At 59.8% G+C, this 452,493-nt stretch carries 437 protein-coding genes and 4 tRNA genes (2 of these 441 cut by a window edge); 248 read left to right on the top strand and 193 right to left on the bottom strand.

The window, feature by feature from the left end; translation table 11 throughout:
• The 6 genes from leuS to clpA all read left to right on the top strand — a co-directional run.
• Positions 1-273, top strand: partial view of a leucine--tRNA ligase gene (gene leuS, locus CR254_RS03940; protein WP_097928891.1) — the end only. The gene continues 2,304 nt to the left of window position 1, outside the view; only the last 273 of its 2,577 coding nucleotides appear in the window; its start codon lies beyond the left edge, outside the window; the stop codon is at positions 271-273.
• The gene (gene lptE, locus CR254_RS03935; RefSeq protein WP_097928485.1) at positions 260-778 is read left to right on the top strand and encodes an LPS assembly lipoprotein LptE; all 519 of its coding nucleotides are present in this window, start codon (positions 260-262) and stop codon (positions 776-778) included. The genes leuS and lptE overlap by 14 nt, the downstream gene beginning before the upstream one ends.
• Complete coding sequence (gene holA / locus CR254_RS03930; RefSeq protein ID WP_097928484.1) at positions 775-1,797, top strand: DNA polymerase III subunit delta; 1,023 nt, start codon at positions 775-777, stop codon at positions 1,795-1,797. Before lptE ends, holA begins: the two co-directional genes overlap by 4 nt.
• Positions 1,798-1,812: 15 nt before the next feature.
• Entirely contained in the window at positions 1,813-2,418 is a 606-nt protein-coding gene (locus CR254_RS03925) for a glutathione S-transferase family protein (protein WP_097928483.1), read from the top strand.
• A 404-nt stretch (positions 2,419-2,822) separates the two neighbouring features.
• A complete protein-coding gene (locus CR254_RS03920; RefSeq protein WP_097928482.1) occupies positions 2,823-6,266 on the top strand; it encodes a pyruvate carboxylase in 3,444 nt (1,147 codons plus the stop codon).
• 239 nt (positions 6,267-6,505) lie between these two features.
• Positions 6,506-8,833 carry an ATP-dependent Clp protease ATP-binding subunit ClpA gene (gene clpA, locus CR254_RS03915; protein WP_097928481.1) on the top strand — a complete coding sequence of 776 codons (2,328 nt, stop codon included), beginning with the start codon at positions 6,506-6,508 and terminating at the stop codon, positions 8,831-8,833.
• A gap of 40 nt (positions 8,834-8,873) precedes the next feature.
• On the opposite strand, the gene CR254_RS03910 is transcribed toward clpA, so the two are convergent.
• Both CR254_RS03910 and CR254_RS03905 read right to left on the bottom strand, forming a co-directional pair.
• The gene (locus tag CR254_RS03910) at positions 8,874-10,853 is read right to left on the bottom strand and encodes a peptidoglycan -binding protein (RefSeq protein WP_097928480.1); all 1,980 of its coding nucleotides are present in this window, start codon (positions 10,851-10,853) and stop codon (positions 8,874-8,876) included.
• On the bottom strand, positions 10,853-11,986 hold the full coding sequence (locus CR254_RS03905) for a biopolymer transporter ExbB (protein ID WP_097928479.1): 1,134 nt from the start codon (positions 11,984-11,986) through the stop codon (positions 10,853-10,855). The genes CR254_RS03910 and CR254_RS03905 overlap by 1 nt, the downstream gene beginning before the upstream one ends.
• 176 nt (positions 11,987-12,162) lie before the next feature.
• Here CR254_RS03905 and CR254_RS03900 point away from each other — a divergent pair, with 176 nt between their 5' ends.
• Positions 12,163-13,281: a transporter substrate-binding domain-containing protein gene (locus tag CR254_RS03900; protein ID WP_097928478.1), complete on the top strand. Its 1,119-nt coding sequence runs from the start codon at positions 12,163-12,165 to the stop codon at positions 13,279-13,281.
• Here the strand turns inward: CR254_RS03900 and CR254_RS03895 are convergent.
• The gene (locus CR254_RS03895) at positions 13,268-13,810 is read right to left on the bottom strand and encodes a gamma-glutamylcyclotransferase (RefSeq protein WP_097928477.1); all 543 of its coding nucleotides are present in this window, start codon (positions 13,808-13,810) and stop codon (positions 13,268-13,270) included. The two genes, CR254_RS03900 and CR254_RS03895, sit on opposite strands and share 14 nt — an antisense overlap.
• Positions 13,811-13,874: 64 nt before the next feature.
• On the opposite strand from CR254_RS03895, the gene CR254_RS03890 reads away from it, so the two are divergent.
• Positions 13,875-14,882 carry a DUF2125 domain-containing protein gene (locus tag CR254_RS03890; protein WP_097928476.1) on the top strand — a complete coding sequence of 336 codons (1,008 nt, stop codon included), beginning with the start codon at positions 13,875-13,877 and terminating at the stop codon, positions 14,880-14,882.
• On the opposite strand, the gene CR254_RS03885 is transcribed toward CR254_RS03890, so the two are convergent.
• From CR254_RS03885 to rsmI, 7 genes are read right to left on the bottom strand one after another with little or no spacing between them, the layout of a single operon-like run.
• Positions 14,879-15,790 carry a prephenate/arogenate dehydrogenase family protein gene (locus CR254_RS03885; protein WP_097928475.1) on the bottom strand — a complete coding sequence of 304 codons (912 nt, stop codon included), beginning with the start codon at positions 15,788-15,790 and terminating at the stop codon, positions 14,879-14,881. The two genes, CR254_RS03890 and CR254_RS03885, sit on opposite strands and share 4 nt — an antisense overlap.
• Positions 15,787-16,878: a histidinol-phosphate transaminase gene (gene hisC, locus CR254_RS03880; protein ID WP_097928474.1), complete on the bottom strand. Its 1,092-nt coding sequence runs from the start codon at positions 16,876-16,878 to the stop codon at positions 15,787-15,789. Before hisC ends, CR254_RS03885 begins: the two co-directional genes overlap by 4 nt.
• A 48-nt stretch (positions 16,879-16,926) precedes the next feature.
• On the bottom strand, positions 16,927-17,856 hold the full coding sequence (locus CR254_RS03875; protein WP_097928473.1) for an alpha/beta hydrolase: 930 nt from the start codon (positions 17,854-17,856) through the stop codon (positions 16,927-16,929).
• A complete protein-coding gene (gshB, locus tag CR254_RS03870; protein ID WP_097928472.1) occupies positions 17,856-18,800 on the bottom strand; it encodes a glutathione synthase in 945 nt (314 codons plus the stop codon). The genes CR254_RS03875 and gshB overlap by 1 nt, the downstream gene beginning before the upstream one ends.
• A gap of 36 nt (positions 18,801-18,836) precedes the next feature.
• On the bottom strand, positions 18,837-19,439 hold the full coding sequence (locus CR254_RS03865; RefSeq protein ID WP_097928471.1) for a BON domain-containing protein: 603 nt from the start codon (positions 19,437-19,439) through the stop codon (positions 18,837-18,839).
• Positions 19,440-19,467: 28 nt separating this feature from the next.
• Positions 19,468-19,935 (bottom strand): YraN family protein, encoded by a 468-nt coding sequence (locus CR254_RS03860; RefSeq protein WP_097928470.1) that lies wholly within the window; start codon positions 19,933-19,935, stop codon positions 19,468-19,470.
• Positions 19,936-19,969: 34 nt separating this feature from the next.
• Positions 19,970-20,821 carry a 16S rRNA (cytidine(1402)-2'-O)-methyltransferase gene (gene rsmI / locus CR254_RS03855; protein WP_097928469.1) on the bottom strand — a complete coding sequence of 284 codons (852 nt, stop codon included), beginning with the start codon at positions 20,819-20,821 and terminating at the stop codon, positions 19,970-19,972.
• A gap of 116 nt (positions 20,822-20,937) precedes the next feature.
• Between rsmI and CR254_RS03850 the strand changes: the two genes are divergently transcribed.
• A complete protein-coding gene (locus CR254_RS03850) occupies positions 20,938-22,161 on the top strand; it encodes a penicillin-binding protein activator (RefSeq protein ID WP_097928468.1) in 1,224 nt (407 codons plus the stop codon).
• A gap of 7 nt (positions 22,162-22,168) precedes the next feature.
• On the top strand, positions 22,169-24,922 hold the full coding sequence (locus CR254_RS03845) for a [protein-PII] uridylyltransferase (protein ID WP_097928467.1): 2,754 nt from the start codon (positions 22,169-22,171) through the stop codon (positions 24,920-24,922).
• Between the two features lie 59 nt (positions 24,923-24,981).
• Here CR254_RS03845 and CR254_RS03840 read toward each other — a convergent pair whose 3' ends face one another.
• Positions 24,982-25,398, bottom strand: coding sequence for a MerR family transcriptional regulator (locus CR254_RS03840; RefSeq protein ID WP_097928466.1), 417 nt, complete (start codon positions 25,396-25,398; stop codon positions 24,982-24,984).
• Positions 25,399-25,470: 72 nt separating this feature from the next.
• On the opposite strand from CR254_RS03840, the gene CR254_RS03835 reads away from it, so the two are divergent.
• Genes CR254_RS03835 through CR254_RS03825 form a run of 3 tightly spaced genes read left to right on the top strand, consistent with a single transcriptional unit; the run spans position 25,471 to position 28,664 of the window.
• Entirely contained in the window at positions 25,471-26,088 is a 618-nt protein-coding gene (locus tag CR254_RS03835) for a cation efflux transmembrane domain-containing protein (RefSeq protein ID WP_097928465.1), read from the top strand.
• 60 nt (positions 26,089-26,148) lie between these two features.
• Positions 26,149-27,687, top strand: coding sequence for a murein biosynthesis integral membrane protein MurJ (murJ, locus tag CR254_RS03830; RefSeq protein ID WP_097928464.1), 1,539 nt, complete (start codon positions 26,149-26,151; stop codon positions 27,685-27,687).
• On the top strand, positions 27,684-28,664 hold the full coding sequence (locus CR254_RS03825) for a glycosyltransferase family 2 protein (RefSeq protein ID WP_097928463.1): 981 nt from the start codon (positions 27,684-27,686) through the stop codon (positions 28,662-28,664). Before murJ ends, CR254_RS03825 begins: the two co-directional genes overlap by 4 nt.
• Here CR254_RS03825 and CR254_RS03820 read toward each other — a convergent pair.
• Complete coding sequence (locus CR254_RS03820; protein WP_097928462.1) at positions 28,661-29,518, bottom strand: DMT family transporter; 858 nt, start codon at positions 29,516-29,518, stop codon at positions 28,661-28,663. The genes CR254_RS03825 and CR254_RS03820 overlap by 4 nt on opposite strands.
• 230 nt (positions 29,519-29,748) lie before the next feature.
• On the opposite strand from CR254_RS03820, the gene CR254_RS03815 reads away from it, so the two are divergent.
• The 13 genes from CR254_RS03815 to CR254_RS03755 all read left to right on the top strand — a co-directional run bounded on the left by CR254_RS03815 (position 29,749) and on the right by CR254_RS03755 (position 45,209).
• Positions 29,749-31,104 (top strand): ABC transporter substrate-binding protein, encoded by a 1,356-nt coding sequence (locus CR254_RS03815; protein ID WP_097928461.1) that lies wholly within the window; start codon positions 29,749-29,751, stop codon positions 31,102-31,104.
• Entirely contained in the window at positions 31,088-32,485 is a 1,398-nt protein-coding gene (locus CR254_RS03810; protein ID WP_097928460.1) for a carbohydrate ABC transporter permease, read from the top strand. Before CR254_RS03815 ends, CR254_RS03810 begins: the two co-directional genes overlap by 17 nt.
• 10 nt (positions 32,486-32,495) lie before the next feature.
• Positions 32,496-33,320 carry a carbohydrate ABC transporter permease gene (locus CR254_RS03805; RefSeq protein WP_097928890.1) on the top strand — a complete coding sequence of 275 codons (825 nt, stop codon included), beginning with the start codon at positions 32,496-32,498 and terminating at the stop codon, positions 33,318-33,320.
• Positions 33,320-34,384, top strand: coding sequence for an ABC transporter ATP-binding protein (locus CR254_RS03800; protein ID WP_097928459.1), 1,065 nt, complete (start codon positions 33,320-33,322; stop codon positions 34,382-34,384). Before CR254_RS03805 ends, CR254_RS03800 begins: the two co-directional genes overlap by 1 nt.
• The gene (locus CR254_RS03795) at positions 34,381-35,829 is read left to right on the top strand and encodes a glycerophosphodiester phosphodiesterase (RefSeq protein WP_097928458.1); all 1,449 of its coding nucleotides are present in this window, start codon (positions 34,381-34,383) and stop codon (positions 35,827-35,829) included. The genes CR254_RS03800 and CR254_RS03795 overlap by 4 nt, the downstream gene beginning before the upstream one ends.
• A gap of 2 nt (positions 35,830-35,831) precedes the next feature.
• Entirely contained in the window at positions 35,832-36,848 is a 1,017-nt protein-coding gene (locus CR254_RS03790; protein ID WP_097928457.1) for a LacI family DNA-binding transcriptional regulator, read from the top strand.
• A 207-nt stretch (positions 36,849-37,055) separates the two neighbouring features.
• Positions 37,056-38,234: an aspartate aminotransferase family protein gene (locus CR254_RS03785; RefSeq protein ID WP_097928456.1), complete on the top strand. Its 1,179-nt coding sequence runs from the start codon at positions 37,056-37,058 to the stop codon at positions 38,232-38,234.
• Entirely contained in the window at positions 38,224-38,742 is a 519-nt protein-coding gene (locus CR254_RS03780; protein WP_180955872.1) for a GNAT family N-acetyltransferase, read from the top strand. Before CR254_RS03785 ends, CR254_RS03780 begins: the two co-directional genes overlap by 11 nt.
• Positions 38,739-39,662 carry an ornithine carbamoyltransferase gene (argF, locus tag CR254_RS03775; protein ID WP_097928454.1) on the top strand — a complete coding sequence of 308 codons (924 nt, stop codon included), beginning with the start codon at positions 38,739-38,741 and terminating at the stop codon, positions 39,660-39,662. The genes CR254_RS03780 and argF overlap by 4 nt, the downstream gene beginning before the upstream one ends.
• Positions 39,663-39,911: 249 nt before the next feature.
• Positions 39,912-41,501 carry a peptide ABC transporter substrate-binding protein gene (locus tag CR254_RS03770; protein WP_097928453.1) on the top strand — a complete coding sequence of 530 codons (1,590 nt, stop codon included), beginning with the start codon at positions 39,912-39,914 and terminating at the stop codon, positions 41,499-41,501.
• Positions 41,502-41,559: 58 nt separating this feature from the next.
• Complete coding sequence (locus CR254_RS03765) at positions 41,560-42,477, top strand: ABC transporter permease subunit (protein ID WP_097928889.1); 918 nt, start codon at positions 41,560-41,562, stop codon at positions 42,475-42,477.
• Positions 42,470-43,591, top strand: coding sequence for an ABC transporter permease (locus CR254_RS03760; protein WP_097928452.1), 1,122 nt, complete (start codon positions 42,470-42,472; stop codon positions 43,589-43,591). Before CR254_RS03765 ends, CR254_RS03760 begins: the two co-directional genes overlap by 8 nt.
• Before the next feature lies 1 nt (position 43,592).
• Complete coding sequence (locus CR254_RS03755) at positions 43,593-45,209, top strand: ABC transporter ATP-binding protein (RefSeq protein WP_097928451.1); 1,617 nt, start codon at positions 43,593-43,595, stop codon at positions 45,207-45,209.
• 54 nt (positions 45,210-45,263) lie between these two features.
• On the opposite strand, the gene trpS is transcribed toward CR254_RS03755, so the two are convergent.
• Positions 45,264-46,277 (bottom strand): tryptophan--tRNA ligase, encoded by a 1,014-nt coding sequence (gene trpS, locus CR254_RS03750; protein ID WP_097928888.1) that lies wholly within the window; start codon positions 46,275-46,277, stop codon positions 45,264-45,266.
• A 66-nt stretch (positions 46,278-46,343) separates the two neighbouring features.
• Between trpS and CR254_RS03745 the strand changes: the two genes are divergently transcribed.
• Positions 46,344-46,790 (top strand): YaiI/YqxD family protein, encoded by a 447-nt coding sequence (locus tag CR254_RS03745; RefSeq protein ID WP_097928450.1) that lies wholly within the window; start codon positions 46,344-46,346, stop codon positions 46,788-46,790.
• On the opposite strand, the gene CR254_RS03740 is transcribed toward CR254_RS03745, so the two are convergent.
• Positions 46,703-47,974 (bottom strand): MFS transporter, encoded by a 1,272-nt coding sequence (locus CR254_RS03740; RefSeq protein ID WP_097928449.1) that lies wholly within the window; start codon positions 47,972-47,974, stop codon positions 46,703-46,705. The genes CR254_RS03745 and CR254_RS03740 overlap by 88 nt on opposite strands.
• Before the next feature lie 164 nt (positions 47,975-48,138).
• Between CR254_RS03740 and CR254_RS03735 the strand changes: the two genes are divergently transcribed.
• Positions 48,139-48,348 carry a DUF1127 domain-containing protein gene (locus tag CR254_RS03735; protein ID WP_245851370.1) on the top strand — a complete coding sequence of 70 codons (210 nt, stop codon included), beginning with the start codon at positions 48,139-48,141 and terminating at the stop codon, positions 48,346-48,348.
• A 158-nt stretch (positions 48,349-48,506) separates the two neighbouring features.
• A complete protein-coding gene (locus tag CR254_RS03730) occupies positions 48,507-48,725 on the top strand; it encodes a DUF1127 domain-containing protein (RefSeq protein ID WP_097928448.1) in 219 nt (72 codons plus the stop codon).
• A gap of 131 nt (positions 48,726-48,856) precedes the next feature.
• On the opposite strand, the gene CR254_RS03725 is transcribed toward CR254_RS03730, so the two are convergent.
• Complete coding sequence (locus CR254_RS03725) at positions 48,857-51,310, bottom strand: ATP-dependent helicase (RefSeq protein WP_097928447.1); 2,454 nt, start codon at positions 51,308-51,310, stop codon at positions 48,857-48,859.
• A gap of 136 nt (positions 51,311-51,446) precedes the next feature.
• Complete coding sequence (locus CR254_RS03720; RefSeq protein ID WP_097928446.1) at positions 51,447-51,803, bottom strand: cytochrome c; 357 nt, start codon at positions 51,801-51,803, stop codon at positions 51,447-51,449.
• Between the two features lie 385 nt (positions 51,804-52,188).
• Between CR254_RS03720 and CR254_RS03715 the strand changes: the two genes are divergently transcribed.
• The 8 genes from CR254_RS03715 to CR254_RS18330 all read left to right on the top strand — a co-directional run bounded on the left by CR254_RS03715 (position 52,189) and on the right by CR254_RS18330 (position 60,069).
• The gene (locus tag CR254_RS03715) at positions 52,189-53,337 is read left to right on the top strand and encodes an alpha-hydroxy acid oxidase (protein WP_097928886.1); all 1,149 of its coding nucleotides are present in this window, start codon (positions 52,189-52,191) and stop codon (positions 53,335-53,337) included.
• A 62-nt stretch (positions 53,338-53,399) separates the two neighbouring features.
• The gene (locus CR254_RS03710; RefSeq protein ID WP_097928445.1) at positions 53,400-54,020 is read left to right on the top strand and encodes an SCO family protein; all 621 of its coding nucleotides are present in this window, start codon (positions 53,400-53,402) and stop codon (positions 54,018-54,020) included.
• Positions 54,021-54,091: 71 nt separating this feature from the next.
• On the top strand, positions 54,092-54,640 hold the full coding sequence (locus CR254_RS03705; protein ID WP_097928885.1) for an ActR/PrrA/RegA family redox response regulator transcription factor: 549 nt from the start codon (positions 54,092-54,094) through the stop codon (positions 54,638-54,640).
• Positions 54,641-54,698: 58 nt separating this feature from the next.
• Positions 54,699-55,601, top strand: a complete 903-nt coding sequence (locus CR254_RS03700) for an AAA family ATPase (RefSeq protein WP_097928444.1) — start codon at positions 54,699-54,701, stop codon at positions 55,599-55,601.
• Positions 55,602-55,705: 104 nt separating this feature from the next.
• Complete coding sequence (locus tag CR254_RS03695) at positions 55,706-56,131, top strand: hypothetical protein (protein ID WP_145996696.1); 426 nt, start codon at positions 55,706-55,708, stop codon at positions 56,129-56,131.
• On the top strand, positions 56,124-57,374 hold the full coding sequence (locus CR254_RS03690; protein WP_097928442.1) for a vWA domain-containing protein: 1,251 nt from the start codon (positions 56,124-56,126) through the stop codon (positions 57,372-57,374). Before CR254_RS03695 ends, CR254_RS03690 begins: the two co-directional genes overlap by 8 nt.
• 70 nt (positions 57,375-57,444) lie before the next feature.
• Positions 57,445-58,467 (top strand): XdhC family protein, encoded by a 1,023-nt coding sequence (locus CR254_RS03685; RefSeq protein ID WP_097928441.1) that lies wholly within the window; start codon positions 57,445-57,447, stop codon positions 58,465-58,467.
• A gap of 3 nt (positions 58,468-58,470) precedes the next feature.
• Positions 58,471-60,069: an NTP transferase domain-containing protein gene (locus tag CR254_RS18330; RefSeq protein WP_097928440.1), complete on the top strand. Its 1,599-nt coding sequence runs from the start codon at positions 58,471-58,473 to the stop codon at positions 60,067-60,069.
• On the opposite strand, the gene CR254_RS03675 is transcribed toward CR254_RS18330, so the two are convergent.
• On the bottom strand, positions 60,066-60,842 hold the full coding sequence (locus CR254_RS03675) for a hypothetical protein (protein ID WP_097928439.1): 777 nt from the start codon (positions 60,840-60,842) through the stop codon (positions 60,066-60,068). The genes CR254_RS18330 and CR254_RS03675 overlap by 4 nt on opposite strands.
• 123 nt (positions 60,843-60,965) lie before the next feature.
• Here CR254_RS03675 and CR254_RS03670 point away from each other — a divergent pair, with 123 nt between their 5' ends.
• Positions 60,966-61,673, top strand: a complete 708-nt coding sequence (locus tag CR254_RS03670; protein WP_097928438.1) for an SIMPL domain-containing protein — start codon at positions 60,966-60,968, stop codon at positions 61,671-61,673.
• Positions 61,674-61,720: 47 nt separating this feature from the next.
• Here the strand turns inward: CR254_RS03670 and CR254_RS03665 are convergent, their stop codons facing one another.
• The 4 genes from CR254_RS03665 to rlmB form a co-directional block, all read right to left on the bottom strand.
• Positions 61,721-63,016: an O-acetylhomoserine aminocarboxypropyltransferase/cysteine synthase family protein gene (locus CR254_RS03665; protein WP_097928437.1), complete on the bottom strand. Its 1,296-nt coding sequence runs from the start codon at positions 63,014-63,016 to the stop codon at positions 61,721-61,723.
• 133 nt (positions 63,017-63,149) lie between these two features.
• Positions 63,150-63,629, bottom strand: a complete 480-nt coding sequence (locus CR254_RS03660; RefSeq protein WP_097928884.1) for a CoA-binding protein — start codon at positions 63,627-63,629, stop codon at positions 63,150-63,152.
• Positions 63,630-63,931: 302 nt separating this feature from the next.
• Positions 63,932-64,387, bottom strand: coding sequence for a YHS domain-containing (seleno)protein (locus CR254_RS03655; RefSeq protein WP_097928436.1), 456 nt, complete (start codon positions 64,385-64,387; stop codon positions 63,932-63,934).
• A gap of 82 nt (positions 64,388-64,469) precedes the next feature.
• A complete protein-coding gene (gene rlmB / locus CR254_RS03650; protein ID WP_097928435.1) occupies positions 64,470-65,264 on the bottom strand; it encodes a 23S rRNA (guanosine(2251)-2'-O)-methyltransferase RlmB in 795 nt (264 codons plus the stop codon).
• A 131-nt stretch (positions 65,265-65,395) separates the two neighbouring features.
• Between rlmB and CR254_RS03645 the strand changes: the two genes are divergently transcribed.
• Together CR254_RS03645 and CR254_RS03640 are read left to right on the top strand one after the other, a co-directional pair.
• Positions 65,396-65,481: transfer RNA gene (locus tag CR254_RS03645), tRNA-Tyr, on the top strand.
• 150 nt (positions 65,482-65,631) lie between these two features.
• Complete coding sequence (locus tag CR254_RS03640) at positions 65,632-66,312, top strand: glutathione S-transferase family protein (RefSeq protein ID WP_097928434.1); 681 nt, start codon at positions 65,632-65,634, stop codon at positions 66,310-66,312.
• On the opposite strand, the gene rsmD is transcribed toward CR254_RS03640, so the two are convergent.
• Together rsmD and CR254_RS03630 are read right to left on the bottom strand one after the other, a co-directional pair.
• Positions 66,309-66,857, bottom strand: a complete 549-nt coding sequence (gene rsmD, locus CR254_RS03635) for a 16S rRNA (guanine(966)-N(2))-methyltransferase RsmD (protein WP_097928433.1) — start codon at positions 66,855-66,857, stop codon at positions 66,309-66,311. The two genes, CR254_RS03640 and rsmD, sit on opposite strands and share 4 nt — an antisense overlap.
• Positions 66,854-67,267: a Fur family transcriptional regulator gene (locus CR254_RS03630; RefSeq protein ID WP_097928432.1), complete on the bottom strand. Its 414-nt coding sequence runs from the start codon at positions 67,265-67,267 to the stop codon at positions 66,854-66,856. The genes rsmD and CR254_RS03630 overlap by 4 nt, the downstream gene beginning before the upstream one ends.
• Positions 67,268-67,386: 119 nt before the next feature.
• On the opposite strand from CR254_RS03630, the gene CR254_RS03625 reads away from it, so the two are divergent.
• The 4 genes from CR254_RS03625 to CR254_RS03610 are packed head-to-tail and all read left to right on the top strand — an operon-like array spanning position 67,387 to position 70,781.
• Positions 67,387-68,262, top strand: coding sequence for a metal ABC transporter substrate-binding protein (locus CR254_RS03625; protein WP_097928431.1), 876 nt, complete (start codon positions 67,387-67,389; stop codon positions 68,260-68,262).
• Positions 68,259-69,119, top strand: a complete 861-nt coding sequence (locus CR254_RS03620) for a manganese/iron ABC transporter ATP-binding protein (protein WP_097928430.1) — start codon at positions 68,259-68,261, stop codon at positions 69,117-69,119. The genes CR254_RS03625 and CR254_RS03620 overlap by 4 nt, the downstream gene beginning before the upstream one ends.
• Positions 69,103-69,954: a metal ABC transporter permease gene (locus CR254_RS03615; RefSeq protein ID WP_180955871.1), complete on the top strand. Its 852-nt coding sequence runs from the start codon at positions 69,103-69,105 to the stop codon at positions 69,952-69,954. Before CR254_RS03620 ends, CR254_RS03615 begins: the two co-directional genes overlap by 17 nt.
• Positions 69,954-70,781 carry a metal ABC transporter permease gene (locus CR254_RS03610; protein WP_097928428.1) on the top strand — a complete coding sequence of 276 codons (828 nt, stop codon included), beginning with the start codon at positions 69,954-69,956 and terminating at the stop codon, positions 70,779-70,781. The genes CR254_RS03615 and CR254_RS03610 overlap by 1 nt, the downstream gene beginning before the upstream one ends.
• On the opposite strand, the gene CR254_RS03605 is transcribed toward CR254_RS03610, so the two are convergent.
• The 5 genes from CR254_RS03605 to CR254_RS03585 all read right to left on the bottom strand — a co-directional run bounded on the left by CR254_RS03605 (position 70,778) and on the right by CR254_RS03585 (position 76,780).
• The gene (locus tag CR254_RS03605; protein WP_097928427.1) at positions 70,778-73,108 is read right to left on the bottom strand and encodes a mechanosensitive ion channel domain-containing protein; all 2,331 of its coding nucleotides are present in this window, start codon (positions 73,106-73,108) and stop codon (positions 70,778-70,780) included. The genes CR254_RS03610 and CR254_RS03605 overlap by 4 nt on opposite strands.
• Before the next feature lie 63 nt (positions 73,109-73,171).
• The gene (locus CR254_RS03600; protein ID WP_097928426.1) at positions 73,172-74,398 is read right to left on the bottom strand and encodes a multidrug effflux MFS transporter; all 1,227 of its coding nucleotides are present in this window, start codon (positions 74,396-74,398) and stop codon (positions 73,172-73,174) included.
• 75 nt (positions 74,399-74,473) lie between these two features.
• A complete protein-coding gene (locus CR254_RS03595; RefSeq protein ID WP_097928425.1) occupies positions 74,474-75,169 on the bottom strand; it encodes a D-lyxose/D-mannose family sugar isomerase in 696 nt (231 codons plus the stop codon).
• Between the two features lie 145 nt (positions 75,170-75,314).
• On the bottom strand, positions 75,315-75,968 hold the full coding sequence (locus tag CR254_RS03590) for a peroxiredoxin (RefSeq protein WP_097928424.1): 654 nt from the start codon (positions 75,966-75,968) through the stop codon (positions 75,315-75,317).
• A gap of 65 nt (positions 75,969-76,033) precedes the next feature.
• Positions 76,034-76,780 carry a M48 family metalloprotease gene (locus CR254_RS03585; RefSeq protein WP_180955870.1) on the bottom strand — a complete coding sequence of 249 codons (747 nt, stop codon included), beginning with the start codon at positions 76,778-76,780 and terminating at the stop codon, positions 76,034-76,036.
• Between the two features lie 158 nt (positions 76,781-76,938).
• Here CR254_RS03585 and CR254_RS03580 point away from each other — a divergent pair, with 158 nt between their 5' ends.
• On the top strand, positions 76,939-77,301 hold the full coding sequence (locus tag CR254_RS03580; protein ID WP_097928422.1) for a BrnA antitoxin family protein: 363 nt from the start codon (positions 76,939-76,941) through the stop codon (positions 77,299-77,301).
• Positions 77,302-77,341: 40 nt separating this feature from the next.
• Here the strand turns inward: CR254_RS03580 and CR254_RS03575 are convergent, their stop codons facing one another.
• A complete protein-coding gene (locus CR254_RS03575; RefSeq protein ID WP_145996695.1) occupies positions 77,342-77,821 on the bottom strand; it encodes a GNAT family N-acetyltransferase in 480 nt (159 codons plus the stop codon).
• 462 nt (positions 77,822-78,283) lie between these two features.
• Positions 78,284-79,939: an energy-dependent translational throttle protein EttA gene (ettA, locus tag CR254_RS03570; protein ID WP_097928420.1), complete on the bottom strand. Its 1,656-nt coding sequence runs from the start codon at positions 79,937-79,939 to the stop codon at positions 78,284-78,286.
• Positions 79,940-80,092: 153 nt separating this feature from the next.
• On the opposite strand from ettA, the gene CR254_RS03565 reads away from it, so the two are divergent.
• Positions 80,093-80,494, top strand: a complete 402-nt coding sequence (locus CR254_RS03565; protein WP_097928419.1) for a hypothetical protein — start codon at positions 80,093-80,095, stop codon at positions 80,492-80,494.
• A gap of 130 nt (positions 80,495-80,624) precedes the next feature.
• Positions 80,625-81,227 carry a nicotinate-nucleotide adenylyltransferase gene (locus CR254_RS03560; protein WP_097928418.1) on the top strand — a complete coding sequence of 201 codons (603 nt, stop codon included), beginning with the start codon at positions 80,625-80,627 and terminating at the stop codon, positions 81,225-81,227.
• Here CR254_RS03560 and CR254_RS03555 read toward each other — a convergent pair.
• Both CR254_RS03555 and CR254_RS03550 read right to left on the bottom strand, forming a co-directional pair.
• Positions 81,224-81,634, bottom strand: a complete 411-nt coding sequence (locus tag CR254_RS03555; RefSeq protein WP_097928417.1) for a (R)-mandelonitrile lyase — start codon at positions 81,632-81,634, stop codon at positions 81,224-81,226. The two genes, CR254_RS03560 and CR254_RS03555, sit on opposite strands and share 4 nt — an antisense overlap.
• Positions 81,635-81,694: 60 nt before the next feature.
• On the bottom strand, positions 81,695-82,114 hold the full coding sequence (locus CR254_RS03550; protein WP_097928416.1) for a tellurite resistance TerB family protein: 420 nt from the start codon (positions 82,112-82,114) through the stop codon (positions 81,695-81,697).
• A 90-nt stretch (positions 82,115-82,204) separates the two neighbouring features.
• On the opposite strand from CR254_RS03550, the gene CR254_RS03545 reads away from it, so the two are divergent.
• The 3 genes from CR254_RS03545 (at position 82,205) to CR254_RS18285 (ending at position 86,751) form a co-directional block, all read left to right on the top strand.
• Entirely contained in the window at positions 82,205-83,791 is a 1,587-nt protein-coding gene (locus CR254_RS03545; RefSeq protein ID WP_097928415.1) for a lysine--tRNA ligase, read from the top strand.
• Positions 83,792-83,910: 119 nt separating this feature from the next.
• The gene (locus CR254_RS03540) at positions 83,911-84,315 is read left to right on the top strand and encodes a DUF4864 domain-containing protein (RefSeq protein WP_097928414.1); all 405 of its coding nucleotides are present in this window, start codon (positions 83,911-83,913) and stop codon (positions 84,313-84,315) included.
• Positions 84,316-84,471: 156 nt separating this feature from the next.
• Positions 84,472-86,751 carry a glycosyl hydrolase family 28-related protein gene (locus tag CR254_RS18285; RefSeq protein WP_097928413.1) on the top strand — a complete coding sequence of 760 codons (2,280 nt, stop codon included), beginning with the start codon at positions 84,472-84,474 and terminating at the stop codon, positions 86,749-86,751.
• Here the strand turns inward: CR254_RS18285 and CR254_RS03530 are convergent.
• Together CR254_RS03530 and uvrB are read right to left on the bottom strand one after the other, a co-directional pair.
• Positions 86,717-87,985: a response regulator gene (locus CR254_RS03530; RefSeq protein ID WP_180955869.1), complete on the bottom strand. Its 1,269-nt coding sequence runs from the start codon at positions 87,983-87,985 to the stop codon at positions 86,717-86,719. The genes CR254_RS18285 and CR254_RS03530 overlap by 35 nt on opposite strands.
• Before the next feature lie 573 nt (positions 87,986-88,558).
• Positions 88,559-90,742 (bottom strand): excinuclease ABC subunit UvrB, encoded by a 2,184-nt coding sequence (uvrB, locus tag CR254_RS03525; RefSeq protein ID WP_097928411.1) that lies wholly within the window; start codon positions 90,740-90,742, stop codon positions 88,559-88,561.
• A gap of 315 nt (positions 90,743-91,057) precedes the next feature.
• On the opposite strand from uvrB, the gene CR254_RS03520 reads away from it, so the two are divergent.
• Positions 91,058-91,369, top strand: a complete 312-nt coding sequence (locus CR254_RS03520; protein ID WP_097928410.1) for an ETC complex I subunit — start codon at positions 91,058-91,060, stop codon at positions 91,367-91,369.
• A gap of 9 nt (positions 91,370-91,378) precedes the next feature.
• Positions 91,379-91,455 (top strand) — tRNA-Arg (locus tag CR254_RS03515).
• A gap of 480 nt (positions 91,456-91,935) precedes the next feature.
• Here CR254_RS03515 and CR254_RS03510 read toward each other — a convergent pair.
• From CR254_RS03510 to iolD, 10 genes are all read right to left on the bottom strand, one after another.
• Positions 91,936-92,748 carry a putative quinol monooxygenase gene (locus tag CR254_RS03510; RefSeq protein WP_097928409.1) on the bottom strand — a complete coding sequence of 271 codons (813 nt, stop codon included), beginning with the start codon at positions 92,746-92,748 and terminating at the stop codon, positions 91,936-91,938.
• A 490-nt stretch (positions 92,749-93,238) separates the two neighbouring features.
• Positions 93,239-93,451: a hypothetical protein gene (locus CR254_RS03500; RefSeq protein WP_097928406.1), complete on the bottom strand. Its 213-nt coding sequence runs from the start codon at positions 93,449-93,451 to the stop codon at positions 93,239-93,241.
• A 69-nt stretch (positions 93,452-93,520) separates the two neighbouring features.
• Positions 93,521-93,733, bottom strand: a complete 213-nt coding sequence (locus CR254_RS03495; protein ID WP_097928406.1) for a hypothetical protein — start codon at positions 93,731-93,733, stop codon at positions 93,521-93,523.
• A gap of 69 nt (positions 93,734-93,802) precedes the next feature.
• Positions 93,803-94,015, bottom strand: a complete 213-nt coding sequence (locus CR254_RS03490; protein ID WP_097928407.1) for a hypothetical protein — start codon at positions 94,013-94,015, stop codon at positions 93,803-93,805.
• 69 nt (positions 94,016-94,084) lie between these two features.
• The gene (locus CR254_RS03485) at positions 94,085-94,297 is read right to left on the bottom strand and encodes a hypothetical protein (protein ID WP_097928406.1); all 213 of its coding nucleotides are present in this window, start codon (positions 94,295-94,297) and stop codon (positions 94,085-94,087) included.
• Positions 94,298-95,055: 758 nt separating this feature from the next.
• On the bottom strand, positions 95,056-96,051 hold the full coding sequence (gene iolG / locus CR254_RS03475; RefSeq protein ID WP_097928404.1) for an inositol 2-dehydrogenase: 996 nt from the start codon (positions 96,049-96,051) through the stop codon (positions 95,056-95,058).
• Positions 96,052-96,055: 4 nt separating this feature from the next.
• Entirely contained in the window at positions 96,056-96,895 is an 840-nt protein-coding gene (locus CR254_RS03470) for a class II fructose-bisphosphate aldolase (protein WP_097928403.1), read from the bottom strand.
• On the bottom strand, positions 96,892-97,749 hold the full coding sequence (locus CR254_RS03465) for a 5-deoxy-glucuronate isomerase (protein WP_097928402.1): 858 nt from the start codon (positions 97,747-97,749) through the stop codon (positions 96,892-96,894). Before CR254_RS03465 ends, CR254_RS03470 begins: the two co-directional genes overlap by 4 nt.
• Before the next feature lie 12 nt (positions 97,750-97,761).
• The gene (iolC, locus tag CR254_RS03460; protein WP_097928401.1) at positions 97,762-98,751 is read right to left on the bottom strand and encodes a 5-dehydro-2-deoxygluconokinase; all 990 of its coding nucleotides are present in this window, start codon (positions 98,749-98,751) and stop codon (positions 97,762-97,764) included.
• On the bottom strand, positions 98,751-100,622 hold the full coding sequence (gene iolD, locus CR254_RS03455; protein ID WP_180955868.1) for a 3D-(3,5/4)-trihydroxycyclohexane-1,2-dione acylhydrolase (decyclizing): 1,872 nt from the start codon (positions 100,620-100,622) through the stop codon (positions 98,751-98,753). The genes iolC and iolD overlap by 1 nt, the downstream gene beginning before the upstream one ends.
• Before the next feature lie 118 nt (positions 100,623-100,740).
• Between iolD and CR254_RS03450 the strand changes: the two genes are divergently transcribed.
• The 3 genes from CR254_RS03450 to CR254_RS03440 are packed head-to-tail and all read left to right on the top strand — an operon-like array spanning position 100,741 to position 103,887.
• Positions 100,741-101,841 (top strand): Gfo/Idh/MocA family protein, encoded by a 1,101-nt coding sequence (locus tag CR254_RS03450; protein WP_097928400.1) that lies wholly within the window; start codon positions 100,741-100,743, stop codon positions 101,839-101,841.
• A gap of 14 nt (positions 101,842-101,855) precedes the next feature.
• Positions 101,856-102,743 carry a sugar phosphate isomerase/epimerase family protein gene (locus CR254_RS03445; RefSeq protein WP_097928399.1) on the top strand — a complete coding sequence of 296 codons (888 nt, stop codon included), beginning with the start codon at positions 101,856-101,858 and terminating at the stop codon, positions 102,741-102,743.
• A gap of 10 nt (positions 102,744-102,753) precedes the next feature.
• Positions 102,754-103,887: a Gfo/Idh/MocA family protein gene (locus tag CR254_RS03440; RefSeq protein ID WP_097928398.1), complete on the top strand. Its 1,134-nt coding sequence runs from the start codon at positions 102,754-102,756 to the stop codon at positions 103,885-103,887.
• Between the two features lie 3 nt (positions 103,888-103,890).
• Here CR254_RS03440 and CR254_RS03435 read toward each other — a convergent pair whose 3' ends face one another.
• Positions 103,891-104,889 (bottom strand): LacI family DNA-binding transcriptional regulator, encoded by a 999-nt coding sequence (locus CR254_RS03435; protein WP_097928397.1) that lies wholly within the window; start codon positions 104,887-104,889, stop codon positions 103,891-103,893.
• Between the two features lie 173 nt (positions 104,890-105,062).
• On the opposite strand from CR254_RS03435, the gene CR254_RS03430 reads away from it, so the two are divergent.
• The 15 genes from CR254_RS03430 (at position 105,063) to lpxK (ending at position 118,699) form a co-directional block, all read left to right on the top strand.
• A complete protein-coding gene (locus CR254_RS03430; protein WP_097928396.1) occupies positions 105,063-106,010 on the top strand; it encodes a sugar ABC transporter substrate-binding protein in 948 nt (315 codons plus the stop codon).
• A gap of 56 nt (positions 106,011-106,066) precedes the next feature.
• On the top strand, positions 106,067-107,185 hold the full coding sequence (locus CR254_RS03425; RefSeq protein ID WP_097928395.1) for an ABC transporter permease: 1,119 nt from the start codon (positions 106,067-106,069) through the stop codon (positions 107,183-107,185).
• A gap of 1 nt (position 107,186) precedes the next feature.
• Entirely contained in the window at positions 107,187-107,966 is a 780-nt protein-coding gene (locus CR254_RS03420) for an ATP-binding cassette domain-containing protein (protein ID WP_097928394.1), read from the top strand.
• Between the two features lie 269 nt (positions 107,967-108,235).
• Positions 108,236-109,171: an amidohydrolase family protein gene (locus tag CR254_RS03415; RefSeq protein ID WP_097928393.1), complete on the top strand. Its 936-nt coding sequence runs from the start codon at positions 108,236-108,238 to the stop codon at positions 109,169-109,171.
• A gap of 119 nt (positions 109,172-109,290) precedes the next feature.
• Positions 109,291-109,749 (top strand): universal stress protein, encoded by a 459-nt coding sequence (locus CR254_RS03410; RefSeq protein ID WP_097928392.1) that lies wholly within the window; start codon positions 109,291-109,293, stop codon positions 109,747-109,749.
• Positions 109,750-109,851: 102 nt separating this feature from the next.
• Positions 109,852-110,412, top strand: a complete 561-nt coding sequence (locus tag CR254_RS03405; protein WP_097928391.1) for a NifU family protein — start codon at positions 109,852-109,854, stop codon at positions 110,410-110,412.
• Entirely contained in the window at positions 110,399-111,046 is a 648-nt protein-coding gene (gene tsaB, locus CR254_RS03400) for a tRNA (adenosine(37)-N6)-threonylcarbamoyltransferase complex dimerization subunit type 1 TsaB (protein ID WP_097928390.1), read from the top strand. Before CR254_RS03405 ends, tsaB begins: the two co-directional genes overlap by 14 nt.
• A complete protein-coding gene (locus tag CR254_RS03395) occupies positions 111,043-111,480 on the top strand; it encodes a GNAT family N-acetyltransferase (RefSeq protein ID WP_097928389.1) in 438 nt (145 codons plus the stop codon). Before tsaB ends, CR254_RS03395 begins: the two co-directional genes overlap by 4 nt.
• 45 nt (positions 111,481-111,525) lie before the next feature.
• Entirely contained in the window at positions 111,526-113,256 is a 1,731-nt protein-coding gene (locus CR254_RS03390) for an acyl-CoA dehydrogenase family protein (RefSeq protein ID WP_097928388.1), read from the top strand.
• Positions 113,257-113,323: 67 nt separating this feature from the next.
• Positions 113,324-114,667: a TldD/PmbA family protein gene (locus CR254_RS03385; RefSeq protein WP_097928387.1), complete on the top strand. Its 1,344-nt coding sequence runs from the start codon at positions 113,324-113,326 to the stop codon at positions 114,665-114,667.
• On the top strand, positions 114,654-115,439 hold the full coding sequence (locus CR254_RS03380; RefSeq protein WP_097928386.1) for a 3'(2'),5'-bisphosphate nucleotidase CysQ: 786 nt from the start codon (positions 114,654-114,656) through the stop codon (positions 115,437-115,439). Before CR254_RS03385 ends, CR254_RS03380 begins: the two co-directional genes overlap by 14 nt.
• Before the next feature lie 57 nt (positions 115,440-115,496).
• Positions 115,497-115,739: a DUF4170 domain-containing protein gene (locus CR254_RS03375; RefSeq protein WP_097928385.1), complete on the top strand. Its 243-nt coding sequence runs from the start codon at positions 115,497-115,499 to the stop codon at positions 115,737-115,739.
• A 10-nt stretch (positions 115,740-115,749) separates the two neighbouring features.
• The gene (locus tag CR254_RS03370; protein ID WP_097928384.1) at positions 115,750-116,457 is read left to right on the top strand and encodes a lysophospholipid acyltransferase family protein; all 708 of its coding nucleotides are present in this window, start codon (positions 115,750-115,752) and stop codon (positions 116,455-116,457) included.
• A complete protein-coding gene (locus tag CR254_RS03365; RefSeq protein WP_245851424.1) occupies positions 116,457-117,743 on the top strand; it encodes a 3-deoxy-D-manno-octulosonic acid transferase in 1,287 nt (428 codons plus the stop codon). The genes CR254_RS03370 and CR254_RS03365 overlap by 1 nt, the downstream gene beginning before the upstream one ends.
• Complete coding sequence (gene lpxK / locus CR254_RS03360; RefSeq protein WP_097928383.1) at positions 117,740-118,699, top strand: tetraacyldisaccharide 4'-kinase; 960 nt, start codon at positions 117,740-117,742, stop codon at positions 118,697-118,699. The genes CR254_RS03365 and lpxK overlap by 4 nt, the downstream gene beginning before the upstream one ends.
• Here the strand turns inward: lpxK and CR254_RS03355 are convergent.
• The 3 genes from CR254_RS03355 to CR254_RS03345 all read right to left on the bottom strand — a co-directional run bounded on the left by CR254_RS03355 (position 118,696) and on the right by CR254_RS03345 (position 120,731).
• Positions 118,696-119,277 carry a cytochrome P460 family protein gene (locus tag CR254_RS03355; RefSeq protein WP_097928382.1) on the bottom strand — a complete coding sequence of 194 codons (582 nt, stop codon included), beginning with the start codon at positions 119,275-119,277 and terminating at the stop codon, positions 118,696-118,698. The two genes, lpxK and CR254_RS03355, sit on opposite strands and share 4 nt — an antisense overlap.
• Positions 119,278-119,374: 97 nt before the next feature.
• The gene (locus CR254_RS03350) at positions 119,375-119,971 is read right to left on the bottom strand and encodes an MlaC/ttg2D family ABC transporter substrate-binding protein (protein ID WP_097928381.1); all 597 of its coding nucleotides are present in this window, start codon (positions 119,969-119,971) and stop codon (positions 119,375-119,377) included.
• A gap of 25 nt (positions 119,972-119,996) precedes the next feature.
• Positions 119,997-120,731, bottom strand: coding sequence for an MlaA family lipoprotein (locus CR254_RS03345; protein WP_097928380.1), 735 nt, complete (start codon positions 120,729-120,731; stop codon positions 119,997-119,999).
• Positions 120,732-120,965: 234 nt separating this feature from the next.
• Here CR254_RS03345 and CR254_RS03340 point away from each other — a divergent pair, with 234 nt between their 5' ends.
• The 6 genes from CR254_RS03340 to CR254_RS03315 all read left to right on the top strand — a co-directional run bounded on the left by CR254_RS03340 (position 120,966) and on the right by CR254_RS03315 (position 126,883).
• Positions 120,966-122,810, top strand: coding sequence for a type I secretion system permease/ATPase (locus CR254_RS03340; RefSeq protein ID WP_097928881.1), 1,845 nt, complete (start codon positions 120,966-120,968; stop codon positions 122,808-122,810).
• The gene (locus CR254_RS03335; RefSeq protein ID WP_097928379.1) at positions 122,807-124,108 is read left to right on the top strand and encodes an HlyD family type I secretion periplasmic adaptor subunit; all 1,302 of its coding nucleotides are present in this window, start codon (positions 122,807-122,809) and stop codon (positions 124,106-124,108) included. The genes CR254_RS03340 and CR254_RS03335 overlap by 4 nt, the downstream gene beginning before the upstream one ends.
• A gap of 23 nt (positions 124,109-124,131) precedes the next feature.
• Complete coding sequence (locus tag CR254_RS03330; RefSeq protein WP_097928378.1) at positions 124,132-124,584, top strand: RidA family protein; 453 nt, start codon at positions 124,132-124,134, stop codon at positions 124,582-124,584.
• The gene (locus CR254_RS03325) at positions 124,584-125,333 is read left to right on the top strand and encodes a glycerophosphodiester phosphodiesterase family protein (protein WP_342744464.1); all 750 of its coding nucleotides are present in this window, start codon (positions 124,584-124,586) and stop codon (positions 125,331-125,333) included. The genes CR254_RS03330 and CR254_RS03325 overlap by 1 nt, the downstream gene beginning before the upstream one ends.
• Before the next feature lie 90 nt (positions 125,334-125,423).
• Positions 125,424-126,599 carry a GNAT family N-acetyltransferase gene (locus CR254_RS03320; RefSeq protein ID WP_097928376.1) on the top strand — a complete coding sequence of 392 codons (1,176 nt, stop codon included), beginning with the start codon at positions 125,424-125,426 and terminating at the stop codon, positions 126,597-126,599.
• Positions 126,599-126,883: a 4a-hydroxytetrahydrobiopterin dehydratase gene (locus CR254_RS03315; RefSeq protein ID WP_219617972.1), complete on the top strand. Its 285-nt coding sequence runs from the start codon at positions 126,599-126,601 to the stop codon at positions 126,881-126,883. The genes CR254_RS03320 and CR254_RS03315 overlap by 1 nt, the downstream gene beginning before the upstream one ends.
• Before the next feature lie 50 nt (positions 126,884-126,933).
• Here CR254_RS03315 and CR254_RS03310 read toward each other — a convergent pair whose 3' ends face one another.
• Complete coding sequence (locus CR254_RS03310) at positions 126,934-127,422, bottom strand: peroxiredoxin (RefSeq protein WP_097928374.1); 489 nt, start codon at positions 127,420-127,422, stop codon at positions 126,934-126,936.
• A gap of 75 nt (positions 127,423-127,497) precedes the next feature.
• Between CR254_RS03310 and CR254_RS03305 the strand changes: the two genes are divergently transcribed.
• A complete protein-coding gene (locus tag CR254_RS03305; RefSeq protein ID WP_097928373.1) occupies positions 127,498-128,709 on the top strand; it encodes an NAD(P)/FAD-dependent oxidoreductase in 1,212 nt (403 codons plus the stop codon).
• Here CR254_RS03305 and tldD read toward each other — a convergent pair.
• Positions 128,706-130,130: a metalloprotease TldD gene (tldD, locus tag CR254_RS03300; RefSeq protein ID WP_097928372.1), complete on the bottom strand. Its 1,425-nt coding sequence runs from the start codon at positions 130,128-130,130 to the stop codon at positions 128,706-128,708. The two genes, CR254_RS03305 and tldD, sit on opposite strands and share 4 nt — an antisense overlap.
• Positions 130,131-130,302: 172 nt before the next feature.
• Here tldD and coxB point away from each other — a divergent pair, with 172 nt between their 5' ends.
• The 6 genes from coxB (at position 130,303) to CR254_RS03270 (ending at position 134,539) form a co-directional block, all read left to right on the top strand.
• Complete coding sequence (gene coxB / locus CR254_RS03295; protein ID WP_097928371.1) at positions 130,303-131,166, top strand: cytochrome c oxidase subunit II; 864 nt, start codon at positions 130,303-130,305, stop codon at positions 131,164-131,166.
• An 88-nt stretch (positions 131,167-131,254) separates the two neighbouring features.
• Positions 131,255-132,214 carry a heme o synthase gene (locus CR254_RS03290; RefSeq protein ID WP_097928370.1) on the top strand — a complete coding sequence of 320 codons (960 nt, stop codon included), beginning with the start codon at positions 131,255-131,257 and terminating at the stop codon, positions 132,212-132,214.
• A gap of 12 nt (positions 132,215-132,226) precedes the next feature.
• Positions 132,227-132,421 (top strand): cytochrome c oxidase system small membrane protein, encoded by a 195-nt coding sequence (locus CR254_RS03285; protein ID WP_097928369.1) that lies wholly within the window; start codon positions 132,227-132,229, stop codon positions 132,419-132,421.
• A complete protein-coding gene (locus CR254_RS03280; RefSeq protein WP_097928368.1) occupies positions 132,418-132,987 on the top strand; it encodes a cytochrome c oxidase assembly protein in 570 nt (189 codons plus the stop codon). Before CR254_RS03285 ends, CR254_RS03280 begins: the two co-directional genes overlap by 4 nt.
• A gap of 1 nt (position 132,988) precedes the next feature.
• The gene (locus CR254_RS03275) at positions 132,989-133,795 is read left to right on the top strand and encodes a cytochrome c oxidase subunit 3 (protein ID WP_097928367.1); all 807 of its coding nucleotides are present in this window, start codon (positions 132,989-132,991) and stop codon (positions 133,793-133,795) included.
• An 81-nt stretch (positions 133,796-133,876) separates the two neighbouring features.
• Positions 133,877-134,539, top strand: a complete 663-nt coding sequence (locus CR254_RS03270) for an SURF1 family protein (protein ID WP_097928366.1) — start codon at positions 133,877-133,879, stop codon at positions 134,537-134,539.
• A 65-nt stretch (positions 134,540-134,604) separates the two neighbouring features.
• Here CR254_RS03270 and speB read toward each other — a convergent pair whose 3' ends face one another.
• Entirely contained in the window at positions 134,605-135,579 is a 975-nt protein-coding gene (speB, locus tag CR254_RS03265) for an agmatinase (RefSeq protein ID WP_097928365.1), read from the bottom strand.
• A 93-nt stretch (positions 135,580-135,672) separates the two neighbouring features.
• On the opposite strand from speB, the gene CR254_RS03260 reads away from it, so the two are divergent.
• A complete protein-coding gene (locus CR254_RS03260; protein WP_097928364.1) occupies positions 135,673-136,407 on the top strand; it encodes an SDR family oxidoreductase in 735 nt (244 codons plus the stop codon).
• Here CR254_RS03260 and CR254_RS03255 read toward each other — a convergent pair.
• The 4 genes from CR254_RS03255 to CR254_RS03240 are packed head-to-tail and all read right to left on the bottom strand — an operon-like array spanning position 136,404 to position 138,668.
• Positions 136,404-136,844, bottom strand: a complete 441-nt coding sequence (locus CR254_RS03255) for a MarR family winged helix-turn-helix transcriptional regulator (protein ID WP_097928363.1) — start codon at positions 136,842-136,844, stop codon at positions 136,404-136,406. The two genes, CR254_RS03260 and CR254_RS03255, sit on opposite strands and share 4 nt — an antisense overlap.
• Positions 136,841-137,668 carry a carbon-nitrogen hydrolase family protein gene (locus CR254_RS03250; RefSeq protein WP_097928880.1) on the bottom strand — a complete coding sequence of 276 codons (828 nt, stop codon included), beginning with the start codon at positions 137,666-137,668 and terminating at the stop codon, positions 136,841-136,843. Before CR254_RS03250 ends, CR254_RS03255 begins: the two co-directional genes overlap by 4 nt.
• Positions 137,669-137,673: 5 nt before the next feature.
• On the bottom strand, positions 137,674-137,928 hold the full coding sequence (gene grxC / locus CR254_RS03245; protein ID WP_097928362.1) for a glutaredoxin 3: 255 nt from the start codon (positions 137,926-137,928) through the stop codon (positions 137,674-137,676).
• A 35-nt stretch (positions 137,929-137,963) separates the two neighbouring features.
• Positions 137,964-138,668, bottom strand: coding sequence for a ComF family protein (locus CR254_RS03240; RefSeq protein WP_097928361.1), 705 nt, complete (start codon positions 138,666-138,668; stop codon positions 137,964-137,966).
• Between the two features lie 40 nt (positions 138,669-138,708).
• Between CR254_RS03240 and CR254_RS03235 the strand changes: the two genes are divergently transcribed.
• The 3 genes from CR254_RS03235 (at position 138,709) to hemH (ending at position 141,537) form a co-directional block, all read left to right on the top strand.
• The gene (locus CR254_RS03235) at positions 138,709-139,533 is read left to right on the top strand and encodes a methyltransferase domain-containing protein (RefSeq protein WP_425440232.1); all 825 of its coding nucleotides are present in this window, start codon (positions 138,709-138,711) and stop codon (positions 139,531-139,533) included.
• Positions 139,534-139,584: 51 nt separating this feature from the next.
• Positions 139,585-140,358, top strand: a complete 774-nt coding sequence (locus CR254_RS03230) for a methyltransferase domain-containing protein (protein ID WP_097928360.1) — start codon at positions 139,585-139,587, stop codon at positions 140,356-140,358.
• 96 nt (positions 140,359-140,454) lie between these two features.
• Positions 140,455-141,537, top strand: a complete 1,083-nt coding sequence (gene hemH, locus CR254_RS03225; protein ID WP_097928359.1) for a ferrochelatase — start codon at positions 140,455-140,457, stop codon at positions 141,535-141,537.
• An 83-nt stretch (positions 141,538-141,620) separates the two neighbouring features.
• On the opposite strand, the gene CR254_RS18280 is transcribed toward hemH, so the two are convergent.
• Positions 141,621-141,746 carry a hypothetical protein gene (locus CR254_RS18280; protein WP_281252970.1) on the bottom strand — a complete coding sequence of 42 codons (126 nt, stop codon included), beginning with the start codon at positions 141,744-141,746 and terminating at the stop codon, positions 141,621-141,623.
• 253 nt (positions 141,747-141,999) lie between these two features.
• On the opposite strand from CR254_RS18280, the gene CR254_RS03220 reads away from it, so the two are divergent.
• A complete protein-coding gene (locus CR254_RS03220; protein ID WP_245851368.1) occupies positions 142,000-143,229 on the top strand; it encodes an aminotransferase-like domain-containing protein in 1,230 nt (409 codons plus the stop codon).
• Here CR254_RS03220 and CR254_RS03215 read toward each other — a convergent pair.
• The 3 genes from CR254_RS03215 to CR254_RS03205 are packed head-to-tail and all read right to left on the bottom strand — an operon-like array spanning position 143,226 to position 145,837.
• On the bottom strand, positions 143,226-143,624 hold the full coding sequence (locus tag CR254_RS03215) for a (deoxy)nucleoside triphosphate pyrophosphohydrolase (protein ID WP_097928358.1): 399 nt from the start codon (positions 143,622-143,624) through the stop codon (positions 143,226-143,228). The genes CR254_RS03220 and CR254_RS03215 overlap by 4 nt on opposite strands.
• The gene (gene argJ, locus CR254_RS03210) at positions 143,621-144,898 is read right to left on the bottom strand and encodes a bifunctional glutamate N-acetyltransferase/amino-acid acetyltransferase ArgJ (RefSeq protein ID WP_097928357.1); all 1,278 of its coding nucleotides are present in this window, start codon (positions 144,896-144,898) and stop codon (positions 143,621-143,623) included. The genes CR254_RS03215 and argJ overlap by 4 nt, the downstream gene beginning before the upstream one ends.
• A gap of 45 nt (positions 144,899-144,943) precedes the next feature.
• Positions 144,944-145,837, bottom strand: coding sequence for a peptidylprolyl isomerase (locus tag CR254_RS03205; protein WP_097928356.1), 894 nt, complete (start codon positions 145,835-145,837; stop codon positions 144,944-144,946).
• A gap of 253 nt (positions 145,838-146,090) precedes the next feature.
• Here CR254_RS03205 and secA point away from each other — a divergent pair, with 253 nt between their 5' ends.
• From secA to CR254_RS03185, 4 genes are all read left to right on the top strand, one after another.
• Positions 146,091-148,826 carry a preprotein translocase subunit SecA gene (gene secA / locus CR254_RS03200; RefSeq protein ID WP_097928355.1) on the top strand — a complete coding sequence of 912 codons (2,736 nt, stop codon included), beginning with the start codon at positions 146,091-146,093 and terminating at the stop codon, positions 148,824-148,826.
• A gap of 87 nt (positions 148,827-148,913) precedes the next feature.
• Positions 148,914-149,819, top strand: coding sequence for a bestrophin family protein (locus CR254_RS03195; RefSeq protein WP_097928354.1), 906 nt, complete (start codon positions 148,914-148,916; stop codon positions 149,817-149,819).
• A 422-nt stretch (positions 149,820-150,241) separates the two neighbouring features.
• Positions 150,242-152,242 (top strand): hypothetical protein, encoded by a 2,001-nt coding sequence (locus tag CR254_RS03190; RefSeq protein ID WP_097928353.1) that lies wholly within the window; start codon positions 150,242-150,244, stop codon positions 152,240-152,242.
• 58 nt (positions 152,243-152,300) lie between these two features.
• Positions 152,301-153,887, top strand: a complete 1,587-nt coding sequence (locus CR254_RS03185) for a substrate-binding domain-containing protein (RefSeq protein WP_097928352.1) — start codon at positions 152,301-152,303, stop codon at positions 153,885-153,887.
• 68 nt (positions 153,888-153,955) lie between these two features.
• Here the strand turns inward: CR254_RS03185 and radC are convergent, their stop codons facing one another.
• The 3 genes from radC to sfsA all read right to left on the bottom strand — a co-directional run bounded on the left by radC (position 153,956) and on the right by sfsA (position 156,315).
• Positions 153,956-154,654, bottom strand: a complete 699-nt coding sequence (gene radC / locus CR254_RS03180) for a RadC family protein (protein WP_245851367.1) — start codon at positions 154,652-154,654, stop codon at positions 153,956-153,958.
• 85 nt (positions 154,655-154,739) lie between these two features.
• Positions 154,740-155,564, bottom strand: a complete 825-nt coding sequence (map, locus tag CR254_RS03175) for a type I methionyl aminopeptidase (protein ID WP_245851366.1) — start codon at positions 155,562-155,564, stop codon at positions 154,740-154,742.
• A gap of 43 nt (positions 155,565-155,607) precedes the next feature.
• Complete coding sequence (sfsA, locus tag CR254_RS03170) at positions 155,608-156,315, bottom strand: DNA/RNA nuclease SfsA (protein WP_097928350.1); 708 nt, start codon at positions 156,313-156,315, stop codon at positions 155,608-155,610.
• Between the two features lie 33 nt (positions 156,316-156,348).
• Here sfsA and CR254_RS03165 point away from each other — a divergent pair, with 33 nt between their 5' ends.
• Together CR254_RS03165 and CR254_RS03160 are read left to right on the top strand one after the other, a co-directional pair.
• On the top strand, positions 156,349-157,059 hold the full coding sequence (locus CR254_RS03165; RefSeq protein WP_097928349.1) for a competence/damage-inducible protein A: 711 nt from the start codon (positions 156,349-156,351) through the stop codon (positions 157,057-157,059).
• Between the two features lie 35 nt (positions 157,060-157,094).
• Positions 157,095-157,180 (top strand) — tRNA-Leu (locus tag CR254_RS03160).
• Positions 157,181-157,189: 9 nt separating this feature from the next.
• Here CR254_RS03160 and CR254_RS03155 read toward each other — a convergent pair.
• From CR254_RS03155 to CR254_RS03130, 6 genes are all read right to left on the bottom strand, one after another.
• A complete protein-coding gene (locus CR254_RS03155) occupies positions 157,190-158,071 on the bottom strand; it encodes a VOC family protein (protein WP_097928348.1) in 882 nt (293 codons plus the stop codon).
• Positions 158,068-158,799, bottom strand: a complete 732-nt coding sequence (locus CR254_RS03150; protein WP_097928347.1) for a serine O-acetyltransferase — start codon at positions 158,797-158,799, stop codon at positions 158,068-158,070. The genes CR254_RS03155 and CR254_RS03150 overlap by 4 nt, the downstream gene beginning before the upstream one ends.
• A gap of 9 nt (positions 158,800-158,808) precedes the next feature.
• Positions 158,809-160,317, bottom strand: a complete 1,509-nt coding sequence (locus CR254_RS03145; protein WP_097928346.1) for an aldehyde dehydrogenase family protein — start codon at positions 160,315-160,317, stop codon at positions 158,809-158,811.
• Positions 160,310-161,179 carry an NAD(P)-dependent oxidoreductase gene (locus tag CR254_RS03140; protein WP_245851364.1) on the bottom strand — a complete coding sequence of 290 codons (870 nt, stop codon included), beginning with the start codon at positions 161,177-161,179 and terminating at the stop codon, positions 160,310-160,312. Before CR254_RS03140 ends, CR254_RS03145 begins: the two co-directional genes overlap by 8 nt.
• A gap of 102 nt (positions 161,180-161,281) precedes the next feature.
• The gene (locus tag CR254_RS03135) at positions 161,282-162,181 is read right to left on the bottom strand and encodes a LysR family transcriptional regulator (protein ID WP_097928344.1); all 900 of its coding nucleotides are present in this window, start codon (positions 162,179-162,181) and stop codon (positions 161,282-161,284) included.
• Positions 162,182-162,323: 142 nt separating this feature from the next.
• Positions 162,324-162,776, bottom strand: a complete 453-nt coding sequence (locus CR254_RS03130; protein WP_097928343.1) for a PaaI family thioesterase — start codon at positions 162,774-162,776, stop codon at positions 162,324-162,326.
• Between the two features lie 141 nt (positions 162,777-162,917).
• Here CR254_RS03130 and CR254_RS03125 point away from each other — a divergent pair, with 141 nt between their 5' ends.
• Genes CR254_RS03125 through CR254_RS03115 form a run of 3 tightly spaced genes read left to right on the top strand, consistent with a single transcriptional unit; the run spans position 162,918 to position 164,988 of the window.
• Positions 162,918-163,343, top strand: coding sequence for a hypothetical protein (locus CR254_RS03125; protein WP_145996693.1), 426 nt, complete (start codon positions 162,918-162,920; stop codon positions 163,341-163,343).
• Positions 163,336-164,256, top strand: coding sequence for a sterol desaturase family protein (locus CR254_RS03120; RefSeq protein ID WP_097928341.1), 921 nt, complete (start codon positions 163,336-163,338; stop codon positions 164,254-164,256). Before CR254_RS03125 ends, CR254_RS03120 begins: the two co-directional genes overlap by 8 nt.
• 3 nt (positions 164,257-164,259) lie before the next feature.
• Positions 164,260-164,988, top strand: coding sequence for a TlyA family RNA methyltransferase (locus CR254_RS03115; protein WP_097928340.1), 729 nt, complete (start codon positions 164,260-164,262; stop codon positions 164,986-164,988).
• A gap of 18 nt (positions 164,989-165,006) precedes the next feature.
• Here CR254_RS03115 and CR254_RS03110 read toward each other — a convergent pair whose 3' ends face one another.
• Together CR254_RS03110 and CR254_RS03105 are read right to left on the bottom strand one after the other, a co-directional pair.
• Positions 165,007-167,034, bottom strand: a complete 2,028-nt coding sequence (locus CR254_RS03110; RefSeq protein ID WP_097928339.1) for an NADPH-dependent 2,4-dienoyl-CoA reductase — start codon at positions 167,032-167,034, stop codon at positions 165,007-165,009.
• Positions 167,035-167,141: 107 nt separating this feature from the next.
• Positions 167,142-167,393 (bottom strand): hypothetical protein, encoded by a 252-nt coding sequence (locus CR254_RS03105; RefSeq protein ID WP_097928338.1) that lies wholly within the window; start codon positions 167,391-167,393, stop codon positions 167,142-167,144.
• A gap of 120 nt (positions 167,394-167,513) precedes the next feature.
• Between CR254_RS03105 and pyrC the strand changes: the two genes are divergently transcribed.
• Together pyrC and CR254_RS03095 are read left to right on the top strand one after the other, a co-directional pair.
• Entirely contained in the window at positions 167,514-168,545 is a 1,032-nt protein-coding gene (pyrC, locus tag CR254_RS03100) for a dihydroorotase (protein WP_219617971.1), read from the top strand.
• Positions 168,546-168,582: 37 nt separating this feature from the next.
• A complete protein-coding gene (locus tag CR254_RS03095; protein ID WP_097928336.1) occupies positions 168,583-169,278 on the top strand; it encodes an orotate phosphoribosyltransferase in 696 nt (231 codons plus the stop codon).
• Positions 169,279-169,345: 67 nt separating this feature from the next.
• On the opposite strand, the gene CR254_RS03090 is transcribed toward CR254_RS03095, so the two are convergent.
• Positions 169,346-169,996 carry a YiaD family glycine zipper/OmpA-like lipoprotein gene (locus CR254_RS03090; protein ID WP_097928335.1) on the bottom strand — a complete coding sequence of 217 codons (651 nt, stop codon included), beginning with the start codon at positions 169,994-169,996 and terminating at the stop codon, positions 169,346-169,348.
• 135 nt (positions 169,997-170,131) lie between these two features.
• Entirely contained in the window at positions 170,132-171,121 is a 990-nt protein-coding gene (gene pip, locus CR254_RS03085; RefSeq protein WP_097928334.1) for a prolyl aminopeptidase, read from the bottom strand.
• 54 nt (positions 171,122-171,175) lie between these two features.
• On the opposite strand from pip, the gene ubiG reads away from it, so the two are divergent.
• Positions 171,176-171,919: a bifunctional 2-polyprenyl-6-hydroxyphenol methylase/3-demethylubiquinol 3-O-methyltransferase UbiG gene (gene ubiG / locus CR254_RS03080; protein ID WP_097928333.1), complete on the top strand. Its 744-nt coding sequence runs from the start codon at positions 171,176-171,178 to the stop codon at positions 171,917-171,919.
• On the opposite strand, the gene CR254_RS03075 is transcribed toward ubiG, so the two are convergent.
• Together CR254_RS03075 and CR254_RS03070 are read right to left on the bottom strand one after the other, a co-directional pair.
• Positions 171,916-172,695 (bottom strand): SseB family protein, encoded by a 780-nt coding sequence (locus CR254_RS03075; protein ID WP_097928332.1) that lies wholly within the window; start codon positions 172,693-172,695, stop codon positions 171,916-171,918. The genes ubiG and CR254_RS03075 overlap by 4 nt on opposite strands.
• Before the next feature lie 12 nt (positions 172,696-172,707).
• Entirely contained in the window at positions 172,708-173,310 is a 603-nt protein-coding gene (locus tag CR254_RS03070) for a uracil-DNA glycosylase family protein (protein ID WP_097928331.1), read from the bottom strand.
• 283 nt (positions 173,311-173,593) lie between these two features.
• Here CR254_RS03070 and CR254_RS03065 point away from each other — a divergent pair, with 283 nt between their 5' ends.
• Genes CR254_RS03065 through kdsA form a run of 3 tightly spaced genes read left to right on the top strand, consistent with a single transcriptional unit; the run spans position 173,594 to position 176,554 of the window.
• A complete protein-coding gene (locus CR254_RS03065; protein WP_097928330.1) occupies positions 173,594-174,247 on the top strand; it encodes an ABC transporter ATP-binding protein in 654 nt (217 codons plus the stop codon).
• Positions 174,231-175,718 (top strand): KpsE/RkpR family capsule polysaccharide export protein, encoded by a 1,488-nt coding sequence (locus tag CR254_RS03060; RefSeq protein WP_097928329.1) that lies wholly within the window; start codon positions 174,231-174,233, stop codon positions 175,716-175,718. Before CR254_RS03065 ends, CR254_RS03060 begins: the two co-directional genes overlap by 17 nt.
• A 2-nt stretch (positions 175,719-175,720) precedes the next feature.
• The gene (kdsA, locus tag CR254_RS03055) at positions 175,721-176,554 is read left to right on the top strand and encodes a 3-deoxy-8-phosphooctulonate synthase (protein WP_097928328.1); all 834 of its coding nucleotides are present in this window, start codon (positions 175,721-175,723) and stop codon (positions 176,552-176,554) included.
• On the opposite strand, the gene CR254_RS03050 is transcribed toward kdsA, so the two are convergent.
• Together CR254_RS03050 and CR254_RS03045 are read right to left on the bottom strand one after the other, a co-directional pair.
• Complete coding sequence (locus tag CR254_RS03050; protein ID WP_097928327.1) at positions 176,551-177,723, bottom strand: BaiN/RdsA family NAD(P)/FAD-dependent oxidoreductase; 1,173 nt, start codon at positions 177,721-177,723, stop codon at positions 176,551-176,553. The two genes, kdsA and CR254_RS03050, sit on opposite strands and share 4 nt — an antisense overlap.
• A gap of 10 nt (positions 177,724-177,733) precedes the next feature.
• Positions 177,734-178,543, bottom strand: coding sequence for a response regulator (locus tag CR254_RS03045; protein WP_097928326.1), 810 nt, complete (start codon positions 178,541-178,543; stop codon positions 177,734-177,736).
• Positions 178,544-178,741: 198 nt separating this feature from the next.
• Between CR254_RS03045 and CR254_RS03040 the strand changes: the two genes are divergently transcribed.
• Positions 178,742-180,523 (top strand): sensor histidine kinase, encoded by a 1,782-nt coding sequence (locus CR254_RS03040; RefSeq protein WP_097928325.1) that lies wholly within the window; start codon positions 178,742-178,744, stop codon positions 180,521-180,523.
• Here the strand turns inward: CR254_RS03040 and CR254_RS03035 are convergent.
• Together CR254_RS03035 and CR254_RS03030 are read right to left on the bottom strand one after the other, a co-directional pair.
• Positions 180,520-180,933, bottom strand: a complete 414-nt coding sequence (locus CR254_RS03035) for a DUF2177 family protein (RefSeq protein WP_097928324.1) — start codon at positions 180,931-180,933, stop codon at positions 180,520-180,522. The genes CR254_RS03040 and CR254_RS03035 overlap by 4 nt on opposite strands.
• Before the next feature lie 60 nt (positions 180,934-180,993).
• Positions 180,994-182,106: a HupE/UreJ family protein gene (locus tag CR254_RS03030; RefSeq protein ID WP_245851362.1), complete on the bottom strand. Its 1,113-nt coding sequence runs from the start codon at positions 182,104-182,106 to the stop codon at positions 180,994-180,996.
• 148 nt (positions 182,107-182,254) lie between these two features.
• On the opposite strand from CR254_RS03030, the gene CR254_RS03025 reads away from it, so the two are divergent.
• The 10 genes from CR254_RS03025 to CR254_RS02980 all read left to right on the top strand — a co-directional run bounded on the left by CR254_RS03025 (position 182,255) and on the right by CR254_RS02980 (position 191,275).
• Positions 182,255-182,521, top strand: coding sequence for an STAS domain-containing protein (locus tag CR254_RS03025; RefSeq protein ID WP_097928323.1), 267 nt, complete (start codon positions 182,255-182,257; stop codon positions 182,519-182,521).
• Entirely contained in the window at positions 182,518-182,877 is a 360-nt protein-coding gene (locus CR254_RS03020; RefSeq protein ID WP_097928322.1) for a response regulator, read from the top strand. Before CR254_RS03025 ends, CR254_RS03020 begins: the two co-directional genes overlap by 4 nt.
• 5 nt (positions 182,878-182,882) lie before the next feature.
• Positions 182,883-184,880: a chemotaxis protein CheA gene (locus CR254_RS03015; protein WP_245851421.1), complete on the top strand. Its 1,998-nt coding sequence runs from the start codon at positions 182,883-182,885 to the stop codon at positions 184,878-184,880.
• The gene (locus CR254_RS03010) at positions 184,868-185,377 is read left to right on the top strand and encodes a chemotaxis protein CheW (RefSeq protein ID WP_097928320.1); all 510 of its coding nucleotides are present in this window, start codon (positions 184,868-184,870) and stop codon (positions 185,375-185,377) included. The genes CR254_RS03015 and CR254_RS03010 overlap by 13 nt, the downstream gene beginning before the upstream one ends.
• Complete coding sequence (locus CR254_RS03005; protein ID WP_097928319.1) at positions 185,370-186,179, top strand: CheR family methyltransferase; 810 nt, start codon at positions 185,370-185,372, stop codon at positions 186,177-186,179. The genes CR254_RS03010 and CR254_RS03005 overlap by 8 nt, the downstream gene beginning before the upstream one ends.
• 9 nt (positions 186,180-186,188) lie before the next feature.
• A complete protein-coding gene (gene cheB / locus CR254_RS03000; protein WP_097928318.1) occupies positions 186,189-187,232 on the top strand; it encodes a chemotaxis-specific protein-glutamate methyltransferase CheB in 1,044 nt (347 codons plus the stop codon).
• Between the two features lie 18 nt (positions 187,233-187,250).
• On the top strand, positions 187,251-187,631 hold the full coding sequence (locus CR254_RS02995) for a response regulator (RefSeq protein ID WP_180955867.1): 381 nt from the start codon (positions 187,251-187,253) through the stop codon (positions 187,629-187,631).
• An 85-nt stretch (positions 187,632-187,716) separates the two neighbouring features.
• Complete coding sequence (locus CR254_RS02990) at positions 187,717-189,042, top strand: NAD(P)-dependent oxidoreductase (protein WP_097928316.1); 1,326 nt, start codon at positions 187,717-187,719, stop codon at positions 189,040-189,042.
• 50 nt (positions 189,043-189,092) lie between these two features.
• A complete protein-coding gene (gene preA / locus CR254_RS02985; RefSeq protein ID WP_097928315.1) occupies positions 189,093-190,394 on the top strand; it encodes an NAD-dependent dihydropyrimidine dehydrogenase subunit PreA in 1,302 nt (433 codons plus the stop codon).
• The gene (locus CR254_RS02980) at positions 190,391-191,275 is read left to right on the top strand and encodes a DMT family transporter (RefSeq protein ID WP_097928314.1); all 885 of its coding nucleotides are present in this window, start codon (positions 190,391-190,393) and stop codon (positions 191,273-191,275) included. The genes preA and CR254_RS02980 overlap by 4 nt, the downstream gene beginning before the upstream one ends.
• Here CR254_RS02980 and CR254_RS02975 read toward each other — a convergent pair.
• Positions 191,272-191,895, bottom strand: coding sequence for a TetR family transcriptional regulator C-terminal domain-containing protein (locus CR254_RS02975; protein ID WP_097928313.1), 624 nt, complete (start codon positions 191,893-191,895; stop codon positions 191,272-191,274). The two genes, CR254_RS02980 and CR254_RS02975, sit on opposite strands and share 4 nt — an antisense overlap.
• A gap of 135 nt (positions 191,896-192,030) precedes the next feature.
• Between CR254_RS02975 and aptA the strand changes: the two genes are divergently transcribed.
• From aptA to CR254_RS02930, 9 genes are all read left to right on the top strand, one after another.
• The gene (aptA, locus tag CR254_RS02970) at positions 192,031-193,359 is read left to right on the top strand and encodes an omega-aminotransferase AptA (RefSeq protein ID WP_097928312.1); all 1,329 of its coding nucleotides are present in this window, start codon (positions 192,031-192,033) and stop codon (positions 193,357-193,359) included.
• Between the two features lie 60 nt (positions 193,360-193,419).
• Positions 193,420-194,913, top strand: coding sequence for a CoA-acylating methylmalonate-semialdehyde dehydrogenase (locus CR254_RS02965; protein ID WP_097928311.1), 1,494 nt, complete (start codon positions 193,420-193,422; stop codon positions 194,911-194,913).
• Positions 194,914-194,942: 29 nt separating this feature from the next.
• Positions 194,943-196,193 carry a Zn-dependent hydrolase gene (locus tag CR254_RS02960; protein ID WP_097928310.1) on the top strand — a complete coding sequence of 417 codons (1,251 nt, stop codon included), beginning with the start codon at positions 194,943-194,945 and terminating at the stop codon, positions 196,191-196,193.
• A 102-nt stretch (positions 196,194-196,295) separates the two neighbouring features.
• On the top strand, positions 196,296-196,583 hold the full coding sequence (locus tag CR254_RS02955) for a GIY-YIG nuclease family protein (RefSeq protein WP_097928309.1): 288 nt from the start codon (positions 196,296-196,298) through the stop codon (positions 196,581-196,583).
• A gap of 58 nt (positions 196,584-196,641) precedes the next feature.
• On the top strand, positions 196,642-198,105 hold the full coding sequence (gene hydA, locus CR254_RS02950; protein ID WP_097928308.1) for a dihydropyrimidinase: 1,464 nt from the start codon (positions 196,642-196,644) through the stop codon (positions 198,103-198,105).
• Between the two features lie 299 nt (positions 198,106-198,404).
• Positions 198,405-199,184 carry an ABC transporter ATP-binding protein gene (locus CR254_RS02945; RefSeq protein ID WP_097928307.1) on the top strand — a complete coding sequence of 260 codons (780 nt, stop codon included), beginning with the start codon at positions 198,405-198,407 and terminating at the stop codon, positions 199,182-199,184.
• A gap of 153 nt (positions 199,185-199,337) precedes the next feature.
• Positions 199,338-200,201 carry an ABC transporter permease gene (locus CR254_RS02940; RefSeq protein ID WP_097928306.1) on the top strand — a complete coding sequence of 288 codons (864 nt, stop codon included), beginning with the start codon at positions 199,338-199,340 and terminating at the stop codon, positions 200,199-200,201.
• Positions 200,198-201,046: an ABC transporter permease gene (locus CR254_RS02935; protein ID WP_425440230.1), complete on the top strand. Its 849-nt coding sequence runs from the start codon at positions 200,198-200,200 to the stop codon at positions 201,044-201,046. The genes CR254_RS02940 and CR254_RS02935 overlap by 4 nt, the downstream gene beginning before the upstream one ends.
• Before the next feature lie 53 nt (positions 201,047-201,099).
• Positions 201,100-202,080 carry an ABC transporter substrate-binding protein gene (locus tag CR254_RS02930; protein ID WP_097928305.1) on the top strand — a complete coding sequence of 327 codons (981 nt, stop codon included), beginning with the start codon at positions 201,100-201,102 and terminating at the stop codon, positions 202,078-202,080.
• A 100-nt stretch (positions 202,081-202,180) separates the two neighbouring features.
• Here CR254_RS02930 and CR254_RS02925 read toward each other — a convergent pair whose 3' ends face one another.
• Both CR254_RS02925 and CR254_RS02920 read right to left on the bottom strand, forming a co-directional pair.
• The gene (locus CR254_RS02925; protein ID WP_097928304.1) at positions 202,181-203,509 is read right to left on the bottom strand and encodes a GH1 family beta-glucosidase; all 1,329 of its coding nucleotides are present in this window, start codon (positions 203,507-203,509) and stop codon (positions 202,181-202,183) included.
• The gene (locus CR254_RS02920; protein ID WP_097928303.1) at positions 203,506-204,534 is read right to left on the bottom strand and encodes a LacI family DNA-binding transcriptional regulator; all 1,029 of its coding nucleotides are present in this window, start codon (positions 204,532-204,534) and stop codon (positions 203,506-203,508) included. Before CR254_RS02920 ends, CR254_RS02925 begins: the two co-directional genes overlap by 4 nt.
• 220 nt (positions 204,535-204,754) lie before the next feature.
• On the opposite strand from CR254_RS02920, the gene CR254_RS02915 reads away from it, so the two are divergent.
• From CR254_RS02915 to CR254_RS02875, 9 genes are all read left to right on the top strand, one after another.
• Positions 204,755-206,101, top strand: coding sequence for an ABC transporter substrate-binding protein (locus tag CR254_RS02915; protein WP_097928302.1), 1,347 nt, complete (start codon positions 204,755-204,757; stop codon positions 206,099-206,101).
• Positions 206,102-206,207: 106 nt separating this feature from the next.
• Entirely contained in the window at positions 206,208-207,200 is a 993-nt protein-coding gene (locus CR254_RS02910) for a carbohydrate ABC transporter permease (protein WP_097928301.1), read from the top strand.
• A complete protein-coding gene (locus CR254_RS02905) occupies positions 207,200-208,354 on the top strand; it encodes a carbohydrate ABC transporter permease (RefSeq protein WP_097928300.1) in 1,155 nt (384 codons plus the stop codon). The genes CR254_RS02910 and CR254_RS02905 overlap by 1 nt, the downstream gene beginning before the upstream one ends.
• A gap of 1 nt (position 208,355) precedes the next feature.
• Positions 208,356-210,014, top strand: coding sequence for an alpha-glucosidase (locus CR254_RS02900; protein ID WP_097928299.1), 1,659 nt, complete (start codon positions 208,356-208,358; stop codon positions 210,012-210,014).
• A gap of 36 nt (positions 210,015-210,050) precedes the next feature.
• Positions 210,051-211,154, top strand: a complete 1,104-nt coding sequence (locus tag CR254_RS02895; RefSeq protein WP_097928298.1) for an ABC transporter ATP-binding protein — start codon at positions 210,051-210,053, stop codon at positions 211,152-211,154.
• 131 nt (positions 211,155-211,285) lie between these two features.
• Positions 211,286-212,209 (top strand): carbohydrate kinase family protein, encoded by a 924-nt coding sequence (locus tag CR254_RS02890; protein ID WP_097928297.1) that lies wholly within the window; start codon positions 211,286-211,288, stop codon positions 212,207-212,209.
• A gap of 17 nt (positions 212,210-212,226) precedes the next feature.
• Positions 212,227-213,687 carry a glucose-6-phosphate dehydrogenase gene (zwf, locus tag CR254_RS02885; protein WP_097928296.1) on the top strand — a complete coding sequence of 487 codons (1,461 nt, stop codon included), beginning with the start codon at positions 212,227-212,229 and terminating at the stop codon, positions 213,685-213,687.
• Positions 213,684-214,355, top strand: coding sequence for a 6-phosphogluconolactonase (gene pgl, locus CR254_RS02880; protein WP_097928295.1), 672 nt, complete (start codon positions 213,684-213,686; stop codon positions 214,353-214,355). Before zwf ends, pgl begins: the two co-directional genes overlap by 4 nt.
• 87 nt (positions 214,356-214,442) lie before the next feature.
• A complete protein-coding gene (locus CR254_RS02875; protein ID WP_097928294.1) occupies positions 214,443-216,524 on the top strand; it encodes a 3-hydroxyacyl-CoA dehydrogenase NAD-binding domain-containing protein in 2,082 nt (693 codons plus the stop codon).
• Positions 216,525-216,935: 411 nt separating this feature from the next.
• Here CR254_RS02875 and CR254_RS02870 read toward each other — a convergent pair whose 3' ends face one another.
• The 6 genes from CR254_RS02870 to CR254_RS02845 all read right to left on the bottom strand — a co-directional run bounded on the left by CR254_RS02870 (position 216,936) and on the right by CR254_RS02845 (position 223,637).
• Positions 216,936-217,691 (bottom strand): helix-turn-helix transcriptional regulator, encoded by a 756-nt coding sequence (locus CR254_RS02870; RefSeq protein WP_097928293.1) that lies wholly within the window; start codon positions 217,689-217,691, stop codon positions 216,936-216,938.
• A gap of 163 nt (positions 217,692-217,854) precedes the next feature.
• Complete coding sequence (locus CR254_RS02865; protein WP_097928292.1) at positions 217,855-218,145, bottom strand: HU family DNA-binding protein; 291 nt, start codon at positions 218,143-218,145, stop codon at positions 217,855-217,857.
• 142 nt (positions 218,146-218,287) lie between these two features.
• Positions 218,288-219,778, bottom strand: coding sequence for an AMP nucleosidase (locus tag CR254_RS02860; protein ID WP_097928291.1), 1,491 nt, complete (start codon positions 219,776-219,778; stop codon positions 218,288-218,290).
• A gap of 150 nt (positions 219,779-219,928) precedes the next feature.
• A complete protein-coding gene (gene ade, locus CR254_RS02855; RefSeq protein WP_097928290.1) occupies positions 219,929-221,713 on the bottom strand; it encodes an adenine deaminase in 1,785 nt (594 codons plus the stop codon).
• 44 nt (positions 221,714-221,757) lie between these two features.
• Positions 221,758-222,642 carry a TIGR01459 family HAD-type hydrolase gene (locus tag CR254_RS02850; protein WP_097928289.1) on the bottom strand — a complete coding sequence of 295 codons (885 nt, stop codon included), beginning with the start codon at positions 222,640-222,642 and terminating at the stop codon, positions 221,758-221,760.
• On the bottom strand, positions 222,639-223,637 hold the full coding sequence (locus CR254_RS02845; RefSeq protein ID WP_097928288.1) for a TraB/GumN family protein: 999 nt from the start codon (positions 223,635-223,637) through the stop codon (positions 222,639-222,641). The genes CR254_RS02850 and CR254_RS02845 overlap by 4 nt, the downstream gene beginning before the upstream one ends.
• A 222-nt stretch (positions 223,638-223,859) precedes the next feature.
• On the opposite strand from CR254_RS02845, the gene CR254_RS02840 reads away from it, so the two are divergent.
• The gene (locus CR254_RS02840; protein ID WP_097928287.1) at positions 223,860-224,147 is read left to right on the top strand and encodes a co-chaperone GroES; all 288 of its coding nucleotides are present in this window, start codon (positions 223,860-223,862) and stop codon (positions 224,145-224,147) included.
• Positions 224,148-224,190: 43 nt separating this feature from the next.
• Positions 224,191-225,834 (top strand): chaperonin GroEL, encoded by a 1,644-nt coding sequence (gene groL, locus CR254_RS02835; RefSeq protein ID WP_097928286.1) that lies wholly within the window; start codon positions 224,191-224,193, stop codon positions 225,832-225,834.
• Positions 225,835-226,035: 201 nt separating this feature from the next.
• On the opposite strand, the gene CR254_RS02830 is transcribed toward groL, so the two are convergent.
• Positions 226,036-226,419 carry a lecithin retinol acyltransferase family protein gene (locus CR254_RS02830; RefSeq protein WP_342744462.1) on the bottom strand — a complete coding sequence of 128 codons (384 nt, stop codon included), beginning with the start codon at positions 226,417-226,419 and terminating at the stop codon, positions 226,036-226,038.
• Between the two features lie 246 nt (positions 226,420-226,665).
• On the opposite strand from CR254_RS02830, the gene CR254_RS02825 reads away from it, so the two are divergent.
• The 3 genes from CR254_RS02825 (at position 226,666) to CR254_RS02815 (ending at position 228,453) form a co-directional block, all read left to right on the top strand.
• On the top strand, positions 226,666-227,025 hold the full coding sequence (locus tag CR254_RS02825) for a helix-turn-helix domain-containing protein (RefSeq protein WP_145996692.1): 360 nt from the start codon (positions 226,666-226,668) through the stop codon (positions 227,023-227,025).
• Between the two features lie 192 nt (positions 227,026-227,217).
• Complete coding sequence (locus CR254_RS02820; RefSeq protein WP_245851360.1) at positions 227,218-228,042, top strand: DMT family transporter; 825 nt, start codon at positions 227,218-227,220, stop codon at positions 228,040-228,042.
• Positions 228,043-228,114: 72 nt separating this feature from the next.
• Complete coding sequence (locus tag CR254_RS02815; protein WP_097928282.1) at positions 228,115-228,453, top strand: DUF2853 family protein; 339 nt, start codon at positions 228,115-228,117, stop codon at positions 228,451-228,453.
• Here the strand turns inward: CR254_RS02815 and CR254_RS02810 are convergent.
• The gene (locus CR254_RS02810) at positions 228,450-228,902 is read right to left on the bottom strand and encodes an NUDIX domain-containing protein (protein WP_097928281.1); all 453 of its coding nucleotides are present in this window, start codon (positions 228,900-228,902) and stop codon (positions 228,450-228,452) included. The genes CR254_RS02815 and CR254_RS02810 overlap by 4 nt on opposite strands.
• Positions 228,903-228,997: 95 nt before the next feature.
• Here CR254_RS02810 and CR254_RS02805 point away from each other — a divergent pair, with 95 nt between their 5' ends.
• Positions 228,998-229,708: an alpha/beta hydrolase gene (locus tag CR254_RS02805; RefSeq protein WP_245851359.1), complete on the top strand. Its 711-nt coding sequence runs from the start codon at positions 228,998-229,000 to the stop codon at positions 229,706-229,708.
• Here CR254_RS02805 and CR254_RS02800 read toward each other — a convergent pair.
• The 3 genes from CR254_RS02800 to CR254_RS02790 are packed head-to-tail and all read right to left on the bottom strand — an operon-like array spanning position 229,689 to position 231,495.
• The gene (locus CR254_RS02800) at positions 229,689-230,747 is read right to left on the bottom strand and encodes a 5-(carboxyamino)imidazole ribonucleotide synthase (protein ID WP_097928279.1); all 1,059 of its coding nucleotides are present in this window, start codon (positions 230,745-230,747) and stop codon (positions 229,689-229,691) included. The genes CR254_RS02805 and CR254_RS02800 overlap by 20 nt on opposite strands.
• Positions 230,740-231,225 carry a 5-(carboxyamino)imidazole ribonucleotide mutase gene (gene purE / locus CR254_RS02795; protein WP_097928278.1) on the bottom strand — a complete coding sequence of 162 codons (486 nt, stop codon included), beginning with the start codon at positions 231,223-231,225 and terminating at the stop codon, positions 230,740-230,742. The genes CR254_RS02800 and purE overlap by 8 nt, the downstream gene beginning before the upstream one ends.
• 51 nt (positions 231,226-231,276) lie before the next feature.
• Complete coding sequence (locus tag CR254_RS02790) at positions 231,277-231,495, bottom strand: YdcH family protein (RefSeq protein ID WP_097928277.1); 219 nt, start codon at positions 231,493-231,495, stop codon at positions 231,277-231,279.
• A gap of 130 nt (positions 231,496-231,625) precedes the next feature.
• On the opposite strand from CR254_RS02790, the gene CR254_RS02785 reads away from it, so the two are divergent.
• From CR254_RS02785 to moaE, 7 genes are all read left to right on the top strand, one after another.
• A complete protein-coding gene (locus tag CR254_RS02785; RefSeq protein WP_245851356.1) occupies positions 231,626-232,408 on the top strand; it encodes a S49 family peptidase in 783 nt (260 codons plus the stop codon).
• 254 nt (positions 232,409-232,662) lie between these two features.
• Entirely contained in the window at positions 232,663-233,619 is a 957-nt protein-coding gene (locus CR254_RS02775) for a calcium/sodium antiporter (RefSeq protein ID WP_097928274.1), read from the top strand.
• Positions 233,620-233,630: 11 nt separating this feature from the next.
• Complete coding sequence (locus CR254_RS02770; protein ID WP_097928273.1) at positions 233,631-234,416, top strand: SDR family oxidoreductase; 786 nt, start codon at positions 233,631-233,633, stop codon at positions 234,414-234,416.
• A gap of 297 nt (positions 234,417-234,713) precedes the next feature.
• Positions 234,714-236,621 carry an excinuclease ABC subunit UvrC gene (gene uvrC, locus CR254_RS02765; protein ID WP_097928272.1) on the top strand — a complete coding sequence of 636 codons (1,908 nt, stop codon included), beginning with the start codon at positions 234,714-234,716 and terminating at the stop codon, positions 236,619-236,621.
• 108 nt (positions 236,622-236,729) lie between these two features.
• Positions 236,730-237,389, top strand: a complete 660-nt coding sequence (gene pgsA / locus CR254_RS02760; RefSeq protein WP_097928874.1) for a CDP-diacylglycerol--glycerol-3-phosphate 3-phosphatidyltransferase — start codon at positions 236,730-236,732, stop codon at positions 237,387-237,389.
• Positions 237,386-237,631, top strand: a complete 246-nt coding sequence (gene moaD / locus CR254_RS02755) for a molybdopterin converting factor subunit 1 (RefSeq protein WP_097928271.1) — start codon at positions 237,386-237,388, stop codon at positions 237,629-237,631. The genes pgsA and moaD overlap by 4 nt, the downstream gene beginning before the upstream one ends.
• On the top strand, positions 237,631-238,086 hold the full coding sequence (gene moaE / locus CR254_RS02750) for a molybdopterin synthase catalytic subunit MoaE (protein ID WP_097928270.1): 456 nt from the start codon (positions 237,631-237,633) through the stop codon (positions 238,084-238,086). The genes moaD and moaE overlap by 1 nt, the downstream gene beginning before the upstream one ends.
• Here moaE and CR254_RS02745 read toward each other — a convergent pair.
• The 3 genes from CR254_RS02745 to ubiA form a co-directional block, all read right to left on the bottom strand.
• Positions 238,077-238,418 carry a hypothetical protein gene (locus CR254_RS02745; RefSeq protein ID WP_097928269.1) on the bottom strand — a complete coding sequence of 114 codons (342 nt, stop codon included), beginning with the start codon at positions 238,416-238,418 and terminating at the stop codon, positions 238,077-238,079. The genes moaE and CR254_RS02745 overlap by 10 nt on opposite strands.
• Positions 238,415-240,283, bottom strand: coding sequence for an OmpA family protein (locus tag CR254_RS02740; RefSeq protein ID WP_097928268.1), 1,869 nt, complete (start codon positions 240,281-240,283; stop codon positions 238,415-238,417). Before CR254_RS02740 ends, CR254_RS02745 begins: the two co-directional genes overlap by 4 nt.
• Positions 240,284-240,350: 67 nt before the next feature.
• A complete protein-coding gene (gene ubiA, locus CR254_RS02735; protein WP_097928873.1) occupies positions 240,351-241,334 on the bottom strand; it encodes a 4-hydroxybenzoate octaprenyltransferase in 984 nt (327 codons plus the stop codon).
• A gap of 109 nt (positions 241,335-241,443) precedes the next feature.
• On the opposite strand from ubiA, the gene CR254_RS02730 reads away from it, so the two are divergent.
• On the top strand, positions 241,444-242,175 hold the full coding sequence (locus CR254_RS02730) for a 16S rRNA (uracil(1498)-N(3))-methyltransferase (RefSeq protein WP_097928267.1): 732 nt from the start codon (positions 241,444-241,446) through the stop codon (positions 242,173-242,175).
• On the opposite strand, the gene CR254_RS02725 is transcribed toward CR254_RS02730, so the two are convergent.
• Positions 242,176-242,646 (bottom strand): DUF302 domain-containing protein, encoded by a 471-nt coding sequence (locus tag CR254_RS02725; RefSeq protein WP_097928266.1) that lies wholly within the window; start codon positions 242,644-242,646, stop codon positions 242,176-242,178.
• A 135-nt stretch (positions 242,647-242,781) separates the two neighbouring features.
• Between CR254_RS02725 and CR254_RS02720 the strand changes: the two genes are divergently transcribed.
• The gene (locus CR254_RS02720) at positions 242,782-243,306 is read left to right on the top strand and encodes a hypothetical protein (protein WP_097928265.1); all 525 of its coding nucleotides are present in this window, start codon (positions 242,782-242,784) and stop codon (positions 243,304-243,306) included.
• Here the strand turns inward: CR254_RS02720 and CR254_RS02715 are convergent, their stop codons facing one another.
• Positions 243,307-243,897 carry a GNAT family N-acetyltransferase gene (locus CR254_RS02715; RefSeq protein WP_097928264.1) on the bottom strand — a complete coding sequence of 197 codons (591 nt, stop codon included), beginning with the start codon at positions 243,895-243,897 and terminating at the stop codon, positions 243,307-243,309. It lies immediately after the preceding gene.
• A 181-nt stretch (positions 243,898-244,078) separates the two neighbouring features.
• On the opposite strand from CR254_RS02715, the gene CR254_RS02710 reads away from it, so the two are divergent.
• Together CR254_RS02710 and CR254_RS02705 are read left to right on the top strand one after the other, a co-directional pair.
• On the top strand, positions 244,079-245,449 hold the full coding sequence (locus tag CR254_RS02710) for a glutamate--cysteine ligase (protein WP_097928263.1): 1,371 nt from the start codon (positions 244,079-244,081) through the stop codon (positions 245,447-245,449).
• A gap of 19 nt (positions 245,450-245,468) precedes the next feature.
• The gene (locus CR254_RS02705) at positions 245,469-246,308 is read left to right on the top strand and encodes a fumarylacetoacetate hydrolase family protein (protein WP_097928262.1); all 840 of its coding nucleotides are present in this window, start codon (positions 245,469-245,471) and stop codon (positions 246,306-246,308) included.
• On the opposite strand, the gene CR254_RS02700 is transcribed toward CR254_RS02705, so the two are convergent.
• The 6 genes from CR254_RS02700 to fsa form a co-directional block, all read right to left on the bottom strand.
• Positions 246,305-246,991, bottom strand: a complete 687-nt coding sequence (locus tag CR254_RS02700) for a CDP-alcohol phosphatidyltransferase family protein (RefSeq protein WP_097928261.1) — start codon at positions 246,989-246,991, stop codon at positions 246,305-246,307. The genes CR254_RS02705 and CR254_RS02700 overlap by 4 nt on opposite strands.
• A 64-nt stretch (positions 246,992-247,055) precedes the next feature.
• Positions 247,056-247,847 carry an amino acid ABC transporter permease gene (locus tag CR254_RS02695; protein ID WP_097928260.1) on the bottom strand — a complete coding sequence of 264 codons (792 nt, stop codon included), beginning with the start codon at positions 247,845-247,847 and terminating at the stop codon, positions 247,056-247,058.
• A gap of 65 nt (positions 247,848-247,912) precedes the next feature.
• Positions 247,913-248,704 carry a transporter substrate-binding domain-containing protein gene (locus tag CR254_RS02690; protein WP_097928259.1) on the bottom strand — a complete coding sequence of 264 codons (792 nt, stop codon included), beginning with the start codon at positions 248,702-248,704 and terminating at the stop codon, positions 247,913-247,915.
• Positions 248,705-248,794: 90 nt separating this feature from the next.
• Complete coding sequence (locus CR254_RS02685) at positions 248,795-249,742, bottom strand: tyrosine recombinase XerC (protein WP_180955865.1); 948 nt, start codon at positions 249,740-249,742, stop codon at positions 248,795-248,797.
• Positions 249,739-250,419 (bottom strand): DUF484 family protein, encoded by a 681-nt coding sequence (locus CR254_RS02680; protein WP_097928258.1) that lies wholly within the window; start codon positions 250,417-250,419, stop codon positions 249,739-249,741. Before CR254_RS02680 ends, CR254_RS02685 begins: the two co-directional genes overlap by 4 nt.
• A 1-nt stretch (position 250,420) precedes the next feature.
• The gene (gene fsa / locus CR254_RS02675; protein WP_097928257.1) at positions 250,421-251,074 is read right to left on the bottom strand and encodes a fructose-6-phosphate aldolase; all 654 of its coding nucleotides are present in this window, start codon (positions 251,072-251,074) and stop codon (positions 250,421-250,423) included.
• Positions 251,075-251,224: 150 nt separating this feature from the next.
• Between fsa and CR254_RS02670 the strand changes: the two genes are divergently transcribed.
• Complete coding sequence (locus tag CR254_RS02670; protein ID WP_097928256.1) at positions 251,225-253,423, top strand: primosomal protein N'; 2,199 nt, start codon at positions 251,225-251,227, stop codon at positions 253,421-253,423.
• Here CR254_RS02670 and CR254_RS02665 read toward each other — a convergent pair.
• Both CR254_RS02665 and hemE read right to left on the bottom strand, forming a co-directional pair.
• Positions 253,420-254,919: a YifB family Mg chelatase-like AAA ATPase gene (locus CR254_RS02665; protein WP_097928255.1), complete on the bottom strand. Its 1,500-nt coding sequence runs from the start codon at positions 254,917-254,919 to the stop codon at positions 253,420-253,422. The genes CR254_RS02670 and CR254_RS02665 overlap by 4 nt on opposite strands.
• Before the next feature lie 52 nt (positions 254,920-254,971).
• On the bottom strand, positions 254,972-256,000 hold the full coding sequence (gene hemE, locus CR254_RS02660) for a uroporphyrinogen decarboxylase (RefSeq protein WP_097928254.1): 1,029 nt from the start codon (positions 255,998-256,000) through the stop codon (positions 254,972-254,974).
• Between the two features lie 323 nt (positions 256,001-256,323).
• Here hemE and hemA point away from each other — a divergent pair, with 323 nt between their 5' ends.
• The 10 genes from hemA (at position 256,324) to trxA (ending at position 270,402) form a co-directional block, all read left to right on the top strand.
• Complete coding sequence (gene hemA, locus CR254_RS02655; protein WP_097928253.1) at positions 256,324-257,541, top strand: 5-aminolevulinate synthase; 1,218 nt, start codon at positions 256,324-256,326, stop codon at positions 257,539-257,541.
• A 118-nt stretch (positions 257,542-257,659) separates the two neighbouring features.
• Positions 257,660-258,061, top strand: coding sequence for a c-type cytochrome (locus CR254_RS02650; protein WP_097928252.1), 402 nt, complete (start codon positions 257,660-257,662; stop codon positions 258,059-258,061).
• A gap of 27 nt (positions 258,062-258,088) precedes the next feature.
• Positions 258,089-259,528 (top strand): sensor histidine kinase RegB, encoded by a 1,440-nt coding sequence (gene regB, locus CR254_RS02645; protein ID WP_245851354.1) that lies wholly within the window; start codon positions 258,089-258,091, stop codon positions 259,526-259,528.
• A 208-nt stretch (positions 259,529-259,736) separates the two neighbouring features.
• Positions 259,737-261,542 carry a PAS-domain containing protein gene (locus CR254_RS02640; RefSeq protein ID WP_180955864.1) on the top strand — a complete coding sequence of 602 codons (1,806 nt, stop codon included), beginning with the start codon at positions 259,737-259,739 and terminating at the stop codon, positions 261,540-261,542.
• Positions 261,543-261,617: 75 nt separating this feature from the next.
• On the top strand, positions 261,618-262,064 hold the full coding sequence (gene tsaE / locus CR254_RS02635) for a tRNA (adenosine(37)-N6)-threonylcarbamoyltransferase complex ATPase subunit type 1 TsaE (RefSeq protein WP_180955863.1): 447 nt from the start codon (positions 261,618-261,620) through the stop codon (positions 262,062-262,064).
• Positions 262,061-263,044 (top strand): aminoglycoside phosphotransferase family protein, encoded by a 984-nt coding sequence (locus CR254_RS02630; protein WP_097928248.1) that lies wholly within the window; start codon positions 262,061-262,063, stop codon positions 263,042-263,044. The genes tsaE and CR254_RS02630 overlap by 4 nt, the downstream gene beginning before the upstream one ends.
• Positions 263,041-263,745, top strand: a complete 705-nt coding sequence (locus CR254_RS02625) for a nucleotidyltransferase family protein (protein ID WP_097928247.1) — start codon at positions 263,041-263,043, stop codon at positions 263,743-263,745. Before CR254_RS02630 ends, CR254_RS02625 begins: the two co-directional genes overlap by 4 nt.
• Positions 263,745-266,705, top strand: a complete 2,961-nt coding sequence (gene addB, locus CR254_RS02620) for a double-strand break repair protein AddB (protein WP_097928246.1) — start codon at positions 263,745-263,747, stop codon at positions 266,703-266,705. Before CR254_RS02625 ends, addB begins: the two co-directional genes overlap by 1 nt.
• Positions 266,702-270,004: a double-strand break repair helicase AddA gene (addA, locus tag CR254_RS02615; protein WP_097928245.1), complete on the top strand. Its 3,303-nt coding sequence runs from the start codon at positions 266,702-266,704 to the stop codon at positions 270,002-270,004. The genes addB and addA overlap by 4 nt, the downstream gene beginning before the upstream one ends.
• Before the next feature lie 77 nt (positions 270,005-270,081).
• Positions 270,082-270,402 carry a thioredoxin gene (trxA, locus tag CR254_RS02610; RefSeq protein WP_097928244.1) on the top strand — a complete coding sequence of 107 codons (321 nt, stop codon included), beginning with the start codon at positions 270,082-270,084 and terminating at the stop codon, positions 270,400-270,402.
• Positions 270,403-270,462: 60 nt separating this feature from the next.
• Here the strand turns inward: trxA and yidD are convergent, their stop codons facing one another.
• Genes yidD through rpmH form a run of 3 tightly spaced genes read right to left on the bottom strand, consistent with a single transcriptional unit; the run spans position 270,463 to position 271,245 of the window.
• The gene (gene yidD / locus CR254_RS02605; RefSeq protein ID WP_097928243.1) at positions 270,463-270,684 is read right to left on the bottom strand and encodes a membrane protein insertion efficiency factor YidD; all 222 of its coding nucleotides are present in this window, start codon (positions 270,682-270,684) and stop codon (positions 270,463-270,465) included.
• Positions 270,681-271,094: a ribonuclease P protein component gene (gene rnpA / locus CR254_RS02600; protein WP_245851414.1), complete on the bottom strand. Its 414-nt coding sequence runs from the start codon at positions 271,092-271,094 to the stop codon at positions 270,681-270,683. Before rnpA ends, yidD begins: the two co-directional genes overlap by 4 nt.
• 16 nt (positions 271,095-271,110) lie before the next feature.
• Positions 271,111-271,245, bottom strand: coding sequence for a 50S ribosomal protein L34 (gene rpmH / locus CR254_RS02595; protein ID WP_097928241.1), 135 nt, complete (start codon positions 271,243-271,245; stop codon positions 271,111-271,113).
• A gap of 297 nt (positions 271,246-271,542) precedes the next feature.
• Between rpmH and CR254_RS02590 the strand changes: the two genes are divergently transcribed.
• A complete protein-coding gene (locus tag CR254_RS02590; protein WP_245851352.1) occupies positions 271,543-272,286 on the top strand; it encodes a TVP38/TMEM64 family protein in 744 nt (247 codons plus the stop codon).
• Between the two features lie 2 nt (positions 272,287-272,288).
• On the top strand, positions 272,289-273,704 hold the full coding sequence (locus tag CR254_RS02585; RefSeq protein ID WP_097928239.1) for a dihydrolipoyl dehydrogenase family protein: 1,416 nt from the start codon (positions 272,289-272,291) through the stop codon (positions 273,702-273,704).
• Position 273,705: 1 nt separating this feature from the next.
• Here the strand turns inward: CR254_RS02585 and CR254_RS02580 are convergent, their stop codons facing one another.
• Complete coding sequence (locus CR254_RS02580) at positions 273,706-274,284, bottom strand: thymidine kinase (RefSeq protein WP_097928238.1); 579 nt, start codon at positions 274,282-274,284, stop codon at positions 273,706-273,708.
• A 123-nt stretch (positions 274,285-274,407) separates the two neighbouring features.
• On the opposite strand from CR254_RS02580, the gene CR254_RS02575 reads away from it, so the two are divergent.
• Positions 274,408-274,695, top strand: coding sequence for a hypothetical protein (locus tag CR254_RS02575; protein WP_097928237.1), 288 nt, complete (start codon positions 274,408-274,410; stop codon positions 274,693-274,695).
• A gap of 219 nt (positions 274,696-274,914) precedes the next feature.
• On the opposite strand, the gene carB is transcribed toward CR254_RS02575, so the two are convergent.
• Complete coding sequence (gene carB, locus CR254_RS02570) at positions 274,915-278,136, bottom strand: carbamoyl-phosphate synthase large subunit (protein ID WP_097928236.1); 3,222 nt, start codon at positions 278,134-278,136, stop codon at positions 274,915-274,917.
• A gap of 132 nt (positions 278,137-278,268) precedes the next feature.
• On the opposite strand from carB, the gene CR254_RS02565 reads away from it, so the two are divergent.
• On the top strand, positions 278,269-278,865 hold the full coding sequence (locus tag CR254_RS02565) for an exopolysaccharide biosynthesis protein (RefSeq protein ID WP_097928235.1): 597 nt from the start codon (positions 278,269-278,271) through the stop codon (positions 278,863-278,865).
• Between the two features lies 1 nt (position 278,866).
• Here CR254_RS02565 and CR254_RS02560 read toward each other — a convergent pair whose 3' ends face one another.
• A complete protein-coding gene (locus tag CR254_RS02560; protein WP_097928234.1) occupies positions 278,867-279,367 on the bottom strand; it encodes a GNAT family N-acetyltransferase in 501 nt (166 codons plus the stop codon).
• Positions 279,368-279,370: 3 nt separating this feature from the next.
• Entirely contained in the window at positions 279,371-279,880 is a 510-nt protein-coding gene (locus CR254_RS02555) for a thioesterase family protein (RefSeq protein WP_097928233.1), read from the bottom strand.
• A 65-nt stretch (positions 279,881-279,945) separates the two neighbouring features.
• Here CR254_RS02555 and CR254_RS02550 point away from each other — a divergent pair, with 65 nt between their 5' ends.
• Positions 279,946-281,319, top strand: coding sequence for an FAD-binding oxidoreductase (locus tag CR254_RS02550; RefSeq protein WP_097928232.1), 1,374 nt, complete (start codon positions 279,946-279,948; stop codon positions 281,317-281,319).
• A 31-nt stretch (positions 281,320-281,350) separates the two neighbouring features.
• Positions 281,351-281,806 carry an SgcJ/EcaC family oxidoreductase gene (locus tag CR254_RS02545; protein ID WP_097928231.1) on the top strand — a complete coding sequence of 152 codons (456 nt, stop codon included), beginning with the start codon at positions 281,351-281,353 and terminating at the stop codon, positions 281,804-281,806.
• Here CR254_RS02545 and CR254_RS02540 read toward each other — a convergent pair.
• Together CR254_RS02540 and glpX are read right to left on the bottom strand one after the other, a co-directional pair.
• Positions 281,788-282,348, bottom strand: coding sequence for a cysteine hydrolase family protein (locus tag CR254_RS02540; protein ID WP_097928230.1), 561 nt, complete (start codon positions 282,346-282,348; stop codon positions 281,788-281,790). The genes CR254_RS02545 and CR254_RS02540 overlap by 19 nt on opposite strands.
• 54 nt (positions 282,349-282,402) lie before the next feature.
• Complete coding sequence (gene glpX / locus CR254_RS02535; RefSeq protein ID WP_097928229.1) at positions 282,403-283,371, bottom strand: class II fructose-bisphosphatase; 969 nt, start codon at positions 283,369-283,371, stop codon at positions 282,403-282,405.
• 249 nt (positions 283,372-283,620) lie between these two features.
• Between glpX and CR254_RS02530 the strand changes: the two genes are divergently transcribed.
• Positions 283,621-284,478, top strand: a complete 858-nt coding sequence (locus CR254_RS02530) for a bile acid:sodium symporter family protein (RefSeq protein WP_245851349.1) — start codon at positions 283,621-283,623, stop codon at positions 284,476-284,478.
• A gap of 36 nt (positions 284,479-284,514) precedes the next feature.
• Here the strand turns inward: CR254_RS02530 and CR254_RS02525 are convergent, their stop codons facing one another.
• Positions 284,515-285,750, bottom strand: a complete 1,236-nt coding sequence (locus tag CR254_RS02525; protein WP_097928228.1) for an MFS transporter — start codon at positions 285,748-285,750, stop codon at positions 284,515-284,517.
• Positions 285,751-285,887: 137 nt separating this feature from the next.
• Between CR254_RS02525 and zapE the strand changes: the two genes are divergently transcribed.
• Positions 285,888-286,979 carry a cell division protein ZapE gene (gene zapE, locus CR254_RS02520; RefSeq protein WP_097928227.1) on the top strand — a complete coding sequence of 364 codons (1,092 nt, stop codon included), beginning with the start codon at positions 285,888-285,890 and terminating at the stop codon, positions 286,977-286,979.
• Between the two features lie 293 nt (positions 286,980-287,272).
• Here the strand turns inward: zapE and CR254_RS02515 are convergent, their stop codons facing one another.
• From CR254_RS02515 to CR254_RS02475, 9 genes are all read right to left on the bottom strand, one after another.
• Positions 287,273-288,052, bottom strand: coding sequence for a succinate dehydrogenase iron-sulfur subunit (locus CR254_RS02515; RefSeq protein ID WP_097928226.1), 780 nt, complete (start codon positions 288,050-288,052; stop codon positions 287,273-287,275).
• Between the two features lie 33 nt (positions 288,053-288,085).
• A complete protein-coding gene (locus CR254_RS02510) occupies positions 288,086-288,889 on the bottom strand; it encodes an RNA-dependent RNA polymerase family protein (RefSeq protein ID WP_097928225.1) in 804 nt (267 codons plus the stop codon).
• A gap of 87 nt (positions 288,890-288,976) precedes the next feature.
• Positions 288,977-290,782 carry a succinate dehydrogenase flavoprotein subunit gene (gene sdhA, locus CR254_RS02505; protein ID WP_097928224.1) on the bottom strand — a complete coding sequence of 602 codons (1,806 nt, stop codon included), beginning with the start codon at positions 290,780-290,782 and terminating at the stop codon, positions 288,977-288,979.
• Positions 290,783-290,793: 11 nt separating this feature from the next.
• Positions 290,794-291,165 (bottom strand): succinate dehydrogenase, hydrophobic membrane anchor protein, encoded by a 372-nt coding sequence (gene sdhD / locus CR254_RS02500; RefSeq protein ID WP_097928223.1) that lies wholly within the window; start codon positions 291,163-291,165, stop codon positions 290,794-290,796.
• Between the two features lie 11 nt (positions 291,166-291,176).
• The gene (sdhC, locus tag CR254_RS02495; RefSeq protein ID WP_097928222.1) at positions 291,177-291,560 is read right to left on the bottom strand and encodes a succinate dehydrogenase, cytochrome b556 subunit; all 384 of its coding nucleotides are present in this window, start codon (positions 291,558-291,560) and stop codon (positions 291,177-291,179) included.
• 197 nt (positions 291,561-291,757) lie between these two features.
• On the bottom strand, positions 291,758-292,789 hold the full coding sequence (locus CR254_RS02490) for a MaoC family dehydratase (RefSeq protein WP_097928221.1): 1,032 nt from the start codon (positions 292,787-292,789) through the stop codon (positions 291,758-291,760).
• Entirely contained in the window at positions 292,786-292,989 is a 204-nt protein-coding gene (locus tag CR254_RS02485) for a DUF1737 domain-containing protein (RefSeq protein WP_097928220.1), read from the bottom strand. Before CR254_RS02485 ends, CR254_RS02490 begins: the two co-directional genes overlap by 4 nt.
• Before the next feature lie 3 nt (positions 292,990-292,992).
• Entirely contained in the window at positions 292,993-293,544 is a 552-nt protein-coding gene (locus CR254_RS02480) for an NnrU family protein (RefSeq protein ID WP_097928219.1), read from the bottom strand.
• Positions 293,545-293,586: 42 nt separating this feature from the next.
• On the bottom strand, positions 293,587-294,444 hold the full coding sequence (locus tag CR254_RS02475) for an HpcH/HpaI aldolase/citrate lyase family protein (RefSeq protein WP_097928218.1): 858 nt from the start codon (positions 294,442-294,444) through the stop codon (positions 293,587-293,589).
• 237 nt (positions 294,445-294,681) lie between these two features.
• On the opposite strand from CR254_RS02475, the gene CR254_RS02470 reads away from it, so the two are divergent.
• Positions 294,682-294,996, top strand: a complete 315-nt coding sequence (locus CR254_RS02470) for a hypothetical protein (RefSeq protein WP_097928217.1) — start codon at positions 294,682-294,684, stop codon at positions 294,994-294,996.
• Here CR254_RS02470 and CR254_RS02465 read toward each other — a convergent pair whose 3' ends face one another.
• Positions 294,997-295,749 carry a sulfite exporter TauE/SafE family protein gene (locus tag CR254_RS02465; RefSeq protein WP_097928216.1) on the bottom strand — a complete coding sequence of 251 codons (753 nt, stop codon included), beginning with the start codon at positions 295,747-295,749 and terminating at the stop codon, positions 294,997-294,999.
• On the bottom strand, positions 295,750-296,199 hold the full coding sequence (locus tag CR254_RS02460) for a response regulator (RefSeq protein WP_097928215.1): 450 nt from the start codon (positions 296,197-296,199) through the stop codon (positions 295,750-295,752). It lies immediately after the preceding gene.
• A 325-nt stretch (positions 296,200-296,524) separates the two neighbouring features.
• Here CR254_RS02460 and mdh point away from each other — a divergent pair, with 325 nt between their 5' ends.
• Positions 296,525-297,487, top strand: a complete 963-nt coding sequence (gene mdh, locus CR254_RS02455) for a malate dehydrogenase (protein ID WP_097928214.1) — start codon at positions 296,525-296,527, stop codon at positions 297,485-297,487.
• A 211-nt stretch (positions 297,488-297,698) separates the two neighbouring features.
• Here the strand turns inward: mdh and CR254_RS02450 are convergent, their stop codons facing one another.
• Positions 297,699-298,895, bottom strand: coding sequence for a type III PLP-dependent enzyme (locus CR254_RS02450; protein ID WP_097928213.1), 1,197 nt, complete (start codon positions 298,893-298,895; stop codon positions 297,699-297,701).
• Between the two features lie 458 nt (positions 298,896-299,353).
• Between CR254_RS02450 and metK the strand changes: the two genes are divergently transcribed.
• The 13 genes from metK to CR254_RS02385 all read left to right on the top strand — a co-directional run bounded on the left by metK (position 299,354) and on the right by CR254_RS02385 (position 310,788).
• Positions 299,354-300,505 carry a methionine adenosyltransferase gene (metK, locus tag CR254_RS02445; RefSeq protein ID WP_097928212.1) on the top strand — a complete coding sequence of 384 codons (1,152 nt, stop codon included), beginning with the start codon at positions 299,354-299,356 and terminating at the stop codon, positions 300,503-300,505.
• Positions 300,505-301,248 carry a tRNA (guanine(46)-N(7))-methyltransferase TrmB gene (trmB, locus tag CR254_RS02440; RefSeq protein WP_097928211.1) on the top strand — a complete coding sequence of 248 codons (744 nt, stop codon included), beginning with the start codon at positions 300,505-300,507 and terminating at the stop codon, positions 301,246-301,248. Before metK ends, trmB begins: the two co-directional genes overlap by 1 nt.
• 96 nt (positions 301,249-301,344) lie before the next feature.
• Complete coding sequence (aroA, locus tag CR254_RS02435) at positions 301,345-302,679, top strand: 3-phosphoshikimate 1-carboxyvinyltransferase (protein ID WP_097928210.1); 1,335 nt, start codon at positions 301,345-301,347, stop codon at positions 302,677-302,679.
• Between the two features lie 4 nt (positions 302,680-302,683).
• Positions 302,684-303,088, top strand: coding sequence for a GFA family protein (locus tag CR254_RS02430; RefSeq protein WP_097928870.1), 405 nt, complete (start codon positions 302,684-302,686; stop codon positions 303,086-303,088).
• Between the two features lie 65 nt (positions 303,089-303,153).
• Entirely contained in the window at positions 303,154-303,774 is a 621-nt protein-coding gene (gene cmk / locus CR254_RS02425) for a (d)CMP kinase (protein ID WP_097928209.1), read from the top strand.
• Between the two features lie 198 nt (positions 303,775-303,972).
• Positions 303,973-305,655, top strand: coding sequence for a 30S ribosomal protein S1 (rpsA, locus tag CR254_RS02420; RefSeq protein ID WP_097928208.1), 1,683 nt, complete (start codon positions 303,973-303,975; stop codon positions 305,653-305,655).
• Between the two features lie 269 nt (positions 305,656-305,924).
• On the top strand, positions 305,925-306,206 hold the full coding sequence (gene ihfB, locus CR254_RS02415; protein ID WP_097928207.1) for an integration host factor subunit beta: 282 nt from the start codon (positions 305,925-305,927) through the stop codon (positions 306,204-306,206).
• A 23-nt stretch (positions 306,207-306,229) separates the two neighbouring features.
• The gene (locus CR254_RS02410; protein ID WP_097928206.1) at positions 306,230-306,565 is read left to right on the top strand and encodes a lipopolysaccharide assembly protein LapA domain-containing protein; all 336 of its coding nucleotides are present in this window, start codon (positions 306,230-306,232) and stop codon (positions 306,563-306,565) included.
• The gene (locus CR254_RS02405) at positions 306,562-307,224 is read left to right on the top strand and encodes a phosphoribosylanthranilate isomerase (protein ID WP_097928205.1); all 663 of its coding nucleotides are present in this window, start codon (positions 306,562-306,564) and stop codon (positions 307,222-307,224) included. Before CR254_RS02410 ends, CR254_RS02405 begins: the two co-directional genes overlap by 4 nt.
• Before the next feature lie 292 nt (positions 307,225-307,516).
• Positions 307,517-308,737: a tryptophan synthase subunit beta gene (trpB, locus tag CR254_RS02400; RefSeq protein ID WP_097928204.1), complete on the top strand. Its 1,221-nt coding sequence runs from the start codon at positions 307,517-307,519 to the stop codon at positions 308,735-308,737.
• Between the two features lie 42 nt (positions 308,738-308,779).
• On the top strand, positions 308,780-309,154 hold the full coding sequence (locus CR254_RS02395; protein ID WP_097928203.1) for a hypothetical protein: 375 nt from the start codon (positions 308,780-308,782) through the stop codon (positions 309,152-309,154).
• Positions 309,155-309,278: 124 nt separating this feature from the next.
• Entirely contained in the window at positions 309,279-310,067 is a 789-nt protein-coding gene (gene trpA, locus CR254_RS02390; RefSeq protein WP_097928202.1) for a tryptophan synthase subunit alpha, read from the top strand.
• A gap of 46 nt (positions 310,068-310,113) precedes the next feature.
• A complete protein-coding gene (locus CR254_RS02385) occupies positions 310,114-310,788 on the top strand; it encodes a hypothetical protein (RefSeq protein WP_097928201.1) in 675 nt (224 codons plus the stop codon).
• Here the strand turns inward: CR254_RS02385 and CR254_RS02380 are convergent.
• The 13 genes from CR254_RS02380 to irr all read right to left on the bottom strand — a co-directional run bounded on the left by CR254_RS02380 (position 310,785) and on the right by irr (position 326,986).
• Complete coding sequence (locus tag CR254_RS02380; RefSeq protein WP_097928200.1) at positions 310,785-312,062, bottom strand: alpha/beta hydrolase family protein; 1,278 nt, start codon at positions 312,060-312,062, stop codon at positions 310,785-310,787. The two genes, CR254_RS02385 and CR254_RS02380, sit on opposite strands and share 4 nt — an antisense overlap.
• Before the next feature lie 72 nt (positions 312,063-312,134).
• Positions 312,135-313,520 (bottom strand): dihydrolipoyl dehydrogenase, encoded by a 1,386-nt coding sequence (gene lpdA / locus CR254_RS02375; RefSeq protein ID WP_097928199.1) that lies wholly within the window; start codon positions 313,518-313,520, stop codon positions 312,135-312,137.
• Entirely contained in the window at positions 313,513-314,499 is a 987-nt protein-coding gene (locus tag CR254_RS02370; RefSeq protein WP_097928198.1) for a glycosyltransferase family 2 protein, read from the bottom strand. Before CR254_RS02370 ends, lpdA begins: the two co-directional genes overlap by 8 nt.
• A gap of 259 nt (positions 314,500-314,758) precedes the next feature.
• A complete protein-coding gene (gene odhB / locus CR254_RS02365; RefSeq protein WP_097928197.1) occupies positions 314,759-316,228 on the bottom strand; it encodes a 2-oxoglutarate dehydrogenase complex dihydrolipoyllysine-residue succinyltransferase in 1,470 nt (489 codons plus the stop codon).
• Position 316,229: 1 nt separating this feature from the next.
• Complete coding sequence (locus CR254_RS02360) at positions 316,230-319,187, bottom strand: 2-oxoglutarate dehydrogenase E1 component (protein ID WP_097928196.1); 2,958 nt, start codon at positions 319,185-319,187, stop codon at positions 316,230-316,232.
• Positions 319,184-319,945, bottom strand: coding sequence for a sulfotransferase family protein (locus CR254_RS02355; RefSeq protein ID WP_097928195.1), 762 nt, complete (start codon positions 319,943-319,945; stop codon positions 319,184-319,186). Before CR254_RS02355 ends, CR254_RS02360 begins: the two co-directional genes overlap by 4 nt.
• 59 nt (positions 319,946-320,004) lie before the next feature.
• On the bottom strand, positions 320,005-320,889 hold the full coding sequence (gene sucD, locus CR254_RS02350) for a succinate--CoA ligase subunit alpha (RefSeq protein ID WP_097928194.1): 885 nt from the start codon (positions 320,887-320,889) through the stop codon (positions 320,005-320,007).
• Positions 320,890-320,987: 98 nt separating this feature from the next.
• Positions 320,988-322,181 (bottom strand): ADP-forming succinate--CoA ligase subunit beta, encoded by a 1,194-nt coding sequence (sucC, locus tag CR254_RS02345; protein WP_097928193.1) that lies wholly within the window; start codon positions 322,179-322,181, stop codon positions 320,988-320,990.
• Between the two features lie 238 nt (positions 322,182-322,419).
• On the bottom strand, positions 322,420-323,979 hold the full coding sequence (lnt, locus tag CR254_RS02340; protein ID WP_097928192.1) for an apolipoprotein N-acyltransferase: 1,560 nt from the start codon (positions 323,977-323,979) through the stop codon (positions 322,420-322,422).
• Complete coding sequence (locus CR254_RS02335) at positions 323,976-324,893, bottom strand: hemolysin family protein (RefSeq protein WP_097928191.1); 918 nt, start codon at positions 324,891-324,893, stop codon at positions 323,976-323,978. The genes lnt and CR254_RS02335 overlap by 4 nt, the downstream gene beginning before the upstream one ends.
• Positions 324,894-324,933: 40 nt before the next feature.
• Positions 324,934-325,428, bottom strand: coding sequence for an rRNA maturation RNase YbeY (ybeY, locus tag CR254_RS02330; RefSeq protein ID WP_180955862.1), 495 nt, complete (start codon positions 325,426-325,428; stop codon positions 324,934-324,936).
• Positions 325,428-326,450 (bottom strand): PhoH family protein, encoded by a 1,023-nt coding sequence (locus tag CR254_RS02325; RefSeq protein WP_245851347.1) that lies wholly within the window; start codon positions 326,448-326,450, stop codon positions 325,428-325,430. Before CR254_RS02325 ends, ybeY begins: the two co-directional genes overlap by 1 nt.
• 104 nt (positions 326,451-326,554) lie before the next feature.
• Complete coding sequence (irr, locus tag CR254_RS02320; RefSeq protein WP_097928189.1) at positions 326,555-326,986, bottom strand: Fur family transcriptional regulator Irr; 432 nt, start codon at positions 326,984-326,986, stop codon at positions 326,555-326,557.
• A gap of 96 nt (positions 326,987-327,082) precedes the next feature.
• On the opposite strand from irr, the gene CR254_RS02315 reads away from it, so the two are divergent.
• From CR254_RS02315 to CR254_RS02300, 4 genes are all read left to right on the top strand, one after another.
• The gene (locus CR254_RS02315; protein ID WP_097928188.1) at positions 327,083-328,138 is read left to right on the top strand and encodes a DUF5671 domain-containing protein; all 1,056 of its coding nucleotides are present in this window, start codon (positions 327,083-327,085) and stop codon (positions 328,136-328,138) included.
• Between the two features lie 76 nt (positions 328,139-328,214).
• On the top strand, positions 328,215-328,724 hold the full coding sequence (gene fabA / locus CR254_RS02310) for a bifunctional 3-hydroxydecanoyl-ACP dehydratase/trans-2-decenoyl-ACP isomerase (RefSeq protein ID WP_097928187.1): 510 nt from the start codon (positions 328,215-328,217) through the stop codon (positions 328,722-328,724).
• Between the two features lie 40 nt (positions 328,725-328,764).
• A complete protein-coding gene (fabB, locus tag CR254_RS02305; RefSeq protein ID WP_097928186.1) occupies positions 328,765-329,991 on the top strand; it encodes a beta-ketoacyl-ACP synthase I in 1,227 nt (408 codons plus the stop codon).
• A complete protein-coding gene (locus tag CR254_RS02300) occupies positions 329,984-330,784 on the top strand; it encodes an enoyl-ACP reductase FabI (RefSeq protein WP_425440228.1) in 801 nt (266 codons plus the stop codon). Before fabB ends, CR254_RS02300 begins: the two co-directional genes overlap by 8 nt.
• 30 nt (positions 330,785-330,814) lie before the next feature.
• Here the strand turns inward: CR254_RS02300 and CR254_RS02295 are convergent, their stop codons facing one another.
• Both CR254_RS02295 and CR254_RS02290 read right to left on the bottom strand, forming a co-directional pair.
• Positions 330,815-331,198 carry a VOC family protein gene (locus CR254_RS02295; RefSeq protein WP_097928185.1) on the bottom strand — a complete coding sequence of 128 codons (384 nt, stop codon included), beginning with the start codon at positions 331,196-331,198 and terminating at the stop codon, positions 330,815-330,817.
• Positions 331,199-331,233: 35 nt separating this feature from the next.
• Positions 331,234-331,443 (bottom strand): hypothetical protein, encoded by a 210-nt coding sequence (locus CR254_RS02290; RefSeq protein ID WP_097928184.1) that lies wholly within the window; start codon positions 331,441-331,443, stop codon positions 331,234-331,236.
• A 141-nt stretch (positions 331,444-331,584) separates the two neighbouring features.
• Between CR254_RS02290 and CR254_RS02285 the strand changes: the two genes are divergently transcribed.
• The 4 genes from CR254_RS02285 to CR254_RS02270 are packed head-to-tail and all read left to right on the top strand — an operon-like array spanning position 331,585 to position 335,065.
• Positions 331,585-332,265, top strand: a complete 681-nt coding sequence (locus tag CR254_RS02285) for a haloacid dehalogenase type II (protein WP_097928183.1) — start codon at positions 331,585-331,587, stop codon at positions 332,263-332,265.
• Positions 332,262-333,089, top strand: a complete 828-nt coding sequence (locus tag CR254_RS02280) for an alpha/beta fold hydrolase (protein ID WP_097928182.1) — start codon at positions 332,262-332,264, stop codon at positions 333,087-333,089. Before CR254_RS02285 ends, CR254_RS02280 begins: the two co-directional genes overlap by 4 nt.
• Positions 333,086-334,057 carry a threonine ammonia-lyase gene (locus CR254_RS02275; protein ID WP_097928181.1) on the top strand — a complete coding sequence of 324 codons (972 nt, stop codon included), beginning with the start codon at positions 333,086-333,088 and terminating at the stop codon, positions 334,055-334,057. Before CR254_RS02280 ends, CR254_RS02275 begins: the two co-directional genes overlap by 4 nt.
• Positions 334,058-334,060: 3 nt before the next feature.
• A complete protein-coding gene (locus CR254_RS02270; protein ID WP_097928180.1) occupies positions 334,061-335,065 on the top strand; it encodes an NAD(P)/FAD-dependent oxidoreductase in 1,005 nt (334 codons plus the stop codon).
• Here the strand turns inward: CR254_RS02270 and CR254_RS02265 are convergent.
• Positions 335,062-335,442, bottom strand: a complete 381-nt coding sequence (locus tag CR254_RS02265; protein ID WP_219617968.1) for a hypothetical protein — start codon at positions 335,440-335,442, stop codon at positions 335,062-335,064. The two genes, CR254_RS02270 and CR254_RS02265, sit on opposite strands and share 4 nt — an antisense overlap.
• Before the next feature lie 87 nt (positions 335,443-335,529).
• Entirely contained in the window at positions 335,530-336,516 is a 987-nt protein-coding gene (locus CR254_RS02260; protein ID WP_097928179.1) for a 2-hydroxyacid dehydrogenase, read from the bottom strand.
• Positions 336,517-336,596: 80 nt separating this feature from the next.
• On the opposite strand from CR254_RS02260, the gene CR254_RS02255 reads away from it, so the two are divergent.
• Positions 336,597-337,088, top strand: coding sequence for an SH3 domain-containing protein (locus CR254_RS02255; RefSeq protein ID WP_097928178.1), 492 nt, complete (start codon positions 336,597-336,599; stop codon positions 337,086-337,088).
• Positions 337,089-337,090: 2 nt separating this feature from the next.
• On the opposite strand, the gene miaB is transcribed toward CR254_RS02255, so the two are convergent.
• A complete protein-coding gene (gene miaB, locus CR254_RS02250; RefSeq protein WP_097928177.1) occupies positions 337,091-338,416 on the bottom strand; it encodes a tRNA (N6-isopentenyl adenosine(37)-C2)-methylthiotransferase MiaB in 1,326 nt (441 codons plus the stop codon).
• 88 nt (positions 338,417-338,504) lie between these two features.
• On the bottom strand, positions 338,505-338,918 hold the full coding sequence (locus tag CR254_RS02245) for a Ros/MucR family transcriptional regulator (RefSeq protein ID WP_097928176.1): 414 nt from the start codon (positions 338,916-338,918) through the stop codon (positions 338,505-338,507).
• A 244-nt stretch (positions 338,919-339,162) separates the two neighbouring features.
• Here CR254_RS02245 and CR254_RS02240 point away from each other — a divergent pair, with 244 nt between their 5' ends.
• Positions 339,163-340,023: a hypothetical protein gene (locus CR254_RS02240; protein ID WP_097928175.1), complete on the top strand. Its 861-nt coding sequence runs from the start codon at positions 339,163-339,165 to the stop codon at positions 340,021-340,023.
• A 51-nt stretch (positions 340,024-340,074) separates the two neighbouring features.
• Here CR254_RS02240 and CR254_RS02235 read toward each other — a convergent pair whose 3' ends face one another.
• Positions 340,075-342,063, bottom strand: a complete 1,989-nt coding sequence (locus CR254_RS02235; RefSeq protein ID WP_097928174.1) for a M3 family metallopeptidase — start codon at positions 342,061-342,063, stop codon at positions 340,075-340,077.
• 174 nt (positions 342,064-342,237) lie between these two features.
• On the opposite strand from CR254_RS02235, the gene CR254_RS02230 reads away from it, so the two are divergent.
• Positions 342,238-344,727 carry a GcvT family protein gene (locus tag CR254_RS02230; RefSeq protein WP_097928173.1) on the top strand — a complete coding sequence of 830 codons (2,490 nt, stop codon included), beginning with the start codon at positions 342,238-342,240 and terminating at the stop codon, positions 344,725-344,727.
• On the opposite strand, the gene CR254_RS02225 is transcribed toward CR254_RS02230, so the two are convergent.
• From CR254_RS02225 to CR254_RS02200, 6 genes are all read right to left on the bottom strand, one after another.
• Positions 344,724-345,473, bottom strand: coding sequence for a HesA/MoeB/ThiF family protein (locus CR254_RS02225; protein WP_097928172.1), 750 nt, complete (start codon positions 345,471-345,473; stop codon positions 344,724-344,726). The genes CR254_RS02230 and CR254_RS02225 overlap by 4 nt on opposite strands.
• Positions 345,470-346,174: a GNAT family N-acetyltransferase gene (locus CR254_RS02220; RefSeq protein ID WP_097928171.1), complete on the bottom strand. Its 705-nt coding sequence runs from the start codon at positions 346,172-346,174 to the stop codon at positions 345,470-345,472. The genes CR254_RS02225 and CR254_RS02220 overlap by 4 nt, the downstream gene beginning before the upstream one ends.
• The gene (gene dut, locus CR254_RS02215; protein WP_097928170.1) at positions 346,171-346,671 is read right to left on the bottom strand and encodes a dUTP diphosphatase; all 501 of its coding nucleotides are present in this window, start codon (positions 346,669-346,671) and stop codon (positions 346,171-346,173) included. The genes CR254_RS02220 and dut overlap by 4 nt, the downstream gene beginning before the upstream one ends.
• Positions 346,668-347,858: a bifunctional phosphopantothenoylcysteine decarboxylase/phosphopantothenate--cysteine ligase CoaBC gene (gene coaBC / locus CR254_RS02210; protein ID WP_097928169.1), complete on the bottom strand. Its 1,191-nt coding sequence runs from the start codon at positions 347,856-347,858 to the stop codon at positions 346,668-346,670. Before coaBC ends, dut begins: the two co-directional genes overlap by 4 nt.
• 48 nt (positions 347,859-347,906) lie before the next feature.
• On the bottom strand, positions 347,907-348,719 hold the full coding sequence (locus tag CR254_RS02205; RefSeq protein ID WP_180955861.1) for a ChaN family lipoprotein: 813 nt from the start codon (positions 348,717-348,719) through the stop codon (positions 347,907-347,909).
• 77 nt (positions 348,720-348,796) lie between these two features.
• The gene (locus CR254_RS02200) at positions 348,797-349,675 is read right to left on the bottom strand and encodes an RNA polymerase factor sigma-32 (protein WP_097928167.1); all 879 of its coding nucleotides are present in this window, start codon (positions 349,673-349,675) and stop codon (positions 348,797-348,799) included.
• Positions 349,676-349,771: 96 nt separating this feature from the next.
• Here CR254_RS02200 and cobU point away from each other — a divergent pair, with 96 nt between their 5' ends.
• The 3 genes from cobU to CR254_RS02185 all read left to right on the top strand — a co-directional run bounded on the left by cobU (position 349,772) and on the right by CR254_RS02185 (position 351,799).
• Positions 349,772-350,329 (top strand): bifunctional adenosylcobinamide kinase/adenosylcobinamide-phosphate guanylyltransferase, encoded by a 558-nt coding sequence (cobU, locus tag CR254_RS02195; RefSeq protein ID WP_097928166.1) that lies wholly within the window; start codon positions 349,772-349,774, stop codon positions 350,327-350,329.
• Positions 350,326-350,883, top strand: coding sequence for a histidine phosphatase family protein (locus CR254_RS02190; protein ID WP_097928165.1), 558 nt, complete (start codon positions 350,326-350,328; stop codon positions 350,881-350,883). Before cobU ends, CR254_RS02190 begins: the two co-directional genes overlap by 4 nt.
• A gap of 70 nt (positions 350,884-350,953) precedes the next feature.
• Positions 350,954-351,799, top strand: a complete 846-nt coding sequence (locus CR254_RS02185; protein ID WP_097928164.1) for a glutathione S-transferase — start codon at positions 350,954-350,956, stop codon at positions 351,797-351,799.
• Here the strand turns inward: CR254_RS02185 and truA are convergent.
• Positions 351,781-352,578 carry a tRNA pseudouridine(38-40) synthase TruA gene (gene truA / locus CR254_RS02180; protein ID WP_097928163.1) on the bottom strand — a complete coding sequence of 266 codons (798 nt, stop codon included), beginning with the start codon at positions 352,576-352,578 and terminating at the stop codon, positions 351,781-351,783. The two genes, CR254_RS02185 and truA, sit on opposite strands and share 19 nt — an antisense overlap.
• A gap of 95 nt (positions 352,579-352,673) precedes the next feature.
• On the opposite strand from truA, the gene CR254_RS02175 reads away from it, so the two are divergent.
• The 3 genes from CR254_RS02175 to CR254_RS02165 are packed head-to-tail and all read left to right on the top strand — an operon-like array spanning position 352,674 to position 355,561.
• Positions 352,674-354,107, top strand: coding sequence for a YcjX family GTP-binding protein (locus tag CR254_RS02175; RefSeq protein ID WP_425440225.1), 1,434 nt, complete (start codon positions 352,674-352,676; stop codon positions 354,105-354,107).
• Positions 354,104-355,114 carry a YcjF family protein gene (locus CR254_RS02170; RefSeq protein WP_097928162.1) on the top strand — a complete coding sequence of 337 codons (1,011 nt, stop codon included), beginning with the start codon at positions 354,104-354,106 and terminating at the stop codon, positions 355,112-355,114. The genes CR254_RS02175 and CR254_RS02170 overlap by 4 nt, the downstream gene beginning before the upstream one ends.
• A 9-nt stretch (positions 355,115-355,123) precedes the next feature.
• On the top strand, positions 355,124-355,561 hold the full coding sequence (locus tag CR254_RS02165; RefSeq protein ID WP_097928161.1) for a GNAT family N-acetyltransferase: 438 nt from the start codon (positions 355,124-355,126) through the stop codon (positions 355,559-355,561).
• On the opposite strand, the gene CR254_RS02160 is transcribed toward CR254_RS02165, so the two are convergent.
• Positions 355,558-355,992, bottom strand: a complete 435-nt coding sequence (locus CR254_RS02160; protein WP_097928160.1) for a GNAT family N-acetyltransferase — start codon at positions 355,990-355,992, stop codon at positions 355,558-355,560. The two genes, CR254_RS02165 and CR254_RS02160, sit on opposite strands and share 4 nt — an antisense overlap.
• Entirely contained in the window at positions 355,989-357,326 is a 1,338-nt protein-coding gene (locus CR254_RS02155; RefSeq protein WP_097928159.1) for an amidase, read from the bottom strand. Before CR254_RS02155 ends, CR254_RS02160 begins: the two co-directional genes overlap by 4 nt.
• 87 nt (positions 357,327-357,413) lie before the next feature.
• Between CR254_RS02155 and CR254_RS02150 the strand changes: the two genes are divergently transcribed.
• From CR254_RS02150 to CR254_RS02135, 4 genes are all read left to right on the top strand, one after another.
• The gene (locus tag CR254_RS02150; protein ID WP_097928158.1) at positions 357,414-358,640 is read left to right on the top strand and encodes a UbiH/UbiF/VisC/COQ6 family ubiquinone biosynthesis hydroxylase; all 1,227 of its coding nucleotides are present in this window, start codon (positions 357,414-357,416) and stop codon (positions 358,638-358,640) included.
• Between the two features lie 132 nt (positions 358,641-358,772).
• Positions 358,773-359,984: an aminotransferase class I/II-fold pyridoxal phosphate-dependent enzyme gene (locus CR254_RS02145; protein WP_097928865.1), complete on the top strand. Its 1,212-nt coding sequence runs from the start codon at positions 358,773-358,775 to the stop codon at positions 359,982-359,984.
• Positions 359,981-362,512, top strand: coding sequence for an FtsK/SpoIIIE family DNA translocase (locus tag CR254_RS02140; RefSeq protein WP_097928157.1), 2,532 nt, complete (start codon positions 359,981-359,983; stop codon positions 362,510-362,512). The genes CR254_RS02145 and CR254_RS02140 overlap by 4 nt, the downstream gene beginning before the upstream one ends.
• Positions 362,499-362,927 (top strand): DUF1294 domain-containing protein, encoded by a 429-nt coding sequence (locus CR254_RS02135; protein WP_097928156.1) that lies wholly within the window; start codon positions 362,499-362,501, stop codon positions 362,925-362,927. Before CR254_RS02140 ends, CR254_RS02135 begins: the two co-directional genes overlap by 14 nt.
• A 139-nt stretch (positions 362,928-363,066) precedes the next feature.
• On the opposite strand, the gene CR254_RS02130 is transcribed toward CR254_RS02135, so the two are convergent.
• On the bottom strand, positions 363,067-363,642 hold the full coding sequence (locus tag CR254_RS02130; protein WP_097928155.1) for a PhnA domain-containing protein: 576 nt from the start codon (positions 363,640-363,642) through the stop codon (positions 363,067-363,069).
• Between the two features lie 122 nt (positions 363,643-363,764).
• On the opposite strand from CR254_RS02130, the gene CR254_RS02125 reads away from it, so the two are divergent.
• From CR254_RS02125 to CR254_RS02090, 8 genes are all read left to right on the top strand, one after another.
• Entirely contained in the window at positions 363,765-364,364 is a 600-nt protein-coding gene (locus tag CR254_RS02125) for a LolA family protein (RefSeq protein ID WP_180955860.1), read from the top strand.
• Between the two features lie 102 nt (positions 364,365-364,466).
• Positions 364,467-365,378, top strand: coding sequence for a sulfite exporter TauE/SafE family protein (locus CR254_RS02120; RefSeq protein WP_097928153.1), 912 nt, complete (start codon positions 364,467-364,469; stop codon positions 365,376-365,378).
• Positions 365,378-366,142, top strand: coding sequence for a TIGR02186 family protein (locus tag CR254_RS02115; protein ID WP_097928152.1), 765 nt, complete (start codon positions 365,378-365,380; stop codon positions 366,140-366,142). The genes CR254_RS02120 and CR254_RS02115 overlap by 1 nt, the downstream gene beginning before the upstream one ends.
• 115 nt (positions 366,143-366,257) lie before the next feature.
• Positions 366,258-367,508, top strand: coding sequence for a sarcosine oxidase subunit beta family protein (locus tag CR254_RS02110; protein ID WP_097928151.1), 1,251 nt, complete (start codon positions 366,258-366,260; stop codon positions 367,506-367,508).
• A gap of 37 nt (positions 367,509-367,545) precedes the next feature.
• Positions 367,546-367,797 carry a sarcosine oxidase subunit delta gene (locus tag CR254_RS02105; RefSeq protein WP_097928150.1) on the top strand — a complete coding sequence of 84 codons (252 nt, stop codon included), beginning with the start codon at positions 367,546-367,548 and terminating at the stop codon, positions 367,795-367,797.
• Complete coding sequence (locus tag CR254_RS02100; protein WP_097928149.1) at positions 367,794-370,694, top strand: sarcosine oxidase subunit alpha family protein; 2,901 nt, start codon at positions 367,794-367,796, stop codon at positions 370,692-370,694. Before CR254_RS02105 ends, CR254_RS02100 begins: the two co-directional genes overlap by 4 nt.
• On the top strand, positions 370,687-371,181 hold the full coding sequence (locus tag CR254_RS02095; RefSeq protein ID WP_097928148.1) for an aminomethyltransferase family protein: 495 nt from the start codon (positions 370,687-370,689) through the stop codon (positions 371,179-371,181). The genes CR254_RS02100 and CR254_RS02095 overlap by 8 nt, the downstream gene beginning before the upstream one ends.
• Positions 371,182-371,185: 4 nt before the next feature.
• Positions 371,186-372,409 (top strand): glycerate kinase type-2 family protein, encoded by a 1,224-nt coding sequence (locus tag CR254_RS02090; protein ID WP_097928147.1) that lies wholly within the window; start codon positions 371,186-371,188, stop codon positions 372,407-372,409.
• Between the two features lie 7 nt (positions 372,410-372,416).
• Here the strand turns inward: CR254_RS02090 and CR254_RS02085 are convergent.
• Positions 372,417-372,493 (bottom strand) — tRNA-His (locus tag CR254_RS02085).
• Between the two features lie 96 nt (positions 372,494-372,589).
• On the opposite strand from CR254_RS02085, the gene CR254_RS02080 reads away from it, so the two are divergent.
• Together CR254_RS02080 and CR254_RS02075 are read left to right on the top strand one after the other, a co-directional pair.
• A complete protein-coding gene (locus CR254_RS02080; protein WP_097928146.1) occupies positions 372,590-372,799 on the top strand; it encodes a DUF6324 family protein in 210 nt (69 codons plus the stop codon).
• Between the two features lie 68 nt (positions 372,800-372,867).
• Positions 372,868-373,086, top strand: coding sequence for a DUF3072 domain-containing protein (locus CR254_RS02075; protein ID WP_097928145.1), 219 nt, complete (start codon positions 372,868-372,870; stop codon positions 373,084-373,086).
• 41 nt (positions 373,087-373,127) lie between these two features.
• Here CR254_RS02075 and CR254_RS02070 read toward each other — a convergent pair whose 3' ends face one another.
• Positions 373,128-374,504: an aminotransferase gene (locus tag CR254_RS02070; protein WP_097928144.1), complete on the bottom strand. Its 1,377-nt coding sequence runs from the start codon at positions 374,502-374,504 to the stop codon at positions 373,128-373,130.
• Positions 374,505-374,679: 175 nt separating this feature from the next.
• On the opposite strand from CR254_RS02070, the gene CR254_RS02065 reads away from it, so the two are divergent.
• The gene (locus CR254_RS02065) at positions 374,680-376,263 is read left to right on the top strand and encodes a bifunctional metallophosphatase/5'-nucleotidase (RefSeq protein WP_097928143.1); all 1,584 of its coding nucleotides are present in this window, start codon (positions 374,680-374,682) and stop codon (positions 376,261-376,263) included.
• A 290-nt stretch (positions 376,264-376,553) separates the two neighbouring features.
• Entirely contained in the window at positions 376,554-382,577 is a 6,024-nt protein-coding gene (locus CR254_RS02060) for a beta strand repeat-containing protein (RefSeq protein ID WP_097928142.1), read from the top strand.
• Positions 382,578-382,651: 74 nt separating this feature from the next.
• On the opposite strand, the gene CR254_RS02055 is transcribed toward CR254_RS02060, so the two are convergent.
• The 5 genes from CR254_RS02055 to CR254_RS02035 all read right to left on the bottom strand — a co-directional run bounded on the left by CR254_RS02055 (position 382,652) and on the right by CR254_RS02035 (position 388,007).
• Positions 382,652-383,719, bottom strand: coding sequence for a TFIIB-type zinc ribbon-containing protein (locus CR254_RS02055; protein WP_097928141.1), 1,068 nt, complete (start codon positions 383,717-383,719; stop codon positions 382,652-382,654).
• Positions 383,720-383,722: 3 nt separating this feature from the next.
• Positions 383,723-384,835 carry an SPFH domain-containing protein gene (locus CR254_RS02050; RefSeq protein WP_097928140.1) on the bottom strand — a complete coding sequence of 371 codons (1,113 nt, stop codon included), beginning with the start codon at positions 384,833-384,835 and terminating at the stop codon, positions 383,723-383,725.
• Positions 384,836-384,910: 75 nt separating this feature from the next.
• Positions 384,911-386,089: a toxic anion resistance protein gene (locus CR254_RS02045; protein ID WP_097928139.1), complete on the bottom strand. Its 1,179-nt coding sequence runs from the start codon at positions 386,087-386,089 to the stop codon at positions 384,911-384,913.
• A gap of 3 nt (positions 386,090-386,092) precedes the next feature.
• Positions 386,093-387,034 (bottom strand): 5-bromo-4-chloroindolyl phosphate hydrolysis family protein, encoded by a 942-nt coding sequence (locus CR254_RS02040; protein WP_097928138.1) that lies wholly within the window; start codon positions 387,032-387,034, stop codon positions 386,093-386,095.
• 148 nt (positions 387,035-387,182) lie between these two features.
• A complete protein-coding gene (locus CR254_RS02035) occupies positions 387,183-388,007 on the bottom strand; it encodes a TerC family protein (protein WP_097928137.1) in 825 nt (274 codons plus the stop codon).
• 247 nt (positions 388,008-388,254) lie between these two features.
• Here CR254_RS02035 and CR254_RS02030 point away from each other — a divergent pair, with 247 nt between their 5' ends.
• The 4 genes from CR254_RS02030 to gatA all read left to right on the top strand — a co-directional run bounded on the left by CR254_RS02030 (position 388,255) and on the right by gatA (position 391,749).
• A complete protein-coding gene (locus CR254_RS02030) occupies positions 388,255-388,458 on the top strand; it encodes a cold-shock protein (protein ID WP_097928136.1) in 204 nt (67 codons plus the stop codon).
• Positions 388,459-388,600: 142 nt separating this feature from the next.
• Complete coding sequence (guaD, locus tag CR254_RS02025) at positions 388,601-389,920, top strand: guanine deaminase (protein ID WP_097928135.1); 1,320 nt, start codon at positions 388,601-388,603, stop codon at positions 389,918-389,920.
• A 54-nt stretch (positions 389,921-389,974) separates the two neighbouring features.
• Positions 389,975-390,262 (top strand): Asp-tRNA(Asn)/Glu-tRNA(Gln) amidotransferase subunit GatC, encoded by a 288-nt coding sequence (gene gatC, locus CR254_RS02020; RefSeq protein WP_097928134.1) that lies wholly within the window; start codon positions 389,975-389,977, stop codon positions 390,260-390,262.
• Positions 390,263-390,264: 2 nt separating this feature from the next.
• Positions 390,265-391,749 carry an Asp-tRNA(Asn)/Glu-tRNA(Gln) amidotransferase subunit GatA gene (gene gatA / locus CR254_RS02015; RefSeq protein ID WP_097928133.1) on the top strand — a complete coding sequence of 495 codons (1,485 nt, stop codon included), beginning with the start codon at positions 390,265-390,267 and terminating at the stop codon, positions 391,747-391,749.
• A gap of 68 nt (positions 391,750-391,817) precedes the next feature.
• On the opposite strand, the gene CR254_RS02010 is transcribed toward gatA, so the two are convergent.
• Positions 391,818-392,825: an extracellular solute-binding protein gene (locus CR254_RS02010; protein ID WP_097928132.1), complete on the bottom strand. Its 1,008-nt coding sequence runs from the start codon at positions 392,823-392,825 to the stop codon at positions 391,818-391,820.
• Between the two features lie 143 nt (positions 392,826-392,968).
• On the opposite strand from CR254_RS02010, the gene mnmH reads away from it, so the two are divergent.
• Entirely contained in the window at positions 392,969-394,030 is a 1,062-nt protein-coding gene (gene mnmH, locus CR254_RS02005; protein ID WP_097928131.1) for a tRNA 2-selenouridine(34) synthase MnmH, read from the top strand.
• On the opposite strand, the gene CR254_RS02000 is transcribed toward mnmH, so the two are convergent.
• The 3 genes from CR254_RS02000 to CR254_RS01990 form a co-directional block, all read right to left on the bottom strand.
• Positions 394,017-396,182 carry a selenide, water dikinase SelD gene (locus CR254_RS02000; RefSeq protein WP_097928130.1) on the bottom strand — a complete coding sequence of 722 codons (2,166 nt, stop codon included), beginning with the start codon at positions 396,180-396,182 and terminating at the stop codon, positions 394,017-394,019. The genes mnmH and CR254_RS02000 overlap by 14 nt on opposite strands.
• 75 nt (positions 396,183-396,257) lie before the next feature.
• Positions 396,258-396,995: a TerC family protein gene (locus CR254_RS01995; RefSeq protein WP_097928129.1), complete on the bottom strand. Its 738-nt coding sequence runs from the start codon at positions 396,993-396,995 to the stop codon at positions 396,258-396,260.
• 90 nt (positions 396,996-397,085) lie between these two features.
• Positions 397,086-397,400: a hypothetical protein gene (locus tag CR254_RS01990; RefSeq protein WP_097928128.1), complete on the bottom strand. Its 315-nt coding sequence runs from the start codon at positions 397,398-397,400 to the stop codon at positions 397,086-397,088.
• Positions 397,401-397,564: 164 nt separating this feature from the next.
• On the opposite strand from CR254_RS01990, the gene CR254_RS01985 reads away from it, so the two are divergent.
• Entirely contained in the window at positions 397,565-399,364 is a 1,800-nt protein-coding gene (locus CR254_RS01985) for a PHA/PHB synthase family protein (RefSeq protein WP_097928127.1), read from the top strand.
• Between the two features lie 46 nt (positions 399,365-399,410).
• Here the strand turns inward: CR254_RS01985 and CR254_RS01980 are convergent, their stop codons facing one another.
• The gene (locus tag CR254_RS01980) at positions 399,411-399,998 is read right to left on the bottom strand and encodes an FMN-dependent NADH-azoreductase (protein ID WP_097928126.1); all 588 of its coding nucleotides are present in this window, start codon (positions 399,996-399,998) and stop codon (positions 399,411-399,413) included.
• 229 nt (positions 399,999-400,227) lie between these two features.
• Between CR254_RS01980 and CR254_RS01975 the strand changes: the two genes are divergently transcribed.
• From CR254_RS01975 to CR254_RS01965, 3 genes are all read left to right on the top strand, one after another.
• Positions 400,228-400,713, top strand: a complete 486-nt coding sequence (locus CR254_RS01975; RefSeq protein WP_097928125.1) for a (2Fe-2S)-binding protein — start codon at positions 400,228-400,230, stop codon at positions 400,711-400,713.
• Positions 400,714-400,809: 96 nt separating this feature from the next.
• A complete protein-coding gene (locus tag CR254_RS01970; RefSeq protein WP_097928124.1) occupies positions 400,810-403,188 on the top strand; it encodes a xanthine dehydrogenase family protein molybdopterin-binding subunit in 2,379 nt (792 codons plus the stop codon).
• A gap of 101 nt (positions 403,189-403,289) precedes the next feature.
• Positions 403,290-404,078: an FAD binding domain-containing protein gene (locus tag CR254_RS01965; RefSeq protein ID WP_097928123.1), complete on the top strand. Its 789-nt coding sequence runs from the start codon at positions 403,290-403,292 to the stop codon at positions 404,076-404,078.
• 61 nt (positions 404,079-404,139) lie between these two features.
• On the opposite strand, the gene CR254_RS01960 is transcribed toward CR254_RS01965, so the two are convergent.
• Both CR254_RS01960 and CR254_RS01955 read right to left on the bottom strand, forming a co-directional pair.
• Positions 404,140-404,646, bottom strand: a complete 507-nt coding sequence (locus tag CR254_RS01960; protein WP_180955859.1) for an invasion associated locus B family protein — start codon at positions 404,644-404,646, stop codon at positions 404,140-404,142.
• Between the two features lie 69 nt (positions 404,647-404,715).
• Positions 404,716-406,224 (bottom strand): cisplatin damage response ATP-dependent DNA ligase, encoded by a 1,509-nt coding sequence (locus tag CR254_RS01955; RefSeq protein WP_180955858.1) that lies wholly within the window; start codon positions 406,222-406,224, stop codon positions 404,716-404,718.
• Positions 406,225-406,379: 155 nt separating this feature from the next.
• Here CR254_RS01955 and CR254_RS01950 point away from each other — a divergent pair, with 155 nt between their 5' ends.
• Entirely contained in the window at positions 406,380-407,771 is a 1,392-nt protein-coding gene (locus tag CR254_RS01950; protein WP_097928120.1) for an L-serine ammonia-lyase, read from the top strand.
• Here the strand turns inward: CR254_RS01950 and CR254_RS01945 are convergent.
• Together CR254_RS01945 and CR254_RS01940 are read right to left on the bottom strand one after the other, a co-directional pair.
• Entirely contained in the window at positions 407,752-408,447 is a 696-nt protein-coding gene (locus tag CR254_RS01945; RefSeq protein WP_097928119.1) for an EI24 domain-containing protein, read from the bottom strand. The two genes, CR254_RS01950 and CR254_RS01945, sit on opposite strands and share 20 nt — an antisense overlap.
• Positions 408,444-409,025, bottom strand: coding sequence for a nitroreductase family protein (locus CR254_RS01940; RefSeq protein WP_097928118.1), 582 nt, complete (start codon positions 409,023-409,025; stop codon positions 408,444-408,446). Before CR254_RS01940 ends, CR254_RS01945 begins: the two co-directional genes overlap by 4 nt.
• Before the next feature lie 114 nt (positions 409,026-409,139).
• Here CR254_RS01940 and CR254_RS01935 point away from each other — a divergent pair, with 114 nt between their 5' ends.
• Positions 409,140-410,207, top strand: a complete 1,068-nt coding sequence (locus tag CR254_RS01935) for an SMP-30/gluconolactonase/LRE family protein (RefSeq protein WP_180955857.1) — start codon at positions 409,140-409,142, stop codon at positions 410,205-410,207.
• Here the strand turns inward: CR254_RS01935 and cbiB are convergent, their stop codons facing one another.
• From cbiB to CR254_RS01920, 3 genes are all read right to left on the bottom strand, one after another.
• Positions 410,208-411,095: an adenosylcobinamide-phosphate synthase CbiB gene (cbiB, locus tag CR254_RS01930; protein WP_097928116.1), complete on the bottom strand. Its 888-nt coding sequence runs from the start codon at positions 411,093-411,095 to the stop codon at positions 410,208-410,210.
• Positions 411,092-412,048, bottom strand: coding sequence for a threonine-phosphate decarboxylase (locus tag CR254_RS01925; protein WP_097928115.1), 957 nt, complete (start codon positions 412,046-412,048; stop codon positions 411,092-411,094). Before CR254_RS01925 ends, cbiB begins: the two co-directional genes overlap by 4 nt.
• A gap of 236 nt (positions 412,049-412,284) precedes the next feature.
• Positions 412,285-413,262 carry a glutathione S-transferase family protein gene (locus CR254_RS01920; RefSeq protein WP_097928114.1) on the bottom strand — a complete coding sequence of 326 codons (978 nt, stop codon included), beginning with the start codon at positions 413,260-413,262 and terminating at the stop codon, positions 412,285-412,287.
• 222 nt (positions 413,263-413,484) lie between these two features.
• On the opposite strand from CR254_RS01920, the gene CR254_RS01915 reads away from it, so the two are divergent.
• The gene (locus CR254_RS01915) at positions 413,485-413,820 is read left to right on the top strand and encodes a hypothetical protein (RefSeq protein ID WP_097928113.1); all 336 of its coding nucleotides are present in this window, start codon (positions 413,485-413,487) and stop codon (positions 413,818-413,820) included.
• Here the strand turns inward: CR254_RS01915 and CR254_RS01910 are convergent, their stop codons facing one another.
• Positions 413,821-414,960, bottom strand: a complete 1,140-nt coding sequence (locus CR254_RS01910; protein ID WP_097928112.1) for a YeeE/YedE family protein — start codon at positions 414,958-414,960, stop codon at positions 413,821-413,823.
• 127 nt (positions 414,961-415,087) lie between these two features.
• On the opposite strand from CR254_RS01910, the gene CR254_RS01905 reads away from it, so the two are divergent.
• Genes CR254_RS01905 through CR254_RS01890 form a run of 4 tightly spaced genes read left to right on the top strand, consistent with a single transcriptional unit; the run spans position 415,088 to position 419,341 of the window.
• Positions 415,088-416,455, top strand: coding sequence for a tetratricopeptide repeat protein (locus CR254_RS01905; protein ID WP_097928111.1), 1,368 nt, complete (start codon positions 415,088-415,090; stop codon positions 416,453-416,455).
• Between the two features lie 10 nt (positions 416,456-416,465).
• The gene (locus CR254_RS01900) at positions 416,466-418,067 is read left to right on the top strand and encodes an OpgC family protein (protein WP_180955856.1); all 1,602 of its coding nucleotides are present in this window, start codon (positions 416,466-416,468) and stop codon (positions 418,065-418,067) included.
• Positions 418,068-418,091: 24 nt separating this feature from the next.
• On the top strand, positions 418,092-418,793 hold the full coding sequence (locus CR254_RS01895; RefSeq protein ID WP_097928109.1) for a RibD family protein: 702 nt from the start codon (positions 418,092-418,094) through the stop codon (positions 418,791-418,793).
• Entirely contained in the window at positions 418,790-419,341 is a 552-nt protein-coding gene (locus tag CR254_RS01890; RefSeq protein WP_097928108.1) for a cytochrome b, read from the top strand. The genes CR254_RS01895 and CR254_RS01890 overlap by 4 nt, the downstream gene beginning before the upstream one ends.
• A 4-nt stretch (positions 419,342-419,345) precedes the next feature.
• On the opposite strand, the gene CR254_RS01885 is transcribed toward CR254_RS01890, so the two are convergent.
• Genes CR254_RS01885 through CR254_RS01870 form a run of 4 tightly spaced genes read right to left on the bottom strand, consistent with a single transcriptional unit; the run spans position 419,346 to position 422,501 of the window.
• A complete protein-coding gene (locus CR254_RS01885; RefSeq protein ID WP_097928107.1) occupies positions 419,346-420,122 on the bottom strand; it encodes a class I SAM-dependent methyltransferase in 777 nt (258 codons plus the stop codon).
• Positions 420,119-421,141, bottom strand: a complete 1,023-nt coding sequence (locus CR254_RS01880; RefSeq protein ID WP_180955855.1) for a glycosyltransferase family 4 protein — start codon at positions 421,139-421,141, stop codon at positions 420,119-420,121. Before CR254_RS01880 ends, CR254_RS01885 begins: the two co-directional genes overlap by 4 nt.
• Positions 421,138-421,530 carry a 6-pyruvoyl trahydropterin synthase family protein gene (locus CR254_RS01875; protein ID WP_097928105.1) on the bottom strand — a complete coding sequence of 131 codons (393 nt, stop codon included), beginning with the start codon at positions 421,528-421,530 and terminating at the stop codon, positions 421,138-421,140. The genes CR254_RS01880 and CR254_RS01875 overlap by 4 nt, the downstream gene beginning before the upstream one ends.
• Before the next feature lie 11 nt (positions 421,531-421,541).
• Positions 421,542-422,501 carry a zinc-dependent alcohol dehydrogenase gene (locus tag CR254_RS01870; protein ID WP_097928104.1) on the bottom strand — a complete coding sequence of 320 codons (960 nt, stop codon included), beginning with the start codon at positions 422,499-422,501 and terminating at the stop codon, positions 421,542-421,544.
• A gap of 56 nt (positions 422,502-422,557) precedes the next feature.
• On the opposite strand from CR254_RS01870, the gene mdoH reads away from it, so the two are divergent.
• The 4 genes from mdoH to CR254_RS01850 all read left to right on the top strand — a co-directional run bounded on the left by mdoH (position 422,558) and on the right by CR254_RS01850 (position 427,281).
• Entirely contained in the window at positions 422,558-424,375 is a 1,818-nt protein-coding gene (gene mdoH, locus CR254_RS01865) for a glucans biosynthesis glucosyltransferase MdoH (RefSeq protein ID WP_097928103.1), read from the top strand.
• Between the two features lie 90 nt (positions 424,376-424,465).
• Positions 424,466-425,461, top strand: a complete 996-nt coding sequence (dgcN, locus tag CR254_RS01860) for an N-acetyltransferase DgcN (protein WP_097928102.1) — start codon at positions 424,466-424,468, stop codon at positions 425,459-425,461.
• Positions 425,458-426,423 carry an N-acetyl-D-Glu racemase DgcA gene (gene dgcA / locus CR254_RS01855; RefSeq protein WP_219617967.1) on the top strand — a complete coding sequence of 322 codons (966 nt, stop codon included), beginning with the start codon at positions 425,458-425,460 and terminating at the stop codon, positions 426,421-426,423. The genes dgcN and dgcA overlap by 4 nt, the downstream gene beginning before the upstream one ends.
• Before the next feature lie 3 nt (positions 426,424-426,426).
• Positions 426,427-427,281 carry a D-amino-acid transaminase gene (locus CR254_RS01850; RefSeq protein ID WP_097928101.1) on the top strand — a complete coding sequence of 285 codons (855 nt, stop codon included), beginning with the start codon at positions 426,427-426,429 and terminating at the stop codon, positions 427,279-427,281.
• A 3-nt stretch (positions 427,282-427,284) separates the two neighbouring features.
• On the opposite strand, the gene CR254_RS01845 is transcribed toward CR254_RS01850, so the two are convergent.
• Both CR254_RS01845 and CR254_RS01840 read right to left on the bottom strand, forming a co-directional pair.
• On the bottom strand, positions 427,285-427,581 hold the full coding sequence (locus tag CR254_RS01845; RefSeq protein ID WP_097928100.1) for a DUF1244 domain-containing protein: 297 nt from the start codon (positions 427,579-427,581) through the stop codon (positions 427,285-427,287).
• Positions 427,582-427,644: 63 nt separating this feature from the next.
• Complete coding sequence (locus tag CR254_RS01840) at positions 427,645-428,385, bottom strand: N-formylglutamate amidohydrolase (RefSeq protein WP_097928099.1); 741 nt, start codon at positions 428,383-428,385, stop codon at positions 427,645-427,647.
• Positions 428,386-428,573: 188 nt separating this feature from the next.
• On the opposite strand from CR254_RS01840, the gene pyk reads away from it, so the two are divergent.
• The 7 genes from pyk to pheT all read left to right on the top strand — a co-directional run bounded on the left by pyk (position 428,574) and on the right by pheT (position 435,811).
• Positions 428,574-430,019: a pyruvate kinase gene (pyk, locus tag CR254_RS01835; protein ID WP_097928098.1), complete on the top strand. Its 1,446-nt coding sequence runs from the start codon at positions 428,574-428,576 to the stop codon at positions 430,017-430,019.
• Positions 430,016-430,243: a hypothetical protein gene (locus CR254_RS01830; protein ID WP_097928097.1), complete on the top strand. Its 228-nt coding sequence runs from the start codon at positions 430,016-430,018 to the stop codon at positions 430,241-430,243. The genes pyk and CR254_RS01830 overlap by 4 nt, the downstream gene beginning before the upstream one ends.
• A 191-nt stretch (positions 430,244-430,434) precedes the next feature.
• The gene (gene rpmI, locus CR254_RS01825) at positions 430,435-430,635 is read left to right on the top strand and encodes a 50S ribosomal protein L35 (RefSeq protein WP_097928096.1); all 201 of its coding nucleotides are present in this window, start codon (positions 430,435-430,437) and stop codon (positions 430,633-430,635) included.
• Positions 430,636-430,650: 15 nt separating this feature from the next.
• Complete coding sequence (gene rplT, locus CR254_RS01820) at positions 430,651-431,022, top strand: 50S ribosomal protein L20 (protein WP_097928095.1); 372 nt, start codon at positions 430,651-430,653, stop codon at positions 431,020-431,022.
• A 130-nt stretch (positions 431,023-431,152) separates the two neighbouring features.
• Positions 431,153-432,208 carry a bifunctional transcriptional activator/DNA repair enzyme AdaA gene (locus CR254_RS01815; RefSeq protein WP_097928094.1) on the top strand — a complete coding sequence of 352 codons (1,056 nt, stop codon included), beginning with the start codon at positions 431,153-431,155 and terminating at the stop codon, positions 432,206-432,208.
• Between the two features lie 57 nt (positions 432,209-432,265).
• Positions 432,266-433,339, top strand: coding sequence for a phenylalanine--tRNA ligase subunit alpha (gene pheS / locus CR254_RS01810; protein ID WP_097928093.1), 1,074 nt, complete (start codon positions 432,266-432,268; stop codon positions 433,337-433,339).
• 57 nt (positions 433,340-433,396) lie between these two features.
• Positions 433,397-435,811: a phenylalanine--tRNA ligase subunit beta gene (gene pheT, locus CR254_RS01805; RefSeq protein WP_097928092.1), complete on the top strand. Its 2,415-nt coding sequence runs from the start codon at positions 433,397-433,399 to the stop codon at positions 435,809-435,811.
• A gap of 35 nt (positions 435,812-435,846) precedes the next feature.
• Here the strand turns inward: pheT and CR254_RS01800 are convergent, their stop codons facing one another.
• The 5 genes from CR254_RS01800 to CR254_RS01780 form a co-directional block, all read right to left on the bottom strand.
• Positions 435,847-437,424, bottom strand: coding sequence for an ABC transporter ATP-binding protein (locus CR254_RS01800; RefSeq protein WP_097928091.1), 1,578 nt, complete (start codon positions 437,422-437,424; stop codon positions 435,847-435,849).
• Complete coding sequence (locus CR254_RS01795) at positions 437,421-438,530, bottom strand: ABC transporter permease (RefSeq protein ID WP_097928090.1); 1,110 nt, start codon at positions 438,528-438,530, stop codon at positions 437,421-437,423. Before CR254_RS01795 ends, CR254_RS01800 begins: the two co-directional genes overlap by 4 nt.
• Positions 438,527-439,606 carry a microcin C ABC transporter permease YejB gene (locus CR254_RS01790; RefSeq protein WP_097928089.1) on the bottom strand — a complete coding sequence of 360 codons (1,080 nt, stop codon included), beginning with the start codon at positions 439,604-439,606 and terminating at the stop codon, positions 438,527-438,529. The genes CR254_RS01795 and CR254_RS01790 overlap by 4 nt, the downstream gene beginning before the upstream one ends.
• Before the next feature lie 6 nt (positions 439,607-439,612).
• Positions 439,613-441,520 (bottom strand): extracellular solute-binding protein, encoded by a 1,908-nt coding sequence (locus CR254_RS01785; protein WP_245851344.1) that lies wholly within the window; start codon positions 441,518-441,520, stop codon positions 439,613-439,615.
• Positions 441,521-441,705: 185 nt separating this feature from the next.
• Positions 441,706-442,914 carry a c-type cytochrome gene (locus CR254_RS01780; RefSeq protein WP_097928087.1) on the bottom strand — a complete coding sequence of 403 codons (1,209 nt, stop codon included), beginning with the start codon at positions 442,912-442,914 and terminating at the stop codon, positions 441,706-441,708.
• A 171-nt stretch (positions 442,915-443,085) separates the two neighbouring features.
• Between CR254_RS01780 and CR254_RS01775 the strand changes: the two genes are divergently transcribed.
• From CR254_RS01775 to CR254_RS01765, 3 genes are all read left to right on the top strand, one after another.
• On the top strand, positions 443,086-443,943 hold the full coding sequence (locus tag CR254_RS01775; protein ID WP_097928086.1) for a prephenate dehydratase: 858 nt from the start codon (positions 443,086-443,088) through the stop codon (positions 443,941-443,943).
• Between the two features lie 98 nt (positions 443,944-444,041).
• Positions 444,042-444,659 carry a TetR/AcrR family transcriptional regulator gene (locus CR254_RS01770; RefSeq protein ID WP_097928085.1) on the top strand — a complete coding sequence of 206 codons (618 nt, stop codon included), beginning with the start codon at positions 444,042-444,044 and terminating at the stop codon, positions 444,657-444,659.
• Positions 444,656-445,645, top strand: a complete 990-nt coding sequence (locus tag CR254_RS01765; protein ID WP_097928084.1) for a glutathione S-transferase C-terminal domain-containing protein — start codon at positions 444,656-444,658, stop codon at positions 445,643-445,645. The genes CR254_RS01770 and CR254_RS01765 overlap by 4 nt, the downstream gene beginning before the upstream one ends.
• Here CR254_RS01765 and cobT read toward each other — a convergent pair.
• From cobT to CR254_RS01750, 3 genes are all read right to left on the bottom strand, one after another.
• Positions 445,642-447,510, bottom strand: coding sequence for a cobaltochelatase subunit CobT (gene cobT / locus CR254_RS01760; RefSeq protein WP_097928083.1), 1,869 nt, complete (start codon positions 447,508-447,510; stop codon positions 445,642-445,644). The two genes, CR254_RS01765 and cobT, sit on opposite strands and share 4 nt — an antisense overlap.
• 157 nt (positions 447,511-447,667) lie before the next feature.
• Positions 447,668-448,654: a cobaltochelatase subunit CobS gene (gene cobS / locus CR254_RS01755; RefSeq protein ID WP_097928082.1), complete on the bottom strand. Its 987-nt coding sequence runs from the start codon at positions 448,652-448,654 to the stop codon at positions 447,668-447,670.
• Positions 448,655-448,729: 75 nt separating this feature from the next.
• Positions 448,730-448,972 carry a DUF2842 domain-containing protein gene (locus CR254_RS01750; protein ID WP_097928081.1) on the bottom strand — a complete coding sequence of 81 codons (243 nt, stop codon included), beginning with the start codon at positions 448,970-448,972 and terminating at the stop codon, positions 448,730-448,732.
• A gap of 189 nt (positions 448,973-449,161) precedes the next feature.
• Between CR254_RS01750 and CR254_RS01745 the strand changes: the two genes are divergently transcribed.
• The gene (locus CR254_RS01745) at positions 449,162-450,184 is read left to right on the top strand and encodes a M42 family metallopeptidase (RefSeq protein WP_097928080.1); all 1,023 of its coding nucleotides are present in this window, start codon (positions 449,162-449,164) and stop codon (positions 450,182-450,184) included.
• A gap of 2 nt (positions 450,185-450,186) precedes the next feature.
• A complete protein-coding gene (locus tag CR254_RS18325) occupies positions 450,187-451,434 on the top strand; it encodes an N-acetylmuramoyl-L-alanine amidase (RefSeq protein WP_342744459.1) in 1,248 nt (415 codons plus the stop codon).
• Here CR254_RS18325 and CR254_RS01735 read toward each other — a convergent pair.
• On the bottom strand, positions 451,431-451,916 hold the full coding sequence (locus CR254_RS01735; RefSeq protein WP_097928079.1) for a hypothetical protein: 486 nt from the start codon (positions 451,914-451,916) through the stop codon (positions 451,431-451,433). The genes CR254_RS18325 and CR254_RS01735 overlap by 4 nt on opposite strands.
• A 93-nt stretch (positions 451,917-452,009) precedes the next feature.
• On the bottom strand, positions 452,010-452,493 hold the 3' portion of the coding sequence (locus CR254_RS01730; RefSeq protein ID WP_097928078.1) for an ArsR/SmtB family transcription factor. Its footprint extends 179 nt past the window's final position; 484 of the gene's 663 nt are visible here — the last part of the coding sequence; the start codon falls outside the window, past its right edge — the gene reads right to left on this strand; it ends in the stop codon at positions 452,010-452,012.

Here is a 452,493-nt window from a genome sequence, read left to right as displayed (position 1 = left end):
GAGGAAATGTGGGAAACGCTGGGCGGTGAGGGCATGGTGCTAGAGGCACCATGGCCCGTCGCGGATCAGGCCTATCTGGTGGATGACACCGTGCTGATGCCGATCCAGATCAACGGCAAGAAGCGCTCGGAAATCACGGTCGCCAAGGACGCGGACAAGGCCAGCATCGAGGCGTTGGCAATGGCTGATCCCGCCGTGATCAAGGCGCTGGACGGTGGCACCGCTAAAAAGGTCATCGTTGTGCCGGGAAGGATCGTGAATGTCGTTATCTAGGCGACATCTGCTGGCAACGCTTGCGCTCGCCCCCCTCGCAGGGTGCGGGTTCGAACCGCTATACGGCTCGGACGGGGCGGCGTCGCAATTGCGCGGGCAGGTGCGTGTCACCAGTCTGGGCACGCGCGACGGTTATTTCCTGCGTGAGCGGTTGTTGCAGCGATTCGGTGCACCGGAACCGGATGCGCCGCTGACGCTGTCAGTCACGCTGGTCACGGAATCAGAGGCGCTGTCGATCACGCAAACCAATGACATTACGCGCTATAATCTGTCCGGCACGGCGGCCATCACCCTGCGCGAGGCAGGTGTTGATGAGCCTGTTCTGCGCGATGAGCTGTCCGGTGATGCCAGCTATAACGCGCCGTCGCCTGTGGTTTCGGCATTGAATGCCTCCACCATCGCTGCGCGTGAGGCGGAGCAGGACGCGGAGCGGCGCTTGGCCGAATATCTGGCGGAACAGATTGCGGATCGCGTTTTGATCGCGGCGGAACTTCTGTCCCAATGAAATTAGGGCCGCGGGATGCCCCTGCCTTTCTGGCGCGACCTGATTTGACGCGCACGGGCATCCTGATTTTCGGGCCGGAGGCGGAGCGGATTGCGCAACGCCGCCGTGCCCTCGCCCTGACGGTTGTTGGACCGCAGGGGGTTGAGGATATGCGGCTGGAGCGGTTGAGCGGCGCCGACCTGCGATCAGATCCTGCGCGCCTATCCGATGCGATGAAGGCGCAGAGCTTTTTCCCCGGTCCCCGCGCCGTTGTTGTTGAGGATGCCACAGACGGTCTGGCCAAAATGCTGACCCCTGTACTGGAGGATTGGCGCGAGGGTGATGCCTTTCTGATCTTTACCGCCGGGCAATTGACCGCGCGATCTGCGTTGCGGAAATTGTTCGAGGGCGCGCGCAATGCCTATGCGTTGGCGGTCTATTCCGATCCCCCCGGACGGGCGGAGATTGAGGCCGCAATTGCCAAGGTTGAATTATCCGTATCCGGTGAGGCACTGAATGACCTGACCGCGCGCGGGCGGACCATGCCTGAGGGGGACTTCGCCCAGTTCCTCGACAAGTTATCGCTGTATAAACGGGGCGATGCGGAGCCGCTGACCACGTTGGAAATCGCGGAGCTGGCCCCGCAGGCCGCGGATGGTGAGGTAGATGAGCTGGTCGCCGCCGTTGCCAATGGCGCGGCTTCGCAGATCGGGCCGGCCATGATGCGGTTGCGCGCGCAGGGCACCAACCCGACGACATTGTGCATCGGCATGACCCGCCATTTCCGGCAGTTACATGCGGGCGCGGGGGCAGGTGGGCGGCCCGAGGATGCGTTGGGACGCTTGCGCCCACCGGTATTCGGGCTACGACGCGATGCGATGGCCGCGCAAATTCGGGCTTGGGGTGTGCCTAGGCTGGAACGTGCGTTGACCACGCTGACCGATGCCGACCTGACGTTGCGTTCGGCAAGCAAGGCACCGCAGGAGGCGATGCTGGAACGTGCTTTAATCCGCATTGCGATGATGCGCCCACGCGGCTGATTTGAGGATATTTCCATGACCCAACTGACCCTGATCGGACATCCGACCACCCGTGCCATGCGCGTAATGTGGATGCTGGAGGAGCTGGAGCTGGATTATGATGTGCAGGGTTCCAAGCCGCATGGCCCTGATATCTTGCGGGTCAGCCCCTCGGGCAAGGTGCCTGCGTTGATCGTGGATGACGTGGTGCTGACTGATTCGGTGGCGATTTGCCAGTTTCTAGCCGATCGTGAGGGTAAGCTGACCGCACCGGCCGGCACTATCGCGCGGGGGCAGCAGGATGCCCATCTGCAATTTGCCTGCGATGAGATTGATGGGTCGCTATGGACCGCGACCAAGCACAGCTTTGCCTTACCGGAAAAGCTGCGCGTGGCGGCGGTAAAGGAGACGGCGCGGGCGGAGTTTTCCTTGGCTATGAAGCGGTTAGAGGCGCGCTTGGGGGATGGCCCCTATCTGGCAGGTGACGATTTTACCGTGCCGGACCTGATTATCGCGCATTGCCTGTCATGGGCGCGTGCCGCGAAGTTTGAGATCGAAAGCGAGACCGTGCAGGCCTATGGCAAACGGTGCCGTGCACGCGCTGGTTTCCGCCGTGCTGTGGAACGTGCCGCAACGCTGTGAGGCGTTAGGGCAACAGTTTGTGACGGGCATTGCCGGGAAATTTCCTAAAATTCGATGGATTGTCAGGCGCGAATCCTGACCTGCCAGGCCGCTATGCTGGAGTGGCCAAATGGGTATTCCAGAAGGCCCGATTGCGGTTCTAAAGCGCATTGATCCGGCTGCCATGCGCGGGTTTTGCGGCGCTGGCAAATTGCGTTGTGACGTAACGTCACTTTCTAAACGCCAAGTATCGTCAAAACCGGCGTCGCAATCAGACAGGAAAGACCGGCAAATTTAGCACGGGTGCCAATGCAAAATTCCAAGGGGGGGAGACAGGTCAATGTCTTCGGGGGTATAGCGTATTGTGACATTATTGTGCGCTCGCTAACAAATGGTCAGCGCTACCCCCAGCCGGGAGGCCCTTGATGCCCGAATTCTCGAAAATCCTCATCGCAAACCGTGGCGAAATCGCCATCCGCATCATGCGTGCGGCCAATGAAATGGGAAAGAAAACCGTTGCTGTCTTCGCTGAGGAAGACAAGCTGGGTCTGCACCGTTTCAAGGCGGACGAAGCCTACCGCATTGGCGAAGGGTTGGGGCCGGTAGCGGCCTATCTGAGCATTGAGGAGATCATTCGGGTTGCGAAATTGTCGGGCGCGGATGCGATCCACCCCGGCTACGGCTTGCTGTCGGAAAACCCCGAATTCGTCGATGCATGTGAGGCGAACGGCATTACCTTTATCGGTCCCAAGGCGAAAACCATGCGCCAATTGGGCGACAAGGCATCCGCCCGCCGCGTCGCGATGGAGGCGGGCGTGCCCGTTGTGCCCGCGACCGAGGTTCTGCCCGAGGATATGGACGAGGTTCGCCTCATGGCGGAGGAAGTCGGCTATCCCTTCATGCTCAAGGCAAGCTGGGGCGGTGGTGGCCGCGGCATGCGCCCGATCATGGGGCCGGACGAGCTGGAGGAAATGGTCCTTGCTGGCCGTCGTGAGGCAGAGGCCGCATTCGGCAACGGTGAGGGTTATCTGGAAAAGCTGGTGCGCAATGCGCGCCACGTCGAGGTTCAGATTCTTGGCGATAATCAGGGCAATATCTACCACCTGTACGAGCGGGATTGTTCGGTTCAGCGCCGCAACCAAAAGGTCGTGGAGCGGGCCCCCGCGCCCTACCTTTCCGAGACCCAGCGCGAGCGGATCTGTGAGTTGGGCCGCAAAATCTGCGCCCATGTGAACTATGAATGCGCGGGAACGGTCGAATTCCTGATGGATATGGATTCGGGTGAATTCTACTTCATCGAGGTAAATCCCCGCGTTCAGGTTGAGCATACCGTGACCGAGGAAGTCACCGGTATCGACATCGTGCGCGCCCAAATTCTGATCGCGGAGGGCAAGAGCCTGACCGAGGCAACGGGGTGCGCCAGCCAGTATGACGTGAAGCTGGACGGTCATGCCCTGCAATGCCGGATCACCACCGAGGACCCGCAGAACAACTTCATCCCCGATTATGGCCGCATCACTGCGTATCGGACCGCCACGGGTATGGGTATCCGTCTGGACGGCGGCACCGCCTATGCCGGTGCTGTCATCACGCGGTTCTACGATTCATTGCTGGTCAAGGTGACCGCATGGGCACCGACGCCCGAGGCGGCGATTGCCCGCATGGACCGGTCCCTGCGTGAATTCCGTATTCGCGGTGTGGCGACGAACATCGCCTTTGTCGAGAACCTGCTGAAGCATAAGACCTTCCTCAACAATACCTACACCACGACCTTTATCGACAACACGCCGGACCTGTTCGAGTTCAAGAAGCGGCAGGATCGGGCGACGAAAATCCTGAACTACATCGCGGATATCACCGTGAACGGGCATCCTGATGTGGAGGGTCGGCCAAAACCGCCTGCCCATGCCAAGCTGCCGGTCGCGCCGCGTCAGCCGGTGGATGCGCCACCCGCAGGCACCAAGCAGATCCTTGAGGCGCGTGGCGCAAAGGGGCTGGCCGACTGGATGCTGGAGCAGCCGCAACTGCTGATCACCGACACCACGATGCGCGACGGGCACCAGTCGTTGCTGGCCACACGGATGCGGTCCACCGATATGATCGCCATCGCGCCGACCTATGCGCATGAGCTGTCCAACCTGTTCTCGGTCGAGTGTTGGGGCGGGGCGACGTTCGATGTGGCCTATCGCTTCCTACAGGAATGCCCGTGGAAGCGCTTGGTTGACCTGCGTGCGGCCATGCCGAACGTGCTGACACAGATGTTGCTGCGCGCGTCCAACGGCGTGGGCTATACCAACTATCCTGACAATGTGGTGCAGAGCTTTGTCGCGCAGGCGGCTGATTCCGGTGTCGATGTGTTCCGTGTGTTTGACAGCCTGAACTGGGTTGAGAACATGCGCGTCGCGATGGATTCCGTCATCGAAAGCGGCAAAATCTGCGAAGGCACGATTTGCTATACCGGCGATATCCTCGACGCGGATCGGGCTAAATACGACCTGAAATACTACGTTGAGATGGGTAAGGCGCTGCGTGATGGCGGGGCGCATGTGCTGGGCCTCAAGGATATGGCGGGCTTGCTGAAGCCTGCTGCGGCGCGTGCCTTGGTCAAAACGCTGAAGGAGGAGGTCGGTCTGCCGATCCACTTCCACACGCATGACACTTCGGGCATTTCGGGCGCGACGGTTCTGGCCGCGGCCGAGGCCGGGGTAGATGCGGTTGATGTAGCGATGGATGCGTTTTCGGGCCTGACCTCGCAGCCGCCATTGGGGTCGATTGTGGAGGCGCTGGAAAATACCGACCGCGCAACCGGATTGGACCGCAGCGCACTGCGCCGTGTCAGTGAGTATTGGGAGGATGTGCGCGACCAATACGCTGCATTCGAGACAACCATGAAATCGGGCTCGTCCGAGGTGTGGCTGCACGAAATGCCGGGCGGTCAGTTCACCAACCTCAAGGCGCAAGCGCGTTCGCTGGGGTTGGAGGAGCGTTGGCACGAGGTCGCACAGGCCTATGCTGATGCGAACCAGATGTTCGGCGATATCGTCAAGGTGACGCCATCGTCCAAGGTTGTGGGCGATATGGCGCTGATGATGGTGTCGCAGGGTCTGAGCCGTGCGCAGGTTGAGGATCCGGCGGTCGATGTTGCCTTCCCCGATTCGGTTGTGGACATGATGCGCGGCAATCTGGGGCAGCCTCCGGGTGGATGGCCTGTTGCGCTGCAATCCAAGGTGCTGAAGGGCGATGCCGGTTCGACGGAACGTCCGGGCGCGCATTTGCCCGCCGTTGATCTGGAGGCGACCCGGGCCGATCTGTCCGCACAGCTGGACGGGCTGGAGATCGATAATGAGGACCTCAACGGCTATCTGATGTATCCGAAGGTGTTCCTGGATTACATGGGCCGTCACCGTGAATACGGCCCCGTGCGCATCCTGCCGACCAGCGTTTACTTTTACGGCATGGAGCCCGGTCAGGAAATTCAGCCTGAACTGGACCCCGGTAAGACGTTGATCGTGCGCCTACAGGCCATTGGTGAAACCAACGAAGATGGCGACGTTAAGGTCTTCTTCGAGCTGAACGGCCAGCCGCGCGTGATTCGCATGGCCAACCGCAAGGCTGCTGCCAGCGTGGCCAAACGGCCCAAGGCGGAGCTGGGCAATGCAGATCACGTTGCCGCACCAATGCCGGGTGTCATCGCGTCGGTTGCTGTGACGGTCGGGCAGAAAGTGTCTGCCGGTGACATGCTGCTGACCATCGAGGCGATGAAGATGGAGACAGCGATTCACGCCGATCGTGACGGAATTGTTGCTGCAATCCATGCCCCGGCGGGCAGTCAGGTCGATGCGAAGGACCTGCTGGTCGCATTCGGCTAATAAATTCAGCGGGCGGGGCAATGGCTCCGCCCGCCTTGAAATCCAGATCCTGCGTGATGATATCGTACAAACCGGCTACTTCGGGCGTTAGGTGAAATACCCGAAACTTACAGTTTCCGGTGATCTGGGACATTTCCCTCTTGATCCTCCTCCGTTGAAGTCGAAATGTAGAGGGAGCGCCTCCGTCGCGCTCGCCCGTCGTGCCATCACGCGCGGCGGCAGACGAAAGGACCTGCGGTATGCCGTCATTCACGAATACTCTCGAAGCCGCAATTCACAATGCGCTGTCACTAGCCAACGCGCGAAAACACGAGCTGGCCACGCTGGAGCATTTGCTGCTGGCGCTGATTGATGAACCGGATGCGGCGCGGGTTATGACCGCGTGCTCCGTTGATCTGGATCAGCTGCGCGGCACAGTGACCAATTTTCTGGACGAGGAACTGGATGCGCTGGTCAGTGATATCGAGGGTTCCGAGGCCGCACCGACCACCGGTTTCCAGCGGGTGATCCAGCGTGCGGCAATCCATGTGCAAAGCTCGGGCCGGACCGAAGTGACCGGCGCGAATGTGCTGGTCGCCATGTTTGCCGAGCGGGAAAGCCATGCAGCCTATTTCCTGCAAGAACAGGATATGACCCGCTATGACGCGGTGAATTATATCAGCCACGGCGTGGCAAAGGACCCGACCCATTCCGATACCCGCCCTGTTCTGGGTGCGGAGGACGATCATGAGGAGGCCGACGGCCAAACCGGCAATCCACAGGGCGGCAAGGAAGAATCCGCGCTGGAGAAATACTGCGTCGATCTGAACGCCAAGGCGCGCATGGGTGGTGTTGATCCGCTGATCGGCCGCGCCGAGGAAGTGGAACGCTGCATTCAGGTACTGTGCCGCCGTCGCAAGAACAACCCGCTGCTGGTGGGTGATCCGGGCGTTGGTAAAACAGCAATTGCTGAGGGGCTGGCGCGCAAGATTGTGGACGGTGAAACGCCCAAAATCCTGTCCGAGGCAACGATTTTCTCGCTCGATATGGGCTCTCTGCTGGCCGGCACCCGCTATCGTGGTGATTTCGAGGAGCGGCTAAAGGCCGTGATGAAGGAGCTGGAGGATCATCCGGACACCGTTCTGTTCATCGACGAAATCCACACGGTAATTGGCGCTGGTGCGACCTCGGGCGGGGCGATGGATGCGTCGAACCTGCTGAAACCAGCGTTGCAAAACGGTGGCCTGCGCTGCATGGGATCGACCACCTATAAGGAATTCCGCCAGCACTTCGAAAAGGATCGGGCGCTCAGCCGCCGGTTCCAGAAGATCGACGTGAAGGAGCCAACCGTAGATGACACGGTGAAAATCCTGCGCGGGCTGAAATCGATCTTCGAGGAGCATCACGAAATCCGCTATACGCAGGAGGCGATCAAGTCTGCTGTGGAGCTGGCCGCACGCTATATTCACGACCGCAAATTGCCCGATAAGGCGATCGACGTGATTGATGAGGCGGGCGCGGCACAACACTTGTTGCCGGATTCCAAGCGTCGCAAGACCATCACTGCCAAGGAGATCGAGGCCGTTGTCGCGAAAATCGCGCGCATCCCGCCCAAATCGGTGTCCAAGGATGACAGCGCCGTGCTCAAGGATCTGGAGGCCTCGCTCAAGCGGGTCGTCTTTGGTCAGGATGCCGCGATCGAAGCCCTGTCCGCGTCGATCAAACTGGCTCGTGCCGGTCTGCGTGAACCTGAAAAGCCCATCGGAAACTACCTGTTCGCGGGTCCAACCGGCGTGGGTAAAACCGAGGTGGCCAATCAGCTGGCATCGACGCTGGGCGTGAAATTGCTGCGCTTTGACATGTCCGAATACATGGAAAAGCACGCGATCAGCCGTTTGATCGGTGCGCCTCCGGGCTATGTCGGGTTTGATCAGGGCGGAATGCTGACCGATGGTGTCGATCAGGACCCGCATTGCGTGTTGCTGTTGGATGAGATCGAGAAGGCGCATCCGGACGTGTTCAACATCCTGTTGCAGGTCATGGATCACGGTAAGCTGACTGATCATAACGGGCGGCAAGTCGATTTTCGCAATGTTGTGCTGATCATGACCTCGAACGCCGGTGCGTCGGAGCAGGCGAAAAACGCCCTCGGCTTTGGTCGTGAGCGGCGCGAGGGTGAGGATACAGCCGCGATTGAGCGGACCTTCACACCTGAATTCCGCAATCGTCTCGATGCTGTGATTTCGTTCGGCGCATTGCCGAAGGAGGTTATCCTGAAGGTGGTCGAGAAGTTCGTTCTGCAACTCGAAGCGCAGTTGATGGACCGGAACGTCACCTTTGAATTGACCCGCGCGGCGGCTGAATGGCTGGCGGATCGTGGTTATGATGACCGTATGGGTGCGCGTCCACTGGGCCGCGTGATTCAGGAACACATCAAGAAGCCACTGGCCGAGGAGCTGCTATTCGGCAAGCTGGCCAAGGGTGGTGTGGTCAAGGTGTCGGTCAAGGATGACAAGCTGAAGCTGGACATCGCGGATGATAACAAGCGGATCACGAATGACAAACCACCGCTGCTGACAGCGGAATAAATCGAAAAGGGCGGCTCCATCGGAGCCGCCCTTTTTCGTTTCAGCGTTCGGTGAACTTTAGCTCGATCCGGCGGTTGCGGGCCAATGCCTCGAAGCTGGACCCCTCATCCACCGGTTGGAATTCACCGTAACCTGCTGCGGCCAATCGGTCGGGCGCAATGCCCTCAACCTCCGCCAAATAGCGTACAACTGACAGGGCGCGGGCCTGACTCAGTTCCCAGTTATCGGCATATTCCGAGGTGACGCCGACAGGAATGCGGTCCGTGTGGCCGTTAACCTGTAGAATCCAGTCGATATCGGTGGGGATTTCATCGGTGATGCTTTGGATCACGCGGGCAACGCCGGTGATCTGTCCACGCCCGTCAAAGCCGAGCGAGGCGGAGCCGGGTTCGAACAGCACCTCGGACGAGAAGACGAAGCGGTCGCCAACGACGCGCACGCCCTCCTGACTGCCCAGAACCTCACGCATGCGGCCAAAGAATTCGGAGCGGTATTGGCGCAGTTGAACGGCTTCATCCTCCAGCTCCTCAGCACGGCGGCGCTGTTCGGCGGCGACTTGGGCGAGAGCGGTGTTGAGCTGGCTGCCCAATGCCTCGATCCGGACCTCGTTTTCAACGTCGCGGGCCTGTGCCTCATCCAGCAGGGATTGCAGGCTGGCGAGCTGTTGACGTAGGGCGGCGGATTGTTGGTTGAGCAGGGCGACCTGCCGCCGTGCCTCGGCCGTTTGGGTGCGCTGATCGGTCAGCAGGTTATTGGCCTGTGCCAGCAGGCCGCGCTGGCGCTCCAGCTCGCTCAACTCATCTGCGCGGGCCTGATCGACCAGTGACCGTGCGGATTCGGCGGCCGCCAGCAGGGTCAGCGTGTCCTCTGCCTCCTGCCGTTGCTGTTCCAGTGCGAGGGTCATGGCGGTCAGCTCGGTGTCGGATTCCTGCAATCGGGCGCGCAGGGCGGCGGTGGCAGCTTGCTCGGCCAGTAGCGCGCGTTCGCTTTCCGTTAGCTCGCCACCTGTTTCGGCGAGTTGCTGGCGCAGGCGTTCGGCGGCGGCGGCTTCCTCTAACCGTGCGCGCTCCTCATCGCTCAGCGCGGTTTGGGTTGTGTCTAGGCGTTCCTGTAGAGCGGCAATCGCGGCCTGTTCCTCGAGCCGTGCTTGCTCCTCCGCGCTCAGACGGGTTTGCAGGCCGTTGATTTCGGCGCGTAGATCTGTGCCCTCAGCGATCAGGGTGTCACGGCGGGTTTGCGTTTGCTCCAGGGCAGCGGCAAGGCTGGCGATGCGAGTGGCACGGCGTTCACCCTGTTCCATACTGTTTTCAAGCTGTTGGGACAGTTGGGCAAGGCTGGCCTGCTGCGCGGCGGATTGTGTTTCCAGATCGGCGATCATGGCCTCCAGCGCCTCACGCTGGGCGGCGGCGAGGCGGGCATTTTCTGTCCGCTCGTCAATCTCGGATCGTGCCTGTGCGAGGGCCAGTTGCAGGGCCTCCGCGCGGCTGATTTCCTGTGCGTTCACATCGCGCAGACGGGCGATTTCATCGTTCGAGGCGGTTAGCTCATCCGAGGTGGCGGCCAGTTGTTCCGCCCGCTCCGCGTTTTCATTACGGGACGAGGCCAGCGCCGTGTCCAAATCGGAGTTGCGGGCCAGAAGTGAGGCGACCTGAGCCTCGAAACTGGCGATACGTGTGGTGGCATCCGCAACATCGGCCTGTAGCGAGGCGATGGTCAGGCGGCGTGCCTCGGCCAATTGCTCGCTCTCGCTCAACGAACCGGTCAGGGTGTTCACCTCAGTCTCAAGCTGATCGGAGTTCTGCTGTTCCAGCCCCAATGCCTCGGCCAGTGTGGAGAGTTCGACCCCCAACTCGTTCAGGCGGCGATCCTGTCCGTTAATGGTTTCCTGCAATACGAATTGCATGACCATAAAGATGGTCAGCACGAACATCAGCACTAGTAGCAGCGCGGTCATCGCATCCACAAAACCGGGCCAGATATTTGCGGTGAACCCCTCGCCCGATCGGCGGCGCAGGGCCATCAGGCGCCCCTAAGCGCAGCGGCGACTGTCGCGATTTCGGCACGGATTTCCGTCACGCTGTCCTGACGGCCGGCGGAAAGCTCCTCAAGCACGCGCAGCAACTGCACGTCGATATTTTTCAGGCGCAGGCGGGTTTCGGCATCTAGCGCGCCGGTTTCCTCGTCTCGGGCCTCCATCAGAGTGATCAGACGGTCCTGTCCATCAGCGATGCGCAGCAGCGTGGGATCGGATGCGCCACGGCTATTGCCATCCATATTGTGGGCAATGGCGGACATGGTTGCGACCAGTTCGGCCATGCGTGCGCCATCCTCGACCCGACGTTCCTCGGCCCGATGCATCATTTCGCCCAGACCGGCCAGATCATAGGCAACGCCGACCTCACCATCGCCGCTATCCCCCTCACCACCGACGCCGATGCGGGTGATGGAGGACAGCCATTCCTCAAGCTCCATGTAGAACCGGTTCTGACCGTGGCCCGCGAACAGTTCCAACATGCCAACCACCAGCGATCCGGCAAGGCCCAGCAGCGACGACGCGAAGGCCGTGCCCATGCCGCCAAGCTGGCTTTCAAGGCCGCTCATCAGGCGTTCAAAGACGGCGATGCCTTCCTCACCATCGGTGGGGGCGAGGGACCGGATCGTTTCAACAACGGCGGGGACGGTCGTGGCGAGGCCGTAAAACGTGCCCAGCAGGCCCAGAAAAATCAGCAGATTGATGATGTAGCGCGTGATGTCGCGTGCCTCATCCAGTCGGGTTGCGACCGAATCAAGGATGGAGCGACTAGAATTTGCGGTCACGCCGCGGCGTGCGCGCTGGTCCTTGAGCAATGCCGCCAGTGAGGCCAGCAGCCGTGGTGATTGCACAAATTCGTGGCCCGGACGGTTCAGCGCGAACCCCTCGATCCAGTTGACGGAGCTGGTCAGTTGCAGCGCCTGCCAGAAACACGCCATCACGCCCAGGATAAAAACCGCGAGGATAAAGCCGTTTAGGTAGATATTGGCGAGGAAGATCGGCGCCACACTGCCATAGATCAGAAAGCCGCCAGCCCCTGCGAGGATGAGGATCAGCACCATCAACACGATCTGTCTGATCGGCTGTGAGAACTGTGGTTCTTTTTCTGTTTCGAGAAGCATTCCGAGCGCCCGCCTGTTTTTTCGCGATCCTACTCAGCTTATGCCGGTAATCCAATCTTATACTGCCCATTACGTTGATGAGCAGGCTGTGATGCCGGTAGGCTTGCCAAGACTAGCGCTTTCGTGTGCAAATGCGTACAGAACACGATGAAAGATAAAGTACTCAGGGGACAGCCGTGAAACAGAAGCTATTATCGTGCGCGGTTGGCGTCTCTGTTGCGTTTACCGCAACGACCGCATTGGCTCAAACAGCGTGTGAGCCATATACGATTCAGGTGGGCGACACCCTGCGCGGCATCAATATCCGGGCTTATGGGCACGACAATTTCCGTCCGCTTTATGAGGCTAATCAGTCGGTTATCGGACCTGATCCAAACCTGATCGAGGTTGGCAGCGTTCTGGATATTATTTGCGCACCGAGTGAGGCGCAGATCCCCGTTGTTGTTGCCCCTACGATTGTCGAGCCTGTGCCGACCGCACCAGAGCCTCGCCCAGAGGTTGTTTCGGAGCCGATTGTTTCGCCTAATCCTGAAGTGGTCGCGGAGCCGGAATCATCTGCGGAATTGGATGTTAGCTTCGTCACCTATGACGGAAATGCACCATATTCGGGCCGTGATTTGCCAAATGGCGGCTTGGCGACCGAGTTGTTGCAGACCGCATATCTGGATGTCGTGCCAAATGCGCAGATTGACGTAACGGTAGCGCGCGATCTGCCCGGCTTCCTGCGTGCGATGGGCAGTGAGGCATATGATATCGGCTTTCCGTCGATCCGCCCCGATTGCAACGTGATCGAAACCTTGGCGGTGGAGATGATCGAGCTGTGCGCGAAATACGCCTTCTCGCAGCCGTTCCATGAGATTCAGATGACTGGCTGGACCCTAACGGGCAGCCCTGTCACCGGCGCTACGGATCCATCCGATCTAAGCCGTTCGCGCATTTGCCGTCCTGAAAACCTGTTTACCTTTGATCTGGATGCGGATCGTTTGCCCGGTCGTCGTGGATCGCTAACCACGCCTGCGAATGCGGCGGCCTGTTTCGAGGCACTGGCAAGCGGTCAGGTTGATGTGGTCAGCCTGCCCCGTTCGGATGCGCAAGCCGCGATCGCAACATCGGGTCTGGCCGGGCGTGTCGCACCGGTTCCCGCGTTGGAGCGTGGCGTGACCCTGCATGCGGTTGCCAACCAGTCCAATCCGGCGGGCGTTGCCGCGATTTCTCGCATCAACCGTGGTTTGGCTGGAATGCGGTCCGATGGATCGTGGTTCCGCATCGTCGCGCGACAGCTTAGCGGAGGTTAAGCCCGCTTACCATTTCCTCTAGCGTGTGCAGTTCGTCATCTGCGATGTTCTGCTCACGCAATGCGGCCACTGTCGCGCTGAGGTAATCGGTGTTCGGGCCGCGCCCGCCAACCGCCCGCGCAATGATTTCGGCCTGCTGTGGCAGTGTCAGGTCACGCGCATATTGGACATGGTTCAAGTCCATCACATAGGTTAGCGCCTGAACCATGCGCCCATCGGCCAGTTGCACGGGGCAGACCCGCTCCAGATAAGCATCAGTGACCAATTCACGCGCGCGCAGATAGGCCAGTGTTTCCTGCGCATGGGCGGGGGTCGCCCGCAGGGCAACGCCGTGGCAGGTGGACATGGGCATTTCCTCTAGCGCAAGGACCAGACCGGGTTCCTCGGGCGTGCCGCGATGCTCAACCGAATGCATACAGAATGACCGGCGATACCCGTGCAGGGTCGCAACCTGCCGGTCATCATGTTCAAAACCGGGATTCCACATCAGCGATCCGTAGCCGAACACCCATAAATCTTGCATATCCATTGAACTTCCTCCAAGCCGCGCCAAGCTATAGGCCCTTGGGGCCGCAGGATCGAGAGGGATCATCATGTCGTTCAGAGCTATCATTGCCATTGTCGTGATCGCCGTAATCGGGTGGTCGGGCTATTGGTGGGTTAATGCCAGCCTGCGTCGCGATGCGGTCGAGACGTGGTTTGCCGAACGGCAGGCGGATGGTTGGGTCGCGGATTACGCGGATTTGCGCATCACCGGCTTTCCCAATCGGGTGGATACGATCCTGACCGATGTGGAACTGGCTGATCCTGATAGCGGCTGGATGTGGCAGGGCCCACGGTTCGAGATGCTAACGCTGAGCTATCAACCGTTCGAGATTATCGCCGTCTGGCCGGGGCAGCATCAGCTTGCCTCGCCCTATCAACGCATCACGGTCGAGGGCGATTTGCTGCGCGCCTCGCTGGCCGTATCGGCAAATGGCCGGTTTGAACTGAACCGATCACGGGTTGAGGGGCGGGATGTGACCTTTACCAGCACCGCAGGTTGGGTGGTTGAGGTGCCGGAACTGTTCATGGCAACGGAACAACCAGAGGGCGTTAGCGATGCGACGCAGCACCGTATGGGCCTGACCTTAACGAATTTGATGATGTCGTCGGACCTAAAGGACCGGTTCGATCCTGCCGATATTCTGCCCGAACGTGTGGATAGCGTGCATGTGGATGCGGTGGCCGGGTTCGAGATGCCCATCAGCCTCAGCAATCTGGAACGTGATCGTCCTATGCTGGATGCACTGGATATCGCCGATGTCAGCGCGGCTTGGGGGCAGTTGGATATGCGGGCGCAGGGGGCGGTTCAGGCCGATGCGGCCGGTCTGGCCGAGGGGAACCTGAACGTGCGTCTGCGCAATTGGGAGGACATGCTGGACCTTGCCGTGGTGAACGGTGCGCTGGATGAAACGGCAGCGCGTACGGCCAGCTTTGGCCTAGGGCTGTTGGCAGCGGCGGATGGGGATCGTGCGTCACTGGCCGCGCCGCTGACCTTTCGCGATGGGCGGACACGGATTGGTCCGCTCAGCCTAGGGCCAGCGCCGCGCCTGCATTAATCTGATCGGGTGCGTCCGAAATCGGGCGCATCCGTATCCTGACCGGCATCCAGAATACCGCGCCGGATTGCTCGGGTGCGGGTGAAGTAATCGAACAGCAACTCACCGTCCCCCTTGCGGATCGCGCGTTGCAGGGCGAACAGCTCCTCGGTGAAGCGGCCCAGAATTTCCAGCGTTGCGGCCTCGTTATTCAGGAACACATCGCGCCACATCGTCGGGTCAGATGCGGCGATCCGCGTGAAATCACGAAAACCAGCGGCGGAATATTTGATGACCTCGGAATTGGTCACCCGCCGCAAATCATCCGCAACGCCAACCATTGTGTAGGCGATGATGTGGGGCACATGGCTGGTCACGGCCAGAACGCGGTCGTGATGTTCGGCGTCCATCTGCTCCACCTTCGCGCCCATCTGTTCCCAGAAATCACGGTAGCGGGCGACCTCATTCACAGGCGCGGCATCGGTGGGGGTCAGCAGGCAAAAGCGGTTGTCGAACAAGGTGGCAAAGCCTGCCTCGGGGCCGGAATGTTCCGTTCCTGCCAACGGGTGCGCGGGGATAAAGATTACGCCATCGGGCAGGTGCGGGGATACGGCATCAATCACCGCCTGCTTGACCGAACCCACGTCTGAGATAACACATCCCGCCTTTAGATGCGGACCGATTTGCGCGGCGACGGCCGCCATGGCACCCACCGGCACGCATAGGATCACCAGATCGGCATCCTTTACCGCCTGTTCAGGTGTTTCGAAAACCTCATCCACCAGCCCGATTTTCTGTGCGGTTTCCCGCGTTTGGGCGGTGCGGGCTGTACCCACAACCGTTTCTGCCAAGCCGCGCCGTTTTGCGGCCAGCGCAATCGAGCCGGCAATCAGGCCCAGACCAATCAGGGCAACACGTTTGTAGATCATCGGCTCGCCATAAATTGTGTCAGGGTATCGGCCACTGCGCGGGTTGCAGTTTCATCGCCAATGGTGATGCGTAAACATCCCGGCAGGTTATAGCCCTGCACGTCGCGCACGATCAGGCCGCGCTTGCGTAATGCCTCATCCGCGGCGTGCGCTGTCGCTGCATCTGGGAAACGGGCGCAAATGAAATTGCCGTGGGACGGGTCGCTGGGGATGCCTGCGCGGGCCAGTTGGCGGGCCAGCCATTCGCGCCAGACCTCGTTCTGGATGACGCAGTGCTCGGTCCATTCGGTGTCGCGCACCGCAACCTCCGCCGCAGCCAGCGCCGCAGAAGTTACGTTGAACGGGCCACGCACACGGCCCAGCACGTCGATCACATGTTCCGGTCCGAAGGCCCAGCCAACGCGTAGCGCGCCAAGGCCGTAAACCTTGGAGAAGGTGCGGGTCATCACCACGTTTTCACGCTGTTTCACCAGCGAGGCATAGCCGTCATAGCCCGGTTCGCGCACGAATTCCGCATAGGCGCCATCCATCACCAACAGAACATGTGGCGGCAGGCTGTCGGCCAAACGCTCGATTTCTGCATCGGGGATCAGGGTGCCGGTGGGGTTGTTCGGGTTGGCCACGAACATCAGGCGCGTGCGATCGGTCACGGCGGCCAGCAGGGCGTCCACGTCGGTGTGGCGGGTATCCTCCTTGACCACAACGGGGGTGGAGCCTGCGACCTTGGCATAGATCGCGTACATCGCGAATCCGTGCTCGGTGTGCACAATCTCCGTGCCCTGTCCGGCATAGGCCTGACACAGCAGGCTTAGAATCTCGTCCGAGCCAGCACCGCAAATGATGCGATCCGCGTGCAGCCCGTGCACATCGGCAATGGCCTGACGCAGCGCGGTGTGCCCGCCATCAGGGTATGTGGCCAGATTGCCCGAAATCTCACGATAGGCCTCAACCGCGCGGGGGCTGGGGCCCAGCAGGTTTTCGTTCGAGGACAGCTTGGTCACATGGTTCGCGCCGTGGGTCTTGCCCTCTCCACCCACATAGGGCGTGACGGACATGATGCCGGGTTGTGCGCTGATTTGATGTGCCATTGGTGTTTCCTCGCGTCGAAGGGTGTCCTGCGATCCCTACCGCGAGTGTCAGGCAGTTTCCAGTGGCTCGACATCCAGATGGTAACGAAGAAACGCCGAGGCCGCATTTAGGGCCTCATCCGCCTCGGGCAGGTGGGCGTGCAGGTGTTGCCAGCAATGCGGCGTCTTTTCCCAGTAATCCACCTGCACATCGACACCCTGCGCGCTGAGCGTGACGGCCATGGCGCGGGTGTCATCCTCCAGAATTTCGGCGCGGCTGGCTTGCAGCAGGACCGGCGGCGCGCCGTCAAAGGTGCCATTCACCGGTGAAGCGCGTGGATCAGTGGGGGTGGTTGTGCCCAGATAGGCATCGCGTGCCTCTGCCACGCGGCTGGCGGGCAGCATAACCTCACGCCGCGCATTGCGGGTGTGGCTTTCGCCGGACAGTGTCAGGTCCGTCCACGGGCTGAACCCAACGGCACAGCATGGATAGGGCAGGTCGGTCGTGCCGCATAGGTGCAACAGCGCCATAGCCAGTCCGCCGCCCGCACTGTCGCCCAGCAGGGCAATATCCTGCGGCGCATGGCCGATCTCCAGCAGGTGGCGGTAACAGGCCAAGGCATCATCAATCGCGGCAGGAAAGGGGTTATCCGGTGCCAGACGGTAATCCGGTACCAGAACCCGCGCTTTGGTGCGGTGAGCCAATGCAGCCGCAAGCGGGCGATGCGATCTGCTGCTGCCAAAGACATATGCCCCGCCATGCAGCAGCAGGATTACCTTGTCCCGCCGCGCCTGTCCGTTGCTGATCCACACCCCGTCTAGGCACCCTGTCAGGGTGGGGATGCGGACAGGGTTCACATGGGTGCCGGCTGGCTCGCTCAATCGGGCGGCCTGCCGGTCGGTTCGTTCGTTCAGCAGGTCGTAATCCTGTACTCGGGCAAGGTAGGGTTGCTCGATATAGCGGAAATACAGGTTTACGAGGGCCAGCCGAAACGACATCAGGCAGCGCGCCGCCGCTCGATTGCTTCCCAAATTTTTGCGGTGACATTGGTGTCGTCGAAACGCTCCAGCTCCTGCAAGCCGGTGGGAGAGGTCACGTTGATCTCGGTCAGCCAGTCGCCAATCACGTCGATGCCGACAAATATCTGGCCCTTTTCGCGCAGGGTCGGCCCGATAGCGGCGCAAATTTCACGATCACGCTTGGTCAGTTCCACCTTCTCTGGCCGTCCGCCGACATGCATGTTGGACCGGGTTTCACCCGCAGCAGGCACGCGGTTGATCGCGCCGACGGGTTCGCCATCGACCAGGATCACACGCTTGTCGCCCTTACTAACCGCTGGCAGGAATTTCTGCATGATCAGCGGTTCGCGGTTGATGCCGGAAAACAGCTCGTGCAGCGAGGACAGGTTGCGATCCTCGGGCGTCAGGCGGAACACGCCCGCGCCGCCATTACCGTAGAGCGGCTTGAGGATAACGTCGCCATGCTCCGCCTTGAACCCGCGCAGCGTGTCGAGGTCGCGCGCGATCAGGGTTGGCGGGGTCAGGTGCGGGAATTGCAGGACCAGCAGCTTCTCAGGATAGTTCCGTACCCAAGTCGGGTCATTCACCACCAGCGTGCCGGGGTGAATGAAATCGAGCAGGTGGGTCGTCGTGATATAACCCATGTCAAAGGGCGGGTCCTGCCTCAGCCAGACCACGTCCATATCGCCGAGGTCTACCTCAACCATTTCACCCGCTTGCATGTGGTTGCCATGCTCACGGCTGATCACAACGTGGCGCCCCTTGGCCAACACGCGGCCCTCGCGCCAGCTCAGCTTATCCGGCGTATAATAGAACAGCGAATGACCGCGGGCCTGTGCCTCCTCCATGATGCGAAAACTGCTATCGGCATTGATGTCGACATTTTCGAGGGGGTCCATCTGAACCGCGACCTTGAGAGGCATTTCGTGTCCTTTCGGCTGCCCGAAACCCGAATGGGTTCAGGTATTATCCCGCCGCCGCCGTGGGTCGGTCGTCAGCAATACGTGGCTGATCACCTGCTGCACGCCAGAAACCTGCGAGGCGATCTGTGTGACGCGCTGCAATTCTGCTGTGCTGCGGGCCAAGCCCATCACATGTACGGTGCGGTTAACCGTTTCAATATCGTAATTCACAGAAACAATATCCTCGGCTCCCAGCAGGCGTGCGCTGATTTCCGTATCGATGCGGGTATCGGTGGCCACATCGCGCCAGCCGCGATCCGCGACGATCAGCTCGTTGATGACCTCTCGCACATCGGCAATGCCCGCAGCGATCTGTCCGACACGTTCGCGATCCTGTGCGGTGGAGACTGCGCCCAGCAGGACAACGCGCCCCTCGGTCACGCTGGTTTCAACCTGGCTAAACAGGGTGCTGTCCTGCTGTAGCAGGGCGTCGCTGATCCGTACCTTGATCTCGGCATCGGTCAGGGCCTCACCCGCGCTGCGCGCCTGCGCCGTTGTGATGGCACCGGTCGCGATGCCGCCAACAATAACCGGTGCGCATGCGCCCAGTAGCATCGTGCCAGCAAGGGCTGCCACCCGCATTCCATTCCGCAAAAACATTATCTCGCCCTTTTCAAGCCTACAGACACTACCTCAAAAACAAGTGGGCATTCTCAACAACCTGCATCTGGCCAGTGCGATCCATCAGGACCGCATCAAAGCGCATGTCGGTCGTGGCGCCCACGTTGTTTTCCATCATATATCTGTTTGCTGCGCGCTCCAAGCGTTGCCATTGGCGTGGGGTGATTGAATGTGCTGCCTCATCTATCGTGCGGCGGGATTTCACCTCACAAAACACGATCTGTTCGTTTAGCCAGAAGATCAGGTCGATCTCCCCCTCACGCACGCGGTAGCGTTGATGCAGCAACCGTGCGCCGCGCGCCAGATAGGCCTGTAGGGCGGCTTCCTCGGCCAAATGACCGGTTTCATAGGCGATTGCCCCGCGCCGCTGACGGGCGGATTTAGCTGGTGGGCGTGCGGCATGGGCGTGGGACGCAGAATCGGTGGGTGCCGTCAGTTCGGGTAGGAAGTCGAGTTGGCGCGGGTTTTGGCTCATTCCCGTAGGGTTTCACCTTTTGGTGAACAAACCCCTAATCGTCCTTTAGCTCCAGCGCGCGGCGATACACGTCACGGCGGGGCAGGCCGGTTGCCTGTGCAACGGCATCAGCCGCATCGCGGATGCGCAGGGTTTCCAGCGCCTTGCGCAACATGTCGTCGATATCGTCGGGGTTGTGACGCTCACCATCAGGCGGGCCGACAACGATAACGACTTCGCCCTTGGGCGATGGCTCGTTTGCATAGGCCTCGGCCAGTTCACAAATCGTGCCGCGGCGAATTTCCTCGAACCGTTTGGTCAGCTCACGACAGACAGCGAGGTGTCGCGTTTCCCCTAGGGTCTTCGCCATATCGGCCAACATCGAGGCCAGTCGCTTGGGGCTTTCGTAAAACACCAAGGTCGCAGGAACCTGCCCGAATGTGCTGAGGAACGTCCGCCGCGCTGCCTGCTTTTGCGGGGCAAATCCGGCAAACAGAAACCGGTCAGTCGGCAGGCCCGCCACGGTTAGTGCCGCCAAAACGGCCGAGGCACCGGGGGCCGCGCGCACGACGTGCCCCTCCTCAATCGCGGTGCGGGCCAACTGGAAACCGGGATCGGCGACCAGCGGCGTCCCCGCATCCGACGCATAGGCCACGCTTTTCCCGTCGGCCAAGGCGGCCATCAGGCGTGGCCGCATCGAGGGGCCGTTATGGTCGTGATAGGGCAGGACCGTGCGACCGGCCAGCGGCACGCCGTGGATCTCCATCAAGTGGCGCAGGGTACGTGTATCCTCGGCGGCGAGAACATCGGCTTCGCGCAAGATATCCAGCGCGCGCAGCGTGATGTCACGGGCCGCACCGATGGGCGTTGCGACAAGGTGCAATGCAGCCTCTGGTCCTTTGGCCATAATCGGTTCCTTCCCTACGTTATTTTGCCGGATCGAAAACACTGGTGTTGTCCGGTGGGGTCGCCGTACTACACTTTGTGTCAATCTGTCATCCCGAAGCATCCGTGAGGTTCTAAATGTCCGTTCTGTCCCAATTGCCTGCCCGACTGGCCCGAACCGCCGGTGCGACATTGCTGGGGCTCGCGGCGCTGACCGCATGTGCCCCTACGGTTGCTACCGGTCCGACAACCCCTGTTGAGCCTGCCGAGCCGGTCATCCCCCAACCGGGTGAGATTGCAATGACCGGTCCCGTGCGCGTTGCGCTGCTGGTCCCGACGGGCAGTGGCGATGCGGATCGCAACGCACTGGGCAATGCGCTGGAGCGGGCGGCACGCCTTGCCCTGACGGATCGGCCCGGTTCCAGTATCGAGCTGACGGTCCTGTCCACAGGTGGCGACCCGACCATGGCGGCCACTGCGGCGACGCAGGCTGTCGCGATGGATGCGGATCTGATTGTCGGTCCGCTCTTTTCCGGTTCCGTTTCGGCGGTTGGCCCCATCGCGCAGCAGGCTGGCATTCCGGTGCTGTCCTTCTCGAACAACGCAGCGGTTGGCGGGGATAACGTCTATGTTCTGGGCCGGACATTCGGCACCAGCGCACGGCGTCTGGTGTCCTTTGCTGCGGCACAGGGCCTGCGCAATACCGGCCTGATCCACACGCAGGATGCTGAGGGGCGGGCCGCCCTTGCCGCTGTTCAAACCGCGGCGACAGAAAGCGGCGCGCAACTGGTTGCCGTTGCATCCTACCCGCGTTCGCGTGAGGGGATTCCAGCGGCTGCGGAATTCTTTACCAACCAGATGTTGCGCGCAGGCGTTGATAATCTGCTGCTGTCTGATCGGGGCACTGGCCTGATTTATGCGGCGTCCTTTCTGCCATTTCACGGCATGAATGTGACCACGACACAGATCATGGGCCTACAGGAACTGACCGGTGGCGCAATCTCGGCCGAGCGTGCGCTGGAGGGGGCATGGTACACCGTGATTGATGAATCCGCTGTCGCCGCATTCAACAATCGCTACGCTTCGCAATACGGTTCTGCGCCGCATTCCCTTGCGAGCCTAGCGTATGATGGTATTGCTGCTGCGGACACATTGGTCGCGGATGCGCGGGCCAGTCAGAATCCGCGGGCGTTCGATGCGTCCAACCTGACCCGCTCCGCAGGTTTCACCGGGGCGGAGGGGACGTTCCGGTTCCGCCCAGATGGCGGTACGGATCGCGCCCTTGCGATCATGGAAGTGACCCGTGACGGACCCCAGCTTGTTGATCCCGCCCCCGGAGCACGCACTTTCGCCGGTCTCTGACACGGCTATGACCGATCCGTCGGCCAGTGCATTTGAACTGCCCGATAAGATTATCGACCCCGAGGCGCTGCTTGCCAAAATGCAGGGCGCCTCGGACGTTGAAAGCCAGCGTGAAAGCATCGTCGCAATTCTGGCCGAGGCACGGGATGAGGGGCGCGCGCGTATTTCCGCAGCCCTCGCCGATGGGCCGCTTTGTGGGCCTGAGGCAGCACATGCCTATTCGCGCCTGACCGATGGCTTGGTACGCGCCGCGATGGACGCAGCCGCTCGTTGGCTGCATCCCAACCCCACCCCGACGGAGGGCGAGCGCATTGCCGTTCTGGCCGTTGGCGGGTTCGGACGGGGCGAAATGGCACCTTTCTCCGATGTCGATCTGCTGTTCCTGACCCCCTATAAGCAAACCGCATGGGGTGAGAGCCTGATCGAGGCGGTTCTATACGTCCTGTGGGATCTGAAAATGAAGGTCGGCCAGTCCGTGCGCACGGTCGATCAGTGCTTGCGGTTGGGCCGTGACGACATGACGATCCGCACCTCGCTGCTGGAACGTCGCCTGATCTGGGGGGATGAAACCCTGTCGGCGGAGCTGGATGACCGCATCTGGCCCGAGCTGTTCCGCGATACCGGCCCTGAATTTGTTGAGGCAAAGCTGGCGGAGCGTGAGTCGCGTCATGAACGCAATGGCGGTTCGCGCTATTTGGTTGAGCCGAATGTAAAGGAGAGCAAGGGCGGTCTGCGCGATCTTCAGGCGCTGTATTGGATCGAGAAGTATCTATACGATGTTGATGATCCCGAATCCCTGATTGCCAAGGGTGTTTTCACCGCAGATGAATTCGCGATCTTTACCGCAGCGGAGAGTTTTCTGTGGTCTGTGCGTTGTCATCTGCACCTTGCCGCAGGGCGCGCGAACGAGCATCTCAGCTTTGACATTCAGGTCGAAGTGGCCGCCGCAATGGGGTTCGAGGATGTTGAGGGCCAGCGCGCGGTTGAGCGGTTCATGCAGGTTTACTTCCTGCACGCCCGTTCGGTGGGCGAGCTGAGCCGCATCTTCCTCGTCGCGCTGGAGGCCCAGCATATTAAGGCGAAACCGTCGCTGGGCCGTGCCATTCGCGGGTTTTTCGGACGCGATGCGGATACAACGCCGGATGGATTTACGCTGCTGGACGGTCGCTTGACGGCTGCTGACCCTGATACGTTTTTGCGTGATCCCGTCAACCTGCTGAAACTGTTCAAGATCAGCCTGGAGGTGGACGCCATGATCCACCCCGATGCGTTGCGATTGGCCACGGCTAATCTGGACCGGTTGGAGGAAATCCGTGGCGATAAGCAGGCCAATGCGATCTTCCTCGATATCCTGCTGGGGCACTCGAATCCTGAGCGTGGGCTGCGCCGAATGAACGAAACCGGTGTTTTGGGCGCGTTTTTGCCTGAATTCGGCCGGATCGTGGCGATGATGCAGTTCAACATGTATCACCATTACACGGTGGACGAACATACGATCACTTGCCTATCGGTTATGTCGCGGATCGAGCGGGAAATCCTCAAGGATGAACTGCCCTATGCCACTGCGATCATGAGCGGAGTCGTTAATCGGCGTGCGCTTTATGTCGCTATGTTGCTGCATGATATCGGTAAGGGCTTGCCGCAGGATCACTCGATCATCGGTGCCGAAATGGCGGCGGAGATTTGCCCGCGCCTCGGCTTGGATGAGGCGGATACGCAAACGGTGGTATGGCTGGTGCGCAACCACCTGTTGATGAGCGATACTGCGCAAAAGCGTGATATTTCCGATGCCCGCACAGTTAGTGATTTCGCCAGTGCAGTTGCCAGCCAGGAGCGGTTGAAGCTTCTGCTTGTTTTGACGGTTTGTGATATTCGCGGTGTTGGGCCGGATACTTGGAGTAACTGGAAGGCGACATTGCTACGGCAGTTGTATTCTGCGGCTAAAGATTACTTGACTGACGGAATTGATAGCCCCAGCCGCCATCAGCGTGAGGAAGAGGCCAAGGCGGCGCTGGTCGCAGGCATCCCTGATCTGCCCGCAGATTTCATCGCGCAGGAGCTGGAGCGGCACTATACGCCGTACTGGTTGGGCCTGCCGACGGTGACGCATATTTGCGTTGCGCGGATGATTGGTGAGGTGGATGATGGGGCCATTGCCAGTGATTTTACTGAAGATTCTGAACGGGATGCGACCCGTGTGACCTTTGCCCACACCGATCATCCGGGCGCGTTTGCGCGTATGGCAGGTGCATTGGCGATGGTGGGGGCGAATGTGCTGGATGCGCGCAGTTACACCACCTCGGACGGGTATGCGACATCGGTATTCTGGATACAGGATATTGAAGGGCATCCCTATGAATCGCACCGTCTGGACCGGTTGCGGACCACGGTTCGGCGCACCCTGATGGGCGAGGTTCTGGCGCGTAAGGAGTTGGAAACGCGGGATAAAATAAAGCGTCGTGAGCGTGATTTTGTTGTGCCGACCAACATCACCTTCGACAATTCGGGATCGGATCTGTTCACCATTGTTGAGGTGGATACACGCGACCGGCCCGGATTGCTGCATGACCTGACGCGAGAACTGGCGACCTGTAACGTCAACATCTTCTCGGCCATCATAGCGACTTACGGTGAGCAGGCGGTTGATACCTTCTATATCAAGGATCTGTTCGGGATGAAGTTGTCCTCGGAATCCAAGCGGCGTCAGGTGGAAACAGCCCTGCGTGCGGCCGTGATGCGGCGGCCCGAGGGAACCATGTAAAGGGCGGGCTGCGAAGCGGCTGCTGTGCGGCTGCGCACTAAAACGCTCGGGTATTGGGGCTAATGTTCCGTCACGCAGTGGTCATGGTCGGCCAGTGCGGCCATGACGTGGCATTTATCCAAGGTGCCTGTACCCGAGCAACCCGAGACGATGCGGTCCAGCTCCACCTCCAGCCGTTGCAATCGGGCGAGGCGGGCGCGGACATCGGCCAGTTGGTCGCGGGCGATTTGCGAGGCACCGGCGCAGGGCTGATCGGGATGCGCGCCGAGCGAGATCAGCTCAGCTATCGCCTCAATCGTGAAGCCCAGATCGCGGGCATGGCGGATGAAGGTCAGCCGGTCCAGCGCCGCCGCGCCATAGCGACGTTGATTGCCCGCCGTGCGTTCGGCGGGGGCCAGCAGGCCCATATCCTCGTAATAGCGGATGGTCGGAACCTTGACCCCTGTGCGGTCTGACATTGCGCCGATAGAAAACATGAAATGACCCCTTGAACCTCTAGTCCCTAGAGGAATTATGTTGCTGGCTGACATATAATGCGGGAGTCCATCATGTCAGCAGGATGCTGTAATAATAACGCTACTTTCGACGGGTTATCTGCCGATTACAAACGCCGCCTATGGCTGGTTATTGCGATCAACGCAGTGATGTTTGTGGTGGAAATGGGGGCCGGACATGCGGCCCGATCGCAGGCATTGCAGGCCGATGCGCTGGATTTTCTGGCCGATGCGGCGACATATGGCCTGTCACTTGCGGTGATCGGGGCGTCGGTGCAGGTGCGCAGTTCCGCCGCGATGGTCAAGGGCGTTAGCCTGCTGGCAATCGGCGCATGGGTTCTGGCATCGACTATCTATCAAGTGTTCGTTCAGGGCGTGCCCGAGGCGGAGGTCATGGGAATCATCGGGTTCCTGGCTCTGGTGGCGAATCTGGCCAGTGTTGCCCTGTTGGTGCGGTACAAGGATGGCGACGCGAATGTGCGCTCCGTTTGGTTATGTTCGCGCAATGATGCTATTGGCAATGTTGCCGTTATGATCGCGGCCTTGGGCGTTTGGGGCACCTCTAGCGGCGCGCCTGATTTGATCGTGGCGGGGATCATGGCGGCGCTGTTCACCACATCGGCGGTGCAAATCCTGCGGCAGGCCATCGTGGAGCGGCGCGTAACTGCGTGACCCCCTTACGGTAGCCAATAAATAGCGGTATCGAAGGGGGGAAACCCCCGGAGAGCCCCCATGAAGTCGATACGTCTATTATCTGCGTTCCTTACTGTTGGCGGGTGGACATTGGCGAGCAGGGTTCTGGGCTTTGTCCGGGATATCCTGATCGCGGCCTATCTGGGGGCCGGACCTGTGGCGGAGGCGTTCCTGATCGCCTTTTCACTGCCCAACATGTTTCGCCGCTTTTTCGCGGAGGGCGCGTTCAACACCGCCTTTGTGCCGATGTTTTCCAAAAAGCTGGAGCAGGATCGCGACGCCCTGACCTTTGCCCGCGATGCGTTTTCGGGGCTGGGCGGTGTGTTGATCGTGTTCACGTTGCTATCGCAATTGGCGATGCCGGGCTTGGTGATGCTGATGGCATCGGGTTTTGCGGGGGATGAGCGGTTCGATATGGCGGTCGATATGGGGCGAATTGTGTTCCCCTATATCCTGTTCATCTCGCTCGCGGCGCTGCTATCGGGTGTTCTGAACGCGATGGGGCGGTTTGCAGCGGCGGCGGCGGCGCCGGTGGTGTTGAACATTATTCTGATCGCGGCGGTTCTGATTGGCGCATCTATCGGCGCGGATATTGGCATGGCGCTGGCATGGGGAGTGCCGCTGGCGGGTATTGCCCAGATGGGCTTGATCTGGATAGCGGCCTCGCGCGCGGGGTTCCGCATTGTGCCGCGTCGCCCGCGCCTGACGCCTGAGTTGCGACGGTTGGCCGTGATCGCGCTGCCCGCCGCGCTGGCCGGTGGTGTGATGCAGGTGAACCTGTTGGTGGGGCGGCAAGTGGCGAGCTTTTTCGAGGGGGCGGTGGCCTATCTGAACTATGCAGATCGCCTGTATCAATTGCCGCTAGGCGTGGTTGGTATTGCGATTGGGGTTGTGCTGTTGCCGGACCTGTCGCGCCGTCTGGGTGCGGGGGATGCTGCGGGTGGGCGTGATGCGGTCAACCGTGCGGCGGAGTTTTCGCTGGCCTTGGCGGTGCCTGCGGCCATTGCGTTGATCGTGGTGCCATTGCCGTTGGTCGCGGTGTTGTTTCAGCGGGGCGCGTTTGAGTTTCGCGATGCCGCCCTGACCGCGCAGGCGGTTGCGGCCTATGGCTGGGGATTGCCGGCCTTTGTTTTGATCAAGGTAATCTCCCCCGTGTTTTTCGCGCGTGAGGATACGGTGACCCCGTTCCGGTTTGCCGTTGTTTCAATGGTGGTGAATGTGGTGGTGGCTGTGGCAGCGGCGCCGTGGCTGGGATTTTTGGCGGCGGCATGGGGCACGACGCTGGCGGCGTGGGTGAACTTTGCGTTGCTGTGGCGCGCGTCGCGGTCGTTTGGGGATGCGGTGAAGCTGGATCAGCGCTTGGTTCGGGCGGCGCCGCGGATTTTACTCTCGGCGGCGGTAATGGGCGTGCTGTTGGCTGGCTTGGTTCAGGCGTTGGGCTGGGTCATTGATTTGCCCGGTTGGCGTTATCCCGCGCTGTTCGGATTGGTGACGCTGGGCGCGGTCAGCTATGGCGCGCTGGCACTGGCGACCAAGGCGGTGACGCTGTCGGGCCTGCGTAAGGTCGTGCGCCGGTGAGGGTGCTTGCCATCATTTGCGTCAAGGATGAGGCGGCGGTCCTGACCGAGTGGCTGGCCCATCACCGTGCGATTGGTGTGACGGATGTGCTGGCCTTTTCAAACGATTGCTCGGACGGGACGGATGCGATGCTGGACCGGTTCGAGGCGTTGGGCCTGCTGACCCATCTGCGCGGGCGGGCAGGGCAGCGTGGGCCGCAATGGCGGGCCTTGCGTGAGGCGGCGGAGCATCCGTTAATGGCCGTGGCCGACTGGGTGATTTGCATCGATGTGGATGAGTTCATCAATCTGCGCGCGGGCAACCTGTCCGATCTGGTCGGCGCGGTGCCGCAGGCGGATTGCTTTGCCCTGACATGGCGGATGTTTGGATCGTCAGGGTTGCGGCATTACGAGGATTTGCCGGTGGCGCAGCGGTTTACGCATTGCGCGCCGGACCCGCTGAACTGGCCGTGGCGTTGCGCGATGATCAAGACGTTGTGGCGGCGCGGGGCGTATCAGCGGCCCGGTGTGCACCGCCCGATTGACGCGCAGGGGCCTGCGGTTTGGGTGGATGGCAACGGCGCAATCTTGCCTCCGCGATTTCAGGATCGGGGCGTTTATACCAATTACCTGAAGCCGTCCTATGGCTTGGTACAGTTGAACCACTATGCGCTGGGCGATGCGGAAAGCTTTGTCGTCAAGGCCGCACGGGGGCGGGCCAATCGTGAGGGATCACCAGCGGATGCTGGATATTGGGCTGAGCGGAACTTGAATCAGGTTGAGGATGCCTCGCTACAGATCGACATGGCGGAATTGATGGCGGATGCGGACATTGCGCGCCTGCATCAGCAGGGTGTTGCGTGGCGGCATGCCCGTGTGGATACGCTGCTGCGTGAGGATTGTTGGCGTGATTTATACACCCGCATCGTTATGGCAGGGGAAAGCCGTGCATGGACCGCTGAGGAGGCCCATGCGCTGATCGCCCGCGCCCGTAACTAGGCCGCGCGGGATTCCCGCCATGCCAGAACGCAGGCGGCGGACACGATGATGCCACCACCGATAAGGCTGATGACATCGGGGACGATGCCGAACAGCGCCAGATCCCACAGGGCCACCACGATCAAGGTTCCATAGAATAGCGGCATGACAAAGCTGGCATCGGCGGCGCGCAGGGCCTGAATGAAGCAGATCTGTGCGCTGACCACGCTCAACCCGACACCGGCCATGATTAGCCATTGCGCGCTGGTAGGCGTGACCCAGACAAAGGCGGCGGTGCTGATTGCCAGAATGCAGCCGATGGAATTGTTGATGAGCAGGATTTGGAAGGGCTTTTCCAACAGGGTCAGACGCTTGATCGCGATAACCTCGGCCCCCATAAAACATGCGGCGGCGAGTGCGACCAGCGCGGCGGGTTGTATGCCCGATGCGCCAGGGCGAATTAGCAACATTGCTCCCAGGAACGACACAGCCACCGATCCCCAACGCCAGCGGCCCGGACGCTCGCCCAAGAGGGGAATCGCCAACAGCATCGCAATCATCGGATTGAGGTAGCTGATCGCCGTCGCATCGGCCATTGGCATGCGGGCAACTGCAAAAAACATGCAGGTGATACCCGCCCAGCCGAACAATACGCGTAGGACGTGCAGGGGTATATTCGGGGCCACAATACGGGGGCGCAGGATGGCCGCCGCGATCCCTAAGGCGAGCAGGGCAAAGCCGAAACGGCCCGCGCTGATCTGGAACGCATGTAGGGAATTTTCGCCAGTTCCCAACAGCTTGGCCAATAGGGATGCCGTGCCCATGCAGGTGGCGGCGAATACCATCATGATCGCTGCGCGTGGCTTGTTCTGCATGGGGTGCTCCGTTTGAAAACATGCTTACGCCTGCCATGTCTATAGCGCAACTGTTCAGGTAATGTTCTGATTTTGTGTTGTGCGATTATGCACAAACTGTCGTCGATCTGTCGCACAACTACGGGAAAAGGGCGGCGTACAGACCGCTTTGGAAACCCTTTGCACAGGTGTGCATCGGCACCACTGCACACCTGTGCAAAGGAAAGATTTTCTCAGGATCGGGGACGATTATGACAATAACGACTACCTTTGTGCGCCGTGGCATTGCTGCTGCGTTGATGTCGAGCGTGGCCTTTGCTGCCTCCGCGCAGGATGTAACCATTACTGTCTGGGCCGGTGGTTCGGGCGAGGAATCGAACTATCGCACCGAAGCCATCGTCATGGCTGCCGACATCATGGAGCGTGAGGCCGCCATCCGTGGTGACGAGCTGAACATCACCATCGATGCGCAGTTGTGGAGCGGCTGGGAGGATTTCAAACAGGCGTTCTCGCTGGCATCCGAGGCAGGCAATGCCCCCCAGATCGTTGTTACCGGTCACGAGGATATCGGCACGTGGTCCAATGCGGGCCTGATCGTTCCGATCGAGGATTACGTCTATTTCGATAGCTGGCCGCTGAACTCGATCTATCCAAACCTGATCGATGTTGCGACGTATAACGGCCAGATCTGGGGCGTTCCGCAGGATGCCGAGGCGCGCGTTTTCTATTGGTCGATCCCCGCGCTGAAGGCCATCGGCTGGACCGACGCCGAAATCGACAGCTTGCCACAGCGGGTGCAGGACGGTGAATTCACGCTATACGACATGCTGGATGTTGCTGCTGCGATGCAGGATGCCGGTATTGTTGGTCCCGAGATGGGATTTGCGCCGCGTGTATCCAATGGCCCTGACTATTTGCAGTACTATCAGGCCTTTGGTGGTGAGATGCTGGATGCGGAAACCGGCAAGCTGTTGCTGGACACGCAGGCGCTGACCGACTGGTATCAGTTCTTTGCCGATGCGACAGAGATGGAGGTCGTCTCCGAAACCTATCTGGGCACGGAATGGGATGTCTGGCACCAGAACGTCGCCGCCGGTAATTACGGCACATGGCATGGTGGTACGTGGCATTATGCGCAGTGGGAGAATGGCTTCGGTCTGGAGGATTTCTTTGGCACGGTTCAGTACACGCTGTTCCCTGCCGGTAATGCGAATGGCCGCGCCAACTCCATCACGCACCCGCTGGTCTATCTGGTCGGGTCCGGCGCGACTGAAGATGAGGCAATGATCGCGGCTGAGCTGATCGCAACGGCATCGGAGCCGCGGATCAACGCGCTGCACGCTGTGAAATCGGCGCATCTGGGCATTTCCGAGGTTGAGTCCACTGTGCCGCTATACGCCGAGAACCGTTGGCTGACCGCCGCGTCCGAGCGTTTGGCACCCCATGCCAATGCAATCCCCAACGATCCTGATTTCGGTATCGTCTGGGATGCGATGTTCGAGGGGCTGGAGGCATCGTGGACTGGCGTGATGTCGGTTGAGGATGCTGTGGCCGAAGCCGAGGCAACTGTTACGCAGGCGCTGGGCGACAATGTCGTTGTCCGCTGATCTGTCAGGAACCAAGGGGGCGGTGCATGCGCATCGCCCTACTGGTACGGCCATGGCGCAGGATCGCGGCAGGCCCCGTGTCAGCCGCCTTGGCTTGATCCTCGTCGCGCCTGCCTTGTTCTTGCTGAGCTGTTTCTTTCTGGCGCCGGTTGTTCTGACAGGTGTTTTTGCGTTCACGAATATGTCCACCTCTACCGGTATCGGGGCGGGGGAATATGTGATCTCGCCTAACCTGCTGGACGATCTGGCCGATGCGGGCCTGTCCGAGGAGGTGGTCACAGCCATTTCCGCCGAGACTTATGAGATTACGCCCGACGGGATCGAGGCCGCCCGCGCCGGTGGTGTCAGCGCCGACTTCCTGCGCGATATCGAGGGACTCCTGCTGGGCGATGGTTTCGACACCGCACGTGGAATCGAGACGGCCCTGCGGGGTTTGCCATCAGCGCCGCGCAGTCCGCGCAGCCTAAAGCTGACCGCCGAATTTTTCGGGCATAGCGTGTTGAACCAACGCTTTGACAGCGCGCAGGAGCTGACGGAGGCCCTATCGCTGGCCGTGCCTGATGTGGATGCGGGTATCCGGTCCGAAATTGTCGGGGCCAGCTATACCGGTGCCATCTACACGACCGAGAATTTTACCTATCTGGCGACGCAGCCCTCCACCATGCGGTTGGTGGCGAATACCGTGATTTACGTGGGCGCAACGCTGTCGATTTTTAACGTCGGGCTGGGGCTGTTTCTGGCGATCACGCTGTTCTACATGCCCAAGCGGGTTTCGTCGTTTTACAGCACGCTATGGCTGTTGCCGCGTATCACGCCACTGGTTCTGTATACGATCATGTGGAAGTGGTTCACGTGGGAGGACGGCTTTCTGCCCTTGCTGGCCGAACAATTGGGCCTGCCCGCGTTTAACTATATGAAGGGGTCGGTGATAACCGCGTGGATGACCATGATTTCGGTCAACGGGTTTGTCGGCGCATCCTTTGGCCTGATCCTGTTTTCCGGTGCGATCCGCGCGATCCCGACACAACAGCTATGGGCGTCCGAGGTGGATGGCGCGACCCGTTGGCAGCAGATCCGGCGGATTATCCTGCCGCAGATGCGGTGGCCGATCCTGTTTGTGGTGTCCTACCAGACGCTGTCGCTGCTGTCCTCATACGAGTCGATCTGGCTGACCACCAATGGCGGGCCGGGCAAGACGACAACGGTTTGGGCGCTGGAGGCGTTCAAGACCGCATTGTCCAGCTATACCGGCAATCTGGAATACGGATTGGGGGCTGCTATGGCCTTGGTTCTGGTCGTGGTCGGGTTGGCATTGTCGATCATCTATCTGATGGCGTTCAAGTTCGGTGAACTGGTCGGCCGCCCGCGTATCGAGTTCTGAGGGGGCCATGATGACACGCAATTTCTCAACCATTCCGTTTATCATTGTCATCACCTTGATAAGCATGCCGTTGATGGTGATGTACGGGTTTCTGATCCTCGACACCTTTACCGACGCACCGGCGGGTGAGTTATGGCCGGACCGGTTCACGCTGAAACATTGGCGGTTCCTGTATGATTTTTCCGAGGTGGGGAATGTCTGGGTCGCGACCTTTAACAGCCTGACACTGGCCGTTTCGATGGCGGTGATCGTGTTGTCGGTATCGTCCACGGCGGCGTATGCGATTTCGCGGCTGCACCTGCCGTTTCGCCGGTTTTTTCTGGCGGGCATTCTGGTGATGCATGCTTTTCCAGCGGTCACATTGCTGATCGGGACGTTTTTCGTGCTGAATTTCAGCGGGCTATATAACACGATGATCGGGGTCATTCTGGTCAAGGCCTCGCTGTTGCTGCCCTTTGGTATTTGGATCATGAAGGGGTTTTACGACACCGTCCCGTGGGAGATCGAGATGGCCGGCGTGCAGGATGGTGCCAGTCGTTTCACGGTCTGGCGGCGGCTGATCCTGCCACAGGTAAAGCCGGGTCTGGTGGCGCTGGGGGTTTTTGCTTTCCTCGACGGATGGGGCGAATACCTGCTGCCCAGCATTCTGGCCCCTGGATCGGACATGCAGGTTTTGTCCATATTCCTCAACGATTTGATCGCGGCGGAGCGGGTCGGGTATGACTTCAACCTGTTTAAGTCCGTCGGCGTTTTCTACACCCTTCCGGTGGTTGTCCTGTTTGTGATTTTCCAGAACCGGCTCATGAACATTTTTGGCGGAGGCACGAAAGGCTGATGCAACTCGAACTCGAAAACTTCACCAAGTGTTTTGACGGCACGCCCGTGATCGAAAATCTGAACCTGACGGTGGGGGATGGCGAAATGCTGGCTCTGCTGGGGCCGTCGGGATGTGGTAAATCCACGACCCTGTTCGCCATTGCGGGGATTTACCGCGCGGATGGCGGGCGCATTCTGTTTGGCGATCGCGACATGTCGGACCTGCCATCGCAGCGGCGCAATGTCGGCGTGGTGTTCCAGAATTACGCGCTGTACCCGCATATGACGGTGGCCGAAAACATCGCCTTTCCCCTGACGGTGGGTAAAAAACGCCCCCCCGCTGCGGAGGTGGATCGCAAGGTGCGTGAAATCGCGGAGCTGATCCATATCGAGGAATTGCTGGCGCGTCGCCCCGCGCAATTATCGGGGGGGCAGCAGCAGCGTGTTGCCCTTGCCCGTGCCATTGTGCGCCGTCCCGATGTGCTGCTGTTTGATGAGCCGCTGGCCAATCTGGATGCCAAACTGCGGTTGGAGATGCGCTCCGAAATCCGGCGTATCCAGTTGGAGACGGGCATCACCGCGATCCTCGTGACCCACGATCAGGTTGAGGCGATGTCGATGTGCGACCGCGTGGCGATCATGGATAAGGGTAAAATTCTGCAAACGGCCTCGCCCACACAGATGTACCGCGCGCCGGTGAACAAGTTCGTTGCGGGCTTTCTGGGCAACCCTCCGATTGTGTTTATGGACGGCGTTGTTGCGGCGGATGGCATGTTCCAGATGGGGCAGGGATTTACGCTGCCCTTGCCTGCCCATGTGCGTGGGTTGCCCCTTGGGCAGGTGATCACGCTGGGTCTGCGGCCCGAACATTTCGGCGGCGCGGGGGCTGGCATGGCGTCTGGGCGGGTTAGCTTTGTCGAGCCGCAGGGCCGTGAAACCCTGTTCGATGTGGACGTCGCGCCGGGGGTTACCCTGCGCTCGATCCAACCCATGCGTGAGGATGTGCGCCTGGGCGATACCGTCAACTGGGCCGTGGATGTGGAAAATATGCTGGCCTTTGATGCCAACGGGGACCGGTTGTGAGGGCCTCGCTACGCTATCCATGGCCCAGCCGCGCGGATGGTCGCCCGCTTTGCATTGCCCATCGCGGGGCGTCCGCCCATGCGCGTGAAGCAACGCCGTTGGCCTATGAGTTCGCGGCCGATCTGGGCGCGAATATGTGGGAGGTTGATATCTGGCTAACCGCAGATGGGGTGCCAGTGGTGTGCCACGATCCCGTTGTGCAGGGTGCGGATGGTTTGTTGGAGGTTGCGCAGACACCCTTGGCGCAATTGCAAGCGTCCTGCCCCGACCTGCCGACATTGGCGCAAACGGTGTGTCGTGCCATTGCGCTGGGACAGGCGCTGTATCTGGATATCAAGGCACCAAATGCCGGTTCGGCCTGTATGGCGGTTCTGGCTGAGGTGGAGTTCACCGCCGCCGCATTGGGCGCGTTTGATGATGCGGAGGCTCGCGCCCTGATCGCCGCCGCATGTCCGTGGCCCGTGACCGTTCTGGTGCGGTTGGGCGAGGATCCCTTTGCCCGCGCGCAGGCGACAGGTGCTGATATTATCCATCTGTGCTGGGAGCATGGCGGCCCCCGTCCGCAGGATCTGGTCACGCCGGAATTGCAAGCGCAGGCGCAGCAGCAGGGTCTGGGCATTGTGCTGTGGCATGAGGAGCGGGCCGAGGTGTTGGCTGATCTGGTCCGGCTGCCTGTCTTGGGCATTTGCACGGATAATCCCGAAATGCTGGGCGGGTTTCACGCGATGCCAGTTGAGGAGCGTGGCATCGAGGTGGTTTGCCATCGCGGTATCAATCACATCGCGCCGGAGAACACGCTGGAATCGGCACTTCTGACCTATCGGATGGGCTGTGACTGGCTGGAGCTGGATGTGCGCCTGACCGCTGACGGGCAGATTGTGGTGATCCATGATGAGACGCTGGACCGCACCACCAACCTGTCAGGGCGGGTTGGTGACCATACGCTGGACCTGATCAGGCAGGCGGATGCGGGTAGCTGGAAATCCCCCCATTGGGCGGGCGCAAAGGTGCCGACATTGGCCGAGGCGATTGCCCTGTGTCAGCAGCACGGCAAGCGGATGTATATCGAGAATAAGGACGTGCCGACCCAAATCCTGCTGGATGCGGTGATCGCGCAGGATTTCCTGCGCGACTGTTTTTTCTGGTCTGGTAACCCGATGCTGCAACTGGAAATGCGGCAGTTATCAACGGATGCGAATATCAAATCCAACATCGTTCATCACGGCAGTTTCGACGCGATGGTCGCCACGATGGCCCCGCAGATATGCGAGATCGATCTGGAGCGCTGGGCGGACGAGGCCCCGCTATGCCGTGCGAACGGGATCGTGCCGATGCTGAAATATTTTGGCAGCGATGTTGATGTCTTTGCGATGATTGCCAAAATGCGGCCCGAGATGATCAACCTTGATCGGGCGGATTTGCTGCTGGCGGCGCTAAAGGCGTAATTATGATCCATAAACATGCCAATGCGACCGATGTTGCGAACCTTGCCGGTGTTTCGCGATCTGCTGTCAGCCGTACCTTTACCGAGGGGGCGAGTGTTTCGCCTGAAACACGGGCCAAGGTGATGGAGGCCGCCGAGGAGCTGGGCTATCGCGTCAACTTTCTGGCACGCAGCCTGATCCGGCAACGATCCGAGCTGGTGGCGCTCGTGGTGTCGGATATGGATCATTCCTTTCGCGCCGCGCTGGTAGATTTGCTGTCACGCAAGCTGGTGGCGAAGGGATTTCGCCCCGTTCTGTTACCGTGGAGCGAGGGCGACGAGCCGCGGCAGCTGATCGACATGATGCTGCAATACAACCTGTCCGGCGCCATCGTGACATCGGATACCCCCCCTGCCGAGATTGCAGCGGATGCGGCGCGGCATGGTGTGCCCCTGGTTCTGGTGAACAAGGCCTCGGTCGATAGTCGTGTGGCGCATGTGAATCAGGACGCGGATGCGGCGGGCCATTTGGCGGCGATGGCGTTGTTCGAGGCTGGATGCCAGAACATCGTCTATGCGGGGCAGGCGCGACCGTCCTTTTCCATTGATAGCAGGCGCGCCTCCTTTCTGATGGCGGTGGCCACGTTGGGCATGACCCATCGCAGTACGGTGACGGGCGGCGCGCAAAACCATGCGGGCGGTATGCGGGCCGCGCAGGCATTTCTGGAGCAGGGCATCGCGGCAGACGGGGTGTATTGCTGCAACGACTTCTTTGCCTTGGGGTTTCTGGATGGATTGCGGGGCAGTGGCATTCGTGTGCCACATGATCTGGCCATAGTTGGCTGTGATGATATTGTTGAGGCAAGCTGGCCCGCCTATGACCTGACCAGCGTTCGGCAGGACACGGATGAGATCGCCGAGGCCTGTATGCGCGCGCTGGCCGACCGGATCGCCGATCCGCACAGCATCGCCCCGCGCATTTTAACGGAAAGCACGCTGGTGCGGCGTGGGTCCACCGCGCGTAAATTGCTGGGCGGATAGCGGGCATCCGCCATGTTGTGCGGGTAAATCGGTGGGTTTGACCTGAAATCGCATCCTGATTTTTACTAATTTCATCCTGCTGGCGGGTAATCTGCGCGTTTTCGTTGACTTGCGGCTGTGTGGTTCGGATAAACGCAGCTTCCGCATTAGCTTGGCTGGAGCTGTGCGGTCGTATTTTTCCAGCCGGTGATCTTGAGGAGTAACGATGTGATCACGCCCGTATTGCCAACCTATGCACGGGCACCGCTTTCCTTTGTGGAAGGTGAGGGCCCTTGGCTGAAGACCGAAGATGGAACGCGCTATCTGGACATGGGGGCAGGCATCGCCGTTGCCTCGCTGGGCCATGCGCATCCACGTCTTGTCGAGGCATTGGAAACGCAGGCGCGACGATTGTGGCACACGTCCAACCTCTATGAAATTCCGAACCAGACGCGGCTTGCCGAAATGCTGATCGAGAGCAGCTTTGCCGACACCGTCTTTTTCACCAATTCGGGAACCGAGGCGACCGAGGCTGCCGTGAAAATGGCGCGCAAGTACCATTCGGTTAAGGAAACCGGCCGGTTTGAGATCATCACCTTTAATGGGTCGTTTCACGGACGGACATTGGGCATGATTTCTGCCGCTGGTGCGGAAAAGCTGACCAAGGGCTTTGGCCCGCTGCTGCCCGGTTTTGTTCACGTGGATTACGGTGATGACGCAGCATTGCATGCCGCGATCAACGAGCGCACCGCCGCAATCATGGTTGAGCCCGTGCAGGGTGAGGGCGGTATCGTTCCGATCCCTGATGAGGCGCTGCGTGCCCTGCGGACCCTGTGTGATGAGCAGGGCATCCTGCTGATCTATGACGAAATCCAGTGCGGTATGGGCCGGACGGGCAAGCTGTTTGCCCATGAATGGTCGGGCGCCACGCCGGATATTATGGCTGTGGCCAAGGGCATTGGCGGTGGTTTCCCGCTGGGCGCGTGCTTGGCGACGGAGGAAGCGGCAAGCGGCATGGTCGCAGGCACCCATGGCACCACCTATGGTGGCAACCCGCTGGCTTGTGCCGTTGGTTGCGCCGTGATGGAGGTAATGGGCGAGGATGGCTTCCTCGAAAATGTCAGTCGCGTCGCGGGGCATATGCGACAGGGGCTGGACAGTCTGGTCGCCCGCTATCCCGATGTGTTCGAGCTGGTCCGTGGGTCCGGCCTGATGATCGGCGTCAAATGCGTGGTTCCAAACATGGACGTCGTGAATGCAGGTTATGATCACAAGCTGCTGACGGTGCCCGGTGGGGATAACGTGATCCGCATCCTGCCACCGCTGAACATCACAACCGATGATGTGGATGAGGCGCTGCGCCGGCTTGAGGGGGCTGCGGCGGATATTTCGGGTCGTGCGGCCTGAATATCACTTCGTTCCGGTGGTGCGCGCGGATTATCCGCTGATTTCGTACTGGCTGCGCCAACCCCATATCGGCGGTTGGTGGGGCGCGCCGGAACATGAGATCGCCCTGATTGAGAAAGATTTCGGTCAGGGCAAAACAGATATGCGGATGGTCTGGTATCGCGGCCATGCTTTCGCCTACGCTCAGGATTGGGATGTAGGGCAAGAGGACGCGCCGCACTACGCCCACCTGCCACGGGGCAGTCGGGGGCTGGACACGTTTCTGGGCGATCCGGCCTATTTGGGACAGGGCCATGCGGCGCGGTATTTACGGGTGCGGGCGCAATGCTTGATTGCGGCGGGCGCGCCCTGTGTAGCAGTTGATCCCGATCCGGCAAATGTTCGGGCCGTGGCAACCTATAAGAAGGCCGGTTTCGCGGGCGATCTGATTGCGCTGTGTCAGGATGGGGACCCGGTGCAAGTGATGACATTCCAAGGGGGGAAGGCCTCCGGAAGGACTGAGACATGAGACATTTCCTCGATCTGCACATGACGGATGCAGGTGAGTTGCGCGGTATGATCGACGATGCGCGTGCCGTTAAGGAGGCCCGCGCAGGTTTGCCCAAGGGCACACCAGACGCCGAGCAGCCGTTAAAGGATCGCATGGTTGCGCTGATTTTTGAAAAGCCATCCACGCGCACGCGCACCTCGTTCGATCTGGGCGTGCGTCAGATGGGTGGTCAGACGATGGTGCTGACCGGTGCAGAGATGCAGTTGGGCCATGGGGAGAGCATCGCGGATACTGCGCGTGTGTTGAGCCGCTATGTTGACCTGATCATGATCCGCACCTTTGCCGAGGAAACTCTGCTGGAAATGGCGGAATATGCCAGCGTTCCGGTCATTAACGGCCTGACCGATCGCACGCATCCGTGCCAGATCATGGCGGATATCCTGACCTTTGAGGAGCATCGCGGTCCGATCAAGGGCAAGCGGGTGGTCTGGGCCGGTGACGGGAACAATGTCTGCGCGTCGTTCCTGCATGCGGCGGGGCAGTTCGGGTTCGACTTTACCTTTGCCGGACCCGAGGCGCTGGATCCTGAATCGGAGGCAGTTGCCTTTGCCCGCGCGCAGGGTGTGAACGTAACGATTGAGCGTGACGCGATGAAGGCGGTCGAGGGTGCCGATCTGATCGTTGCAGATACGTGGCTATCCATGCATGACGCCGATGATGCGCGGGACCGCCGCCACAATCTGTTGCAGCCCTATCAGGTGAACGAGCATCTGATGCAGCAGGCCGGATCGCAGGCATTGTTCATGCACTGCCTGCCTGCGCACCGTGGTGAAGAAGTGACCAATGCCGTTATGGATGGCCCGCAATCGGTCGTCTTTGACGAGGCGGAAAACCGTGTGCATGCGCAAAAAGCCGTGTTGAAATGGTGCCTTGCCTGACATTCGGCGCATAGCCTATCCAACATTTGTATGAACGAGCGGGGAGCGTGAAGAAATTCACGCTCTTTTTGCATTTATTGCGCGGGGTTGGCGGTTCTTAGCGAATTTATGCGCGTGATGATGGCTTTGTGGATGTTTCATGCTGTCGGGTGAATATCCGGCAGCGTCACGGCAAATTCACATTGCTTGCAACGTATTCGGGTTTGGGTCAGCCTTTTGAGAGGTAAAAACAACTATAGGGAGAATACCATGCCTCGCACCCTTCTGCGCACTGCCGCGCTGACATCTGTTCTGGCGCTGACGATCGGGTCGCAAGCCCTTGCCCAGACCTATTTCCGTGGCTCTGACGGCGATCCTGAAACGCTGGACCAGCATAAAACATCCACCGTTGTTGAGGCGAACCTGCTGCGCGATATGTTCGAGGGGCTGGTGACCCTTGATTCCACCGCGCAGGTGGTGCCCGGCGTTGCGATGGAATGGGACGTGTCGCTGGACGGTCTGACCTATACATTCGACCTGCGCGATGATGCGAAATGGTCCAATGGCGATCCTGTTGTGGCCGGCGATTTTGTATACTCGCTGCACCGCATCATGAATCCTGAAACCGGCGCGAAATATGCCAGCATCCTGTACCCGATCAAAAACGCCGAGGCGATCAATTCGGGTGAGATGGACATTGATGCATTGGGCGTCGTGGCGCTGGATGATCATACGCTGCAAATCACCCTGCAACAGCCGACTCCGTTCTTTCTGGAGCTGCTGACCCACCAGACCGGTTTGCCGGTACACCCTGCCACGGTTGAGGAGTTCGGTTCGGATTTCGTACAGCCGGAAAACCACGTCTCGAACGGGGCCTATACGCTGGAAAGCTTCTCGCTGGGCGATAGCATTGTCCTGACCAAGAACCCTGAATTCCACGACGCTGAAAATGTCGCGATTGAAACCGTGCAGTTCCTGCCGTTCGAGGACCGCGCCACCTGTGTGCGCCGTTGGGAAGCGGGCGAAGTGCATTCCTGTTCCGACCTGCCAGCCGAGGATATTGGCCGTCTGGAATCGGAATATGGCGATGCAGTGCATGTCGCGGCTTATCTGGGCACGTATTATTACTCGGTGAATACCACACGCGAACCGTTCGGTGATGCGCGCGTTCGTCAGGCCATGTCGATGGTGATCGACCGTGAATTCCTGGCGGACGAGATTTTCGGCGGAACGATGGTTCCTGCGGAAAGCTTCGTGCCGACAGGTATCAGCAACTATGTTGAGGATGCGCCGCGCTTCGAATGGGCGGATATGTCCATGCTGGATCGTGAGGATGCCGCCATCGCCTTGATGGAGGAGGCCGGTTACGGTCCCGACAACCCTGTCACGGTCGAGATTGCGTATAACACCTCGGAAAACCACAGGAATGCGGCCACCGCGATTGCGGATATGTGGTCGGTTCTGGGGATCGAGGTCACGTATAACGTACGCGACGCATCCGCCCACTATGCCAACCTGCGCGACGAGAAGGATTTCGATGTCGCACGAGCTGGCTGGATCGGGGATTACTCCGATCCGCAGAACTTCCTGTTCCTCGTGGAATCCGACAATGACGGGTTCAACTATCCGGCCTATATGAACCCCGAATATGATGCGCTGATGGATGATGCCGCAGCGGAAACCGATCTGGCGGCGCGGGCTGAAATCCTCGCCGATGCGGAGCGGATGTTCCTGCGGGATAACCCACAGCTTGCCCTGCTGTATTATTCCTCGCGTTCGATGGTGTCCGAGGCGCTGATCGGTTGGGAGGATAACCTGCTGAACGTGCACCCGACACGTTTCATGAGCATCGCTGAATAAGGCGATCCCCGTGCCGCCCCTATCGTGGGGCGGCACATTCCAATTCGGGCGTTATCACATGCTTTCCTATGCAATTCGGCGTCTGCTGGGCGCCATTCCGACCTTGTTTTTCATCGTTACGGCGGCGTTTTTCATGATGCGCGTAGCCCCCGGTGGGCCGTTCGATCAGGAGCGCGCATTAGAGGCCACGGTGTTGGCCAATCTGAACGCGACCTTCGGTCTGGACCAACCGTTATGGCGGCAATATCTGATCTATCTGGGCAATTTGGCACAGGGTGATATGGGCCCCAGCTTTGTCTATCGTGACCTGAAGGTGCACGAGATTCTGGCGATCGGTCTGCCCGTGTCGATGAAGCTGGGCGGCATGGCGCTGGCCCTTGCGATGGTTGTCGGATCGGCATTGGGGTCGGTGGCTGCGCTGCGGCAAAACTCGGCAGTGGATTACGGGGTGATCGCGATTGCGACCTTTGGCATCACGATCCCCAATTTCGTGGTGGCGCCGGTGCTGCTGCTGGTTTTCGCGCTATATTTCGATTTCTTTCCTGCGGGCGGTTTGACCCAATGGCAAAGCTATATCTTGCCGGTGATCGCGCTGGCCCTGCCGCAAATCGCGGTGGTTGCGCGCCTGATCCGCGGCGCAATGATCGAGGCATTGCGGTCCGATCATGTACGCACGGCGCGGGCCTATGGCCTGCCGACGCGGATGATTGTGATCAAGCACGCCCTGCGCGCCGCCTGCCTGCCTGCGATCAGTTACATGGGACCAGCGGCGGCGGCATTGCTGACCGGTTCTATCGTGATCGAGCAGATTTTCGGTATTCCGGGCATTGGCCGCTATTTCGTGCAGGGCGCGCTGAACCGCGACTACACGCTGGTGATGGGAACGGTGATTGTGGTCGCCCTGTTCGTGGTGGTTTTCAACCTGATCGTTGACCTGCTTTACGCCGTACTGGACCCAAGGGTGCGTTATGACTGACATGATGGTGAACGAGGCGGCGGTGAAATCCCGCTCGCTGTGGCAAATGGCGGTGATCCGGTTGCGGCGCAATCGGGCGGCAATGCTGTCGATCTTTGCTCTGGGGTTTCTGGGGCTGTGCGGGATTTTCGGGCCGATGGTCGCCCCCCATGATTATGCGGAGGTTTACCCCGCCTATGTAAAGGTGCCCGCGTCGATCAGCGCCTATCCCCGCGCCGAGGAGGTTGTCCCCGAGGCGGAGAGCGCGCTGCGCCGTGCCCGTCTGGATCTGGAACTGGTTGAAGTGAATGGCGAAACGCTGACGGTTATCGGCACCTCGGAACGGGGTGTGGATGCGCGGGTGACACGCTATCTGGACCGGTCCGATCTGTTCACCAATGCCCGCGTGGTTACGCTGGCCGAGGATGGATCGCGGATCGAGATGCAGGCGGATGTGGACCGGTTATATTTCCTGTTCGGCACAGATGCGAACGGGCGCGACCTGTTCAGCAGGGTGCTGATTTCGCTGCGGGTCTCGCTGATGATCGGTCTGTTGGCGGCGGGCGTCGCGCTGGTCATCGGGGTGCTATACGGCGCGACGGCCGGGTTTCTGGGCGGGCGGATCGACAACATGATGATGCGCATTGTGGATGTGTTGTATTCGCTGCCGTTTATTTTCTTTGTGATCCTGCTGGTGGTGTTTTTCGGGCGGAATGTGGTTCTGATGTTCATCGCCGTGGGTTGTGTCGAGTGGCTGGACATGGCGCGGATTGTGCGGGGACAAACCCTGTCCCTGCGCCGCCGTGAATTTGTGCAAGCGGCGGAGGCATTGGGCGTCGGGTCCGGTGCGATCCTGAAACGGCACATCATTCCCAACACGTTGGGCACGGTAATCATCTATATGACGCTGCTGATCCCCAAGGTGATCCTGCTGGAAAGCTTCCTGTCGTTTCTGGGGTTGGGCGTGCAGGAGCCGCTGACCTCGCTGGGGGTTCTGATTTCCGAGGGGGCGAAGAACATGCAGAACGCGCCGGATATGCTGATCTTCCCTGCGGTGACGCTGACAGTGCTGCTATTTGCGTTGAATTTCCTGGGCGATGGCCTGCGTGATGCGCTTGACCCGAAGGACCGGTGATATGACCCAACCAGTTTTGGAAATTGACGATATCCGCGTAACCTTTGACACGGCGGATGGCGATGTGAATGCCGTGCGCGGTGTGTCCATGCACGTCATGCCGGGGGAAACCGTGGCGGTCGTGGGGGAAAGCGGATCGGGCAAGTCGCAGATCATGATGGCGGCGATGGGTCTGTTGGCCGGTAACGGCGCGGCGACGGGGGCGGTGCGCTATCGCGGAACCGACCTGTTGACGCTGCCCGCGCGCAAGCTGAACGACCTGCGCGGGGCCAAGATCACGATGATCTTTCAGGAGCCGATGACCTCGCTCGACCCGCTATATCGTATTGGTGAGCAATTGGCGGAGCCACTGCGCGTGCATGGCGGGCTAAGCGTTAAGGCTGCCATGGCCCGCGCGCTGGAGCTGCTGGAGCTGGTGCAAATCCCCAACCCCGAGGCAAAGCTGCGCGCCTATCCCCATGAGATGTCCGGCGGGCAGCGGCAGCGGGTGATGATCGCGATGGCGCTGGCCAATGACCCTGATCTGCTGATCGCGGATGAGCCGACAACCGCGCTGGACGTGACCATTCAGGCCGAGATCTTGCAGTTGCTGGCCGATCTACAGGCGCGGCTGGGCATGTCGATCCTGTTCATCACCCATGACCTGACCATCGTCGAGGCCTTTGCCGATCGGGTTTACGTGATGCGTCAGGGATTGTTGGAGGAGGAAGGGACGGCGCAGGCGATCTTTGGCAATCCACAGACGGATTATACCAAGATGCTGCTGGCGGCAGAACCGGATGGCGTGAAACTGCCAGTGGCTGCGGATGCGCCTGTCCTGTTACAGGGGGATGACGTGCGCGTGACCTTTGGCAAGGCTGCGGGCTGGTTTTCCAAGGACACAACCCTGCGCGCCGTGGATGGTATCAGCCTGTCATTGCGCAAGGGGCAGACGATCGGCGTGGTGGGGGAATCCGGTTCCGGCAAATCCACGCTGGGGCGTGCGCTGCTGCAATTGCTGCCCGCAGAGGGGCGTGTGGTCTATCAGGGTGAGCAGATCGGCGGCTTGGATCGTGCGGGGATGCGGCGCTATCGCGATCAGTTGCAGATGGTGTTTCAGGACCCTTATGGTTCGCTGTCACCCCGCATGACGGTGGGCGAGATCGTGGCGGAGGGGCTGAGCGTGCATGAACCGGAATTGTCGCGGGCGGAGCGTGATGCGCGGGTCATGCAGGCGCTGGATGATGTCGGGCTGGAACCCTCGTTCCGCAACCGGTTTCCCCATGAGTTTTCGGGGGGGCAACGTCAGCGTGTTGCTATTGCGCGGGCTGTAATCCTGCGCCCCGATGTGATCGTGCTGGATGAGCCGACCTCGGCGCTGGACCGGTCCGTGCAAAAGCAGGTGATCGATTTGCTGCGCCGGATTCAGGTGGAATATGGGCTGAGCTACATCTTTATCAGCCACGATTTGGCCGTTGTGCGTGCGCTGAGCGATTATGTGATGGTGATGAAAGAGGGCGTCGTGGTTGAGGAGGGGCCGACCGCGCAAATCTTTGGCGCGCCACAGATGGAATATACCCGTGCGCTGATGCGCGCGGCGTTTAACCTCAAGTCACTATTGCTGGAAAAGGCAGGCTAGGGTCCCGCCGGTGGGTGATGCCTCCGGCGGGGATATTTCGAGAATGCGATAGGCTTAGCGTACGAAGCCCACAATATCGTAGGTTTTGGCGATGATCGGGTCTGCGATTGCAGCGGCCCGTTCGGCGCCAGCGGCCAGAACGCGGTCAATTTCGGCAGTGTCGCCCATCAGTCGGGACATTTCGGTGCTGATCGGCGCAAGCTTGTCCACGGCCAGATCGGCCAGCGCGGGTTTGAAGCTGCCAAACTGTGAGCCGCCATGTTCTGCGAGAACCTGCGCGGGGGTGATTTCGGCCAGAGCGGCGTAGATGTTCACCAGATTGCGGGCCTCGGGGCGGTCGGCCAGCCCCTCGGTCGTTTCGGGCAGGGGCTCCGGGTCTGTCTTGGCCTTGCGGATCTTCTTGGCAATCGTGTCGGCATCGTCGGTCAGGTTGATGCGGCTGGCATCCGAAGGGTCGGATTTCGACATTTTCTTCGTGCCGTCTCGCAGGGACATAACGCGGGTGGCAGCACCCTCGATGATCGGCTGCGTTTCGGGGAAGAACTCAACGCCGTAATCGTGGTTGAACTTCGCCGCGATGTCGCGTGTCAGTTCCACATGCTGTTTCTGATCATCACCAACCGGCACATGGGTGGCGTGGTAGACCAGAATGTCCGCAGCCATCAGCGATGGATAGGCGTAGAGGCCTAGTGAGGCTTTCTCGGCGTTTTTGCCTGCCTTATCCTTGAACTGGGTCATACGGTTCAACCAACCCATGCGGGCCACGCAGTTGAACACCCATGCGAGCTGACTGTGCGCGGGCACTTGGCTCTGGTTGAACAGGATAGATTTTGCCGGATCCAAACCGCAGGCCAGATAGGCCGCTGCCAGTTCGCGCGTTGCGTGGCGCAGGTCGGCGGGGTTTTGGAAATTGGCGGTGATCGCGTGCTGGTCAACGATGCAATAGATCGTTTCCATTCCATCATTCTGCATGGCGACAAAGCGCTTAACCGCGCCCAGATAGTTGCCCAGTTGCAGGTGGTTGGTCGGCTGGATGCCGGAAAAGACGCGTGGCGTGAAGCTGGTCATCGGTAAGCCCTCGGGATAGATCGGGGGTGTTATCGCGCCCCGCGCGCCGCAACGCAAGGTTTGCTCATGCCACTCTATATCGATGCCGATGCCTGTCCCGTAAAAGAAGAAGCCAAGAAGGTCGCTCATCGCTATAAATTGCGGGTTTTTGTTGTGTCCAATGGCGGTATTCGCCCTGATCCGCACCCGGACGTCGAAACCGTGGTGGTTGAGGCAGGGCCAGATATTGCCGATCAGTGGATCGCGGATCGCACAGGGCCGGGGGATATTTGCGTTACGTCCGACATTCCGCTGGCGGATCGCATCATCAAATCGGGTGCAGCGGCCATTCGCCCCGATGGTGAGGTGTTCACCGAAAGCTCGATCGGGCATCAGCTGGCAATGCGCGATTTGATGACGGACCTACGGGCGGCTGATCCGTTTCGTCAGGGCGGCGGTAAGCCGTTTTCCAAGTCGGACCGGTCGCGGTTCCTAGATAAATTGGACGGGTTGGCGCGCAAGGCCTTGCGATAGCGCAGCAGCACAGCGGTGAGGGCGAGGGCGCTGATCAGGGCGCTGGTGATCAATGCACCGCGCAGGCCGATCACATCCGCCGCTGCGCCTAGGGCCAATGCGCCAAGGGCGGTCGCGCCGATGGCCGTCGTTGTCCAGAGGCTCATCACACGGCCGCGCATGTCGTCATCCAGCCGAATTTGGATAGCGGATTGAATACCCACACCAACCTGCGTGCCCGATGCGCCCAGCCCCGCCGCGCACAGCAATGCGACCCACCAATAGGGCGCAAACCCCAGGACCACCACGAGCGTCAGTGACGCCCCTGCGCCAATCAGGGACGCGCGGGGCAACCCAGCGGCGCGGTCGATGGGGTGTGAGGCCAGCTTGATGGATGAAATCAGTGCGCCCAATCCTGCCGCTGCGGTCAATTGGCCCAATCCTGACGCGCCCCGATCAAAGGCTCCATCCGCGATTACCGGCAAAATCTCCTGCACGCCGCGGGCGGAGAGGGATGTCAGTGCGGTGACGAGGATGCCTGTGACGATCAGCGGGTCGGAGCGTGTATGGGCGATTCCCGCGCGGAAGCTCTCGATAAATCCACTGGGAACCAATGTGCCGCCTGATTTCGGGCGTGGCCGGATCACGCTGAGCGCCAGTAGCAGCGGCAGGAATGCCGCGCTGTTCACCAGCAATGCGGACCCTACCCCCAATGTCGCGATCAGGGTGCCCGCGATGAACGGGCCCAGAAAACGCGACAGGTTGAAGTTGATTGAGATGATAGGCACCGCCGCCCCAATCGATTCGACTGGAACAAGGCGGGGGGCCATCGCCATGCGGATCGGGTGGTGTAATGCCGTCACCAATCCGATGGTCAGCGCGCAAATTGCCAGCACCATCGCGTTCAGGAAATCGGTGAAATAGGCGATTGTCAGCGCTAATGTTACAATAAAAAGAGCGGATTGTGTGCTGAGTGCCGCAATTCGCACGTTGGTGCGGTCCGCGACTACCCCCAAAAAGGGGCCGAAGATCAGGGTTGGCAACATCATCAGAAACGCGAGCAAGCCGACGAAACTGGCGCTGTCGGTCAGGGACCAGCCGAGCCAGGATATCGTAATGCGTTGAATCCAAACACCATTTAGGGCGAAAAAGTTGCCGATTACATAAATACGAAAGTCGCGGTGCGCGAGAGCTTTGGGGATCATGTCCTAGACATAGAAGGTTTTGTGACAAGAGCCATGCAGAACCTGCAATGCGGCACGGCATCAAAGCGCTTTGATTTGTGTGAGTACACACCCAAGTATTGCACTGCAACAAGCGCGGCGCCGGTCATGGGGATCGGTGGCCGAGATCAGGAAGGAGACCTGATATGACAATGTTGATGCAAGAGATGACCGCTTCGCACGGCCTGACCGGTTGGATGCAGAATATCACGCAGAGCTTCGCTCGTTGGCGTGCATACCGTGTTTCTGTTGAGCAATTGAGCCTGCGCAGCGAACACGAGCTAGAGGATTTGGGCATGACGCGGGCTGATATCCGCGATGTGGCACGGCGCGCTACCTATGGGGTAGGCGATTGACGTTAGGTTAATTACGCCCTCCCTCGCAGTCTAGCCATGCGCAAAATGCATGGCGATGCGGAGGGATCGGCGATTGTGGGATCTGCTGCTATCCCTACATTGCACTGCAGCAAAGCATGGAGGCCACGGACGGCCTCACACTTAGAAGGACCGAAGAAATGGCATTTGTAACTGCAACCGACATCCGTAACGAAAACACAATCGTAGCACGCATCTCCGCCTTTGTGGCTGAGCAGGCAGCGGCATTCGCGGATTACCGCCTGTACCGCCGCACCGTGAACGAGCTGTCCGAACTGAGCAGCGCCGAGCTGTCCGATCTGGGCATGTCCCGCGCATCGATCGTTTCGGTCGCATATGCATCGGTTTACGGCGAGTAATCCTATCCCGTCCAAAACGGGGGGCATTGACCGGCATGGCGCCCTACGCCGTGTAGGTCATAATGAAACGACAGCGTGCGATCGGGTCCTCCCCCCGATTGGCGCTGTCGTTTTTGTTTGGGGTGCCGGTTTTAGAACGGCACATCATCCGAAGCGCTCAGATAGCTGGCGAGCACCTTTTTCGTGCCTGCCTTCTCAAACGCGACGGTCAGCTTATCACCCTCCATCGCATCCACCGTGCCGTAGCCGAATTTTTGGTGGAACACCCGTTCACCAATCGCAAAGGCGGGCATGGCTGTGGCGTCGATGGTCATATTGCGTGCTTCGGACGGGGCGCGTGTGCCACGGCGGGCGGTGTTGCGTTGCATTCGCGCCCAACCGGGGGAATTGTAGACATCCGCCTTGGCGGCCTTATCCATCAAATCACTGCCCTGCATGGCCTGTTCGCGGGGGCTGGCACTGGCTGCTGCGCCGAAGCCGCCACCATATAGGCCGGGTGGGGTCAGAACCTCGACATGTTCCTCGGGCAATTCGTCGATAAAGCGGGAGGGCATCGCGCTGTTCCACTGACCATAAGTCATGCGATTCGCTACGAAGCTGATCGTGCAATGCCGTTCGGCGCGAGTAATACCGACATAGGCGAGGCGGCGTTCCTCCTCCAACCCCTTCAGCCCTGATTCGTCCATGGAGCGTTGCGAGGGGAACAGGCCGTCCTCCCATCCGGGTAGGAAGATCACGGGGAACTCCAGACCCTTGGCGCCGTGCAGGGTCATGATCGTGACCTTTTCCGCCGCGTCCTCGGTGTCGTTGGACATGACCAAGGCGACATGTTCGAGGAAGCCCTGAAGGTTTTCGAACTCCTCCAACGCGCGCACCAGTTCCTTGAGGTTTTCAAGGCGGCCCGGTGCCTCCGGCGTTTTGTCGTTTTGCCAATGGGCGGTGTAGCCGGATTCGTCGAGGATGACCTGCGCCAGCTCAACATGGGTCAGCGGTGCGTCCAGTCCGTCAGGCTGCGCGACCATCGGTTCATCCAGATCAATCACATCGTCGGATTGTGGGCCGGGTTTCGCAGACCACGCCATGATGGCGCGCCAGCGGTCAAGGTTGCGGATCAGTTCGGCGAGGTTCTTGCCGCCCTTGCCCTTGATTCCACCATCCGCAACGACCGTGCGCGCGGCATCCATCATCGAGACGCCGTTTTCGCGGGCGAAGCCATTGATTGTGGCCAGCGCCTTATCCCCCAAACCGCGTTTGGGTGTATTGATGATCCGTTCAAAGGCCAGATCGTCGTCCTGCGAAATGACCACGCGGAAATAGGCCATGGCGTCGCGGCTTTCGAGGCGCTCATAAAAACGCGGGCCGCCGATGACGCGGTAGGGCATGCCCAGTGTCAAGAACCTGTCCTCGAACGCGCGCATCTGGAACGAGGCCCGCACCAGAATCGCCTGATTGTTCAGGCCGATCGGGTCTAGGCCACGGGTGCCGCGTTGGTAATTCTCGATCTCCTCACCGATCCAGCGGGCTTCCTCATCCCCGTCCCAATGGCCGATCAGGCGGACCTTTTCGCCGCCCGTATCGGCGGTCCACAGGGTTTTACCCAAGCGGTCCGCATTGCCGGCGATCACACCGGATGCCGCGGCGAGGATATGTTCTGTCGAGCGGTAGTTTTGTTCCAGCCGGATAACGGTCGCGCCGGGGAAGTCCTTTTCGAACTTCAGAATGTTGCCAACCTCCGCCCCGCGCCAGCCATAGATCGACTGATCGTCATCGCCAACGCAGCAGATATTCTTGTGACCCTGCGCCAGCAGCCGCAGCCACAGGTACTGCGCGACGTTGGTGTCCTGATACTCGTCCACGAGGATATATTTGAACCAGCGCTGATATTTTTCGAGCACGTCGGGATAGCGTTGGAAGATCGTCACGACATGCAGCAGCAGATCGCCAAAATCGACGGCGTTCAGCGTGATGAGACGTTTCTGGTATTCCTCATACAGCTCGGCCCCGCGATGATTATAGGCGCCATGTTCCGAGGTGGGCAGTTTGTCCCATGTCCAACCACGGTTTTTCCATGCGTCGATGATCCCCGACAGCATCCGCGGCGGCCATCGTTTTTCATCGAGGCCGTGGGCGCGGATGATCTGCTTCAGCAGGCGCAGCTGATCGTCCATGTCCAGAATCGTGAAGTTCGATTTCAGGTCCACCAGTTCTGCATGGCGACGCAGCAACCGGTTGCACAGTGAGTGGAAGGTGCCCAGCCATGGCATCCCCTCAACAATGCCACCAACATGACTGCCGACGCGGGTTTTCATCTCACGCGCGGCCTTGTTGGTGAAGGTAACGGCGAGGATCTCGTTCGGCTGCGCGCGGCCCGTATTCATCAGGTGGGCGATGCGGGTGGTCAGCGCCTTCGTCTTGCCGGTGCCGGCACCTGCCAACATCAGGACGGGGCCGTCCATCGTCTCAACCGCCTGCCGTTGTGCGGCGTTCAGATCGTTCAGATACGGGGCCGGACGTGCGGCCATGGCGCGGGCCGACAGGCTTTCACGCTCATAGCTCTCGAAGGGATCATCGTCGAAATCATTCATGGGCGAAATGTAACCCGACCTGCGGCTAAGTTAAAGCACTGTTCACGGTAGGTTCTGTGCGATTAATCCTCGTGGTAAATCCGGTGACATCCGCCGCAGGATTGGCCCAGAGCAACAATTTGCGGCAGCGCTGTTCCTAGATCGGGTGCCACGGCAATACTGCGGGCCAGATCAGCCAAGGTGGTGGCGCGGCCTCAAAATCGTCACGATTCTGGGCGATGGAGAGCAGAGCCTCACTAGGGAATGCAAAGGAGCCATCGGGATATTGCGCCGGAATCAGGTCGGCATTGTTGGTGATCAAGTCGGTTACACGGGTCAGTAGTTCTGGTTCGAACGGCAATCCGCCAGCCCGAATCAAGGCAAGTGCCTTACTTGCCTCGTTCATCTCTTTCATGCTTTCCATGCGCTGTAACACAATACCTGTAGCGCCCGCATGGGCGAGTGTAGATGTTGTGGCGCAAAGGGCGGTTATTGCGATGATATATTGGCGCATACAGGTTGCCTGGCGTTGAGTTTGGTTGGATCAATAGTTGGCTATATTTCAGATTCCTGAAAAACTTTAAGGCGAGTTAAGAAAGTTCTTATCTACCCTCGGTTGGTGTGCTAGTATGCGCGTGGGGGAGATAGGAGTTAATGTGCTTTTTTTCTGGGCCCTCGCGTTAGTTTGGCTGACTGGCGCCGTCATTGTTGGCGGGGCAGCGTACCTGACAGGACGTAGCTTTCTTCGATACACCATACACGGGATAATCCTGTCGCCTATTTGGGCGGGACACATGCTGCGACGACGCTATTTGCAGCATGGGCGTAAAAAACGGGCTGTTCACTATTGGTACTAAGGGTGCTTGACGCCTGTGGGGGGCGATGCTTCGCTGCCGATTATGAACAATCTCGACGATAAATATCCAGCGATTAGCGATCTAGCCAAAGCTGCCAAGCGCCGTATTCCGCACTTTGCGTGGGAATACCTCGATAGTGGTACGACACAAGATGTCGCAATGCGTGAAAATCGCATTGCACTGGATCGTGTGCGTCTGATGCCCCGATTTTTAAAGGGGGATCAGGCGCCCGATCTATCTACAACCCTATTTGGTCAGCGATATGATGCCCCCATTGGCATGGCCCCTGTCGGAATGACGGGCCTGATGTGGCCCGGTGCCGAGCTGATGCTGGCAGATACCGCACGGCGGGGTTCTGTCCCCTATTGCCTGTCCACCGTTGCCGCAAAAACACCCGAGGAGGTTGGACCGGTTGCGGGCGATATGGGCTGGTTTCAGTTATATCCGCCGCGCGACCTTGGCCTGATGCGCGATGTATTGGCGCGGGCATGGGATAGCGGCATGCGGGTGCTGGCCTTGACCGTAGATATTCCCGCGCCCAGTCGGCGTGAGCGGCAACGCCGTGCCGGTCTGTCCATTCAGGCGGGCGTAAACCGGCAGATGCTCAGCCATGTGGCGATGCGGCCTGCATGGGCGCTGGCCACGGCGCGTCATGGGGCGGCGACACTGGCGACGGTTGCGAAATATGCGGACGGCACGGATATGGAGACGGTCCGCAAATTCTTCGTCACGCAATTCATGCATAACCCCTCGCTGGACTATCTCGACGCCTTGCGCGCGGAATGGAAGGGCGCGCTGGTTGTGAAGGGTATTCTGGACCCTGAGGACGCGCTGTTGGCAGAGCGTGCAGGTGCCGATGGCATCTGGTTGTCCAATCACGGGGGGCGGCAGTTCGACGCAGCACCCGCCGCGATTGATGCATTGCCCGCCGTGGTTCAGGCATTGGGCGGCAGGGTTCCAGTGATCTATGATAGTGGCATCCGGTCCGGTCTGGATATTGCACGTGCAATCGCGCTGGGCGCAGATTTTTGCTTTGCAGGCAGGCCCTTCCTGTATGGCGTGGCTGCTGCGGGGCAGGCGGGGGCCGATCAGGCGCTGCATATTCTGACCGATGATTTACGCAATGCGATGCTGCAATTCGGCGCGAAAACGCTGCCCGGGCTGCGGCGCGTCGGCGGTGTGATGTCGTAAGCTTGAGTGGCGTTCGGATGCACTGATCGCTACAGGGGGAGAAACACCTGATGGAGAGTTCTATGCCCCGTACCGCTGCTATTTTCGCCGTGTCGGCAGTGACCATTGGTCTTGCCACAACTGCATATTTCGTCCTGTCGGCGGAGAGTGGTGATCGCTTTGCCCAGTGCCGTGGCGGTGTGGTTTCGGGCGGCGGTGGCGCGATTGGCGGGCCGTTCTCTCTGATCTCCGAAACGGGTGAGCGGGTGACAGAAACAGATGTGATCGACGGGTTGTCGCTGGTCTATTTCGGCTACACCTACTGCCCCGATGTGTGCCCCGTTGATCTGTTCCGTAATGGTGAGGCCGTGCGCGCGCTGGATGAGCAGGGGATCGAGGTAAAGCCCGTCTTTATCACCGTTGATCCCGAGCGTGATACCGTGCAGCAAATGGCGGAATATACCGACTTTATGCACCCGCGCATGGTTGGCCTGACCGGCCCGCGCGCGGATATTGAGGCGGCGATTGCGGCCTATCGTGTGTATTCTGGTCGCGTCGGTGATGATCCGCAGGATTACCTGATGGACCATTCCTCCTATTCCTATCTGATGGACCCGAATGAGGGGTTCCTGGAGTTTTTCCCCAGCAGCACCCCGCCTGAGGAGATGGCAGAACGGATTGCCTGCTACGCAGCGGAATTGTGATAGATAGATCCGACAGGGCATTTCTATCGTATTCATTTGCGTAACAAAAAGGAGTTTTGAGCATGTCCCCGATGACTGCTGAACTTGATCTGGGTGTTGATCCGTCCTTGCTACTGCTGGACGATGATGAGCCGTTTTTGCGACGCCTATCGCGTGCGATGGAAAAGCGCGGCTTTGCCGTGCGAGAGGCCGGAACCATTGCGGAGGGGCTGGCTGCGGTAAAGACATCGCCCCCCGCCTATGCCGTATTGGACCTGCGGCTGGAGGATGGCAACGGGTTGGAGGTGGTTGAGGCCCTGCGCGCCGCTCGCCCCGATGCGCGGATTGTCGTGCTGACCGGATATGGCGCGATTGCCACGGCGGTTGCTGCGGTCAAAATCGGCGCGACCGATTACCTGTCAAAACCCGCCGATGCCAATGACATCGTGTCCGCCCTGCTGGCATTGCCAGAGGATAAGCCCGCCCCGCCCGAAAACCCGATGAGCGCGGATCGCGTGCGTTGGGAGCATATTCAGCGGGTTTACGAGCTGTGCGACCGCAATGTCTCGGAAACGGCGCGGCGGTTGAACATGCACCGGCGTACCCTGCAACGGATATTGGCCAAACGCTCCCCGCGCTGAGGCTTGACGTTACCGCTCAGCATGGCACCTTTGCCCGCCTAGGGATGAGGAGAGCGCAATGACGCAACTACCGGCGAGCATCGATGCAACGCAGGCCATGCTGGACAGCGCAGGCTATGTTGCGGGGCGTGACCTGAGCACGGTTGTGTTCCTTGCCCTGAAACTGGGCCGCCCCCTGTTTTTGGAGGGTGAGGCCGGTGTTGGTAAGACCGAGATCGCAAAGGCGCTGTCGGCCGCACTGGGCCGCCGCCTGATCCGGTTGCAATGTTATGAGGGGCTGGATGCGTCCTCGGCTGTGTATGAATGGAACTTCGCCGCGCAAATGGTCGCGATCCGCACGGCGGAGGCGCAGGGCGGTGCAGAACGTGCCGAACTAACCCGAGAGTTGTTTTCCGACGACTACCTGATCGCGCGTCCGTTGCTGGAGGCAATGCGCCCGCAAGAGGGCGGCGCGCCGGTTCTGCTGATTGATGAGCTGGATCGTACCGATGAACCGTTCGAGGCATTTTTGCTGGAGGCGCTCAGCGATTTTGCGGTGACGGTCCCCGAATTGGGCACAATCATCGCGCCCGAGCCGCCCATCGTTATCCTGACCTCGAACCGAACCCGTGAAGTGCATGACGCGCTAAAGCGTCGCTGCCTGTATCACTGGGTCGATTATCCCAGTTTCGAGCGTGAGATGCAGATCGTCACCGCCCGCGCCCCTGAAGCCGCTGAAAAACTGAGCCGTGAGGTTGTCGCCTTTGTCCAAAAACTGCGGACCGAGGATTTGTTCAAAAAGCCGGGCGTGGCAGAAACCATCGACTGGGCCAAATGCCTCGTCGCGCTGGACGCGATTGAGCTAAGCCCCGCCGTCATTGCCGATACGCTGGGCGCGATCCTGAAATATCAGGACGACATCCAGAAATTGCAGGGCTCCGAGGCAAAGAGACTGCTGGACGCGGCAAAGGCGGAGTTGTGAGGTTTCAAGGGGAACCAGTGCTGTCGAGGCAAACGCATTCGTCGCTTCGACTGGTTTATATATCGACGTTCACTGGTATTCTTTTCCAGCTCGAATGGATCAGTTTGGCCGATAATATTGTTTTCGGCTTGTCAGTGACGCCTGAGAAGTTGGAGTGGATTCTTAGCGCCGGTATTTTTGCGTTTTTTATTGGTCACATCGTAAATTGGCTGGGTGATAGAATATCATTAAATGGATGGGACGTTATTGGTGGTAAAGATTCTGGTAACGCCCATTTTGATAGTGGTTCAAAAACAAATTTTAAGAAGATTTATGAGATATTTGATAAGATAAATTTAAAATTTAATGAGTCTGGCTTTGAGGGGGATTTAAATTATAAAATTTCTGATCTTATGAAGTTATTAAATAAGTTTCAGGATGATAAATCTAAATTTACGTTTATGTTGCATTTGTACTTTTGGGGGTTCGCGCTTTTTTTTCCGATTTTAGCGGTGATTTATTATTTTCACTTAGCGCTGTCCTATGGCTGAACTTGCCGACCTGCCCCTGCCGGAAAACCCAAAGCTGGCGCAGAACCTGACGCATTTTGCGCGGGCCTTGCGCCGTGCGGGCCTGCCCATCGGGCCTGCACAGGTGCTGGACGCCATTCGCGCGGTTGAGGTGGCCGGTTTTTCCGCGCGGGCGGATTTTTTCTGGACGCTGCATGCTTGCTTTGTGCGCAAGCCTGAACAGCGCGAGGTTTTCGCGCAGGTGTTCCGCCTGTATTGGCGCGACCCGCAATTTCTGGAAAAGATGATGGAGATGCTGACACCCATGGTGCGCGGCGTGAACGAGGCGCCCGATCCAAAGGCAGCTGAACGGCGCGCGGCGGAGGCTTTGCTGGACCAGCCCGACGCCCCACCCCCGCAGATTGAGCAGGACGAGGGTGAGCTGGTTGAGATTGACGCCACCCTGACATTTTCCGCCGATGAAAAGCTGCGCAAAACGGATTTCGAGCAGATGACCACGGCGGAGCTGGCCGAGGCACGGCGGGCAATTGCGCGGTTGGAACTGCCGGTGCAGCCGATTGCCTCGCGTCGCACACGGCCTGCTGCACAAGGGCATTTGCCCGATTGGCGCGCGACGATGCGCGGGGCGATGCGGGCGGGCGATCTGCAAAAACTGCATATGCGTGAGCGGCGGCAGCGATGGCCGAACCTTGTGGCGCTGTGCGATATCTCCGGCTCTATGTCCGGCTACAGCCGGATGTTGCTGCACTTCCTGCACGCCGCCGCCAATCAAAAGGGGGCTGGCTGGGCGCAAGTGCATGCTTTCACCTTTGGCACGCGGCTGACCAACATCACACGGCATTTGCGCCATCGCGATGTTGATGCCGCCCTTGCCGCCACGGGGGCGGAGGCCCGCGATTGGGAGGGCGGCACGCGGATCGGCGCGTCGCTGCATGCGTTCAACCGCGACTGGTCGCGGCGGGTGTTGGGGCAGGGGGCCGTTGTGTTGCTGATCACCGACGGGCTGGACCGTGAGGAACCCGCGCAATTGCTGCGGGAGGCGGAGCGGCTGCGGTTGTCCTCGCGCAAGCTGATCTGGCTGAACCCGCTGCTGCGTTTTGACGGCTTCGCGCCCAAGGCACGGGGCGTGCGGGCCTTGCTGCCCCATGTGGACAGCTTTCGCGCGGCGCATTCCATTGCCTCGCTTGAGGATTTGGCACAGGCCCTGACAAAACCCGAGGATGCAGGCGTGCGCCGTCGCATGATGGGGATGATGTCGGAATAATCCGTGCTGTACCTGTTTGCCAGCCGCCCGTGATGGTGCCACAGTAAAAGAAAACACGGGGAGGTGCGACATGGTGCAGGATCTGGACAGGATTCCCGAAATCGCGCTGGAATGGCTGGAATCGGGTCGGCGTATCGCGCTGGCCACGGTTGTGCAGACATGGGGTTCGGCGCCCAGGGCCGTTGGCGCGCAACTTGTCATCTCGGACGAGGCGCAGATGATGGGCTCTGTCTCAGGCGGGTGTGTGGAGGGCGCGGTGGTTGAGGAAGCCATGGCCGCGCTGGATGACGGACAGCCACGCCTGCTGACCTATGGCGTTAGCGATGATGATGCCTTTGCCGTCGGGCTGGCCTGTGGTGGTACGATCCGTATTTTGGTTGAGCCTGTGGGCAGTTCATATGGATTTGACGAGGGGTTACTGCGGCAACTGGTCGATGCACGCAGTAATGGACGCGCGGTTACCTTGGTGACCTCGCTGCGCGATTGGTCGCGCCTGTTGATGGATGGCTCTGCGGGAACGCCACTGGGAACTGCGGTGCGCGATGCGATAACCTCGGACCGGTCGGGTGTTGCGCTGCTGGAGGATGAGGAGTGGTTCATCGGGGTGCATAATCCACCCCTGCGGATGTTCATTGTCGGTGCTGTTCACATCGCCCAACCGTTGAGTCGCATGGCGAAGATGGCAGGATATGCGGTGACGGTGATCGACCCGCGCGGGGCCTTTGCCACGGCGGAACGGTTTCCCGATGTCACCCTGATGCAGGATTGGCCGGATGAGGCGATTGCCGCCCTTGCCCCCGATGCGCGCTGTGCCGTCGTAACGCTGACCCATGATCCAAAGCTGGACGACCCTGCGATCACGGCAGCACTGGGGTCGGATGTGTTCTATCTGGGGTGCCTCGGGTCAAAGCGGACCCATGCCAAGCGGGTTGCGCGCCTGACAGATGCCGGGTTTAGCGCCAGTGCGATCGTCCGCATTCACGCGCCGGTCGGGGCGGATATAGGTGCGAAAAATCCGGCGGAGATCGCGGTTTCGATCCTTGCGCAGATTGTTGAGCGGTTGCGCCGTGTCGAAACGCGGCCCGGGGCCTGATCGATGCAATTCGGTGCTGTGCAAACCATAGATGCTGTGGGCGCAATTCTGGCGCATTCGGTCCATGCAGGGGATGTTCGCCTGCGCAAGGGGCGCTGCTTATCCGAGGCTGATATCGCGGCCTTGCTGGCCGCTGATGTGCAGTCGATCACCGTGGCGCAGTTGCAAGCGGATGATATTCCCGAGGATCAGGCCGCGCAGCGGATTGCGGCGCATATGGCGGGTGAGGGGCTGAGCATTGCCGCGCCCTTTACCGGTCGGGTGAATGTACATGCCGCATGTGCCGGTGTTTTGCGGGTGGACCGCAGGGCGGTTGATGCGCTGAATGCCGTGGATGAGGCGGTTACCCTCGCCACCTTGCCCGATTATGCGCGGGTTGATGCGCGCACCATGTTGGCCACGGTGAAGATCATTCCCTACGCCGTGGCGGATACCACTGTAGCGGCGGCTGAAGAGGCGCTATCCGCCCCCGCCCTGACCCTGCATCCGTTCCGGTCGCGGCGCGTCGATATCATGTTGACCGCCACATTGGGGATGAAGCCAAGCCTGCTGGACAAGGGGGAGGCCGCCGTGCGCCGCCGCCTGGACCGGTTGGGTCTGCAAACCGGCGATGTCATCCGCTTGCCGCATGAGGTTGAGCCATTGGCACAGGCGCTGCGCGACAGCACCGCGCCAATGGTGATGATCCTTGGCGGGTCTGCCACATCGGACCGCGCCGATGTCGCCCCCGCTGCCGTGGTTGCGGCTGGCGGCGTGATTGAGCGGTTCGGGATGCCGGTTGACCCCGGAAACCTGCTGTTCCTTGGCGGAATTGGATCACGGCAGGTTGTCGGCCTGCCCGGATGTGCGCGCTCACCCGCATTGAACGGTGCGGATTGGGTGCTGGAACGCTTGGCTGCTGATCTGACGGTTGAGGATGCAGATATTGCGGTGATGGGCGTGGGTGGTTTGCTCAAGGAAATCCCAACGCGCCCACAGCCGCGTGACCGCGTGGCCCCATCGCGCAAACCACGGGTGGAGGCGATGATCCTCGCCGCAGGTGCCTCGCGCCGTATGGGCGGGCGGGACAAGTTGCTGGAGCAGGTGGATGGCCAGCCCCTGTTGTCGCAGGTGGTGGAGCAGGCACAGCAAAGCGGCGCGGATGCCGTGCATGTAATGTTGCCCGCCCAATCCCCGCGTCGGGATATTGTCGGTACGGGCCGTGCGAAAATCGTGACCGTGGCTGATCCGGAGGAGGGGATGGCCGCCTCGATCCGCGCGGGTATTGCGGCGCGCGGAGCGCAGGCCGATGCGGTCATTATCATGTTGGGCGATATGCCCGAGGTAACGGCCCACCATCTGGACCAGCTCATCGCCGCGTTCAGCCCCGCCGATGGGCGAGAGATTATTCGCGCCACTGATGCTGACGGCACAGCAGGACATCCGATCCTGTTTGGTGCGCGTTTCTTTGAGAGCCTAACCCGTGTCGAGGGGGATCGCGGCGCGCGTGATCTACTGCGTGAGGCAAAGGATTACGTTGTGCAGGTCGCATTGGATGGCCGCGCTGCGACGACCGATCTGGATACGCCGCAGGCATGGGCCGCGTGGCGCGCGGGGCGTTAGGGCAGTTCCAGCAGCATAACTTCGGCGTTTCGGCCGATCCGTACTGTTTCGCGATCAATTGTCAGGACGCGCCACCCCTGAACGACAGTGCCACGGGCGACGGGCTGAAAATCGCCCTCGGGTGTGCGTAGCAGGGCGCGTCGGGCCTCATCCGTGCCGAACACGCCGATCAGGGTGATCCGGTCCAATGCGATCTGGTTCGGCCCACTGACGGCCTCGCGCACGGTGGCTGTGGTGGGTGTGCTCTGATTCTGTTGCAGGACGGGGGCGACATCCCGGGTTGCGGCGGCGGCCCGCACGGATTGAGCAAATCCGGCCGGGCGCGGTTGTGGGCGCAGGATATCCTCAACCACGTCAGGTGTTAGGCCGGCAGTCGTCACCTCCTGCTGCGGATCGGGGGCGCTGTCGGCGGCAACAACCGTTGTGCCCTGTGGGCGGGGTTGCGGGCGGATAATGGTGCCGCTGGCATCGGTATAGACCGGCTCACCACTGGCGGCGCTCTCTCCGACCAAACCGGTCAGGGTCAGCCCTGTGGGGCGCGGGCGGGGGCGTATGGACAACTCCAGAACCTCACCAGCCTGTGCAACGCGGTATCCGGCGCCACTGGGGGCAGGGCGCGGTAAATAACCCGCATGGGGAATATCTGCGGTCAGGGGCGATTCAACCTGCGCCGCATGGGAAATACCTGCCCGCTCATATGCCAACCCGCCCGTTGCCATCATTGTGGCGGCGAGTGTGATCCAAAGGGTCCAGTTTGAGCGGCTTGCGTGCACGTCGTTCTCCTTGCCCGTAGGGCGGCAGCGGGCGCGATCGTACAAGATCGCTCTCCGCGCTTGGTCCAGTATGTTACCCGCCCTACATGCTAGAAGAGAGTAACCGGTTTCAAGGAGCCTGCCATGCGCCGAATGATGTTTGTTCCGATTTTAATGCTCGGTCTTGCCGCTGTGTCCCCCACATTGGCACAGGATGCGCCAGAGCGGCGGGTAACTGTAACCGGTGAGGGCGGCGTTAGTGCCGTTCCCGATCTGGCCACGATCACCGTTGGCGTGAACGAGCAGGACGATACCGCCACCGATGCCCTGCGCGCCAATACCCGTGCAATGCAGGCGCTGTTTGATGTGCTGGACAATTCGGGGATTGAGGGCGCCGACCGGCAAACATCCGGCCTGAACCTGCAACCTGTCTATGATCACAGCACAACCCGCGCTGGTGAGGCCCCGCAGATTGTCGGCTATGAGGCATCCAATACCCTGATGATCCGCGTGACCAAGCTGGACCTGCTGGGTGATGTACTGGACAGCGTGACGGTGGCCGGTGCGAACCGGATCAGCGGCATCAGCTTCGGCCTGTCCGATACCGATGCAATGATGGAGGAGGCCCGCCGCGCCGCGGTACAGGACGCCATGGCGCGTGCGCAGCTATATGTTGAAACGGCAGGCGCGACCCTGGGCCAGGTTATCACCATCAGTGAGGCTGGTGGCCGTTCCCCCAGCCCGATGCCGGAAATGGCGATGATGCGGATGAGCGCGGATACCTCCGTCCCGATTGCCGAGGGCGAGGTCGGTCTGAGCGTGCGCGTCAACGTGGTTTTCGAGATTGAATAAACAGGTTTCGCCCCGTCCGGAATGTGATCCGGACGGGGCGGTTCTAATTAGGTCAGTGCGGCCGTCAGGCCCTGATCCAGATCCGCGATCAGATCGTCCGCGTTCTCCAACCCGATGGACACCCGAACCACATCAGGTCCGGCACCTGCGGCCTCCTGCTGCTCCGGCGACAACTGGCGGTGCGTGGTGGAGGCGGAGTGGATAATCAGGCTGCGCGTATCGCCCAGATTGGCGACGTGGCTGAAGATGTTGACCTCTTCAACCAGCTTGCGGCATGCCTCGTAACCGCCCTTAACCTTGAACGTGAACAGGCCCGATGCGCCCTTTGGACACAGCTTGCGCGCGCGGCGGAATACGGGCGAGGATTTGAGCCCGGCATAGCTGACGCTTTCAATCCGCTCGTCATTTTCCAGCCAAGTCGCGATTTTCAGCGCGTTTTCGCAGTGACGCTCCATCCGCAGGCTGAGGGTTTCGATGCCCAGCAAGGTTTGGAACGCATTTTGCGGCGACTGGCATGGGCCCAGATCGCGCAGCCCGATTGCGTGGCCGTGCAGGGTGTAGGCCAGCGGGCCGAATGTCTCGTGGAACTTCAGCCCGTGATAGGCAGGCTCCGGCTGGCTGAGGCTGGGGAATTTATCGGATGCGGACCAGTCAAAGGTGCCGGAATCCACGACGATGCCGCCCATCGACGTGCCATTGCCGCTGAGATATTTTGTGGTCGAATGCACGACGATATGCGCGCCATGCTCGAACGGACGGCACAGATAGGGGGTGGCTGTGGTGTTATCTACGATCAGCGGCACGCCCTTACGCTCCGCGATTTTTGCAATCGCAGGCAGGTCGGTGACGTGACCGCCGGGATTGGCGATGGCCTCGCAGAAAATCGCCTTGGTTTTTTTTGTGCAGGCACGGCTGACAGCGCCACGGTCGTCGAAATCGACGAATTTTGCCTCCCAGCCGAACCGCTTGATGGTTTGCGAGAACTGCGTGACCGTACCGCCGTATAGACGTGTCGAAACCACGATATTGTCACCCGGACCCATCAGCGGCAGTAGAGCGAGGATTTGCGCTGCATGGCCCGATGAACAGGCTGTCGCGCCGACGCCGCCCTCCAGCGTTGCGACACGTTCCTGCAATACCGACACGGTCGGGTTGGTCAGGCGGGAATAGATGAAGCCCACCTCTTGCAGGTTAAACAGTGCCGCCGCGTGGTCCGCATCGCGGAAAACATAGCCGGTGTTCTGATAGATCGGCGTCTGACGCGCGCCGGTTGTGGGATCAGGCTGCGCGCCTGCGTGGATTTGCAGCGTCTCGAAGGAATATTTCGGTGCATCGTCGGACATTGTGTCTCTTCCCCAGTTGATTTTGGGCAAGGTTAGGGGCGGATGCTGGCAAACGCACCCGCATTTCACGTGTTTTCGTTAAAAAGGCCGGATTTTCGTCCCCGTGCGAGAGTTCGAGAACAAATTTCGCTGTTCACAGCTTGGATGAGATGATGCCCGTGGCAAATCCGCCCCAGCGCAATTCTCCGAACAGGCGCTGATATTCAATCTTGGGACAGCGATCCATGATAGTGGTGACGCCCTGCGCCTCGGCCCGTGCGGCGGCGTCGTGATCCTCAACCCCGATTTGCATCCAGATGGTGGACAGGCCTCGATCGCCCAGAACCTCCAGCGCCTCATCCACCACAGCGCCCGCCTGATCGGCGCGGCGAAAGATATCGACCATATCGATGTTAACATCCGCGGGCAGGTCGGCAAGGCTGGCAACAATCGGATGCCCGAATGCCTGCTGCCCCGCATAGGCAGGGTTCACGCCATAAACATCGAAACCCTTTAGCGTCAGGTATCGCGCCACGAAATAGGAGGGCCGGATTTCCTTTAGCGACACACCGACACAGGCAACTGTGCGGGTTCGTTTCAGGACGGATTTGAGTAATTCATCAGAATAGGTCATGGGCGCACGATAGCTTTCCATTCGCCCGTGACTACAAAAAAACGCCCGAAGCGATGCTCCGGGCGCAAGTCAGAACGAGGGACAGTAATGGAGTCTGACGGGGGTCGTTCACACCCCACCTCCAGTCAAAACCATAGCACAGCATCTCCATATTTCTGAGTCCGCCCGTGCATCTGCGAAGGGCTATTAAATAGCGCTTTCGCAATGGCTTAGCTGTATGTTCTGCCTTTTAATTATTTTCCGCTAGCGGCGAACCAGTGGTTGCAAGGTGGATTGCACGCGCAACCTATGGGTGATTCGCCTCAGTCCAGAATGCTGGGCCAGTTGGCGTCGGCCTGCTCGATAAAGCCCGGAATGTCGCGCACCCAACGGGCCTGAACATCGGCGTCGTAGTTTAGATATAGCTTTCCATCGACGATGCGCCACATTTCAGGGTCAACGGATGCAAGGCTGCCCTGTGCGATGGCCCATGCGCAATATCCGCCATATTGTGGCGCATATGCTGTGGGGTCTGCGTCGAACAGCGCCTTGTTTTCAGCGCTGGAAAACCGCCATGTCGCACCGTTCCATTCGGAGCGGTAGGCGCGCTCACCCTGCACGGCACGTCCCTCGGTGAAATAGGCAACGGGATCATAGCCACGGATCGCACCGGATAGCAGGCTGGAATAGACGGGCGGCTCTGCTGCCGCTGCGGGCAGGGCGGTAAGCAGTGTTGCACCGGCGGCGAGAGCGAAGCTGTGGCGTCGAGTGATTTTCATAACGGGTTCCCATCAAGTTGCTGTCCAGATCATATCTGACCGCAATCTGCACAGGGAACCCACCCTGACGCCGTTGTGAACGTTAGCGATCTAGATGCGATTTCGTCGCGTATAGCGATACCGCCGCTGCATTGGACACGTTCAGCGATCCAAACTCACCCGCGAACGGGATCTTGACCAGACGGTGGCAGGTTTCCTTGGTCTTGTCGCGCAGGCCCGGCCCCTCGGCACCCAGTGCCAATGCGATAGGCACGTTGGGCAGCTCGGCCAACGTACCGGCAAGGGTATGTTCCGCCTCACCATCCAGACCCATGATGAAATACCCCATTTCGCGCAGGGCAGTCATGGAGTTGGCCAGATTGGGGACGCGCAGATAAGGCTGCCGTTCCAGCGCACCCGATGCCGTCTTGGCCAAGGCACCGGTTTCTGGTGCGGAATAACGATGGGGGGCGATAACGGCCCGCGCGCCGAAAACCTCGGCCGAGCGCAGGACGGCGCCCACATTATGCGGATCGGTCACGCGGTCCAGCAGGACAACCAGCGGCGCGCCATCGCCCGAGGCGCAGCGTTCGCTGACAGACCCCCAGTCGAGGGGCTTAACCTCCATCGCGGCACCCTGATGCACGGATTGCGGATCGAGGGGCGCGTTGAATTTGCGCGGGTCCACGATCTCCGGCTCGGGGCCCATGGTCAGGGCATCGCCCAAACGGTCGGCTGCGTTCTTGGTCACGATCAATCGCAGCTTTTGTCGCTTCGGGTTTAGCAGCGCATCGCGCACCGCATGCAGGCCGAACAGCCAAACTGTATCGGGTTGGCCGTTACGGCTGCGTTCCTTTGCGACAACCCATTTGGGTTTCTTGTCTGCCTGACCTGCCATGATATCTCCGATCTGAGTGTTGATTGTGCATAGGCTTGTGCGGCGTCGGGGTAAAGGTTTGGCACTTTCGTGTTGACGCCGGTTGCCCCCGACGGTAATCACCCGCCACGTCACCTAGAGACGATCGCGTCGGGGGGGTGGCAGAGCGGTCAAATGCAACGGACTGTAACTCCGTCGGGGAAACCCTACACAGGTTCGAATCCTGTCCCCCCCACCACTTTACTTCAGGAACAGCGCAACGGTTACAGCGCGCTTTTCCGTCGCTAAAAAATTAAGAGAATTTAGGTCTCTTATCCGTGCGAAGCCCTTGTTTCTCTAGGGTTGTCACCCAAATAGGGCGCAGCATGTAGAGAATAAGGGGCACGAAATGGCGTATCATCTATATTGGTTGAGTGGTGCACCACCCGTTTGGCGCGTGATGTTGGCCCTGAACCTCAAGAAGATACGCTTCACCGATACCCGGTTTGAAATGGGCAGTGACGAGATGTCCGACCCTGCGTTCCGTTTGATCAGCCCGCGTGGCGAGGTCCCTGTGTTGATGACGCCGGACGGTCCGGTGCGCGAATCATTGGCGATTCTGGCCTATCTGGACCGTGTGAAGCCTGATCCCCCCCTATTTGGCCGCAGCCCGACCGAGGCCGGGGTGATTTGGCAATGGATCATGGATTACGAGAATCACCTGCGTGGTGCGATGGTCACCATGTCCACCATCGCCTTTCGTGGTGAGCAGGAGGCGCGCAAGGATGATCTGGCCGCCGCGATGGAGGTCGGCTGTCGTGAGATGGAGACGATCCTGCACCGCCTGCGCCTGATGCCATGGCTGGGCGGCAATCAGCTATCCGCTGCGGATATCGCCTTCTATCCCGGTGTGCAGTGGATGCGCCGCGCCATGCGTCACGTCGATGAAACCCCCATGCACGCGCTGATGGATCACCCTGCCTTGCGCAAGTGGGAGCAGAAGATCGAGAAGCTGCCCAAATTCGCGCAGACCATTCCCCCGCATTGGACGGCGGATGAACCTGCAAATATCTCGGGCTTACTGGGTTAAACCGGCGTCAAGAATTGCACAGAGGTATCGCCAAAGCTGCGCCGCTCGATTTCTCGGAATTCGGCGGGCACGGGCTGTGGCGATGCTTCCTCCCACACGATCAGGGCATCCGCAGCGATCCAGCCCCCGGCTAGGGCGCTGGCCAGCGCGGTTGTGCCCATTGATTTGCCATAGGGCGGGTCGAGGAAGATCAGGTTGCACGGGATATCGGTCGCAAACAGCTTTCGCGCATCGCGCCGAATGATGCGGCTGTCGGCGGCAACGTCCAGCGTCGCGATGTTGCGTTTCAGCAATTGCCCTGCCTTCGCCCCATCATCGACAAAGGTTGCGTGCTGCGCCCCACGGGACAGGGCCTCCAACCCCAACGCTCCGGTCCCTGCAAACAGGTCCAGCACGCGCGCACCGTCGAGCATGTCATAGGCGCGCAGGATGTTGAACAGGGTTTCGCGCACGCGGTCAGTGGTCGGTCGCAGGTGGGCGGCCATGTCGCCCTTGCCCAATGCGGCCAATGCCCGCCCGCGATGCTGTCCGCCAACGATCCTCATCGAATTTTCCGTCCGTATAGTTCCAGCCGATGGTCCACGATCTCGTAGCCCAGCTCCTCGGCGATGGTGCGTTGCAATTCCTCGATACGCGGAGAGGTGAATTCAACCACCGCGCCCGTCTCAATATCAATCAGATGGTCGTGATGTTCACGATCCGCCTGTTCAAACCGTGCGGGACCGCCCTGAAAGGCATGGCGTTCCACGGCGCCGGTTTCCTCCAGCACCTTCATCGTGCGGTACACGGTGGCCAGTGAAATGCGGGCGTCCATCTTGGCCGCGCGCTGGAAGATTTCGGTCGCATCGGGGTGGTCACCGCTCTGCTCCAGAATCTGCAAAATGATTCGCCGAGGTTGCGTTATGCGCAGTCCGGCGTTCTTCAGGTCGCGTTCATATCGAGAAAGTTCTGTCATGTTTCTCAATAAAGCGCATTTGCGTCGCAACTACAAGTCTTAATGAGAATGGTTCGCATTTGCATTGACATGCTGTTGGAACCGCCTAACGTCGCCTCAAATGCTTATTGGAGGTTCTAATGTTTACTCGTTTTACGCTAATCGCTTCGCTGCTATTCCCTGCCATCGCGCAGGCGCAGGAGTTCAAGGTTGTCACGACCTTCACCATTATCGCCGACATGGCGCGCAATGTTGCGGGGGATGCGGCAGAGGTGCACAGCATCACGCGCCCCGGGGCGGAGGTGCATTACTATCAGCCAACGCCGCGCGATATTCTGAATGCACAGGATGCCGACCTGATCCTGTGGAACGGCCTGAATCTGGAACAGTGGTTCGAGCGCTTCTTCCAAAACCTTGATGAGGTGCCACAGGCAACGGTGAGCGACGGTGTTGAGCCGCTGGGCATCGGCTCCGGTCCCTATGCTGGCCTGCCGAACCCGCATGGCTGGATGTCACCGGTCAGTGCCATCATCTATGTCGAGAATATCCGTGATGCGTTGATGGAGCATGATCCGGACAATGCCGAAACCTACAGCGCCAATGCCGACACCTATATGGCCGAGATCGAGGCGATGGTGCAGCCGATCCGCGACAGTCTGGCCGATGTGCCCGAGGATAAGCGCTGGCTGGTCACGTCCGAGGGCGCGTTTAGCTACCTCGCACGGGATTTCGGACTGAAGGAGCTGTATATCTGGCCGATCAATGCCGATCAGCAGGGCAGCCCCCAGCAGGTGCGTGATGTGATTGATGCCGTGCGTGAGCATAATATCGGCGTCGTCTTCTCGGAAAGCACGGTGCCTGACGATCAGGCACGTCAGATCGCACGTGAAACCGATGCGGAATATGGCGGCGTTCTGTATGTGGACAGCCTCAGCGAGGCGGACGGCCCCGTGCCAACCTATCTGGACCTGCTGCGCGTCACATCTGCGACCATCGCAACGGGGCTTACCGAATGAAGGATGGATCAGCATTAGGCCTGTCGGTCACGGATTTATCCGTGACCTATCGAAACGGGCACAATGCCCTGCGGGATGCGAGCTTTGCCATTCCCGCAGGGTCCATCACCGCGCTGGTCGGGGTGAACGGATCGGGTAAATCAACGCTGTTCAAGGCGTTGATGGGCTTCGTTCCAGTCTCGGACGGATCGGTGCGGATGTTCGGCGGTACTCGGGATGAGGCGCTGAAACGCAACCTCGTGGCCTATGTCCCACAGGCGGAGGAGGTCGATTGGGACTTCCCCGTTCTGGTTGAGGATGTCGTGATGATGGGCCGCTATGGCCGCATGAACTGGTTACGCATTCCCCGTGCGGCTGATCGTGACGCCGTGCGTGATGCACTGGCCCGCGTTGGCATGACCGATTTCGCAAAACGTCAGATCGGTGAGCTGTCGGGTGGCCAGAAAAAGCGTGTATTCCTCGCCCGTGCCTTGGCGCAGGAGGGGCAGATCATTCTGCTGGATGAACCCTTTACCGGTGTTGATGTCACGACCGAGGATCAGATCATCGCCCTGATGCGTGAACTGCGCGACGAGGGGCGGGTGATGCTGGTTTCCACGCATAACCTCGGTTCGGTTCCTGATTTCTGCGACCGGACTGTGCTAATCAACCAAACCGTTCTGGCCGCCGGTCCGACCGCGGAGGTGTTCACAGCCGAGAACCTGCAAAAGGCCTTTGGCGGGGTGCTGCGCCACTTCGTTCTGGGCGGCGCGGATCTGCACCATGATGACGACCATGACGAGCGGCACGTTACCGTCATTTCGGATGATGAGCGGCCCTTCGTTATCTACGGGGAGCGTGATGGAAGTGCTTCTTGAACCCTTTACCTATGGCTACATGGTCAATGCCATGTGGGTTAGCGCGCTGGTCGGCGCGATTTGCGCGTTTCTAAGCGCGTTCCTGATGCTCAAGGGCTGGTCCCTGATCGGTGACGCACTAAGCCACGCCATCGTGCCCGGTGTGGCCGGTGCGTATATGTTGGGGCTACCCTTTGCGTTGGGGGCGTTCCTGTCCGGCGGCTTGGCTGCGGCGGCGATCCTGTTTTTTCAGGCCCGCACGCGGCTAAAGGCGGATGCGGTGATCGGCCTGATTTTCACCAGCTTCTTTGGCTTGGGGCTGTTCATGGTTTCGCTCAGCCCGACCAGTGTGAATGTGCAAACCATTGTTATGGGCAATATTCTGGCCATCACGCCCAGCGATACGGCGCAATTGGCCATTATTGGCGTGGTGACGCTGGTGTTGCTGACGCTAAAATGGCGCGACCTGATGCTGACCTTTTTTGATGAGGCGCATGCCCGCTCGATCGGGCTGCACACTGTGGCCTTGCGGGTGATGTTCTTCACCCTGCTGGCGGCGTCTACGGTTGCTGCGATGCAGACGGTTGGCGCGTTTCTGGTGATTGCGATGGTGGTGACACCGGGAGCGACGGCCTATCTGCTATCGGACCGGATGCCGCGGATTATCCTGATTTCCATCGCTATCGGTGCCGGGTCCAGCTTTGCCGGTGCCTATCTCAGCTTCTTTCTGGATGGGGCGACGGGGGGCATCATTGTCTGCCTGCAAACATTGGTCTTTCTGATCGCATTTGTATTCGCACCAAAGCATGGATTACTGGCCGCCAAACGGCGTGCCCGAATGGCGAGGGCTGCGTGATGGATTGGACAACTCCTTTTATCTTCGATTTCATGCAGCGGGCCTTTGTGATCTCGGTCCTGATTGCGGTGCCGATGGCGATGCTCAGCTGTTTTCTGGTGCTGCGGGGGTGGTCGCTGATGGGGGACGCGATTTCCCATGCGGTGCTGCCCGGGATTGTTCTGGCCTATGTAGCGGGTATTCCGCTGGCTGTTGGGGCGTTTTTCGCGGGCATGTTCTGCGCGGTGTCGACCGGATGGTTGAACCTGAACAGCCGCATCAAGGAGGACACCGTGATGGGTGTCGTCTTTTCCGGCATGTTCGGGTTGGGGATCGTGCTGTTCGCGGCGGTGCCGTCAAACCTGCACCTGGATCACATCCTGTTTGGCGACATGCTGGGCATTGGCTGGTCCGATATCGGCTGGACCGGACTGGTCGCAATTGTGATCACGCTGGCGTTGCTGGTGCTGCGTGCGGACCTGATGGCGCTGATCTTTGACCCCGCCCATGCACAGGCAATCGGCCTGCCTGTGCGTGCATTGCATTACGGTCTGTTGGCGATGATTTCGTTGAGCGTGGTTAGCGCGCTGACGGCAATCGGGATCATCCTGGCCATTGGGCTGTTGATTGCGCCGGGGGCGATTGCGTTCCTGTGGACGCGCCGTTTTGGGCCAATGTTGGCCGTGGCTACGGGTGTTTCAGTGGTGGCAGCGGTTTCCGGGGTGTATCTAAGCTTCTGGCTGGACAGCGCGCCCGCACCCACGATCATCCTGTTGCTGACGGCGACATTCACCGTCAGCTTTATCATTACCGTGCGCCGCGACCGCCGCGCACGGCAGGCCGCTTAACGCGGGGCGTCATCGCCGCTGGGCGCATCATCGGATTCAGGCATCGCCTTATGCGGGTCTGTTTCCGGTGCGACCTGCGCGGCAGGAGGATGATCGGCGCTCTCACCGCTGCGGGCATGTTCCACAACCTCACGCAGGACGCGCATTGGTGGTGCCTTGCCTTGCTTATCCTCACCGAAATAGATTGTCTGATGCGGGAACGGGATTTCGATCTCACGCTCATCAAAGACACGTTTCAGGATCAGGTTATAGGCACGCCCGATGCCCCACTGCTCGCCCGGAATCGTCTTGATCCGCGCACGCAGCACAATCGCACTGTCGCCAAAGCTGTTGAGGCCGAACCATTCCAGATCACCCAGAATGTTGCGCCCGTGCTCGCTTTTCTTCAGCTCAGCAAAACCTTCGAACATAGCCTCACGCGCATCGTCGATATTCTCACGATAGGCGATGCCCATGTCGCAGACGAAATACGAGAATTCGCGCATATAGTTCGACACCAGATCGACCGAGGAAAACGGGATGATATGAAACACCCCGTGCACATCGCGCAGCGAGACTGAGCGCACGGTCAGCCTCTCCACCGCGCCGGTGATGCCGCCCACCTCGATCACGTCGCCCACGTTGATGGCATTCTCGAACTGGATGAACACGCCGGTGATGATGTCCTGCACCATTTTCTGCGCACCAAAACCGATGGCCAGACCCAGCACACCAGCCGAGGCGAGCAGCGGGCCGATGTTCAGGCCCAGCTCACTCAACACAATCATGATCGTGATAATCAGCAGGGCAATCGTTGCCGCATTGCGCAGCAGGGTTAGCAGTGTTTTCTCACGCGCGGTGGCGGGGCGGCCAAAGTCGGGGTTCAGCCGGAATTCCACCCATGAGCTGAGCACCAGCCACATCGCAAAGGCCACCGTCGTGATCAGGATCACGCTGACCGCACTGGTCAGAACCAACGTGCCCGTATCGGTGCTGAGCCAATAGACCGTGTCGAATACGCCAAACTCATCCAGAATGACCGCCAGCACGACGATGAACATCACAGTCCGTAGGGCCTTTAGCATACGCGGGACAAAGGAGTTCAGGCGTCCCTCCAGCAGTGGGAATCGCATTTTCCAGCTATCCGGCAGGCTAACCCCTCGCGCAATTGCGCCAGTCAGGAACTGCACCGCCATCATCGCAATCAAAACAGTGCCAAGGATCAGGCCCGTGCTGCGCAAGAGCGGGATCAGCACGCCGCCCGGACGTGTCGCCACAATCGCCAGCAGCCCCAACAGATAGACGGCTACAGGCAGTGGCCATAGAGCGACAAAACTGTGGACGAAGCTGCGCCCGCCCTCGGTCTCTGGCAACATCCAGTTGGTGATATTGCGGTGATGGATCGCCAGCATGACCAGCGCGCTCAACACAACCGCAATGGACAGAACGGTGCCAAAGGCGCTGCCGGCCAGCACCGATGCGTTGGCGTTGACCAGTGGTACAACCAGCATCAGCCCGTAGCCCAGCAGCGATGTGCAGGTGGTCAGCCACCGTGCCAGAATGCGCGCACCCCGATCGGGCAGGTGTACCAGCCGCAGCGTGGACATGCGCGGGGACAGAACAGTGCGCACGGCAATCTTACTGATTTCGACCAGCAGAAACGCATTCAGATACAGCGCTTGTGTGTCACCAACACCGGTTGCACCGCGGACAAAGGCGATTTGCAGGCCATAGCCAACAGCCCACGCGACCAGAACGATCAACATATCCTTGAACGCGGCGAGCAGCGCATAGCCGAACAGCAGCGCCGCATGGGAATCGTCCACGCGCCGCGCAATGCGTGTATCCAAGCGGCGACCAAAGAAGCGCAGCGTCAGGAACACCGCATAGGTCATCAGCACAACGAAGAGCAGCTCCGACAAAGCGGCCATCAGGACAAGCTCGTCAAAGGCCGCCAGCGACCGTTCCAGCACCGTAGGCAGGTGGCTCATGCCCAGCGACAGGCTGTCGAGTGAGCGTCCGAGATCCTCGGCCACTGAGGTTGTGACATTCGCGATCTGACGCCCGACAGAGATCTGTGCCTCGGGGATCGGCGCGGGTTGCGAGGCGTCAGGTGTGCCGTCTTGCTCCGCCGCGCTTAACCGTTCCGTCAGTTCCTCCAACACACCGGGATTGCTGAGGAGTTGCAGCAGCGCGTCAACCTGCGTTGCGGCGGTTTGCTCGGTTTCCTCCTCGGTCGTGGTGTCCTCGGATGTGGTGGATAGGCCCGGTATGATCTGGGCGTATAGCGGCTGAGTCAGGAAAACGCTGAGCAGCAGGAAGGCTGCGAGGCGTGCAAAATGCATCATTCGGTCGGTCTCTCAGATGGGACGTTTGATCGGTGTGTACCGTTCTAAACGCGCCCACGCCACCTAACGTTCCGCGTCAGTTCCACGGCTGAGCAGGCGCCCCTTTTCCGTCACCAACAAAATAGCCAGTGTTACCAAGCCGCAAAAGACGTAACCCACGCTCAACGGAACGATCGTATCATCAAAGGATTGACCGATAGCCGACCCGATCAGCGTGCCCATCGTTACCGTGATCGCACCGATCAGCGAGGATGCCGTGCCCGCAACATGGCCCTGCGGCTCCATCGCCAATGCGTTGAAGTTCGAGAAGGTCAGCCCGACCATCAGCATCATGAACGACAGCAGGATCAAGAACGGAATCAAAGTGATTGTTGTCGCGGTCAGGAACAGGATGACCGCCAGCGTCAGGAAAATCAGAACCGCGCTGTGGCTTAGAAACCGCATGCCCCAACGTTCCACCAGCCATGCGTTCAGAAAGGACGAAAACGCGATGCTTCCCGCGATCACAGCAAAGACGACGGGGAACATATTGCCCAGCCCCATTACCTCACCCAGTACCTGCTGTGCGCATGTGACAAATCCGAACAGTGCGCCCATGAATGCGCCCGCCGCCAAGGTATATCCCATCGTCATGCGTGAGCCGAGGACGGAGCGGAATGCCTCGACAATTGCGGGGATGCGGATCGGGCGGCGATCCTCAACAGCCAGTGTTTCAGGCATCTTGGTTCCGCAAATCCACGCCATCACAACGGCGTATAGCGCCAGAACCCCGAATACAGCCTGCCATGGTGCGATCAGCAGGATGCCCTGACCGATGCTGGGCGCCATAACCGGAACCGCCATAAAGATCGTCATGCTGAGTGAGATTACCTGCGCCATTTGCCGACCGGAATAGCAATCGCGCACCACAGCGGTGCTGATAACCCGTGGCGCGGCGGAGGCGATGCCCTGCACCACACGTGCGGCCAGCAGCATCTCGAAACTGGGAGCGATAATGCAGGCCAGTGCGGCCAGCGCATAGGCGACCAGTCCGAACAGCAGAACCGGCTTGCGGCCAAAGCGGTCGGCCAGCAGGCCAATGAACAACTGCCCGCCACCAAAGCCCGCCATATAGGCCACGATTACAACCTGTGCGCGATTGGGATCATCCAGACCGAACGCTTGCCCGATGGCGGGCAGGCCCGGAAGCATAATGTCGATGGCGAGGGCGTTTAGCCCCATCAGCGCCGCGACCATCGCAACGAACGCGTTAAAACCTAGCGGAGCATGGCGCGGGCTTACATCTGTCATGAAACTGTCCGGTCAGGAGGGGAAGAAAGGTCAGTTCCTTCCACCTATTCCTTGCAACCGCAGGTGTCGAGAGCCTCAGCCCCGTTTAACCCAATCGTCATAATCAGCGACCAGCAGGTGGGTTGGTGCAACGTCTTCTTCAACCTTGGCAAAACGGCCAATTGGTTCGCGGAAAATATTATCGGTCAGGTCGTCATTTACTGTCGAAACCTCTCCGATCAGCACATCGCCGCCCTCACCCCAAAAGGCATGCCAGTCGCCGGGGCGCAGGGTTACGCTTTCCCCCGGGGCCAGCATCAGTTTGTCACCGGGGGCCAGTGTGCGCGCAATGCCGTCACAGGCCACTGTGCAGCCGCGATCCCCAGCAAAGCCGCCCTTATCGTCGCTGCCGAACAGCTCGATCACCAAGGTCGCGCCGCCCTTGTTGATGATGTCCTCGACCTTGTGAACATGGGTGTGCATCGGGCTAAGCTGATCCTGCCGCGAGATCATGATCTTTTCAGCGTAGAGCATACCGGTGCCGCCATCACGCTCCGACAGATCGCCATTGCGGGTGGTGAACAGGAACAGGCCCATTTCGTCAAAACGCCCGTCACCGTAATCGGTGATGTCCCAACCCAGTCGGCGGTCCATGATCTGTCCCGCATCGGCATTGATCCGCGCCACCAGATCATCTGGCGACCAGTTGGCAAAGCCCGGCAAGTGCTGGCCGTGTTGCGCGATGAACGCTGCGCCATCTGCGAGGATTTGGTTGATTTGCGAACGTTTCATGGCGAACCCCGATTATGTATTTGTTCTGGCGGAGCTAGTGTTTTCTGCCGCATGGCGTCAACGAAACAACACCGAAACCACGGGGCTGCATGCATGAAAAAGGGGACCAGAGGCCCCCTTGATCCGTATCGTGATGAGCGGCCTATCAGCCAGGCTGCTTTGTTTTGCGCAGGTAGGGCAGGATACGCTCGAACGAGCCGAACTTCTCCGTTGCTTCGTCATCGCTGACGGCGGGCGTGATGATCACGTCCTCGCCCTGCTTCCAATCCGCCGGGGTCGCAACCTTGTGGTTCGCGGTCAGCTGGATCGAGTCGATGGCGCGCAGGATCTCGGCGAAGTTGCGGCCTGTGGTCATCGGATAGGTCAGGGACAGCTTGATCTTCTTGTCCGGCCCGATGACGAAGACGGAGCGTACAGTCGAGTTGGTCGCGGCGGTACGGCCCTCACCCGCAGTTTCCTCGGCTGGCAGCATGTCGTAAGCCTTGGCCACGGCCAGATCAGGGTCGCCAATCATCGGATAGCTGACCGGCGTGCCGGAAACCATTTCGATGTCGGCCTTCCATTTCAGGTGGTCCGAAACAGGGTCAACGGAAATGCCGATAACCTTGGTATTGCGGGCCTCGAACTGGTCGATCATGCCGGCCATCGTGCCCAGTTCCGTGGTGCAGACCGGTGTGAAGTCCTTTGGGTGACTGAACAGCACGGCATATCCGTCGCCGATCCAGTTGTGAAAGCTTACCTCGCCCTCCGTCGTGTCGGCGGTGAAGTCGGGGGCAGTGTCGTTGATGCGCAGGGACATGATGTATCCTCAATTCGTTAAAACGGCGTAAACATGACGTAAGTGCGCGGCTGTGCGCGTGCAACTCAGTTCCGCGGAATCGTCGGGGTTATGCCCTGTGCGCGCTGTGCTGCAATCAGGCGCGCTGTGGCCACAACTGTGGAATAACGCTGCGTGCCCGGTGGGTGCGTGGCGAGCAGCGAGCTGGATCCTGCGAAACGGGCGAAACTGGCCGCGCCATCAACGGGATCGTAGCCTGCGCGCTCGGCGATATAGGTGCCCAGAACGTCTGCCTCCAGTTCGAAATTCTGCGAATAGGCGCGTCCGCCAAAGGCCCCGCCAAGGTCGCTACCTGCCTGTGGATCACCACCCAAACCCGCCACGATTAGCGCACCGGCCAGCGCCCCGAGGCCCGTTTGTTGTTGTTTTCGTTGAAGATGTCCGGCGATGTGGTGGCCTGCCTCATGGCTGAGGATGAAGGCGACCTCGTTTTCGTTTCGGATTGTGCGCAGCATGGCGTGGTTAAAGGTCAGGATCGGGCGTCCATTTGCGTAGGACTGGTAGGCGTTTGGTTGGTCGCCTGCCTCAACCTGAATGTGGAAATCGCAGAAATCGCCGCCGCGGCCTGTTTCCTGCTGGCAGGCGGATTCGGCAATGGGCTCAACACGTTGTGCGACCTGGAACAACAGCGCGGTGCCCTGCGCGACCGTGCGATTGGCCGCTGGGGCCGCTGTGGCGGGCAGGGATGCGCCGCTGGCGGAGCTGGGCACGACATAGGTGGGTTCGCAGGCGGTTATGGCTAATACGGCCAGTGCGGAGATCAGGATGCGCAACGGGGTCTCCCTCTTGTTTACGAAGTGTAGAATAGCGCGTTTTTAGCTGGCTGCCATAGGGCTGCTTTGCGGCTGCTATGTGGCTGGCAAATATCTGGCAAGCAGGCATTAACCAATTTGCGCGATAGTGGAGCCTTTCAGCACAAAAGGATTATCCGATGGCCGGCGAATATTACAACTACACCGAGATCCCCGAGCGCAAAAAGACCAAGGCAGAAATCCGCAAGGAAATGGAGTTGACGATCCTGCTATCCGAGCAGAAGATCGAGATGAGCAAGATGATGAACGAGCTACAAATGATCCCGACCGAGTGGCGAGACATCGAGGGGATGTTTCCCTGCAAGCCGCGCGGCACCAAGGTGACGCTGCGGCTGGATGACGACATGGTAAAATTCTACCGCGCCATGGGCACCGGCTGGCACGCCCGCGTCAACGGGATTTTGCGCGCGTGGATGCTGGCGCGTTTGGCCAAGGTGATTGAGGGGGATGGCGACGAGGATTGGCTGGGGCGGCCGTTGTGAGGTTTTGAAAAAACCGATCCAGCTGTTAGCCATGTTTGTGCTAGTTTCTTTGTGGGTGATTTTCGAGAATTTGAATGATACTTGTCACCGGATATAGCATTTTCGGCTGTCCACCACCTTCGGAGTATTCTTTAAATCCTATCTTCTCGTAGAATTTCGTGGATTTCTCATCGAAGGATTGCACGGTTAGCGCGTAGAATCCGACATGCTCTACCATAATGCCTACAGCTGCAAATATATGATTGAGTAAATATTCGCCTAAGCCTTGGCCTTGAACGGCTAGATAGGTTAGGTTTATTGCGGGAAAAGCTGGGTAGTTGGTGGCGTAGTCTTTTTGTTTATACTTAGACGATTCTGGGATCGAATCTGACCCGACCTGCAAAGCGTAGTAGCCTATGCAATTAGGCGACCCATCAAGGGTCGCCACAACTACCTTATATTCAAGTCGTTTAGAGCGGCTTTTAGCTTTGTTTTTAAGGAAGACGTTAAGTGGATTCGCTCCGCAATCAAACCGGTTCACCACGTGCTTGTCGCTGTCGTAAGACTCTATATTCACCTGCGCGAGATTCAGAGTCTTGGGCTGCCTTGCGTTCTGCCTGAATAGCGACGTACTTCCTCCGCATCATCATAACATGCTGGTTTGGCTTGTTTTTGTTCGAGATGCTCCGAACGAACTCAGCTGCTTCGCGAGAGTTCCGAAACTTAATTTTTTGGTTGCGATTAGCCAATCTGTTCCAGAATGACATAAAATTATCGATTAGATTCATGATGCCCTCCACCTAGCTAGTCGTACATTAACCGTACACGCCATTTAATGGCATATCGTTAAAACTCAAGTACTTTTAATGTGCTGGGGTGCGGTTTGCAACCGCCTCACATTAGGTGACTTGCCTTAGCAGCATCAGTGGAATTGCACGGAAATAGAGCTCAAAAGAGGTTGCCCGAATGCCTTTTGAAAGAAACCTCTTTTGAGCAGCTTCAGTTACCGCACAAACTTCTTATGCTTCATGCGCTTCGGTTCCAACGCATCGGCACCCAGACGGCGCTTCTTGTCTTCTTCGTAGTCCTCGAAGTTACCCTCGAACCATTCCACATGTGCTTCGCCTTCGAAGGCCAAGATGTGTGTACACAACCGGTCGAGGAAGAAGCGGTCGTGGGAGATTACGACTGCGCAACCGGCGAAGTCTACTAGGGCGTCCTCTAGGGCGCGCAGGGTTTCTACGTCCAGATCGTTGGTCGGTTCGTCGAGGAGCAGGACGTTGCCGGCTTCCTTGAGCAATTTGGCCATGTGGACGCGGTTACGCTCACCACCTGACAGCATGCCGATTTTCTTTTGCTGGTCGCCGCCCTTGAAGTTAAAGGCGCTGACATAGGCGCGGGAGTTCATTTCCGCGTCGCCCAGCTTGATGATATCCAGCCCGCTGGAAACCTCGTGCCAGACGGTTGCGTCGCTATCCAGCGCGTCGCGGGACTGATCCACGTAGCTGAGCTGTACGGTGTCGCCATATTCCACGGCGCCCTCATCCGGTTGTTCCTGACCGGTCAGCATGCGGAACAGGGTCGATTTACCCGCGCCGTTGGGGCCGATCACGCCGACGATGCCGCCGGGGGGCAGCGAGAAGTTGAGGCCTTCGATCAGGGTGCGGTCACCATAGGATTTTTTGAGGTCGGTTACCTCGATCACCTTGTTGCCAAGGCGGGGGCCGTTGGGGATGACGATTTGGGCCTTGCTGATCTTGTCCCGCTCGGATTGCGCGGCGAGGTCGTTATAGGAGTTGATCCGCGCCTTTTGCTTGGCCTGACGGGCCTTGGGCGATTGGCGCATCCATTCCAGTTCGCGCTCCAACGTTTTCTGACGGGAGTTATCCTCACGCGCTTCCTGACCCAGACGTTTGGATTTCTGCTCCAGCCATGCGGAGTAGTTGCCCTCGTAAGGGATGCCGCGGCCGCGATCCAGTTCCAGAATCCAGCTGGTAATATCGTCGAGGAAATAGCGGTCGTGGGTGACGATCAGGATCGTGCCCTTATAATCCATCAGGTGCTGTTGCAGCCATGCGATGGTTTCTGCGTCGAGGTGGTTTGTCGGCTCATCCAGCAGCAGCATATCGGGCGCTTCGAGGAGCAGTTTGCACAGGGCAACGCGACGGGCCTCACCACCGGAGAGGTTCTCGACGCTGGCATCGTCGGGTGGGCAGCGCAGGGCCTCCATCGCGACGTCGATCTGGCTGTCCAAATCCCACAGGTTCGCGGCGTCGATCTGATCCTGAAGCAGGGTCATCTCGTCCATCGTTTCCTCGGAATAGTTCATCGCCAGTTCGTTATACCGGTCGAGGATCGCCTTTTTATCGGCCACGCCCAGCATCACGTTTTCGCGCACGTTCAGGGAGGCGTCGAGCTTCGGCTCCTGCGGGAGGTAGCCGACCTTTGCGCCCTCGGCCGACCATGCCTCGCCGGTGAAATCCTTGTCCATGCCGGCCATGATCTTCATCAGCGTGGATTTACCCGAGCCGTTGACGCCAACGACACCGATTTTCACGCCGGGCAAGAAGGACAGACGGATGTTCTCGAACAGCTTCTTGCCGCCGGGATAGGATTTGGACACGCCGTCCATGTGGTAAACGTACTGGTAAGCGGCCATGGGTATGCTCCGAGTCTGAATTCAGGTTTGAGGTGGAGATAAGGCGTTTAGCCTGCGGGGGCAATTGCAAGCGGTCTGTGATATTTGGTGCAGCATAGGGTCAGCCGAGTGTGCACGCTGCGCTTTAGGCGAAACAAGCATCGGAAAGTGCAGATGGCTGAATATCCCGTGGGTGAAGTTCTAATCCTCAACAATGCAGCGGCAGTGATCAGCGCGCGTTGCGTATCCTTGGTGAAAAGTAACCATGGCTATTATGATGGTTTTGGCAAAGGCGATTTTTCAACCGGCGTGCCGGTCGCGCAAGTGCTGAGCCTGAATTTGGGTATGATGACTGGCATGGGCGGTCCTGCTGATGGTCAGGAGTTTTACGTGCAGGTTTGGCCCCACGGGGTCGGGCACAATGATTGGGTCACATATACGGCGCAAACGTTCACACGATCCGGCGATGCGCATGTGTGGTTCAAGGCAACGGGCACGATTTGGGATCTGGAACTTGATATTTATCCCAGCCCTTCGGCCGAAGAATTACAACTAGCACGCACGGGGTTTGCGTAGCGGGAATACACTCAGGCACAGCGTTCCACCGTCGCATTACGCCATTCGGTTCTTTGCGCTGCGCAGGTTGACAACTGCCTGCGCAAACCCTGAAAAGCATCCATCGCAACAGGACGGAGCGCGCGACACCATGCGCATAGGGTATCCGCGCGCCGCCGACGGGCAGATTGTCGGATTGTTGGGGGGGTCGTTCGATCCGCCCCATGCTGGCCATGTGCATATCACTCGTCAGGCGCTGAAGCGGTTCGGGCTGGATCGTGTGTGGTGGCTGGTATCGCCGGGAAACCCGCTAAAGGCGGATGCGCCTGCATCACTGCCGCGTCGGGTTGCGGCCTCGCAGCAGATTATGGACCATCCGCGTGTGGATGTGACCGATATCGAGACGCGACTTGGCACGCGCTATACCGCTGAAACCATCAAGGCATTGCAGGTCCGCTATCCGCGCGTGCAATTCGTCTGGCTGATGGGGGCCGATAACTTGGCCAGTTTTCACAAATGGGATGATTGGCAGGGGATCGCGCGCGCGGTTCCTATTGGCGTGTTGGCCCGACCGGGTGAACAGGTACGTGCCGGTAAATCCCCAGCCGCCCGCATGTTTGCAGGTGCGCGGCTGGAGGAGGGCGCGGCCAGTGCGTTGCCGCACACGCCGCCCCCTGCATGGACCATGGTGACGGGACCGATGGTCGATCTGAGCTCAACCGCGATCCGCCGCGCAGGGCTGTGGGAACGTTAAGCCGCAGGTGTGCGGTTAAAGTCATCCTCGGTCACTGCCTCTAGCCATACAGTTTCGCCGTCAGGCTCCTCCTGCATCGCAATGTGGTTCATCGCCGTTGTTGGCGTGGCGCCGTGCCAATGTTCGACATGGGGCGGAATAAACACTGTGTCGCCCGCGCGGATATAGTGCGGTGCCTCACCCCGCAGGGCGATCAAACCCGTACCGGACAGCACGCGCAGAGTCTGGCCCACGGGGTGGTGGTGCCAGAATGTGCGCGCGCCCGGTGCAAAGGTCACATCAACCGACCGCAGGCTGGCCGGTGCAGGTGCGGAGATCACCGGAGAGATCAGGACAGTGCCGGTAAACGAGTTCGCTGGCCCCGAAACCCCGGGGCGGTCGCCATTGCGATGTATTATCAAGCTCATCGGATGTCCTCTCGCATTCTCAAAATATCCCCGCCGGAGGCGCACCTGCCGGCTGGATGCTTACACAGGTAGGCGCGCGTGACGGGCGCGGGCGCCGCGTTCAATCGCGGAGGCAACCAGACGGTCCACATTCATATCGTGGCGAATGATTTCCAGCAGGCGCAGCTCCTCCATCTTGACCGTGCCGTCCGCGGCCGCAACGTCACAGGCCAGTGCGTAGGCTGTTTCGTTCAGCGTGCCGGGCAGGGCGTCAGCGATCAGGCCGACCAAGGCGTCAACGCCGTCTTCGTCCTCGAACAACTCGAATACGATCTGTGCAACGGTGGGAACATGGGCTGGATCGTAGTCCTCGAACACGGGCAGAACCGCGATCATGCGGCTGATACTCGCGGTTTCCTGATCGCTGAGTGTGCCATCCGCGGCAGAGACCGCGATCATGGTTGCGACCAGCGCATCCTGTGGGCTGAGTTGTGCTGACATGGGATTCTCCTCGTTTCGCTTTGGTCCGATATATTGACGTGCCTGCCGCCCCTCAATAGGTGTGCGCGTATTCCCATGGAGTATGAACAGATGAGCGATCTCGCTGCCCTTGCACAAACGTCGAAAGCCTGGCCATTCGAGGAGGCGCGAAAGCTCGTCAAACGGTTCGAGAAAAAGGCACCTGAAAAGGGCTATGTCCTGTTCGAGACCGGCTATGGCCCGTCCGGCCTGCCCCATATCGGGACCTTCGGTGAGGTTGCGCGCACAACGATGGTGCGTCAAGCCTTTGAAACGATGTCCGATATTCCGACAAAGCTGTTATGCTTCTCGGATGATATGGATGGTTTGCGCAAGGTTCCGACCAATGTGCCCAATGGCGATGCACTGGCGCTGGATCTGAACCTGCCATTGACGCGGGTGCGCGATCCGTTCGGAACCCATGAAAGTTTCGGCGCGCATAATAACGCACGTTTGATGGCGTTTCTGGATTCGTTCGGATTCGAATATGAGTTCGCGTCCTCGACCGATTACTATTTGTCGGGTCGTTTTGATGAGATGTTGCTGCGGGCCTTGGCGCGTTTTGACAAGTTACTGGCGATCATGCTGCCCACCTTGGGCGAGGAGCGTCGCGCGACCTATTCGCCGTTTATGCCCGTCAGCCCCAAAACCGGTCACGTGTTGCAGGTGCCGACGCTGGAATGCAATGTCGAGAAGGGTACGATCGTCTACGAGGAGCCCGATGGTGAGCGGATCGAAGTTCCCGTCACCGGTGGTCACGTCAAGATGCAGTGGAAGCCTGACTGGGCGATGCGCTGGGCGGCCCTTGGCGTGGATTACGAGATGTCGGGCAAGGATTTGATCGACAGCGTCACGCAGGCGAAAAAAATCTGTGCGGCCTTGGGTGAGAAATTGCCCGAGACGCTGACCTATGAGCTGTTCCTGGATGCGGGCGGGCAGAAAATCTCGAAGTCCAAGGGCAATGGTTTGAGCATGGAGGACTGGCTGACCTATGCCAGCCCCGAGAGCCTGTCATTGTTCATGTATCAAAAGCCCAAAACCGCCAAGCGGCTGCATTTCGATGTGATCCCCAAGGCGGAGGACGAGTATCACCAGCATCTGCGCGCCTATGTCGACCAGGATGACAAGGCGCGGTTGAATAACCCTGTGCGCCATATTCACGGAACCGATGTGCCGGTCAGCGATATGGAGGTGACGTTCTCCATGTTGCTGAACCTCGCATCGGTTGCGAATGCTGAGGATAAGGACGTTTTGTGGGGCTTTATCCGCAAATACGCCCCGAATGCGACGGCGGAAAGCCATCCCGGCTTGGACAAGGCGGCGGCTCATGCTGTGCGCTACTTCCAGGATTTCGTGAAACCGGCCAAGGTGTACCGCCTGCCGACCGATCAGGAGCGGGCCGCGTTGCAGGATTTGCGTGCGCGTCTGGCCGCTTGGGATGGGCCGCTTGAGGCAGAAGCCTTGCAATCCGAGGTCTTTGCTGTGGGTAAGGCGCATGAGTTTGATCCACTGCGCGCATGGTTCGCCGCGATCTATGAGGTGTTGCTTGGCGCGACGCAGGGACCACGCTTTGGCGGGTTCGTTGCGTTGTACGGCGTGGATGACACGGTTGCGTTGATCGATCAGGCCCTATCAGGCGCATTCGTCGCCGAGGCGTGATCGTTTCGGGGGTTCCGAAACAAATTGGCGTTTACGCACGTTGCTCTGCATAATTCGGGGATGTCGCTGGTCTGCCTACGGCTGGCGACATTCAACCGGAACATCTGCGGAGGATCGTGATGCGTGTATTCTATAAGATGATCGTCGTTCTGGCGTTGCTGTGGCCCGCCGCCGCGCGCGCGGATGAGGCAGCGGTGCGCGATGTTATCGCGTTGCAAATCGGTGCTCTGCAACGGGATGATTTTGACGAGGCGTTTAGCTATGCCTCTCCCCTGATCCAGGATATTTTCGAGACGCCCGAGAATTTCGGCACCATGGTACGGCGCGGTTATCCGATGGTGTGGCGGCCTAGCGCCCTGCGTTTTGCCCTGATCCGGCAGGATGGCGACGTGTTCTATCAGCAGGTTGTACTGGGCCACGGAACGGATGATAGCGTGGTGGCGGAATACGAAGTTGTGCAAATTGACGGGGCGTGGCGGATCAACGGAGTGCAATTGCTGCGGGATGCCGGTGCTGGGGCCTGAATTAACCAGCCGTTAAGGCCGCTATGCGAAAAAGACGTGTCCGCCCGAGGAATCGGTTGGGCATTCCAGTGGAGATTTGCTGTTCCGGCTTAGTCGGCGCGATGCCGGTTTCCCTCATCAAATCCTTCGCGCCCGTCGGGCGAAAGGATTTGATCGATGAACAAGGCAGTTACCGACGGTATTGACCTGATGCCGCCAGCATTCGCAGACGGCTTGTCCGTTTGGTCCAGCGAAAACGGGCTTTCAACAGAACCAACATATGATGGTGCATCAAACGCGGCGCTGGTTTCAGCGGATGCGGATTTTGGTGATTGCCTCGAAATTTTCAAAACGGATAGTGTCCAGCCCCTGCGGTGGACCGGCACCACCCCCATGACGCCCGGCTGCTATTTGCGGATCTCGGCGCGGGTAAAGCTGGTGGGCGGCAACCGGCCCTATGTGCGGATTGCAAGCTATGCGATGGATTCCAGCGGTGCGGCTGTCGCGGTGGATACCACCGGCGATGAGGTGTTTCTGGAGACTTATGGCGAGGTGTACGAGGTTTCTGCCGTGGTCGGGCAGGGCGCGCGTGGCGGGGTCGATCTGATCTGGTCGCAGCCGGCGGTGGCGGCGCATTTCGGCTTGGACCTGACGGGTGACAACAATTGTTCGGTTCGGATTGAGTCGATCCAGATCGAGGATGCGACCGCTGATTTCCTGCGCACGCTGATGGATTGGGTGGATGTGCGCGATTACGGCGCCATTGGTGACGGTGTGACCGACGATACGGAGGCGTTCTTTGCTGCGGATGCAGCGGCGCAGGGGCGCGATGTGGTGGTGCCTGAGGGGACATATTACATCGGATCGGAGCTAACGCTGGATGCGCGGGTGCGGTTTACTGGTAAGATTGCGCACGACTCACCCGGGCGGATCGCGCTGACCCATAACTACAATTACGATACCTATCTGGACGCCTTTCAGGATGAGCAGGTGGCGCTGGAACGCGCGATCGGGGCGCTATATGCCTTTACCGACCATGACAGTCTGGACCTGTGCGGGCGGCAGATCCGGCTGACGCGCCCTGTGGATGTGCATGCGGCGGTCGGGGATCGGGATACCTATGGCAACCGGCGCGCCATTCGGAACGGGCATCTGGAGGCGGCGAATTCGTCCGATTGGGATGAGAGCACAGCGACCTCCAGCGCATCCTATGATGCGAGCGAGCCGCTGGAGTTGAGCAATGTGGCCAATGTCGCGCAGATCGAACAGGGCAGCCTGATCACCGGCACCGGCGTGGGGCGCGAGGTTTACGTGCGTGAGGTTGATATCCCCAATGCGAAACTGGTGTTGAGCCAGCCGCTATATGCCGCACCTGCCTCGCAGACCTATAGCTTCACGCGCTTTCGTTACATGCTGGATTATTCCGGTTTTACCTCGATCAACCGTCAGTGCCTGATGCAGATCGAGTTTCTGGGCAACCGTCGTGCCTCGGCCGTGATGCTGGCGCAAAGCGGCACCGCGTGGCATATCCAGGATTGCTGGTTTGTCCGTCCCAAGGATCGCGGCATTACCTCCATCGGTGAGGGGTGCAACGGTATCTCGATCGAGAGTAACGAGTTCCTTGCGCCGGATTCGGATCAGGATGTGGGGGACCGGACCTCTATCGCGCTGAACACCAACAAGAACGATATGAAGATCCGCAATAACCGCATCGTGCAATTTCTGCACTTCGCGGTCGTCGCGGGGGGGGGGCATATTTTCTCCTGCAATCACTGGTGGCAGGGCGATAATGCGGGTGAGGGGGCTGCTCGCTCCGCCGGTGTGGTTCTGACCAATCGCAATGTGAAAACTGTGTTTACCGGGAATTACTGTGACAACGCCTTCATCGAGCTGACGGATGAGCATAGCAGCAATATCGACAGCGATACGGCCTATGGCAATCTGACGATCACCGGCAATATCTTTACCTGCTCCAGTGTTCCCAAAAGCTTCACCTATATTCGTGTCGCGCCGATCGGGCAGGATCAATATCTGGACGGTATTGCCATCATCGGCAATGCGTTCAAGACGATTGGCAACGATGTTATCAGCCGCTTTGACGGGGTGGATCTGGACCGTGGAACCTTGGACGGAACACGCTCGCGATCCATCACCGTGTCGGGCAATGTGTTTGAGAGCGTGCAAATCCGAACCGCAAATCCGGTTCCCGTGCCCTATACCAAGTTCGGAACGTCGACGAATTGGAGCATCTCGACCGCGGGGCGTCTGCCGTTTGGATTGCGGGCCTTGGGCGTGGATGGTGTCGCGCCGACGCAGGGCATCAGCTCCAACTGGGACGGGCGGTTGCCGAGGGTCGCGGTGCAGCAGGGCAGTGCGTTTGATGCCGTTGCGCTAACGTGGCCCGAGGCTGTGGGCGGCAGCGTTATTGTACACACACGTTGCGATCTAGTCGGCTGATATTGGTCTGGTCAGATGTCAGGACCGCTGCGATACGAGCGCGCAATTGGTCGCGATCCAGCGGTTTTGCCAAATACCCATCGAGGCCTGCGCGCAGATAGCGCGCAGCGTCCTCGGGCATGGCGTCTGCGGTGAGGGCGATCACCGGAATATTGGCCCATTCCGTATCCGAGGCGCGGATCGCGGCAAAGGTTTCCAGCCCCGACATATGCGGCATGTTCATGTCCAGCAGCACCAGATCGAAGGGTGATTTGTGGAGCGCCTCCAGTGCTTCCGCTCCACCCTCAACCTGAACGGCATGCATTCCATCGGTTTGAATAAAGGCGGCCGCAACCATTCGGTTGGTCGCGATATCATCAACCACCAGCACATTGCGACCGGCCATGAACAGCGGTGCATGGGTTGTTTGCTGCGGACGCGGCTTTTCGGGTTGGTAGGGCGTGGCCTGAAAGGACAGGCAGAAGGTTGCGCCGCTATCCGGCCCAGCGGAATAGGTGATATCGCCGCCCATTTGTCGAGCAAGGGAACGGGAAATGGCAAGGCCCAGACCTGCGCCGTCCGAATGGTTGCCCGGGCTGGGAGAGGTCGAGTTTTTATGGGCTTGGAAGCCGATCTCGAACAGGTTTCGGCGTACATTTTGCGGGACGCCGATGCCGGTATCGCTGACATAAATCTCGACCATAACGGTTTCGTCGGATTGCTCGCGGGTTTTGACCAGAATGCGCACGGCGCCGCGCTCTGTAAATTTCAGGGCATTGCTGAGCAAATTCGTGATGCATTGGCGCACGCGCAGCGGGTCGAAGGTCAAATCGGGGCTTAGGTCGGATGTGAATTGCAGCTCACATGTCAGCCCCTTGGACATGGCGACAGGGCGATGCAGATCGACAACGGCGCTGACCTCTTTGATCAGGTTAACCTCAATCGGGCGGAACACAGTCTGTCCCTGTTCGATGCGGGTCAGGTCCAGCACATCATCGACCAGTTCCTTCAGGCTGCGTGAGGCGGCCTCCAGCGCGGTTATCCGCTTGGCAGAGGAGGGGTGGTCCGGTTGTTCGCGCAGCAATTGGCTGACGCCCATGATGGCATTTAGAGGGGTGCGTAATTCGTGGCTCATCGCGGCGAGGAACCTGCTTTTCGAAGCACTGGCGGCAGTTGCGCTGTCGCGAGCGATGAGTAGAGCGCGCTGGAACTTGTTATAGGTGTAGATCGCGTAAAAGAAATAAACACCGAGCATTGTAATGCCGATAAGGCCCATAACCGTGTAGTCGATATTTTTGAATTCAATATGGTGGAGGTATATCAGATAATAGTACGTGATTAATGGTGGTAATGAGGATGAAAATCCAAATGTCAAATGTGGTGATCGAACCAATACGATGTGTAGTAGCGATACTGTTAGCATAATAACGCAAACCAATCGCGGATATACCTCTCCTATGCTCCACAGTAGTGCAATGGGCAGCAGGATGGCGATGGGTTCGATAATGGCCACAATCAGTAATTGCAGATAGGATTCTTGGTTGGGTAGGTCGCGATATCGTTTTCCGGCGCGGTATTGCAGTGTTTCAATGATAATAAACAGCACGCTGGAGTAGAGCGTCATCGTGCTGTCTACAAAGTAGCCGCAAATCCCGAGGATTACGCATATCGAAGGGACACGGAACCACATGTCCTTGTTCAGTAATGCGATTTGTCGCAGAAGCTCTGGGTGTTTTGAGTCAGTTATTACTTGCGACACAACTGTCCCCGCTGAAATTCTGTCGCAGAATGTCACTTAGGGCGCATGGGAAACAACCCTATTCGAGGGCTATGAGCCGAATTTCTTTTGACTTTTGCCACGATAATGTCGCGTTCCACCCTTTCCTGCTGTTGACCTGCCTGATGATTTCTTTGCGTCACTGACGGCCTGGTCCACCGCGCTTTGTCGGGCGAGGGGGTCGTCGGCGATGGTAAGTTCGACTGTTTCCAGACGCTTGACCTCATCACGCAGGCGCGCGGCTTCCTCGAATTCGAGGTTTTCGGCGGCCTTGATCATCTCCTTGCGCAGGGCCTCCAGATGCGTGGCGAGGTTGTCGCCCAGCAGTGGTTTGTCGACCTTAACGGTGACGCGGGACTGATCGGTATCGCCCTTGTACAGACCGGCGAGGATATCCTCGACGTTCTTTTTCACCGTGGCAGGGGTGATGCCATGTTCGAGGTTATAGGCCTCCTGCTTTTGTCGGCGTCGGTTGGTTTCGCCAATCGCACGCTCCATCGAGCCGGTGATGCGGTCCGCGTACATAATCACGCGTCCCTCGGCATTTCGCGCCGCGCGGCCAATGGTTTGCACCAGCGACGTTTCCGAGCGCAGGAACCCCTCCTTGTCCGCATCCAGAATCGCGACCAGCCCGCATTCGGGGATATCGAGCCCCTCACGCAATAGGTTGATGCCGACCAGCACGTCAAAGGCACCAAGGCGCAGGTCGCGCAGGATTTCGATGCGTTCCACCGTATCGATATCCGAGTGCATGTAGCGGATGCGGATGCCCTGTTCGTGGAAATACTCGGTCAGATCCTCGGCCATCCGCTTGGTCAGCACTGTGACAAGCACGCGCAGGCCCTGTGCCGCGACGATGCGGATTTCGTCGAGCAGATCGTCCACCTGCATTTCCACTGGGCGGATTTCGACCGGCGGGTCCAGCAGGCCGGTGGGGCGGATCACTTGCTCGGTGAACACGCCGCCTGCCTGCTCCAGTTCCCACGCGGCGGGCGTGGCGGACACGTAGATGGATTGGGGGCGCATGGCGTCCCATTCCTCGAATTTCAGGGGCCGGTTATCCATGCACGAGGGCAGGCGGAAGCCATGCTCTGCCAACGTGAATTTGCGTCGGTAATCGCCCTTATACATGCCGCCGATCTGGGGGACGGAGACGTGGCTCTCATCCGCGAAAACGATGGCATTGTCGGGAATATATTCGAACAGGGTGGGGGGTGGTTCGCCCGGTGCGCGGCCCGTCAGATAGCGGGAATAGTTCTCGATCCCGTTGCAAACGCCTGTCGCCTCAAGCATTTCCAGATCGAATTGCGTGCGTTGTTCAAGGCGCTGTGCTTCGAGCAATTTGCCCTCACCCTCCAATTGGGCGAGGCGCATGGCCAGCTCTTTCTTGATGCCGACGGTGGCCTGCGACATGGTGGGGCGCGGCGTCACATAGTGGGAGTTCGCGTAGATGCGGACCTTCTCCATCGTTCCGGTCCGTTCACCGGTCAGGGGGTCGAATTCGGTGATGCTTTCCAGTTCCTCACCAAAGAAGCTGAGCCGCCATGCGCGGTCATCCATGTGGGCGGGCCAAACCTCCAGCGAATCGCCGCGCACGCGAAACGAGCCGCGCTGGAACGCCGCGTCGTTGCGTTTATATTGTTGGGCGACCAGATCGGCCATCACCTTGCGCTGATCATATTCCTGACCGGCCACGATATCCTGCGTCATCGCGCCATAGGTTTCGACCGAACCGATGCCGTAAATGCACGACACGGAGGCGACGATAATCACGTCATCACGTTCCAGCAGCGATCGCGTGGCCGAGTGGCGCATCCGGTCGATCTGCTCGTTAATCTGCGATTCTTTTTCGATATAGGTGTCAGAGCGCGCGACATATGCCTCGGGCTGGTAATAGTCGTAATAGCTGACGAAATACTCGACCGCATTGTCGGGGAAGAAGCCCTTGAACTCACCATATAGCTGTGCCGCGAGGGTTTTGTTCGGGGCAAGGATAATGGCGGGGCGCTGGGTTTCCTCAATCACCTTGGCCATGGTGAATGTCTTGCCGGTGCCTGTTGCGCCCAGCAATACTTGATCCTGATCGCCCGCCTTGATCCCGTCGCTCAGCTCCACAATCGCGGTGGGCTGATCGCCGGCCGGTGTGAATTCGGTATTCATGACAAAACGGCGCCCGCCCTCCAGCTTGGCACGGTCGGGGCGCACGACCTCGGGCAGGGTGATGGCGTCGTTCATGTTTTTCCCCTCGCTGCTCCGCTCAGATATAGTGGAAATACTGGCCGCTTCAATCGGCGCGGGCAATCACTATGAATTAGTTCAAATTGAATCGAACTTCTGCGCAGGATGATTTGCCGAATTCATGTGATGGCCTAACTTGACCCCTGCAAGCAGCAAAGCCGTCGGCCGGGACAATACCACCCACCCACCCAAACCCCTTGTCCGGGTCGACGGCAGCTTGAACAGGAATTTGCTGTGAAATGTTCGCGCCTCTTGCGCCAGAGGCCGTTTTTGCACATACCCTGAAGCGGAATTAAAATTGGGATGTGATCCATGCTTGCCCGTATCTATCAGCCAGCCAAAACAGCCATGTCGTCGGGAACCGCGAACAGCCAGCACTGGGTGTTGCAGTTCGAAGCCGCCGAGGCCAAGCGTATTGACCCCTTGATGGGATGGCAGGGGTCGGGCGACACAACCGGTCAGGTCCACCTGCGGTTCGATACCCGCGCCGCTGCAATCGAATATGCGCGCCGTCACGGTATCCCCCATCAGGTGATGGAACCAAAACCACGCAAGCCTAATGTCAGAAACCGTGGTTACGGCGATAATTTCGCCCATGACCGTCGCGGCGCGTGGACCCACTAATCCCCATACGGCCCCTTAGCTCAGCTGGATAGAGCAGGTGACTTCTAATCATCAGGTCGGGGGTTCGAATCCTCCAGGGGTCGCCATTTAGATTTTAAGTGGCTGATAATAAGGGTTTTTATCGGTTGTTTTCCAGCTTTCATGGAAATGCTTTCCAAGCTTGAATTGCACTGTGAGTGCATCGTTGGATGCGCCAGAGACACATTATATTCACACGGTTTTCCACCCTCATATAAGCGGGGCGGTAACTGCGTTTGCGCATTTTGTTGAGCGCAGAGCCGATGCCTAGCGAAGTCGTCTTGAGTCTATTCGCGAGGTAGCGACGTTGGGCGGTTGGGGACTGCCGATTATCCTGCATTGCGAGTGAACCGCATTCTCTTGCGTCGCAGTATGGCCGCCACAAGGGCTTATCTCGATGGGTGCGCTGTGCTGAATGGTTACTGATTGGCACCTGCGCCTTGCAACTCTGGCTCGCCACTCAATTGATGAGCGACGAACTGTTTTTCATATGAGAAGCACTCTACGGGCGGCGAAAGTTAAAGCTGCCGTTTTAGAGGCGCAGTCTTTTAGTTACTGATCAGCGTGTAGAGGCGCTCATCCCACAGGCTGCCGGTCAACATGTTTAGCACGAATTGTGGGTCTGGATTCACGCCACCGGCTGCTGGAATGCCGGAAAGCTCATTGCGGAACGCCTTTTTGGCATCTGTGATCTGATGCGCAGCTTGACTCGCGGAGCTATCCCACATTTCAACAACGGTCATGTGATTAGCCCGATTGGATTGGGTCAGGATGTCAAAGCGCATGCTGCCATCGTGATCGCGGCTGAATTCAGCGAGGTCAGTCATCATGGCGTTGCCGCAAGGGCCGCTTGCATCCACTTGGCGATCGCAGGGGGCGAATTGCTCGGGTGGAATGATGTCGGCATGGGTAATGACATATACTGTATCGGCATCGCCGGCCGGTATGCTTGATGGATCGGCGGCGTCTAGGCCAACATGTGGACGCTCATCATAGGGCGCATATAGCATTGGCTCCAATGTATTGCGAAAGGCGATGGTGTGGTCAGATGCGGCATGGCTATTGCGTTCATCTGCGCTGGCCCATGCCTCAATGATGACGAAATGATTGTCCTGACCGATCCGTTGCAGGCCCTCAAAGCGCAAGTTGCCATCCTCCTGCGTGCTTGCCGAGGTTTGGTCCTCGATTAACGCCTTAACGGCGTCTGAGCTGGCGGCGTCTGCCTCGATATAAGTTACGATGAAGGTCGGCGCGTCCGATAAGACCGTGCCATCCTGCAAGGTTACATCGGCACTAGCCATTGACGCGGAGAACGCAAGAGCGCTGGCCGCAAGTCCGATTTTCCCGATAACGTTTAGCATTATATCCTCCCAGATACTTTTTGATCACTTGGACCACAGGGGTGATTGCCCTATGCGATCCAGCGCGGAGGGTTGGCTGAGCTTTGCGCCCTTACCCTAGGGTGCCCTAGATGGAATTGGTTGACCAATTTATGATCAATGCGCATCTACAACCCAATTTGACGATGAGCCAACTTGTGATTCCAATTAAATTAAATTTGGCTATTTCGTGACATTCAAATATTGGAAACGGTTTGCGGCGCCAATATTGGTTGACCAATTGTGGTGAGGGTTAAGATTGCGGCGCCCAAGCGGAACTTAAACGGGGACGCCTTAATCGCGGCCTGATCCCCACTGCAAAAATTGAAAAGGCCCCGCATCGCTGCGGGGCCTTTTTCTATCGTGATGTCCCGATCCTGGTTCAGCTCCCTCGCCGCAATGGAGAGGATCGAGAGACCCAACGCACGGGACGTTGCGCCGGATATCTCTACAAACCTACTACCGACCGCTCTTAGCGCGCGAAGTCAGCGTAGGAGTTGATGTGGTTCTCGTCGTCGTTGATGATCGCACCGATTGTAGCGATCTCGCCCTGGGTCAGGGTCTGGGCAACGTCAGCAGGGATGCCGATGGAGGCAGCCAGCTGCGAGTTGTTCGCCAGAACAGGCGATGCCAGAGCAGCAGTCAGAGCAACAGTAGCGAGAAGTGTTTTTGCAACATTGGTCATGGTCTTAATCCTTAAATCTTGGGGTCCGGAGGCAAGCGGTCATTCGCGCCTCGACAGGGAAACCGGCTCTTAGCGTGCGAAGTCAGCGTAGGAGTTGATGTGGTTCTCGTCGTCGTTGATGATCGCACCGATTGTAGCGATCTCGCCCTGGGTCAGGGTCTGGGCAACGTCAGCAGGGATGCCGATGGAGGCAGCCAGCTGCGAGTTGTTCGCCAGAACGGGCGATGCCAGAGCAGCAGTCAGAGCGACAGTAGCGAGAAGTGTTTTTGCAACATTGGTCATGGTCTTAATCCTTAAATCTTGGGGTCCGGAGGCAAGCGGTCATTCGCGCCTCGACAGGGAAACCGGCTCTTAGCGTGCGAAGTCAGCGTAGGAGTTGATGTGGTTCTCGTCGTCGTTGATGATTGCACCGATTGTGGCGATCTCGCCCTGGGTCAGCGTCTGGGCAACGTCAGCAGGGATGCCGATGGAGGCAGCCAGCTGCGAGTTGTTCGCCAGAACGGGCGATGCCAGAGCAGCAGTCAGAGCGACGGTAGCGAGAAGTGTCTTTGCAAAATTGGTCATGATCTTAATCCTTAAATCTTGGGGTCCGGAGGCAAGCGGTCATCCGCGCCTCGACAGGGAAACTGGCTCTTAGCGTGCGAAGTCAGCGTAGGAGTTGATGTGGTTCTCATCGTCGTTGATGATTGCACCGATTGTGGCGATCTCGCCCTGGGTCAGCGTCTGGGCAACGTCAGCAGGGATGCCGATGGAGGCAGCCAACTGCGAGTTGTTCGCCAGAACAGGCGATGCCAGAGCAGCAGTCAGAGCGACGGTAGCGAGAAGTGTTTTTGCAACATTGGTCATGGTCTAGGTCCCTTAAAATCTGTGTCTTGAAACTGCCGGAGTGTTCCGCGTTTCGATAATGAACAGATGGGGACGTCTAGCGTTTGGAGTAGGGCTGATTGGGGCGTCTGAGCGTTTCCAATATGGCGACAATTACCGCATATCACGCGAATGAGAGCGATCTTGAGGGACAGTGAGAATCCCTGAACTACAGCTAACCCACCGTTAACCTACACATTTTCCTAAATATGGGCCGGAACCACCGGATCCTATCGCCAACTCGATTGTTTACTCAATGTGGGTGGATCGCAGCTCGCTCCGAGGGGTCGGATCGAGATTAAAAAATGCGAACCGCAAATGGTGGTAGCCGGTGACGTCGTCGCCTGTCCAGAACACGGACAGGCGACGCGCACGGCGGGTTAAATGGGTGGTTCCATGTTGACGGGCGTTACGCTCGCCTCTTGCGCAGTCGATGCGCAGGACAGATATCTTGCGGCCTTGAGCGGGGTCGCATTCCTTGAAACAGCCAGCGGATTGCAGATCATCACCGCCTCGGCAGGGGAAAATGCCGTCACGATTGATGTTGGTTCCCGTGCTCTTTCAAGCCACCTGCGATGGACGAATTGTTGGCGGATTTGCGGCGAGGAAACAAATTTCACATGCGCTTGGGCTGGTTAATGCAGGGGAATGGACGCCAGCCATTCCTATTCCGGGTTTAGCCGCCCGCAGGCCATGCCTTCTTTATCTGAAAGCGTGACCTGCGCGATGTTGCGGCTGGCTCAGCCGATTTGGCAGGATTTGATCAGGCCGTCGCGGCTGGATTCTGTTGCCAAATCGGCCAGATATTGTGCCTTCAGCCCATCCATGCCGTCTGGCTTTGGGGCAGTTCCTGCGGTCACTGCTTGCATGAAATGGTTCATTTCGGCGAGGTAGGCGGCGGCATAACGTTCTAGAAAGAAATTCTTGGTCGGCGCGTGGGTGAAACCATCAGTCGTTGCCAGCTCGACATTGTTTTCCAACTCGTTATGGGCGCGGATCATGCCTTTGGAGCCGTGCACTTCAACCCGCTGGTCATAGCCATAGGTCGCGCGGCGGGAGTTAGAGATTTGGCAAATCCGGCCACTGGCGGTTTTCAATGTCACGGTGGCGGTATCCATATCGCCAGCCGCGCCAATGCCCGGATCGACAAGGCACGAACCCATTGCGTGCAGCTCCACCGGATCTTCACCCAGCAGAAAGCGTGCCATATCCAGATCGTGGATCATCATGTCGCGGAAAATCCCGCCGGAGCTTTCGATATAGCTGACAGGGGGCGGCGTGGGGTCGCGGGACAGGATCGTGACCATCTCCACATTGCCGACCACGCCATCGCGCAGGGATTGCTGTAAGTGCGCGAAGTTCGGGTCGAATCGGCGGTTAAACGCGACCATGAACGGCACGCCTGTTGCGTTGATCGTGTCCAGACATGTGCGGATGCGCTCGGTGGACAGGTCTACCGGCTTCTCGCAAAAGATCGCCTTGCCCGCCGCCGCTGCCTGATGGATCAGGTCGAAATGGGTCGTGGTTGGGGTGCCAATGATCACGGCATCCACGTCTGGGCTGTTGATCAGGGCGTCGCTGTCCATCGCCTGTGAGGCGGTGCTGGCGGCCAATGCCTGTGCCGCGGCGGGGATCGCATCGGATACCGCGCTGACACGTGCGCCCACCATTTGGGCGATGCTGCGGGCGTGGACCTGTCCGATCCGGCCACAGCCTAGAATACCGATATTGAGCATAGTTCTAATCCTGAGCAGGCGCCCCAAAGGCGCGGATCACGGTGCGGGCGGCGTCGAGCAATCGCGGCTCAACGTCCTTTAGGATACCCACACGGTCAAATTTTTGCGTGTCGGCGGCCAGAACTTCACGCAGGTTGGCGCCAAAGGCCATGCGCAATTCGGTGCCGATGTTGAATTTGCAGATCGAGGAGTGGGTGGATAGGTGCTGTCGCTGCGCAACCGGTACGCCGGACCCGCCATGGATGACCAGCGGAACCGTGGTCAGCGCGTCGATTGCACGGATTGCGTCCTCGTCCAAGCCGCCCTCACGATCCTGTTGCAGATGGACGTTCCCGACCGAGATCGCCATCGCGTCAACGCCGGTTTCCCGTGCAAAGCGCGCCGCCTGCTGCGGATCGGTTCCGGCGGAGCCATCGCCGCCGGAATAGCCGACAAAGCCGATCTCGCCCTCGCATGAAATACCTGCACTATGGGCCAGTTCCACGATTGCGCGGGTCTGTGCGATGTTCTCACCCAAAGGCGCGCGTGAGCCGTCGAACATCAGCGAGGTAAAGCCCGCATCCAGCGCCGCCTTACACTCATCCGCCGTGTAGCCATGATCCAGATGCGCCACGACCGGCACATCAACATCAGCGGCCAGATTACGCATCATCGCGCCCAAGACGGGCAGCGGTGTGTGCGCGCGGCAGGACGGACCCGCCTGCAGGATCACCGGCGCGTTTTCGGCCTGTGCGGCATGGGCATAGGCGCGCATGTCCTCCCACCCCAGACAGACCAGACCGGCGACTGCGTAATTGCCACGCAGCGCCGGTTGCAGAACATCGGACAGGGTGGCCAGTGTCATTTGAACTTTGCCACCATGTCTTTAATGCCGGGAATAGTCTCAACCTGATAGGCATGGGTGGGTTGGAAGAACTGCACCAGACTGCGCTGGCTCAACCCGCCAAGGATGGTGAAATAATACATCTCGTATCCGGGCATAACGGCGCAGGGGTGGTATCCCTTATCAAGGCAGATCGTAGAGCCATCCATCAGTTGATAGGCGTCGCCGGGCTTGCCCTCCTCGCGCTGTAGGATTTGCACGCCGGACCCGTGATTGGGGCGGAAGCGGAAGTTATACGTCTCATCATGCCGGGTTTCGATGATGTTGCCGTCTGCGTCCTTGCGGTCGGTATCGTGTTTGTGCGCGGGAAAGCCTGACCAGCCGCCCTGACCAACCGTGAACAGTTCCGAGACGAGCAGACGCCCGACCTTATCATGCTGCTGCTGGCCCAGGATGTGCTTGATCTTGCGGTGTGTTTTCGTGTCGTCCGACCCGTATTGCACCTTGTCCAGTTCCGCCACACGCACGGCGAAGGGGTCCAGTACCTTGTCATAGCGCGCACCGGCGATGAACACCTCGGTCGTGTCGGATTTGCAGATGATGCGCGCGGTGACGCCTACAGGGATGTAAACGCCCTCAGGCTCACCATCCCAGACATCGGTGCCGCGTCCGCCCAGATTATCGGCGGTAAAGCCCTCGGCCTGCACATCGACAGTGCCGGTGGCGGGCACGATGCAGGTTTCGTAGCCGGGGGTGGTGTATTCGAACACCTCGTCACGCTTCAGCTTTACGATGTTGAAATAGTTCAGCGGCACCGTGGGGTCATCAATGTCCACGATGGGTTTGTTCTGGTTGTCATGGGGTGCAATATGCATCTGTCGGTCCTTTCATACGTCCGCAGTGCGGGCGGTGGGCCCGGGATGTGTCTCAAGAAATTGCTCTAGATCGGCGGCATCGGGCATGGCGGGCGCGCAACCGGGGCGGCCCACGACGATTGCGGCACAGGCGGAGCCGCGCAGGACTGCCTCATCCAGCGATCGACCCTGTGCAATTCCGGCCAGCATTCCGGCCATAAAGCTGTCACCGGCGCCGGTTGGTTTCAGGGCGGTCACGGGATAGATGCCGGTCTGGCGTTCGTGCCCCTCACCAATGGTGATGGCCCCTTCGGCACCCATTTTATAAACGATGATCCGGCCATTGGAGGACAGCTCACGCGCCTTGGCCAATCCCTTGTCCAGACCACCTGCCATAAATCCGAATTCCTCATCATTGCCGACGATCACATCGGACAATTCACCGGCACACGACAGAACATCGGCTGCGACCTGTGCCGAGGGCCATGAATAGGGGCGGTAATCCACGTCGAAAATCACCGGCAGGCCCGCCGCGCGGGCGCGCTCGAACGCATAGAAGGCAGCATCGCGTGAGGGTTCCGCCGCAAAAACAGTGCCTGCCGTGACCAGTGCGCTGAACTGCGAGAAATCCACCGCGTCGATATCTGCGCGGTCCATCTGAAAATCAGCGGCGCCGTTGCGATAGATGACCGACTGGTGATCCTCGACCCGCGTTTCATAGACGGCCAGCGAGTTGCGAAACTCGCCGCCGACTGCACGCACGTGGCGTTTGTCCACGCCATATGCGTCCAGCTGATTGCAGCAATACCGCCCGATAGAATCGTCGGAAACACATGTGACCAAGGCAGCCTGACAGCCCAGCTTGACCAAGCCCGCCGCGATATTCGCGCTGGAGCCGCCCATGCCCACGGTCATGTTCAGCGCGTCCTGCGTCGCGGTGCCCGGTGGGTCGGGGTACAGGTCGATGCCGACGCGGCCGACGACCAGAAAGCGGCCCTGTGCGATGCCCTCACGGATGTTCATCAGATGCCCTTTCGTTGGCGAGAACGGGCGCTTTCAACCTCGGCATGGGCGTCGCGGATGCTTTCATGTTCCGAGGTGTGGGGCGTTCCGACCTCCCACCATGCGTGGCCCTCGGTCGTCCAGCCCTCGTAGGGGTCTACCTTCATTACGATGACGGTGGTGCGGTCTGAAGCCTTGGCGCGGGTGAAGGCCTCACCCAGCTCAGCCGGATTGGCGACGGTCATGGCGTCGGCACCCATGGATCGGGCGTGCCCCTCGAAATCCACGCCGAACTGTCGGGTGGCTGTCGGCGTGTCGGCGATCAGGTTGTTGAAACTCTCATTGCCGGTGTTGTTTTGTAGTTTGTTGATGACGGCAAAACCACCATTGTCCAGCACGAGGATGATCAGTTTTTTATCCGTCAGGCAGGCCGAATAAATGTCCGAATTCATCAGCAGGTACGATCCATCCCCGACAAAGACGACGGTGTTCGCATCCGGCTCCTGCTCGGATTGCGCGATACGTGCGCCCCAACCGCCGGCGATTTCATACCCCATGCAGGAAAAGCCGAATTCAACATCGACGGTTCCAATGCCCAGCGTGCGCCAGTTGGCTGTAACCTCCGCCGGTAATCCGCCCGCCGCAGTAACCACGCGGTCGCGGGGGTCGCATAGATCATTCACAACGCCGATGGTCTGCGCATAGGAGTTCGGGCGGTTCCCAGCACGCACATTTTTCGCGACATAAGCGTCCCATTTCTGACGCTCACCCTGTGCGAGGGAGGTCCAATCGGACGGGGCACTATATCCATCCATCGCGACCGTCAGATGCGTCAATCCGACCTGTGCGTCACTGACGATGGGCAGGGATTTATGCTTGCCCGCATCGTGGCGTGCAGCGTTGAGCGAGATGATCTGCGCATCCTGTGCAAAGGCAGTCCACGATCCCGTCGTGAAATCCTGTAGGCGGCACCCAACGGACAGGATGACGTCCGCCTGCTCCGCGATTGCGTTGGCGCTGTCCGAACCTGTTACACCAACGGGACCTATATTCAGCGGGTGCGTGGCCAGCATATTGGCGCGGCCTGCAATGCTCTCAATCACGGGGATGTTGTGTGTGGTGGCAAACTCGGTCAGCTCCGCCACGGCGCCGGAATATTGCACGCCGCCACCTGCGATGATGACTGGGCGCTTGGCACTGCGCAAAACAGCAGCGGCGCGGGCAACCTCACCCGCATCGGGGGCTGTGCGGCGGATGTGGTGGGTGTGCTCCTCGAAAAAGGCGAGGGGGTAGTCATAGGTCCAGCCCTGAACATCCTGCGGCAGGCCGATAAAGGCGGGGCCGCAATCCGCCGGATCCAGCAGGGTGGCCAAAGCGGCGGGCAGGGACTGCATGATCTGCGCGGGATGCGTGATGCGATCCCAATAGCGGCTTACCGCCTTGAACGCGTCATTCACGCCAAGGGTCGGATTGCCGAAATGCTCTAGCTGTTGCAGCACCGGATCGGGCAGGCGCGTCAGAAATGCATCGCCGCATAGCATCAGCATGGGCAGACGGTTCGCATGGGCCAATGCGGCAGAGGTCAACAGGTTCGCGGTGCCGGGGCCCGCACTGGCAGTGCACAGCATAAACCGGCGGCGCAGGTGGTATTTGGCATAGGCCGCAGCGGCGAATCCCATGCTCTGCTCGTTCTGGCCGCGATATAGGGGCAGGGTTTCGCGATGGTCGTGCAATGCCTCGCCCAGACAGGTGACGTTCCCGTGTCCGAAGATACCGAAGCCGCCGCCGCAAACACGTTGCCGCACGCCATCTGTCTCAATGAATTGCGCGTTCAGATACCGTATGATGGCCTGCGCGGTGGTCAGCCGGATGGTTCCTGTCTCAATGTCCATTTATGCCATCCCCCGACATTAGAATTTGATGCGATCAAGATCGGTTGTTGACCAATCTGCCCGATTGAAGATACTCACTTTGCAACCGGTTGCAACCGGTTTTCTGAGGGAGGACAGAATGGCTGAAATCGGAATAGGTCTGGTCGGCGGCGGCTATATGGGTAAGGCCCATGCAGTCGCGATGTCGAGCGTTGGCGCGTTGTTCGGAACCGAGCTGCGCCCGCGATTGGAGATGATTTGCGGCGCATCGCCTGCATCCTCGGATCGGTATCGCGTTGCATATGGTTTTGCCCGTGCCGCACCGGATTGGCAGACGCTGGTTGCGGACCCGGCGGTAGAGGCAATCGTGATCGCCTCGCCACAGGATACGCACCGTGCGATAGCCGAGGCGGCCTTTGCACTAGGTAAGCCCGTGTTCTGCGAAAAGCCGCTGGGCGCATCGCTAGACGATAGTGCGGCAATGGTCGCGGCGGCGCAGGCATCGGGCTGCGTCAACATGGTTGGTTTCAACTATATCCGCACACCGGCATCGCAATATGCGCGGGATTTGCTGGCGCAGGGCCGTATCGGGGATGTGACATGGTTTCGGGGTGAGCATACCGAGGATTTCTACGCCGATCCTGATACCCCGGGAACTTGGCGTGCGCAGGGTGAGGCGAACGGAACGCTGGGCGATCTGGCGCCCCATATGGTCAACGGCGCACGCGCACTGATGGGCCCGATTGCGCAGGTGATGGCCGTCGCGCAGACGGCCCACGCGACACGCGGCGGCGTGCCTGTGACCAATGACGATCAGGCGCAGATGATGTGCGAATTTGAGAATGGCGTGATGGGCCATCTGTTTTTCAGCCGCGTCGCGACGGGGCGAAAAATGGGCTATGCCTATGAGATTCATGGAACAAAGGGCGCCATTCGCTTCGATCAGGAGGATCAGAACGCGATCTGGCTATATCTGGCCGAGGGGCCAGAGGCCGAGCGTGGTTTCCGCAAAATCCTGACCGGCCCCGCCCATCCCGATTACCTACCGTTCTGTCAGGGGCCGGGCCACGGAACCGGCTATCAGGATCAGATTATTATCGAGGCGCGCGACTTCCTGCACGCCATCGCGACCGGTGCGCCGGTTTGGCCGACCTTTGCCGAAGGTCATGCCGTCAATCAGGTGATCGACGCCGCGCGTCGGTCCAACGCAACTCGCAATTGGCAGATAGTCGCCACGTAAAGAAAGCTGAACAGATGATTAGAATTGGCAATGCGCCCTGTTCCTGGGGTGTCGAATTTGCGGCCGACCCGCGCAATCCGGACTGGAAAACCGTGCTGCGGCAAAACGCCGAGGCTGGCTATAAGGGGATCGAGCTGGGCCCAGTTGGCTATATGCCCGAGGATCCGGCCGAGCTGGGCGATGCGCTGGCGGAACATTCGCTGGAGCTGATCGGCGGCGTGGTGTTCCAACCGTTTCATGAGCCCGCAAAGTGGGATCAGGTCATGGATGCCGCGCACCGTACCTGCAAATCGCTGGTTGCCCATGGCGCGCAGCATCTGGTGTTGATCGACAGTATCTCGCCCCGTCGTGCCCCCACTGCCGGTCGCGCGGCCGAAGCGGAGCAGATGGATGCGGCGGAATGGACCGCTTTCCGGGATCGCATCGCCACCATTGCCCGCCTAGGGGCGGAGGAATATGGCCTGACCGTTGGCATCCACGCCCACGCGGCAGGCTTCATGGATTTCGAGCCGGAGCTGGAGCGCCTGCTGGATGAGGTGGATGAGAGCATCCTGAAAATCTGCTTCGATACCGGCCACCATTCCTATGCCGGCTATGATCCGGTGGCGTTTATGAAGCGTCATATCGACCGCATCAGCTATATGCATTTCAAGGATATCGACCCCGCAGTTAAGGCTGATGTCGTTGCCAATCGCACCGACTTTTACAAGGCGTGCGGGCAGGGGATATTCTGTAATCTGGGGCAGGGCGACGTTGATTTCGCAGCCGTCCGTCAGGTTCTGTTGGACAATAATTTCACTGGCTGGTGCACGGTCGAGCAGGATTGCGATCCGACGCTGGACCCTGATCCACTGGGCGATGCGACGGCCAACCGCGAATTCCTGCAATCCATCGGCTTCTAAGGGGCGTATCATGAGAAAACTCAATTGGGGCATGATTGGCGGCGGTGAGGGCAGCCAGATCGGACCAGCGCACCGTTTGGGCGCGCAGGCTGATGGTAACTTCACCATGGCCGCCGGAGCATTGGACGTAGATGCCGCCCGCGGGCGCGATTACGCGCAGCGTCTGGGGATTGCCTCGGACCGTGCATATGCCAACTGGCAGGACATGCTGGAGGGGGAGAGGGCCCGCGAGGATCGCATCGATCTGGTCACGGTCGCCACGCCCAATGCCACGCATTTCGAGATCACCAAGGCGTTTCTGGAGGGCGGGTTCAACGTGCTTTGCGAAAAGCCGATGACCATGACCGTTGAGGAGGGCGAGGAGATCGTGCGTGTGGCCGCTGCTACGGGTAAGATTTGCGCAGTGAACTACTGCTATTCCGCCTATCCGATGGTGCGCGAAATGCGTCACATGGTGGCGACGGGGCAAATCGGTAAGCCCCGCCTGATCGTCACGAATTTCAGTCACGGTCATCACGGCGATGCCACGGATGCGGATAATCCCCGCGTACGTTGGCGCTATGATCCCAAAATGGCGGGTGTTTCGGGGCAGTTTGCGGATTGCGGCATTCACGCGATGCACATGGCCAGCTTTATCGCGGGCGATCAGGTTCGTACGCTGTCGGCTGATTTCGCCTCGACCATTTCCAGCCGTGAACTGGAGGATGACGCCATGGTCAACTTCCGAATGGAGGGTGGCACCGTTGGCCGTCTGTGGACATCCTCGGTCGCGGTCGGGCGGCAGCACGGGTTCGACATTCAGGTCTTTGGCGAAACGGGCGGCCTGCGCTGGGCGTCGGAGCAGCCGAACCAAGTCTATTACACCCCTGTTGGTGGTCGCACCCAGATCATGGAGAAAGGCGAGGGCGGCTTGTGTGATGAAGCAACACGGCTAAGCCGCGTTTCCATTGCGCATCCTGAGGGGTTCCCGTTGGCCGTCGCCAATATCTATGTCGATCTGGCCGCTGCAATCCGTGGCGAGGCACATGGCAGCCTGCCATTGGCCGAGGATGGTGTGCGGTCGATGGCTGCGGTTCATCAGGCCGTCGCCTCGGCCAAGGCGGATGGCGCATGGGTTGACGCCCGCCCGCCTATGTATCGGTAATCGTTACGGGGCGAGGCGCAATGTGCCCCGTTCCACTACGTGACAGGGGCATAATCGTGCCTCCGGCGCGCGGTTGGGGTCGGTTAACATGCCCACGATCAGCTCAATGGACGACGCGATGATCTGCTTCACAGGCTGGTGAATCGTGGTCAGGTTGATGTTTTCCCAGCGAGCCATTTCCATATCGTTCAGCCCGATAATCCCGACATCCTGCGGCACGCGCAATCCTGCGGAGGTAACGGCAGATAGCGCACCAATGGACAGAACGTCATCGCCGCAAAAATAGGCCTGCGCGGGATCGGTCATCAAACTCTTGGTCATTTCGATCCGCCCTGCATCAAAGGAATAGGCGCTGGCGAAGGTATATGTCAGTTCCATATCGGGCTGACGCAGGATTTCCTGAGCAAAGCCATGCAGGCGATCCTGCGTCGAGGTTGCATCAACCGGCCCCCCCAGAAACGCGACCTTTTTATAGCCGCGGCGGATCAGCTCATGCGCGGCCATGCGCCCACCTGCGGCGTTATCAATGCCCACAACATGCACATTCGGGCTGTCGGAATGACGGCCAAAGGAATGCACGACGGGGACCTTTGCCTCGCGAAAGGCCTGCGCGAAATTTGGCGGCAGGGTCGAGGACGCGACGATCACGCCGTCCACGGAATATTGTTGCAACATGCGGATCGAGTGTTCGGGGTCGCGCTCATCCGACAGGTTCACCAACAGGGGGCGCAAGCCGCGATCCTGCAATCCCTTGGTGAACAGGTCAAAGACCTCCAGAAAAATCGGGTTGTGAAAGTTATCCGCCACCAGTCCGATCAGCTTTGTCCGCCCCGTGGTCAGTGACGAGGCCAACGCATTCGGGCTGTAGCCTAACGAATCTGCCGCTTTTTTCACCTTGCGCCGTGTTTTGTCGGAAACGGATGCGCCCTCGGTAAATGTGCGTGACACAGCGGAGCGCGACACGCCTGCAAGCTCCGCTACGTCCTTGAGTGTTACGACCATCTGCATCCCCTTGTTCTGTATATTGATACGCGATGCGCTGAACGGAGAACAGGTCGGTATATCGATTTTTTTGCAACCGGTTGCAAAATGAATTCACCTGTGTTTGTCTGAGGGCGAAGAAGCGGACCAACCGCTCTTTTGGCCTGTACGGCCATCCAATTGGGAGGAAGATCATGAAGACCATTGTGAAAACAATTGGCGTGGCCGCCGCATTCGCGGCAGCGTCCCTGACAGCAACCACCGCATTGGCCGAGGGTGAGCGCTACGTTCTCGTCAGCCACGCGCCTGACAGCGATAGCTGGTGGAATACAATCAAAAACGGCATCGCCCTGGCGGGTGAGCAGATGGATGTTGAGGTTGAGTATCGCAACCCGCCTACCGGTGATCTGGCCGACATGGCGCGCATCATCGATCAGGCCGCAGCCTCGCAGCCCAACGGCATCATCACCACGCTGGCCGATTTCGACGTTCTGTCCGGCCCGATTCGCGCGGCTGTTGATCAGGGTATCAACGTCATCATCATGAATTCCGGTACGCCCGAGCAGGTCGCAGATGTTGGTGCGCTGATGTTCGTTGGCCAGCCTGAATATGATGCGGGCCATGCTGCCGGTATGCGCGCGGCGCGTGACGGTGTGGAAAGCTTCGTTTGCGTCAACCACGTCATCAGCAACACCGTAGTGGGTGAGCGTTGCCGCGGCTTTGCCGACGGTCTGGGCGTGGATTTGGGCGACAGCATGATCGACAGCGGGCAGGACCCGGCGGAGATCAAGAACCGCGTTACCGCCTATCTGACCGCAAACCCCGATACAGACGCAATCCTGACGCTGGGCCCAACCTCGGCTGATCCGACCATTCAGGCGGTCAAGGAGATGGGTCTGGACGGCGAAATCTATTTCGGCACCTTCGATCTGGGCACAGAGATTGTGAGCGCGATCAAGGACGGCACCATCAACTGGGGCATCGATCAGCAGCCATTCCTACAGGCCTATCTGCCGGTTGTTGTTCTGACCAACTATGACCGCTTTGGCGTTTTGCCGGGCAACAACATCAACTCCGGTCCGGGTTTCGTGACTGTTGATGCGCTGAGCAAGGTCGAGGAATTCGCGGGCGAGTACCGCTGAAAATTCCGGGTGGGGGGCGTTCGTCCCCCACCGTTTTCATCTAAAGGAGAGCGGGCATGTCCGGCATAGTGCAGGGCGCATCTGACGAGCGCGTCAAGGAAATCTCATCACTGCGAAAGGCCCTGATCCGGCCCGAGCTGGGCGGCATGATCGGTACGGTCGCTGTCTTCACCTTTTTCGGTTTGGTTGCCTATGATAGCGGCATGTTCAACGCGCAGGGCGTGATGAACTGGTCCACGGTCAGCGCGCAGTTCATGATCATCGCTGTTGGCGCCTGTTTGCTGATGATCGCAGGCGAATTCGATCTGTCCGTGGGGTCGATGATCGGCTTTGCGGGGATGGGCATTGCGCTGCTGGCAACGACATTCTCGCTGCCGATCTGGTTGGCCATTCTGCTGACCTTTGTGGTTTGTATCGCAATCGGCGCGCTAAACGGTTTTATCGTGGTGCGAACGGGGCTGCCCAGCTTTATCGTTACACTGGCCTTTCTGTTTATCCTGCGCGGGCTGTCCATTGCATTGCCGCAGTTTCTGGAGCGGAAAACCAATATTGGCGGCCTGCGCGAGTTGGCCGAGGGCGACTGGCTCGCCCCTGTTTTCGGCGGCAAGGTCGGCACAGGCTTGTTCCAGTGGCTGGGCGATCAGGGCATCATCGCAGTGTTCGAGCGTGGAAACCGCGCGGGTCAGCCCGTTGTTGATGGCATTCCGATGATGGTCGTATGGGCGGTTGTGCTGATTGTTTTCGGTCATGTGCTGCTGACCAAAACGAAATTCGGCAACTGGATTTTCGCCTGTGGTGGCGATGCGCAGGCGGCGCGATATGTCGGTGTGCCGGTCAATCGGGTTAAAATCCTGATGTTCATGTTCACCGCATTCTGCGCCACGGTTTTGGCCACCTGTCAGGTGATGGAGTTCGGATCGGCGGATGCGGGCCGTGGCTTGCTCAAGGAATTCGAGGCGATCATCGCGGTGGTTATCGGCGGCGCATTGCTGACCGGCGGTTACGGATCCGTTCTGGGGGCGGCGCTGGGTGCGTTGATCTTTGGCGTGGTGCAGCAGGGTCTGTTCTTTGCCAATGTGGAATCCAGCCTGTTTCGGGTGTTCCTTGGCGTGATTCTGCTGATGGCGGTCATCCTCAACACCTATATCCGCCGCATCATCACCGGGGAGCGTTGATATGGCCGAACCTATCATCCGCATGAACAATATCGAGAAGCACTTCGGCGCGGTCATCGCGCTGGCCGGAGTGACGTTGGAGGTCTATCCCGGCGAATGCCATTGCCTGCTGGGCGATAACGGCGCGGGGAAATCGACCTTCATCAAAACGATGTCGGGCGTGCACAAACCCACTAAGGGCGATATCCTGTTCGAGGGAAAACCCCTGCATTTCGACGATCCACGCGATGCGATTTCAGCCGGAATTGCCACCGTGTATCAAGATCTAGCGATGATCCCGCTGATGTCGGTGGCGCGGAACTTCTTTATGGGGAACGAGCCAACACGCAAACGGCTGGGCCTGTCCTTTTACGACCACGACCATGCGAACGAGATCACGATGCGCGAAATGCGTGAAATGGGGATCAACCTGCGTGGTCCCGATCAGGCCGTTGGCACGTTGTCAGGGGGTGAGCGTCAGACCGTCGCCATCGCACGCGCCGTGCATTTCGGGGCGAAGGTGCTGATCCTGGACGAGCCGACCTCGGCGCTTGGCGTGCGGCAAACGTCGAACGTGCTGTCAACGATCGACAAGGTGCGCAAGCAGGGCATCGCGGTGGTTTTCATCACCCACAACGTGCGTCACGCGCTGGCAGTGGGTGATCGGTTTACCGTTCTGAATCGCGGCCAAACGCTGGGTACTGCCGACCGGCAAACCGTCACGCCAGAGGGGTTGCAGGACATGATGGCGGGCGGGCAACAGCTCGCCACGCTTGAGGGTTCGCTGGGCGGCACGGTTTAAGAAATCGGGCGGTTCCATGGGCCAGATGGCCGCCCGATAGGCACCTTCGCGGCAGCTTTGTTGCGGAGGTTGCCTCGTTTTATCGCTTGCTGACGCGGTTACATTAGGTTTAATCGTCAATAAATTGATTTTGATATATAATATTTTTTCTAATCTCTAGGTTTTTCGTCCTGTTTAACACCAATGCTTCCCCTTGACCGGCGCGGCGCCTATTTATGCGCCACCCTGATACAGGTTTAGGGATGTTCGACGCATTGACGGGGCAGCTTATGACCAACGCACATCACTTAGCCCCCGACCTGCGCCTGAATGGCGCGCGTGTTTTGCTGGATGATAGGTTCGAGGATACCTCGATTTCCCTAAGCTCAGGGCTGATTTGCCGTGATGGCGGGCGGCCTGTCGATTTGTCGGGATGCGTCCTGCTGCCCGGTATTATCGACCTGCACATAGGTGCTACGGATCGCCCGCTACCGGTTCTATCTGCGCAACTTACCGCCGCCGGAACGACCACCGCTTATCTGGCACAACCATGGGGCTGGCAGGGCGGGGCGTGTATCCCCGATACGGCCCGCACACTGGCCACGGCATTGGCTGCTTGGACTGGTGGCATCGACCTGCGCATGCAGTTGCGGGTCGAGGTCCAGATGAACGCGGAATTCAACGCAATTGCCCGCTTCGTTCGGGCGGCTAGGGTGGGCTATGTTATGCTACTGCCCAACCAAAGGGCGCACAGTTCCCAAGGGTACATGGCCAATGTTTCTGTGGCGCAATTGATCGCGGAACTGCCTCCGGTTCGGCTTGGGCTACACGGTGCTGCGGATGCGGCGATGCGGGATATGGGCGTCAGCATCGTTGAGTTTCCGACAGACGCGCCCGCCAACGGTGATATCGTCTTGTCGGCAGCAACTGTGATGCAGGGGCGCGGTGCGGCGTGCGTTGTGATGGCATCTGGCTATGACAATCATACGCCGCTGGATGTTGTGCGCCATTTGGTTGCGCAGGGCATGCCATTGCCACAAGCATGGCATCTGGTTTCCGCCGGACCGGCGCGCGTGATGGGGGTGGCGGATCGGGGGCAAATTGCGGTGGGGCGACGTAGCGATCTGGTGGTGCTGGACCAGCGCGACCTATCGCTGGTGGCTACGGTTGCCCGGGGGCGTCCGGTGTGGATACGGCCGGACATGGTGGACCGCTTGGCCGGATAGGGTAGCGCACGCACCAAAATGCCGCGCTGGTTATTAACGCGAACGTGTTGCGCGGTGTCGGGCGATGGGCCATTCTGCCAGACGCGCGGCTGCCGCGCCAACGATAGGGAGGCCTGAAGATGCGCAAGTTCCTAGTGGTTCTGGATGATAGCCCAGAGTGCATCAACGCCATTCGCTTTGCCGCGCTACGTGCGAAGAACACGACCGGCGGTGTACAAATTCTAGCCGTGATTCAGCCCGAGGCATTTCAGCACTGGGTCGGGATAGGTGACTTGATGCGGGCCGAGGCGCGCGAAAAGGTTGAGGAGAAGTTCGCTTTTTTTGCCGAAAAGATACGCGAGAATGAGGGCATGGAGCCCGAGCTGGTGATCCGTGAGGGAGAAACGGCCAAGGAGGTACTGGCTCAAATCCATGAGGATCGTGAGATTGGCGTGCTGGTTCTGGCTGCGGGAACCCATGGCGATGGCCCCGGTCCGCTGGTCACACAGCTTGCTGGGCGTATGGCGGGCGATATGCCTGTGCCGGTAACGGTCGTGCCCGGGGGCATGACGTTGGATCAAATCCGCTCCGTTTGCTGAGCATACTTTTGCGGTCATCCTGCTCTAACTTGGAATCATTCCAGATATATCTTGAATGTTTCTCTCAGGATGGCCATTTTAGGGACAACCAAGGAGCGCACCATGTTCATCCAAACCGAAGCAACACCAAACCCCGCTACGCTAAAATTCCTGCCCGGTCAGGCTGTCATGTCCGCTGGCACCGCTGATTTCCCCAGTGTCGAGGCGGCCGAGGCGTCCCCCTTGGCCAAGCGGATTTTCGGTGTGGAGGGCGTGGCCGGCGTCTTCTTTGGCCCTGATTTCGTGACCGTGACCAAAACCGATACCGTTATGTGGGATCATATCAAGCCTGCAATTTTGGGCGCAGTGATGGAGCATTTCCAGTCCGGTGCCCCTGTAATGGAGGGTGAGGCCGGAACCGTTGGTCACGCCGAACATACTGGTGAGGACGGCGAAATCGTTGGCCAGATCAAGACGTTGCTGGACACCCGCGTCCGTCCTGCCGTTGCGCAGGATGGCGGCGACATCACGTTCCATGGCTTTGATCGCGGTGTTGTTTACCTGCACATGCAGGGCGCATGCGCGGGCTGCCCGTCCTCGACCATGACGTTGAAGCACGGCATCGAAAACCTGCTGCGCCATTACATCCCCGAGGTGACGGAGGTTCGTCCTGTCGGAATCTGATCTTCGCATTCTGGCATTTGACACGTCGGCCGCACATTGCGCGGTCGCGCTGTTTTCGGGTGGCCGAATGCTGGCCCATGCGCGCGAAGAAATGAGCAAGGGGCAGGCCGAACGCCTGATGCCTATGCTATCTGATGTCAGCGATGGATTCGCGGTGGATGCGCTGGCGGTTTGTACCGGCCCGGGTAATTTCACCGGTATCCGTATTGCTGTAGCCGCGGCGCGCGGACTTGCCCTGTCCCGTGGAATTCCCGCGGTGGGCGTCAGCGCGCTGGACAGCCTTGCCCCGTTGCAGGGTGAGGCATTGGTCGTGGCCGATGCGCGTCAGGGGCGGCTTTACTCGCAACTGTTCCGCGACGGGCAGGCGGTTAATGCCCCCGATATGCTGGAGATTGACGAGATCGCGCAGGCGGCCCCCCAGTGCTGGCACATTGTCGGCCATCGGGCGGAGGAAGTGGCGGAGCGTTTGGCCTCCACCGATTGGCGTGAGGCACCCCATGCTGACCTTGCCGCTATTGCACGTTTGGCTGCTGAGCGGATCGCGGCAGGCACGGTTGAGCGCCCCGCGCCGCTATATTTGCGGCCCGCTGATGCGGCGGTGCCTAGCGAAGCCCCTCCAACCCTGTTGCCATGACATCCGCAGAACTGGCCGCACTGCATGCCCGCTGTTTCGATGACGGCCCGCGACCATGGAGCGCATCGGAATTCGCGGAATTCGCGACCTCTCGCTTGGACAGCATTCACTCAGATAACCATGCGTTGGGCGTGATCCGTGTGATCGCGGATGAGGCAGAGCTGCTGACGATCTGCGTTGATCCGGTGGAACAGGGCCGTGGGCATGGGCAGCGGATGTTGGCTCGGCTAATGCAGGCCGCACGTGATCGCGGCGCGCTGACCATGTTTCTGGAGGTTGCGGCGGATAATATCGGCGCAATGGCGCTATATTCCGGCGCAGGTTTTCAAATCACGGGGCGGCGTAGGGGCTATTATCAGCGGGCAACCGGTCCTGTTGATGCGGTGGTTATGTCCTGCGATTTGACCGCCGCCGCGACGTCGCGTCAGGGCTGACAGCACCACCCGCACAGCGCAAGCTGCGCGCAAAGGAGATGCCCGATGCCAAATATTCTGGACGCGACCGACCTGAACTTCCTGCTCTATGATCTGCTGGATATTGAGGCGACGCTGACGGCAACGGGCCATGATCGGGCGATAGCGGATGCGATCCTGACCACGGCGGAGCGTCTGGCCGAGGACATGTTTCAACCCTTCGCGGCCAAGGCTGACGCGCAGGAGCCCAGCTTTGACGGGACGCATGTTCACCTGATCCCCGAAACTGAAGCCGCTCTGACCGCCTATGCACAGGCAGGTTTTCCCGCCGCCGGATTTGCCGAGGCGGATGGCGGCATGGGTCTGCCCTATCTGCTATGTCAGGCTGCGGCGGGGTGGTTTACGGCGGCGAATGTGGGCTTTGCCGCCTATCCGTTTCTGGCGCTGGCCGCTGGCAATTTGCTGGCCGAATACGGAACCGAGGCGCAAAAGGCCGCGTATCTAACCCCGATTATCGAGGGCCGCTATTTCGGCACCATGTGTTTGAGCGAACCGCAGGCAGGATCGTCACTGGCCGATATTCGCACGCGGGCCGAGCCGCAGGATGATGGCAGCTACCGCCTGTTCGGGAACAAGATGTGGATCTCGGGCGGGGCGCATGAAATGGGTGAAAACATCATCCATCTGGTGCTGGCCAAGGTGCCGGGCGGACCGGCGGGCACCAAGGGGATATCGCTCTTCATAGTCCCGAAATTTCTGGAGGATGGTACGCTTAACGACGTGCATCTGGCCGGATTGAACCACAAAATGGGCTATCGCGGCACGACCAATTGCGCGCTGAATTTTGGCGAGCAGGGTGGCGCCGTTGGCTATCTGATAGGTGAGGAAAATCGCGGCCTGTCCGTGATGTTCCATATGATGAACGAGGCGCGGATCGGCGTCGGGCAGGGCGCGTCCGTTCTGGGCGTTAGCGGCTATCTGCATGCGGTCGAATATGCGCGGGAACGGACGCAGGGCCGCGCCGTGGATAATCGCGATCCGGCCTCGCCTATGGTGCCGATTATCGAACATGCCGATGTGCGTCGCCAATTGATGCAGGCACGCAGCTATGCCGAGGGCTCGCTGGCGCTGTGCCTATATGCGGCCAGTCTGGTGGACCGTCTGCGCGCGGGTGAGGATGGGGTGGAGCTGCTCCTCGCCATTTTGACACCCGTTGTGAAATCATGGCCGTCGGAATTCGCGTTGCGGGCAAATGATATCGCGATCCAGATTCACGGGGGCTACGGCTATACTCGTGACTATCCGGTGGAGCGTTTATACCGCGACAATCGCCTGAACCCGATTCATGAGGGGACCAAGGGCGTGCAGGGCATGGACTTGCTAGGGCGCAAGGTGGTGCAGGATGGCGGCGCGCCGCTACGTGCCTTGGCGCAGGAAATCATGGTGACCCTCGGCACGGCGGATGCTTTCCCGCAGGAACGCGATCAGCTGGGCGCGCTGTTGCAACGGGTTGGCGCGGTCACTGCGGGCATGGCGGCGCAGGCGGCCAGTGATCCGAAGGCGTATCTGGCCAATGCAACCATCTATCTGGATATGCTGGGACACGTGGTCATGGCGTGGATGTGGTTGCGACAGGCCATCGCCGCGCAGGGCCATAGCGATCCCGGCTTTGCGCAGGGCAAAACCGCCACGATGCGCTATTTTTTCCGGTATGAGTTGCCCGCAACAGGGCCGCAACTGGACTTGCTGGAATCCATGGATCGGACCTGTCTGGATGCGGATACAGACTGGTTCTAGGGTATATTTGGGCCACTGACGGGCTGTGGACTTGACCAGAGCAGTTGCGCGGGCCAAATCGGATGGCATGACACAACATCTCTCCGACCTGACCCACGCCCTGATCGACGCTGCGCGCAAGGCGGGCGCCGATGCTGCCGATGCAGTGGCAATCACTGATGACAGCCTGTCTATTGAGGTGCTCAAGGGCGCCCTGGAGCATGCCGAGCGATCCGAGGGGACCGCAATCGGTCTGCGCGTGATGATCGGGCAAAAACAGGCCAGTGTGTCTGCATCCGATATTCGGGCGGAGATGATTACCACCTTGGCACAGCGGGCCGTTGCAATGGCGCAGATCGCCCCCGATGATCCATGGTGCGGATTGGCCGAGCCAGAGGCGCTGGCGCAGGATACCAACGCGACCGCGCTGGACCTGATTGATGATGAACGTCCCGACCCGCAAATGCTGGAGCAATGGGCGCTGGAGGCGGAGGCCGCTGCGCTGGACGTTGCGAATGTAACGCAGACACAGGCATCGGGGGCCGGTTGGTCCACACGCCAGATGCATCTGGCCGCCAGCAACGGGTTTTCCGCCGGATATGGCCGCACAGGCTGGTCGGTATCCTCGGTTGCGATTTCGGGCGAGGGGCTAACGATGGAGCGGGATTATTACGGCGACAGCCGGACCCACCGCTCCGACCTGCTATCCCCCGCTGAAATCGGGCGTATCGCAGGTGAACGCGCGGTTGAACGCGCAGGTGCATCCAAGCCGCCAACGGGCCGTTATCCGGTGCTGTATGATGAGCGGATCAGCTCTGGCCTGATCGGGCATCTGGTGCAGGCCAGCAATGGCGCGTCGGTTGCGCGTGGGTCTAGCTGGCTCAAGGATGCGCTGGGCGCGCAGATTCTGCCCGACGGCCTGTCCCTGACCGAGGACCCGCACCGCGCCCGCGCAGGCGGCTCGCGTCCCTTTGATGGTGAGGGGCTGCCAACGCAGCGGCGTGATTTGGTGGCGGACGGGATGCTGACCGGCTGGACGCTGGATCTGGCAACGGCGCGGCAGCTTGGCATGACGTCCACCGCGAATGCGGCGCGGGGCACAGGCGGTGCGCCGTCCCCCTCGGTCGGGAACCTGACGTTGACGCAGGGCGACAAAACCCGCGACGAATTGTTGGCGGAAATGGGTACAGGGCTGTTGATCACCTCGCTGATCGGGTCCTCGATCAATCCGACGACGGGTGACTATTCGCGTGGCGCGTCCGGCTTCTGGGTTGAAAACGGTCAGATCGTGCGGCCGGTCAACGAATGCACTGTCGCGGGCAATCTGCGCGAGATGTTGATGAGCATCATCCCCGCCAATGATGCGCGCCTGCATCTTAGCCGCGTTGTGCCCAGCCTGCTGGTTGAGGGGCTGACAATTGCGGGAGCATGACGCCGACCGCGCCCTGCTGATCGATGCCGCAACAGCCGGGGCGCAGGTCGCCCTGCGCTATTTCGGGCAATCGCCAGAGGTGTGGGACAAGGGGCAGGGCCAAGGACCGGTTTCCGTTGCCGATTTGGCGGTGGACCAGTTGCTCAAGGAACAATTGCTAAACGCCCGCCCCGATTATGGCTGGCTGTCCGAGGAAACCGCCGACGCACCTGATCGTTTGCAGCGCCGCCGGTGCTTTATCGTTGATCCGATTGACGGCACTGTCAGTTTTATCAAGGGGCGAAACGGTTGGGCGATTTCAATCGGTGTGGTTGAGGATGGCATTCCCGTCGCCGGTGTCGTGCTGATGCCCGTGACTGGCCATATCTACAGCGCGGCGCTGGGGCGTGGTGCCTTGTGCAATGATGCGCCTCTTGTCATCGGGGCTGCACAGGTTCCTGCGCGGGTCTCTATCCCGCAAAACCAGCTCGACACACAGTTCTGGCCGAATGGCAGTGACCATATCGCGCCGATGCGGGGTGGGGCGCTGGCCCTACGCCTGACCCGATTGGCGGAGGGTGACGTGGACGGTACGGTTACCTTTCGAAAGGTGTGGGAATGGGACATCGCCGCCGGTGCGCTGATCGCGCAACAGGCCGGTGCGCAGGTATCCGACCTGACCGGCACTGATTTGCGGTTTAATACCCCCAGCGCGCAGTTGAACGGATTGATTGCGGCGGGGCCGGACCTGCATGCTGATCTGGTTTCCAGCTCCGGCAATGCATCAACTTGACCTTCTACGCACCGTGACTAGGGTGCGCGACACTTCAACCCTGTAGCGGAGAGCCCGATGACACAGCGCCTGCACCTCGTATTCGGTGGTGAGTTGACCGACACGCAGAAAACCACATTCACCGATGTGTCCCAGATCGATGTCGTCGGAATTTTCCCCGATTACAAAAGCGCTTACAGCGCATGGAAGGACGCGGCACATCGCACCGTTGATGATGCGCAAACCCGCTATTTCATCGCCCACCTGCACCGCCTGCGGGACGAGGAAGCAGCAGCATCCTCGACCGAAGAGCTGAGCTGAAGCCAGTAAAATGCGTGTGCTGGGATGGTTGTTTCATGTCTACCTACGGTTGGTTTGGCTGACCGCACGGGTGGATGTTTCGGGCAATACCGCCCTGCGCACGCGCGCCCTGAATGGTCAGGTTAGCCTCGTCTATAGCATCTGGCATGGCCGCTTGCTGGGCGCGACCTATGATTCCTTTTGCGGGCTGGCCGTCACGGCAATTGCATCCCGTTCGGGCGATGGCGAATTCGCCGCGCAGTTTCTGGAACCGTTCGGCATCAAAATGATTCGCGGCTCTAGCTCGAACCCCAAAAAGCCGAGCAAGCAAAAGGGCGGTGCGGCGGCAATGGCTGCGGCGTTGCGGTTTTTGCGTGAAGCACCTGCCGGAATTATTGCGATGACACCGGATGGACCAAAGGGGCCACGTGGCGTGTGCCATTTCGGGGTTGCGGCGATTGCAATGCGGGCAGGGGTGCCTGTTCTGCCGCTTGCATGGTCATCATCGCGGGCGATCACCTTTAACAGCTGGGACCGCGCCATGGTGCCGCTGCCGTTTACCCGCATTCACTTGGTTTGGGGCGATCAACTGGTCCCGCCAACAGATCACGCCGACCGCGATGTGGTGGAACGGTTTCGTCTGGATGTGGAAAACGCGATGCTGGCCGTGACCGTCGCTGCGGACCGGCTGGCAGGGCGTAAGGATGTCTATACGCAGGCCGTGGCGGAGGAAGCGTGATGCCCTCTATCGGGCTGGGCCTGTACCGGATGTTTTCCCATATGGGTGAGGGGTTCGGCCGCCGTGCCCTGAACAAACGCCTTGGCCTGGGTAAGGAAGATCCGGAGCGCGTAGCGGAGCGTATGGGCATCGCTGGTCGCCCCCGCCCTGACGGACCGCTGGTGTGGTTCCACGCGGCCTCCGTCGGTGAATCGCTATCGGTGCTGGACCTGATCCGCCGCATCGAATTGCGCTGGCCCGAACTGCGCGTGCTGGTCACGACGGGCACCGTTACCTCGGCGCAGTTGATGGCCAGCCGCCTGCCTGAAAACGCGATACATCAATTCTACCCCCTCGATTTTGCGCAGCCTGTGCGCAGCTTTCTGGATCATTGGCAGCCTGATCTGGTGCTATGGACGGAAAGCGAGTTCTGGCCGACCATGTTGGCCGAGGTAAAGCGGTGCAAGGTGCCGTTGATCCTGCTAAATGCGCGCATGTCAGAACGCTCGGCCAAGACATGGCGGTGGGCACCTGCTGCGGCGAAGCGGATTGTGCGGTCCTTCGACATCATCATGACGCAAGATCAGGCCACGCGGGACCGTCTGTTGCGCATGGGCGCACTGCCCGATTGTGTTGAGGTGACTGGCTCGCTCAAGGATAGCGCCGCGCCGTTGCCCCATGATGATGTGGAACGTAAGCGGCTGAACGCGCGGCTGGGTGCCACGCCGGTCTGGTGCGCCGCCTCGACCCATCGGGGCGAGGAAACGATCGTGGCGCAGGCGCATCGGCTTGCACGGCGCAGCGCACCGGGGCTGGCGTTGATCCTCGTGCCGCGTCATCCTGAGCGGGGGCCGGAAGTTGCCTCCATGCTGGAGAGTGACGGCTGGCGCGTTGGTTTACGCAGCCGTGGCGATGACATTCAGGAAAGCGATGAGATTTACGTCGCCGACACATTGGGGGAGCTGGGCCTGTGGTACAGGCTATGCCCCGTTTCGATGGTCGGCGGGTCGCTGGTGGCGATTGGTGGGCACAATCCGTTTGAGCCTGCTGCGTTAGGGTCTGCCATCGTGCACGGCCCGCATATCGCGAATTTTGAGGACGCCTATCGCCAGTTGCACAAGGCAGGCGCGGCGGTCGAGGTGACGGGTGCCGCTGACCTTGCCGCTGCTATCTCCGATCTGGTGCGACCTGATCGGGCGGCAACGATGGCCACAGCGGCGTGGGATTTATCCTCGGCCGGTGCGGGTACATTGGACCGTGTGCTGTCCCTGCTTAGCCCTGTCGTGGCTGAGGCGGTGAAGCGGTGAGGGCGCCAGCATTCTGGTATACACGGCAGGCAGGCTGGCAGGCGACGCTGTTGCGCCCGCTTGAGGTTTTGTGGCGGTTTGGCGCGGCCCGCAGGCAGGCACGTGGAGCGGCACAGCGCGTTTCCATTCCCGTAATCTGTGTCGGCAACCTGACGGTGGGCGGCACTGGCAAAAGCCCGACTGTGATTGCGCTGGTCGCGGAATTACAGGCACTGGGATTACAGCCCCATATCCTCAGTCGTGGTTACGGCGGGGTGGAGCAAGGCCCTCTGCAAGTCACCGATGGCATGACCGCAGCGCAGGTCGGGGATGAGCCGGTCATGCTCAGCGCCTTTGCGCCGGTCTGGGTGTCGCGCGATCGTGTCGCCGGCGCACAGGCCGCTGCCGCAGCGGGCGCTGATGCGGTGATCCTCGACGATGGGTATCAGGACCCGAAACTGGCCAAGGACCTGTCGATCCTGGTGGTTGATACGGCGACCGGATTTGGCAATGGCCGCTTACTACCCGCCGGTCCCTTGCGCGAACCGATCGAAAGCGGGCTGTCCCGCGCCGATCTGGTGCTGGCGCTGGGGCCTGCCGCCGTGCCGGATGTTGGCGCGGTGCCGGTTGTCACGGGGCAGATCGTGCCACTGGCCACAGGAATGCCATGGGCGGGCCTGCGGGTGATCGCCTTTGCCGGTATCGGACGGCCCGAGAAAGTGTTCGCCACCCTACGTGGTTTGGGCGTCGATCTGATCTCCAGCCACGGTTTTGGCGATCATGAACCCTATAGCGACGCTGTGCTGCAACGCCTGTTGCACGAGGCGCAAACCGCGAATGCGCGGCTGGTCACAACGGAAAAGGACGCGGCGCGATTGCCGGAATGGTTCCGCCCGCATGTGATGCCACTGCCCGTGCGGTTGCAATTCACGCAACGGGCGGCACTGGATGCCGCCCTTGCAACGCTGATACGCTAGTTCCCGATCCGCAGATCGGGCAGCGGATAACCCAGATTGTCCTGATCGTAATAGGCGACGTGGCAATCATGGCAGAAGGATTGCGAAATCCCCATCGGGTTGCCGTTCGGCTGCACAGCTGAATAGACCCAGTTGCCGTATTCATCAGCGGTGCCTGCTGCGACCTTCTCCATGATGAAAAGCGGCCCACGGCGGACGGCTCCTGTATCGCGAAAGCTAAAGCTTTCCTTCGCGAGAATGGAACCGGCGGGCATCGCAAATTCCTCGGAGATTTCGTAATTGCGATAAGGCTCCGCCGCGACATCATTGGCGAATGTCATCAGAAAACGGGACGAGTGCGGACCGGCAAGGCCAGGCAGCGTCGCCGTAACAGCCCAGTCGCGATACTCGGCGGCAACAGGATTGTCGCCAGCGGCATATCCTGCGGCCAGCTCAGCCTCAACACAGTCATAAACTGCGGAAACTTCATCAGAGGTCAGATCCCATGGATCCTGTCCTGCATCAATCGAACAGTCCTGCGCCGATGCGGCACCGGCAAGTCCGACAAGAATGGTGGTGAGTGCGAGTGTTTTTTTCATTATGGCCTCCCAAGCGCGGCATATTGCCGTAGGTACGCCGAGGATGCCGTCAGTCCCGAATTATCGGAACTGACAAGTTTTCACGGATACGTGATGGTTAGCGGGCCGTGGGCAGGTCCGCGATCAGCGCGTCCAGATCACCACCACGCCGGTCCAGCATATTAGCGATGGCCGTGCGTTCCGTGGTCAGCAGGCTAACGCCCTCGGCTACGATATCGATCAGCAGGGGTTGACCGGACCGATCAGAGAACTGCCACTGCACCACGATGGAACTGGAACCGGGGCGTTCGACTGTGCTTTCAACCACGATACCGCGATTGCCCAGGTCGTTTGCGTTGCCAATGGAAATCTCGCCACCCTCATAGCCGCTGAACTGCGAGCCATATTTGTTGGAGAGGTATTCACGGAACGCATCGGCAAAGGCCTCTTGCTGTGCCGGGGTTGCGTTGCGCCATTCAATACCCAGAACATAACGTCCAATGGCGGATGTGTCGGCGTAGCGGTCCATAGTTTCACGGAACGCGGCCTGTTTTTCGGCCAGCGTCATGTCACTGTTCACATAGCCCAGAACCTCCTCGACGATGGTGTCGGTCAGGTCTGTGGCTTCCTCCGGCGTCAGGGCGCTGGCGGATATGGGCATTGCTGCAAATAGGGCCGCGAACAATGTGGTGCGGGCGGAACTGAAGATAGGCATGATAAGCTATTCTCTCCGAATGAAATTATTCAGCATATATGTCTACAAACCCCTCATCGGTGGCATCCGTTCCATTCACAAATGCGCGACGAAGCTGAATATAGGCAGTTTGGGCGGCGGAGTAGCTGTCCTCGGAATCGTACAGGATACCGTCTAGAACCGGTCCCAGCTCGTCACGCGTGTCGATAACGGCAACCACTGAGGCGCCTGTCAGGATATCGGGTGCCGCATCGCCATCGGCCAGACCGGTGGGGTCGGTAATCAGGTCAACAACGATACCAACTGCGTCACGCGCGGTGCTGGGGCCGTAAAGGGGCAGTTCGACATATGGTCCCTCACCCACGCCATATGTGGCTAGGGTTTGCCCGAAATCGGCGGGCTGACGCTCAATCCCGGTATCGCCAGCAACATCCAGCAATCCGCCCATCCCCAATGTGGTGTTCATCAAAAACCGGCCAAGGTTATCGCCAAGCGCGTCAGTATCGCCTTGTAGGGCGTTGTTTACGATGTCGCTGGGCAGGGCCAGATTGCCGATGAAATTCTCGACGGTACGCTCAACCGGTTCCGGCATGATGGTGCCATAGGCCTGTGAGACGGGGCGGATGATGATCGTGTCCGCGCCCTTGTTAAAGGCATGGATGCCGCGGTTCACAGGTTCCGCAGGGTCGGCAATCAGGGCCGTCTCATTTGCATCGGGGCTGGCACAAGCAGCGAGGATCAGCAGGGCAGGGGCGGCGGTCGCGCGCAGGATAAATTTCATGGTTATGTTCTCGCTCAATTCAAAACTACGCGGATCGGGGCTCGTGGTTGTATGGCCCTTACAATAGCAGATATGTTGCGCGTCAAGGTTGCCAATCCTTGGACCTGTGGAAATCAGGTGCTAAACCCAATTAGAGAGCAACGCTAATCAGCCGATAAAATGCGACCTTCGCGCCAAAATTAGTCACATTCTAATGGCAACAGGGTCTGTGATATTCAATACAGGTAGATGATCATGGCGGCCAAGCCCCCAGCACCGGGACGCGAAGAGCTTCGCGCGACACTCAAAAAAAGCCGCGGCCTATTCCGGGTGGTGCTGCTGTTCAGCATTTTCGCGAATATTCTGGTTCTGACAGGTCCGCTGTTCATGTTGCAGGTCTATGACCGCGTTCTGGCCAGCCGGTCCGAGGCGACATTGGTCGCGCTATTCGCGCTGGTGGCGGTGCTTTACGCGATCATGGGGGTGCTGGACTATTCACGGGGCCGCATTCTGGGCCGTGTCGGTGCACGGTTTCAAAGCATGCTGGACCGGCGGGTATTTGATGCCTTGCTGCGGCGCTCGGTCGATCCGAATTTCCGCAACCGGCCTGCAACGGGGCTGCGCGATCTGGAATCGATCCAGCGGTTGCTGTCCTCGCCTGCGCTCTTCGCCTTTTACGATCTGCCATGGACGCCGGTTTTCCTGTTCGCGATCTTCCTCTTTCATCCGCTGCTGGGCTGGATGGCCGTTGCGGGTGGCGTGGTTCTGATCATTGCGACGGTCCTGAACCAGGTGCTGTCCAAAACCCCCCAGCGTGAGAGCTTGCAAGCCTCCGGTCAGGCGGAGGCCTTTGCCGAGGCGGTGCGCCGCGATGCGGAGGTTGTGCAAACGCTGGGCATGCGCGGTGCGGTGCTGGGCCGGTGGCGGCAACAGCGCGATGTGGCGTTGGCAACCTCGATCAAGGCGGCGGACGTGTCCGGTTCCTTCTCGACCTTTTCGAAGACATGGCGGTTGTTTTTGCAGTCGGGCATGCTGGCGCTGGCCGCCTATTTGGTGTTGCAGGGCGAACTGACCCCCGGTGCGATGATTGCCGGTTCGATCCTGCTGGGTCGGGCGCTGGCGCCGATCGAGCAAGCCATTGCCCAATGGTCGCTGGTACAACGCGCCCGTCAGGGTTGGACCTCGCTGACGCAATTGCTGGAGGCCACCCCCGAGGAGGAGGAAAAGACCGAGCTGCCCCGACCCAAGGCGATGCTGGACGTAGCGGGCCTGACCGTTGTGCCCCCCGGTGAGAAGGTCCCGACGCTCAAGGCGGTTTCCTTCCGCGTCGGGCCGGGTATGGCGCTGGGTGTAATCGGGCAAAGTGCGTCGGGTAAATCCACGCTGGCCCGTGCGATCACCGGTATCTGGCCCGCTGTTCAGGGCAAGGTGCGTCTGGATGGTGCCGCGCTGGAACAATTCTCAAGCGAGGTTCTGGGCCAGCATATCGGGTATTTGCCGCAGGACGTGTCGCTGTTCGATGCCAGTGTTGCCGACAATATTGCACGCTTATCGCCCAACCCGGACCCCGCAAAAATCGTCGAGGCCGCTAAAAAGGCCGGCGCACATGAGATGATCCTGAAACTGCCCGAGGGATACGACACCCGCATCCAGTCCGGCGGCAGCCGTCTGTCTGGTGGGCAACGGCAACGTCTGGGCCTTGCCCGTGCACTATACGGCTCACCTGTGTTGCTTGTATTGGATGAGCCCAATGCCAATCTGGACAATGAGGGATCGAACGCCATGAATGCCTCCATCGAACAGATGAAGGCGAATGGCGGCAGTGTCATCATCATGGCCCACCGGCCCGCTGCAATCGCGCAATGCGAACTGTTGCTGGTGATGGAAAACGGCATGGTCAAGGATTTCGGAAAGCGGGACGACGTATTGCGAAATAATGTCAAAAACCATGAGAAACTGGCCGCAAATCCGGAACAGCCAGCCAAGATTGCCACACAACGCGCCCCCGCGATTGCATCAGATCAGGCAAAACCCGCAGCATCCGTTGCATTGGGTCAAGTCCCGCCAGCCAAGGCACCGAATGTGGAGCGTAAATCATGAGCGAACCAGCAAAGTGGAGCGCAGTTCGCCCGATTGCACTGGGCGCACTCGCCCTGCTGGCCCTGATTGGCGGCGTGCTGACTTGGTCCATTACAACGACAATCGCAGGCGCAATCATCGCGTCCGGTCAGCTTGAGGTCGAATCAAACCGCCAGATCATCCAGCACCCTGAGGGCGGCGTGGTTGGCGAAATCTTCGTCGATGATGGCGACGTGGTCGAGGCAGGCGAAATCCTGATCCGGCTGGATGACACGATGCTTCTCTCCGAATTGGCCATTATCGAAAGCCAGTATTACGAACTGATCGCCCGTCGCGGACGCCTGCGTGCGGAAAGTGAGGATCTGGACATCATCCGCTTCGACGATGGCTTGCTGGAAATCGCCGCCACGAACGAGGAGGTGGCGGAACTGGTCGGTGGACAAATCCGTCTGTTTAACACGCGGGTCGAATCCAATGCACAGCAGGTTAGCCAGCTGCGCGAGCGCCAAACCCAGATTGATGAGCTGATCGAGGGGCGCAATGTGCAGCTTGCCGCGCTGAACGAACAACTCGCCCTGATTGCCGAGGAATTGATCGACCAGCAATCGCTTCTGGATCGCGGGCTTGCACAGGCTAGCCGCGTTCTGTCCCTGCGGCGTGAGGAAGCATCCTTGCGCGGTCAGGTTGGCGAACTGGTCGCATCGGTCGCGGAAAGCCGAGGCCGGATTGCGGAGCTGGAGATCGAAATCATCAGCCTGCACACCACACGGCAGGAGGACGCGATCACCACCCTGCGCGATGCCCAATATCGTGAGAATGAGCTGCGTGAGCGTCGCCTATCCGCCATCGAAACCCTGTCGCGGCTGGAAATCCGCGCCCCCGTTTCGGGCATTGTTTATGGCAGTACGGTGCATGCCCTACGCTCGGTCATCCGGTCGGCTGATCCGGTGATGTATATCGTGCCGCAGGACAGCCCGCTGGTCATCGCCAGCCGGATTGAGACGATCAATATCGACCAGATCGTTGTGGGGCAGGAGGCGGTGTTGCGCTTTTCCGCCTTTGACCAACGCACCACGCCTGAACTTTACGGCGTTGTGACCCGTATTTCGGCGGATGTTCTGACGGATGAGGCAAGCGGCCTGAATTATTACGAGGCGCAAATCCTGCCTTATGACGGTGAGATCGAGAAGCTGAACGACGTGGAACTGGTCCCCGGGATGCCGGTTGAGGCCTATATCCAGACCGGTGAGCGTAGCCCGCTGACCTTCCTGACCAAGCCGCTAACCGATTACTTTACCAAAGCGTTCCGTGAAACCTGAACGCTATTTCCAAGGAGATTCCCATGTCCATCGATGCGCGCCTCGCAGAATTGAACATCACATTGCCCGATGCGGCTGCGCCTGCGGCGAATTACGTGCCAACGGTCCGCACCGGAAACCTGCTCTACGTGTCGGGTCAGGTGCCTATTCAGGACGGTAAACTGGTCGTGGGCCAGTTGGGGGCCGGTTATTCCGTTGAGGATGGCGCCGCCGCGGCCCGTTTGTGTGGCCTGTCGCTGATCGCGCAGGTGCGTAAGGCTGTTGGCGATCTGGACAAGGTGCGCGTGGTCAAACTGAACGGCTTCGTCAACGCGACCGGCGATTTTGGCGACCACCCTGCGGTGGTGAACGGCGCATCGGACCTGATGGTTGAGGTGTTCGGTGATAAGGGCCGCCACGCACGTTCGGCTGTTGGCTCCTCGTCGCTGCCCTTTGGCGTCGCGGTTGAGGTTGAAGGCATTTTCGAGATCGAATGATGAAACTTCCCTCTGAATTTCTGGCCCGCCCTGTGGCGCATCGCGCGTTGCATGGGCCGGGGTGCCCCGAAAACTCGCTCGCGGCCATTCGTGCCGCAGTCGCGGGCGGCTGGGGGATCGAGGTAGACGTGCAGCCCTCCTCGGACGGCACGCCAATGGTGTTCCACGATTACGCGCTGGACCGGCTGACTGGGCGCGAGGGCTGGATTCGCCTGCACTCGACCGAACAGTTGCAGGCGATCCTGTTGCTGGGCGGGGATGAGTGTATCCCCACGCTGCAACAGGTGCTGGACGTTGTTGCCGGACAGGTGCCGCTGGTTGTTGAGATCAAGGACCAGGATGGCAGCCTGGGCCCATCGGTCGGCGCGCTGGAGCGTGCGGTGGCTGATGTGCTGCTGGGCTATGACGGACCTGTTGCCGTGATGGGGTTCAACCCGAATTCGATCCGCGTATTTGGTGGCTTTGCCCCCGATATTCCACGTGGATTGGTGACAGATGCCTTTTCGGCGGAACACTGGCCAATGGTGCCTGCGGCCCGTCGGGAAAAGCTGGCCGAGATGCGGGATTTGATCCCGTCGGGTGCGTGCTTCATCTCGCATAATCGGGCATCGCTGGATACGCGGCAGGTGCTGACGCTGCGCGATCGGGGCTTCCCAATCCTGACATGGACGATCCGTTCGGCTGAACAGGCGGAAACGGCGCTGCATGTCGCGGACCAGATCACGTTTGAGGGCTATACCCCCGAATGATCCCATCAGGGATTTATACCAAACTGATGCAGCATATCGCTTGATCATGCTGCATCAGACGCCAAATGGGATACGAGCAGGAGGCGGAACATGCGCGATGATACCCGGATTGAGATTGACGTCCTTGGTGACCTCACCCAAATCGACGCCGCTGACTGGGATGCCTGCGCAAATCCGGAGGGTGGACGCCCCCGCGATCCCTTTAGCACTCATCGGTTTTTGAGCGCGCTTGAACGCTCCGGCTCCGTCGGGCCGCGCACGGGCTGGCAGGCGCGCCATCTGGTTGCGCGTGCTGGCGGTCAGGTGCTGGGCGTTATGCCGCTATACGCCAAGGGGCATTCGCAGGGCGAGTATATCTTCGACCATAACTGGGCGGATGCGTATGAGCGGGCAGGCGGGCAATATTACCCCAAGCTACAGGGCGCGATCCCCTTTACCCCCGCAACCGGGCGGCGCTTTCTGACCCGATCGGGCAGCGAGGCAATCGGGCAATCGGCGCTGATGCAGGGCTTGGTCCAATTGGCCAGCGAGAACGAGCTTTCCTCCGCCCACATCACATTTTGCACCCAACAGGAATATGAAGCGGGCGGCGCGGCGGGCCTGTTACAGCGCACGGGCCAGCAATTTCACTGGTTCAATCGCGACTATGCGAATTTCGATGCGTTCCTCGCCGACCTTAGCTCGCGCAAGCGTAAGACAATTCGCAAGGAGCGCCGCACCGCTCAGGATTTCGGCGGCACGATCCATCTGCTGACCGGCGATCAGATCCAGCCATCGCACTGGGATGCCTTCTGGCAGTTTTATCAGGACACAGGCGCGCGAAAGTGGGGCACGCCCTATCTGACCCGCGCGTTTTTTGATGAGGCACAGGCCACCCTGCGCGATGATATCCTGCTGGTGATGTGCGAACGGGGCGGCCGCTGGGTTGCCGGCGCGATGAACGTGATCGGCGCTGATACGCTATATGGTCGCTATTGGGGCTGTGTTGAGGATCACCCCTGCCTGCATTTCGAGGTCTGCTATTATCAGGCCATCGACTGGGCATTGGCGCACGGCCTGTCGCGGGTTGAGGCAGGCGCGCAGGGCGAACACAAATTGGCGCGCGGCTACCTGCCCACGCCGACCTATTCACTGCACTGGATCGCCGATCCCGGCTTTCGCAAGGCAGTGGACACCTATCTGGTGGCGGAGAGGGAGGCCGTGGACGAGGAGATCGAGATCCTCACGTCCTATGGCCCGTTCCGCAATGTTGAGAGAGAAGAGTGATGATACAAAAACTGGACCGCACCGAATGTGACAGCGCATTGCAAGCGCTGGACGGTTGGACCTATTCGCGCGACGGCGATGCGATCACAAAAACCTACAAGTTCAAATCCTTCGTCATGGCATTCGGCTGGATGAGCTCCGCCGCGATTCTGGCGGAAAAGGCAGATCACCACCCCGAATGGTTCAACGTCTACAATCGGGTGGATGTCACGCTGACCACCCATGATTGCGACGGCCTGTCGGCGCGCGACTTTGCGTTGGCTAAAAAATTCGATGCGATCTGAGTGCGTGGCCCCGGCACAAACCGGGGCCACGTTTTCTGAGCAGGTATATCTTACAGAGCGTCCAGCATCGTCTCGCCGCCGCTCAGCTCACACACACCGGGGCTTTCCTCCAGGTTCAGCTCGGTCACGACGCCGTCCTTGACCAACATCGCGTAACGCTGCGAACGGGCAATCAGGCCAGCGGGCGGCGCGGTGAAATCCATGCCGATAGCCGTGGTAAAGGCGGATTCAGCGTCGGACAGCACAGTGATGTCTGCGGCTGCGGCGCCGGTTGCGTCGCTCCATGCTTTCATCACGAAGGGGTCGTTGACGGAAACGCAGGCGATCTGGTCCACGCCCTTGGCCCGCAATTTATCGGCGGTGCGCACAAAGCTGGGCATGTGGGCCGAGGAACATGTCGGGGTGAATGCGCCGGGAACTGCGAACAGAACCACGGTCTTACCCGCGAACAAATCGGCGGAGGTTACGCCCTCTGGTCCGTTTTCGCCCATGGTGATGAAGGTAGCGTCGGGAAGTTTTTCCCCTTTTGCGATCGTCATGTCGGTTGTGACCTTTCGGTTTGGCGTTGTTTGACGCAAATAAAGTAGGGACGAACTGGGCAAAGGGCGAGGGCCATGAACGGACATATCGTAATTGGAGCAGGTCAGGCAGGTGCGGCACTGGTTGCAAAGCTGCGGCAAGCGGACCCCGATACCCCTATCACGTTGATTGGTGAGGAGCCGGTGCCGCCCTATCAGCGCCCGCCACTGTCCAAAAAATATTTGATGGGTGAGATGGAGCTGGAGCGGCTATATCTGCGGCCCGAGAGTTTTTACACCGATCAGAGGATCACCCTGCGCCTAGGCACCCGAGTCGCCAGCATCGACCGGCAGGCAAAGGTGGTGGTGCTGCACGATGGCGAACGACTGCCCTATGACACGCTGGCGCTGACCACCGGCTCAACCCCGCGCATGCTGCCCGCCGCGATTGGGGGCGCGTTGCGGGGGGTTTATCCGGTACGCTCGCTGGCGCATATCGACCTGATGGCGGGGGATTTCGCGCCGGACACACGCTGTCTGATCGTGGGTGGTGGCTATATCGGGTTGGAGGCAGCAGCGGTTGCGGCCTCTCGCGGTCTGAAGGTTGTGTTGGTGGAGGCAATGGACCGCATCCTGCAACGTGTCGCCTCGGCGGAAACCTCGGACTATTTCCGCGCTTTGCATAGCAGCCACGGCGTAGACATTCGGGAGGGCACCGGTCTGGAGCGCCTGACCGGCGATACCCGCGTGAGCGGGGCAGTTCTGACCGATGGAACCACACTGGACGTTGATTTTGTCATTGTCGGCATCGGGATCGCGCCGGACATCACCTTGGCCGAGGAAGCAGGGTTGCAGATCGAGAACGGCATCCGTGTCGATGCGCGATCCTGTACCTCGGACCCGTCAATCTTTGCGGCGGGCGATTGCGCGTCCTTCCCTCATGGCGCGACGCGCATCCGGCTGGAATCGGTCCCGAATGCGATTGAGCAAGCGGACGTTGCCGCGCTGAACATGGCGGGGCAGCAGGCGGATTATGGTGCGAAGCCGTGGTTCTGGTCGGATCAATATGATGTGAAACTGCAAATCGCGGGCCTGAACACCGGATATGACCGCGCCATCGTGCGGGCCGGTGCACGGGCGGGAACGCAATCGGTGTGGTATTTCTGCGGCGCTGACCTGCTGGCCGTGGATGCGATGAACGATCCCCGCGCCTATATGATCGGCAAGCGGATGATCGAGGCGGGAAAATCCCCGCCTCTGGATGCTGTGGCAGATCCTGAAACGGACCTGAAATCGCTGATGGCCTAGGCGCTGCCGCCGATTGTCAGCCCGCCGATCATCAGGGTCGGCTGGCCGACGCCAACCGGCACCCACTGTCCTGCCTTGCCGCAATTGCCCATGCCGGGATCGAGGGACATGTCGTTGCCAATCGCGCGGATATGCTTCAGCGCGGTTGCACCGTCACCAATCAGGGTTGCACCCTTAACCGGTGCGCCGACCTTGCCGTTCTCGACCTTGTACGCCTCGGTGCATGAGAAGACGAATTTGCCATTGGTGATATCAACCTGCCCGCCGCCAAAGCCGACAGCGTAGATTCCATCCTTTAGGCCGGCGAGGATGTCCTGCGGTGTTGTCTCACCGCCCAGCATATAGGTGTTGGTCATGCGGGGCATTGGCGCATGCTCGAACCCCTGACGGCGGCCATTGCCAGTGGGTTCGACCCCCATCAGGCGCGCATTCTGGCGATCCTGCATATAGCCGACCAGCACGCCATCCTCGATCAACACGTTGCGGGCCGAGGGCGTGCCCTCATCATCAAAAGTGATCGAGCCGCGACGATCAGGAATCGTGCCGTCATCGATGACCGTGACACCCTTTGATGCGACCTGCTGCCCCATTAGCCCAGCAAAGGCGGAGGTTTTCTTGCGGTTGAAATCACCCTCCAGCCCATGGCCGACGGCCTCATGCAGCAGAATTCCGGGCCAGCCCGGGCCAAGCACAATGTCCATCATGCCTGCGGGGGCGGGGATCGCGTCCAGATTGACCAGCGCGACGCGCAGCGCCTCATCCGCCACGGGTTTCCAATGCGATGCGTCCAGCAATCCGGCCAAACCGAACCGCCCGCCGCCACCTGCCGCTGCTGATTCGCGGCGGCCGTCGCGCTCCACAATGACCGAGATATTCAGCCGCGCCATCGGGCGCGCATCGACAAATCGTGCGCCAGAGGCCCGCAAAATCTCGACCTCCTGAAAACTTGCCGCCATAGACGCGCTGACCTGAACAACCCGCGCATCGCGGCTGCGCAGATAATCGTCGATTTCCTTGAGGACATCGATTTTCACTGCAAATTCAGCATCCGCAGTCGGATCAATATCCGCATATAGGCGTGTATTCGTGCGTGCAGGATCAGGGGCAACCGTGCCGCCGCCATCCCGAATAGCCAGCCGAACGGTTTCGCTGGCGCGCAACAATGCGGCCTCATCCAACGTGGTTGCGTGGGCATATCCGGCCATTTCACCATGAACAGCGCGCAGGCCGAACCCCTCGGACGCGGTGTAATTCGCGGTTTTGATGCGCTGATCGTCTAGAACCAGTGCTTCCGAGCGCCGCCGCTCCAGAAAAAGTTCGCCATCATCGGCACCCGAAAGGGCCGCGCGAAGCGTCGCAAGCGAGGTTTCAGGGTCCAGATCGGTGCTGAAGGGGCGAAACGGTGCTGTTTGTTCGGTCATTGTGGCTCCGTTCGTTGGGATGCTATGATGTCATCTGCGACAGGATGCTGCATACTCCTGCCTTGTCCTAACGGACCTAGTGTGGTTTTAAGCAGCAATCAATTGACCGCGCCGTTTCAGTGGCGATGCCCTGACGCTCGTGGTTGCAAGACGACGATCCGGGATTCGACACATGCGATTTGCCAAGACCCTTTCGGCAGCCTTCTTTGGCTTTCTTGCTGGCGGTTCCGCCTATGCTCAGGAGGAGGCGCTGACCAGCGACCTTCCCGTCATCGGCATCCCACAGCCGGGTGGTATAGCTTTCCAGCCTGCTTCGACCAGCGTTGCCCACGACATTCACTTCCTCGACAACATGCTGTTGGTGATCATCACGTTGATCGTGCTGTTCGTAACGGCGCTTTTGGTCGTGGTCGCGATCAAGTTCCGCGCAAGCAAGGGGCATGAGGCCGCACGCTTTACCCATAACACCACGGTTGAGATTGCATGGACCATCGTGCCAGTCGTCATTCTGGTCATTATCGGCGCATTCTCGCTGCCCAAACTGTTCGATCAGCTTGAGGTGCCAGAGGCCGATGTCACGATCAAGGCGACCGGATACCAGTGGTATTGGGGCCATGAATATCCCGATAGCGGCGTTTACTTCGAAAGCTACATGCTGGCTGAGGAAGATCTGGCCGAATACGGATACGGACCTGAAACATACCTGCTGGCCACCGACACAGCCGTTGTTGTGCCCGTTGGTGCGGTTGTTAAGCTGCAAACCACTGCTGCGGACGTGATCCACTCGTGGAAAATCCCGGCCTTTGGCGTGCATATCGATGCTGTTCCGGGCCGTTTGAACGAGACATGGTTCCGCGTTGACGAGCCAGGCATCTATTTCGGTCAGTGTTCCGAGCTGTGCGGTATTTCGCACACCTACATGCCGATCACGGTCAAGGCTGTCCCACAGGACGAATATGACGCATGGCTTGCTGCCGCAGTTGAGCGGTATGCAGATGGCGGTGCACCTGTGACGCAAGTTGCAGCAGCCGAGTAAGCCTAACCGGTTTCTTTCACAGGGCCGGACGCTGTCCGGTCCTGTGGTGTTTTACGACTACGCTCAGATTGACTGCGGATGATTTGCGATGACCGATATGACGATTGATGTTGAAAAGGTCGGACCAGCCGAGGCGCAGGTGAAGGATTACTTCGCCTTGATGAAGCCGCGCGTGATGTCGCTGGTTGTTCTGACTGCCGCAATCGGCATGTTTGCCGCCCCTAACGGCGTGCATCCGATTATCGCATTCGCAACAATCCTGTGCATCGCTATCGGTGCTGGCGCGTCCGGCGCGCTGAACATGTGGTGGGACGCGGATATCGACGCCGTGATGAAGCGGACAGTGAACCGCCCCCTGCCATCCGGTGCAGTGGAGCCGGGTGAGGCGCTGGCCATCGGTCTGACTTTGTCGATCATGTCCGTGCTGATGCTGAGCATTTTCGGCAATATCTTCGCCGCAGCTTTCCTAGCATTCACCATCTTCTTTTACGTCGTCATCTATTCGATGTGGCTGAAGCGCTCGACGCCGCAGAATATCGTGATCGGCGGTGCTGCCGGTGCGTTCCCCCCGATGATCGGGTGGGCTGTGGCGACCGGTGGAATCAGTCTGGAATCAGTGCTGATGTTCGCGTTGATCTTCCTGTGGACCCCACCGCATTTCTGGGCGCTGGCGATTTTCCGGAATGAGGATTACGTCAAGGCAGGCGTTCCTATGCTGCCCGTCGTGGCGGGGGATCGTGCGACGCGAAACCAGATTTTGATCTACACCTTGCTACTGTTCCCGGTGGCGATCGTGCTGGCCTTTACCCCCATCGGTGGACCCGTCTATTTCACGGTGGCCTTGGCCTATAATGCACGCTTCGTCTGGGGTGCATATGCGATCTGGAAACGGGATGAGGCATCGGCAACGGCTGATAAGTTCAAGACCGAACTGCGCGTCTTCCTCGAATCCATCGGGTATCTATTTGCATTGTTCATCGCGCTAGGGATCGAGATTATCCTGCGCGCACTGGACCTTAGCTGGTCCGCGTGGCCGGTTCTATTCTGAGGAGAGCGCTCTATGTCTATCGACCAGACTGCGACCCACGAGATTTACGCCCGTCGTAAGGGGCGCAACGTCGCGGTATTGCTGATTTTGCTGGCCTTCGTGACGCTGATTTTCGCTGTGACCATCGTAAAGATGCAAAACGGCGCCAGCATGGAGGCATTCGACCACGCGATCCGTCCCTCTATCCTGCCGCAGGTCAGCGAATGACCCCGCGCAAGACAGCCTTTGGCCTGCTGGGCCTCGTCGTATTAATGGTCGGGATGAGCTTCGCCGCCGTGCCACTATACGATCTGTTCTGCCGCGTCACCGGATATGGCGGCACCACGGCTGAGGGCGCAGGCTCCGAGCGTGTGCTGGAGCAGACTATTTCGGTGCGATTCGATGCTTCCAAAAGCCGCGACATGGCGTGGGAGTTCACTGCGCCTGATGTTCGCGTGATGGATTTGCCGATCGGCCAGACAGGTTTGGCCTTTTACGAGGCGCATAATCCGACGGATCGTGTGATCGCGGGGCAGGCGTCCTATAACGTGACGCCCTATTCCGCCGGTGGATACTTTACCAAGATCGACTGCTTCTGCTTTACCGAACAGGTGCTTCAGCCCGGTCAGACCGTTCAGATGCCCGTGACTTTCTACGTGGACCCTGAAATCCTGACTGATAGCGAAGCGAAGTTTGTGCAGGAGATCACGTTGTCCTATACGTTCTATGAAATCGATATTCCGGTGGATGAGGTTAGCCTCGCCCCCGCACAGCCTGCCGACGAAGAGGGATAAAATGGCCCACGCCAAGAATCACGACTATCACATTCTTCCGCCTAGCTACTGGCCATTTGCGGGCGCTGTCGCGGCGTTCGTCATGCTGTTCGGGGCCGTGTTGTGGATGTCTCCGAACTCGCCACTGCCGCAGCCATGGGTTTTTGCCATTGGTTTCGCTGCTGTTTTGTTCGTCATGTATGGCTGGTGGGCTGACGTTATTGTTGAGTCCAAGGTCGGCGACCACACCCCCGTTGTGCAGATCGGTCTGCGCTATGGCGTGATCCTGTTCATCACCTCCGAGGTTATGTTCTTCTTCGCGTGGTTCTGGAGCTTCTTTAAGCACGCGTTGTATCCATCCTCGGTTGATACGGTTGGCGGTGTTTGGCCCCCGGTCGGCGTTGAGACATTTGACGCATTCCACCTGCCACTGATCAACACATTGATTTTGTTGCTGTCCGGTTCGGCTGCAACATGGGCGCACCACGCAATCGTTCACGACAATGATCGTAAGACGATGGCAAAGGCGCTGTTGATTGCGGTTCTGCTGGGCGCGGTCTTCACTGTGTTTCAGGCATATGAGTACAGCCACGCGGCGTTCGGTTTCTCCGATTCGATCTATGGCGCGAACTTCTTCATGGCGACTGGTTTCCACGGCGTACACGTTCTGATCGGAACCATCTTCCTGCTGGTTTGCTTGGTCCGTGCCCGCGCTGGCGACTTCACATCCGAGCGCCACATCGGGTTCGAGGCAGCCGCATGGTACTGGCACTTCGTTGATGTTGTTTGGCTGTTCCTGTTCGCAGCGGTCTATATCTGGGGCGGCTGAAGCCTTTCCGGACTACCTAATTGACGCCGCGCGGCTGGACTGCGCGGCGTTTTCCGTTTCCGGTTTCCCTGTGAGGCATGCATGAAACGCCATCTCGGTCCTCTTCTCTTTGGTATTATCGGTTGCGCGATCCTGATTTCGCTGGGCGTTTGGCAATTGCAGCGCCTGTCGTGGAAGCAGGATCTGATCGACACGACGGAGCGGATGATGTCTGCCGCCCCTATCGCGTTGCCCTTGGCTCCGACTGAGGAAAATGACGAATATGTACCTGTATTCGTTGAGGGAACCATCCTGAGCGGTGAGCTGCACGCAATCACAACAGCGCGTGGTTCTGGCCCCGGTTTCCGCGTGATTGCCCCGTTTGAAACGACCGATGGCCGACGCATTCTGGTTGATCGCGGCTATGTTGATGAGACGCAGAAAAATGCGACGCGCCCCATTGGCCCTGCTACGCTGAACGGTGTGCTGCATTGGCCGAATGAGCGGACATTCGACACGCCGGCAAATGATCTGGAAAACAACTATTGGTTCGCGCGCGATGTCGCGGAAATGGCCGATGTTCTGGAGGCGGAGCCGGTGATGATTGCGGTAGCCGCCAGCTCAATCGAGGGTGGACCGCAGCCCCTGCCGCTGACGGCGGCGTACCATAATCGACATATGGAATATGTGGTGACGTGGTTCGGGCTGGCCATTGCGTGGGCATTTATGACGGGCGTTTGGATCAACGCCCGCCGTAAGAGTTAACGGCGGAAAGCAAGGCTGCGAAGCGGCTGCTATATGGCTGGCAACGGGCCAGCACGCAGTAAGGGTTAACGGCGGGCGTCAATCGCCTTGGACAACACGCACATCAGCTCGAATATGATGTTCACGCCCAGCCACGCGGTGCCGCCGGATTGGTCAAAGGGCGGTGATACCTCGACCATATCAGCGCCGATCAGGTCTAATCCCTCTAGCATCCGCACGCATTGCTGTGCCTGAAAGCTGTTCGGGCCGCCAACCTCTGGCGTGCCGGTGCCAGGGGCAAATGCGGGGTCGATGAAGTCGATGTCGAAGCTGCAATATGTCAGGCCATCACCGACGACTTCACGGGTTTGGCGCATGACCTCTTTGACGCCGAGGTCAAAGAACTCCTCGATGGTGATGATGCGAACACCGACGGAGCGGCCGAACTCAATATCTTCACCATCATACATCGGGCCGCGAATGCCGATCTGAACGACCCGCTTGGGGTCGAGGATGCCCTCTTCAATCGCGCGACGGAACGGGGTGCCGTGGGTATAGCGGTAGCCGCCGAAATAGGTGTCGTATAGGTCGGTGTGGGCGTCGAAATGCACCATGCCCAACGGCTGCGCATAGGCGGAAGATAGCGCGCGCAGAACGGGTAGTGAGCTGAGGTGATCGCCACCCGCCGTCATGGGCGCGATGCCCTGCGCGGCAACATCCGCGTAGAATTCCGTAATGCGGGTCAGGGTGTCCTGCACATCCACCGGATTGGGGTTCACATCGCCAAGATCAGCGCAATTGCACAGGGCGAACGGATCGATTTTCGAGGCGGGATTCACCCGCCGCATCATCGTGGAATAATCGCGCAACTGGCGCGGACCATGGCGGGGGCCGGGGCGATTGGTGGTGCCTGCATCCCATGGAATGCCGATCAGGCCGATTTCAACATCGGCGCGACGGGCATCATCGGGGGTTAGGTGGGGCAACCGCATAAAGCTGGGCACACCGGCAAAGCGGGGTAGATCCTGCCCTGAGATCGGGTGAAAAAACGGGTCTGACATAGGTAGCCTCGCATTTTGCCGACCTCGCCCCTTGCCGCGCCGGACCTGCTCCGCCACCTTGGCACGGGAAATCGAGGATCGAAAGGAGCTGCCATGCGCAAGGTCGCCGTCATCACCGGGGCGGGCACTGGTTTGGGCCGTGCCGCTGCGGAATCGCTGTCTGCTGAGGGATGGTCACTGGGCCTGATCGGGCGGCGCGAGGAGCCATTATTGCAGGTGGCCGAGGGGCGCGATGCGGTTGTCGCCAGCGCTGATATTGCACAGCCCGCCGATGTGGAGGCAGCTTTTGCCAAGATTATCGCCGCCTATGGCCGCGTTGATTTGCTGTTCAACAATGCCGGACGTGGATCGCCGACGCGGACGATTGACGAAACCTCGCTGGAGGATTGGTTCGGCGTGTTGGGGGCAAACCTGACCGGATCGTTTCTGTGCGCGCGGGCGGCCTTTGCCCAGATGCGGGCGCAGGAGCCGCAGGGCGGGCGGATCATCAATAATGGCTCGATTTCGGCCCATGCGCCGCGCCCCGGATCAGCACCCTATGCTACGACGAAACATGCGATTACCGGCCTGACGCGATCGCTGAGCCTGGACGGGCGGGCGTTCAACATTGCCTGTGGGCAGATCGACATCGGTAATGCGCTGACCGATATGGCGATCCCGATGACGCAGGGTGTGCCGCAGGCCGATGGCTCGATTATGGCGGAGGCGACGATGGACCCCGCCGATGTCGGGCGCGCTGTGGCGCATATGGCCGCGCTGCCGCTGGACACGAATATCCAGACCATGACGATCATGGCGCGTGACATGCCCTTTGTCGGGCGGGGCTAGCTGTTCAGGTGTTGGCGCAGATCGCGCAGGAAGGGTAGGGCCGTGCGGATGCGTTCGCGGCCCATCCCCTCCATCACATCCTCGAAAACCGGTGTGATGCTCTGCACCGCATAATCGCGGGCGGCACGGCCAGCCGGGCTGATGGCGACCCATTTTTTGCGGCCATCGTCCCAGTCGGGGCGAATGTGGACCCAGCCCGCTGCCTCCAGCTTTTGCAAGGTATTGGTCATCGTGCCACGGGTGACGTGGAACACACGGGCCAGTTGAGCAGGCGTTTTTTCGCCCCCCAGACGGGCGAAGTGGTTGAGCACGGAAAACTGGCTCAGCTCCATCCCCTTGGGCAAGGCGCGTTGCAGGCGCGATTGCACCAGTTGTTCCAGCGTGTCGATCTCGCTGAACAGGGCGATTGCCAGTGGGTCTGAGGGTGTTGTGGTCATGTCGGCGAAGGTGCGGCGAATGTCCTTCGGTTGGCAAGAGCGGGAATGGCCTTACGTGCCGTTTCTACCGCGCTTAGGTCCAAATCAGCGGTGATTGTGCAAGGGGCGTCACCGGCCTGCGCGATAATCTTGCCCCAAGGGGAGATAATCAGCGAGTGGCCCCAAGTCGTGCGGCCCGAACCGGGATGGGTGCCGCATTGCGCAGGGGCCAGAACGTAACTGCCGGTTTCAATTGCGCGCGACCGCAGCAGCACCTCCCAATGGGCGCGGCCCGTGGGCACGGTAAAGGCGGCGGGCGCTGTGATGATGCGCGCACCGGCAAGGGCCAGCGCGGCGTATAGCGCGGGGAACCGCATGTCGTAGCAAATGCTCAGCCCCAATGTGGTGCCTGCGGCATTCGCGGTAACGGCCTGCGCACCGGGGGCGAATCCCTCTGATTCGCGGAAAATCGTATCGGCATCCACGTCCACATCGAACATGTGGATTTTGTCGTAATGGGTGATGATCCCGCCATCGGGTCCGATCAGGATGGACCGGTTCAAGAAGCGGTCATTGGCACCGCCCAGTAGTGCCAGTGAGCCGAGCAGTACCGTCACACCGGCCTGCGCCGCGGTTTCGCGGATCAGGGCCAGTGTGGGGTCCGTTTCCTGCGTGTGCAGGACGTTTTGCTGGTGCGCGCGCGACATCGACAGACAGTTTGTAACCTCGGGCGTGGCGATGAATTGCGCACCATCCGCCGCCGCCGCGCGTATTGCATCGGTGGTATAGGCTGCGTTTTGCGACGGATCATCGGTTGAGGTCATCTGGGTGAGAGCGACGCGCAGGGTGCTCACGCCAGCATTCCGTCCAGCTTGCCGGAATGATCCAGTGCGTGCAGTTCATCGCAACCACCAATCGGCGTGCCATCGATAAAGATTTGGGGAACCGTGCGGCCGCCATTGCTGCGCTTGGTCATCTCTGCCCGCTTGGCCGGATCGGTCATGACGTTGAATTCTTTGAAGCTGACATTCTTGCTGGTCAGCAGACGTTTGGCAGCGTGGCAAAAACCGCAGATCGGCGTGGTGTAGATTTCGACTGTTTTCATGGGGGATACTCCTATTCATCCATAGATATAACGCCCTATGGCGCACGCACAACTCGTGCGAGGACGCAGATTGAAACATCTGCCGCTCCCTCGCCTAGAAGTGTACGCGCACAGGCATTCAGCGTGGCGCCTGTGGTCAGCACATCATCCAGCAGAAGGATGCGTTTGCCCGTTACATCATAGCGGCGATGCACGGAAATAGCGCCATCCAAAATTTCGGCGCGCTCGGTCCGTGTGGCACCGTCCAGGCTGCGCGTTAGGCGGGTGCGGCGCAGTAATTGCGGGACGGCATTATCCGGTGCTGCGGCGCGGACCAGCTCAGCCGATTGGTTGTAACGCCGAGTATATAGGCGCGTCCAATGCAGCGGAACGGGCGCGACCATATCCGCCTGTGCGATCAGATCACCGGCGCTGCGGGTGATCCAGCGGGCCAAGGTGGGCGCGATGTCCAGCCGGTCACCATGTTTGAGTTGCAGCACCACGGTCCGCCCTGCCCCGCCATAGATGATTGCTGCACGACCTGCGGACCATGCCGGGGGGTGGCGTTCGCATTCCTCGCAGCGCATGTGCTGTGGCGCGCCGCCGCCCTCAACGGGTGTGCCGCAGAATTTGCATGTGGGGCCGGTGATGAACTCCACATCTGACCAGCAGGCCGCGCACAGGCCGCCCGCAGTTTCGGTTTCCGCAGGGCAGGACAGGCAGCGGGGGGGATAGATCAGATCGCGTATCGCGCGCAGCATGGTATGGCCCCTTTCCACGGGCGGGTTGGGCGCTTAAATGATGGCCATGACTCTATTTGACCGCACCGCCCTGACCCTGCACCGCAAACGCGCAAGCGGTGCATCCTTTCTGCATGAGGCAGCCGCCCATGAACTGTCAGAAAGGCTGCAAGAGGTTAACAGGACGTTTACCAACGCCGTTTTCGTCGGGCCCGAGGCCAAGTTATGGTCACAAATCACCGGCCAAACCGGACGCTGTATCGAGGATAGCCCGACGCTGGACCTAGCGGTGGGTGAGGCGGATCTGATCGTGCACGGATTGGCGCTGCACTGGGCCGAGGACCCTGTCGGGCAATTGGTGCAGATGCGCCGTGCGTTGCGTCCTGACGGAATGCTGGTTGCGGCGCTGTTCGGGGGGCAAACCCTCAACGAATTGCGGACCTCCTTTGCCGAGGCAGAGATCGCGGTTGAGGGTGGGTTAAGCCCCCGTGTTGCCCCCATGGGAGAAATCCGCGATCTGGGCGCGCTGCTGCAACGGGCACAACTGGCACTGCCGGTTGCAGACTCGATTGACCTGAAGGTGGATTATGCTGACCCGCTGGCCCTGATGCGCGATCTGCGTGCGATGGGGGAAACCAACGCGGTTGAGGCGCGCCGCCGCAATTTCCTGCGCCGTGCGACGCTGATGCAGGCTCTGTCCCATTACGCGACGCATTTCGCCCGCGCCGATGGTCGTATCGAGGCGACTTTCGAGGTTGTATTTCTTACCGGTTGGGCCCCTGCGGATACGCAACAGCAACCCCTGCGTCCCGGTTCGGCCAAGACCAGATTGGCCGATGCGCTGCGTGTGCCAGAACAATCAATGGATATGCGTGAGGAGCGCTAGCTCTTTACTACTCTCGTTGCTACGGTGCCGCGATTAAACGGGAGTTATAATATGGCTGGTGGACGCGGTATCTGGGTTAAGGAGTGGCTGCGCGGTACAATACGCGATCCCAAACAGCATCTTCAGGTTCGTAAATCACGCTATTGCCCCTGTTGCCAGCGCACCGGAAAGTTTGTTTCGGCTAAAAAGACCGGACCGGTCGAGTTCCGCTGCCCGTGGTGTGCTTCGCGCCCACGGGATCGGCAAATCGCGCTGTTGTTCGAGCGGATGGACCTCGACCTTGAATCTTTGCGTGTTTTGCATTTCGCCCCTGAATGGTGGTTGTTCCGGCGGCTAAACGGCACGCCCGGTTATGTTGGTGGCGACATCATCCAGCGGCGCAACGCAAATGCGGTGGTGGATGCAACGGCAATCAGCTTTGCCGATCAGAGCTTTGACGTGTTGGTCTGTAACCACGTTTTGGAGCATATCCCCGATGATCGCCTTGCCATGCGCGAGTGCGCCCGCGTGATGACTGACGATGCGATCGCCATCTTTACCGTTCCTACCGAACCCGGTGTCGTGGACACATGGGAGCCGCCCGCCGACATGCCCGTACAGCAGGTCGAGGAGATTTGCGGCTGGGATCACAAGCGTAAATACGGCTATGACATGGCGATCCGACTGGCGGAGCAGGGCCTGCACACCCGTATCGTCGAGATGAACGACGAGGCGCGCGCACAGTGCCGCTTGTTCGAGGAGCCGATCTTCCTATCTGCGCGTGACCCTGCGAAATTCGACAGGCTTGATCTGGGATCGCAAATTTCGCTGCGTGAACTTGCCTAAGAAGTGATCCATGCGACAATACCCCGCGTAGTGATGTGTTGACCGTGCTGCCTGACGGCTTCACATAAGTCAGCTATCAAACATGCGGAGGGCCCGATGCGGGACGAGACAACCAAAACGGCAGTCGATCACCCCGGGACCGGGCGCTTGGCCCGTGCGGATAGCGATCACCCACCAGTGCCACGGGCCAAGGTGGCGGTGATCCTATCCAATTTGGGCACGCCCGATGGCACCGATTACTGGTCGATGCGCCGCTATCTGGGTGAATTTCTGTCCGATCAGCGGGTTATCGATTACTCGCCTTGGTTGTGGCAGCCCCTGTTGCAGTTGATCATCCTGACAAAGCGTCCGTTTTCTTCGGGCAAGGCATATGCTGGTATCTGGAACAACGAGCGGAACGAAAGCCCGCTATTGACCACTACCCGCAGCCAGATGGAGAAGGTCGCGAAGGTCATGCAGGATCGCTATGGCGATGATGTGATCGTTGATTTCTGCATGCGTTACGGCAACCCCTCGACCAAATCGGTGATCGAGAAGGTCAAGGCGCAGGGCGCGGAGAAGATCGTGTTCTTCCCGCTATATCCCCAATATGCCGGCGCCACGACCGGCACTGCCAATGATGAGGCGTTTCGCGCCCTGATGCAGATGAAGTGGCAACCCTATATCCGCACCGTGCCCGCCTATTACGAGCATCCGCTGTATATCAAGGCGCTGGCCCGTTCCGTGCGTGAGGCATATGCCAATGCGGAGCGGAAGCCGGATATCCTCGTCACATCCTATCACGGTGTGCCCAAGCGGTATTTGATGGAGGGCGACCCCTATCATTGCCAATGCCAGAAAACCACGCGCCTATTGCGTGAGGAGCTGGGCTGGGACAAGACGGAAATCATCACCACCTTCCAGTCCAAATTCGGGCCGGAGGAATGGTTGCAGCCTTATACTGTTGAGGAGGTCGCGCGGCTGGCCGAGCAGGGTAAGAAAAGCATTGCGATCATGGCGCCTGCCTTCTCCTCTGACTGCGTTGAGACGCTGGAGGAGATCAACGAGGAGATCAAGGAGAGCTTCGAGCATGCAGGTGGTGAGGCATTTACCTATATTCCGTGCCTGAACGATAGCGACGATCATATCGAAATGATGGACGCTATTTTGCAGCAGGAAATGGCCGGCTGGGTCGGGTAACGAAAGGACCGCGTAACCGCATGTGGCGGTTACGCGGTCCTAAATCTGATGGCCATACCGGCCATTTACGCGCCTATGCGCATTTAGCTGATCGGGAAGCCCTGAAACAGCTTTGATCCGACGCGGATCGAAATCCGGCCATCGGTCAGCTGCTCGACGAAACGTCCCTGTGCAGTGATATATGTGCTGAGCTTGATTGTTCTGAACATTTTCCATTCCCCTAGATTTTTTGACGCGCAATTTTATGCGCTTGGTAATAAAATTGCGTGCAGATGCCCGTGTGTCAAACATCAATTCGCCCGTTGGTTGTGCAGGCTGTCACTATTTTGTTTTAATTTTATCTAATTGCGCGCGAGTGCGCTTGGTACGGCATAATCTTGCGCAGCTTCGGTCGATCTGGGGTGGTCTATTTCAATTTGGTATGCATTGTTGACCTAATCCGACTCACCAATGAGACCGAACATGCAATCAACATCACAAACCGCCCCATGGACCCCCCGTTTTGCCGACCGGATGCAGGGTATGCATGCATCCGAGATCCGCGAATTGCTCAAGGTTATCCAGCAACCCGGCGTCATTTCCTTTGCTGGCGGCATTCCGGACCCTGATCTGTTTCCCAAGACGGAAATCAGGCAGGCCTATGCGGATATTATGAGTGATGATGTTCAGGCCGGAAATGCCCTGCAATATTCGGTCAGTGAGGGGGATCCAGACCTGCGCGCGTGGATCGTGGACCATATGCGTGGCAAGGGCGTTGACTGCACGGTCGATAACATCCTGATCACCAATGGATCGCAGCAGGGGTTGGAGTTTCTGGGAAAGTTGTTCCTGTCGCCCAGCGATACGGCGCTGGTCGCTGCGCCAACCTATCTGGGGGCGCTACAGGCCTTTGCCCCGTCGCAGCCGGTTTTTGATGAGCTGGGGTTGAGCGGGTCAAACCGCACCGCCGCCTCCTATGCTGATGCGGCGGCGCAGGCGGGGGGGCGGACCTCCTTTGCCTATGTTGTGCCTGATTTTGCCAACCCGACGGGTGAGACTCTGGACGTTCAGCAGCGGCAGGATTTGCTGGCCATGGCGGCGGAACTGGACATGCCGGTGATCGAGGACAGCCCCTATTCCGCGCTGCGGTTTGAGGGGGAACACCAGCCGTCCCTGCAATCGTTGGACATCGCGCAATGCGGCGGGATCGAACAGTCGCGGGTGATCTATTGCGGGTCGTTCTCCAAGATTTTCACCCCCGGTCTGCGTGTCGGCTGGATCTGTGCGGCAACGCCGATCATAGCACGTTTGGGATTAATCAAGCAGTCCAGCGATCTGAACAGTCCGGCGATCAACCAGCGGGTCATGCTGCATCTGGCGCGCTCGATCTGGGATGCGCAGGTGGCGAAAACCTGTGCCAGCTATCGTGTGAAGCGTGATCTGATGCTGGAGCTGATGGAGGATACCCTGCCGCAGGGGGCCACATGGTCACGGCCCGAGGGCGGGATGTTTGTCTGGGTGACTTTGCCCGAGGGGATGGACGCCGCTGCGTTGCTGGAAACTGCGGTTGCGGATCACGGCATCGCATTCGTGCCCGGCCATGCCTTTTATGCGGACGGACGGGCGCGCAACACGATGCGGTTGAGCTTCTCACTACCCTCAGCCGACGCGATCCGTGAGGGGATGCGCCGGCTAAAGGCAGCCTTGAGTTAAAGCCAGTCGCGTAGATGGGCCACCAGTGGCACATCGGCGGCGGGCATTGGCAGGTCCTTCATGGCGTCTGAACGGACCCATTTCAGGGCCTGCCCCTCACGCCCCTGCGGGATGCCCTGCCATTTGCGGCAGGCAAATAGCGGCATCAGCAGGTGGAAATCATCGTAGCTGTGGCTGGCAAAGGTCAGCGGCGCGAGGCAACTGGCCCATGTGTCGATGCCCAACTCCTCCTGCAACTCACGTATCAGGGCGACCTCGGGTGTTTCGCCGGGCTCAATTTTGCCCCCCGGAAATTCCCACAGGCCCGCCATGCTCTTCCCCTCGGGCCGCTGTGCCATCAGCACACGGCCATCGGGGTCGATCAGCGCAACAGCGGCGACGAGGACTGTCCTCACGACCGGTAATCCGCGTTGATGGTGATATAGCCGTGGGTCAAATCGCAGGTCCACACGGTGGCCTGACCGCCGCCAATGCCCAGATCGACGTTGATCTCGATGTCCTGCTCCTTCATCAGCGCGGCGCCGTCGGCCTCCTTATAGCTGGGGGAAACCCAGCCATTTTCAGCGACCAGCACATGGCCAAAGCGGATGGATAGGGCGTCACGATCCGCAGGCTCACCCGATTTACCGACGGCCATGACGATGCGGCCCCAATTGGGGTCCTCACCCGCGATGGCGGTTTTCACCAGTGGCGAGTTCGCGATGGATAGGCCAATTGTGTGGGCGGAACTGTCGGAGGCGGCGCCGGTGACATTGATGGCCACGAACTTTGTCGCGCCCTCACCATCGCGCACAACCTGATGGGCGAGGTCGCGCATGATCTCGCCTAGGGCAACGGCGAATTGTTCGGCGCGGGGATCATCGCGGCTGTCGATCCGGTCCATCGCGGCGCGGCCAGTGGCGGCCATTACCAAGCTGTCGGAGGTCGATGTATCGCCGTCCACGGTGATCGCATTAAAAGTGCGGATGTTCAGCTCGGACACGATCTGCTGCAACACAGGCTGCGCGATTGCGGCGTCGGTGAACATATAAACCAGCATCGTGGCCATATCGGGGGCAATCATGCCCGATCCCTTGGCAAAACCCGAGATCGTGACCGGTGCGCCGAGGTCCAGCGTGGTGAACGCGCCCTTTACATAGGTGTCGGTGGTCATGATCGCGGCGGCGGCATCTGCGCCTGCATCAGGGCGCAGGTTTGTGACCAGCTCGTCCAGCTTTGCGGTGATCCGCTCATGCGGCAGGGGTTCGCCGATCACGCCGGTCGATGCGGGGAAAACGTGGTCGGGGGCACAGCCAAGTGCGGCGGCGGTCCGCTCAGCCAAGGTGCGCGTACTGTCAAAGCCGTTCTTGCCGGTGAAGGCGTTGGAGTTGCCGGAGTTCACCAGAATCGCCGCGGGGCCGGTGGACCCGTCGAACTTTGCCAGATGGTCCTGACACATCAGCACAGGCGCGGAGCGGGTGGAGGATTTGGTAAACACACCTGCAATCGACGCACCGGTGCAAATCTCCGCCAGCATCACGTCCAGACGGTTGGCGTATCGAACGCCGGCCATCGTGGCGGACAGGCGCACGCCGTCGATGGCGGGCAGGGTGGTCACACCCGTTGTCGGGGCGAGGGGGCCTGCATTGGCCTTGGGTGTTTGGGGCAGCAGGCGGGTTAGTGTCGTCATAATGTCCTCCCGGACGAAGCATTCCTTCGTCCGGGAGGATTGATGTTATTCGCCGTTCAGATCAAGCGTCGTCATCGATTCTGCGGGAACTTGCAGCTCCGGCATCTCGATTTCTGCGGCTTCACGCAGGGCGTCGATATGCGATTGCAGCGCGTCCTGGTTCAGCTGACCAACGATTTCGGGCTGAATCTGCTCCAGCGGGGGCAGCGGGCTGAGGCGGGTTTCGTTGACAACAATGACGTGCCAGCCGAACTGGGTCTCGACCGGTTCGGACACGGTGCCGACCTCTAGCGCCTGAACAGCCGCGTCGAATTCGGGAACCATCTGGCCCGGGCCGAACCAACCCAGCTCACCACCATTGGGTCCGGATGGGCCTGTGGAACGTTCTGCGGCCAGCGTTGCAAAATCGCCACCCTCGTTCAATGCCTCGATCACGGACAGGGCGTCCTCTTCGGTTTCGAGCAGAATGTGCGAGGCGTTATACTCGGACGTGCGGGTCATGCCCGCGGTCAGGGTTTCATAGGCCTCGGCGATTTTCTCGTCGGTGACTGCACCCTCGAGCACATCGGCGATTGTCTCGTTCGACAGGACGCCGCGACGCTCGTTATCCAGCTGCACGCGGACGCGGCGCAGATCCTCGGCGCCATTGTCAGCGGCCGCTGTAGCCAGCAATTGCTGGTCAATCAGCTGATCGACAAGGCCGGGGAACAGAACTTCGGCTGGCAAGGAGCGGTAGTTTTCGGGAAGCCGATCGCGGATTGCAACGACATGTGCAACGGTGATTTCAACACCGTTTACAGTCGCAACAACCGTGTCCAGATCGTACTCGGTCGCAACTGCCGGCGCGTCTTCGGCCGGGGCTGCGGTGTCCTGCGCAATGGCTGCACCCGCAAAGGCGAGGCTGATTGCGAACGCGCAGGGTGTCATCAACTTAATCATGTGTTCTCCGAACTGCTCGGTCGGGACCGTGACGGTCCTCTTGAAAATCGTGGTCGGCAACGGTTCAGCCCGCCGCCGGCAGCGTTGACAGCATCATGTGTGGCACTTACATCCTGAGACGCTGTGAATGGCCAGCCGCACCGCCGCCGCGCCAACCTAGATTGTCGATCGCGGTCGGGCAACCTCCCGCTTGGTATCAGTTTGGTGAGTGGTGATGAGCGTTTGGCCGCTGATCGAAACGCGAGGAATATCCATGCTGGGACTGGCAACGGTGGCGAAGAAGGTGTTCGGCACCGCCAATGACCGCAGGGTCAAGAGCGTTCGTTCGCTCGTCGAAAAAATCAATGCTCATGAGCCCGCAATGCAGGCGCTGGATGACGCTGCGCTAAAGGCAAAGACGCAGGAATTCGCCGAACGCTACAAGGGCGGCGAAAATCTGGACGCAATGCTGCCTGAGGCATTCGCGGCAATGCGCGAAGGTTCGGTGCGTGCGCTGGGCATGCGCCCCTTTGATGTGCAGCTGGTTGGTGGTATTTTCCTGCATCAGGGCAATATCTCCGAGATGAAGACCGGTGAGGGTAAAACCCTGATGGCGACGCTGCCGGTTTACCTCAACGCGATTACCCATCGCGGTGTGCATGTTGTGACCGTGAACGACTATCTGGCCCGCCGCGATGCGGAATGGATGGCCAAGCTGTATAACTGGATGGGTCTGACCGTCGGCATCGTTGTGCCGGGCATGGATGAACCTGCCAAGCAGAAGGCATATGCCTGCGACGTGGTCTACGCGACCAATAACGAGCTGGGCTTTGACTATCTGCGCGACAATATGAAAACCTCCGTGGATCAGATGGTTCAGCGTGAGCATTATTTCGCCATCGTGGATGAGGTCGATTCGATCCTGATCGATGAGGCCCGCACGCCGCTGATTATCTCCGGCCCGACCGAGGATCGCTCGGAGCTATATGTCACCCTCGATAAGTTCATCCCAGAGGTGGCCGAGGAACATTACGAGCTGGACGAAAAGGCCCGCACCGCTGTGCTGACCGAGGAAGGCAACGAGTTCCTTGAGGAAAAGCTGAAGGAAGCGGAGCTGATCGGCGCGGATAGCTCGCTCTATGATCCCGAATCGACCTCGGTTGTGCATCACGTCACACAGGCCCTGCGCGCGCATAAGCTGTTTGCCCGTGACAAGGATTACATCGTCAAAAACGATGAGGTCGTGCTGATCGACGAATTCACCGGTCGTATGATGACCGGCCGTCGTATGTCCGAGGGCCTGCATCAGGCGATCGAGGCGAAGGAGGGCGTGAAAATCCAGCCTGAAAACGTCACGCTGGCCTCTGTTACCTTCCAGAACTATTTCCGCCTGTACGAAAAGCTGGGCGGCATGACCGGTACCGCCATGACCGAGGCAGATGAATTTGCCGAGATTTATGGTCTGGGCGTCGTCGCAATCCCGACCAACCGCCCCGTGGCGCGTAAGGATTTCGACGATCAGGTTTACCGCACTGGACGTGAGAAATACGAGGCGATCACCAAGACGATCAAGGAAGCGCACGCCAAGGGCCAGCCGACCCTCGTGGGCACCACCTCGATTGAGAAATCCGAACTGCTCGCGAAATTGCTGACCGATGCAGGCGTGCCGCATAACGTGCTGAACGCCCGTTTTCATGAGCAAGAGGCCGCGATCATCGCACAGGCGGGCCGCTTTGGCGCGGTGACGATTGCGACAAACATGGCCGGACGCGGCACCGACATCAAACTGGGCGGCAACGCCGAGATGATGGCCGAGGTCGAGGCCGCCGAGCAGGGCATCACCGATCCGGAGGCAATCGCCGCGCTGGAGGCAAAACATGCCCTGACCGTTGAGGCCGAAAAGCAAAAGGTGCTTGAGGCAGGCGGTCTGTTCGTTCTGGCGACCGAGCGTCACGAATCCCGCCGCATCGACAACCAGCTGCGCGGTCGTTCGGGCCGTCAGGGTGATCCTGGGCGCACGAACTTCTACCTCAGCCTTGAGGATGACCTGATGCGGATATTCGGGTCCGACCGTCTGGATTCCATGCTGTCCAAACTGGGCATGGGCGAGGGCGAGGCCATCATTCACCCATGGGTGAACAAGGCGTTGGAGCGCGCACAGGGCAAGGTCGAGGGTCGCAACTTCGACATCCGCAAGAACTTGCTGAAATACGATGACGTTATGAACGATCAGCGTAAATCGATCTTTAGCCAGCGGCGCGAGATCATGGAGGCAAGCGACCTGTCCGAGACGATCACGGATATGCGTCATGAGGTTGTGGACAATCTGGTCACAGAATTCGTGCCCCCCCGCGCCTATGCCGATCAGTGGGACACCGAGGGGTTGACCGCGCAGGTCAAGGAAACCTTCGCCATGGATCTGCCCATCGTTGAATGGGCCGCCGAGGAGGGCGTCGATGACGACACCCTGCGTGAACGGATCACCGCCGAGGTGGACAAGGCAGCAGCAACCAAAGTGGCCAAGCATGGCCCAGAAACCATGCGATCGGTTGAAAAGCAGATACTGCTGCAAACCATCGACAAGGAATGGCGCGATCACTTGCTGACGCTGGACCACCTACGTTCGGTTGTCGGTTTCCGCGGCTATGCGCAGCGCGATCCGCTGAACGAGTTCAAGACCGAGGCGTTCGAGCTGTTCCGCAACTTGCTTGAGGGGCTGCGCTCGCAGGTCACGCGCCAGTTGTTCAACGTGCAAATCCTGACCGAGCAGGAGCGCGCCGAGATCATCGCAAAGATGCAGGCCTTGGCGATGGAGCAGCAAAATCAGGGACGTGCGGCGGCTGATGCCGCGCAGCCAAATCCGGCGCCGAACCCTGCGCCAAATCCGGGCGGCGTGCGGATTTCGCAGCGCGATCCACAGGATCCTACAACATGGGGCACCGTTTCGCGCAACGAGTTGTGCCCATGTGGGTCGGGCGAAAAGTACAAGCATTGCCACGGCAAGCTGTAACAGGCGATCCGATCTGATAGATTAGGTCGCATCAATGCGCCGTCCTAACGGGCGGCGCATTTTTCATGAGGGATAGGAGCAGGTCGTATGATTGTTCGGGAACAACCCTCCGCATTGCGTCTGTTCTTTGTGGTGCAGGGGTCGGTCGTGCCGCGCATCATCGGCAAGCTGCTGTTCATCAGCGTGATCGCGGTCGTCGTTTTGCTGGTGGATCAGTTTCTAATGCCGCTGCCGCATATCTCCTTTGCCGTGATGAGTGTGTTCGGCGTCGCGCTGTCGCTGATTCTGGGGTTCCGCAATAATGCCGCCTATGAGCGGTGGTGGGATGCGCGCAAGCTGTGGGGCGATATCATTGGTGAGGCACGACAACTGGGCCGCATCGCCACGATCTTTGTCATGCGCTCGCAGGATCGCGCCGATTTACTGAACCTGATCGTTGCCTTTACCCATCTGCACCGCGGATTTCTGCGCGGCGTCGATGCGGCCCCGCAGATTACCAGCTGGATTGGTGAGGAGACAGCACAGTCCATGCTCACCACACAAAACCCCGCCGATGCCGCCCTGCGTGCCGTTTCGGGCAAGGTTGGCGACCTGCATCGCGAGGGGCAGATTGACGGCTTCGGACAGGTTGCCTTTGCCAAGGCTTTGGCGATTTTGGGTCATGCGCAGGCGGGATGCGAACGGATCGTCACAACGCCGCTGCCGCTGGCCTATTCCCTGCTGGTGCGCCGCACGACCTATATCTATTGCCTGCTGCTGCCCTTTGCCCTGATCGAGAATACCGGCTGGCTGTCGCCCTTTTTCACGCTGGTCGTGGCCTATGTGTTTTTCGGATTGCAGGCCGTGACAAATGAGTTGGAACACCCGTTCGGGGATGTAAAAAACGGCCTGCCGCTGGATGCGATGTGTCGCACGGTTGAAATTTCCGTGGCGGAGGCAACGCAGAAAACGCCGCCACCACCGCTAATGCCGCGCAATCATCTGCTGACCTAGGTGCGCTGATATGCGGTTCATGCGGTTGTGATGCAGGCCGGTCACCCGCAGAGCTTCATGCGCTATATCGAGCCGCAGAACATGGACCGATCGAGATTTCGCGCGGCAAAATATCGTCCAGATATAGACGGCCTCACGACAGGAAACACGGAGTTTAGCTGGGATTGTCGGCCGAGCTGTGCCTAACTTTTGTCTGATTCTGAATTCTGTACTGAGCGCAAGTGGTAATTTTTTATGGTTACGCTGTGTCCAGTAGGGGCAAATGTGCCGCTTTCCGGCCACAATGGCCATCTATTGCATGTCGTCCGGACGTCAATCCAACAATCCCGACTTGGTGCATTGAAATTGAGTATCATTTGTCCGTTAATGGTCGAAACGGGGTTCGCCCTGTATCGCAAAGATGATTCGTGGGGGATCAACTTATGAAGGCCGATGACCGGCTCATGGTGATATTGACGGCTGTGGTCCTGGTGGTCGCAGTTGGAACCATGGCGCAACGTAGTGAATTCATCATGGCGGCTTTTGGGTCGGTGGATGAGTATGAGGCCGTCGATGACGCCTTTACCGTACGTGCAGGGCGGACGCAGCCTCTCGACGTTCTCTCGAATGACATCAACGCGCAGGAGGGCGATTCCGATCGCATCCTGATCGTTCAACAACCTGTTTGTGGCACCGCACGGCGCAGTGGCGGGCGTATCGACTATCTTAATAGCGATGCCTGTAGCGGCCGAATGGTGTTCACCTATTGCGTGATTCAGGGCGATACATGCCCCAGCGCGGAGGTCGTGCTGAACGTTTCCCTGCCTGAGGCAATGCCGGGTCGTGACGGTGCCGCGATTGCGGATGCCGGTTCCACCGGTTTCCCGACTCTGCGCGCGCCATCGCTGGCAACGCCTGACAGCAATGTCGGTATTGCGCCTGCGGATGCGACCGCCTCGATCCGTAACCGTGATATTCAGCCGGTTCAGATTGGTCGCCCAGCGGATAGCGCCGGTGTTGGCATCGCACCACAGCAAAGCGCCGCGATTTCCATTGGTGGCGCTGGCGTTTCCGGTGGCTTCGGAGCCTCTGCACCAAGCGTTGATAGCGGATTGCCCACTCTTAGCCGTGGTGATGCGCCGGAACGCGTGACGATTGCACGTGCGCCTACACCGCAGCTTGGCAGTGTTGGCCGTGATTTTGCATCGACGACCCCTCCGTCCAGCCCGCGCCCCTCCGGCTTGGCCTCGCCCTCCGCGCCATCCATGGCCGGTTTGCGCAGCCCGGGTGCTAGCGCACCCGCCCCACGGCCCGGTGTGCCTAGTCAGCCACAGGTTGCCGAGGTTGATACGGATAGCGGCGTGACATCGCAGCGCAGCGCCGGTCGTCTGACCCTGCGTTCTGTCACAACGATGTTCCGCCCTGTTGGCACATCTGCTGATGATACCTCGCCAACTGTGACTGCACAGGCCAGCGCGCGCCCACGGGTGAACCTGACGCCGGGCTTGCAAGGGTCCGCTGTCGTGACCGAGCGTGCGGCGCAGATCATTGTTCCTGTTGCAACGGAAACAACTTCCGTCCGCAGCGGCTCCTCACCACAGGCGCCATCCATGCCGGTTGAGCAATCCATCGCATCGCTGGGCGGCACGGCATCGCCACAGGCCCCGTCGATTGGGTCAACTGCGCCAGTTCGCTCCGCGTCACTGGGATCGGTTGAGCCACAATTGCCCGTTGTCGATGCGACACCGCAAATCGCAGTCCCTGCTGATGTTCAGTGTAACGCGAACCTAGTTTCGTCGTCGAAGCTGGGTGAGATGCTGGCGCTGACCGTAACGTCGGAATGCCGTCCGAACAGCTTGCTAACGCTCAGCTATTCCGGGCTCAGCTTTACCGCTGTAACGGGACCGTCCGGCTCGCTGCAAATCGACGTACCTGCCTTTGACGAGGATACGACGATCGTTGCTGAATTCCTCGACGGAACCACGGCGCAGTCGGAGATCACAGTGCGCGGGATCGACCGTGTCGCGCGTGTTGGCATCGCGTGGGAGGGGGAGGCGAATCTCGACCTTCACGCATTTGAATACACCGCGGCTGAGGGTTCGGAAGGCCACATCTGGGAGGGTAACGAGCGTAGTTACCGCGAATCCCGTCGTAATGGTGGTGGCTACCTGACACGTCTGGGCCTGCCCGGCGCCCGTCAGGTCGAGGTTTACACGCTGCCCGTGTCGCGTCGCACACAGGCAGGCGTTATTGACACACAGATTCGCTTTACGAATGATGCAGAACTCTGTGATGATCGGATTCAGGTGCTGTCACTTTATAATAACCAAACTCTGACATCAGATCAGCGTAGCGTTAGTATCGAAACAGCACAGTGTGGTACGGGTGGTGATGTGATCTCTATTGATTCAGCCGTACGGAGCATTTCCGTTGCCGGACGCTAATCGGCAGATAAAATAGGCGTCAACGCCGCAATACAAACTATGACGAGGGACGGGATACATGGATTCGATTAAGACGGCACGCGGCGGGTTAATCCGCGTCGGTTTTGCTGCAGCCATGGCGCTGACAGCTTTGCCAGCATTCGCGCAACAGGTAACCCTGCAGTCTTATGACGGCTCCATCACATTGCGCGGCAATCTTGTCGAGTTTGATGGCCAGAATTACCAAATTTCCACAGCGATCGGCGCGATCACCATCGATGCCTATCAGGTGACATGTGAGGGCGAGACCTGCCCCGATCCGTCGCTGCTGCGCTCCGAATTCCGCATCGCCGGGTCCGAGACAATCGGCGCCGATCTGATGCCCGCCCTGATCGAAGGATATTCCTTCGCGCTGGACGCGGATATCGCATCGAACCAGATCAATGCTGACGGCTCGCTTGGCCTCGCGATTGAGGATCTGAACGGTGGTCGCATCGCGGATATCGAGATTGCATCGCTGAATTCCGAGGGCGCATTCTCCGCGCTGCTCGACGGGTCCAGCACCATCGGCATGGCATCCCGCGCGGTCCGCCCGCGCGAGGCACAGGCATTTGATGCGGCCGATCTGGGCAACATCACTGACCCCTCGCAGGAACATATTCTGGCGCTGGACGGTATCTTGGTCGTGGTTGCCCGCAGCAACCCTGTCCACAACCTCTCGATTGAGGAAATGGCCGGCATCTTCTCGGGTGAGATCACGAACTGGTCGCAGGTTGGCGGCATCAACGCGCCAATCAACGTCTACACACGCGAGGATGGCGCCGGTACGCGCGCTGTTTTCCAGCAAAACGTTATGGATGTGATCGGTAGTGAGGTTAGCACCAACGCCGTGATCGTGGATGACAACTCCGACCTGTCCGACGCTGTTGCGGCTGACCCGTTCGGCATTGGCTTCACCGGTTACGCCAACCAGCGCAATGCGCAGGCTGTCGGGATCGAGGAAGTTTGTGGCATCGTGACACAGCCTTCGGTCTTTAACATCAAGGCGGAAGAATACCCGCTGGCCCGTCGTCTGTACCTGTACACAACCAATGCAGCGCTGCCCAACCACGCACGCAACCTGCTGGAATTTGTGAATTCGGATGAGGCTCAGGACATTATCGCTGATGCAGGCTTTATCGATCAGGGTATCTCCAGTGCATCGATGAGCGAGCAGGGCCTGCGCCTCGCCTCCGCTATGATCTCGGCTGAGGATGTTGGCCAGCTGACCGATGTTCGTGATTTCGCGACGCTGATGCTGAACGCGGAACGCCTGTCCACCACGTTGCGTTTCCAGCCGGGTTCCTCGCTGCTGGATGCCAAGGCACAGCGCGACGTTGTTCGCATTGCTGAGCTGCTGTCCAATGGCGGTTTCGACAACAAGGAAGTGCTGCTGGTTGGTTTCACCGACTCCATCGGCCGCCCCGATTTGAACCGTGCCCTGTCCGAGCGTCGCGCAGAGCAGGTGCTTGAGGCGATCCTCGACTCCGCGCCAAACGGCACGATTGCGGATGATCAGGTTACGGTTCTGGGCTTTGGTGAGATTTCGCCGGTTGGCTGTAACGAGACCTTCACAGGCCGTCAGGTAAACCGCCGCGTTGAAATCTGGGTCCGCGATCGCGTCTGATCCAATCGGATATGAGATTTGAAACCGGCGCCCCAGTGGCGCCGGTTTTGTTTTGGCCATCACCTAATTCAGATAAGCCCTTTTGCGCGAAAGCTTAGCTCCGACCCCTTGCCGATGATCAGATGGTCGTGAACCCTGATCGACAGGGGGGTTAATGCGGCAATGATGTTCTTGGTCATGGTGATGTCGGCCTGACTGGGCGTCGGATCACCGGACGGGTGGTTGTGTACCAAGATGATCGCGGTGGCGCTCAGCTCCAACGCACGGCGAGCGATTTCACGCGGATATACCGGCACATGATCGACGGTGCCACGTTGCTGCGCCTCATCCCCCAGCAGGCCATTGCGGCTGTCCAGGAAGAGGATATGGAATTGCTCCGTCTCACGATGGGCCATGACGGTGCGGCAATAATCCAGCAGGGCGTCCCAATTGCTCAACACATCACGGGCTTCAACGCGGGTCTGGGCCAGCCGATGGGCCGCAGCCTCCACGATCTTTAGCTCCTGCACGATGGCCGCGCCGACGCCTTGGAACTCGGTTAATTGGTGGGCAGATGCGGAGATCACAGCGTTAAAGCCGCCGAAATGGGCGATCAGCGCCTTAGCCAATGGCTTTACATCGCGACGAGGAATGGCGCGGAACAGCACCAGCTCCAGCAATTCGTAATCGGGCAGGGCCGCCGCGCCGCCCTGCATAAAGCGATCCCGCAGGCGCGCGCGATGGTTCACCTGATCAGGCCGCGCCGAGGGGGCGATCGGCTGCTGCATTTCTGCGAATCCGGGAAGGGGTAGGCGCGCGCTCATGCGATCAAACATGGCGCGCAATTGGTTAACCCAACCCTAACGAATGCGCCTATCGCGTGAATTGAGGCGCGTAAATATTGGCGGGCGACAGGGTGAAAATCTCGCACCCTTCCTCGGTCACGCCGATGGAATGTTCGTATTGCGCGGTCAGGGACCGGTCCTTGGTCACGGCGGTCCACTCATCGGCTAGGATCTTCGTCTCGGGCCGACCAAGGTTGATCATCGGCTCAATGGTAAAGAACATCCCCGGCTCCAATACCGGCCCGCTGCCCGCGCGCCCGTAATGCAGCACGTTGGGCGCGGAGTGGAATTGCCGCCCCAGTCCGTGCCCGCAGAAATCCCGCACAACGGAACAGCGCTGCGCCTCGGCAAAGCGTTGGATCGCGTGGCCGATATCTCCAAAGGTATTGCCCGGTTTGACCTGCGCAATGCCCTGCATCAGCGAATCGTGGGTGATCTGGATCAGGCGCTCCGCCTTGCGCGGAACACGACCGGCCCAATACATGCGGCTGTTATCGCCGTACCAACCATCGACAATCACGGTGACGTCGATGTTCAGGATGTCGCCCTCACGCAGGACCTTTGGCCCCGGAATGCCGTGGCAAACCACATGGTTGATAGAAATACAGGTTGCGTGCTGATAACCCTTATACCCGATGGTGGCAGAGGTCGCGCCAGCCGCCGTGATCTGGTCCAGAACAATCTGGTCCAGTTCCGCCGTGGTCACACCCGGCACAACATGCGGGCCGATATCGTCCAGGATTTCCGCTGCCAATCGCCCTGCTGCGCGCATTCCGGCAAAGCCATCTTCGGAGTGGATGTTGATTCCGTCGCGGTTCATGCGGATGGACGTTGCGGCGTCGGCTGAAGTCATGGTGCGGTCCTTGGGATTCGATACATTCCCCATATAGGGGCTTTCACGGCAGGATGACAGGTAGCGCACGGCCTAGCGTAATACCGTGCGCAGAAATACGGGTCGCCCGTGCGATCATTTGCACACCGGCCTGTGCCGCTTGGGTCACTTTCATAGCATAGACGGGGTCCAGATCAGCAGCAAAGCTAACGGCGTCGCAATCGGTTCTTTGCACGACATATAGCATCGTGGCGCGATGACCGTCGGCGACGACCTGTATCAACTCATCCAGATGTTTGGCGCCGCGGGCGGTCTTGCAGTCGGGAAATTCGGCCAGCGTGCCCGCACGGCGCAGGTTCACGTTTTTAACCTCTAGATACAGGTCGGACTGGTCAGGGTCGCTCAGCAGGAAATCAACGCGGCTGCGGGTGCCATAGGGAACTTCGGGGCGGATGGTGTCCCACTGGGTCAGCTCCGCAATCTGCCCGTCCTGCAATGCCTGCGCGACGAGGCGGTTCGGCAGGCTGGTATCAATGCCCGCAAATGCACCACCGCCCAGTTCCGTCAGCACCCACGACCACTGCAATTTTCGCTTTGGGTTGATGGAGGCTTGCAACCAAACAGCAGCACCTGCATCGGCCACACCGGTCATACGCCCCGGATTTGCGCAATGAACCACAACCTCGCGGCCATCGGGCAGGATGACATCCGCGAGGAAGCGTTTATATCTGCGCAACAGAATAGCGCGGATCAAAGGGGGATCGAACAACATCCCCCCGCGTAGCGCAGATCGAGGAGCCAGACCATGCCAACCGCCGCAATGATCGTTATCGGGGATGAAATCCTGTCGGGACGTACACAGGATGTGAACGTACAGGTGCTAGCACAGGCGCTCGGCGCGCGGGGCATCACCTTGGCCGAGGTGCGGGTCATCCCCGACGATGTGGCAACGATCGTGCGCACCGTGAATGAACTGCGAGGGCAGATGGACAACGTCTTTACCTCGGGCGGCATCGGCCCAACCCATGACGACATCACGGCGGATTGCATCGCGCAGGCATTTGATGTTGGCATTTCGATCCGCGACGATGCGCGCGCCATACTGGCCACGAACTACGCCGACCCCGAAAACGACCTGACCGATGCCCGTCTGCGCATGGCCCGCATTCCCGACGGCGCAACCCTGATCGACAATCCGATCAGCAAGGCCCCCGGCTTTACCATCGGCAATGTCCATGTCATGGCCGGAGTGCCCAAGATTTTCGCCGCCATGGTCGAAAGCATCATCCCCACCCTAACCGGCGGCGCCCCGATGCTGTCGGATGAGGTCCGCATCGAAAAGGGCGAGGGCACGCTGGCCGCGCCACTGGGCGAAATCGCGGCGCGGCACCCGCAAGTCTCCATCGGCTCGTATCCACGCGCAGTGGACGGGCGTTTCGTCGTAAACGTGGTGGCCCGCAGCACAGATGCCGATTTACTGGCCACAGTTATGGCCGAATTGCGCCAACTCGCTTGACGCTGGCGCGCAGGCACGGCACACAATCCATGCCTGCCCGCTTGGTGGAATTGGTAGACACATGAGACTTAAAATCTCCCGGCCATAGGCCGTGCCGGTTCGAGTCCGGCAGCGGGCACCAATTCACGTCTTACACCATCAAAAACCGTAATATTGTATTCGCGGTTAACTCCGGCTGGGTCAGGGCATAGCCGCCGTCGCAGGGCGTAAACGCTAGGCCGGATTGCTGTAGAAACCGATACATCTGCGCCGGATCGGGCATCGCTAGGTCCATAGCGGCGATGCAGGGTTGGTGCTCGTCGTGCAGGGCGTCAGGTATAGGGCCGATCTGGGTTTCGAACCCGCCGTCATTTAGTACGCGCAACACGCCGTTTGCGGTTTGAAACTGGAATCCTCCCTGCAATTCGTTCGCCTCGCCATACAGGCCGCTGAACCGTTTGCGCAATGCATCGTGGGTGTCGTCGTCGGCCAAAATGGTCACGCCGCAAATGCCGGTGACTTGGTTAGGGTGCTGTAGCCATTCGGGCACGTAGATCAGCTCGGGCCGATGCTGTTGGCACAGAAACAGGGACAGGCGAGGGAATTCAGCGTCAGGCATTAGCGCCAGCGTGGTTTTCGTGCGGCCTGTACTGCCATCGGGCAGGGTAACGTCACGGCCAAATTCCAGATGACCCGCAATGGTAAAGCCTACATCCTGCGCCCGCGCGGCATCCACGGCAGAGCCGGTGCTGTGCAGCGCGGACAATGCGACGCCCTCACGCTGTTGCAGATGGTCATAAACATGCCGACCAAACCGGAAATCACCTGCGGGAACCTGATCCAACAAGGTATCGTCAGAGATGCCCATAATCTCGATCAAGCAGCCGTTGAACATGGCGAGGCTGGTGCTGGTGCCCCACGGATGCTTTCCCACGGCGGTCATGTTGAACCCCAGCGCGATTAGCCGGGCGCGTAGGGCATCGATGTCATGAGTGGCCAGCAACGGGTGGTCGATACCAAAGGACGCGTTCATGCGGTGCCTCCATCCTGCGGAGCGTATGAAACCTGAGCCTGTCCGCGCAGCGTTGCCTTGGCACCGATGGCCAATGCGTTGTCGGGAATGTCCTGCACCACGATGGCCCCTGCGGCGACATTCGCCCCCGCGCCGATGGTGATGCCGCCCAACAGGATAGCCCCTGCGCCGATCACCGCGCCGCGCCTGATATGCGGGTGCCGCCGTGGCCCGCTATCGGTCAACGTGCTGCCCAGAGTGACGTTGTGCCAGATGGAGACATCATCCTCGATGATCGCGGTTTCGCCCAATACAAAGCCCAGCCCGTGATCCAGCCAAAAACCGGCTCCGAGCTGTGCAGCGGGGTGCATATCGGTGGAAAAGGCCCGCCCGAATGCCGCCTTGGCCGCGAGGGCCATGTTGGTATCCCCTTGCACCCATAGCCGATGCGCCACGCGATGCCCCATAACGGCCTGCACACCCCGTGCGAACAGCAACGCGGTGGGCGCGCCGCCCGGTTCGAAGTTCCGGCGGGCGGCCTCCGCTATGTCATGGCACGACATGGCAACCAGATCAGGATCGGCGGCATAGACATCGCGCACCAGCCGCCCGATGGCCGGATTGCTGCACAGATTGGCAAAGATCGCACCGGCCAGCTGCGCGAAATCCGCAAAGGGGCCAAGGTCGAGCACCGTTGCCAAATCCGGCGAGGTCTCCAGCATCGCCTGTACATCATCAACCAGCTTCATTTGGCCCCCTCAGGATACATATCCGAATGCGATGCGCGGCGTTGGCGCGCTGTCCAGCCAGACACTCTTGGCCGATGTATATTCCATTAACCCGTCCATGCCGCTGGACCGGCCAAAGCCTGAATTCAACGACCCGCCAAAGGGGGACGAGACGTGGATCGCCTTGTAACTGTTGATCCAGAATGTCCCCGCCCGCACCGCGTCTGCCATACGATGGGCACGTCCGACATCGGCTGTCCAGACCGCACCGGCCAGCCCGAATTGCGTATCGTTGGCCAGCGCGATTGCCTGTGCCTCATCCTCGAACGGGATTGCGGCAACAACCGGTCCGAAAATCTCGGTCTGGGCGGCAGTGGCTGAATTGGACAGATTGCGCAGCACGGTTGGCGGCACGAAATAGCCCTGCGTCGGGCGGTCATCGCGCGACAGCACGGATGCCCCGTCGCTTTGTGCCTGTCCGATCATGGTGTTCACGTGGGTAAACTGACGCGCATTGCTCATCGGGCCGATTTCCGTTGCCTCGTCCAGCGGATCACCCAGCTTGATATTGTTCATGCCGGTGGCCAGCATTTCGATCAACTCATCATAGACCGATTTATGCACCAGCAATCGCGACCCCGCGACGCAGCTTTGCCCCGCGCCGGAAAAGATCGCCGCCTGCGCGCCCAGACAGGCATGTTCCAGATTGGCATCCCCGAAGACGATATTCGCTGATTTTCCGCCCAGCTCCAGCACCGCAGGCTTTAGCGCCGCCGCCGCAGCCGTGGCGACATGGCGTCCGGTTTCGGGCGACCCGACAAAGATCACCTTGCGCACTGCCGGATGCTGGGTTGCGGTCTGGCCGGTGGTTGGGCCCAACCCGCATAGAACATTGACCAAGCCACGGGGCAGTCCGGCCTCCTCCGCCAGTTTGACCAAGGCAACGGTGGTCAGCGGCGTCAGCTCGCTCGGCTTGATCACCACACCATTGCCCGTCGCGATGGCCGGCGCGATCTGCCAGCCGCCGGTAAAGACGGGGGCGTTCCACGGCGTGATCTGAAATACCACGCCCAGCGGTTCACGCATTGTGTAGTTCAGATGGCCCGACGGAACGGGGATCACCTCACCATGCAGCTTGTCAGCCCAGCCGCCATAATAGGCGAACATCTCGGCCACTTTCGCGACCTCGATCCGGCAGTCGCGGATCGGCTTGCCTGCGACAATCGCCTCAACCGTTGCCAGATCCTCCACATGGGACAGAACCGCGCGGGAAATATCCTGCATGACCTGCCCGCGCGCGGCGGCGGATATCCCCTTGGCCCAACCACGCTGCGCGCGCTGGGATGCCTCACATGCGGCAATGGCGAGGGGGGCACCGGCATCGGGATAGCTGAACAGCTCCTCCTCGGTATAGGGATCAACCAACGTGATGGCATCGCCCGTCCCATCGACCAGCGCACCGTCAATCCAGCTTTGCGGTTGCGCGCCAAGCCCTAGCGCCGCCATTGCTGTCAGCAGTTTTTGCTTGTGATCAGACATCGTCACTCTCCACGCCGGTGTGTTTTACAATCTCGTTGAAATCAGCGGTATCGGGGATGTTGCCGGACCTGTTCAGCCAGATATCCGCGATGCTGGCAAAGCCGCTAACATCCACGCCGGACCCCTTGGCCAGATCCAGCGCCAGCCCGACATCCTTGCGCATCAGCCCCATGGTGAATCCGGAATCGAACCCGCCGTTCAGCACCCATTTGGGGAAGTTCACCTCACTCACCCCACTACGGCCCGACCCTGCATTGATGCCCTCCAGCAAATCCTCGGGGTCAACGCCTGCGGCCTGACCCAGCCGGACCGCCTCACCCACCAGAATGAGGTTGGCGGCGCACAGCATGTTGTTCGCAATCTTGGCCGCGTGACCTGCCCCCGAACCGCCCACGATCACCGTTTTGGCCGTGATGATGTCCAGCACAGGGCGCAGCTGTTCGATGGCCTGCGCATCACCGCCCAGCAACATGGTCATCGTCCCCGCATTCGCCGCCGCCGGTCCGCCGCTGACCGGACCATCGACAAAGGCGAACCCGTGCTGCTGCCCGGTCGCCGCCATCGCCTGCGAGGTTGCGGGTTCCGAGGTCGAGGTATCCAGCACAATCGCGCCGCCCTGAAAGTCGCTCGCAATCTGCTCCATGACGGCGGTGACAATCGCGGCCTTGGGCAGGGACAGGATCAGCACCTGAACCGCGCGCGCCAGCTCAGCAGGGGTTTTCACGACAGTCGCACCCAGCGTTTGCATTCTGGCCTGTGTCGCGGGATCAGGGTCATAGCATGTTAAATCGCGGCCATTGGCCAGCAATTGCGCCGCCATACCGCCGCCCATATTCCCACATCCGATAAGTCCGATTTTCACGCTGACACTCCCACCGCTGATCCTGTTTCAAGCAGGATAGGCCGGTTTTTCGGGGCGAAGAATGCTGCGAAATCGACTATTTTGTTGCGCTGAACGCAACGCTTAGCGAAAGGCAGACATCCGCCGCAAATGCTTCAAAACCAAATTGGCCGCCTGTGGCAGCTTGCGCCCCTCACGCCGCACCAAGGACGAAACTCCCTCGGCAAACCCGCTGGAGGAAATGGGATGCGCCGACAGGATACCGTCGGACAGCTCGCCCTCGACCACAAAGCGGGGCAGGATGGTGTAGCCCATATCGTTGCGCACAAATGCCTTCAGCGCGGAGATCGCTCCCGTCTCCACCACGGCGCGCAAACGAACGCTGTGCTTTGCCTCAACCGCGGTAATCATCGCGCCGATGCCAAAGCTTTTGGGCGGAATCGCGCAGGGCATCTTGGCCAGCATGGTCAGGTCCAGCGCGGTATCATCAAACCGCCCACCCTTACGAACCAAGGCGACGAGGGGCTGCGTCTTGGCCGTTTCAACCCGAATTTGCGGATCGCGCGCGACATTATAGGCCAACCCCAGATGGGCGCGTTCGGAGGTAACCTGATCCACAACATGCTCGGTCGAACCCACGGTCAGCGCCAGCGTGATGTCGGGATATTGCTGGGCGAAACTGTTCAACGCGCTGTCGAACAGATCGCCGACAAATCCCTCACCCACGGCGATGGTCACTTTGCCACGCTTCATATTGCGCAGGGCGTCGAATTCGGATTGCAGCAGGTCCAGCGCGCCCTCCTGCTGGCGTAAAAACGCGATCAGCAATGTGCCTGCCTCGGTCGGGCGAACACCGGTGCGGCCCCGTTCCAGCAGGGGCACAGCCATTGCTGTTTCCAATGCGGACAGATTGCGGCTGACGGTGGATGGCTCAATGCCCAGCTGCTCCGCCGCGGCGCGCACTGTTCCGGCCTGAACCGCGGTCAGAAAACAGGTGGTATGTTTGGGGTCAAGGTTTTGCATCCCCCAATGCTGATGCAACAAAGGGTTGAGATCAATGCGCGCAATGCAACAAGCGGTCCGTTAACCAAATCGGGTCGGCCATGATTTTGCCAGCCATAGCGCAGCCCGATAGCAGCCACATAGCAGCCGCCGGATTATCGCGTTAACCTTTGGCCGGTTTGACGTGCCACGCGACGGTCATCTCGTTCACCTTGGTGCCGGTTTCATCGGTGATATCGACGATCACATCGAACTTCACGCGCCCCTCGGATTGGAGGGTGGCCATAGCCTGAGCCCCGGGGATCGAGGTCCGCGCCCGCGCTGTCAGATCGCCCTTGGCCAATGCCAGATAGGTTATTTTTGCCTCGGCCGCGACGGGGCGCGATTGCAGGATCACGGGGGCCAGCGCGCCGGCCAATGCGGCACCGCTGGCCGTTTCACCCAGAGTAAACACAGCCCCCGCATGGGGCGTGCCGATATGATTGCAAGTCTCTGGCGTTGCAGGCAAAACAGCCTCGGATATGCCATCGCCAACCGTCACAATCTGCACACCTGAATGGGCGGCAAAGGGGATGGATTGGCCTAGATGCGCGCGGATCATCTCATAGGGGTTCATTGCTGTTTCCTCCGGTTTTGGGGAATGATGCGCCGCGCCGCAGGGCCGATCAACGCTGCCCTAACGGCAGGCACGTGACGTAAGGATAGGGTTGAGCGGCCGCCGAAAGCATTGCCAAATATGGTCGAAGGGACGCCCATCATGACGCTACAGCTCCTCGGCCTGTTGGTCGTTTTCGGTATCACAGGCATTGTCATGCTGGTCCATTTTACCGGTGGATCGCAGGCCGCATCCCTGTCGCAGGATGAAGATATTCGGGACGCATGGCATGCCGATTGGCCCCATAATAAGCCGCTGAAAACGATGGTAAACACGGGCGGAACCGCTGCGCTGATCCACCTGCCGAATGACGCGCTGGGCCTGATCTGGAGCTTTGGCGCGGACACGGTTTCGCGCACCCTTACGGCGGGTTCGCTGCGGTCGGTAAAGGCGCGGGGTAACACGCTGATCGTGCAGTTCAACGCCTTTGACTGCCCCACCGCACGCATCCCGCTAACCCGACGTGAGCTGCCCGAATGGCACGCGCAACTCGCCCCCTATCTGCCGCAGGAGGTTTCCCATGGATGACGCAACCAGCTTTCCCGATGTTGTTGTGCTGGCCGTACCTGTCTTTATTCTGCTGATGATTGTTGAGATTTTCTATATTCGCTGGCGTGACGGCGCAGGTCGATATGAAACAAAAGATACAGCAACCAGCCTAATCATGGGCGCGGGCAGTGTCGTTGCGGGACTGTTGCTGGGGTTTATCGCCTATAACGTCTATTTTTGGGTGTGGAATTTCCGCCTGTTCGATTTGGGCACTGCATGGTTCGTCGTTCTTCTATGCTTCGTTCTGGATGACCTGCGCTATTACTGCGTGCACCGCATCGGCCATACGTCACGCTGGGTTTGGGCCAGCCATGTGAACCACCACTCATCGCAGCATTACAACCTGTCCACGGCCCTGCGGCAAACATGGACGGGGGAGCTGACGGGGATGTTTATTCTGCAAATCCCGTTGGTTTTCATGGGCTTCCATCCGCTGATGGTGTTGTTCGTGGGCGGGCTGAACCTCGTGTACCAGTTCTGGATCCATACCGAGGTGATCGACAAGCTGCCGCGCCCGATCGAGTATATCTTTAACACCCCGTCCCATCATCGCGTCCACCACGGGCGCAATGCGCAATATCTGGATGCGAATTACGCTGGCACGCTGATCATCTGGGACCGCATGTTCGGAACCTTTGTGCCTGAGGAAGAGAAGCCGGATTACGGCCTGGTGCATAATTTGGGCAGTTTTAACCCGATCCGGGTCGCCTTCCACGAATATGTGGGTATTTTGCGCGATGTGACACAGCGCGGCATCACTTGGCGCGACCGTTGGAACTACGTGCAGAAACCGCCGGGATGGAGCCATGATGGCAGTCGTGAAACCTCAGAGGATATCAAGCGCCGCCATGTTGAGGCGAACCCGAACCTGCGCGGTAAACCGGGGCTATAGGTCATGATCCGGCTGGATCAGGCGCTGGTGGTGCAGGGCCTTGCGCCCAGCCGGTCGCGGGCCGCGCAGTTGATCGCGGCGGGCGTTGTGCAGGTGAACGGGGCGTCGGTGGCCAAACCATCGGTCAAGGTGGCCGAGGATGCCGCCATCACCCTGACCCACAATCCGATCCCGTGGGTTAGCCGTGCGGCGTTGAAGCTGGACCATGCGCTGGATGAATTCGGGCTGGTGCCGCAGGGCGTTTGCCTCGACCTTGGGGCCTCAACCGGTGGGTTCACGCAGGTCCTGCTGGCACGCGGTGCGGCGCAGGTTTTTGCCGTGGATGTGGGTCGGGACCAGTTGCATCCGGATGTTGCTGGCGATGCCCGCGTGGTGCGACTGGACGGCGTGAATGCCAAGGATATCACCGCCGATCTGTTGCCGCCGCTGGATTGGATCGTGACGGATGTCAGCTTTATTTCTCTGGAGAAAGCCCTGCCGCCCGCATTGGCACTGGCCAAGCCGGGTGCCCGTTTGGTCGCATTGGTAAAGCCGCAATTCGAGGTTGGCCGCGCCCATATTGGCAAGGGTGGCATCGTCAGCGACCCCGTTGCCCGTGATGCGGCGCGCACGCGGATTGAGGGGTTTCTGGCCGATCAGGGCTGGCAGGTGCAGGGCACCACGCAAAGCCCGATTACGGGGTCTGACGGTAATGTGGAATATTTGATGACGGCGGTTAGGGCGCGGCACTGATCCCGCGCCACTTGGTAATTACAGCGATGCGGCCAGCTCGGACCCTTGCTTGATCGCGCGTTTCGCGTCTAATTCCGCGGCCACATCCGCGCCGCCGATAACATGCACGGTACGACCAGCGGCCTGTAGCTGATCGGCCAAGTCGCGAAAGCTGACCTGACCCGCGCACATCACCAAGGTATCGGCGGCAATCCAGCGGGGGTTTTCGCGGGCTTCACCGGAGGATACCTGAATGCCCTGCGGCCCGATCTGTTCGTAATTGACGCCTGCGACCATCTGCACGTTTTTCATCTTTAACGCGGCGCGGTGAATCCAGCCGGTCGTTTTGCCCAAGCCCGCGCCGGGTTTCTTTGCCTTTCGCTGCATCATGGTGATGGAGCGGGCAGGGGCCTCTGGCTGCGGTCCCTCGGGGCGCAGACCGCCGGCAACATCTGCCGGATCGCCAACGCCCCATTCGGCCAACCATTCGTCGCGGTTCAGAGTCGGGCTTTCGCCCTTTTGGGTCAGGAATTCGGACACGTCGAACCCGATCCCGCCCGCGCCGATGACAGCAACGGTTTCGCCCACAACGGCCTTGCCGCGCAGCACATCGACATAGCTGACGACATTGTCGCCATCCTGCCCGGCGATACCCGTATCACGGGGCAGAACGCCGGTGGCGATGACGACCTCGTCAAATTCGACCAGTGCGGCAACCGTGGCCTCGGTTTCCAAGCGGACATCGACGTTGTGCACGTCTAGCATCCGGCGGAAATAATCGACCATGTGCCAGAATTCCTCCTTACCCGGAATCTGCTTGGCCATGTTGAGCTGGCCGCCAATCTCGCTGTCCTTCTCGAACAACGTGACCTTGTGGCCCCGCTCGGCGGCGACAATGGCGGTGGACAGACCGGCAGGGCCAGCACCGACCACGGCGACGGTTTTGGCCACGTCCACGGCGGGATAATTCAGGATCGTTTCATGGCAGGCGCGCGGGTTCACAAGGCAGCTTGTCAGCTTCATCGAGAATGTGTGGTCCAAACACGCCTGATTGCACGCGATGCAGATGTTGATCTGGTCGGATTTCCCCTCGGCCGCCTTGCGCATGAAATGGCCGTCGGCCAGCCATGGGCGGGCCATGCTGACCATATCGGCGCAACCCTCGGCCAGAATGCCCTCGGCCGTTTCAGGATTGTTGATCCGGTTCGAGGTAATCAGCGGGATCGACACCGCGCCCATCAGCTTTTTCGTGACCCAAGTGAATGCGCCGCGCGGGACGGAGGTTGCAATGGTGGGCACCCGTGCCTCGTGCCAGCCGATGCCGGTATTGATGATGGTGGCGCCTGCGGCCTCCACCGCCTTGGCCAATTGCACGACCTCTTGCCATGTTGATCCATTGGGGATCAGGTCAATCATGCTGAGGCGGTAGATGATGATGAAATCGGGGCCGACGGCCTCGCGACAGCGGCGCACGACCTCGACCGGCAGGCGCATACGGTTTTCATAGCTGCCGCCCCAGCGATCCGTGCGTTTATTGGTGTGGGTGACGAGGAACTGGTTCAGGAAATATCCCTCGGAGCCCATAATCTCCACGCCGTCATACCCTGCCTCACGCGCGCGCAGGGTGGCGGTGACCATGTCCGCGATCTGTTTTTCGATGCCTTCTTCGTCCAGTTCAGTGGGGGGGAACGGGCTGATCGGGGATTTCACGGGCGAGGGGGCCACGCATTTGTGGTTATAGGCGTATCGTCCGGCATGCAGGATCTGCATCGCAATCTTGCCGCCCGCCGCATGAACTGCGTCGGTGACGATGCGGTTATTTGCGATGTCCTTATCCGTGAACAGGCCCGCGGCACCGGGTAGTACGCCGCCCTCTTCGTTCGGGGCCATGCCGCCGGTGACCATCAGGGCGGCACCGCCCTCGGCCCGTTCTGCGAAATAGGCGGCGATGCGGTTATAGTCGCCAACTTCCTCCAACCCCGTATGCATCGAGCCCATGATGGCGCGGTTTTTCAACGTGGTGAAACCCAGATCGAGCGGTGCAAGCAGGTGCGGGTAGTTGGTCATGATAGCCTCCGAAGTGTCACGCGGGCCTTATGTGCGGCTCGCTTTGCGATCACTTTACGTGGAGGTCAGGTGCTGTAAATAAAAACGCCACGGCAGGGCGGGATGCGTCAATCGCTGACAACGAAATCATCATCGGTATCCAGGCCATTTGCCTGTTTGCGCGACAGGATTGCCGCCTCGCCCCGTGTCAGGACGCCACATTCGTCGCCGTGCAGCCCGAGCGAAAGCTCAAGCTGCACGCAACCCAATTCAGGCGTTGGGTTTAAAAGTCCGGATTCGGCAGGATCAAACGGGCGTTCGCCCTCTGCACATGCGCTCAATGCCATAGCGGCGATCAGGGGTGTGAGTTTCAGCAACATGTTCTTCTCTCCGTTCTACAATACTTCACATAGGTCGCACCTATGCCAGTTACCAGTGAACGCACGATTGCGTGACAGGATAGGGCAGTGCTAGTTATCCGGAACCGACTGGAGAACATGATGCATATCACCCTTCGCCGCCCCGATGACTGGCACCTGCACCTGCGCGATGGCGCAATGCTAGAGGGCATATTGCCGGAAAGCGCACGGGACTTTGGACGGGCGATCATTATGCCCAATCTGGTGCCGCCAGTTGTGACCGGCGCGGATGCTGCGGCTTATCGCGATCGTATCCTAGCCGCATTGCCAGAGGGCGCGGACTTCGCCCCGCTGATGACGCTGTACCTGACCGAGGGGACCGACCCCGACGATCTGGCCGCCGCTGCGCAATCTGGCCTGATCACGGCGGTTAAGCTTTATCCAGCAGGCGCCACCACAAACTCCGATAGCGGCGTGCGCGATATCGACAAAGTCATGCCAGTGCTGGAGCGTATGGCCGAAATCGGTCTGCCGCTATGTATGCATGGTGAGGTCACAGACCCCGCCATTGATATTTTCGACCGCGAAGCCGTGTTTCTGGACCGTGTGCTGGAGCCCCTGCGGACCCGCCTGCCAGAACTCAAGATGACGTTGGAGCATGTGACGACCAAGGATGGTGTGGATTACGTGCGCGGCGCGGATCGCAATCTGGCCTGTACGCTGACCACGCATCACCTGATTATCAACCGCAATCACATGCTGGTTGGCGGCATCCGGCCCCATTACTACTGCTTGCCCATCGTGAAGCGGGCCGAGCATCAGCAGGCGCTGCGGGCGGCGGCGACATCGGGCGATGCGCGCTTCTTCCTCGGGACGGACAGCGCACCACATGTGGATGCGGCCAAGGAAACCGGCTGCGGTTGCGCGGGCGTATTCTCGGCCACCAACACCATGCCATTGCTGGCGCAGGTGTTTGACGAGGAAAACGCGCTGGATCAGCTCGAATCCTTCGCCTCGCTCAACGGTCCTGCATGGTATGGGCTGGCCCCGAACGAGGCGCAGATGGTGCTGGAAAAAATCCCCGGTGAGTTTCCCGCCACGATCGAAACCGGTGCAGGCCCCGTAACGGTTTTTGACCCCGGCTTTGCCCCCCAATGGCGCGTGCGCCGCTGAATTTCACGGCCGCGTGGCGGTATCGAAAGGACATCAGATGTTTCAGAATTCTTACCCCTCGGATGCGGAAATGGCGCGGCTGACAGCACGGATGTTGCTGGAAATCGGCGCGGTGCATTTTCGTGCGGATGAGCCGTATATCTTCACCTCGGGCATTGCCGCGCCGGTCTATATTGATTGCCGCAAGCTGATCTCCTTCCCGCGCATTCGTGGCGCGCTGATGGATTTCGCCGTGGCCAAGCTGTACCGCAATGCTGGTTTCGAAGCATTCGACGCCGTCGCCGGTGGCGAAACCGCTGGCATCCCGTTTTCGGCCTGGATCGCGGAGCGGATGGCCCTGCCGATGCAATATGTCCGCAAAAAGCCCAAGGGCTTTGGCCGTGACGCACAGATCGAGGGCCTGATCGAGGAAGGCCAGCGCGTGCTGTTGGTTGAGGATCTGACCACCGATGGCGGCTCCAAGGTCAAATTCGCCGAGGCGATCCGCAAGGCCGGCGCGAAATGCGATCACACGGTCGTCGTCTTTTACTACGACATCTTCAAGGACGCGCCGGAAAAGCTGCGCGAGCATGGTCTGGAGCTGCACTGGCTGGCCACATGGTGGGACGTTCTGGCCGAGGCACGGGTGCAGGGCCATTTCGATACCAAGACATTGGACGCGGTTGAGGCATTCCTGAACAACCCGCTGGAATGGTCCGCAGCGAATGGCGGTAAGGCAGAAACTTCGGTTTAAGGCATAAATGTAAAAGGGCCCGACTGATGCGATCAGCCGGGCCCTTTTCTACTCTAACTGACGCAGATTACTGCGTTGGTGTGATCACCAGCTCAACACGACGGTTGGTCGCGCGGCCGTTTGGCGTGTCGTTGGACGCGATTGGCTGGCTCTCACCGGCGCCGGATGCGATCAGGCGGCTCTGCTGTACGCCATTGGCAACCAGCACGTTGGAAACGGCCTGTGCGCGGCGTGTGGACAGACGCTGGTTGTAATCGTCAGCACCGGTGGAGTCGGTGTGGCCGGTGATGCGAACGATCGAGCCCGGGAATTGACGCAGGTTGCTGGCCAGAACCGAAAGCTGGTTCTGGAAGCCCGGCGCAACATCGGCGCTGTCGGTGGCGAAGGTGATTGCTTCAGGCAATGTTACGATCAGCTGATCGCCAGTGTTTTGAATGCCAACGCCCGAACCAGCCAGATCGCGGCGCAGTTCAGCCTCCTGACGGTCAAGGTCGGCACCGATCAGTGCGCCTGCACCTGCGCCCACAGCGGCGCCAATCAGCGTGCCCTGTGTGTCACCGCCAGCGAGCTGACCCGCAGCCGCGCCCAGTGCCGCGCCCAGCAGCGCGCCCTGATTGCGGTTTGCGCTTTCGCCAGTGGTCAGTGATCCCTGTGCGCATGCAGTCAGTGTCATGCCTGCAAGTAGAAGTGCGCCAGTTGTTTTGAATGCGATAGTCATAAGGAAATACCCCCGTTAGTGCTGCAGTCTCTAGAGCTTAACGCCCCAGACCCGGCACGGTTTCACAAATGTGGTGCGCCTCGGGTCTGTGTCCAGTGCTGAATGACACGATATTAACGAGTTTGCCGCGTTACCTCACGCGTTTGTGTGCTCTACTTCCTTCAGCTCCTCCATCACGGCGACCAGTTCGGCGGTGATGCCGGGTTCGGACAGGGCGTGCCCTGCGGTGCGAACTGAGCGTAGTTCGGAATCGGGCCATGCCTGGTTCAGGGTCCATGCGCTGACCGGCGGGCAAATCATGTCATAGCGGCCCTGTACGATATATCCGGGTATCCCCTTGAGCCGAGAAACTTGGTCGAGGATTTGACCCTCCTCAATCCAGCCCAGATTCGAGAAATAGTGGTTTTCAATCCGGCTAAAGGCGCGCGCATATTCGCCCGACCCGCCAGAGGATCGCCCATGGCTTTCCAGGGCGGCAAGGTTGGATTCCCATGCGGCCCATGCGCGGGCATAGCGGACCTGCTCCGCCCGATCCGGCCCGAACAGGCGGCGGCGATAGGCGGCGATCATGTCGCCGCGTTCCTCCATCGGGATCAGTGCGGTGAAACGCTCCCATTCCTCGGGCCAAAAACGGGCGACGCCGCCATTATAGAACCAGTCCAGTTCGGTCTGCATCATCAGGAACACACCACGCAGGATGATCCCCTGCACCCGCGACGGATGTGCCTGCGCATAGAGCAGGGCCAGCGTGGCGCCCCAACTGCCGCCGAAAACATACCAGCGCTCGATGCCCAGATGTTCGCGCAGCAGCTCGATATCCGCGATCAGATCGTGGGTCGTGTTGTTGTCAACGCTGGCATGGGGAACCGACCGCCCGCATCCACGCTGATCAAACAGGATGGAGCGGTAGTGATTCGGATCGAAAAAGCGGCGCATCGCAGGGCTGCATCCGCCACCGGGGCCACCATGCAGGACAACGACGGGAACGCCGTCCACCTTGCCCGATTCCTCGGCATAGAGCTGGTGCCCGCCGGGGACCTCTAGCACAAATTGTGCTGATGGTTCCCGTGGGGGATAAAGACTGCGCCGATATGGCACGCTATTTCGGCTTCCGTGTTCACGCATTTTCGAACTATGTCCTACTGCAACGGAGAGTTAAATCCATCGAAAGGCGATAATATGCCCGCGCAGACAAGTGTAAATGACGGCGAGATCGCAAAGTTTCAGGCGATGGCCGATGAATGGTGGGACGAGGAGGGTAAATTTAAGCCTCTTCATATGCTTAATCCAACACGACTGGATTATATCACGCGCCAGATTGCTGCGGAATTTGGTCGTGACCTAACGGCAGAATTGCCCTTTGCCGGATTGCGCATCCTCGATATCGGGTGCGGCGGCGGGTTGTTGAGCGAACCAATGGCCCGGCTGGGTGCAACTGTTGTCGGCGCGGATGCGGCGGAACGGAACCTGCCCGTGGCGCGGCTACATGCCGAACAATCCGGCCTGACCATCGATTATCGTCACACCACGGCGGAGGCGATGGCCGCAGATGGCGAGCAGTTCGACGCAGTTCTGAATATGGAAGTAGTGGAGCATGTCGAGGACCCCGCCAGTTTCCTGACCACCTGCCATGACCTGCTGAAACCGGGTGGGTTGATGGTGTGTTCAACCCTGAACCGGAATCCGAAGAGCTTTCTTTTCGCGATCATCGGTGCGGAACATATCATGCGCTGGTTGCCTGTCGGCACGCATGAGCATTCGAAATTCATCACGCCCGATGAACTGTTCGAATTGCTGCGCGGCGCAGGCATGGATCCGGTGGATCGCACCGGATTCAAATTCAACTTCGCCCGCTGGGATTGGTCACTGGACGCGCGCGATCTCGGCGTGAATTACGTTACGGCCAGTGTGAAGCCCGCTTAGCGCAGGATCGGCGGCTTTGACGGATCAGTGCCGGGGGCTGTGACCTCGCGCACGATTTCCTGCCGCTGGGGGATTTCAAAGCCTAGGCCCTTGGCTCGCAGGGATGGCAGAGCCTTGGCGCCCTCGTCCAGAAACACGATATCCAACTGTCCGGCATCCAGACCGGATAGACGCAGGGCCTCGGACAGGGCATCGGCGATTGCGTCCTTGGCAGGCGGTAATGCGTCAACGATGGCCAGCATGTGGCCGCGTGTGCCGTCGCGATAGGATACGCCGACCAGCCAGCTTTCACGGGCCAGCCCCTCCAGCGTTGGCAGCTTCTCGGCAATCGCGCTGAGCAAGGCGTCGGGCACCCCCTGCGGGCGGGTTACGTCGCGCACGGCAGCCTCTCGCACCACGGTCAGGTCGGTTAATTGTTCCACCGCCCATCGCAGGGCGTCCACCGGCAGGATCGTTTCGGACGTATGCCCGCCAAGGTTCAGCGCCAAGGCGATGTCCTGCTCGACCAGCATCTTGACCAGGCGACGACCGGACATAGCGGCAAATTCGCTGGGACCCTCCATAAACTCAACCAAGCGCAGCTCACGATCAAAGGCCAAGGCGATGCGCCCGTCATCCGTGTCGAGGATCACAGGGCGGATCGTTTCGCCATCCGCTTCGTCCTCCAATGCGACGAACAGTTCGGTTTCCAGCAGGCGCGACCAGAAACGCGGGCGCTGTGCCTCGTCGGTTTCGGCTTCGCTATGGGCGGTGTCTAGGGGCGTGATCTCTGTCATGGGGGATAGATGTCAGCCGCGCCCCGCCAGTGCAAGTGTGACCGCATCACGCATGCGCGGCAGGACGTCCGCCTCGAACCACGGGTTTTTCTTGAGCCAGCCAGAATTACGCCAACTGGGATGGGGCAGGGCAAAGGTATCGGGCGGATAATCCCGCCAATCCGCTACGGTTTGCGTGACATTGGTTTTCACGCCCAGATGCCATTTTTGCGCATACCCGCCGATCAGCAGTTTGACGCGGGTTTGGGGCATCGCGGCGATGCAGTCCGCACGCCACGTGCTGGCGCAAACCTTGGGTGGGGGCAGGTCCGATCCCTTTGCATCATAACCCGGAAAACAGAACGCCATCGGCAGAATGGCGAATTTCGAGCGGTCATAGAATGTTGCACGATCCACACCCAGCCAATCGCGCAGGCGGTCGCCGGACCTGTCGTCAAACGGAATGCCCGATGCATGAACCCGCGCGCCGGGGGCTTGGCCCGCGATCAGGATCGGCGCTTGCGTGGACAGCCAAACAACGGGGCGGGGGCGGTGCACTGTTTTGGTCACGGCAAAGCGATCGGCGCAAATTGTGCACTGCTCGGCGCGGTGGATCAGGGTTTCGAGCGTGGACATGTGACCCCCTTGCAGATGTGATATGATCTACACCCTATACCAAGGCGGCAGACCCCGTTGCCAAGATATCGTGAGGCGACATTCCGCAAACACTGGCCACAAAGCCGTGCATTGCGGCATCAGGTCTGAGTTGCTACTGAAATGATTGAACGAACACGTGTTGCTGTGCCCTTGATTTCCATTCGTGCCCTCAAACCGTAAAAAGAGTGCCGATGCCGATCATTAAGCAGATGTTCATCGACACACGTATAATTTCTGTCGAAACGGGCGGAGCTGATACCAGATGATTGAGTTTCGTAATGTAAGTAAATCCTACTGGACCGGTGTGCGGCGCAAGGTGATCCTGGATCAGGCCAGCTTTCGCATTGATCTGGGGCAGTCCCTTGGCATCCTTGCCCCGAACGGAACGGGGAAAACCACGCTGATCAATATGATGGCCGGAATTACCCGACCGGATGAGGGGTTTATCCTGCGCGAAAGCCGGATTTCCTTTCCCATGGGCTTTATGGGCGTTGTTGATCCCAGCCTGTCCGGCGCCGAAAACGCCCGATTTGCGGGCCATTTCTACGGCGCCGATCCAGATTACGTTGAGGCATTTTGCCGGTGGATGTGCAATCTGGAGGAATATTTCGAGCAACCGGTCAGCACCTATTCCTCGGGCATGGCGGGGCGGTTGTCGCTTTCCCTGCTGCTCAGCCTCGATTTTGACATCTATCTGGTGGATGAGGGGATGCCGACGATGGCCGATGCCGAATTTGTGCGCAAGGCGGGCGAGGTATTTCGGGAGCGTCTGAAACATGCGACACTGGTGATGGTATCGCATATGCCAAAGCAACTTGAGGCCTATGCACAAAAGGCCGCAATCCTGAAAAACGGGCGCCTGAAATTTTACGATACTCTCGAAGAGGCCAAGCAGTTCTATGACTACACCCGCTGATCAACCGGATCCGTCCGAGCCAGTCGATAAGGACAAGGCCGAGGTAATGGCCCGCCGCGCCCGTCGCCGTGCGCGAAAGTTGATGAACGAGGCTGACAGTTGGGAGGAGCATTCCGCCAGTGACGGCAAGGTGCCGCCACCGGTTGATGGTTCGTCCCCGATCAAAAAACGACAGGACGTGATGTCTGTTATCAACGCGCAGATGCGGGCCGAACAGCAAAAGAGTGACGAGAACGAAAACATCCAACTGCCCGCGAAACAGCGTGAGCAGGGCGTGGCCAAGGTTGAGCCGGGTCCGGCAAACGCACCGCCAATTGATCCGCGCGATGCGGAAATCCTTGAAATTCAGCGCGAACTGGTTCGGCGGCGGCGGCGGCGGTTTATCCTGCTATGGCTGCGTCTGGCCTTTTTCGTGGTGCTGCCAACGGCGCTCGTGGGGAATTACTACTTTAATTACGCAACGCCGTTTTATTCCTCGACGTCGAATGTGTTGCTGAATCCGGCGGCGGCCTCGCTGAATTCTGAATCCGCGACCGGTGTCACGGCCAGTGCAAACCTGCTGCGCGACTCGATTGCGATTCAGGATTTCCTGACCTCGCGTGAGGCGATGCGGATTCTGGATCAGGATCTGGGCATCGTCGGGCATTATTCTGATACCAGCATTGATCCGATCCAACGACTGGCCGCTGATGCGAGCGAGAATGAAGCATATGCCCTGTACAAGGATCGCGTGCTGATCGGCTTCGATCTGCTTGAGGGGATTTTGCGGATTGAGGTAATCGCGGCCACGCCCGACATGGCCTATGCAATATCCAACCGCTTGATTGAACTGGCAGAACAGCGTGTTGATACCATGTCGGACAGGAACCAGCAAAACGCGCTGGCCAGTGCGCAATTGGTGCTGGAAACGGCTGAAGCTGGCCTGGAGGAAGCATATGAGCGGGTTCTGACCCTACAGGAACAACGCGGCATCTTCTCCGCCGAGCTGGAGGTTGGTCTGGTTCAGGCGCAAATTTCCGGCCTGACAACCGCGCTGGAGGAACGGCGGCTTAGCCTTGCCGCCTTGCAGGACAATGCACGGCCGAATCCGGCGCAGGTCCGCGTTTTGAATGCCGAGATCGCGCGGCTGGAGGAGGCAATCTCCGAACAGCGGCAATTGGTTGTTAGCGCGCAGACCGAGCGCACATCACTGGCGCGGATCAGTGCCGAAATGGCGCAGGCCGAACAACAGCTTGCAACGCGCAACCTAATGGTGGAATCCGCAGTTGCAGGGCTGGAGCTCGCCCGTCGGGATGCGTCACAGCAGCTGATGTTCCTTGCGCGGGCGGTGAATCCGGTGCGTCCGGTTGTGCCCAGCTATCCGCGGGCGCTTGAATATACCGTGTTGGCTTTCGTGATCTTCTTTGCGGCCTATATGATGGTCAGCTTGACGATTTCGATCCTGCGCGAACAGATGAGTTATGGGGACTAATGATGAAAACCGTTGAAATCCGCGACCTTACGATTGGCAATGACCGCCCGCTGACCATTATCGCGGGTCCGTGCCAGCTGGAGGATCGGGATCATGCCTTTATGATCGCGGCAAAGGTGGCTGAGGCATGCGCCGCAACAGGCGCGCAATTCGTCTTTAAGGGCTCGTTTGACAAGGCGAACCGGACCTCGCTGAACGGTAAGCGTGGTATCGGGATGGAGGAAGGCCTGCGGATATTCGAGGCGGTTCAGGCCGAATTCGGATGCCCCGTTATCACCGATGTTCATACGGAGGAGCAGTGCGCCGCCGTGGCCGAGGTGGTCGATATCCTGCAAATTCCCGCATTTCTATGCCGCCAGACGGACCTATTGCTGGCCGCTGGCCGCACTGGCCGTGGCGTAAACATCAAAAAGGGTCAGTTCCTGTCCCCGCCTGAAATGTCCAACGTCGCGGATAAGGTCGCCAGCACCGGCAACGACAAGGTTATGCTGTGCGAACGCGGCACGACCTTTGGCTATAACAATCTCGTCGCGGATATGCGCGGGCTGCCAACGATGGCGCGCACCGGCTATCCTGTGGTGATGGATGCGACCCACGCTGTTGCACAGCCCGGTGGCCTGGGCGGCTCGTCCGGTGGTCAGCGCGAATTCGCGCCGGTTCTGGCGCGGGCTGCGGTTAGCCTTGGTATTGCGGCGGTATTTATGGAAACGCATCAGGATCCTGACAACGCGCCATCCGACGGGCCAAACATGATTTATCTGGATCAAATGCCCGCCGTTATCGCCTCGCTTATGCAGTTCGATGCATTGGCCAAGGCGGACCCGCTGCGGGTCTAATCGCTGGCGATGGCTTGGGCTGCGGCCCAGCCTGACGACCACGCCCATTGGAAGTTGTAGCCGCCCAGCCAGCCTGTAACGTCTACAACTTCGCCAATGAAATACAGGTCGGGCACGGATTTCGCCGCCATGGTGCGGCTGTCCAGCCCGTCCGTATCTACACCACCTAAAGTGACCTCCGCCGTGCGATACCCCTCACTGCCGGATGGGGTCAGGGACCAACCGTGCAATTGATCCGCAATCGCACGCAATGCGGCATCGTTCAGATCAGCAATGTTACCGTCCTGCGGTGCCAAATGCGCCGCCAGCCGTTTCGGCAGAACAGACCCCAAGGCCGTGCGCACCGTTTGCCGCCCGGCAGTTTGCCGTGCGGTGCGCAGCACCTCGAACGCATCGGTGGCAGGTAGGACATCCACTGATATCCGGTCGCCCTCACGCCAATAGGAGGATACTTGCAAGATCGACGGCCCGCTCAACCCGCGATGGGTGAATAGCAACCCCTCACGAAATCGCGCGCTGCTTGCCGTGACATTAGCATCAATGCTCAGCCCAGCCATTGCGCCAAAGGCGTCCCGATCCGCATCACCAAATGTTAGCGGCACCAATGCAGGGCGGATTGGCGTTACCGTTAGCCCGAATTGGCGCGCCACGTCATAGCCAAACCCGGTCGCGCCCATTTTCGGGATCGATTTACCGCCCGTTGCGACGACCAAACTGCGCCCGCGGAACTTGCCCTGATCGGTTGCGACGGTGAACTCATCGGGCCGTTCGATTGCATGTACGTTACAGCCCAGCTTGATCGAGCCGCCTGCATCCTCGATCCCGTTGACCAGCATCGCAACGATCTGCTTGGCCGAACCGTCGCAAAACAGTTGCCCCAGCGTTTTTTCATGCCACGCAATGCCGTGTGCATCGACCATGGCGATAAAGTCGTGTTGCGTATAGCGGCGCAGGGCCGATTTGGCGAAATGCTTGTTGCCGCTCAGGAAATTCTCAGGCGCGGCGTGCAGATTGGTGAAATTGCACCGCCCCCCGCCTGAAATGCGAATTTTCTCACCTGCTGATTTTGCATGGTCGAGGATCAGCACGGATTGGCCGAGCTGCGCAGCATGAAGGCCGCAGAATAATCCTGCGGCCCCCGCGCCGATAATGATGCTGTCGTAGAGGATTGTTTTTGCCCTAGGCAGGGACAGACCGGGCCGAGAAGAACAGCGCCTGACTGACGGTTGCGCGCACCTGCTCCTCGGTGAACGGTTTGGTGATCAGAAAGGCGGGCTCCGCCTGTTGTCCTGTCAGCAATCGTTCGGGATAGGCGGTGATAAAGATAATCGGCTGGTCGGTGGTTTCTTCCAGAATTTCGGTTGCGGCCTCGGCCCCGCTGGACCCGTCGGCAAGATGGACATCCATCAACACCAACTCGGGCTTATGCTTTGCATACATCGCAATAGCCTCGGAATGGGTGCGGGCATTGCCAACAACCGTATGACCCAGGTCGGAGACGATTGCCTCCAGATCCATGGCGATCAAAGGTTCATCCTCAACCACCAGAATACGCGAGGCCAGCCCGCCCTCCAGCTCGGCTGCGCCGATCCGGACCAGCTCATCTGCTTTTTGTGTACTCGTACTCATAATCTCGCCAACTTCTTCAATGGTAAACTGTTCCATAACCTTAAGGAGCAGGGCTTCTCGCGCGCTGGGTGTCAGCTTTTCTAGCCGCGCGGCAGCAATCCTTTCATTGGCCATGGCACCATCCTCAACCGAGGTACCCAGCCGTCCCTGCGCCATCCATGTGGTATGAAATACGCTGAACAGACGCACGGCCGGTCGGCCAACGGTGTCCATCAATGTCATATCCAACAGGATCGCCTGCAACGTGCTGGCAGCCAGAGCATCCCCGTGTTTCTGGGAGCCTGTCAGCGCACGTGCATAACGGCGTAGGTATGGCAGGTGGGTTTCGATGTCGTTAACAATTGTCATGTCATCTGGCATCAGTGCAATCCTCCTCAACTGCCCAAGCGGCGCTGCGTTGTGCACTATCTATGTGCGTTTTTGAGAAAGGCCAACATATCGTCGCTGCAATATCATATTTCCGGAAAAAACACGGAACCAACTGCACTGCGGGGCGTTCCATTCACAGCCAGAGGAAGAACCTCGAATAATGCATTACAGGGTCAGGATTGAGATGGAATGAAACGTTCCCGTTCCAGCTTTTTCAATCGTATCTCACTCGCATGGCAGATTGTAATTTTACTCAGCATCGCGTTGCTGCCCATTGGCGGCCTTGCCGTGTACGAGGCCGTGCGCGCAAATGACCGTGCAAAATCACTCGCCGCATCCGAATTACTGTCTGCTGCACGCATCGCGGCGGAGGGGGAGCGGCTAGAGGTTGGCGAGGGATTCGGCGCGGCGGCTGCACTGGGCCGAAACTCATATGTCTATGCAGGATCCATGGACGAATGTTCTGGGGAATTGCTGCAATTTATAGATGCATCCCCGCGTTATATCTTTGCCGGTTTTATCGATGCATCTGGTCAGATGAACTGTTCGTCGCGACCCGGAACTGTGCGGGATTATTCCGAGAGCCCTGATCATATTGCGCAGGCCGAACACCCGCATCGTACGGCACGTGTTGTTGAATCCGGTAATGTTACCAATCGTGCTGTTGTTGTTGTGTTGCATCCGGTGATCGTGGGCGGCGAATGGCGTGGCTCGATTGTGCTCTCTATCCCGCGGGAGGTTATTAGAGTCTTTTCCGCAGCGGATGAGGGGATTGAGCTGAACGTCGCCTTGATTGATGACCGTGGTCGGATGTTGTCACGCGCGGTCGAGGATCGTGAGCAGGGGTGGTGGCTGCCGGTTGGGCTTGAGGAGGATTTCGACGCCACGGGCGGCGTTGTGCTGTTTGAGGGGGTCGATGCCTTCGGCTCAACCAGAACCTATGTCCGTGTCCCGATTGTCGAGGATGAGGTCGTTGGCCTGTTCTCACGCCCTGAAGGTATGGATGCAAATGGCGCCCTGCTATCGGTTCTGCGCGCGATTTTGCTGCCCGGACTGGTCTGGGGCATTTGCATCGCGCTGGCCTATTTCGCGATGCGCCGACTGGTTGTGACCGGTATCCAGCGGATTCAACGCTCGATTCTGGCATTTAAACGAGGGGATCGTGAACGTGCGATGCGACCTATCGTTGGGGCCTCGGGCGAGCTGGAGGAGTTATCAGGCAGCTTTGTCGAAATGGCGCGTGCTGTTGATGCGGGTGAGCAGGAGCTGTCTGATCTGGTTGAGGAAAAGACCGTCCTGCTATTGGAGGTCTACCATCGGGTGAAAAACAACCTCCAGCTCATCATCTCGATCATGAATATCCAATTGCGCAGCGCGCAGGATGACCGCGAGCGGGTTGCCATTATCTCGCTGCGCGAACGGGTCATGGGCCTCGCGCTGGTGCATCAGCGGCTATACGAAACGCCCAGCCTGACCACAGTTCCCGCCGACACCTTGCTGCGCGAAATCGTTAGCAATCTGACCGATATCTCACCGGGTGAGAGCCGCTCGACCATTCTGTCCGAGCTGGACAGCTTTAATCTGCACCCCGATCAGGCCGTTCCCTTCTCACTGCTGGTGACGGAGGCGATGATGAACGCGCTGAACTATTCCGGGCAGGGGAAAAAGGATTGGCGGATCGATATCTCCCTGACCATTGATGCTGATGATATGGTCGACCTGAAGGTGACAAACACCATTCCAGTCGAGGGCCAGCCTGAGGCATCTGAACCCTATGCCGGAATGGGCCAGCCGCTGATCCGTGCTTTCGTCATGCAACTGGCTGGCAATATGTCGATCGACAAGACGGACGATCATTACGCGCTGGAGATTAAGTTCAAGCGCAGTTCACTGGATGAAATGGGCGGCCAAAGCATCGGCATGCCCGGCCGGACCAAGGCCCAGCAGATGGCGCAGGCGTCCACACGCTAACCGATCAGGCGTGTGATCCACAGGCCCGCAACCGCCGAAAATCCGGTCAACACGCCACCCCATGTTGTATCGACGGCAACCATGGTCCAGTCCCAATTGCGCATCACTGACATGCTGGTGAATTCATAGGTGCCATAGGCCAGCAAGCCCAGGATCGCGCCCCGCAGAAACACCTCGCCATAGGCGGCGCTATCTAATGCGGGTGCTGATGCAAAATAAAGGACGCCTGCGACATAGGCGGCATAAAAACCTGCGGCGACACCGATCAGGGGTTGGTCGCGCATCATGTCGCCGATGCGGCTTTCAAACAGATGGCGTACCACCAGTTTTAGCCAGATCACATCGATGCCCAAAAACACGGCAAGGGTGACGGCGTATAGTGTTAGATAGGTGGTTAGGCTGGCATCCATGCTTTCGCTCCCTGTTTATGAAGCGAAAGCATGTGTCGAGTTCGGGAAAAGTAAAGCGGATCAGATCAGACCGATACGCTCCACAAACCAGTACAGGCCGATTGCGCCGATAATCAGCGATGCGGGAATGACGACAACCGCACGATACCAGCTCTTGTTACGGAACCACAGGCCAACGGCGAGGAAGCATGCCGCAATCACAGCCAACTGGCCGATTTCCACACCGATATTGAACGCGATCAACGAGGTGAAGAAGTGCTCACCGCTGAGGCCAACATCGCCCAGCACGCCGGCAAAGCCCAAGCCGTGCAGCAATCCGAACATGAAGATCACAATCGGACGCCACCACCGCATTTCACGGGTCAGAATGTTTTCGACACAGACATAGGTGATCGACAGGGCGATCAACGGCTCCACCACGGTGGGGGGCAGATTCAGAATGCCAACCGTGCCAAGCGCCAATGTCACCGTATGCGCCGCGGTAAAGGCGGTGACTTGCATCAGCAGCGGGCGAACATGGGCGGCCAGCAGGAACAGACCGATCACGAACAGGATGTGGTCCAGGCCCTTGGGGATGATGTGCAAGTAACCTTGCTCGGCATAATTCACAAAAACCGACCACTGGCTCTGACGCTCCACTCCGGTCAGATCAAACGAGGCGGATGTCGCGCCGGATGACAGATATTCCTGATGAACCGGCTCACCATCGGGGCCATCCACAACTAGGATTGCTGGGCCACCGGCCGCGATCCAAGTCATTTGCGCCGATGCAGTGGCGGGCAGGGGGGCGGTCAGGGTGACGATGCTTTCACGCGCGACATCCAGATTGCCAACGGCAGGAATTTCGGCGCCCTCGAATGCGAACGTGACCGGCTGGCCATCAACATCCAGTTGGACAAAGTTCAGATCGGCTGCCTGCAATTCTGCTGCTAAGGCATCTGGAGACAGCCCACGCAGGCGGTCATATTCAGCGGCCTCGGGTGCGTCGGCTGTGTCCTCATGCTCCTCGCTGATACCGGCCAGCGCGGCCTCAAGGTTGAAATCGATGTTTAGTTCCAATGCCGCATCGCCGGATGTCAGCGTGGCAACGGCCGGACGCATCTCATGCGCAGTGGCTGGCACAGCACCCAATAGGGTCAGTGCCAGTAGTAATCTGGTTAGGATCGAAATCATTTGAAAGCCTTCAGGTCAATTCTTTGCGATGAGAGTAGCGCGTGAAACCGCCATAGCAAACTTTCCGTGCAGATTTCTGAGCGGCGGTAACGAAGAATTATTGATCCGGCGGGATACCGGTCCCGTGGTTTTACATTGGGAGGACGCGATGACGGAAATTCTGTTGCCCGCACGGGCTGATGCCGAGGTGGCGATCCAGACCCGACAGGACATTCTGAATGCCCCTGCCGATGAACGTGTCGTGATTGATGCGGCACAGGTCACCGTGTTTTCCACCCCGCTGGCCATGGTTTTACTGTCCGCGCGCGACCGTGCAGGCGGCCTGACCCTGCGCCGCCCATCCGAGGAAATCGTGGACGGCTTCTCCACCCTCGGCCTGTTTGCGCAAATGATGCAGATGGAGATCGAGGGATGAGACGAATTTTAGCCGTTGATGACACCCGCTCCATGTTGGGAATGCTGGTGGAGTGCTTGCAGGATGGCGGCCACACCGTCTTTACCGCCAATGACGGGGTTGAGGCACTGGCCGCCCTGTCCGAGCATTGCCCCGATATCGTGATTACCGACCTGAACATGCCGCGCATGACCGGTCTGGAGTTCATCGACGCCGCCCGTAAAACCCCAGAGGGACGGCTGTTGCCCATGCTGTTGCTGACAACAGAAACCGCGCAGGAGCTAAAGGACGAGGCCCGCCGCATTCGGGCCACCGGCTGGCTGTGCAAACCCTTTGACGCGGACCAGATCCTTGGTCTCGTCGATCAGTTGACGTGACCGCCATGGATCAGGATGAGGATTATAAGGAGCTGTTTTTCACGGAATGTGACGAACTTTTGGGTCAGTTACAGGATCACCTGACCGAACTGGCGGGCGGGACGCAGGATCGCAGCATTCTGGATGCTGCCTTTCGGGCCGTGCATTCGGTCAAGGGCGGGGCGGCGGCCTTTGGCATGGATCAGCTGACCAGCTTCGCCCACGGGTTCGAGGCGGTGATGGATGCCTGCCGTTCCGGCCAGTTGAACGTTGATGATGAAACGATACCGGTTCTGACCCGCGCATCGGATATGATGCTGGAATTGGTTGAGAGTAGCCGCAGTGGCGCACCGGTGCGCACCGAAACCCTCGCGCAAACCTCCGCCGCGTTGGCGGGTTTTCTGGGCGGTCAGGTTGATGAGCCTGCCGCACCGCCACCTGCCGCTGCGCCCGCTATGCCTGAGGATGGCGATAGCGTTATCATCCGCTTTGCACCCCGTCCCGACTTTATCTATGCGGGCCATGATCCGCTGCGTATGTTGCGAGCCGCACAGGGCATCGGGCTGACCAGCGTTGCGATTTCTGGCGACCTGCAACCGCTTACCGATCTGGACCCGCTGTTGATGCCATGGGAATGGCAGCTAACCTTTACCGACGCGGATCCCACCGCATTGCGCGATTTCTTCTCTATCTACGATCTGTCTGTGGATGTGCAGGGATTGCCCACGATTGAGGCCGCGCCCGCCCTTCGTACCGTGAACCAATCGGGCACGGTCGCGTCCCCGCCTGCATCCCTATCCAGCTATACCAAATCCCTGCGCGTGCCGCTGGATCGGATTGACCGGCTGGTGAATCTGGTCGGAGAGATCGTCATCACTCAGGCCGCTGTCGCGCAGGAAATGTCACTGATCCGGCAGGAAAATGACGAAACGCTAGATCACAGCATCGATGCGCTGTCGCGACAGGTGCGCGAAATGCAGGACAGCGTTATGGCAATCCGTGCGCAACCGATCAAATCGGTGTTTAGCCGCATGCCGCGCATTGTGCGGGACCTATGCGAAACCCTTAATCGCGAGGTGCGGATCGAGGTTTCGGGTGAGGAAACGGAGGTTGATACCTCCGTGATCGAGGAGCTGGTAGAGCCATTAACCCACATGATCCGCAATGCGATGGATCACGGGATTGAGGCACCTGACGACCGTGCCGCCCTTGGAAAACCTCGCAATGGCCTGCTGCGTCTGACCGCGCAACATCGGGGTGAGCGGGTGTTGATAACGCTGGAGGATAACGGACGGGGCATTGATCGGGACAAGGTCGTGGGTGTCGCATTGCAACGCGGCTTGATTACCTCGGCTGAGGGGTTGAGCGCGGAGGATATCGACAACCTGATTTTCCTACCGGGCTTTTCCACCGCCTCAACAGTGTCCAGCGTGTCCGGCCGTGGTGTTGGAATGGATGTGGTCAAACGGAAAATTCAGGCGCTGGGCGGGCGCTGCCTGATCCATTCAGCCCCGGGTGAGGGAACACGTTTTCAGGTGACATTGCCCCTGACACTTGCCGTGCTTGAGGGGATGATCGTCGAGGTTTCCGGCGAACGCTATGTCATCCCCCTCAGCGCGGTGATCGAGGCGATGCAACTGCGCGATACAACGGTGGAGCGCTTGCATAACGGTCAGTTGATGGTTGCGCGGCGGGGCGAATACCTGCCGGTCTACGCACTGGATGAACTGTTTGGCGGTCCATCGCTGGCCCCTGCGGCGACCCATAAAATGGCTCTTGTGGTGGATACAGAAACCAATGGGCATATCGGACTACTCGTCGATGCGCTGATCGGGCAACGGCAGGTGGTTCTAAAGGGGCTGGAGGCGAATTTCAGGCCGATCACCGGAATTTCGGGCGCAACAATTCTGGGCGATGGACGGGTAGCGCTGATCGTTGACGTCCCCTCGCTGGTCGAGCGTCAGAAACGGGCGAAATCCCCACAATTCAATTCTGGACAGGAGGTCGCGCCATGCAAGGTGTAGCCAAAATCGCAGATGTCGACATGGAACAGGACCCCACCGGCGACGGCGATGCAACTCAGCAATTCCTCAGCTTTGTCGTCGATGGTCGGCAATATTGCGTGGGAATAGGCGAGGTGCGTGAAATCCGTCAATGGATGCGCACCACGCCGCTTCCCAACCAGCCGCCTCATATTCTGGGCGTTTTGAACCTGCGCGGGGCGATCGTGTCGATACAGGACTTGCGCCTGCGTCTGGGCGCACCTGCGCCGGAGCCGCTGGAAACCAATGTGATCGTGATCGTTCAGCAGGGCGAACAACGGGTGGGACTGTTGGTGGACGCAGTTTCCGACATCCTGACCTTGCGTGAGGCTGATATTCAAACGCTGCCGATGAACCGCAATGCTAACGGGTCGGATGTCATGCTGCGTGCACTGGCTGTCGCATCTGACGTGATGGTCGGGATTATCGACATTGAACGTGTCATGGGCCTGAATTTGAGCGATCCGTGCGATGGGTGATGACGACCGATCAACTGGGGGGGATGGCCTAGGCGCGCAGCTTGCTATGATGGTTGAACGTAAATACGGCATCATCATGCGCTCTCGCCACGCGAAAAATGTCTGCCAAACCCTGCAAAACCGGGCTGTGGCAAAGGGGTGCGGCAGCTTGAGCAGCTATCTGGACTATCTGGACAGTGGGGCCGCGCAGGAGGATGAGGCGCATCTGATTGCGCAGGTAACAACAAATGTGACCTCCTTTTTCCGCGAGCCGCACCACTTTGAGCGGTTGAGAGCCCATGTCGCCCAACTGCCAACAGATCGCGCGGTCCGCTGCTGGTCGGCTGGGTGCTCGACTGGGCAGGAACCATGGTCGGCCTTGACCACAATCGCCCCGATGATTGCGCCGGAAATGCGGCGCCTGATGCTGGTTCTGGGAACGGATATTGATCCCGTCGCACTGGCACAGGCGCGGGCGGCGATCTATCCGGTGGCGGGCATGCAGGACATCCCGTTGGACCGCCGCGCGCAATTTATGACCAATGCGACAACGATGGAGCCCCGCGCCGACCTGCGTCCACTGATGCGAATTCGCACGCTGAACCTGACAGAGCCGTTCCCGTTCAAGGCACGCTTCGACGTGATTTTTTGCCGGAACACCCTGATCTATTTCGGGCCGGAACAACGGGCCGATGTGGTTCGCCGCTTGGCCGCACGCATGCATCCCGGCGCGCTGCTGATGTTAGGCCACTCAGAGACATTGCACAAACCGCCCGCCGGGTTGGAGCCTGCCGGGCGCACGGCTTACCGGCGTATGGCGTAGGAGGAGTATATGCGTAAATTGTACTTACTGGTTGTCGATGACAGCCGTCTGATGCGCCGGTTAATCGGCGATATTTTGGCGGAAATGCAGATTGTGGCCCGTGTCGCATTTGCCCCTGATGCGCAGGCCGCAGGCAAATTGCTGGCGGAGGAAAAACCGGATGTGATCACGTTGGATATCGAAATGCCGGACATGGACGGCATAGCGTTTCTGGAACAGCTGATGGCGCGTAATCCGTTGCCGGTCGTGATGGTTTCGGCGCTGACCTCGCGTGGGGCTGAGGCAACATTGACGGCGCTGGAGAAGGGCGCGGTTGATGTGGTGGCGAAACCGACAGGCCTGGACGGAATGCGCGCGTTCCGTGCGGACCTCGCCGCTGCTGTCAGCTTTGCGGCGTCAGCGCAGGTGGATCGGATGTCGAATGTGGACACTGAACCGGTCCCCGCACCACGACGCGCCTTGATGGAGCCTGAACTGATCGGCATCGCCGCATCAACAGGGGGTGTGTCCGCGCTGGCATCGGTCCTGCCCGCGCTGCCCGAAAATTGCCCGCCGGTTCTGGTAACACAACACATGCCCGCCGCGTTTGTTGAGAGGTTGGCGCGACGTTTGCGCGGGCGACTGGATCGCGACATCGCAGTCGCGCAGGATGGTGAGGTATTGCGCCGCAATATGATCCGTTTTGCGCCGGGGCACCGACATCTTGTGCCAAAATCGAGCTATAACGGCCTGTCATGCTCGCTATCTGATGCGGCTGCACCGATGGGGCACACGCCCTCGGCGGACCTGATGTTCGGCGGAATGGCACGGCTGGGGCGGCCAACTATTGGCATCATTCTGACAGGTATGGGGCGCGACGGTGCGCAGGGATTGGCGCAATTGCGTGAGGCTGGATCGGTGACGATCGGGCAGGATCAAAGCAGTTGCGTTGTGTACGGAATGCCCCGCGCCGCGTTTGAGATTGGCGCCTTGGACGAAGTATTACCGCTCGCTGAAATTGGCGCGCGTATATCCATCTTTTGGCAACCTTCTTTGGGCAAGGTCGCCGGGTAATTATTGGGGAGGGGCATGATGCCACTGGCACGTTCACTAATGGTTTTAGTTGTTGATGATCAACAAAGTATGCGGGGGTTGGCACGGCAATGCCTGTCGCGTCTGGGGGTGCAGGGGGTTGCCCTCGCCGCGACGGGGCAGGCGGCGTTGGACATGATGGCGGAGCGCAAATTCGACCTCGTCATTTCGGATCTGAATATGCCGGGGTTGAGCGGTGTAGATCTGGCGCGAAAGATCAAATCGCATCCCGTTTTCGCCCGCATTCCGGTCTTTCTAGCGACGTCAGATGCATATCGTGAGGAGGCAGATGACGACACCGTCGATCATTTCGTGGCCAAGCCGTTTTCGGTTGCCGATATGCGCAGCGCGATTGAGGAGCATTTGGGGGTGCTGAGCTGATAGTTGAAAAGAAGTATTTTTACCAATTGATAAAAAATTGACCCTGTGCCACGATTTTAAAAATCGCAACCCAGGGAGATTGACCTTGACCCGAGGCACACGGATCGACGGCATAGCAGCAGGCAGGCTGGAGGCGGAACAATACACGCAGAACTTTGGCGATCTATACACGCCATTGGATCGGCATGAGGCACAGGTCGCCTCGGATCGGTGTTACTTCTGCTACGACGCACCATGCGTTACAGCCTGCCCGACTACGATTGATATTCCACTATTCATTCGTCAGATCGCAACTGACACGCCCGAAGCAGCAGCAAAGACGATTTTCAACCAGAACATCCTTGGCGGCATGTGCGCCCGCGTATGCCCAACCGAGCAACTGTGTGAGGAAGCCTGCGTACGTGAGGCGGCTGAGGGAAAACCGGTTCAGATCGGCCTGCTGCAACGCTATGCGACGGATACATTGATGGGGCGCGACACGCATCCCTTTACCCGCGCGGCCACGACTGGCAAAACAGTTGCGGTTGTCGGCGCTGGGCCTGCGGGCCTGTCCGCCGCGCACCGCTTGGCCATGCACGGCCACGATGTGACACTCTATGATGCCCGCCCGAAACCCGGCGGCCTGAATGAATACGGCATCGCCGCCTATAAAACGCCCGAGGATTTCGCGCAGGCGGAGGTAGACTGGTTGATGAAAATCGGCGGCATTACCTTTAAACACGATCAAAAGCTGGGCGCGGAAATCGCGCTGGACAGCTTGGCGGATCAGCACGATGCGGTCTTCCTTGCCATCGGCCTCAGCGGTGTAAACGCGCTGGGCGCACAGGGCGATACGCTTGAAAACGTGACCGACGCTGTACGCTTTATCGATGCGCTGCGTCAGTCGGACAAATCGGCGGTTCCGGTTGGCCGCAATGTTGTGGTGATCGGCGGCGGTATGACGGCGGTTGATGCCGCGGTGCAATCCCGCCTGCTGGGCGCGGAAAACGTGTCCATGGTCTATCGCCGCGATCAATCGCGGATGAGCGCAAGCACGAAGGAACAGGACCACGCCGCGCATGAGGGCGTTCGCCTGATCTTCAACGCGCAACCGGTCGCGGTTCACGGCTCCGGCGCGGCGCAGCAGGTTGAGTTTGAATACACCGTTGATGGCCCCGGTGGCCTGACGGGCACGGGTGAGACATTCCAACTGCCCGCGGATCAGGTTCTGGTTGCGATTGGCCAAACACTTGGCGCGGTTTCTGTTGATCTGGACGGGCGCAAAATTGCGGTCACGGGCGCGGGCCGCACGTCGCGTGATGGCGTCTGGGCTGGTGGTGATTGCGCCGCTGGCGGCGACGACCTGACCGTAACGGCTGTGGCCGAGGGGCGCGATGCGGCGGAGGACATTCATGCTTATCTCTCCGCTTAATTTCCCCCGTCAAAACACCCCCCAAACCCCAGTAGCGGAGGCTTCGACCAATGGCTGATCTGAGCATTAATTTTGCAGGTATCAAATCGCCGAACCCGTTCTGGCTGGCCTCCGCGCCGCCAACGGACAAGGAATATAACGTCCGTCGTGCGTTCGAGGCAGGCTGGGGCGGTGTCGTATGGAAAACGCTGGGTCTCGATCCCAGCGTGGTTAACGTAAACGGCCCACGATATGGCGCGATTTACGGGGCCGACCGGCGCTTGCTGGGCCTGAATAATATCGAGCTGATCACCGATCGCCCGCTGGAAACCAACTTGCAGGAGATCAAATCGGTCAAACGGGACTACCCCGATCGCGCCGTTGTGGTCAGCCTGATGGTCCCGTGCGAGGAATGGGCGTGGAAACAAATCCTGCCCTTGGTCGAGGAAACCGGCGCAGATGGCGTGGAGCTGAACTTCGGCTGCCCCCACGGGATGAGCGAACGCGGCATGGGCGCCGCCGTTGGTCAGGTCCCCGAATATATCGAGATGGTCACACGCTGGGTGAAGCAAAACACCCGCATGCCCTGCATCGTAAAGCTGACGCCAAACATCACCGATGTTCGCCTGCCGGCGGAGGCAGCACATCGCGGCGGCGCGGATGCGGTCAGCCTGATCAATACAATCAACTCGATCACATCGGTCAATCTGGACCTGTTCGCGCCAGAGCCTACGATTGATGGCAAGGGCGCGCATGGCGGCTATTGCGGTCCAGCGGTGAAGCCGATTGCGCTGAACATGGTTGCTGAGATTGGGCGCAATCCTGAAACGGCAAACCTGCCAATTTCGGGCATTGGCGGCATTACGACATGGCGTGATGCGGCGGAGTTTATCGCCCTCGGCGCTGGGTCGGTACAGGTTTGTACGGCTGCCATGACCTATGGCTTTAAAATCGTGGACGAGATGATCTCCGGCCTTAGCCAATGGATGGATGAAAAGGGGCATGAGAGCATCGACGCAATCACCGGCCGCGCCATCCCGAACTGCTCTGATTGGAAGCACTTGAACCTGAACTATGTGGCAAAGGCCAAGATCGATCAGGACCTGTGCATCTCGTGCGGACGTTGCTTTGCCGCATGCGAGGATACATCGCATCAGGCCATCAGCATGAGCGAGGATCGCACATTCGAGGTGATCGACGAGGAATGCGTCGCCTGTAACCTATGCGTGAATGTCTGCCCGATTGAGGATTGCATCACGATGGAGGAAATGGCCGCCGGCACAACCGATCCCCGCACGGGCAAGGTTGTGGAGGAGGAGTTCGCGGACTGGACCACCCACCCGAACAACCCTGCTGCGGTCGCAGCAGAATGACCAACACGCGACAGGGCCATGCGGCCATGTTGCTCTACGCGTTTCTTGTGGCAGGCTCGTTCAGCCTTGGGGGGAAGATCGCACACATGGTGGACCCAACGGTCCTGACCCTGGTGCGGTTCATGATTGCGGCGGCGGTGCTGGGGGGCATCGCCGCCGCAACTGGTCGTATACGTGGGGAACATCTGCGCGCGGGGTGGCGCTATCCCCTGCTGGGCGGGATCTTTGCGCTATATTTCATCCTGATGTTTGTGGGGCTGCTGACGGCCCCGCCAATCAACACGGCTGCGGTGTTTACGTTGACGCCGATCCTGACAGCGGGCTTTGCCTATATGCTGCTGGGGCAACGCACGACGCCGCGCATCGCGCTGGCGCTGATCCTTGGCGGAATCGGAGCGTTGTGGGTGATTTTCGACGCTGATCCGGGACGCTTTCTGGCCTTCGATATCGGGCGAGGGGAGGCGATCTTCTTCCTCGGCGTGGTCGCACATGCGATCTACACACCATTGGTGCGGAGGCTGAACAGGGGCGAGCCACCGCTGGTCTTTACGTTCGGAATGCTGCTGGGCGCGGTTGCGCTGATGGGGCTGTATGCAGGCGCGGATGCGCTGCGCACGGATTGGGGCAGCTTGCCGCCGATCTTCTGGATTACGCTGGCCTATCTGGCGCTATTTGCCAGTGCGACGACATTCCTGCTGCTGCAATTCGCAGCGATGCGCCTGCCCAGTTCCAAGGTGATGGCCTATACCTATCTGGCCCCTGCCGTGGTGATCGTGTGGGAGGGCGCATTGGGCAATGGCTGGCCTGCGCCCGCATTGGGGATCGGCGTCGCCATAACCGTTATTGCGCTATTGCTGCTGCTGCGCGAGGAGCCGACCTAGCGCGGCAGTAGCCCCTTAAAGAACAACGCCTCGATCGTGGCGGCCGCATCGTGGAACCGTGCCTCATCATCCGACCCTAGAACCGCACGCACCTGCACGTCGAAATCGGCGTAATGCTGCGTGACGGCCCAGATGGCAAAGATCAGATGCTGGGGGTCAGTCTTGGCCAAGCGCCCCTCATCCATCCAGCGACGCAGGACAACACTTTTTTCCTGGATCAAATCGCGCAATGGCCCCGCCAATTCAGCATTAATGCGGGGCGCACCCTGAATGATTTCGTTCGCAAACAGGCGGCTTTCGCGCGGAAAATCGCGGGCTGCCTCCAACTTGCGTTGGATATATCCGCGAATTTCGGTTAGCGGATCGCCATCTGCATCCAGTTCGCGCAGCGGGTCCAGCCATGTATCCAGCAGCCGGTCCAACAGTTCCGCGTGGATCGCCTCCTTGCTTTCGAAATAATACAGCAGGTTAGGCTTTGACAAACCTGCATTTTCTGCGATTTGATCCAATGTAGCACCGCGAAATCCGTGCAAGGAAAACACATCCAGTGCCGCCTCGCGGATCAATTCACGCTTTTGCCGTTGGATGCGGGTGGGTTTTCGTTGGGTTCCGTCAACCATCTCTCATCCGTTTCGATCCCGTGCTTGACTGGCCTTGTGACGCCGCCTAGCGTTCTGACCAATTGGTCAAAAGACCATACAAGCCACGGGAAACAGCGCAACGTTGAATTCCCATCAGCGAAAGGAAGAGTGGCCATGTCAGGTCGCACGAACGTAGCCCCCAACGATCTCAGCGCATTTTGGATGCCTTTCACGGCGAACCGCCAGTTCAAAAAAAATCCGCGCATGTTCGTTGGCGCCAAGGATATGCATTACACGACCTCGGATGGTCGTCAGGTGCTGGATGGCACGGCGGGCCTGTGGTGCTGTAATGCGGGCCATGCGCGCCCCAAAATCGTTGAGGCTGTGGCAAAGCAGGCGGAGGAACTGGACTACGCCCCCGCCTTCCAGATGGGCCACCCCAAGGCGTTCGAACTTGCCAACCGCCTCGTCGATATTGCGCCGGACCCTATGAAGCATGTTTTCTACACCAACTCCGGTTCGGAAAGCGTCGAGACCGCGCTGAAAATGGCAATCGCCTATCACCGCGCACGGGGTGAGGGCACGCGGACCCGCCTGATCGGGCGCGAGCGTGGCTATCACGGCGTGAACTTCGGTGGTATTTCTGTTGGCGGTATTGTTAAGAACCGGATGCATTTCGGTCAGATGCTGGCGGGTGTGGACCACTTGCCCCACACGCATTTACCCGAGCAGAACGCCTTTACCAAGGGCCAGCCGGAACATGGCGCTACCCTTGCCGATGATCTGGAGCGGATTTGCGCGCTGCACGATCCGTCCACCATCGCGGCGGTGATTGTCGAGCCACTTGCAGGCTCCACCGGTGTTCTGGTGCCGCCAAAGCAGTATCTGGAGCGTCTGCGTGCGATTTGTGACAAGCACGGCATCCTGCTGATCTTTGACGAGGTCATCACCGGCTTTGGCCGTCTGGGCGCACCGTTTGCGGCCCAGAAATTCAACGTGATGCCCGACATGATCACCACGGCAAAGGGCCTGACCAACGGGGTGATCCCGATGGGCGCGGTTCTGACCACGGCAGAAATCCACGATGCGTTTATGGACGGCCCCGAAAACCTGATCGAGCTGTTCCACGGCTACACCTATTCGGGCAACCCGATGGCCTGCGCCGCCGCGATTGCGACGTTGGACACCTATCGGGATGAGGGGCTGCTGGAGCGCGGCACCGAATTGGCCAGCTATTGGGAGGACGCCGCCCATTCGATGCGCGGCTTGCCCCATGTGACCGATGTGCGAAATCTGGGCCTGATCGCAGGTATTGAATTGGCCCCGATCGAGGGACAGCCAACCGCCCGCGCGTTCGAGGCGTTTTTGCGTGCCTATGATAAGGGCATCCTGATCCGCACCACCGGCGACATCATCGCGCTCAGCCCGCCGCTCGTCATTTCAAAGGCGGAAATCGACACGCTGTTCGGCACACTGGCCGATGTATTGCGCCAACTGCCTTAACGCTTTCTGCCAGCCACTTAGCAGCCCGTGTTTTTCGGGTTGAGACCACAGGAATTAACTATGACCTATACGATTAAAAATGCCATCGGGGGCCAGCTGGTCGACAGCACCTCGGATCGCACCCAATCGATCTATAACCCCGCCACTGGCGAGGCCGTCGGAACCCTGCCATTGTCCACTGTGGATGAGGTGAACGCAGCCGTCGCAAATGCCAAGGCAGCGTTCCCCGCTTGGTCGCGCACCCCGCCGTTGAAGCGTGCACGGATCATGTTCAAATTCCTTGAGCTGCTGAACCAGAACGCCGACAAAATGGCGCGTGAACTGTCGCGTGAGCATGGCAAAACCCATGATGACGCCCTTGGCGAGATTCAGCGCGGTCTGGAAGTGGTCGAGTTCGCATGCGGCATCCCGCAACTGCTCAAGGGCGAGTTTTCCCGCAATGTCGGCCCCGGCATCGACAGCTATGGCGACCGTCAGGCGCTGGGTGTTGTGGCCGGTATCACGCCGTTCAACTTCCCCGCAATGGTGCCGATGTGGATGTACCCCATTGCAATCGCTTGCGGAAACACCTTCGTTCTGAAGCCATCCGAGCGTGATCCATCCGCCCCGATGCTGGCATGGGAACTGCTGCGCGAGGCTGGCCTGCCCGATGGCGTGATGAACATCGTGCATGGTGACAAATCCAGCGTGGACGCTCTGCTCGACAACCCGGATGTGAAGGCGGTCAGCTTCGTTGGCTCCACCCCGATTGCTGAGTATGTTTACAGCCGCGGTACGGCAAATGGTAAGCGTGTTCAGGCACTTGGCGGCGCGAAGAACCACATGATCGTCATGCCTGACGCCGATATGGATCAGGCAGCGGATGCGCTGATGGGCGCAGGTTACGGTTCTGCTGGTGAGCGTTGCATGGCAATCTCCATCGCGGTGCCAATCGGCGCAGAAACAGGTGAGAAGCTGGTTAAGGCCCTGAAGCCAAAGGTAGAGGCGCTCAAGGTTGGCCCCTCCACCGATGCCGATGCCGAAATGGGTCCGGTTATCACAGGTGAGGCGAAAAATCGCATCACCGGCCTGATCGATAGCGGCGTTGAGCAAGGCGCCGATCTGGTCGTAGACGGGCGCGGGTTCTCGCTGCAAGGCTATGAAGATGGGTACTTTTTGGGCGGCTCGCTGTTCGACAAGGTTAAGCCGGACATGGACATCTACACGACCGAAATCTTCGGCCCGGTGCTGGGAGTGATGGAACCGCAGACCTACGAATCCGCTGTGGACCTGATCAACGACCACGAATACGGCAACGGCACCGCGATCTTCACTCGTGACGGCGATGCAGCACGCGATTTCGCGGACCGGATCGAGGTCGGCATGGTCGGCATCAACGTGCCGATTCCGGTTCCGGTCGCCTACCATTCCTTTGGTGGATGGAAGCGGTCCAGCTTTGGTGATCACTCGATCTACGGTCCAGAGGGCGTGCGCTTCTACACGCGCCTGAAAACGGTAACGACCCGTTGGCCCGCAGGTATCAAGGCAGGCGCGACATTCAGCTTCCCGTCCTGAACTAACATTTAAAACAAGGAGATAGTCCCATGGCAGCACCCGGTGAAAACCTCAAAATCAACGCGGATCGGCTGTGGGACAGTCTGATGGACATGGCCAAGATCGGGCCAGGCATTGCTGGCGGTAACAACCGCCAGACCTTAACGGATGAGGATGGTGAGGGCCGCGCCCTGTTCCAGAAATGGTGCGAGGATGCGGGCTGCACGATGGGCCTCGATCAGCTTGGCAATATGTTCGCTACGCGGGCCGGAACGGACCCGGATGCGCTGCCCGTCTATGTGGGTTCGCATCTGGATACGCAGCCAACTGGCGGTAAATATGACGGCATCCTAGGTGTGTTGGGCGGGCTGGAAGTTATCCGCACGCTCAACGACTTAGGCATCAAAACCAAGCACCCGATTGTGGCAACCAACTGGACGAACGAGGAGGGCACCCGCTTCGCCCCCGCCATGCTGGCCTCGGGCGTTTTTGCTGGCCTGCACACGCAGGAATGGGCCGAGGATAAAACCGACGCTGAGGGCAAACGCTTCGGTGATGAGCTGGACCGCATCGGCTGGCGCGGGGATGAGGACGTCGGCGCACGCAAAATGCACGCCTTCTTTGAACTGCATATCGAGCAAGGCCCGATTCTGGAGGCAGAACAAAAGGATATCGGCGTCGTCACCCACGGCCAGGGCCTTAGCTGGACCCAGATCACGGTAACGGGCAAGGACGCGCATACCGGCTCCACCCCGATGCCGATGCGCAAAAATGCGGGCCTCGGCATGGCGCGCATTCTCGAACTGGTGGATGAAATCGCATGGTCCCACGCACCCCATGCGGTGGGTGCTGCGGGTCATATCGACGTCTATCCGAATTCGCGCAACGTGATCCCCGGACAGGTGGTGTTCACCGTCGATTTCCGCTCGCCCGACCTGTCGGTGATCGAGGATATGGAGGCCCGCTTGCAGACCGGCGCGCAGGCGGTTGCCGACGATATGGGCCTAACGATTGCGTTCGAGAAAGTCGGTGGTTTCGACCCTGTCGCCTTTGACGAGGGCTGCGTCACTGCCGTCCGCAACGCGGCCGAACGCCTTGGCTATTCCCACCGCGACCTGATTTCCGGCGCAGGCCACGACGCCTGCTGGATCAACCGCGTGGCACCCACGGCAATGGTTATGTGCCCCTGTGTCGATGGGTTGAGCCATAACGAAGCCGAGGAAATCTCAAAGGAATGGGCCGAGAAGGGCGCAAACGTGCTGTTCCATGCAGTTGTTGAAACGGCGGGAGTGGTGGGGTGAGCTCCTCCGCTGTTCCGGGCTTGACTCGGAACCTCGCCCATTGGTGTTGCTCTGGCCGAGAGTTGCACCCGCTTTGGGACCGGGCAGCGCGGGGCGCATTCGATGCAGTACTACGTTTATCTTCTCGCATCCCGGCCACATGGCGCACTTTACCTCGGCTCAACCAACGACTTGCGACGGCGTGTGGAACAACATCGGGCAGGGGCAATCCCTGGCCATACAGCGCGTTACAATATCGGGACGTTGGTCTGGTTCGAAACACACCAAACCCATCACGAAGCTATCGTTCGAGAACGGCGCATAAAAAAATGGAGACGCGATTGGAAGATCGCTTTGATCCAACAGCACAATCCAGATTGGCGCGATGTCGCCTTCGACATACCGTATTGACCATAAGCGCGCTGTTCCGGGTCAAGCCCGGAACAGCGCAGCAGCAGGAGCAAATCCAATGACCAAAGTCATCAAAAACGGAACCATCGTCACTGCGGACCGTCAGTGGAAAGCGGACGTCCTGATCGATGGTGAAAAAATCGTCGAGATCGGTGAGAATCTCAAAGGTGATGAGACCATCGACGCTACCGATGCTTATGTCATCCCCGGCGGTATTGACCCACATACGCACCTCGAAATGCCGTTCATGGGCACGACTGCGGCGGAGACGTTTGAGTCCGGCACCTTTGCTGCGGCCGCTGGTGGCACCACGATGCTGGTGGATTTCTGCCTGCCCGGTGAGGACGGATCGCTGCTCAACGCGATTGATGCGTGGGACAAGAAATCCAAGGACCAGATCTGCACCGATATCAGCTATCACATGGCGATTACCGGCTGGAACGAGAACATCTTCGAGGAGATGGAGGCGGTCGTAAAACAGCGTGGCATCAACACGTTCAAGCATTTCATGGCCTATAAGGGCGCCTTGATGGTCGAGGATGACGAGATGTTTGCCTCGTTCAAGCGCTGCGCGGAACTGGGCGCGCTGCCACTCGTCCATGCGGAAAACGGCGATATCGTGCAGGCCATGCAGGAAAAACTGCTGGCTGAGGGTCAAACCGGCCCCGAGGCGCACGCCTATTCCCGCCCGCCGGAATTGGAGGGTGAGGCCGCAAACCGCGCGATCATGATCGCTGACGCCGCCGGCACGCCGCTCTACATCGTGCACGTATCATGTGAGCAGGCGCATGAGGCAATCCGCCGTGCCCGTCAAAAGGGCATGCGCGTTTATGGTGAGCCGCTGATCCAGCACCTGACCCTCGACGAAAGCGAGTATTTCAACAAGGACTGGCAATATGCCGCACGCCGCGTCATGTCCCCGCCGTTCCGCAATAAAATGCATCAGGACAGCCTGTGGGCAGGTCTTTCCTCCGGCTCGCTGCAAGTGGTTGCGACGGATCATGCCGCGTTCTCGGACGTGCAAAAACGGATGGGGCTGGAGAACTTTACGCTGATTCCAAACGGCACTGGTGGGCTTGAAGAACGGATGGCGATGCTGTGGACGCAGGGGGTCGAGACCGGCCGCCTGACGCCGGAGGAGTTCGTTGCCGCGACCTCGACCAACATCGCTAAAATCCTGAACATCTACCCACAAAAGGGTGGCATCATGGTTGGCGGCGACGCGGATATCGTGGTCTGGGATCCGACAATAACCAAGACAATCTCGACCTCCACCCAGAAATCCATCATCGAATACAACGTGTTCGAGGGGTATGAGGTCACGGCGCAGCCACGCTATACCCTCAGCCGTGGTGATGTGATCTGGGCCTATGGTCAGAACTCGCAGCCCCAGCCGGGTCGCGGAAAATTCGTGCGTCGCCCTGCCTTTGCCAGCGCGTCCAAGGCGTTGAGCAAGTGGAAATCGCTGAACACCCCGCGCAAGATTGAGCGCAATCCGATGAACATCCCAAGCGGGGTTTGATCTGCTATAACCTGTAATTGACGGGGGCGCTGACTATGGTTGGCGCCCCTTTCTTTTTGTGGCTGCGTAAATGCCAGCGCTTTTGTGCAAATTGGCGGATGGAGCTGTTTTGTGCACACTGAATGTCCAGGCGATATCTGCTGCTGGAGTGTTTGTGGTGCTCATATTTATGGCAGTGTCTGTTTGCGTTATGTGCGCCTGGCTAATAGCGCGGCAAGTTATGTGATTAACTGCACGCAACCCTTGACCGACCGGTCAAAAATTGCGTCACTCTATTCAAGCAACCTGAGAGGCAGCCTTTGCAATATCCCGTTATTTCCGCCCGCAATCTGTCTCTGACCTTTCAGACCAATGATGGACCGGTTCACGCACTTAAGGATGTGAACCTCGATATTGGTAAAGGTGAGTTCGTTTCTTTCATCGGTCCGTCGGGATGTGGTAAAACCACGTTTCTGCGCGTCGCTGCTGATCTGGAACAACCTACAGCCGGTGAGATTACCGTAAATGGTATGACGCCTGAGGAGGCCCGCAAATCCCGCGCCTATGGCTACGTCTTTCAGGCGGCTGGCCTGTATCCGTGGCGCACGATCGGCGGAAATATCCGCCTGCCGCTGGAGATTATGGGTTATTCCAAGGCAGATCAGGCAGAGCGGGTGAAACGCACGCTGGAACTGGTTGACCTTGCCGGATTCGAGAAGAAATACCCGTGGCAATTGTCCGGCGGCATGCAGCAACGCGCCTCCATCGCGCGGGCGCTGGCCTTTGACGCTGATATCCTGCTGATGGATGAACCGTTCGGTGCGTTGGACGAGATTGTGCGCGACCACCTGAATGAGCAATTGCTGGCATTGTGGGCGCGCACTGAAAAAACCATCGCTTTCGTCACGCATTCGATCCCCGAGGCTGTGTACCTGTCCACCAAGATCGTGGTGATGTCGCCACGCCCGGGCCGCGTAACCGATGTGATCGAGAGCACTTTACCACGCGAACGCCCGCTGGAAATCCGCGATACGCCGGAATTTATCGCCATCGCCCACCGTGTTCGTGAGGGGCTGCGCGCGGGGCATGAGGATGTTTGATGCAACCTGCCGCCCTGTGGAGGTCAAGGCGACAGGCCGACTTCGCTCACTAATACCGGCTTTGCGGCCTGTACCATGTCTGACGTTCAATCATGCGAACCTTACCGCGCCGTTAAAATTCATGAATGGCAGCCGTAAATCCGGGGGGGCGTCATGAGGTCCCTCGTTCCGATTTTGACCGTCCTCGCCGCGATGATCGCGATTTGGTATGCGGGCGCTGTCTACCTCAACGCCAACTGGGCCTATCAACAGGCGGAGCGTCAGGACAGGGTGCTGACCACCTCGCAATTGATCGCCGAAACTTGGTCACAGGACCGCCCCCGTTTGCCCGCCCCGCATCAGGTCGCGACGGAGATCTGGGAAACCACGGTCGAGAAGAAAATCACCTCCAAGCGCAGCCTGATCTATCACGGCTGGGTCACGCTCAGCGTAACGCTGGCCGGATTTGGTTTTGGTGCAACACTGGGAATCGCGCTGGCCATCGGCATTGTCTATAGCCGCGCGATGGATATGAGCGTGATGCCATGGGTGATCGCCTCGCAAACCATCCCGATCCTTGCCATTGCGCCGATGATTATCGTGGTGCTGAATTCGGTCGGGATGCAGGGGTTCATCCCCAAGGCGATTATCGCCACCTATCTCAGCTTTTTCCCTGTGACCGTGGGCATGGTTAAGGGGTTGCGCGCGCCCAGTGGTATGCAGCTGGACCAGATGAAAACGTGGAATGCCAGCGGCTTGCAGGGGTTCATCCAGCTGCGGCTGCCCAGCTCGCTGCCCTATCTGTTTACCTCGCTCAAGATTGCAGTCGCGGCCAGCCTTGTCGGTACGGTGATCGGCGAATTGCCAACAGGCGCGGTTGCGGGCCTGGGCGCGCGATTATTGGCGGGCAGTTATTATGGGCAAACCGTGCAGATCTGGTCGGCACTGTTCGGGGCGGCAGCCCTTGCCGCATTGCTGATCGTGGCAGTGGGTCTGATTGAGCGGATTGTAACCAAACGCATGGGGTTCGGACGATGAGTGTGGGATTGATGATTGCCGCGCTCGCCATCTGGGTTGGCGGTTGGTGGGCAAATGTTCGCTTGGCACGGATCACCGGCAACCGCTGGTCAGGGTTAGCGGCACCTGTGATTTTCGGGACCACTCTGCTGGTATTGTGGGAGCTGCTGGTGCGCGCGCTGAACGTGCCCGGTGCGATCCTGCCGCCGCCCTCTGCCATCGGTCTGGCCTTTGCGTCGAACCTGCCGACACTATGGGCTGACTTCGTTCAAACCTTCGTAAAGGGCGCGCTGTCGGGATATATCATCGGGTGCGGAGCCGCATTCCTGATGTCATTGGCGGTGGACCGGTCCGACTTCCTGAAACGTGGATTGCTGCCCGTTGGCAATTTCGTTGCCGCGCTGCCGATCATCGGCATGGCACCGGTTTTCGTGATGTGGTTCGGTTTCGGCTGGCAGTCAAAGGCAGCCGTGGTTGCCGTGATGTGCTTTTTCCCGATGCTGGTAAACACGGTGCAGGGGCTGGCGGCGGCGGACCGGATGCAGTCCGATTTGATGCGGACCTACGCGGCCTCGCCTTTGCAGGCATTGACCAAGCTAAAGCTGCCCGCAGCGTCGCCGTTCATCTTTAACGGCCTGAAAATCTGCACGACTCTGGCGCTGATCGGTGCCATCGTTGCGGAATTCTTTGGCTCACCCACATTGGGCATGGGCTTTCGTATTTCCACTCAGGTCGGTCGGCTTGCGCTCGACATGGTCTGGGCGGTTATTTTGGTCGCGGCTCTTGCGGGCTCGACCTTCTACGGCGTGGTAACGCTCCTCGAGAGAGCGGCCACCTTCTGGCATCCGTCGCAAAGGGGAAGGTGACGGGGGCTAAGGCAAAAGGCCCCGAAAAGGGGTTACCCAACAAGGAGAAGAACATGAAATTGCTCAAAACACTGGCCGCAGCCACCCTGCTTGCGACGCCTGCCATGGCGCAGGACGAGGTTACGCTGCAATTGCAATGGGTCACGCAGGCACAGTTCGCCGGTTATTACGTGGCACTGGATAACGGTTACTATGACGAGGAAAACCTCGCAGTGACGATCCAGCCGGGCGGTCCTGACATTGCGCCTCCTCAGGTGCTGGCCGGTGGCGGCGCTGATGTGATGCTGAACTGGATGCCATCCGCACTGGCCGCACGCGAACGCGGCGTGCCGGTTGTGAACATCGCGCAGCCGTTCAAATCCTCCGGCCTGATGCTGACCTGCTGGGCCGATGCAGGTATCGAAACGCCCGAGGATTTCCGCGGCAAAACCATCGGCGTTTGGTTCTTTGGCAACGAGTATCCGTTCCTGAGCTGGATGAGCCAGCTGGGTATTCCAACCGATGGTGGCGAGGACGGCGTGACCGTTCTGCGTCAGGCGTTCAACGTGGACCCACTGTTGCAGCGTCAGGCCGACTGTATCTCCACCATGACCTATAACGAATACGGTCAGGTTCTGGATGCAGGCGTGGGTGAGGACGAGCTGGTTACCTTTAAGTATGAGGAGCAGGGCGTCGCCACGCTTGAGGACGGCATGTACGTGCTTGAGGAAAACCTCGACGATCCGGAATTCGTAGACCGGATGGTGCGCTTCGTCCGTGCCTCCATGCGCGGCTGGAAATGGGCCGAGGAAAATCCGGCTGAGGCAGCAGAAATCGTGCTCGACAATGATGCAACCGGTGCGCAAACCGAATCGCATCAGGTCCGCATGATGGGTGAGATTGCCCTGCTGACCGCAGGTTCGAACGGCGCGCTGGACGTTGCCGATTACGAGCGCACGGTGGCAACGCTGCTGGGCGGTGGTTCGGATCCGGTTATCACGGTTGAGCCTGAGGGCGCATATACGCTCGAAATCTCGGACGCTGCTCTGAACTAATCCTGTGTCGGGGGCGCAACCCGCCCCCATCGCATTCGCGAAATATCCCCGCCGGAGGCGCATCTCTCGAAATGCACCTCCGGCGGAGTTGTCTCGAACCCTAGCCAGTCAACGCATCGCGCATCGCGTACCAGCTATCCTTGGGCGTGCGGGCCAATGTGTCGAAATCGACATGCACCAGACCGAAGCGTTTGTCATAGCCGGCCGCCCACTCGTAATTGTCCATCAGGGACCACACGAAATAGCCCTTTAGCGGCACACCCTGCGCAATCGCCTGCTTTGCCGCATCGAAATGGTCCCGCAGATATTTGACGCGCTGCGGATCGGGGCATTTCTCATCGAGCAGGTAATCATGCCCCGCCATGCCGTTTTCGGTGACGTAGATCGGCAGATCGCCGGAATATTCCGACGCGGCCCAAGTCAGGAAATGGCGCAGGCGATCCGGCTCGATCTCCCAGCCAAAGGATGTTTTTTCCAGCGGGCCGGGGGCCTCGCCGATCTGGGGCCACGGGCCGCCGGAATTACAGATGCGTTTGCGCGTGTAGTAATTGATGCCCAGCCAGTCCACCTTGGCCTGAATGGTCGGGAAATCATCCTGCCAACCCTGTGGCAGATGCGGCTCCAGCCCCTCCATCGCGGCCTTGGGGTACTCGCCCTTGAACACGCCGGATAGGAACCATTCGTTATACAGGGCGTGGTTCCGCTGATGCGCGGCGATGGTTTCGGGGCGGTCATCAACGGGCTGCGAGCCCTCCAGATTGGTCACAATCCCCAGATTGCTCAGGCCCAAGCCGCGCATCACCTCGATCGAGCGGCCATGCGCCAGCAGGACATGGTGCATGGCGCGGGCGGCGGCGCGGATGTCGCGCATTCCGGGGGCATGCCCGCCGATGAAATGGCTTAGCCACGCAACGCACCACGGTTCATTGATTGTGGCGGTCGCCTCCACCCGATCACCGATACGCGACATCGTGGCCTCGGTGTAATCTGCGAACCAGCTTGCCACGTCGCGGTTGCGCCATCCGCCCTTATCGGCGAGGGCCGAGGGCAAGTCCCAGTGATACAGCGTCGCATAGGGGCGAATGCCGCGGGCCAACATGCCGTCCACCAAGCGGTCGTAGAAATCCAACCCCTCGGGATTTATCGTCTGGCCGTCAGGCATCACCCGCGCCCAGTTCATGGAGAAACGGTAAGCGTCAAAGCCGCCCTTGGCGATCAAATCCAGATCGCTCTCCCATGTGTTGTAATGCCCGCAGGCCACCGCGCCATCCTCGGCCCGCTCCACATTGCCGGGGGTTGCGGCAAAGGTATCCCAGTGGGATTCGCCGCAGCCGCCGAATTGCGTGCCCTCGATCTGATAGGCGGATGTGGCGGTGCCAAAGACGAAATTTTCGGGAAAATCCGCACGGGTGAAGCCTACGCCGCTCATGCCGGGGTCTCCTTAGGTGCGGGACCGGTGGAGCGGCCCTCGATGAATTCGCATTTCCAGATCTCGCTGCTGACCTTCTTGCCCGCGATATGGTCGATCAACATACGCGCACATTTCGCACCAGCGTCACGGATTGGCGATTGCAGGGCGGTAAAGGGCGGCGGATCGCCGACATTGCGCATAAAGGACAGGTCGTCATCATGGGTGATCAGCGACACGTCATCGCCAATTTGCAGTCCCGCATCCCGAATGGCACGCGCCACGCCGAGCGCGGAAATCGTGCTGGAGGTCAGGATCGCCGTCGGTGGTTTCGGCTCGTTCAGCCACTTCATCGTGACGTCATAGGCGTTGGTCTCGGTCATCTCCATGTCCACCATGCGCGATGCATCCGAACGCAGGCCGTTATTCTGCAACGCTTGCTCAAACCCACGGCGGCGGCGGCGGGCAAAGCTGATGGTCTCCATCCCGTTCAGCAGGGCAAAGCGGGTGTGGCCCAGCTCAATCAGATAGGTGGTCGCCTGCTCGAACGAGCGGCGGTTATTGGTGTCCAGAAAAACGGGGCGATCCTCGATATCCACGGATCGTCCATGCACAACAAAGGGCAGCTCCAGTTCGCGCAGCAGGTCAACGCGCGGGTCGTTCAGGCGCGGGGCGTGCACGATCAATCCGTCAACGGACCGACGGCGGGCCAGCTCACGATAGGTCTGCACCTCGTTCGCGGCGGGCACGGCGGCCAGCAGGGTTTCATAGCCCTCGCTGCTGTAGATTTCGGACGCGCCCGCCATGAACTCCGCAAAGATCGGGTTGATCATCTGGTGGTTGCTCAACGGGATCACGTGGCCAATCGCCATGGATCGACCGGTTGCCAGCTTGCGCGCCATGGTGTTCGCACGGTACCCATAGTCACGAGCGGCGATTTCGATTCTGGCGCGGGTCTCTGCGTTTACCTCGGGATAACCGTTCAGGGCGCGCGATACAGTGGTTGGCGATAGACCTAGACGGTCAGCCAGTTCCTTAAGTGTCATATCGGAAAAGCTCCCTCTCAAAGCGTTTTGGCAATATGCCGAGTGTTGTTAAGACTGGCAACGTAAACGCACCCATCTATTATCACCGTACTTGACTCCGAGGTGGCAAGTTAGCATCGTGCCGACACCTCAAAGCGGTTTGGTATAGCCTCATATCGCCGTATCGAGAGAAAAACCATTAAAAGATCGCCGCAGTGTGATCAGAATCGGGAGAAACTCTATGAAACGCAATCTGTTTGCGGGCGTCGCTGTTGCAGCCATTATTGCTGGACCGGCATTTTCGGATGAACATCTGGTATTTACACCGGGCGAAGGGGATCAGTTCACGTGGAGCTCCTATGAGGAATTCGCGGCAAACGCCCCCGATTTGACAGGTCAGACCGTGACGATTGCGGGCCCATGGCTGGGCGCGGAAAAGGACACGGTCGAGACAGTTTTTGCCTATTTCACGGCGGCCACGGGCGCAACTGTTGAATATGCAGGGTCCGACAGCTTTGAGCAGCAAATCCGCATCGACGCGCAGGCAGGCTCCGCGCCGAACCTCGCCGTTTTCCCGCAGCCGGGCCTGTTGGGCGACATGGCGCGTGACGGTCTGGTCGCGCCGCTAACCGCCGAAGATGGCGCATGGATTGCCGAGAATTACGCCGCAGGCCAGTCCTGGGTCGATCTCGCCACCTTTGACGAGGAACTGTACGGCATCTTCTACCGCGCTGACCTGAAGTCGCTGGTTTGGTATTTGCCGGAGAATTTCGAGGATGCAGGCTACGAAGTGCCCACCTCGATGGAGGAGCTCAAGGAGCTGACCGACCAAATCGTTGCAGATGGCGGAACGCCGTGGTGCATCGGTCTGGGTTCGGGTGGCGCGACCGGCTGGCCCGCAACCGATTGGGTTGAGGATATGATGCTGCGCACGGCGGAGCCATCTGTCTATGACCAGTGGGTTGCGAACGAGATCCCGTTCAACGATCCGGCGGTTATAACTGCGATCGAGGAATTCGGCTATTTCGCCCGCAATGATGACTATGTTGCCGGCGGTGCGGGTGCTGTTGCCACAACTGATTTCCGCGACAGTCCCAAGGGTCTGTTCTCGTTCCCGCCTGAATGCTATATGCACCGTCAGGCATCGTTCATCCCTGCCTTCTTCCCCGAAGGGACAGAGGTTGGTCTGGACGCGGACTTCTTCTACTTCCCATCCTATGCGGATCGCGATCTGGGCACCCCTGTTCTGGGCGCTGGCACCGTGTTCGGCATCACCTCTGACAGTCCGGCAACCCGTGTGATGATCGACTTCATCAAGACGCCAATCGCGCACGAAATCTGGATGGCGCAGGGTGGTCTGCTGACTGCGCATGCTGGTGTGAACACCGATGCCTATATCAACGATTCCACGCGCGCACAGGGTCAGATCCTGCTCAATGCAACGACCTTCCGGTTCGACGCATCTGACCTGATGCCCGGCGGTATCGGCGCGGGCGCATTCTGGACAGGCATGGTTGATTATGCCGGTGGAGCGGATGCAACCGATGTTGCGACCTCCATTCAGGAAACATGGGACGCTCTGAAGTAATTCGGACCATCCATAACCCAGATCGGGGCGCGTCCAACGTGCCCCGATTTCGGCCCTAGCCACGCCAAAGACGTGTGCAGGCCATGAATTTCCGGGGAGAAATGCGGTGAACCCAATTATTTTGGCATTGGTGACGGTCGTTTTGGGCGTGATTGCCTGCGTGACCTATTTCTTTGGCTCGAACTGGGTGCTGGACCGCATCTATCCTGATACCGGCCCGAATGCGGGGCGCAATATCAACCGCGCAAACGCTGTGCGCCCGTGGTTGTTCATGCTGCCGGCGATAGCGATCCTCGGGCTGTATCTGGTCTATCCGGTGTTCAATTCCATCTGGTTGAGCATGATGGACCGCAGCCGCGAAAACTTCGTCGGACTGGAGAATTACCGCTGGATGATCGCGGATGATAAGTTTCAGGAAAGCCTGTTTAACAACGCCATGTGGCTGATCATCGTGCCGGCCATGTCCACGCTGTTCGGACTGATCGCAGCGGGTCTGACGGATCGTATCTGGTGGGGCAATATCGCGAAGTCGCTGATTTTCATGCCCATGGCGATCTCCTTTGTCGGGGCGTCGGTGATCTGGAAATTCATCTATGATTATCGCGGCGAGGATCAGACACAGATCGGTTTGCTGAACTCCATCGTGACCTCACTGGGCGGTGATCCGCAGGCATGGATTACGATCCCGTTCTGGAACGATATTTTCCTGATGGTGATCCTGATCTGGATTCAAACCGGCTTTGCCATGGTGATCCTGTCCGCCGCATTGCGCGGCATCCCCGAGGAAACGATCGAGGCGGCCGTGCTGGACGGTGCAGGCCCGCTGACCGTGTTTTTCAAGATCAAAATTCCGCAGATCGCAGGCACCATTGCCGTGGTCTGGACGACGATTACCATTCTGGTGCTCAAGGTGTTCGACATCGTGTTTGCCATGACAAATGGCGAATGGGGCACGCAGGTTCTGGCGAATTATATGTACCGGATGACCTTTATCGACGGGCATGCGGGGCGGGGGTCTGCGATTGCGCTGACCATCATGGTTCTGGTGATCCCGATCATGATCTGGAACATCCGTAATGCATTGAAGGAGAACGCGTGATGCTGGGTTTGGCAGGCAAAAGCCCCGCACTGGTCTGGGTGGTTAACCTCTCGGCCTTGCTGCTGGTGGTGCTGTGGACAATCCCGACCTTTGGCATCTTTGTGTCATCGCTGCGGGATCGGGATGCGATCTCGACCTCTGGCTGGTGGACGGCGTTGAGCGCGTCCGAGCAATCGCTGGTCGCCCGCGCCGGTGCGCCGGACGATGCGCAACAGGTGGGCGGTGCTTGGGTTGTGGCCGGTTCAGTGTTCGAGGATGGCACGACCGGCGATGTCACCGCCTTCGGGTCCCGCGCGCAGGACCCAACGTCGAACGAACCGGGTGAGCCGCTGGTGCTGCGCGATGATGGCGTGTTGGAAATCGCGGTGAACGGCGATTACACCATCACCTATGCTGACCAGCCCGAGGGGCGGCGCGGCGCGCGTATCTTCTACACGACCGAGGTTCCGCCCACCGTCACGACCGAGAATTACGAGGCGGTTCTGTCCTCCGAGGGGGTGGCGCAAAGCTTCCTCAATTCGCTAACCGTGTCGATCCCCGCGACGATTATCCCGATCCTGATTGCGGCCTTCGCGGCCTATGCGCTGGCATGGATGCAATTTCCAGGGCGGATCATGCTGGTCGCGATCATTGTCGGCCTGCTGGTTGTGCCGCTGCAACTATCGCTGATCCCGTTGCTGAAATTCTATGGCGTGGTCGGAGAGGCATTCGGCGTGTCGGCCAAGGGCTATGTCGGGATATGGCTGGCACATACCGGATTTGGCCTGCCGCTGGCGGTCTATCTGCTGCGCAATTACATGGCGGGCCTGCCGCGTGAAGTGATCGAGAGCGCGCGCGTCGATGGTGCCACCGATTTCGGTATCTTCATGCGGATCGTGCTGCCGCTCAGCTTTCCGGCGTTGGCGTCCTTCGCGATCTTCCAGTTCCTGTGGACATGGAACGACCTGCTGATAGCCAAGGTGTTCCTGGGCCAATCGGACAACCAGATGGTCCTGACGGGCCGGTTGGTGGAGCTTCTCGGCTCACGCGGGGGGGATTGGGAAATCCTGACCACCTCCGCCTTTATTACGATCATCGTTCCGCTGGTCGTGTTTTTCTCAATGCAACGTTATCTCGTGCGCGGCCTGCTGGCCGGCTCTGTCAAAGGTGGCTGATATGAACCTTGCTGTTTCCGTTGAGCCTGAAAAGGTACTTGCCGCAGATCCCGATTGGTGGCGCGGCGCGGTGATCTATCAGATCTATCCCCGCTCGTATCAGGATACGAATGGCGACGGCGTGGGCGATCTGTCAGGGATCATCCACCGGCTGCCCCATATTGCCAGTCTGGGCGTGGACGCGATCTGGATTTCGCCGTTCTTCCGCTCACCCATGCTGGATTTCGGCTATGACGTGTCGAATTACCGCGATGTTGATCCGCTATTTGGCACGTTGGGCGATTTTGATGCGCTGATCCACCGCGCCCATGAATTGGGGCTAAAGGTCATGATCGACCTCGTGCTCAGCCATTCGTCGGACCAGCATGAATGGTTTCAGGAAAGCCGCTCGTCTCGCGATAATCCCAAATCGAACTGGTATGTCTGGGCCGATGCCAAACCGGACGGCACACCGCCCAATAACTGGCTGTCGATCTTTGGCGGGTCGGCGTGGGAATGGGACGGCGAGCGTCTGCAATATTACCTGCACAACTTCCTCAAGGAACAACCCGACCTGAACTTCCATGAGCCGGAGGTGCAGGACGCGCTGCTGGACGTGACGCGGTTCTGGTTGGAGCGTGGTGTGGATGGCTTCCGTCTGGATACGATCAACTTCTACATCCATGACAAGCAATTGCGCGACAACCCCGTATGCCCGCCCGAGGACCGCAATGCCTCCACCGCGCCTGCGGTGAACCCCTATAACTGGCAATTGCACCTGCACGACAAAAACCAGCCGGAAAACATCGCGTTCTTGGAACGCTACCGTGCGCTGCTGGACGAATATCCGGGTAAAACCGCTGTGGGTGAGGTGGGCGATTCCCAGATGGGGATGCAAATTCAGGCGGAGTACACGGCGGGCGATGACCGCATCCACATGTGCTACGCCTTTGACTTTCTGGCGCCCGAGGCCCCGAACGGCACGATGGTGGCCGATGTCCTGACCCGGTTCGAGGATGTGGCCAGCGACGGTTGGGCCTGCTGGGCGTTTTCCAACCACGACGTTGTGCGCCATGCCAGCCGCTGGAATCTGGGTGAACAGGCGCAGCGTCTATACGCGGCATTGCTGCTCAGCCTGCGTGGCTCCGTCTGTCTGTATCAGGGTGAGGAGCTGGGCCTGACCGAGGCATATGTCAGCTACGAGGAATTGCAGGACCCCTATGGCATCCGCTTCTGGCCGAAATTCAAGGGGCGCGACGGTTGCCGTACGCCGATCCCGTGGTCTGTGGACGGACCGACTGGCGGCTTTACCGATGTGAAGCCATGGCTGCCCGTCGCGATGGAGCATCTGTCCCGAGCCGTGTCCGAGCAGGATCGCGATGACCGCTCGATGCTGAATTTCTACCGCGAGATGGTCGCCTTCCGTCAGGCACATGAACCACTGCGAAACGGCGCGTTCGAGCTGGTGGACTCCGGTGATGACATCGTGTCGTTCATCCGCACCGGTGATAATGGCGACCGTGTGTTCTGCGCCTTCAACATGTCCAACTCGGCCACGGCGATCAGATTGCCCGATGGCGATTGGCGGCAGGATATGGCGGCACCTTTCAGCGCAGCGGTCACAGATAAGGGCGTCACCTTGCCGCCCTATCAAGCATATTTTGCTCAACAAAGCCTGTAAGCAATAATCAGGGCAAAAACTCTAGGGGAGACCAGAATGGCATCGCTGCTGTTGCAAAATATCGCGAAGTCCTACGGGACCGTCGAAGTGCTCAAGGATATCGACCTTGATATCGAGCAGGGCGAGTTGATCGTCTTCGTCGGGCCGTCTGGATGCGGTAAATCCACCCTGCTGCGCATGATTGCAGGGTTGGAAAAAATCACCGGCGGCGACCTGTATATCGATGGTGAGCGTATGAACGATACGCCGCCGTCGAAACGGGGCATCGCGATGGTGTTCCAATCCTACGCGCTGTACCCGCATATGACGGTTTACGACAACATGGCCTTCGCGTTGAAGGTCGCAAAAATGCCCAAGGCCGAGATCGACCAGCGTGTGCGCAATGCCGGCAAAATCCTGCAACTGACCGATTATCTGGACCGCCTGCCCAAGGCGCTGTCGGGCGGGCAGCGGCAGCGTGTGGCCATCGGGCGTTCGATTGTGCGGGATCCAAAGGTGTACCTGTTCGATGAGCCGCTCTCGAATCTCGACGCGGCCCTGCGCGTTGATACGCGGATCGAGATTGCGCAGCTCAAGGAAAACATGCCCGAGAGCACGATGATCTACGTCACCCACGATCAGGTGGAGGCGATGACGCTGGCCACCCGCATCGTGGTCTTGAACAACAAGACGCACACAATCGCGCAATTCGGCACCCCGCTGGACCTGTACCAGCGGCCCGAAAATACCTTTGTGGCGCAATTCATCGGCTCACCAAAAATGAACCTGCTGCCCGGCACGATCAGCGCGGCGCAGGACACCACGACCACCATTGATGTGACCGCTGGCGGCGTTGCAACTGTACCGGTCAGCGCGGCAGGATTGCCCAGCGGGACCGAGGTCCAGCTTGGCGTACGGCCTGAGGATTTCGTGGTTGCCCAACCAGGTGATGCGGTGATTTTTGAGGGGCAGGCCTCCTATACCGAGAAACTCGGAGAGGTCACCGTGGTCTATTTCACCCCGCGTGATGGCGAGGATTCGGTGATCGCAAAAATCCCCGGAATCGCGGATGTGTCCAAGGGAACGCAGCTGAGCCTGACGGCAAGCCCCGATAAACTGCACCTTTTCGATGCAAGCGGGCATAGTTTCTTCTATAAATAGGCCTTGGCTATTGGCATCAGGCGCATTTGACGCCTATCTGCGGCGCGTGTTTCGGCACGTGCCGATGATTTTTGCCCCAAGGGGTGACCACTTCCTCCGCCCATGGGGCGTTGATCTGACGGAGCGACCTTATGTTTCTGATTTGCGGCGACAATCTTTTCGACGTGTTCATGGAACCCGGCACGGATGCAGCCACGGCGAAATTCACGTCGCGGGCAGGCGGGTCGCCGTTCAACGTGGCCATCGGTATGCGCCGGTTGCAGGCGGATGCGGGCTATTTCTCGGCGCTGTCCATGGACCCGCTGGGCCGCAAATTGCACCGCGTGTTGCAGGATGAGGATGTCGATCTGCGCTACACGCTGGATACGGACCGCAAAACCACGTTGAGCATGATTACCCTCGATGAGGAGGGCGTGCCCGCCTATACCTTCTATTCCGAGAATGCAGCCGATACCGGCGTCACGCCTGCGGATGTGCCCACGCTGTCCGATGATGTGCGCGGCGTGCATTTCGGGTCCTATTCTCTGGTCACAATGCCCTGCGCCGATGCGCTATACGCTTTGGCGGAACAGGCGCAGGATCGTCTGATCTCGCTCGATCCGAATATTCGCCCAACGGTACAGCCTGATATGGCTGTTTGGCGCGCCCGTGTTGCGGCCCTGATCCCGTTTGTCAGCGTGCTGAAAATCTCGTCCGAGGATCTGGAGCTGATCCACCCTGACATGGATGCGGCGACCTTTGCGCAGAACATGCTGGCCGCGGGGGTGAAACTGGTTGTCGTCACCGATGGCGGTGAACGCGCGCTGGGCTGGGCGGCGAATGGTGCCCACGCTGTTGCATCGCCCCCGGCTGTTGATGTGATTGATACGGTCGGCGCGGGGGATACGTTTATGGCGTCGCTGCTGATGCAATTGGGCAAGGCGGACGACATTCACGGGCATATTGCGGGTATGGATGCGACAGGACTTGAGCATTTGCTCAACTTCTGCGCAAATGCCGCAGCAGTCACATGTACTCGCCAGGGGGCCGACTTGCCCCGTCTTTCTGATCTCTGAACGACAGGAGAGTCGTTATGGTTTCGCGCGTCATTCCAGTACAGCCCTTTGATTTGATTATCTTCGGGGCTACCGGCGATCTTGCCCGCCGCAAAATTCTACCGGGTCTTTACCGCCGGATGGTTGCAGGCCAGATGCCGCAGGATGCGCGCATTATCGGTGCGGCCCGCTCCGCGCTGACCACCCGCGCCTTTCGCGATATGATCCGTGAGGCGCTGGAAACCTTTATCGGCAAGGATAAGCTGGACGAGGAAATCGCCGCCAAATTCCTGTCCGTGCTGGATTACGTGACCGTTGATGCGACAGGTGAGGATGGCTGGGACGAGCTGACCAAAAAGCTCGCCAAAACGAAGAGCCAAACCCGCGCCTTCTACCTGTCCGTAGGCCCGTCGCTGTTCGGCCCCATCGCTGCGCGTCTGCACGAAACCGGCATCGCGACCAAGGATAGCCGCATCGTTGTGGAAAAGCCGCTGGGCCACGATCTGGAATCGGCCCGCGCACTGAACAAACAATTGAGCGATAGCTTCGACGAGGCGCAGATTTACCGCATCGACCATTATCTGGGCAAGGAAACCGTCCAGAACCTGATGGCCGTCCGCTTCGCCAATGCCTTGTTCGAGCCGCTGTGGAATGCACGTCATGTCGATCACGTGCAGATCACCGTGTCCGAGAGTATCGGCGTCGGCGGTCGTGGCGGCTATTACGACAAATCCGGCGCGATGCGGGACATGGTGCAAAACCACCTGATGCAGTTGTTGTGCCTGACCGCAATGGAACCACCAGCCCAGTTCGACGCCAACCGCGTGCGGGATGAAAAGCTGAAGGTCATCCACTCGCTGGAGGATGTCGCCCGTGAGGATATCGTGCGCGGCCAATATCGCGCGGCCAAGGATGAACCATCCTATGTGCAGGACGCCGAAAATCCTGACAGCCTGACGGAAAGCTATGTCGCGCTAAAGGTAAACATCTCGAACTGGCGCTGGAGCGGTACGCCGTTCTATCTGCGCACTGGAAAACGTCTGCGCGCACGGATGAGTGAGATCGCGGTGATCTTCAAGGAGCCGCCTCACTCGATCTTTGCCAAATTGCCTGCGCACCAGACCAATGCGTTGATCATCCGGTTGCAGCCGGATGAGGGGATCACCCTGCGCATGACGATCAAGGAACCGGGCCCGGGCGGCATGCGTCTGGCCGATGTGCCGCTGGACATGACCTTTGCCGATGCACTCGGGCCAAGTGCGGAATCCATGCCCGATGCCTATGAACGTCTGATCATGGACGTTATTCGCGGCGACCAAACCCTGTTCATGCGCGGGGATGAGGTCGAGGCAGCTTGGGAATGGGCGGATAAAATGTTGAATGACTGGACCGAGCAAGGGCGCAAGCCAGCCGCCTATGATTCCGGCAGCTCGGGCCCCGAGGACGCATTGGGCCTGATGCACCGCGATGGCCGTCGCTGGCGGGAGATTGAGGCATGAACCGCTACGATAGCCGCGAGGCATTGATGGCCGCACTGGCCGCAACAGTTGCTGGTGAGCTGGCCACGGCGCTGGACGCCCAACCAACCGCCACGCTGGCCGTGCCGGGGGGCACCACACCGGGGCCGTTCCTCAGCGCGCTATCCACTGCACCGCTGGATTGGTTCCGCGTGCGGGTGATGCTGACGGATGAACGCTTTGTGCCTGAAACGTCGGAGCGGTCGAACACCCGACTGTTGCGCGGCACCCTGCTGCAAAACGCAGCGGCAGTGGCAACCATGGTGCCGTTCTACCGTCAGGGTGACCGGCCCGAGGACGTGCTGGAGGCGCTCACCGCAGATATCGCCATGGCCCTGCCACTGGATGTTTGCGTGCTGGGCATGGGCGCGGATATGCACACGGCCTCAATCTTCCCCGGTGCGGATCTGTTGGAACAGGCGCTGGCCGCTGATGCGCCGCCCTTGCTGCCGATGCGTGCACCGGGTGCGCCTGAACCACGGCTAACGCTGACTGCCCCCGTGCTGTCCGCCGCGCGCAATCTGCACATCCTGATTCAGGGCGCGGATAAGGCTGAGGCCCTGACACAGGCGCAGGCCACACCCACCACGGCCGAGGCCCCGATCCGCCTTGCCCTACAGGCGGGTGCTACGATCCACTGGGCTGCCTAAACATCAAACTCTCTCCCCCACGCGGCGTTGCCCTTGACGGTGCGCGCGGCTGCGTCACCATGTGGCCAAAATATAGGGGAGAGATTTATGTCCAGCACCGTCACCATTACCCGTCAGGATGGCATTGCCGTCGTCACCATTGATAACCCGCCGGTAAATGCCGTCGGGCAGGCGGTCCGGCAGGGGCTATGGGATGCTGTTCCGGTGTTGGAGGAGGATGCCTCGGTACAGGCGGTGGTGCTGGCCTGCGCGGGGCGTACCTTTATCGCAGGTGCTGACATTCGGGAATTTGACGGCGGGTCCATGCAACCATGGCTGCCGGATTTGGTGGAGCGTATCCACGCCAGCTCCAAGCCATGGATCGCGGCATTGCACGGCACCGTGCTGGGTGGCGGGCTGGAAACGGCCCTTGGCTGTCATTGCCGGATTGCGGATAGCCGGACGAAGGTTGGTCTGCCCGAGGTCGCACTGGGTATCCTGCCCGGTGCTGGCGGCACACAGCGGGCGCCACGACTGACCGGTGCGGCGGCGGCGGTGCAGTTGGTCACAACAGGCGCGCCAATTTCGGCAGCACAGGCGATGGAGGTCGGTCTGGTGGATCGCCTCAGCGATGATCTGACCGCAGATGCAATGACCTTCGCACGGGATGTGGCGGGCAAACCAGTGCCGCGCCTTGATCCGGCCCCGGCACAAACCGACCTGACCGCAGATGATTGGGACAAATTACGCGCCGAGGTTGCGAAAAAGGCCCGCGGCCAAATCTCCCCCGTGCGGGCCTTTGATTCCGTGCGCAATGCCTTCACCATGGATCTGGCGGATGGAATGAAGGCGGAGCGGGAGATCTTCCTTGAGCTAAAGGAAACCGATCAGTCAAAGGCCCTGCGCCATGCCTTCTTTGCCGAACGTGCGGTTGGCAAGCCAGCCGCGCTGAAATCCGGCACGCCGCGCGACATCGCACAGCTTGCCGTTATCGGCGGTGGCCTGATGGGATCGGGCATTGCGACGGCTGCAATCTCCGCCGGCTACCCCACCACCATCGTTGAGCAAAGCGCGGAGGCCGCGCAGGCGGCACAAGATCGCGTAGCGGGCAATCTGGCATCGGCTGTGAAGCGTGGCAAAATCACCGAGGCCACCCGCGACGCAACCCTTGCCCTGCTGACCACCACCGATGATTTCAATGCCGTCGCTACTGCCGACCTGATTATCGAGGCTGTGTTCGAGGAAACCGACGTAAAGCGCGCCGTGTTTGACAAGCTGGCGGCAACGGCCCGCCCGGACGCGATCCTCGCCACGAATACGTCCTATATCGACCCCACCAGCTTTACCGCACAGGTGCCAAACCCCGAGCGGATCATGGGCCTGCACTTCTTTTCCCCCGCGCATATCATGCGCTTGGTCGAGGTGGTCAAAACGCCTGATACCCACCCCGATGTGCTGGCCACCGGTTTCGTAATGGCCAAAAAGATGCGCAAGGTGGCGGTGCTGTCGGGCATCTGCGACGGCTTTATCGGCAACCGTATCCTCGGCGCCTATGGCCGGATGGCCGGCTATCTGCTGGAGGATGGCGCCAGCGCCGCGCAGATTGACGGCGCGATGAAGGCATTCGGTATGCCCATGGGCCCGTTCGAGATGTTCGACATGGCAGGCCTGCAAATCGGCTATGCCAATCGCAAACGTGAGGCAGCAACCCGCGATCCGAACCGCCGCTATTCCCGCATCCCCGATCTGATTGTGGAGGATGGCGCAACCGGTCAGAAAACCGGACGCGGCTTCTATCGGTACGAGGCTGGCAACCGGGCTGCGCTGCCCTCGCCGGAAACCGATGCGCTGATCGCGGCGGAGCGTGCGGCGCAGGGGATCACCCCGCGTGATTTCACCGACGCGCAGATCGTGGCCATGCTGCATGCCGTTCAGGTGAACGAGGCGGCGATGATTTTGGCCGAGGGCGTGGCAGAGCGTCCCCTCGATATCGATGTGGTTAAGATGATGGGCTATGGCTATCCGCGCTGGCGCGGTGGCCCTATGCAGCAGGCCGATGCCTATGGCACCGCGCAAGTACTGGCCACGATGCAGGCCATTGCAGATGCTGATCCGGCCAGTTGGCAGGTTGCGCCATTGCTGCGTGAGGTGGGCGTGCAAAACAGCCCGTTTGCCGCGCGAAACAAATAACCGAGCCGACCGCGCCACCACCCCCCACAGGTACTGACGCGGTCGCTCGTTCACGTGTGTGCCGATTGCCCAGCCCCCACCGGCAATGGCATCACAACGTGATATGCGGACGCCAGGACGACGAAGGCAGGCTGTCCACCTCTGGGGCAGACGGCTGCGTTCATGTGCAAGACGCATTTCAACCCAAACCCATCACGATCACGCGGCCCTAGCTGTCATGGGCGCATGCTCCAACCTGTTCACAGGCTGCGTATTCTCGGAACGCCATTCTTCGAAAACCTGCTGGACACAGCGCTATTGCGCAGGTGTCGGTTCGGGCGATCCACATACGAGTGACGGTCTGATTTGACCGCATGGCGTCTGCTATAGACCCCCGCCAAGAAGGGCCATCGCGTGATCACGCTAGTTTTGTTAATATCGGGACTGACGTAGCGGCACGACCTGCGTGTCCAATTGGATCACGTTTGACCCCAATCCTATTATGGCAGCTGACGTTCGGTCCGTGACCCCGAGTTTGTCATAAACACGCCGCAAATGCGTATCCACCGTATGGGGTGAAATGTTGAGGATGTCAGAAATCATCGCATTGCTTTTGCCCCGCGCGATCCACGCCAGAACCTCCCGTTCCCGCTTTGACAGATCATATCGGGGGCGTCGGTGGTTCAGGCTCATCTCACAGTATCGCTGATGGGCGGTCTGTGCTGCCAATTGCAACCCTAGGATGATTCTCGAATCAATCTGCGCTGCGTCGTCGGCAAAGCCCAGCCCGATATAACCGTTTCGCAAACCGGGCCCGTATACCTGTATTGCCAGCCCGTCACCCACATGCCAGCGGCGCAATTCCTCCAGATAGGATTGCTGCTCCGCCGTGATTGAGGTCAGGCTGCCGACCTGTGACCACAGAAAAGGCTTGTCCAACTGCGCAGCCAATTCCGGTATCGGATCATCGCGATGGCGCGCATTCTCGATGTATTCCTTGGCCCAGCCCTCTGGATAGCCATAGGTCATGATCTGCACATGTGCCCCGCCAAATGTACTGAAATGCTGATAGTTCAGCGAACACACATCGCTGCGCTGCGAAAATTCAAGCACCAGTTGCCATAAATCGACCGGTTTATGAATGCTCGCGCATTGCTCAATGAAGATAGATAGATCTGTTCCGATCATCCGACTGTCTCCGCCCGCAGAATCGCAGTGCTATACTATCTGACGTTACGGAAGGTTCGGCTACTTTCCTAGGCGGCTATACTAAATAGCCCGAAATCAAAAAATGGCCGCGTCCTGTAGGGCGCGGCCATTTAAAATGAGTGATGTTTGATGAACAAACAGATCAGGCGTTCACAGAATCCTTGAGCGCCTTGGCAATAGTTACCTTTACCGCGCGGTCAGCTTCCTTTTGCATCTGCTCGCCGGTGGCAGGGTTGCGGACCATCCGCTCGGGACGATCACGGCAGAAGACCTTGCCGATATTGGGAATTGTCACGGCGCCGCCTGCGGCAACTTCGCTGGTGATGATCGCGGACAGCGCATCGAGAAACTCACCAGCTGATTTTTTGTCGCTTTCAGTACTCTCGGCGAGGGCTGCAACCAGTTGTGTTTTCGTCATGGGTTTTTGCGTCATTGGTTTCCCTGTGCGTTTTTAATTTGCTCAACTTAATCCGGCGGGTGCGGCGTTCGTTGATAATGACCTCATGCGGCGCTTCGCCGCAATCGTTTTCGTTCACTTTCAGTGACTTTGATGCGTTCCAAGCCGCTTTAAAGACTTACAGGAACGCCGTTTCGTCAAAACTTCGCAATTTGCGAGAGTGTAGTTTTTCAAGTGGCATTTCGCGCAAGGCCTCCATCGCGCTAATTCCGATTTGCAAATGTTGCGCCACCTGTCGTTTGTAGAAATCTGTGGCCATGCCCGGTAATTTCAACTCACCATGCAACGGTTTATCCGAAACGCATAGTAAAGTTCCGTATGGAACACGGAACCGGAACCCGTTTGCGGCGATGGTGGCGGATTCCATGTCTAGTGCAACCGCGCGGCTTTGGCTCAGGCGCTGCACGGGGCCGGACTGGTCGCGCAACTCCCAGTTGCGGTTGTCGATGGTGACAACCGTGCCGGTGCGCATGATCCGCTTCAGCTCGTATCCCTCTAGACCCGTCACGCTTTCCACTGCGTGCTCCAGCGCGATCTGGATTTCGGCCAGCGCGGGGATGGGAACCCAGACCGGTAGATCGTCGTCCAGCACGTGATCTTCGCGAACATAGGCATGGGCGAGAACGTAATCGCCCAGACTTTGCGAATGGCGCAAACCGGCACAGTGGCCCAACATCAGCCACGCATGGGGGCGCAGTACGGCGATATGGTCGGTGATCGTTTTGGCGTTGGACGGCCCGACGCCGATATTGACCATGGTGATCCCGTTCCCGTCCGCCCGTGTCAGGTGGAAGGTCGGCATCTGAGGCATCTTGACCGCAGGCGTACCTGTCGTGCCGTCGCGTGTTGTCACCGCACCGCCCGGCTGAACAAAGGCAACATAGCCGCTGTCAGGATCAGCAATCTGACTGTGCGCCCATGTGACAAATTCATCCATGTAGAACTGGTAATTGGTGAACAGGACGTGGTTCTGGAAATGGGCAGGGCTGGTCGCTGTGTAATGGGCCAGTCGCGCCAGCGAATAATCGACCCGCTGTGCCGTAAACGCGGCCAAGGGCCGATGCCCCTGCGCATCACGTCCGGCCGTGCCGTTTACGATGTCATCATTTGTGGTTTCCAGATTTGGCACGTCGAAAACATCGCGCAGCGGCCCGCCCAAACGATCCTCGATGCTGCCCTCGACATGCGCGCCCTCGGGCAATGCGAAATGCAGCGGGATCGGTGTGTCGGAAACGCTTACCTTTACAGGGACGTTATGGTTGCGCATCAACAGCTTGATCTGCTGTGTCAGGTAATCGCGGAACAGATCAGGGCGCGTCAGGGTCGCGGAATAGGTTCCCGGCTCACTAACATGGCCAAAGCTCAACCGGCTATCGACCCAGGCAAAGCTGGTCGTGGTCATTTCCAGCCGCGGGTAAAACGCACGATACCGACCCTGTGGCTCGTCACCCTGCATGACCGCACGGAAATGGCTGCGCAAAAACTCCGTCGCTTCGTCATATAGGGCGATGATGTGGGCGACAGCCAAGGCAGGATCGTCAAATGTTTTCACACCCTGCGCGGCAGGGGTCAGAACGGCAGCTTCAGCTGGGGCGTAGGGTACGCGCATTCGTGTATCTCCGTTTTGCAGGTTAAGTGCCTGCCTATTTGATTTTTGTAACGGCGGTGCGACCCGCCGTTCGGGATACGAACCTTGGCTATCATCTTTCAGGCACAATGGAAATCCCTACGGAATACCTAGCCAAGGCGCGGGGGATGCTCAGTCCAGAAACAGATCCACCTTCTCGAACCGGGTGACATCGACCAAGCCAACATCCGAAATCCGCAATTCTGGGATCACCACCAGCGCCAACAGTGAATGCTGCATATAGGCGTTGTTCAGGGTGCAACCGCAGTCCTGCATCGCGTCCATCATGCCCTGCGCCTTGCCCGCGACGGTTGCGGCAGGCTCATCCGACATCAGACCCGCGATGGGCAGCTCAACCATGGCAACCTCGACGCCATCCTTGAACAGGCAGATACCCCCACCAACAGCGCGCAGTCGGTTTGCGGCCAGCGCCATGTCTGATTTCGAGGTGCCGACAACGATCATGTGGTGGCTGTCATGGGCCACTGTGGACGCCATCGCCATATCGCAATCATAGCCAAATCCCGAAACGAAGGCATTGGTCACGCCCCCTGTCGCACGATGCCGTTCGACCAGCGCGATCTGGCAAACATCATTGGCACGGTCCATCTGGACGAGGCCATTTTCAACGCCCAGATCCGCCTCTAACGCCTTGGTCGGGGCTTGGTTCTCAACCACACCGATCACGCGGGCGCGCACGGCGTCACCCTCAGCCGGAATATCGAAATCCTCGGCGCTCAGGTCGCGCTTCATGTTCACGGTGGCACGGCTGTCATCTGGCCATGTGAAGTCCACCTCCTGCGGTACGATTTTACCGTCGCGGGCGACAACCTTGCCCCGTGAAATCACCACCTCAATCGGCAAAGTGCGCAGGTCCGAGGACAGGATCATATCCGCCCGACGCCCCGGTGTGATCGAGCCGATATCCCGCTCCATCCCGAAATGCGTGGCGGTGTTGATCGTGGCCATCTGAATGGCAATCACAGGGTCCAGACCACACTCGATAGCATGGCGCACAACGCGGTTCATGTGGCCATCATTGACCAAGGTGCCGGAATGGCAATCATCGGTGCACAGGATGAAGGACCGCGGGTCCAGACCCTTTTCCGTCACGGCGGTCACCTGCGCCTCCACATCATACCACGCCGACCCCAGACGCATCATCGCGCGCATGCCCTGACGGACCCGCGCAATGGCATCCGTCTCGGATGTGCCCTCATGATCATCCGCAGGACCACCGGCAACATAGGCATGGAACGCCGGCCCCAGGTCAGACGAGGCATAATGTCCGCCCACAGTTTTCCCCGCCGCCTGCGTTGCTGCAATCTCACCCAGCATGGCCTGCGAGCCGTTGATGACACCGGGGAAGTTCATCATCTCACCCAGACCAACAATATTCGGCCACGCCATGGCTTCTTCAACCTCGGCTGGGCCCAGCTCGGCACCGGTATTCTCCAATCCGGGGGCCGATGGCGCGCAGGAGGGCATCTGGACGAAGACGTTAACCGGCTGTGCCAGTGCCTCATCATGCATCAGGCGCACACCGTATAGGCCCAGCACGTTTGCCACCTCATGCGGGTCCACAAACATCGAGGTCGTGCCGTGGGGGATGACCGCACGCGAAAACTCGGTGACGGTCAGCATGCCGCTTTCGACATGCATGTGGCCGTCGCACAGGCCCGGAACCATATAGCGGCCCTCGGCCTCGATCACTTCGGTTTCATCCCCGATGCAATGGGACGCATCCGGCCCGCAATAGGCAAAGCGGCCGGACTTGATGGCGATGTCATGCCCCGCCAACAGCTCCCGCGTGTGGACGTTGACCCAAATGCCCCCACGCACAACCATATCGGCAGGCGCACGGCCTGCTGCAACGGCGACCAGATTTGCGGCTACGTCCTGCCATGCTGGGAACATTGGGTCTTCTCCTTGGTGTGTTCTAAGTCGTCAGCCGCCCGCGCCTAGCGCAGGAAGCCCATTGATGCTGTCGGGCTAAGCTGGCGTTCCTTCAGGAACAGTTCCAGCTTGGCCGGATCGGGCTGGGTCACTGTGCCCGTTTCAGCGGCCGCCAAACCGCCAGTGATGAACAGCGTATCGATGCTTTCGCCCACGCCGCCTGCAATATCGGTGTTGATGCCGTCGCCAATGCACAGAATGCGGTCATCGGAAACAACCTCGCCACGGGCTTCCTCCAACCGGCGCCGGGCCAGTTGATAGACGGGGGCGTGGGGCTTACCGAAATAGCGGGCATCGCCACCTGCCTCCTGATAAGCCTGTGCGATGGCACCGGCGCAGTAAATCCGCTGCTCACCCCGATCGACAAAGATGTCGGGATTGGCGCAGAGCATTTTCAGCCCCTTATTCATGCCGTACAGGATGATTTCGCGGTAATCAGCAGGGGTTTCGACATTGTCGTCGAACAGGCCGGTGCACACGATGCCCTCTGCCTCCTCCATCTCAACACGCTCAATATCCTGCCCGCCATAGAACTCATCATCGGATACAGCGGCGAAAAATCCGGCATCCCGCGCCGGGCCGATATGATAAACCTTCTTGCCGAACATGCCCGAGGCCAGCGCATCAATCGCCGCATCGCCCGAGGACGCAACCGCCTGATACAAATCGCGCGACACACCCAGCTCATCCAATTGCGCAATAACGCCACTGCGCGGGCGGGGCGAATTGGTCAGCAAAACAACGGTGCCACCGGTCTGGCGGAATGCCTCTAGAGCAGCGACCGCGGCCTCGAACGGGCGCACGCCATTGTGCAGGCATCCCCATAGATCGCAAAACACCGCGTCATAGCGCGAGGAGATTTCCGACAGGTTCTCGATGATTTGGGTCATTCGCTCACTTCTCCGTCCAGGTTAACGCGCGTGATGTCAAAACCTTCGCCCTCCAGCAAGCGTAAGAGTCCCTCTTCGCCGCCCAAATGCAGAGCTCCTACAGCAATTACCGCTGGTCCGTTCTGCGCAGCGTCCAAAATCGCGGGCATCCAGTTATTGTTGCGGCCCACCAGCAGCGCGTCAAAGACGGCCTCGCTCATCGTCTCAACCTCATCCATCGGGGCAACGCGGGCTGAAAATACATTGGACAGGGCGTAAACTTCCGCAATGCGGCCCTCGGCATAAATTTGCGCGACGGTCATGAATAACGGCTCTGCAATCTCGGCGGTGCTGATGCCGATGCGCAGGAAATCCATCTGCACCGGCTCAGGCATACTGGCCAAGGCGTCGATTGCCTGCATCGCGGTTTCCAGCCCCAGAACGGGTTTGCCCTGACCGCTGGCAATCTGCTCGATCTGCGCATCAATGGCCTGCGCACCCTGCGCCTGATTCATCAGCTCACATGCGGGTAGGGCCAGCATCATACCGGCGAACCAGGGCTGCAATCTGTCCACGGCGGCGGCTGGCATACCATAAGGCTCAAACGCGGTGGTCAGTACATTCCATTCCTTGGCGGACAGTGTTTCCAGCAGGCCATCCCCTTCCATATTCATAATCAGGCCGGGATTGGTCTGCATCTGACGGGCCAGCCGCTCGTTTTCCGCGATCGTTACCTCAACAAAAACCTGCGAGGCATTGGCCAGCGCATCGGTCAGTGGGGCGGGCAGGGGGCCAGCCTCGGCACTGTGCAATGTGCCAAACAAAAACAGCTCCTCATCACCGCGCACGGCGGTAAAGGCACGCCCGATACCATAGGGTACATCTGCAACCTCACGCTGGATCGTGGCGCGCTCTGCCTCGGTCAGTTCTGTGCGCAAATCCGCAGGGGCGCATTGCGCAAACAGGGGCAGGGCGGCGGTCATGCCGATCAGAAATGAGGCGAAGGCGTGTTGCATGTGGGGATGCTCTCCATAAATGTACTGGGGCGTTCTACCTTAAATAGCGCGCAATTGATGCGATCACATGACTTGGATGAAAAAGTCTGTGCGTATCCATCCGCTCCTCCGGTTGACAGGTTACATGGGGTTGCCTAAATCCGCTGTTAGCACTCCGGGGTGGTGAGTGCTAAGACCCATCCACCCGTAAACGCAACTGAGCCTTTTTTGTAGGAGAGACTCATGGATTTTACACCGCTGCATGACCGTGTGCTGGTCCGCCGCATCGAAAGCGACGAGAAAACCAAGGGCGGCCTGATCATTCCTGATTCCGCCAAGGAAAAGCCAGCAGAGGGCGAAGTCATCGCCGCCGGCGCAGGCGCACGTGACGAATCCGGCGCGCGCATCGCGATGGACGTCAAGGCTGGCGACAAGGTCCTGTTCGGCAAATGGTCCGGCACAGAGATCAAGATCGACGGCGAAGACCTGCTGATCATGAAAGAGAGCGACATCCTCGGCCTGCTGGCCTGAGCTGACGCCTCTCCCTTTCAACGCACATCCAAGGAGCTAAAACATGGCTGCTAAAGACGTAAAATTCGGCACCGACGCCCGGAACAAGATGCTCAAGGGCGTCAACATCCTGGCCGACGCTGTTAAGGTCACGCTGGGTCCAAAGGGCCGCAACGTGGTTCTGGACAAATCCTTCGGCGCCCCGCGCATCACGAAGGACGGTGTATCTGTTGCCAAAGAGATCGAGCTTGAGGACAAGTTCGAGAACATGGGCGCACAGATGGTCAAGGAAGTCGCTTCGCGTACCAACGACGAAGCAGGCGACGGCACCACCACTGCGACGGTTCTGGCTCAGGCCATCGTCAAAGAAGGCGCAAAGTCCGTTGCTGCCGGCATGAACCCGATGGACCTCAAGCGTGGCATCGACATGGCAACCGCCAAGGTTGTCGAGCAGATCCGCGCAATGGCTCGCCCTGTCAACGACACGGACGAAGTCGCACAGGTCGGCACCATCTCCGCGAACGGCGAAGCTGAAATCGGCCGCCAGATCGCAGACGCCATGCAGCGCGTCGGCAACGAGGGTGTCATCACCGTCGAGGAGAACAAGGGCCTCGAGACCGAGACCGAAGTTGTTGAGGGCATGCAGTTCGACCGCGGCTACCTCTCCCCTTACTTCGTCACCAACCCTGACAAGATGATCACCGAGCTGGAGGACGCTATCGTTCTGCTGCACGAGAAGAAACTCTCGTCGCTTCAGCCAATGGTTCCCCTGCTCGAGCAGGTCATCCAGTCGCAAAAGCCTCTGCTGATCATCGCTGAGGACGTAGACGGCGAAGCTCTCGCAACCCTGGTTGTGAACAAGCTGCGCGGCGGCCTGAAAATCGCTGCTGTTAAGGCACCTGGCTTCGGCGATCGTCGTAAGGCAATGCTTCAGGATATCGCAGTTCTGACCGGTGGTCAGGTGATCTCCGAAGACCTCGGCATGAAGCTCGAATCCGTAACGATGGACATGCTCGGCTCGGCCAAGCGCGTTTCCATCACCAAGGATGAGACAACCATCGTTGACGGTCACGGCGACAAGGCTGAGATCGAGGCACGCGTTGCCCAGATCAAACAGCAGATCGAAGAGACCACTTCGGACTATGACCGTGAGAAGCTGCAAGAGCGTCTGGCCAAACTGGCTGGCGGCGTTGCCGTTATCCGCGTTGGTGGCTCCACCGAAATCGAAGTGAAAGAGCGTAAGGACCGCGTCGACGACGCCCTGAACGCAACCCGCGCCGCCGTCCAAGAGGGCGTTGTCGTTGGTGGTGGTGTTGCTCTGGTTCAGGCCGGCAAATCGCTGTTCGGCTTCGAGGGTGCAAACTCCGATCAAACCGCAGGCATCGCAATCGTGCGTAAAGCGCTCGAGGCACCTCTGCGCCAGATCGCTGAAAACGCAGGCGTCGACGGCGCAGTCGTTGCAGGCAAAGTACGTGAGAGCGAAGACAAGACCTTCGGCTTCAACGCACAAACCGAAGAGTACGGCGACCTGTTCTCCTTCGGCGTGATCGATCCTGCAAAAGTCGTGCGCACCGCGCTCGAGGACGCAGCATCCATCGCGTCCCTGCTGATCACGACAGAAGCTATGGTAGCCGACAAACCATCGAAAGACGGCGGCGCACCAGCCGGCGGCATGCCCGACATGGGCGGCATGGGCGGCATGATGTAAGCCACCCACTAGTGGGTTTTACTTCTAGCGAACCTAAGAAGGGCCGTAGTGGAAACTACGGCCCTTTTATTGTTGCCATCACGACCTTGATCGCTGGTATGTCGCCTTATGGCTGAACTGTGGCTATGAAAGCTTCATTGCTGTGTTGGCAGTCAACTCAAGGACCATCTTCTAATCGTCCTAGGGTGGGCTTGCGTGTGGTCACTGTTGAATCGCCTTTATAGGCAGTTGGGCTGCGGCCAATCCAGTAAGCCCGCCGATCACTGTCATCGTTAGCAACATTTTGAAGCTTGGTTCCTTCACAAATACCGCAGTTGCAACGCCAGCAATAGCCGCCCCGGACAGTGTGCTTTTCACTTGCCGCGACGATACATTCAGTCCCGTTGCCCAGTTTGTGAAATGTTCACAATTGGCACTAAGAAGCTGGTATTGCCATTTACCCAACTTGGAGCGAGCACGCTTCAAGATGGTGTTGGTGGGCAAGGAGGACTGTTGCGGAGCAAGGCAGGTCGGGCGCCCGCGAACGACATTGTGATAGGGCTCTTCAGTGACTGTCATGGACGTATCGCTCGCAGATATTAGCATAAGGTTTCCATTGATACATCGAGCGCTGCTTACGATTGAGAAATGTGTATAATTTCCGCAGCTTGTGATAATTACTTGACCGGGCTTTAGTGGGGGTGTCACTTGCATTCATTTTTCTTTCAATTGGGGCCTGAGCGGCGTTTATGCTTGATTTGGGGCGTTTAGGTCCCCATTTTAGGTTTACTCTACATTGGTTCAAATATCCAAATTGGATATTGAAATTTAAATTGGATATTGGAGCGCATTTTGTCAAGCGGCAACGCAACATACTCAATGATTATCTGCACGCTCATATCTCAGCGTCTCGAAGAGCGAGGGCTGACGCAGCAGGATTTTTTTAGGAGATCTGGTATTGCGACAGGAACTTGGTCGCGGATCGCTCGTGGGCAGGCGCACTTTCAGATCGAAGATCTGCGCTCTGCTTGTCGCGTGCTAAACTGGTCGATCGGGAATCTCACATCACAAGCCGACAAAATGGCAGAGGCACTGGAGAAAAAAGAAGATGTTAATGTGGTGTCTAAGGAGGAATTGAAGGCCGGAGATTCAAACACCGGTGCATTCATTGCGGGTGCGGCGCTGGCATTTCTTCTTACTAGGTTAAACTAGAAAAACGGACGTGTGGGGTGCCCTGTCGATCCGGTGTTCAAGGTGTTCGGCGCTACGCTGTTGGCCAATACCCGACCAAAATCCTACGCATACCGATAGCAGCCACAAAGCAGCCGTTTTGCAGCCTGTGGATAACCACGTTGTGACTAGCTATTTTCCCTCGATCTGACACAAGGCCCCATGCGCCTTTTTATGACCATCTGCCTCGTCCTGATTTTCTTCGCTGCGAACTCGGTCCTGACCCGCGCCGGTCTGGTCGAGGGCGGGATTTCCCCTGCCGCATTCACCGCAATCCGCCTCGCTGCGGGTGCCGCAATGCTCGCAATAATCGTTGGATTTCAAGGATATAAGCCATGGTCCGCCGCCTCACCCAGCGGCGCCGCATCCCTATACCTCTACGCCGTAATGCTATCCTTCGCCTATATCGCCATCCCCACCGGACTAGGCGCGTTGATCCTGTTCGGAGCCGTCCAGATCACCATGTTCGCCGGCGCAGTTATCAAGGGGCAGCAGCCTAGCGCAAGGCGTTGGATAGGCTCACTTTTCGGCGTCCTGGGTCTCGCCGTTCTAGGCGCTCCGGGTGCCGATTCCCCCCCCCTTTGGGCCGCCGTTTTGATGGCCCTGTCCGGCGTCGCATGGGGCCTGTACTCCCTGATCGGAGCAAAAGGCGCCGACCCCACCCGCGCCACCGCCGGGAACTTCCTGTTTGCCGCCCCGCTGGGCCTGCTGACATGGCTGTTTTTCCCCGGCCAAACACCTGAAATGAATGGCATAATCATGGCGGTGGCTTCGGGCGCAATCTCCTCCGGCATTGGCTACGCGCTCTGGTATTCGGTCCTGCCACGCCTAGACGCCACCGTCGCCGCACTTGCTCAACTGTCCGTCCCCCTAATCGCACTGGCCGGTGGCATGATTTTCTTGGCCGAGCCCCCCGACCTAACCTTTGCGCTATCGGCCATTCTAATCCTAGGCGGCATCGCCCTCGGCCTTAGTAAATCGCGAAAAAAGTTGCCCTAAGCGATCGCGACTGGCACGATTCCGCATGACGGGCGACTGGCCCGCGCCTGTAGGGATGAGAGGACCATTGCCATGTCGAAACGCCAAGAACTGATCGAGAAATACACCGCTGCTCTAGAGAAAATCGGCATGGACGTTGATGAAAGCTTGCTGACAGCAGTGACCATCGCCTGCGGTCCGTCCATCTATAATGCCGATAGCAGTACCGTTTCAGCAACATCCGAGGGTGAGATGCTGACGGTTCAGAATAACTTCTGCACGAAAAAGCTGGGTATTACCGATGAGGCTGCTGCCAAAGCAGCGGTTGAGAAAGCCGTCGATACCTATGGCCGCTCAAACACCAACAAATATCGCGCGGTTTTGTACTACATCATCACAAAGCAGCAGGGCAAAGAGGGCGTGTTCGCTTAATCCACGATGGGCTCCAGTGGGTCGTAAATCACTGGGCCATCGGGGCCGAATGCCATCTCAGCGACCGTGTCGGGCTTTACGCGCAGCCCGACATATTCCTGCTGTGTGACCCAGCGCCAGCGGTTAACCACGCCCTCCGCATCGCGCCAGTTCTCGTCGGGAAAGCCGTCGGCAATCGTGCAGCGATAGAATAAATCCACCTGATGGTAATCTTTGGCGGGCGCATGAAATTCCGAGACTGCCAGCAGTCGCCCAACGGCGATGCGCATGCCGGTTTCCTCGAACACTTCGCGGATCAGGTTGTCGGGGATGCTTGCGTGCCGCTCCACACCGCCACCGGGGCAGCACCATAGATCGGATTGATTGCCGGGGTAGGCATTCACCAAAAACAGGCGATCTTGTTCTACAATCACGGCGCGCACGGCTAGTCGGGGGGAGCGGTCTGTCATTGCCGCATGATGCGCGAAAGAAGTTTTCAGGCAAGTGATTGCAAACACGAAAAGCGGCCTATCTTAGTCTCATGTTTAGATTTGCCCTGATATTTATGTTGCTTCCCGGTGTGGCGCTCGCGGATTGCGTTGTGCTGCTGCATGGCTTGGCCCGTACCGATGCGTCGTTGATCGTTATGGAAACGGTCCTCTCGCGTGAGGGGTATAGCGTCGTCAACCACACCTACCCGTCCAAGCAGGGGCGGATAGATGAACTGGCCCGCGATGCGGTTCCCGATGGCGTGCAGGCCTGTCAAGGGGAACAGCCGGTACATTTTGTGACCCATTCCATGGGCGGAATTGTGCTGCGGCAATATCTGTCGGACAGCACGATTGCGGGTTTGGGACGGGTTGTGATGTTGGCACCGCCCAATCAGGGTGCGGAGCTGGTGGATCAATTGCGCGACTTGCCGGTGTTCAACTGGATCAATGGGCAGGCAGGCGCGCAGTTGGGAACGGATGCTGCATCTGTGCCAAGCCAGCTTGGCCCCGTGCGGTTCGAGGTCGGGGTTATCGCGGGTGATCGCACGATGAATGTCGTGACATCCGCGCTGATCGACGGTCCCGATGATGGTAAGGTTTCGGTCGCGGAAACACGGGTTGAGGGGATGACGGATATGATCGTTTTGCCCGTCACCCATACCTTTATGATGAACGACCCCGTTGTGATTGCGGAGGTTCTGGCATTCTTGCGCACGGGTCAGTTCGAGCGCGATCTGGGGCTTACAGATGCGCTCGAAGAAATCGTTACCGCGCCCGCGCAGTAATCCGGTTTACGTGGCCCATCTTGCGTCCGGCACGGCTTTCGGTTTTGCCATATAGATGCAGGGCGCTGCCAGCCTCGGCTGCGTAATCGGCCCAGCTATCGGCATCTGCGCCGATCAGGTTCAGCATTTCAGCATCGGAATGGCGCTGTCCATCGCCCAGCGGCCACCCTGCCACGGCGCGGATATGCTGTGCGAACTGGTCGGTCAGGCATGCATCCTGTGTCCAGTGGCCGGAATTATGCACCCGTGGCGCGATCTCGTTCACGATCAGGCCCTGCTGGGTCACGAACAATTCCACCCCCATGACGCCGACATAGTCGAGCGCGTTCAGGATGCGACCCGCGATCAACACAGCATCCGTTTGCAACCCGCGTGATACGGGTGCGGGAACCGTGGTGGTGTGCAGGATGCCGTCGCAATGCACGTTTTGACCGGGGTCAAAGCAGACCGTCGCGCCGTCCAGCCCGCGCGCACCAATGACGGAGATCTCGGCGGTAAATTCAACAAAGCCCTCCAGCACGCTGGGGGCGGTAACCTCGGGCAGGGTGGCGTCGGTGATGCGGGCCTGCCCCTTACCATCATAGCCAAAGCGACGGGTTTTCAGGATCGAGGGTGTGCCGAGCTGGTCAACAGCAGCTTTCAGCGAGGTCGCATCGTCAACCGCCGCAAAGGGCGCGACGTTCAGGCCGATACCTTGCAGGAATTCCTTCTCGGTGATCCTGTCCTGCGAAACGGCCAACGCGCGGCGGTTCGGGCGGATCGGCACGAGGCTCTCGATCAGGTCGAGCGCAGCGGTGGGCACGTTCTCAAACTCGTAAGTGACAACATCGCAGGTCGAGGCAAAGGCACGCAGGGCGGCTTCATCCTCATATGCGGCGGTCGTGCAGGTATCCGCGACCTGCGCGGCGGGGCAATTTGCGCCCGGTTCAAAGATATGAACCCGCAGGCCCAGCGGTGCAGCGGCCAGTGCCAGCATGCGCCCCAGTTGTCCGCCGCCAAGGATACCAATGGTCGATCCGGGTTTCAGCGCATCATTCATCAACTGGTTCATCCGGAATTGATGCGGAAAGGGCCGCGCGCCATGCGTCCAGACGCTCAGCCAATGCGGGATCTTCGTTCGCTAGGATCGCGGCGGCCATCAGACCGCCATTTGCCGCCCCTGCAATGCCGATGGCCATGGTGGCAACGGGAAAGCCCTTGGGCATTTGCACGATGGAATACAGGCTATCGACGCCTGACAGCGCCTTTGTCTGCACCGGAATGCCGATCACGGGCACGCGGGTTTTGGATGCCATCATACCAGGCAAGTGCGCGGCACCGCCAGCACCGGCGATAATCGCCTTTAGGCCCCGTCCAGCCGCGGCGCGCCCATAATCCCACAGCCGATCCGGCGTGCGATGTGCGCTCACGATTTTGGCCTCATAGGCGATGCCTAATTCATCCAGTATATCTGCTGCTGCTTTCATCGTAGGCCAGTCCGATTGGCTGCCCATGATGATCCCGACTTTCGGCTGCATTGCCACCTCCGCAAAAGATGAGGGCGCACCATAGGCGCGCGGCCCGTAAACTCAAGCGATGATATCAGGGGTCAGGTCATCCTCGATCCGGGCGATCTGATCCTTGAGCGCGAGTTTTTGTTTCTTCAGCCGCCGCAGGGTCAACATATCGGCGCGGCCTGACTGATCCAATGCGGCGATTGCCTCATCCAGATCGCGGTGTTCGCGCAGGAAAACGTCGAGGCGAACACGCAGGACGCCCTCGCGGTCCATTTTGGTCATGTCACGCATGTGCCACCCTTTGCGATATTGAGATTTGAATCTAACATTACTGACCTTCGGCGCAATGGCTGCCTGTTGTTGTCGCGCAATGTCTGCTTACATGAGTCGCATGAAACTCGTTCAACTTTTTCGAAAGCGTATGAAAAGAAAGCCCGTTGTGGCGGTCATACGCTTGCACGGTGCAATCGGGACCGGTGGTGGTATCGGGGGGCGAACGCTTTCCGATGTCGGAACAGCGCAATTGATCGAGCGGGCATTCGCGTCCAAGCGGTTGAGCGCGGTTGCCCTGTCCATCAATTCGCCCGGTGGCTCGCCAGCGCAATCCGCGTTGATCGCGGCGCGCATCCGCAGATTGGCGGCGGAAAAGGATGTTCCCGTCTATGCCTTTTGCGAGGATGTTGCCGCATCCGGTGGATATTGGTTGGCCACAGCTGGGGATGAGATTTTTGCGGATGATAACTCGATCATCGGGTCTATCGGCGTCATTTCGGCCAGTTTCGGTTTTCAGGAGTTGATCGCCCGCCACGGGATTGAGCGGCGCGTTTATACCGCAGGTGAGGATAAATCGATGCTTGACCCGTTCCGCCCCGAACGGGCGGAGGATATCGAACGGCTGAAATCATTGCAGCGCGATATCCACGATAACTTCATTGCGCAGGTCAAGGGCCGTCGCGGTGCGCGCTTGGCTGATCGTGATCTGTTCACCGGTGAGGTCTGGGTCGGTGCACGTGCGCAGGAGGTCGGCCTGATCGACGGTGTTGCGCATCTGGTGCCCAAGATGAAGGAAGTCTTTGGCAAGGATGTCGCGTTCCGTGTCAGCAGCCCGCGCCGACCGCTTTTGTCGCGTCTGGGCGCACCGGGCGTCAGCGACCTGCTCGCCGCTGTTGAGGAGCGCGGCCAGTGGCAGCGCTGGGGGTTGTAGGCGTGATTGTAAAGATTGTCGTTCTATTCCTCGCCTTCATCGCCATCCTTGGCATGTTCGGAAAGCTGAGCCTGCTGGGCATCGGGAAACGTCGCCGTGTATGCCGCGACTGTGGCGGACATGTCATAGGTAAGAGCTGTCCGTGCGGAAAGTCACAATAAACTGCTCATAATTGTCTTGGCCATATTGTCGCAGGGCATCGAATACCTATGTGCCACACGACCATGCCGGAGGTTCGGTGTGATGGAGGCGGTATGAATTTGATCTTAACGGCGAGCGGGCTTGTTCTGCTGGTCATTGCTGGCGATCTTCTGGTTCGTGGTGCGGTGGCTCTATCCTTACGCCTTGGCATACCTGCTCTCGTTGTTTCATTGACCATTGTTGCATTCGGCACCTCAGCGCCGGAATTGCTGATCGCGATCCAGTCCGCCTTGGACGATCTGCCGGGCATTGCCTATGGCAACGTTGTCGGTTCGAATATCGCGAATGTTCTGTTGGTGATCGGCCTGCCGGCATTGCTGGCCACGATCCGCACGCGCGAATGTGATACCCGCCGCAGTTTCGCGCAGATGATTATCGCCTCATTACTGTTTATCGGGCTGTGTTTCGTTGGGCCGCTGGACAGTTGGCACGGCATTGTCATGCTGGTCGCATTGGCGGTGGTGCTGTTGGATGCATACCGTTCTGCCCGCGCGGCCCGCAGCGCATGTAGTGGCCCTGTGGATGATTTGGCTGATCTGGAGGATGCAGAGCCGGACATGCCCGGCCTGAAGATTACCGGATTTCTGCTGGTAGGTTTGTTCGGTTTGCCGCTGGGCGCGCATTTGCTGATTACCGGTGCGCAGGCTATCGCGATCAAGCTGGGCGTGTCCGAGGCCGTGATCGGCCTGACATTGGTTGCTATCGGCACATCTCTGCCAGAACTGGCCACCACGGTTATGGCGACATTGCGCAAACAGGCCGATGTGGTTCTGGGCAACGTGATCGGGTCGAACCTGTTTAACCTGCTGGCAATTATGGGTGTCGCCTCGTTCTTTGGTCCGCTGGAGGTGCCTGAGGGCTTCCTCTCGTTCGATTTGTGGGTGATGTTGGGCACATCGTTGCTGTTGGTGCCGTTCGTGTTCGGCTGGTTCAACGTAACCCGCATTTGGGGCATCATCTTTGTCGCACTATATGTCGCCTATCTGATGTTGATAAGTAATACCCACTAAGGAGACGCGCCATGAAACCGGGATATGCACTTGTCACCGGCGGCGCGCAAAGGTTGGGACGTGCGATGTCTCTTGCGCTGGCGCAGGATGGCTGGGCCGTTGCGATCCACTATAATTCCAGTGATGAACAGGCGAACGCCTTGGCTGAGGAGATTTCGGCCGCTGGCGGTACTGCCGTGACCGTGCAGGCGGACCTGCTGGATGTGGATGCGACGGCAAGCTTGGTCGCGCGCGCATCTTCTGCATTGGGGCAGCCGCTAACGCTGCTGATCAACAATGCCTCTATCTTTGAATATGACAACTTCGCCACCGCCACGATGGAAAGCTGGGAACGGCATGTCGGCTCGAATGTGCGGGCGCCGTTTCAGTTGACCCAAGCCTTCGCCGCGCAGGCCCCTGAGGCCGTTGCGGACAGTAACGGTGAGCCGGTCGCTCAGGCCGCCGTTGTGAATATGTGCGATATGCGGGTGCGAAAGCTAACGCCGGAATTCACCACCTATACCATCGCGAAATCCGCGCTGTGGACCCTGACGCAAACAGCGGCGCAGGGATTAGCGCCGCATGTGCGGGTCAATGCAATCGGTCCCGGGCCAACCATGCAGGGCACCCGGCAATCTGACGCGCATTGGGACAATCAGCGCGCGGCAACGATTCTAAACCGGGGCTCGGACCCGCAGGAGATCGTCGCGGCGCTGCGGTTCATGCTGTCTGTGGATGGATTTACTGGCCAGCTTTTATGCATGGATGGTGGTCAGCATCTTGCATGGAAAACACCGGATGTGCAGGGGGTGGAGTGACCTTTACGATTCGTCTGAGTCGAATTGTCCACGCGTCATATATCTGTCGTTGGACTGTTATGATTCATCGTGGAATTTCAATGATCTACCTTGTATGTAATAATTTATCGTTCAAAAACAGCAACTTAAAATGCTGATTAAAAAATAGGCAAATTGAGAGAGGCCCTTATTTACAAGGGCTATGGTAAGTTCACACACAGGTGTCCTCAGGTTTATCCACAGGAATGGTGGACAGCTTTCCCCTTGTACGCATCCAGGCCGCATTGCAGGCCAAACGAGAATCACGAAACTGCACAAATGGCACACAACAATCAGCACAGCTTTGACGAGGAGGGTCGCGCACGGACCGCGCAGGATGATGTGCGCCCGGGTGTCGAGGTTATCAGCGACCATGTGAAAACCCTGCCCGACGCGCCCGGCGTGTACCGGATGTTGGATGCAAAGGGTGAGGTGCTCTATGTCGGCAAGGCGCGTTCGCTGCGCAAGCGGGTGGCGAATTATACCAAGCTGGTCGGGCAGTCAGCACGCATTGGCCGGATGATCGCCAACACCGCCTCAATGATGTTTCTGCGCACGGAGACGGAGACAGAGGCGCTGCTGTTGGAGCAGAACCTGATCAAGCAGCTCAAACCGCGTTACAACGTGCTGCTGCGCGACGATAAGAGCTTCCCCAATATCCTCGTGACAGACGATCACGGCTATCCGCAAATCACCAAGCATCGTGGAGCCAAGGCGCGCAAGGGCACCTATTTCGGGCCCTTCGCCTCTGCCGGATCGGTGAATGCCACGCTGAACACGCTGCAAAAGGCATTTCTGCTGCGCAATTGCACCGACTCGATGTTTGAGAGCCGGACCCGTCCCTGTCTGCTGCATCAGATCAAGCGGTGCTCCGCCCCTTGCGTTGGTAAGGTGAGCGAGGAGGAGTACGGCGCGCTGGTCGATGATGCGGTGAAATACCTTCAGGGCCGCTCTACCCGCGTACAGACGCAGTTGGCCAAAGAAATGGCAGAGGCTTCCGCCGCGATGGAGTTCGAGCGTGCAGCCGCCCTGCGCGACCGTATCCGTGCCATGACCAATGTGCAGTCCACGCAGGGTATCAACCCCGATACCGTGGCCGAGGCGGACGTGATCGGATTGTACGAGACGAACGGGCAGGCCTGCGTGCAGGTCTTCTTTTTCCGTGCGCATCAGAACTGGGGCAACCGGGCCTATTATCCGCGCACGGGGGGGGCCGAATCCGCGGCGGAAATCCTTGAGAGCTTTATGGGCCAGTTCTATTCGACCAAGGATCCCGCCCGCATGATCCTGATGAGCCATGAGATCGAGAATGCCGACCTGATGCGTGAGGCACTGAGCCTGAAGCTGGGCCGCAAGGTCGTGATCGGCGTGCCGCAACGGGGTGAGAAGAAGATGCTGGTTGAGCAGGCGGTAAGCAACGCCCGCGAAAGCCTGGGCCGCCGGATGAGCGAAACCGCAACGCAGGGCAAGCTGCTGGCCGGTTTGGCCGAGGCATTCGATCTGGACGCGCCACCGCAGCGCATCGAGGTTTACGATAACTCCCACATTCAGGGCGCACATGCCATCGGCGCAATGATCTGCGCGGGGCCTGAGGGGTTCCTGAAATCGAGCTACCGTAAGTATAATATCAAGGGTGAGGGCATCACCCCCGGCGACGATTTCGGCATGATGAACGAGGTGCTGGACCGCCGTTTCGCCCGCCTGATGAAGGAAGACCCCGACCGCAAATCCGATCAATGGCCCGATCTGGTTCTGATCGATGGTGGCATGGGACAGGTCAGCGCGGCTGAGGCAGCCTTGGCCGAGCTGGGGGTTGAGGGCGTGGACATCATCGGCGTGGCCAAGGGGACAGAACGCGATGCCGGTAAGGAGGTGTTCTATCGCCTCGGCATGCCGCCCAAGGCCCTGCCATTCCGCGATCCCGTTTTGTATTTCACGCAACGCCTGCGGGATGAGGCGCATCGCTTTGCCATTGGCACCCACAGGGCCAAGCGGGCAAAGGCGACCACCGCAACCCCGCTGGACGAAATCCCCGGTGTGGGCGCGGCGCGCAAACGTGCTCTGCTGGCGCATTTCGGCTCGGCCAAGGCGGTCACGCGGGCAGGGCTGGCGGATCTAAAGGCGGTGGACGGAATATCGGATCAATTGGCCGAGCAAATCTACGGCTTTTTCAACACGGGTGGCTAGCGGCCCGGTGTCGGTGATTGAGGTGTGGCGGCTACGAATATGTGGGAAACCATAGTTTTTGCGCAACTCTCTCTATCGCCCGCGCTATGCAGCGGCTAAATGGGATATATGCGCTGGACCATACCAAATATTCTGACCGTGCTGCGGGTGCTTTGCGCCCCGCTGATCGCGATTGTCTTTCTCGCACTGCCCCGCCCGCTGGCGGATTGGGCAGCCCTGATCCTGTTTGTCGGCGCGGCCTTGACCGATTTCGTCGATGGCTGGATTGCCCGCCGGTATAATATGGGTACTGCCTTTGGCAAAATGCTGGACCCCATCGCGGATAAGGCGATGGTGATTATCGCGCTATCGGTGCTGTTCGGGTTTCTGGGGTTCAATTGGTTCTATGCCGTGCCCGCAGCATTCATCCTGCTGCGTGAGGTTCTGGTTTCCGGCCTGCGCGAATTTCTGGGCAACGTGAAGCTGGATGTGACCAAGCTGGCAAAGTGGAAAACCACGGTGCAGATGGTCGCAATCGCCACGCTGCTGGGGGCAGGTGCCTTTGGCGCGGAATATCAAAGCCTCGCCTTCACACTGGAGCCTGCATTGCATGACGCAATTTTGCAGGGCGAGGTGGCGGATACTGTCGGGTTGGTGCCGCTATACCTCGCCGGTGATTTTGTGCTGCTGTTGGGCCTGATCCTGCTGTGGATCGCGGCGCTACTGACGGTTCTGTCCGGTTTGGATTATTTCCGTAAGGCGATGCCCTATCTGGAGGACGCGAAATGAAGGTGCTTTATTTCGCATGGCTGCGCGAACGGATCGGCCTGAACACTGAGCAGGTCGAAACACAGGCCGCCACCGTTGCAGACCTCGTCGCGGAGTTAAGCGCGCGCGAGGAACGCTATGCCGTTGCCTTTGCCGACATGTCCGCTGTTCGGGTCGCTGTGGATCAAACCATGACCGATATTTCGGCATCGCTGGTTGGCGCGAGCGAGGTTGCCTTCTTCCCACCGATGACGGGCGGGTGATGAGCGTTTCTGTTCAGACAGAGGATTTTGATGTCGGGGCGGAAATTGCCGCGCTGACGCAGGATCGTACCGATATTGGCGCTGTTGTGACCTTTACCGGCCTCGTGCGTGACATGGGCGGCGCGCAGGCGGTCAGCGCGATGGAGCTGGAACACTGGCCCGGCATGACCGAACAGGCATTGGAGCAGATCGCGGCGGAGGCATCAGCCCGCTGGCCCCTACAGGCGGCGCGGATTGTGCATCGCTATGGCCCGCTGTTGCCCGGTGATCAGATTGTGCTGGTCGCGGCTGCTTCGCCCCATCGCGGTGCCGCGTTCGAGGCAGCAGAATATATGATGGATTTCCTGAAAACCCGCGCGCCCTTTTGGAAAAAGGAAACGACGCCCGATGGTGCGCGCTGGGTTGATGCACGGGATGCGGATGATGCAGCGCAGGCGCGCTGGGATCAGGGCTGAGAGTCAGCGCGGGCCTTTTCTGCCTCATAGGCGGCCTGCCATTCCGAATTTTGCTGCCGTGCCGTGCGGAGGCCATCCATGGCGGCGTCGAGTTCCGCCTGCTTTTCGCGCAATTGCGATCGTAGCGATTGGTCGGTGGCGGCCAGTTGTGCGGCGATGGCGGCTTGGCCTTCCTCGGCCTGTGTCAGGCGGGCGGTCATGCTGTCTACGGTTTCGACCATTGCTGTGCCCGCACGGGCCAGACCGCTATAGATCCAGCGCAGGACCCAGCCCAGCAGGACCGCCCCGACAAGTGCGACAGTCATAGCGATCACCAGATCGGAGCGGGTCATTGGGCCTCATCCTCTTCTACGGGAGTGGTTTCATCAGCGGCGGGGGCCTCTGTCAGGGTGAATTCGATACGGCGATTTGCCTCGCGCCCCTCGGCGGTGCCGTTATCAGCAATCGGCGATGCCTCACCATATCCGGTGGCGGTCATCCGGTCCAGAAAGACACCCCGCGCCAGCAATGCATCCAGCACACTATCGGCGCGGCGTTGCGAGATGGTCTGGTTCATTTCCTCACCACCGCTGCTATCGGTATAGGCCTCAACCGTGACGTTCAGGTCAGGGCAAGTGGCCAGAATGCGTGCGATGGCGTCTAGCGGCGGCGCGGACGCAATTTCCAGCGTGGCAGAGGATGGCGCAAATATGATGCGGTCCACGGCCTGAACCGCCGTTACCTGCTGCTGACATTCGGCCAGTGTTTTGTGCAGTACCTCAAGCGTGACCGCCGTAGCGGCTTGTTCCAGCTCGTATTCCTCAACCTTGACCATGATGGTTCGGTCACCGGACAGGCGTTCCTCAAGAATGGCGGTAATATTATCGGCCAAGCCGTTTCCGGCGCCACGGCCCGTAATATTCACACTGCCAACGTCGATGCGGATGGTGCCCGTGTCCAGCATGGCCAGCACATCGACCAGCGCCAGCGCATCGGCCAGCGGTGGGGCTGTGCCGGGCAGGTCGGCGATCAGGTCTAGGCTCAGCTCACGCCCGGGGAATTCGGATTCGGCATAGCTCAGCATGGTTTCAACACCTGCCTCGCCGGTCACTGCTCCAACCGCGCTAAGTCGATCCGGTGCGATTGTCAGCGTCATATCCCGTGGTGGCGTGATGATGCTGTCCGGCGCGACCTCTGGCGTGATCGTGATGACGCGCAGGGAATATCCATCGGGCAGATCGGTTTCAAACTGTCCGGTGACTGTGTCCAGCCGAGCCTGCTCCAGATCATCAGGGATGCTCAACGCGACAACGCGGTCGCGAATGGAGATAGCAGCGTCGGATAGTTCGTTGAGCATTTCTATGGAGAGCTGAACCGTGTGGGTCCAATCCGCATCTGGTGCCCCCAGCGCGACAGAGCATTCCAGATCGTTCTGCCCGCTGGTGGCGGCGACTTGGCGGGTGATGGTGTTGCTATCTTCCTCGGACTCTGCTGCGCAGGCACCCAGTTGGAATGCGCCGTCCTGTACGGATAGGTCAAAGGGGTACGGGCTCAACGTCATGCGCGGCGCGCTGAGCGATAGGGCCATCTCCTGCCCAGCGGGCGTTGCCGCGGCGATTTCTGCCAGCAATTGTTGGCGGATCTCGGCATCGGGCAGAGCTGCCTCAATCGACACTGTGCCGTCAGTGACCATGATGCGGCCCGTCGCGATTTGTGGGGCGATTGTGCCAAGCAGCGCCATGGTTTGCTGCCAATCGGCCTGTGGTTCCGTCTCAACCACGCGGGTCAGGTCAACGACGCGGCGGTCGAAAACCTCGGCCATTTGGGGCAAGGCATCGGTCAGCGTCGCGGGCGTGCTGCCCAGCAGGGTGACGAGGTCAGGCGCGAGCAAAATGTCAAAGGATAGCGGATCAGGCACAGCAATCGCGGCATCGCTCAGCACGATCTGATCTGTGATATGCTCGCGGCGCATCACGGCCTCGGCTACCTCCAGCGCGCGAAAGCGTGCGGCCTCGCTGGGGGCATTGCCAGTCAGGGTTACGTTAAACCCGTCGGCGGTGGCGGTGACCCAATCCTGCCCTGCGGCGGACAGGGCGGTGCCAACGGTGCGCTGGGTTTGGCCCTCAAACTCATCCGCGCCGATCCGGGCCAGATGCCAAGCCCCGACGCCTGATGCGCCAAATCCCGCTAGGGCGACGATGATTGCGATGACCTTCATGCGAACTCCAGTGATTGCCGCGATGCCCTTGACCTAGACATGCGGCAAATCCATCGCAAGGCCAGCCTCACACCATTAACATTGGTAATGCAGCCGCCAGTGATAAAGCACCCGCCAGCAGCACCCCCGCATCCCGGTTGGATCGGAACAGGTGCAGGCAGACATCCGTATCGTCGATATCTAGATGCCGCAATTGCCACCATAGATGCGTCCCGAACGCCCAAACGCCGCCAAGTGCGATGACCAATACCAGCACAGATGCACCGATCAGCGCCGAGATCACAGAATACAGCGCCAAAACGACCGCAAGCACGAGGAACAGCATCAGCCAGCGTGGCGTGCGTTCTGCAAATAGGCGCGCGGTTGATTTAACCCCGATCAGGGCATCGTCTTCCTTGTCCTGATGGGCGTAGATCGTGTCATAGAACAGCGTCCACGCAATACCGGCGAGGTATAGCGTCACCGCCGGCCATTCCAGCGTGCCGCGCACGGCAACCCAAAACAGCAATGCACCCCAGTTGAACGCAAGGCCGAGGAACACCTGCGGCCACCACGTAAACCGCTTGGCAAAGGGATAGATCGCAACGGGGATCAGCGCCACAACACCCATCCAGATCGCCGCCCATGGGAAGCTCAGCAAAATCGCGAAGGACAGGGCCAACTGTCCGCCCAGCCACAGATAGGCCTGCCGGCGTGTGACTTGGCCGGATGGTAACGGGCGTGAGCGGGTGCGGGCCACGGCGGCGTCGAATTCCTGATCGCTTAGGTCATTCCACGTGCACCCCGCGCCGCGCATCAGGAACGAGCCTAACGTGGCGGCCAGTGCGTACCACAGCGTTTGTGCGGTCCAACCGCCCATGGTTGCCGTGGCCAGCGCCAATGCCCACAGGCAGGGCAGCAGCAATAGCCACGTTCCGGCGGGGCGGTCGGCGCGGCTCAACCGTAAATAGGGGCGCAACCCGCGCGGGGCATAGCGATCCACCCAGTTTTGGTCCACTGCATCGGCCACGCGGCCATCATCGGGGCTGATATTTTGCGAGTCGTCATTCATGCCGCCCTTATTGCAGATCGGCAGGGCAAGTTCAGCAACCACGTGCAGATAGTTGCAGGTGACGCGCGCTGCTTTGACGGATATTGCAGGGGCAAAGGTGGAGGATCGCATGGAACAGGCAAAGATCAGATTGTTCGTCGAGGATGACTTGGCCGAGGGGGCAGTGCTGAACCTTGCCGCGCAGGCGCATTACCTGACCAACGTCATGCGTTTGCAGGCGGGTGCGCTGGTCGCGCTGTTCAACGGGCGCGATGGCGAATGGACCGCACGCTTGGTCGAGGCAGGTAAGCGGCGCGTCACTGCGGAATGCTTGGGGCAGGCCGTGGGGCAGGGCATGCCGCCCGATCTGTGGTTGCTCTTTGCCCCGATCAAAAAGGCCCGCACCGATTTTATCGTGGAGAAGGCGACGGAGATGGGGGCACGCCGCATTCAGCCGGTCTTTACCCGTTTCACCAATTCCGAGCGCGTGCGCCCTGATAAACTGCGTGCCCATTGTATCGAGGCGGCGGAGCAATGCGGCGGCGTTTACGTGCCTGAATTGCTGGCCCCGACACCACTGGACAAGCTGCTGGATACGTGGCCCGCTGATCGCCGCCTGATGTTTTGCGATGAAACGGCGGATGGCATGGATGCTATGGGCGCGTTGACCGCGGCGGGCGGCGATAAATGGGCGATCATCATCGGGCCAGAGGGCGGTTTCGCGACTGAGGAGGCCGAGCGCCTGCGCGCATTGTCGCAATCGGTTCCGGTCAGCCTTGGCCCGCGTATCCTGCGTGCGGACACTGCCGCAGTCGCCGCGATGGCGCTGTGGCAGGTCGCATGTGGTGATTGGCGCGTGTGATTAGTCCACCGCATCCGCCGCGATACTGGCAAAGCCTTCATCCAGTTCCGTGGCAATAGCGGCCAAATCATCGCCGCCCTCGGCCATATAGGGGCTGAGCACGAAGGTCGGCGTCTTATAGCTCAACGTGGCGGTGCCATCCTCGTCTTCCGTGACATACATGCGGATCGGGGCCTCGATCATCGCGGCCGTGCTGATGGCGAGGGTCCGCACGGCAATGTCGTTGTTAAACACGCCGATCACGCGGTTGCCCGGAATGGTGATGCCACGTTGTGCCGCCGCGCCGGTCGGGCCTGCCTGTGTTACAACGCCGTATCCATTCGCGGTGACGGCCGCAGTTACATCGTCCACCAATGTTTCATAGGCTTTATCCGTGGGCATAACGACCCAACCTTCGCGTTCGGTCAGCGGTCCGGCCAGCGCAACAGTGGGCAGCAGGGCAAGGGCGGCAAGTGTAGGTAAAAGGCGCATGTGCACTCCTAGGTTGTGTTCGCCCTATAGGTAGGGGCGATCCGGTCAAAGGTCGCATCACCAATCCGTGCACGGGCACTGGCAGCATGCCGCGTAGATGCCTATCATCAGGTATTCTGTGAAAGGACACCCGTCATGATCCGCCCCGAAATCGTGGAATGGACCCGTCGTAATGCCGAGGCATTGGGCATGATCACGCTGGTCCTGCTGGGCCTGTGGATTGCAACACGCGGCGGTCCGGTTTTGGCCGTGATGGGCGGTGTGGTCATCCTGATCGGTCTGGCGCTGCTACGCTCGGCGTTGTTGCGCTTGCGGTTCACGCGGCGCAAGGGCGACCCCGGTGTCGTTTTGGTGGACGAGTTGCGTGTTGGCTATTTCGGCCCGGATACCGGTGGGTTTTTCGAGATGGGGCAGGTGCGCGCGATTGAGTTGGTTAGCTATCCCACCGGGGCACATTGGACCCTGCGGGGTGAGGGTGAGCCCCTGAAAATCCCCACGGCGGCGGAGGGTGCGGCGCAGCTATTCGACGTCTTCGCCACATTGCCCGGCTTTCCGATGAAGCGCGCCATGGATCTGGTCGAGGGCGGCGGAGGCTCCGTCACGCATCGCCTATGGGTGGCAAAGGACGAGGATTCCAGACCGATGCGCGCGCTGCATTAATCAGTCGCGGGGCCGCTCCATCTGCCATTGCAAATGGGCCCGCACGGTCGGCCATTCGGACGCAATAATCGAATAAACCGCCGTGTCGCGCAGTGATCCATTGGCCAGCACGCTATGTGAGCGCATGATCCCGTCCAGTTTCGCACCCAACCGCTCAATCGCGCGGCGGCTTTGATGGTTCATGAAATGGGTGCGGAATTCCACGGCGATACAGTCCAGTTGCTCGAACGCATGGGTCAGCAACATCATCTTGCATTCGGTGTTCAGGGGGCCACGCTGTACGGATTTGCGATACCATGTCGATCCGATTTCCAGCCGCCGGTTCACGGCGTCGATGTTCATATAGGTGGTCATGCCAACGGCGCGGCCTGAACTGCGCTCAATAATCGCGAAGGGCAACATATTGCCCAGCGACAGGCGGCGGTCGATTTCGGCCTCAACCGCATCGGGGGCAGGGATGGTGGTGTACCATAGGCGGTGTAGCTCACCATCAGCGGCTGCCTGTTGCAGATCGGCGCAATGGGTTTGGGCCAGTGGGGCCAGCATGGCGGTGTCACTGGTCAATGTTACAGGGTCGGGCCAGTTTGACATGGTGTTCTCCTCTAGCGTCTAATCCTGACTAGAGTGTCGTGAATGCACTGGCACGTTATGAATTGCGTTGAATACAATTGGCCGTGCACGAAACAGTGATTTTCGGGTTGGGACGTTGCCAAGTCTAAATGTTCCCGTTACGCCAGAAAGTCCTTAGCGCATGCCGGAGGAGGCCCGCCCAATGTCCATCCCTCAATCAGGTGGAGGGCCGATCGAACATCGCGATCAGCTTGCCGAATATCTCGAATCCGGGTGCAAACCCACACAAGACTGGCGCATCGGCACCGAGCACGAGAAGTTCGGCTATTGCCTCGAAACGCACCAGTCGCTGCCCTATGAGGGGGACCGGTCCGTCCACGCCATGCTGTCGGGCCTTAGCACACGCTATGATTGGGCACCGGTGCTGGAGCAGGGCAAACTGATTGGTCTGCAAAAGGCTGGGGCAAATATCTCGCTGGAACCGGGCGGCGCGTTGGAATTAAGCGGTGCACCGCTGGAAACCATCCACCAGACCTGTGACGAGGTGAACACCCATCTGGCGCAGGTAAAGGCGATTGCGGGCGAAATCGGCGTCGGCTTTATCGGTCTGGGTGCGGCCCCGAATTGGCTGGAGGAAGATGTCAGTCTGATGCCCAAGGGGCGTTATGCCCTGATGGACCGCTATATGCATCAGGTCGGAACCACCGGCACATGGATGATGCGGCGCACCTGTACCGTGCAGGTCAACCTCGACTTCGGGTCCGAGGCCGACATGGTCAAGAAATTCCGCGTTGCGCTGGCCCTGCAACCCGTTGCAACCGCGCTGTTCGCGAACTCCCCGTTCTGGGAGGGTAAGATTAATGGCTGGCAAAGCTGGCGCGCGCGCATCTGGCGGGACTTGGACAAGGCCCGCACCGGCATGCTGCCCTTCGTTTTCGAGGACGGCATGGGGTTTGAGCGTTACGTGGATTACGCGCTCGATGTGCCAATGTATTTCGTCTATCGCGACGGGAAATATATCGACGCGCTGGGCATGAGCTTCCGCGATTTCCTCAAGGGTGAATTGCCTGCGCTGCCCGGTGAGGTGCCCACACTCAGCGATTGGGCCGATCATCTGACAACCACCTTCCCCGAGGCGCGGATCAAGAAATACATGGAGATGCGCGGCGCCGATGCTGGCCCGTGGCGTCGCCTCTGTGCGCTGCCCGCGTTCTGGGTTGGTCTGATGTACGATCAGGGCGCGCTGGATGCCGCATGGGATCTGTGCCGCGACTGGACCGAGGAGGAGCGCGCCGCGCTGCATCACGACGCCGCGAAATATGGCCTAAAGGCTGAAATTCGGGGTGAGACGATGCAAAGCCTTGCCGGTCGCTGTATCGAGATCGCCAATTCCGGCTTGATCGCTCGCGCCCGCAGTGGTGCCGGTGGTTTGATTCCGGACGAGACGCATTTCCTCGACGCCTTGCGCGATATCGTGGCGCGGGGGCAGACGCCCTCGGATGAGCTGCTGGCGCAATATCACGGTGCTTGGAACGGCAATATCGACAAGGTTTTCGACGAATATAGCTATTGATTCAGGCGGGGAGCAGGCAATGAAGGTCTTCAATTTCGGACTATCAGGGCAGGAACGTGCAGGTATTGTTGATGCGCAGGGCGTGTTGCGGGACCTGTCCGGCCACATCGGGGTGATTGATGCCGCGACCATTGCGGCGGGCCTGCCGCAGGCACTGGCCAGTATCGATATTGATCTGCTGCCCGAATTGCCTGCCAATATCCGTCTGGGCCCCTGCGTTCTGAACCCGCCGACCTTTTACTGCATCGGCCTGAACTACGCCGCCCATGCGGATGAGGCAGGCATGGCGCATCCGTCAGAGCCGCTGGTGTTTTCCAAGGCCGCGTCCGCGCTGGCCGGTCCGAATGATGATCTGATCCTGCCCCCCGATGCGGCCAAGGCGGACTGGGAGGTCGAGCTGGGCGTCGTGATCGGCACGCATGCGTGGCAACTGGATGAGGCAGACGCCCTGAGCGCCGTCGCCGGTTACTGCGTCATCAACGACCTATCCGAACGCGCATGGCAGTTGGAGGGCACAGGCCAGTGGATCAAGGGGAAATCCGCGCTCGGCTTCGGCCCGATCGGCCCTTGGCTGGTCACGGCGGATGAGGTGGCAGACCCTGCCGACCTGAACCTATGGCTGGATCTGAACGGTCAGCGGTTGCAGGATTCCAACACCTCGGACCTGATCTTTAACATCCCGCAAATCATCGCGCATATGAGCCGCCGCATGGCGCTGTTGCCGGGTGACGTGATCGCGACAGGTACGCCAGCGGGCGTGGGCATGGGGCTAAAGCCACCACGTTATTTGCGTGATGGTGACGTGATGGAGTTGGGCATTGCGGGCCTAGGGACGCAGCGGCAGGTCGTTCGGGCTTAAGCTCGCTGCGGCATGAACTGCTGCGCGATCCCCGCCAGCAGCAGGTAAACACTGGTCACGACGAGTGCTATTTGCATCCAGTAGGGGCCAGTGAACCCTGTCCACGCGGCAGCCGTCGCCAATGCACCCCAGATCAGCATGACGGGTAGTGAAAATTTGCGCCACCGCTGCGTCCGCACGGGGTGAATGAATTTCAGCGACAGGAACTGCGCGATTGCGATGCCGATCAGCAGGAACATCGCGGTCCAGCCATCGGGGCTGATCGCGAATAGTACCAGCACGACCATGTTCCAGCAGCCCGGAAAGCCGGAAAAGCTGTTATCGCTGGTCTTCATTCGCGTATCGGCAAAGTAGATCACGCCGGATACGCAGATCAGCAATCCTGCCGCGAGGCTCCACCCCTCACCAATCAGATTGGCGGAAACCAGCGCATAGGCGGGAATGAACACATAGGTTAGATAGTCGATAATCAGGTCCAGCAGCACGCCATCCCATTGCGGGGCGTTCGTCTTTGTATCCACCGCGCGTGCCAAGGGGCCGTCGATGCCGTCCACAAGCAGAGCGAAAATCAGCCATAGAAACATCACAGGCCAGTTTTCCTGCGCAGCAGCCAGCATCGCCATCAGGGCCAAGCCTGCGCCAGTTGCGGTAAGAAGATGTACGGAAAATGCGCGGGCAAACATGAATTGGTGCTCCTCGGTTTTGCGGCAACCTAACAGGGGTTAGGCGCGGCTGAAACCGCATTCGTTAGCGGCGTCGCTCACGCAGGCGGCGCTCCAACACCCGCAGGGCGAGGCTGAGGCCGATTGTCATCATCAGATAGATTACCGCGACGATATTGTAGGTTTCCATATAGCGGAACGAGCCGGAGGCGTAGATTTTGCCCAGCTGGGTAACATCCGCGACGCCCAGCACAGAAACCAGCGAGCTGTCCTTGATCAACGCGATGAAATCATTGCCCAGCGGGGGCAGTATCGTGCGTAATGCCTGTGGAAAAACAATCAGGCGAAATCGCTGCCAGCCGGTAAAGCCCAGTGCCTTTGCTGCCTCTAGCTGGCCGGTATCAACGGATTGAATCCCTGCGCGAAAAACCTCGGCGATAAAGGCGGAATAGCCGATGGTCAGCGCCAGAATGGCCCGCCACATCAACGACAGATCGCGCGTGCGCATCGCGTCAAAGCCCAGCGGTTCAATCGCCAGATTGATCGCAGCCACCAATGCGGGCGCGCCGACAAAGGCGATGTAGAACAGCAGCACAAGGATCGGAATGCCGCGCACGATCTCAATATAAAACCGCGCGATCTGGCGCAGGACCAGCGATTTGGACAGGCTCATCACCGCCAGCAGCAGACCGACAGTCGCGGCGGATAGAAAGGCAACAATCGTGACAAGGACGGTGATCTTCACCCCTTTGAGCACGGTCGCGAATATCTGCGAATACAGGTCATCCGCAACGATCTGCCAGCCGGCGATCAGGGCGATAATGCCTGCCACGACCAACCACCACGGAAAGTCCTGATCCTGAGAATTGGGATGCATCGGCCCTCGTGACAGTGTTTGAGGAAGGGATGGCCCCGCGTGACGTGCCGCGGGGCCGTTAGGGCTTAGCCACCCAGCTTGTAATCGAGGAACCACTTGTTGTTCAGCGCATCGATTGTTCCGTCGGCCTGCATCGCGGCAATTGCGGCGTTAACCGGCGCAACCAGATCGGAGCCGAGCGGGAAGATGAACCCGAAATCCTCGGAACCCAGCGGTTCGCCCACCAGCTTGAACACATCAGGATTTGCATCGACATAGCCGTTGCCCGCAGTGCCATCGGTCAGCACTACATCCACGTCACCCGCACGCAGGGCCTGAACGCCGGCGCCAAAGGTTTCGAACAGCTTGATCCGTGGATTGCTCTCATCCCCGTCCAGTACATCGTATACTGCAACGTAGAATGGCGTGGTGCCCGGCTGCGCGCCGACCAGCCCATCCTCAATCGCGGCAAAGCTGGTGGCATCGGTAAAGCGGTCCTCGTCCGCGCGCACCAGCATGAACATCTCGGACCGCATATAGGGATCGGAGAAGTCGATAACCTCGGCGCGATCCTCACGGATGGTGATGCCGGTCATGCCGATATCGTACTGGTCCTCGGCCACGGCGGGGATCATGGCGTCCCACGAGGTGTTCTCGATCTCGATCACGGCGTTCAGGCGCGATGCGATTTCCGCGATGGCGTCATATTCCCAGCCAATCGCCTCGCCGGTGGCGGGATCGACAAATTGCAGGGGGGGATAGGCATTTTCTGTCACGACCGAAATCGTGCGGCCCTCCAGATCGGGTAAGTCCTGAGCGAAGGCAGCTGGTGCCAGAATGCTAGCACCAAGGGCCAGCAATGTGAGCGACTTGAGCATTGAGGTTACTCCGGTGGCATGTGTTTGCGATGGCCCTAGTGTCAGCACCATGGGCGTAAGGGCAAGGGAGTTGTGAATTTTTTAAGTCACTTACCCTTCAGTCGTGGTTCGTTTCTTCTTGGCCGCGTCATAGATTTCCATCAGGCGCGTTTGGTCGAGCGAGGTGTAGATTTGCGTGCTGGACAGCGACTCGTGCCCCAGCAGGGTCTGGATGGCGCGCAAATCACCGCCTGCCTCCAGCAAATGCGTGGCAAAGGAATGGCGTAGCGCGTGCGGCGTCGCCGTGGCGGGCAGGCCCAGTTGCGCGCGCAAATCCGCCATCCGTTTTTGCACCATCGACGCGGCTAGGGGCCCACCGCGTGCGCCCAGAAACAGCGCACCATCTGGGTCCACCTTGTACGGACACAGTTGCAGGTAAACATCCACGGCCTGTTGCGCGGCGGGTAATACGGGAACCTGTCGTTCCTTGTTTCCCTTTCCGATGATGTGCAGCGTTTTACCCAGCGGCGCATCGGAATGGCGCAGGGCGAGAGCCTCGGATATGCGCAAACCGCAGGCGTAGAGCAGGGTTAGCACCGCCGTATCGCGCGCTGCGATCCATGGCTCTGGGTGGTGAACGTCGGCATTGTCGATGACGGCACGGGCTGCCTCGGTGCTAAGCGGGCGGGGCAGTCCGGCCTTCACTCGTGGCGCACGTGTGGCCATGACGGCAGTTGCGTCTAGCCCCTCGGTCTCCGCCAGCCAGCGGTGAAAGCTTTTGACGGCGGATAATGCACGGGCGGCAGATCGCGCGGAGAGGTCCGCATCGCGCAGATGGGCAATCCATGCGCGCATCTCGGGCGAGGTCACCGTGCCTAGCCCGTTTAGGCCCACCGGCTCCCCACGATGCAGGTTCAGAAACCCCAGATAGTTGGACACATCATGACGGTAACTGTCCGCAGTGCGGGGCGATTGGCCGCGAACTGCAACGATCTGGTCAATCCAGCGGGACAGCAGCGCCAGCGCGCCATCTGTGCCTGAAAGGGGGTGGTTGCTCACACCAGCCAGCGGCGCACTGCACGCTCAAAACAGCCGGTGAAAAACTCCAGCAAGTCCGATCCCTGATCCGGTGCAAAGCGATCCGGATCGCCCGCGCCAAAGACAAGCATGGCCGCACGACGCCCCTCGCCCAGATCCAGACGCATCAATGCCTCGGACCGGATGCGCAGGGTTTCCTCCTCAAACACAGCGGTCGCATTGGCACCGGTTGCGCGCAGGGTAATGCGCGCCGGATCGCGGTCGCGCACAGCGCCGATATAGCTGTCCACACCACCAACCGGCAGCGCGACAAGACCGGGAGCCGCCGCAATCGCCCGCTCCGCATCCGTTAGCTCCAGCGCCAAACGCACTGTGTCCACCGTCAGAATATCGGCAACAGGGCCGGTCATCGTGGCCAGAAAGTCGGAGAAGCCCGTAGGCTCCAGAATTTCGAGGACCGCGCGGTGTACTTGCTGGGTCCCCGACAGGTTTTCATAGGCGGCGGCGATAACGGAACGGTGGGTTTGCTCCAGCGCGCCCAACCGTCCCTCTAGCCGATCGACCAGCACACCCCGTAAATCGGTGATGCGCCCGTCGCCATTATCCTGCGCGGTGACGAGGGCGCGCATAACGTCCCCGTCGTCGAGTACGAGGGCCGGATCATCAAGGATCAGGTCACGGATCGCCGCGCGTTCCATATCAGAGGATCTTCTGTCCGGTCTTGGCCCAATCGGCCATGAACGTAGCAAGGCCCGCATCGGTCAGGGGGTGGGATGCCAGCTTCTTGAGAACCTCGGGTGGTGCGGTGATCACGTCTGCGCCGATACGTGCGCAATCGCTGACATGGTTCACGGTGCGGATCGAGGCCGCGAGGATTTCGGTGCCGTAGCCGTAATTGTCATAGATCGTGCGGATATCAGCGATCAGGTCGATGCCGTCGATGTTGATATCGTCCAGACGTCCGATGAAGGGCGAGATGAACGTCGCGCCGGCCTTTGCCGCCAGCAGCGCCTGATTGGCCGAGAAGCACAGCGTGACGTTGACCATGCGGCCCTCATCCGTCAGCGTCTTACATGTTTTCAGGCCAGCCCATGTCAGCGGAACCTTAACCGCGATGTTGTCGGCGATTTTGGCCAGCTTGCGGCCCTCGGCGATCATCTCATCCGCGTCAACTGCGGTAACCTCGGCGGAGACAGGGCCGTCGATCAGCTCACAGATTTCCTTGGTTACTTCCAGAATGTCGCGGCCCGATTTCATGATCAGCGACGGGTTGGTTGTAACACCATCCACAAAGCCCAGATCGTTCAGCTCGGAGATCGCAGCAACATCGGCGGTATCGACGAAGAATTTCATGGTTGGCATCCCTAATAGGTGATTTTGCGCGGACCTTACATCAGCCCGCGCCGAACGCAAACCCGCACAAATCGGCAGGGCGAAATGTGATGGCCGCGAAGGCCGAACGTTAGGTTTCCGCCGCTGTTTTGCCGTGGTATCTGGCATGGAATGAGAGAGCAGATCGAATATCTAGAGGGTGGCGCGCTGGCGGCGGTTTTGACGCCGGATATGCCGGACCGAACACTTGATTACCGCGTGCCAGAGGGCGGCGCGCGGGTCGGTGCATTTGTGTCCGTTCCACTGGGCCCGCGCCGCGTTAAGGGCGTGATCTGGGGGCCGGGTGCCGGTGATTACGACCTTAGCAAAATTCGCCAGATCGGCGCGATTCTGGATGTTCCCCCGATGAGTCCCCTGATGCGCGAGTTTGTGACGCGGGTGGCGGATTACACGATGACGCCGCTGACCGCGATCCTGCGACTGGCTACTCGCGTGCCGGGACTGGGCGACCCGCCCGGTAAACGCCGGATTGTGCGCCTGACCGATCAGCAACCCAGCCGGATGACCGATGCGCGCGAGCGGGTGATTGCGTTTCTTGAGGAACATCGGGGCATGGGGTTTGCCCCGTCCGAGCTGGCGGCACTGGTGGGGGTGACCTCATCGGTGGTGAAGGGACTGGAAAAGCAGGGCGTTCTGCGCAGTGAGGACGCGCCACGCGATGCGCCCTTTCCGCGACTGGACCCCGATCTGCCGTCCAAGGACCTGTCGAACGATCAAAACAATGCGGCGACGACCCTGCGTGAGGCCGTGCGCAGCCGGACCTATGGCACAACTCTGCTCAAGGGCGTGACAGGTTCCGGCAAGACGGAGGTCTATCTGGAGGCCGTCGCCGAATGCCTGCGCGCGGGGCGTCAGGCGCTGGTTCTGTTGCCGGAAATCGCGCTGACCGGCGCATTCATGTCGCGGGTTGAGGCACGGTTCGGCGCGGCCCCTGCCGAATGGCATTCCGGTGTCACACAGGCTGGGCGCAGGCGGGCATGGACCGGAGTGGCCGAGGGGCGCGTTAGCTTGGTCGTCGGCGCTCGATCCGCACTGTTCCTGCCCTTTACCGATCTGGGTCTCATCATCGTGGATGAGGAACATGACGGGTCATACAAGCAGGAGGAGGGCGTGCTGTATAATGCGCGCGACATGGCGGTTTTGCGGGCCTCACTGACCAAGGGGCAGGTGGTTTTGGCCTCTGCCACGCCATCATTGGAAAGCTGGGTGAACGCCCGCGCCGGTAAATATGCGCGCATTGATCTGACCGAACGGTTCGGCGCGGCGGTCCTGCCTGAAATGCGGGCCGTCGATTTGCGCATTGATCCACTGGAGCGCGATTCGTGGATATCCGAGCCTCTGGCCAATGCCGTGCAAAAACGGGTTGAGGCAGGGGAGCAAAGCCTGCTGTTCATCAACCGGCGTGGCTACGCCCCGCTAACCCTGTGCCGCGCCTGCGGGCATCAGGTTGGGTGCGATGATTGCGACGCGCGCATGGTTGAGCACCGGTTCCTGAACCGCCTGATGTGCCACCAATGCGGCGCGACCAAACCGATCCCGACGGAATGCCCCTCCTGCGGGAATGCCGATCACATCGCAGCATTGGGACCGGGGGTGGAGCGTCTGGCTGAGGAGGTCGAACGCCGCTTTCCGGATGCGCGAATGGCCGTTCTGTCCTCGGACATGACGATGAGCGCTCGCGCCCTGAAGCAACGGATAGATGAGATTGCCGCAGGTGGTGCGGATATCGTCATCGGCACGCAAATGGTGGCCAAGGGGCATAACTTTCCGCTGCTGACTCTCGTCGGTGTGATTGATGCTGATCTGGGCCTACAGGGGGGGGAATTGCGCGCGGCGGAGCGGACCTTCCAGCTGATCCGGCAGGTCGCTGGCCGTGCAGGGCGCGCTGATAAGCCGGGGCTTGCCATGATCCAGACCCATCAACCTGAACACCCCGTTATCAAGGCCATTCTGGGCGGCGATGAGGAGGCCTTCTGGCGGGCGGAGGCGGCGGAGCGTCAGCAGGCCGGCGTTCCCCCCTTTGGCCGGATGGCCGGTATCATCGTCAGCGGGCCGGAGGAGCGCGAAACCTTTGATCTGGCCCGTGCCTTGGCTGCGCGGGCAGGGATTTTAACACAGGCTGGCGCGCAGCTATTCGGCCCCGCACCGGCCCCGGTGGCGCGGATCAGGGGTCGCACGCGGGTTCGTTTGCTGGTCAAGGCGCCCAAGGGGCTGGCCCTGCAATCGCTACTATCCCATTGGGTGCGCGATGTTGTGCCCCGCCCGAATTACCGGATCGCGATTGATATCGACCCGCAGAGCTTCTTTTAAAGCGCCAGACGATAGGCAACAGCCTCCGCGATATGGTCACGGCTGACGGCATCGCTGCCTGACAGGTCAGCAATGGTACGCGCAACCCGCAGAATCCGGTGATATCCCCGCGCCGTCAGCCGGTGTTTATCAGCCACACGGGTCAGCAATTCGCGCCCCGCTGCATCGGGGGTTGCGATGCGATCCAGCAGGTCGCCGTCCACATCGGCATTGGTGGTTGCATCAGTCCCGACCAGTCGCCGGGCCTGTACCTCACGTGCGGCGGCAATCCGGGCGGCGACAGTGGCCGAGCGTTCGCCCACCTTGCTGCCGGACAAATCCCCAACCGTAACCGGTGACACATCAATGCGGATGTCAAAGCGGTCCATTAGCGGGCCTGATATCCGCGACAGATAGGTTTGCCCGCAGAGCGGTGCCTTGGAACAAGCACGCGACGGATCGGGCAGATAGCCGCAGCGGCACGGATTCGCGGCGGCGACCAACATAAACCGGCAGGGATAGCGCACATGCGCATTGGCGCGGGCAACCACCACATCGCCTGTTTCAATCGGCTGGCGCAGGGTTTCGAGGACTTGGCGCGGGAATTCCGGAAACTCATCCATGAACAGCACACCATTATGGGCGAGGCTAATCTCGCCCGGTCCGGCGCGCCTGCCACCGCCAACGATCGCAGCCATAGATGCGGTGTGATGCGGCGTGCGGAACGGGCGCTGACGCGAGATGCCGCCCTCCTCGATCTGCCCCGCCAGTGATAGGATCATGGAGGTATCCAGCGCCTCGGCTGGGGTCAGATCAGGCAGGATACCGGGCAGGCGCGCGGCTAGCATGGATTTCCCCGATCCCGGCTCCCCCACCATAATCATGTGGTGGCGACCGGCGGCAGCGATTTCCAATGCACGCTTGGCCCGTTCCTGCCCCTTTACATCGGCCATGTCGGGCACGACCCCGCGATTGGCGACCATACCTGCCTGCGCGGGGGGCAGCACCATGCGGCCGTTGAAGTGGTTCACAATTGCCAGCAGGGATGGCGTGGCGAGGACCTGCACCGCTCCGACCCACGCGGCCTCCGCCCCGCAGGCTTCTGGGCAAATCAGGCCGCAATCTGCCTCCGCCGCGGCCATTGCGGCGGGTAGGGCACCGATGACCGGAACGGTGGAGCCATCCAGCGACAGTTCCCCCAAGGCGATGAAGTTCTGCACTTCCTCCTGCGGGATCACCTCCATCGCGGTCAGTAGGCTCAACGCGATCGGCAGGTCGAAATGCGGGCCTTCCTTGGGCAGATCGGCGGGGGACAGGTTTACAGTGATACGCTTGGCCGGCATGGCCAGCCCCATCGCGGTCATCGCGGCGCGCACACGCTCCTTTGCCTCGCTCACCGCCTTATCCGGCAGTCCGACAAGGTGGAACGCGGGTAAACCAGCGCTGAGCGCGCATTGCACCTCAACGCGGCGGGCCTCCACCCCGTGAAAGGCGACAGTGTAGGCGCGCGCGACCATGATCATCCTCCGAATTTATGCGGAGGATGACCTTAGCTTGGTTAATGCGGGGTTAACCGCGCACCGCCTCCAGCATGCGATGCACGTTTTCGGGGTCCGCATCCGGCGTAATCCCGTGGCCAAGGTTAAAGATGTGCGGCCCGCCAGAGAACCCTTTGACGACCTGCTTGGCGGCCAGCGTCAATGCCTCACCCCCCTGAACCAGCAGCAGCGGGTCAAGATTGCCCTGAACGCAGGCGTGGGGCTGCAATTCACGCGCAGCCCATGCAGGATCAACGCTGGTATCCAGTGCAACGCCCTGAACACCGGTTGCCTGCACATAGGTCGCATAATTGCGGCCCGCACCACGGGGGAAGCCGATGATAGGCAGGTCGGGATGTTCGGCGCGGATCGCGTCAACAATCCGCTTGGCCGGTGCGATGGCATATTTCGCAAAGACCGGACCGGGCAGCGCGCCAGCCCAGCTATCGAACATCTTCACGACCTCGGCGCCCGCCTCGATCTGTTTGAGCAGGTAGTGGATCGTTGCCTCGGTAATGCGGTCCAGCAGGGCCTCGAATGTTGCGGGATCACCATACATCAGGCGTCGCGCGGGGGCCTGATCGGGGGTGCCCTTACCCGCAATCATATAGGTCGCAACGGTCCATGGCGCACCGGCAAAGCCGATCAGCGGCACATCTGCGGGCAGTTCGCGGCGCAGCATCTTGACCGTTTCGTAGATCGGGCTGAGCACCTCATCGATATTATCCAGCGGGCCAAGTTTCGCCAGATCGGCAGCCGAGGTGACGGTGGACAGGCGCGGCCCCTCGCCCTGCACGAAGGTCAGATTCGCCCCCAGCGCCTGGGGCACCAGCAGGATATCCGCGAACAGAATGGCGGCATCGAAGCCATAGCGCCGAATGGGCTGTAACGTCACTTCGGTCGCCAGCTCGGGGTTATAGCACAGGTCCAGAAAGCTGCCCGCATGGGCGCGGGTCGCACGATATTCCGGCAGGTAACGCCCCGCCTGACGCATCATCCACACAGGAGGAACCGGTAAGGTTTCGCCCTTTAGCGCGCGCAGCAACAGTTTTTCGGTCATTCGGGCGCTCCATCCGTTTAAATTGGCGTTCAGATATGGCCGAGCGACCGGTTAGGGTCCAGCCCGTTTTAACGGGTGCGCGCATGGGTAGCAGGTGATTTTCCATGCGAGATCAATGCGTGTGTCGATATTTCCACAAACTTGATCTTGATCAATATGTGAACTCTGGAATCGCTCTAAATCCTTGACCACGTATTGCTGTATGGCGCAGTGATGTAGAACACGTGCGGCATCGCGACACTTTTCACGATGTGCAAGATCGCATAGGTCATCGCATGACAGAGGCGCCGGGCCTGACGGTGCCGCAAGGGACGAGACGACACATGGATTACGACCAGCTTTTCCGCACGCAACTTGATGCTTTGAAATCCGACGGTAATTACCGCGTTTTTGCAGAGCTTGAGCGGTATCGTGGTGCCTATCCCAAGGCCCGCAATCACGGTGCCGGTGCGGATGAGGTTACGGTCTGGTGCGGCAACGATTACCTCGGGATGGGCCAACATCCCGAGGTTCTTGCCGCTATGCATGAGGCGCTGGACAAATGCGGCGCAGGTGCTGGCGGTACGCGCAACATCTCCGGCACGACCCATAGCCATGTGTTGCTGGAGGCCGAGCTGGCCGATCTGCACGACAAGGAAGCAGCGTTGCTGTTTACCTCGGGTTATGTTTCGAACTGGGCCGCACTGGGCACATTGGGGTCGCGCCTGCCGGGCTGCACGATCCTGTCCGACGCGTTCAACCATGCCAGTATGATCGAGGGTATTCGCCACGCCCGCTGTGACAAACGCATCTGGGCGCATAACGACCCGCGCGATCTGGAACGCAAGCTGGCTGATCTGGACCCCGACGCGCCCAAGGTTGTGGCCTTTGAGAGCGTGTATTCCATGGATGGCGATATTGCCCCCATGGCTGAAATTCTGGACGTGGCTGAACAATTCGGCGCCATGACCTATCTGGATGAGGTCCACGCCGTTGGCCTATACGGCCCACGCGGCGGTGGTATCGCGGAGCGTGAGGGCCTGGCAGACCGTGTGACCCTGATCGAGGGGACGTTGGGTAAGGCATTTGGCGTTGTTGGCGGCTATATCACCGGCTCGGTTGAGCTGGTCGATTTCATCCGTTCGTTCGCGTCCGGCTTTATCTTCACAACAGCGCTGCCGCCTGCGGTTGCTGCTGGTGCTGCGGCCTCGATCCGCACGCTGAAGGGTGAGGAGGGCACAGGCCTGCGCGCCCGTCAGCGTCGTCAGGTTGCCCGTTTGCGTGATGCGCTCGACCGCGCCGGTATTCCGCATCTGGACAACCCATCGCATATCGTTCCCGTCATGGTGAAGGATCCGGTCAAATGCAAAATGCTGGCTGATATCCTGATGCAGGATCACGGTATCTACGTGCAGCCGATCAACTATCCGACAGTGCCCAAGGGGACAGAGCGCCTGCGCTTTACCCCATCGCCGTTGCATGATGATGGCGATATTGACGCATTGGTATCGGCGCTGCATCACCTGTGGAGCCAATGCGCACTGGCCCGCGCCGCCGCCTGATTCTGTCGGCGCTGCACCTGCAATTGTGATCGGGTGCCATTGGAAATCTGCTGGTCTCGGCACTATGTGTGCTCTCACAACGTCTGCGGATAACGCTGCGCTGATTGGAGGACGACTTATGATCAAAGCTACATTTCTGACGGCAGTCGCGGCTGTGACGATGGTTGCCGCGCCTAGCATGGCACAGGATTCGTCCTCATTTAACCAATGCCAGTCCTGCCATGTTGTAACCTCACCCAGCGGCAACAATATCGTGGGGCGTGGCCGTACCGGTCCGAACCTGTACGGCATTATCGGCCAGCAGGCAGGTGCGGTTCCTGATTTCCGTTATGGCGACAGCATTGTTGCTGCGGGCGCTGCGGGCCTGGTCTGGAACGAGGAAAATCTGGCGGCGTATATTACTGATCCGAGTGGCTTCCTGAAGGAGTTCACCGGCGACGATGCTGCACGCTCGCGCATGTCCTATCGGACGCGCAGTGGTCAGGCTGAGGTTGCGGCCTTCCTCGCCGCGGCGCGATAGGATGGCGCTGCGCGTTTGGTGGCAGACGTGAACGGGTGGTCGTCACCTGATGCTGCGGATATGTCACCGGCGCGCAATAACTGGCTACGCCTACGCACGGTAATTGGCCTGCGGTGGGGAGCGATCGGCGGGCAGCTATTGGCTGTGCTTATTGCCCACTTCGTTCTGGGCATCGATCTGGCGTTCGAGCTGTGCGTCGCAGTGGTCTTGCTGTCGCTTGCTGTGAACCTCAGCGGGACGATTGTTCTGCCTGAAAACAAGAGGTTATCGGCGGAATACACGGCGGCGATCCTGCTGTTCGACCTATTCCAATTGGCGATCATGCTGTACCTGACGGGCGGGTTAACGAACCCGTTTGTGGTGCTGATCGTGGGGCCTGTGGTGATCGCGGCATCAGCGCTGCCTGTTGTGCAAACGGTGGTGCTGGGCGGCGTTGCGCTGTGCCTGACCTCGGCGCTGGGGTTCTGGTATCGCCCGATGACGATTGCGGGTAGCGAGGTTTTGGACCTGCCCGATATCTACCTGTTCGGGATGTGGCTGGCCGTGACCATCTTCACGCTGTTTTTCGGATTTTACGCGGCGCGGGTGACGCGGGACAATAATGCCATGTCCGAGGCACTGGTCGCCACGCAAATGGCGCTATCGCGTGAGCAGCGCCTGTCCTCGCTAGGCGGGGTGGTCGCTGCCGCCGCGCATGAGCTGGGAACACCGCTGGCCACGATCAAACTGGCGGCGGGTGAGCTGGCCGATGACCTCGCTTCACTGCCGGATGCGGACCCCCGCTTTGCCGAGGATGCGCAGTTAATTCGTGCGCAGGCAGATCGCTGTCGGGATATTCTCGCGGATATGGGGCGCGCCGGTAAGGATGATTTACACCTGCATTTCGTCCCGCTGGAGGCCCTGTTGCATGAGGCCGCCGAGCCGCATCTTGATCGCGGTAAGGAGGTCATCTTCCGTCTGGATGGCCACCTGGAATCGGTGCGAATGCTGGAACAACCCGTTGCGGCCCGCACGCCAGAGGTGGTCCACGGATTGCGTAACTTGGTGCAAAACGCGGTTGATTTCGCACAGACAACTGTTTGGATCGATGCCTCATGGGATGATGACCGTCTGCGCATTACGGTCGGCGATGACGGGCATGGCTATCCTGAGGATATGATTGGCAGATTGGGCGATCCGTTTCTGGGGCGGCGCAAGCGCAGAACATGGTTGCGGCCGGGATATGAGGGGATGGGGCTGGGCCTGTTTATCGCGAAAACCTTGCTCGAACGCTCGGGCGCGGTGCTGACCTTCACTAACGGAACGGAGCCAAAACGGCGGCGTGGTGCGCTGACGGAACCCGATCTCGCGAATCCTCCCGGCGCTGTGGTCGATGTGCAATGGCCGCGTGAGCTGATCGCTCCGCTAAAGGATGCCTCGCGTGCCGCATTGGGACAGAACAGCCGAAATGACGAGGAGCAGGTTTAACGCTTCGTTAATCAGTACCTCGGATGCTGGTGTTCCATTGTGGGACCGGAGCAGCGTCATGTTCATATTTTCCAACCTGAACGTTCTTGCGGTTTCTGCACTCGGAATATTTTGTACTGCGCTGTTGATCTTAGCGCTGCGGCAGTGGCGCGTGAGCTTCCGAAAACAGCCGCCGTCAAGAGAAACGCTTTTTCGGCTGAGTGGTGATGTGCTGACAGGTGCAGATGTCACGCGGGATGTGGACGTCTTTGCCAGCGACTTTGTTGAGGATGCGCGCGCGCCTTTGTTGCGTGCGATTTCAGCCCTTCAACAGACCGGTGCAGCCTTTGATCTTGTCGGCGATGATCATGAGGGGCGGCATTTGGAGGTGATGGGATTCGTTCACGGGGCAGGTGCATTTGTCTCGGTGCTCGACATCACATTGCGCGAACAGGCCGCGCGCGTCCGACAGGATGCAGCGATTGCAGCGGCGGATTTGGCCGCGCGACATTCAGATATACTTGGCCATGCACCCTATTTGCAGTGGCGAATGGATGCGTCTGGTGATGTCGTATGGTCTAACTTGGCAGCAATGCAAAAACGCGGATTGCATCCAGCTATACCGAAACTTCTGGCGCAACGAGCCCATCGGTTGCCGATTGGTGAAGCCGCTGAGCAGCATCGAATGTCCGTGCAGCCGGATGATGAAGGCGCACCGATTTGGTTCGACGTTACCTTGGTTGCCCGTCAGGACGGTGTGATCCTCGGCTATGCTATCGCAGCAGACCGGATCATGCGAGCGGAGGCCGCGCTGAGCCGATTTGTCGAAACTTTGACAGAAACATTTGCGCATCTACCCATCGGATTGGCGATTTTCGATCGCGATCGTGAACTTGGCCTGTTTAACCCCGCGCTGGCGGATTTACTGCGGCTAGATCCTGCATGGCTTGCGGGGCGTCCAACCTTGGCGAGCTTTCTGAACCACCTGCGAGAACGGCGCGCCCTGCCGGATCAACGCGATTTTCGACAATGGCGTGAGCAGCTGATCACATTGGGGCGCGATGGCGGTACGCAGGATTTCGCGGAGGTCTGGGTCCAGCCCTCGGGCCGTACCCTGCGCGTGGTCGGGCGTCCGCATCCACAGGGCGCGGTTGCCTTTTTGCTGGAGGACATCACCCCCGCAGTCACATTAGAGCAGCAGTTTTGTGAGGGGATGACCCTGCGCGCGGCGGCGTTGGATGCACGGCCTGGCACGCATCTGATTTTTGACATCAGCGGTGCGGCTGGGTTCGTTGGCGCTGATTTCTCGAAACTCATGGGGGTGCCGATTTCATCCGACAGTCTGTCCAGTGCTGGTGCGATTCACGAGGTGCTACGCCATTGTCGCGCAACCTTTGGTGCGGCCCCTATCTGGGACCGTGTACTAAGTTATGTTGTGGGCAGAGCATCCGAGACGGAGCGCACGCCGATGATTGTGCCGCTGCAACGCGATGGGCAGGTGCTGAGTGTGCTGGAACTGCACCCCTTGCCCGGTGGCGGAACGCTGCTGTCCTTCCTGCCGCCAACCGCCGTAGCGGAGGTGCCCAATCGCAGCCTGCGTCGTGCAGTTGATTTGGCGTTGGAGCAGGCGCGCAACTTGACCGAACCCGCCGATATATCGGTTGCCGTTGCTGATGATGGCGCGGGGCAATTGCCGTGCACCCAACAGGACCTGATCCGTCGGGCGGGCTACAACATGTTGCTGGCTGCGGTCGATGTGGTGCCTGCGGGGCATGGCGTCACGCTGGACCTCTCCCATGATGAAGCGCAGGCGATTCTGACGCTGCGTGCAGATGTGTCCTTGGCTGATAGCAACGAAATAGGTGCGACTTTGCCGATTTCACTGCTGCGTCGCTATCTGTCGGATGTGCAAGGACAGGTTGATGTGGTGCAGGGCGAAAGCCTGTGCATACAGGTGCGCATTCCACGCGCAGCCCTTGCCGGTCGCGATGTGGGCGGGCCTGTGCAATTAATGGCCGGCATTCCCGCGCAATAGATCGCCGTAACCTGTTCCTGTCCGGCATCGGGTCTGCTAAATCGGGCTATGCCTCACACCACGCCAGATTACCGTTTGACCCTTGCTGACCCTGACGCAACTGATGCGTTTGCGCAGCGGATCTCCCGCCATTTATCGCCGCCGGATTGCGTCTTGCTGTCCGGTGCGATTGGCGCTGGGAAATCACATTTTGCGCGGGCCGCCATTCGCGCTATGACCCATGCGGAGCAAGACGTTCCGTCGCCCACCTATACGCTGATGCAAAGCTATGAGGCGCAGCGCAGCCCGATCTGGCATATGGACCTGTACCGTTTGGGTGAGCCGGAGGAGTTGATGGAACTTGGCCTCGACACGGTGCTGGACGACGCGATCTCGTTGATCGAATGGCCAGAGCGGTTGGGCAGCCTGACCCCCGCAAGGCATCTACACATCACCATATCGCAATTGGGCGAGGGGCGGCAGGCGCAACTGCGCTTTGCCGGTGCGGGTTGGGGCTCGCTACAACAGGAGCTATCGCAATGAGCGATCGGGATGCATTGGCCCTCGATTTTCTAGACAGCATCGGGTGGGGGGATGCGCATGTTGCCCCCTTGGCCGGTGATGCCTCGAACCGTCGTTATCTGCGAGTCAACGGGGCCAAGGCCGCAGTGCTGATGGATGCCCCCCCGGAGAGGGGTGAGGATGTCCTTCCCTTCGTGCAAGTGACCGAATTGCTGCATGCTCGTGGGTTCAGCGCGCCGATCATTATGGGGTCTGATCCGCAGAATGGCTTTTTGCTGCTGGAGGATTTGGGCGATGATCTGTTCGCCCGTGCCGCGGCAACGGTTGATGAGGGCGTGCTGTACAGTGCCGCCGTGGATTTGTTGGTCGAGCTTCAGACGGAAGCGGCGCCGGAGAATTTGCCCCCCTATGATGCCGCGACATATCTGCGCGAGGCGCAATTGCTGACCGAATGGTACGTTCCGAGGGCAGGGCGCACTGTGGATTCCGCGCAGTTTGATGCACTGATACAGGCGGCATGTGCCCCGCTGGCCGGTGCGAATTCCGTTGTTTTGCGTGATTATCATGCGGAAAACCTGCTTTGGCTGCCCGACCGGCAGGGAACAGCGCGGGTTGGATTGCTGGACTATCAGGACGCGCTGGCGGGGCATCCGGCCTATGATCTGGTTTCGCTGCTGGAGGACGCGCGCCGCGATACCTCTGCGGAATTACAATCGGCGATGATCGACCGGTTCGTGCAGGCAACCGGGGCGGAGCCAACTGAGTTTCTCGCCGCCTATGCAACCGTGGGCGCGCAGCGAAACATCAAGATTCTGGGCATCTTTGCACGACTGTGGATGCGCGATGGTAAGCAGGCCTATCTGGATCTGATGCCCCGTGTGTGGGCGCATCTACAGCGTGATTTGGCGCATCCGGCCTTGGGCGATCTGCGCGACTGGATCGCGGAAAATGTGCCTGCGCCGACCCCCGAAATCCTCGCGCGAATTCGGGCCGCAGGATGAGCTTGCCTGACGTTGCCATGGTTTTCGCGGCTGGGTTCGGCACGCGGATGGGGGCGCTAACCAAGGACGTGCCAAAGCCGCTGTTGCGGGCCGGTGGCGCGACCTTGCTGGATCACGCGCTGGACCGATTGGCGCGGGGGGGCGTTTCGCGGGCTGTCATCAACACTCATTACCATGCGGATCAGGTGGCGCAGGCTGTGGCGCACCGCTCTGCGCCTGCCGTGCATCTGTCCTATGAGCCGGATATTCTGGAGACAGGCGGCGGAATGCGCGTGGCGTTACCGCATCTGTCCGATCCGGTTATAAGCGTGAACCCAGATGCGATCTGGGCGGCAACTGCCGATCCGCTATCGGTTCTGAAGCAGGCATGGCGTCCGCAGATGCAGGCCCTGCTGTTACTGGTGCCGGTCGCGCAATGTCGGGCCTATTCGCGGGCCGGTGATTTTGACCTCGCCGCGGACAGCCAGTTGATCCGGCGCGGCGCGGCCCCTGCGGCCCCCTATGTTTATTCCGGTTGGCAAATATTGCGGACCGAGCGGTTGCACGATGTTGCGGAGGAGAAGTTCTCGCTCAACGTGGTGTGGAATGCGATGAATGCGGCGGGCGGCCTGTTTGGTGTGATCTGCGATCAGCCATGGGTGGATGTTGGTACACCCGCCGGATTGCAGGCCGCGGACCAGATTTTGAGTGAGGGTGAGTGATGTTCGATCCAATCGATGGGCTGCGTGTTTTTACGGTTCGGGCAGGGGCTGATTTCGCGGCCACATTGAAGGATGGTTTGGCCACGCGGATGCAGGGAATGGACCCCTTTGCGCGGGCGGGGGTTACGATCCGCCTTAACACCCGCCGTGCGCAGCGCGTGCTTGAGGAGCGGATGGCGCGGGATGCGCGCTTTGCCGGACCCATGCCACAGATCGGCGGGGCGGAGTCGCTTCTGAGCCTGCCGGATTTACCACATGCCGTCGATCCGCTGCGGCGAAAGCTGCATGTCGCGCGCCTGATCGGTGGATTGATCGCGCAGGAGCCGGGCTTGGCCCCGCGCGGTGCGCTGTTTGATCTGGCAGAGCGGTTGCTGGACCTGCTGGATACGTTGCAGGCGCAGGGGGTTAGCCCTGATCGCCTCGATCTGCTGAACCTCGATGATGTGTCTGCCCATTGGCAGATTTCGGCGCGCTTTATGCGGCTGATGTGGACGCTATGGCCGCAAATCCTGCACGAGGCAGAACCCGGCCATGCCGATCCAGAGGTTGCGCGCATGGCCCAGATCGCGGCGTTGGAGGAAGCATGGGCGGTTGAACCGCCTGCGCATCCGCTGATCCTAGCCGGTTCGACCGGATCGCGCCCATGGATGCGCCGCCTGATGTGTGCCGTTGCGCGGTTGCCGCAGGGGGCTGTGATCCTGCCCGGTTATGATGCTGATTTGCCCGAGGATTTGTGGCAGAAAACGGACCCACCCGCCTTGCCTGCCGATCATCCGCAATCCGGTTTGGCGCTGGCGGGGCATGCGCTGGGGGTTGATGTTGCGACCCTGCCGCAATGGTTTGGTGGGCGAGACAGCGATGCGCGCAGCCGCCTGATCTCTCTGGCGCTGCGCCCTGCGCCCGTCACCGATAGCTGGCTGGCCGAGGCTCCTGAGCGGTCCGTTGAGGTGCAGCAGGCCACAACCGGCATCTCGCTGATTGAGGCCCCGGCTGAGCGTGAGGAAGCCACCGCAATCGCCTGTGCAATGCGCGATGCGGTTGAACAGGGCAAAAGCGTAGCGCTGATCACCCCCGACCGTGACCTGTCGCGGCGGGTTTCTGCGGCGCTGGATCGCTGGCGGCTGATCCCTGATGACAGCGCGGGCCGCCCGCTGCATCTGACGCCCCCCGGTGTGATGCTGCGGATGTTGCTGAATATGGTCGGCACGGTGCCACAGCCCGCCGCGTTGATTGCGCTGCTGAAACACCCGCTGGTTGGTGGCGCGAGCGAGGCACGCCGCCTGCATCTACGCCGTGTGATCGGCCTGCAAACGGGCCGCGATGTGCTGGCCACGCCTGAGGCAGATTGGCAGCGGATCATCGGTTGGGCCGAGGATCGTAAGAATGACGACGACGCCACCACATGGGCGTGCTGGTTGCAGGACTGCTTTGCCCCGCTCAGTGCCCTGTCAGATACGGATACGCCTGAGGATATCCTGACCACGCTGCGCATGGTTGCTGACCGCCTGTCGCGTGGCGTGGCGGATGATGTGCCTGAGGTCTGGCGTGAGGAAGCGGGCCTTGCCGCTGTTACTCTGCTGGACCGGTTACAGGGCGCGGTGGATGCGATGGCGGGGCTGGCTATGGCCGATACCGTGCGCTTGGTCGAGGATGAGCTGATCGCCGCACAGGTGCGCCGCGCGGCGTTTCTGCCCCATCCCGATGTGCTGATCCTTGGCGCGCTGGAGGCACGGATGACCCGCGCCGATATCACCATCCTTGGCGGGTTGAACGAGGGTGTCTGGCCCGAGCGTCCAGCCCCCGATCCGTGGTTGAGCCGTAAAATGCGCAGCGAACTTGGCCTGCCCATGCCGGAGCGCGATACCGGCCTTGCTGCGCATGATTTCCAGAATGCGATCAATGCGCCCGAGGTCATCATAACCCGCGCCGCCCGTGCCGGTGGTGCGCCGACCGTGGCCAGCCGCTGGGTGATCCGCCTGACCAACCTGATCGCCGGTTTGGGCGATGATGGTAAGGCGGCACTGAAATCGATGTCGCATCGCGGCGACCGGTTTTTGGATATCGCCCGTGCGCTTGAAAAACCTGAGGCTGAGATGCGCCCCGCGCCGCGCCCAATGCCCGCCCCCCCTGTCGCGGCGCGTCCGCACGAATTGCCGGTCACAGGGGTGGAGGTGCTGATCCGCGACCCCTACGCCACCTATGCCCGCTACGTGCTGGGCCTGCGTGCGCTGGACCTACCGGGGCGTGAGGCGGATGATCGTGAGCGTGGAAACGTGTTGCACAAGGTGATGGAGCGTTTCGCCCCCGATCTGAACGGTGCGGAGGGTGCCGCGGCGCATGCGCTGTTTGCACGGACCGCGACCGAGGTTCTGGACAAGCTGGTCCCGTGGCCCGCAACCCGCGCCCTGTGGCATGCCCGCCTGATGCGGGTGGCCCCTGTATTGGTTGAGCGTGAAATTGCACGGCAGGTCGATGCCCGCCCTGCCAAAACCGAGGTAAAGGGCCGTCGGCAACTGCCCGCGCCACCCTTTACCCTGACGGCCAAGGCAGATCGGATTGATCTGGCGCAGGATGGCACCTTGCGCATCTACGACTACAAATCCGGCAGCCCGCCCAGCCCGAAGCAAATCCGCACCTATGCGTTGCAATTGCCCCTACAGGCCGAAATTGCACGCGCTGGCGGGTTTGAGGAAATCGACGCGGCGGATGTGTCCCGCCTCGAATATATCGGCATGGGGGCGGGTGCCAAGGTGCAGCCGGTGGATGAGGATCAGGACGCCACCCGCGATGCGTGGGACCGGTTTGCCGAACTGATCGCCGCCTATGAAAACACCCAACGCGGCTATCCGGCGCGGCAACAGCCTGCTCTGCTTAGCTATGCATCCGATTATGACCACCTGTCCCGATTGGGCGAATGGGATGATGGCGATGATGCCGCTTTGCAGGAGGTTGGCCAATGACATTGAGCGATGCAAGCCGTGCCCAAAACCGCGCATCTTCGCCCGCTGGCTCTGCATGGGTTGGGGCGAATGCCGGCTCTGGCAAAACACGGGTGCTGACCGACCGCGTGGCGCGATTGCTGCTGCACGGTGCCGATCCGCAGCGCATTCTGTGCCTGACCTATACCAAGGCCGCCGCGGCGGAGATGAAGAACCGCCTGTTCAAACGCTTGGGCGCATGGTCGATGATGCCTGATGCCGAATTGCTTGAGGAGTTGGCGCAGCTTGAGGAAACCGGTGAGGTTGATTTGGGCAACGCACGGCAGCTATTCGCCCGCGCATTGGAAACCCCCGGTGAGCTGAAAATCCAGACGATCCACGCCTTTTGCGGCACCATCCTGCGGCGATTCCCGCTGGAGGCAGGCGTCAGCCCCAGTTTCCGCGAAATGGACGACCGCGCCACGCTGGCCCTGCGTACTGAGCTGTTGGATCAGATCGCGGAGGTTGAGCCCGATATCTTTGCCGCTATGGCAGTGCATTGCCCCGGTGACGGGCCCGAGGGGCTGATCAATGCCATCCTCAGCCAGCGCGATGCCTTTGCCACTCCTTTTGATCCTGCTGCCTTGGCTGATGAACTGGGCGTGTCACTGAACGGACCACCGATGCAGGTCATGGGACCGGATGAACGCGATCTGCTCAGCCGCTTGGCTGATGCGATGGTTGCTGTTGGCACGGCGAACGAGAAAAAGAACGCTTTGCCCAAGGTGCTGAACGCCATGCAAGCCCAGGGAGATGAACCGGTTGAGAGCTTGCTGCTCTACGGTGAAAAGACCGACAAACGGGACCATCTGGCCAAGGTTGATAAGTTCGCCACCAAAAAGGTGATGCAGGCGCTGGACCCCGCCGATGTGGAGGAACTGAACGAGCTGGCCATGGCGGTGGAGGCCGCCCGCAGCGACCGCTTGGCCCGCGCCGTGTTGGAGCGCACGCAGGCCTTGCACGACTTCGCAGACGTGTTCCTGACCCGTTATGACGAGGCGAAGGCCGCGCAGGGCATGCTGGATTTCGACGATCTGATCCTACGCACGCGCAGCCTGCTGACCCGCCCCGATATGTCGCAATGGGTGCTGTATAAGCTGGATGGCGGGATCGAGCATATCCTCGTGGACGAGGCGCAGGATACCTCACCCCGCCAATGGGATGTAGTTGAGGCGCTGACGCCAGAATTCTACGCTGGTGAAGGGGTGGAACGCCGCGAACGCACCCTGTTCGTTGTGGGTGATGAAAAGCAGTCGATTTACTCGTTTCAGGGCGCGCAGCCCGCAGAATTTGGCCGGATGCGCGAGGTTTTTCGTGGGCGGCTGGGGGCTGCTGATAAACCGTTTGGTGAGGTGGCACTGGACGTGTCCTTCCGCTCCGCCGCGCCGATTTTGTCGCTGACAGATGAGGTTTTCGCCCCCACGGATCGTGGCGGTGTAAGTGATGAGGTAATCCATGCCGCCTTTGACGATGGCAAGGCAGGCCGCGTTGATCTGTGGCCGTTTCTGGAAACCGAAAAGGACGGCGTAGAGGTCCCGTGGTGGGAGCCCGTCGACACGCCATCGCCGGATCGCGCCGACCTACAGCTTGGCCGTTACATCGCCGCGGAAATCGCGCGTCTGATCGCAGGCGGCACCTTGATCCCCAGCCCAGATGGCCCGCGCCCGATGACGCCAGGGGACATCCTGATTTTGCTGCGCAGCCGCGGCCCGCTATTCCATGCGTTGATTGGCAACCTCAAGGAAGCAGGCGTTGCCGTTGCCGGTGCCGACCGTGTGAAACTGGGTGGCGAGCTGGCGGTAAAGGATTTGCTGGCCCTCATGCGCTTTGCCGTGACGCCGGATGATGACCTGTCGCTGGCGGCGGCGCTGCGCTCGCCCCTGTTTGACGTGGATGAGGACGCGCTGTTCCGCTTGGCCCATGGCCGTGGAAAATCTCGCCTGCTGGGCCGGTTGCAGGACGATCCGCAGCACAAGGCCGTGGCCGATTTCCTGCAAGAGGTTCGCGACGACAGCGATTTTACCCGCCCGTTTGAATTCCTCGACCGGATTTTGACGCGCCGGGATGGGCGCAGGCGGTTCATCGCCCGCTTGGGGGCGCCGGCGGCAGAGGGCCTGGACGAATTGCTGGCACAGGCGCTGAACTATGAGCGGACCGAACCCCCGACCCTCAGCGGTTTTCTGGATTGGTTGGAGCCCGATACCCTCGATATCAAACGCGAATTGGGAGAAGGCGGCGATGCCGTTCGCGTGATGACCGTGCACGGGGCCAAGGGGTTGGAGGCACCTGTCGTCATCCTGCCCGATACCGCACATCGCAATCGTAAGGCCGCGCCGCCGGTGCTGCCCCGTGATGATGCCGCCCCGATCTGGCAGGCCAGCCCTAATAGCGATGTGGAGGCAGAGGCCGTCGCCGCGCATAAGGCCCGGGATGATCGTGAGCGGGAACGCTTGCTGTATGTTGCGCTAACCCGTGCGGAACATTGGCTGATCGTCGCCGGTGCGGGTAAGCGCGGCAGCGATGCGGACCCTGCATGGTACGATATGGTTGAACAGGGGATGATGGACCTAAGCGCCACGACGCACACCGCCCCCGATGGGTTGGAGGGGCCATTGCTGCGGCTTGAAAGCCACTGGTCCGGCGGCACCTCCACCGCAATTGTTGCTGAGGCAGCCCCCGCGCTGGTTGCGCTCGATTGGGGCCACGTTGCCCCGCCGGTTGCGGATCGCTTGCTGTCGCCCTCTGGCATGGATGGGGCGCATGCTCTGCCTGGTGAGGGCGAGGAGGCCGCACGCGCATTGCTGCGGGGTGATGTGACCCACGCACTGTTGGACCTGCTGGGGCAGCGGGACCGCGCCGCTATGGCCGCACCACTGTTGGATCGATTGCCGTTAGACATGCAGAGCGATGTGTTTGACGAGGTTTGCGCCCTGTTGGACACATCTGAGCTGTCGCATTTGTTTGGAGCGGATGCGCTGAGCGAGGTGCCCGTTTCCGGCACAGTGGGTGGGCGCGCGGTCTTTGGCCGCGTTGATCGCATCGTGCGCGACGGCGATCGCATTTTGATCGTGGATTTTAAAACCAACCGTGTGGTGCCCGATCAGCCCGAGGATACGCCCGAGGCATTGTTACGCCAAATGGCGGTGTATCGTGCTGTTCTGGCTCCGACATTTGCCGGTAAACAGGTGGATGTCGCCATCGTCTGGACCGCCGCGAAACGCATGGATGTTATACCGCACGAGGTTGTGAATGGGGCACTGTTACGGGCGGGCCTCTCTTGACCCTCTGGCGGTGCCTCCCTAGGTTTGGCATCGAACACTGAAACACCCCCTATATATTCTCTGAAAGGAGCCACATCATGGCCACCGTAAAAGTCACCGACGACAGCTTTGAAGCCGACGTTCTGAAATCCGACATTCCTGTTGTTGTAGATTTTTGGGCGGAATGGTGCGGCCCGTGCAAGCAGATCGGACCGGCTCTTGAGGAACTGTCCGCTGCTTACGAAGGTCGCGTAAAGATCGTTAAGGTCAACGTGGATGAGAACCCCAACTCCCCTGCACAGCTGGGCGTTCGCGGCATTCCTGCTCTGTTCATGTTCAAGGGCGGTCAGGTTGTGTCGAACAAGACTGGCGCAGCACCAAAGGCTGCATTGCAGGGCTGGATCGAAGAAAGCATCTAAGCTTCGATCCCATAGAATACGGAAAACCCGGCCATTGAGCCGGGTTTTTTGTGTCGGATGCTAATCTGGTACGTTGTCAATGCCGGACCCGCCCAGCGGATGACATCGCGCGATCCGTCGCGCGGCCAACCAGCCACCACGTACCGCGCCATGCTTGGACAATGCCTCCAGCGCATAGGCAGAGCATGTGGGCTGATACCGGCAATTATGCCCGACATATGAGGAGAAGGTCACCCTGTACGCGCGTACAGGCAGGGAGAGAAGCCATGCGCCCGGGCTCACCGGTGCAGCTTTCCCAATGCGGTGCGAAAATCATTCAGCAAATCGGCAAAGTCACGATCCGCAGTTTCTGCACGGCGTCCGATTAGAACGTAATCATATCCCGCATGGCCAAGTTCGGGCAGCAGGGCGCGGGCAACCTCACGCAAGCGACGCTTGGCGCGATTGCGGGCAACGGCGTTGCCGACCTTTTTGGAACAGGTATAGCCAACCCGCATCGCCGATGCAGAGTGTTCATTTTCCGCACGTTTTCTGGCCTGAACGACCATGCCAGTTGTCGCCTGACGGCGGGCACGGGCGGCCTTCAGAAATTCGCTACGCTGCCGTATGACGGATAGCGTGGGCGTTTCGTGCGAGCATGACAAAGCCGCCGGGTGCTCTGACCCATTAGGTGCAGCATCCGGCGGCGAAATCATCATCGACCTGATATCAGGCGCTGAGGTGCTTACGACCCTGTGCGCGACGCGCGTTCAGGATCTTACGTCCGTTTTTAGTCGCCATGCGGGAGCGGAAACCGTGGCGCCGTTTGCGGACCAGGTTGCTCGGCTGGAAAGTACGCTTCATATCTCGTCTCCTCGCCCTATCAGGGCCTTCCAGATCGTGCCGGGGCGGTATGCCCTGCGGCGGTGCCGATCCGGTCTATCGGATTCGTCACCCTAATTCGTGTGAGCCGCTTCGATATGACGGGCCTAGCGGGAAGTCAATTCCCTTGGTCCGGTTTTGTGCGCGGCGTCATCACTTGCGCGTCTTTGAAACAATTCCTCGCGCTTGGTCAACCCAACGTGAGGGGGGCTATCGCGACACATCATCGCTGTGCAGATGTGCTGTAACGAGATGAAACCGCCACTCAAAGGGTGCAAAATGAACGATACGAAGAAAGAGGGCATCACGCTCGGCCGCGTTGCCCCTGTGGCGGCAATCATTATTGCGGCGGTGCTGGGATTTATTTTTCTACGCGATTACCTCAGCTTCGAGGCATTGCGTGAGAATCGCGAGGCGCTGCTGATGTGGCGTGACGACAATTATGTGCTGGCGGCGATCAGCTTTATCGCGCTGTATATCATCGTCGTCACGTTTTCCCTGCCCGGTGCGGGGGTGATGACGCTGACCTCGGGATTTCTGTTTGGCATCATCGGCGGAATGGCATTTTCGGTCATCGGGGCGTCGATTGGCGCGATGGGGCTTTTTCTGGCCGTTCGCTTCGGTCTAGGGGAATTTCTGTCGCAACGCATGGATGAGTCAGGCGGTCGAATCGCCAAGATCAAGCACGCCTTGAACGAAAACGAGATCAGCGTGATGCTGTTGCTGCGTCTGCTGCCGATCTTTCCGTTCTTTGTGGTCAATGTTGTGCCCGCGCTGGTTGGCGTGAAATTCCGCAACTTCGCGCTGACAACGGTGGTGGGGATCATTCCGGGCAGTGCGGTTTTTGCATCCATCGGCAATGGCCTGGGCCAAGTTTTCGCACGGGGCGAGGACCCTGATCTTGGCATCTTGTTCGAGCCGCACATCATCGGACCAATTCTGGGGCTGGCGGCGCTGTCCGCTCTGCCCATCGTTATCAAGGCTATTCGCGGTGGCTCCGCCCTGCCGATTGAGGAGAACTGAGAATGACTAAGCGTATTAAGACCGATATCTGCATTCTGGGCGCCGGTTCCGGCGGGTTGAGCGTGGCCGCAGGCGCCGTTCAGATGGGAGCAAAGGTTGTCCTGATCGAGGGCGGCAAGATGGGCGGCGACTGCCTGAACTATGGTTGCGTCCCGTCCAAGGCGATGATCGCCGCGGGTCATCACGCCCACGCTCAGGCCCATTCCGCCGCGTTTGGTATCGCAAATGTGGTCCCGCAGGTCGATTACGCCGCCGTGAAGGACCACGTGGCCAGCGTGATCGGCGCAATCGCCCCCAATGACAGCGTTGAGCGGTTCGAGGGTATGGGCGTTGAGGTCATTCAGGATTACGGCACCTTTATCTCGGAAACCGAGGTGCAGGCAGGCGACACGTTCATCGAGGCGCGTCGCTTTGTGATTGCCACTGGCTCCTCGCCCTTGGTGCCCCCGATTGAGGGGTTGGATACGGTTGAATATCACACCAACGAGACGATCTTCGAGCTGCGCGACGCGCCTGAGCGCCTGATCATCATCGGCGGTGGCCCTATCGGGATGGAACTGGCGCAGGCGCATATGCGGCTAGGTATTCCTGTGACCGTGCTGGAGGGCGCAAAGGCGCTTGGCAAGGATGATCCGGAGCTGGTGGCCATCGCGCTGGACCGTATTCGCGCGGATGGCGTGGTGATCGAGGAGGGGTTCAAAGTCTCTCGTGTTTCGCAGCAGGATGGCATCACTGTGCACGCCGAGGATGGCCGTACAGTGCAGGGCTCGCATCTGCTGGTCGCTGTGGGGCGCAAGGCGAATATCGCCAGCCTCGGGTTGGATAAGGCCGCTGTGAACCATGAGCGTGCGATTGAGGTTGATGAGGGGCTGCGCACCTCGAACCGCAAGGTTTACGCCATTGGGGACGTTACCGGTGGCCTGCAATTCACGCATAAGGCGGGTTATGACGCGGGCATCATCATCCGGTCCATGCTGTTTGGACTGCCGTCAAAGGTACGCACGGATCACATCCCGTGGGCGACCTATACAGACCCTGAAATCGCGCAGATCGGACTGACCGAAGCGCAGGCGTCAGAGAAGCATGGCGATAAGCTGGAGGTGCTACGCTTTAAGTTCGATGAGAACGATAGGGCGCAGGCGGAGCGCCGCACAGAGGGCCTTATCAAGGTTATGGTCGTGGGTGGTAAGCCGATTGGCGCCTCCGTCGTTGGCCTGCGTGCAGGCGAGTTAATACAGCCCTATGCGCTGGCCATTGCCAACGGGCTAAAGATTTCGGCGCTGACCAATATGGTATCGCCCTATCCGACGATGACCGAGGTCACAAAACGCGCTGCGGGTCAGTATTACGTGCCGCGTCTGTTCCAGAACGATTTCGTCAAAAAGGTCGTCCGGTTTACGCAGAAATACCTGCCATAAGTTAAGAACCGGTTTCCTCGCGCCAATGTCGGCGGCAAAGCGACACATATGTTTCATTGCCGCCGATCTGCACCTGCTCACCCTGCGTCATGGTTTTGCCGTTTTCATCATGGCGGATCACCATCGTCGCTTTGCGTCCGCAATGGCATATAGTCCTGATTTCACGTAAAGAATCCGCGATGGCCAGCAGGGTGGCAGAGCCGGGGAAAAGCTCGCCCTGAAAATCCACGCGCAGGCCAAAGGCCATGACGGGTACATTTAAATCGTCCACGGCGCGGGCCAGTTGCCAGACCTGATCCTTGGTCAAAAACTGGGCCTCATCCACGAAAATACAGGCGAGTTTCTGGGTTTTTAGATGATCCTCAATGCGGGCAAACAGGTCGTCCTGTGGCAGGTAAGTTTCTGATTCTGCACCTATTCCAATGCGGCTGGCGATGCGCCCCTCACCCGCGCGGCGGTCCAGATTTGCGGTCAATAGGAAGGTGTCCATGCCACGTTCGCGGTAGTTATAACTGGCCTGAAGCAAAACCGTGCTCTTGCCTGCGTTCATGGTGGAGTAGTTGAAGTAAAGCTTTGCCATCGTTGAATTTTCCCAGCACGATCTAAATTGTACCCTTTGGTCAAAATGACGCACTATGTTGTTGACAGTGAGGCGCAGGACGCCAAATCTAGCGCGAAATAACAAAAATAAACGTAGGCGACCATGTTCGATTCATCCACAGTCGAGGCAGGCACCACCCATTTAGGTGTGGTGTGGCTGCACGGACGCAACGGCGTTAGATTTCGGTTTGAAGTCAGGGACTTGCACGTTCCGGCCCCTGGCGCGGTTGAAATCCAGTCCAACATTCGTGGTGGACGCTATACGTGGTTGCGCCTGGGCCCCAGCGGCCAGACCGTGCCGCACCCCAAGGCCAGATATACCCTGACCCACCGCCCCGCACCCGGCGATAAGCTGAGTGTGGCAGAGGTCATTGAGGCGCTGAAAACCTGAGGCTGCTTTGTGGCTGCGCAGTGGCTGCTATCGGTATGCGCAGTGATTTAGTCGGGTTTATGAGTGGTTAATGGCTGCTGTGCAGCATCGTCCACAATTTCGACGCTAATCCCTCGGCTCAATTGTTTGGGCAGCGTGTCTAACCATCGATCAGGTCGGTGGCACAATCGAGTATTGCCCCCACCCGCGTACGGGTGAGGGCAGGCATTGGTTCGACGCTCAGAGTTCCTGTAGCGACGTTACCGTGATTTCACCCTCAAGCCGGTTGCGCATGGCCAGTGCGGCGGCTTGCGATCCTGCTGCGGTGGTGAAGTACGGGATCTTGTCATATAGCGCGACGCGGCGGATTTCGCGGCTATCCTCGATGGAGCGAGCGCCCTCGGTCGTGTTGAACACGATCTGCACGCGCTTGTCCTTCATCGCGTCAACGATGTTTGGGCGGCCCTCGAATACCTTGTTCACCGTCGTTGCCTCAACCGCGTTTTCGCGTAGCCATGTTGCGGTGCCAGCGGTGGCGAGAATTTCGAAGCCCAGCGAGGCCAGAACCGTTGCGGCGTCCAGCATCATTGCGCCCTTATCCGCGTCCTTGATCGAGATGAAGGCAGTGCCATGATCGGGCAGTTTGACGCCTGCGCCCATCTGTGCCTTGAGGAAGGCACGGGGGAACGAACTGTCCAGACCCATGACCTCACCGGTGGAGCGCATTTCTGGCCCCAGGAGGGTATCAACGCCAGGGAAGCGGGCGAAGGGCAGCACTGCCTCCTTGACCGCGATGTGGTCGGGCTCTGCGGACTTCAGCGTGAAGTCGGACAGCTTCTCACCCGCCATCAGGCGCGCGGCGATGGAGGCGATGGGTGAGCCCACAGCCTTGGCCACGAAGGGCACGGTGCGTGAAGCGCGTGGGTTGACCTCCAGCACGAAGATCACGCCGTCCTTGATCGCGAATTGCACGTTCATCAGGCCGATAACGCCCAGTTTCAGGGCCATCGCCTCTGCCTGACGCTTTAGCTCTGTCACGGTTTCCGCGCTGAGGGAGTGTGGGGGCAGCGAGCAAGCACTGTCGCCCGAGTGGACGCCTGCCTCCTCGATATGCTCCATCACGCCGGCGACGTGGACGGTGGTGCCGTCGCACAGGCAATCCACGTCCACCTCGACCGCGCCGGTCAGGTAGCTGTCGAGCAGGACGGGTGCGTCACCCGAAACCTCAACTGCGGTTTTGATGTAGCGTTCCAGATGAGCGGTATCGCGCACGATTTCCATGCCGCGTCCGCCCAGCACGTAGGAGGGGCGGATGACCAGCGGGTAGCCGACATCCTTGGCAATCTCCATCGCCTGCTCGGAGGAGGAAGCGATGCCGTTGACGGGCTGTTTTAGCTCCAGCTCGTTCAGCATGGCCTGGAACCGCTCGCGGTCCTCGGCCAGATCAATCGCGTCGGGCGAGGTGCCGAGGATCGGGATGCCCTCATCCTGCAACGCATTGGCCAGTTTCAGCGGGGTTTGGCCGCCGAACTGAACGATAACGCCGTGCAGGGTGCCTGCCTCCTGCTCAACCCGCAGGATTTCGAGGGTGTGCTCCAGCGTCAGAGGCTCGAAATACAGGCGGTCGGAGGTATCGTAATCGGTCGAGACGGTTTCAGGGTTGCAGTTGACCATGATCGTCTCGTACCCGGCCGCCGTCAGGGCGTAGCAGGCGTGGACGCAGCAATAGTCGAACTCGATGCCCTGTCCGATCCGGTTTGGACCACCGCCAAGGATGACGACCTTCTTTGCCTCGGATGGGCGTGCCTCACACTCCACCTCGCCCATCATGTCCGCCTCGTAGGTGGAATACATGTAGGGGGTTTGCGCCTCGAACTCCGCCGCGCATGTGTCGATCCGTTTGAACACGGATTTGACGTTGGCGCGCAGGCGGGTGTGGCGAATGTCGGTTTCGGTGCGGCCGGTCAGGGTCGCAAGGCGGGCATCGGTGAAGCCCATCATCTTGATCTTGCGAATAGCATCCGTGGTTTCGGGCAGGCCGTTGGCGATAATCTCGGCCTCGGCCTCCACAATCTCACGTATACGGGCGAGGAACCACGGGTCGAAGGCGGTGATTGCCTTGATATGATCGTCGTCCAGCCCCATCCGCATGGCCTGTGCAATCACGCGCAGGCGGTCAGGGGTCGCGCGGGCCAGTTCGGCCAGCAGGTCATCGCGGCTGTCAAACTCGATGTCGTCAAAGCCGGACAGGCCGGTTTCCATCGAGGCGAGCGCCTTTTGCAGACTCTCATGGATGGTGCGGCCGATTGCCATCGCCTCACCCACGGATTTCATCGCGGTGGTCAGGTTGTCCTGCGCGCCGGGGAATTTCTCAAAGGCAAAGCGTGGGATCTTGGTGACGACGTAGTCGATTGTCGGCTCGAACGAAGCAGGCGTGACGCCGGTAATGTCGTTGTCCAGCTCGTCCAGCGTATAGCCGACAGCCAGCTTCGCCGCGATTTTCGCGATGGGGAAGCCGGTCGCCTTGGACGCCAGCGCGGAGGAGCGAGATACCCGTGGGTTCATCTCGATCACGACCATGCGGCCATTTTCGGGGTTTACGGCCCATTGCACGTTCGAGCCGCCGGTTTCTACGCCGATCTCACGCAGAACGGCAATCGAGGCGTTCCGCATCATCTGATATTCGCGGTCGGTCAGGGTCAGCGCAGGGGCGACGGTGATCGAATCGCCGGTATGCACGCCCATCGGGTCGATGTTTTCGATGGCGCAGATGATGATCGCGTTATCCGCCTTGTCGCGGACGACTTCCATCTCGAACTCTTTCCAGCCAAGCAAGCTTTCGTCGATCAGGATTTGGGACACGGGCGATGCGTCGAGGCCGGAGCGGCAGATCGCCTCGTAATCCTCGCGGTTATAGGCAACACCACCGCCGGTTCCGCCTAGGGTAAAGGCAGGGCGGATGATAGCGGGCAGGCCAACATGGTCGATGGCGTCCATCGCCTCGTCCATCGTGTTTACGATTGTGGCCTTCGGGTTTTCGAGGCCGAGGCGGTCCATTGCCTCGCGGAACAGTTTGCGGTCCTCGGCCATTTCGATGGCCTCACGCTTCGCGCCGATCAGCTCGACGTTGAATTTGGCCAGCACGCCCATATCGTCCAGTTCCAGCGCGGTGTTCAAACCGGTCTGGCCGCCCATCGTTGGCAGCAGCGCATCTGGGCGCTCCTTTTCGATGATCTTGGCAACAACTTCGGGGGTGATCGGTTCGATATAGGTCGCATCGGCCATATCGGGATCGGTCATGATCGTGGCGGGGTTCGAGTTTACCAGAATGACCCGGTAACCTTCCTCGCGCAGCGCCTTACACGCCTGTGCGCCGGAATAATCGAACTCGCAGGCCTGTCCAATGACGATAGGCCCTGCGCCGATGATCATGATGGATGAGATATCGGTACGTTTGGGCATGGGTCGTCCTCAACTGGCGGCGGGCAAATTGGGGCGTTGTTACGCCCGAGCGGCCTGCGGTGCAACCGTATTGGCTGGGGGTTTTTCGTGAACCTTTGTATAGATGGCCCGTTGCGCAGTGGGGAGTGGCATATGCCCGACAGAATCAGACCGTTAGAAGCCGTGATCGACGACTTTTCCGACGCGATTCACGCGGACGGCACCAGTGTCGGCGCGTTGGTCCATGCGTTCGAGGATCGGTCACTGGGCGCGGTGCTGGTTTTGCTGTCCGGTTTGCAACTGATTCCGATCATCGGGGCGATTCCCGGTGCGACCGATGTGCTGGCCGGTTTGGTCCTGATTTTCATCGTGCAAAGCTGGATCGGGCGTAAGGGCGTCTGGGTGCCGCAATTCATCGGTAAGCGTGAAATTGGCGAGCAGCGCTTGGACAGCGCCATTGAAAAGGCCCGCCCATGGGCGCAGCGCGTGGATGCATTGCTGAAAACCCGCCTGAGCATTTTGGTGAAAAGCCGTATCGCGCGGTTGGGCATCACTGTGGTGTGCGCGGGTTTGGCGATGTCGATCTTTGTTCTGGGGTTTGTTCCATTTGCCGCGATGCCGCCGTCCTTCGCGATTCTGGCCTTCGGGCTGGCATTGCTGGGGCGCGACGGATTGATGGCCTTGATCGGTTATCTGTTTGTGGGCGGCACGCTGATTCTGTCAGGGCGGGTCTGGGGCATGGTGTTTTAGGCTATTCGCCGAATGCGGGCCGGAATTGTAGCTGCCCCTGCGCTGCCTGATTGCCAAAGGACAGCCACTGTACGTTCCGGTCGGGCACGTTCGCGTAATGCAGCTTGCCATCGCTGCGAAATCCGAAGCGGCTGTAATAGTTCGGATCGCCGATCAGGGCGCAACCGGCGGCGCCCATGGTTTTCAAGCGACGCAGGCCATTCGTGATCAGCAGGCTGCCAATGCCTGTGCCTTGCAGGTCTGGCCGGACTGCGACTGGTCCCAGCCCGTACCAATCGCCCGCCTGTCCGTTCAGCGTAACGGGAGAGAAGGCAACATGGCCCACCACCTGCTGTTCCCTAGCCGCGGCGAGGGACAGAGTAAGGTCGCCGTCATCGCGCAGGGTGCCGATTAGAGCTGCTTCGGTCCCGTCGCTGAATGCTTTGGGTGCGAAGGCGGCGGCGGTGATGTCGAAAATTACCTGCGCATCTTCGGGCCGTTCGGGGCGGATTTCGACCTGCATCGTTCAGCTTTCGTCCGGTTTGCGGCGAATCCCCAGTGGTGCACCCAGTTGCGGTGGGCGGGGGTGATCGGCGTGGTCCGACTTCATTTGTGCCAGACGGGCCTGCGCCCAGTCGGGATAGGAGGTGGAGCGTCGTGTCGTCAGGTCCACCGCCATGACAAGCTGTTCGGCCATCGCACGCACGGTGCCGTCGACCACCAGCTCTCCCATTATGTGCATCCGCTTTGCGTCATGATCCAGCAGGGTAAAGCGGCCTGTGATGCTCTCTCCCTGCAAAATCTCGCCAATGTAATGCATGTGCATCTGCACGACATATGACCCCTGTCGTGCGCGGGCGACGTAGTCCAGCCCAAGGCCGAGATGGTCCTCGAACATGTGATCGACGGCCTGATCCAGCGCGATCGAGTAATATCCGACATTCATGTGGCCGTTATGGTCGATCCACTCTGCTGGCACCTGACGTGCCGGTGTTGTGATGGGGGCAGGGTAGGGGCCGTCATGTCCGTCGTGCATCTGGGTTTCGTCCTTTGACAATCCTGTGCCCCCTGCGCAGGATCGCGCCAAAATGGGAGGCTATTATGAGTATTCAAGCGGCGATTGACGCCTTGGGCAAGGCATTGGGCGACAAGGTTCAGACCGGTGCCAGCATTCGTGCCCTACATGGCGGCAATGAGAGCTATTTTGACGAGGTTCTGCCCGACGCCGTGGTTTTCCCATCCAGCACCGCAGATGTCCAACAGGTCGTGCAGATTTGTGCCGCGCAGGGATGTCCGATTGTGCCGTGGGGGACCGGAACCTCGCTGGAGGGGCATGCGCTGGCCATTCGGGGTGGCATCAGTCTGGATATGACCAATATGGCCGCGATGGTGCAGGTGAACGCCGCAGATATGGATTGCCGTGTTCAGCCGGGTTGCACGCGTGAGGCGCTGAACACTGAGCTGCGCGCCACCGGCTTGTTCTTTCCGGTCGATCCGGGGGCGAATGCGTCACTGGGCGGTATGGCGGCGACGCGGGCATCTGGCACAACCGCTGTGCGATACGGCACGATGCGCGAAAACGTGCTGGGGCTGGAGGTGGTTCTGGCTGATGGGCGTGTGATCCGCACGGGTAGTCGCGCGCGCAAATCTTCGGCCGGATATGATTTGACCAAGCTGATGATCGGGTCCGAGGGCACATTGGGCATCATCACCGAGCTGACGTTGAAATTGCAGGGGCAGCCAGAGGCAGCAGCCAGCGCGATTTGTGCCTTCCCTGATGTGGATAGTGCAGTTCAGGCTGTGCAGATGACCATGCAGATGGGTGTTCCCATGGCGCGGATCGAGTTTCTGGACGCGGAATGTGTGCGCGCCGTCAATCAGGCCGATGGGCGTGATATGCCCGAGGTGCCGCATTTGTTCATGGAATTCCACGGAACCGAGGCAGGCGTGGCCGAGCAGGCAGAGACGGTGCGCGGCATTGTGGATGAGTTCGGCGGCAGTGCCTTTGACTGGTCCACCGTACAGGAGGTTCGCGCAAAGCTGTGGCATGCACGGCATAATGCATATTACTCGATCAAGGCGCTGCGCCCCGGTTGCCGTGCGGTGACGACGGATGTGTGCGTCCCGATCTCGGCTCTGGCGCAGGCGGTGCAGGAAACGGCGGCGGATATTGCGGCCAGCACCCTGATGGGCCCGATCCTTGGCCATGTGGGCGACGGTAATTTCCACGCCGCCCTGTTGATCGAGGAGGGGAACGCGGCCGAATTGGCAGAGGCAAAGCGCCTGTCGCATTTGATGGCGGAACGCGCGATCCGTTTGGGCGGCACTGTCACCGGTGAGCATGGCGTTGGCATGGGTAAGACCAAATATATGGCCGATGAACATGGTGAGGGATGGCAGGTCATGGGCGCGATCAAGATGGCGCTGGACCCGCAGGGCATCCTGAACCCCGGTAAGGTTGTGGATGTGAACTAAGGGCCTCCGGCGGGGATATTGGGAGAATGCGATGAGGGTCAATGCGCCTGGAGAACTGCCCCATGCCTTTGCCGCCGCGTGGATGGCGCGGGATGCTGCTGCCTTGGCCGCGCTATTTGTGCCGGATGCTGACTTCGTCAATGTGGTCGGCATCTGGTGGCAGGATCGCGGGGCGATTGAGGCGGCGCATTATTACGGTCTGACCACGTTTTTCCGCGATTCCGTTCTGAGTGTCGGGCGGGTCAAGCTGCGCATGTTGGGCGCGGATCATGCCGTGGTGCATGCACGGATGCGGCTGCGGGGGCAATATGCGCCGGATGGTGGTATTGCGGCGGATCGGCAGAACATGCTGACCTTTGTTTGCACGCGGGATGCGCTGGGCTGGCAGGCGGTTGCCGTGCAGAACACCGATATTGTGGCCGGAGCAGAGACTTTGGTGGTTGAGGGCGCTGGGCTGCGCCCGCAGGATTATCGCGATACGACCTGATCGGTTGGCAGGGCCGTTGCGAATTCGCCGTGTAGCTGGTCGATTGCGGCGTCATGGATGCTTTGCGCGCTGGCGACCTGTCCGTTGCGCCATGAGGGCTGCACGTTTTGGGTAAAAGCGGCGCAGGCATCGTGGACCAGCGTAACACTGAACCCCAGATTGGCGGCCATACGGGTGGTGGTGGACACGCAATGCGGGGTGGTGAGGCCGCAAATCGTGACCTCCGCCGCGTTCAGCGCGATCAGGCGGTCCTGTAGGTCGGTGCCGATAAAGCCGGAATTGGTGGATTTATCGAGAACCGGCTCATCAGGGTTCGGAGCCACGACTGCCTGAATTTTGGCGCCGTTACCGATCAGCGGGGATTTCGGATTGGTGGTCAGGTGCCGCACAAAGATCACCGGCTGTCCTGTCGTGCGCCAATGGGCCAGCAGGTGGGCGGCGTTTTCCTCGGCGTTCGGGTTGTTGCGCTGACCCCAATAGGGGGCATTTGCAGGCTCGATGAACGCTTGCTGGATGTCGATCAGGAGGAGGGCGTTGGTCATGGCAAAACCTTTGGTCGCCCCGCCACATGGAACAGCGGCGGGACGGGTTCAGGGTTACATGTTTTTCTGGCGATAGTGCAGACGGCGCACCGATCCGGTTTTGGAGCGCATGAGGATCGTCTCCGTTTCCAGATAGTCGCCATCGCGGCGTGCGCCCTGAACGATGGAGCCGTCGGTCACGCCGGTCGCGGCAAAGATCACGTCCTCGGTCACCAGATCGTCGCGCTCGTAAATGCGGTCGTAATCGGTGATGCCTGCCTTGTCCGCGCGGCCACGCTCGTCGTCATTGCGGAACAACAGGCGGCCCTGCATCTGGCCACCCATGCATTTCAGCGCTGCTGCGGCCAGAACGCCCTCGGGTGCGCCGCCCGAGCCCATATACATGTCGATGCCGGTCTTTTCTGCCTCGGCGCAGTGGATGATGCCAGCAACGTCGCCATCGGTAATCAGGCGGATGCGGGCACCGGTTGCGCGGATCTCAGCGATCAGGGCCTGATGGCGGGGGCGTTCCAGAACGCAAACCATGACGCCCTCGGGCGTGCAGCCCTTGGCCGCGGCCATGACCTGAATGCGCTGGGTCGGTGACATGTCCAGCGTGACCAGACCGGCGGGATAGCCGGGGCCGATTGCCAGTTTGTCCATATACACATCCGGTGCGTGCAGCATTGATCCACGTGGCCCAAGGGCGATCACGGCCAGTGCGTTTGGCATATCCTTGGCTGTCAGGGTTGTCCCCTCCAGCGGGTCCAGTGCGATATCCACGCCGGGGCCGTTGCCGGTGCCGACTTCCTCACCGATGAACAGCATGGGGGCCTCGTCACGCTCACCCTCACCGATAACGACGACGCCCTTGATGTCGAGCATGTTGAGCTGCGTGCGCATGGCGTCCACGGCGGCCTGATCGGCGGCCTTCTCATCACCCGAACCGATCAGCTTGGCCGAGGCGATGGCGGCTGCTTCGGACACACGGGCGAGGCCGAGGCTGAGCATACGATCCGAGAAAAGGGGGTCTTTTGCGGGCATGGTGGCCTCCGATAATTGGTGTCGCACCTTTCCTGCGCGCTGACCGTTCACGTTGCAAGACCCTTAGCACGACGCGCGCGGATCAAAGCGGTTGCAGGCCGTCATGCCCGTATTTCTGGCACGCACTGCCCGACATTTTTGCAGGGATGAACCGTTTCGGGCGCTGTGACGTCGGGGAAGCAGCGGGAAAAGGCTATGCATAGGCGCGCCTGCGGGCCACGCTGGACAAAACAAAAAATGGGGATGGAAATGCTGATCGAGATCTTTTTGCCATTATCACTGGCATTCATCATGTTTTCGTTGGGATTGGGCCTAACGCCCGGCGATTTTACACGGGTGGCGCGAATGCCGACCGCCTTTGCCATTGGCGCAATTGCGCAAGTGGTGGTTTTGCCTTTGGTCGCGTTCGCGCTGTTGCCACTCTTTCGGGTGCAGCCTGAACTGGCCGTCGGCGTGATGATATTGGCCTGCGCACCGGGTGGCGTGACCTCAAACGTCATTACCAAACTTGCGGGGGAGGCTGTTGCGCTGTCGGTCAGTTTGACGGCGGTGGTCAGTTTGCTGAGTGTTGTGACAGTCCCGATGCTGGTCGCATTTTCCGTGTGGTTTTTCATGGGCGAGGACGCGCCAGAGGTTGATGTGACATCCCTCGCGGTCACGATGTTCATGCTGACCGCTGTTCCTGTCGGGCTGGGCGTCGCAATGCGTGCATTCGCTACCAGTTTCGCCATCCGGTTCGAGGTGATTGCAGGGCGGATCGCTGCGGTTCTGTTCGTGCTGATCGTTATCGGTGCCGTTGCTGCGAACTGGGCGCTATTCATAACCTATCTGCCAGTGCTGGGACCGCTGCTGGTTCTGCTAAACATTTTGATGCTGGCGATCGGCTATGCTTTGGCGTTGGCCGGTGGGCTGGATGTGCGCGAACGGATCACGGTGGCGATTGAGGCCGGAGTACAGAACAGCACGGTGGGTATCACCGTTGGGGCAATCGTTGGTGCGGGGGCTGCTGGTGCGGCGTTGGGGCCGTTCAGTTTGGCGGCCGGTGTTTACGGGATCACCATGTATTTTGTGGCTGTTCCCGTCCTGCTATGGATGCGGCGCAAGTGAGGCGCTGCCCGTCGCAGGTAACTGCGGCGGGCGATTTCAGGCGGGTTGCCCCTCGGCCTTAACCTCACGAATGGGCAGGTGCACGATGGCAGAGAACGCGCCGATACCAACACCGACCCACCAGACCGTCGTGTAGGTTCCGTACAGATCGTAGAGCTTGCCCCCCAACCACACGCCAAGAAAGCTGCCCAATTGGTGTGAGAAAAACACGATCCCGTATAGCGTGCCCATATAGCGCAGCCCGTAAATATGCGCGATCAGGCCAGAGGTCAGCGGCACAGTGGCCAGCCACAAGCTGCCCATCGTGATCGAGAAGATGACCACCGTTAGCGGTGTCATCGGCAGCAGGATAAACAGCGCCGCGATGATTGTGCGGCCCGTATAAATCCCCGCCAGCAGGTATTTGCGGGGGAAGGTCGCGCCCAGTTTGCCTGCATAGATCGTGCCTGCAATATTGGCTAGGCCAATCAGCGCGATGGACCATGCGCCAAGCTGTGTGGTGTTTGAAATACCTAGGCTGTCCAGAACCCCACCCGCTGTGATGGGACCGCAGACCTCTGCCACAAAGGCGGGGAAGTGTGCGGTGACAAAGGCCAGCTGATAGCCGCAGGAAAAGAAGCCCACAAAGATCAGTATATAGGACGGGTCGCGGAATGCGCGGCCCAGAATTTGACCCATGGTTTCCTCCAGCTCCGCACGGGGGGCGGGGGCGGGAACCTTCATCAGGGGTAGGAACATTAGTGAGGCGAGGATCAGCCCCGCGAAAACCAGAAACACGCCGGACCATGTCATAAAGCCCAGCAGCAATGCCGCCATTGGTGGCCCGACAATCTGCCCCGCACTGCCCGCCGCAGTCGCAATACCCAGCGCCATGGAGCGATGCTCGGGCGCGGTGGCGCGGCCTACGACTGCCAAAATCACGCCAAAACCGGTGCCTGCAATGCCGAAACCAACGAGGACTTCCAGCATCTGCATTTGCCCCGGCGTGACCGCATAGGCCGATAGTGACAGACCGATTGCATAGGTCAACGCGCCGAGGATGATTGCCTTACGGTCGCCGAACTTCTCGGCAATGGCGGAAAAGATCGGTTGCCCGATGCCCCATGCGAGGTTTTGCACCGCAATGGCGAGGGAAAATTCGGAGCGTAGCCAGCCGAATTCATCCGCCACAGGCAGTTGGAACATGCCGAAACTGGCACGAATGCCGAAGCTGACGATCATAATCAGCGAGCCTGCAATCAGGACGGGGGTGAACAGGCGGGACTGGGTCATCATGGGCTCCGATTTCTAGCGCAGACCGTAGGGGCGGCGTGCGGTGCGGGCAAAGCAATTTTCGTTCTGTGTGGATCACCAGAATTGATGAATCTTGACCTCTGGTCGTGCGGGCTGTGTGGCGCTACTGATACGATATGACTGATGGACCCTTACCCCGATATCGCGCGCTGATCGCGGATGGCACGCTGGAGGCGGACCCCGCGCAGCGGCTGGCCGTGGAAAAGCTGCAATTGTTGCACACGCGGCTAAACGGTTATGACCCCACCGCCGGACGCAAGGTTCGTCTGGGCCTGTTCGGTTGGGGGCGTGAGCGGGTGCGCGAGGCGGACATACCCGGCCTGTATCTGTATGGCGGCGTCGGGCGCGGCAAATCCATGTTGATGGATCTGTTTTTCGACACAGCCCCCGTGGCGGCGAAGCAGCGTGTGCATTTCCATGCCTTTATGCAGGACGTGCATGACCGCATTGGTGACGCGCGCAAGGCCGGACGCGAGGACCCCGTGGAACCCGTGGCCGAGGCGATTGCGCAGGGTGCGACGCTGTTATGCTTTGACGAAATGCAGATCACTGACATCACTGATGCCATGCTGGTGGGACGCTTGTTCGAGAAGTTGTTCGAGCGGGGAACCATCGTTGTTGCCACCTCGAACCGGCATCCGGACGAGTTGTACAAGAACGGCCTGAACCGGCAGTTGTTCGTGCCATTCATCGCGCAGATCAAGGCGCGGATGGAGGTGCATCATCTGGAAAGCACCACCGACCACCGGCTTGGGCGGCTCTCAGGGCGTGACGTGTATTTCACCGGCGCGGATGCTGCGGCGCGAATGGATGATCTGTGGCATGATCTGGCGGGGGGCGACGGTGCGCCGCTGAAAATCGCCCGCAAGGGGCGTGAGATTGTGATCCCGCGTTATCGCAACGGCGTTGGCCGCGGGGATTTCGCCGCGTTTTGCAAGCTGCCCCTAGGCCCCGGTGATTATCTGGAGATCGCGAAGGCCGTGCGGACCCTGATGATCGACGATGTGCCGATGTTGCGGCGTGAGGCGGCGAACGAGGCGAAGCGCTTCGTCACGCTGATCGACGCATTATATGAGGCGAAAGTCGGCTTGGTTATGTCCGCCGCCGCAGAACCTGATGCGTTATACGAGGAGGGCGACGGCGCATTCGAATTCCAACGTACCGCCAGCCGCCTGCATGAGATGGCCAGCGATAGTTGGGGCAGCTAGGTTACTTTAACCACAACTCCACCCGACGGTTTGTGGCGCGGCCTGCATCATTGTCGTTACAGTCAGTGGGTGTCAGTTCGCCAAACCCGTAAACCTTGGTTGTGAACGTGTCAGCATAGATCGGCGGGATTTGGTCGCGCAGGGTCGCCACAGCGCAGCATAAGGGGCTATGTGACAGTCGTTTTGCGGCATTGTCTCAAGATTTTGACATGGCACGAGCCAGTGTCACAAATGCAAAACGCCGCCCGATTGTGGTCGGACGGCGTTTGAAGTGTTGGTTCGGGCGTCTGGGATTAGACCCGACGCTCGCGCATCATCTGTTTGATCGCGGCGATGGATTTTGCCGGATTCAAGCCCTTGGGGCAGGTCTTGGTGCAGTTCATGATCGTGTGGCAGCGGTACAGCTTGAACGGATCCTCAAGCTGATCCAGACGCTCACCCGTTGCCTCATCCCGGCTATCAATGATCCAGCGATAGGCGTGCAACAATGCTGCTGGGCCGAGGTAGCGATCGCCGTTCCACCAGTAGGATGGGCACGAGGTGGAGCAGGATGCGCACATCACGCATTCATACAGGCCGTCGAGTTTTTTACGATCCTCGATCGACTGACGCCATTCCTTGGCCGGACGGTTCGTCTTCGTCTCAAGCCATGGCATGATGCTGGCATGCTGCGCGTAGAAATGCGTCAGGTCGGGGATCAAATCCTTGACTACAGGCATGTGGGGCAGAGGATAAATCGCGATGTCGCCCTTTACCTCGTCCAGGCCATAGATACAGGCCAGCGTGTTGATGCCGCCGATATTCATCGCGCAGGACCCGCAGATCCCCTCACGACAGGACCGGCGGAAGGTCAGGGTGGGGTCGATCTCGTTCTTGATCTTGATCAACGCATCCAGAACCATCGGTCCGCAATCATCCAGATCGAGGAAATAGGTGTCCGTGCGCGGGTTTTCACCCGTATCGGGATCCCAGCGATAGATCTTGAACTTACGCAGATTGGTCGCGCCCTCGGGCTTCGGCCAAGTCTTACCGACAGTCACGCGGGAGTTCTTGGGGAGTGTAAATTCAACCATCAGCTGGCTCCTTTGGCATTATGGGGCGCCCCATCAAAGCTCTGTCTCGTTCGTAAATGAACGTTCGCTCGACATTATTGCCTTCCTGACCGCAGGGCGGTTCGGGAACAGGCCAATCTCGCGATTTAAATTCCGTAGAAACGCAAGCGCACCATTTGAGATCGACTCATTTTTCGGTGCAACTGGTTCCAGTGACGCGATGGCATCGTCCGGCACATTTGCAGCGCGCAGCAGCGCGGTGCCCAGTGGCGCGGGATCGTCGCTTTCAGTGTTCATATCTACAAGCTCAACCGTGCCGGAGGTCGCTTCGCGCATTTGCGAAGTGGTCGAATCCCAGTCTGGATCGTGCTCTAGTTCGGTCAGCCACTCATCATATTCGCGGGCCTCACCCTGATCCCAAATCGCCCATTTATAGGCGCTTTTGTACCAGTCATCCTGCGGCCGTGCGTATAGGACGATTGTGTGATTATAGCCTTCGCTGAGTTTTTGCAGCAACGGCGTAATGCGGACCAGTCGTTGGCGGGTTGTCAAACCCTGCGCGATAAAGGTCGGGCCGATCAGCGTTTCGTCCGAGATAATCATGCTGGGCACATCGGATTTGCGCCATGAGGCGGTCAGGCGGGCGAAGTTGCGTGTGGTTTTGCTGTTCGGCTCCGTTTCGCCCAGATCGACCTGCTGTGCCAGCGATTTGGCGAGGCGCCACGAATGCTCACGAATACAGGTGGAGGTGACCCATTGCGACAGGTGTTCCCGATTGGTCGCCAGCATCGACTGGATGCTGGTGGTGCCGGTTTTCTGTGGCCCGAGGTGCCAGATGATAGTCTTTGTATCCGTCATAAATGGCCTCCGTCTGATAAGCCCCAGTGGCTGAGATGTAGAATGTGCCGCCCCTGATCCAGTTGTCGGTCAGGGGCGGTTTGCGGATCAGTACACCCGCTTTTTCGGAGCGATCTTGGCCAGATCAATGCCGCCCTCATCCGCAGTGGACAGCGGGTCGAGGTGAACGGGGCGGGTGCGCAGCGTGACCGTGCTGTCATCAACAGTGGCCAGCGAGTGTACGCGCCAGTTTACGTCGTCGCGATCCGGGTAATCCTCATGCGCGTGGGCGCCGCGGGATTCCTTGCGCGCCTCAGCAGCGACCACGGTGGCCAATGCGTTGGGCATCAGGTTTGCCAGTTCCAGCGTTTCCATCAGGTCGGAGTTCCAGATCATCGAGCGATCCGTAACCTTCAGGTCAGACATGCGGCCCGCGATAACGGTCATTTTGTCCACGCCCTCGGCCAGCGATTTGTCTGTGCGGAACACGGCAGCGTCGGCCTGCATGGCCTTTTGCATGTCGAGGCGCAGTTCGGCGGTCGGTGTTTCGCCGCTGGCATTGCGCATCGCATCGAAGCGGTCCATCGCCTTTTCCACGCTGGCCGGGTTCATATCCGGGTTGGCCGCGTTAGGATCGACAACCTCACCCGCCTTGATCGCGGCAGCGCGGCCAAAGACCACGAGATCGATCAGCGAGTTGGAGCCGAGACGGTTCGCACCGTGAACCGAGGCACAGCCTGCCTCACCCACAGCCATCAGGCCGGGCACGATTGCGTCTGGATTTTCGGCGGTAGGGTTCAGCACCTGACCCCAATAGTTCGTTGGAATGCCGCCCATATTGTAGTGAACCGTTGGCAGAACCGGAATCGGCTCCTTGGTCACGTCAACACCGGCGAAGATGCGTGCGCTCTCGGAAATACCGGGCAGGCGTTCCGCTAGAGCCTCGGCTGGTAGGTGGTCAAGGTGCAGGTGGATGTGATCCCCCTCCTTGCCCACGCCGCGTCCCTCACGGATTTCCATCGTCATGCAGCGTGAAACCACGTCGCGCGATGCCAGATCCTTATAGGTGGGCGCGTAACGCTCCATAAAGCGTTCGCCCTCGGAGTTGGTCAGATAACCACCCTCACCGCGCGCGCCCTCGGTAATCAGGCAGCCAGCGCCGTAAATGCCGGTCGGGTGGAATTGCACAAATTCCATATCCTGTAGCGCCAGTCCCTGACGGGCAACCATGCCGCCGCCATCGCCGGTGCAGGTATGCGCGGAGGTCGCGGAGAAGAACGCACGGCCATAACCACCGGTCGCCAGAACCACAGTCTTGGCGCTGAAACGGTGCATTGTGCCGTCGTCCAGCTTCCACGCGATGACGCCCTGACAAACGCCGTCCTCGGACATGATCAGGTCGGTGGCGAAATATTCGATGTAGAATTCAGCCTGCTGTTTCAGCGACTGACCGTACAGCGTGTGCAGGATGGCGTGGCCGGTCCGGTCCGCTGCGGCGCATGTGCGCTGAACGGGGGGGCCTTCGCCGAATTCTGTGGTGTGGCCGCCGAAGGGACGCTGGTAAATCTTGCCCTCCTCGGTGCGCGAGAATGGAACGCCGTAATGCTCCAGCTCGTAAACCGCCTTGGGTGCCTCACGTGCGAGGTATTCCATTGCGTCGGTATCGCCCAGCCAGTCAGACCCCTTAACGGTGTCGTACATGTGCCATTTCCACGAATCCGGCCCCATATTGCCGAGGCTGGCCGCAATGCCGCCCTGTGCGGCAACTGTGTGGGAACGGGTTGGGAAAACCTTGGAAATACAGGCCGTGCGCAGGCCTTGTTCGGCCATGCCGAGCGTCGCGCGCAGACCCGCGCCGCCGGCACCCACGACAACAACGTCATAGACGTGATCGGTAAATTCGTAAGCAGACATGAATTATCCTCTCAGAGCGCGATGGAGACGATGGCAAAGGTGCCAGCGACCGCAGCGGCGTAGCTCAGGCAGGTAGTGATGACGATCAGTGTGGTGCGTGTGGACCCGTGTGTGTAGTCCTCGATCAGCACCTGCACGCCGCCTTTGAAATGCATCCATCCGACGACCAGTGTCAGGATGGCAACAATGGCCGGGAAGGGCCGGGAATAAACGGCAACTGCGGTCTCGTAATCCGAGCCCAGCGTGGAGCCGAAGGTAAAGATGAACAGCGGGATCAGAATCAGCAGGCCCCAGGAGGAAAGCGTCATCTTCCAGTGATGCTCGGTTCCATCCTTGGCCGAGCCAAGTCCATCAACGCGTTTGCGGTCTGTACGGAAATCCATGGTGTCTCTCCTCAAACCACGATGATTGTCAGAAGGGTCAGCACGAACGAACCGATGATGACCGCCTTGCCCAGCTTCTCGGCCGTTTCCATTTCCAGCCCGCGACCGGAATCCCAGTACAGGTGACGGATACCGGCCAGCGTGTGATACCACAGCGCCCATGCGGACCCGAGCATGATCAGATCGCCAACAAAGGAGGTGATCCACCATGTTGCGGTTGCGAATGCCTCTGGCCCGCTGGCCAGTGCAACGAACCACCATACGATCATCAGCGCGGCCAGCAGCAATGCGTTGCCGGTGATCCGTGTCAGGATGGAGGTGAGCGATGTCAGCTGAGGTTTATAGATCCCCAAATGCGGTGAAAGCGGTCGGTTGCCCCGGTTCACGTCGGCCATAGGTCCTCCAAGGAAAGTTACGGCAATATAGGTTCGGGCCCAAATGTCGGGCCATTCACTGCGCAATCTAGAACAGTTCCAGCGTAAGCCAAAGCGTCTATTACGGGCGTTACGCGCAATTGATCAAAAAATCCAGCGCGGGAATGCCAGTGTGATCACAAAATATTTGGTGTGATCACAGGTTTGGCGATTCCCTGTTACGCAGGCATCAGTGCCCAATAGTCTAGGTCGAGCAGCACGTCGGAGCGGTATTTTCCATCCTCGCCGCGCAGTGGGAACGCACCGCTATCGCCCGTGGTCGCGACCAAGCGTAGACGGATTGCGGCGACATTGGGGGCCGTGGTTGGGGCAATATCCAGCACCTCGGACCACGCACGCACGGTATCGCCGGCAAAGCACGGATTGGCATGGGCACCGCCATTTATCGCTACAATCATTTGCGCATTGGCGAGGCCATTATAGCTGAGCGCGCGGGCCATGCTGATAACGTGACCGCCATAGATCAGGCGGCGGCCATCGTCGCGATTGGTCGCGTCAAAATGGACCTTTGCCGTGTTTTGCCACAAACGGGTGGCCAGCATATGTTCGGCCTCCTCAATCGTGACGCCGTCTACGTGGTCGATCTTCTCACCGATTTCGTAATCAGCGGCGGTGTGGGTGGAGCCTGCCAACCCCGTATCATAGCGGCTGAAATCCAGACCATGCGGGATTTTCAGGTCAGCGGCGGGGACAACGGTCGTCAATTCAGGCAGGACCGCCTCAGGCGCAGGCGCGTCGAGGTTCCCCTTGCGCAGCATCACCCATCGCTTGAAGTCCAGCACCAGATCGCCGTGCTGGTTGAACCCCTCTGTATGCACCCAGACCACGCCGGTTTTGCCGTTCGAGTTTTGTTTGACCCCAATAACTGTGGATCGCGCTGTCAGCGTATCATTCGGCCAAACGGGGCGGTGAAAGCGGGCTTCGGCATAGCCAAGGTTCGCCACCGCGTTCAGGGAAATATCAGGGACCGATTTGCCAAAGACGACATGGAAGGCAACCAGATCGTCCAGCGGGCTGGTCGGCAGGCCGCAGCTTTGCGCGAAACTATCCGCAGAATGCAGCGCGTGGCGGGCAGGGTATAGCGCGTGGTACAGCGCCCGTTCCCCTGTGCCAACGGTGCGCGGAATTGCGTGGGGGATGATCTCTCCCACGCGGTAATCCTCGAAAAAGCGGCCTGCCGTGGTTTTCATAGCTGGCCGAGCTTTTTGTCAGGATCGTAATCGCCTGCGACTTCCTTGGTCACGGCCTGCGCGCACATCATAACGCCCTTTTCAGCGTCGAAGGCATAGGTCGGGCTGCCATATAGGGTCCAGCCCTTGCTGAGCGCCTCGGTCACTTTGTGGCAAAAGGCCGAGGAATCCTCGAGCGTGAGTAGTCGATAAGCAATCATGATTTACCCCGGAAATGGAGAGACAAAGAGAGAGTGAATGCCGGTAAAGACGGCAAACATAACGAGTGTGATCACAACCAGCCGGATGTCGCCCTTGGCCGGTCCGGCCTCGGGGCGTTGCCAAACCGGCTCCGCCCGATTGATGACCGCGATGGAGGTCAGCGCCCACAGGCCCAGACCGCCAAACAGGATTATCGCAGCGAGGTCACCGTTGACCAGCAAATGTGCCGACGTCCAGACGATAATGCCCATCAACATAGGGTGGCGAAACCATGTGCGGGCGCGGCCCTTTGAATGACCTGCGCCCAATAGGAATATGGCGCCCAGCATCATCAGGTTGTTCAGATGCACGGTCCATGCGGGCGGATACCAGACGGCGATGAACTCCGTCCCGCGAAAGCCGACGATCATCAGCAGCACCGATATCCCGACCAAGGCGGCAATAACCCCGCGCCCCTTATCCCCCATATTACTGCGGGCATCAGGCGCGATGCGTTTGAACAAATGTGCAGCCCACCACAGGGCAACACCGAGGATAAGGATGGCAAAGAACATGGGCTGGCTCCGGCTGGCAGGACTGATTTGCGGCAGGGTAGCCTAGCGCGCAGCAGCCTCCAATGCGGCAATTGCTTCTGCCTCGGCCAAGAGGCGTTTGGCGTTTTCCACGTGTAGGTTTTCGACGATACGCCCGTTCACAACGGCAACGCCGCCGCCGGTTTCCGCAACCTGTTCATGGGCGGCGATTTGGGCGTGTGCCTCGTCCAGTGCTTCGACCGAGGGGCCGAAAACGTCGTTTGCAACGGCCAGTTGGGCGGGGTGGATCAGGGTTTTGCCGTCAAATCCCATAGCGCGGCCCTGCTGGCATTCAGCGCGCAGGCCTTCATCATCCTTGAACGCATTATAGACGCCGTCGATAATGGCCAGATTATTGGCGCGAGCCGCCAGCATGGCCAGTCCCAGCGCGGCGAGCAGCGGTTCGCGACCAGCGACGTGGCAGGCATGCAGATCCTTCACCAGATCATTCGTGCCCATCACCATACAGGTCAGGCCGGTGGTGCCTGCGATTTGCGCGGCATTCAGCATACCTAGCGGGGTTTCCATCATCGCCCAGATCGGAATGTCACCGGCGACGGCGCGGGCGGCGGCGATGTCATCCGGGCTTTCAACCTTGGGCAACAGGATCGCATCCGGCTTCGCGGCGGCAGCGGCGGCCAGATCGGCCGCGCCCCATTCGGTATCGGCGCCATTGATGCGGATTATCACCTCACGTGGGCCAAAGGGGCGTGCTTTCACCCGCTCGGCGACCAGATCGCGTGCGGCGGACTTCTCTGCCGGAGTTACGGCATCCTCCAGATCGAGGATCAGCGCGTCGGCGGGCAGGGTTGCCGCCTTGTCCAGCGCGCGGGATTTGGAGCCGGGCATGTAAAGAACGGAGCGACGGGGGCGATGAATCATTGGGCTATCCGGACGAATTGCGTTGCGTTGCAGCATACATTTGCGGATGAGCTGCGCAAGTGGGTGCGCAACAATATTTCACAATGAGCACGTTCGGCGGCTTAATGTGAGGGTGGGATCGCTAACCTCCTGTTAACCACCTGTGGGCCAAACTGTGATCGGGCCCTGCATTTTCACGGTCCTCCCACAACAGAGTCGTTTTCAGCACCCCAATTTTCGGGGTCGATAGGATATTGCATGACCAAATTTCAGACGTTGCTTTCCAGCTCACTCATTTTGTTTTTTGCAGGCGTTTTGGCCGCAGATGCACAGGCGCAGACCGTTGAATGCGGTCCACGCAACGCGGCGATTAATGCGCTGACCGATGAATATGGCGAGGTTCGCCGTGCAATCGGCCTGGACCCGCGTGGCATTGTCGAGGTTTACGCCTCGGACGAAACCGGATCGTGGAGCGTGACCGTAACCCTGCCAGATGGGCGCACCTGTTTATTGGCGCAGGGCGAGCACTGGATCGCCGCACCCGGCCCCCTGACAACGGGGCGGATCAGCTGATCAGGTCGCAGCGTCCCAGAACAGCTTCAACGCGGTGATCGTTAGAAAGATATAGGTCAGGCCGAAAAACAGCCGCTCGGGCACTTTCTTATGCGCAACCACGCCGATCAATGTGCCGATGACGATTACCGGTGCCAGAAACAGGTTGGCAATCATGGTTTCGCGCGTGAACAGCCCGAGCGCCATATAGGGAAAAAACTTGACCAAGTTTACCCACCAAAAGGCGATCACGGTGGTTGCCTGATAGGTTTGCTTGTCCAAGCTGCGCCCCAGCAAATACACCGTCGCGGGCGGGCCGCCGGAATGGCTGACAAATGAGGTGAAGCCGGCAACGAAGCCCCAGAATCCCCCACGCTTGGCGGAAAAGGGACGGGTTGCCGAGGAGATCAGCCCGCGTCCCTTGGCCAATTGAAACAGGACGAAGGTGATTGCAATGACGCCAATCACCACCCGCACGGAATCATCATTGGTGTATTTGAATAGCACGACCCCGGTGACAACACCGGGCAGCATTCCGACCATCAGCGCACGGGCATCAGGCCACGACCATTTGCGCCAATAGGGCCGTAAATTCGTCAGGTCGGACAGCATGAATAGGGGCAGCAGCACTCCCACCGCCAGTTGCGGCGGGATAACCAGCGCTAGAAACGGAGTCGCAGCAAAGGCCGGACCGGAGCCAAAGCCACCCCTCGAAATCCCTGCAAACAGGATGGCGGGCACGGCAAAGGCAAAGAATGTCGCGTCCAGTTCCATTCAGCGCGGGCCCGGGATCATCTGAACCAATGCGCCGATGACGCTTTCCATGTGGGATGGCTTGGTAAATATGCGGGTTTCATTGCCATATCGCGCATGCAGATCGTCCGTGCTGCCCAACCCGGTGTGAAAAACAAAGGGGACGCCGCGTTCGCGCAAGGCATCGGCAATCGGATAGACGGGGTTGCCGCGCAGGTCCAGATCGAGGATTGCGGCATCAATATCAGGGTTTGCCGTTAGCAGTTCCAGTCCGTCCTGCACGTCAATAACCGGTCCCAGCACTGTGGCCCCTGCATCAATCAGCGCAAATTCCATATCGAGGGCCAGCAGCCCCTCATCCTCAGCGATTAAAATCCGACGTCCGGTAAGGGTCACGGCGAGCGGCGCACCCAGAACTTGTTCACTGTGGGAAAAGACACGCGGGCACTTCAGGGGCGCATTCGGGCGCATTCGCGGTTCCTTTCGCAGAGTTGACCGCGACAGAATGCACCACTTGTCCCGCCTGCGATAGCTGTGGATTTAGATCCCATACAGACAATGTGAACGGAACCTGCCTTGTCGTTCGCTTTCAGATGGCGGTAAGTGACGGCGGGTGGCTGAGTCCCGTGAATCGGGGAGCTCACGACCCGTAGACTAAACAGCCTTGGTGGCGTTTTCGGGCCGGATATCTGGCAAGTCGGCATTCGGGCTGATGCAAATTATAGGGACAATTCTTGCGGCGCATCATTTTTGGCGCTACGCAACAGGCGACCTTACTGGCCAAGGGAGAACGGTTATGGCGAGAGCTAAGATTGCACTTATCGGAGCGGGACAGATCGGCGGAACGCTGGCACACCTGCTGGCATTGAAAGAACTGGGCGATGTGATCCTGTTCGATATCGCCGAGGGCACCCCTCAGGGCAAGGCACTGGACATCGCGGAAAGCTCGCCTGTCGACGGCTTTGACGCAGCGATGAGCGGCGCAAACGATTACTCCGAAATCGCGGGCGCAGATGTCTGCATCGTGACTGCCGGTGTTGCACGCAAGCCGGGCATGAGCCGCGACGACCTGCTGGGCATCAACCTGAAGGTAATGAAATCCGTGGGTGAGGGCATCGCAGCCCACGCGCCAAACGCATTCGTTATCTGCATCACCAACCCGCTGGACGCCATGGTTTGGGCGCTTCAGAAATTCTCCGGTCTGCCGACAGAGAAGGTTGTGGGCATGGCTGGCGTTCTGGATTCCGCACGCTTCCGTCACTTCCTCGCTGATGAGTTCAAGGTTTCCGTCAAGGACGTTACCGCATTCGTGCTGGGCGGCCACGGCGATACCATGGTTCCGCTGACACGTTATTCCACCGTTGCTGGTATCCCTCTGCCGGATCTGGTCAACATGGGCTGGACCACACAGGACAAACTGGACGCGATTGTTCAGCGTACCCGTGATGGCGGCGCAGAAATCGTTGGTCTGCTGAAAACCGGCTCCGCGTTCTATGCTCCTGCTGCATCTGCTGTTCAGATGGCCGAGGCCTATCTGAAGGATCAGAAGCGCGTTCTGCCTGCTGCTGCATATGTTTCGGGCGCTTACGGTCTGGACGATATGTATGTTGGCGTCCCGACCGTAATCGGTGCCGGTGGTATTGAGCGTGTGGTCGAGATCCAGATGGACGACGCTGAAATGGCGATGTTCCAGAACTCGGTCGATGCCGTTAAGGGCCTGGTCAAGGCATGTCAGGACATCGACGGCTCGCTCGTCTGATTTGATCCCGACTGAAGAATGAGAAAGCCCTCGGTTCACGCCGGGGGCTTTTTTCGTTTCGGGGCGGGTATCAGGTGCCCAAACGAAAACGACCCAGTCGCGGGGTGCGGCTGGGTCGAATGTGTCGGCGTTATGCGTTGGGGATGCAGGAGCGCGTAGAATGGCGCGCTCCGCCTACAGTGCCCCGCCGCCAAGTGGCTGCACAGGGGTGTTAGATGACAACGACGTCCAGTGGAGGGAAGCCGTTGAACCCGACCGACGAATAGGTCGAGGTATAGGCGCCGCAGTTGCGGATGATGACTTTATCACCCGAACGCAGGCCCAGTGGCAGGTTCACCGGACGCTTCTCGTACAGCACATCGGCGCTGTCGCAGGATGGGCCTGCCAGAATGCAGGGGCCTGTCTGCTCATGATCGCGGCCCGTGATGAACTGGTAGCGGATCGCCTCGTCGATGGTTTCTGCCAGACCGGAGAATTTACCGATGTCCAGAAACACCCAGCGGTGCATATCGTTATCCGACTTGCGCGAGACCAGCAGAACCTCTGCTGCAATCGCGCCTGCCTCTGCCACCAGACCACGGCCCGGCTCTGCCATGATGTGTGCAACATGGCCGAAACGCTGCTCGATTTCCGCCATGACCGATGCGGCATAGGTGGTTGGGTCTTCGATCGCGTCACCATAGAACGCAGGGAAGCCGCCGCCGATGTTCAGCAAGGACAGGTCGTGGCCGGCGCGGTGTGCCTCGGCCCAAATCTCAGCGATTTGGTCGAGGGTTGTGCGCCACATGGACGATTTGCGGGTCTGCGAGCCGACATGGAACGAGAAGCCGATTGGGTTCAGGCCCAGTTCGCGCGCCATATCCAGCAGGGAAACAGCCTTGTCACGGGCGCAACCGAACTTACGGCTTAGCGGCCAGTCAGCCTCGGACGCATCCACGATCAGGCGAATGTAAACCTGCGCGCCGGGTGCGTGATCCGCGATTTTCTCCAGCTCTTCCTCGGCATCTGCGGCGAACAGGTTGATGCCTGCACCATGTGCGAATGCAATGTCGGAGGCACGTTTGACCGTGTTGCCGAAGGAAATCTGCTCTGGCGTGGCACCCAATGCGAGGCACTGCTCAATCTCGGCCCGCGAGGCGGCGTCAAAGCCGGACCCCAGCGCGACCAGACGCGACAGGATTGCACGATCAGGGTTCGCCTTTACCGCGTAGTGGATGTGGGCGTGGCCCAAACCTGCGCGCAGGGCGAGGAAATTCCGCTCAACTACATCGGTGTCCAGAACAAGCGTCGGCTTGTCGAACTGGGTATTGGCGATGAACTTCTCAACGCGGGTGGTGACTGCCATCTCCGAAAACGAAGATACAGGTGTACGGGTGCGACCGGAAAGGTCGGTTACAAAAGCGTTCATGGTCATCTCCAATAGACCCGGCCATATATGACCGCTCACTTCCAAGGGAGACGTTACCGTCGCTGCGTAACCGTGCAAAAAATGCCGTGCCAGAGGCGCGTGCGTTGGCGTCTGATCGGGGAGATAGGATGCTTTTGCCGTTGAGAAAAGAAAAAAATGCAGGGGGGATGGATTTAATTTTCTGACCTGTCTTAATTTACTGAATTTAAAGGATAAAAGTCGGATTTTTTGTGGTCGGATTTTGACGAATTTTCAGGTGCCTCTAACCGCACCACCGGAATCAGACCCCCGCAATCGGGGTGGCGCATGGTGTCGCAGGCGAATCCGCGCTGCCCAGTTAAGGATTGCGTTTTGGGCAAGAAAGCGTATCACCCCGCCTTTGAGGCCAACGGGCCTCCATTTCGATGCGGCGGCTTCCTGCTTCATCGGAAGTGTATTTTTAATTCGGAGCGCTTCTCATGACCCGCCAGAACTATCTCTTTACTTCGGAATCCGTTTCCGAGGGACATCCCGATAAGGTTTGCGATCAAATCTCGGATGCGATCCTTGATGCATTTCTAGCGGAGGAGCCGTTCTCGCGGGTTGCATGCGAAACATTCGCAACCACCAATCGCGTTGTGATCGGTGGTGAGGTGCGCGGCCCTGAATCCGTTATGCGCCGTGTTGAGGAAATCGCACGCGAAACGGTCAAGGGTATTGGCTACGAGCAGGAGGGCTTCCACTGGGAAACCATGGAGGTCACCAACCTGCTGCACGAACAGTCCAGTGAAATTGCACAGGGCGTTGATACAGACGGTGCTGGCGATCAGGGCATCATGTTCGGTTATGCATGCAGTGAAACGGACGCACTGATGCCAGCGCCGATCCAGTTCTCGCATGCGATCCTGAAGCGTTTGGCCGACGCACGTAAGTCGGGTGATGCGGCCGTACTGGGCCCTGACGCGAAATCGCAGCTCTCGGTGCGTTATGAAAACGGGATGCCGGTTGATGTGTCCTCGATCGTGCTGTCCACGCAGCACATGGACCACTCCATGACCAGCGCCGATGTGCGCGATGTGGTTGAGCCCTATATTCGTGAAGTTCTGCCCGAGGGGTGGATCACGCCGCAAACCGTTTGGCACGTTAACCCCACCGGTAAGTTCGTCATCGGCGGGCCTGATGGCGATGCTGGCCTGACGGGCCGTAAGATCATTGTGGACACGTATGGCGGTGCTGCGCCCCATGGTGGCGGTGCGTTTTCGGGCAAGGACTGGACCAAGGTGGACCGCTCCGCAGCCTATGCCGCGCGCTATCTGGCCAAGAACATCGTGGCTGCCGGTCTGGCCAGCCGCTGTACCTTGCAGTTGAGCTACGCGATTGGCGTTGCCGCACCGCTGTCGATCTATGTCGATACGCATGGCACAGGCACCGTACATGAAAGCGTGATCGAGAGCGCTGTGGCCCAAGTTATGGACCTGACGCCCAAGGGCATTCGTGAAAAGCTGAGCCTGAACCGCGCGATCTATCAGCGCACTGCGGCCTATGGTCATTTCGGGCGTGAACCCGATGCGGATGGTGGTTTCTCGTGGGAGCGCACCAACCTTGTTGACGCGTTGAAGCGCGCGGTCTGATGCCAAAGAAATCTCCGACAAAGGGTATTGGTCCCGTCCGTGAGGATGGGACCGAGTGGCGCAACTTCTATGGACGGCGCCACGGCAAAAAGCTGCGCGCGGCCCAGGCGCATGACATGGAGGTAACCCTCGGCGAGATTGCGCCGCAGGGCGTCACCCGTGAGGATAACCCGGATCGCACGCCTATGGATCTGACCGAGCTGTTCGGGCGGGATGCGCCCGTCTGGCTAGAGGTCGGGTTCGGCGCGGGTGAGCATATGTTCCATCAGGCGGGCCTGAACCCCGATGTGGGTATTATCGGGTGTGAACCGTATATGAACGGCGTCGCGCAATTGCTCAGCAAAATGCGGGATGACAAGTTGGAGAACGTGCGCATTCACGCAGGGGATGCACGCGATCTGATGGAGGTCTTGCCCGAGGACAGTCTGGACAAGGCGTTCCTGCTGTACCCCGATCCATGGCCCAAGACACGGCACCATCGTCGCCGTTTCGCCAGCATCGAGAATTTCACCGCCCTTGCACGGTGTCTGAAATCCGGCTCGCATTTGCGGGTAGCGACCGACATTCCCGATTATGTGCGCCACACGCTAGAGGTTGTGCACAATATGCCGGAATTCGAATGGCTGGCCGAGGGGCCGACCGATTGGCGTGAGCCGTGGTCCGATTGGACCCGCACCCGTTACGAGGCCAAGGCGATCCGTGAGGATCGTGTGCCCCATTACCTAACTTTCCGGCGCGTTTGAACGTTTACGCGCCGAAAAACCCCTCCTGCTGATATTTTTGGTCTGCCCCGTAACGGCGTTGCGGGCTATAGCAGGCACAAATATTCAGGAGCTCCCATGTCCCATACCGGTGAACCCCGTCCGATGAGCGCCGTACCCGGCGCGTCCCTCAACGGCACTGCCTCGATCCCAGGTGATAAGTCGGTCTCGCACCGCTCGCTGATCTTTGGCGCGATGGCGGTGGGGGAAACCAAGGTGTCTGGCTTGCTCGAAGGGGCAGATGTGCTCGACACGGCCAAGGCGATGCAGGCATTGGGCGCCGAGGTTATCCGCCACGGGCAGGGCGATTGGTCGATCCATGGCGTGGGCGTTGGCGGGTTTTCCGAACCTGAGGACGTGATCGATTGCGGTAATTCCGGCACGGGCGTGCGCCTGTTGATGGGCACCGTGGCGACTCATGGATTCTCGACGACATTTACCGGCGATGCCAGCCTGCGTTCGCGCCCTATGGGCCGCGTGACCGATCCGTTGGCGCTGTTCGGCGCGGTTGCCCATGGCCGGTCCGGTGGGCGGTTGCCGCTGACGCTGGCAGGTGCCGCAACGCCGGTGCCGGTGTATTACAAGGTTCCGGTGCCCTCCGCACAGGTGAAATCCGCTGTGCTGTTGGCCGGTCTGAACGCGCCGGGTGATACCGTGGTTGAGGAGATCGAGGCGACCCGCGATCATACGGAACGGATGCTGCGAGGTTTTGGCGCGCAGGTGGAGACGGACGGGCTGGTCATCACGCTCAAGGGGCAGCCGGAGTTGAAGCCGCAAGTTATTGCCGTGCCGCGTGATCCGTCCTCGGCTGCGTTTCCCGTCTGTGCCGCGCTGATCTGCGAGGGGTCCGACGTGCTGGTGCCCGGTATCGGCCTGAACCCGACGCGGGCGGGGCTGTACACCACTCTGCGCGAAATGGGTGCCGACCTGACATTCGAGAATGAGCGCGAGGAGGGCGGTGAGCCTGTTGCCGATCTGCGCGCCCGCTTCGGCCCGATGAAGGGGATCGAGGTTCCGCCAGAGCGCGCGGCCTCTATGATCGACGAATATCCGATCCTGTCCGTCGTTGCCGCCTTGGCCGAGGGTGTCACCGTGATGCGCGGCGTCAAGGAATTGCGGGTCAAGGAATCCGACCGCATCGACGCCATGGCCCGTGGGCTGGAGGCATGCGGCGTAAAGGTTGAGGAAACCGAGGACAGCTTCACCGTTTACGGCATGGGCGGCAAGGTTCCGGGCGGCGCGACCGTCGGCACCCGTCTGGATCACCGCATCGCGATGAGCTTTTTCTGCCTCGGCATGGCCACGCAAAACCCCGTGCGCATTGATGATGCGACGGTGGTTGAGACCAGCTTCCCGAACTTCCTGCCCCTGATGGAAGAAATGGGCGCGTCCTTCCAGCGGCATAACGGGTGATATGATGAGCGAACGTCATCGCGGCAGCTGCCTGTGCGGCGCGGTTAAATATCAGGTGCGGGGCAGCTTGCGTCCTGTGGTTGCCTGCCACTGTGTGCAATGCCGCAAAACATCGGGGCATTACGGTGCCGCGACCTCCGCCGCGCGGGGGGATCTGAAAATCGCGGGTGATGTGAAATGGTTCGCCAGTTCCGGCACTGCACGGCGCGGGTTTTGCCCTGATTGCGGGTCGTCCATGTTCTGGGATGGCGGCGGCGAGAATATCTCGATCTGGGCTGGAACGCTGGACGGGCAGACGGATTTGCAACTGCGCGGACATATCTTTGCGGCGGATAAGGGCAGCTATTACGAGATCACCGACGATCTGCCGGTCTACCCGCAGGCCGATGATGTGATGACGACGAAATAGACCTGCATTCTTGACGTGACCCTGTCGCGCACCGAAATGATGTAGGAAACAAGCGGGAGAGCGGTGTGAGCTTCACAATTGCCATCGACGGGCCAGCCGCGGCTGGAAAGGGAACGATTGCCAAGGCGGTCTCGGCCCATTTCGGCTTTGCCCATCTGGATACCGGCTTGCTGTACCGTGCAACCGGTGCGCGGGCGCTGTCCTTTGGCGCGCTGGACCTTGCGGCGGCGGAGCGTGCGGCCCGCACCCTGACCGAGGATGATCTGGAGCGGGACGACCTGCGCACCGCAGATGCGGGGCAGGCTGCATCGGTTGTTGCCGCAATGCCCGCCGTGCGTGCGGCGCTGCTGGATTGGCAACATGCCTTTGCTCGCCGCGCCGGTGGGGCTGTTCTGGATGGCCGTGATATCGGCACGGTTGTCTGTCCCGAAGCCGAGGCGAAGCTGTTTGTGACCGCCTCGGACGAGGAACGGGCAAAGCGGCGTCACGCGGAATTGGTGCGCACGCGACCTGACCTTAGCCTTGAGGACGTGCTGGAGGATCTGCGTGAACGCGACCGCCGCGATGCCTCACGCGATGCGGCGCCGATGCGTCCGGCGGATGATGCGGTGGTGTTTGACACAACGCATATGTCGATTGAGGATGCCGTGGCGCAGGCTATTCATCACATCGAGGCGCAGCGTTAAGCCCTATGCTTGCCCTCTTGCGCTAAACAGCGTATAGACCCGCCCGTCGCCCGGACTCCGTTCAGTATGCGAATCCCCGATCGAATTTCGATCGGGTGGTTTTGTGCACCGTTTGGCCGGTCCGACATCAACCTTTGAAAGACCGGCGGAACCAACCGCCAGGCCCGTGAAAATCGACCTTTAGGAGACTGCGCCAGTATGGCTACTCAAACAAGTATGGAAGATTTCGAAGCACTGTTGAACGAGAGCTTCGAGCTGACAACCCCCGAAGAGGGAACTGTTGTCAAAGGTACTGTCATCGCTATCGAAGCTGGACAGGCCATCATCGACATCGGCTACAAAATGGAAGGCCGTGTCGAGCTGAAAGAATTCGCACAGCCCGGCCAGGAAGCTGAAATCGCCCCAGGCGACGAAGTTGAGGTTTACCTCGAGCGCGTTGAAAACGCCCGTGGCGAAGCTGTCATCTCCCGCGATAAGGCCCGCCGCGAAGAGGCATGGGACCGTCTGGAGAAAGCATACGAGAAAGAGGAGCGCGTCGAGGGCGCAATCTTCGGTCGCGTCAAGGGTGGCTTCACCGTGGATCTGGGCGGCGCTGTTGCGTTCCTGCCAGGTTCGCAGGTTGATGTGCGCCCCGTGCGCGATGCCGGCCCATTGATGGGTCTGCCCCAGCCATTCCAGGTACTGAAGATGGACCGCCGTCGCGGTAACATCGTTGTATCGCGTCGTGCGGTTCTCGAAGAGTCCCGCGCCGAGCAGCGCGCCGAGATCGTTGGCAAGCTGACCGAAGGTGACGTGATCGAGGGTGTTGTTAAGAACATCACCGAGTACGGCGCATTCGTCGATCTGGGCGGCGTTGACGGGCTGTTGCACGTTACCGACATGGCATGGCGCCGTGTGAACCACCCGAACGAGATTCTGAACATCGGCGAGTCCGTCAAGGTTCAGGTCGTTAAGATCAACAAAGATACCCAGCGTATCTCGCTCGGCATGAAGCAGCTTCAGGCTGATCCATGGGATGATGTCGAGGGCAAGTTCCCAATCGACAGCCGTCACACCGGTCGCGTTACCAACATCACTGACTACGGCGCATTCGTTGAGCTGGAGCCTGGTGTTGAGGGTCTGGTACACGTCTCCGAAATGTCCTGGACGAAGAAGAACGTTCACCCGGGCAAGATTGTCTCCACCTCGCAGGAAGTGGAAGTCATGGTTCTGGAGATCGACACCGCGAAGCGTCGCGTGTCGCTCGGCCTCAAGCAAACTCAGGGTAACCCTTGGGAGAACTTCGAAGCTGCGTATCCTCCCGGCACCGAGGTCGAGGGCGAGGTCAAGAACATCACCGAATTCGGTCTGTTCATTGGTCTGGATGGCGACATCGACGGCATGGTTCACCTCAGCGATATCGACTGGGATCGCCGTGGCGAAGAGGCCATCGAGGACTACAAGAAGGGCGACATCGTTCGCGCGAAGGTCACCGAGATCGACCCGGAGCGTGAGCGTATCTCCCTGTCGATCAAGGCACTGGACGAGAGCTTCGACGGCGCGGTTGATGGTATCAAGCGTGGCCAGGTTGTGACCGTCAACGTCACCTCCATCGAAGAGGGCGGCATCGAGGTCGAGTATGATGGCATGAAGGCCTTCATCCGTCGTTCCGACCTGTCGCGTGACCGTTCCGAGCAGCGCCCCGAGCGTTTCTCCGTCGGTGACAAGGTTGATGCGCGCATCACCCAGATCGACAAGGCGTCCCGTCGTCTTGGCCTCTCGATCAAGGCACGTGAGATCGCAGAAGAGAAGGAAGCCGTTGAGCAGTACGGTTCCTCTGATTCTGGCGCGTCCTTGGGCGACATCCTCGGCGCGGCGCTGAAGGGCCGTGACGACGAGTAAGTCACGACAATAGTCGTTTTAGGGGCATCGCTGCATCGCAGCGGTGCCCTTTTCCATTCTGTGGAAAGTGTACCATTTGGTACAGAAATTCCCGACAATATAACTATATTACAACGAGTTACACCCATGGTTGAGCGAATTGTGGCGGCAGAACTCAGCTAAAAGCCTTATTTCGTTGGCATTTTCGGTTTGCCACGTAGGTTCGGGACGTGTCACAGATGTCTGAAATTGTGAACGCGGGCCAACCGCCGTACGAGGGATATTGAACCTTGATTAAATCGGAGCTTATTCAGAAAATCGCCGAAGAGAACCCACACTTATACCAACGGGATGTTGAACGTATTGTCGGAACCGTATTCGATGAGATCATTGAGGCGATGGCCTCCGGCAACCGGGTTGAGTTACGAGGTTTTGGTGCATTTTCCGTAAAACAGCGCGAAGCGCGCCTTGGACGGAACCCCAGAACAGGGGAAGCTGTTGACGTCGAGGAAAAACACGTACCTTTCTTCAAGACAGGCAAATTGCTGCGGGACCGTTTGAACGGCAAGTGATCCCGCGCTGAGGGAGACTTGATATGCGCATTTTGAAGATGACCCTGCTGGCCATTCTGGCTGTGCTGATCGTTTTGCTGATTATTGCAAACCGTGAAACGGTGACAGTGGAATTGCTGCCATCGCAGCTGGGTTTCTTGACCACATGGAATCAGCAGATGCCGCTATCGGTCGTGATGATCGTTATGGCGACCGGGGGCTTTGCCCTTGGCTGGTTCTGGGAATGGTTGCGCGATCAGCGCACCCGCACAGTTGCGAAACAGCGTCGGCGTCAGATTGTCGCGCTGGAGCGTGAGGTGACCACCCTGCGTCGTGATAGCGGCGCGGTGGAGGATGACGTGCTGGAGCTGTTGAAGTGACCACTGCAATACGTGCAAAAATCTGCGGCCTAACCACGGTTGACAGCGTTGCGGCGGCGGTTAATGCGGGGGCGGCCTATGTCGGCTTCGTGTTTTTCCCCAAGTCGCCCCGCAATATTTCCATTGAGCTAGCGCGCGAACTGGCGGCCGATGTGCCGCCGGGTGTGTGCAAAGTTGCTCTGGTGGTTGATGCCGACAACGAAACGCTTGATGCGATCAACGATGCGGTGCCGCTGGACATGTTGCAGCTACATGGCAACGAAACCCCTGAGCGCGTGGCCGAGATTCGCGCTCGGTATGGCCTGCCGGTGATGAAGGCCGTGGGCATTCGCGGGGCTGAGGATCTGGAGCAGATTGATATCTATGCCGAGGTTGCAGATCAGCTGCTGATCGACGCAAAGCCGCCCAAAGGTGCTGATCTACCCGGTGGGAACGGCGTTGCCTTTGACTGGTCGCTGCTCTCGGGGCGGCGCTGGCCCACTCCATGGATGTTGGCCGGTGGCCTGACGCCGGACAATGCATTGCGCGCAGCGAATCTGACCGGAGCGAACCAGCTGGATGTTTCCAGTGGGGTTGAGAGCGCGGCTGGCGTGAAGGATCTGGACAAGATTGACCGGTTCATTGCGCAGCTAGGGCCAATGCCGCCACGGCTGGTATAAAAAAGCGCCGCCCGTTCCCGGGGAACGAGCGGCGTATAGGGACATGCAGAAATTCCACACGCGGCAGGACGCACCACCGACCTGCCTATCGGGCGATGAGGAGCATTTCAGGGACAGATTGAAATGATCGTCATGTTTGGCCCGATATAGTAGAAACTATGTTTCAGCCGGAAAGTTTCATGCTGACCGCACTTTTTTTGTTCAGCACTGAATTCCAACCGCTTGCAGATATCGACGCAGGCCGTCGCGCACTGTAGAACGACATAGAAATCTAGCATCAGGACGACCCAAAATGACCAGCCACGCGCCTAACTCCTATTCCGCCGGTCCTGACGCACAGGGACGGTTCGGCCAGTTCGGGGGGCGTTTTGTCTCCGAAACGCTGATGCCGCTGATCCTCGATCTGGAGGCAGAGTACGAGAAGGCCAAGACGGACCCGACCTTTTGGGCGCAAATGGACGATCTGTGGAAACACTATGTCGGCCGCCCCAGCCCACTCTATTTCGCCGAGCGCCTGACCGAGAAATTCGGCGGGGCCAAGGTATACCTGAAGCGAGATGAGCTGAACCACACCGGCGCGCACAAGATTAACAACGTGCTGGGCCAAATCCTGCTGGCGCGGCGCATGGGTAAGAAGCGGATCATCGCGGAAACCGGCGCGGGTCAGCACGGCGTTGCGACAGCGACAGTTTGCGCGCGCTTCGGTCTGGAATGCATCGTGTTCATGGGCGCAACCGATGTGGAGCGGCAAAAGCCGAACGTCTTCCGCATGAACCTGCTGGGCGCGAAGGTTATTCCCGTGACCTCGGGCCGTGGTACGCTAAAGGATGCGATGAACGAGGCGTTGCGCGACTGGGTGACCAATGTGGACGATACGTTCTACTGCATCGGCACGGTTGCTGGCCCGCACCCCTATCCCGCGATGGTGCGTGATTTCCAGTCGATCATCGGCAAGGAAGTCAAAGAGCAGATCATGGAGCGTGAGGGCCGTCTGCCGGATAGCCTTGTTGCGTGTATCGGTGGTGGATCAAACGCGATGGGCTTGTTCTTCCCGTTTTTGGATGATGAGGATGTTCGGATCATCGGGGTAGAGGCCGGTGGCCACGGCGTAGATGACCGGATGGAGCATGCTGCCTCGCTAACCGGCGGGCGTCCGGGTGTACTGCACGGCAACCGGACCTATCTGTTGCAGGATGATGATGGCCAAATCCTGGAGGGGCATTCGATCTCCGCTGGTCTGGACTATCCGGGCATCGGGCCAGAGCATTCGTGGTTGAACGATATTGGCCGCGTCGAATATGTTTCCGCCACCGATCGTGAGGCACTGGACGCATTCCAGATGTGTTGCGTTACGGAAGGAATCATTCCGGCCCTTGAACCAAGCCACGCTTTGGCGCATGTAGCCAAGCTTGCACCGACTCTACCCTCGGACCATCTGCTGGTCATGAATATGTGCGGTCGGGGCGACAAGGACATCTTCACCGTGGCCGAGGCGCTGGGTGAAAATATTTGATATATGGACGGGGTTAAATGCCCCCTGTGAAGGATAGAAAAAATGGCTGACTTTCAGATCGGCGATATCGTCGTACTCACCGCAGGCTCGATGCGTATGGCAGTTGAATCCACCGATGGCGACACCGCGTCGACCGTATGGTGCAACGAGGGCGTCATCGGCCGCGACACATTCGCGACCGTTCTGCTGAAAAAGTGGGAACAGCGCGAGGACACACGCGGCGGCGGCTTCAACAAGGGCGGCGACCGTGGTGGCTTTAACAAAGGCGGCGATCGCGGCGGCTTTAACAAGGGCGGCGACCGTGGCGGCTACAAGGGCGGCGACCGTGATCGCGGCGGCGACCGTGACGACAAGCCCCGTGGCAAGCCCGGCTGGGACGGTAAGCCACGCGAGAACAAGTTTTTCCGCAAAGACTGAGTCTTCCATGCCGGTTAATTCCGGCAATCGGAATATTTCTGCATAAGATGTGACGGGGCGGGCTTGTGATCGGGCGCGCCCCGTTTGAATATCAGCGCCAAGCATAGATCGGAACCGAGGCCCCATGACCCGCATCGACACCAAATTCGCAGAGCTGGCAAAGGCCGAGCGCACCGCTTTTGTATCCTTCATCATGGCGGGCGATCCATCGCCGCAGATGAGCGCCGATGTCCTGCGTGGATTGCCCGCAGCCGGTGTGGATATCATCGAAATCGGGATGCCGTTCACCGACCCTATGGCGGATGGTCCCGCGATCCAACTGGCCGGTCAGCGCGCGCTTGAGGCGGGCATGACACTGGACAAAACACTGGCGATGGTGCGCGAATTTCGCACCGGTGATAACACCACGCCAATCGTGCTGATGGGCTATTACAACCCGATTTTCTCCAAGGGCGTGGACCTGTTTCTGGCTGAGGCATCCGAGGCAGGCGCCGACGGCCTGATCATCGTGGATCTGCCCCCTGAGGAAGATTCCGAGCTGTGCCTGCCCGCGCAGGAGGCTGGCCTGAACTTCATCCGTTTGGCCACCCCAACCACCGATGACAAGCGTTTGCCGAAGGTACTGCAAAACACCTCCGGCTTTGTGTACTACGTGTCGATCACCGGCATTACCGGCTCGGCTGAGGCATCTGCCGCCAGCGTTGGACCAGAGATTGCCCGCATTCAGGCGCAGACCGATCTGCCCGTTTGTGTTGGTTTCGGCATCAAAACACCCGAGGCAGCCGCCGAAATGGCAAAGGTTGCCGATGGCGTCGTTGTCGGTTCCGCCATAGTGGAGCGTATGGCCCGTGGTGACAGCGCTGAGCAGGTTCTGGCCTTCGTCGCGGAGCTTGCCGCAGGGGCGCATGGGTAAGGTGCCCACGCGGCCTGATAGCGGGCTGTGTTCGGGGTGATGTCGCGTGGCTGATCCTCACTCCTCCCGTTTTTTGATCGTTATTGGCCGGATTATCGTCCTCGTGTTGATCGCGGGGGCGGTTCTGCTGGCCATATCGGAATATACGGGGCTGACGCAGGTGCGTGGCGATCTGCTGGCCTATTCGGTGAAACATAACCTGCTGGCGATGCTGCTCTTTGGCTACGCCATGCTGCTGGCACTGCCATTTGTGCCGGGGGTGACGCTGGGCTTTGCCATTATGATGGTGTTCGGCCCGCAAACGGCGCCTGTCGTCTGGCTGGCCAGTGTGTGCGGCCTGACCTTTACGTTCAGCCTGGGCCGGATTGCACCGCGTGCTTGGTTTGCGCCGCTGCTGGTCAGGGTTGGCTTGCAGGAAAAGCTGCGATACCTACAGGCGGGAGCGGGTTTTTCAGAGCAGGAGCGCCTGCTGGGCCTGTTCGGTGCGCATCCATGGGTCGCGCGGCTGATCGGCTGGCGCTATGTCGCGCTGGCCGTATTGGTGGTTTTGCCGGGGAATGTGCTGATTGGCGGCGCGGGCGGAATATCGCTGTTGGCGGGGCTGTCGCGGGCCTTTCATCCGGTGAAGTTCGTGTTGGCGGTGGGGCTGCCAATGGCCCCACTGCCGTTTGCTGTATACGTTTTCGGGATCGATATTTTGCCCGCGATATCCGTACCCTAATTTCCGGCGCTGCGATGCTCCATCCGCAGGCCAACGGCGGAACGGGCGGGGAAGCCCTGCCAATAGGTGTGCTCTGCTGTCGGGGTGCCGTCCTCCTCCAGCGCGATCACACCATCCGCGGCATATTCGGTCAGGTCGAAATAGCTGGCGCGATCCTGCATCCCCTTGAGGTGCTGATCTACAAAGGCCGTGACGAAGTGCTGTGCGATATTGTTCATCCGCGTTTGGTTCCAGACCGCATCCTCGTAATGCTCAAACGGGGTGAAGCCGAGGGCCTCGGACATTTCCCAACTGTTCGCGGGGGCAGGCATGGGGGCTGCGGCGTTGTGGTTCGCGTTCTCAAAGGTCAGCAGATGCCGATCGGTGCCGGTCATTTCCTCAAAGATCGGACGCAGGCCGTTTTGATAGTCCGAGACGTCATCCACGCTGCCCGCCATGATGAGCGTGGGGATGTCGATGCCTGACAGGCCCTCAGCGTCCCAGAATGCCTGATTGCGGCCCCATGCACCGATGGTGACGATACCCTTCAACCGGTCATCCATTAGCTGCTGGTGGCTGTCAGAGCCCGCCAGATGCCGCGCCAGCAGCCCCTGCGGCGCGCCCCAGCTATAGTCAACGCTGGTTTGTGTAACGCCCGCACCGGCGGAGATCAGCGCGCCGTAGCCGCCCATCGAATAGCCGACGATGACAGTCCGATCCGTTAGAACCTGACCCGCAATCGGGCTGTCCTGACCTAGTAAGGTATCCAGTATAAAATGCTGATCCACTGGGCGGTTATACAGGGTTGAACCAAATGCGCCGAGGTCGGAATAGATCGAATCCGTGTGGTCGATGGAGGCAACGACATAGCCCTTGGATGCCAGATTATCGCCCAGGTGGCTCATCAAATAGCGGTTTCCGGGATAGCCGTGAGACAGGATGACCAAGGGGAATTCACCCTCCAGCGCCTCTGCATCGCGAACCGCTTGCCCTTGCAACTGGGCCTGTGTGGTGCCGTCGCGCAGGAATGTCGTCAGCGTCGTGTCACCATCCTGTGCGTGGGCCGGGTACCAGATTTCAACGGTCAGCGGGCGGTCGTAGCGGGGCTGTGCATCCGCCGTTACGTTGACGATGTCGATCACGTCGGGATTGGTCAATGTCACGGTGCGCACGCCAATGGCGTATTCGCCGCGTGCGGCAAGCTGTGGCGCGTCAGGGCGGACCAAGTCGATCCGGTTCTGCGCACTTGCCGTAATCGGCATCAAAAGCACCGCCAAGGCTGTCAGAATTCTCATCACGCTCTCCTCATTGTTGTGAGGGGACCGTAGCGTTCGGGCGGCTAAACGCAACCGCCCGAACAGTGTTGTTCAGGCGTGGATTGCGCCATCGCCGCAGGCCAGCGCGGCCTCACGCATCGCCTCGGAGAAGGTCGGATGCGCGTGGCAGGTACGAGCCAGATCCTCAGCCGCGGCGCCGAATTCCATGGCAACGCAAACCTCGTGGATCAGATCGCCGGCCATTGGGCCGATGACATGCGCGCCCAGAATGCGGTCTGTTTCCGCATCGACGATCATCTTCACGAAGCCTTCGCCCGCAAAATGGCTCTTGGCCCGTGCATTGCCCATGAAGGGGAATTTGCCGACCTTGTATTTACGGCCCTCTTCCTTGAGCTGTTCCTCGGTCTTGCCGACATTGGCGACCTCTGGATGGGTGTATATCACGCCGGGGATTACCCCGTAGTTAACGTGGCCCTTTTGACCGGCGATTGTTTCGGCGACGGCCATGCCCTCATCCTCGGCCTTATGGGCCAGCATCGGGCCTGCGATCACGTCGCCAATGGCGTAGATGCCTTTGACGTTGGTGCCCCAGTGACCGTCCGTTTTGATCATGCCACGCTCCATCTCAACGCCGAGCGCATCGAGGCCGAGATTATCGGTGTAGGGGCGGCGACCGGTGGCCAGCAGAACGATATCTGCGTCGATCTCGTGCTCGCTATCGTCCTTGCGCTTTTTATAGCTGACGGTCGCCTTCTTGTTTTTGATCGTAGTGCCGGAAACGGCGGCGCCCAGTTCGAATTTGAGGCCCTGTTTCTTGAGCATTTTCAGGAAGTTCTTTTGGATTTCACCATCGGCACCCGGAACGATTGCGTCCTGGAATTCGATCACTGTGACCTCTGCGCCGAGACGGGAATAGACGGAGCCAAGCTCCAGTCCGATCACGCCGCCGCCGATGACGACCATCTTGTTTGGAACCTTGCTCAGCTCCAGCGCGCCGGTCGAGGTTACGACGACCTTTTCGTCAACCTCAACGCCGGGCAGGCTGGCGGCCTCGGAGCCGGTTGCGATGACGATATGCTTGGCGGTGTGGGTGGTGTCGCCGACCGTGACCTTGCCAGCCTCGGGGATGGAACCGTAGCCCTTGATCCAATCTACCTTGTTCTTTTTGAACAGGAATTCGATGCCGCCAGTGTTCGAGTTCACCGAGTCCTGCTTGTATTCCAGCATTTTTGGCAGGTCGATTGACGGGCTTTGACCCATCAGGCCCATTTTGGTGAAGTTGGTGGTGGCCTCGTGGTACAATTCCGATGCGTGCAGCATCGCCTTGGACGGAATGCAGCCCACGTTCAGGCAAGTACCGCCGAGGGTTTCACGTCCCTCAACACAAGCGGTTTTCAGGCCCAGTTGGGCACAACGGATCGCGCAAACATAGCCGCCGGGGCCTGCTCCGATGATGATGACGTCATATTCAGCCATGGTGATTCCCTTCGGTGGTCGTTTCCGCGTTTATGCGGTCCTGTTTGTACATTTGGTCGCGTCGCGCGATAAACCAACCCTGAGCCGCTTTTTCCAGCTGCGAGAGTGTTTGGTCCGCGCGCATATCAGCAAGAACGTCTTTTGTTTCAGTTAGATGGCGTAGGGCAGTGTCGCATTTCGTGCCGCCACCACGATTGCGCTGCCACAGCTTTCCCCCAATCGCATATTTCTGATCCACGGTGCCTGCGCCGCTATCGCGCATCCCCTTTAAGCGGAAAACATCCTGTGTTTTCAGCGCGTAATGATGGATCGAGGCGTTCTGCCATGTCGCCTTTTCGGGCCCTGCGCGATAGGATTCGCGGACCGCGTGGTGAACGGAATGCGAGGGCAGGATTTGCCCTGCGGAATTCACGATTTCGATATTTGTTGTCGTCGGCTTTTTGGGCATGTGGTCGATTGCCGACTGGAATTTACTAGGCTTAAACATGGACTTATGGCGATCCAGCCGCACCGGCGGTTTGGGGCGGCTGCCAGTCCAGTTTTCGATAACCATGCTGGGGGACCATTCCAGATCCTGACCATTGCCAAGGCTGCGCCAGTGCAGTGCCAGCACGTCGGCGGTTTTGGGCATGGTTTCAAGCAGGTCGTTCAGCTTGCCCTCACCCACGGAAATGGCCAGAAATTCATCCGCCGCGATATGCAAAAGCCAATCGCGTGCGTGAATGTCAGGGCGTTTCAGCAGGTTTTCCAAGGCATTACGCTGCGCGTTCGCACCTGTCGGCACTTCGTTTCTGACGTGTTCGATCAGGCCAAGTTCGGCGAGGTGATCGCAAATCAGGTCGGTGCCGTCGCTGCATTCATGGGTGTTGATCGTGATCGCGTCAAAGCCGATGGCGCGGTGATAGGCGACCCATTCCAGCAGAAAAATGCCCTCGTTTTTCATGCATGTCACGAGGATGGGGGCAGTGGCAGCGGTCATTGGTTAACACTCGAAATAGGTGGCTGCGCTGTGGCTGCTATTAGGCTGCTCTGCGGCTGGCAGCGATCGTGATCCGTGAAAATGTTAACGGTGCGGGCGATGTTTGGGCGATGCCGAACTGCGCGTTCACGCGAAACGCCATTAGGATAGACCGAGCGGCATGTAATGGGCCGGCTAGGGCAAGATCTGTGTTCGGGGGTCATAATCGACCTTCTAGTGGGGTGGGCGGCGTAGACTGGATGCCACGCCGCCCGAAATATTACAGGTCCATCAGCAGGCGCTGCGGATCCTCGAGAGCTTCCTTCACGCGGACGAGGAAGGTTACTGCGCCTTTGCCGTCCACGATGCGGTGATCGTAGCTGAGGGCCAGATACATCATCGGGCGGATGACGATTTCGCCGTTTACCACCACGGGGCGGTCCTGAATTTTATGCATGCCGAGGATACCGGACTGCGGTGGGTTCAGGATGGGCGAGGACATCAGCGAGCCGTAAACGCCGCCATTCGAGATGGTGAACGTGCCGCCCTGCATCTCTGCCATGGACAGTTTGCCGTCGCGGGCCTTTTTGCCCATTTTGCCGATCTCTTTTTCGATGCCGGCAAAGGACATCTGGTCCGCATCGCGGATAACCGGAACGACGAGGCCCGTTGGCGTACCGGCGGCGACGCCCATATGTACGAATTTCTTGTACACAACGTCGGTGCCGTCGATCTCTGCGTTAACCTCAGGAACTTCCTTGAGCGCGTGGATACATGCCTTGGTGAAGAAGGACATGAAGCCGAGGCGGACGCCGTGCTTCTTCTCGAATTCCGCCTTGTACTTGTTGCGCAGGTCCATGACCGCCTTCATGTCCACCTCGTTATAGGTGGTCAGCATGGCGGCGGTGTTCTGCGCGTCCTTTAGGCGGCGGGCGATGGTCTGGCGCAGGCGGGTCATCTTCACCCGCTCCTCACGCACGGCATCGTCAGCGGAGACTGGCGCGCGGGGGGCTGCCGGTGCGGCTGCTGCGGGTTTCGCAACGGCGTTCATCACGTCCTCTTTCATGATGCGGCCATCGCGGCCGGAGCCGGAAACGGAGGAGGGGTCGATGCCCTTTTCCGCCATCAGCTTGTTGGCCGATGGTGCATTCTCAACATCCTTGCCCGATGCAGCAGGTGCCGCGGCAGGGGCTGCTGGTGCGGCAGCGGCAGGAGCGGCGGCCGCTCCACCCGAGGACATTGCAGCGAGGATACCGCCAGCGGCAACTGTGTCGCCCTCCGCGATGTGGATCGCGGTGATGGTGCCTGCCTGTGGTGCGGGAACCTCGACGGAAACCTTGTCGGTTTCCAGCTCGGCGATCATCTCATCCGCTTCGACGCTATCGCCGACCTTTTTGTACCATGTGGCGACTGTCGCCTCGGTCACGGATTCGCCCAGCGAGGGGACGGGAATGTCGATGCTTTCGGCGGCGGCAGGCGCAGCCTCGGCTTTGGCCGGTGCGGCAGCGGCGCCGCCTGCGGCGATTGTTGCCAGCAGGGCGTCGGGGCCGACGGTTTCGCCCTCAGCCACCACGATTTCACCCAAGGTGCCTGCGGAGGGGGAAGGAACCTCAACCGTGACCTTATCGGTCTCCAGCTCACACAGCATCTCATCGACCTCGACGGCATCGCCGGGCTTTTTGAACCATGTAGCTACGGTTGCTTCGGTTACGGACTCGCCCAGGGCGGGGACGCGGACTTCGGTGCTCATATCAGTTTCCTTTTCCGGTCAGCGCATCGTTTACGAGCGCGTCCTGTTCTTTTTTGTGTTGCGAGGCCAAGCCCGTGGCGGGCGAGGCGGCTGCGGCGCGACCGGCATAGCGCGGACGCTGGGCCTTGGAACCGGTGCGGCCCAGAACCCATTCGATGTTCGGTTCGATGAATGTCCAAGGGCCCTGATTTTTGGGCTCCTCCTGACACCAGATGATTTCCGCATCGGGGAAGCGTGCCAGCTCCTTGCTCAACGATTGAGCGGGGAACGGGTAGAACTGCTCGATCCGCAGAAGGTAGACATCGTCCAGCTCCTGCTCATCACGTGCGGCCAGCAGGTCGTAGTAAACCTTGCCCGAACACATGACGACGCGCTTGATCTTTGCGTCCTCGGCCAATTGCATCTGCGAATTGCCGTGCTGCGCATCATCCCACAAAACGCGGTGGAAGGACGAACCCTCGGACATTTCGGCAAGCGTGCTGACGGCCATCTTGTGACGCAGCAGCGATTTTGGCGTGACCAGAACCAGCGGCTTACGGAACGAGCGGTGCATCTGGCGGCGCAGGATGTGGAAGTAGTTCGCCGGTGTCGTGCAGTTCGCGACGATCCAGTTATCACCGCCACACATTTGCAGGAAGCGTTCCAGACGCGCCGACGAATGCTCCGGTCCCTGACCCTCATACCCATGGGGCAGCAGCATCACGAGGCCGGACATCCGCAGCCATTTGCTTTCACCCGAGGAGATGAACTGATCGATCATGATCTGCGCACCGTTGGCGAAGTCACCGAACTGTGCCTCCCACAGGGTCAGCGTGTTCGGTTCCGCCAGCGAGTAGCCATATTCAAAGCCAAGCACCGCATATTCGGACAGCATCGAGTCAACAACGTCATATTCCGCCTGATCGGACGAGATATGGTTGAGCGGCAGATACCGTTCCTCGGTCTGCTGGTCGATAATGCCGGAATGGCGCTGTGAGAACGTGCCGCGTGTGGAATCCTGACCGGACAGGCGGACCGGATATCCCTCGGTCAGCAGGCTGCCAAAGGCCAGAGCCTCGGCTGTGGCCCAGTCGATATTCTTGCCGCTATCGATCATCTCCTTTTTGGAGGTGAGCAGGCGCGACACTGTGCGGTGCGGGCTATAGCCATCGGGCAGGCGGGTTAGCGCGGCGCCAACGGTGCGCAACTGATCCTCGGCAACGGCAGTGGTGCCGCGCTGGTAGTTTGCCTGATTAGCCTTGCCCATGCCGGACCAGCGACCGTCCAGCCAGTCGGCCTTGTTCGGTTTGTAATCCTTGCCTGCCTCGAATTCCTCGTTCAGGCGGGCCTGGAACGCGGTTTTGGCGTCCTCGATCTCACCCTCGGGGATCAGGCCGTCGCGGACCAGACGCTCCGTATAGAGTTGCAGCGTGGTTTTCTGCTTCTTGATCGCTGTGTACATCAGAGGCTGGGTGAACATCGGTTCATCCCCCTCGTTGTGACCAAAGCGACGGTAGCAGAAGATGTCGATGACGACATCCTTGTGGAACTTCTGGCGGAACTCGGTCGCGACGCGGGCGGCGTGGACCACGGCCTCCGGATCATCGCCGTTCACGTGGAAGATCGGCGCCTCAACCATCATCGCGATATCGGTTGGATAGGGCGAGGACCGCGAGTTATGCGGCGAAGTGGTGAAGCCGATCTGGTTGTTCACAACGATATGGATCGTGCCGCCGGTGCGGTGCCCCTTGAGGCCCGACAAACCGAAACATTCCGCCACAACGCCCTGACCTGCAAAGGCGGCATCGCCGTGCAGCAGGATCGGCAGCACCTTGGTGCGCTCGATATCGTTGAGCTGTTCCTGTTTCGCGCGGACCTTGCCCAGAACGACGGGGTTTACCGCCTCAAGGTGCGAAGGGTTCGCGGTCAGCGACAGGTGGACATTGTTACCATCAAACGAACGGTCCGAGGACGCGCCGAGATGGTATTTCACATCGCCCGAGCCTTCGACCTCATCAGGTTTGTAGCTGCCGCCCTGAAATTCGTTGAAGATCGCCTGATAGGGTTTGCCCATCACGTTGGCCAGAACCGACAGGCGGCCACGGTGCGGCATGCCGACCACGATGTCCTGCACACCAAGCGCGCCACCGCGTTTGATGATCTGCTCCATCGCAGGGATCAGGCTCTCGCCGCCATCCAGACCGAAACGCTTCGTGCCCATATATTTGACGTGCAGGAATTTCTCGAAGCCCTCGGCCTCAACCAATTTGTTCAGGATCGCCTTACGCCCCTCACGGGTGAAGGCGATTTCCTTGCCGTAGCCCTCGATCCGTTCCTTGAGCCAGCCAGCCTCCTCGGCGTTCGAGATGTGCATGTACTGCATCGCGAATGTGCCGCAATAGGTGCTTTTGACGATGTCGAGGATTTCGCGCAGGGTTGCGACCTCTAGCCCCAGAACCTTGTCGAGGAAGATTTTGCGGTCGTAATCGTCCTTGGTGAAGCCATAGGTTTCGGGCTTCAGCTCCGGGTGATCCTCGGGATCCTTTAGGTTCAGCGGGTCCAGATTGGCGGCCAGATGGCCCCGAATACGGTAGGCGCGGATCAGCATGATCGCGCGGATGCTGTCGATCACCGACTGGCGAACCTGCGCGTCGTTCAGGGTCACACCCTTATCCGCCGCCTTGGTCGTTACCTTTTTGGCGATGTCCGCTGGTGCGGCCTCATCCCATTCGCCGGTCAGCGCGGCAACCATGTCGCCGGAGGGAACAGGGGGCCAGTCATTGCGCGCCCATGAGGGACCGGTCGCGGCCTTGCGCGCGGTGTCGTCCTCATCCAACTGGCGGAAAAAATCCTGCCAGCTTTCATCCACCGACGCAGGGTCGGCAGCATAATTCGCGTGGAGCTGTTCCACATATTCCGCGTTATGCCCCTGTAGAAAGGACGTAGCGCGTTGCTGGTCGTTGGAACTCTGGTCGGTCATATCGAACTCCGGGCGGGGCTATCGGGAGTGGCTACCCGTGATTTATCCGCGCGCTGAAATCGGGCGGGTGGAAGGGCTGAATCCTCAAGCCGAGGAGAATACCCCAACCCGTTAAAGGCCCAGTTGTAACGCGCACGCACGATATCCGCAGTGCGCGTATCGTAGAGGTCAGTCATATCGTAAGCGATTCCCGCTTGTTTAGAAATCTTCGTCCGCGGCAAGGTGGTCGCGTCGATCGGCAGGTCAAGTTCTGCGATCAAATCCGCCAAGTCTTCGCCCAAATGCTCAAAATGCACGAAGCGGTCAATCACCAGTTGTCCATTTATTGACACGATATGTTCATCGCCGAACCATTCCTTGCGAAGGCGGCGGCGCACCCAGTGGCGAAAGCGCAATTTGTAGAGCAGCAACGCGATGAATCCACGCGGTATGCTGCGTTTCGTGTGGTAGTTGAACAGCGAATGCACCGCGGAAAACGGGTTTCTGACGGTGGTGATTTTTAGGTAGCTGTTCCAGATATCGCAGGGCAGATTATCGCGCACATCCTGCGCAGGCATGTGGTTCCACCATATGTCATCAGCGCAGCTAAGGTCGCGTCTGCTGCCAACAATGCCGGCATCGCTGATCCGTTGTGCAGTGCGTTCCAACACATCGGCGCCATCATTCCGGCAAAACGATTCCAGCAGCATCTCAACCGAGGTTGAAGCGCTCTTTCGCGTCTTGAGAAAGATGAGCTTATGAGTGTGCGACAGCAGCATGCCCGGTCCGTGATGCGGGTGAATTAGGTCGGGCGCAGTGGTGCGCCCGACCGGTAGATTTATTTACCGATAGCTTCCAGCACGGCCTTGCCCAGATCAGCAGGGCTTTCGGCGATGGAGAAACCGGCCATGCGCATGGCTTCGATCTTGTCCTCTGCACCGCCCTTGCCGCCGGCGATGATCGCGCCAGCGTGGCCCATGCGGCGTCCGGGAGGGGCCGTGCGGCCCGCGATGAAGCCTGCGATTGGCTTACCACGGCCAGCTTTGACCTCATCCGCGTAGAACTGTGCGGCTTCTTCCTCGGCCGAGCCGCCGATCTCACCGATCATGATGATGGATTCAGTCTCTGGATCGCCCAGCAGCAATTCGAGCGCGTCGATGTGCTCCATGCCCTTGATGGGGTCGCCGCCGATACCGATACAGGTCGACTGGCCCAGACCCGCCGCTGTGGTTTGGCCAACAGCCTCGTATGTCAGGGTGCCGGAGCGGGACACAACGCCGACCGAGCCACGCTTGTGGATGTGGCCAGGCATGATGCCGATCTTGCAGGCGTCAGGTGTGATAACACCCGGGCAGTTCGGGCCGATCAGGATCGAGGACGATCCCTCAAGCGCGCGCTTTACCTTCATCATGTCGAGAACGGGGATGCCCTCGGTGATGCAGACGATCAGTTCCATCTCGGCGTCGATCGCCTCAAGGATCGCATCGGCTGCGAAGGGTGGGGGCACGTAGATCGCGGTTGCGTTCGCCTTGGTTGCCCAACGCGCCTCGGCCACTGTGTCGTATACGGGCAGGCCGATATGGGACGAACCGCCCTTACCCGGGGTGACGCCGCCGACCATTTGCGTGCCGTAGGCAATCGCTTGCTCGGAGTGGAATGTGCCCTGCGAGCCGGTGAGGCCCTGACAGATCACCTTGGTGTTTTCGTTGACGAGTACGGCCATGAGGGCCTCCTTGAAACTGGCGTAGGGTGGGGACGCGCCCCACCATATATGGAGATGGTGGGTGAAACCGGCCGTGCCGGAACCACCCACCCTACGGCTTAGCCTTTGACGGCCTTCACGATTTTCTCAGCAGCGTCGGCGAGGTTATCGGCGGCGATGACGGCGAGGCCGGAGGTGTTGATGATCTCCTTGCCCTTCTCGACATTCGTGCCCTCAAGACGGACAACCAGCGGAACTTGCAGGCCGACCTCCTGAACCGCGGCGATCACGCCCTCGGCGATGACGTCGCAGCGCATGATGCCGCCGAAGATATTGACCAGAATGCCCTTCACCTGCGGATCGGAGGTGATGATCTTGAACGCCTCGGTCACCTTTTCCTTGGTCGCACCGCCACCAACGTCGAGGAAGTTTGCAGGCTCGGCGCCGTACAGCTTGATGATGTCCATGGTTGCCATGGCCAGACCGGCGCCGTTCACCATGCAGCCGATTTCACCGTCGAGGGCGATGTAGTTCAGGTCGAACTTGGACGCGGCCAGTTCCTTGGCGTCTTCCTCGGTCTCATCGCGCAGGGCCATGACGTCGGAGTGGCGATACAGCGCGTTGCCGTCGAAGCCCATTTTGCAGTCGAGACATTTCAGGTCACCCTTGTCGGTGACGATCAGCGGGTTGATCTCGAGCATTTCGAGGTCTTTCTCAACGAACAGCTTGTACAGCTGGTTGATGAGTTTGACGCACTGCTTGACCTGACCGCCCTCAAGCCCGAGGGCGAAGGCGACGCGGCGGCCGTGGAAGCCGGACAGGCCGGATGCCGGATCGACGGAGAAGCTGATGATCTTCTCGGGGGTGGAGGCAGCAACTTCCTCGATGTCCATGCCGCCCTCGGTCGAGCAGACGAAGGAGATGCGCGAGGTTTCACGGTCAACCAGCATCGAGAGGTACAATTCACGCTCGATATCCGAGCCGTCCTCGATGTAGATGCGGTTTACTTGCTTGCCTGCCGGGCCGGTCTGATGTGTGACCAATGTGCGGCCCAGCATCTTGTGCGCTTCATCAGCGGCTTCCTCAGCCGAACGGGCGAGGCGGACGCCGCCCTTTTCGCCAGCGCTCTCTTCCTTGAAGGAACCCTTGCCGCGGCCACCTGCGTGGATCTGCGCCTTAACAACCCACAATGGGCCGTCGAGTTCGCCAGCCGCTGTCTTGGCTTCATCAGCCTTGAGCACAACGCGGCCGTCGGAAACGGGGGCGCCATAGGCCTTTAGCAGTTGCTTGGCCTGATACTCGTGAATGTTCATCGCGCAATCCTTTGTAGTGGCTGGACGGGGTCTGGCCCGATCCGATCAGTGCGAGCCGCGCCATGTGGCACGGTATGAAGCGATCGGAGGTCCGATCCTGTCGGGCGCTACGGTATGGTGGCTGAACGGTTTTTTCAAATGATTTGCGGTATGAATTGGGGAAGTTGGGTGAAATTTTCGCAATTGTGATCACACGAATTTTTCATGTGATCACAAATTAACGCTGTGAGGCGAATCGCTATGTGGCGCGACGTCTTGCCGCAGCGAATCCGGCCAATCCGGCCAGCACCAGTGTCACCCCCGGTAGGTCACCGGTTTGCGCATATAGCGGCTGGGCAATCGGTGCGGGTAGAATACCCTCCAAATACCCGTCCTCACCAATCGGAAGCGTTTGCAAAAGCCGTCCATAGGGATCGATTATTGCTGAGATGCCGGTATTGGCCGCACGGGCCAGTGGCAGCCCCTGCTCAATTGCGCGGAACCGTGCCTGCGCCAGATGTTGCCACGGGCCAGCAGTATTTCCGAACCATGCGTCATTGGTGATGTGCACAATCCATTCAGGGCGCGGGCCGGATGTGCGCAATTCATGGGGGAAGATCGCCTCGTAGCAGATCAGCGGCAACACCCGTGGCATGCCGTCAATCGCGATGGATTGCGGGCCTTCGCCGGGGACATATCCACCCGGTGTATTGGACGCGATGGCCCGCAGGCCGAGGCGCGCAAGTTGGCGTTCGAAGGGCAGGTATTCACCCGCTGGAACCAGTGAATGCTTGTCATATTGGCCGAGGATTTCGCCGCGCTGTCCCACAATCGCGAGGGAGTTGTACCAGTTGATCCAGTCCGGCTCCGGTTCTGTCCGGCGGGTGCCCACAATAGCGGGGCGGCCATCGGTTGCCTGCGAAATATCGTCCCACGCATAGATCAAACCGGCCAGTTGTACGGCGGGGGTTTCGATCCGTTGCGGGACGGCGGTTTCGGGCCAGATGACGGCGTCGTAATCACCGCCACGGCTGGCATCCAATGCGCGGTTATAGAAGGTCGGAATATGTTCAGGCAGCCATTTTTCACGTTGATTTGCATTGGGTTGCACGACGCGCACTGTGTATTCATCGGCGCGCAGGGGAACCGGCTGTGCCAGTCGTGTTGCACCGATTTGCCATATCGCCATCAGAAGGGTTGCGGCGGCAATTGTGGGCCATTGCGAACGTCCATTACAGGCCAGCAGGCCCGCGATCAGCAGCGTTAGCAGGTTCAGCATATGTGGCCCGACCGAGGCCGAGATTTGCGCCACCGGCGTGTTCATCCAGCCATAGGCGAGCATGCCCCATGGGAAGCCGGTCAGCACATAAGTCCGCGCCATTTCCAGCGCGGTCAGGCTAAGTGCGAGCACCACCACCGACAACACTCCGGGGCGGGGCGCGATCCAGCGGGCCAGTGCAAAGGCGGCCCCCCAGAACAGGGCCAAGCCAGCGGATAGTCCGCCAATCGCAAAGGGGATCATCCAGCCATGGCGGGCAATGTCGACGAGGAAAGCCTCAGCAATCCATGACAATCCGACCAGCATCATGCCGAATCCAGCGGCCCAGCCGGTTAATGCGGCCTGCCAGAAACCGGGGCGCGCCCACCACAGCCAGATGATGACGGGCAGCGCGAAAAGCAGCGCGGGCCAGAATCCCCATGGTTGCTGTGCGAATGTCAGGCAGGCCCCCGCCAGTACGATGACCAGCAATCGCCCCCAACGTTGCAGGGCCGCAAGGCTGGTTAGGGCCTGCGGGATGCTGGCAATCTGTGGGTTCATGCAGGCTCAACCCTTTGTTCCTGATCGGCGATACGCACGCGCAGACGCTTGATCCGGCGGGCATCGGCATCGACGACCTCGAAATCGTGGCCGTCAGGATGCGAGATAACCTCGGCCCGTTCCGGTACGCGCCCGATCAGCATGAAGACCAGGCCGCCGAGGGTATCGACCTCCTCATCCAGCTTGTCCGACAGCAGATCGACGCCTGCGACCTTCTCGAAATCCGTTAATTCGGCGCGGGCATTGGCGATGAAGATGCCGGGGCTTTCCTCGCGCCACATGCTGGCTTCCTCGGTGTCGTGCTCATCCTCGATATCGCCGACGATTTCCTCCAGCAGATCCTCGATCGTGACCAAGCCGTCAACGCCGCCATATTCATCAATCACCAGCGCAATATGGATGCGCGTGTTCTGCATCCGTTGCAGCAGCGCGCCCAAGGGCATGGAGGGCGGCACAAACAGGATGCGCCGGATTAGCGCCATGATGTCCATATTTGTGGTATCCGCGCCAAAGCCGTAGCGCAGTGTCAGGTCCTTGAGGTGCAAAAAGCCCTGTGGATCGTCCAAAGTGTCGTCATAGACGGGCAGGCGGGTATAGCCGCTGTCGCGGTAGACCTGCATGATTGTGTCTAGGTCATCATCCTTGGAAATCGCGACGATATCGGCACGGGGGACGGCGACGTCCTCGACACGCATGTCGCGCATCTTACCCAGATTGACGAGCATTTCACGCGCGCCTGCCTCGGACACGCGCTCCATCGCGCTTTGCCCTGATTCGTCGATTTCTTCTGCGCTGTTGCCGCTTAGAAAACGGCCCAGCTTGCCCGCCCATGTAAGGGGGGCCTGTCTCTCACTCGCCTCATCTGGCTGCGCGCTCTGCGCCGCGCCAGATTGGCCTTCGGAACTGTCGTTCATCGTCCTCGCGCTCATAGTGCAGGCGGCGTGCCTGCTGGTGCTAATATGGGTCGGCTATACCGATAGAGGCAAGAGCGCGAGTCTCGATTGCTTCCATAAGTGTCGCATCTTCGTCAGTTTCGTGGTCATAGCCGAGTAAATGCAGTGTTGCGTGCAAGATCAGGTGGGTCAAATGGTCCTCAACGGACTTACCCTGTTCGCGTGCCTCACGCACACAGGTCTCATATGCCAGTGCGATATCGCCTAGCGCGTCGTCGAACCCATCGGGTGCGGGGGGCGAGGGCGGTGTTTCACCGGCGGATAGCGGTGCGAGGTCAAAGGCAGGCCAGCTGAGCACGTTGGTCGGCGTTGGCTTGCCCCGAAATTCGGCGTTCAGTTCCGCAATCCGCGCATCACCGCAGGCCATCAGCACGATTTCGTACCCCTCGGACGCGGTGACGGCGGATAGGGCCGCGCGGGTGGCGGTATCTGCGATGCGGGTGAGAGGAAGCTGTTCCCAGCGGTCATCCTCAAGAACGATATCGAGCGTGGTCATCAGGTGGCAGGGTCGCGGTCATATGCCTCGATAATGCGCTGCACCAATTTGTGCCGCACCACGTCAGCGGAGGTGAAGTGGGTGAAGCCGATGCCCTTAACGCCGCGCAGCACGCGCTCCGCCTCGACCAGTCCACTGGTGACGCCGCGCTGCAAATCGATCTGGCTCATATCGCCATTGATCGCCATGCGGGAATTTTCGCCCAGACGGGTCAGGAACATCTTCATCTGCATGGTGGTGGCGTTTTGCGCCTCATCCAGAATAACGAAGGCGTTGGACAGCGTGCGACCGCGCATAAAGGCGAGGGGCGCGATTTCGATGCGCTTATCCTCGATCAGTTTTTCAACCTGCTTGGCCGGCATAAAGTCGTTCAGCGCATCGTAGAGCGGCTGCATATAGGGATCGACTTTTTCCTTCATATCGCCGGGCAGAAAGCCGAGCCGTTCACCAGCCTCAACCGCCGGACGCGACAGGATGATGCGGTCAACATCGCCGTCCAGAAAATATTGCATGGCGGCGGCCACGGCCAGATAGGTTTTACCCGTGCCCGCAGGGCCAAGGCCGAAGACCAGCTCATGTTCCATCAGTTGCTGGACATAGGCCTTTTGGGTCTGGGTGCGCGGCTCAACGATTTTCTTACGGGTGCGCAATTGTACGCGATCACCGGCGCCGGGGAACATTTCGACCTGATCGCCGGGCTGGGGTTCGGTGCCTACGGCGGAACGGCCCAACCGGATGGCGGCGTCTACATCACCGGATTCGACCTGTTTTCCCTGCTCCAGCCGCTCATATAACGTGCTGAGCGTTTCGGCGGTGCGGGTGACATCTGCGCCTTCACCTGTGATCGAAAATTCATTGCCGCGATGGCTGATGGCCACGCCGAGCAATTGCTCGATCTTGGCAAGGTTCACGCCATGGGGGCCGATCAGTTCGATCAGCAGCATGTTGTCAGGGAAGCTGACGATCTGCTCGATCCGGGCGTTGTCAGCGGTGGGCGGTGTGGTCACGATCTCAGACGCCAAGGGAATCCTTCCCGGTCGGAATTGCGGTGCAATAAAGGTGGCGCGCTATGGGCCGCTTCACAAGGGGTGAATGCGATGCGGCCTGTTATTTGGATTGCGCCCGCTCAGCTTTTGCGCAGGCGGATGACGACATCGACCTTTGCGATCTCCGCGCCCTCGGGCGGTTCGGGCAGGCGTTCGAATTTCACGGAATCGGTGGGGGCATCGGTGACGGTGCCGTCCTCCTCCCAATAGTAATGGGGGTGATCGTCGATGCGTGTGTCGAAATAGGACCGTGTGCCGTCCACCGTAATCTCAGTCATCAGGCCCGCATCGCAAAAGGCGCGCAGGGTGTTATAGACTGTGGCAAGGGACACCGAGACATCGGCGCGGCAGGCAGAATGGTGCAGGCTTTCAGCCGTAACGTGCCGGTTCTGGCCGTCCCCGATCAGCAGTTCGGCCAGGCTGAGCCGCTGCCGCGTTGGGCGCAGATCTGCCTGTGCCAGCCACTGATGGGCACGGCGGGGAGATAGCGTCGAGGCGGTGTTCTGGGTCATGCGATGCACTTCAATTTTGAGTTCATACCTATAGTATATGAATTTCGTCACGTATTACCAGCGCAGGCGGCGGAACGTCACATGGGAGCATAAGATTTGGCCAGGATTGACCCGGTTTCACTGTATGTTGAGCGCGCATTGGAGCGTGGATTGGACCATTCCACTGTGCGTGCGCAGTTGATCAGTGCCGGTTGGCCCGCCCGCGATATTGACGATGCGCTATCGGGTTGGGCCGATTTGGGGCCGCGTGCTGAGAATATGCCGCCGGTGCCGCAGCCGCGTGCCAGCTTCTCGGTGCTGGATCTGCTGGTCTATCTGCTATTGCTGGCGGCGCTGTCCATCACGGCATTTAATATCGTGACGTTGACCCATGGTCTGCTGGAGTTTCTGCTGCCTGAGCCGTTGGATCGTGCATCGGCAGGTCGGGCAGAGCAGGCGCGTTGGGCCTTGGCCACGTTGATCGTTGCCGCGCCGGTCTATGGCCTGCTGGTGACATGGATTGATCGCGATTTGGCGCGCAATCAGGTCAAGCGCGCGGCGAGGGTGCGCAGGGGCGCGTTGGGCCTGATGTTGATGGTCGCGGCGATAACCTTTGCCTGCGATGCCATTTACTCAATCTACGCGCTGCTGAATGGTGAGCTGACGTTGCGGTTTATCCTCAAGGCGTTGGTGGTTGCGCTGGTCGCGGGTGGGGTTTGGTGCATCGGGCGCAGTGATCTGGACCCCGCCAGCGACGGTCGGGCAAAGCGGTTGGTGCTGTGGGTTGGTGCTGCTGTGACTGCGGGCTTGGTCGTATGGACGCTGCTGGCGACGGGGGTGCCTGCCTCGGTCCGCGATCAGCGGCTGGATGAGCAGCGTTTCGCGGATATTCGCAATCTTGCCACCCATCTGCGGTGCCCTGACGCGGGTGCCCTGCCGCTGGGCCTGAATGTTGAGGAGGCGATCGCGTTTTGCCCCATGCAGGACGTCGCGCCGGTCACTTTGCGTGATCCTGAAACGGATGCACCGTATCGGTATGAACGGTTGGATGATCGCAGTTTCCGGATTTGCGCCGACTTTGCTGCATTGCACGATGATACGGAATTTCAGCGTAGCGGGCGTAGCTGGCTGTTCGATGTGCAAACCGGATGCATCACAGGGCGGATTCGTTGATTGCGAGGGCCTCTTGTCCAATGGTAAGAGGGCGTGAGCAACATTACCGAATTGTAGCAATAAGAGAGCGCACGATATGACAGACCGGCCCACCAGCATCGATTTTGACGGCCTTATGCAATGCGCGCGGGGCGAGATGTTCGGCCCGGGCAACCCGCAGCTGCCCTCGCCGCCGATGCTGATGATGGACCGCGTGACCGATATCAGCGCCGATGGTGGTGAGCATGGTAAAGGCCATGTCGTTGCCGAGTTTGATATCAAGCCTGACCTGTGGTTCTTCCAGTGCCACTTTATCGGTGATCCGGTCATGCCGGGATGCCTGGGTCTGGACGCGCTGTGGCAGCTGACGGGTTTCAACCTGGGGTGGCGCGGTATGCAGGGCAAGGGTCGTGCGCTGGGTGTGGGCGAGGTGAAGTTCACCGGCATGGTCACCCCGGACGTTAAGCTGATTACCTATCACGTCGATTTCACCCGCGTCATTGATCGCAAGCTAAAGCTGGCCGTCGCCAATGGTGTGATGAAGGCGGATGGTGAGACCATTTACACAACCACGGATATGAAGGTCGGCCTGTTCAAGGACGAGTGATCCTGCGCCGTTGGTTCAGAAAATATTAGGGGAGAGCGCCATGCGCCGTGTCGTCATTACCGGACTGGGGATTGTGTCCTCGATCGGCAATTCCGCCGAAGAAGTTGCAGCCAGCCTAAAGGCGGGACGCTCGGGCATTGCGGCCGATGCTGAAATGGCGGAGCGGGGATTCCGCAGCCAGATCAGTGGCGCGCCCCAGATCGATCTGGCCGCCCATGTCGAGAAGCGCACCCTGCGCTTTATGGGCGCCGGTGCTGCCTATGCACATATCGCCATGCAGCAGGCCATCGCGGATGCGGGGCTGGAGGAGAGCGATATCTCCAACCCGCGCACCGGTCTGATTGCCGGTTCGGGTGGCCCGTCCACGGCGAACCTGTTTGCGGCGCACCAGATCGTGCTGAAGAACAATTCGCCCAAGCGGATAGGACCATTGATGGTGCCACGGGGCATGTCCTCGACCGTCAGTGCGAACCTGTCCACGGCGTTCAAGATCAAGGGGATCAACTACTCGATCACCTCGGCGTGCTCTACCTCGCTGCATTGCATCGGGTCGGCTGCGGAGCAAATCCAGTTCGGCAAGCAGGACGTAATGTTTGCGGGCGGTGGTGAGGAACTGGACTGGACGCTGTCCTGCCTGTTCGACGCGATGGGGGCGATGTCCTCGAAATATAACGACACGCCTGAAAAGGCTTCGCGCGCGTTTGACGCAACCCGTGACGGTTTTGTGATCGCGGGCGGTGGCGGTATGCTGGTGCTCGAGGAGCTGGAGCACGCAAAGGCCCGTGGCGCGAAGATTTACGCAGAAGTAACCGGCTTTGGCGCGACATCTGACGGTGCCGATATGGTTGCGCCATCGGGTGAGGGTGGTGAGCGTGCGATGCGCTTGGCATTGGACACGATCGGTCAGCGTAAGGTCAGCTATATCAACGCGCACGGCACCTCGACCCCTGTGGGCGATGTGGGTGAGATTGAGGCGGTTCGCCGCGTGTTCGGTGATGGCTCCACGCCTGTTGTCAGCTCCACCAAATCCATGACGGGTCACAGTCAGGGTGCGACCGGCGCGCAGGAGGCGATTTACTGCCTGCTGATGCTGCGCGATGATTTCATTGCCCCCTCGATCAACGTGGAGACACTGGACCCCGCGCTGAAGCCTGAGGAAATCGCGACCTCGCTGGTTGAGAATGCAGGGCTGGATACGGTTATGACGAACTCGTTCGGGTTCGGCGGTACAAATGGTTCGATGTTGTTGAGTAAGTATAATGGTTGAGAAGATCTCGGACCTGATGGCAGGTAAACGAGGCCTGGTCATGGGCGTCGCGAATGAGAAAAGCATCGCGTGGGGCATTGCCCGCACGTTGGCCGCCCATGGCGCGGAAATGGCGTTCACCTATCAGGGTGAAGCATTCGGCAAGCGGGTTCTGCCACTGGCGCAAAGCGTCGGGTCGTCGATGATCGTTGATTGTGATGTCACAGATGAGGCGTCGATGGACGCGGCATTTGAACAGCTCAACAGCGAATGGGGCGAGCTGGATTTTGTCGTCCACGCGATTGCCTATGCGGATAAAAAGGAACTGACGGGGCGCTTTAGCGATACCTCGCGGGCGAATTTCCTGAACTCGCTGGATATCTCGTGCTATTCGCTGATCGACGTCAGCCGCCGTGCCGCGCCGATGATGAAATCGGGTGGCGCGATCTTGACGCTCAGCTATCTGGGCGCGCAGCGTGTTACGCCGAATTACAACGTGATGGGTGTGGCCAAGGCGGCGCTGGAATCCACCGTGCGCTATCTGGCGAACGATCTGGGGCGTGACGGCATCCGCGTGAACGCGGTGTCCCCCGGCCCGATGCGGACCCTAGCCGGTGCGGCGATTGGCGACGCGCGCAAGATCTACAAGCAGGCGGAGCAAAACAGCCCGCTGCGGGCCAATGCATCGCTGGATGATGTTGGTGGTGCGGCCCTGTATATGCTCAGCCCGCTTGGCGGATCGACAACGGGTGAATGCCTGTTCGTCGATGGTGGCTTCAACATTACCGGAATGCCACAGCCCGAGAATATGTAATGCGTTGCGGGGCCATGTGCCCCGCCGCGATTATTCCGATGGCGTCATAATACCAACGGGTGCGCCGCTGGGATCAGCGATGATCGCGATGCGCCCGACATGCGGTATGTCCCATGCGGGGCGTATGACCGTAGCACCCCGTTTCGCAGCTTGCGCGACCACCTGATCCACATCCTCCACACCGATATAGGTGCTCCAATGGGGTGGTAATTCAGCCATCATTGGTTCGCGTGACATATCGAAAATGCCGCAAACCATCTGCTCGCCCTTCATTGCGGTGACGTAGGTGCCGCCATCCTGCATGGTCATTTCATCATAGGTCCAGCCGCAGGTGGCAGCGTAATATTCGCGTGCTGCTGCAACGTCGCGGGTGGCCAGTTCGGTCCAGAAGATAGTGCCGTGATGATCGCTCATTGGGTCCTCCATTCGGGTGGAGGATACCACAATTTTCAGCCTGCTTGCCCGAAATAAGTTGAGGCGCTTGCCGGTCGCCATGACGTGCTGAACGATGCGCCGCGTTGCAGGAGAGGTGGCGTGCCGGGGGATGATATCGGCACCAATCGAAAGCTGGGCATGGGCTGCTCAACAGGTGCATCGGGGCCAGTGACCCATGCGATGCCTGCAACCATGATCAGCGACAGCGACATCAGGGATTTCATTGCGGCTCTCCATCATCGTGTTGCCCCAAGCACGGTGCGGATGAGGCGAAGGTTTCGCTGCTCACAATAATGTTGGGGTCACAATGCGGTGCTTGCACAGGGGGGCGGCATTCCGCAGTCTGCGGGCAAAGGAGTTCTGCCATGACGATTACGACCTGTGTCTTTGACGCCTATGGAACGCTGTTTGATGTAGCCGCCGCTGCGCGTGTCGCTGCTGCTGAACCGGGGCGTGAGGATTTCGCAAAGCACTGGCCGAGGATCGCCGCTGATTGGCGGGCAAAACAATTGGAATATACGTGGCTGCGCGCCGTTGCGGGCCATCACCGCGATTTCTGGGATGTCACGCAGGATGGTCTGGATTGGGCGCTGGAGGCCGCAGGTTTAGCTACGCCTGAGCTGCGCGAGCGGTTGTTACAGCTATATTGGGAACTGGGCGCATATCCCGAGGTTCCGGCAATGTTGGCCGCGTTGAAGCAGGCGGGCCTGTCTACGGCGATCCTGTCCAATGGCTCACCCGCGATGTTGCAGGGGGCCGTTAGCTCCGCCGGTATCGGGGACGTGCTGGACGATGTGTTGAGCGTTGAGGATGTCGGTGTGTTTAAGCCCCATCCCAGCGTTTACGACCTAGTTGGCGGGCGGTTTGGCTGTGCCAAGGAGGAGGTGCTGTTTGTCTCCTCAAACGGGTGGGATGCAGGGGCGGCGGCGGGCTATGGCTTCCGCACGGCATGGGTCAATCGCGCAGGTTTGCCAGTCGATCGGTTGTGGGGCACGCCGGATACGATCCTCAGCGATCTGACGACTATTCCCATGGTGGCGAAGTGAGCTCGTTTACCAGCAGCGACGGCCTGAACATCGCCTTTGACGATCAGGGGCAGGGTGTGCCGGTGCTATGCTTGGCCGGTCTGACCCGTAGCATGAGTGATTTCGAGCCGTTTCTGGCCGCCCGATGTGGCGCTGTGCGGATCATCCGCATGGACCTGCGCGGGCGTGGTGCCTCGGATCACGATCCCAAACCGCTGGAGGGTTACACCGTGCCGGTTGAGGGGCGGGACGTCATCGAGCTGTTGAACCATCTGGGCATTGAAAAGGCCGTGATCGTTGGCACCTCGCGCGGGGGGATCATTGCTATGCTGATCGCCGCAATGGCCAAGGATCGGCTGGCCGGTGTTTTGCTCAACGATGTTGGACCTAAAATTGAGCAGAGCGGTCTGGATGTCATCATGGACTATCTGGGTAAGCGGCCTGCGGCCAAAACCTATGATCAGGCGGCTGCCGGTTTGGCGCGGCTGAATGCGCGCAGCTTCCCCGATATTGACGCCGCCGCGTGGCGCGTTTGGGCGCAACGGTGGTATATTGAGGACGAGGACGGTCTATCGCTGCGCTATGATCCCGCGCTGCGTGATGCGGTTGCTGCGGGTGGACCTGCGCCCGATCTATGGCCGTTTTTCGACGCGCTACAGGGCGTTCCCCTCGCCGCATTGCGGGGTGCGAATTCCGAGTTGTTGAGCGTGGAAACCTTTGCCGCGATGCAGGCGGCACGCCCTGATATGATTGCGGCGACGGTGCCCAACCGTGCCCATGTTCCGTTTTTGGATGAGAGCGAAAGCCTCGACACATTTGACAAGCTGATGGAGACGATCCGATGACCACTTTGGCCCGCGTAAAACAGGCTGCGGCCGTTCTGGATGGTGTTGCACGGCGCACGCCTTTGCTTAGCTCTCCATTTCTGGATGAAATCGCAGGGCGGCGGGTTTTCGTTAAGGCGGAATGCTTGCAACATACAGGCTCGTTCAAATTGCGCGGGGCATGGTTTGCGATTTCGCAATTGCCTGAGGAGGAGCGAGCGCGTGGCGTCATCGCGTTTTCGTCCGGCAACCACGCACAGGGCGTTGCCTATGCGGCGCGCGCTGCGGGGATTCCATCGGTTATCATTATGCCAGAGGACGCGCCCAAGCTGAAGATCGCCAACACCCGCGCCTTGGGTGCCGAGGTGGTTCTGTATGATCGCGCGACCGAGGATCGTGACGCCATCGGCGCGGAGCTATCTGCGGCGCGGGGGCTTTCCTTGGTCAAGCCGTTCGACAATCCCGATGTGGTCGCAGGGCAGGGCACCGTCGGGTTGGAGATCGCACAGGATGCTGCTGCGCTGGGGATTGAGAGCGCAGATGTGCTGGTTTGCTGCGGCGGTGGTGGCCTGACGGGTGGCGTGTCGCTGGGCGTTAGCGAAACCGCGCTGCGGGTGCGGCCGGTGGAGCCTGCGGGCTTTGACGATGTGGCGCGGTCCTTGCGGTCGGGTAAGATTGAGCGGAACGCGGCGCTGACCGGCTCCATCTGCGATGCGGTGATCACGCCACAGGCGGGGGACATTCCGTTCCCGATCATGGCGCAGCGATGTGGCCCGGGTATGTGCGTGAGTGACGAGGATGCCCTACGCGCCGTCGGGCTGGCCTTTCAGCGGTTGAAAATTGTGGTCGAACCGGGGGGCGCTGTCGCCTTGGCCGCGGCGCTGTTTCAGGGCGATCAGTTGCAGGGTGATACGGTGATTTGCGTGGCAACCGGTGGCAATGTCGATGCGGCGATGTTCACGCGGGCATTGGGCACCTTGGAGGGGTAAATTATGGCGCAGGCGGATGTTATCATCATCGGTGCGGGCATTGCGGGCCTGTCAGCCGCCGCTGAAATCGCGCCACACCGCCATGTGATCGTGCTGGAGCGTGAGGCCCATCCGGGCATGCACGCCACGGGCCGATCAGCCGCGCTATTCGTTGAAAACTACGGGAACGCCGCTGTTCGGGAAATGTCGCGCGCCAGTCGTGCCGCGCTAACACCCTATCTGACGCAACGTGGCGTTTTGATTGTTGCTGCCAGTGGTGAGGATGCCGCCCTTGAGGCGCATCTGGCTGGATCAAAGGGGATGGAGGAAATCAGTGCCGAGGAGGCGTGTCGTCGTTTTCCCATCCTGCGCCCCGATTACGTGAATCGCGCCGCCTATGAGGTGGATGCCAGCGATATCGACGTGGATCGGCGTATGGGCGATCTGCGCGCTACCTTGCGCAGCCATGGCGGTGAGGTGGTTACAGGGGCCGAGGTTACGGCGTTGCAGCAGGGCTGGACCGTGCAGACCAGCAAGGGGGCATTTGCGGCCCCGATTGTTGTGAATGCGGCGGGTGCATGGGCGGATCAGATTGCGGTTCTGGCCGGTGTCGTGCCGCTGGGCCTGCGCCCGTGCCGACGGTCCGCCGCGATTCTGCCTGCGCCTGCGGGGCACGACATTTCCGCATGGCCGATGCTGCTATCCGCGAGTGAGACGTTCTATGCCAAGCCCGAGGCGGGCCGCATGATGGTTTCGCCTGCTGAGGAGGACGAGGTCGCGCCGATGGATGCATGGCCCGATGATATGGTGCTGGCGGAGGGGTTGGACCGCTACGAGCAGGCAGTCACCGAACCGGTCACACGGGTGGAGCGGTCATGGGCCGGTTTGCGGACCTTTGCGCCCGACCGCACCCCGGTTTGTAACTGGGGCGCGGAGGGCTTTTTATGGCTCGCCGGTCAGGGGGGATACGGCGTGCAGACCTCTCCAGCGATGGCGGCGAGGGCTGCTGAGCTGGTCCTGAATCGTTAGATTGCGGACGGGGCGCGACGGCTGAAATTGGTGCAGTCATTGCGCACTGCCGCCTGATCGATCGCGTCAAACTGCCCTTTTAGTTGAGCAATTTCAGGGGCTAGATCGTCACCCTCAATAAAGAAAGCAGCAGGCCAGAACAGGATAATTGCAACACCAGTGGCAACTGCGTCACTGCTTGCGCGATCGTCCTGTTCACCCGTCAAATGGTTCAAGCGACTGGCGATGCGGTTATTTTCCTGTGCAAGCTGGCTGCACGAATAGCTATCATATTGAATAGGTGAAACATAGGCGGGCATAATTTCGTCAGAACTGCTTGCACAGCCGGAAATAGTGGCGAGCAAAATTGCTGCGCCGACGTATAGTTTGGTATTCAAGGGAGGGACTCCTAGTTTTTATACCCCCCTTGTTTGCAGTAACAATCGTTAATGCAGCGTGTATTTTGATACGTTGATAGCTTTGTTTTAAAGCATACTCGGCACGACCAAATCCGGTGGGCGGTGCCCGTCGGCGAAGGTCTTGATATTCAGCAGAACTTTCTCACCCATCTCCAACCGGCCCTCAACAGTGGCGGAGCCCATGTGTGGTAATAGCAACACATTTGGCAGGTCACGCAGGCGAGGGTTAACGCTGGCGCCATGTTCGAACACGTCCAGCGCGGCGCCGGCCAGTTCGCCATTGCGCAGCGCGCGCGTCAGGGCGTTTTCGTCGATAACCTCACCACGGCTGGTGTTCACGACAAAGGCTGTCGGCTTCATCAATTTCAGGCGACGTGCGTTCAGCAAGTGGAATGTGGCAGGCGTGTGGGGGGCATTCACGCTGAGGATATCAACCCGTGCGAGCATCTGATCAAGGCTATCCCACCAGCGGGCACCGATCTCCTCCTCCGCCTCGGGGCGCAGGCGGCGGCGATTGTGGTAGTGGACGGACATGCCAAAGGCCTGCGCACGTTTGGCAACGGCCTGACCGATACGCCCCATGCCCAGAATGCCCAGACGTTTGCCACCTAGGCGGTTGCCCATCAGGGCCATCGGGCTCCATCCATGCCAGTCGCCGGATTGCATCAGGGTGACGCCCTCCTTCAACCGACGTGATACGCCGAGAATCAGCGCCATGGTCATGTCGGCGGTATCCTCGGTCAAAACGCCGGGCGTGTTGCTGACCGCGATGCCGCGCGCACGGGCGGTTTCCACGTCGATATGGTCCACGCCAGCGCCGTAATTTGCGATCAGCTTTAGCCGCTCACCCGCACCGGATAGCAGCTTGGCGTCGATGCGGTCGCCCAAGGTCGGGATCAGAACATCAACTTCTGCCATGCGGGCGGCCAGCTCCTCCCGCGGGAGGGCGGTGTCGCTGTCGCACAGGGTAACGTCAAAGAGTTCGGCCAGCCGAGTCTCGACCGGTTCAGGCAGGCGGCGCGTGATCGCGACCTTTAGCTTTTGCGCTGGCATTATGTTCCCTTTCGGCGTGATTTCCCCGTTTGCGCAGCTTATGGTCAGCGGACCGCGAACTGAACCGGAAATCCACAAAGATGCACCTGACCCGACGTGCTTTCTGTCTAGCTGCTGCATGTTTCGCGTCGCCATTGGCGGCGCAAAGCATCGGGCATGAGACGGGATTGCCCCTGCCGCGATTTGTCAGCCTAAAGGCAGGGCAGGCAAATGTCCGGCGTGGCCCGGGCGTGGAATACCGGATAGACTGGCGGTTTGTCCGGCGTGGTATGCCGCTGCGCGTGATTTCGGAATATGAAAACTGGCGCAACGTGCGGGATCGCGATGGTGAGGGCGGCTGGATTCACTTCGCCCTGCTGTCAGGCGTGCGGACCGTAATCATCGACGGTGAAAATGCGCGGCTGCACCGTGAGCCGAATATCGAGGCCCCCTTGGCCGCGATCGCCGAGGTGGGCGTGATTGCGCAACTCGGCGAATGCGTCGATGGCTGGTGTCAGGTCGAGACAGGTGGCCATGACGGTTGGGTCCGCGAAAGCGGGCTGTGGGGGTTGGACCAGAACTTGCCGGAATAGGTCTAGATCGCGCGGGCGGATAGGGAGTTGGTGTTCGAGCCGATGATCTCAACCTCAACCACGTTACCCTGCGTTGTTTGTGGCCCGTCGAAATGAGCGGCGTGCAGCCATGGGGTTTTGCCGATCATTTGACCCGGCTCACGCCCCGCCTTTTCCACAAGCAAGGACATGCGCTTACCCACCTGCGCGCGTTGGAAGCTGCGCTGATGATCGGTGATTAGCGCCTGCAATCGGCCCAGCCGTTCCGAGGCGACATCATCCCCGACAAAGGTACGCCCCGCCGCCGGCGTTCCGGGGCGCGCGGAATATTTGAACGAGAATGCGGAGGCGTAGCGGACCTCCTCACATAATGCGATTGTATCTGCGAAGTCAGCCTCGGTTTCACCGGGGAAGCCAACAATGAAATCACCGGACATGGCGATGTCTGGCCGAGCGGCGCGGATGCGCTCAATCAGGCGCAAATATTCCTCAGCGGTGTGGCGACGGTTCATTCCGGCCAGTACCGCGTCACTGCCTGATTGTACGGGCAGGTGCAGGTAAGGCATCAGTTTTTCAACCTCGCCATGTGCGTCGATCAGGTCATCGGTCATGTCGTTGGGGTGCGACGTTGTGTAGCGAATCCGCTCCAAACCGTCGATTTTGGCGAGCTCACGAATCAATCGGGCAAGGGTCCAGTCGCCATCGATGCCAGCACCGTGATATCCGTTAACGTTCTGACCTAGAAGGGTAATATCGGCTACGCCACGTTCAACCAGATCACGTGCCTCGGCCAAAAGGCGGGCACCGGGGCGGCTGACCTCGGCCCCGCGCGTGTAGGGAACAACGCAGAAGGCGCAGAATTTATCGCAGCCCTCCTGCACGGTCAGGAACGCGGTTGGGGCGCGGCTCGCCTTGGGCCCGCGCGGCGCGGGCAGGTGATCGAATTTGTCTTCCTCGGGAAAATCGGTGTCCAGCGCGGTTTCGCCGGCCTGCACCTTTGCCTCCATCGCGGGTAGGCGGTGATAGGCCTGCGGACCAACGACCAGATCGACCATAGGCTGTCGGCGCATGATTTCTGCGCCCTCGGCCTGTGCCACACAGCCGGCTACGCCGATTTTCAGGTCGGGTTTTGCATCCTTTAGCGGGCGCATCCGGCCCAACTCGGAGTAAACCTTCTCCGCCGCCTTTTCACGAATATGGCAGGTGTTGAGCAGGATCATGTCAGCCTCGGCCGGATCCTGTACCTGTTCATAGCCCGCAGTTCCCAATGCGCCGACCATGCGTTCACTGTCATAGACGTTCATCTGACAGCCATAAGTCTTAACAAACAGCTTTTTGGGAGCGGACATAATACGACCTTTGCAAAAGAAAACGGCGCAACCCCGTCCCGGAGGTCACGCCGTCATTTAGCCAGATGCGGGCGTCCCCGCAACCGCATCACTTTTTTGGTTTGCGACCAAGGCCAATTTTTTTGGCCAATTCCTGACGTTTTTGTGCGTAAGCAGGTGCAACCATCGGGTAATCCGAAGGCAGGTTCCACTTTGCACGGTAATCATCAGGCGTCATGCCAAATGCAGTTGCCAGATGGCGCTTGAGCATCTTGAGTTTACGTCCGTCCTCAAGACAAATGATGTATTCATTTGTTACCGATTTCTTGACCGGAACGGCAGGAACCAGTTCGATCTCTTCTTCGGCAGTACCTTGTGCGAGATCGTGCAGCTTTCCGAATACTGATTCGATAAAGCCGGGAAGCTCGCTCATAGCGACCGGATTATTTGCGACATGGGAGGATACGATTTCTGACGTCAGTGCCAGAATCTCCGTTTTGTCGATTTGCATTGCCTCGGACATTTGAAAGCCCTTTCAACTAGTATGTTGCCCCCCCGACTTTGACTTAACGTCAGGCCGAGAACCCTTTCAGGTTCGGAGGTTCTCTCACAAGATGTCAATGTGCGCAATGCTAACTGGATGTAATTACACGAACTGTTCAATAAATGAGGGCGCTTTGCTTTAACAAATACGTTATTCCAGTTGAGTGAGCGGATAACTGCCATCAAATGGTTGCGTGCACGGTAATTTGCGATATTGGAGCAGTATGATCTTCGCCAGTGTATCCCAGTTCCTCGCTGAATCCGGTAGCCTACCCGGGCGTGAGCCGGTGGCGATCATTTTTGTCGAAGATGTTTCCGAAGTTGCCGCCACGGTCTCGCACCATTTACGCCTTGGATTCGTTCAGGTTTTGCTGGTCGGTCGACTCGCTGTCGATGCGGCTATTCCTGATGGCGAGGCGATTACCAGAATCGATGAGCCCGTTCGATCCCGTGATGACGCCATTGCGATTCTGAACCGTTTGATTGATCGCCTTGCCGGACGCTGGGTTTATTGGGGCTTCAACGCAGAATTTCTATTCTACCCCTATATGGAGAGTAGAAAGATTAGCGACCTCACAACTTTCATGACCGAGGAGCGGCGCGATCATGTGTTCGGCTATTCGGTTGACCTATATGCCGCTGATCTAGATCGCGCGCAGGATGGTGTTTCACGCCAGAACGCGCATTTTGATGGATCGGGCTATTACGGTTTTCACCGGTATCGCGATGGGCAGGAGCTGGATCGGCAATTCGATATTTTTGGTGGTTTAACATGGCGATACGAGGAATTCGTGCCGTGGGAACGCCGCCGGATTGACCGCGTTTCATTATTTCGCGCAATTGAGGGGCTGCGCATATCGGATGATTTGATCCTGAGCGTGCCGGAGATGAATACTCTGTCCTGTCCATGGCATCATAACGTTACCGTTGCTGTTGCTTCGTTTCGGGTGGCAAAGAGTTTGAAGCGTAATCCTGGCTCAATGTTTGAGATCGAGACATTTATGTGGCGACGCTCCACCCCGTTTGAATGGCGTTCTGAACAGTTATTGGAGCTGGGTATTATTGAACCGGGCCAGTGGTTCTAAGTAAAATCGATGAAAAGCGCGGCTGGGTTTCCCCAGCCGCAATTAAAAAGCTTAACCTGTCAGGCCGCGACCCTGTAGCAGAGCCTCCGGTCCCGGCATGCGCCCGCGAAATGCGGTGTACAATTCCTCGGGCGGGCGGGTGCCGCCGGCAGAATAGATATAGGTGGCCAGTTTTTCCGCCATTTCGGGATTGAAGCTATCGCCGGTTTCGCGGAACGCGGCGAAGGCATCCGCATCCATAACCTCGGACCACATATAGCTGTAGTAACCCGCGGAATATCCATCACCGGCAAAGATATGCGCGAATTGCGGCGTTGCGTGGCGCATCGGAATTGCGGCAGGCATGCCGATGCGTTCCAGCGTTTCCGCCTGCGCGGCCATCGGATCTGTTGGCGGTGTGCCGGTGTGGAAATCCAGATCGACCAGCGCGGAGGCGACATATTCCACCGTGGCAAAACCCTGTCCGAAGGTCTCCGCCGCCAGCAATTTGTCCAGCAGGTCCTGCGGGATGGGTTCCCCCGTGCGATAATGACGGGCATGTTTGCGCAGGATTTCCGGCTCGCTCAACCAGTGTTCATATAGCTGGCTGGGCAGTTCGACGAAATCGCGGGCGACGGAGGTGCCCGATACCATCGGGTAAGTCGCTTCGCTCAGCAGGTGGTGCAGCGCGTGGCCGAATTCGTGGAACAGCGTGCGCGCATCGTCAAAGGTCAGCAGGGCTGGATCGCCCTTGGCGAAATTGCACACATTGGTCACGATTGGGCGAACAGGACCGGCCTGTGCGCGCAGGCGTGAACACCATGCGCCGGACCGTTTGCCAGCGCGGGCAAAGTAATCACCGATGAAAACGCCGACATGTTCTTCGCCGCGCAGAACCTCCCACGCCATTGCATCGGGATGGGGCAGCGCGATGTCGAGCTTGCGGAAGCTCAACCCGAACAGGCGGGCTGATACGTCGAAGGCTGCCTCGATCATGCCGCCCAATGTGAAGTACGGCTTTAACGCGGCGGCGTCGAAATTATGCTCAATGGCACGCTGACGTTCGGCGTATAGGCGCCAATCCCAACCGGCAAGGTCGTGATTCTGGCCATCCGCCGCGATCAACCCGCGCAGTTGTTCCGCATCCGTCGTCGCCTTGGCCTGCGCACGGGTCCAGACATCCATCAACAGCGCGCGGACATTATCCGGCGTCTTGGCCATTTCGGTGTCAAGTTTGTAGGATGCGAAATCCGCGAAGCCCAGCAATTGCGCGCGTTCGTGCCGTAGGGCGAGGATTTCAGCCGCCACGTCACGGTTATCCGTAGGGCCACCATTTGCGCCGCGTGCGGTCCATGCCTTCCACGCGGTTTCGCGCAGGTCACGGCAGGTCGAGCTTTCCAGAAACGGCACCACGACGGAGCGGGAGAGCGTCAGGTTCCAGCCATCATCACTGCGCATGGTGTTGCGTAGATCGTCGGGCAGGCCGGTCAGATCATCCTCGGTCAGGGTGACGGACCAATCACGCTCATCCGCCAGCAGGTTCTGGGTGAAGCTGGTGCCCAGTTCCGCCAGCCGCTGCATGATCGCGCTGAGGCGTTTGCGCCCGTCCTCGTCCAATGCGGCACCGGCGCGGATGAACATGCGGTGGTACAGGTCCAGCACGCGGGCTTCCTCAGGCGCGAGGTCAAAGCGGTCACGCTGCTGCCACAAGGCATCGACGCGGGCGAACAGGGCCTGATCCTGCAACATCTCGCTGGAGAAGGCGGCCATGCGCGGGGATAGGGCGCGCATCAGCTCCTCAATCGCGGGATCGGATTGCGTTCCGGCAAGGTGGTAGAAAATCGACGCGACACGGTCCAGCAAGGCGCTGCCGAACTCCATGCCAACGATGGTGTTGCTAAAGGTGGGGGCGTCGGGATTGGCGGCGATCTGTGCGCAGGTTGCGCGGGCCTCGTCCAATGCGGCGTCAAAGGCGGGCGCGAAATGCGCGACCTCGATCTGGTCGAAGGGCGGGATGTCGTGCGGTGTGGACCATTGGGTCAGTAGCGGGTTGTTTGTCATGGGGTGCGCCTTCGATTGCTTACCCCGCTATTTGTGACGCCTTATCGTACAGACAAGACCCCGTGACAGTACAGCAGGTCGGAATTGTTTGATTATCTGTCGCACAGCCCGTGTGTCATGGCGCCGTCACAGGCTAAACCAGATGTAACGCAAGTCAGCTCAAGGGTCTGTCGGATGAGAACGCATGCACGCGCAGTCGTCGTTGGAGGAGGGGCCGTTGGTGCCTCCATCGCCTATCACATGGCAAAGGCGGGCTGGACTGACACCTTGCTGTTGGAACGGGATGAGCTGACCTCAGGCTCCACATGGCACGCCGCTGGCCTGCTGCCATATTTCAACATGAGCTACGCAACGACGTGGATTCACGACTACTCGATCAAGTTCTACAAGGAGCTTGAGGCCGAAACCGGCCTGAACGCCGGATTTTCGGTCGTGGGGAACCTGCGCATGGCCCAGTCCAAGGCGCGCATGGACGAATACATGACCTACGCCACCACGGCGGAATCGGTTGGTGTGCCGTTTGAGTGGATGACACCCGCGCAAATTCAGGAGCGCTGGCCGCTGGTGCGGACCGATGACCTGGAGGGCGCGATTTACCATCCCACCGATGGCTACATTAACCCCGCTGACGTCACGCAGGCCATGGCCAAGGGCGCACGCCAGCGCGGGGTGGAGGTGATCCGCCGCGTGCAGGTTGATGGCTTTACCCGTCGCGGCGATGAATGGGTCGTGCATTGCCGCCGCATGGTGGAAAAGGGCGGCAACCTGATCGGGGGTGAGGAACTGTTCGACATCACCTGCGAGCATGTCATCACCGCCACTGGCAACCACGCGCAGCGCACCGCCGCGATGATCAACACCTACATTCCCGCGATCCCCGTCGAGCATCAGTTCATCGTGACCGAGGCTGACCCTGCGCTGGAGGCCTACCGAAAAACCAATGGCGAGCATCCCGTTCTGCGCGATGCCGACGCCAAATGGTACGTGCGTGAGGAGCGCGGCGGCTGGATCATGGGCCCGTATGAGCGGAACGCGCCTGCGTGCTTCAAGTTCGGCGTGCCAGATAGCTTCCGCGCTGATCTGTTCCCGCTGGATCTGGACCGGATCGAGGAAGAATACATGTCGATGATCCACCGGATTCCATCCTCGGAAACCGCGGGTCTCAAGGACGATTTCAACGGGCCGATTTGTTATACGCCCGACGGCAACCCCCTGATCGGCCCCGCGCCGGGGGTGGAGAATTTCTGGTTTGCCGAAGGATTCTCGTTCGGGATTACTGCTGCTGGTGGTGCTGGCCACTACCTCAGCCAACTGATCACCGAGGGCGAGGCCGAGATCGACATGTGGTCGCTGGACCCGCGCCGTTTTGGCAAATGGGTGAACCGCGAATACGCGACCAAGAAAAACGAGGAATCCTACGAACACGTCTATATCCTGCATCATCCGGATGAGGAGCGCCCCGCCGCGCGCGCTCTGCGAACTGCGCCGTGCTACGATCGTATGGCCGCCGCTGGCGCGCAATTCGGGCAGGTGAACGGGTGGGAACGTCCGAACTATTTCGCACCGATGGGATTTGACGACCACGCCGCGCGATCCTTCCGTCGTGGCGGCTGGTGGCAATATGCCGAGGCCGAGGCAAAGGCCGTGCGCGAAACCGCAGGCTTGTTCGACGCGACCGCCTTTACTAAGCATCGGATCACCGGACCAGGCGCGACGCAGTTCCTCGACTGGTTAACCTGTAACAAGCTGCCCCGTGTGGGCCGCATCAACCTGACCTATGGCCTGACGGATGCGGGCACGATCCGCACCGAATTCACCATCGTGCGTGAGGCAGAGGACGAGTATTACGTCGTCACCGCCGGTGCCGCGCAGGCCTATGACCACGACTATATGGTCAAGGAAGCCGCGAAGAAGCGTGAGCAGTTCGGCTGGATCGAGGTGCAGGACGTTTCAACCCAATGGGGCGTGTTTGCAATTGCCGGTCCTGCCAGCCGCGATATCCTCAAGGAAATCATCTCGGACGCGGACCCGGCCAATGCCTTGACCAACAAGGCGTTCCCGTGGTTGTCGGCTAAAAACATCGATCTGGGGATGTGTCCGGTCAAGGCGATCCGCGTGGCCTATACGGGGGAGCTAGGCTGGGAGTTGCACCACCCGATCGAAATGCAGAACTACCTGTTCGATCTGCTGACGCAAGCGGGTGAGAAGCACGGCCTGAAACTCTGCGGCGCACGGGCGCAAAACTGGCTGCGGCAGGAAAAAAGCTATCGGGCGTTCGGGTCCGATCTGGGGCGCGATGCAACGCCGCTGGAGGCAGGGCTGGATCGCTTCGTCGATATGGACAAGGACTATCGCGGCAAGCAGGCGATGCTGGACACCGGCATCCGTGCGAAATGCGTCACCGTGCTGATCGACGGCCCTGCCGATGCGGATCCATGGGGGCGTGAGGCGCTGCTGCATGATGGTGAGGTGATCGGTCGCCTAACCTCGGGCGGGTATTCCGTCGCCTTCGGTAAATCCATCGGCATCGGTTATATCAAGCCCGCCTTGGCACAGGTCGGCACCAAGCTACAGGTGCGGATGTTCAAGGAGTTGTGGAACGCCGAGGTGGTTGAGGACAGCCCCTATGACCCCACCAACGTCACGATCCGCGCCAACGGCTAGGCGCAGATTGAACAGGCCGGATTGCGGGAAATCGCGATCCGGCGGCTATCGGCATATAGCGCATCATATAGCATCAGCGCACCGGACAGGGTCTGACCTGCGCCGGTGATGTGCTTGATCGCCTCCATCGCCATCATCGACCCCATGATCCCGCCAAGCGCGCCGACGATCCCTGCCTCCGCACAACTGAGGGCGAGGCCATCGGCGGGCACCTGTGGAAACACGCAGGCATAGCAGGGCGCGCCCGCTGCCGGATGATACAGGCTGATCTGCCCCTCCCACTGCGTCATGGCGGCTGAAATCAGTGGTTTGCCAGCGGCGACGCATAGGGCGTTGACCAGATAGCGGGTTTCGAAACTGTCCGATCCGTCGAGGATCAGGTCGTAGCCATCGATCAACTCAGGACCGGTTTCGGCGGTCAGGCGTTCGGCGTGACCCTCCACCGCGATATTGGGATTGATGCGGTGCAGGGAACGGGCGGCGCTTTCCACCTTAGGCGTGTTGATGCTGGCCGTATCGTGGACGATCTGCCGTTGCAGATTGGACAGCGACACGTGGTCATCATCGACGATGCCGATCGTGCCAACGCCTGCCGCCGCCAGATACATCGATGCAGGCGCGCCCAGCCCGCCGGCACCGACCAGCAGAACACGGGCGGCTGACAGCTTCATCTGCCCCGCACCGCCGATTTCACGCAGGACGATATGGCGGGCGTAGCGGTCCAATTCATCAGGGGTGAGGGTCATAGGGGCCTCTCGAAATGATGCCGTATCGGGCCGGCAGGATATGCGGTTTGGCCGGTTTCGTGCCAGCCAAGGTGGCGGTAAAATTCAGGCACCTGCCAGTCAAAGGTATGTAGCGCCGCACGGGTTGCACCGCGTGATTTTGCCTCATCCAAGGCGGCGTTCAGCACGTCGCGCCCCAATCCGCGCCCACGGGCAGTTGGCTCCACAAATAATGCGCGAATTTCGGCCAACCCCATCAGCATCTCACAGCGCACACTGGCCAGAACGGTGCCGTCCTGTTCACGCCACGCGATGGAGAAGCTGTCGCGCGAATAGCTCGGTTGTTGCGCGTTTTCGGCCCGCAACTTGGTCAGGGTTTCGGCAAATAGCGCATCGTCCCGTTCGATCAGGCGTAACCCTGCGGGCCGTGTATCCTGTGGTGCATTCCGTCGCCGGATGCGGCGCAGGATATAGGCGTAGAACAGCACCGGCGACGCAAACAGGCACAGCAATAGCAGCGCGGATAAAGATCCCGCCATATTTGCGCGAAAGACAGGGCTGGCCGACAGGATAGCACCCACCGCCAGCGCGCATAGGCCGCCGATCAGCGCCGCCCGCTGCCGCCCCTGATCCGCAACCAGTGCAAAGGCAAAGCCGAACCCGCCCGCGATCAGTAAAGTTAGCAGCCCCCCTGCGGATAGGGTGCCGAGCAGGTCGCTCATACGGTGTCGTCGCGTCCGGTGGAGCCAAAGCCGCCCTCGCCACGTTCCGTCTGGCTCAATTGCTTTGTTTCAACCCAACTGATTTGCGTAACGGGCGCCAGCACGATTTGTGCGATGCGGTCGCCGTGGTTGACGTCGAACAGCTCATGCCCCTGATTGATCAGGATCACACCGATTTCGCCGCGATAATCGCTATCAATCGTGCCCGGCGCATTCGCCACCGTAACACCGTGCCGCAGGGCAAGGCCCGAGCGGGGGCGGACCTGCAACTCGTATCCACGGGGGATATCAACCATCAGGCCCGTCGGGATCAAGGCGCGGCCATTTGGCATCAGGGTCACGCCGCGCCCGCGTTTGTTCATGCCGAAATTGGCGTATAGGTCCATGCCCGCCGCGCCTGTAGTGGCATAGCGTGGCAGCGGGATTTCGGCGTCGCTGCCCTCGGTCCGGGTGACATGCACATCCCGATCCGGGACAGAGAGTTTCAGGCCGTTCATTGCAAAGCCTCCGCAATTCGGGTGGCGAGCTTATGGGCGGTGTCCGCCTTGCTCATCAGGGGCCACGGGTCTGCACCATCGGCGCTGATCAGAACGGCCGCGTTTTGCGCGCCGCCCATGATGCCGGTGGCGGGGCTGACATCATTGGCAACGATCCAGTCGCATCCCTTGCGTAGGCGCTTGGCCGTTGCATTGGCGATGACGTCATCGGTTTCGGCGGCAAAGCCAACCACCAGCGCGGGGCGCTTATCCCCTTGCGATACAGTGGCGAGGATATCAGGGTTTTCGGCAAGGGCGAAGCTGGGCAACGTGCCCGCCGCGTCCTTTTTGATCTTGGAATCGCCCGCATCCACCACATGCCAATCGGCGACAGCGGCGCAGAAAACGGCGGCATCGCAGGGCAGGGCGGCATCAACGGCGGCGGCCATCTGGCGGGCGGTTTCAACCTCCACCACCTCAGCACCAATCGGGCGGGGGGCGTCGGCGGGGCCGGTGACAAAGACCACTTCGGCCCCCAGCGACATCAACGCCTCGGCTATAGCAGTGCCCTGCGTGCCCGAGGATCGGTTGGCGATATAGCGCACGGGATCAATCGGCTCATGCGTCGGGCCGGATGTCACGAGGATACGCCGCCCCAGTAGAGGCCCATCGCGCAGCATCGCCTTGGCCGCAGCGAAAATCACCTTTGGCTCGGACATGCGGCCGGGGCCGAACTCGCCACAGGCCATGTCGCCATCATCCGGGCCGATCACGGTGATACCATCGCCGCGCAGGGTCGCCAGATTGCGCTGGGTCGCCGCATGGGTCCACATTCGCACATTCATCGCGGGTGCAATCAGCACAGGCGTATCGGTCGCCAGCAGCAAAGTGGTAGCCATATCCGTTGCCGCGCCATTGGCCATATTTGCCATCAGGTTCGCGGTCGCAGGCACCACAACGATCAGATCAGCCGAGCGCGACAGTTGGATATGCCCCATCTCCGCCTCGGATGTCAGGTCGAACAGGTCGCGATGCACGGGGGAACCGGCCAATGCGGCCACGCTGAGCGGCGTTACGAATTGCTCCGCCGCACGGGTCATCACGGGGCTGACCTCGATTCCATCGGCGCGAAACAACCGGATCAGTTCGAGGCTTTTATAAGCCGCGATTCCGCCTGAGATAATCAGAAGTACGCGTTTTGCGGTCATGGTTCTGTCCCTGTTCTGGATCAGAGCTAACTGCCCCTGCCACCTGCATCAAGAGCCTGATATAGTGAAGCCCTCGCAGGGATCATCCCCCTCAGGCAGCGTTGCGATGTGAACCTCGTTAAACGGTGTTGTGTCGCCAATGCCAACCTGTCCGATGCTGAACACGCTGAGGTCTGGTTCCGCAATGGCCAGCAATGCCGGAACACCCCAGTCAACACGCGCATGTCCGTTCCCGGTGATCAGCACGATCACACCGCCATTTGTCCGTTCCCGGGCCAGCAATACGGTTTGCGCCAGCACGGCGTCGCGATAGCGCTGCGCCTCCACAAATCCGGCGGCGGCGTTGCGGGGCAGGACGCCGCAATGGGCCTCAACCTGCGCCAATTCACGCTCCGCCCGTTGGGCCGGTGGCAGGGGCTGGTTTAGCGCGAAATCAGCGCCCTGCGTGCCAAAGGCAACGGTTGCTCCCTCACGACTGGCCAGCCGTACATTGCTGCGGGCCGCCCCACCGCCCAGGATTTGCGCATCTGGGGCCGCAAGCATGATGTCATGATAGAACGAGAATCCGGGCCAGCCGCTATTTTCCCAATCCAATGCATTGGCCAGAACGACCGGATCGGTTTCTGTCTGCAACAATCCATTCAGACGTGCGGTTTGCGAGCCGGAGATTTGCTCGAACACGATTGCGGCGGGCTGTAGTTCCGCCACGACCTGCGCCTGTCGTGCGTGATGCGCGGGGGTGCCGTGCACCTCACCCACAATCACAACATCTGCCTGCGCGCGAAAATCCGGTGGCGGCGGCGCGCATGCTGCCAGCACGAGGAGCAAGGCAGGGGCGAGGAAGTGTAGTGGTTGTGGCATAGGATTTCCGGTCATTCATGCTGAAACGCCCGGCTCTTTCGAACCGGGCGTGTACATCTTCGCGTTAATGGGGGGTATCAGGCAAGGGCAAGCATGCCCGCCGATGCACCATCATTGATTTCCAGACGGGAGCGCAGTTTCTTCAGCGCCTGTGCCTCAAGCTGCCGGATGCGTTCCTTGGACAATCCCAACTGGTTGCCGAGGCTCTCCAAGGTACGTGGATCATCGCGCATCTTACGCTCCACCACGATCATGCGTTCGCGGGTGGTCAGTGCCTCCATCGCCTCTGCGATCCAGCCGCGCACGCGGATCAGGTCCACGTCATTGCTGACGGTTTCCTCGGCGCGGGGGCCGTCATCCTCTAGCGCTTCGACCCATTCGCGGCCCTCATCACCGGCCTGCTGCGCGTTGAGCGAATAATCGGAACCGCTGAGGCGGGCCTCCATCATCTCGACATCACGCACGGGGACGCCAACCTCGGTCGCGATCAGCTCGCGCATCTCATGGCCGGAAACGGGGTCCATGCCCTGTCCCTCACGCTCCAACTTAGCCTTAACGCGGCGCAGGTTGAAAAACAGGGCCTTCTGGCTGGAGGTGGAGCCGGTGCGCACCATGGACCAGTTGCGCATGACGTAATCCTGAATGGATGCCTTGATCCACCAGACGGCATAGGTCGAGAAGCGGACACCGCGATCGGGGTCGAATTTCTCCGCCGCCTTCATCAGGCCGACGCCTGCCTCCTGAATCAGGTCAGGCATCGAGGCGCCATAGCGGCGATATTTCGAGGCCATAGACACGGCGAGGCGCATATAGGCGTTGACCAACCGGTGCAGCGACCGCTCACACCCGTCATCGCGCCATGCGCGGGCCAGTGTCAGTTCGGTTTCAGCATCCAGCATTTCGGCGCTCATCGCGTGGCGAGTTACCGAGCGTGCGATGGATTCTTCCATAGCCATGTCATTCTCCAGCTGTTGCGATTGCAGGTTTGATCCTGCTTTGGATATGGTTGATACGGTGGGGGACGCAGATCGGATCAACCAAGGATGCACGCCATGTCTGGCGCAGAAGTCTTAACAAACCTGCAAGTGGTGCTTGGCGGTGCCCGATCAGGGAAATCGCGTTTCGCCGAGCGGCTGGCGCAACATGCGGCGCGCGCTGGCGGACCGCTGACATATGTTGCAACTGCTCAAGCATTCGATGCAGAGATGCAGGCGCGGATTGCGCAGCACGTTGAGGATAGGGGCGCAGGTTGGACCACGATCGAGGCGCCACTGGACCTAGTGGACGTCATTTCTAGCCGTGTGGCCGGTGAAGTTGTGCTCATCGACTGTCTCACCCTATGGCTGTCCAACATTCTGCTGGCTCAACGTGACGTAGAGGCGGCATGCCGCGACTTGGTGGCTGCATTGGCTGCCTGTGACGCGCATGTCATCTGCGTATCCAACGAGACAGGAATGGGTTTGGTTCCAGAAAATAAGCTCGGACGTGCGTTCAGGGACGCACAGGGGCGCCTAAACCAGATGGTTGCGGCGGAATCTCGCCTAGCTGTTTTTGTCGCTGCGGGGCTGCCATTGGTGCTCAAGGGCGAATTGCCGGCGGACCTGATTTGACGGAGTGGTGGTGGGTCCGTCACGGCCCGACCCACGCGGCGCGCATGGTCGGTCACACCGATATTCCGGCGGATTTATCCGATGTAGCGGCGCTGAGTCGGCTGGCGAAAACCTTACCAAAAGCGGCGACTGTGCTGTCCTCGGACCTGATGCGTGCCCGTTGCACTGCACAAAAAATCGGTCTGAAGCCGCATCAGGACCCGCGGTTGCGTGAACTGAATTACGGCGCGTGGGAGGATCTGGCCTTTGACGATCCGGCTGTTGATGCCGCCCGCGCCCGTGCCTTTTGGGAGCAGCCGGGCGATACGCGCCCACCACAGGGTGAGAGCTGGAATGACCTGACTTCACGAATACGTGAGGTCATCTCCGCACACCCGACCGGCCCTGTTATCGCGGTGGCCCATATGGGTGTCATCCTCGCCGCGCTGTCCATCGCCACTGGGATGCCCGCGAAATCCGCGCTGTCCTTTCGCATCGAACCGCTGTCCCTGACGCGGCTGAAATGGTTCGGCGGGCAGGATTGGGCGGTGGAATGTGTTAATCACCAACCCTGAACACATTCAGTGCGAATACTGATTGGACGCGGCACGGCTGCGCCTGCATCGTAAATCAGGAGGATTTCGCATGATATGGACGCTGATAATCGGGGATCGCACATATTCCAGCTGGTCACTGCGCGGCTGGCTGCTGTTCGCCGCATTCGACATACCTGTGCAGGTACAACAGCACCCAATGTATTCGCCTGAATTAAAGGGCGCGTTGCAGGGCCTGTCCAGTGGCAGCATGCTGGTCCCGCAGATGGTATCCGGCGGGCATGCGGTCTGGGACACGCTGGCCATGGCCGAAACACTGGCCGAGGCGCATCCGCATATGTGGCCCGCAGATCCAGTTGCCCGTGCGCGGGCGCGGTCCATGGTGGCGGAGCTGCATTCAGGCTTTACCGCCTTGCGTGGGACCTGTGGCATGAACCTGCGCCACGTTTATGACGGGTTCGAAGTTACCGATGCCGTGCAGCGCGATCTGGACCGGTTGGCGGTCCTGTGGGCCGATGCGGATGGCTGGCTGTTCGGGGGCTACTCCATTGCGGACGTGTTCTTTGCCCCCGTGGCCACGCGGATTGTGACCTACGGCCTGCCAGTTTCGGATGCTATGCGGGCCTATGTACAGAAACATCTGGAGCATTTGCCCATGCGGCAATGGCGTGCGCAGGGGCTGGCCGAGAGCTTCGTGCAGCCCGGATATGATCTGGATTTACCGACCCGCGATTGGCCGGGGCAGCGTATCGCCGCCCGTGCCGTTGCATTGGGAACACCGATCAATCAGACGTGCCCCTATTCGGGAAAGCCGGTGCGCGCGAATTCCCTCGCGGAAATTGACGGGCGCATCATCGGGTTCTGCAACACGTTCTGTCGTGACAAGAGCGTGGCCGATGCGGGTGCGTGGCCGTTGCTTCAGCCTCTTTTAGTGTAAGTCGGGCGGGGCCCCTCGGTCAGATTTGCAAAGGGGTCCTGCTCGTAACCGACGCTCATCATATACAAACCGCAGGCGGGTGCGACGGTGCCGCATTCCTTGCGATCCCGTGCTTCCAATGCGCGGGTGACGTCATCCACGCTCCACGCACCTGCGCCCACACGCTCTAACGTACCGGCAAAGCTGCGGACCTGATTGTGCAGGAATGATCTGGCGGAAACATGCAGGTGAATTTCCTCACCCACGCGCTCCACGTCTAACCGGTCCAGCGTTTTAACGGGGCTGGCGGCCTGACAGGCGGTGGACCTGAACGTCGTGAAGTCGTGCTTTCCCAACATCCGGTTCGCGCCTAGCTGCATCGCGCCCTCATCCATGCGCTGACGAACCTGCCAGACAAGACCCGCATCAATTGCGGCGGGTGAACGGCGTGACAGGATGCGGTACAGATAGGTTCGGTTCAGCGCCGAAAACCGCGCGTGCCATTCATCATCCACACGTGCCACAGCGGTAATCGCGATGGGATGCGGGCGCAGATGCTGGTTGATGGCTTGGCTAAGGCGATAGGTATCCCATTCCCGATCCAGATCGACATGCGCGACCTGTCCACGGGCATGCACACCGGAATCGGTACGACCGGCCCCTGTAACCAAGGGCGCATCGCGCACGAATTTGGCCAGCGCCGCCTCGATCGTGGCCTGAACCGACGGTGCGTTTTCCTGACGTTGCCATCCGCTGAACGGTTGGCCGTGATATTCGATGCGTAGGGCGTATCTGGGCATGTGCTGGCCCTACCCTGCGCGCCGCCTTTTGCCAAGACCCTCGCAACTACGTGCGCGACACTCCATATTGAACACGAACGCTTTCGGAGGACATTTTGGGACTGACCGATATTGCCGCAGATATCACCGGCGGATTGCTGCGCGGTGTCGAGGATGCGCAAAGCAATGCCCGCGAGGCGCTGATTGATCCGGTGATCCGACTGGGCGTGACGGGGTTGAGCCGCTCTGGCAAAACCGTGTTTATCACGTCGCTGGTGGCGAACCTGCTGAACAGGGGCCGGATGCCGCAATTGCAGGCGCAGGCCGATGGCCGGATCGAGGTCGCGTTCCTGCAACCACAGCCCGACGACACCATGCCACGATTTGAATTTGAGCGTCACCTCGCCGCGCTCAGCGGACCGCAGCCGCATTGGCCCGACAGCACCCGCGCGATCAGCCAGCTGCGCCTGTCGTTCAAGGTACGGCGCGGCAGTTGGATCAGCGGGCTTAGCGGGCCGCGCACGGTGCATCTGGATATCGTGGATTACCCTGGCGAATGGTTGCTGGACCTGCCGCTGATGGGGATGACCTATGCGCAATGGTCGCAATCGGTGCTGGACGGGGCAAAGCAGCCCGCCCGTATGGCACTGGCCGCGCCGTGGTTGGGCGCGCTGGAAACCGTGGTGCCCGATGCGCCGCTGGATGAGGGGGCAGCCCAGCAACAGGCGCGGGCCTTTACCGAGTATCTAGCGGCGGTGCGGAGTGCCGGCCTGTCGGGTTTTGCCCCCGGCAGGTTTCTGATGCCCGGTGAGCTGGAGGGCTCACCCGCGCTGACCTTTGCCCCGCTGCCCGTTGGGAAATATCGCTCGGGATCGCTGGGGCGGGAGTTCGAGCGCAGGTTCGAGGCCTATAAACGCCTGGTTGTGAAGCCGTTTTTCCGCGATCATTTCTCTCGTATTGATCGCCAAGTGGTATTGGTGGACGCCTTGGGCGCCATTCATTCCGGCCCGCAAGCTGTCGAGGATTTGCGTCAGTCCATGGCCGATATTTTGCAGGCCTTCCGCCCGGGTCCCAATTCATGGCTAACCGCACTGTTGGGCCGACGGGTAGAGCGGATTTTATTTGCCGCGACCAAGGCGGATCACCTGCACCACACGCAACATGACCGGCTGGCGGCGATCATGTCTGCGCTGGTATCTGACGCCCAAACCCGTGCCGATTTTCGTGGGGCCAAAACGGCGGCACTGGCCATTGCATCGCTGCGCGCCACGGTGGAACAACAGGTACAGCATGAGGGCGCGCCGGTGGATCTAGTGCGCGGTCGCTTGCTGGAAACGGGGCGTGAGGCGGCAATGCATGCGGGCGATCTGCCGCGTGATCCGGGGCGCTTGCTTGCCCCTGCGCGGACCGGTGCGGAACGCTGGTTGGATGACAGCTATTCGGTGATGCAATTTGCGCCACCTGTATTGGACCTATTGCCCGGTGAGGGGCCGCCCCATATCCGGCTGGACCGCGCCGCTGAATTCCTGATCGGAGATCGCCTGCGATGAGCGATGAGACAGAAAACCAACCCCGCCGCCCGATCCTGATCGAGGATGACCTGCCGAAACTGGACCTGACCCCGACCAGCGCACCCCCAGTGCCCGATGCGACAGGCGTGGCGATGGTGCGCGCGACCAAGGTTGCAGCACGGCGGCCATCATGGTTTTCGCGCATCTTCTGGGGGGCGATCAGTTCTCTGCTGGTGATTATAATTGGTGAGGCGGCGTGGACCTTTGCTATGGACCTGATCGCGCGCAACCTGTGGTTGGGCCGTATCGTGATCGGCCTGATCGCTATTGTCGGGGTCGGGGTTGTTGTGGCGCTGGTGCGTGAACTGACCGCGCTGGCCCGCCTTGGCCGTGTTGATGCATTGCGGATGCAGGCCGAGCAGGCGAAAACCACTGCTGATCGGGCGCAAGCGGTTAAGGTGGTGGACAGCATCTCCACCCTGTATTCCAACCGCGATGAATTGGCCGAGGCCCGCGCCACCCTAAAGCGCAGCGCGCAGGACGTGCTGGACGCGGATGCATTGCTGGAGCTGGCAGAGCGTACATATCTGACCCCGCTAGACGCCGCCGCACGGTTGGAGATTGAGGCCGCCAGCCGCACGGTTGCTGGTGTAACGGCTTTGCTGCCCTTGGCCTTGGCCGATGTGGCGACGGCGTTGACCTCGAACCTGCGCATGATCCGGCGGATTGCCGAGATTTATGGCGGTCGGGCGGGGTTCCTGGGCTCGTGGCGGTTGTTCAAAACGGTTGCCGCGCATCTGATCGCCACCGGCGCGGTTGCGGTGGGGGATGACCTGATCGGAGCCGTTGCAGGCGGTGGATTGCTGTCCAAACTGTCCCGGCGCTTTGGCGAGGGGGTGGTAAACGGCGCGCTGACCGCCCGTGTTGGTGTTGCAGCGATGGATGTTTGCCGCCCATTGCCCTTCACCGCCTTGCGCAAGCCATCAGTGACGAACATATTGCAGCGCTCGCTGACGGGGCTGATCCCGTCGCGTGACAAGAGCTGAGGGGCGAATATGAGCGAGACCATCCAATTTCTGAACGGCGATGCCGATTTGACCGCTTGCTGCGCGCTGCGCCATCAGGTGTTCGTGGTTGAGCAAGGCGTCAGTGTTGCGGATGAGGTGGACGGCCTCGACCCAGAATGCCTGCATTTGCTGGCCACAGTGGACGCGCAACCGGTCGGCACGGCGCGTATCCTGATCCGCGATGGCGTGGCAAAAATCGGCCGCGTTTGTGTTTTGCCCTCAATGCGCGGCACCGGTTTGGGCGGGCGCATGGTGGATGCGATGCTGACCCATTTGCGCGAAATGCCTGAGGTGCGCAGCGCGAAGCTCGGCTCGCAGGTGGCGGCGATCACCCTATATGCGCGGGCCGGTTTCACGCCGGTGGGTGAGCGTTACATGGAGGCGGGATTGCCGCATCAGGACATGGTGCACTCACTCCACAGCTAAGCTTTACCCGGGCGGTGATAGTAGATGTCGTGCTGATCCTGATAGGTCGGTACGAAACCATGGCGCAGATAAAACCGGTTCACTGGGCTGGCCTTTAGCGCGCCCAACGTGATGTCCCCGCCTGCCTGCGCGATGATCCGCGCCATCACCTGCGCCCCGCAGCCGTGGCCGCTATGGTCCGGATGCAGGTAGAAATGATCCAAGTGGCTGCCGTCTGGCACCGGCCGCAGCACATAGAACCCGATCAGGTCGCCCCCGCGTAGGACGCAGGTCGTTAGCGTAGGGTCAAACCCATCCAGCAATCGTGCGCGGGCGCGGTCCTCATCAAATCGCCCCGCAGCGATCAGGCTGTCGCGCATGGCGGCAACCCGCAGATCGGCCAGCGGTCCTGCATCCGCCTGTGTTGCCAGCCGATAGCGCAGGGTGGTCATCGCACGGCCAGTGCGCGCTCCAACCCGGCTCCGACACGCAGCAGAGCTTCCTCCTGCATCGGGCCGCGCATGGCGGTAATGCCGCACATCGGCGTGCCTGTGGGCAATTGTAACGCGCATGTTCCCATCAGGTTGCCAATGCGCGTATTGCGCAGCGCCATCAGGTTTTCCGCACGGTAATAGTCGTTATCAGCGGCCAGTTTTGCGACCTCGGGCGCTGTGATCGGGGCCGTGGGGATCAGAACCGCATCATAGGCCGCTGTCGCCGCCATATATTCTGCGCGCAGCTCGGCCAAACTTGCCCGCGCCCGCAGATATTGGACCGCGCTAACCTCGGCCCCCGCGCGGAAACGGTCCAGAATTTCGGGGAACATCAGGTGGGGCGCGCTCTCGATCAACTCACCCTGTGTGGCATAGGCATCGGGTGAAAAGAGCAAGGCGGATAGGAGCATTGCGTGTGAAACCGCCTCAACACTGCCGCGGACAATCTGACCCCCGGCGGCGGCGATGCGGTTGATTGCATCCTCGAACGCGTCGCGTGGCGCGTCGCGGATATCCTCTAACGCGACATTTTCCAGCACGAGGAACCGCTGCCCGCGCACATCCGCCCCCGTCAAATCAGGTGCGGTGGTGCCATCCAGCAGGGCGAGCAGGGCTGCGGCATCCTCAACCGTGCGGCAGAGCGGGCCGACCGTGTCGAAAAACCTGCATAGCGGAACGGCTCCCTTCAGCGACAGACGCGGCGCCGTAGTTTTCAGGCCAACCAGATTGTTCCACGCCGATGGAACACGAACCGATCCGCCCGTATCAGATCCGATTCCCGCGGCTGCCAGACCAAAGGCAACGGATGTCGCCGCCCCCGAGGATGATCCACCCGGCGCCAGTTTCGGATCATTCACATTGGGCGGGGTTGCCGTGATCGGGTTATAGCCAAGCCCCGCAAAGGCGAGTTCTGTCATATGGGTTTTGCCCAAACAAATCGATCCGCCTAGCGTGGCATTGCGCAAAACCTGTGCGTCGGTTGTTGGGATATTGCCCTTTAGCAGGTCTGTCCCGGCCTCTGTTTCGGTGCCTGCCGTGTTGAACAGATCCTTCCACGATAGGGGAACGCCGTCCAAAATACCCTTGCGCGTATTGGTTCGGGCGCGATGGCGGGCGGCGTCAGCCTCGGCCATAGCGCGATCGCGGGTGGCGCGGACATAGATGCGGGGTGTGTCGGCATGGGTGTCCATCGCATCCAGAAACGCATCCGTGACCTCACGCGCGTCCACAGTGCCATCGCCAATGGCGCGGCCCAAATCACAGGCGGTGCGGTGGGTTAGTTCGTTGGTCATGAAATGCTCTCCGGATACGCTTTGCCGCAGGCTAACCAAGGTGGACGTGATGGACAATTGCTGCCGAGCGGCACTACATATTTGAATATGGAAAATCACACCGATATCGCCATCGTCGGGGGCGGCCTGAACGGCCCGATCCTTGGCCTCGCACTGGCCTCCGCTGGATTTAGCGTCACGATTCTGGACGCGCTGCCGGTTGAGGCACAGGCACAGCCGGATTTCGACGGACGCTCCTACGCCATCGCGCTGGGCTCGCAAAACCTGTTGCGTGCGGTAGAGCTGTGGGACGGCTTGGCGGCGGATGCCCAGCCGATCAACGATATCGTGGTTGCCGATGGGCGCGCCGGTTTGGGCGCCAGCCCCCACCATGTGCATTTCGATCACCGTGAGATGGAGGAAGGCCCCTTTGGCGCGATGATTGAGGATCGCCACCTGCGCGCGGCCTTAATCGCGGCGGTTGCCGATAATCCCAGGATCACGATGCGCGCACCGGCTCGCGTGGTTGCGCAGGAAACCGGGGCGCAGGGTGCTGTTCTGACCTTGCAGGATGGTGAGGAACTGCGCTGCAAGCTGATCGTCGGCTGCGATGGGCGGCGCTCTGGCACCGCGCAGCGTGCAGGCATTCGCCGGATGGAAACCGATTACGGACAAACCAGTCTGGTTTGCGCGCTAGAGCATGATTTGCCCCATGACGGCATCGCGCATCAAATGTTCTTTGCCGAGGGGCCGCTGGCGATTTTGCCGCTGCGGGGCAATCGCGTGTCCATCGTCTGGACCGAAAGCCGCGATCGCGCCGAGGCGATTCAGGCCATGGGTGACGCGGAATACCTTGCCGCCCTTGCCCCCCGTTTTGGCGATTTTCTAGGAGAGATTCGTCTGACCGGTGCGCGTTATGCCTATCCGCTGGGGCTAAGCTTGGCCGAGCATTGGACCGCGCGGCGCGTGGTGCTGGTCGGGGACGCCGCACATGGCATTCACCCGCTGGCGGGGCAGGGGCTGAATCTCGGCCTACGCGATGTTGCCGCGCTGGCCGAAGTTCTGGCCGACTCAAAGCGGCGGGGCGAGGATTGGACCCGTGGGCCGGTTCTGCAACGCTATGCCCAATGGCGGCGGTTTGACACGGCGGGGCTGGCGCTGGCCACGGATGGGTTGAACCGCCTATTCTCGAACGACAACCCGCTATTGCGTGGATTGCGCGATCTGGGGCTGGGTGCGGTGAATGCGGCAGGGCCGGTTCGGCGGACCTTTATGCGTGAGGCAGCCGGGCTGGGCGGTGATTTGCCACGCCTGATGCGGGGGCGTCCGTTATAGGGCTATGCCTCCGGCGGGGATATTTTGCGAATGCGATAGGGCGGGGATGCGTGGCGGACTGGACCGGCGGGCAGTTTCGCGGCTATAATGGCGGGTGAAACGGGGCGCAATGATCCCGATCACGAGGCCCATATGCAGTATCCCCAGCGGTTTTCCAATCTACCGGAATATGCCTTTCCACGCCTGCGCGCGCTACTCGACCCATTGACGCCGGGGGGGGATCCCTTACCGATGTCGATTGGTGAGCCGATGCACCCCTTGCCGCCAATGTTGGGAGAGGAACTGGCGCGCCATGCTGCGGGCTATGCCAAATATCCGCCAAATGACGGGGCGCCTGCCTTGCGTGAATCGATCAGCGCATGGGTTGCGCGCCGATATGGCGTGACGCCTGATCCGCAGACCGAGGTTTTGCCGTTAAACGGCACGCGAGAGGGGCTGTTTTCCGCCTGTATCGCTCTGATCGCGGAACGTAAGAATGGTGAGCGTCCGGTGGTTCTGCTGCCCAACCCGTTCTATCAATGCTACGCCGTTGCTGCGCTGACTGCGGGGGCGGAGCCGGTTTACGTGCCTGCCTTGACCGAGAACGGGTTCCTGCCCGATTTTGCCGCTGTACCTGCTGACCTATTGGCGCGCACGGCTGCTGTTTATATGTGCTCACCAGCCAATCCGCAGGGCGCTGTTGCCGATGCTGCATATTGGACGCAGTTGTTGGCGCTGGCCGAACAGCACGATTTCCGCATTTTAGCGGATGAATGCTATGCCGAGATTTACCGCGACACGCCGCCGGTTGGTGCGCTGGAAACTGTGCATGCGATCGGTGCTGATCCAGAGCGGGTGATGATTTTCCACAGCTTGTCCAAGCGCTCGAACTTGCCCGGATTGCGGTCCGGCTTTTGCGTTGGTGGGCCGCGCAGTATCGCCGCGATGAAGCAGTTGCGGTCCTATGCCGGTGCGCCACTGCCGCTGCCTGCGCAAATGGCAGCTGCGGCGGTTTGGGCGGATGAGGAGCACGTCATCGCCAACCGCGCACTATATGCCGAGAAATTCGCGCTGGCGGATGACATCCTCGGGAATATGCCCGGATATACTTCGCCCCAAGCTGGATTTTTCCTGTGGGTCGCGGTGAACGATGATGAGGATATGACGAAGCGTTTGTGGTCAGAGGACGGTGTCAAGGTGCTGCCCGGCTCGTATCTAAGCCGCGATACCGATCCGCGCCTTGGTGGAGGAAACCCGGGGGCGGGTTATATCCGCGTCGCGCTGGTCGCGCCGGCGGCGGAGGTCTCGCGTGGTTTGCATGCGATCCGCGCACAGGTCGAAAAAGAGCGGGAGAGCGGGGCATGACCCATCTCAGCTCGAACCGAGCGCGTGATCCGTTCATTCCGTCGGGGTTGCAGGCTACCTTGGGCAAGGGGGCAGGCCGTGCGCTGGGCCTGTTGCTGATTGTTTTGGCCCTGTTGATCAGCGCGATGCTGTGGACATGGAGCCCCGATGATCCCAGCTTTTTCAATGCTGTAGAGCGCGTGCCGCAAAACGCGCTGGGCCATGTCGGTGCCAGCTTGGCCGAGGTGCTGATGCGTGCAATCGGTTGGGCCGCATGGGCGCTGCCTGTCAGTTTGGGCGTGTGGGGTTACCGTTTGGCGTTGCGCCGTGGTGAGGGGCGGTTCGTGCCCGGTATCGTGCTGCTGCTGCCAATGATCGCGCTGACCTCGGTCTTTGCCGCGATGCACTTGCCGCCGGTACGCTGGCTGCCTGATTACGGGCTGGGCGGGCAATTTGGTGACGGTGTCGGGGGGCTGGTTCTGGGGATTTTGCCGCTGGCCACATCGCTGGCGGTGCCGGTGGTTGCGTTGGTGTTGGGGCTGGGGCTGATCGTGCTGGGGTCTATCGCACTGGGTGTGACCCGTGCGGAATGGCGTGTTTTAATGCGGTTCTTGCGCACCGGTATTGTTGCGATGCTGGGCCTTATGACTGTTATTGCAGGGCTGCTGTGGTCGCAGCGGGGCCGTTTTGCACGGGCTGAGGCCGCGCCAGTTGCCACACCGACCAGAGTTGCCCGCGCCGAGCCTAGCTTTGATGATGATGAACAGGATGAATTGCCGCTCGCCGATACTGCCAGCCTGATGGAGCGTTTGCGCGCCTCGCAGGATGTGGTGGTTGATGATGATGACGAGGAAGATGACGACCCGCTGGATGCGCCGATTCCTGTTACGGCCCCCGTTGCGCGCCGCGCTGATCCGACCTTCCGCCCTGTGGTTGAGCATAAGACAGCGCCGGTTAAGGTGGAAAGCCGTGCGGTTGAGCCGGAGGAAAAGTCAAATCTGGCTCCGGTTGCTGGGGAGGAGGAGGTCTATGACCGGCCCCCGCTTTCCCTGCTGGAGAGCACCACTGGTATGGTTCGGCAACAGCTCAGCGATGATGCACTGGAGCAGAATGCGCGCCTGCTGGAGAGCGTTCTGGATGATTACGGCATTCGCGGTGAAATCGTTTCGGTCAAGCCCGGTCCGGTTGTCACCATGTATGAGCTGGAGCCAGCGCCGGGCCTGAAGGCCAGCCGTGTTATTGGCCTGGCCGATGATATTGCGCGTTCAATGTCTGCACTGGCTGCGCGGGTTTCAACTGTGCCCGGTCGGTCCATCATTGGTATCGAATTGCCCAATGAAAATCGTGAGAAGGTTCTGCTGCGCGAAATTCTATCCTCCGGCCCCTATGGTGATAGTAAGCATAAGCTGCCCCTTGCCCTAGGTAAGGATATTGGTGGTGAGCCGATTGTGACCAATTTGGCCCGAATGCCACACCTGTTGATCGCGGGTACGACGGGTTCGGGTAAGTCGGTTGCTATCAACACCATGATTTTGAGCCTGTTATACCGGTTGGGTCCGGACGATTGCCGGATGATTATGATCGATCCAAAGATGCTGGAACTCAGCGTCTATGACGGTATTCCCCACCTGCTTAGCCCGGTCGTCACCGATCCTAAAAAGGCAGTTGTTGCCCTGAAATGGACCGTTGCGGAGATGGAGGAACGTTACCGCAAGATGTCCAAGATGGGCGTCCGTAACATTGATGGATATAATAGTCGGGTTGCTGATGCGTTAACGCAGGGCGAAAATTTCTCACGGACGGTTCAAACCGGCTTTGACGAGGATACTGGCGAACCGATTTTCGAGACGGAAGAATTCGCGCCCGAGAAGATGCCCTATATCGTCGTTATCGTCGATGAAATGGCCGACTTGATGATGGTCGCGGGTAAGGAGATTGAGGCGTGTATTCAGCGGCTTGCGCAGATGGCGCGGGCGTCTGGTATCCACTTGATCATGGCGACGCAGCGTCCGTCGGTTGACGTGATTACGGGTACGATCAAGGCGAACTTCCCCACGCGAATCTCGTTCCAGGTGACGTCGAAAATCGACTCGCGGACCATCTTGGGCGAAATGGGTGCGGAGCAACTGCTGGGCATGGGTGACATGCTGTATATGGCCGGCGGCGGGCGCGTTACCCGTGTCCACGGCCCGTTCGTTTCGGACGAGGAAGTCGAGGATGTTGTCAATCATCTCAAGGCGTTGGGCGCACCGGAATATATTTCCGGCGTGGTCGAGGGGCCGGATGATGGCACGGAGAGCGATATCGACCTTGTTCTGGGGCTGGGCGGCAATACCGGATCGGAAGATGCCCTTTACGATCAAGCAGTTGCCATTGTTGCACGGGACCGGAAATGCTCCACCAGCTATATCCAACGCAAGCTGGCGATCGGCTATAACAAGGCCGCTCGCTTGGTTGAGCAGATGGAGGATAACGGCGTGGTTTCCGCCGCTAACAAGGTCGGAAAGCGCGACATTCTAGTGCCGGAAATGGGCGATGGACGCGGTTGATTTTGCCATCACTGCAGGGCTGCTTGTCGCCTATTTTGCGTGGATGAATTACTGGACATATCAAGGGTTTGCGCAGGATAAGGCGCGATCCTTGAATGGTGAATGGCGCATTCCTGAACATGTGTTGTTGTGGTGGGCGGCCTATGGTGGCGCGCCTGCCGCGTTCTATGCGCGCAAACGGTTGCGCCATAAGACCCGCAAGGAGCCGTTTTCCAGTGATCTGAGGAAGATAGCCGTTTGGCAGGCTATCTGGGTGCCCTGTCTGCTGGCGTTTATCTTTTGGGTGAACCCTGTGGGTCTCGTTCGGCAGTCGAACCTGTTCGCGATGGGGCTGGAAACCTTTGCCGCATCGCCGTCCGAGGTGGAGCAAGTTGAACGCCCTGTGCCGGTTATGGTGCTACGCCGTAGTGAATAAATCGTTGGCTGCGCTATGGCTGCTATGCGGCTGCTTTCTGGCTGCGCAGTAAAACACTCGGGAATTTGTGCGTTAACGAACTGTCAGGAAATTCGAGGTACTCCCTATCCATCGGAATTGAATAGGGAGTGCTGCGCGATCAGGCTTGTTTCTTGACGAACTGGGTTAGGATGACGATCCGCTCTCCGTTCACGCGGCCCTCGATCTGATCGCCATTATCGGCGACGAGGGAAATGCCGCGCACGGCTGTGCCACGCTTCGCGGTTTGGCTGGAGCCCTTAACGTTTAGGTCCTTGATCAGCGTCACCGTGTCACCATCGGCCAGGGCAGCGCCGTTGCTGTCGCGGTGGGTTGGTTCCTGTACGGCGGCAGGGGCGCGCATCTGGGCCCATGCCTGGGTTTCCTCGTCCAGCCAGAGCTGGGATTTCAGGTCGGCGGCCCAGTCGAGGCGGGAAAGCCCGCTGAGGATACGCCACGCCACGACCTGCACCGGTGGGATCGGGGTCCACATGGTGTTTTCCAGCGCGCGCCAGTGATCCGGATCGGACAGGTCGCGGTCGGTCAGGCGACGATTGCATTCGGCGCAGGTCAGCACCTCGGCGCTATCTGCGTAGCCATCAGGCGGGGTCAGGGCGAAGGGGGTCAGGTCGGTGGTGCTGCGGCAAAGCTCGCATGCGCCGTCAGCGCGGGCGAGCAGATCGTCGATGAGGGCCATGAGCATTCCTTTCGGGGTTGGGGGCGCTGTAGCACCTGCGCGGCGGGCGCTCCAGTCGGGACTCGCATGAAAGTTATGTCGGGGGCATGGAACCGAAGGGGGGGGCAGCGCATATGTACCCTATGGAAAGACGTATCTTCATAGCGGGGCTGACGGCCCTTGGTGCAAGTGGCCTCGCGACGGCAGGCCATGCGCAGGGAGCGGAGGAACTTGCGCGGATCGACGCATATCTGAATGCGATGCGGTCTGCACAGGGGACGTTCGTGCAATATAACAGCGACGGGTCCACGTCGGAGGGCGAGTACTGGATCAAAAAACCGGGCCTGATGAAGTTTGAATATGCGCAGCCACATCCACATATCATCGTCGCAGATGGTGTTTGGGTGGCGGTGATTGACCGGTCCTCGAACGATGCGCCGCAGCAATACCCGATCAGAAGCACGCCGTTGAATCTGATTTTGCGTGATGAGACGGATCTGCTTGCCTCGGGCGTGGTGCGCCGGATTACGCGCAGTGATGGGCGCACGACGATTATGGCATCGGATGATGAGGAAGATGGCTCGCTGGAGATGGTGTTCGACGACAACCCCATCGCCCTGCGCCAATGGGTGACGATCAACCCGCAGGGGCAGCGCACGACCATTGAACTGACATCGATGGAGCAGAACGTTGAGCTGCCCCGCCGGATGTTCTCGATTCAGGCGGCGGCGCGTTTGCGCTGATTGATCTGGACTGACGGGAAATTCCCACTGGCGGGTTGTGCGCTGCATTGCAACCCGCCAATATGGCGACAACGCACTCGCCAGTGCCCGGAAAGGGCCTCTATGCAGCTGTATCTGCCTATCGCCGAGGTATCGGTCAATTTGTTCCTGCTTTTAGGGCTGGGCACGATTGTGGGTGTTTTATCGGGTATGTTTGGCGTTGGCGGTGGGTTTCTGCTGACCCCCCTGTTGATTTTTATCGGCATTCCGCCTGCGGTTGCTGTGGCCACGCAGGCCCCGCAAATCACCGGTCTGAGCTTTTCGGGAACTCTGGCGCATTTGCGACGACGTACTGTGGATATCAAGATGGGGTTGGTGCTGCTGGCGGGCGGCTTGCTCGGCTCACTGATCGGCGTTCGAATCTTTAAATGGTTGAGCGAAATGGGGCAGGTCGAGCTGCTGGTTTCGCTCTGCTATGTTGTGTTTCTGGGCGTGATCGGCGGGCTGATGTTCATCGAGAGCCTGAACACGCTGCGCAAATCGCGCAAGCCGGGCACGGTAAAACGGCGGCAGCGGCATGTTTGGGTGCACCGCCTGCCGTTCAAGATGCGGTTTCGGACCTCTCACCTCTATATCTCGGCCATTCCACCATTTGCGATCGGGTTTTTCGTGGGTATTCTGTCCGCGATTATGGGCGTTGGTGGTGGCTTCATCATGGTGCCGGCGATGATCTATATTATCGGCATGCCCACGGCGGTTGTGGTGGGAACATCGCTGTTCCAGATCATGTTTGTTACGGCCTTCACCACGATTTTGCATGCTACGCAGAACTACACAGTCGATACGATGCTGGCGCTGCTGCTCTTGGTCGGTGGTGTGGTTGGCGCACAATTCGGCGCGATTATCGCTGTTAAGATGAAGGCGGAGCAGTTGCGGATCGCGCTGGCGCTGATGGTGCTCGCGGTGTGTCTAAAGTTGGCCTTTGACCTGATCGTCACGCCGGATGATCTGTACTCGCTGACGGTGGGAACGTGATGCGCGCGTGGGTTGGTGCTTTGCTATTGCTGGCATCGCTGGGCGCGGCGCGGGCGGAGGAGGTCGTTGCCTCGCTGAGCCAGAATCAGGTTTCGATCACCGCGTTTTTCGACGGATCAGAGATTTTCGTTTTTGGCGCGGTAAAGCGATATTCGCCGCCGCCTGCGGATGCGGGGCCGTTGCAGGTTCTGGTCTCGATCGTTGGGCCGATCGGGCCGGTGACGGTGCGGCGTAAGGAGCGTGTGGCCGGTATCTGGATCAACACTGACGAAGTGATCGTGGATCGCGCGCCCTATTTCTATGCCAATGCCTCGACCGTGCCGGTGCGTGAAATGCTGTCCCACACGGATCAGATGCGCAATCAGATCGGCCTGCCATGGTTGGTTGATCTGCGCGGCGCGCCCGAGGAAATCGCCGATCCGTTTGATTTTCGGGATGCGGTCGTGCGGTTGCGCAGTTCCGAGGGGTTGTACAGTGAGCTGCCCGGTGCGGTTCGACTGGTTGACGAGACGCTGTTTGATGTGTCGGTGCCGTTGCCCGCGAACTTGGTCGAGGGGGATTATACCGCGCGCGTTTTTCTGACCCGTGACCGGCAGGTTGTGGATAGTTTCGAGACGACAATTGCCGTGCGGCGCAGTGGGCTGGAGGATTGGATCTACCGGTTGGCGCAGGATCAGGCGCTGATTTACGGTCTGCTGTCCGTCGCGCTGGCGCTGGCGCTGGGATGGGCGGCGGCGGCGTTGTTCCGTTATTTACGGCCCTGAATCCAAGTAATCGTATGGACACAATTTAACGCCGTGAAAACGACGTCTGGGGTCGCAACTGCCCTTGCTGATGGTCGCGTGTCGGGGTCTTCTCACCCTAGGTAAGGGGACGAGCATGGGTTATTCAGGCTTTAAGGTGTTTCTGGAGGGGTTGCGCGGTAATACCGGATGGAAACCAGTCTGGCGCGATCCCGCGCCAAAGGCACATTACGATGTTATTATTATCGGCGGCGGCGGGCACGGCCTGACCACGGCCTATTATCTGGCCAAAAACCACGGCATCACCAATGTCGCGGTGTTGGAGCGTGGATATCTGGGCGGTGGCAATGTGGGCCGCAACACAACCATTGTGCGGGCGAACTATCTGCTGCCCGGAAATTCCGAGTTCTATTCCCACTCGCTGAAATTGTGGGAGGGGATGGAGCAGGAGCTGAACTACAACACGATGATGTCGCAGCGGGGTATCCTGAACCTTGCGCATTCTGACGGGCAGATGGATGCCTTTGCGCGGCGCGGCAATCAGATGCGATTGCAGGGCGATGATGCGGTGCTGCTGGATGCGCAGGGTGTGCGCGATCATGCAAGTTTCCTGAATTTCGACAGCCAGCGGTTCCCAATTCGCGGTGGGCTGCTGCATGGGCGCGGTGGTACGGCGCGGCACGATGCGGTTGCGTGGGGATATGCGCGCGGTGCTGACCAGTTCGGCGTTGATCTGATCCAGAACTGCGAGGTCACGGGGTTCAAGATTGAGGCGGGCGTGGTCAAGGGTGTTGAGACGACGCGCGGGTCTATCAGCGCGGGCAAGGTGGGCATGGCTGTGGCCGGTCGCACCTCGCAAGTGGCGGCGATGGCGGGGTTGCGCCTGCCGGTGGAAAGCCACGCCTTGCAGGCCTTTGTTTCCGAGGGGCTGAAGCCGGTGGTGCCCGGTGTCGTGACCTTTGGCATGGGGCATTTCTATGTCAGCCAGTCGGATAAGGGCGGCTTGGTTTTCGGCGGCGATCTGGATTTTTATAACTCCTATGCCGCGCGCGGAAATATGCCCGCGATGGAGCATGTGATGGAGGCTGGCATGGCTATGATGCCAATGCTGGGCAACGCAAAGCTGCTGCGCGGGTGGGGTGGTATCATGGATATGAGCATGGATGGTTCGCCCATCATTGACCGCACGCCGGTGCAAAACCTCTATCTGAACGGGGGGTGGTGCTATGGCGGGTTCAAGGCAACGCCTGCCTCTGGTTGGTGCTATGCGCATCTGCTGGCCACGGATCAGCCACATCCGGTTGCATCGCGGTTCACGCTGAACCGGTTCGAGACGGGGCAGTTGCTGGACGAAGAAGGGACGGGCCCGCGTCCGAACCGGCATTGAGACAGGTGGCAATGTATTGGATTGAGGGAGCGGACGCATGAGGATCAATTGTCCCCTATGTGGCGCGCGTGATTTGCGTGAATTCAGCTATCTGGGCGATGCGCGTCTGGCTGATCGGCCGGCGGCTGATGCCTCGGCGCAGGACTGGCAGGACTATGTTTACCTGCGCGACAATCCCGCCGGACCCCATGCGGAGCTATGGCAGCACGCGCAGGGATGCCGTGCGTGGTTACGTGTCCGGCGCAATACGGTTACCCACGAAATTCTATCGGTGGAGCGCACACGATGAGGGTCGAAACTGGGGGCAATCGCCTGAACCGTGATCGGGCCGTGCGGTTCACGCTGAACGGGGTTTCGCGTGCTGGTCTGGCTGGCGATACGTTGAGCGCAGCATTGCTGGCCGATGGTCAGGTCTTGCAGGGGCGCTCGTTCAAATATCACCGCCCGCGTGGCCCTGTTACCGCTGGCTCCGAGGAGCCGAATGCGCTGTTCACACTGGGGCAGGGCGGGGCGCAGATGCCCAATATGCGCGGCACAACGCAGGAGATTTTCGACGGCTTGCAGGCGGCCACGCAAAACCATGTGGGGTCGTTGCGGCATGATGCGATGGCGGTCAACGATCTGTTCAGCCGGTTCTTGAGTGCGGGATTTTACTACAAAACCTTCATGTGGCCGCGCGCGTTTTGGGAGCGGGTTTACGAGCCGATTATTCGCGCCGCTGCCGGTCTGGGCGCATTGTCCGGTGAGGATAGCGTTGAGCGGTATGATCGGGCATGGGCGCATTGCGATCTGCTGATCATCGGCAGTGGTCCTGCCGGATTGATGGCGGCCCTAACCGCAGGGCGACGCGGCGAGCGTGTGCTGTTGGTTGAGGAGGATATGCGGCTGGGCGGACGCCTGGACGCGGAGAGTTTTGCCATTGGTGATGATACCGGTGCCGTTTGGGCGGCTGGCATCGCGGCGGAGCTGGCAAGCCTGCCCAATGTGCGCGTCATGACGCGAACCACGGTGACGGGTGCCTATGATGGTGGCACCTATGGCGCGTATGAGCGGGTGGGTGAGCATCTGGGCACGATCCCCGACGGTGCGCCACGCGGTTGTTTCTGGCGCATTGTCGCGGGGCGGGCCATTTTGGCAGGTGGCGCGCATGAGCGGATGATAGGTTTCCCCAATAATGATCGCCCGGGGATCATGCAGGCCAGCGCGGTGCGGGCCTATTTGCATCGCTATGGTGTGGCGCCGGCGCGGCGAATTGCTGTCTTTGGCAATAATGACAACGCTTGGCGCACGGTCACGGATTTGCAGGCGGCCGGGGTTGAGGTTACGGCCCTGATCGACACACGCGATGGCGTGACGCCGACGGTGGATTGCCCCGTTTATACGGGCGCGCAGGTTGTGGAAACACGCGGGCGGCTGGGCTTGCGCAATCTGGATGTGCGCGATGCAAACGGCGTGCATCGGGTTGAGGCGGAATGTCTGGCCGTGTCCGGCGGCTGGAACCCCTCGGTGCACCTAACCTGCCACATGAACGGGCGGCCGATCTGGCGCGATGATATTGCGGCATTTGTGTCGGTGGCGGGATCGGTTCCGAACTTGCAGGCGATTGGTGCGGCGAACGGTGATTTCAGCACGGCGGCGGCGTTGCGTGCAGGGGTTGAGGCAGGTGGCGGTGGTGAGGTTCCGAAGGCCGAGGATGGTCCGGTGAACATCACCCCGTTCTGGCATGTAACCGGCGTTAAGGGGCGTCAGTGGCTGGATTTCCAGAACGACGTGACGGTCAAGGATGTGACGCTGGCCCATCGCGAGAACTTCCGATCTGTCGAGCATATGAAACGCTACACCACGCTGGGCATGGCGACGGATCAGGGTAAGCTGAGCAATGTTGGCGGGCTGGCGGTCTTGGCCGAGCTGGCGGGGCGTGAAATCCCTGATGTTGGAACCACCACGTTCCGTCCGCCCTATACTCCGGTTCCGGTGGCGGCATTGGCGGGGCGCACGGCGCGGGGGCAGTTCCAGCCGCATCGCCTGACGCCCTCGGACGGGTTGAGCCGTGAGCGGAACGCCTCGTTTGTTGAAGCGGGCCAATGGCACCGTGCCGCATGGTTCCCTGAGGGAGAGGAAACCACGTGGAAGCAAAGCGCGGATCGTGAGGTTGGCTGGGTCCGCAACGCGGTTGGCGTGTGTGACGTGACAACTTTGGGTAAGATCGACGTGCAGGGACCGGATGCGGTCAGGCTGCTGGACCTGATCTATGCTGGTAAGATGTCCACGCTAAAGCCGGGCAAGGTGCGGTATGGGCTGATGCTGCGCGAGGATGGTTTGGTCATGGATGACGGCACCTGCGCGCGGCTGGGCGATGATCGCTATGTCATCACAACCACCACCGCTGCGGCGGGTGAGGTGATGGCCCATGTTGAGTTCTGCACACAGGCTCTGCACCCCGAATGGCAGGTCAGCGCGGTGAGCGTCACCGACCAATGGGCGCAATTCGCCGTGGCGGGGCCGCAATCGAGTGCCTTGTTACAGGGATTGCTGGGGCATGAACTGACCGACGCCGAGTGGCCCTTTATGGGCTGTGGTCCGGTGCAAATCGGGGGAGTTGCAGGGCGGTTGTTCCGTATCTCGTTTTCCGGCGAGATGGCCTATGAAATCGCGGTTCCGGCGCGTTATGGCGATGCCTTGGCGCGTGAGCTGACGGCGCGGGCGCAGGCGTTGGGCGGCGGGCTGTACGGGATGGAGGCGTTGAACATCCTGCGGGTTGAAAAGGGGTTCATCACCCATGCCGAAATTGACGGTCGCATCAGCGCAGATGATCTGGGCATGGGCCGGATGGTCAGCCCTAGCAAGGATTGCATAGGTAAGGTGATGAGCCAACGCGACGGTTTGCACGGGCCGCAGCGTAAGCAGTTGGTCGGATTGCGCGCCGTGGGTGAGGGACGCTTGCTGTCCGGTGCGCATCTGTTTGATGTGGGGGTGGAGCCTGCGCCGGATGCGGATTGGGGGCATGTTTCCTCGGCCTGTGTTTCGCCAAGCTTGGGCGCGATTGCGCTGGGCTTTGTGGTGAACGGGCGCGCGCGGCATGGGGAACAGATACGGGCGCTGGACCTGCTGCGCGGCAATGATGTGATCTGCGAGATTTGCGATCCCGTCTTTATGGACCCTGAGGGAGGGCGGATGCGTGGTTGATCTGATCGAGAAGTCGGCTTTTTCCGGCGCAGAACTGCCGTTTGTCGCGGGGGGGCTGACGTTGGACGAGGCCCCGATCGACGCATTGTGGTCCGTCAGCCCCTATGCCGGTGCGCAGGTGCCGCTGGATTTACAGGTCGGACGTTGCGGGCAGAACACGATCTGGGCGGGGGCGGATATGTGGTTCACCACGCAGGCCCCGCCGGACCTGACAGGGATTGCTGCGGTGACGGAGCAGGGCGATGGATGGGTCGCGCTGGACCTGACAGGTGATGGTTGGGGCCATGTTCTGGCCCGCATTTGCCCCGTTGATCCGATGCTGATCTCGCAAGGTGTTTGTGTGCGCACCGATCTGGGGCATATGTTTGCGCTGATTATCGGGCTGGGACGGGGCGTGCGCATTATGGGCATGCGCTCCTTCGCGCACAGCCTGCACCACGAACTGGTTGAGGCGATGCAGTCTCAGGCCGCACGACAAAGGATGTGAGATTATGACAGACGCGCCAACCCTGCTGCGCCAGATGTTTGATGCGGCGGTTGCTGCGGCATTGCCCTCGCAGGTTTTGGCGGGGCATCTACCGGCCAAGCCTGCGGGCCGTGTGGTTGTGGTCGGGGCGGGCAAAGCCTCCGCCGCGATGGGGGCCGCGTTGGAGGCCGCTTGGGGCCCGTGCGAGGGGCTGATCGTCACCCGTTACGACCATGCCGTGCCCTGCGAAGGGATCGAGATTGTCGAGGCATCTCACCCCGTTCCCGATGCGGCGGGTGAGGACGCGGCGCGGCGTATCCTGAGCTTGGCCGAGGGTTTGGGCGAGGGCGATTTGTTGGTCGCGCTGATTTCGGGCGGTGGATCGTCGCTGCTGTCACTGGGCGCTGATGGGGTTTCGTTGCGGGACAAGCAGGCGTTGAACCGTGTGCTGCTGGCCTCCGGTGCGTCGATTGATGAGATGAATTGCGTGCGCAAGCATGTTTCGGCGGTAAAGGGCGGGCGCTTGGCAGCGGCGGCGTGGCCTGCGCGGGTTCTGAGTCTGGTGATTTCGGATGTGCCGGGGGATGACCCCTCGCATATCGCATCCGGCCCGACGGTGGCGGATGCAACGACCCTGCAAGATGCGCGTGAAATTGTGGCGCGTTACGGCATGGATCTACCCGATTCTGTTGTTGCTGCGCTGGCTGATCCGGCGAATGAGACGCCAAAGACCCTCGATCGGGCGGAGCTGCGGATGATTGCCGCACCGATGGCGTCCCTGCGTGCGGCGCAGGCGATTTGCCCGGTGCCGTGCTTGGTTCTGGGTGATGCGATTGAGGGGGAGGCCCGCGAGGTTGGTCGCGCAATGGCCGGTATGGCGTTGAGCGTTCGGCAGCACGGCCTGCCAATTGCGCCGCCCTGCATTCTGTTGTCAGGCGGCGAAACCACCGTGACCCTGCCCGCCGATGCCACGGGGCGCGGGGGGCGTAACGTGGAATTCCTGATGGGACTGCTGGACGGGCTGGATGGTGCATCGGGTATTCATGCGATTGCATGCGATACGGATGGCGTTGATGGCGCGGCGGAGGTTGCGGGCGCATTGATCGGGCCGCAAACGGATCGATCCGGTCTGAATGGCGCCATGGCGAATTACGACGGCCACGGCCTGTTTGCGCGGCTAAACGCGCAGGTTATCACCGGACCCACATTGACGAATGTGAACGATTTCCGCGCGATATATATCGAATGAGGAATAATGGTACCGACACCCCGGCTCGAACGGGGGACCTCTTGATCCACAATCAAGCGCTCTAACCTACTGAGCTATGACGGCACTGCGGGGGGAATACCGCCCGTTTCCGGCGAATGCAAGGGGTGATCTGGACAGAAGCGAACTTGCGGGGTAGGGCAACGCAAAAGGAGAACGAAAATGGGCATTAATAGCGAGAGCGAGATCGCGGCCAACATCCAGATCGGACCAACCGATTTGGGCATGGTTCGGTTATATGTTGAGGCAGCAGGCATTGACCTGCCACTGGACTTCGATGCGGACGAAGCCGAGGAAATTGCAGAAGAACTGCGCGCAGCAGCGGCACAAGCCCGTGTTGTGGCTGAGCGGATTGCCAAGAAAAAGCGCTGATCTGCTGATCGGAATTTTCTCGGCGCGGATCGGGGTGGGTGCGCGTTATGTGAACATAGGAGGTTCACATGACCGATGATACAAGGACCGAAACCGCACGCCGTCAGGCGCAGATCAACGCGAAAACGCCGGGAATTTATGCGGCTGGCGGGCAGGCAATGACCGCTGCACAGGCCGATACGCTGCAAAATTTATGCGAGATGGCAGGTGAGTCGTTTGATGGATCGCTGAGTCAGGCAGATGCTGCGATTCGGATTGCGCAGTTACAGCGTGAGATGAATGGCTGAGAGTTAACGGCCCCTGAGCAAGCTCGGGGGCCGTCTGCGTTTCAGGACATCAGGCCTTCGGATTTTGCCCAGTGCAGGGTTGCGTTCAGGCAGTTTTCGATTGGGGCGAACAGCTCCTCCACCTCATCGGCAGTGATGGTCATTGGGGGGCAGAACACGATGGAATCGCCTGCCGCGCGCAGAATCACGCCGTTTTTCAATAGCTCGGCGGCCATGAACGCGCCAACCTTGCCCACCGGATCAAAGGTGCCGCGCCCTCCCGGGGTTAGTTCCAGCGCGCCCAGCAGGCCGACGCCTCTGGCCTCACCCACCAGCGGGTTGTCGGAATAGGTGCGCAGGCGGCGCTGAAATTCACCCTCAAGCGATCTGACATGGGCCGGAATATCGCGGCGGCGCATGATGTCGATGGCAGCGGAACCCACGGCGCAGCCCAGCGGGTGGCCGCCATAGGTAAAGCCGTGGCCCAGCGTGCCAATCTCGCCGGAATATCCCTCAATCACGGATGCCATATCGGCGTTGATGGCGACGGCGGAGAGGGGGACGTAGCCGCCGGTCAGCTGCTTTGCCATGCTCATCGAGGTGGGTTGCATGCCCAGCCGTTGCGAGCCGAACCATTCGCCGGTGCGACCAAAGCCGCAGATGACCTCATCCGCGATGCACAGGATATCGTATTTGGCCAAAACCGGTCCGATCGCTTCGAAATAGCCACTGGGGGGCACAATCACCCCGCCTGCGCCCATGACGGGTTCAGCGATGAAGGCAGCGACGGTGTCTGGCCCCTCAGCCAGAATCATCTGCTCCAGCTCGTGGGCGAGGCGGGTGGAAAATTCCAGCTCGGTCTCGCCCTCATGCGCGCCACGGAAATAGTGCGGGGTCGAGGTGTGGTGGATGCGATCCACCGGCAGGTCGAACCCCTTGTGATTATAGGGCAATCCGGTCAGTGAGGCAGAGACGATGGACACGCCGTGATAGCCCTTTACGCGGCTAATGATCTTTTTCTTATCAGGGCGGCCCATGGCGTTGTTGTAATACCATGCCAGCTTGATCTGGGTCTCGTTCGCCTCGGAGCCGCTGGATTGGTAAAACACGCGGGACATGCCGGGGGCGAGGTCCTTGATCTTCTCGGCCAGCTCAATCGCGGGTTCATGGCTGCGCCCGCCGAACAGGTGGTAATAGGGCAGCTTGGCCATTTGGGCCTGCGCCACCTCGATCAACTCCTCGTCGCCAAAACCGAGGCCGCAGCACCACAGGCCGGCCATCCCCTCTAGAAACCGGTTGCCCTGATCGTCGTAAACATAGACGCCCTCGCCCCGCTCAATCACATGCGCGCCGGTCGCGCGATGGGTCACGGCGTTGGTGTAGGGGTGCAGCAGGGCCTCTACATCGCGGGTTTGGGTATTGGTTAATTGAACGGTCATGACATGTCCTCCTACGCGGAGCGTGGGGGAGTGTTGTCGCCATAGCAATGCGTTGAATCGTGATGAATCACATCACGACCTAGCGTGACATTCATGCGAAGGGTGATCTGCACCGTTGATCTTTTGGTCAACTCTTACCACGATGCCGTTATCCAACAGCCAAATGAGGTCATAAATGTCCCTGAAGCCGATTCTAGCCGCCACCGTCGCGCTGAGCGCACTGGCGACGACCGCGCATGCCGATTTCAGCATGACCGTCGTTCACACCAATGATGTGCACAGCCGCATTGAGCCGATCAGCAAATACGATTCATCGTGCAACGCCGAGGACAACACCGCTGGCGAATGCTTTGGCGGCATGGCCCGTTTGGTTAGCGCAATCGCCGAGGCACGCGCAGCCAATGAAAACGTCCTGCTGGTCGATGGTGGCGATCAGTTCCAGGGCACGTTGTTCTACACCTACTATAAGGGTCAGGCAGCCGCTGAGTTCATGAACCTGATGGAGTACGACGCGATGACCGTGGGCAACCACGAATTCGACGACGGTCCTGAGGTTCTGCGTGGATTTATGGATACGGTTAACTTCCCCGTCCTGATGTCCAACGCGGATGTTTCGGCGGAGCCGCTGCTGGACGGCGTGCTGAACAAATCCTCCATCGTGACCATCGGTGGTGAGGTGATCGGCCTGATCGGTCTGACGCCTGAGGAAACCTCGGTTCTGTCCTCGCCGGGTAACAATGTGACCTTCTCGAACCCGATCGACGCCGTGCGCGCCGAGGTTGAGCGGTTTGAGGCGCAGGGCATCAACAAGATCGTTGTGCTCAGCCATTCCGGTTACAATGTCGATCTGGAAGTCGCTGCCGCGGTTGAGGGTGTGGACGTGATCGTTGGCGGTCACTCAAACACGTTCCTGTCCAATCTGGACGAGGATGCAGATGGCCCATACCCAACTATGGTTGGAAATACGGCGGTTGTTCAGGCCTATGCCTACACCAAATATCTGGGCGAGTTGCAGATCACATTCGATGATGATGGCAACCTGATCTCCGCAACCGGTGAGCCTCGCCTACTGGATGCCAGCGTGACCGAGGATGTCGCAACTGTTGCGCGTGTTGAGGAGCTGGCAGGCCCGCTGGATGAAATCCGCAACCGTGTGATCGGCTCCACCTCTGCGTCCATTGATGGCGACCGTTCGTCCTGTCGTGCCGTTGAGTGCGAGATGGGTGCGTTGGTCACCACCGCAATGCTGGAGCGTCTTGAGGGGCAGGGCATCGACGTCGCAATCGTTAACGGTGGCGGCCTGCGTTCGTCCATTGACGCGGGTGAGGTCACCATGGGTGAGGTGCTGACGGTTCTGCCGTTCCAGAACACTTTGGCCACGTTCAACCTGACCGGTGCCGGTATTCTGACCGCGCTGGAAAACGGTGTTAGTCAGGTTGAGGATGGCGGCGGTCGCTTCCCACAGGTTGGCGGCATGCGCTTCACATGGGATCCGGCAGCCGAAGTTGGCGCACGTATCGTTTCGGTTGAGATCGAGGGCGAGGACGGTTCGTTCACCGCACTGGACCCAAGCGCGATCTACGGCGTTGCCTCCAACAACTTCATGCGTGGTGGCGGCGATGGTTACGCCGTCTTCGCTGATGAGGGCACGAATACTTACGATTACGGCCCCGGTCTGGAAGTTGTTCTTGCAGATTATCTGGCCGCAGCGGGTGATTATGTTCCGGGAATCGGTGGTCGGATCACTTCTGTCGAGTAAGGCGCACAGTAAGACCTAGCGTCACAATACAACCATGGGGCGTGTCACTGAAAAGTGGCGCGCCCTCTTCGTTGCAAAATGCACTGTTCTACGTGTTTTTACTGGACGTGACGGGGGTGCGGGCCTACTCGGATTGAGAGTGAATAGGGCTGGGTGGGCCTAATTGCGGTCACATTTAACCGATAGTTAACCACCATCAGAGAGCGTCGTGGGGGCGATCTCTCCCGACTCCATGCGATGGAGTCGCTTCAAGGGACACGCAGCAAGTGCTGCAAAAGAGGATCGAATGTATGGGCCGCAGTAGCAATTATTCCTGGAACAGTTTCACGGTTATCGATGAGAACTCGATCCGTACTGACAGCAACTTCAGCACCGGCGACAGCTTCACCTATTCGGGTGCTGATGCGACGATGTATGTCAGCGACAATGATTCCGGTCTGGCTGGCGACAGTGGTCGTAATGCGAACGAGCAGGGTTCGGACAATCAGTCCGGTTGGCTGAACGAGGACGGAAACTGGACCGATGCCGGTAACGTCTACTGGGAAGGCTACTTCGTCGTGCACGGCGATGATGGCAACACCTACTACATGATCGAGATCGAGGGCACGAACCTGCCTGACGGCGGCAACGATCACTTCGCGTTCTACGGTGCAGTTCCTGCGCAGGGCGTTGAGCTGACCGCTGCATGCTACTACGGCGATTGTGGCTCGCTGAGCTATGCCTGCCTAGACGGCGGTGAGATCGGTTCGCATGCTTCGGCGCCTGATGCGGATGACGACTTCCTTGCTGTTATGCAGGGCGAAGGCTTTGGCGATAACGACATCAACGTTCTGCTGAACGATGCGTCCAACACATCCGAGGCGCTGGTCGTCAAGGAAATCGACGGCTCCGCATCGCTGGTCGGCGTTTGGATCGATCTGGAAGATGGCGGCCGCGTTCTGGTTGCTGCTGACGGTTCCGTTGATTTCGATGCTGCTGGCGACTTCGATGCACTGGGTGCAGGCGAGACGGCAACTGTCTCCCTCGACTACACGGTTCTGAATTCCGACGGCCTGACAGATACCGCGACACTGACCATCGAAGTTACCGGCGTAAACGATGCGCCTGTTGCTGTTGATCAGGCGGTTCGCACCTCCGAGGACGAGGCCGTTACTGGCAACGTTATGGACGGCGCATTCGACGTAGACGGCGACGTTGTCACGTTGGACGGCACATCGCTGGGCGCGATCGGTGAGGCAATCGAGGTTACCACTGCGAACGGCTATACCGGTACGGTTGTTGTGAACGCAGACGGCACATACACCTATACTCCGGGTGCTGATGCGAACGACATGGCCGAGGGTGAGACGGACACGTTCAGCTTCGACTTCACTGTTAAGTCGCAGGATGGTTTCACAACCATCGACAGCACACGCACAATCGACTTCGAAGAGTTCAACACCGGTGAGACGATCACCAACCAGATCGACGGTGTTACCATCAACGTTCATGCCTATAACAAGTGCATTGACGAGGCGATGATCTTCGACTCCAACAACCCGACCGGCGGCGACTGGGATCTGGCGACTGATACGCAGGGCAACCTGCTGATCATCTCCGAGGACGGCCACGAGTGGGATCCTGATGATAACGCTGCTGGCGGCGAAATCCGCTTCTCCTTCGATGAGCCTACTGATGTCAGCTCGCTGACCATCGTAGACAACGAAGAAGGTGTCTGGATCGGTTTCTTTGATGAGAACTGGTGCAAGACTGGCGAGCAGTGGGTCAGCGGCGGCTCCAACAACTCCATCAACGAAGTTGCGCTGAACGGTGTAGACGTTTCGTACATGGTTGTTGTGCTCAAGGGGTCCGGCGGCATCGACGATCTGGTGCTGGGTTCGACTGAGGAAGTCCCTGCCTATGTTTACGACACCGCGACGGTCACTGTGACCATCGACGGCGCGTCGGACGGGCCGGTTATCTCGGTCGAGAACGACACAAACACCACTGACGAAGATACCGCTGTTTCGGGCAACATCCTGGAGAACGACGCAACGACCGAGGGGACGCTGGCCGTTTCCGCGATCGAGGGCGGCGTTGTTGGCGAGAGCTTTGAAGTGACCTCCGAGGGTGGTCTGACCGGTCTGCTGACAGTGAACGCAGACGGTTCCTACACCTTCGAGCCTAACGAAGGCTTCGAGGAGCTGAACGACGGCGACGTTGACACAATCAGCCTGAACTACACTGCAACTGCGACCACGACTGTTGCGACTCCTGATGATCGCCTGATCGTCAACGGCGACTTCGAGGGTGGCGGTTCCGAGCTGCTGTTCAACACCAGCGGCACAGACGGTCAGTGGAACTATCTCGATCAGGATCTGGTTGAGGGCTGGTCGGTTCTGGAAGGCGATATCGAACTGCAAAGCGGTAACGTTGGCGGTTCGGAAAACATCGACACCAACAACACCGTGGCTGAGCTGGACGCGCGCTTTAACAGCACGCTGTATCAGGATGTCTACGCTGGTTCCGACGGTTCCTTCGAGCTGAGCCTCGACTTCTATGCACGCGCCCTGAACGGCGAAATCGACGACACTTCGGGTGTTTCGGTTCTGGTTGACGGGGTTGTTGTTGCAACGCTGAACTCCGACGATCTGGAGAAGAAGTCCCTGACGGTCAATTTCGACCTGACTGAGGGCGATCACCGCATCGCATTCGAGGGTCTGCCAGTCAGCGACAGCTATGGCGGCCGTATCGATAACGTCGTGATGACCCGCACCTCGGGTGAGACTGCTGGTGAAACGGCCTCGGCTGACGGCACGCTGACCATCACAGTGACCGGCGTAACAGACAATGTTGCACCAGTTGTTGAGGTTGTTGCCGCGCTGACCGATGAGGCGACACCTGTTTCCGGCAACCTGCTGGACGATGCGACCGACGCGGATGGCGATGTCATCACTGTTGAGAGCATCACCGCTGGCGCATTGGGTGAGGGCGTTAGCGTCACCACCGATGGCGGCAACACCGGTACGCTGATCGTTAACGCAGACGGTTCGTTCACCTTCACGCCGGATGGTGTTGATCTGGATATGGGTCAGACAGACACAATCACCTTCGGCTATACCGCCACTGACGGTCAGGCGACGGCATCGTCCACTGCGACGATCACCATCACTGGCCTGAACGAAGGTCCTGTTGCCACGGCGCAGAGCTTCGCAATCAGCGAGCAGAACGCTGAGGGTCAGAACAGCACCGCAGCGGGCAACCTGCTGAACGGCGCGACTGATGCGGATGGCGACACGATCACAGTCTCCGGTATCTCCGCCGGTGCACTGGGTGAGACGCTGGCAGTAACCACCGCAGCGGGCGTTGCGGCGCTGCTGACAGTGGCTGCTGATGGTTCGTTCACACTGTCCTCGGCTGATGACAGCATGGATCTGGGCGAGACTGACAGCTACACCTTCGACTTCACTGTTGTGTCGTCGGGTGGTGTAACGGATCAGTTCGACACGCAGACCGCGACTGTTACCATCGCTGGTGTGAATGTTGGTCCTGCGGCGCAGAACATCGATCTGAGCATGGATGAGGCATCCACCGCCCCAACCACACCAAACGCAATCGACGGCGATCTGCTGGCCGGTGCGGTTGATGCGGATGGCGATGCGATGTCCCTGCAATCCACCACACTGGGTGCGATTGGCGGTACACGTCTGGTCACGACTGAAGGCGGCCAAAGCGGTCTTCTTCAGATCAATGATGACGGTACGTTCACCTTCACATCGACCAGCGATGCGCTGGACCTGACCGAAACCGATACCCTGACCTTCGATTACACAATCGCATCGTCGGGCGGCACCACGGTTCAGACCGACACAAAGACGGTGACGATCACCATCAACGGCCTGAACGATGCGCCGGTTGCTATCTCGCAGAGCATCACGCTGAACGAGATGAACGATCAGGGTCTGACCAGCACCGCTGCTGGCAACCTGTTGTTCGATGCAACGGATATCGACGGTGACACGCTGGTTCTGGCATCCACCACGGTTGGCACAATTGGTGATACGGTTTCCGTCACCACCGATGGCGGTCGTACCGGTGAGTTGACGATCAACACCGATGGTACATTCTCGTTCGTATCCACCGATGACAGCCTGGACCTGGGTGAGGCAGACAGCATCACCTTCGACTTCACGGTTGAATCCACCGGTGGCGTGGTTACGCAATCCGACACGGCAACGGCGACGATCAACATCAACGGCGTGAACGTGGCGCCTGTGACGGTCAACTCGACCTTCCAGATATCCGAGGCGAACGATCAGGGCCTGAGCAACGTTGTCACTGGCAACCTGCTGGACGGTGCTACGGATGCTGATGGCGATGCGATCACTGTGTTCTCGACCTCGGTCGGTGCCGTGGGGGAGACGGTTATTGTCACAACCACCAGCGGTCATGACGCTGAACTGACGATTGGTGCGGACGGTTCGTTCACATTGACCGCTCTGGACAGCTCCATGGACCTGAACGAGAGCGACATGGTGGTGATTGAATTCACCGCAGTTTCCTCGGGCGGTGTGACGCAGCAGTTCTCCTCCTCGCAGGCAACGATCAACATCAACGGCGTGAACGTTGCGCCGATTGCTGGCGATGTTGGTGTGGTGGTGTTCGAGCAGAACAACATTGGCGAAATCTCCACGGTTTCGGGCGATCTGCTTGCAAACTCCACGGATGCGGATGGCGATGCGATTTCGCTGGTCTCCACATCGTTGGGCGCAATCGGTGAGGCTGTTGCAGTCACAACCACCGAGGGTGGCACTGGCCTGCTGACGATCAACGCGGATGGCACATTCACCTATGTGTCCACCTCGACCGATCTGGATCAGGATCAGCCTGATTTCATCACCTTCGAGTTCACCGTAGAATCGACTGGCGGAACCACGGTTCAGTCCTCCACCGCGACTGCAACGATTGATATCAACGGCATCAACTCTCCGCCGATTGCTATCGATCAGGCATACACCACGGATGAGGACACCGAGCTGCTGAACGTCAACATTATGGATGGCGCAAGCGATCCAGATGGTGATGCGGTTACGTTGGCTGGTATCAGCGACGGGATGAGCCTTTCGACCTCCGGTCGCTTCGGTAATGTTGTTGCGAACAACATCATCACCGATAACGGCCTGACCGGTACGTTGACGGTCTTCGTTGATGGTTCGATGCGCTATCAGCCTAGCGCACAAGCCGCTGAGATCATGAATGCCGGTGATATCGATACGTTCACCTTCCAGTACACTGTTGAATCCAGCGATGGTGGTGTGGTCCAGACCGATACGAAGTCCGTAACGGTTACGATCACTGGCGCTGATGATGCAGCACCAAACACGCCACCGGTTGCGACTGGCCAGATCATCGAGATCCTTGAGACGGAAGTCGCCACTGGCGATCTGTCGGCTCTGGTGACCGATAATGACATCGGTGACACGATCACGATCGAAACAGTTGCGGGTCAGACGCTTGTTCCGGGTGCGGCGATTGAGCTGACCTCGGCTGGCAAGGGCTGGACCGGTACGCTGACGGTTGAGGCAGACGGTACGTTTGCCTTCGATCCTAGCGATCAGTTCCTTGCACTGAACGATGGTCAGAGCGAGATCGTCTCCTTCAACTACTCCGCATCTGACGCGGCTGGTGAGGGTGATTCCGCTACGATCGAGATCGTTGTGAATGGTGAGGGTTCGGATGCCGGCGTTTCGGCAGATGTGAACTACTACTTCCTGATCGATGCTTCGGCCTCGATGTTCGTCAATGTTGCGTCGCTCGATTGCGATTTCAACGGCGACGGCAGCACCAGCTGGATCGACCTTTCGATCGAGATGGCAGGTCAGTTGGGTGAAGTGCTGCCAACGGTTTGGGATAACTTCTCCGACCTCAGCACATCGAGCAGCTACTTCACATACGGTTCCACCGCGACGGAGATCGGCAGCCCATATGACATCGATGGCAGCCTTGCTTCCTCCTCGAACCTCAGCGGTGCACTGACATCGTTGCAGAGCGAGATGGATGAAAATGCGGATAACCGCGTGTTCATCTTCACCGGTGGTGGTTCGTCCAGCACAGGTGCCGAGGATGCGGTTGAGGCATTGGTCGATGACTACAACGCCACCATCTCCACCTATGCAATTGGTGCGGAAAGTGGTCTGGGCGGTCTGTTGGATGATCTGCTGGATGTGGTCGGTCTGGACGGCGATACGCCAACCATCGACGATTGTGACGATATCCCGCAGGAAGTTCTGGACGCTGAGCTGGCGCTGGTTGACGAACTGTTCTTCATCACCTGATAGGGTTTTGAGCCAAATAAAAGGGGGCGCAACCTGTCGGTTGCGCCCCCTTTTTCGTTTCGTGATTTAGGTTTTTAGCTGTTGGCGCTGATAAAGGCGACAATACCGGCAGCAATGGCACCCAGCACAACCGCGATAGCGATCTTGACCGGCGACCATGGACGCTCACCGGTGACGGCGCCGGTACGTGCATTGACGACAAAACGATAACTTTTACCGCGGAACCGATAGGCGGCGATCCAGACGGGCACGAGGATATGCTTATAGGTCACATCCGATAGCGTGACCTGCATATCGTCGATCCGCTGCCGGTCACCGCCGATATCGCGTTTGATAAGGGTTTGGACCTCACCGTCGATCATTTGCTCGGCGAGGGTTTTCGCCTCAACCACATCGATGGAATAGGCCTCGGCCCTAAAACCGGCGAGGAATTGCGGGCGATAGGGTTCCAGGGCGGACAGATCGAAATGCGAGATTTTGCGGATCTGATTCTCGGGCAAGGTACGGGAGCCTGTCACCAGCACATCGTCAAAGAAGTGTGAGACATGCCCGCTGACCGGTCGCCAGCGGATCGTGGTTTGCTTCTTCCCATCACTAACGGTGCGTTTGTGCTTGGTTCCGCGCTGACCGCGATAATCGGTTTCCGTCTGCGCGTCGAAGGTCCAGTAGGGCAGGTAGATGCCCTGTAATTTGTGATCCGAGCGCGCATATTTTTTCAGCGCATTCGGGGCAAACCATAGCCCGCGCAGCCATTTCTGCATCGCATTCTGCCCGCCACCCTGATCGATATCAAAGGGCAGGATGCCGCGTGGTTTGATGTGGCGGTTTATGCCGGTTCCGGTGACCATGGGCGAGGCGCAGAAGGGGCACTCCGCCGCGTGTTCATTCGGATCAAACTCAACCTGCGCGCCGCAGGAGGTGCACTGGACAACGCGGGTTTCCTCCATCTCCGGCTCTGCCGTGGTGGCTAGCGCGCCGCGGATATCGTTTTCCGCGACGGCTGATCGATCCCATGGCGATGCGGCGGGCATCCCCTCGGTCGCGCCGCAATGATCGCAGCGCAATAACCGCTCGCCCGGTGCGAAACGCAGGTCGGAACCGCACGTCCCGCAGGGGAAGCGGTGGGTCTCAAGCTCACCCATGGATTAAACGCCCGGCGGTGGGGGCGGCGGTGGCATGACGGTAAAGAGTTGCGCCAGCTCCTGAATGTCGCCTGCCTTGGTCCAGCCCGCAGCGCCAGCAGTCCAGACGAGGGTGTCGCGGGTCAGTCCGCCCTCCTGTACCATGCGGCCAAGGCGTGCCTTGGAGTAGGGGCCGTGGGTCGCGCCGTTTTCGGCGATGTGCCAAACGTGCTCGACCGGTGGTGGTGGGGGTGGTGCGGCTGCGGCAGGAGCGGCTGCGGCTGGTGCGCTGCCCCATGGGCCGTTTTGCGCCATCGCCATGCCCATTCCCATGCCGAGCCCTGCGCCCATACCGCCACCGGGGTTTTTCGCGGCCTCTGCCATTGCCTCGGCTGCCTGAAACTGCGTGTAGCGGCCCAGATCGCCGACAACGCCCATGGAGGTGCGGCGGTCCATTGCTTGCTCCACTGCGGCGGGCAGCGAGATGTTCTCGATCATCAGCATCGGCAATTCGATGCCGTATTCTGCGATTTCAGGCGCGATTTTCGCGGCCACGAATTTCGCCAGATCATCGGTATTCGCCGCCATATCCAGCACGGGAATTCCCGAACCCGCAATCGCGGTCGAGAAGCGGGACACGATGATATTTCGCAACTGATATGTGATCTCAGCCGTGGTGAATTCACCGTCGGTGCCCACGATTTCCTGCATGAATTTCGCAGGATCCGTGATGCGGACAGTATAGGTGCCGAATGCGCGCAGGCGAACGGGGCCGAATTCGGGGTCACGACACATGATCGGGTTTTTTGTACCCCATTTCAGGTCGGTGAACCGTGTGGTGGAAACGAAGTAGATCTCGGACTTGAACGGCGACTGGAAGGCGTGGTCCCAGTGCTGCAACGTCGTCATGATCGGCATGTTGTTCGTTTCGAGCATATACAGGCCCGGTGCGAACACGTCTGCGATCTGGCCTTCGTGCACGAAAACGGCGGCTTGCCCCTCACGCACGGTCAGTTTCGCGCCGTATTTGATGGCATGGCCTTCACGCTCGAAGCGGTGGACCATTTTGTCGCGGTTATCCTCGGTCCAGTGAATGACGTCGATAAATTCGCCGCGCAGGAAGTCGAAAATGGGCATTGGGTTCTCCTTGTGGGGCGCGGGGCCCCCTTCCTAACCCTCCCCCGTTGGTGCGAGGGAGGGGACGTGCGTGGGTTAAACCTGATCGGTAACCGGTTGTGCTACGTTTGCTGCCTTGGCGCTGGCCAGCGTTTCCTTGAGCTTTTGCTCCATGGATTGCAGCTCTACCTCGGCGGCGGCGCGTTTTGCCTTACCCTCATCCGCGATTTGCAGGCTCTCCTGAATTGTGTCGATCAGGCGCTGGTTTGCATCCTTGACCGCGTCGATGTCGAAGACGCCGCGTTCCATTTCCGTGCGGATTTCGCGGTTGGCGGTTTGCAGGTTTTCGGCGTTCTGGCGCAGCAGATCGTTGGTCAGATCGTTTGCATCGCGCACAACGGTTGCGGCCTCGCGGCTGCGATGGATGGCGATGCCCTGTGCCAACTGGTTTTCCCACAGGGGCACGGTGTTCACGAGGGTTGAGTTGATTTTTGTCACCAAGCTCTTGTCGTTTTCCTGAACCAGGCGGATCGAGGGCAGCGATTGCATCGTCACCTGACGGGTCAGTTTCAGGTCGTGGACGCGGCGTTCCAGATCATCACGGGCGGCGCGTAGGTCGCGCAGCTCCTGCGCCTTCATCACGCCCTGATCCTCGGGTGCTGCCTCAACGGCGGCAACCTTGGCGGGGATGTCGTTGGCGTCCAGATCGGCCAGCTTTGCCTCACCAGCCGCGATGTACAGCGCAAGCTCGTCATAGAAATCGAGGGTCTTTTCATAGAGCAGGTCGAGCGATTTGATGTCCTTGAGCAGGGTATGCTCATGCTCCAGCAGCTCATCGGTGATGCGGTCGATCTGGCCCTGCACTTCCTCGAACTTCGCGGTGAAGTTGGCGAGTGGCGCGGCGCGGCCCAGCAGTTTTTGCCACCAGCTACGCTCCGCGTTCGGGTCCAGTTCTGCGGCGGAAAACCCGCGCAGCGAGGATACCATGTCGCGCAGGGAATTGCCGGCGGGGCCGATATCCTTGTTGCGCACGCCTGCCAGCATTTGCTGCGAGATGACCTGCAATTCGGATTGCGCGCCTGAACCGAAGCGGATGATGGACTGTGTGTCCTCCATGTCCAGCTCCGCCACGCGGGTGTCGATCTGATCCTGTGGCACGGAACCGGCAACGACGGGCAGATTGGCGTCCGTGGGCTCGGGCAGCAGGGTAGAGGTGACGATCTCTGCCTCGCGCAATGCGGTCTCGGCTTTGGTGCGGATGGTCTCGGAAGGCATGGTTCACTCCATCTTTCTAGGGCGGACGCCCTCTTGTTGCAGTCGGTCGCGCAGCACCTCGATTTCGATGTCGAGGGCAGAGCGGTCATTTTCAATCAAGGTGGCACTTTTTGCGTTAAAGCGCATCTCGAGATCATCAAGCAGGGCGAGGTAATCCTGACGCGCCGCTGTTTCAGGGGCGCGTGCCCACAGGTCTGCGAATTGCGCTGTCGCATCCCGTGCGCCTGACAGGTACACTCCAAGGTAGCGGCGGGCACCGGCCAGATCACGGGGGTCTTCCTCAATCCGGCGGAACATATCGCGGGCGGCGGCGGCAAAGCTGTCGACACGCGCGGCGACGTTGCGGTCACGGATGCGGCTGGCCTGTGCGATTAGGTCGGCGAGCAGGGCTTCCGCCTTGTCCACGGCACCGGCAACGCGGTCGCGGTCGAAATCGGAAATGTCCGAGCTGCCCTTGGCCCGCATCGGGTCCAGACCAAATGCGGCGACATGTGCGGTGGCCGCGACAACGCCATAGACGGCGCCCTGCACTACACCGAGTTCCCATCCCACAGCCGCACCCAATGCGACGCCGATGCCCATGGCAACAGCACCTGCAATTTTGCGCGGGGCACGGGGGGCATGGGCGACGGTGCGGGCGGCATAGGCGTCCTCGGCCTTTAGCCCCTCACGGGTTAGCCAGACGCCGCCAGCCATTGCGGCAAAGGCGGCCAGTTCGCCCACCGCTTGCAATGCATCGCCCGAGCCAAGCTCAAGCAAGCCTGCGGCCAACATCGGGAATGCCGCGACCGAAACCAGTGTCAGGCGTCCGGTCCAGCGTTGCACGGTCCGGCCGGACCATGCTGATTTTTGCGGGGCCTGATTTTGTGAGGCCCGATTTTGCGGAGATTGGGGCGCGTCGGTCGCGCCGCCATTGCTGAACTGCCCGCCAAAACGACGGGCCATCAGATTGGCCCTCCGAATGCCTTGAACGCGACGACGGCGACGACGACCACCAGTATTGCGGTGGCCACGCGTCCAATGTTGCCTCGTCCCATATGATGCTCCTGATTTAATCCGTTCGCATTATTATAGGCACTCAGAGGTCTGATCGCTACTGCGCAGGGCCATTACTAACATGTTCTGGCGAAGTTTGTGTGCGGCGATGCGCACGTACGGCCTCCAGTTTGCGCCGATAGCCGGTTTGCAGGACCTGTACGACGAACAGCACCACGATCGAGAAGTAGAAGGTGGATTTGGACATGGCCAGAACCTCGTAGCCGAACAGTTTCATATGCGCCTGATGTCCGCCCTCACCCAACAGAACCACACCGACGATCAGCAGGACCATCAGGCCCAGAACCTCGTACATGCGGTTCTTCTCGATGAATTCGGACACGGTGTCGGCCAGCAGCAGCATGGCCAGACCCGAGAGCAGGATCGCAATGGCGAGGATCGGGAAGACGGTTGTGATCGCAATGGCGGACAGGATCGAATCAAAGCTGAAGATCAGGTTCATGAACACGATCATCGCAATGACAGAGGCCGCGGAGCGGCGCTGCTTGCTCTCCACCCCGTGGCCAAGGTGGTCCATCGCCAGCAGGTGCGCGATTTCCTTGACCGCTGTGTACATGATGAAGCCGCCACCAAACAGGAAGACCAGAGTGGCAAAGGTGAACTCGCCGGTGATGATCCCCTCAAAATTCAGGCTGAACAATGTTTGGGACAGGGTTTGCAGCAATTGGATCATCACGAAGAGCAGGATGATGCGCAGTGCAATGGCGATCAGAATACCCCAGCGGCGCACGCGGGCCTGATCCGCGATCGGCGCACGCTGCGATTCGATGGAGATATAGAGCAGGTTATCAAAGCCCAATACGGCCTGAAGGAAGATCAGCATCACCAGGGTGCCGAGGTTTTCGAGTGTGAGCAATTCCATGACGCTACCTTATTTCGTAAGCCTCACCGGCTTCGCTTTGCAATTGGGTTGGGTTCTACAATTTAGCACAGGGTAGTCAAAGTTTTGCTTTGGAAAAATTATGCTTGCGTTGAACGAAGGCCTGTTTTCAGCTACATTCCCAGTACCCTGAAGACTATTCAGCGCGTCATTGGCGTGCCGGGGCGGTTGAGGGGAAAGCGAAGGCAGGGCACGTTGCCCTACCACACTACTCTAAGGACCGTCAGTAATGGCCAAAGGTATCGTCAAGTGGTTCAACTCTGAAAAGGGTTATGGATTCATTCAACCGGATGACGGCGGAAAGGACATTTTCGTCCACATCTCCGCTGTTCAACAAGCTGGACTACAGTCTCTGCAGGACAATCAACCGATCGAGTATGAATTGATCGACGGTCGTGATGGCCGCAAGAGCGCGGGCGACCTGGTCGTTTAACGCACTCCACATTACCGAAATTCAAAGGGGTGCCTGCGGGTGCCCCTTTTTTATGGCTGGTATCGGACCGCAGATCGGAGCGGGACTTCACCCCGAAACTGTCCTATCTGGATGGGTGTAATTTACGAATGGATACCTGACGATGGCCACCACGCTCCTCCTGGGCCAGACCCTGAGCTTTGACGACAACCCGTTTACCGCTGGATTGGGCGCTGTGCGTCACCATTCCACCGGTGCGATCCTGCTGCGCGACGGGATGATCGTGGAGGTTGGTGATGCATCCGATCTGCGCGCGCGGCATGTGGATTGCACGGTCGTGGATCATGGCGATGCGTTGTTGATTGCCGGATTCGTCGATTCGCACGTGCACTATCCACAGACGGGAATCATCGCCAGTTGGGGCAAACGCCTGATCGATTGGCTGGAGACATATACCTTCCCCGAGGAAATGCGGTTCGGCGATGCGGATCATGCGCAACTGATCGCGGGGATGTATTTCGATTTCTCGCTGGCCAATGGCATCACCAGTGCGGCGAGTTTCTGCACCATCCATCCTGAGAGCGTGGACGCTTACTTTACCGCTGCGCAGGCGCGCGGGATGCGGATGATCGGCGGCAAGGTGATGATGGATCGCAACGCGCCCGAGGGGCTGCGCGATACGGCGCAAACGGGATATGACCAGTCCAAGGCGCTGCTGGAAAAATGGCACGGTGTAGACCGGTTGGGTTATGCGATCACGCCGCGTTTTGCCCCGACCTCAACCCCCGCGCAATTGCAGGCGGCGGGGGCGCTATGGGCCGAAAGCCCGACCTGTGCCATGCAAACGCATCTGAGCGAGCAGCGTGAGGAAATCCAGTGGATGAAGGAACTTTACCCCGATCATCCCGACTACCTGTCCGTCTATGAGCAATACGGTTTGACCGGTGCGGGCGCGATCATGGGACATTCTATCTATCTGACCGAGCGTGAGATCACAGCACTGGCCGCGACAGGATCGGGGGTGGCGCATTGCCCGACCTCGAACACCTTTATCGGATCGGGCCTATGCGATGTGCGCGGATTGATGCAGCGGGGCATTCCCATCGGCTTGGCCACGGATGTTGGCGGCGGGTCCAGCTTCTCGATGTTGCGGACCATGGCTGCGGCCTATGAGGTTGGGCAATTGCGTGGTGACAGCCTGCATGCTGCCGAACTGCTGTGGCTGGCCACGCAGGGTGCCGCCGATACGTTGCGCATCGGGGATAAGGTCGGCAATCTGGTTGCGGGGCGCGAGGCGGACATCACGGTTCTGGACCTCAGCTCAACCCCCGTGATTGCACAACGCGCCGCGCGAGCCGATGACATTTGGGGGGCGTTGTTCCCCACAATCATGCTGGGCGATGATCGCGCCGTGCGTCAGGTTTACGTCGCCGGTCGCCCGATGATGCCTGCGAAGGGGCACCAGATGTTGCCTGATGCTTGAACCCAGCCGCCACCGCCGCTACACCCTGACCGACGCCTGAGAGGGAACCCGCCAATGGCCATCGATACCGATACCGCGCGCCGCGTTGCGCATCTCGCCCGCATCCGTGTTGAGCAGGAGCGTTTGCCCGCTCTCGCGCAGGAGCTGAGCGCTGTGCTCGCCTTTATGGAACAGTTGTCCGAAGTGGACACGGATGGTGTGGAGCCGATGACCTCGGTCACGCCAATGCAGCTAAAGCGCCGTGAAGACGTGATTACCGATGGTAATCGTCAGGACGACATTCTGGCCAACGCGCCCGACGCGCGTGAGGGCTTCTTTGCAGTTCCAAAGGTGGTGGAATGACCATGACCCTAAATGCACTGACTATTGCCGATGCGCGTGATCTGCTGGCCAAGGGCGACGTAACCAGTCGCGACCTGACGCAAAGCTGTCTGGACGCGATTTCCGATGCCTCTGCGCTAAACGCTGTTGTCACCACCACCGCCGATATGGCGCTGGAAATGGCCGATAGCGCCGATGCGCGGATCAAGGCAGGCGATGCAACCGCGATGACCGGCATTCCGCTGGGCGTTAAGGATCTGTTCTGCGTCGAGGGCGTCCGCTCGCAGGCGGCGTCCAAGATTCTCGACGGATTTACCCCCCGGTACGAATCGACCGTCACGTCGAAACTGTGGGCATCCGGCGCGGTTATGCTGGGCAAGCTGAACATGGATGAGTTCGGCATGGGCTCCGCCACCGAATATTCCGTCTATGGTTCCACCGTGTCGCCTTGGCGCGCAACAGGGTCCGAGACAAAGCTGACGGCGGGCGGATCGTCCGGCGGGTCGGCTGCGGCGGTTGCGGCTGATTTGTGTCTGGGTGCAACGGGTACGGATACGGGCGGCTCGATCCGCCAGCCGGCCGCGTTTACCGGAACTGTGGGCCTGCGCCCGACCTATGGTCGCTGTTCGCGTTGGGGCATTATCGCCTATGCGTCCTCGCTGGATCAGGCGGGACCGATGACCAAAACGGTGCGCGACGCCGCGATCATGCTGGGCGCAATGGCCGGTCATGATGCAAAGGACAGCACCTCCGCCGATATTGCCGTGCCTGATTTCGAGGCCGCAATCACCGGTGACATTCGCGGCAAGAAGATCGGCATTCCGCGTGAATACCGCCTCGACGGTCTATCCGATGCGATTGCAAAGCAGTGGGACGACGGCGCCGCGATGCTGCGTGATGCAGGGGCGGAGGTTGTCGATATCTCGCTGCCGCACACGAAATATGCGCTGCCGACCTATTACGTCATCGCTCCGGCGGAGGCGTCGTCGAACCTGTCGCGTTATGACGGCGTGAAATACGGCCACCGTGCAAAGCTGGGCGCGGGTGATGGCATTGACGACATGTATGAGAAAACCCGTGCGGAAGGTTTCGGCACCGAGGTGCAGCGCCGCGTGATGCTGGGCGCTTATGTCCTCAGCGCGGGTTTCTATGACGCCTATTACCGCAAGGCGCAGCGCGTTCGCACGTTGATCAAGGGCGATTTCGAGAAGGTCTTTGCCGATGGGATCGACGCGATCCTGACGCCGGCAACCCCGTCCCCCGCATTCGCGCTGGGGGCTGCGGCGGAGATGAATCCGGTCGAGATGTATCTGAACGACGTGTTCACGGTCACGCTTAACCTTGCCGGGCTGCCGGGCATTTCGGTGCCGTCGGGACTGTCGGCGGATGGATTGCCGTTGGGCCTGCAACTGATCGGTAAGCCGTGGGAGGAGGGCGACCTGCTCAACACTGCGGCCGCATTGGAGAAGGCAGCCGGTTTCACGGCCAAGGCTGCGCGCTGGTGGTAACTGCCACCTAAGCGGACACAAAAAAGGGCGCCCCGTGGGGCGCCCTTTCGCGTTTCAGAGGGTTGGAATTACTCCCAACCAACCGTGTTGAACACCTGCTGTGCAGCAGGGATGTTTGCAGCAACGTCAGCCAGACCAACTTCGTCGGATTTGAACTCGCCCAGCGATGCGGCGTATTCGCCGACCTCAACACCGGCCACGACGGGGAATTCATCGTTGCCGTTGGCGAAGTATTCCTGTGCCGAGGGGCTGGCCAGATATTCAAGGAACGCAATCGCGTTGTCGCGGTTCGGTGCATGTGCAGCTACGCCACCGGCGGAGATGTTAACATGCGTGCCGTTGCCGTCCTGATCGGGGAAGACCCAGCCGATATTATCGGTGTCACCGCTGAGGCCATCAACGTCCTGACGCAGGGCGCGGGCGAAGTAGTAGGAGTTGGTGACAGCGATATCGCACTCGCCCGAAACCAGACCGCGCAGCTGATCAGTGTCCCCGCCCTGTGGGTCGCGCGCCATGTTGGACACGATGCCCTGTGCCCATTCGGTTCCGGCCTCAACACCCTCATGCGTGATGATGGATGCCAGCAGGGTCTGGTTATAGGTGTTGGTCGAGGAGCGGATGCAGACCATGTCAGCATAGGCTGGATCGGCCAGATCGGCATAGGTCGCAGGTGGGTTCTCAACGCGATCCTTGGCGAAGAAGATCATGCGGGCGCGCTGCGAAAAGCCGAACCAGTGGTTGTCATCATCGCGCAGGTTGGCGGGGATTGCTGCCTCCAGCGCCTCGCTCTCAACCGCTTGCAGGACGCCTGCGCTCTCGGCGCGGGTGATGCGGGATGCGTCAACGGTCAGCAGAACATCAGCGGGGGAGTTTGCGCCCTCGGCTGCCATACGCTCGATCAGCTCGTCCGCGTTACCATCGATGCGGTTGATGGTGATGCCGGTTGCTTCCTCGAATTCGGAGTACAGACGCTCATCCGTGTCGTAGTGACGCGAAGAATACAGGTTCAGCTCCTGTGCGAAGGCAGGTGCAGCAACAGCAAGCGTTGCAGTGGTAAGCAAGAGTGTACGCAGCATGGGGAATTCCTCATTATTTATCTGGCGTAAATTGCGTTGGCATGTTCACCACATTCCGACAAAAATAGTCAAGAGTCATTTCTGACTAAATTAGTTGGTTCGCATTTGCTTCACACCGGTCAAGGGGTCAGCTATGTCAGGGCATGACATTTCCAATCACCTCCATCGCTGATCTTAAGGCTGCCGGTTTCGATGATATCATCGACGTGCGGTCCCCATCCGAGTTTGCGGAGGATCATCTGCCCGGTGCCATCAACCTGCCGGTTCTATCTGATGAGCAACGGGCCGTGGTGGGCACGATTTACGTGCAAACCAGTCGGTTAGAGGCACGAAAGCTGGGTGCGGCGCTGGTTTCGCGCAATGTTGCCGACCATATCGACGCCTATTTCGCGGATAAACCGGGCAGCTATCGACCGCTGGTTTATTGCTGGCGTGGTGGGCAGCGGTCCGGCTCGATGGGACTGATCCTCAAGCAAATCGGCTGGCGGGCTGAGGTGCTGGAGGGTGGTTATCGCACCTATCGGCGGCTGGTTAGCAAGACGTTATATGAGGACACGTTTCCGTGGAAATTGGTGTTGCTGGACGGAAATACGGGCTGTGCCAAGACGGATATCCTCAAATCAATGGACGATCCGCATGTGCAGGTTGTCGATCTGGAGGGGCTGGCGCGGCATCGCGGCTCGGTCTTTGGCGGGTTTGTCGATGCACCCCAGCCCAGCCAGAAGGCGTTTGAGACGGCCCTGATGGACGCTTTTTCCGCGCTGGACCCAAGCCGCCCCGTAATGGTTGAGGCTGAATCGAGCAAGATCGGGCAATTGCTGGTGCCGCCAACCCTGTGGAAGGCTATGCAGGGCGCGCCGCGTATTCAGCTCTCCGCGCCGTTGGATGAACGCGCCGATTACCTGACCCGTGCCTATAGCGATATCGTTGCAGACCCCACGCGTCTGGACGGCATCATTGACCGCTTGCAGGGGTTGCACAGCTATGAGGTGTTGCAGAATTGGCGACAGCTGGCAGCATCCGGTGCGCTGCGCGGGTTGGCGGCGGCGTTGATGCAGGATCACTATGATGCGGCCTATAGCAGACAGCGTGCGCGCAGTGACGTGCAGGTGCATGAGCTGTCTGTTGAGCGGTTGGATGATGCGGGAATCGCGGAAACGGTGCGTGACGTCGCCGCAATCGCCACGCGGATTACTGCAACCTGATTTGGCTGGGACCGTTGGACAGCGTGCCGATTTGGCGCGCAGGGTAACCGGCATCCTGTAGGGCGCGCAGAATATCGCTAGCCCTATCCGCAGGTACTGCTGCCAGCATCCCGCCCGAGGTTTGGGGGTCGAACAACAGATCCTTTATCGGACCGGCGGGGCCTGTCACCTCGGCTATGCGCATCGTGTTTTGCGGAAAGAGTGAGGAGCGGTGACCGGCGGCGGCCAGTTCCTGCGCGCCGCGCAGCAGCGGGATGTCGCTGATATCTGCCGATAGATTGCACAGGTCGAGGATGCCAAACAGGTGTCCGGCCAGCCCAAATCCCGTCACATCCGTCATCGCATGGGCAACGGGCGCTAGAATCGCCGCCGCCTGTGCGGAGCTGTGCGACATGGAGGCCAGCGCCGCCGCAACCGCGTGGCCGGGGGCCTGTGCCTGCATATCAGCGGCAAGGATGGTTCCGGTGCCCAATGGCTTGGTCAGGATCAGCGCATCCCCTGCCTGCGCACCGCTGAGGCGAATGGGGTGGTCGACTAAACCGGTAATGCTGAACCCTACCGTCATTTCCGCACCTAGCGAGGTATGGCCACCGACAAGGTCGGCCCCTGCCTCTCGCAATGTCATCGTGGCGGCGTCCATGATTTCGCGCAGCGTATCGGCCTGCACGGTTTCTGCCATGCGGGGCAGGATGATCTGGCTCAACGCGGCCTGTGGTTGCCCGCCCATCGCCCATACATCGCCTAGCGCATGCAGCGCCGCAATCCGCGTCAGCAGCCATGGGTCATCGATAAAGGCGCGAAAATGGTCGGTGGTGAAGGTCTGAAATCCTGTGCCGTGATGTAGTAATGCCGCGTCGTCACCTGCGCCCTCAGCCACGTCGCTGCGATGCGGGGCGGGCAGGGCGCTGATCTGGTTGCGCAGGGTGGCGGCTCCGACCTTGGCCCCGCAGCCACCGCACATGGGTTGCGCGGCGATCAGTTCCGCCACGCCCTGCGCTGCCAGCTTTGGCGGCTGTGCGGGGGTGTTCATCGGGGGCAGGTCGTCAAATTTACGCATGAAGGTGGTGTCGATGTGATCCTTCCACCGCCATGCCAGTGCGCCCGTCGGGGCCAGTCCGTGCCAATCCACCACCGCCTGTTTCGTGCCAAGGCTGATGAGCTTTAGGTAATCCGCCTGCGGTTTATAGCTCCGCAAGCGCCCGCCGCTAAGCGTGGCACGCAGGTTGTCGTAGAGATACGGTGCCTGACGCACGGCGAAAACGCCGGCTTTTTCACGGGGGGCGTGCAGCATATGCGCACAATCGCCACCGGCAAAGATGGTCGGGTCGGCTGGGCTGTTCAGGTGCGGGCCGACATTGATAAATCCGTCCGTCAGCGGCAGGTCGGTTTGCGCGATCCAGTCCTGCGGTGTCGCACCGGCGGCCCCGACGGTGAAGTTTGAGTGTACCGCCCCCGTGCTGGTCAGAACGCTGTCGGCGGTGATTTGCTGAACTTGCGCGCCCTCTTGGATCACGATGCCTGCACGGTCCAGATGTTTTTTGATCGCGGCACGCGCACGGGCGCCAGTGCTTTTCAGGGCGTCCTGCGCCTCAAGTATCGTGATCTGGGGTTTGTGGGCGCGCAGACGGTGATGCATGGACAGGGCCAGTTCCGCTCCCGCAACGCCTGCGCCGATAATTGCGATTTTCGGCAGCATTTTGCCGGATTCAACATCGGCCACGAATTGCGCCCAGCGGTCGGCAAATTGGCCCAATGGCTTGGCCGGTACCGCGTAATCGGAAAATCCGGCGAGGGTGGGCAGGGTTGCGCTGATCCCTACATTGATGGACAGCGCGTCATAGGCGATGGGTGCGCGCTCCGGCACAATCACCCGCCGCGCATCACGGTCCAGACCGATAGCAGGCTGCAAGACCACACGCGCACCGGCAAAGCGGGCAAGGCGCATCAGGTCGATATCCAGCGCCTGACGGCTGTAATGGCCCGCGACATGGCCGGGCAGCATGCCGGTATAGGGCGCGGTTGGTTGCGGGGAAATCAGGGTGACGCGCACACCGGGTAGGGGCGCCATGCCCCATTTGCGTAGAACCAGCGCGTGTGAGTGCCCGCCGCCAATCAGTACGAGGTCGCGGGTCACTGGATGGCTGGGCTGCATGGAACTCTCCGATAGGGGCGGCGTCAGGATAACGTGACCGCCGCCGACCCACCAGTTACTGTTGCGTGAACCTGATCAGGTGCCCTTTGTCTTGCGTCGGCGCGCCAGCAGGTTCAGCCCCTCAATCAGGCCGGCAAAGGCCATTGCGGCGTAGATATAGCCCTTGGGGATTTTCACGTGGAAGCCCTCGGCCACCAAGGTTGTTCCGATCATCAGCAAAAAGCCGAGCGCCAACATCACCACGGTCGGGTTCTTGTTGATAAAGGCGGATAGCGGCGAGGCCAGCAACAGCATGCAGGTCACAGCAAAGATCACAGCGACAACCATGATCGGCACATGGGGCGTCATCCCAACCGCCGTGATGATCGAGTCGATGGAAAAGACCAGATCCAGCACGAGGATTTGCACGATTGCCGCACCCAGCGTCATGGTCACAGCCTTACCCACCATCATGTCGCCCTCTGGATCGGGGTCAACGTGGTGATGGATTTCCTTTGTCGCCTTCCATACGAGGAAGGTGCCGCCTGCGATCAGGATGATGTCCTTCCATGAAAAGCTGTGGTCGAACAGCGCAAAGACGGGCTCAACCAAGCCGACGATCCATGCAATCCCGGCCAGCAGGAACAGCCGCATGAACAGGGCCAGCCCGATGCCCAGGTTGCGCGCGCGGCGTCGCTGCGCCTCGGGCAATTTGTTTGTGATGATCGAGATGAACAGCAGGTTGTCGATGCCCAGCACGACCTCCATTACGATCAAGGTCAGTAAAGCCGCCCAGTTGGCTGGGTCGCTCATCAATAGTACCATCGTGTCCATCCAAGGGCTCCGCTGCTATGGCTCAACTATCAGGCGCAAGTAGGGTGGTGGGGGCCAATCGTCCAGTTTGGCGCCCAGTATCAGCCGGTATCAGGACGCGCGCGCGCGCAATCGTGCCGCGCGTGCCAGTAGGGCGCGGGCATTGGCGGACAGGCCGGGTTCGTTTGCGGCCAAGGCACCAGCGGCGTTGCGCAGGTTTCCGGCGCGTACCTCTAGCAATGCGGCCTGTTCCTGCGTGATGGCATCGGCCCGCGCGCGCAACGCGGTGGCGGCATCCTGTTCATTGGCCACATCCCCATCGCTGAGCGGCGCACGGTTACGCGCGGCGATCTGTTCCTGCGTTAACAGCTGTGGTGCAGGCGCATCGGCCAGCGCAACCGGTATGTCGTCGGGAACGTCATACATGCCTGCGGCCTCACCAAAAGTGCAGCCACACAGGGCAATTAGAGGCATTATGGAAAGTATACGCATGGGGTGTTGCCGCAGCTTTGTTTCAGTCTAGTCTAACAGCTAAAGCATCTGGCTAGCCCCGTATAGTGGCGCAAGGCGATGCATAACGGAGGAAGCTGATGAGTGATCGGGACGCCATGGAAGCATGGATGGCTGAAAGCGCCGAATTTACCCAGAATATGGCACAAGTTTCTGAGACCAGCGCAGAGATCTGGTCAACCTTTCTGGGGGCGCAGGCGGCAAAGTCCGAACACCCGACGCGGATTGATCCACTCAACACGCTGCCCTCTTTTACGAATTTCGCCAAGGTTCTGGCCGATAACCCGCAGGAACTGACCGCCGCCACAATGGCGTGGTGGCAGGCACAGGCCGATCTGTGGCAGGGCGCATGGTCGCGCTGGCTGGGTGATGCTACCGAGCCGATGGTGGAACCCGCCCGCAGCGACAAGCGATTCAAGCATGAGCAGTGGTCGGAAAACGTCCTGTTCGATTACCTCAAGCAATCCTACCTGCTGACCTCCAGCTATCTACAGGGCACGGCGCATTCCGTTGGCGATCTGCCGCCGCAGGAACGCAAGAAGATCGAGTTCTATACCCGCACCTTTGTCGAGGCGATGAGCCCTTCGAACTTCTTTGCCCTGAACCCCGAGGTGTTGGAGGCGACAGCCGCGCAAAAGGGTCAAAACCTTGTCCGTGGTCTGAAAATGATGTTGCAGGACATGGAGCGCGGCAAGGGTGAGCTGATCATCCGCCAGACCGATATGGATGCATTCGAGGTTGGTCGCGATATGGCGATTTCCCCCGGATCGGTTGTGTATCAGAACAACGTGCTGCAACTGATCCAATACGCCCCGACGACGGAACAGGTGCACGCAAAGCCGCTGATGTTCATTCCGCCATGGATCAACAAATATTATGTGCTCGATCTGAACGAGAAGAAGAGCATGATGAAGTGGCTGGTGGCGCAGGGTTTCACCGTCTTTATGGTGTCCTGGGTTAATCCCGATGAACGTCAGGCGGCGGAGACTTGGGACAGCTATATGGATGCGTTGAGCGACGCGATGGATGCCGCGCTAAAGGAAACCGGTCAGAAAAAGCTGAACTTGGCGTCCTATTGCATTGGCGGCACCATGGTTGGCAGCATTCTGGCCCATGCGGGTAAGAAGAAGGACACGCGCATCGCCTCTGCCACCTTGTTCACGGCGCAACTGGATTTCGCAGATGCGGGTGAGTTGCAGGTCTTTGTCGATGACAAGACAATCGACGCCGTAGATGCGGAGATGGAGAAGGGGTACCTGCCAGCGGAGAAGATGGCATCAGCCTTTAACATGCTGCGCTCTGCCGATCTGATCTGGGGCTATGTGGTCAATAACTACATGCTGGGCAAGGACCCGTTCCCGTTCGACCTGCTGTACTGGAACGCGGACAGCACCGCGATGCCTGCACGGGTGCACCATTTCTATCTGGAGACATTCTACCGCAACAATGCCTTCGTTAAGGGGGAATTGCCGGTCAAGGGTGAGGTCGTCAGCCTCGCCGATATTACCGGCCCCGTATATCATGTTGCCACTCGTGAGGATCACATCGCGCCCGCCCATTCCGTCTATCGCGGTGCGGGCATGATGACGAAGGCGGATGTGCGGTTTGTACTGGCCGGATCGGGCCATATTGCGGGCGTGGTCAATCCGCCCGCCGCTGAAAAGTACCAGTACTGGGTGAATGAGGATCTGGAGCCCGCGACGCTGGATGAATGGATGCTGAAAACGCAGGAGCATCCCGGATCGTGGTGGCAGGATTGGGCACCGTGGTTGGCCAGCCATTCGGGCCGTATGGTCAAGGCGCGGGAGCCGGGGCAGAAGCTGGGCGTGATTGAACCCGCACCGGGCAGTTTTGTGCGAATCCGCTTTGACCAACGCTGAACAGGATTTCGCCACGCTGCCGATATCAGCAGCGTGGCGATAGGGTTCAGGCTGCTGCTGCGATGGCGGCGATCTGTGCCTCGGCATCGGTTACGGCTTGCTCACCGCGTGCGGCCTGCTGATCCGCATTGATGATCGTTACATCTGTGATCCCGAGGAAGCCCAGAACGAAGCGCAGGTGCGGCGTGGCGAAGTCGATTTCGCCCAGCACAGGTGTGCCGCCCGAGGCGACAACCACATAGGCCCGCTTACCCTGCAACAGGCCAACGGGGCCTTTATCCGTGTACTCAAAGGTTACGCGAGCGCGGGCGATCTGATCGATCCATGCTTTCAGGCTGGCAGGCATTCCGAAGTTATAGACCGGCATACCGATGACGATGATATCTGCGTCCTGTAATTCGGCCACCAATGTATCCGAGCTGGCCATACGGCCCTGCTGATCGGCGTTGCGATTTTCGGCTGGGGTAAAGTTTGCAGCGACCCAGTTTCCGTCAATAAACTCACCCGATTGGGCAACATCGCGCAGCGTGACATCGCCGCCAAAGGTTTCGGCAAGCTCGCGGCTTAGGCGGCGTGAGGTGGAGGCATCTGTACGGGCGCTGGATTGAACCAGCAGAATTTTTGGGGCGGTCATAGGGTCAACTCTTTCTGGGGTGTGACGTGTTGACCCACAGATACTTGGTTTCAGAATTGAGAGTAGATCGGCATTTTGCAGAAAACTGTCCGCGAAATGGAAACAAAGCGGCTGGAATGCGATTGCGTGACGCAGGGGCTTGGCAGAAACGGTTTTCCGCCCGACACTGTATTCAAGAAGCAAGCCTGTTCGGATTCGATGAACAGGTAGCCAATACAGGGAGAAGACAATGACCACCATTACCATGCGGGTAAACGGCAAGGATGTAAGCGCCCCGGCAGAGGGCAATACATTGCTGGTGAATTTCCTGCGCGAAGATCTGAAACTGACCGGTACCCATGTCGGCTGCGATACCTCGCAATGCGGCGCCTGCGTTGTGCATGTAAACGGCGTTGCAGTGAAATCCTGCACCATGTTTGCCGAGGATGCCGCCGGTGCGGAGGTTTCGACGATCGAGGGGATGGCGAACGCAGATGGTTCGCTGGGCACGATCCAGCAGGCATTTCAGGACTATCACGGATTGCAGTGCGGGTTCTGTACGCCGGGCATGGTGATGATCGCGGCTGATCTGCTGCGCAGCAACCCGACCCCGTCCGAGCAGGAAATCCGGGATCATCTGGAGGGCAATATCTGCCGGTGCACGGGATACCATAACATTGTGAAGGCCATTCAGGCGGCCTCGGGTCAGGACGTTTCGGCCGTCGCTGCGGAATAAAATGACCGCCGGGACATCCCCGGCGTGATGATAGCCAGCAGGGGCAGAGCGCCGCGACAGACGGCCCGCCCCCAGCAAACCATCTGGGAGGATGACATGCCTAAAGATTCCGGTATCGGTGCCAGCTCGAAGCGGCGCGAAGACCTTCGGTTCCTGACAGGAAACGGCAAATACACTGATGATGTGAACGTCGCGGGCCAGAGCCATGCGGTGTTTGTACGTTCCGATCTGGCGCATGGCCGGATTGAGAGTATCGACGTGACCGAGGCCGAGGCAGCGCCCGGAGTGCTCAAGGTTTTCACGGCCAAGGATTTCGAGGGCGTCGGCGGCGTTCCCTGCGGCTGGTGTGTCACGGATAAGCATGGCGAACCGATGCAGGAGCCAAAGCACCCTGTCTTGGCTGAGGGCAAGGTCCGCCATGTTGGCGATCCCTACGCGGTGGTTGTCGCTGAAACGCTGGATCAGGCGCGAAATGCGGCGGAGTTGATCGACGCGGACATCACCGAACTTCCCGCCGTTGTGAATATGAAGGACGCGCTAAAGGATGGCGCGACCAAGGTGCATGACGATCTGACCTCGAACCTTTGCTACGATTGGGGTTTTGTTGAGGAGAACAAGGGCGCCGTGGACGAGGCGATCCGCAATGCCCACCACGTCACCACGCTGGAGCTGGTCAATAACCGCCTGATCGCCAACCCGATGGAGCCCCGCGTGGCCGTTGGTGAATACGATCCGTGGAAGGACGAGCACACCCTGTGGACCACGTCCCAGAATCCCCATGTCATCCGTCTGCTGATGGGTGCATTCGTTCTGGGCATTCCCGAGCATAAACTGCGCGTGATTGCCCCGGATGTTGGCGGCGGTTTCGGTACTAAAATCTTCCACTACGCTGAGGAGGCGTTCTGTACCTTCGCGGCCAAGGCGCTGAAGCGTCCGGTCAAGTGGACATGCACCCGGTCCGAGGCATTCATGTCCGACGCGCATGGCCGCGATCATGTCAGCAAGATTGAGCTGGCCATGGATGAGAGCGGCAAGTTCCTCGCCCTGCGCACCGATACCTACGCAAATATGGGCGCCTATCTGTCCACATTCGCACCGTCAGTGCCTACATGGCTGCATGGCACGTTGATGGCGGGGAACTACATCACGCCGCTGATCTATGTGAACGTAAAGGCGGTGTTCACCAACACTGTGCCTGTCGATGCCTATCGCGGTGCCGGTCGGCCAGAGGCGACATATCAGCTGGAGCGGGTGGTGGATAAGGCCGCACGTGAAATGGGCATTGATCCGGTGGAGCTGCGCCGTCGCAACTTCATCAACAAGGACCAGTTCCCCTACGACACGCCCGTCGCTGTTACTTATGATACCGGCGATTATCACGCGACGATGGACAAGCTGCTGGAAATCTCGGACCGCGACGGGTTCGCTGCGCGCAAGGCAGAGAGCGCCGCGCGGGGCAAGCTGCGTGGTTACGGAGTCGCTCATTACATCGAGGCTTGCGGCATCGCTCCGTCAAACCTCGTCGGGCAGCTTGGCGCGCGGGCTGGTCTGTATGAGAGCGCCACCGTGCGGGTCAACGCCACCGGCTCGATCAGCGTGATGACCGGCAGCCACAGCCACGGGCAGGGGCATGAAACGTCCTTCGCCCAAGTGGTCGCCGATATGCTGGGCATTCCCGAGGAGCAGATCGACATCATCCACGGCGATACGGCACGCACACCGATGGGCATGGGCACCTATGGCTCCCGCTCCATCGCGGTGGGCGGCTCGGCCATGGTGCGTGCGACCGAGAAAATCATCGCCAAGGCCAAGAAGATCGCCAGCCACCTGATGGAGGCCAGCGAGTCCGATGTGGAATTCGCCAATGGTCAGTTCACCGTGGCGGGTACTGATAAATCGGTCGCGTGGGGCGATGTCTGCCTTGCCGCCTATGTGCCGCATAACTACCCGCTGGAGGATATCGAGCCGGGCCTGGAGGAAACCTCGTTCTACGATCCGGCCAACTTTACCTATCCATCGGGCGGCTATTGCTGCGAGGTTGAGGTGGACCCGGATACCGGCAAGGTGGACGTGGTTGCGTTCAGCGCGGCGGATGATTTCGGCAACGTCATCAACCCGATGATTGTTGAGGGACAGGTCCATGGCGGTGTTGCGCAGGGTATCGGGCAGGCGGTTTTGGAAAACTGCGTCTATGATGAGAACGGCCAATTGCTGACCGGCTCCTACATGGATTACGCGATGCCTCGGGCCTATGATGTGCCGATGTTTACGGTGGACCATTCCTGCCAGACGCCGTGCACCCATAACCCGCTAGGCGTTAAGGGTTGTGGTGAGGCAGGGGCAATCGGTTCGCCCCCTGCGATCGTCAATGCGGTTCTGGATGCGCTGAACGATTTCGGCATTGATCATATCGATATGCCGTTGTCGCCGCAGCGTGTGTGGGCCGCGATGCAGGATGCAAAATCCGGCGCGTAAATTGGGTGGGGGTGTGGCCCCCATCATCCCCTCGGCCATGTTGCGGTTGAGGGGCGTTATTCTGAGAGGGCCCCTAGGGCTCACCCGACAGGAGATAAAACATGTACGCATTTGACTTCGTAAAGGCGGCCAGCGTTGAGGAGGCCGTGTCCGCATTGGCCAGCGGCGAGGCACAGGCGCTGGGCGGCGGGCAAACCCTGATTCCGACGCTAAAGGCACGTCTGGCCGATCCGGGCACGCTGATCAGTCTGGCCCATATCGACAGCCTGAAATTCGTCCGCGCAGGCGATGGCATGGTTGAGATCGGCGGCGGTACAACACACGCAACCGTCGCGGCCGAGACTGCGCAAACCTATCCCGGCCTTGCCGATTTGGCGGGGCGTATCGGTGATCCATCCGTGCGCAACCGTGGCACTATTGGCGGCAGTCTGGCCAATAACGACCCGTCCGCGTGCTATCCGGCGGCGGCGCTGGGATCAGGCGCGACCATCGTGACGAATAGTCGTGAGATTGCGGCCGATGACTTCTTCGAGGGCATGTTCGCCACCTCGTTGGAGGAGGGCGAGATCGTCACCGCAGTGAAGTTCCCGATCCCCGAAAAATCCCATTACGAGAAGATGGCGCAACCTGCGTCCCGCTTCCCGCTGGTTGCGGTGTTCGTTGCGAAATTCGCGGATGGTGTACGGGTTGCCGTGACCGGTGCCAGCAATGACGGCGTGTTCCGCTGGGCCGAGGCGGAGAAGGCGCTATCCGCTGATTTCTCGGTCGCGGCGGTTCAGGAGCTGAAGCATTCCGACGATGACATGATTGCCGATCTGCACGGCACCGCGGCCTATCGCGCTCATCTGATCGGTGTGATGACACGGCGCGCTGTCGCACAGATGGTCTGATCGACCTAGGCCAAAGCCCCGCGCCGGTGTCATGCCAGCGCGGGGCTTTTTGTTGAGGGTATCAGTTCCCGCCGAACATCGCGGCGACCCCTTCGGCAAAGCCGTCCAGCTGAATGTTGACCACAACAGGATCGGCGCCCGGTGCAGGGCGATAGCCAAAGCGCATGGTCCCCTCGCTTAGACGCTCAATCTCTGCATCATCCAGCGCCAATGCGCCCTCGCAGATCGAACCGAGGCACCGCTGCCAGATCATCTCGCGCTGTGGCGTGTCGTCGCCAACAACATGATACGCAACGCCCGAGGGCAGGTAGGCACCAATCGGCACATGGCCGACAATGGCGGGACCGCCCTGTAGTTCCGTCACCAAAACACGGGCGACCAGCGCGCCTGTTTCGGACAGGGTTAGCTCCTGCACCAAACTGCACTGGGTTTGTTGTACGCCGACTGCCTGACACTGGATCATCCAGTCGCCAAATTGCGTGCCGTTGGTAACGGGGGGTGTGCCCTGCGCGAGGGCCGCCGTGACTGGCAGGGTTAGGGCGAGGGCGAGGTGGGCAATACGGTGCATGGGGGGCTCCATTCATACGATGTTGCCGTAACAGTCGTGCAAGTGCCCCCCTCGATCAAGTCGTGGCGGTCAGATCTGGGCGCGTAGATCTGATAATCTGGCGGCCTCGGTCATGGGCTCGTGCCATTTGATACGCTGGATACTGGCGCGGCGTAGGGTGATACCCGATTTATGCCGCGTGCTGTGTTGGACGGATGCGTAGCTGATTTGCAAAACCAGTTCGGGTTGCACCGTGCGCACCGGCCCGAACCGCCCGACCGCATTGTCCCGCATATAGGCGTCGAGGGCGAGCGCCTCGGACGGGCTGCCCCCAAACTGTGCCGTGCCGAGCGGGATCAGACGCTGCGCCCCATCCCACACGCCGTAGGTGAATTCGGTGTAATAGGCCGCTTGCCGCCCCTGCCCACGTTGCGCGGAGAGCAGGACGCAGTGCGCCAGTTTCGGATCGGCCAGCCAGCTATGCCACGTTTCGGTCGGGCCATAGGGCGCGTCACGACGTTTCAGCATGACCCCGCAGGCACCCTTTGCGGGTTTGTTTCGCAGGGTGCCCAACTGCGCCCAAGTGGTGAAGGGCAGCAACGGAGACGCCTGCGACCCAACGATTGCCAGCAACCGGTCACGGCGGGCGTGCCATGGCAGATCGCGCAAATCCTCGCCGTCCTGTTCCAACAGGTCATAGGGGCGCAGAATGGCGGTTGTTGCGGGCTTTTTCGGCGGGGTCTTGGCACGCAACCGGCGGCGCAGTTCCTCATGCGAGGGGGTGTCGTCACCGGTTTGAACCAGCAGCATCGCTTCGACCGTGCCGTGCCAATGCATCGCGTCGATGATTTCGGGAAACTGGTTTGAGATGTCATCACCCGCCGCTGTGTATAGCCTGCGGTTGGTCGCGTTCACGGTGACCTGAACGCGGATGCCGTCCCACTGCCATTCCGCCTCGTAATCGGTGGGGGATAGGGCGTCGGTCAACGGTTCAACGCGCATCGCAGGTTTGTAGCTGGCGTAGGGGGTGGTTTTCGGCCACGCGCCGCCATCCAGCCATGTGAACAGCGCAGCATAGGGCGGGGCCATTTGGTGCCAAAGCCGGGCAATCCCCTCAACCGGATGCGCCGCATCGGATAGCGCCGCACGCAGGGTTGCGGGCGAAACGCTGACGGCCAATCGGCCAAGGCACAGCCGGATGAATACTAACCGCGCCGTTGCATCGCATCGGTTCAACAGCCGCGTCACAATCGCCGCCTGATCCGAGCGGCTGGACCGTGACAGCGCCGTGACTACCTCATGCAATGCTGGCGGGGTCGTGTCCTGCGGTTCGGGCCATAGCAGAGCGATCGTCTCCGCCTGATCGCCAACATGGGCGCGGGACAGGTCTAGCAGAACGGGATCAACCTGCGCCTCGATCAATCCGTTCAGCAATGCGGGCTTGACCCGTGGCAATTGCAACGTGCCCGCCAATACTGCCAGCGCCCAGCCGCGGTCCTGATCTGATGCATTGGCAAAATACCGGCGCAGCAGGGTCTGCCTGTCCTGATCGTCAGGCATAAAGGAAAGCTGTTCAACAAGGTTGGCGAAGGGTGTCATAGCATGCAACTTAACGAGTGTGACCGGCGTGGCGAGCATGGATATCGCCCGCCAGCATTTTTCGGCATAATCGCGGCGCGATAGGGACGGCCTGCGTCGTATTCGGCTGATGGCTGGCGGCGGAACGCGGTACAAGTCGTTAAGGGGAGTAGCCAATGTTTCTAAGCGTTTTTGATATCTTCAAGATCGGGGTCGGTCCGTCCTCCTCGCACACGATGGGGCCAATGGTTGCGGCGGTCCGCTTTTTGGAAACGCTACGCAGTGGCACGGAAAAGGTGCCCGGTTCCGGCGCGCCTGCTCGGTTAGAGGCACGGTTGCACGGCTCGCTCGCCTTTACGGGCAAGGGGCACGCGACCGACCGCGCCGTGCATCTGGGCTTGCTGGGCCATGCGCCTGCGACCTTCGAGGTGGATAAGGCCGAGGCGGATCTGGCCGAGTTAAACGAAACCGGCGTGATCCGGCATGAGGGGCTGCCCGATCTGGCCTATAGGCCAGATGTCGATCTGATCTTTGACTATGACGAATTGCTACCCGGCCATACGAACGGCATGGTTTTGCGTGCTTGGGATGATGCGGGCAACCTGCATATGGCAGAGACGTATTATTCCGTCGGCGGCGGCTTTGTCATGACCGCGCGTGAACTGGAGCGTAAGGACGATGTCGCCACCACCGCTGGCGTACCGCACCCGTTCCGCACCGCGGCAGAGATGTTGCGCATGTCGCGTGAAAGCGGCCATTCCATCGCCCAGATGACCCGCCGGAACGAGCTGGCCACCCGCTCTGCCGCTGAACTGGATAGCGGTTTGGAGCGCATCTGGGACGTGATGGAGGATTGTATCGAGCGGGGCATCGCCACCGATGGCATCCTGCCTGGTGGTTTGAACCTGCGTCGCCGTGCGGGCAATATCCATCGTCAGCTACTGGACGAGCGGGGCCTGAACCTCGCCGCGCCGCATACCGTTAATGACTGGTTATCGGTCTATGCCATGGCCGTGAACGAGGAAAACGCCGCCGGTGGGCAGGTTGTAACCGCCCCGACCAATGGCGCGGCAGGGGTATTGCCCGGCACGATCCGCTACTGGCTGGACCATGTACCGGGGGCGCATCGCGGTCTGATCGCGGATTTCCTGCTGACCGCTGCGGCGATTGGGGGCCTGATCAAAACCAATGCCTCCATTTCCGGGGCAGAGGTCGGCTGTCAGGGTGAGGTCGGTTCCGCCGCTGCGATGGCCGCCGCCGGTCTGTGCGCCGTAATGGGCGGCACGTCCGAGCAGATCGAGAATGCTGCCGAGATCGCGTTGGAGCATCACCTCGGCATGACCTGCGATCCGATCCATGGCTTGGTGCAGGCACCATGTATTGAGCGGAACGGGCTGGGCGCGATCAAGGCGGTATCCGCCGCCTCGCTATCCCTGCGCGGCGACGGGCGGCATCTGGTCAGCCTCGATGCTTGCGTTGAAACCATGCGCCAAACCGGTCGCGATATGGATGCGCGGTACAAGGAAACCTCGCAGGGTGGTCTAGCCGTTAACGTGCCGGAGTGCTGACCCGCCCGCGCAGGCTGTGAAACAGGTGCGTATAGGCCGCAACGCCGACCAGCGGGATCAACAGGTTTAGCAACGGGATCGACAGCGGAACCGCCATCGCCACGCCCATCGCCCAAATCTGCCCCCGATTGGCGCGGCGTAAAGCCTTTGCATCCTCGGCAGACATCCGGCGCAGGGCGACTAGCTGAAAATATTCACGGCCCAGCAGGTATCCGTTCACCAGATAGAAGATGATCGGTGCCAGCGGCGCGACGAGGATATAGATCACCAGCGCGCAGATATTTGCCGCGACCAGAATGCCGAAAAAACGCACTGTATCCAGCACCGTCACGGCGAGGCTGGGCGGTGTGGCGGGGGGCAGGTGGGGGTAGTGGACCTCCTCCACCGCGTCGGCGATATCCTCCAGCAGAAAACCGATGCATAGCGAGGCAACGGGGATCATCAGGAAAATCGACGCGATCATCGCCGCGCCAATAGCCAGACCGGTCATCAACCCGCCCGGATCGACAGTGCCAATCCATGGCAGCGAAAATGGATCAATGCCAGAGATCAGATAGCCAACAACCGCATAAAGGGCGAGCAATACGCCCAGCGTCATCGCAATCGCCTTGATCAAGACATAACGGAATCGCGGGTCGGGCAGTTGGTCCAACGCCTTGAGGATGGGGGTAATCATTCTGCGACCCATTGTGTGATTGCGGATAGGTCAGGGCGGGGCCGGTCCGGTGGGGCGCTGGTTTCGGTGCCTAAATGGATGAAGCCCGCGACGAATTCGTCTTGCTTCAAAGACAATCCAGCTTGCAGCCACTCTGCATCCATCGCCATCCAGCCGGTCAGCCAGTTCGCGCCCCAGCCGGATGCCAGTGCGGCGTTGACCATGGCCAGACAAACGGCCCCTGCGGATAGATGCTGTTCAATCTGCGGCACCTTATCGCTGGGCGTTGGGCTGGCGACCACGGCGACGATTTGCGTGGCGCTGGCAAAGGCATGGACTACCTTGTCCAACTTCTCCACCAGCTCGGCCCGTGCGGCACCCAAAGTGCGGGTCAGATCGGCCAGTCGCGTCAGGGCGTCCCCCTCCAGCACGATAAAGCGCCATGGTTCCAGCTTTCCGTGATCCGGTGTGCGGGCCGCTGCCTCAAGTATCGGGCGCAGCGCGTCATGGCTGGGGGCGGGGGCTGTCAGCGTCTTGGACGGGCGTGAGCGGCGCGTCAGCAGAAAATCCATGACCTGCGGTCGGGGTTCCAGATGCATGTGATGTCCTTTTCTTTCCTAGCCATGTCGACCTACAGACGCGGCGTTTCAAGGAGGAAAGCTTGCCTGACCACCGTTTTCATCGCAGGATTTTCGAAAAACAAGGGCGCGTCCATGTACCAGATCATCCGTTATCTATCCTTTGCGACATTTATTGCAGTCGCTGTTTGGTATTTGGGCCTGCGTCCAACGGGAATTGAGCCGGTCAGCTATACCGCCTCCTCCGATCCGGGGCTGGTGGGGACATTCGCGCCAAATCAACGTTTGGCCGTGATCGACGTGCTGGATATGGGCGAGCAGGACGGGCCCGAGGATATCGCCGTGGATGCACAGGATGTGGGCTGGGTGACCAGCGCGCAAAGTGGCCTATGGCGCGTTGACGGGCGGCAAATGTCGCAGGTGGATATGCTGGGCGGGCGCCCCTTGGGGTTGGAATTCGGGCCGGATGGGGCGCTGTATATCGCGGACAGCTATCGCGGGTTACTGCGCTGGACGCAGGATAGCGGCATGCAGGTTCTGGCAGATAGCTATCAGGGGCAGCCTATCAACTATGCCAATCAGGTGGCACCTGCGCGGGATGGCTCGGTCTATTTCAGCGTTTCAACCAGCAGGCATGACCCTGAAATACTGGGCGGCACCTTGGCCGCATCCGTAGTGGATTTGTGGGAGCATCGCCGCACGGGGCATATCCTGCGCTGGACCGATGCGGGCCTGACCCAAGTGGCCGAGGGTTTCAGCTTTACCAACGGTATCGCGCTGACGCCGGAGCAGGATGCGCTGCTGATAGCCGAAACCGGTGAATATCGTATCTGGCGGCACGATCTGGCCAGCGGAACACGCGAAGTCATTTTGGACGGTTTGCCCGGCTTTCCTGACAATATTCAGGCGCAGGGCGACGGCACATACTGGGTGGGGATCGTCTCGCCGCGTCGTGCAATCGCCGATCGGCTAGCCCCCTATCCGACATTGCGCAACCTGATCTGGCGCTTGCCCGAGGCCGTTCGGCCCAAGCCTGTTCACCAAGGTATCCTGATGCGGATCGACGGTGGGGGTCGGATATTGGAGGTTTTGCAGGCGCCACAGGGGGAATATTCGCTTGTGACGGGGGCAATCACAGTAGGCGATTTGCTATATGTAACATCGCTGGGCGCGCCCGGTTTGGGCGTGATGGATGCGCCGTGATTACAGCAGCCATCCAATCGCGCAGAGCAGCAGAAACAAGGTCCATGCCCTCCACATCGCGGTAACGGCGCGGGCGATATCGCCGCGCATCGGGTCGCGACCCGTTGCGTTGAGCCACGGATCGGCGGACGGCCCCTCGGCGTAATGGCGGGGGCCGGACAGGCGAATGTTGAGCGCGCCGGCCATCGCGCCCTCTGGCCAGCCGGCATTGGGGGAGCGGTGCTTGCCCGCGTCCCGTCGCATCACATCCCATGCTCTGGGCGCTAGGCAGGCCGTGGCGATCAATGCGCCGGTCAGGCGGGCGGGAATCAGGTTGAGCAGGTCGTCGAGCCGAGCAGAGGCCCAGCCAAATGCCTCGTACTGCTCTGACCGGTGCCCGATCATGCTGTCCGCTGTGTTCACCGCCTTGTAAATCAGCAGTCCCGGTATGCCCGCGACGGCAAACCACAGGGCGGGGGCGATCACACCGTCGGACAGGTTTTCGGCGCCACTCTCAATCGCGGCGCGGGCAATGGCCGGTTCCGACAAGGTTTGCGTATTGCGCCCAACGATCATCGACACAGCGCGCCGTCCAGCGGGCAGGCTCTCGGCCAAGCCCTGTGCAACAGCCCGCACATGGGCGGTCAGGCTGTTTTGCGCCAGCAATATGGCAACGATCACAATCTGAAATGGCGTGGGCAGCAGCGCCAGAATCCAGCCAGCCACGCCCGCCACAGTGATAAGACAGGCCAGCGCAGCCACCCCCGTAATCCGTGTGCGGTTGTTCAGGCGGCGTTCCAGATAGGAGACAAAACGGCCCAGCAGAACCGCCGGATGGGGCACCCGCGACCACAGCCAGTTCGGCTCTCCGACCACCGCGTCGAGTATCAGGGCAAGGGTCAGGATCACGCCAGTGCTCGTGCAATACGCTCTAGGCCAGATGCATCCGCGGGCAGGCCCAACCTGATCCAGTTGGGATGATCCTCAAACACGCGGCTCCAGATATGTTGACGTGCGAGTCGGGTTTGCAATTGCAACGCATCCTCCACCGCGTAAAGGCGGAACAGAGTGGTGCCGCCGACGATCTGCGCGCCGCTCATTTTCAGCACGCGGTCCAGATGTTCGGACATCGACGCCAGTTGCGCGCGGGTTTCATCGGCCCAAACGTGATCCGACAGGGCGGCCGTACCGATAGCCAGCGCAGGGCCTGATGCGGCCCACGGTCCCAGATGGTTGCGCAACTTACGGGCGTTCTCCTCGGAACAAATCGCAAAGCCCAACCGCAATCCTGCTAACCCCCAGAATTTGCCAAAGCTTTTCAGCACCACGAAATCCGGTCGGGCGGTGTAATGCACATGGCTGGTCACACCGACATCGGCAAAACTTTCATCAACGATGGTCAGTTGGTGGCCGTTCGGGGACAGGTCATGCAGCCGACCGTCGGGATTATTGGGGTGAACGACAATGCGGGTTTGGGCCGTGTGGTGCGGTTCGGTCTGTTCGTGCACGTCAAAGCCCGCTGCACGAAATGCGGCGGCGTGTTCGTTATAGGTCGGCGTGGAAACGTGGATCGTGTCGCCCTGTGCCAGCGCAGGCATGGCCGCGATCAGCGCCGATGCGCCCCCGGCGATGACAATTTGCGCATCCTCCGGCACGGCCCAGAATGCGCGTGCGGCGGATTCTAGTTCGGCAAACGCAGTCCGGTCGGGCAGGTCGGTCCAGCAGGATTGCGGCAGCGCAGGCAGCGGATAGGGCGTTGGATTTATGCCCGTGGACAGGTCCAGCCACCCCGCTCGATTACCCCCATGGCGAGAGATTGCCCGATCGATATCTCCGCCATGTTCGCGCTCTGGTAGAATCATAATATATTAACTAGCCTCTTGCGTGCATTTGAGCGCGCTATCTGCGTTTGCGTCCGACAGGACCACGCGGATCAGGCAGGTTCAAGTGTAACAGCCCTGGGGGGCGTGAGTGGTGGTGAATAACAGGCCCCGATTGTGGGCAGGGTCCGATTGCAGCCGGGGGGCGCAATCGAAACTCGGGCAGCCAGATGTGTCTGGCTAGTGCGCCCTGTTTTTCATCATCCTCACTGCATGGCTTAGCTGTCGCGCCCATGCGGCTGTGCCCAGTCGATAACGGGACCAATCGGGATGATCTGTCTGGGGTTCACGTCGCGCTGGCTGAAATGGTAATGCCGCACGATATGATCGAAATTCACCGTCGCGGCGACGCCGGACCATTGGTACAGCTCACGCGTATAGGCCCACAGGTTGGGATATTCGATCAGCTTGGCGCGGTTACATTTGAAATGGCCGTGATAGACGAGATCAAACCGGAACAGAGTCACGGCTAGGCGCCAATCCGCCTCGGTCACTGTGTCGCCCATAAGGTAGCGGTTGGTGGATAGGCGTTCCTCCAGCCACTGCATAGTCTCCGTGACATCGGCGACGGCCGTATCATAGGCGCCCTGTGTTGTCGCAAAGCCGGATTTGTAGACGCCATTGTTCAACGTGTTGTAGATCCGCTCGTTCACCGGCTCAATGTCTGCGCGCAGATCGGCGGGCCAGTAATCGTCGGTGTTGCCGGTAATGCCGTCAAAGGCACTGTTAAACATGCGGATGATCTCGGAGCTTTCATTGCTGACAATGGTGTTACGCTGCTTGTCCCACAGGATCGGCACGGTCACGCGGCCTGATGCGTTGGGGTCTGCCTGCAAGTAAATCTCGCGGGCGAAGGATTTTCCGAACAGCGGATCGCCCGTGGCACCGGCGAAGCTGTCATCAAAGGTCCAGCCATCGTCCAGCATATCAGGATGCACGACCGAGATACTGATATGATCGGTCAGCCCCTTTAACGCGCGAAAGATCAGCGTGCGGTGCGCCCATGGGCAGGCATAGGAAACATATAGGTGATAGCGCCCGCTTTGCGCGGCAAAGCCACCCTGACCCGTCGGACCGGCACTGCCATCAGGGTTGATCCAGTTGTGATAGGCGGTTGGTTTGCGGCTGAACGAACCGTCCCCCTCCACATCGATGAAATCGTTGCTTGCCCAATTTCCGTCTACCAGCTTACCCATCACGCTTCCTTCCGTTTGAGCCATAGTTTGGCAAGACTTAGCCGGAAATAAACCCAAGGTTTTCGCGTAAACTGTTTACGGATTGGAAATGGTTCGGGTGTCACTTTTATTACATAAACCAAGGGTGGATTCGAATCCGAGGTTATGTTGGTATCCTAGTTGGGGGTGCGCATTGGTCCCGAACGGACCTATCACCAGCGCGCGAACGAAAGGACGGATCAGATGGATATTCACCTGCCAGACTACATCGTTGCGGAGCTGGAGATGAGCGCGCTAAAGGCCCGCAAAACGCGGCTGCGCGTGCGGGACGGCGAAACCATTGTTGATGTTCTCAGCATGGATGATAGCGGCTTCACCCTGCCAATTGATGCGCCACGCCTGCGCGGTGCCGTTGCGGTGCTGGACGGCGCACGCCACATTTCCGACTGCCTGATCGTGGCTGCGGAATGCGAGGGGCGATTCATGCGCTATGAATACAAGCGCTGCACCCCAATCACTGACAATGCACCGGTTGATTACGTGCGTGAGGACGACTCACCTGTGGCATTGCTGGGCTAATCAGGCCCGTGCGGGGCGCGGATCCATGCCGAGCCGCACCCGCAACTCCACCCCGATAAATGATCCGGCGAACCCCCAGATCAGCCACCAGACCCCATGTAGGCTGCCGCTGGTCAACCCGCCCAGATAGGCCCCGATATTGCAGCCATAGGCCAGCCGCGCACCATATCCCATCATCAGGCCTCCGATCACGGCGGTCAGCACCTCACGCTTGGTCAGGGACCAGACAGGTGACCACCGGCCAGCGAAGGCAGCGGCCACCATCGCGCCCGCGATAATCCCAAGGTTCGAAGCATTGGTCGCACTGGACAGGATGCCACCCTCTACATTGCCGCGTCGCCATCCCGCCCAATAGGTCCAGTCGGTTGGCTGCAATCCGGCCATATCCGCCGCCTGCGCGCCCCATACCGCAAACCCGTAGGTGATGCCCCATGGCCGCCCCAGCACCAGCAGGAAAGCCAGCGCGACGACCGCCAACCCCACCGCGCCTGCCCAGATCGACCAGACGGAGGTCCCGCGATCCGTTTGCAAGCTACCATGGGCGCTGCGCTCGACCCGCACAGAAATCCACCAGATTGCACTGACGGCGGCCAGCATGACGGCCACCGCGCCCTGCCAGCCAAGCAGCCGGATCAGGGATATGCCGGATCTGGTGCGCGGTAATGTTGTCCAGAAATCCCAATGCGCCGTGGCCCAAACACTGCCCGCGATAAAGAAGATCAGCACCAGCATCATCCGACTGGACCCACCGCCCGCCGTAAACAAAGTGCCTGATGCGCAGCCTGACCCCAATTGCATCCCGATGCCAAAGACAAATGCGCCAAGGGCCGACGCCACTCCCAGTGGCAGGATATAGCCCCGAACATCTTGTCCGAAGGCTCCCCCCTCCGCGATCACCGGATAGGCAACAACAACGATTAACCCGATCAGCAGCATTTGCGCCCGCAGCCCGCGCCCCCTGCGGTTCAGCACAATGTTGCGCCACCCCGCCGTGAAGCCAAAGCTGGCATTATACAGTACAACCCCCGCCGCAATGCCGATCACGACGGCCCATAAATGGTCACGCCCCTCAACCCGCCATGCAACAATAGCAAGGATGACAGAGGCGAGAACGGAGAGGAGGAAAGGAATACGGTTCATTATTCGGTGTTTACGCGAAACATTGCTCCGCTGTGATAACAGATAGGTGAATGAACTCCTCGTGATGGGTATTTCAGCGAAAGATGCGCTAGCTGTTGGAAAAGCGCACTTATCTGGATCAACCTACATGATGCATGACCTCAACGGCTTGGCAGTTACTCTCTCCGATCAGACGGCATTGTCTGCGTGGAATAATGTGCAACGCGCGTTTCTGGCGCATTCGGCGGCGACGCCGGAACATCTGGGTGTGGTGCTAACACGTGAGCCGGGATTTGCGTTGGGCCATGCGGTTAAGGGAATGTTCTACCTGTTGCTCGCACGACGTGAGCTGATGGGGGTGGTCACCGATGAGCTGGCGCTTGCCAAATCGGCTGCGGCGCAGGGTGGAGCGAACCCGCGTGAGGCCGAGTTTGTGACCGCCTTGGCCGAGGCGGTCGCGGGTCATTGGGGTTGGGCCGCTGCACGCCTGGATGTCGTGATCCAGAACTGGCCGGGGGATGCACTGGCAATGAAGCTGGTGCAGTCGCTGCGCTTTATGCTGGGTGACGCGCAGGGCATGCTGAATTCGACCCGCTTGGCGCGCACAGGATTTGCGCCGGACCATCAGTTGCATGGCTATCTATTGGGCTGTCAGGCCTTCGCGCTGGAGGAAACCGGCGATTACGCCGCTGCTGAAATCGCGGGTCGTGCGGGATTGGAGCTGTGTCCCGATGATGCATGGGGTCTGCACGCGGTGGCCCATGTTCTGGATATGACTGGCCGGAACGAGGACGGTGTGCGCTGGTTGGCTGGCCGGTCAAAGCATTGGGCACATTGTAACAATTTCGGCTATCACGTCTGGTGGCACCTTGCGCTGTTCCATCTGGATCGGGGCGCATATGGGCCGGTTCTTGAGCTATATGATCGCAAGATCAGACCGGACCAAACCGATGATTTCCGCGATATCTCGAACGCTGCATCACTATTGCTGCGGTTGGAGGTTGAGGGTGTTGATGTCGGCGACCGGTGGGAGGAGCTGGGCGCATTGAGTGCAGCACGCACCGATGATGGCTGTCTGATCTTTGCTGATCTGCACTACCTGCTGGCGCTGAACGCAACGGGTCGCACAGCGGAAAGTCAGGCGCTGGCTGCGCGTATCGCCAGCGATGCCGCGACGATCGAGCATGACCAGCATGAGGTTGGCGCCCTGTCCGGCAATGCCGCTGCGCGTGGCCTGCTATCGTTTCGTGCGGCGGATTACGGCCCTGCGGCGCGTGATCTGCGCATGGCACTGGAATTCATGCCCCGTATCGGTGGCAGTCACGCCCAGCGAGATGTTTTCTGGCGTTTGGCGGTTGAGGCGCATCTGCGCTGTGGCGATTGTTCGGGGGCTGAGGCGCTGTTAGCGCGGCGAATGCTGGAACGTGGTGCGGAGGACGGCTATACAGCGCGACGGCGCCATCAGATTGAGGTGCGCCGGTCCGATCTGGCAGATGCCGGTATCGCTGCGGAGTAAGAAAACCACCATGATCACCGCTAACCCGACCGCCCAGACAGGCATCAAGCCTGTCAAAATTCGCGATCCTCGACTGGATTTCTTTCGCGGAATGGCAATGTTCATCATCCTGCTGGCGCATACGCCGGGCAATACGTGGACATTGTGGATTCCGGCACGCTTCGGATTTTCCGATGGCGCGGATTTGTTTGTGTTCTGTTCGGGCATGGCATCGGCGCTGGCCTTTGGCGGTATCTTTGCCAAGGCAGGATGGTTTTTAGGCACCGCCCGGATTTTGCATCGCATCTGGCAGGTGTACTGGGCGCATTTCGGAATTTTCATAGTGACGGCGCTGTTGCTGTTTTCGATAGATCATTTCGGCGTGGGCAATTGGGACACGCCCTATATCCATCGCCCCTATGTCGTGCCGTTTTTCAATGAAACAGGCGAGGCGCTGCTGGGCCTGCTGACGCTGACCTATGTGCCCGGCCTGTTCGACATCCTGCCGATGTATATCGTTATTCTGGCGTTGATCCCTGCTGTGATGTTTATCCAGCGCCAATTTGGCACGCCTGCTGTTCTGACAGCAATCGGGGTGCTGTGGCTGATGGCGAACCTTGCCGGTTGGGCGGTGGAGGTTGAAGACCCCTCCACGTTGCGCGATCTGCATGTGGGGCTGTATGCGATTGGCGACAGCCTGTCCTTTCTGAACTTACCCAGCAATCCATGGGGGCAGGGGCGGTGGTTCTTTAACCCGTTTGCATGGCAGTTGATCTTCTTTACCGGCTTTGTTCTGGGCATGAAATGGGTGCCGACCCCGCCGCGCAGCAAGGCACTGCTATGGGCCGCAATCGGGTTCATCCTGCTGGTGCTGCCCTTTGCATGGTTCAAAATCCATCGCGGGTTGTATTTGCCCGGCGATTGGGCGCTGCAAAACTGGATCGAGGCCACACGTGAGGCGATCCGCCCCCTGTGGTGGAAAACCGAGCAGGGCGGCCTGCGCTATCTGCATTTCCTCGCCGTGGCCTATGTGGCGTGGATGATGGTCGGGATTGGTGGATCGCGGCTTCGCGATGGTTTCACTACGCCCCGTGTGGCGCGGCGACCTGCGCTGGTGGCTGCGGCAATCGTGCTGATCCTGACGATCCCCTATACCTATGTGGATTGGATCGCGTCCTATACGCCGTGGTTGAACGCTATCGTGGTTTGGCTGCTGGATGATGCGGCAATGGCTGTGTTCGGAACAAACCTGTTTGTCAATGGCGACCGGATTGGCCTGTTGCAAATCGCGCACCTGATTGCGGCGGTTATGCTAATCTGGGCAGCCATCGGCGCGGATCGACGTCACTGGATCACCCATGATCTGGTGCAACATGTCGTGCCTGTCGTGCGTAAGGTGGGCACGCAAAGCCTCGCCTGTTTTATGGTGTCGATCCCGCTCAGCCAGTTTGACGGCTTGTTGCTGGATAATCTGGGGCGCGAGCCATGGTCGTGGTGGTTGGTCAACTGCACCGGTATGGGGATTCTGATCGGTGTGGCGTATTTCGTCGGATGGATCAAAAGCAATCCGTGGAAACGGCCAGCACCTGCGCGTGATGTGCCTGCGACTGGCCAGATGCCGGTTGCGCGCTAGTTCATGCGAAAACGGGGAGTCGCCATGAATATCTCTGCATCGAAATCCATCACGCCGTTGCTGCCCGGTCGGTGCACCAGTGGACCTGTGGTTATTGCCCAATTGGGTCAGACGCTGGACGGGCGCATTGCGACGGTCACGGGCGCGTCGAAATATATCAACGGGCGATCTGCGCTGGATCACCTGCACCGGCTGCGGGCCGAGGTGGACGCGGTGATTGTTGGTGTGGGTACGGCCATGGCCGACAACCCGCAACTAACGGTGCGACGTGTGGATGGTGCACATCCGGCGCGGGTGGTCATTGATCCCTGTGGCAGGGTTTCGCCCGATCTGACTTTGTTCAGCGATGGTGCAGCTCCGGTTTACGTGGTGACCAAACCCGGAATACCGGTGCCCGATGGTGCAACCCGTATTGATGTCGAGCCCGAGGGCGGGCAACTGCCGCCTGCCGCAATTATCGCGGCGCTGGCCGAGGTTGGGCTGGAACGGCTGTTGATCGAGGGGGGCGCCGATACGCTTGCACGTTTTCTTGACGCGGATACAGTTGATCTGCTCCATATCTTGATGGCTCCGATGATCTTGGGGTCGGGTAAGGCTGGATTGGCGCTAAAGCCGATTGAGCGGTTGGAGCAGGCCCGACGGCCGCAGACGCGGGTTCATGTCTTCGATGACGGGGATGTTCTGTTTACCTGCGACCTGCGTGAGCATTGGGAGAGAGACGAATGAGCTATAGCTACCCGACCGCACGCAAGGCATTGCACTGGATCATCGCAATCCTTGTTCTGGCCATGCTGCCCATGGGGCTGATCTTTACCGATTTCGATAATAAGTCCGCGATTGAGGGGGCTCTTGGCGAGGGTTCATTCGATCTGGTTTACGGCATCCACAAAAGCACAGGTTTCCTGATCCTGGGGCTGATGTTGCTGCGGACCGTCATGGCATTTTTTCAGCCGAAACCACCCTATGAGGTGCCTCTGACCAAGGTGGAGAAGGCAGGCTCCGGCGCGGTTCACGGCTTGCTATATCTGCTGCTGATCGCGGTGCCGGTGCTTGGGTGGATCGGCGTCAGTGCCTACCGCGCGCCGCTGCCCTTTTACGGCCTGTTCGAGATGCCGCCAATTGTGGCGCAGGACCGTGAGTTCTCGCATACCGCGCTGGGTGCACATGGGATCGCTGCCAAAGTGGTTATGGCCCTGCTGGTTGCCCATATCGGCGCGGCGCTGTTCCATGGCTTCGTCAAGAAGGACGGCCTGCTGCGACGTATGATCGGCTGAGGATTCAGGCGCGGGGCAGGGCCAGCAGGTCGATGTGACCGACGGTCACGTTTCTTGCTACGGCCCGTCCCGCCGCCCATTCATGCAGGTCGCTATCCGATAACGCGCCCGTTTCAGCCACCGCAGCCGCCGATCCCGTGGCAAGCGGAGCGATTAGCGCGGCATCGCTGCGATCCAGAACCCATGGGCTGAGCGCGGATTGCACCTGCCAACCACGTTCCGACAACTTTTCCGCCATATAGCTGGCCGCATCCGGGCCAAGCGCGGGGCCGAACCCCTTATCCGTGCGTTGATGTGACAGGAATGCCTGGTGGGCGGTTTCCTCATGCGGGGGCTGGGGGGACCAATGCTCGATCCCGTCATAGCTCAGCGCCATATAGAATGCGGCGGTTGGTGGCAGAGCGGCGGCCAGACGGTTCAGCCATTGGGCCGAGGCGAGATCGATCAGCGCCGATCCGCAAATCAGATCGGGCTGCGTTTCTGCGATCAACTCCTCTAGATCCGCCATCAGATCGACATTGCGCGTCGTGGCAAAGCTTGGCTCATCCCCATGCCGCTGGGTCGCCTCACGCAGTAGGGCGGTATCGATATCGGTCAGCGTCCACTGCCCGCCAATATGGGGCGACAATCCGCGATAGCTGGACCCTGTGCCGCTGCCCAAATCGAGGATACGTGGCGTGCGTCCGGCGCACCATTCAGCCAGCGTTGCGATTAGGCCCTGATCCCGTGCGCGCAGGTCCGCAGGTTCGCGCAGGTCCAGCCAGTCGATCGAAAAGCTCATCGGGTCATCCTATTCATAACATCACGCACCACGGCCGCCGTATCCGGCCAACTGGGCAAGGACAGCGCGTGGGAGCGACCGCCAGTCGCCAGCCGTTCTGCCAAAATATCATCGGTCAAAACGGCGCGCAGGGATCGGGACAGCGCACCCGCATCCCCCGGCTCCGTTAGCAGTCCGGCGACGGGCGGCACCACATCGGTTACCGCGCCACCTGCGCAGCCGATGACGGGCAGGCCGCTTAGCATCGCCTCGGTAAAGGCCATGCCGTAGCCCTCGTAATGTGAGGGCAGGCAGAACAGATCGGCGTTCAGGCGTTGCTGCATCAAGTCAGGCTCGGATATCGCGCCCAGCAGGGTGATGCGATCCTGTAGGTTCGCCTGCGCGATCAAATCCAGCAGTGTTTCCGCCCATGCCGCATTCGGCGACGGCCCCGCCCAGATGGCGCGCCAATTCAGGTCGCTGATACCAGCAAGCGCGGCGATCAGGACATCATGCCCCTTGCGCGGGGTAAGTGATGCGACGGTCAAAATGACGGGGGGCGATCCGTTGCGCGGGGCCGCTGGCACAGGCATCAGGCCCGGTTCCGCGACGTGGATCTTATCCTCAGGTACATCATATCGGGTGTGCAGGGTGCGGGCCGTGGTTTCGCTGGTCACAATGACTGCGGCAGCGGCGGCGAGCGCAGCATATTCCGACGCTTGTAGCCGAACCGCATCCTCCACTCCTGTCCCCGTTTCCATTGCCAGTGGGTGGTGGCACAGGGCCACAACAGGTTGTTGCAGGCTGCGCGTCAGCTCCGCTGGCAATGCGCCATAAGCCAACCCGTCGATCAGCAGCGGGCCATCCGCCGCGTGCAGCAGGTTCGCCGCAATGTCGATTTCCGCCTGCGACGGGAATGGATAGCCACCGGGCAGGGCCAAATGGACCAGCTCCGGTAGCTCTCGTAATAGTGAGCGATCGTAAGCGTACCCGCCACTGGTGGTGGTCAGGTCGCCCGGAATCGCAAAGGTGCCGATCAAAGGGCAGCCTCGTACCACGCCTTGGCAACATGGCTTTCGTTCAGGGTGACGCGCAATGCGCTCAACCCGTCCGAGCCCGGTCCCAGCGCGCCCTTGGCGGCGGCAGCTGCGATTTCGCCGTGAATATGGCGGCACAGGAATTCGGTTGTTGTCACCTCGCCGGGGAACACTTCGTCCAGATTGCCGTAGTTCAGCGGGCCCAGAACAGCCTTGAGCACATCATGCGCGCGGCCCATATCCACCACGATATTATCGGGGGACAAGGTTTCGCGGAAAAAGGTCACATCCACGACAAAGGTCGCACCGTGCATTTTCTGCGCAGGGCCGAAAACATCGCCCTTCAGGCTGTGTGCGATCATGATGTGATCGCGAACTTCTACTGCAAACATTTGATATCCTTTCAGTAACTGATTGTGGTCGCGATGCCGTCCGCATCCGCAGCCAAACGTAGGGGCAGGTCGCGTTCGGCATTTTCGAACGCGATGTCATGGGTTAGCAGCACATCTAGTGCGGGATCATCCAATAGGCCAATCGCCGTGCGCATCCTGTCTGCATATGTGGTCGAGGCGCGGCGTGAGGGTGCGACATGCCCCACCTGCGAACACCGGATCGACAGGCGCTGTGCGTGGAATGTACCGCCCAGTGGCACGGAAACCTCGCGATCACCATACCAGCTCATTTCAATCACTTGCCCCTCAAAGTCCAGCGCGTGTATGGCATCCCTCAGGCCCTGTTCGCTGCCCGATGTGTGGAACACCGTGTGGCACGGGGATAGGCGGTTTGTTGCGGTCGCGAAGCTCACGCGAAGTTCACTCGCCGTTTTTGCACGTTCACCTATCTTGTCGATAAGCGTCACATCGGATTTTCCAATGCGATTGGCCAGATACGCCACGAGGCACCCGATCAGCCCCCCGCCGATAACGGCAACGGGGGCGCCGGTTGGAACCTCGGCATCCCAGATCGCGTTCAGCGCGGTTTCCATATTCGCGGCCAGTGTCGCGCGCCGGATCGGCAGATCGACCGGCAGAACATGTACCGCATCGCGGTGCGCACGAAAGAGGTTTTGATGCGGATGCATCGTAAAGACGAGGCGATTGAGGATGTCGGGCGGGCCCTGCACAATGCGGGCCACGCAGGCATAGCCGTATTTGATGGGCAGGGCGAAGCTGCCCTCCTGCGTGGGCAGCGCCATCCGGTCCCATTCGGAACGCGGAACCATACCCCGCGCCACCGTGCGTTCCGTCCCGCGCGACAGACCAGAGGCGACTGTTTCCAGCAGCAGTTCACCGGTGCCCATATCGGCATCGCGCAGGGCGACACCAGAACCATCACCAGTATACCAAATCGCACGTGCTTGCATGAGTACTCTCCTATACGGGTGCTGCCTAACGCCCATTTGGCGCGGAGACTAACCACATGATTCCCGACGTCCACCCAATCACGGCTACGGCCGGTCACGACCCCGTGCGCACGCCTGCCGGATTACAGGACCGGCGCGTTCTGACTCGTCGGCGCCGGACGGTGTTTGTACTTAACCTTGTGACCATGATTGCGATCCTGATCGGATTGATCGCGGTATTCGGTGCAGGCGGTTGGAATACAACCGATATTATCATCATGGCCTGCGTTTGTGTCGGCGCGCCATGGACCGTTATGGGATTCTGGAATGCGGTGATCGGTCTGTGGCTGATGCATGGCAGCGCAGGTGGGCTGGAGCGCGCCGCGCCGCAAATGGCCGATGCACAAAACTCTGCGCCCATCACGACGCGCACCGCGCTGACGCTGTTCCTGCGCAATGAACCGCCAGAGCCTGCCTTTGCCCGCTTGGTTGAGATGCGCCGCTCGCTGGATGCGACGGGATATGGTGCGCAATTCGATATCTACATCCTGTCGGATACCGATGATGCGGAAATTGTGCGGGCTGAACAGCAGGCATTTGATGCCACGCGGATGCAACTGGGTGTGAATGCTCTCTATCGTCGTCGCGATGATAATGTCGGGTACAAGACCGGCAATATCCGCGATTTCATGCGGCGTTGGGGGCGGCAATACGATTACTTCCTGCCGCTGGACACGGACAGCCTGATGTCGGGCGCAGCGATGCTGCGTATGGTGCGTATCCTACAGGCGCACCCCCGCATCGGCATTCTGCAAAGCCTCGTCGTGGGTGCGCCTGCGCGGTCAGCCTTTGCACGGACATTCCAGTTCGGAATGCGCCACGGCATGCGCAGCTTTACGTTGGGTGCTGCGTGGTGGCACGGGGATTGCGGTCCGTATTGGGGCCATAATGCCTTGGTCCGCGTGGATGCATTCCGCCGCCATTGTCGTCTGCCAAAGCTACCCGGATCGGCCCCGCTGGGCGGGCATATCCTGAGCCATGATCAGGTTGAGGCCGTTCTGATGCGCCGCGCTGGCTTTGAATGCCGCGTGATGCCGGTTGAGGGTGAAAGCTGGGAAGAAAATCCGCCAACCCTGGTTGATTTCACCAAGCGGGATTTGCGCTGGTGTCAGGGCAACATGCAATATGGCCGCATCCTGTTCTGGCGCGGGCTGAAGCCGATGAGCCGCTTTCAGATATTCTCGGCCATGATGATGTATATGGGCGCGCCGGCATGGATGATCATGACCGCTGCTGCCGCATTCAAGCTGATGAACGGGATTGAGGAGCAGGTGAACCTCGCCTTCGGTCTGTCCATGTTCTTTGTCATGATCGGTATGAGCCTGTTCCCCAAGGTTGCAGGCTGGATCGATGTGGCCCTGCGTCCCGGTGGCGTGGCCAGCTATGGCGGTGGGGCGCGCTTCGCGGCCGGCGCATTGCTGGAGACAGCGTTTTCGATGCTGCTCGCACCTCTGGTCGCATTTCGCGTGACGCTGTTCCTGATCGGGTTGCTGTTTGGCCGGTCGGTGATTTGGGGCGGTCAGAACCGTGACCCCTATGCTTTGCCTCTGCGCTTGGCGGTGAGCGGATTGTGGGGGCAAACGCTGGCGGGGCTGGGCTTGGCGGGATTGTTGCTGTGGCAATCGCCAGAGTCCCTGCCATGGGCGGCGCCTGTGCTGGCCGGTTTGGCATTCTCGATTCCATTTGCCTTGATCAGTGCGGCCCCATCCGTGGGACGTTGGATGGTGCGCAACGGAATCTGTGCAACACCGGACGAGGTCAGCTCAAATGCTGTGCTGAATGGCGCGGAGATGAGCATTCCCGTCATTGCAACGCCTGAAACCCATGCAGCCTGAGCATAACAGCTCTTACAGGGCGTTTCGCGTTTGACCGCATACGTTGTGTCGGCCTAGCGTCATGTGAATTTCATGACTGAGGGTTTCACAATGATTGAATCGCCGTATTTGCTTTTCCTGGGCGACGCGCCTGACCCCTTGGCGGCAAAGGTCGCCCAGGGTATCCGCGACTGGCGTCCAGACATGGCCATTGGCCAGTTCCGCCTGGACGGGTGTAAGGCTGATATGAAGCTGCCCGACCTGTCGATCGCTGATGCGGTTGCTGCTGGTGCGAAAACCCTTGTGATTGGTGTTGCTAACCGGGGCGGCGTGATTTCTCCCGCATGGCGTGGTGTCTTGGTTGAGGCATTGGCCGCCGGCATGGACATCGCATCCGGCCTGCACAACCTGCTTCGCGACGAACCCGATCTGGTGGCCGCAGCGGAGCAGCATGGCCGCACCTTACACGATGTGCGTGTGCCGACTGTGGATTACCCCATCGCCAATGGTGTGAAGCGTACCGGCAAGCGGTGCCTCGCCGTGGGTACAGATTGTTCCGTGGGCAAGATGTATACCGCCCTCGCCATGGATGCCGTGATGCGTGAGCGGGGCATGAAATCCACGTTCCGCGCGACCGGTCAGACGGGCATCCTGATCACTGGTGATGGTGTGCCGCTGGACGCGGTTATTGCCGATTTCATGGCGGGTGCAGTGGAATGGTTGACGCCTGATAATGACGCGGATCACTGGGATCTGATCGAGGGGCAGGGCAGCCTGTTCCATGCCTCCTATTCCGGTGTGACGATGGCGCTGGTTCATGGCGGTCAGGCGGATGCCTTGATCCTGTGTCACGAGCCGACGCGCACACACATGCGTGGCCTGCCTGATTACGATCTGCCGACGCTGGAGGATCTGCGCGATACAGCGCTGCATCTGGCGCGTCGCGTGAACCCTGATTGTCAGGTCGTGGGCATTTCCGTGAACACCGCAGGTCTGGATGATGAGGCAGCTGCGGCTTGCTTGGCCGAGATCGAAACCCGCATGGGTCTGCCAACAACCGATCCGTACCGCCATGGCGCGGGTCGTCTGGTGGATGCATTGTCGTGATTAAGGCATATGAGGAAAGCTTCCGCCTTGCGGAAGTTTTCACGATCTCGCGCGGCTCCAGAACCGAGGCGAAAATCGTAACCGTTGAGATGCATCGTGACGGGGCAGTAGGGCGCGGCGAATGCGTGCCCTATGCCCGCTACGGCGAAACGATCGAATCCGTTTTGGCGCAAATTCGCAGCCTGCCACAGGATATCGATCAGGCTGCCTTGCAGGACGCGCTGCCCTCGGGTGCGGCACGAAATGCCGTGGACTGCGCCATGTGGGATTTGCGGGCAAAGCAGGCTGGCCGTCCCGCATGGGAACTTGCAGGCATTGAGGAGCCGCAACCGGTCACCACCGCGTTTACCCTGTCCATTGCGGAACCATCTGCAATGCAGGCCAGCGCGGCAAAGAACGCGCATCGTCCGTTGCTGAAAACCAAGCTGGGCGGTGGCCCTGATGACCTCGCCCGTATCCGCGCGGTGCGTGCCGGTGCCCCCGATGCACGCATTATCGTTGATGCGAATGAGGGATGGACCGCCGAGCAATACCGCGAACTGGCCCCGCAGCTCGTCGCCCTAGGCGTTGAATTGGTTGAACAGCCCTTTCCTGCTGGCGAGGATGACGCCCTGCTGCATCTGGACCGGTTGCTGCCGGTTTGCGCCGATGAAAGCTGCCATGACCGGACCAGCCTCGCGGGACTGCACGGCAAATACGATATGGTGAATATCAAGTTGGACAAAACGGGCGGCCTGACTGAGGCGTTGGCGCTGCACGATGCTGCGCGCGCCGCAGGGTTCCGCGTGATGGTTGGTTGCATGGTCGGGTCTTCACTGGCCATGGCGCCTGCCGTTCTGGTGGCCCAAAACGCGGAGATCGTCGATCTGGACGGTCCCCTGTTATTGGCGGAGGATCGCAATCCGCCGCTGGAATTTATCGGTGCAGAGGTTCAATCCCCGCGCCCTGAACTGTGGGGATAATCCATGTCACGCATTGTATATGTAAACGGTGAGTTTGTGCCTGAGGAAGATGCGAAGATCTCGGTCTTTGATCGCGGTTTCCTGTTCGCGGATGGCGTTTACGAGGTTACCTCGATTCTGGATGGCAAGCTAGTGGATTTCCCCGGTCACATGACCCGTCTGGCGCGCTCGCTGTCAGAACTGGAAATGGACGCCCCCGTTTCGGATGAGGAGATGGAGGCGATCCACCGCCGCCTGATCGTGGAAAATGACCTGACCGAGGGGCTGATCTATCTGCAAGTCACCCGTGGCGCTGCGGATCGTGACTTTACCTATCCTGTTGGCGTTAAGCCCTCGCTGGTTCTGTTTTCGCAGGCGAAGCAGTTGGCCGATACGCCAATGGCGGAAAAGGGCCTGAAGATCGCCTTTGTCGAGGATATCCGATGGGGCCGTCGTGACATCAAGACGGTTCAGTTGCTGGCCCCGTCCATGTGCAAAATGGCGGCCAAGGCGCAGGGCTGTGACGATGCGTGGATGATCGAGGATGAGCACATCACCGAGGGCACATCCAACAACGCCTATATCGTGACCAAGGATGGGGCGATTGTGACCCGCAACCTCAGCAACTCGATCCTGCACGGTATCACCCGCGCCGCCGTGTTGCGTCTGGCGGCCGAGGCGCAGATTCGCATCGAGGAACGCCCCTTCACGCCTGAGGAGGCCCGCAATGCGCAGGAGGCCTTCGTGACCGCTGCGTCCTCATTCGTGATGCCCGTGGTCGAGGTTGACGGCGTTACCCTTGGCGATGGCACACCGGGGCCCATCGCCAAGCGTTTGCGCGAATTGTACATCGCAGAGGCACGCGCCGCCGCGATCTAAACCCTAGTGGGCCTTCGGTGCTGCATCGAAGGCCGCTTTTTGCGCATCTGATGCCTCGACCTGATGCTTTTCGACCCATTCACCGTACGGCATGCCGTAGACGATTTCACGTCCCTCGGCCTTATCCATCGGGATGTCACGGGCATTTGCCTCCTCCTGATACCAGCGGCTCAGGCAATTGCGGCAAAAACCGGTCAGGTTCATCATGTCGATATTCTGCACATCGGTGCGTGTGCGCAGATGATCGCGCAACCGGCGAAAGGCGGCGGCTTCTAGCTCAATGCGGGTTTGGTCGTCCATATCAGTCCTCCGTTTGAGCATATGTAAGCGTTGGCCCCGCGCAATTGCCAGTGCATCACGCGATTACAAATTCGAGATGATCGGCATTAGATGGGTGCTCAGGCGATCCGCCCATTCCTTCTGACCGGCCTCATCCTCGATCAGGTCATTGCGAACCTCGATCAAGACATTGGGCAAACCGGGCTGCATGGCATGCCGGTCCTGACTGTCATCGCCATAGGTACCGGGATATGGCTCGTTATCCCCCACGCAAAACCCATCCGCCCGCAGTCGATCCATTAGCGGCTGCGCAATCCGCCCGTCGATGCCGTCCCACAGGATGCCGACATGCCACGGGCGCGGCGGGCGGCCCATCATTTGCGGGGTGTAGGAGTGGATTGCGACAATGGCAGGTGTGATGCCCATTGCGCGGGTATGCGTGATCTGCTGGGTGATTGCGGTGTGATAGGGCGCGTAATAGGTTGCGATGCGGCGCGCGACCTCGGCATTGTCAGCGTGGCGGTTTCCCTCGATAACACTGCGATCATAGATGCGACGCACTAATGTCGGATCGGTTTCCGAACGGTTTGGGTCTATCACGATTCGGCTAAAGCGGGACAGGATCGCGGTGGAGTTCGTGTGCTGCGCCATGGCCAGCGTGACGCCCCGCGCCCCAACATCATATGCGATGTGGCGCGACATATCATATGCGCTCAACCCGATATCGCCGATTTCATCCGGCACACGGTTCGAGGCGTGGTCGCAGGTCAGGATCATGCCACTGGCCGGATTGCCCTCAAAAATTTCATGGCTGTTGAGGGTCATTTGCTGGGCTCCTTACGCACTTTAATAAGACATTTACCGATGGGCGGCTTACTATTCCAGCATCTGAAACCGCAAAACGACAGGATGTGTCCTACTTTTTGCGCGACATGATGGGGCTGTGCCAGTAAAGACCAATGCGACCGAACCGCTTTGGGCTTTGTACGGCCCCGGACAGAAGGAAATACAAGATGAAACGCGATCGCCGAGTTAAAATTGTGGCCACCTTGGGCCCGGCATCGTCGAGCCGCGCGATGATCAAAGCGTTGTTCGAGGCAGGGGCCGACGTGTTCCGCCTGAACATGAGCCATGGCAGCCATGAGGAAATCACCGAGCGCCATCAGTTGATTCGTGAAATTGAGCATGAGCTCAGACGGCCGATTTGCATTCTAGCCGACCTTCAGGGCCCCAAACTGCGCTGCGGCGTGTTTGCAGATGGTCCTGTTGATCTGGCTGAGGGACAGAACTTCCGCTTCGATCTGGACGATGCACCAGGCGATGCGACACGGGTTCAACTACCGCACAAGGAAATCTTTGAGGCGCTTGAGGCAGGTTCGACCCTGCTTGTGAATGACGGCAAAATCCGCGTTCGCGTTGAATCCTGCGATGCAACCAGCGCCGACTGCGTGGTTGAGGTTGGTGGAGAGATTTCGAACCGCAAGGGCGTGAACGTTCCTGACGTTGTGCTGCCCCTCGCCGCGTTGAGCGAGAAGGATCGCGCCGATCTGGAATTCGTCTGCGAACTGGGTGTTGACTGGCTGGCCCTGTCCTTCGTTCAGCGTGCCGAGGATGTTCTGGAGGCACGCAACCTTGCCAAAGGCCGCGCCGCACTGATTGCCAAGATCGAGAAGCCCGCCGCCGTGCGTGCCTTTGATGAGATCCTTGAGGTCACAGACGGCGTCATGGTTGCCCGTGGCGATCTGGGTGTGGAACTGCCGGTTCAGGCCGTGCCGCCAATCCAGAAAAAGCTGATCCGTCAGTGTCGTGAGGTTGGTAAGCCGGTTATCGTTGCGACCCAGATGATGGAGAGCATGATCTCCGCGCCGGTCCCAACACGGGCTGAGGTGTCCGACGTTGCACACGCGATTTACGAGGGCGCAGACGCAGTCATGCTGTCCGCTGAATCCGCGGCCGGCGATTACCCGATTGAGGCGGTTCAGACCATGAACAACGTCGCGGTCGAGGTGGAGCAGGACGACGTGTACCGCCAGATCATCGAATCCAGCCGCACCCGCGCCAGCCGCGGTATGGCAGATGCGATCACCACTGCTGCACGCGAAGTTGCCGAAACCATCGAGGTTAAGGCGATCTGTTGCTTTACCCAATCGGGCACGACCGCAATCTTGGCCAGCCGTGAAAAGCCTCGCGTGCCGGTGATCGCGCTGACGCCTCTGATGGGCACTGCGCGTCGCTTGTCGCTGGTTTGGGGGCTGCACTGCGTTGTGACGCCTGCTGTTGACCGCTTTAAGCTCGCCGTTGTGGCCGCTGTGCGCGCCGCCGTGGGTGAGGGCTTTGCGGATGAGAGCGACAAGATCATCGTAACTGCGGGCGTTCCATTCAACACGCCGGGCACAACCAATATCCTGCGCGTGGCACCGTGCCGCGAGTCGGAAATCTACGAAGGTGAGCAGGGGTGACCCCACTCTTCTGGCTTCTCTTTGCCTTTGGATTGGCGACGCTGGGCATGATCGGCCGCGCTGTTGAGGCAGCGGTCGGTGGCCAGCGCACGCTGATCCGCGCGACAGGTTGGGCGGCACTGGCACTGGGGATCGGTTTATATATCGAATTCCTGACGCCGGCACCGGCGAGCTTCCCTGCCGTAATGCAGGCGCTAATTCGGGTAGCAGCAGAAGTTTTCTAGGGGTGGGGCATCGGGAAACCGGTGCCTCATTCGCATTTATCTACGGCGTATATCATGCGGGCCGTGCCAATCGTGCAGTGGCTATTGCCAATACCCACCAGCCTGCATATAGAAGCCGCTCAATCACGATGCGCCCGGCGAACAAGGGCTGCCGAGTCGCATCACCACGACCTCTTCGAAAGGAGATCGAAATGCCCAAGATGAAGACGAAGTCGAGCGCGAAAAAGCGTTTCAAAATGACCGCCTCCGGTCGCGTGAAAGCTGGCCAGGCTGGCAAGCGTCACGGCATGATCAAGCGGACACGGAAATTCATCCGTAACGCACGCGGCACCACAGTCCTGTCTAAGCAGGATGAAGGTATCGTAAAAACATACATGCCTTACAACCGCTGATAGGAGGGCGCACACATGTCACGAGTTAAGTCTGGTACCGTCACCCACGCCCGCCACAAGAAGGTCCTTAAAAAGGCCAAAGGCTATTACGGCGCGCGTTCCACGAACTTCCGCACCGCCACACAGGCCGTCGATAAGGCGCAGCAATATGCGACACGCGACCGTAAGGCGCGTAAGCGGTCCTTCCGCGCGCTGTGGATCCAGCGTATCAACGCTGGTGTTCGCGCACATGATGAGGCGCTGACATATAGCCGCTTCATCAACGGCATGACCCTTGCTGGTATCGAAGTGGACCGTAAGGTTCTCGCCGACCTCGCAGTGCATGAGCCCGACGCGTTCAACGCGATTGTGGATCAGGCCAAGGCGGCACTGCCAGCTGCTGCATAATTCGCAGTTGCATTGATTTTCGAGGGGCCTCGTAGCGAAAGCTGCGGGGCCTTTTGCGTTTTGCATCGCAATCCGGAATAGCTGCCCGATATCAGGCGACATTTACCTGGACGGCGGGATACGATTGCGCATGTTGTTCGATCTTCCCGATGATGCGGTGCTATATACCGCGCTGCTTGCCCGCGATGCCGCGTGGGAGGGGCGTGCCTATGTCGGCGTGACCTCCACCGGTGTATTCTGCCGCATGACTTGCCCCGCGCGAAAGCCGAAGCGTGAGAATTGCCGGTTTCACGAAACGGTCGCGGGGTGCCTTGAGGCAGGCTTTCGCCCATGCCGTCGCTGTCATCCGCTGGCCTGTGGCAGCGGTGCGGAACCTAGCGTTGCGCCATTGGTCGCCGCGCTGGAGGCTGACCCCGCTCGGCGATGGAGCGAGGATGACGTGGTGGCCCGTGGCTTTGACCCCTCAACCGTGCGACGGGCGTTTAAACGGCAGTTCGGGATCACCTTCCTCGAAATGGCCCGCCTACGCCGATTGCGTGAAAGCGCGGGCGTGCTGGCCAAGGGCGGCAAGGTGATCGAGGCGCAGTTGGATGCAGGTTACGATTCCCCTGCTGCCTTTCGCGCCGCATTTGCTAAATTGCTCGGCCAAGCACCTGCCAAATTCGCGGAGGATGCGCTGCTGCGCGCCGATTGGATCGATACGCCGCTGGGCGCGATGGTCGCGGTCAGTGATCGCAGTGCACTGCACCTGCTGGAATTTTCGGATCGACCGGCATTGCCCAGCTCGCTTCGCCATTTGCTAAAGGCGTCAAAGGGTAGCCTTGGGTTGGGGCGTTATGCCCCCACGGATCAGGTCGAGGCGGAACTGGGTGCGTTTTTCGCAGGTCAAAACGCCACGTTCCGCACGCCCTTGGCGCTGGAGGGCAGCGAATTCACGCGCACCGTTTGGCAGGCTTTGGTCGCGATACCTGCCGGTGAAACCCGTGCCTATGCCGATATTGCGCGCGAAATTGGCAGGCCCAGTGCGGTGCGTGCCGTGGCGCGGGCCAATGGTGCAAACCGGATTGCACTGGTGGTTCCATGCCACAGGGTGATCGGATCGGACGGCGCATTGACCGGTTATGGTGGCGGTTTGTGGCGGAAACGCAATCTGATCGAGCTGGAGCGGGGCTATGCCCGCGCCTGAGCTTGCATTCGGGGGCCTATATGATACCTCCGGCACACGTTCAGACTGAGGGCAGATATGACCAATCTCGACACTTTGCGCCAAAGCTGGCTCACCCGCATCGCCGATGCTTCTGATGAGTCCACGCTTGAGGATACTCGCGTTGCCGCTATCGGCAAAAAGGGCGAGGTCAGCCTGAAAATGCGCGAGCTGGGCAAAATGACGCCTGAGCAACGCCAGACCGCTGGCCCCGCGCTAAACGCGCTGAAAAACGAACTGACCTCCGCACTGGTTGCGCGCAAGGAAAGCCTGGCCAATGCTGCGTTGGAGGAGCGTCTGCGCTCCGAGTGGATGGATGTCAGCTTGACCCCGCGCCCGATGCGTCAGGGTACGATTCACCCGATTTCGCAGGTGACGGAAGAAGTGACCGCGATCTTTGCCGATATGGGTTACGCCGTGGCCGAGGGCCCGCAGATCGAAACCGACTGGTACAATTTCGACGCGCTCAACATTCCATCGCACCACCCCGCGCGGGCCGAGATGGACACGTTCTATACCGCACGTGCGGATGGCGATGATCGCCCGCCGCATGTGTTGCGCACGCACACATCGCCGGTGCAAATCCGGCACATGCAGAAATACGGTGCGCCCTGCCGCATCATCGCACCGGGCCGCGTGTACCGCGCCGATTACGATCAGACGCACACCCCCATGTTCCACCAGATCGAAGGATTGGCTCTGGGCGAAGATATCTCCATGGCGAACCTGAAATGGACGCTTGAGGAATTCTTTACCGCGTTCTTCGGTCGTGAGGTTCGCACCCGCTTCCGCGCCTCGCATTTCCCGTTCACCGAACCCTCGGCTGAGGTGGATATCCAGTGCTCGTGGCAGGACGGTCAGGTGCGTGTGGGTGAGGGCGATAGCTGGCTCGAGGTTCTCGGCTCCGGTATGGTCCACCCGCATGTGCTGAACGCTGGCGGGATTGATACCTCGAAATATCAGGGCTTTGCGTTTGGTATGGGAATCGACCGGATGGCGATGCTGAAATACGGCATTCCCGACCTGCGCGCCTTCTTCGACAGCGATCTGCGCTGGCTGCGCCATTACGGCTTTAGCGCGCTGAACCGCCCCATGGTGCAGGCTGGACTGTAAGCAGATGACCGCCCGACCCAGCCAGATGACGACACGACCCCTTGCAGGAGACCAGCCATGAAATTCACCCTGAACTGGCTGAAGGATCACCTCGACACCGAGGCATCCCTCGACGAAATCCTTGATGCGCTGACCGATCTGGGCCTTGAGGTTGAGGGCGTGGACGATCCTGCCGATCGCCTCGGCACGTTCCGCATCGGGTATGTGAAATCGGCGGAGCAGCACCCAGACGCCGACCGTTTGCGCATCTGTACCGTGGAAACCGCAACCGGTGAGCAGCAGATCATCTGTGGTGCACCGAACGCGCGCGCGGGGATCAAGGTGGTTGTGGCGCAGCCGGGCGACTATATCCCCGGCCTCGACATTACGATTCAGGTTGGCAAAATCCGCGGCGTTGAAAGCTTCGGCATGATGGCGTCCGAGCGTGAGCTGGAACTGTCCGACGAGCATGACGGCATTATCGAACTGCCCGAAACCGCTCAGGTCGGTCAGCGCTATATCGACTTTGCGCAGATGAACGACTCCACGATTGAGATCGCGATTACGCCAAACCGGCCTGACGCGCTCGGCATTCGGGGTGTTGCGCGGGATCTGGCGGCACGTGGCATTGGCACGTTGAAGCCTGCCGATGTGCCTGAAATTGCTGGTGAGTTCGATAGCTCGATCAACGTTTCCTTGGCGGATGAGGTGGCAGACGCCGCATGTCCGCTGTTCACCGGACGTTTGATCAAGGGTGTGACCAACGGTCCATCGCCCAAGTGGATGCAGCAGCGCCTGATCGCCATCGGCCTGCGGCCTATTTCCGCGCTGGTCGATATCACCAACTATGTCACCTATGATCGCGCCCGCCCGCTGCATGTTTTCGATGCGGCCAAGGTGACAGGCGACATTCAGGTCCGCTTTGCCAAGGAGGGGGAGAGCATCCTCGCCCTTGATGGTAAGGAATACGCGCTGACCCCCGAAATGACGGTCGTGGCAGATGATGCCGGCGCCGAGGGGATTGGTGGCGTGATGGGCGGCGAGGTGTCCGGCTGCACGGCGGAAACCACGGATGTCTTTGTTGAATCCGCGTGGTTCGACCCGATCCGCACTGCCCATACTGGCCGCGCGCTAAAGATCAATTCCGATGCTCGCTACCGGTTTGAACGTGGCGTCGATCCTGCCTTTACCCGTAGCGGAATTGAGCTGGCGACACGGCTGATCCTCAACATTTGCGGGGGTACGCCGTCGAATGTTGTTCAGGCTGGGGCGGTGCCCGATACGGCGCGCAGCTTGACGTTGGACCCTGCGCGTGTTATCAGCCTCGTCGGTATGGAAATCGCGCGTGAGGAGCAGGTCCGCATCCTCGACGCCCTAGGATTTACCTGCACCGATAGCGGCACGACTGTTGAGGTGGCCGTGCCATCATGGCGCCCCGATGTGCATGGTGAGGCTGATTTGGTTGAGGAGGTCGCGCGCGTTGCGTCCCTGACCAAGCTGGAGGGCAAACCAATGCCCCGCCTGTCCGCTGGTGTGGCCGATGCGGTGCAAACCCCGATGCAAACACGCCTGATCACGGCGCGGCGCAAGGTGGCAACGCTGGGCTACAACGAATGCGTGACCTACAGCTTCATCCAGCAGGACCACGCGGCCCTGTTCGGTGGCGGTGGTGAGGACGTTCGTCTGGAAAATCCCATCAGTTCCGAGATGAGCCATATGCGCCCCGATCTGCTGCCCGGTCTGTTGACGGCAGCGGCACGAAATCAGGCCCGTGGCTTTGCTGATCTGGCGCTGTTCGAGGCAGGCATCGCGTTTTCCGGTGGCGAACCGGGGGATGAAGTTGTCAGCGTTTCCGGCGTTCTGATCGGCCAGACGGCTCCACGCAACGCGCATGAGGCACGTCGTGGCGTGGACCTGTATGATGCAAAGGCTGATGCGGAGGCGCTGCTGGCTGAGTTGGGCACGCCTGTGGATCGCCTGATGCCATTGCGCAACGCGCCGGACTGGTTCCACCCGGGCCGCTCCGCCGTGCTGGGTTTAGGGCCGAAAAACCCGCTGGCGGTGTTTGGTGAACTGCACCCCCGCATCCTGAGCGCGCTGAACATCAAGGGGCCAGCGGTCGCCTTTACCGTGTTCCCGGCCAAGATCCCGTTCCCGAAGCAGAAAACCTCCACCCGTGGCGCGCTGATCCTGTCGGATTTGCAGCCGGTTGAGCGTGATTTCGCCTTCGTTGTGGATGCGGATGTGGAGGCAGACAAGCTGGTTCGCGCGGCAAAGGGCGCGGATAAAAAACTGATCGTCGATGTCAGCGTCTTTGACGTGTTCGCGGGCGAAAAGGCAGCGGCGCAAATGGGTGAGGGGCGCAAATCCATCGCCATCGCAGTGCGTTTGCAACCTACAGATGCTACCCTGACGGACAAAGATATCGAGGCTGTCGGCGCCAAGGTCGTGGCCGCAGTGGCCAAGGCGACAGGCGGCACATTGCGCGCCTAAAAAAATGCCCCAGCTGTTAAGGCCGGGGCGTTTTACTATCGTTGTTTGACCTGCGCGGCGCGCATCAATTGGCGGGTATATTCGTGTTGAGGGCGATCAAAGATCGTCTCCACGTCGCCTTCCTCAACCACATCCCCCCGTTTCATCACCATCACGCGGTGGCTCATCGCGCGCACAACCTTCAGGTCGTGGCTGATGAAGATATAGGCCAGCCCGTAGCGCGCCTGTAGATCGCGCAGCAGGGCGACAATTTGCACCTGCACGGTCATATCCAGCGCGGAGGTCGGCTCATCGAGCACAACCACTTTGGGTCGCAGGATCATGGCACGCGCAATCGCGATGCGCTGGCGCTGTCCGCCGGAAAATTCGTGTGGGTAACGGTCCATGGCCTGCGGATCGATGCCCACTTCGTCGAGGATATCGGCAACCATCTGCCGGTGATCCTGCTTGGCGGTGGTGCCATGCACGCCCAGCCCCTCCGCCACGATCTCTGCCACGCTCATACGGGGTGAGAGGGAGCCATAGGGGTCCTGAAACACCATCTGCATATCGGCGCGCACAGGCCGCAGTGCACGGTTGCTGAGGCCCTGTATATCGCGCCCCATCAAATTGATCGGACCCTTTGAGGAGATCAGCCGCATCACCGCTAGCGCTAATGTGGTTTTACCGGAACCCGACTCCCCCACAATGCCCAGCGTTTCACCGGCGCGCAGCGAAATATTGGCTTCGTTGACTGCCTTCACATGACCAGTGGTCCGTTTGAGGAAACCCGTTTTGATCGGGAACCAGATGCGCAGGTCATCAGTGCTGATCAGTTCGGGCGCTGGATCGGGCAGGGGGGCGGGGGCGCCTGATGGCTCCGCCGCCAACAGCTTGCGTGTGTAGTCGTGCTGCGGATTGTCGAAAACCTGCTGTGTGGGGCCTGATTCAACAATCTCGCCGTCCTTCATGACGCAAACACGATCCGCGATGGACCGGACAATGGTAAGATCGTGGGTGATGAACAACATGCCCATCCCCTCATCCCGTTGCAGGTCCTTGAGCAAATCGAGGATTTGCGCCTGAATCGTAACGTCCAGCGCGGTGGTCGGCTCATCCGCCACCAACAGCTTGGGCCCGTTTGCCAGCGCCATAGCGATCATCACGCGCTGTCGCTGCCCACCGGACAGTTCGTGCGGATAGCTGGTCAGGCGCTCCTGCGCATTCACAATGCCAACACGTTCGAGCAGCTCAATGATACGGGTGCGCGCAGCATTCCCGCTTAACCCCTGATGCAGGGCGAGGCTTTCGCCCAGTTGTTTTTCCAGCGTGTGCAGCGGGTTGAGAGAGGTCAACGGCTCCTGAAAGATAAAGCTGATATCGTTGCCGCGAATGTCGCGCAGGGTTGCGTCATCGGCACCGCGAATTTCGCGTTCCTCAAATGTGACGGAGCCCTCAACCGTGGCCACATCCGGCAACAGGTCCACGGTGGACAGCGCGGTTAGCGATTTTCCGGAACCGGATTCACCGACCAAGGCAACGGCCTCGCCTGCTTCAACGGTAAAGCTGACACCCTTTACGGCCTGCATGTCGCCAAAGGAAACACGCAGATGTTTGACGTTTAGTAAGCTCATGCCAGCACCTTGCGCGGGTCGAATGCGTCGCGCACCCCTTCGAAAATGAAGACCAATAGCGATAGCAGCACTGCAAATGTGATGAACGCGGTAAAGGCCAACGACGGCATTTGCAGGTTCTCACGCGCCTGCAACGTCACCTCGCCCAAGGATGGATAGCTGGACGGCAACCCGAACCCGAGGAAATCGAGCGTCGCCAAGCCTCCAATCGCACCGGTAATCAGGAACGGCATCAGCGTCAGTGTGGCAACCATCGCGTTTGGCAGGATGTGCCGGAACATGATGACGCGGTCCGATACGCCGAGCGCGCGTGCCGCCCGTACATATTCAAAATTCCGCGCGCGCAGGAACTCCGCCCTGACCACGCCGACCAATGCGGTCCAGGAAAATGCTGACATCAGCGCCACCAGTAACCAGAAGTTCATGGTGAAAACGGCCGCTGTGATGATGATGACATATAGGAACGGCACGCCGCCCCAAATCTCGATAAAGCGCTGGAATAACAGGTCAACCCAGCCGCCAAAGAAGCCCTGAATGGCCCCCGCAACAATCCCCACCATGGATGAAATCCCTACGGTCGCGATGGCGAATAGAAGCGAAGTGCGCACGCCATAGATGACGCGGGCCAGCACATCGCGGGTTGTATCGTCTGTGCCTAGGATATGGTTCGCGTCCGGTGCGCTCGGCGCGCGGAACACGTCGTCATTCACAGTGTCAAAGGAATAGGGGATGGGCGCCCAGATGATCCAACCTGCCTCCACCGGTTCACCCGCTACGGTGCCGCTTTCAGCCTCGGCTATGATGTCCTCAGGCTCGTAATAGCAATCCTCGATGCCACCGGTGCGGATCAAACATTGGATCGCCATATCGGTGAAATCAGCGTTCAGGCCGGGATCGCCACCAAACTCGGATTCCTCATAGGTATCTGCAAACACGGGAAAGCTAAGCTCACCGCGATAGGAGATTACCAAGGGCTTGTCATTGGCCAGCAGTTCGGCAAACAGGGACAATCCGAACAGGATCAGGAATATCCAAAGTGACCAAAACGCACGTTTATTGGCCTTGAACGCGGCAATACGCCGTTTTTGTAGGGGGTTGAGCGTCATGTGTTGCGACTCTCGAAATCAATGCGGGGATCGACGAAGACATACATCAGGTCCGACAAAATGCCGACGACCAGACCGACAAGGCCAAAGAAGAACAGCGTGCCAAAAACCACAGGATAATCGCGCCCGACCGCTGCCTCAAATGCCAACAGGCCCATACCGTCGAGCGAGAAAATCGTCTCGATAATCAGGCTGCCGGAGAAGAAAACCGACAGGAACAATCCGGGGAAACCGGCGATCACAATCAGCATCGCGTTGCGGAAAACGTGGCCGTACAGAACCTGCTTCTCGCTCAACCCCTTGGCACGTGCGGTCATCACATATTGCTTGCGAATCTCATCCAGAAACGAGTTTTTCGTCAGCAGGGTTAGCGTGGCAAAGCTGGCAATCGTCGTCGCGGTTACAGGCAGGGCGATGTGCCAGAAATAGTCCAGAACCTTACCGATCAAGCTTAGCTCATCGAAATTGGATGAGGTCAGCCCCCGTGCAGGGAAGATTTGCAGATATGATCCGCCCGCAAACAGCACCATCAGCAGAACCGCGAACAGGAAACCGGGGATCGCATAGGCCACGATGATAATCGCGGAGGTCCATGTGTCAAAGCGGCTGCCATCCTTGACCGCCTTACGAATGCCCAATGGCAGGGAGATCATATAGGCGATCAACGTGGACCATAATCCCAGTGAGATTGAGACCGGCATCTTCTCAAACACCAGATCCACGACGGAGATCGAGCGGCGATAACTCTCACCAAAGTCGAACTGCACGTAGTTCCACATCATGGTCATAAAGCGTTCTAGCGGCGGCTTATCCAGCCCGAACTGCGCCTCCAGCTCCGCGATGTAATCAGCGGGCAGGCCACGCGCGCCCTGATATTCAACATCCCCGTTCGAGATTCCGGCATCGCCAGACCCGCCGGAGATGCGATCGGTAATGCCGCCCTCGCCGTTAATTTCGGCGATGATCTGCTCGATCGGCCCACCAGGGACGAACTGCGTCAATGCGAAGTTGATAAGCATGATCCCGAACAGCGTCGGAATCACGAGGAGTAAACGTCTGAGGATATAAGCGCCCATGATGGATCAGAGCGCCCCGGCCGCACGCAGCGCGTCAGCCTTTTCCGCATCCCACCACCATGCATTTGTGCCGATGGAATAGGGGGCCTGTATTTCCGGCTGCCCGTAAACGTCCAGATAGGCGACGAAGTGACGGCCGCTATAGAATTGCGGAATCCAGATGTGCAGGCTGCGCAGAACACGGTCCAGCGCCCGTACACGTACATTCAGCTCATCACGTTTTTCAGCCTGCGCGATCTGCTCGATCAGGTAATCCACGCCCTCATTTTGCAGGCCCATCACGTTGGCCGTATCCAGCTCATTGGCTGAGGTCGAGCCGAAGATACCCACCAGCTCCTGACCGGGGGTCAGGCTCATCCGGTAACGGCGCGAGGTCAGGTCGAATTCGTAATTCTTCTCACGCTCCGCTGCCTGTGCTTGATCAACGGTGGGAGCCTCAACCCGAATGCCCAGCCGCTCAAGGTTCTGGATGAACGGGTTGATAATCCGCTCAAACGCGCGGCTATCGTTGAGGATTTCAATGACGAACGGTTCACCATTCGCATCGATCAAGGTGCCATCGCTCAATGTATATCCTGCCTCACGCAGCAACGCAGCAGCTTGGCGCAGGACGCGGCGGTCTAGCTGCACAGGCTCGGACACGATGGGGGAATAGGCGGGTTCGGTGAACACGGTTTCGGGCACCATGCCGCGAACGGGCTCCAGAATCGCCAGTTCCTGCGCGTCGGGCACCCCCTCCGCCTGTAGGTAGGAATTCTCCCAGAAGCTGTCAGTCCGTGCATATAGGTCATAGAACAGCGCGTCATTGGACCATTCAAAGTTGAACATCATCGCAATGGCTTGGCGGACACGGGGGTCCTGAAACTTCTCACGGCGCAGGTTGAACCACCAACCCTGCGTGCCGGTGGGTGTGCCGTCGATCAACTCCTCCGCCACGACCCAGCCATTTTCCAGCGCGGGGAATTCATAGGCCGTCGCCCATAGGCGTGAGGAGTTTTCAGCGCGGAAGGTATATCCCAGCGCCTTGAACTGCTCGAACGCCACGGTGGAATCGGCGTAATACTCAACCCGCTGCTCGTCGAAATTGTTCTGGCCGACATTGACGGGCAGATCTGCGCCCCAGTAATCCTCAACACGGCTATACACGATGGAGCGCCCGCCCTCGACGCTTTCCAACTGATAGGGGCCGGAGCCGGGGACAGGTTCCAGACCCGATTCAGCGAAGTCGTTTTCAGCCAGCCACGCGGCAGGAAAAATCGGCAAACCACCAACCATGCCGGGCATATCGCGCAGTGGTGCATCCGCGCGGAAGGTGTATTTCACGCGGTGCTCGTCCAGCACCTCAACCCCCAGCACATCGCGGAAGATGCCCAGCCGGTATGTCGGGCGGCCCTTTTCATACAGCGCCATGTAGGATGCGGCGACATCCTCAGCCGTGATCGGGCTGCCATCGTGGAATCGTGCCTCGGGGCGGATGTTAAAGATGATCCACTCGCGGCTCTCGGGATATTCGATGGTTTCCGCAACCAGACCGTATAGCGCGTCCGGCTCATCCGCTGATCCGGTCAGCAGCGAGTCGTAGAGGATACCGGCCGATCCCGCCGCATTGCCGCGCAAGATGTATGGCCGAACCGAGTCGAACGAGCCAAAGCCCCATGTCGTGAAATAACCGCCGCGCGGTGCATCGGGATTTACGTAGTCGAAATGCTCGAAATCCGGCCCGTATTTCAGATCACCGAACGAGGAGATGCCATGCGCGGTGATGATCGTTTCATCGTCTTGCGCATATAGCGGCTGCACGATCATGGCGGTCGCGATGACCAATCCGGATAGGCCTAACATTAAACGTCGTGTCAGCGGGACTTCACTGGACAGGGCCTGTGTCGTGCTTTGCTTCATCCGACGTCGTGTCATGCTTGCCGCCTCCGGTTTCGAAAAGGTTCCTTGTCTATAATGGTTAGGTCGGCACAGGGGGGAGAGCAAGGCGCGAAACCCTCATGAAAACGTGATCATGGGGCGTTGGATGCTCTGAATTGGTTAACCTAACGAAAAAGGGCCGCCACTGGGGCGACCCTTTGTAAATTCAATAGCTGGACGGCTTATTGTCCAGATGTTTCCAGGAACGCGATCAGGTTGGCGCGGTCCTGTTGGCTGCGCACTCCGGCAAATGCCATGCGCGTACCGGGAACAGTGCTGCGAGGTGCCTCAAGATATGTGTTGAGCTTCTCATAGGTCCAGTTGCCCTCCAGTTCCGCCATTGCGGAGGAGTATCGGAAGCCCTCTACCGACGCGATGTCATTATTCACGACGTTGTAAAGGGACGGACCAACGCGGTTCGCACCCTCATCTAGCGTGTGGCAGGCCATGCAGGGGCGGAACGCACGGCGGCCATCTTCGGCGCTGGCATTTACCATGAACTCTGGCAGGTCGGTTGCGGCTGTCTCCGTGACGGCTTCCTCAACGACTGGCTCGGCAGCGGCTTCCTCTTCTTCCTCGACAACTTCGGGTGCAGCTTCTTCGGCGGGCGCTTCCTCTACAGGAGCCTCGGTTACAGGCGCTGCCTCCTCAACAGGTGCTTCCTCAGCAGGTGCTGCTTCGGCAGGGGCCTCCTCAACAGGGGCTTCTTCAACTTCGGCGGCGGGTGCGGCCTCGGTTGCCTCAGCTTCGCCCTCAGTTGCTGGTGCTGCTTCGTCGTTGGCTTCAGCTTCCTCTACCGGAGCCTCCTCAGTGGCAGCTTCCTCGACCGGTGCTGCCTCTGGCAGAACGATGAAGTCCTCAAGGTTCTGACCTGAGGTGGAAACCAGATAGGCAATGACATCTGCCCGATCAGCGGCGCGGCGCATGCCGCTATAGCTCATGCCGGTGCCCGGTGCATATGCGCGTGGGCTTTCGATGAATGCGGACAGCGCCTCAGCCGTCCATGCACCCTCTAGCGAGGTCAGCGCGTCGGAATAGCCACCAAAGCTATCAACCGATGCGATGTCACGTCCAACGACGTTCAGCAGGTATGGACCGGTCTTGTTGGATTCGTCTGTTGCGCTGTGGCACGCAGTACAGGGGCGGAACAGGCCTTCGCCGCTTTCGGCGGATGCCGTGACCAGCAGCTCACCAATGGATGGGCCCTCATCGACCGCAACCTCGGCTACGTCGCCCTCGGGCAACTCGATCTCATATGCTAGGTGATGCTCGTCACCGTGGCCGCCTTCCTCAAGGCCGTAAACAAGGTCGCCGACCCACGTAAACAGCAACAGCGCCAGAAAGGCGCCTATAACGCTTGCGAAGATCTTCTGAAATTCCAAACTGCCCATGCGACGGTGCCTTCCTGAACATGTGTCGCGCCGATGGGCCAGATCGCAGGCCCCGCACGAAAATTCTATCTCGCGTGTACTACCCGTTCCATGACGGGCTTTTCAAGGTATAGAAGGCGCGACGATGCGCACACGTTACATTGGCGCGACACTTGAGGCAGGACAAGACAGATGACGGGCACTCAGACAAATAGCGGTAAGATCTCGTTTCAGGGTGAGCTAGGGGCATATTCGCACCAGGCATGCCGTGAAATGTACCCTGATATGGAGCCATTGCCCTGCCGCACATTTGAGGCCGCAATCGAGGCTGTGCGCTCGGGTGCAGCTGATTTGGGCATGATTGCCGTCGAAAACTCGACATATGGCCGTGTGGCCGACGTACATCAGTTGCTGCCCGAGAGCGGTCTGGGAATCGTGGGCGAGCATTTCGTGCGCGTTCACATCAATCTGCTGGCCGTTCCCGGCGCGCAGATCAGCGATGTGCGTGAGGCGATGAGTCACACCGTATTGCTAGGCCAATGCCGAGATTTTTTGAGCGAACATGGAATCGCAACGCTAATCGGTGCTGATACTGCCGGATCTGCGCGTGCAGTTGCAGAGGCAGGAAAACCGGCCCTCGCGGCCCTTGCATCCGAACTGGCAGGTGAGATTTACGGCCTGGACGTTATCGCGCGCCATATCGAGGACGCGCAGAACAACACCACACGTTTCCTTGTCATGGCACCTGAGGGGGTGATGCCGGAATCAGTTGGACGCCCGATGATGACCAGCTTCCTGTTTCGCGTACGCAACATTCCTGCCGCGCTGTACAAGGTGATGGGCGGTTTCGCGACCAATGGCGTGAACATGACCAAGCTTGAAAGCTATATGATCGACGGCTCGTTCACTGCGACGCAATTCTTTGCCGAGGTTGACGGCCACCCCGATGATCCAGCCGTCGCGCGCGCGCTGGAGGAACTGGAATATTTCACGTCCTCGCTAAAGATTCTGGGCGTTTACCCCAAGAGCCGGTTCCGTACCGAAACCTGATAAATCTCAGGTCGCCTGTTCCATTTCAGGGGGGGACCGTGTTCGGCTGTCAATTGCACGACCGTTCAGTTACGGTGCGGTTGTGTAGGGGGAATATGATGGCGCGCAAAAGCGGATCAAGCGGGGAAAAAACCCGCGCTATGGTTGAGGATGCTGCGATCAGGCTGATCGCGCGATACGGGTTCGCGGCTGTTTCTATGCGCCAAATCGCGCGTGAGGTGGGCGTGCAGGCAGGGGCGTTGTATCTGTACACGCCTGATAAGCAGAGCCTGCTATTCGACATTATGCGTGGGCACCTCGTGCATTTGTTGGACAGTTGGCAACAGCACAGTCCACCCGTTGAAACCCCCGCCGTGATCCGGTTAGAGCGTTTTGTCCGGTTTCACATCGATTACCACATCATGCGCGCCGAAAAAGTGTTCATCTCCTATATGGAACTGCGCAATCTGGAGCCTGAAAACTTCTCGGAGATTGAGCGGCTGCGCCGTGATTATGAGCATGTGATCGAGGAAATCCTGACCGCCGGTGTGGCCGAGGGGGCGTTCGAGCATACAGATTCGCGCCTGACGACGATGGCAATGATCGCAATGTTGACCGGTGTTTCGACGTGGTATCGCGATGGTGGGCGCTTGCCTGCCGGTGCAATCGCAACACGCTATGTCGATATGGCGTTTCGACTTGCAGGCGCGGAGCCACTGGCCGAAGTTGCGGAATGAGCGCTAGATATGAACTGATCGGCCTTACGGCCTCACCTTATTCCATGAAGATTCGGGCGTTGATGCGTTATCGACGCATTCCGGTCGATTGGATCGTCGAATTGCCGCAACTGACGGGGCGAAAGGTGGGGGTCTCTCCGATTCTGTTGCCTGTGCTGCGTCACCCGATGGGCCGCGACCTGACTGATTCGACGACCATCGCGACCGTGCTGGAAACAGAGATCGTCAATGATCGCGGCACGATCCCGCCCAGGGATCAAGCGTTTCTCTGTCATTTGATTGAAGATATGGCCGACGAGTGGCTGACCAAGGCGATGTTCTGGTATCGCTGGCGCGACGATAATTCCGCAAGCTTTGCAACCAGTTGGATTGCGGCGGAGGTTGCGTCCGCACTGCCAAACCAAACGGCTGAGGGCATTGGCCCAACCTTGCGCAAACGTCAATCCGGCCGCATGCCGATGATCGGGGCGACTGCGGAAAACGGACCGGTGATCGAGGCGACATACCGCGCCGTGTTGGCCGCGCTACGTCCAATTTGTGCGGGGCAGGGATACCTGTTCGGAACCCGTCCCAGCCTTGCCGATTTTGCTCTGTTCGGGCAATTGAGCCAGCTCGCCCTCGATCCAGCCGCGGCTGAGATTATGCGAGTTGAGGCGCCAGAGGTTCTGCACTGGCTGCGCCGGATCGATGATGCTTCCGGTCTGGATGGCGAATGGATACCGGAATCGCTGGAAGGTTTGGTGGCGATCCTGACCATCATTGGCACGGATTACCTGCCATTTTTGGCCGCGAATGCTGATGCCTTGCAGGATAGTGAGCAGGTTTTACAGGTCGATCTTGCCTCGGGACCATTCACGAACATGCCCTACCGTTGGCAGGGTAAGTGTTTGACGCGGCTGCGGGAAATCTTTGCTCAGGCCGAGTTGAGCGCACCGGTGCGTGACCTGCTGGCCCGCACCGGATGCCTAGACGTTTTGCAGGGCTAACCGCGGCGGCGATCTGCCCGTGCGCGGGCGCGCGGGTCGCTTTCGAATAGCGCAGCCAACTGTTCGGTCATTGCACCGGCCAATTGTTCCACATCGGTAATCGTAACGGCGCGCTGGTAATAGCGGGTGACGTCATGCCCGATTCCAATGGCCAGCAGCTCCACCTGTTTGCGCTTCTCGATCATGGCAATCACGTCGCGCAGGTGCTTTTCCAGATAGTTTGGCGGATTCGCGCTGAGCGTCGAATCATCTACCGGTGCGCCATCCGAGATTACCATCATGATGCGGCGTGCCTCGGGGCGGCTTGTTAGGCGTTTATTTGCCCATTCCAGTGCCTCACCATCGATGTTTTCCTTGAGCAGGCCTTCCTTCATCATCAGGCCCAAATTGGGTCGCACACGCCGCCATGGGGCGTCGGCGCGTTTGTAGACGATGTGGCGTAAGTCATTGAGGCGACCGGGATTTCCGTCGCGCCCGCTTTGCAACCAATTCTCACGGCTCTGCCCACCCTTCCACGCGCGGGTGGTGAAGCCTAGGATTTCGACCTTAACCTGACACCGTTCCAGCGTCTGGCTCAACACATCGGCGCAGATCGCCGCGATGGAGATCGGGCGACCGCGCATGGAGCCGGAATTGTCGATCAGCAGCGTAACCACGGTGTCGCGGAATTCGGTGTCCTGCTCGACCTTAAAGCTGAGCGGCATGGTCGGGTTGGCGACGACACGGGCGAGGCGGCCGGCGTCCAAAACGCCCTCCTCCTGATCGAAATCCCATGACCGGTTTTGCTGCGCTTGAAGCCGCCGTTGCAGGCGGTTGGCCAGTCGGCTGACGGCGCCCTTTAGCGGTTCCAATTGCTGATCGAGATAGGCGCGCAGGCGAACCAGTTCTTCCGGTCCGGCGAGGTCCTCGGCGGCGATTTCTTCATCAAAATCAGTATTGTAGACCTTGTAACCCGGGTCGGCCTCGCTGATTGGGGGGGACGGCAGATCGGCGGGAGGTTCGCCCTCCTGCATCTGTGCCTCCTCGGTCACCTCATTCTCATCCGAATCGTCCTGCGCGACCTGTGCCTCGGCGGCGTCCGGGTCTGCCTCGGATTGCTCCTCGGATGTTTCGTCCGAGCTGTCGCTATCCTGCTGGTCGTCGCCCTGATCGTCCTGCGATTCGGGGTCGTTTTCCTCCTCGACCTCGGAGCCGTCATCCTCGGGGTCCTCGGCGGCATCCGGGTCGTCGCCCAGTTCCTCACCATAGCCCAGATCATCGATGACCTGCCGCGCAAAGCGGGCGAAGGATTTTTGGTCTGACAGCACGTCATCCAGATTATCCAGCGTATCGCCGGCCTGTCCCTCCAGAAAACCGCGCCACAGCTCCATCACATTGGCCGCACCGGCGGGCAGTTCGCGGCCCGTTGCCAAATGGCGAACCAGATAGCCAGCAGCCTCGGCCAAAGGGGCCTGTGCGGCCTCCTTAATATCGCCATATCCCAGGCGCTTAGCCTCCGCCGCGATTTTCGCGTCGATATTGCCTGCGCAACCGGGCATGGCGCGGGTGCCTACAGCCTCACATCGGGCGGTTTCCATTGCCTCATATATATTGCGGGCCATTTCGCCCTGCGGAGTATAGCGCGCATGGGTTGAGGAATTATGAAAGCGGGTGCGAAGCGCGTAGGCATCGGCCACGCCGCGGGCCAGCATCACCTCATCCCGCGTCATGCGGCGGGTTACCTGCGGCAAGCGTGCGGAATCGTTGGATAATCCGGGCGGGTCAACGGAGTAGGTGACCTTCATCTCAGGCTCGTTCGCCAGAGTGCGGGTGGCGTCCGCGAGGGCCTTTTTGAATGGATCGGCGGGGTTGTCGATGGGTTTCATGGGGCCTCCGCCGGATCAAGAATTAGGGTGCTGCTATGTGGCTGCTTTCGGGCTGCTATGTGGCTGCGCAGTAAAACGGTCGAGTATTGCGGGGAAAACCCCCACCCTCTCCCTCGCCCACCAGTGGGAGAGGGGACCCGTACTGCATATGCCACGATCACCCCAAGCTGACGCTTGCTGCGCTCTCGGGCAGTTCCTCGTCAAAGCAGCGCTGGTAGAATTCGGCCACGGTCTGACGCTCCAGCTCATCACATTTGTTGAGGAAGGTCAGACGGAACGCAAAGCCGACATCGTTAAAGATGCGCGCATTTTCAGCCCATGCAATCACGGTGCGTGGGGACATGACGGTAGAGATATCGCCGTTCATGAACGCGGTCCGCGTCAGGTCGGCCACGGTGACCATCTGGCTGATGACCTTTTGTCCGGCCTCGTTCTGATAGGTCGGGCTTTTCTCGATGACGATATTCGCCTCTGCATCATGGGGCAGATAGTTCAGCGTGGCGACCAGCGACCAGCGGTCCATCTGACCCTGGTTGATCTGCTGGGTGCCGTGATACAGGCCGGTCGTATCGCCAAGGCCGACCGTGTTGGCCGTCGCGAACAGGCGGAAGTAGGGGTTCGGCGTGATGACCTGATTCTGGTCGAGCAGCGTCAGTTTGCCGTCCTTTTCCAGCACGCGCTGGATCACGAACATCACATCTGGGCGGCCAGCATCATATTCATCAAATACAATCGCGGTCGGGTTGCGCAGGGCCCATGGCAGGATGCCCTCTTGGAATTCGGTAACCTGAACGCCGTCTTTCAGCTTGATCGCGTCCTTACCGATCAAATCGATCCGGCTGATATGGCTGTCGAGGTTCACACGAACGCAGGGCCAGTGCAGGCGCGATGCGACCTGTTCGATATGGGTGGATTTACCCGTACCGTGATAACCCTGAACCATGACGCGGCGGTTATGTGCAAAACCGGCCAGAATCGCGAGAGTGGTGTCGCGGTCGAACTGATATGTCGGATCAGCCTCTGGCACGCGATCGGTCATGGCGTCAAAGCCCATTACCGTCATATCGCTGTCGATGCCGAACGCGTCGCGGACGGAAATCTCGCGGGTGGGGGTATCGTTCATCTGGGTCGCTCCGTCAGCCATGGCGTATCCTCTCGTGCGTCAAGTCAGGTCTTTGTCGAGTATTTCAACGGTTGGTGCAAGGTTGCACGCGGCAAGTCATTTTGCGTCTGGTCCGGTGTCGGGGTCAGCATCTGGATCTGCTTTGCCCACGCCTTTGAAAACATTCTTGAATGGCAATGCCCATGCGATGCCAAAGAAGGCGTAGAGCACCAGCTCCACCAGAATGGGCAGGCGGGGCAGATTGCCCATGATGGCCCAGACCACCAGAATATACAGGGGCAGGCCAACCAGCAGGAGGAAGATCGACCAGCGGCGGCGGGATTTGTACGACATGCTCATATTGTTTCAGATAGCGCCGTCCGCGCCGTTTGAACAGGGTCACTGACGCGATGTGATAGTAGAGTTTGTGATCGTTACAATCAGATCAGGTACTAGTGGGCCCGACCAATTTGCGCAAAGCCGAAAGGCGGGGGTGCGAAACCGTGGCGGCGCGATTATGTTCGGGCTCAACCCTTAGGAGGACACCCAATGGATACCGATCTGCTCAAGCGTCTATGCGAAACCCCTGGCGTTCCGGGGCGTGAAAACCGCGTGCGCGACCTGATTATGGCCGAGATCGAGGGTCTGGCCGACGAAATCACAGTTGATCCCATGGGCAGCCTGATGGCCAAGCGCAACGGACCGGGCAAGCGGGTGATGATGCTGTGCCACATGGACGAGATCGGTTTTCTGGTCAGCCATGTCAGCGAGGAAGGCTGGATTTACGTCAATCCGGTCGGTGGTTTTGATAACCGCAACCTGTTCTCGCGCCGCGTGATGATCTGCACCAAGGATGGCGACATCAAGGGCGTGATGAATCCGGGCGGCAAGCCTGTGCACATCGCTTCGCCTGAGGATCGCAAGAAAATCCCTGCGATCTCCGAGTTTTTCGTCGATATCGGTCTGGGCAAGGAAGCTGCGGAGAAGGTTCAGGTTGGCGATTACGTCGTGATGGACGAGCCGTTTCTGGAGATGGGCGACAAGGTCGTGTCCAAGGCGTTGGACAACCGCATCGCGTGCTGGCTGGGCATTGAGGCCCTGCGCGCCGCCAAGGAAAGCGGCCATGAATGTGAGCTGCACGTTGTGTTCACAGTGCAGGAGGAGGTCGGTCTGCGCGGTGCGCGCACCGCGACCCATAAAATCCAGCCTGATATCGGCTTTGGCATCGACACCACCCTGTCCTGCGACACGCCCGGCGTGCCCAAGCAGGAGGCCGTGACCGTTCAGGGCAAGGGTTTCGGAATGCATATCAAGGATGGCAGCTTTATCGCCGACATCGCCTTGGTTGAGGAAATCGAGGCCTTGGCGCGGTCCAAGGATATTCCGTTCCAGCGCACAATCCTTGCCGCTGGCGGGCAGGATGGCGCGGCGGCGCAGCAGGCTGCTTCGGGCGCGCGGGCTGTCGGAATTGTAGTTGGTACCCGCTATATCCACACCGTGACCGAGATGATCGACAAGGGCGATCTGATTGCTGCGCGCGATATCCTGTCCGCGTGGGTCGCGGCGAACTAAGCTTGGATATCACGCAGCGAGCTTCGCCGAATTACGGCGATCGGCGGGGGCATGTACCCTCGCTGATCGTGCTGCATTACACGGCGATGGACAGCGCGGAGGCGGCGATTTGTCGGCTTTGCGAGGAGGAGCATCAGGTCTCGGCGCATTATGTGATCGGGCGGGACGGGGATGTAACGCAATTGGTGCCGGAGGATCAGCGTGCTTGGCATGCGGGTGCGGGCGCATGGGGCGACATCACGGATGTGAACTCGCACTCCATCGGGGTGGAGCTGGACAATGACGGGTTTAGCGCCTTTCCCGATGTGCAGATGCGGGCGCTGGATGGGTTGCTGCGCGCGATGCGTCGGCGCTGGGATATTCCAAAGCAGAATGTAATCGGGCATTCCGATCTGGCACCGGGGCGCAAATCCGATCCGGGGGCACTGTTCGACTGGGGCCGCTTGGCCGCGCAGGGGCATGCGATCCTCGTGCCAGAGGGTGTCGCCGCGCCGGGGGATTTTCGCGCGGCGGCGCGCGCGGCGGGTTGGACGGCTGTGGCGGATGACGACGTGCTGCTGGACGCTGTGCGATTGCGGCATCGGCCTGCGGCGCGGGGGCTGCCGCTGGACGGGCGCGATATGTTTATCGTGCGCTGGCTGGGCGATTTGGCGGTGCGGCGCGGGCCCGAGGATATTTTGGCAACCTATGAACGGCAGGCGGTTTCCTTTGACGCGAGGCGGCGTCGCGGGATGGAGGAGGACTGGCTAAGCCGGTTTGCGGCGTTAATGCCCGACGGGCCGGTGCTGGATCTGGGTTGCGGCGCGGGTCAGCCGATTGCCGATTGGTTCATGCGGCGGGGACGCTCGGTGACCGGTGTGGATGGTGCGGCGGCGATGCTGGCATTGGCGCAGCAGCGGATGCCGGATCAGGACTGGGTGCAGGCGGATATGCGCGGCCTTGATCTAGGTCGGAAATTTGCGGGAATCATCGCGTGGAACAGCTTTTTCCACCTGAAGCCGACCGATCAGGCCGCGATGTTTCCGGTTTTCAGGGCACAGGCGCAATCCGGTGCACCGCTGATGTTCACATGCGGACCGTCAGCGGGCGAAGTGTGGGGGCAGGTCGGGGGTGAGGATGTGTATCATGCCAGTCTTGCCACGGATCATTACGCGCGGCTGCTGGATGAAAACGGGTTTGATTTGCTCGATTTCGTGATCGAGGATCCGACCTGCGGCGGGCACACGATTTGCTTGGCGCGGAGGCGCTAAAACCCGCCGTCGCGCTTGGCCAGAATGGTCTGGATGATGTCGGCCATATTCTTGGTCTGCTGCGGATGGGCTGTGCCGCCGATGCCCAGCTTGCGTCCCTTTTGCCACCACAGGCCCGGCACCCAGTGGCGGGGGCGCGGTTCGCGTAGGACCAGCACAAATCCGTTAGAGGGTTTCAGCGCGAAGGTTCCACGCTCGATCTGTGTGATTTCATCAAGTGTGGCGAGGACGGTGCCCTCCTCGTCAATCAGCGCATCCTCGGTCAGATGAATGGATTTCAGGCCGGCACGGGCCATGCGCCGTGCCTGCCACAGGGCAACGCCGCCCACGACCAGCAGCAAGAGTAGCGACAGGATTTGCGGCGGCGGCGAAAACATCGCAACGCCGATCAGCAATGCGCCCAAACCGGCGGTCACGGTCACGCCGGACCAGCGGCGGAATGGGGAAACCTCGATAGTGTGGATGATCTGGGGTTGGGTCATTGTCGCCTCCTGCTGCGCGGCAGGATTAGGCGGTTGTGCGCGATACGTCACCTGTTTTCGGGCGCGGCGCGGTTTGTGGGTAGGGCTGCTATGCTAGAGCAGCCATTCGTACAGCGCCGCAGGGTTGCGGATTTCCACAATACGGGTGCCCGATACGCGGCGTATCCATGCGCGATCCTCGAACGCGGTGAACAGTGCGGCCCCTAGGCCGCCCGCCAGATGGGTGCGCCGCTCGGACCAGTCGAGGCAGGCACGGCAGAGCGGGCGGCGGGCGCGTTGCAGGGCCGGTATGTCGATGCCCAATGCGTCAAATGCGGTCAGCCCCGGTGGTGTTGGTGTCAGATCAGCCGTCAGGTGGCCGATTTCGATCAAGCGGTCGTGCAGTTGCACCCCCAGCGCCCCTGCAAGGTGATCGTAGCAAATGCGGGCGTGGCGCATTTCCGGTTCCTTTGGCCCCGGTCGTGTGCGCGTGGGGCCGCGACGGTCCACGATTTCCATCAGGGCCTCCAGCGTTTCGGCCACATCACTGCCGGAGAGGCGGATGTAGTGGTGCCGCCCCTGTCGCGCCGTGCTGACC

Source organism: Pontivivens marinum (assembly GCF_900231835.1).
GTDB lineage: Bacteria > Pseudomonadota > Alphaproteobacteria > Rhodobacterales > Rhodobacteraceae > Pontivivens > Pontivivens marinum.
The sequence above is the reverse complement of the archived record's forward strand: the minus strand, read 5'-3'. Positions and strand labels throughout refer to the sequence as shown.

What these genes read in the sequence shown, in the direction of transcription:
- CR254_RS02465 (WP_097928216.1), bottom strand. Translation starts at nt 295,749, where the DNA reads ATGGAACTGGACGCGACATTCTTTGCCTTTGCCGTGCCCGCCATCCTG.
- CR254_RS01965 (WP_097928123.1), top strand. Translation starts at nt 403,290, where the DNA reads ATGTACGCATTTGACTTCGTAAAGGCGGCCAGCGTTGAGGAGGCCGTG.
- cobS (WP_097928082.1), bottom strand. Translation starts at nt 448,654, where the DNA reads ATGGCTGACGGAGCGACCCAGATGAACGATACCCCCACCCGCGAGATT.
- CR254_RS03705 (WP_097928885.1), top strand. Translation starts at nt 54,092, where the DNA reads ATGACTGCTGAACTTGATCTGGGTGTTGATCCGTCCTTGCTACTGCTG.
- CR254_RS03030 (WP_245851362.1), bottom strand. Translation starts at nt 182,106, where the DNA reads ATGATTTCGATCCTAACCAGATTACTACTGGCACTGACCCTATTGGGT.
- CR254_RS03510 (WP_097928409.1), bottom strand. Translation starts at nt 92,748, where the DNA reads ATGCTAAACGTTATCGGGAAAATCGGACTTGCGGCCAGCGCTCTTGCG.
- CR254_RS18330 (WP_097928440.1), top strand. Translation starts at nt 58,471, where the DNA reads ATGCAATTCGGTGCTGTGCAAACCATAGATGCTGTGGGCGCAATTCTG.
- miaB (WP_097928177.1), bottom strand. Translation starts at nt 338,416, where the DNA reads ATGTCCGCTCCCAAAAAGCTGTTTGTTAAGACTTATGGCTGTCAGATG.
- CR254_RS02745 (WP_097928269.1), bottom strand. Translation starts at nt 238,418, where the DNA reads ATGACCCGCTCCGATCTGGTGATCGCTATGACTGTCGCACTTGTCGGG.
- truA (WP_097928163.1), bottom strand. Translation starts at nt 352,578, where the DNA reads ATGCCCAGATACGCCCTACGCATCGAATATCACGGCCAACCGTTCAGC.
- CR254_RS02045 (WP_097928139.1), bottom strand. Translation starts at nt 386,089, where the DNA reads ATGCCTTCCGAGACCATCCGCACCAAAGCCGAGACCGCATTGCGCGAG.
- CR254_RS03765 (WP_097928889.1), top strand. Translation starts at nt 41,560, where the DNA reads ATGCTTTCCTATGCAATTCGGCGTCTGCTGGGCGCCATTCCGACCTTG.
- trxA (WP_097928244.1), top strand. Translation starts at nt 270,082, where the DNA reads ATGGCCACCGTAAAAGTCACCGACGACAGCTTTGAAGCCGACGTTCTG.
- CR254_RS02245 (WP_097928176.1), bottom strand. Translation starts at nt 338,918, where the DNA reads ATGTCCGAGGCAATGCAAATCGACAAAACGGAGATTCTGGCACTGACG.
- CR254_RS03045 (WP_097928326.1), bottom strand. Translation starts at nt 178,543, where the DNA reads ATGCCAGATGACATGACAATTGTTAACGACATCGAAACCCACCTGCCA.
- CR254_RS02580 (WP_097928238.1), bottom strand. Translation starts at nt 274,284, where the DNA reads ATGGCAAAGCTTTACTTCAACTACTCCACCATGAACGCAGGCAAGAGC.
- aroA (WP_097928210.1), top strand. Translation starts at nt 301,345, where the DNA reads ATGTCCCATACCGGTGAACCCCGTCCGATGAGCGCCGTACCCGGCGCG.
- zwf (WP_097928296.1), top strand. Translation starts at nt 212,227, where the DNA reads ATGGTTTCGCGCGTCATTCCAGTACAGCCCTTTGATTTGATTATCTTC.
- CR254_RS03235 (WP_425440232.1), top strand. Translation starts at nt 138,709, where the DNA reads ATGGCCATGACTCTATTTGACCGCACCGCCCTGACCCTGCACCGCAAA.
- CR254_RS03895 (WP_097928477.1), bottom strand. Translation starts at nt 13,810, where the DNA reads ATGGATATGCAAGATTTATGGGTGTTCGGCTACGGATCGCTGATGTGG.
- CR254_RS01955 (WP_180955858.1), bottom strand. Translation starts at nt 406,224, where the DNA reads ATGACACCCTTCGCCAACCTTGTTGAACAGCTTTCCTTTATGCCTGAC.
- pheT (WP_097928092.1), top strand. Translation starts at nt 433,397, where the DNA reads ATGAAATTCACCCTGAACTGGCTGAAGGATCACCTCGACACCGAGGCA.
- gatA (WP_097928133.1), top strand. Translation starts at nt 390,265, where the DNA reads ATGACCCTAAATGCACTGACTATTGCCGATGCGCGTGATCTGCTGGCC.
- CR254_RS03365 (WP_245851424.1), top strand. Translation starts at nt 116,457, where the DNA reads ATGCCCTCTATCGGGCTGGGCCTGTACCGGATGTTTTCCCATATGGGT.
- CR254_RS03660 (WP_097928884.1), bottom strand. Translation starts at nt 63,629, where the DNA reads ATGACCTATTCTGATGAATTACTCAAATCCGTCCTGAAACGAACCCGC.
- iolD (WP_180955868.1), bottom strand. Translation starts at nt 100,622, where the DNA reads ATGGACATTGAGACAGGAACCATCCGGCTGACCACCGCGCAGGCCATC.
- CR254_RS02725 (WP_097928266.1), bottom strand. Translation starts at nt 242,646, where the DNA reads ATGCGCCTTTTACCTACACTTGCCGCCCTTGCCCTGCTGCCCACTGTT.
- CR254_RS03095 (WP_097928336.1), top strand. Translation starts at nt 168,583, where the DNA reads ATGTTTCAGAATTCTTACCCCTCGGATGCGGAAATGGCGCGGCTGACA.
- CR254_RS02105 (WP_097928150.1), top strand. Translation starts at nt 367,546, where the DNA reads ATGAGGATCAATTGTCCCCTATGTGGCGCGCGTGATTTGCGTGAATTC.
- CR254_RS02475 (WP_097928218.1), bottom strand. Translation starts at nt 294,444, where the DNA reads ATGATTCATCGCCCCCGTCGCTCCGTTCTTTACATGCCCGGCTCCAAA.
- CR254_RS02030 (WP_097928136.1), top strand. Translation starts at nt 388,255, where the DNA reads ATGGCCAAAGGTATCGTCAAGTGGTTCAACTCTGAAAAGGGTTATGGA.
- CR254_RS03135 (WP_097928344.1), bottom strand. Translation starts at nt 162,181, where the DNA reads ATGCAAAACCTTGACCCCAAACATACCACCTGTTTTCTGACCGCGGTT.
- CR254_RS03630 (WP_097928432.1), bottom strand. Translation starts at nt 67,267, where the DNA reads ATGACAGAACTTTCTCGATATGAACGCGACCTGAAGAACGCCGGACTG.
- CR254_RS03485 (WP_097928406.1), bottom strand. Translation starts at nt 94,297, where the DNA reads ATGACCAATGTTGCAAAAACACTTCTCGCTACCGTCGCTCTGACTGCT.
- CR254_RS03885 (WP_097928475.1), bottom strand. Translation starts at nt 15,790, where the DNA reads ATGATCTACAAACGTGTTGCCCTGATTGGTCTGGGCCTGATTGCCGGC.
- CR254_RS02630 (WP_097928248.1), top strand. Translation starts at nt 262,061, where the DNA reads ATGAGCGATCGGGATGCATTGGCCCTCGATTTTCTAGACAGCATCGGG.
- CR254_RS01985 (WP_097928127.1), top strand. Translation starts at nt 397,565, where the DNA reads ATGAGTGATCGGGACGCCATGGAAGCATGGATGGCTGAAAGCGCCGAA.
- CR254_RS02235 (WP_097928174.1), bottom strand. Translation starts at nt 342,063, where the DNA reads ATGACAAACAACCCGCTACTGACCCAATGGTCCACACCGCACGACATC.
- CR254_RS01905 (WP_097928111.1), top strand. Translation starts at nt 415,088, where the DNA reads ATGATGCATGACCTCAACGGCTTGGCAGTTACTCTCTCCGATCAGACG.
- CR254_RS01845 (WP_097928100.1), bottom strand. Translation starts at nt 427,581, where the DNA reads ATGGACGACCAAACCCGCATTGAGCTAGAAGCCGCCGCCTTTCGCCGG.
- CR254_RS02075 (WP_097928145.1), top strand. Translation starts at nt 372,868, where the DNA reads ATGACCGATGATACAAGGACCGAAACCGCACGCCGTCAGGCGCAGATC.
- CR254_RS03720 (WP_097928446.1), bottom strand. Translation starts at nt 51,803, where the DNA reads ATGCGCCAATATATCATCGCAATAACCGCCCTTTGCGCCACAACATCT.
- CR254_RS01875 (WP_097928105.1), bottom strand. Translation starts at nt 421,530, where the DNA reads ATGTTTGCAGTAGAAGTTCGCGATCACATCATGATCGCACACAGCCTG.
- CR254_RS02715 (WP_097928264.1), bottom strand. Translation starts at nt 243,897, where the DNA reads ATGTCAAACTGGCCCGACCCTGTAACATTGACCAGTGACACCGCCATG.
- CR254_RS02740 (WP_097928268.1), bottom strand. Translation starts at nt 240,283, where the DNA reads ATGAAGGTCATCGCAATCATCGTCGCCCTAGCGGGATTTGGCGCATCA.
- carB (WP_097928236.1), bottom strand. Translation starts at nt 278,136, where the DNA reads ATGCCCAAACGTACCGATATCTCATCCATCATGATCATCGGCGCAGGG.
- irr (WP_097928189.1), bottom strand. Translation starts at nt 326,986, where the DNA reads ATGACCCAGAACACCGCCTCGACGCTATCTCCCCGCCGTGCCCATCAG.
- CR254_RS02720 (WP_097928265.1), top strand. Translation starts at nt 242,782, where the DNA reads ATGATCCGCCCCGAAATCGTGGAATGGACCCGTCGTAATGCCGAGGCA.
- CR254_RS02805 (WP_245851359.1), top strand. Translation starts at nt 228,998, where the DNA reads ATGTTGCTTCCCGGTGTGGCGCTCGCGGATTGCGTTGTGCTGCTGCAT.
- CR254_RS03370 (WP_097928384.1), top strand. Translation starts at nt 115,750, where the DNA reads ATGCGTGTGCTGGGATGGTTGTTTCATGTCTACCTACGGTTGGTTTGG.
- odhB (WP_097928197.1), bottom strand. Translation starts at nt 316,228, where the DNA reads ATGAGCACCGAAGTCCGCGTCCCCGCCCTGGGCGAGTCCGTAACCGAA.
- CR254_RS03105 (WP_097928338.1), bottom strand. Translation starts at nt 167,393, where the DNA reads ATGTTGCTGAAACTCACACCCCTGATCGCCGCTATGGCATTGAGCGCA.
- CR254_RS02815 (WP_097928282.1), top strand. Translation starts at nt 228,115, where the DNA reads ATGTCGAAACGCCAAGAACTGATCGAGAAATACACCGCTGCTCTAGAG.
- CR254_RS02430 (WP_097928870.1), top strand. Translation starts at nt 302,684, where the DNA reads ATGAGCGAACGTCATCGCGGCAGCTGCCTGTGCGGCGCGGTTAAATAT.
- CR254_RS01980 (WP_097928126.1), bottom strand. Translation starts at nt 399,998, where the DNA reads ATGACCGCCCCAAAAATTCTGCTGGTTCAATCCAGCGCCCGTACAGAT.
- CR254_RS02790 (WP_097928277.1), bottom strand. Translation starts at nt 231,495, where the DNA reads ATGCGTGACATGACCAAAATGGACCGCGAGGGCGTCCTGCGTGTTCGC.
- CR254_RS03685 (WP_097928441.1), top strand. Translation starts at nt 57,445, where the DNA reads ATGGTGCAGGATCTGGACAGGATTCCCGAAATCGCGCTGGAATGGCTG.
- pheS (WP_097928093.1), top strand. Translation starts at nt 432,266, where the DNA reads ATGACCAATCTCGACACTTTGCGCCAAAGCTGGCTCACCCGCATCGCC.
- CR254_RS03465 (WP_097928402.1), bottom strand. Translation starts at nt 97,749, where the DNA reads ATGCATATTGCACCCCATGACAACCAGAACAAACCCATCGTGGACATT.
- CR254_RS03440 (WP_097928398.1), top strand. Translation starts at nt 102,754, where the DNA reads ATGAGAAAACTCAATTGGGGCATGATTGGCGGCGGTGAGGGCAGCCAG.
- CR254_RS01990 (WP_097928128.1), bottom strand. Translation starts at nt 397,400, where the DNA reads ATGTATGACGTTCCCGACGACATACCGGTTGCGCTGGCCGATGCGCCT.
- CR254_RS03625 (WP_097928431.1), top strand. Translation starts at nt 67,387, where the DNA reads ATGTTTACTCGTTTTACGCTAATCGCTTCGCTGCTATTCCCTGCCATC.
- CR254_RS03060 (WP_097928329.1), top strand. Translation starts at nt 174,231, where the DNA reads ATGACTACACCCGCTGATCAACCGGATCCGTCCGAGCCAGTCGATAAG.
- CR254_RS01940 (WP_097928118.1), bottom strand. Translation starts at nt 409,025, where the DNA reads ATGCATCTGGAACCCCGACCGCAGGTCATGGATTTTCTGCTGACGCGC.
- CR254_RS01780 (WP_097928087.1), bottom strand. Translation starts at nt 442,914, where the DNA reads ATGGGCAGTTTGGAATTTCAGAAGATCTTCGCAAGCGTTATAGGCGCC.
- CR254_RS02140 (WP_097928157.1), top strand. Translation starts at nt 359,981, where the DNA reads ATGACCCATCTCAGCTCGAACCGAGCGCGTGATCCGTTCATTCCGTCG.
- CR254_RS02785 (WP_245851356.1), top strand. Translation starts at nt 231,626, where the DNA reads ATGAAAAGAAAGCCCGTTGTGGCGGTCATACGCTTGCACGGTGCAATC.
- CR254_RS02770 (WP_097928273.1), top strand. Translation starts at nt 233,631, where the DNA reads ATGAAACCGGGATATGCACTTGTCACCGGCGGCGCGCAAAGGTTGGGA.
- CR254_RS01885 (WP_097928107.1), bottom strand. Translation starts at nt 420,122, where the DNA reads ATGAGCTTTTCGATCGACTGGCTGGACCTGCGCGAACCTGCGGACCTG.
- CR254_RS03740 (WP_097928449.1), bottom strand. Translation starts at nt 47,974, where the DNA reads ATGATCCCCAAAGCTCTCGCGCACCGCGACTTTCGTATTTATGTAATC.
- CR254_RS02240 (WP_097928175.1), top strand. Translation starts at nt 339,163, where the DNA reads ATGATCTTCGCCAGTGTATCCCAGTTCCTCGCTGAATCCGGTAGCCTA.
- CR254_RS02115 (WP_097928152.1), top strand. Translation starts at nt 365,378, where the DNA reads ATGCGCGCGTGGGTTGGTGCTTTGCTATTGCTGGCATCGCTGGGCGCG.
- ybeY (WP_180955862.1), bottom strand. Translation starts at nt 325,428, where the DNA reads ATGACCACGCTCGATATCGTTCTTGAGGATGACCGCTGGGAACAGCTT.
- CR254_RS03075 (WP_097928332.1), bottom strand. Translation starts at nt 172,695, where the DNA reads ATGACAGAGATCACGCCCCTAGACACCGCCCATAGCGAAGCCGAAACC.
- CR254_RS02185 (WP_097928164.1), top strand. Translation starts at nt 350,954, where the DNA reads ATGATATGGACGCTGATAATCGGGGATCGCACATATTCCAGCTGGTCA.
- zapE (WP_097928227.1), top strand. Translation starts at nt 285,888, where the DNA reads ATGACTGATGGACCCTTACCCCGATATCGCGCGCTGATCGCGGATGGC.
- CR254_RS02900 (WP_097928299.1), top strand. Translation starts at nt 208,356, where the DNA reads ATGAACCTTGCTGTTTCCGTTGAGCCTGAAAAGGTACTTGCCGCAGAT.
- sdhA (WP_097928224.1), bottom strand. Translation starts at nt 290,782, where the DNA reads ATGTCTGCTTACGAATTTACCGATCACGTCTATGACGTTGTTGTCGTG.
- CR254_RS02820 (WP_245851360.1), top strand. Translation starts at nt 227,218, where the DNA reads ATGACCATCTGCCTCGTCCTGATTTTCTTCGCTGCGAACTCGGTCCTG.
- CR254_RS02155 (WP_097928159.1), bottom strand. Translation starts at nt 357,326, where the DNA reads ATGACCAACGAACTAACCCACCGCACCGCCTGTGATTTGGGCCGCGCC.
- CR254_RS02125 (WP_180955860.1), top strand. Translation starts at nt 363,765, where the DNA reads ATGGAAAGACGTATCTTCATAGCGGGGCTGACGGCCCTTGGTGCAAGT.
- CR254_RS03165 (WP_097928349.1), top strand. Translation starts at nt 156,349, where the DNA reads ATGCCAACCGCCGCAATGATCGTTATCGGGGATGAAATCCTGTCGGGA.
- CR254_RS03115 (WP_097928340.1), top strand. Translation starts at nt 164,260, where the DNA reads ATGATCCGGCTGGATCAGGCGCTGGTGGTGCAGGGCCTTGCGCCCAGC.
- CR254_RS02960 (WP_097928310.1), top strand. Translation starts at nt 194,943, where the DNA reads ATGGCAGCACCCGGTGAAAACCTCAAAATCAACGCGGATCGGCTGTGG.
- CR254_RS03545 (WP_097928415.1), top strand. Translation starts at nt 82,205, where the DNA reads ATGAGCGATCTCGCTGCCCTTGCACAAACGTCGAAAGCCTGGCCATTC.
- CR254_RS03530 (WP_180955869.1), bottom strand. Translation starts at nt 87,985, where the DNA reads ATGCTCGGTGTTTATTTCTTTTACGCGATCTACACCTATAACAAGTTC.
- CR254_RS02480 (WP_097928219.1), bottom strand. Translation starts at nt 293,544, where the DNA reads ATGTTCTTTGCCATCCTTATCCTCGGTGTTGCCCTGTGGTGGGCTGCA.
- pgl (WP_097928295.1), top strand. Translation starts at nt 213,684, where the DNA reads ATGAACCGCTACGATAGCCGCGAGGCATTGATGGCCGCACTGGCCGCA.
- CR254_RS02490 (WP_097928221.1), bottom strand. Translation starts at nt 292,789, where the DNA reads ATGAAAACCACGGCAGGCCGCTTTTTCGAGGATTACCGCGTGGGAGAG.
- CR254_RS02850 (WP_097928289.1), bottom strand. Translation starts at nt 222,642, where the DNA reads ATGACCCAAATCATCGAGAACCTGTCGGAAATCTCCTCGCGCTATGAC.
- CR254_RS03255 (WP_097928363.1), bottom strand. Translation starts at nt 136,844, where the DNA reads ATGACCACAACACCCTCAGACCCACTGGCAATCGCCCTGTTCAGCGAG.
- CR254_RS03745 (WP_097928450.1), top strand. Translation starts at nt 46,344, where the DNA reads ATGCCACTCTATATCGATGCCGATGCCTGTCCCGTAAAAGAAGAAGCC.
- pyrC (WP_219617971.1), top strand. Translation starts at nt 167,514, where the DNA reads ATGCATATCACCCTTCGCCGCCCCGATGACTGGCACCTGCACCTGCGC.
- clpA (WP_097928481.1), top strand. Translation starts at nt 6,506, where the DNA reads ATGCCGTCATTCACGAATACTCTCGAAGCCGCAATTCACAATGCGCTG.
- CR254_RS02955 (WP_097928309.1), top strand. Translation starts at nt 196,296, where the DNA reads ATGCAGTACTACGTTTATCTTCTCGCATCCCGGCCACATGGCGCACTT.
- uvrC (WP_097928272.1), top strand. Translation starts at nt 234,714, where the DNA reads ATGGCACACAACAATCAGCACAGCTTTGACGAGGAGGGTCGCGCACGG.
- cobU (WP_097928166.1), top strand. Translation starts at nt 349,772, where the DNA reads ATGTCTGGCGCAGAAGTCTTAACAAACCTGCAAGTGGTGCTTGGCGGT.
- CR254_RS03025 (WP_097928323.1), top strand. Translation starts at nt 182,255, where the DNA reads ATGACGGAAATTCTGTTGCCCGCACGGGCTGATGCCGAGGTGGCGATC.
- speB (WP_097928365.1), bottom strand. Translation starts at nt 135,579, where the DNA reads ATGTCAGACCCGTTTTTTCACCCGATCTCAGGGCAGGATCTACCCCGC.
- CR254_RS02690 (WP_097928259.1), bottom strand. Translation starts at nt 248,704, where the DNA reads ATGCTCAAGTCGCTCACATTGCTGGCCCTTGGTGCTAGCATTCTGGCA.
- CR254_RS03755 (WP_097928451.1), top strand. Translation starts at nt 43,593, where the DNA reads ATGACCCAACCAGTTTTGGAAATTGACGATATCCGCGTAACCTTTGAC.
- CR254_RS02370 (WP_097928198.1), bottom strand. Translation starts at nt 314,499, where the DNA reads ATGACCGCTGCCACTGCCCCCATCCTCGTGACATGCATGAAAAACGAG.
- CR254_RS03820 (WP_097928462.1), bottom strand. Translation starts at nt 29,518, where the DNA reads ATGCAGAACAAGCCACGCGCAGCGATCATGATGGTATTCGCCGCCACC.
- CR254_RS02560 (WP_097928234.1), bottom strand. Translation starts at nt 279,367, where the DNA reads ATGCAGGTCGAAATCCGCCCCGAACGGCCCGAAGATGCGCAGGTAATT.
- CR254_RS01950 (WP_097928120.1), top strand. Translation starts at nt 406,380, where the DNA reads ATGTTTCTAAGCGTTTTTGATATCTTCAAGATCGGGGTCGGTCCGTCC.
- CR254_RS02800 (WP_097928279.1), bottom strand. Translation starts at nt 230,747, where the DNA reads ATGAATGATGCGCTGAAACCCGGATCGACCATTGGTATCCTTGGCGGC.
- CR254_RS01850 (WP_097928101.1), top strand. Translation starts at nt 426,427, where the DNA reads ATGTCACGCATTGTATATGTAAACGGTGAGTTTGTGCCTGAGGAAGAT.
- CR254_RS03565 (WP_097928419.1), top strand. Translation starts at nt 80,093, where the DNA reads ATGGCTGAATATCCCGTGGGTGAAGTTCTAATCCTCAACAATGCAGCG.
- CR254_RS03845 (WP_097928467.1), top strand. Translation starts at nt 22,169, where the DNA reads ATGACCGATCCGTCGGCCAGTGCATTTGAACTGCCCGATAAGATTATC.
- CR254_RS03665 (WP_097928437.1), bottom strand. Translation starts at nt 63,016, where the DNA reads ATGTCCGACGATGCACCGAAATATTCCTTCGAGACGCTGCAAATCCAC.
- CR254_RS02775 (WP_097928274.1), top strand. Translation starts at nt 232,663, where the DNA reads ATGAATTTGATCTTAACGGCGAGCGGGCTTGTTCTGCTGGTCATTGCT.
- CR254_RS02255 (WP_097928178.1), top strand. Translation starts at nt 336,597, where the DNA reads ATGCACCTGACCCGACGTGCTTTCTGTCTAGCTGCTGCATGTTTCGCG.
- secA (WP_097928355.1), top strand. Translation starts at nt 146,091, where the DNA reads ATGCTGGGACTGGCAACGGTGGCGAAGAAGGTGTTCGGCACCGCCAAT.
- CR254_RS03150 (WP_097928347.1), bottom strand. Translation starts at nt 158,799, where the DNA reads ATGAAGCTGGTTGATGATGTACAGGCGATGCTGGAGACCTCGCCGGAT.
- CR254_RS03035 (WP_097928324.1), bottom strand. Translation starts at nt 180,933, where the DNA reads ATGGATGCCAGCCTAACCACCTATCTAACACTATACGCCGTCACCCTT.
- pip (WP_097928334.1), bottom strand. Translation starts at nt 171,121, where the DNA reads ATGCGTGAACACGGAAGCCGAAATAGCGTGCCATATCGGCGCAGTCTT.
- CR254_RS01935 (WP_180955857.1), top strand. Translation starts at nt 409,140, where the DNA reads ATGTACCAGATCATCCGTTATCTATCCTTTGCGACATTTATTGCAGTC.
- lpdA (WP_097928199.1), bottom strand. Translation starts at nt 313,520, where the DNA reads ATGGCTGAATATGACGTCATCATCATCGGAGCAGGCCCCGGCGGCTAT.
- lptE (WP_097928485.1), top strand. Translation starts at nt 260, where the DNA reads ATGTCGTTATCTAGGCGACATCTGCTGGCAACGCTTGCGCTCGCCCCC.
- CR254_RS01900 (WP_180955856.1), top strand. Translation starts at nt 416,466, where the DNA reads ATGATCACCGCTAACCCGACCGCCCAGACAGGCATCAAGCCTGTCAAA.
- CR254_RS03110 (WP_097928339.1), bottom strand. Translation starts at nt 167,034, where the DNA reads ATGACCAACTACCCGCACCTGCTTGCACCGCTCGATCTGGGTTTCACC.
- CR254_RS02915 (WP_097928302.1), top strand. Translation starts at nt 204,755, where the DNA reads ATGAAACGCAATCTGTTTGCGGGCGTCGCTGTTGCAGCCATTATTGCT.
- iolC (WP_097928401.1), bottom strand. Translation starts at nt 98,751, where the DNA reads ATGAACATCCGTGAGGGCATCGCACAGGGCCGCTTTCTGGTCGTCGGC.
- rpmH (WP_097928241.1), bottom strand. Translation starts at nt 271,245, where the DNA reads ATGAAGCGTACTTTCCAGCCGAGCAACCTGGTCCGCAAACGGCGCCAC.
- mdh (WP_097928214.1), top strand. Translation starts at nt 296,525, where the DNA reads ATGGCGAGAGCTAAGATTGCACTTATCGGAGCGGGACAGATCGGCGGA.
- trpB (WP_097928204.1), top strand. Translation starts at nt 307,517, where the DNA reads ATGACCAGCCACGCGCCTAACTCCTATTCCGCCGGTCCTGACGCACAG.
- CR254_RS03850 (WP_097928468.1), top strand. Translation starts at nt 20,938, where the DNA reads ATGTCCGTTCTGTCCCAATTGCCTGCCCGACTGGCCCGAACCGCCGGT.
- CR254_RS02705 (WP_097928262.1), top strand. Translation starts at nt 245,469, where the DNA reads ATGAAGGTCTTCAATTTCGGACTATCAGGGCAGGAACGTGCAGGTATT.
- CR254_RS03325 (WP_342744464.1), top strand. Translation starts at nt 124,584, where the DNA reads ATGAAACTTCCCTCTGAATTTCTGGCCCGCCCTGTGGCGCATCGCGCG.
- CR254_RS03205 (WP_097928356.1), bottom strand. Translation starts at nt 145,837, where the DNA reads ATGATTAAGTTGATGACACCCTGCGCGTTCGCAATCAGCCTCGCCTTT.
- CR254_RS02590 (WP_245851352.1), top strand. Translation starts at nt 271,543, where the DNA reads ATGAACGATACGAAGAAAGAGGGCATCACGCTCGGCCGCGTTGCCCCT.
- CR254_RS03070 (WP_097928331.1), bottom strand. Translation starts at nt 173,310, where the DNA reads ATGTCCACGCTCGAAACCCTGATCCACCGCGCCGAGCAGTGCACAATT.
- CR254_RS03290 (WP_097928370.1), top strand. Translation starts at nt 131,255, where the DNA reads ATGACCGATATGACGATTGATGTTGAAAAGGTCGGACCAGCCGAGGCG.
- ettA (WP_097928420.1), bottom strand. Translation starts at nt 79,939, where the DNA reads ATGGCCGCTTACCAGTACGTTTACCACATGGACGGCGTGTCCAAATCC.
- rsmI (WP_097928469.1), bottom strand. Translation starts at nt 20,821, where the DNA reads ATGGCCAAAGGACCAGAGGCTGCATTGCACCTTGTCGCAACGCCCATC.
- CR254_RS02895 (WP_097928298.1), top strand. Translation starts at nt 210,051, where the DNA reads ATGGCATCGCTGCTGTTGCAAAATATCGCGAAGTCCTACGGGACCGTC.
- CR254_RS03925 (WP_097928483.1), top strand. Translation starts at nt 1,813, where the DNA reads ATGACCCAACTGACCCTGATCGGACATCCGACCACCCGTGCCATGCGC.
- CR254_RS03690 (WP_097928442.1), top strand. Translation starts at nt 56,124, where the DNA reads ATGGCTGAACTTGCCGACCTGCCCCTGCCGGAAAACCCAAAGCTGGCG.
- CR254_RS01765 (WP_097928084.1), top strand. Translation starts at nt 444,656, where the DNA reads ATGAGCGCTAGATATGAACTGATCGGCCTTACGGCCTCACCTTATTCC.
- CR254_RS01890 (WP_097928108.1), top strand. Translation starts at nt 418,790, where the DNA reads ATGAGCTATAGCTACCCGACCGCACGCAAGGCATTGCACTGGATCATC.
- CR254_RS03445 (WP_097928399.1), top strand. Translation starts at nt 101,856, where the DNA reads ATGATTAGAATTGGCAATGCGCCCTGTTCCTGGGGTGTCGAATTTGCG.
- CR254_RS02730 (WP_097928267.1), top strand. Translation starts at nt 241,444, where the DNA reads ATGGAACAGGCAAAGATCAGATTGTTCGTCGAGGATGACTTGGCCGAG.
- CR254_RS03905 (WP_097928479.1), bottom strand. Translation starts at nt 11,986, where the DNA reads ATGCTTCTCGAAACAGAAAAAGAACCACAGTTCTCACAGCCGATCAGA.
- CR254_RS03620 (WP_097928430.1), top strand. Translation starts at nt 68,259, where the DNA reads ATGAAGGATGGATCAGCATTAGGCCTGTCGGTCACGGATTTATCCGTG.
- CR254_RS02650 (WP_097928252.1), top strand. Translation starts at nt 257,660, where the DNA reads ATGATCAAAGCTACATTTCTGACGGCAGTCGCGGCTGTGACGATGGTT.
- CR254_RS03610 (WP_097928428.1), top strand. Translation starts at nt 69,954, where the DNA reads ATGGATTGGACAACTCCTTTTATCTTCGATTTCATGCAGCGGGCCTTT.
- CR254_RS02070 (WP_097928144.1), bottom strand. Translation starts at nt 374,504, where the DNA reads ATGACCGTTCAATTAACCAATACCCAAACCCGCGATGTAGAGGCCCTG.
- CR254_RS01975 (WP_097928125.1), top strand. Translation starts at nt 400,228, where the DNA reads ATGACCACCATTACCATGCGGGTAAACGGCAAGGATGTAAGCGCCCCG.
- trpS (WP_097928888.1), bottom strand. Translation starts at nt 46,277, where the DNA reads ATGACCAGCTTCACGCCACGCGTCTTTTCCGGCATCCAGCCGACCAAC.
- CR254_RS02135 (WP_097928156.1), top strand. Translation starts at nt 362,499, where the DNA reads ATGGACGCGGTTGATTTTGCCATCACTGCAGGGCTGCTTGTCGCCTAT.
- CR254_RS01895 (WP_097928109.1), top strand. Translation starts at nt 418,092, where the DNA reads ATGAATATCTCTGCATCGAAATCCATCACGCCGTTGCTGCCCGGTCGG.
- CR254_RS03185 (WP_097928352.1), top strand. Translation starts at nt 152,301, where the DNA reads ATGGATTCGATTAAGACGGCACGCGGCGGGTTAATCCGCGTCGGTTTT.
- dut (WP_097928170.1), bottom strand. Translation starts at nt 346,671, where the DNA reads ATGAACGGCCTGAAACTCTCTGTCCCGGATCGGGATGTGCATGTCACC.
- CR254_RS02905 (WP_097928300.1), top strand. Translation starts at nt 207,200, where the DNA reads ATGCTGGGTTTGGCAGGCAAAAGCCCCGCACTGGTCTGGGTGGTTAAC.
- CR254_RS03320 (WP_097928376.1), top strand. Translation starts at nt 125,424, where the DNA reads ATGCGCGATGATACCCGGATTGAGATTGACGTCCTTGGTGACCTCACC.
- CR254_RS02890 (WP_097928297.1), top strand. Translation starts at nt 211,286, where the DNA reads ATGTTTCTGATTTGCGGCGACAATCTTTTCGACGTGTTCATGGAACCC.
- CR254_RS02100 (WP_097928149.1), top strand. Translation starts at nt 367,794, where the DNA reads ATGAGGGTCGAAACTGGGGGCAATCGCCTGAACCGTGATCGGGCCGTG.
- CR254_RS03415 (WP_097928393.1), top strand. Translation starts at nt 108,236, where the DNA reads ATGACCAACGCACATCACTTAGCCCCCGACCTGCGCCTGAATGGCGCG.
- CR254_RS03340 (WP_097928881.1), top strand. Translation starts at nt 120,966, where the DNA reads ATGGCGGCCAAGCCCCCAGCACCGGGACGCGAAGAGCTTCGCGCGACA.
- CR254_RS03875 (WP_097928473.1), bottom strand. Translation starts at nt 17,856, where the DNA reads ATGTCGTTTCGGCTGGCCCTCGTAAACCTGTATTTCCGCTATATCGAG.
- CR254_RS01795 (WP_097928090.1), bottom strand. Translation starts at nt 438,530, where the DNA reads ATGACGCTCAACCCCCTACAAAAACGGCGTATTGCCGCGTTCAAGGCC.
- CR254_RS02870 (WP_097928293.1), bottom strand. Translation starts at nt 217,691, where the DNA reads ATGATCGGAACAGATCTATCTATCTTCATTGAGCAATGCGCGAGCATT.
- CR254_RS02220 (WP_097928171.1), bottom strand. Translation starts at nt 346,174, where the DNA reads ATGAGCGACCTGCTCGGCACCCTATCCGCAGGGGGGCTGCTAACTTTA.
- CR254_RS02980 (WP_097928314.1), top strand. Translation starts at nt 190,391, where the DNA reads ATGACCAACACGCGACAGGGCCATGCGGCCATGTTGCTCTACGCGTTT.
- lnt (WP_097928192.1), bottom strand. Translation starts at nt 323,979, where the DNA reads ATGAACCCACAGATTGCCAGCATCCCGCAGGCCCTAACCAGCCTTGCG.
- fabA (WP_097928187.1), top strand. Translation starts at nt 328,215, where the DNA reads ATGACAGACCGGCCCACCAGCATCGATTTTGACGGCCTTATGCAATGC.
- CR254_RS03390 (WP_097928388.1), top strand. Translation starts at nt 111,526, where the DNA reads ATGCCAAATATTCTGGACGCGACCGACCTGAACTTCCTGCTCTATGAT.
- CR254_RS02335 (WP_097928191.1), bottom strand. Translation starts at nt 324,893, where the DNA reads ATGAACGACAGTTCCGAAGGCCAATCTGGCGCGGCGCAGAGCGCGCAG.
- CR254_RS02940 (WP_097928306.1), top strand. Translation starts at nt 199,338, where the DNA reads ATGAGGTCCCTCGTTCCGATTTTGACCGTCCTCGCCGCGATGATCGCG.
- rlmB (WP_097928435.1), bottom strand. Translation starts at nt 65,264, where the DNA reads ATGGCAGGTCAGGCAGACAAGAAACCCAAATGGGTTGTCGCAAAGGAA.
- CR254_RS02510 (WP_097928225.1), bottom strand. Translation starts at nt 288,889, where the DNA reads ATGACGGATACAAAGACTATCATCTGGCACCTCGGGCCACAGAAAACC.
- CR254_RS03190 (WP_097928353.1), top strand. Translation starts at nt 150,242, where the DNA reads ATGAAGGCCGATGACCGGCTCATGGTGATATTGACGGCTGTGGTCCTG.
- CR254_RS02065 (WP_097928143.1), top strand. Translation starts at nt 374,680, where the DNA reads ATGTCCCTGAAGCCGATTCTAGCCGCCACCGTCGCGCTGAGCGCACTG.
- uvrB (WP_097928411.1), bottom strand. Translation starts at nt 90,742, where the DNA reads ATGAACGACGCCATCACCCTGCCCGAGGTCGTGCGCCCCGACCGTGCC.
- CR254_RS03405 (WP_097928391.1), top strand. Translation starts at nt 109,852, where the DNA reads ATGTTCATCCAAACCGAAGCAACACCAAACCCCGCTACGCTAAAATTC.
- radC (WP_245851367.1), bottom strand. Translation starts at nt 154,654, where the DNA reads ATGCAGCAGCCGATCGCCCCCTCGGCGCGGCCTGATCAGGTGAACCAT.
- CR254_RS03735 (WP_245851370.1), top strand. Translation starts at nt 48,139, where the DNA reads ATGACAATGTTGATGCAAGAGATGACCGCTTCGCACGGCCTGACCGGT.
- CR254_RS02060 (WP_097928142.1), top strand. Translation starts at nt 376,554, where the DNA reads ATGGGCCGCAGTAGCAATTATTCCTGGAACAGTTTCACGGTTATCGAT.
- CR254_RS03805 (WP_097928890.1), top strand. Translation starts at nt 32,496, where the DNA reads ATGACACGCAATTTCTCAACCATTCCGTTTATCATTGTCATCACCTTG.
- ubiA (WP_097928873.1), bottom strand. Translation starts at nt 241,334, where the DNA reads ATGAATGACGACTCGCAAAATATCAGCCCCGATGATGGCCGCGTGGCC.
- addB (WP_097928246.1), top strand. Translation starts at nt 263,745, where the DNA reads ATGTTCGATCCAATCGATGGGCTGCGTGTTTTTACGGTTCGGGCAGGG.
- CR254_RS03335 (WP_097928379.1), top strand. Translation starts at nt 122,807, where the DNA reads ATGAGCGAACCAGCAAAGTGGAGCGCAGTTCGCCCGATTGCACTGGGC.
- CR254_RS03090 (WP_097928335.1), bottom strand. Translation starts at nt 169,996, where the DNA reads ATGACTATCGCATTCAAAACAACTGGCGCACTTCTACTTGCAGGCATG.
- CR254_RS03555 (WP_097928417.1), bottom strand. Translation starts at nt 81,634, where the DNA reads ATGAGCTTGATAATACATCGCAATGGCGACCGCCCCGGGGTTTCGGGG.
- CR254_RS01775 (WP_097928086.1), top strand. Translation starts at nt 443,086, where the DNA reads ATGACGGGCACTCAGACAAATAGCGGTAAGATCTCGTTTCAGGGTGAG.
- CR254_RS03425 (WP_097928395.1), top strand. Translation starts at nt 106,067, where the DNA reads ATGTCCGGCATAGTGCAGGGCGCATCTGACGAGCGCGTCAAGGAAATC.
- CR254_RS02485 (WP_097928220.1), bottom strand. Translation starts at nt 292,989, where the DNA reads ATGATTGCTTATCGACTACTCACGCTCGAGGATTCCTCGGCCTTTTGC.
- CR254_RS03125 (WP_145996693.1), top strand. Translation starts at nt 162,918, where the DNA reads ATGACGCTACAGCTCCTCGGCCTGTTGGTCGTTTTCGGTATCACAGGC.
- CR254_RS01970 (WP_097928124.1), top strand. Translation starts at nt 400,810, where the DNA reads ATGCCTAAAGATTCCGGTATCGGTGCCAGCTCGAAGCGGCGCGAAGAC.
- CR254_RS02000 (WP_097928130.1), bottom strand. Translation starts at nt 396,182, where the DNA reads ATGCAGCCCAGCCATCCAGTGACCCGCGACCTCGTACTGATTGGCGGC.
- CR254_RS03600 (WP_097928426.1), bottom strand. Translation starts at nt 74,398, where the DNA reads ATGACAGATGTAAGCCCGCGCCATGCTCCGCTAGGTTTTAACGCGTTC.
- CR254_RS02165 (WP_097928161.1), top strand. Translation starts at nt 355,124, where the DNA reads ATGAGCGAGACCATCCAATTTCTGAACGGCGATGCCGATTTGACCGCT.
- CR254_RS03330 (WP_097928378.1), top strand. Translation starts at nt 124,132, where the DNA reads ATGTCCATCGATGCGCGCCTCGCAGAATTGAACATCACATTGCCCGAT.
- hydA (WP_097928308.1), top strand. Translation starts at nt 196,642, where the DNA reads ATGACCAAAGTCATCAAAAACGGAACCATCGTCACTGCGGACCGTCAG.
- hemE (WP_097928254.1), bottom strand. Translation starts at nt 256,000, where the DNA reads ATGACCGAAAAACTGTTGCTGCGCGCGCTAAAGGGCGAAACCTTACCG.
- CR254_RS02470 (WP_097928217.1), top strand. Translation starts at nt 294,682, where the DNA reads ATGACCAAATTTCAGACGTTGCTTTCCAGCTCACTCATTTTGTTTTTT.
- CR254_RS02515 (WP_097928226.1), bottom strand. Translation starts at nt 288,052, where the DNA reads ATGGTTGAATTTACACTCCCCAAGAACTCCCGCGTGACTGTCGGTAAG.
- sfsA (WP_097928350.1), bottom strand. Translation starts at nt 156,315, where the DNA reads ATGTTGTTCGATCCCCCTTTGATCCGCGCTATTCTGTTGCGCAGATAT.
- CR254_RS01735 (WP_097928079.1), bottom strand. Translation starts at nt 451,916, where the DNA reads ATGACCCAACCCCAGATCATCCACACTATCGAGGTTTCCCCATTCCGC.
- CR254_RS02865 (WP_097928292.1), bottom strand. Translation starts at nt 218,145, where the DNA reads ATGACGCAAAAACCCATGACGAAAACACAACTGGTTGCAGCCCTCGCC.
- CR254_RS03350 (WP_097928381.1), bottom strand. Translation starts at nt 119,971, where the DNA reads ATGCCTATCTTCAGTTCCGCCCGCACCACATTGTTCGCGGCCCTATTT.
- CR254_RS03550 (WP_097928416.1), bottom strand. Translation starts at nt 82,114, where the DNA reads ATGTCAGCACAACTCAGCCCACAGGATGCGCTGGTCGCAACCATGATC.
- CR254_RS02290 (WP_097928184.1), bottom strand. Translation starts at nt 331,443, where the DNA reads ATGAAATCCCTGATGTCGCTGTCGCTGATCATGGTTGCAGGCATCGCA.
- CR254_RS03015 (WP_245851421.1), top strand. Translation starts at nt 182,883, where the DNA reads ATGGATCAGGATGAGGATTATAAGGAGCTGTTTTTCACGGAATGTGAC.
- CR254_RS03155 (WP_097928348.1), bottom strand. Translation starts at nt 158,071, where the DNA reads ATGAACGCGTCCTTTGGTATCGACCACCCGTTGCTGGCCACTCATGAC.
- CR254_RS03615 (WP_180955871.1), top strand. Translation starts at nt 69,103, where the DNA reads ATGGAAGTGCTTCTTGAACCCTTTACCTATGGCTACATGGTCAATGCC.
- CR254_RS03315 (WP_219617972.1), top strand. Translation starts at nt 126,599, where the DNA reads ATGATACAAAAACTGGACCGCACCGAATGTGACAGCGCATTGCAAGCG.
- CR254_RS01910 (WP_097928112.1), bottom strand. Translation starts at nt 414,960, where the DNA reads ATGAACCGTATTCCTTTCCTCCTCTCCGTTCTCGCCTCTGTCATCCTT.
- CR254_RS03435 (WP_097928397.1), bottom strand. Translation starts at nt 104,889, where the DNA reads ATGGTCGTAACACTCAAGGACGTAGCGGAGCTTGCAGGCGTGTCGCGC.
- mdoH (WP_097928103.1), top strand. Translation starts at nt 422,558, where the DNA reads ATGATTCCCGACGTCCACCCAATCACGGCTACGGCCGGTCACGACCCC.
- CR254_RS18280 (WP_281252970.1), bottom strand. Translation starts at nt 141,746, where the DNA reads ATGTTCAGAACAATCAAGCTCAGCACATATATCACTGCACAGGGACGT.
- CR254_RS01770 (WP_097928085.1), top strand. Translation starts at nt 444,042, where the DNA reads ATGGCGCGCAAAAGCGGATCAAGCGGGGAAAAAACCCGCGCTATGGTT.
- CR254_RS02585 (WP_097928239.1), top strand. Translation starts at nt 272,289, where the DNA reads ATGACTAAGCGTATTAAGACCGATATCTGCATTCTGGGCGCCGGTTCC.
- CR254_RS02130 (WP_097928155.1), bottom strand. Translation starts at nt 363,642, where the DNA reads ATGGCCCTCATCGACGATCTGCTCGCCCGCGCTGACGGCGCATGCGAG.
- CR254_RS01815 (WP_097928094.1), top strand. Translation starts at nt 431,153, where the DNA reads ATGTTGTTCGATCTTCCCGATGATGCGGTGCTATATACCGCGCTGCTT.
- CR254_RS03240 (WP_097928361.1), bottom strand. Translation starts at nt 138,668, where the DNA reads ATGCTGCGCGCGATACGCGATCTGATCTATCCCCCCCGCTGCCTGTCC.
- glpX (WP_097928229.1), bottom strand. Translation starts at nt 283,371, where the DNA reads ATGCCCGCAAAAGACCCCCTTTTCTCGGATCGTATGCTCAGCCTCGGC.
- CR254_RS02995 (WP_180955867.1), top strand. Translation starts at nt 187,251, where the DNA reads ATGCCACTGGCACGTTCACTAATGGTTTTAGTTGTTGATGATCAACAA.
- CR254_RS01800 (WP_097928091.1), bottom strand. Translation starts at nt 437,424, where the DNA reads ATGAGCTTACTAAACGTCAAACATCTGCGTGTTTCCTTTGGCGACATG.
- CR254_RS03230 (WP_097928360.1), top strand. Translation starts at nt 139,585, where the DNA reads ATGGCTGGTGGACGCGGTATCTGGGTTAAGGAGTGGCTGCGCGGTACA.
- CR254_RS02930 (WP_097928305.1), top strand. Translation starts at nt 201,100, where the DNA reads ATGAAATTGCTCAAAACACTGGCCGCAGCCACCCTGCTTGCGACGCCT.
- aptA (WP_097928312.1), top strand. Translation starts at nt 192,031, where the DNA reads ATGTCAGGTCGCACGAACGTAGCCCCCAACGATCTCAGCGCATTTTGG.
- preA (WP_097928315.1), top strand. Translation starts at nt 189,093, where the DNA reads ATGGCTGATCTGAGCATTAATTTTGCAGGTATCAAATCGCCGAACCCG.
- CR254_RS02840 (WP_097928287.1), top strand. Translation starts at nt 223,860, where the DNA reads ATGGATTTTACACCGCTGCATGACCGTGTGCTGGTCCGCCGCATCGAA.
- pyk (WP_097928098.1), top strand. Translation starts at nt 428,574, where the DNA reads ATGAAACGCGATCGCCGAGTTAAAATTGTGGCCACCTTGGGCCCGGCA.
- CR254_RS02680 (WP_097928258.1), bottom strand. Translation starts at nt 250,419, where the DNA reads ATGGAACGCGCGGCGATCCGTGACCTGATCCTTGATGATCCGGCCCTC.
- CR254_RS03595 (WP_097928425.1), bottom strand. Translation starts at nt 75,169, where the DNA reads ATGAAACGTTCGCAAATCAACCAAATCCTCGCAGATGGCGCAGCGTTC.
- guaD (WP_097928135.1), top strand. Translation starts at nt 388,601, where the DNA reads ATGGCCACCACGCTCCTCCTGGGCCAGACCCTGAGCTTTGACGACAAC.
- CR254_RS03395 (WP_097928389.1), top strand. Translation starts at nt 111,043, where the DNA reads ATGACATCCGCAGAACTGGCCGCACTGCATGCCCGCTGTTTCGATGAC.
- CR254_RS02355 (WP_097928195.1), bottom strand. Translation starts at nt 319,945, where the DNA reads ATGCTGCTGTCGCACACTCATAAGCTCATCTTTCTCAAGACGCGAAAG.
- gshB (WP_097928472.1), bottom strand. Translation starts at nt 18,800, where the DNA reads ATGCCTCTCAAGGTCGCGGTTCAGATGGACCCCCTCGAAAATGTCGAC.
- CR254_RS03490 (WP_097928407.1), bottom strand. Translation starts at nt 94,015, where the DNA reads ATGACCAATTTTGCAAAGACACTTCTCGCTACCGTCGCTCTGACTGCT.
- CR254_RS02530 (WP_245851349.1), top strand. Translation starts at nt 283,621, where the DNA reads ATGCTGATCGAGATCTTTTTGCCATTATCACTGGCATTCATCATGTTT.
- CR254_RS02275 (WP_097928181.1), top strand. Translation starts at nt 333,086, where the DNA reads ATGACCACTTTGGCCCGCGTAAAACAGGCTGCGGCCGTTCTGGATGGT.
- CR254_RS03865 (WP_097928471.1), bottom strand. Translation starts at nt 19,439, where the DNA reads ATGTTTTTGCGGAATGGAATGCGGGTGGCAGCCCTTGCTGGCACGATG.
- CR254_RS02550 (WP_097928232.1), top strand. Translation starts at nt 279,946, where the DNA reads ATGAGTATTCAAGCGGCGATTGACGCCTTGGGCAAGGCATTGGGCGAC.
- argF (WP_097928454.1), top strand. Translation starts at nt 38,739, where the DNA reads ATGAGACATTTCCTCGATCTGCACATGACGGATGCAGGTGAGTTGCGC.
- CR254_RS02055 (WP_097928141.1), bottom strand. Translation starts at nt 383,719, where the DNA reads ATGGGTGAGCTTGAGACCCACCGCTTCCCCTGCGGGACGTGCGGTTCC.
- CR254_RS01790 (WP_097928089.1), bottom strand. Translation starts at nt 439,606, where the DNA reads ATGGGCGCTTATATCCTCAGACGTTTACTCCTCGTGATTCCGACGCTG.
- CR254_RS03040 (WP_097928325.1), top strand. Translation starts at nt 178,742, where the DNA reads ATGAAACGTTCCCGTTCCAGCTTTTTCAATCGTATCTCACTCGCATGG.
- CR254_RS03800 (WP_097928459.1), top strand. Translation starts at nt 33,320, where the DNA reads ATGCAACTCGAACTCGAAAACTTCACCAAGTGTTTTGACGGCACGCCC.
- CR254_RS02395 (WP_097928203.1), top strand. Translation starts at nt 308,780, where the DNA reads ATGGCTGACTTTCAGATCGGCGATATCGTCGTACTCACCGCAGGCTCG.
- CR254_RS01915 (WP_097928113.1), top strand. Translation starts at nt 413,485, where the DNA reads ATGGATATTCACCTGCCAGACTACATCGTTGCGGAGCTGGAGATGAGC.
- CR254_RS03655 (WP_097928436.1), bottom strand. Translation starts at nt 64,387, where the DNA reads ATGAAAATCACTCGACGCCACAGCTTCGCTCTCGCCGCCGGTGCAACA.
- CR254_RS03020 (WP_097928322.1), top strand. Translation starts at nt 182,518, where the DNA reads ATGAGACGAATTTTAGCCGTTGATGACACCCGCTCCATGTTGGGAATG.
- CR254_RS03815 (WP_097928461.1), top strand. Translation starts at nt 29,749, where the DNA reads ATGACAATAACGACTACCTTTGTGCGCCGTGGCATTGCTGCTGCGTTG.
- fsa (WP_097928257.1), bottom strand. Translation starts at nt 251,074, where the DNA reads ATGAAATTCTTCGTCGATACCGCCGATGTTGCTGCGATCTCCGAGCTG.
- sdhC (WP_097928222.1), bottom strand. Translation starts at nt 291,560, where the DNA reads ATGGCCGACGTGAACCGGGGCAACCGACCGCTTTCACCGCATTTGGGG.
- CR254_RS03840 (WP_097928466.1), bottom strand. Translation starts at nt 25,398, where the DNA reads ATGTTTTCTATCGGCGCAATGTCAGACCGCACAGGGGTCAAGGTTCCG.
- iolG (WP_097928404.1), bottom strand. Translation starts at nt 96,051, where the DNA reads ATGCTCAATATCGGTATTCTAGGCTGTGGCCGGATCGGACAGGTCCAC.
- CR254_RS03580 (WP_097928422.1), top strand. Translation starts at nt 76,939, where the DNA reads ATGGCCGGCGAATATTACAACTACACCGAGATCCCCGAGCGCAAAAAG.
- CR254_RS01870 (WP_097928104.1), bottom strand. Translation starts at nt 422,501, where the DNA reads ATGCAAGCACGTGCGATTTGGTATACTGGTGATGGTTCTGGTGTCGCC.
- CR254_RS02810 (WP_097928281.1), bottom strand. Translation starts at nt 228,902, where the DNA reads ATGACAGACCGCTCCCCCCGACTAGCCGTGCGCGCCGTGATTGTAGAA.
- dgcN (WP_097928102.1), top strand. Translation starts at nt 424,466, where the DNA reads ATGATTGAATCGCCGTATTTGCTTTTCCTGGGCGACGCGCCTGACCCC.
- CR254_RS02120 (WP_097928153.1), top strand. Translation starts at nt 364,467, where the DNA reads ATGCAGCTGTATCTGCCTATCGCCGAGGTATCGGTCAATTTGTTCCTG.
- CR254_RS02225 (WP_097928172.1), bottom strand. Translation starts at nt 345,473, where the DNA reads ATGACCCTCACCCCTGATGAATTGGACCGCTACGCCCGCCATATCGTC.
- CR254_RS02090 (WP_097928147.1), top strand. Translation starts at nt 371,186, where the DNA reads ATGACAGACGCGCCAACCCTGCTGCGCCAGATGTTTGATGCGGCGGTT.
- CR254_RS03560 (WP_097928418.1), top strand. Translation starts at nt 80,625, where the DNA reads ATGCGCATAGGGTATCCGCGCGCCGCCGACGGGCAGATTGTCGGATTG.
- CR254_RS03790 (WP_097928457.1), top strand. Translation starts at nt 35,832, where the DNA reads ATGATCCATAAACATGCCAATGCGACCGATGTTGCGAACCTTGCCGGT.
- CR254_RS03270 (WP_097928366.1), top strand. Translation starts at nt 133,877, where the DNA reads ATGAAACGCCATCTCGGTCCTCTTCTCTTTGGTATTATCGGTTGCGCG.
- CR254_RS02160 (WP_097928160.1), bottom strand. Translation starts at nt 355,992, where the DNA reads ATGACCACCCTGCGCTATCGGCTGGCAACACAGGCGGATGCAGGACCG.
- CR254_RS03145 (WP_097928346.1), bottom strand. Translation starts at nt 160,317, where the DNA reads ATGTCTGATCACAAGCAAAAACTGCTGACAGCAATGGCGGCGCTAGGG.
- CR254_RS02935 (WP_425440230.1), top strand. Translation starts at nt 200,198, where the DNA reads ATGAGTGTGGGATTGATGATTGCCGCGCTCGCCATCTGGGTTGGCGGT.
- CR254_RS03730 (WP_097928448.1), top strand. Translation starts at nt 48,507, where the DNA reads ATGGCATTTGTAACTGCAACCGACATCCGTAACGAAAACACAATCGTA.
- murJ (WP_097928464.1), top strand. Translation starts at nt 26,149, where the DNA reads ATGAAGTCGATACGTCTATTATCTGCGTTCCTTACTGTTGGCGGGTGG.
- CR254_RS03495 (WP_097928406.1), bottom strand. Translation starts at nt 93,733, where the DNA reads ATGACCAATGTTGCAAAAACACTTCTCGCTACTGTCGCTCTGACTGCT.
- CR254_RS03500 (WP_097928406.1), bottom strand. Translation starts at nt 93,451, where the DNA reads ATGACCAATGTTGCAAAAACACTTCTCGCTACTGTTGCTCTGACTGCT.
- mnmH (WP_097928131.1), top strand. Translation starts at nt 392,969, where the DNA reads ATGACATTTCCAATCACCTCCATCGCTGATCTTAAGGCTGCCGGTTTC.
- CR254_RS02300 (WP_425440228.1), top strand. Translation starts at nt 329,984, where the DNA reads ATGGTTGAGAAGATCTCGGACCTGATGGCAGGTAAACGAGGCCTGGTC.
- sucC (WP_097928193.1), bottom strand. Translation starts at nt 322,181, where the DNA reads ATGAACATTCACGAGTATCAGGCCAAGCAACTGCTAAAGGCCTATGGC.
- CR254_RS02845 (WP_097928288.1), bottom strand. Translation starts at nt 223,637, where the DNA reads ATGCAACACGCCTTCGCCTCATTTCTGATCGGCATGACCGCCGCCCTG.
- CR254_RS02285 (WP_097928183.1), top strand. Translation starts at nt 331,585, where the DNA reads ATGACGATTACGACCTGTGTCTTTGACGCCTATGGAACGCTGTTTGAT.
- CR254_RS03810 (WP_097928460.1), top strand. Translation starts at nt 31,088, where the DNA reads ATGTCGTTGTCCGCTGATCTGTCAGGAACCAAGGGGGCGGTGCATGCG.
- sucD (WP_097928194.1), bottom strand. Translation starts at nt 320,889, where the DNA reads ATGGCCGTACTCGTCAACGAAAACACCAAGGTGATCTGTCAGGGCCTC.
- CR254_RS02965 (WP_097928311.1), top strand. Translation starts at nt 193,420, where the DNA reads ATGACCTATACGATTAAAAATGCCATCGGGGGCCAGCTGGTCGACAGC.
- coxB (WP_097928371.1), top strand. Translation starts at nt 130,303, where the DNA reads ATGCGATTTGCCAAGACCCTTTCGGCAGCCTTCTTTGGCTTTCTTGCT.
- CR254_RS03195 (WP_097928354.1), top strand. Translation starts at nt 148,914, where the DNA reads ATGATTGTTCGGGAACAACCCTCCGCATTGCGTCTGTTCTTTGTGGTG.
- CR254_RS03860 (WP_097928470.1), bottom strand. Translation starts at nt 19,935, where the DNA reads ATGAGCCAAAACCCGCGCCAACTCGACTTCCTACCCGAACTGACGGCA.
- CR254_RS02035 (WP_097928137.1), bottom strand. Translation starts at nt 388,007, where the DNA reads ATGGAATTGCTCACACTCGAAAACCTCGGCACCCTGGTGATGCTGATC.
- CR254_RS02040 (WP_097928138.1), bottom strand. Translation starts at nt 387,034, where the DNA reads ATGGCCCGTCGTTTTGGCGGGCAGTTCAGCAATGGCGGCGCGACCGAC.
- CR254_RS02170 (WP_097928162.1), top strand. Translation starts at nt 354,104, where the DNA reads ATGAGCGATGAGACAGAAAACCAACCCCGCCGCCCGATCCTGATCGAG.
- CR254_RS03220 (WP_245851368.1), top strand. Translation starts at nt 142,000, where the DNA reads ATGCAATCAACATCACAAACCGCCCCATGGACCCCCCGTTTTGCCGAC.
- rpsA (WP_097928208.1), top strand. Translation starts at nt 303,973, where the DNA reads ATGGCTACTCAAACAAGTATGGAAGATTTCGAAGCACTGTTGAACGAG.
- CR254_RS01960 (WP_180955859.1), bottom strand. Translation starts at nt 404,646, where the DNA reads ATGCACCGTATTGCCCACCTCGCCCTCGCCCTAACCCTGCCAGTCACG.
- purE (WP_097928278.1), bottom strand. Translation starts at nt 231,225, where the DNA reads ATGCAGCCGAAAGTCGGGATCATCATGGGCAGCCAATCGGACTGGCCT.
- argJ (WP_097928357.1), bottom strand. Translation starts at nt 144,898, where the DNA reads ATGACGACACTAACCCGCCTGCTGCCCCAAACACCCAAGGCCAATGCA.
- rplT (WP_097928095.1), top strand. Translation starts at nt 430,651, where the DNA reads ATGTCACGAGTTAAGTCTGGTACCGTCACCCACGCCCGCCACAAGAAG.
- CR254_RS01920 (WP_097928114.1), bottom strand. Translation starts at nt 413,262, where the DNA reads ATGGGTAAGCTGGTAGACGGAAATTGGGCAAGCAACGATTTCATCGAT.
- CR254_RS02700 (WP_097928261.1), bottom strand. Translation starts at nt 246,991, where the DNA reads ATGTTTGCCCGCGCATTTTCCGTACATCTTCTTACCGCAACTGGCGCA.
- kdsA (WP_097928328.1), top strand. Translation starts at nt 175,721, where the DNA reads ATGAAAACCGTTGAAATCCGCGACCTTACGATTGGCAATGACCGCCCG.
- CR254_RS03305 (WP_097928373.1), top strand. Translation starts at nt 127,498, where the DNA reads ATGAACGGACATATCGTAATTGGAGCAGGTCAGGCAGGTGCGGCACTG.
- CR254_RS03375 (WP_097928385.1), top strand. Translation starts at nt 115,497, where the DNA reads ATGACACAGCGCCTGCACCTCGTATTCGGTGGTGAGTTGACCGACACG.
- addA (WP_097928245.1), top strand. Translation starts at nt 266,702, where the DNA reads ATGACATTGAGCGATGCAAGCCGTGCCCAAAACCGCGCATCTTCGCCC.
- CR254_RS02545 (WP_097928231.1), top strand. Translation starts at nt 281,351, where the DNA reads ATGAGGGTCAATGCGCCTGGAGAACTGCCCCATGCCTTTGCCGCCGCG.
- CR254_RS01840 (WP_097928099.1), bottom strand. Translation starts at nt 428,385, where the DNA reads ATGACCCTCAACAGCCATGAAATTTTTGAGGGCAATCCGGCCAGTGGC.
- CR254_RS01925 (WP_097928115.1), bottom strand. Translation starts at nt 412,048, where the DNA reads ATGATTCTACCAGAGCGCGAACATGGCGGAGATATCGATCGGGCAATC.
- hemH (WP_097928359.1), top strand. Translation starts at nt 140,455, where the DNA reads ATGCGGGACGAGACAACCAAAACGGCAGTCGATCACCCCGGGACCGGG.
- CR254_RS02695 (WP_097928260.1), bottom strand. Translation starts at nt 247,847, where the DNA reads ATGCATCCCAATTCTCAGGATCAGGACTTTCCGTGGTGGTTGGTCGTG.
- CR254_RS02565 (WP_097928235.1), top strand. Translation starts at nt 278,269, where the DNA reads ATGCCCGACAGAATCAGACCGTTAGAAGCCGTGATCGACGACTTTTCC.
- CR254_RS03700 (WP_097928444.1), top strand. Translation starts at nt 54,699, where the DNA reads ATGACGCAACTACCGGCGAGCATCGATGCAACGCAGGCCATGCTGGAC.
- CR254_RS03670 (WP_097928438.1), top strand. Translation starts at nt 60,966, where the DNA reads ATGCGCCGAATGATGTTTGTTCCGATTTTAATGCTCGGTCTTGCCGCT.
- CR254_RS02710 (WP_097928263.1), top strand. Translation starts at nt 244,079, where the DNA reads ATGTCCATCCCTCAATCAGGTGGAGGGCCGATCGAACATCGCGATCAG.
- CR254_RS03285 (WP_097928369.1), top strand. Translation starts at nt 132,227, where the DNA reads ATGTCTATCGACCAGACTGCGACCCACGAGATTTACGCCCGTCGTAAG.
- CR254_RS02860 (WP_097928291.1), bottom strand. Translation starts at nt 219,778, where the DNA reads ATGCGCGTACCCTACGCCCCAGCTGAAGCTGCCGTTCTGACCCCTGCC.
- sdhD (WP_097928223.1), bottom strand. Translation starts at nt 291,165, where the DNA reads ATGGATTTCCGTACAGACCGCAAACGCGTTGATGGACTTGGCTCGGCC.
- CR254_RS03005 (WP_097928319.1), top strand. Translation starts at nt 185,370, where the DNA reads ATGGGTGATGACGACCGATCAACTGGGGGGGATGGCCTAGGCGCGCAG.
- CR254_RS02110 (WP_097928151.1), top strand. Translation starts at nt 366,258, where the DNA reads ATGGGTTATTCAGGCTTTAAGGTGTTTCTGGAGGGGTTGCGCGGTAAT.
- tldD (WP_097928372.1), bottom strand. Translation starts at nt 130,130, where the DNA reads ATGACCGAACAAACAGCACCGTTTCGCCCCTTCAGCACCGATCTGGAC.
- cheB (WP_097928318.1), top strand. Translation starts at nt 186,189, where the DNA reads ATGCGTAAATTGTACTTACTGGTTGTCGATGACAGCCGTCTGATGCGC.
- CR254_RS03760 (WP_097928452.1), top strand. Translation starts at nt 42,470, where the DNA reads ATGACTGACATGATGGTGAACGAGGCGGCGGTGAAATCCCGCTCGCTG.
- CR254_RS03450 (WP_097928400.1), top strand. Translation starts at nt 100,741, where the DNA reads ATGGCTGAAATCGGAATAGGTCTGGTCGGCGGCGGCTATATGGGTAAG.
- CR254_RS03520 (WP_097928410.1), top strand. Translation starts at nt 91,058, where the DNA reads ATGCTTGCCCGTATCTATCAGCCAGCCAAAACAGCCATGTCGTCGGGA.
- hisC (WP_097928474.1), bottom strand. Translation starts at nt 16,878, where the DNA reads ATGGCACATCAAATCAGCGCACAACCCGGCATCATGTCCGTCACGCCC.
- CR254_RS03835 (WP_097928465.1), top strand. Translation starts at nt 25,471, where the DNA reads ATGTCAGCAGGATGCTGTAATAATAACGCTACTTTCGACGGGTTATCT.
- CR254_RS02205 (WP_180955861.1), bottom strand. Translation starts at nt 348,719, where the DNA reads ATGCCACAACCACTACACTTCCTCGCCCCTGCCTTGCTCCTCGTGCTG.
- CR254_RS03710 (WP_097928445.1), top strand. Translation starts at nt 53,400, where the DNA reads ATGCCCCGTACCGCTGCTATTTTCGCCGTGTCGGCAGTGACCATTGGT.
- CR254_RS03420 (WP_097928394.1), top strand. Translation starts at nt 107,187, where the DNA reads ATGGCCGAACCTATCATCCGCATGAACAATATCGAGAAGCACTTCGGC.
- moaD (WP_097928271.1), top strand. Translation starts at nt 237,386, where the DNA reads ATGAAGGTGCTTTATTTCGCATGGCTGCGCGAACGGATCGGCCTGAAC.
- cobT (WP_097928083.1), bottom strand. Translation starts at nt 447,510, where the DNA reads ATGAAACCCATCGACAACCCCGCCGATCCATTCAAAAAGGCCCTCGCG.
- CR254_RS02230 (WP_097928173.1), top strand. Translation starts at nt 342,238, where the DNA reads ATGAGAACGCATGCACGCGCAGTCGTCGTTGGAGGAGGGGCCGTTGGT.
- CR254_RS02380 (WP_097928200.1), bottom strand. Translation starts at nt 312,062, where the DNA reads ATGAGAATTCTGACAGCCTTGGCGGTGCTTTTGATGCCGATTACGGCA.
- CR254_RS03130 (WP_097928343.1), bottom strand. Translation starts at nt 162,776, where the DNA reads ATGAACCCCTATGAGATGATCCGCGCGCATCTAGGCCAATCCATCCCC.
- CR254_RS02200 (WP_097928167.1), bottom strand. Translation starts at nt 349,675, where the DNA reads ATGGCTATGGAAGAATCCATCGCACGCTCGGTAACTCGCCACGCGATG.
- CR254_RS03275 (WP_097928367.1), top strand. Translation starts at nt 132,989, where the DNA reads ATGGCCCACGCCAAGAATCACGACTATCACATTCTTCCGCCTAGCTAC.
- moaE (WP_097928270.1), top strand. Translation starts at nt 237,631, where the DNA reads ATGAGCGTTTCTGTTCAGACAGAGGATTTTGATGTCGGGGCGGAAATT.
- CR254_RS03725 (WP_097928447.1), bottom strand. Translation starts at nt 51,310, where the DNA reads ATGAATGATTTCGACGATGATCCCTTCGAGAGCTATGAGCGTGAAAGC.
- CR254_RS03010 (WP_097928320.1), top strand. Translation starts at nt 184,868, where the DNA reads ATGCAAGGTGTAGCCAAAATCGCAGATGTCGACATGGAACAGGACCCC.
- CR254_RS03470 (WP_097928403.1), bottom strand. Translation starts at nt 96,895, where the DNA reads ATGACACTGGCCACCCTGTCCGATGTTCTGCAACCGGCGCTGCGTGGC.
- rsmD (WP_097928433.1), bottom strand. Translation starts at nt 66,857, where the DNA reads ATGAGGATCGTTGGCGGACAGCATCGCGGGCGGGCATTGGCCGCATTG.
- CR254_RS02410 (WP_097928206.1), top strand. Translation starts at nt 306,230, where the DNA reads ATGCGCATTTTGAAGATGACCCTGCTGGCCATTCTGGCTGTGCTGATC.
- CR254_RS02460 (WP_097928215.1), bottom strand. Translation starts at nt 296,199, where the DNA reads ATGCGCCCGAATGCGCCCCTGAAGTGCCCGCGTGTCTTTTCCCACAGT.
- CR254_RS02875 (WP_097928294.1), top strand. Translation starts at nt 214,443, where the DNA reads ATGTCCAGCACCGTCACCATTACCCGTCAGGATGGCATTGCCGTCGTC.
- gatC (WP_097928134.1), top strand. Translation starts at nt 389,975, where the DNA reads ATGGCCATCGATACCGATACCGCGCGCCGCGTTGCGCATCTCGCCCGC.
- trmB (WP_097928211.1), top strand. Translation starts at nt 300,505, where the DNA reads ATGCCAAAGAAATCTCCGACAAAGGGTATTGGTCCCGTCCGTGAGGAT.
- CR254_RS18285 (WP_097928413.1), top strand. Translation starts at nt 84,472, where the DNA reads ATGAACAAGGCAGTTACCGACGGTATTGACCTGATGCCGCCAGCATTC.
- CR254_RS03065 (WP_097928330.1), top strand. Translation starts at nt 173,594, where the DNA reads ATGATTGAGTTTCGTAATGTAAGTAAATCCTACTGGACCGGTGTGCGG.
- CR254_RS02665 (WP_097928255.1), bottom strand. Translation starts at nt 254,919, where the DNA reads ATGGTCGCGCGCGCCTACACTGTCGCCTTTCACGGGGTGGAGGCCCGC.
- CR254_RS03605 (WP_097928427.1), bottom strand. Translation starts at nt 73,108, where the DNA reads ATGATGCATTTTGCACGCCTCGCAGCCTTCCTGCTGCTCAGCGTTTTC.
- CR254_RS02575 (WP_097928237.1), top strand. Translation starts at nt 274,408, where the DNA reads ATGTTCGATTCATCCACAGTCGAGGCAGGCACCACCCATTTAGGTGTG.
- CR254_RS03890 (WP_097928476.1), top strand. Translation starts at nt 13,875, where the DNA reads ATGTCGTTCAGAGCTATCATTGCCATTGTCGTGATCGCCGTAATCGGG.
- CR254_RS02925 (WP_097928304.1), bottom strand. Translation starts at nt 203,509, where the DNA reads ATGAGCGGCGTAGGCTTCACCCGTGCGGATTTTCCCGAAAATTTCGTC.
- trpA (WP_097928202.1), top strand. Translation starts at nt 309,279, where the DNA reads ATGACCCGCATCGACACCAAATTCGCAGAGCTGGCAAAGGCCGAGCGC.
- CR254_RS02260 (WP_097928179.1), bottom strand. Translation starts at nt 336,516, where the DNA reads ATGCCAGCGCAAAAGCTAAAGGTCGCGATCACGCGCCGCCTGCCTGAA.
- CR254_RS01745 (WP_097928080.1), top strand. Translation starts at nt 449,162, where the DNA reads ATGGATACCGATCTGCTCAAGCGTCTATGCGAAACCCCTGGCGTTCCG.
- holA (WP_097928484.1), top strand. Translation starts at nt 775, where the DNA reads ATGAAATTAGGGCCGCGGGATGCCCCTGCCTTTCTGGCGCGACCTGAT.
- hemA (WP_097928253.1), top strand. Translation starts at nt 256,324, where the DNA reads ATGGATTACGACCAGCTTTTCCGCACGCAACTTGATGCTTTGAAATCC.
- CR254_RS03430 (WP_097928396.1), top strand. Translation starts at nt 105,063, where the DNA reads ATGAAGACCATTGTGAAAACAATTGGCGTGGCCGCCGCATTCGCGGCA.
- ubiG (WP_097928333.1), top strand. Translation starts at nt 171,176, where the DNA reads ATGCCCGCGCAGACAAGTGTAAATGACGGCGAGATCGCAAAGTTTCAG.
- CR254_RS02625 (WP_097928247.1), top strand. Translation starts at nt 263,041, where the DNA reads ATGAGCTTGCCTGACGTTGCCATGGTTTTCGCGGCTGGGTTCGGCACG.
- CR254_RS03590 (WP_097928424.1), bottom strand. Translation starts at nt 75,968, where the DNA reads ATGTCCCTGCGCATCAACGACACTGCCCCCGACTTCACCGCCGACACG.
- CR254_RS02670 (WP_097928256.1), top strand. Translation starts at nt 251,225, where the DNA reads ATGAGAGAGCAGATCGAATATCTAGAGGGTGGCGCGCTGGCGGCGGTT.
- CR254_RS03715 (WP_097928886.1), top strand. Translation starts at nt 52,189, where the DNA reads ATGAACAATCTCGACGATAAATATCCAGCGATTAGCGATCTAGCCAAA.
- CR254_RS03280 (WP_097928368.1), top strand. Translation starts at nt 132,418, where the DNA reads ATGACCCCGCGCAAGACAGCCTTTGGCCTGCTGGGCCTCGTCGTATTA.
- coaBC (WP_097928169.1), bottom strand. Translation starts at nt 347,858, where the DNA reads ATGACCGCAAAACGCGTACTTCTGATTATCTCAGGCGGAATCGCGGCT.
- CR254_RS02525 (WP_097928228.1), bottom strand. Translation starts at nt 285,750, where the DNA reads ATGACCCAGTCCCGCCTGTTCACCCCCGTCCTGATTGCAGGCTCGCTG.
- CR254_RS03355 (WP_097928382.1), bottom strand. Translation starts at nt 119,277, where the DNA reads ATGAAAAAAACACTCGCACTCACCACCATTCTTGTCGGACTTGCCGGT.
- CR254_RS03770 (WP_097928453.1), top strand. Translation starts at nt 39,912, where the DNA reads ATGCCTCGCACCCTTCTGCGCACTGCCGCGCTGACATCTGTTCTGGCG.
- CR254_RS02540 (WP_097928230.1), bottom strand. Translation starts at nt 282,348, where the DNA reads ATGACCAACGCCCTCCTCCTGATCGACATCCAGCAAGCGTTCATCGAG.
- CR254_RS02975 (WP_097928313.1), bottom strand. Translation starts at nt 191,895, where the DNA reads ATGGTTGACGGAACCCAACGAAAACCCACCCGCATCCAACGGCAAAAG.
- grxC (WP_097928362.1), bottom strand. Translation starts at nt 137,928, where the DNA reads ATGAAAACAGTCGAAATCTACACCACGCCGATCTGCGGTTTTTGCCAC.
- CR254_RS02555 (WP_097928233.1), bottom strand. Translation starts at nt 279,880, where the DNA reads ATGCACGACGGACATGACGGCCCCTACCCTGCCCCCATCACAACACCG.
- CR254_RS02830 (WP_342744462.1), bottom strand. Translation starts at nt 226,419, where the DNA reads ATGCTAATATCTGCGAGCGATACGTCCATGACAGTCACTGAAGAGCCC.
- CR254_RS03920 (WP_097928482.1), top strand. Translation starts at nt 2,823, where the DNA reads ATGCCCGAATTCTCGAAAATCCTCATCGCAAACCGTGGCGAAATCGCC.
- metK (WP_097928212.1), top strand. Translation starts at nt 299,354, where the DNA reads ATGACCCGCCAGAACTATCTCTTTACTTCGGAATCCGTTTCCGAGGGA.
- rpmI (WP_097928096.1), top strand. Translation starts at nt 430,435, where the DNA reads ATGCCCAAGATGAAGACGAAGTCGAGCGCGAAAAAGCGTTTCAAAATG.
- pgsA (WP_097928874.1), top strand. Translation starts at nt 236,730, where the DNA reads ATGCGCTGGACCATACCAAATATTCTGACCGTGCTGCGGGTGCTTTGC.
- CR254_RS02150 (WP_097928158.1), top strand. Translation starts at nt 357,414, where the DNA reads ATGGAAAATCACACCGATATCGCCATCGTCGGGGGCGGCCTGAACGGC.
- CR254_RS03310 (WP_097928374.1), bottom strand. Translation starts at nt 127,422, where the DNA reads ATGACGATCGCAAAAGGGGAAAAACTTCCCGACGCTACCTTCATCACC.
- CR254_RS03345 (WP_097928380.1), bottom strand. Translation starts at nt 120,731, where the DNA reads ATGAAATTTATCCTGCGCGCGACCGCCGCCCCTGCCCTGCTGATCCTC.
- CR254_RS02080 (WP_097928146.1), top strand. Translation starts at nt 372,590, where the DNA reads ATGGGCATTAATAGCGAGAGCGAGATCGCGGCCAACATCCAGATCGGA.
- groL (WP_097928286.1), top strand. Translation starts at nt 224,191, where the DNA reads ATGGCTGCTAAAGACGTAAAATTCGGCACCGACGCCCGGAACAAGATG.
- CR254_RS02050 (WP_097928140.1), bottom strand. Translation starts at nt 384,835, where the DNA reads ATGCCCATTTTCGACTTCCTGCGCGGCGAATTTATCGACGTCATTCAC.
- CR254_RS02010 (WP_097928132.1), bottom strand. Translation starts at nt 392,825, where the DNA reads ATGCTGCGTACACTCTTGCTTACCACTGCAACGCTTGCTGTTGCTGCA.
- map (WP_245851366.1), bottom strand. Translation starts at nt 155,564, where the DNA reads ATGACTTCAGCCGACGCCGCAACGTCCATCCGCATGAACCGCGACGGA.
- CR254_RS03410 (WP_097928392.1), top strand. Translation starts at nt 109,291, where the DNA reads ATGCGCAAGTTCCTAGTGGTTCTGGATGATAGCCCAGAGTGCATCAAC.
- CR254_RS03120 (WP_097928341.1), top strand. Translation starts at nt 163,336, where the DNA reads ATGGATGACGCAACCAGCTTTCCCGATGTTGTTGTGCTGGCCGTACCT.
- CR254_RS03385 (WP_097928387.1), top strand. Translation starts at nt 113,324, where the DNA reads ATGACACAACATCTCTCCGACCTGACCCACGCCCTGATCGACGCTGCG.
- CR254_RS01995 (WP_097928129.1), bottom strand. Translation starts at nt 396,995, where the DNA reads ATGGACACGATGGTACTATTGATGAGCGACCCAGCCAACTGGGCGGCT.
- CR254_RS01945 (WP_097928119.1), bottom strand. Translation starts at nt 408,447, where the DNA reads ATGATTACCCCCATCCTCAAGGCGTTGGACCAACTGCCCGACCCGCGA.
- CR254_RS03640 (WP_097928434.1), top strand. Translation starts at nt 65,632, where the DNA reads ATGGCGTATCATCTATATTGGTTGAGTGGTGCACCACCCGTTTGGCGC.
- CR254_RS02360 (WP_097928196.1), bottom strand. Translation starts at nt 319,187, where the DNA reads ATGACCGACCAGAGTTCCAACGACCAGCAACGCGCTACGTCCTTTCTA.
- CR254_RS03910 (WP_097928480.1), bottom strand. Translation starts at nt 10,853, where the DNA reads ATGGCCCTGCGCCGCCGATCGGGCGAGGGGTTCACCGCAAATATCTGG.
- CR254_RS02295 (WP_097928185.1), bottom strand. Translation starts at nt 331,198, where the DNA reads ATGAGCGATCATCACGGCACTATCTTCTGGACCGAACTGGCCACCCGC.
- fabB (WP_097928186.1), top strand. Translation starts at nt 328,765, where the DNA reads ATGCGCCGTGTCGTCATTACCGGACTGGGGATTGTGTCCTCGATCGGC.
- CR254_RS02145 (WP_097928865.1), top strand. Translation starts at nt 358,773, where the DNA reads ATGCAGTATCCCCAGCGGTTTTCCAATCTACCGGAATATGCCTTTCCA.
- CR254_RS03540 (WP_097928414.1), top strand. Translation starts at nt 83,911, where the DNA reads ATGCGTGTATTCTATAAGATGATCGTCGTTCTGGCGTTGCTGTGGCCC.
- CR254_RS02270 (WP_097928180.1), top strand. Translation starts at nt 334,061, where the DNA reads ATGGCGCAGGCGGATGTTATCATCATCGGTGCGGGCATTGCGGGCCTG.
- CR254_RS03260 (WP_097928364.1), top strand. Translation starts at nt 135,673, where the DNA reads ATGCGCAAGGTCGCCGTCATCACCGGGGCGGGCACTGGTTTGGGCCGT.
- CR254_RS01785 (WP_245851344.1), bottom strand. Translation starts at nt 441,520, where the DNA reads ATGACACGACGTCGGATGAAGCAAAGCACGACACAGGCCCTGTCCAGT.
- CR254_RS02450 (WP_097928213.1), bottom strand. Translation starts at nt 298,895, where the DNA reads ATGAACGCTTTTGTAACCGACCTTTCCGGTCGCACCCGTACACCTGTA.
- ade (WP_097928290.1), bottom strand. Translation starts at nt 221,713, where the DNA reads ATGTTCCCAGCATGGCAGGACGTAGCCGCAAATCTGGTCGCCGTTGCA.
- CR254_RS01750 (WP_097928081.1), bottom strand. Translation starts at nt 448,972, where the DNA reads ATGAGCATGTCGTACAAATCCCGCCGCCGCTGGTCGATCTTCCTCCTG.
- CR254_RS02920 (WP_097928303.1), bottom strand. Translation starts at nt 204,534, where the DNA reads ATGACACTTAAGGAACTGGCTGACCGTCTAGGTCTATCGCCAACCACT.